372 protein-coding genes, 2 tRNA genes, 1 other RNA gene and 19 pseudogenes (2 of these 394 cut by a window edge) are annotated in these 461,373 nt (G+C 65.1%); 235 read left to right on the top strand and 159 right to left on the bottom strand.

Annotated features, from left to right (window positions below; translation table 11 throughout):
• Together MB901379_RS15245 and MB901379_RS15240 are read right to left on the bottom strand one after the other, a co-directional pair.
• Positions 1 to 115, bottom strand: partial view of a glutamine synthetase III family protein gene (locus MB901379_RS15245; protein ID WP_158017422.1) — the 5' portion only. It extends 2,063 nt beyond the left edge of the window; the window shows 115 of its 2,178 coding nt (coding positions 1-115); its start codon is at positions 113 to 115; its stop codon lies beyond the left edge, outside the window.
• A 335-nt stretch (positions 116 to 450) separates the two neighbouring features.
• Positions 451 to 1,134 carry a TetR/AcrR family transcriptional regulator gene (locus MB901379_RS15240; protein WP_232021868.1) on the bottom strand — a complete coding sequence of 228 codons (684 nt, stop codon included), beginning with the start codon at positions 1,132 to 1,134 and terminating at the stop codon, positions 451 to 453.
• A 551-nt stretch (positions 1,135 to 1,685) separates the two neighbouring features.
• Between MB901379_RS15240 and MB901379_RS15235 the strand changes: the two genes are divergently transcribed.
• Positions 1,686 to 1,988: a hypothetical protein gene (locus MB901379_RS15235; protein ID WP_158017421.1), complete on the top strand. Its 303-nt coding sequence runs from the start codon at positions 1,686 to 1,688 to the stop codon at positions 1,986 to 1,988.
• Positions 1,989 to 2,173: 185 nt separating this feature from the next.
• On the opposite strand, the gene MB901379_RS15230 is transcribed toward MB901379_RS15235, so the two are convergent.
• Both MB901379_RS15230 and MB901379_RS15225 read right to left on the bottom strand, forming a co-directional pair.
• Positions 2,174 to 5,335, bottom strand: coding sequence for a protein kinase domain-containing protein (locus MB901379_RS15230; protein ID WP_158017420.1), 3,162 nt, complete (start codon positions 5,333 to 5,335; stop codon positions 2,174 to 2,176).
• Between the two features lie 277 nt (positions 5,336 to 5,612).
• The gene (locus MB901379_RS15225) at positions 5,613 to 6,764 is read right to left on the bottom strand and encodes a BTAD domain-containing putative transcriptional regulator (RefSeq protein ID WP_158017419.1); all 1,152 of its coding nucleotides are present in this window, start codon (positions 6,762 to 6,764) and stop codon (positions 5,613 to 5,615) included.
• Between the two features lie 299 nt (positions 6,765 to 7,063).
• Between MB901379_RS15225 and MB901379_RS15220 the strand changes: the two genes are divergently transcribed.
• The 5 genes from MB901379_RS15220 (at position 7,064) to MB901379_RS15200 (ending at position 17,662) form a co-directional block, all read left to right on the top strand.
• Positions 7,064 to 8,173, top strand: coding sequence for a flavin-containing monooxygenase (locus tag MB901379_RS15220; RefSeq protein WP_158017418.1), 1,110 nt, complete (start codon positions 7,064 to 7,066; stop codon positions 8,171 to 8,173).
• Positions 8,174 to 8,210: 37 nt separating this feature from the next.
• Complete coding sequence (locus tag MB901379_RS15215) at positions 8,211 to 9,836, top strand: LuxR family transcriptional regulator (protein WP_158017417.1); 1,626 nt, start codon at positions 8,211 to 8,213, stop codon at positions 9,834 to 9,836.
• Between the two features lie 759 nt (positions 9,837 to 10,595).
• Entirely contained in the window at positions 10,596 to 13,997 is a 3,402-nt protein-coding gene (locus tag MB901379_RS15210) for a PE family protein (RefSeq protein ID WP_158017416.1), read from the top strand.
• Positions 13,998 to 14,120: 123 nt separating this feature from the next.
• The gene (locus MB901379_RS15205) at positions 14,121 to 14,771 is read left to right on the top strand and encodes a MerR family transcriptional regulator (RefSeq protein ID WP_158017415.1); all 651 of its coding nucleotides are present in this window, start codon (positions 14,121 to 14,123) and stop codon (positions 14,769 to 14,771) included.
• Positions 14,768 to 17,662, top strand: a complete 2,895-nt coding sequence (locus MB901379_RS15200; protein ID WP_158017414.1) for a DUF4349 domain-containing protein — start codon at positions 14,768 to 14,770, stop codon at positions 17,660 to 17,662. Before MB901379_RS15205 ends, MB901379_RS15200 begins: the two co-directional genes overlap by 4 nt.
• Positions 17,663 to 17,719: 57 nt before the next feature.
• Here MB901379_RS15200 and MB901379_RS15195 read toward each other — a convergent pair whose 3' ends face one another.
• Positions 17,720 to 18,367 carry a TetR/AcrR family transcriptional regulator gene (locus MB901379_RS15195; RefSeq protein WP_158017413.1) on the bottom strand — a complete coding sequence of 216 codons (648 nt, stop codon included), beginning with the start codon at positions 18,365 to 18,367 and terminating at the stop codon, positions 17,720 to 17,722.
• Between the two features lie 229 nt (positions 18,368 to 18,596).
• Here MB901379_RS15195 and MB901379_RS15190 point away from each other — a divergent pair, with 229 nt between their 5' ends.
• The 4 genes from MB901379_RS15190 to MB901379_RS15175 all read left to right on the top strand — a co-directional run bounded on the left by MB901379_RS15190 (position 18,597) and on the right by MB901379_RS15175 (position 23,189).
• Positions 18,597 to 19,838: an NAD-dependent epimerase/dehydratase family protein gene (locus MB901379_RS15190; RefSeq protein ID WP_232021867.1), complete on the top strand. Its 1,242-nt coding sequence runs from the start codon at positions 18,597 to 18,599 to the stop codon at positions 19,836 to 19,838.
• Between the two features lie 53 nt (positions 19,839 to 19,891).
• On the top strand, positions 19,892 to 20,545 hold the full coding sequence (locus tag MB901379_RS15185; protein WP_331852717.1) for a cupin domain-containing protein: 654 nt from the start codon (positions 19,892 to 19,894) through the stop codon (positions 20,543 to 20,545).
• 65 nt (positions 20,546 to 20,610) lie between these two features.
• Positions 20,611 to 21,606 carry a 4-hydroxy-2-oxovalerate aldolase gene (locus MB901379_RS15180; RefSeq protein ID WP_269462756.1) on the top strand — a complete coding sequence of 332 codons (996 nt, stop codon included), beginning with the start codon at positions 20,611 to 20,613 and terminating at the stop codon, positions 21,604 to 21,606.
• A gap of 14 nt (positions 21,607 to 21,620) precedes the next feature.
• Positions 21,621 to 23,189 carry a DHA2 family efflux MFS transporter permease subunit gene (locus MB901379_RS15175; protein ID WP_232022132.1) on the top strand — a complete coding sequence of 523 codons (1,569 nt, stop codon included), beginning with the start codon at positions 21,621 to 21,623 and terminating at the stop codon, positions 23,187 to 23,189.
• A 92-nt stretch (positions 23,190 to 23,281) separates the two neighbouring features.
• On the opposite strand, the gene MB901379_RS15170 is transcribed toward MB901379_RS15175, so the two are convergent.
• Together MB901379_RS15170 and MB901379_RS15165 are read right to left on the bottom strand one after the other, a co-directional pair.
• Entirely contained in the window at positions 23,282 to 23,989 is a 708-nt protein-coding gene (locus MB901379_RS15170) for a TVP38/TMEM64 family protein (RefSeq protein ID WP_158017411.1), read from the bottom strand.
• Between the two features lie 118 nt (positions 23,990 to 24,107).
• Entirely contained in the window at positions 24,108 to 24,884 is a 777-nt protein-coding gene (locus tag MB901379_RS15165) for a ribonuclease T2 family protein (protein WP_158017410.1), read from the bottom strand.
• Between the two features lie 176 nt (positions 24,885 to 25,060).
• Here MB901379_RS15165 and MB901379_RS15160 point away from each other — a divergent pair, with 176 nt between their 5' ends.
• Both MB901379_RS15160 and MB901379_RS15155 read left to right on the top strand, forming a co-directional pair.
• On the top strand, positions 25,061 to 27,154 hold the full coding sequence (locus MB901379_RS15160) for a hypothetical protein (RefSeq protein WP_158017409.1): 2,094 nt from the start codon (positions 25,061 to 25,063) through the stop codon (positions 27,152 to 27,154).
• Positions 27,147 to 28,478, top strand: coding sequence for an RNA-dependent RNA polymerase family protein (locus MB901379_RS15155; RefSeq protein ID WP_158017408.1), 1,332 nt, complete (start codon positions 27,147 to 27,149; stop codon positions 28,476 to 28,478). Before MB901379_RS15160 ends, MB901379_RS15155 begins: the two co-directional genes overlap by 8 nt.
• 150 nt (positions 28,479 to 28,628) lie before the next feature.
• On the opposite strand, the gene pks2 is transcribed toward MB901379_RS15155, so the two are convergent.
• Positions 28,629 to 34,937, bottom strand: coding sequence for a sulfolipid-1 biosynthesis phthioceranic/hydroxyphthioceranic acid synthase (pks2, locus tag MB901379_RS15150; protein ID WP_158017407.1), 6,309 nt, complete (start codon positions 34,935 to 34,937; stop codon positions 28,629 to 28,631).
• Between the two features lie 369 nt (positions 34,938 to 35,306).
• On the opposite strand from pks2, the gene MB901379_RS15145 reads away from it, so the two are divergent.
• The 3 genes from MB901379_RS15145 to MB901379_RS15135 all read left to right on the top strand — a co-directional run bounded on the left by MB901379_RS15145 (position 35,307) and on the right by MB901379_RS15135 (position 54,726).
• Positions 35,307 to 35,537, top strand: coding sequence for an MbtH family protein (locus MB901379_RS15145; RefSeq protein ID WP_158017406.1), 231 nt, complete (start codon positions 35,307 to 35,309; stop codon positions 35,535 to 35,537).
• A 23-nt stretch (positions 35,538 to 35,560) separates the two neighbouring features.
• Complete coding sequence (locus MB901379_RS15140; protein ID WP_158017405.1) at positions 35,561 to 54,097, top strand: non-ribosomal peptide synthetase; 18,537 nt, start codon at positions 35,561 to 35,563, stop codon at positions 54,095 to 54,097.
• A gap of 335 nt (positions 54,098 to 54,432) precedes the next feature.
• Positions 54,433 to 54,726 carry a putative quinol monooxygenase gene (locus MB901379_RS15135; protein WP_158017404.1) on the top strand — a complete coding sequence of 98 codons (294 nt, stop codon included), beginning with the start codon at positions 54,433 to 54,435 and terminating at the stop codon, positions 54,724 to 54,726.
• 34 nt (positions 54,727 to 54,760) lie between these two features.
• On the opposite strand, the gene MB901379_RS25200 is transcribed toward MB901379_RS15135, so the two are convergent.
• Positions 54,761 to 55,036: a hypothetical protein gene (locus MB901379_RS25200; protein WP_331852716.1), complete on the bottom strand. Its 276-nt coding sequence runs from the start codon at positions 55,034 to 55,036 to the stop codon at positions 54,761 to 54,763.
• Positions 54,949 to 55,905: an amidohydrolase family protein gene (locus tag MB901379_RS15130; RefSeq protein ID WP_232021866.1), complete on the bottom strand. Its 957-nt coding sequence runs from the start codon at positions 55,903 to 55,905 to the stop codon at positions 54,949 to 54,951. The genes MB901379_RS25200 and MB901379_RS15130 overlap by 88 nt, the downstream gene beginning before the upstream one ends.
• On the opposite strand from MB901379_RS15130, the pseudogene MB901379_RS15125 reads away from it, so the two are divergent.
• Positions 55,890 to 56,333: pseudogene (locus MB901379_RS15125) on the top strand (class I SAM-dependent methyltransferase); the annotation flags it as partial. The gene MB901379_RS15130 and the pseudogene MB901379_RS15125 overlap by 16 nt on opposite strands.
• Positions 56,334 to 56,390: 57 nt before the next feature.
• Complete coding sequence (locus MB901379_RS15120; protein WP_158019202.1) at positions 56,391 to 56,819, top strand: DUF6636 domain-containing protein; 429 nt, start codon at positions 56,391 to 56,393, stop codon at positions 56,817 to 56,819.
• Here the strand turns inward: MB901379_RS15120 and MB901379_RS15115 are convergent.
• Entirely contained in the window at positions 56,807 to 58,189 is a 1,383-nt protein-coding gene (locus MB901379_RS15115) for a multidrug effflux MFS transporter (protein WP_408632296.1), read from the bottom strand. The genes MB901379_RS15120 and MB901379_RS15115 overlap by 13 nt on opposite strands.
• Before the next feature lie 66 nt (positions 58,190 to 58,255).
• Between MB901379_RS15115 and MB901379_RS15110 the strand changes: the two genes are divergently transcribed.
• Entirely contained in the window at positions 58,256 to 59,035 is a 780-nt protein-coding gene (locus MB901379_RS15110) for an MBL fold metallo-hydrolase (protein ID WP_158017403.1), read from the top strand.
• 121 nt (positions 59,036 to 59,156) lie between these two features.
• Positions 59,157 to 61,124: a molecular chaperone HtpG gene (gene htpG, locus MB901379_RS15105; protein ID WP_158017402.1), complete on the top strand. Its 1,968-nt coding sequence runs from the start codon at positions 59,157 to 59,159 to the stop codon at positions 61,122 to 61,124.
• On the opposite strand, the gene MB901379_RS15100 is transcribed toward htpG, so the two are convergent.
• The 5 genes from MB901379_RS15100 to MB901379_RS15080 form a co-directional block, all read right to left on the bottom strand.
• A complete protein-coding gene (locus MB901379_RS15100; RefSeq protein WP_158017401.1) occupies positions 61,111 to 62,082 on the bottom strand; it encodes an aldo/keto reductase in 972 nt (323 codons plus the stop codon). The genes htpG and MB901379_RS15100 overlap by 14 nt on opposite strands.
• A 42-nt stretch (positions 62,083 to 62,124) precedes the next feature.
• On the bottom strand, positions 62,125 to 62,766 hold the full coding sequence (locus MB901379_RS15095) for a TetR/AcrR family transcriptional regulator (protein ID WP_158017400.1): 642 nt from the start codon (positions 62,764 to 62,766) through the stop codon (positions 62,125 to 62,127).
• A 161-nt stretch (positions 62,767 to 62,927) separates the two neighbouring features.
• On the bottom strand, positions 62,928 to 63,113 hold the full coding sequence (locus MB901379_RS15090) for a rubredoxin (protein ID WP_158017399.1): 186 nt from the start codon (positions 63,111 to 63,113) through the stop codon (positions 62,928 to 62,930).
• A gap of 1 nt (position 63,114) precedes the next feature.
• On the bottom strand, positions 63,115 to 63,282 hold the full coding sequence (locus tag MB901379_RS15085) for a rubredoxin (RefSeq protein ID WP_158017398.1): 168 nt from the start codon (positions 63,280 to 63,282) through the stop codon (positions 63,115 to 63,117).
• The gene (locus MB901379_RS15080; RefSeq protein WP_158017397.1) at positions 63,282 to 64,502 is read right to left on the bottom strand and encodes an alkane 1-monooxygenase; all 1,221 of its coding nucleotides are present in this window, start codon (positions 64,500 to 64,502) and stop codon (positions 63,282 to 63,284) included. Before MB901379_RS15080 ends, MB901379_RS15085 begins: the two co-directional genes overlap by 1 nt.
• A gap of 322 nt (positions 64,503 to 64,824) precedes the next feature.
• Between MB901379_RS15080 and glgX the strand changes: the two genes are divergently transcribed.
• Together glgX and MB901379_RS15070 are read left to right on the top strand one after the other, a co-directional pair.
• Entirely contained in the window at positions 64,825 to 66,987 is a 2,163-nt protein-coding gene (gene glgX, locus MB901379_RS15075; RefSeq protein WP_158017396.1) for a glycogen debranching protein GlgX, read from the top strand.
• Positions 66,988 to 67,184: 197 nt separating this feature from the next.
• Positions 67,185 to 67,682, top strand: coding sequence for an STAS domain-containing protein (locus MB901379_RS15070; protein WP_158017395.1), 498 nt, complete (start codon positions 67,185 to 67,187; stop codon positions 67,680 to 67,682).
• 41 nt (positions 67,683 to 67,723) lie between these two features.
• Here the strand turns inward: MB901379_RS15070 and MB901379_RS15065 are convergent, their stop codons facing one another.
• Positions 67,724 to 67,942 (bottom strand): hypothetical protein, encoded by a 219-nt coding sequence (locus MB901379_RS15065; protein WP_232021864.1) that lies wholly within the window; start codon positions 67,940 to 67,942, stop codon positions 67,724 to 67,726.
• Positions 67,943 to 68,298: 356 nt separating this feature from the next.
• Between MB901379_RS15065 and MB901379_RS15060 the strand changes: the two genes are divergently transcribed.
• From MB901379_RS15060 to MB901379_RS15050, 3 genes are all read left to right on the top strand, one after another.
• Positions 68,299 to 68,859: a hemerythrin domain-containing protein gene (locus MB901379_RS15060; protein ID WP_158017394.1), complete on the top strand. Its 561-nt coding sequence runs from the start codon at positions 68,299 to 68,301 to the stop codon at positions 68,857 to 68,859.
• Between the two features lie 131 nt (positions 68,860 to 68,990).
• Positions 68,991 to 69,758: an SDR family oxidoreductase gene (locus MB901379_RS15055; RefSeq protein WP_174237105.1), complete on the top strand. Its 768-nt coding sequence runs from the start codon at positions 68,991 to 68,993 to the stop codon at positions 69,756 to 69,758.
• 50 nt (positions 69,759 to 69,808) lie between these two features.
• Positions 69,809 to 70,633 (top strand): SDR family NAD(P)-dependent oxidoreductase, encoded by an 825-nt coding sequence (locus MB901379_RS15050; protein ID WP_158017392.1) that lies wholly within the window; start codon positions 69,809 to 69,811, stop codon positions 70,631 to 70,633.
• Positions 70,634 to 70,645: 12 nt separating this feature from the next.
• Here MB901379_RS15050 and MB901379_RS15045 read toward each other — a convergent pair whose 3' ends face one another.
• The 5 genes from MB901379_RS15045 to MB901379_RS15025 form a co-directional block, all read right to left on the bottom strand.
• A complete protein-coding gene (locus MB901379_RS15045) occupies positions 70,646 to 71,686 on the bottom strand; it encodes an acyl-CoA dehydrogenase family protein (RefSeq protein ID WP_158017391.1) in 1,041 nt (346 codons plus the stop codon).
• Positions 71,683 to 72,834 (bottom strand): acyl-CoA dehydrogenase family protein, encoded by a 1,152-nt coding sequence (locus tag MB901379_RS15040; RefSeq protein WP_158017390.1) that lies wholly within the window; start codon positions 72,832 to 72,834, stop codon positions 71,683 to 71,685. Before MB901379_RS15040 ends, MB901379_RS15045 begins: the two co-directional genes overlap by 4 nt.
• A complete protein-coding gene (locus tag MB901379_RS15035; RefSeq protein WP_158017389.1) occupies positions 72,834 to 73,619 on the bottom strand; it encodes a crotonase/enoyl-CoA hydratase family protein in 786 nt (261 codons plus the stop codon). Before MB901379_RS15035 ends, MB901379_RS15040 begins: the two co-directional genes overlap by 1 nt.
• A gap of 96 nt (positions 73,620 to 73,715) precedes the next feature.
• Positions 73,716 to 74,219 (bottom strand): hypothetical protein, encoded by a 504-nt coding sequence (locus MB901379_RS15030; protein ID WP_158017388.1) that lies wholly within the window; start codon positions 74,217 to 74,219, stop codon positions 73,716 to 73,718.
• A gap of 113 nt (positions 74,220 to 74,332) precedes the next feature.
• A complete protein-coding gene (locus tag MB901379_RS15025) occupies positions 74,333 to 75,244 on the bottom strand; it encodes a helix-turn-helix domain-containing protein (RefSeq protein ID WP_158017387.1) in 912 nt (303 codons plus the stop codon).
• A 52-nt stretch (positions 75,245 to 75,296) separates the two neighbouring features.
• Here MB901379_RS15025 and MB901379_RS15020 point away from each other — a divergent pair, with 52 nt between their 5' ends.
• The 9 genes and pseudogenes from MB901379_RS15020 (at position 75,297) to MB901379_RS14980 (ending at position 84,766) form a co-directional block, all read left to right on the top strand.
• Positions 75,297 to 76,196 (top strand): hypothetical protein, encoded by a 900-nt coding sequence (locus tag MB901379_RS15020; protein ID WP_232021863.1) that lies wholly within the window; start codon positions 75,297 to 75,299, stop codon positions 76,194 to 76,196.
• A complete protein-coding gene (locus tag MB901379_RS15015) occupies positions 76,169 to 76,552 on the top strand; it encodes a bleomycin resistance protein (RefSeq protein WP_158017386.1) in 384 nt (127 codons plus the stop codon). The genes MB901379_RS15020 and MB901379_RS15015 overlap by 28 nt, the downstream gene beginning before the upstream one ends.
• A gap of 243 nt (positions 76,553 to 76,795) precedes the next feature.
• Positions 76,796 to 79,085 (top strand): annotated as a pseudogene (locus tag MB901379_RS15010) (heavy metal translocating P-type ATPase).
• Positions 79,086 to 79,228: 143 nt separating this feature from the next.
• Complete coding sequence (locus MB901379_RS15005; protein ID WP_158017385.1) at positions 79,229 to 80,230, top strand: Acg family FMN-binding oxidoreductase; 1,002 nt, start codon at positions 79,229 to 79,231, stop codon at positions 80,228 to 80,230.
• Positions 80,220 to 81,362, top strand: a complete 1,143-nt coding sequence (locus tag MB901379_RS15000; RefSeq protein WP_174236954.1) for a 4Fe-4S dicluster domain-containing protein — start codon at positions 80,220 to 80,222, stop codon at positions 81,360 to 81,362. Before MB901379_RS15005 ends, MB901379_RS15000 begins: the two co-directional genes overlap by 11 nt.
• Positions 81,355 to 82,215 (top strand): FAD/NAD(P)-binding protein, encoded by an 861-nt coding sequence (locus MB901379_RS14995; RefSeq protein WP_162334391.1) that lies wholly within the window; start codon positions 81,355 to 81,357, stop codon positions 82,213 to 82,215. The genes MB901379_RS15000 and MB901379_RS14995 overlap by 8 nt, the downstream gene beginning before the upstream one ends.
• Positions 82,216 to 82,974, top strand: a complete 759-nt coding sequence (locus tag MB901379_RS14990) for an NADH-quinone oxidoreductase subunit B family protein (protein ID WP_158017383.1) — start codon at positions 82,216 to 82,218, stop codon at positions 82,972 to 82,974.
• Entirely contained in the window at positions 82,971 to 84,263 is a 1,293-nt protein-coding gene (locus MB901379_RS14985; RefSeq protein WP_158017382.1) for a Ni/Fe hydrogenase subunit alpha, read from the top strand. The genes MB901379_RS14990 and MB901379_RS14985 overlap by 4 nt, the downstream gene beginning before the upstream one ends.
• Entirely contained in the window at positions 84,260 to 84,766 is a 507-nt protein-coding gene (locus MB901379_RS14980) for a hydrogenase maturation protease (protein ID WP_158017381.1), read from the top strand. Before MB901379_RS14985 ends, MB901379_RS14980 begins: the two co-directional genes overlap by 4 nt.
• Here MB901379_RS14980 and MB901379_RS14975 read toward each other — a convergent pair.
• Complete coding sequence (locus tag MB901379_RS14975) at positions 84,723 to 85,142, bottom strand: pyridoxamine 5'-phosphate oxidase family protein (protein ID WP_158017380.1); 420 nt, start codon at positions 85,140 to 85,142, stop codon at positions 84,723 to 84,725. The genes MB901379_RS14980 and MB901379_RS14975 overlap by 44 nt on opposite strands.
• Before the next feature lie 435 nt (positions 85,143 to 85,577).
• Between MB901379_RS14975 and MB901379_RS14970 the strand changes: the two genes are divergently transcribed.
• The 9 genes from MB901379_RS14970 to MB901379_RS14930 all read left to right on the top strand — a co-directional run bounded on the left by MB901379_RS14970 (position 85,578) and on the right by MB901379_RS14930 (position 95,806).
• Positions 85,578 to 86,558 (top strand): Acg family FMN-binding oxidoreductase, encoded by a 981-nt coding sequence (locus MB901379_RS14970; protein WP_158017379.1) that lies wholly within the window; start codon positions 85,578 to 85,580, stop codon positions 86,556 to 86,558.
• A 111-nt stretch (positions 86,559 to 86,669) separates the two neighbouring features.
• On the top strand, positions 86,670 to 86,945 hold the full coding sequence (locus MB901379_RS14965; RefSeq protein WP_158017378.1) for a hypothetical protein: 276 nt from the start codon (positions 86,670 to 86,672) through the stop codon (positions 86,943 to 86,945).
• Between the two features lie 111 nt (positions 86,946 to 87,056).
• Complete coding sequence (locus tag MB901379_RS14960) at positions 87,057 to 87,485, top strand: Hsp20/alpha crystallin family protein (RefSeq protein ID WP_158017377.1); 429 nt, start codon at positions 87,057 to 87,059, stop codon at positions 87,483 to 87,485.
• Positions 87,486 to 87,501: 16 nt separating this feature from the next.
• Positions 87,502 to 89,544: an erythromycin esterase family protein gene (locus MB901379_RS14955; RefSeq protein WP_174237031.1), complete on the top strand. Its 2,043-nt coding sequence runs from the start codon at positions 87,502 to 87,504 to the stop codon at positions 89,542 to 89,544.
• An 81-nt stretch (positions 89,545 to 89,625) separates the two neighbouring features.
• Complete coding sequence (locus MB901379_RS14950; RefSeq protein ID WP_158017376.1) at positions 89,626 to 90,408, top strand: universal stress protein; 783 nt, start codon at positions 89,626 to 89,628, stop codon at positions 90,406 to 90,408.
• Positions 90,409 to 90,570: 162 nt separating this feature from the next.
• Positions 90,571 to 91,221 carry a hypoxia response regulator transcription factor DosR/DevR gene (gene dosR, locus MB901379_RS14945; RefSeq protein ID WP_158017375.1) on the top strand — a complete coding sequence of 217 codons (651 nt, stop codon included), beginning with the start codon at positions 90,571 to 90,573 and terminating at the stop codon, positions 91,219 to 91,221.
• 255 nt (positions 91,222 to 91,476) lie between these two features.
• A complete protein-coding gene (locus tag MB901379_RS14940; protein ID WP_174237030.1) occupies positions 91,477 to 93,126 on the top strand; it encodes a sensor histidine kinase in 1,650 nt (549 codons plus the stop codon).
• Between the two features lie 251 nt (positions 93,127 to 93,377).
• A complete protein-coding gene (locus tag MB901379_RS14935) occupies positions 93,378 to 94,271 on the top strand; it encodes a universal stress protein (RefSeq protein WP_158017374.1) in 894 nt (297 codons plus the stop codon).
• Positions 94,272 to 94,357: 86 nt separating this feature from the next.
• A complete protein-coding gene (locus tag MB901379_RS14930; RefSeq protein WP_158019195.1) occupies positions 94,358 to 95,806 on the top strand; it encodes a bifunctional aminoglycoside phosphotransferase/ATP-binding protein in 1,449 nt (482 codons plus the stop codon).
• 286 nt (positions 95,807 to 96,092) lie between these two features.
• Here the strand turns inward: MB901379_RS14930 and MB901379_RS14925 are convergent, their stop codons facing one another.
• Positions 96,093 to 96,998, bottom strand: a complete 906-nt coding sequence (locus MB901379_RS14925) for a haloalkane dehalogenase (RefSeq protein WP_158017373.1) — start codon at positions 96,996 to 96,998, stop codon at positions 96,093 to 96,095.
• Positions 96,999 to 97,123: 125 nt separating this feature from the next.
• On the opposite strand from MB901379_RS14925, the gene MB901379_RS24715 reads away from it, so the two are divergent.
• The 7 genes and pseudogenes from MB901379_RS24715 to MB901379_RS14900 all read left to right on the top strand — a co-directional run bounded on the left by MB901379_RS24715 (position 97,124) and on the right by MB901379_RS14900 (position 100,999).
• Positions 97,124 to 97,276: a hypothetical protein gene (locus tag MB901379_RS24715; RefSeq protein WP_232021862.1), complete on the top strand. Its 153-nt coding sequence runs from the start codon at positions 97,124 to 97,126 to the stop codon at positions 97,274 to 97,276.
• A 10-nt stretch (positions 97,277 to 97,286) separates the two neighbouring features.
• Positions 97,287 to 97,406, top strand: a pseudogene (locus tag MB901379_RS25195) (DUF222 domain-containing protein); the annotation flags it as partial.
• Positions 97,407 to 97,465: 59 nt separating this feature from the next.
• A pseudogene (locus MB901379_RS25440) lies at positions 97,466 to 97,636 on the top strand (HNH endonuclease signature motif containing protein); the annotation flags it as partial.
• A 169-nt stretch (positions 97,637 to 97,805) separates the two neighbouring features.
• Positions 97,806 to 98,249: an SRPBCC family protein gene (locus MB901379_RS14915; RefSeq protein WP_158017372.1), complete on the top strand. Its 444-nt coding sequence runs from the start codon at positions 97,806 to 97,808 to the stop codon at positions 98,247 to 98,249.
• Positions 98,246 to 99,034, top strand: coding sequence for an SDR family NAD(P)-dependent oxidoreductase (locus MB901379_RS14910; RefSeq protein WP_158017371.1), 789 nt, complete (start codon positions 98,246 to 98,248; stop codon positions 99,032 to 99,034). The genes MB901379_RS14915 and MB901379_RS14910 overlap by 4 nt, the downstream gene beginning before the upstream one ends.
• Positions 99,035 to 99,047: 13 nt before the next feature.
• Positions 99,048 to 100,232: an acyl-CoA dehydrogenase family protein gene (locus tag MB901379_RS14905; RefSeq protein ID WP_158017370.1), complete on the top strand. Its 1,185-nt coding sequence runs from the start codon at positions 99,048 to 99,050 to the stop codon at positions 100,230 to 100,232.
• Positions 100,233 to 100,270: 38 nt separating this feature from the next.
• The gene (locus MB901379_RS14900; protein WP_158017369.1) at positions 100,271 to 100,999 is read left to right on the top strand and encodes a 3'(2'),5'-bisphosphate nucleotidase CysQ; all 729 of its coding nucleotides are present in this window, start codon (positions 100,271 to 100,273) and stop codon (positions 100,997 to 100,999) included.
• Between the two features lie 35 nt (positions 101,000 to 101,034).
• Here the strand turns inward: MB901379_RS14900 and MB901379_RS14895 are convergent, their stop codons facing one another.
• The 3 genes from MB901379_RS14895 to MB901379_RS14885 all read right to left on the bottom strand — a co-directional run bounded on the left by MB901379_RS14895 (position 101,035) and on the right by MB901379_RS14885 (position 103,221).
• On the bottom strand, positions 101,035 to 101,205 hold the full coding sequence (locus MB901379_RS14895) for a hypothetical protein (RefSeq protein ID WP_158017368.1): 171 nt from the start codon (positions 101,203 to 101,205) through the stop codon (positions 101,035 to 101,037).
• A gap of 24 nt (positions 101,206 to 101,229) precedes the next feature.
• Positions 101,230 to 102,309 (bottom strand): DUF190 domain-containing protein, encoded by a 1,080-nt coding sequence (locus tag MB901379_RS14890; protein ID WP_158017367.1) that lies wholly within the window; start codon positions 102,307 to 102,309, stop codon positions 101,230 to 101,232.
• A 69-nt stretch (positions 102,310 to 102,378) separates the two neighbouring features.
• Positions 102,379 to 103,221 carry a metallophosphoesterase family protein gene (locus tag MB901379_RS14885; protein WP_158017366.1) on the bottom strand — a complete coding sequence of 281 codons (843 nt, stop codon included), beginning with the start codon at positions 103,219 to 103,221 and terminating at the stop codon, positions 102,379 to 102,381.
• 371 nt (positions 103,222 to 103,592) lie between these two features.
• Between MB901379_RS14885 and MB901379_RS14880 the strand changes: the two genes are divergently transcribed.
• Positions 103,593 to 103,913, top strand: a complete 321-nt coding sequence (locus tag MB901379_RS14880) for a DUF732 domain-containing protein (RefSeq protein WP_158017365.1) — start codon at positions 103,593 to 103,595, stop codon at positions 103,911 to 103,913.
• A 27-nt stretch (positions 103,914 to 103,940) separates the two neighbouring features.
• On the opposite strand, the gene MB901379_RS14875 is transcribed toward MB901379_RS14880, so the two are convergent.
• Both MB901379_RS14875 and MB901379_RS14870 read right to left on the bottom strand, forming a co-directional pair.
• Complete coding sequence (locus tag MB901379_RS14875; RefSeq protein WP_158017364.1) at positions 103,941 to 104,927, bottom strand: alpha/beta fold hydrolase; 987 nt, start codon at positions 104,925 to 104,927, stop codon at positions 103,941 to 103,943.
• 29 nt (positions 104,928 to 104,956) lie between these two features.
• The gene (locus MB901379_RS14870) at positions 104,957 to 106,216 is read right to left on the bottom strand and encodes a M23 family metallopeptidase (protein ID WP_269462755.1); all 1,260 of its coding nucleotides are present in this window, start codon (positions 106,214 to 106,216) and stop codon (positions 104,957 to 104,959) included.
• Positions 106,217 to 106,324: 108 nt separating this feature from the next.
• Between MB901379_RS14870 and MB901379_RS14865 the strand changes: the two genes are divergently transcribed.
• From MB901379_RS14865 to MB901379_RS14850, 4 genes are all read left to right on the top strand, one after another.
• On the top strand, positions 106,325 to 106,798 hold the full coding sequence (locus tag MB901379_RS14865; protein ID WP_232021861.1) for a hypothetical protein: 474 nt from the start codon (positions 106,325 to 106,327) through the stop codon (positions 106,796 to 106,798).
• Positions 106,799 to 106,829: 31 nt separating this feature from the next.
• Positions 106,830 to 107,303, top strand: coding sequence for a hypothetical protein (locus MB901379_RS14860; protein ID WP_232021860.1), 474 nt, complete (start codon positions 106,830 to 106,832; stop codon positions 107,301 to 107,303).
• Between the two features lie 324 nt (positions 107,304 to 107,627).
• Positions 107,628 to 107,999 carry a phosphorylase family protein gene (locus tag MB901379_RS24240; RefSeq protein ID WP_232021859.1) on the top strand — a complete coding sequence of 124 codons (372 nt, stop codon included), beginning with the start codon at positions 107,628 to 107,630 and terminating at the stop codon, positions 107,997 to 107,999.
• Between the two features lie 80 nt (positions 108,000 to 108,079).
• Positions 108,080 to 108,514, top strand: a complete 435-nt coding sequence (locus MB901379_RS14850) for a hypothetical protein (RefSeq protein WP_232021858.1) — start codon at positions 108,080 to 108,082, stop codon at positions 108,512 to 108,514.
• 542 nt (positions 108,515 to 109,056) lie between these two features.
• Here MB901379_RS14850 and MB901379_RS14845 read toward each other — a convergent pair.
• Positions 109,057 to 109,932 carry a TIGR03619 family F420-dependent LLM class oxidoreductase gene (locus MB901379_RS14845; RefSeq protein WP_158017362.1) on the bottom strand — a complete coding sequence of 292 codons (876 nt, stop codon included), beginning with the start codon at positions 109,930 to 109,932 and terminating at the stop codon, positions 109,057 to 109,059.
• A 93-nt stretch (positions 109,933 to 110,025) separates the two neighbouring features.
• Here MB901379_RS14845 and MB901379_RS14840 point away from each other — a divergent pair, with 93 nt between their 5' ends.
• Complete coding sequence (locus tag MB901379_RS14840) at positions 110,026 to 110,574, top strand: TetR/AcrR family transcriptional regulator C-terminal domain-containing protein (RefSeq protein WP_158017361.1); 549 nt, start codon at positions 110,026 to 110,028, stop codon at positions 110,572 to 110,574.
• 14 nt (positions 110,575 to 110,588) lie between these two features.
• Here the strand turns inward: MB901379_RS14840 and MB901379_RS24050 are convergent.
• Positions 110,589 to 111,604: pseudogene (locus MB901379_RS24050) on the bottom strand (FAD-dependent monooxygenase); the annotation flags it as partial.
• A 132-nt stretch (positions 111,605 to 111,736) separates the two neighbouring features.
• On the bottom strand, positions 111,737 to 113,329 hold the full coding sequence (locus MB901379_RS14830; protein WP_158017360.1) for a Na+/H+ antiporter: 1,593 nt from the start codon (positions 113,327 to 113,329) through the stop codon (positions 111,737 to 111,739).
• A 389-nt stretch (positions 113,330 to 113,718) separates the two neighbouring features.
• On the opposite strand from MB901379_RS14830, the gene MB901379_RS14825 reads away from it, so the two are divergent.
• Both MB901379_RS14825 and MB901379_RS14820 read left to right on the top strand, forming a co-directional pair.
• On the top strand, positions 113,719 to 114,147 hold the full coding sequence (locus MB901379_RS14825; RefSeq protein WP_158017359.1) for a protease inhibitor I42 family protein: 429 nt from the start codon (positions 113,719 to 113,721) through the stop codon (positions 114,145 to 114,147).
• Positions 114,148 to 114,349: 202 nt separating this feature from the next.
• Entirely contained in the window at positions 114,350 to 115,063 is a 714-nt protein-coding gene (locus MB901379_RS14820; RefSeq protein ID WP_158017358.1) for a mycothiol-dependent nitroreductase Rv2466c family protein, read from the top strand.
• Positions 115,064 to 115,074: 11 nt separating this feature from the next.
• On the opposite strand, the gene MB901379_RS14815 is transcribed toward MB901379_RS14820, so the two are convergent.
• The 3 genes from MB901379_RS14815 to MB901379_RS14805 form a co-directional block, all read right to left on the bottom strand.
• Entirely contained in the window at positions 115,075 to 116,415 is a 1,341-nt protein-coding gene (locus MB901379_RS14815) for a WS/DGAT/MGAT family O-acyltransferase (protein ID WP_158017357.1), read from the bottom strand.
• 83 nt (positions 116,416 to 116,498) lie between these two features.
• A complete protein-coding gene (locus MB901379_RS14810) occupies positions 116,499 to 117,506 on the bottom strand; it encodes a tocopherol cyclase family protein (RefSeq protein ID WP_158017356.1) in 1,008 nt (335 codons plus the stop codon).
• Entirely contained in the window at positions 117,503 to 118,765 is a 1,263-nt protein-coding gene (locus MB901379_RS14805; protein ID WP_158017355.1) for an alpha/beta hydrolase, read from the bottom strand. The genes MB901379_RS14810 and MB901379_RS14805 overlap by 4 nt, the downstream gene beginning before the upstream one ends.
• Before the next feature lie 97 nt (positions 118,766 to 118,862).
• Between MB901379_RS14805 and MB901379_RS24705 the strand changes: the two are divergent.
• Both MB901379_RS24705 and MB901379_RS24700 read left to right on the top strand, forming a co-directional pair.
• Positions 118,863 to 118,991, top strand: a pseudogene (locus MB901379_RS24705) (ClpX C4-type zinc finger protein); the annotation flags it as partial.
• Positions 118,992 to 119,051: 60 nt separating this feature from the next.
• Positions 119,052 to 119,234, top strand: coding sequence for a hypothetical protein (locus MB901379_RS24700; RefSeq protein ID WP_232022177.1), 183 nt, complete (start codon positions 119,052 to 119,054; stop codon positions 119,232 to 119,234).
• A 239-nt stretch (positions 119,235 to 119,473) separates the two neighbouring features.
• Here MB901379_RS24700 and MB901379_RS14795 read toward each other — a convergent pair whose 3' ends face one another.
• Entirely contained in the window at positions 119,474 to 120,631 is a 1,158-nt protein-coding gene (locus tag MB901379_RS14795) for an acyl-CoA dehydrogenase family protein (protein WP_158017353.1), read from the bottom strand.
• 86 nt (positions 120,632 to 120,717) lie between these two features.
• On the opposite strand from MB901379_RS14795, the gene MB901379_RS14790 reads away from it, so the two are divergent.
• The gene (locus MB901379_RS14790; RefSeq protein ID WP_158017352.1) at positions 120,718 to 121,308 is read left to right on the top strand and encodes a TetR/AcrR family transcriptional regulator; all 591 of its coding nucleotides are present in this window, start codon (positions 120,718 to 120,720) and stop codon (positions 121,306 to 121,308) included.
• A gap of 404 nt (positions 121,309 to 121,712) precedes the next feature.
• Positions 121,713 to 123,365: a PE family protein gene (locus tag MB901379_RS14785; protein ID WP_158019191.1), complete on the top strand. Its 1,653-nt coding sequence runs from the start codon at positions 121,713 to 121,715 to the stop codon at positions 123,363 to 123,365.
• Positions 123,366 to 123,400: 35 nt separating this feature from the next.
• Here MB901379_RS14785 and fdxA (MB901379_RS14780) read toward each other — a convergent pair whose 3' ends face one another.
• Both fdxA (MB901379_RS14780) and MB901379_RS14775 read right to left on the bottom strand, forming a co-directional pair.
• Positions 123,401 to 123,727 carry a ferredoxin gene (gene fdxA, locus MB901379_RS14780; protein ID WP_158017351.1) on the bottom strand — a complete coding sequence of 109 codons (327 nt, stop codon included), beginning with the start codon at positions 123,725 to 123,727 and terminating at the stop codon, positions 123,401 to 123,403.
• A 13-nt stretch (positions 123,728 to 123,740) separates the two neighbouring features.
• The gene (locus tag MB901379_RS14775) at positions 123,741 to 125,102 is read right to left on the bottom strand and encodes an FAD-dependent oxidoreductase (RefSeq protein WP_232021857.1); all 1,362 of its coding nucleotides are present in this window, start codon (positions 125,100 to 125,102) and stop codon (positions 123,741 to 123,743) included.
• Between the two features lie 113 nt (positions 125,103 to 125,215).
• On the opposite strand from MB901379_RS14775, the gene MB901379_RS14770 reads away from it, so the two are divergent.
• Positions 125,216 to 126,148, top strand: a complete 933-nt coding sequence (locus MB901379_RS14770; RefSeq protein ID WP_158017349.1) for a LysR family transcriptional regulator — start codon at positions 125,216 to 125,218, stop codon at positions 126,146 to 126,148.
• Between the two features lie 45 nt (positions 126,149 to 126,193).
• Here MB901379_RS14770 and MB901379_RS14765 read toward each other — a convergent pair whose 3' ends face one another.
• From MB901379_RS14765 to MB901379_RS14750, 4 genes and pseudogenes are all read right to left on the bottom strand, one after another.
• Positions 126,194 to 126,925 carry a sirohydrochlorin chelatase gene (locus MB901379_RS14765; protein WP_232021856.1) on the bottom strand — a complete coding sequence of 244 codons (732 nt, stop codon included), beginning with the start codon at positions 126,923 to 126,925 and terminating at the stop codon, positions 126,194 to 126,196.
• The gene (locus MB901379_RS14760; protein ID WP_158017347.1) at positions 126,922 to 127,650 is read right to left on the bottom strand and encodes a phosphoadenylyl-sulfate reductase; all 729 of its coding nucleotides are present in this window, start codon (positions 127,648 to 127,650) and stop codon (positions 126,922 to 126,924) included. Before MB901379_RS14760 ends, MB901379_RS14765 begins: the two co-directional genes overlap by 4 nt.
• A 29-nt stretch (positions 127,651 to 127,679) precedes the next feature.
• Entirely contained in the window at positions 127,680 to 129,347 is a 1,668-nt protein-coding gene (locus MB901379_RS14755) for a nitrite/sulfite reductase (protein ID WP_158017346.1), read from the bottom strand.
• A 310-nt stretch (positions 129,348 to 129,657) separates the two neighbouring features.
• Positions 129,658 to 131,315 (bottom strand): annotated as a pseudogene (locus MB901379_RS14750) (inorganic phosphate transporter).
• Between the two features lie 962 nt (positions 131,316 to 132,277).
• Here MB901379_RS14750 and MB901379_RS14745 point away from each other — a divergent pair.
• The 4 genes from MB901379_RS14745 to MB901379_RS24690 all read left to right on the top strand — a co-directional run bounded on the left by MB901379_RS14745 (position 132,278) and on the right by MB901379_RS24690 (position 134,422).
• The gene (locus MB901379_RS14745; protein WP_232021855.1) at positions 132,278 to 132,793 is read left to right on the top strand and encodes a hypothetical protein; all 516 of its coding nucleotides are present in this window, start codon (positions 132,278 to 132,280) and stop codon (positions 132,791 to 132,793) included.
• Between the two features lie 215 nt (positions 132,794 to 133,008).
• The gene (locus MB901379_RS25045) at positions 133,009 to 133,458 is read left to right on the top strand and encodes an alkaline phosphatase family protein (RefSeq protein ID WP_269462796.1); all 450 of its coding nucleotides are present in this window, start codon (positions 133,009 to 133,011) and stop codon (positions 133,456 to 133,458) included.
• Positions 133,371 to 134,018, top strand: coding sequence for an alkaline phosphatase family protein (locus tag MB901379_RS25330; RefSeq protein ID WP_408632295.1), 648 nt, complete (start codon positions 133,371 to 133,373; stop codon positions 134,016 to 134,018). The genes MB901379_RS25045 and MB901379_RS25330 overlap by 88 nt, the downstream gene beginning before the upstream one ends.
• Positions 133,910 to 134,422, top strand: a complete 513-nt coding sequence (locus MB901379_RS24690) for an alkaline phosphatase family protein (RefSeq protein WP_408632383.1) — start codon at positions 133,910 to 133,912, stop codon at positions 134,420 to 134,422. The genes MB901379_RS25330 and MB901379_RS24690 overlap by 109 nt, the downstream gene beginning before the upstream one ends.
• Here the strand turns inward: MB901379_RS24690 and MB901379_RS14735 are convergent.
• Positions 134,305 to 135,690: an FAD-binding oxidoreductase gene (locus tag MB901379_RS14735; RefSeq protein WP_158017344.1), complete on the bottom strand. Its 1,386-nt coding sequence runs from the start codon at positions 135,688 to 135,690 to the stop codon at positions 134,305 to 134,307. The two genes, MB901379_RS24690 and MB901379_RS14735, sit on opposite strands and share 118 nt — an antisense overlap.
• Positions 135,691 to 135,841: 151 nt before the next feature.
• Between MB901379_RS14735 and MB901379_RS14730 the strand changes: the two genes are divergently transcribed.
• Positions 135,842 to 136,975 (top strand): 6-phosphofructokinase, encoded by a 1,134-nt coding sequence (locus tag MB901379_RS14730; protein ID WP_158017343.1) that lies wholly within the window; start codon positions 135,842 to 135,844, stop codon positions 136,973 to 136,975.
• 16 nt (positions 136,976 to 136,991) lie between these two features.
• Here MB901379_RS14730 and ppsA read toward each other — a convergent pair whose 3' ends face one another.
• On the bottom strand, positions 136,992 to 139,397 hold the full coding sequence (gene ppsA / locus MB901379_RS14725; protein WP_158017342.1) for a phosphoenolpyruvate synthase: 2,406 nt from the start codon (positions 139,395 to 139,397) through the stop codon (positions 136,992 to 136,994).
• 187 nt (positions 139,398 to 139,584) lie between these two features.
• On the opposite strand from ppsA, the gene MB901379_RS14720 reads away from it, so the two are divergent.
• Together MB901379_RS14720 and MB901379_RS14715 are read left to right on the top strand one after the other, a co-directional pair.
• Positions 139,585 to 141,000, top strand: coding sequence for a WS/DGAT/MGAT family O-acyltransferase (locus tag MB901379_RS14720; RefSeq protein ID WP_158017341.1), 1,416 nt, complete (start codon positions 139,585 to 139,587; stop codon positions 140,998 to 141,000).
• Between the two features lie 318 nt (positions 141,001 to 141,318).
• Positions 141,319 to 142,791, top strand: coding sequence for a PE domain-containing protein (locus MB901379_RS14715; RefSeq protein ID WP_158017340.1), 1,473 nt, complete (start codon positions 141,319 to 141,321; stop codon positions 142,789 to 142,791).
• 23 nt (positions 142,792 to 142,814) lie between these two features.
• Here the strand turns inward: MB901379_RS14715 and MB901379_RS14710 are convergent, their stop codons facing one another.
• The 3 genes from MB901379_RS14710 to MB901379_RS14700 all read right to left on the bottom strand — a co-directional run bounded on the left by MB901379_RS14710 (position 142,815) and on the right by MB901379_RS14700 (position 147,016).
• Positions 142,815 to 144,686: a serine/threonine-protein kinase PknD gene (locus tag MB901379_RS14710; RefSeq protein WP_158019189.1), complete on the bottom strand. Its 1,872-nt coding sequence runs from the start codon at positions 144,684 to 144,686 to the stop codon at positions 142,815 to 142,817.
• A gap of 112 nt (positions 144,687 to 144,798) precedes the next feature.
• On the bottom strand, positions 144,799 to 146,022 hold the full coding sequence (locus MB901379_RS14705) for an FAD-dependent oxidoreductase (RefSeq protein ID WP_158017339.1): 1,224 nt from the start codon (positions 146,020 to 146,022) through the stop codon (positions 144,799 to 144,801).
• 388 nt (positions 146,023 to 146,410) lie between these two features.
• Entirely contained in the window at positions 146,411 to 147,016 is a 606-nt protein-coding gene (locus MB901379_RS14700; RefSeq protein ID WP_174237027.1) for a TetR/AcrR family transcriptional regulator, read from the bottom strand.
• A gap of 86 nt (positions 147,017 to 147,102) precedes the next feature.
• Between MB901379_RS14700 and MB901379_RS14695 the strand changes: the two genes are divergently transcribed.
• The 5 genes from MB901379_RS14695 to queD all read left to right on the top strand — a co-directional run bounded on the left by MB901379_RS14695 (position 147,103) and on the right by queD (position 153,161).
• Positions 147,103 to 147,504 carry a nitroreductase family deazaflavin-dependent oxidoreductase gene (locus tag MB901379_RS14695; RefSeq protein ID WP_158017338.1) on the top strand — a complete coding sequence of 134 codons (402 nt, stop codon included), beginning with the start codon at positions 147,103 to 147,105 and terminating at the stop codon, positions 147,502 to 147,504.
• A gap of 156 nt (positions 147,505 to 147,660) precedes the next feature.
• Complete coding sequence (locus MB901379_RS14690) at positions 147,661 to 149,262, top strand: SIR2 family NAD-dependent protein deacylase (protein ID WP_158019187.1); 1,602 nt, start codon at positions 147,661 to 147,663, stop codon at positions 149,260 to 149,262.
• A 274-nt stretch (positions 149,263 to 149,536) separates the two neighbouring features.
• Positions 149,537 to 151,018: a biotin carboxylase gene (locus tag MB901379_RS14685; protein ID WP_408632382.1), complete on the top strand. Its 1,482-nt coding sequence runs from the start codon at positions 149,537 to 149,539 to the stop codon at positions 151,016 to 151,018.
• Positions 151,015 to 152,202: a serine hydrolase domain-containing protein gene (locus MB901379_RS14680; RefSeq protein WP_158017337.1), complete on the top strand. Its 1,188-nt coding sequence runs from the start codon at positions 151,015 to 151,017 to the stop codon at positions 152,200 to 152,202. The genes MB901379_RS14685 and MB901379_RS14680 overlap by 4 nt, the downstream gene beginning before the upstream one ends.
• Positions 152,203 to 152,681: 479 nt before the next feature.
• The gene (queD, locus tag MB901379_RS14675; RefSeq protein WP_158017336.1) at positions 152,682 to 153,161 is read left to right on the top strand and encodes a 6-carboxytetrahydropterin synthase QueD; all 480 of its coding nucleotides are present in this window, start codon (positions 152,682 to 152,684) and stop codon (positions 153,159 to 153,161) included.
• 44 nt (positions 153,162 to 153,205) lie between these two features.
• Here the strand turns inward: queD and MB901379_RS14670 are convergent, their stop codons facing one another.
• On the bottom strand, positions 153,206 to 153,403 hold the full coding sequence (locus MB901379_RS14670) for an excalibur calcium-binding domain-containing protein (RefSeq protein ID WP_174237100.1): 198 nt from the start codon (positions 153,401 to 153,403) through the stop codon (positions 153,206 to 153,208).
• A 544-nt stretch (positions 153,404 to 153,947) separates the two neighbouring features.
• Between MB901379_RS14670 and MB901379_RS14665 the strand changes: the two genes are divergently transcribed.
• Positions 153,948 to 154,955 (top strand): LLM class flavin-dependent oxidoreductase, encoded by a 1,008-nt coding sequence (locus tag MB901379_RS14665; RefSeq protein ID WP_158017334.1) that lies wholly within the window; start codon positions 153,948 to 153,950, stop codon positions 154,953 to 154,955.
• Between the two features lie 301 nt (positions 154,956 to 155,256).
• On the opposite strand, the gene MB901379_RS24685 is transcribed toward MB901379_RS14665, so the two are convergent.
• On the bottom strand, positions 155,257 to 155,481 hold the full coding sequence (locus MB901379_RS24685; protein WP_232021853.1) for a hypothetical protein: 225 nt from the start codon (positions 155,479 to 155,481) through the stop codon (positions 155,257 to 155,259).
• Positions 155,482 to 155,813: 332 nt separating this feature from the next.
• On the opposite strand from MB901379_RS24685, the gene MB901379_RS14660 reads away from it, so the two are divergent.
• Complete coding sequence (locus tag MB901379_RS14660; protein ID WP_158017333.1) at positions 155,814 to 156,548, top strand: potassium channel family protein; 735 nt, start codon at positions 155,814 to 155,816, stop codon at positions 156,546 to 156,548.
• A gap of 12 nt (positions 156,549 to 156,560) precedes the next feature.
• Here the strand turns inward: MB901379_RS14660 and MB901379_RS14655 are convergent, their stop codons facing one another.
• From MB901379_RS14655 to MB901379_RS14640, 4 genes are all read right to left on the bottom strand, one after another.
• Positions 156,561 to 156,896 (bottom strand): DUF202 domain-containing protein, encoded by a 336-nt coding sequence (locus tag MB901379_RS14655; RefSeq protein ID WP_158017332.1) that lies wholly within the window; start codon positions 156,894 to 156,896, stop codon positions 156,561 to 156,563.
• Positions 156,893 to 157,270: a YidH family protein gene (locus MB901379_RS14650; protein ID WP_158017331.1), complete on the bottom strand. Its 378-nt coding sequence runs from the start codon at positions 157,268 to 157,270 to the stop codon at positions 156,893 to 156,895. Before MB901379_RS14650 ends, MB901379_RS14655 begins: the two co-directional genes overlap by 4 nt.
• A 175-nt stretch (positions 157,271 to 157,445) precedes the next feature.
• On the bottom strand, positions 157,446 to 157,976 hold the full coding sequence (locus tag MB901379_RS14645; protein ID WP_158017330.1) for a hypothetical protein: 531 nt from the start codon (positions 157,974 to 157,976) through the stop codon (positions 157,446 to 157,448).
• A 68-nt stretch (positions 157,977 to 158,044) separates the two neighbouring features.
• The gene (locus MB901379_RS14640) at positions 158,045 to 158,602 is read right to left on the bottom strand and encodes an ester cyclase (protein ID WP_158017329.1); all 558 of its coding nucleotides are present in this window, start codon (positions 158,600 to 158,602) and stop codon (positions 158,045 to 158,047) included.
• 117 nt (positions 158,603 to 158,719) lie between these two features.
• Between MB901379_RS14640 and MB901379_RS14635 the strand changes: the two genes are divergently transcribed.
• Positions 158,720 to 159,346, top strand: a complete 627-nt coding sequence (locus MB901379_RS14635) for a class I SAM-dependent methyltransferase (protein WP_158017328.1) — start codon at positions 158,720 to 158,722, stop codon at positions 159,344 to 159,346.
• Positions 159,347 to 159,469: 123 nt separating this feature from the next.
• On the opposite strand, the gene MB901379_RS14630 is transcribed toward MB901379_RS14635, so the two are convergent.
• On the bottom strand, positions 159,470 to 160,771 hold the full coding sequence (locus tag MB901379_RS14630; RefSeq protein WP_158017327.1) for a cytochrome P450: 1,302 nt from the start codon (positions 160,769 to 160,771) through the stop codon (positions 159,470 to 159,472).
• 105 nt (positions 160,772 to 160,876) lie between these two features.
• Positions 160,877 to 161,248, bottom strand: a complete 372-nt coding sequence (locus MB901379_RS14625) for an MmpS family transport accessory protein (RefSeq protein ID WP_232021852.1) — start codon at positions 161,246 to 161,248, stop codon at positions 160,877 to 160,879.
• 356 nt (positions 161,249 to 161,604) lie between these two features.
• Here MB901379_RS14625 and MB901379_RS14620 point away from each other — a divergent pair, with 356 nt between their 5' ends.
• Positions 161,605 to 162,690 carry an NAD(P)H-dependent amine dehydrogenase family protein gene (locus MB901379_RS14620; RefSeq protein ID WP_158017325.1) on the top strand — a complete coding sequence of 362 codons (1,086 nt, stop codon included), beginning with the start codon at positions 161,605 to 161,607 and terminating at the stop codon, positions 162,688 to 162,690.
• A 126-nt stretch (positions 162,691 to 162,816) separates the two neighbouring features.
• Positions 162,817 to 164,745, top strand: coding sequence for an Hsp70 family protein (locus MB901379_RS14615; protein WP_158017324.1), 1,929 nt, complete (start codon positions 162,817 to 162,819; stop codon positions 164,743 to 164,745).
• A gap of 3 nt (positions 164,746 to 164,748) precedes the next feature.
• On the opposite strand, the gene MB901379_RS14610 is transcribed toward MB901379_RS14615, so the two are convergent.
• From MB901379_RS14610 to MB901379_RS14600, 3 genes are all read right to left on the bottom strand, one after another.
• Positions 164,749 to 164,967 (bottom strand): hypothetical protein, encoded by a 219-nt coding sequence (locus MB901379_RS14610; RefSeq protein WP_232021851.1) that lies wholly within the window; start codon positions 164,965 to 164,967, stop codon positions 164,749 to 164,751.
• A gap of 178 nt (positions 164,968 to 165,145) precedes the next feature.
• Positions 165,146 to 166,252, bottom strand: a complete 1,107-nt coding sequence (locus MB901379_RS14605) for a class I SAM-dependent methyltransferase (RefSeq protein ID WP_158017322.1) — start codon at positions 166,250 to 166,252, stop codon at positions 165,146 to 165,148.
• Position 166,253: 1 nt separating this feature from the next.
• Positions 166,254 to 167,204 (bottom strand): SDR family oxidoreductase, encoded by a 951-nt coding sequence (locus MB901379_RS14600; protein ID WP_158017321.1) that lies wholly within the window; start codon positions 167,202 to 167,204, stop codon positions 166,254 to 166,256.
• A gap of 83 nt (positions 167,205 to 167,287) precedes the next feature.
• Between MB901379_RS14600 and lnt (MB901379_RS14595) the strand changes: the two genes are divergently transcribed.
• Positions 167,288 to 168,787, top strand: coding sequence for an apolipoprotein N-acyltransferase (lnt, locus tag MB901379_RS14595; protein ID WP_158017320.1), 1,500 nt, complete (start codon positions 167,288 to 167,290; stop codon positions 168,785 to 168,787).
• An 18-nt stretch (positions 168,788 to 168,805) separates the two neighbouring features.
• Positions 168,806 to 169,558, top strand: a complete 753-nt coding sequence (locus MB901379_RS14590) for an SHOCT domain-containing protein (RefSeq protein ID WP_158017319.1) — start codon at positions 168,806 to 168,808, stop codon at positions 169,556 to 169,558.
• 95 nt (positions 169,559 to 169,653) lie between these two features.
• Here the strand turns inward: MB901379_RS14590 and MB901379_RS14585 are convergent, their stop codons facing one another.
• Together MB901379_RS14585 and MB901379_RS14580 are read right to left on the bottom strand one after the other, a co-directional pair.
• A complete protein-coding gene (locus tag MB901379_RS14585) occupies positions 169,654 to 170,277 on the bottom strand; it encodes an MBL fold metallo-hydrolase (RefSeq protein ID WP_158017318.1) in 624 nt (207 codons plus the stop codon).
• Positions 170,277 to 171,362, bottom strand: coding sequence for an S-(hydroxymethyl)mycothiol dehydrogenase (locus MB901379_RS14580; protein WP_158017317.1), 1,086 nt, complete (start codon positions 171,360 to 171,362; stop codon positions 170,277 to 170,279). Before MB901379_RS14580 ends, MB901379_RS14585 begins: the two co-directional genes overlap by 1 nt.
• Before the next feature lie 94 nt (positions 171,363 to 171,456).
• Between MB901379_RS14580 and MB901379_RS14575 the strand changes: the two genes are divergently transcribed.
• From MB901379_RS14575 to MB901379_RS14565, 3 genes are all read left to right on the top strand, one after another.
• A complete protein-coding gene (locus MB901379_RS14575) occupies positions 171,457 to 172,527 on the top strand; it encodes a class I SAM-dependent methyltransferase (protein ID WP_158017316.1) in 1,071 nt (356 codons plus the stop codon).
• A gap of 109 nt (positions 172,528 to 172,636) precedes the next feature.
• Complete coding sequence (locus MB901379_RS14570) at positions 172,637 to 173,455, top strand: serine hydrolase domain-containing protein (protein WP_158017315.1); 819 nt, start codon at positions 172,637 to 172,639, stop codon at positions 173,453 to 173,455.
• A gap of 151 nt (positions 173,456 to 173,606) precedes the next feature.
• Positions 173,607 to 174,119: a DUF3145 domain-containing protein gene (locus tag MB901379_RS14565; protein WP_158017314.1), complete on the top strand. Its 513-nt coding sequence runs from the start codon at positions 173,607 to 173,609 to the stop codon at positions 174,117 to 174,119.
• Here the strand turns inward: MB901379_RS14565 and MB901379_RS14560 are convergent.
• The 4 genes from MB901379_RS14560 to MB901379_RS14545 form a co-directional block, all read right to left on the bottom strand.
• On the bottom strand, positions 174,116 to 174,634 hold the full coding sequence (locus MB901379_RS14560; protein WP_158017313.1) for an Rv2253 family sensor-like surface protein: 519 nt from the start codon (positions 174,632 to 174,634) through the stop codon (positions 174,116 to 174,118). The two genes, MB901379_RS14565 and MB901379_RS14560, sit on opposite strands and share 4 nt — an antisense overlap.
• A gap of 208 nt (positions 174,635 to 174,842) precedes the next feature.
• A complete protein-coding gene (locus MB901379_RS14555) occupies positions 174,843 to 176,315 on the bottom strand; it encodes a PE family protein (RefSeq protein ID WP_158017312.1) in 1,473 nt (490 codons plus the stop codon).
• Between the two features lie 229 nt (positions 176,316 to 176,544).
• Positions 176,545 to 177,480: a diacylglycerol kinase gene (locus MB901379_RS14550; RefSeq protein ID WP_232022127.1), complete on the bottom strand. Its 936-nt coding sequence runs from the start codon at positions 177,478 to 177,480 to the stop codon at positions 176,545 to 176,547.
• Between the two features lie 14 nt (positions 177,481 to 177,494).
• Positions 177,495 to 179,084, bottom strand: a complete 1,590-nt coding sequence (locus MB901379_RS14545; protein WP_158019185.1) for an FAD-binding oxidoreductase — start codon at positions 179,082 to 179,084, stop codon at positions 177,495 to 177,497.
• A 47-nt stretch (positions 179,085 to 179,131) separates the two neighbouring features.
• Between MB901379_RS14545 and MB901379_RS14540 the strand changes: the two genes are divergently transcribed.
• Both MB901379_RS14540 and MB901379_RS14535 read left to right on the top strand, forming a co-directional pair.
• Entirely contained in the window at positions 179,132 to 179,701 is a 570-nt protein-coding gene (locus tag MB901379_RS14540) for a TetR/AcrR family transcriptional regulator (protein ID WP_158017310.1), read from the top strand.
• The gene (locus MB901379_RS14535; protein WP_158017309.1) at positions 179,701 to 181,236 is read left to right on the top strand and encodes a glycerol-3-phosphate dehydrogenase/oxidase; all 1,536 of its coding nucleotides are present in this window, start codon (positions 179,701 to 179,703) and stop codon (positions 181,234 to 181,236) included. Before MB901379_RS14540 ends, MB901379_RS14535 begins: the two co-directional genes overlap by 1 nt.
• 74 nt (positions 181,237 to 181,310) lie before the next feature.
• Here MB901379_RS14535 and MB901379_RS14530 read toward each other — a convergent pair whose 3' ends face one another.
• The 8 genes from MB901379_RS14530 to aceE form a co-directional block, all read right to left on the bottom strand.
• Positions 181,311 to 182,198 (bottom strand): hypothetical protein, encoded by an 888-nt coding sequence (locus MB901379_RS14530; RefSeq protein ID WP_197717809.1) that lies wholly within the window; start codon positions 182,196 to 182,198, stop codon positions 181,311 to 181,313.
• Positions 182,199 to 182,321: 123 nt separating this feature from the next.
• Positions 182,322 to 183,743: an acyl-CoA carboxylase subunit beta gene (locus MB901379_RS14525; protein WP_158017308.1), complete on the bottom strand. Its 1,422-nt coding sequence runs from the start codon at positions 183,741 to 183,743 to the stop codon at positions 182,322 to 182,324.
• A 35-nt stretch (positions 183,744 to 183,778) separates the two neighbouring features.
• The gene (gene kasB, locus MB901379_RS14520; RefSeq protein WP_197717808.1) at positions 183,779 to 185,032 is read right to left on the bottom strand and encodes a 3-oxoacyl-ACP synthase KasB; all 1,254 of its coding nucleotides are present in this window, start codon (positions 185,030 to 185,032) and stop codon (positions 183,779 to 183,781) included.
• A gap of 81 nt (positions 185,033 to 185,113) precedes the next feature.
• A complete protein-coding gene (gene kasA / locus MB901379_RS14515) occupies positions 185,114 to 186,379 on the bottom strand; it encodes a 3-oxoacyl-ACP synthase KasA (RefSeq protein ID WP_158017306.1) in 1,266 nt (421 codons plus the stop codon).
• Complete coding sequence (gene acpM / locus MB901379_RS14510; protein WP_069421213.1) at positions 186,376 to 186,723, bottom strand: meromycolate extension acyl carrier protein AcpM; 348 nt, start codon at positions 186,721 to 186,723, stop codon at positions 186,376 to 186,378. The genes kasA and acpM overlap by 4 nt, the downstream gene beginning before the upstream one ends.
• Positions 186,724 to 186,796: 73 nt before the next feature.
• A complete protein-coding gene (locus tag MB901379_RS14505) occupies positions 186,797 to 187,705 on the bottom strand; it encodes an ACP S-malonyltransferase (RefSeq protein ID WP_158017305.1) in 909 nt (302 codons plus the stop codon).
• Between the two features lie 161 nt (positions 187,706 to 187,866).
• Entirely contained in the window at positions 187,867 to 189,177 is a 1,311-nt protein-coding gene (locus MB901379_RS14500; protein ID WP_158017304.1) for a PucR family transcriptional regulator, read from the bottom strand.
• A 123-nt stretch (positions 189,178 to 189,300) separates the two neighbouring features.
• Entirely contained in the window at positions 189,301 to 192,063 is a 2,763-nt protein-coding gene (gene aceE, locus MB901379_RS14495; RefSeq protein ID WP_158019183.1) for a pyruvate dehydrogenase (acetyl-transferring), homodimeric type, read from the bottom strand.
• 187 nt (positions 192,064 to 192,250) lie between these two features.
• On the opposite strand from aceE, the gene MB901379_RS14490 reads away from it, so the two are divergent.
• From MB901379_RS14490 to MB901379_RS14460, 7 genes are all read left to right on the top strand, one after another.
• Positions 192,251 to 192,853, top strand: a complete 603-nt coding sequence (locus MB901379_RS14490; RefSeq protein ID WP_158017303.1) for a hypothetical protein — start codon at positions 192,251 to 192,253, stop codon at positions 192,851 to 192,853.
• An 81-nt stretch (positions 192,854 to 192,934) separates the two neighbouring features.
• Positions 192,935 to 193,357 (top strand): DUF3052 domain-containing protein, encoded by a 423-nt coding sequence (locus MB901379_RS14485; protein WP_158017302.1) that lies wholly within the window; start codon positions 192,935 to 192,937, stop codon positions 193,355 to 193,357.
• A complete protein-coding gene (locus tag MB901379_RS14480) occupies positions 193,357 to 193,818 on the top strand; it encodes a peroxiredoxin (protein ID WP_158017301.1) in 462 nt (153 codons plus the stop codon). Before MB901379_RS14485 ends, MB901379_RS14480 begins: the two co-directional genes overlap by 1 nt.
• 57 nt (positions 193,819 to 193,875) lie before the next feature.
• Positions 193,876 to 193,950, top strand: a tRNA-Val gene (locus MB901379_RS14475).
• Positions 193,951 to 194,146: 196 nt separating this feature from the next.
• Positions 194,147 to 194,341, top strand: coding sequence for a hypothetical protein (locus tag MB901379_RS14470; RefSeq protein WP_158017300.1), 195 nt, complete (start codon positions 194,147 to 194,149; stop codon positions 194,339 to 194,341).
• A gap of 29 nt (positions 194,342 to 194,370) precedes the next feature.
• Positions 194,371 to 195,522, top strand: a complete 1,152-nt coding sequence (locus MB901379_RS14465; RefSeq protein WP_158017299.1) for an epoxide hydrolase family protein — start codon at positions 194,371 to 194,373, stop codon at positions 195,520 to 195,522.
• A gap of 73 nt (positions 195,523 to 195,595) precedes the next feature.
• On the top strand, positions 195,596 to 196,516 hold the full coding sequence (locus MB901379_RS14460; RefSeq protein ID WP_158019182.1) for a cation diffusion facilitator family transporter: 921 nt from the start codon (positions 195,596 to 195,598) through the stop codon (positions 196,514 to 196,516).
• A 20-nt stretch (positions 196,517 to 196,536) separates the two neighbouring features.
• On the opposite strand, the gene MB901379_RS14455 is transcribed toward MB901379_RS14460, so the two are convergent.
• The gene (locus MB901379_RS14455; RefSeq protein WP_197717807.1) at positions 196,537 to 197,352 is read right to left on the bottom strand and encodes an oxygenase MpaB family protein; all 816 of its coding nucleotides are present in this window, start codon (positions 197,350 to 197,352) and stop codon (positions 196,537 to 196,539) included.
• Positions 197,353 to 197,465: 113 nt separating this feature from the next.
• Here MB901379_RS14455 and MB901379_RS14450 point away from each other — a divergent pair, with 113 nt between their 5' ends.
• Positions 197,466 to 198,407, top strand: a complete 942-nt coding sequence (locus tag MB901379_RS14450) for a cobalamin biosynthesis protein (RefSeq protein ID WP_158017298.1) — start codon at positions 197,466 to 197,468, stop codon at positions 198,405 to 198,407.
• On the opposite strand, the gene MB901379_RS14445 is transcribed toward MB901379_RS14450, so the two are convergent.
• Genes MB901379_RS14445 through MB901379_RS14435 form a run of 3 tightly spaced genes read right to left on the bottom strand, consistent with a single transcriptional unit; the run spans position 198,389 to position 200,437 of the window.
• A complete protein-coding gene (locus tag MB901379_RS14445; RefSeq protein ID WP_158019180.1) occupies positions 198,389 to 199,204 on the bottom strand; it encodes an SURF1 family cytochrome oxidase biogenesis protein in 816 nt (271 codons plus the stop codon). The two genes, MB901379_RS14450 and MB901379_RS14445, sit on opposite strands and share 19 nt — an antisense overlap.
• A complete protein-coding gene (locus MB901379_RS14440) occupies positions 199,204 to 199,683 on the bottom strand; it encodes a low molecular weight protein-tyrosine-phosphatase (RefSeq protein WP_269462795.1) in 480 nt (159 codons plus the stop codon). The genes MB901379_RS14445 and MB901379_RS14440 overlap by 1 nt, the downstream gene beginning before the upstream one ends.
• 34 nt (positions 199,684 to 199,717) lie before the next feature.
• A complete protein-coding gene (locus MB901379_RS14435; protein ID WP_174237023.1) occupies positions 199,718 to 200,437 on the bottom strand; it encodes an HAD-IA family hydrolase in 720 nt (239 codons plus the stop codon).
• A gap of 238 nt (positions 200,438 to 200,675) precedes the next feature.
• Here MB901379_RS14435 and cobC point away from each other — a divergent pair, with 238 nt between their 5' ends.
• From cobC to rnpB, 5 genes are all read left to right on the top strand, one after another.
• Positions 200,676 to 201,734: an Rv2231c family pyridoxal phosphate-dependent protein CobC gene (gene cobC / locus MB901379_RS14430; protein ID WP_158017295.1), complete on the top strand. Its 1,059-nt coding sequence runs from the start codon at positions 200,676 to 200,678 to the stop codon at positions 201,732 to 201,734.
• On the top strand, positions 201,731 to 202,867 hold the full coding sequence (locus MB901379_RS14425) for a Nif3-like dinuclear metal center hexameric protein (protein ID WP_158017294.1): 1,137 nt from the start codon (positions 201,731 to 201,733) through the stop codon (positions 202,865 to 202,867). Before cobC ends, MB901379_RS14425 begins: the two co-directional genes overlap by 4 nt.
• A gap of 23 nt (positions 202,868 to 202,890) precedes the next feature.
• Positions 202,891 to 203,628 (top strand): zinc ribbon domain-containing protein, encoded by a 738-nt coding sequence (locus MB901379_RS14420; protein ID WP_158017293.1) that lies wholly within the window; start codon positions 202,891 to 202,893, stop codon positions 203,626 to 203,628.
• On the top strand, positions 203,625 to 204,749 hold the full coding sequence (locus tag MB901379_RS14415) for a bifunctional RNase H/acid phosphatase (RefSeq protein ID WP_158017292.1): 1,125 nt from the start codon (positions 203,625 to 203,627) through the stop codon (positions 204,747 to 204,749). Before MB901379_RS14420 ends, MB901379_RS14415 begins: the two co-directional genes overlap by 4 nt.
• Positions 204,750 to 205,236: 487 nt before the next feature.
• Positions 205,237 to 205,664, top strand: an RNA gene (gene rnpB, locus MB901379_RS14410) — RNase P RNA component class A.
• Between the two features lie 38 nt (positions 205,665 to 205,702).
• Here rnpB and MB901379_RS14405 read toward each other — a convergent pair.
• Entirely contained in the window at positions 205,703 to 207,265 is a 1,563-nt protein-coding gene (locus tag MB901379_RS14405; protein ID WP_158017291.1) for a CYTH and CHAD domain-containing protein, read from the bottom strand.
• A gap of 126 nt (positions 207,266 to 207,391) precedes the next feature.
• Between MB901379_RS14405 and MB901379_RS14400 the strand changes: the two genes are divergently transcribed.
• The gene (locus MB901379_RS14400; RefSeq protein ID WP_158017290.1) at positions 207,392 to 207,778 is read left to right on the top strand and encodes a heme-binding protein; all 387 of its coding nucleotides are present in this window, start codon (positions 207,392 to 207,394) and stop codon (positions 207,776 to 207,778) included.
• A 1-nt stretch (position 207,779) separates the two neighbouring features.
• Here the strand turns inward: MB901379_RS14400 and panB are convergent, their stop codons facing one another.
• A complete protein-coding gene (gene panB / locus MB901379_RS14395) occupies positions 207,780 to 208,634 on the bottom strand; it encodes a 3-methyl-2-oxobutanoate hydroxymethyltransferase (RefSeq protein ID WP_158019179.1) in 855 nt (284 codons plus the stop codon).
• A 193-nt stretch (positions 208,635 to 208,827) separates the two neighbouring features.
• Between panB and MB901379_RS14390 the strand changes: the two genes are divergently transcribed.
• The 7 genes from MB901379_RS14390 to MB901379_RS14360 all read left to right on the top strand — a co-directional run bounded on the left by MB901379_RS14390 (position 208,828) and on the right by MB901379_RS14360 (position 220,168).
• The gene (locus MB901379_RS14390) at positions 208,828 to 210,219 is read left to right on the top strand and encodes a WS/DGAT/MGAT family O-acyltransferase (protein ID WP_158017289.1); all 1,392 of its coding nucleotides are present in this window, start codon (positions 208,828 to 208,830) and stop codon (positions 210,217 to 210,219) included.
• A gap of 59 nt (positions 210,220 to 210,278) precedes the next feature.
• Positions 210,279 to 211,835 (top strand): alpha/beta hydrolase, encoded by a 1,557-nt coding sequence (locus MB901379_RS14385; RefSeq protein ID WP_158017288.1) that lies wholly within the window; start codon positions 210,279 to 210,281, stop codon positions 211,833 to 211,835.
• A 723-nt stretch (positions 211,836 to 212,558) separates the two neighbouring features.
• Positions 212,559 to 214,130: an alpha/beta hydrolase gene (locus tag MB901379_RS14380; RefSeq protein WP_158017287.1), complete on the top strand. Its 1,572-nt coding sequence runs from the start codon at positions 212,559 to 212,561 to the stop codon at positions 214,128 to 214,130.
• 114 nt (positions 214,131 to 214,244) lie between these two features.
• Positions 214,245 to 215,585, top strand: coding sequence for a type I glutamate--ammonia ligase (glnA, locus tag MB901379_RS14375; protein WP_158017286.1), 1,341 nt, complete (start codon positions 214,245 to 214,247; stop codon positions 215,583 to 215,585).
• A 17-nt stretch (positions 215,586 to 215,602) separates the two neighbouring features.
• Entirely contained in the window at positions 215,603 to 218,644 is a 3,042-nt protein-coding gene (locus tag MB901379_RS14370) for a bifunctional [glutamine synthetase] adenylyltransferase/[glutamine synthetase]-adenylyl-L-tyrosine phosphorylase (protein WP_158017285.1), read from the top strand.
• Positions 218,645 to 218,662: 18 nt separating this feature from the next.
• A complete protein-coding gene (locus tag MB901379_RS14365) occupies positions 218,663 to 219,307 on the top strand; it encodes a PaaI family thioesterase (RefSeq protein WP_158017284.1) in 645 nt (214 codons plus the stop codon).
• On the top strand, positions 219,308 to 220,168 hold the full coding sequence (locus MB901379_RS14360; RefSeq protein ID WP_158017283.1) for a TIGR03619 family F420-dependent LLM class oxidoreductase: 861 nt from the start codon (positions 219,308 to 219,310) through the stop codon (positions 220,166 to 220,168).
• A 98-nt stretch (positions 220,169 to 220,266) separates the two neighbouring features.
• On the opposite strand, the gene glnA (MB901379_RS14355) is transcribed toward MB901379_RS14360, so the two are convergent.
• A complete protein-coding gene (glnA, locus tag MB901379_RS14355; protein ID WP_158017282.1) occupies positions 220,267 to 221,703 on the bottom strand; it encodes a type I glutamate--ammonia ligase in 1,437 nt (478 codons plus the stop codon).
• A 240-nt stretch (positions 221,704 to 221,943) separates the two neighbouring features.
• Here glnA (MB901379_RS14355) and MB901379_RS14350 point away from each other — a divergent pair, with 240 nt between their 5' ends.
• The gene (locus tag MB901379_RS14350; protein ID WP_158017281.1) at positions 221,944 to 222,366 is read left to right on the top strand and encodes an RDD family protein; all 423 of its coding nucleotides are present in this window, start codon (positions 221,944 to 221,946) and stop codon (positions 222,364 to 222,366) included.
• A 108-nt stretch (positions 222,367 to 222,474) separates the two neighbouring features.
• Here the strand turns inward: MB901379_RS14350 and MB901379_RS14345 are convergent, their stop codons facing one another.
• From MB901379_RS14345 to lipB, 3 genes are read right to left on the bottom strand one after another with little or no spacing between them, the layout of a single operon-like run.
• Positions 222,475 to 223,227: a DUF4191 domain-containing protein gene (locus tag MB901379_RS14345; protein WP_158017280.1), complete on the bottom strand. Its 753-nt coding sequence runs from the start codon at positions 223,225 to 223,227 to the stop codon at positions 222,475 to 222,477.
• A gap of 5 nt (positions 223,228 to 223,232) precedes the next feature.
• Positions 223,233 to 224,240, bottom strand: coding sequence for a lipoyl synthase (gene lipA / locus MB901379_RS14340; RefSeq protein ID WP_158017279.1), 1,008 nt, complete (start codon positions 224,238 to 224,240; stop codon positions 223,233 to 223,235).
• Positions 224,240 to 224,956 (bottom strand): lipoyl(octanoyl) transferase LipB, encoded by a 717-nt coding sequence (lipB, locus tag MB901379_RS14335; RefSeq protein ID WP_158017278.1) that lies wholly within the window; start codon positions 224,954 to 224,956, stop codon positions 224,240 to 224,242. Before lipB ends, lipA begins: the two co-directional genes overlap by 1 nt.
• 157 nt (positions 224,957 to 225,113) lie before the next feature.
• Between lipB and MB901379_RS14330 the strand changes: the two genes are divergently transcribed.
• Positions 225,114 to 226,883: an ABC transporter ATP-binding protein gene (locus tag MB901379_RS14330; RefSeq protein WP_232021850.1), complete on the top strand. Its 1,770-nt coding sequence runs from the start codon at positions 225,114 to 225,116 to the stop codon at positions 226,881 to 226,883.
• A 131-nt stretch (positions 226,884 to 227,014) separates the two neighbouring features.
• Positions 227,015 to 229,162: an ABC transporter ATP-binding protein gene (locus tag MB901379_RS14325; RefSeq protein ID WP_408632294.1), complete on the top strand. Its 2,148-nt coding sequence runs from the start codon at positions 227,015 to 227,017 to the stop codon at positions 229,160 to 229,162.
• Positions 229,163 to 229,289: 127 nt separating this feature from the next.
• On the opposite strand, the gene MB901379_RS14320 is transcribed toward MB901379_RS14325, so the two are convergent.
• The 5 genes from MB901379_RS14320 to sucB form a co-directional block, all read right to left on the bottom strand.
• Positions 229,290 to 229,985 carry a cation transporter gene (locus MB901379_RS14320; RefSeq protein ID WP_174237022.1) on the bottom strand — a complete coding sequence of 232 codons (696 nt, stop codon included), beginning with the start codon at positions 229,983 to 229,985 and terminating at the stop codon, positions 229,290 to 229,292.
• On the bottom strand, positions 229,982 to 230,353 hold the full coding sequence (locus MB901379_RS14315; protein WP_158017277.1) for an ArsR/SmtB family transcription factor: 372 nt from the start codon (positions 230,351 to 230,353) through the stop codon (positions 229,982 to 229,984). The genes MB901379_RS14320 and MB901379_RS14315 overlap by 4 nt, the downstream gene beginning before the upstream one ends.
• Positions 230,354 to 230,450: 97 nt before the next feature.
• Complete coding sequence (locus tag MB901379_RS24675) at positions 230,451 to 230,615, bottom strand: hypothetical protein (RefSeq protein WP_232021849.1); 165 nt, start codon at positions 230,613 to 230,615, stop codon at positions 230,451 to 230,453.
• Between the two features lie 314 nt (positions 230,616 to 230,929).
• The gene (locus MB901379_RS14305; protein ID WP_158017276.1) at positions 230,930 to 231,841 is read right to left on the bottom strand and encodes a TIGR01777 family oxidoreductase; all 912 of its coding nucleotides are present in this window, start codon (positions 231,839 to 231,841) and stop codon (positions 230,930 to 230,932) included.
• A 23-nt stretch (positions 231,842 to 231,864) separates the two neighbouring features.
• Complete coding sequence (gene sucB / locus MB901379_RS14300) at positions 231,865 to 233,622, bottom strand: 2-oxoglutarate dehydrogenase, E2 component, dihydrolipoamide succinyltransferase (RefSeq protein ID WP_158017275.1); 1,758 nt, start codon at positions 233,620 to 233,622, stop codon at positions 231,865 to 231,867.
• Between the two features lie 237 nt (positions 233,623 to 233,859).
• On the opposite strand from sucB, the gene MB901379_RS14295 reads away from it, so the two are divergent.
• A complete protein-coding gene (locus MB901379_RS14295; protein WP_158019175.1) occupies positions 233,860 to 235,644 on the top strand; it encodes an SDR family oxidoreductase in 1,785 nt (594 codons plus the stop codon).
• Between the two features lie 46 nt (positions 235,645 to 235,690).
• Here the strand turns inward: MB901379_RS14295 and MB901379_RS14290 are convergent, their stop codons facing one another.
• Both MB901379_RS14290 and MB901379_RS14285 read right to left on the bottom strand, forming a co-directional pair.
• Complete coding sequence (locus MB901379_RS14290) at positions 235,691 to 237,250, bottom strand: leucyl aminopeptidase (protein ID WP_158017274.1); 1,560 nt, start codon at positions 237,248 to 237,250, stop codon at positions 235,691 to 235,693.
• A gap of 11 nt (positions 237,251 to 237,261) precedes the next feature.
• Positions 237,262 to 238,392: an adenylate/guanylate cyclase domain-containing protein gene (locus MB901379_RS14285; RefSeq protein ID WP_158017273.1), complete on the bottom strand. Its 1,131-nt coding sequence runs from the start codon at positions 238,390 to 238,392 to the stop codon at positions 237,262 to 237,264.
• 44 nt (positions 238,393 to 238,436) lie between these two features.
• On the opposite strand from MB901379_RS14285, the gene gcvT reads away from it, so the two are divergent.
• Both gcvT and MB901379_RS14275 read left to right on the top strand, forming a co-directional pair.
• On the top strand, positions 238,437 to 239,549 hold the full coding sequence (gene gcvT, locus MB901379_RS14280; RefSeq protein ID WP_197717806.1) for a glycine cleavage system aminomethyltransferase GcvT: 1,113 nt from the start codon (positions 238,437 to 238,439) through the stop codon (positions 239,547 to 239,549).
• Between the two features lie 54 nt (positions 239,550 to 239,603).
• Positions 239,604 to 240,710: a branched-chain amino acid aminotransferase gene (locus MB901379_RS14275; RefSeq protein WP_158017271.1), complete on the top strand. Its 1,107-nt coding sequence runs from the start codon at positions 239,604 to 239,606 to the stop codon at positions 240,708 to 240,710.
• Here MB901379_RS14275 and MB901379_RS14270 read toward each other — a convergent pair.
• From MB901379_RS14270 to MB901379_RS14255, 5 genes and pseudogenes are all read right to left on the bottom strand, one after another.
• A pseudogene (locus MB901379_RS14270) lies at positions 240,639 to 242,206 on the bottom strand (MFS transporter); the annotation flags it as partial. The gene MB901379_RS14275 and the pseudogene MB901379_RS14270 sit on opposite strands and share 72 nt — an antisense overlap.
• Before the next feature lie 169 nt (positions 242,207 to 242,375).
• Positions 242,376 to 243,110 carry an adenosylcobinamide-GDP ribazoletransferase gene (locus MB901379_RS14265; RefSeq protein WP_158017270.1) on the bottom strand — a complete coding sequence of 245 codons (735 nt, stop codon included), beginning with the start codon at positions 243,108 to 243,110 and terminating at the stop codon, positions 242,376 to 242,378.
• On the bottom strand, positions 243,107 to 244,195 hold the full coding sequence (gene cobT, locus MB901379_RS14260; protein ID WP_158017269.1) for a nicotinate-nucleotide--dimethylbenzimidazole phosphoribosyltransferase: 1,089 nt from the start codon (positions 244,193 to 244,195) through the stop codon (positions 243,107 to 243,109). Before cobT ends, MB901379_RS14265 begins: the two co-directional genes overlap by 4 nt.
• 115 nt (positions 244,196 to 244,310) lie before the next feature.
• Positions 244,311 to 244,595 carry a hypothetical protein gene (locus MB901379_RS24670; protein ID WP_408632293.1) on the bottom strand — a complete coding sequence of 95 codons (285 nt, stop codon included), beginning with the start codon at positions 244,593 to 244,595 and terminating at the stop codon, positions 244,311 to 244,313.
• Positions 244,596 to 244,623: 28 nt separating this feature from the next.
• A complete protein-coding gene (locus MB901379_RS14255; protein ID WP_158017268.1) occupies positions 244,624 to 245,322 on the bottom strand; it encodes a DUF3043 domain-containing protein in 699 nt (232 codons plus the stop codon).
• 162 nt (positions 245,323 to 245,484) lie between these two features.
• On the opposite strand from MB901379_RS14255, the gene MB901379_RS14250 reads away from it, so the two are divergent.
• Together MB901379_RS14250 and MB901379_RS14245 are read left to right on the top strand one after the other, a co-directional pair.
• Positions 245,485 to 246,561 (top strand): glycerate kinase family protein, encoded by a 1,077-nt coding sequence (locus MB901379_RS14250; RefSeq protein ID WP_158019174.1) that lies wholly within the window; start codon positions 245,485 to 245,487, stop codon positions 246,559 to 246,561.
• Between the two features lie 84 nt (positions 246,562 to 246,645).
• Positions 246,646 to 247,002, top strand: a complete 357-nt coding sequence (locus MB901379_RS14245) for a HesB/IscA family protein (protein ID WP_158017267.1) — start codon at positions 246,646 to 246,648, stop codon at positions 247,000 to 247,002.
• A gap of 38 nt (positions 247,003 to 247,040) precedes the next feature.
• Here the strand turns inward: MB901379_RS14245 and MB901379_RS14240 are convergent, their stop codons facing one another.
• Positions 247,041 to 247,724 carry an Rv0361 family membrane protein gene (locus tag MB901379_RS14240; RefSeq protein ID WP_158017266.1) on the bottom strand — a complete coding sequence of 228 codons (684 nt, stop codon included), beginning with the start codon at positions 247,722 to 247,724 and terminating at the stop codon, positions 247,041 to 247,043.
• Positions 247,725 to 247,914: 190 nt separating this feature from the next.
• Between MB901379_RS14240 and MB901379_RS14235 the strand changes: the two genes are divergently transcribed.
• Complete coding sequence (locus MB901379_RS14235; protein ID WP_158017265.1) at positions 247,915 to 248,889, top strand: carbohydrate kinase family protein; 975 nt, start codon at positions 247,915 to 247,917, stop codon at positions 248,887 to 248,889.
• A gap of 72 nt (positions 248,890 to 248,961) precedes the next feature.
• Here MB901379_RS14235 and asnB read toward each other — a convergent pair whose 3' ends face one another.
• A complete protein-coding gene (gene asnB, locus MB901379_RS14230; RefSeq protein ID WP_158017264.1) occupies positions 248,962 to 250,947 on the bottom strand; it encodes an asparagine synthase (glutamine-hydrolyzing) in 1,986 nt (661 codons plus the stop codon).
• A 257-nt stretch (positions 250,948 to 251,204) separates the two neighbouring features.
• On the opposite strand from asnB, the gene ctaC reads away from it, so the two are divergent.
• The 4 genes from ctaC (at position 251,205) to MB901379_RS14210 (ending at position 254,537) form a co-directional block, all read left to right on the top strand.
• Positions 251,205 to 252,317, top strand: a complete 1,113-nt coding sequence (gene ctaC / locus MB901379_RS14225) for an aa3-type cytochrome oxidase subunit II (RefSeq protein ID WP_158017263.1) — start codon at positions 251,205 to 251,207, stop codon at positions 252,315 to 252,317.
• A gap of 8 nt (positions 252,318 to 252,325) precedes the next feature.
• On the top strand, positions 252,326 to 252,745 hold the full coding sequence (locus MB901379_RS14220; RefSeq protein WP_158017262.1) for a cytochrome c oxidase subunit 4: 420 nt from the start codon (positions 252,326 to 252,328) through the stop codon (positions 252,743 to 252,745).
• A gap of 185 nt (positions 252,746 to 252,930) precedes the next feature.
• Positions 252,931 to 253,896, top strand: coding sequence for an MmpS family transport accessory protein (locus tag MB901379_RS14215; RefSeq protein WP_158017261.1), 966 nt, complete (start codon positions 252,931 to 252,933; stop codon positions 253,894 to 253,896).
• On the top strand, positions 253,896 to 254,537 hold the full coding sequence (locus MB901379_RS14210) for a DUF2561 family protein (protein WP_158017260.1): 642 nt from the start codon (positions 253,896 to 253,898) through the stop codon (positions 254,535 to 254,537). Before MB901379_RS14215 ends, MB901379_RS14210 begins: the two co-directional genes overlap by 1 nt.
• Before the next feature lie 246 nt (positions 254,538 to 254,783).
• On the opposite strand, the gene qcrB is transcribed toward MB901379_RS14210, so the two are convergent.
• From qcrB to ctaE, 4 genes are read right to left on the bottom strand one after another with little or no spacing between them, the layout of a single operon-like run.
• The gene (gene qcrB, locus MB901379_RS14205) at positions 254,784 to 256,472 is read right to left on the bottom strand and encodes a cytochrome bc1 complex cytochrome b subunit (protein ID WP_158017259.1); all 1,689 of its coding nucleotides are present in this window, start codon (positions 256,470 to 256,472) and stop codon (positions 254,784 to 254,786) included.
• Entirely contained in the window at positions 256,469 to 257,653 is a 1,185-nt protein-coding gene (gene qcrA, locus MB901379_RS14200) for a cytochrome bc1 complex Rieske iron-sulfur subunit (protein WP_158017258.1), read from the bottom strand. The genes qcrB and qcrA overlap by 4 nt, the downstream gene beginning before the upstream one ends.
• Positions 257,650 to 258,555, bottom strand: coding sequence for a cytochrome bc1 complex diheme cytochrome c subunit (qcrC, locus tag MB901379_RS14195; RefSeq protein ID WP_408632292.1), 906 nt, complete (start codon positions 258,553 to 258,555; stop codon positions 257,650 to 257,652). The genes qcrA and qcrC overlap by 4 nt, the downstream gene beginning before the upstream one ends.
• Before the next feature lie 49 nt (positions 258,556 to 258,604).
• Positions 258,605 to 259,216 carry an aa3-type cytochrome oxidase subunit III gene (gene ctaE / locus MB901379_RS14190; protein WP_158017257.1) on the bottom strand — a complete coding sequence of 204 codons (612 nt, stop codon included), beginning with the start codon at positions 259,214 to 259,216 and terminating at the stop codon, positions 258,605 to 258,607.
• Between the two features lie 169 nt (positions 259,217 to 259,385).
• Between ctaE and trpD the strand changes: the two genes are divergently transcribed.
• Positions 259,386 to 260,498 carry an anthranilate phosphoribosyltransferase gene (gene trpD, locus MB901379_RS24665; protein WP_158017256.1) on the top strand — a complete coding sequence of 371 codons (1,113 nt, stop codon included), beginning with the start codon at positions 259,386 to 259,388 and terminating at the stop codon, positions 260,496 to 260,498.
• Here the strand turns inward: trpD and MB901379_RS14180 are convergent.
• Positions 260,436 to 262,361: pseudogene (locus tag MB901379_RS14180) on the bottom strand (DEDD exonuclease domain-containing protein); the annotation flags it as partial. The gene trpD and the pseudogene MB901379_RS14180 sit on opposite strands and share 63 nt — an antisense overlap.
• A gap of 156 nt (positions 262,362 to 262,517) precedes the next feature.
• On the opposite strand from MB901379_RS14180, the gene MB901379_RS14175 reads away from it, so the two are divergent.
• The 4 genes from MB901379_RS14175 to pimB all read left to right on the top strand — a co-directional run bounded on the left by MB901379_RS14175 (position 262,518) and on the right by pimB (position 266,199).
• On the top strand, positions 262,518 to 262,772 hold the full coding sequence (locus MB901379_RS14175) for a hypothetical protein (protein WP_158017255.1): 255 nt from the start codon (positions 262,518 to 262,520) through the stop codon (positions 262,770 to 262,772).
• Positions 262,773 to 262,955: 183 nt separating this feature from the next.
• A complete protein-coding gene (gene ripC, locus MB901379_RS14170) occupies positions 262,956 to 264,119 on the top strand; it encodes a peptidoglycan hydrolase RipC (protein ID WP_158017254.1) in 1,164 nt (387 codons plus the stop codon).
• Between the two features lie 79 nt (positions 264,120 to 264,198).
• The gene (locus MB901379_RS14165; RefSeq protein WP_232022123.1) at positions 264,199 to 264,996 is read left to right on the top strand and encodes a gluzincin family metallopeptidase; all 798 of its coding nucleotides are present in this window, start codon (positions 264,199 to 264,201) and stop codon (positions 264,994 to 264,996) included.
• A 60-nt stretch (positions 264,997 to 265,056) separates the two neighbouring features.
• On the top strand, positions 265,057 to 266,199 hold the full coding sequence (pimB, locus tag MB901379_RS14160; RefSeq protein WP_158017252.1) for a GDP-mannose-dependent alpha-(1-6)-phosphatidylinositol monomannoside mannosyltransferase: 1,143 nt from the start codon (positions 265,057 to 265,059) through the stop codon (positions 266,197 to 266,199).
• 12 nt (positions 266,200 to 266,211) lie between these two features.
• On the opposite strand, the gene MB901379_RS14155 is transcribed toward pimB, so the two are convergent.
• On the bottom strand, positions 266,212 to 268,014 hold the full coding sequence (locus tag MB901379_RS14155) for an AMP-dependent synthetase/ligase (protein ID WP_158017251.1): 1,803 nt from the start codon (positions 268,012 to 268,014) through the stop codon (positions 266,212 to 266,214).
• 192 nt (positions 268,015 to 268,206) lie between these two features.
• Between MB901379_RS14155 and MB901379_RS14150 the strand changes: the two genes are divergently transcribed.
• The 5 genes from MB901379_RS14150 (at position 268,207) to MB901379_RS14130 (ending at position 271,617) form a co-directional block, all read left to right on the top strand.
• On the top strand, positions 268,207 to 268,596 hold the full coding sequence (locus MB901379_RS14150) for a polyketide cyclase / dehydrase and lipid transport (protein ID WP_158017250.1): 390 nt from the start codon (positions 268,207 to 268,209) through the stop codon (positions 268,594 to 268,596).
• 100 nt (positions 268,597 to 268,696) lie between these two features.
• Positions 268,697 to 269,131, top strand: a complete 435-nt coding sequence (locus MB901379_RS14145) for an SRPBCC family protein (RefSeq protein WP_158017249.1) — start codon at positions 268,697 to 268,699, stop codon at positions 269,129 to 269,131.
• Positions 269,128 to 270,402 (top strand): ArsA family ATPase, encoded by a 1,275-nt coding sequence (locus MB901379_RS14140; RefSeq protein WP_158019171.1) that lies wholly within the window; start codon positions 269,128 to 269,130, stop codon positions 270,400 to 270,402. The genes MB901379_RS14145 and MB901379_RS14140 overlap by 4 nt, the downstream gene beginning before the upstream one ends.
• Positions 270,399 to 270,788, top strand: coding sequence for a hypothetical protein (locus MB901379_RS14135; protein WP_158017248.1), 390 nt, complete (start codon positions 270,399 to 270,401; stop codon positions 270,786 to 270,788). Before MB901379_RS14140 ends, MB901379_RS14135 begins: the two co-directional genes overlap by 4 nt.
• 88 nt (positions 270,789 to 270,876) lie before the next feature.
• Complete coding sequence (locus MB901379_RS14130) at positions 270,877 to 271,617, top strand: lysophospholipid acyltransferase family protein (protein ID WP_158017247.1); 741 nt, start codon at positions 270,877 to 270,879, stop codon at positions 271,615 to 271,617.
• Here the strand turns inward: MB901379_RS14130 and MB901379_RS14125 are convergent, their stop codons facing one another.
• Complete coding sequence (locus MB901379_RS14125; RefSeq protein WP_158017246.1) at positions 271,618 to 272,901, bottom strand: glycosyltransferase 87 family protein; 1,284 nt, start codon at positions 272,899 to 272,901, stop codon at positions 271,618 to 271,620.
• 330 nt (positions 272,902 to 273,231) lie between these two features.
• On the opposite strand from MB901379_RS14125, the gene MB901379_RS14120 reads away from it, so the two are divergent.
• From MB901379_RS14120 to MB901379_RS14110, 3 genes are all read left to right on the top strand, one after another.
• A complete protein-coding gene (locus MB901379_RS14120; protein ID WP_158017245.1) occupies positions 273,232 to 276,519 on the top strand; it encodes a PE family protein in 3,288 nt (1,095 codons plus the stop codon).
• Positions 276,520 to 276,683: 164 nt separating this feature from the next.
• Positions 276,684 to 277,178, top strand: coding sequence for a polyadenylate-specific 3'-exoribonuclease AS (locus MB901379_RS14115; RefSeq protein WP_158017244.1), 495 nt, complete (start codon positions 276,684 to 276,686; stop codon positions 277,176 to 277,178).
• A gap of 47 nt (positions 277,179 to 277,225) precedes the next feature.
• Entirely contained in the window at positions 277,226 to 278,614 is a 1,389-nt protein-coding gene (locus MB901379_RS14110; protein WP_158017243.1) for a class II 3-deoxy-7-phosphoheptulonate synthase, read from the top strand.
• Positions 278,615 to 278,638: 24 nt separating this feature from the next.
• On the opposite strand, the gene MB901379_RS14105 is transcribed toward MB901379_RS14110, so the two are convergent.
• Positions 278,639 to 279,850 (bottom strand): protein kinase domain-containing protein, encoded by a 1,212-nt coding sequence (locus tag MB901379_RS14105; RefSeq protein ID WP_174237097.1) that lies wholly within the window; start codon positions 279,848 to 279,850, stop codon positions 278,639 to 278,641.
• Positions 279,851 to 280,009: 159 nt separating this feature from the next.
• On the opposite strand from MB901379_RS14105, the gene MB901379_RS14100 reads away from it, so the two are divergent.
• Complete coding sequence (locus tag MB901379_RS14100; protein WP_158017242.1) at positions 280,010 to 280,414, top strand: Rv2175c family DNA-binding protein; 405 nt, start codon at positions 280,010 to 280,012, stop codon at positions 280,412 to 280,414.
• Here the strand turns inward: MB901379_RS14100 and MB901379_RS14095 are convergent.
• On the bottom strand, positions 280,401 to 281,957 hold the full coding sequence (locus MB901379_RS14095; protein WP_158017241.1) for an alpha-(1->6)-mannopyranosyltransferase A: 1,557 nt from the start codon (positions 281,955 to 281,957) through the stop codon (positions 280,401 to 280,403). The genes MB901379_RS14100 and MB901379_RS14095 overlap by 14 nt on opposite strands.
• A gap of 4 nt (positions 281,958 to 281,961) precedes the next feature.
• Positions 281,962 to 283,020: a bifunctional (2E,6E)-farnesyl/geranyl diphosphate synthase gene (gene idsA2 / locus MB901379_RS14090; protein ID WP_158017240.1), complete on the bottom strand. Its 1,059-nt coding sequence runs from the start codon at positions 283,018 to 283,020 to the stop codon at positions 281,962 to 281,964.
• A gap of 260 nt (positions 283,021 to 283,280) precedes the next feature.
• Here idsA2 and MB901379_RS14085 point away from each other — a divergent pair, with 260 nt between their 5' ends.
• Positions 283,281 to 284,177 (top strand): mycobacterial-type methylenetetrahydrofolate reductase, encoded by an 897-nt coding sequence (locus tag MB901379_RS14085; RefSeq protein ID WP_158017239.1) that lies wholly within the window; start codon positions 283,281 to 283,283, stop codon positions 284,175 to 284,177.
• Between the two features lie 7 nt (positions 284,178 to 284,184).
• Here the strand turns inward: MB901379_RS14085 and lppM are convergent, their stop codons facing one another.
• Positions 284,185 to 284,823 (bottom strand): lipoprotein LppM, encoded by a 639-nt coding sequence (gene lppM / locus MB901379_RS14080; RefSeq protein ID WP_158019169.1) that lies wholly within the window; start codon positions 284,821 to 284,823, stop codon positions 284,185 to 284,187.
• Positions 284,824 to 284,969: 146 nt separating this feature from the next.
• Complete coding sequence (locus MB901379_RS14075; protein ID WP_158017238.1) at positions 284,970 to 285,614, bottom strand: GNAT family N-acetyltransferase; 645 nt, start codon at positions 285,612 to 285,614, stop codon at positions 284,970 to 284,972.
• A 284-nt stretch (positions 285,615 to 285,898) separates the two neighbouring features.
• On the opposite strand from MB901379_RS14075, the gene MB901379_RS14070 reads away from it, so the two are divergent.
• The 20 genes from MB901379_RS14070 to MB901379_RS13975 all read left to right on the top strand — a co-directional run bounded on the left by MB901379_RS14070 (position 285,899) and on the right by MB901379_RS13975 (position 308,486).
• Complete coding sequence (locus MB901379_RS14070; protein ID WP_158017237.1) at positions 285,899 to 286,297, top strand: DUF3040 domain-containing protein; 399 nt, start codon at positions 285,899 to 285,901, stop codon at positions 286,295 to 286,297.
• A 452-nt stretch (positions 286,298 to 286,749) separates the two neighbouring features.
• Positions 286,750 to 287,181: a division/cell wall cluster transcriptional repressor MraZ gene (mraZ, locus tag MB901379_RS14065; protein WP_158019167.1), complete on the top strand. Its 432-nt coding sequence runs from the start codon at positions 286,750 to 286,752 to the stop codon at positions 287,179 to 287,181.
• A 1-nt stretch (position 287,182) separates the two neighbouring features.
• Positions 287,183 to 288,364 carry a 16S rRNA (cytosine(1402)-N(4))-methyltransferase RsmH gene (rsmH, locus tag MB901379_RS14060; protein WP_158019168.1) on the top strand — a complete coding sequence of 394 codons (1,182 nt, stop codon included), beginning with the start codon at positions 287,183 to 287,185 and terminating at the stop codon, positions 288,362 to 288,364.
• Positions 288,361 to 289,593 carry a hypothetical protein gene (locus MB901379_RS14055; protein ID WP_158017236.1) on the top strand — a complete coding sequence of 411 codons (1,233 nt, stop codon included), beginning with the start codon at positions 288,361 to 288,363 and terminating at the stop codon, positions 289,591 to 289,593. Before rsmH ends, MB901379_RS14055 begins: the two co-directional genes overlap by 4 nt.
• The gene (locus MB901379_RS14050; protein WP_158017235.1) at positions 289,590 to 291,683 is read left to right on the top strand and encodes a peptidoglycan D,D-transpeptidase FtsI family protein; all 2,094 of its coding nucleotides are present in this window, start codon (positions 289,590 to 289,592) and stop codon (positions 291,681 to 291,683) included. The genes MB901379_RS14055 and MB901379_RS14050 overlap by 4 nt, the downstream gene beginning before the upstream one ends.
• Before the next feature lie 155 nt (positions 291,684 to 291,838).
• Complete coding sequence (locus MB901379_RS14045; RefSeq protein WP_158019166.1) at positions 291,839 to 293,428, top strand: UDP-N-acetylmuramoyl-L-alanyl-D-glutamate--2,6-diaminopimelate ligase; 1,590 nt, start codon at positions 291,839 to 291,841, stop codon at positions 293,426 to 293,428.
• Entirely contained in the window at positions 293,425 to 294,972 is a 1,548-nt protein-coding gene (locus tag MB901379_RS14040; protein WP_158017234.1) for a UDP-N-acetylmuramoyl-tripeptide--D-alanyl-D-alanine ligase, read from the top strand. Before MB901379_RS14045 ends, MB901379_RS14040 begins: the two co-directional genes overlap by 4 nt.
• Positions 294,969 to 296,048 carry a phospho-N-acetylmuramoyl-pentapeptide-transferase gene (gene mraY, locus MB901379_RS14035; RefSeq protein ID WP_158017233.1) on the top strand — a complete coding sequence of 360 codons (1,080 nt, stop codon included), beginning with the start codon at positions 294,969 to 294,971 and terminating at the stop codon, positions 296,046 to 296,048. Before MB901379_RS14040 ends, mraY begins: the two co-directional genes overlap by 4 nt.
• A 1-nt stretch (position 296,049) precedes the next feature.
• Positions 296,050 to 297,516, top strand: coding sequence for a UDP-N-acetylmuramoyl-L-alanine--D-glutamate ligase (gene murD, locus MB901379_RS14030; protein WP_158017232.1), 1,467 nt, complete (start codon positions 296,050 to 296,052; stop codon positions 297,514 to 297,516).
• A gap of 6 nt (positions 297,517 to 297,522) precedes the next feature.
• Positions 297,523 to 299,154, top strand: a complete 1,632-nt coding sequence (ftsW, locus tag MB901379_RS14025; protein ID WP_232021848.1) for a putative lipid II flippase FtsW — start codon at positions 297,523 to 297,525, stop codon at positions 299,152 to 299,154.
• A complete protein-coding gene (gene murG, locus MB901379_RS14020) occupies positions 299,151 to 300,350 on the top strand; it encodes an undecaprenyldiphospho-muramoylpentapeptide beta-N-acetylglucosaminyltransferase (protein ID WP_158017231.1) in 1,200 nt (399 codons plus the stop codon). The genes ftsW and murG overlap by 4 nt, the downstream gene beginning before the upstream one ends.
• On the top strand, positions 300,347 to 301,813 hold the full coding sequence (murC, locus tag MB901379_RS14015; protein ID WP_158017230.1) for a UDP-N-acetylmuramate--L-alanine ligase: 1,467 nt from the start codon (positions 300,347 to 300,349) through the stop codon (positions 301,811 to 301,813). Before murG ends, murC begins: the two co-directional genes overlap by 4 nt.
• A gap of 29 nt (positions 301,814 to 301,842) precedes the next feature.
• Entirely contained in the window at positions 301,843 to 302,781 is a 939-nt protein-coding gene (locus MB901379_RS14010) for a cell division protein FtsQ/DivIB (RefSeq protein WP_408632381.1), read from the top strand.
• Positions 302,782 to 303,033: 252 nt separating this feature from the next.
• Positions 303,034 to 304,185, top strand: a complete 1,152-nt coding sequence (gene ftsZ, locus MB901379_RS14005) for a cell division protein FtsZ (RefSeq protein ID WP_158019163.1) — start codon at positions 303,034 to 303,036, stop codon at positions 304,183 to 304,185.
• Positions 304,186 to 304,276: 91 nt separating this feature from the next.
• A complete protein-coding gene (gene pgeF / locus MB901379_RS14000) occupies positions 304,277 to 304,984 on the top strand; it encodes a peptidoglycan editing factor PgeF (RefSeq protein WP_162334385.1) in 708 nt (235 codons plus the stop codon).
• 5 nt (positions 304,985 to 304,989) lie between these two features.
• Entirely contained in the window at positions 304,990 to 305,778 is a 789-nt protein-coding gene (locus MB901379_RS13995) for a YggS family pyridoxal phosphate-dependent enzyme (RefSeq protein ID WP_158019164.1), read from the top strand.
• A 65-nt stretch (positions 305,779 to 305,843) separates the two neighbouring features.
• Complete coding sequence (locus MB901379_RS13990) at positions 305,844 to 306,503, top strand: cell division protein SepF (RefSeq protein ID WP_158017227.1); 660 nt, start codon at positions 305,844 to 305,846, stop codon at positions 306,501 to 306,503.
• 177 nt (positions 306,504 to 306,680) lie between these two features.
• Complete coding sequence (locus MB901379_RS13985) at positions 306,681 to 306,971, top strand: YggT family protein (protein ID WP_158017226.1); 291 nt, start codon at positions 306,681 to 306,683, stop codon at positions 306,969 to 306,971.
• Between the two features lie 255 nt (positions 306,972 to 307,226).
• Positions 307,227 to 308,012, top strand: a complete 786-nt coding sequence (gene wag31, locus MB901379_RS13980; RefSeq protein WP_158017225.1) for a DivIVA-like cell division protein Wag31 — start codon at positions 307,227 to 307,229, stop codon at positions 308,010 to 308,012.
• Between the two features lie 96 nt (positions 308,013 to 308,108).
• Positions 308,109 to 308,486 carry a phage holin family protein gene (locus MB901379_RS13975; protein ID WP_158017224.1) on the top strand — a complete coding sequence of 126 codons (378 nt, stop codon included), beginning with the start codon at positions 308,109 to 308,111 and terminating at the stop codon, positions 308,484 to 308,486.
• 17 nt (positions 308,487 to 308,503) lie between these two features.
• On the opposite strand, the gene MB901379_RS13970 is transcribed toward MB901379_RS13975, so the two are convergent.
• From MB901379_RS13970 to MB901379_RS13950, 5 genes and pseudogenes are all read right to left on the bottom strand, one after another.
• Positions 308,504 to 309,181: a phosphoribosyltransferase gene (locus tag MB901379_RS13970; RefSeq protein ID WP_158017223.1), complete on the bottom strand. Its 678-nt coding sequence runs from the start codon at positions 309,179 to 309,181 to the stop codon at positions 308,504 to 308,506.
• Positions 309,182 to 309,599: 418 nt separating this feature from the next.
• On the bottom strand, positions 309,600 to 310,034 hold the full coding sequence (locus MB901379_RS13965; protein WP_158017222.1) for a type II toxin-antitoxin system VapC family toxin: 435 nt from the start codon (positions 310,032 to 310,034) through the stop codon (positions 309,600 to 309,602).
• Between the two features lie 3 nt (positions 310,035 to 310,037).
• Positions 310,038 to 310,444 (bottom strand): annotated as a pseudogene (locus MB901379_RS24660) (type II toxin-antitoxin system Phd/YefM family antitoxin).
• Between the two features lie 298 nt (positions 310,445 to 310,742).
• Complete coding sequence (locus MB901379_RS13955; RefSeq protein ID WP_158017221.1) at positions 310,743 to 311,684, bottom strand: alpha/beta fold hydrolase; 942 nt, start codon at positions 311,682 to 311,684, stop codon at positions 310,743 to 310,745.
• Positions 311,685 to 312,384: 700 nt separating this feature from the next.
• Positions 312,385 to 312,470 (bottom strand) — tRNA-Leu (locus MB901379_RS13950).
• A gap of 167 nt (positions 312,471 to 312,637) precedes the next feature.
• Between MB901379_RS13950 and MB901379_RS13945 the strand changes: the two genes are divergently transcribed.
• Both MB901379_RS13945 and MB901379_RS13940 read left to right on the top strand, forming a co-directional pair.
• Complete coding sequence (locus MB901379_RS13945; protein WP_158017220.1) at positions 312,638 to 314,008, top strand: M20/M25/M40 family metallo-hydrolase; 1,371 nt, start codon at positions 312,638 to 312,640, stop codon at positions 314,006 to 314,008.
• 36 nt (positions 314,009 to 314,044) lie between these two features.
• Complete coding sequence (locus tag MB901379_RS13940) at positions 314,045 to 314,575, top strand: YbhB/YbcL family Raf kinase inhibitor-like protein (RefSeq protein WP_158017219.1); 531 nt, start codon at positions 314,045 to 314,047, stop codon at positions 314,573 to 314,575.
• Between the two features lie 45 nt (positions 314,576 to 314,620).
• Here MB901379_RS13940 and MB901379_RS13935 read toward each other — a convergent pair whose 3' ends face one another.
• Genes MB901379_RS13935 through MB901379_RS13925 form a run of 3 tightly spaced genes read right to left on the bottom strand, consistent with a single transcriptional unit; the run spans position 314,621 to position 317,057 of the window.
• The gene (locus tag MB901379_RS13935; RefSeq protein WP_158019161.1) at positions 314,621 to 315,703 is read right to left on the bottom strand and encodes a quinone-dependent dihydroorotate dehydrogenase; all 1,083 of its coding nucleotides are present in this window, start codon (positions 315,701 to 315,703) and stop codon (positions 314,621 to 314,623) included.
• Positions 315,704 to 315,735: 32 nt separating this feature from the next.
• A complete protein-coding gene (locus MB901379_RS13930) occupies positions 315,736 to 315,942 on the bottom strand; it encodes a DUF5703 family protein (protein WP_158019160.1) in 207 nt (68 codons plus the stop codon).
• Positions 315,943 to 315,995: 53 nt separating this feature from the next.
• Positions 315,996 to 317,057, bottom strand: a complete 1,062-nt coding sequence (locus MB901379_RS13925) for a YncE family protein (protein WP_158017218.1) — start codon at positions 317,055 to 317,057, stop codon at positions 315,996 to 315,998.
• A 110-nt stretch (positions 317,058 to 317,167) separates the two neighbouring features.
• Here MB901379_RS13925 and MB901379_RS13920 point away from each other — a divergent pair, with 110 nt between their 5' ends.
• The 9 genes from MB901379_RS13920 to MB901379_RS13880 all read left to right on the top strand — a co-directional run bounded on the left by MB901379_RS13920 (position 317,168) and on the right by MB901379_RS13880 (position 325,820).
• Entirely contained in the window at positions 317,168 to 317,470 is a 303-nt protein-coding gene (locus MB901379_RS13920) for a hypothetical protein (protein WP_162334383.1), read from the top strand.
• A 61-nt stretch (positions 317,471 to 317,531) separates the two neighbouring features.
• Positions 317,532 to 318,362: an undecaprenyl-diphosphate phosphatase gene (locus MB901379_RS13915; RefSeq protein WP_158019159.1), complete on the top strand. Its 831-nt coding sequence runs from the start codon at positions 317,532 to 317,534 to the stop codon at positions 318,360 to 318,362.
• Positions 318,359 to 319,099, top strand: a complete 741-nt coding sequence (locus MB901379_RS13910) for a histidine phosphatase family protein (protein WP_158017216.1) — start codon at positions 318,359 to 318,361, stop codon at positions 319,097 to 319,099. Before MB901379_RS13915 ends, MB901379_RS13910 begins: the two co-directional genes overlap by 4 nt.
• 82 nt (positions 319,100 to 319,181) lie before the next feature.
• Positions 319,182 to 319,769 (top strand): DUF3090 domain-containing protein, encoded by a 588-nt coding sequence (locus tag MB901379_RS13905; protein ID WP_158017215.1) that lies wholly within the window; start codon positions 319,182 to 319,184, stop codon positions 319,767 to 319,769.
• Positions 319,753 to 320,568, top strand: a complete 816-nt coding sequence (locus MB901379_RS13900) for an SCO1664 family protein (RefSeq protein WP_158017214.1) — start codon at positions 319,753 to 319,755, stop codon at positions 320,566 to 320,568. The genes MB901379_RS13905 and MB901379_RS13900 overlap by 17 nt, the downstream gene beginning before the upstream one ends.
• 65 nt (positions 320,569 to 320,633) lie before the next feature.
• Positions 320,634 to 321,422: a 3'(2'),5'-bisphosphate nucleotidase CysQ gene (locus MB901379_RS13895; protein ID WP_158017213.1), complete on the top strand. Its 789-nt coding sequence runs from the start codon at positions 320,634 to 320,636 to the stop codon at positions 321,420 to 321,422.
• A gap of 347 nt (positions 321,423 to 321,769) precedes the next feature.
• Positions 321,770 to 323,005 (top strand): cysteine--1-D-myo-inosityl 2-amino-2-deoxy-alpha-D-glucopyranoside ligase, encoded by a 1,236-nt coding sequence (gene mshC / locus MB901379_RS13890; protein WP_158017212.1) that lies wholly within the window; start codon positions 321,770 to 321,772, stop codon positions 323,003 to 323,005.
• A gap of 23 nt (positions 323,006 to 323,028) precedes the next feature.
• A complete protein-coding gene (locus tag MB901379_RS13885) occupies positions 323,029 to 323,910 on the top strand; it encodes an SDR family oxidoreductase (RefSeq protein ID WP_158017211.1) in 882 nt (293 codons plus the stop codon).
• A 95-nt stretch (positions 323,911 to 324,005) separates the two neighbouring features.
• Positions 324,006 to 325,820 (top strand): PE family protein, encoded by a 1,815-nt coding sequence (locus MB901379_RS13880; RefSeq protein ID WP_158017210.1) that lies wholly within the window; start codon positions 324,006 to 324,008, stop codon positions 325,818 to 325,820.
• Positions 325,821 to 325,846: 26 nt separating this feature from the next.
• Here the strand turns inward: MB901379_RS13880 and MB901379_RS13875 are convergent, their stop codons facing one another.
• A complete protein-coding gene (locus tag MB901379_RS13875; protein ID WP_158017209.1) occupies positions 325,847 to 326,722 on the bottom strand; it encodes a PAC2 family protein in 876 nt (291 codons plus the stop codon).
• Positions 326,723 to 326,851: 129 nt separating this feature from the next.
• On the opposite strand from MB901379_RS13875, the gene metH reads away from it, so the two are divergent.
• Complete coding sequence (metH, locus tag MB901379_RS13870) at positions 326,852 to 330,454, top strand: methionine synthase (protein ID WP_158017208.1); 3,603 nt, start codon at positions 326,852 to 326,854, stop codon at positions 330,452 to 330,454.
• Here metH and MB901379_RS13865 read toward each other — a convergent pair.
• The gene (locus tag MB901379_RS13865; protein WP_158017207.1) at positions 330,451 to 331,890 is read right to left on the bottom strand and encodes a PPE family protein; all 1,440 of its coding nucleotides are present in this window, start codon (positions 331,888 to 331,890) and stop codon (positions 330,451 to 330,453) included. The genes metH and MB901379_RS13865 overlap by 4 nt on opposite strands.
• 382 nt (positions 331,891 to 332,272) lie before the next feature.
• Here MB901379_RS13865 and MB901379_RS13860 point away from each other — a divergent pair, with 382 nt between their 5' ends.
• The 5 genes from MB901379_RS13860 (at position 332,273) to MB901379_RS13840 (ending at position 337,814) form a co-directional block, all read left to right on the top strand.
• Positions 332,273 to 334,627, top strand: coding sequence for a PE family protein (locus MB901379_RS13860; protein WP_158017206.1), 2,355 nt, complete (start codon positions 332,273 to 332,275; stop codon positions 334,625 to 334,627).
• Positions 334,628 to 334,701: 74 nt separating this feature from the next.
• Complete coding sequence (locus tag MB901379_RS13855; RefSeq protein ID WP_158017205.1) at positions 334,702 to 334,983, top strand: phosphoribosyl-ATP diphosphatase; 282 nt, start codon at positions 334,702 to 334,704, stop codon at positions 334,981 to 334,983.
• Between the two features lie 2 nt (positions 334,984 to 334,985).
• Positions 334,986 to 335,840, top strand: coding sequence for an ATP phosphoribosyltransferase (gene hisG, locus MB901379_RS13850; RefSeq protein ID WP_158017204.1), 855 nt, complete (start codon positions 334,986 to 334,988; stop codon positions 335,838 to 335,840).
• Positions 335,841 to 335,955: 115 nt separating this feature from the next.
• Positions 335,956 to 336,438, top strand: a complete 483-nt coding sequence (locus MB901379_RS13845) for a glycine zipper 2TM domain-containing protein (protein ID WP_158017203.1) — start codon at positions 335,956 to 335,958, stop codon at positions 336,436 to 336,438.
• Positions 336,435 to 337,814: an FAD-containing oxidoreductase gene (locus tag MB901379_RS13840; RefSeq protein ID WP_158017202.1), complete on the top strand. Its 1,380-nt coding sequence runs from the start codon at positions 336,435 to 336,437 to the stop codon at positions 337,812 to 337,814. The genes MB901379_RS13845 and MB901379_RS13840 overlap by 4 nt, the downstream gene beginning before the upstream one ends.
• Here the strand turns inward: MB901379_RS13840 and MB901379_RS13835 are convergent.
• Positions 337,811 to 338,620: a thioesterase family protein gene (locus tag MB901379_RS13835; protein WP_158017201.1), complete on the bottom strand. Its 810-nt coding sequence runs from the start codon at positions 338,618 to 338,620 to the stop codon at positions 337,811 to 337,813. The two genes, MB901379_RS13840 and MB901379_RS13835, sit on opposite strands and share 4 nt — an antisense overlap.
• Positions 338,617 to 339,495: a RecB family exonuclease gene (locus tag MB901379_RS13830; RefSeq protein WP_158017200.1), complete on the bottom strand. Its 879-nt coding sequence runs from the start codon at positions 339,493 to 339,495 to the stop codon at positions 338,617 to 338,619. Before MB901379_RS13830 ends, MB901379_RS13835 begins: the two co-directional genes overlap by 4 nt.
• 73 nt (positions 339,496 to 339,568) lie before the next feature.
• Between MB901379_RS13830 and trmI the strand changes: the two genes are divergently transcribed.
• Positions 339,569 to 340,411 (top strand): tRNA (adenine(58)-N(1))-methyltransferase TrmI, encoded by an 843-nt coding sequence (gene trmI / locus MB901379_RS13825; RefSeq protein WP_158017199.1) that lies wholly within the window; start codon positions 339,569 to 339,571, stop codon positions 340,409 to 340,411.
• 7 nt (positions 340,412 to 340,418) lie between these two features.
• On the opposite strand, the gene MB901379_RS13820 is transcribed toward trmI, so the two are convergent.
• Both MB901379_RS13820 and MB901379_RS13815 read right to left on the bottom strand, forming a co-directional pair.
• Positions 340,419 to 340,721 carry a DUF503 domain-containing protein gene (locus MB901379_RS13820; RefSeq protein ID WP_158017198.1) on the bottom strand — a complete coding sequence of 101 codons (303 nt, stop codon included), beginning with the start codon at positions 340,719 to 340,721 and terminating at the stop codon, positions 340,419 to 340,421.
• A 6-nt stretch (positions 340,722 to 340,727) separates the two neighbouring features.
• Entirely contained in the window at positions 340,728 to 341,339 is a 612-nt protein-coding gene (locus MB901379_RS13815; protein ID WP_158017197.1) for a hypothetical protein, read from the bottom strand.
• A 271-nt stretch (positions 341,340 to 341,610) separates the two neighbouring features.
• On the opposite strand from MB901379_RS13815, the gene arc reads away from it, so the two are divergent.
• Complete coding sequence (gene arc / locus MB901379_RS13810) at positions 341,611 to 343,440, top strand: proteasome ATPase (protein ID WP_158017196.1); 1,830 nt, start codon at positions 341,611 to 341,613, stop codon at positions 343,438 to 343,440.
• Between the two features lie 3 nt (positions 343,441 to 343,443).
• Here arc and MB901379_RS13805 read toward each other — a convergent pair whose 3' ends face one another.
• The 3 genes from MB901379_RS13805 to MB901379_RS13795 are packed head-to-tail and all read right to left on the bottom strand — an operon-like array spanning position 343,444 to position 346,364.
• Complete coding sequence (locus tag MB901379_RS13805) at positions 343,444 to 344,067, bottom strand: hypothetical protein (protein WP_158017195.1); 624 nt, start codon at positions 344,065 to 344,067, stop codon at positions 343,444 to 343,446.
• Positions 344,068 to 344,077: 10 nt separating this feature from the next.
• On the bottom strand, positions 344,078 to 345,262 hold the full coding sequence (locus MB901379_RS13800) for a hypothetical protein (protein ID WP_197717804.1): 1,185 nt from the start codon (positions 345,260 to 345,262) through the stop codon (positions 344,078 to 344,080).
• Between the two features lie 40 nt (positions 345,263 to 345,302).
• A complete protein-coding gene (locus tag MB901379_RS13795; RefSeq protein ID WP_232021846.1) occupies positions 345,303 to 346,364 on the bottom strand; it encodes a DUF2314 domain-containing protein in 1,062 nt (353 codons plus the stop codon).
• 495 nt (positions 346,365 to 346,859) lie between these two features.
• Between MB901379_RS13795 and dop the strand changes: the two genes are divergently transcribed.
• From dop to MB901379_RS13735, 11 genes are all read left to right on the top strand, one after another.
• Positions 346,860 to 348,356: a pup deamidase/depupylase gene (dop, locus tag MB901379_RS13790; RefSeq protein WP_162334381.1), complete on the top strand. Its 1,497-nt coding sequence runs from the start codon at positions 346,860 to 346,862 to the stop codon at positions 348,354 to 348,356.
• 158 nt (positions 348,357 to 348,514) lie between these two features.
• On the top strand, positions 348,515 to 348,709 hold the full coding sequence (locus tag MB901379_RS13785) for a ubiquitin-like protein Pup (RefSeq protein ID WP_158017193.1): 195 nt from the start codon (positions 348,515 to 348,517) through the stop codon (positions 348,707 to 348,709).
• Entirely contained in the window at positions 348,706 to 349,575 is an 870-nt protein-coding gene (prcB, locus tag MB901379_RS13780) for a proteasome subunit beta (protein WP_158017192.1), read from the top strand. The genes MB901379_RS13785 and prcB overlap by 4 nt, the downstream gene beginning before the upstream one ends.
• Entirely contained in the window at positions 349,572 to 350,300 is a 729-nt protein-coding gene (gene prcA / locus MB901379_RS13775; protein WP_158017191.1) for a proteasome subunit alpha, read from the top strand. Before prcB ends, prcA begins: the two co-directional genes overlap by 4 nt.
• Before the next feature lie 979 nt (positions 350,301 to 351,279).
• Positions 351,280 to 352,638, top strand: a complete 1,359-nt coding sequence (pafA, locus tag MB901379_RS13765; RefSeq protein ID WP_158017190.1) for a Pup--protein ligase — start codon at positions 351,280 to 351,282, stop codon at positions 352,636 to 352,638.
• A gap of 17 nt (positions 352,639 to 352,655) precedes the next feature.
• Positions 352,656 to 353,663, top strand: coding sequence for a helix-turn-helix transcriptional regulator (locus tag MB901379_RS13760; RefSeq protein WP_158017189.1), 1,008 nt, complete (start codon positions 352,656 to 352,658; stop codon positions 353,661 to 353,663).
• Positions 353,660 to 354,628, top strand: a complete 969-nt coding sequence (locus tag MB901379_RS13755) for a helix-turn-helix transcriptional regulator (protein ID WP_158017188.1) — start codon at positions 353,660 to 353,662, stop codon at positions 354,626 to 354,628. Before MB901379_RS13760 ends, MB901379_RS13755 begins: the two co-directional genes overlap by 4 nt.
• A 123-nt stretch (positions 354,629 to 354,751) precedes the next feature.
• A complete protein-coding gene (tatA, locus tag MB901379_RS13750; RefSeq protein ID WP_158017187.1) occupies positions 354,752 to 355,003 on the top strand; it encodes a Sec-independent protein translocase subunit TatA in 252 nt (83 codons plus the stop codon).
• 138 nt (positions 355,004 to 355,141) lie between these two features.
• The gene (gene tatC / locus MB901379_RS13745) at positions 355,142 to 355,999 is read left to right on the top strand and encodes a twin-arginine translocase subunit TatC (protein ID WP_158019157.1); all 858 of its coding nucleotides are present in this window, start codon (positions 355,142 to 355,144) and stop codon (positions 355,997 to 355,999) included.
• Positions 356,000 to 356,026: 27 nt separating this feature from the next.
• Complete coding sequence (locus tag MB901379_RS13740) at positions 356,027 to 358,774, top strand: DEAD/DEAH box helicase (RefSeq protein ID WP_158017186.1); 2,748 nt, start codon at positions 356,027 to 356,029, stop codon at positions 358,772 to 358,774.
• A 100-nt stretch (positions 358,775 to 358,874) separates the two neighbouring features.
• Positions 358,875 to 359,654 carry a DUF4333 domain-containing protein gene (locus tag MB901379_RS13735; RefSeq protein ID WP_158017185.1) on the top strand — a complete coding sequence of 260 codons (780 nt, stop codon included), beginning with the start codon at positions 358,875 to 358,877 and terminating at the stop codon, positions 359,652 to 359,654.
• A 3-nt stretch (positions 359,655 to 359,657) separates the two neighbouring features.
• Here MB901379_RS13735 and MB901379_RS13730 read toward each other — a convergent pair whose 3' ends face one another.
• Positions 359,658 to 360,614, bottom strand: coding sequence for a 5'-3' exonuclease (locus tag MB901379_RS13730; RefSeq protein WP_158017184.1), 957 nt, complete (start codon positions 360,612 to 360,614; stop codon positions 359,658 to 359,660).
• Positions 360,615 to 360,680: 66 nt separating this feature from the next.
• Between MB901379_RS13730 and MB901379_RS13725 the strand changes: the two genes are divergently transcribed.
• From MB901379_RS13725 to MB901379_RS24655, 5 genes and pseudogenes are all read left to right on the top strand, one after another.
• Positions 360,681 to 361,808 carry a M24 family metallopeptidase gene (locus tag MB901379_RS13725; RefSeq protein ID WP_158017183.1) on the top strand — a complete coding sequence of 376 codons (1,128 nt, stop codon included), beginning with the start codon at positions 360,681 to 360,683 and terminating at the stop codon, positions 361,806 to 361,808.
• A gap of 36 nt (positions 361,809 to 361,844) precedes the next feature.
• Positions 361,845 to 362,273, top strand: a pseudogene (locus MB901379_RS13720) (peptidase); the annotation flags it as partial.
• Between the two features lie 22 nt (positions 362,274 to 362,295).
• A complete protein-coding gene (locus MB901379_RS25190) occupies positions 362,296 to 362,532 on the top strand; it encodes an Imm61 family immunity protein (protein WP_331852715.1) in 237 nt (78 codons plus the stop codon).
• A gap of 16 nt (positions 362,533 to 362,548) precedes the next feature.
• Positions 362,549 to 362,695 carry an Imm61 family immunity protein gene (locus MB901379_RS25030; protein ID WP_269462754.1) on the top strand — a complete coding sequence of 49 codons (147 nt, stop codon included), beginning with the start codon at positions 362,549 to 362,551 and terminating at the stop codon, positions 362,693 to 362,695.
• 381 nt (positions 362,696 to 363,076) lie between these two features.
• Positions 363,077 to 363,289, top strand: a pseudogene (locus MB901379_RS24655) (hypothetical protein); the annotation flags it as partial.
• A 741-nt stretch (positions 363,290 to 364,030) separates the two neighbouring features.
• Here MB901379_RS24655 and MB901379_RS25325 read toward each other — a convergent pair.
• The 7 genes and pseudogenes from MB901379_RS25325 to MB901379_RS13680 all read right to left on the bottom strand — a co-directional run.
• Positions 364,031 to 364,135 (bottom strand): annotated as a pseudogene (locus tag MB901379_RS25325) (hypothetical protein); the annotation flags it as partial.
• A 176-nt stretch (positions 364,136 to 364,311) separates the two neighbouring features.
• Positions 364,312 to 366,474: a DUF5631 domain-containing protein gene (locus MB901379_RS13705; RefSeq protein WP_158017181.1), complete on the bottom strand. Its 2,163-nt coding sequence runs from the start codon at positions 366,472 to 366,474 to the stop codon at positions 364,312 to 364,314.
• The gene (locus MB901379_RS13700) at positions 366,464 to 367,009 is read right to left on the bottom strand and encodes a hypothetical protein (protein ID WP_232021845.1); all 546 of its coding nucleotides are present in this window, start codon (positions 367,007 to 367,009) and stop codon (positions 366,464 to 366,466) included. Before MB901379_RS13700 ends, MB901379_RS13705 begins: the two co-directional genes overlap by 11 nt.
• Before the next feature lie 990 nt (positions 367,010 to 367,999).
• Positions 368,000 to 368,338 carry a hypothetical protein gene (locus MB901379_RS13695; protein WP_174237021.1) on the bottom strand — a complete coding sequence of 113 codons (339 nt, stop codon included), beginning with the start codon at positions 368,336 to 368,338 and terminating at the stop codon, positions 368,000 to 368,002.
• Positions 368,328 to 368,867 carry a hypothetical protein gene (locus tag MB901379_RS13690; protein ID WP_174237095.1) on the bottom strand — a complete coding sequence of 180 codons (540 nt, stop codon included), beginning with the start codon at positions 368,865 to 368,867 and terminating at the stop codon, positions 368,328 to 368,330. The genes MB901379_RS13695 and MB901379_RS13690 overlap by 11 nt, the downstream gene beginning before the upstream one ends.
• A gap of 1,815 nt (positions 368,868 to 370,682) precedes the next feature.
• Positions 370,683 to 371,311 (bottom strand): annotated as a pseudogene (locus MB901379_RS25435) (PPE family protein); the annotation flags it as partial.
• Between the two features lie 183 nt (positions 371,312 to 371,494).
• Positions 371,495 to 371,911 carry a F420-dependent biliverdin reductase gene (locus MB901379_RS13680; protein ID WP_158017179.1) on the bottom strand — a complete coding sequence of 139 codons (417 nt, stop codon included), beginning with the start codon at positions 371,909 to 371,911 and terminating at the stop codon, positions 371,495 to 371,497.
• A gap of 29 nt (positions 371,912 to 371,940) precedes the next feature.
• Here MB901379_RS13680 and MB901379_RS13675 point away from each other — a divergent pair, with 29 nt between their 5' ends.
• From MB901379_RS13675 to MB901379_RS13660, 4 genes are read left to right on the top strand one after another with little or no spacing between them, the layout of a single operon-like run.
• A complete protein-coding gene (locus MB901379_RS13675; RefSeq protein WP_158017178.1) occupies positions 371,941 to 372,690 on the top strand; it encodes an SDR family NAD(P)-dependent oxidoreductase in 750 nt (249 codons plus the stop codon).
• The gene (cbiE, locus tag MB901379_RS13670) at positions 372,687 to 373,859 is read left to right on the top strand and encodes a precorrin-6y C5,15-methyltransferase (decarboxylating) subunit CbiE (protein WP_158017177.1); all 1,173 of its coding nucleotides are present in this window, start codon (positions 372,687 to 372,689) and stop codon (positions 373,857 to 373,859) included. Before MB901379_RS13675 ends, cbiE begins: the two co-directional genes overlap by 4 nt.
• Positions 373,856 to 374,605, top strand: coding sequence for a precorrin-4 C(11)-methyltransferase (cobM, locus tag MB901379_RS13665; protein WP_158017176.1), 750 nt, complete (start codon positions 373,856 to 373,858; stop codon positions 374,603 to 374,605). The genes cbiE and cobM overlap by 4 nt, the downstream gene beginning before the upstream one ends.
• Entirely contained in the window at positions 374,602 to 375,330 is a 729-nt protein-coding gene (locus tag MB901379_RS13660; protein WP_158017175.1) for a cobalt-precorrin-6A reductase, read from the top strand. The genes cobM and MB901379_RS13660 overlap by 4 nt, the downstream gene beginning before the upstream one ends.
• On the opposite strand, the gene sigC is transcribed toward MB901379_RS13660, so the two are convergent.
• On the bottom strand, positions 375,327 to 375,881 hold the full coding sequence (sigC, locus tag MB901379_RS13655) for an RNA polymerase sigma factor SigC (RefSeq protein ID WP_158017174.1): 555 nt from the start codon (positions 375,879 to 375,881) through the stop codon (positions 375,327 to 375,329). The genes MB901379_RS13660 and sigC overlap by 4 nt on opposite strands.
• Before the next feature lie 115 nt (positions 375,882 to 375,996).
• On the opposite strand from sigC, the gene bla reads away from it, so the two are divergent.
• From bla to MB901379_RS13635, 4 genes are all read left to right on the top strand, one after another.
• On the top strand, positions 375,997 to 376,920 hold the full coding sequence (bla, locus tag MB901379_RS13650) for a class A beta-lactamase (RefSeq protein ID WP_158017173.1): 924 nt from the start codon (positions 375,997 to 375,999) through the stop codon (positions 376,918 to 376,920).
• 149 nt (positions 376,921 to 377,069) lie between these two features.
• Positions 377,070 to 377,501 carry an MmpS family transport accessory protein gene (locus MB901379_RS13645; RefSeq protein WP_158017172.1) on the top strand — a complete coding sequence of 144 codons (432 nt, stop codon included), beginning with the start codon at positions 377,070 to 377,072 and terminating at the stop codon, positions 377,499 to 377,501.
• Positions 377,498 to 380,509: an MMPL/RND family transporter gene (locus MB901379_RS13640; protein ID WP_158017171.1), complete on the top strand. Its 3,012-nt coding sequence runs from the start codon at positions 377,498 to 377,500 to the stop codon at positions 380,507 to 380,509. Before MB901379_RS13645 ends, MB901379_RS13640 begins: the two co-directional genes overlap by 4 nt.
• 32 nt (positions 380,510 to 380,541) lie before the next feature.
• Entirely contained in the window at positions 380,542 to 381,783 is a 1,242-nt protein-coding gene (locus MB901379_RS13635) for a class I SAM-dependent methyltransferase (protein WP_158017170.1), read from the top strand.
• Here MB901379_RS13635 and MB901379_RS13630 read toward each other — a convergent pair.
• From MB901379_RS13630 to cobG, 3 genes are read right to left on the bottom strand one after another with little or no spacing between them, the layout of a single operon-like run.
• Positions 381,758 to 383,236, bottom strand: a complete 1,479-nt coding sequence (locus tag MB901379_RS13630; RefSeq protein ID WP_158017169.1) for a precorrin-2 C(20)-methyltransferase — start codon at positions 383,234 to 383,236, stop codon at positions 381,758 to 381,760. The genes MB901379_RS13635 and MB901379_RS13630 overlap by 26 nt on opposite strands.
• Entirely contained in the window at positions 383,233 to 383,859 is a 627-nt protein-coding gene (locus tag MB901379_RS13625) for a precorrin-8X methylmutase (protein WP_158017168.1), read from the bottom strand. The genes MB901379_RS13630 and MB901379_RS13625 overlap by 4 nt, the downstream gene beginning before the upstream one ends.
• A 9-nt stretch (positions 383,860 to 383,868) precedes the next feature.
• Entirely contained in the window at positions 383,869 to 384,966 is a 1,098-nt protein-coding gene (gene cobG / locus MB901379_RS13620) for a precorrin-3B synthase (protein WP_158017167.1), read from the bottom strand.
• Positions 384,967 to 385,604: 638 nt separating this feature from the next.
• Between cobG and MB901379_RS13615 the strand changes: the two genes are divergently transcribed.
• The 5 genes from MB901379_RS13615 (at position 385,605) to MB901379_RS13595 (ending at position 392,474) form a co-directional block, all read left to right on the top strand.
• Positions 385,605 to 385,811 (top strand): hypothetical protein, encoded by a 207-nt coding sequence (locus tag MB901379_RS13615; RefSeq protein WP_158017166.1) that lies wholly within the window; start codon positions 385,605 to 385,607, stop codon positions 385,809 to 385,811.
• A gap of 180 nt (positions 385,812 to 385,991) precedes the next feature.
• On the top strand, positions 385,992 to 389,564 hold the full coding sequence (cobN, locus tag MB901379_RS13610) for a cobaltochelatase subunit CobN (protein ID WP_158017165.1): 3,573 nt from the start codon (positions 385,992 to 385,994) through the stop codon (positions 389,562 to 389,564).
• A 105-nt stretch (positions 389,565 to 389,669) separates the two neighbouring features.
• The gene (locus tag MB901379_RS13605; RefSeq protein WP_158017164.1) at positions 389,670 to 390,056 is read left to right on the top strand and encodes a PPOX class F420-dependent oxidoreductase; all 387 of its coding nucleotides are present in this window, start codon (positions 389,670 to 389,672) and stop codon (positions 390,054 to 390,056) included.
• Positions 390,057 to 390,084: 28 nt separating this feature from the next.
• On the top strand, positions 390,085 to 390,771 hold the full coding sequence (locus tag MB901379_RS13600) for a type 1 glutamine amidotransferase domain-containing protein (RefSeq protein WP_232021844.1): 687 nt from the start codon (positions 390,085 to 390,087) through the stop codon (positions 390,769 to 390,771).
• Between the two features lie 119 nt (positions 390,772 to 390,890).
• Positions 390,891 to 392,474, top strand: a complete 1,584-nt coding sequence (locus MB901379_RS13595) for a threonine/serine exporter family protein (protein WP_158017163.1) — start codon at positions 390,891 to 390,893, stop codon at positions 392,472 to 392,474.
• Between the two features lie 50 nt (positions 392,475 to 392,524).
• On the opposite strand, the gene MB901379_RS13590 is transcribed toward MB901379_RS13595, so the two are convergent.
• Both MB901379_RS13590 and MB901379_RS13585 read right to left on the bottom strand, forming a co-directional pair.
• Positions 392,525 to 394,144: a DUF389 domain-containing protein gene (locus tag MB901379_RS13590; RefSeq protein WP_158017162.1), complete on the bottom strand. Its 1,620-nt coding sequence runs from the start codon at positions 394,142 to 394,144 to the stop codon at positions 392,525 to 392,527.
• A 233-nt stretch (positions 394,145 to 394,377) separates the two neighbouring features.
• Positions 394,378 to 395,088 (bottom strand): dienelactone hydrolase family protein, encoded by a 711-nt coding sequence (locus tag MB901379_RS13585; RefSeq protein ID WP_158017161.1) that lies wholly within the window; start codon positions 395,086 to 395,088, stop codon positions 394,378 to 394,380.
• Between the two features lie 72 nt (positions 395,089 to 395,160).
• Between MB901379_RS13585 and MB901379_RS13580 the strand changes: the two genes are divergently transcribed.
• From MB901379_RS13580 to lnt (MB901379_RS13570), 3 genes and pseudogenes are all read left to right on the top strand, one after another.
• The gene (locus MB901379_RS13580; RefSeq protein ID WP_158019155.1) at positions 395,161 to 395,721 is read left to right on the top strand and encodes an FxsA family protein; all 561 of its coding nucleotides are present in this window, start codon (positions 395,161 to 395,163) and stop codon (positions 395,719 to 395,721) included.
• Positions 395,722 to 395,751: 30 nt separating this feature from the next.
• Positions 395,752 to 397,356, top strand: a complete 1,605-nt coding sequence (locus MB901379_RS13575; protein WP_158017160.1) for an amidohydrolase — start codon at positions 395,752 to 395,754, stop codon at positions 397,354 to 397,356.
• Positions 397,349 to 400,231, top strand: a pseudogene (gene lnt, locus MB901379_RS13570) (apolipoprotein N-acyltransferase). The gene MB901379_RS13575 and the pseudogene lnt (MB901379_RS13570) overlap by 8 nt, the downstream one beginning before the upstream one ends.
• Positions 400,232 to 400,249: 18 nt before the next feature.
• Here the strand turns inward: lnt (MB901379_RS13570) and rbpA are convergent.
• Complete coding sequence (gene rbpA / locus MB901379_RS13565; RefSeq protein WP_015293389.1) at positions 400,250 to 400,585, bottom strand: RNA polymerase-binding protein RbpA; 336 nt, start codon at positions 400,583 to 400,585, stop codon at positions 400,250 to 400,252.
• A gap of 183 nt (positions 400,586 to 400,768) precedes the next feature.
• On the opposite strand from rbpA, the gene MB901379_RS13560 reads away from it, so the two are divergent.
• The 3 genes from MB901379_RS13560 to MB901379_RS13550 all read left to right on the top strand — a co-directional run bounded on the left by MB901379_RS13560 (position 400,769) and on the right by MB901379_RS13550 (position 416,642).
• Positions 400,769 to 401,128 (top strand): hypothetical protein, encoded by a 360-nt coding sequence (locus MB901379_RS13560; protein WP_158017159.1) that lies wholly within the window; start codon positions 400,769 to 400,771, stop codon positions 401,126 to 401,128.
• A gap of 342 nt (positions 401,129 to 401,470) precedes the next feature.
• Positions 401,471 to 413,977, top strand: coding sequence for a type I polyketide synthase (locus MB901379_RS13555; RefSeq protein WP_158017158.1), 12,507 nt, complete (start codon positions 401,471 to 401,473; stop codon positions 413,975 to 413,977).
• A 16-nt stretch (positions 413,978 to 413,993) separates the two neighbouring features.
• The gene (locus MB901379_RS13550) at positions 413,994 to 416,642 is read left to right on the top strand and encodes a sugar epimerase family protein (protein WP_158017157.1); all 2,649 of its coding nucleotides are present in this window, start codon (positions 413,994 to 413,996) and stop codon (positions 416,640 to 416,642) included.
• Between the two features lie 221 nt (positions 416,643 to 416,863).
• Here MB901379_RS13550 and MB901379_RS13545 read toward each other — a convergent pair whose 3' ends face one another.
• A complete protein-coding gene (locus MB901379_RS13545; RefSeq protein ID WP_158017156.1) occupies positions 416,864 to 417,847 on the bottom strand; it encodes a class I SAM-dependent methyltransferase in 984 nt (327 codons plus the stop codon).
• Positions 417,848 to 417,867: 20 nt separating this feature from the next.
• Entirely contained in the window at positions 417,868 to 418,548 is a 681-nt protein-coding gene (locus tag MB901379_RS13540; protein WP_158017155.1) for a hypothetical protein, read from the bottom strand.
• A 78-nt stretch (positions 418,549 to 418,626) separates the two neighbouring features.
• Between MB901379_RS13540 and MB901379_RS13535 the strand changes: the two genes are divergently transcribed.
• The 3 genes from MB901379_RS13535 to MB901379_RS13525 are packed head-to-tail and all read left to right on the top strand — an operon-like array spanning position 418,627 to position 422,652.
• A complete protein-coding gene (locus MB901379_RS13535; protein WP_158017154.1) occupies positions 418,627 to 420,132 on the top strand; it encodes a carboxylesterase/lipase family protein in 1,506 nt (501 codons plus the stop codon).
• Positions 420,133 to 420,136: 4 nt separating this feature from the next.
• Positions 420,137 to 422,128: a DUF7064 domain-containing protein gene (locus MB901379_RS13530; RefSeq protein ID WP_158017153.1), complete on the top strand. Its 1,992-nt coding sequence runs from the start codon at positions 420,137 to 420,139 to the stop codon at positions 422,126 to 422,128.
• Complete coding sequence (locus MB901379_RS13525) at positions 422,107 to 422,652, top strand: gluconokinase (protein ID WP_232021843.1); 546 nt, start codon at positions 422,107 to 422,109, stop codon at positions 422,650 to 422,652. Before MB901379_RS13530 ends, MB901379_RS13525 begins: the two co-directional genes overlap by 22 nt.
• Here MB901379_RS13525 and MB901379_RS13520 read toward each other — a convergent pair.
• Complete coding sequence (locus tag MB901379_RS13520; RefSeq protein ID WP_158017152.1) at positions 422,621 to 423,493, bottom strand: DoxX family protein; 873 nt, start codon at positions 423,491 to 423,493, stop codon at positions 422,621 to 422,623. The genes MB901379_RS13525 and MB901379_RS13520 overlap by 32 nt on opposite strands.
• A gap of 91 nt (positions 423,494 to 423,584) precedes the next feature.
• Between MB901379_RS13520 and pncA the strand changes: the two genes are divergently transcribed.
• A complete protein-coding gene (gene pncA, locus MB901379_RS13515) occupies positions 423,585 to 424,145 on the top strand; it encodes a pyrazinamidase PncA (RefSeq protein ID WP_158017151.1) in 561 nt (186 codons plus the stop codon).
• Positions 424,145 to 424,942, top strand: a complete 798-nt coding sequence (locus MB901379_RS13510; protein ID WP_158017150.1) for a ketosteroid isomerase family protein — start codon at positions 424,145 to 424,147, stop codon at positions 424,940 to 424,942. The genes pncA and MB901379_RS13510 overlap by 1 nt, the downstream gene beginning before the upstream one ends.
• Positions 424,943 to 424,963: 21 nt before the next feature.
• Here the strand turns inward: MB901379_RS13510 and MB901379_RS13505 are convergent, their stop codons facing one another.
• Positions 424,964 to 425,320 carry a DoxX family protein gene (locus MB901379_RS13505; RefSeq protein WP_174237020.1) on the bottom strand — a complete coding sequence of 119 codons (357 nt, stop codon included), beginning with the start codon at positions 425,318 to 425,320 and terminating at the stop codon, positions 424,964 to 424,966.
• Between the two features lie 78 nt (positions 425,321 to 425,398).
• Here MB901379_RS13505 and MB901379_RS13500 point away from each other — a divergent pair, with 78 nt between their 5' ends.
• The 5 genes from MB901379_RS13500 to MB901379_RS13480 are packed head-to-tail and all read left to right on the top strand — an operon-like array spanning position 425,399 to position 430,505.
• The gene (locus tag MB901379_RS13500) at positions 425,399 to 426,331 is read left to right on the top strand and encodes a sigma-70 family RNA polymerase sigma factor (RefSeq protein ID WP_158017149.1); all 933 of its coding nucleotides are present in this window, start codon (positions 425,399 to 425,401) and stop codon (positions 426,329 to 426,331) included.
• A 25-nt stretch (positions 426,332 to 426,356) separates the two neighbouring features.
• Positions 426,357 to 427,676 carry an ABC transporter substrate-binding protein gene (locus tag MB901379_RS13495; RefSeq protein ID WP_158017148.1) on the top strand — a complete coding sequence of 440 codons (1,320 nt, stop codon included), beginning with the start codon at positions 426,357 to 426,359 and terminating at the stop codon, positions 427,674 to 427,676.
• Entirely contained in the window at positions 427,673 to 428,602 is a 930-nt protein-coding gene (locus MB901379_RS13490) for a carbohydrate ABC transporter permease (RefSeq protein WP_158017147.1), read from the top strand. Before MB901379_RS13495 ends, MB901379_RS13490 begins: the two co-directional genes overlap by 4 nt.
• Complete coding sequence (locus MB901379_RS13485) at positions 428,589 to 429,431, top strand: carbohydrate ABC transporter permease (protein ID WP_158017146.1); 843 nt, start codon at positions 428,589 to 428,591, stop codon at positions 429,429 to 429,431. The genes MB901379_RS13490 and MB901379_RS13485 overlap by 14 nt, the downstream gene beginning before the upstream one ends.
• 3 nt (positions 429,432 to 429,434) lie before the next feature.
• Positions 429,435 to 430,505, top strand: a complete 1,071-nt coding sequence (locus MB901379_RS13480) for an ABC transporter ATP-binding protein (protein ID WP_158017145.1) — start codon at positions 429,435 to 429,437, stop codon at positions 430,503 to 430,505.
• A gap of 73 nt (positions 430,506 to 430,578) precedes the next feature.
• Here MB901379_RS13480 and MB901379_RS13475 read toward each other — a convergent pair whose 3' ends face one another.
• Positions 430,579 to 430,851: a DUF3349 domain-containing protein gene (locus tag MB901379_RS13475; RefSeq protein WP_158017144.1), complete on the bottom strand. Its 273-nt coding sequence runs from the start codon at positions 430,849 to 430,851 to the stop codon at positions 430,579 to 430,581.
• A gap of 548 nt (positions 430,852 to 431,399) precedes the next feature.
• Here MB901379_RS13475 and MB901379_RS13470 point away from each other — a divergent pair.
• The 5 genes from MB901379_RS13470 to MB901379_RS13450 all read left to right on the top strand — a co-directional run bounded on the left by MB901379_RS13470 (position 431,400) and on the right by MB901379_RS13450 (position 436,795).
• On the top strand, positions 431,400 to 433,307 hold the full coding sequence (locus tag MB901379_RS13470) for a PE family protein (protein WP_158017143.1): 1,908 nt from the start codon (positions 431,400 to 431,402) through the stop codon (positions 433,305 to 433,307).
• A 133-nt stretch (positions 433,308 to 433,440) separates the two neighbouring features.
• Entirely contained in the window at positions 433,441 to 434,277 is an 837-nt protein-coding gene (locus MB901379_RS13465; RefSeq protein WP_158017142.1) for a DUF3097 domain-containing protein, read from the top strand.
• A 296-nt stretch (positions 434,278 to 434,573) separates the two neighbouring features.
• Positions 434,574 to 435,464 carry a universal stress protein gene (locus MB901379_RS13460; RefSeq protein ID WP_158017141.1) on the top strand — a complete coding sequence of 297 codons (891 nt, stop codon included), beginning with the start codon at positions 434,574 to 434,576 and terminating at the stop codon, positions 435,462 to 435,464.
• A gap of 82 nt (positions 435,465 to 435,546) precedes the next feature.
• Entirely contained in the window at positions 435,547 to 435,891 is a 345-nt protein-coding gene (fdxA, locus tag MB901379_RS13455) for a ferredoxin (RefSeq protein WP_158017140.1), read from the top strand.
• A 16-nt stretch (positions 435,892 to 435,907) separates the two neighbouring features.
• On the top strand, positions 435,908 to 436,795 hold the full coding sequence (locus tag MB901379_RS13450; RefSeq protein ID WP_158017139.1) for a universal stress protein: 888 nt from the start codon (positions 435,908 to 435,910) through the stop codon (positions 436,793 to 436,795).
• 324 nt (positions 436,796 to 437,119) lie between these two features.
• Here the strand turns inward: MB901379_RS13450 and MB901379_RS13445 are convergent, their stop codons facing one another.
• Entirely contained in the window at positions 437,120 to 437,569 is a 450-nt protein-coding gene (locus tag MB901379_RS13445) for an Hsp20/alpha crystallin family protein (protein WP_158019152.1), read from the bottom strand.
• 146 nt (positions 437,570 to 437,715) lie between these two features.
• On the opposite strand from MB901379_RS13445, the gene MB901379_RS13440 reads away from it, so the two are divergent.
• From MB901379_RS13440 to MB901379_RS13430, 3 genes are all read left to right on the top strand, one after another.
• Positions 437,716 to 438,090, top strand: coding sequence for a MerR family transcriptional regulator (locus MB901379_RS13440; protein WP_158017138.1), 375 nt, complete (start codon positions 437,716 to 437,718; stop codon positions 438,088 to 438,090).
• Between the two features lie 604 nt (positions 438,091 to 438,694).
• On the top strand, positions 438,695 to 438,958 hold the full coding sequence (locus MB901379_RS13435) for a hypothetical protein (protein WP_232021842.1): 264 nt from the start codon (positions 438,695 to 438,697) through the stop codon (positions 438,956 to 438,958).
• Positions 438,959 to 438,992: 34 nt separating this feature from the next.
• Positions 438,993 to 439,709, top strand: a complete 717-nt coding sequence (locus MB901379_RS13430) for an HAD family hydrolase (RefSeq protein ID WP_232021841.1) — start codon at positions 438,993 to 438,995, stop codon at positions 439,707 to 439,709.
• 67 nt (positions 439,710 to 439,776) lie between these two features.
• Here the strand turns inward: MB901379_RS13430 and mbp1 are convergent, their stop codons facing one another.
• From mbp1 to MB901379_RS13410, 4 genes are all read right to left on the bottom strand, one after another.
• On the bottom strand, positions 439,777 to 440,010 hold the full coding sequence (gene mbp1 / locus MB901379_RS13425; protein ID WP_158017136.1) for a microaggregate-binding protein 1: 234 nt from the start codon (positions 440,008 to 440,010) through the stop codon (positions 439,777 to 439,779).
• Positions 440,011 to 440,364: 354 nt separating this feature from the next.
• Positions 440,365 to 441,918: a bifunctional 3-(3-hydroxy-phenyl)propionate/3-hydroxycinnamic acid hydroxylase MhpA gene (gene mhpA, locus MB901379_RS13420; protein WP_158017135.1), complete on the bottom strand. Its 1,554-nt coding sequence runs from the start codon at positions 441,916 to 441,918 to the stop codon at positions 440,365 to 440,367.
• The gene (locus MB901379_RS13415) at positions 441,915 to 442,853 is read right to left on the bottom strand and encodes a fumarylacetoacetate hydrolase family protein (protein WP_158017134.1); all 939 of its coding nucleotides are present in this window, start codon (positions 442,851 to 442,853) and stop codon (positions 441,915 to 441,917) included. The genes mhpA and MB901379_RS13415 overlap by 4 nt, the downstream gene beginning before the upstream one ends.
• Complete coding sequence (locus MB901379_RS13410) at positions 442,850 to 444,004, bottom strand: VOC family protein (protein ID WP_174237019.1); 1,155 nt, start codon at positions 444,002 to 444,004, stop codon at positions 442,850 to 442,852. Before MB901379_RS13410 ends, MB901379_RS13415 begins: the two co-directional genes overlap by 4 nt.
• A gap of 91 nt (positions 444,005 to 444,095) precedes the next feature.
• Between MB901379_RS13410 and MB901379_RS13405 the strand changes: the two genes are divergently transcribed.
• The gene (locus MB901379_RS13405) at positions 444,096 to 444,782 is read left to right on the top strand and encodes a TetR/AcrR family transcriptional regulator (RefSeq protein ID WP_158017133.1); all 687 of its coding nucleotides are present in this window, start codon (positions 444,096 to 444,098) and stop codon (positions 444,780 to 444,782) included.
• Positions 444,783 to 445,201: 419 nt separating this feature from the next.
• Here MB901379_RS13405 and MB901379_RS13400 read toward each other — a convergent pair whose 3' ends face one another.
• From MB901379_RS13400 to MB901379_RS13385, 4 genes and pseudogenes are all read right to left on the bottom strand, one after another.
• Positions 445,202 to 446,110, bottom strand: coding sequence for a universal stress protein (locus MB901379_RS13400; protein ID WP_158017132.1), 909 nt, complete (start codon positions 446,108 to 446,110; stop codon positions 445,202 to 445,204).
• Positions 446,111 to 446,241: 131 nt separating this feature from the next.
• Positions 446,242 to 447,576 carry an acyltransferase family protein gene (locus MB901379_RS13395; RefSeq protein ID WP_158017131.1) on the bottom strand — a complete coding sequence of 445 codons (1,335 nt, stop codon included), beginning with the start codon at positions 447,574 to 447,576 and terminating at the stop codon, positions 446,242 to 446,244.
• Between the two features lie 120 nt (positions 447,577 to 447,696).
• Positions 447,697 to 448,461, bottom strand: a complete 765-nt coding sequence (locus MB901379_RS13390; RefSeq protein ID WP_158017130.1) for an acyl-[acyl-carrier-protein] thioesterase — start codon at positions 448,459 to 448,461, stop codon at positions 447,697 to 447,699.
• A pseudogene (locus MB901379_RS13385) lies at positions 448,445 to 449,906 on the bottom strand (NAD(P)-binding protein). Before MB901379_RS13385 ends, MB901379_RS13390 begins: the two are co-directional and overlap by 17 nt.
• A 279-nt stretch (positions 449,907 to 450,185) precedes the next feature.
• Here MB901379_RS13385 and MB901379_RS13380 point away from each other — a divergent pair.
• The 6 genes from MB901379_RS13380 to MB901379_RS13355 all read left to right on the top strand — a co-directional run bounded on the left by MB901379_RS13380 (position 450,186) and on the right by MB901379_RS13355 (position 454,824).
• On the top strand, positions 450,186 to 451,601 hold the full coding sequence (locus MB901379_RS13380) for a DUF2254 domain-containing protein (RefSeq protein WP_158019149.1): 1,416 nt from the start codon (positions 450,186 to 450,188) through the stop codon (positions 451,599 to 451,601).
• Positions 451,598 to 452,431, top strand: coding sequence for an enoyl-CoA hydratase-related protein (locus tag MB901379_RS13375; protein WP_158019148.1), 834 nt, complete (start codon positions 451,598 to 451,600; stop codon positions 452,429 to 452,431). Before MB901379_RS13380 ends, MB901379_RS13375 begins: the two co-directional genes overlap by 4 nt.
• A complete protein-coding gene (locus MB901379_RS13370) occupies positions 452,428 to 453,318 on the top strand; it encodes an alpha/beta hydrolase fold domain-containing protein (protein WP_158017128.1) in 891 nt (296 codons plus the stop codon). Before MB901379_RS13375 ends, MB901379_RS13370 begins: the two co-directional genes overlap by 4 nt.
• A 68-nt stretch (positions 453,319 to 453,386) precedes the next feature.
• Positions 453,387 to 453,731 (top strand): ArsR/SmtB family transcription factor, encoded by a 345-nt coding sequence (locus tag MB901379_RS13365; RefSeq protein ID WP_158017127.1) that lies wholly within the window; start codon positions 453,387 to 453,389, stop codon positions 453,729 to 453,731.
• Positions 453,728 to 454,435, top strand: a complete 708-nt coding sequence (locus MB901379_RS13360) for a methyltransferase domain-containing protein (RefSeq protein ID WP_158017126.1) — start codon at positions 453,728 to 453,730, stop codon at positions 454,433 to 454,435. The genes MB901379_RS13365 and MB901379_RS13360 overlap by 4 nt, the downstream gene beginning before the upstream one ends.
• On the top strand, positions 454,432 to 454,824 hold the full coding sequence (locus MB901379_RS13355) for a hypothetical protein (protein ID WP_158017125.1): 393 nt from the start codon (positions 454,432 to 454,434) through the stop codon (positions 454,822 to 454,824). Before MB901379_RS13360 ends, MB901379_RS13355 begins: the two co-directional genes overlap by 4 nt.
• Before the next feature lie 10 nt (positions 454,825 to 454,834).
• Here the strand turns inward: MB901379_RS13355 and MB901379_RS13350 are convergent.
• Positions 454,835 to 455,902, bottom strand: a pseudogene (locus tag MB901379_RS13350) (molybdopterin dinucleotide binding domain-containing protein); the annotation flags it as partial.
• Here MB901379_RS13350 and MB901379_RS13345 point away from each other — a divergent pair.
• Positions 455,877 to 456,444, top strand: a pseudogene (locus MB901379_RS13345) (hypothetical protein); the annotation flags it as partial. The pseudogenes MB901379_RS13350 and MB901379_RS13345 sit on opposite strands and share 26 nt — an antisense overlap.
• Positions 456,445 to 456,509: 65 nt before the next feature.
• On the opposite strand, the gene MB901379_RS13340 reads toward MB901379_RS13345, so the two are convergent.
• The 4 genes and pseudogenes from MB901379_RS13340 to MB901379_RS13325 all read right to left on the bottom strand — a co-directional run.
• Positions 456,510 to 457,592, bottom strand: coding sequence for a PE family protein (locus MB901379_RS13340; protein ID WP_158017123.1), 1,083 nt, complete (start codon positions 457,590 to 457,592; stop codon positions 456,510 to 456,512).
• Positions 457,593 to 457,612: 20 nt separating this feature from the next.
• A pseudogene (locus tag MB901379_RS13335) lies at positions 457,613 to 459,335 on the bottom strand (MDR family MFS transporter).
• A gap of 27 nt (positions 459,336 to 459,362) precedes the next feature.
• Positions 459,363 to 460,574: a cytochrome P450 gene (locus MB901379_RS13330; RefSeq protein ID WP_158017121.1), complete on the bottom strand. Its 1,212-nt coding sequence runs from the start codon at positions 460,572 to 460,574 to the stop codon at positions 459,363 to 459,365.
• A 555-nt stretch (positions 460,575 to 461,129) separates the two neighbouring features.
• Positions 461,130 to 461,373 carry the end of a bifunctional adenosylcobinamide kinase/adenosylcobinamide-phosphate guanylyltransferase gene (locus MB901379_RS13325; protein ID WP_158019147.1) on the bottom strand. It continues 281 nt past the right edge of the window, so the window shows 244 of its 525 coding nt (coding positions 282-525); its start codon lies off the right edge, out of view; the stop codon is at positions 461,130 to 461,132.

Below are 461,373 nucleotides of genomic sequence, written 5' to 3'. Positions count from 1 at the left end.
AGACGTTGGAGCCGAAGATCTCACCGGGGGTTTCACCCGCGACGAAGCTGACGGCTGGGGGGACATATGCCTCGACGTTGTTGATCGCCTGCAGACGAACAGCGTTTCCGCTCAATTGAGCTCCTAAGCACTGAGGGGGTCCACGATTTCTCGACCGTGTGGACCGCCTCACCTTAAGAAGGTTCGATGGCAAACTTGTTACGCCGGTGTCAACGGTGGACCCACAACGGTTGCGAACGTGAGAACCGGCCGGGCGTCGTGGCCCCGAGCCCAAATCACGATCGGGGTGATGCGGGCGGGCGCGAGCGTGTGCGCGATGGTCCCGTCCTCGACCCGGCCGCGCCGGAACGGTGTCCCGGCGCGGCCGGGTCGAGGAGGCCCATTTTGTCGATGACGACGGCGTGGTCGATGACGACGGCGTGGTCGATGACGACGGCGAGCACGCCCGATTCACGACGCCTGCGGGAACTCCAGCTCCTCGGTGAGGTAGCGCTGCAGGTTCGGCGCGATGGCTCGCGCGATGTCCTCGGCGGGCATCGACGCGAACGGCTCGATCTGCACGATGTAGCGAGCCATGACCACGCCCAGCAATTGCGACGCGACAAACTGGGCGCGGATCGCGCCGGTGCCTGGCGGGTTGTCGACCAAAGAACCCACTTCGGCGGCGACCACTTCCTGCAGGAAGGAGCGGGCCAAACTCGCATCTCCGCCCTCGAACACGGACCGTAGGGTGGCGATCAACCCAGCGCCGAGTTCGGAATCCCACAACGGCAGCAGCGTGGACGGCAGCGTGAAGCCGAGTTCTTCGACCGGAGTCTTCCGCATGTGGCCCAGCACCTGCTTCGGGTCGATCGGAAGTTCGATCGCGGCGGCGAAAAGCTGCTGCTTGGTTCCAAAGTAGTGGTGCACAAGCGCCGAATCCACGTCCGCCGCCGCGGCCACGGCCCGTACCGATGTCCGTTCGACACCGTTGCGCGCAAACAGTTCGCGAGCAGCGGCGAGGATACGCTCGCGAGTGTTGGAGTTGTTGCCACGCGGGCGGCCGCGCCGTCGGCGCTGCTCGTTGTCGGTGCCGCTACCAGCGGTTGCGTTGTCGTCGCTCCGGAGGTTGTCGTGGGCCGCTGCATCTCGCACGCCAAGCGGTTCCCCAGAAACATGCAATGTTCTAGCTTGGACCGGGTGCCTGGTTGTTTGCTGCATGCCCGGCGCCGCGGTGCTGATAAGAACGGGACGTGCGCCGTTGCCTTTCGGTGTATCCATCTCGGACTCTATCCTTTCGCCGAAGCGTTTTTCGAAGGTGCGACTGCGACTGCAAAAAGAGATTTCGAAGGAGCTCAGTTCGGCATCCGAGAACTCAGTGCCATCGTCGCCCGGTGGGCTGCGATCGCCATCGAAACCTCCTACTGTTGCCTGGGTTACCTGCGGTGGCACAGCCGAAGCGGCCGCGGGCAGAAGCTTGCAACCCGGGGCCGACCTACCTGGGCATTGGGCTGTGTGCTTGGAACATGCTGGGCTCGCATGTCAGTACTATTGGGGCCCGACCTTTACAAATCCTTACCGTCGTCCAGTTGGCCTGCCTTGATAGCTCACTGGTGTACCCTCGTCGATCGGTGCAACCTTTACCCGCGGGTACCAGCAGTGGAGAACCGCCCGTGTGGGCCGCGAAAGCATCCGCGCCCGGCCTCATGCCCCCGGTTTCGCACGGTCAGCAGATCCTCGTCGATGGTGGGCTGGTGAACAGTTCCCCGGCCGACGCGAGGCGCGCGGATCCGGATGACGAAGTCATATGGGTGAACCAACGCCGAAAGTACCTGCTGTCGAAGGGCTTTGGCTTCCTGCCGTCGTTTTGTCGGCACCCCGGGTTGGTCCGGCTGCTCATGGCCGGCGCCGATGAAGTGTTGCCGCCGCTGCAAGACATTGTTTCGCGTCGTGGACCTTACGACCTCCGGCCGGAACCTGGGCGAGGCGCCGCGAGTTGCGGCCATTAGCGAGCCCGACGTCTCGGCAGTCGGAATGGTGAAGTTCAAACAGATTGATGACGCCGTGGATTCCGGGCGGATGGCAGCCCGGGCGGCTCCGGAAGCGAGGCCAAATCTTGTTGGCTGCTAAGAGGCGCTATGCGATTTTGATGCGCAACACGAAACCACCGGGATCAGAGATCACCTCAAGCCGGTTACCGTCCGGCATTGCCCGGGGCGCCTGCGAAATGGTTGCTCTCGTCTTCGCCCATGGCCACTACGACGGCCTGGTGAAAGCTCAGTGCGCTGCCTTGGTTCCACGCCGCCGCATATTCCGCGTCGTCGAGCCCGGCGCGGGAACGTTGTTCGCACTGGTCGTGTAGTCCGGAGAACAGTGCCATCAGCGGAAATCCGGTAGCCGGGCTCAGCACATTGGCCGCGGCCATCAACATGACGGCACGTCGGAAGTCCTCGTTGGATCCGGCGCACCAGGCCAGCGCCTCAAAATACTGCGCGGCCATCCACCGGTCATTGAGGGCCCGACAAATTTGCAGACCCTGCCGCAGCTGTTGTTCGGCGCGGTGGAACTCGCCTCGTCGCCATGCGCTAATTCCGTTGCACACCAACACATATGATCGTTGTAGCGATTCGTCGTGCGATTCAGACACGGCAAGGGCCTTCTCGAACCAGTCCGATGCGTTGTCGATATCGCCCCAAAACAGCGAGTCCCAACCCAGGAGCAGCATCGCGCAACCTTTCGATTGCAGATCCTCGGTCGCCGACGCAGCGCGCCGCAGGCATTCCCGTGCGCGTTCGAAGTCGCCATTGATCATTGCCATGTGGCCGTCGGTACATTCGAGCACGGCGATTTCTCGTCGGTCGGCCAGCGATTCGTAAAGTTGGCGTGCTTGCGTGACTCGTCTTGTCGCCTCCGGCAAATTGCCGCGAAAATTTGCGAACTCCGCAATGTGGGCCAAGGCTCGGACGTGTTGGGGACTCGGTATGGGCGGTGAAGCGGTCAAGGCGAGATCCAGCCAGCGGTAGCCTTCGCTGAACATGCCGCGCGGAATCCAGACCTCGCGCAGATTGGCGGCCAATTCCAGCGCGGTGGCGGGGTCGTGGGTGAGGCAGAATTGCAGCGCTTCGCGCAGGTTGGGCATTTCGGCGGTGAGGCGATTGAGCCACTCGATTTGGTGAGGTCCAAACCAATCACTGAACGCTTGTGCCGACAGACGGTGGTAGTAGTCGGCGTGGTGGTGGCGTAGTTGGTGGTGTTCGGTATCGGTGAGGTGGGTGCGGCCGTAGTCGCGCAGGGTGTCGAGCAGGCGGAACCGAACCTGGCCATCGTTTTCGGTGCGGATCAGGATGGACTTGTCGACCAGCGTGCACATCACATCCAGGCACTGCTTGTCGGTCAAACTGTCGGCGCTGAGGTGCCGGGCGGCGGGCAGATCAAAACTGCCGGCGAACACCGATAGCGTTGCCCACAGGTGTTGTTCGGTGGGGGTGCACAGGTCATGGCTCCAAGCCACACAGCTGACGAGGTTTTGTTGACGGGTGGGCGCACCGCGGTGGCCACGGCTGAGTAGATGGTAGCGGTCGGCCAGGCCGTCGGCGATCTGCTCGATCGACAAGGCGCGCAGCCGAGCGGCGGCCAGCTCAATGGCCAGCGGCAAGCCGTCCAGGCGCGCGCATACCCGGGCCACCGTCGCGGCGTTGGCTTGGGTCAGGCGGAACTCGGGGACCCCGGCGCGGGCGCGTGCCACGAACAACTCCACCGCGTCATAGCGGGCCAGACTGCCCAGCGTGGAGTCGGCGTCGGGTTCGGGCACCGGCAACGGCATTAGCGGCAGGACGGATTCCCCGTCGACATCGAGGACTTCGCGGCTGGTGGCCAGGATGTGTAGCTGCGGGCAGTGGTGCAGCAAGGTGTCGACCAGCTTGGCCACCGCGTCGATGATTTGTTCACAGTTATCGATCACCAGCAGGGTCATACCGTGGCCGAGGAAGTCGACCAGCACGTCGGTGGGTGGCGCGCCGGTCTGATCGCATACCCCGAGGGCGGCAAGGGCCACTTCGGCCAGTATGTCGCCGTCGGCCAGCTCGGCCAGCTCGACCAGCCACACCTGATCGGAGAACTCGGCACGCAACTGGCCGGCAGCGGCGGTGGCCAGGGTGGTCTTCCCGACCCCGCCCATCCCGGTCACCGTGACCAGCCGTGAGCCGTACAACGACTTGCGCAACTGCGCCAGCTCGTCGCGGCGCCCGACCAACCTGGCCGGCAGCACCGGCACCCGGCCCGGACCGCGGCCTTCCGCTCCTGAACGGGTGCCTGTCGGCCCGCGCCGCGCGGAGCGGCTCCGCTCCGCACCGTCGGCGCCGGGCAGCGCCATCGCATCGACAGCCAGGCCATGTTCGGCTTGGGCCCGCTGGATCAGCTCACCCAGCTCCTGCGCCGAGGGTCGATCTCCGGGCTCGCGGGACATCGCCGCGTTGACCACCTCGGCCACGTCGGCGGGAATATTGCTGCCGCGTAAGTCTGGGATCGGCTCGCTGGCAATTCGGAGGAATTGCGCCACTACCTGCTCACCATTGCGCCGCTCGAATGCCGCATGACCCGTCAACCCGGCAAACAGGCTGGCCCCCAACGCATATACATCCGATGCGGCGCTGGGTGGCTCACCGGCTAATAACTCGGGTGCGCTGTAGGCGGGTGACCCGACGAATACCCCGGGCGCGGTCTGAAATCCCGCCTCGGTACGCGCGATTCCGAAGTCACACAACGCCGGCTCGCCATAATCTGTCAGCAACACGTTGGCCGGCTTGACGTCTCGATGCACCACGCCCACCCGGTGCGCCGACTCCAACGCTCCCGCTATCTTCACCCCGATTCGCAATACCTCTTCGACCGCCAATACCCCGTAGCGCTCGATTCGCTGCTGCACACACCCGTGCCCGCAAAAGGGCATCACCAAGAACGGCAGACCACTAGCGGTTTGGCCGACCTGCAGCACCGGCACAATGTTCGGATGCGCGGTCAGCCGGGCCATCGCCTGCTCCTCGCGCAGAAACCGCGGCCCCAGATCCGCCACATCGGCGGTCAACGTCTTGACCGCCACCACCCGGCCCAACTCGGTCTGCACACACCGATACACCACCCCGTACCCGCCCCGGCCCACTTCATATGCGTCGATGAAGCCCAGCTCAGCTAACTCCGCCACCGCATTCGCGGTGGTGATCCCCGCCAACTCACCCGCATCAGCGGTGGCGCTAAAGAAGCCGCCGTCGACCCTACGCACACGATGCTGCACGTCATACGGCTCGTTCTCGGTCACGGCTGGGTCGGATGGCCGTTTACCTGCATCGGTACCCGTCATCGGACCTCCTGCGACGACATTGCCCAGCAACCAGCACCTTGACTGTCGCACTCGCGCGGCGGCTGTAGCAATTCCCCAAACCTAGCGACTTGTTTTGTAGGAACCTGGTCGTGCGTCCGGTGGATCCGGCGATAAAGATGCCGGGTGTGGTTCACGGACCCACTCGTTGCGCCTCATTATCGCCCGAGACCAGCCGAGCCGCTCAGCAATTGCCGTTGCCGCCAATATCAGCACCTCCGGTTCCCAGGCCACGACCCCGTTCGACAGCGACGAGCTCTCACGAGGTGGTTTCGAACATCAGCTGGTGTTCGGCGATGCGAATCCGGTCACCTTCGGTCAGGGCGGTGCTGGTATGGATGCGTCGGCCAGAAACCGAAACGCCGTTAAGCGATCGCAAATCCACTATGACGAAGCTGGAACCGGTGTCGACGACCGCGGCGTGGTGACGGCTGACCTTGGAACCCGAAAGGACGATGTCGTTATCCGGGCTGCGCCCGATACGGGTGGTGGTAGCCACCAGTGGGTACCTACGTTCATTCGCGTCGCGTAGTGAGGGGCCGCGGGTGGCGTCCGGAAGCGCCGTCATGTATTGCGATGCCGTCAGGTAATGCGACAACGTGCTGATGGTTTCATCGGCGTTCGCCTGCGCGGCCTTGATGACGTCGAGCGGTCGCTGACGAAGGATCCGCACGTGCAGCGCACGCAGCGCAGGAGCGGGGTCGACGCCGAGATCGGCTGCCAGCCTGTCCCTGAGTCGCCGAAAGGCATCGAGCGCATCAGATTGGCGGTCGGCCAGATAGTAGGCGGTGATCAGCTGTGCCCAAAGCGGCTCCCGATAGGGATGGTCAGTGGCGAGTGTTTCGAGCTCACCGATCACGGATTGAGGTCGGCCGCAAGCGATTTCGACTTCGGCGCGAGCGACGTGTGTGCCCACCTTTTCCTCGGCAAGTCCGGCTGCAAAGGCGTCGACGAAGTTGAAGTCGTGCAGGTCGTCGAGCACAGGACCGCGCCACTGCGCAAGCGCGGCCGAGAAGTGTTCGCTGGCCTGCTCAAACCGCGCAGCCGCGGCGGCCCGTACACCGGCGTTCTTTGAGGCCACGAATAGGCCGAGGTCGTAGTCGCTGTCGGCAACTGTGAGTCGATACCCAGGCGGCGTGTTTGCCAGCAGCCCGCGGGTCTCGATGCCGGCGCCGGCCATCAGGCGACGCAGCTTTGACACATACGCGTACAGCGTGTCTCGCGCCCCCGGGGGAGCTCCCTGCTCCCACGCCGCGTCGATCAATGCATCGATTGCGACGGGTCGGTTGCGATTGATCAGCAACGCGGCCAGCACCGCTCGTTGTTTGGGGGTACCCAGCGGTATGGCCGCGCCATCGATCGTCATCTCCAATGGCCCGAGGACACCGAACCCAACACGATCGTGCGCCATCGACCCTCTAGTCCCCGGCTAGGCCAGCAGCAGCGTGCACAACTCCCTATTGTGAGCGAGACGCCGGCCGTTGGCGGTGGGATTGCCGAATCGCGCAGGTGAGCCGCCCTGCCGTCGCATCGTGCCGCCGCGCTGGCCGCTGGTTGCCCGGATCACGTTGCCATCTCGGTATCGCCACCGCAGAATCACCCACGCCGCGTGCGGTGCGAATGGGTATATCGCCCGATGTCGGCCGGCTCACCTGGCTCCTAGCGTCGAGATATCGGCTTCGCTGAACGCAGTGCCTGTGAGGAGGACCGATGACTACACAACACGTCCAGACCCTGATCATCGGCGCCGGTCAGGCGGGTTTGAGCACGGGGTATCACCTGCAGCGACTCGGCCGCCAATTTCTGATCGTCGACCGCAATGCCCGAATCGGAGACAACTGGCGGGCGCATTACGATTCTTTGCGGCTGTACACGCCCGCGAAGTACAGCGGCCTTCCGGGCCTTGCCTTTCCGGGACACGATGAGTGGGAGTTCCCCAGCCGAGACGACGTCGCCGACTATCTCGAGAGGTACGCGATGCGTTTCGACTTACCGGTGCGGATGAACACCGGGGTAGTTCGGCTGACCAGCGGGACAGGCGGTGGCTACCTAGCAACCCTCGGTGACGACACCATCGCCTGCGACAACGTGGTCATCGCCACGGGCACTTTCGGTCGGACACCCAATGTTCCCGCCCTGGCGCGCCGGCTCGATCCCGGCATTCGGCAGTTGCACTCCAGCCGCTACCGTTGTCCGGAGCAATTGCAGCCTGGACCCGTGCTCGTCGTCGGCGCCTCCCATTCGGGCACCGATATCGCCTACGAACTCGCCGCGGGACGAAGGACGGTGCTCGCCGGGCGCGACTGCGGTCAAGTTCCCGTGCGCTGGGATTCCTTTATGCTTCACGCTGTTTTACCGGTGCTGGTATTCCTGTGGCGCCACATCATCACACGTCGTACCCCGATCGGACGCAAGCAAATGCGGAAGATCCGCGCACACGGCGGGCCTATGCTGCGGGTAAAGCGGCAAGACCTTGCCCGCAGGGGAGTCGAACGCCACACCGCCCGAGTCACCGGCGTCGCGTCGGGCCTGCCGATGCTGGCCGACGGGACTGTCCTCGATGTGCGGAATATCGTTTGGTGCACCGGTTTTCGACAGGATTTCGATTGGATCGAACCGTCTATCGCGGGTGACGACGGATGGCCCGCGGAATACCGTGGCATCGCCGACCGGGCGCCGGGTTTGTACTTCTGCGGCTTGGGTTTCCAATTTGCCTTCGGGTCAATGTTGTTGATCGGTGTCGGTCGCGATGCCGAATTCGTTGCACGCCGTATCGCCTCTCGGGTCCCCAGCGTCGAAGCCGCACCGGTCGTTGCGTGACTTGCCGGCGGCGTATCGTCGGTGTGGGTGAATCGTATTGGGCGTCGTCGAGAGTTTGTTGGAAGCTCGGGAGGCGTATGAGCGCCGTGACTGGGTGGCGGCCTACGAGCGGCTTTCTGACCTCGATACCGCCGCACAGCACGGAGCCGATTTTGCTTGCCTGGCCACCGCCGCCTACCTGACCGGCCGGAACAATGACTGCGTACAGGCGCTCCAGCGGGCGTATCACTCCCACCTTGACCGCGCCGACGTGATGGGAGCGCTGCGTTGCGCATTCTGGCTGGCGCGAACGCTGCACGACATGGGTGAAACCGCGATCGCCAGCGGTTGGCAAGCCCGCATGCAACGGCTGCTCGAAGACGCAGCCGGCGATGTTGCCGAACGTGGGTATTTGCAAATCCTGCGGATGTTTCGCCATCTCTCGGCCGCCGAGTTCCAGGACGCGGCCGAATGCGCGGCGTCCATCACCGACTACGGCCGACGGTTCCACGACGCCGATCTGACGGCGGTGGGCCTTTCGTCGCAGGGCCGACTCTTGATCTACGCGGGTCAGGTACGCCACGGCTTCGAGTTGCTCGATGAGTCGATGGTGGACGTGGCCGCCGGGGCGGTATCGACGATCTTTGCCGGTCAGGTCTACTGCTCGATGATCGAGGCGTGTCAGGAGACTTCAGATTTCGACCGCGCTGCCCAATGGACGACCGCGCTGACGCGCTGGTGCGCCGACCAGCGAGGCCTGATTGCATTCACCGGTCAGTGCGCGGTGCACCGGGGCCAGATCATGCGAGTACTCGGCTGTTATCGCGAAGCGCTGCAAGAGTTTTCCCTCGCGGTCGAGCGCTATCGAGTGATGGAAGCCGTCGCTCCGACCGGTCTTGCGTTTGCCGAGCGGGGCGACGTGTTGCGGATCCTTGGTGAGTTCGACGCCGCCGAGGAGGCCTATCAGGCGGCCCGCCAGTACGGTCATGACCCCCAACCGGGCCTCGTCCTGCTCTGGCTGGCGCAGGGGCGGACGGCATCGGCAGTCCATGCGATGCGGCGGTTGCTGGCGGAGTCGCGCCATGCCATCGGGCGATCGCAGCTGCTGCCCGCGGCCGTACAGATCCTGGTTTCGGCAGGCGAGCTCGACCAGGCGGAGCGGTTAAGCGGCGAATTGACGCAAATCGCAGCCGAATTCGGTAGCACGGGAATAAGGGCGATGGCCGCCTATGCGACCGGCGCCGTTGCCAACGCCCGGGGAGACCATGGGCGGGCGATTGCCCAGTTGCGCGCCGCCGCGGACGGGTGGGCCAACCTGAACGCACCGTGCGAACTTGCCCGGTGTTCCACATTGATTGGCCGATCCTTGCGGGCGCTCGGTGACGAGGACTCGGCCGTCGTCGAATTCCAATCGGCGCAGCGAGTTTTCGCCGAACTCCGATTGGCTAACGCGGCGCGCGACGTGGCCCGACTACTGCGGCCGTCGACGCCGGGTGGGCTCACCGCCCGCGAGGTCGAGGTTCTGCGATTGGTGGCCGCGGGGAAGACCAACTCTGAAATCGCTCAGAGTCTGGTACTGAGCGAGAAGACCGTGGCCCGCCACCTGTCCAATATCTTCGCCAAATTGGACGTGAAGTCCCGCACTGCGGCGGCCGCCTACGCGTTCAATCAACACCTGGTGTGAGCCGGCGCCCGGGCAGGATGCGGCCGCGGCGCATGCTTGCGGGGCTCTGAAGTGAGCTGGTAGCGGGGCGTGTTCCAGCAGCACGGGCCGGGCGTAGCGCCGAGCGCCTGCCCGGCGCCGCCAAGCACGCGACGGTTGGCTTGCTGCCAAATCCGGCGCGAGGACCTAGCTCGGTCTGTCGGCGAGCGTTCGTGCGGGTGGATCTGCCCTATTGGTCCGCGAATTACAGCTGACAATGGTTAACCACGGAAAATGCTCGAGCGACCGGAAAACTCCGGTCGGCGGGCCCATTTGATTGAGCCAATCCCTGCAAATCCCCGCAAATCCCCGCAAATCCCCGCAAATCAGATGCGCCATGCGCTCGCGGCGTCGAGCTTTTTGGCGCGCAGCACGCGTCTTAGCGGCATCGGATGTGGCGTGACAGCCTTGTTGGACAAGGGGTTTGCGTCGGATGTAGCGCAGAGCGCTCGCATGGTGTCTCACGCGAGGCCCGCTGTGCGCACGGGTCGTGCGAGAGTTAATTCGCAATTAATTCATCATCCTTGACAGTGCTGTCGGGCTGCTATGTAGTTGGTGCGCGATATTGCTGAATCCATCAGTCGTAGCTCGTCATTAATGGCGTTGGGCGGTAGTTGCAGATCATTAGTTACAGCGGATGCGAGGGGAAGTTGCGTGGAGCGGCTCGGCGGGCTGTCGCGTGTCCGGGCTCAATAGGCGACGCGTCGTTGCAAGCCATGTCGGTTAGTGGGAGGTTCGCTGATGTCGTATGTGTTCGCCACGCCGGAGTGGATCGCCCTGGCGGCGCAGAACGTGAATGGCATCGGGTCAACGATCGCGACGGCCAATGCGACGGCTGCGGCCTCGACGACCGATCTGCTGCCGGCGGCCGGTGACGAAATATCGCTGGCGATCTCACGGATTTTCGGCGCCTTCGGCCAGGAATATCAGGCACTTAGCAAGCAGACGGCGGCACTTCATGCACAGTTTGTGCAGGCTCTGCGACAGGGCGCGGGTGCCTATGCGACCACCGAGGCCGCCGCTGCGGCGTCCTTGCAGACCCTCGAACAGGACCTGCTGGGCGTGATCAATGCGCCTTCCGAGGCGCTGCTGGGACGCCCGCTGATCGGTAACGGTGCCAATGGCGCCGCGGGTACCGGAGTGGCCGGCGGTGACGGCGGGATCTTGTTCGGTAACGGCGGCAACGGCGGGTCGGGCGTGCCCGGCGGCAACGGCGGGGCCGGCGGGTCGGCAGGCCTGTTCGGGGCCGGCGGGCTCGGCGGGGCCGGCGGCGTCGGGGCGTCGGGTGGAACCGGTGGCAACGGCGGAGCGGGCGGCAGTGGCGGGTGGCTGCTCGGCGCTGGCGGGACCGGTGGGGCCGGCGGCGCCGGTGGGACCGGCGGCGGGGCCGGTGGGCTGGGTGGAAACGGGGGTAGCGGCAGGGGTTTGGGGTTTGTGTCCGGATTGTTTGCGCCCGGCGCCGGCGGTGTTGGTGGTGAAGGCGGTAGCGGCGTCGGCTTCGGCACGGACGGTGGCGCTGGTGGCGCTGGCGGGGTCGGCGGTGTCAACAACTCGCTGTTCGGCGGGGTGGGCGGGGTCGGCGGGACTGGCGGTGCCGGCGGCACCGGAGACACCGGCGCCGCCGGTGCGGCCGGGTTTGCCGGTGGCATTGGAGGCACCGGCGGGGCCGGTGGAGCCCATCCGTTGTTTCTGGGCGCCGGTGGGGCCGGTGGCGATGGCGGGGCGGGTGGCGCGGGCGGTGCGGGCGGCAGCGGCGTAGGTGCTAGTAGCTCCGGCGGATCGGGCGGGGTGGGCGGCAACGCGGGCGCCGCTGGAGCCGGGGGGGCCGGCGGCTTGTTGGGGACGGCCGGCCACGCGGGCATCGGTGGTACCGGTGGGGTTGGGGGTATCGGTGGCGCGGGTGACGTCGGCTCGACAGGCGGCGCTGGCTACGCGGGCGGCTCGGGTGGTGACGGCGGCGACGGCGGCGGTAGTGGCGTCGGCGGTATGAATGGTGCCGGCGGTGCCGGTGGCGCCGGCGGAGCCGGTGGGACTGGTGGTGAGGGTGCCGCCGATAGCGGCAGCGGCCCAGGTGGTGGCGGCAGGGGTGGTGGTGGCGGCACCGGTGGCACCGGCGGAGCAGCTGGGGCGGGAGGAACCGGCGGGGTAGCGGGGGCCGGCGGCGCTGGCGGCCTTGGCGGCACCGGCGGCGTCGGCGGCGCCGGAAGTCTCAGCAATGCCGGCGGCACCGGCGGCGGTGGGGGCGTCGGCGGAGACGGTGGCAGCGCCGGTGGGCTGGGCGGCACGGCCGGCGTCGGCGGCGGTGGCGGCACTGGCGGAGCCGGCGGGGCGGGTCTCGCCGGAACTGATTCCGCCACGCCCACTGCCGGGGGTGACGGCGGTGACGCCGGCGGTGGCGGGCAGGGTGGGGCCGGCGGTGCGGGCATCGGCGGTGTCGGCGGGGGTATGGGCGGCAATGGCGGCGAGGGCGGCACCGGCGGAGCGGGGGGATCCGGTGGGCACAACATCGCCGCCGGCGGCGACGGCGCCGCCGGCGGTAACGGCGGCCGGGGCGGAACCGCCGGCGCCGCGGGTACCGGAACCGACGGCGGCGCGGACGGGAGCAATGGGACCGGCGGCGTCGGAGGAGCCGGCGGGCTCGGCGGCAACGGCAACGATGGCAGCAACGGCAGCGACGCCTCCGGCGCGACATCGGCCACGGCTGGCGAGGCCGGCGGAGCCGGTGGGGATGGCGGCGACGGTGGGGACGGCGGTGCCGGCATCGGTGGCGCCGGCGGTGGTATTGGCGGGGCGGGTGGGGCCGGCGGCTCCGCCGGTCTCGGAGGGAAAGGTGGAGCCGAAACCGGCATTGGCGACGGGGGGGCCGGCGGGGAAGGTGGCGTCGGTGGCCAAGGTGGTGCTGGTGGGGCCGGTGGCACGGATGGCGGCAGCGGTGGCGTCGGCGGGGTGGGGGGTAGCGCTGGCGGCGGCGGGGCCGGTGGTATCAACACCGGCATCGGCAACGCAGGGTCCGGCGGGGAAGGTGGCGTCGGTGGCCAAGGTGGTGCTGGTGGGGCCGGTGGCGCGGATGGCGGCAGCGGTGGCGTCGGCGGGGTGGGGGGTAGCGCTGGCGGCGGCGGGGCCGGTGGTATCAACACCGGCATCGGCAACGCAGGGTCCGGCGGGGAAGGTGGCGTCGGTGGCCAAGGTGGTGCTGGTGGGGCCGGTGGCGCGGATGGCGGCAGCGGTGGCGTCGGCGGGGCGGGTGGTAGCGCTGGCGCTGGCGGGGTCGGCGGTACGAATCCAAACCCCGGCGCCGGCAGTGGCGGGGTGGGTGGCGCCGGTGGCCAAGGTGGTGCCGGGGGGGCCGGTGGCACGGATGGCGGCACTGGTGGCACCGGTGGGGCCGGCGGCGCCGCTGGTGACGGTGGAGCCGGTGGGGACAGCTTGCAAGAGGACGGGGGAGCGGCGGGTCAAGGTGGCACCGGTGGCAAAGGTGGCGCTGGTGGGGCCGGCGGCACCCATGGCGGCAGTGGTGGCACCGGAGGGGCGGGCGGCTCCGCTGGTCATGGTGGACACGGTGGGAACGGTCCGTCTGGGGACGGGGGAGCGGGCGGCCAAGGTGGCGCCGGTGGCGAAGGCGGCGCCGGTGGCGACGGCGGCGCCGATGGCGGCAGCGGCGGAGCCGGTGGGGTTGGCGGCGGCGCTGGCGCGGGCGGGTCCGGCGGTAGCGCTGGCGTGCTTGGGTCCGGCGGCACCGGGGCCGATGGAGGCATTGGTGGCCAGGGCGGTGCCGGCGGCACCGGGGGAACCGGCGGTGGCGATGGCGGCATGGGCGGGGCGGGCGGCGGCGGCGGGGCCGGCGGTATCGGAGGTGCCGCCGCGGCCGACGGCAATGGTGGCGACGGGGGCAACGGTTCCGTCGGGGGCACTGGCGGTGCCGGCGGCATCGGTGGCGACGATGGCGGCGATGGCGGCGACGGTGGCCCTGGCGGCGACGGCGGCGATGGTGGCGTGGGCGGTTCCGGCGGCTTCAGCGGCACCCCCGGCAGAAACGGCAACGGCGGGGCCGGCGCCCAAGGGGGCATCGGTGGCCAGGCTGGAAGCGGTGGCTCCGGGGGCAGCGCCGGTAGCGGTGGCGCTGGCGGCTCAGCCGGCGGCTAGTCGGGTCGGCGCCCCCGTGTGCGACGGGCGGACGTCAACCACGCATCACCGCCGATGCCGGCCGCACGCCGCCCCGCCAGCAAATCATTGACAGTGTCAGTATGACAGTGTCAGTATTGAGGGATGACCGCACCGCCGTGCTGGACGCTGGACGAGTTGGTCCGCCGCGTCGCCGTCAGCCTGGCCGGTTCCGCATACCCGGGGGCGCCCAACGGGCGAGTCCGGGAGCTGCCCGATCGGCGGGTGGTGCGGTGGTACACCACCACCGGGCTCGTCGACCGGCCAGTCATGCAGGGACGCACAGCGGTATACGGCAGCCGGCACCTGCTGCAGATCGTCGCCGTCAAACGTCGGCAGGCCGAGGGGCGCTCGCTGGCGGAGATCCAAGCCGAACTCGCCGGTGCGACCGAGGAAACGTTGCGGCGGGTCGCCGCCGTTCCCGACGAACTCCTCACGGCCAGGCCGGTACCGCCTCGGCGACCAACACCGGCGTCCCGCCGGGGCCGCTTCTGGGCCGACCCGCCCGCCGCCGCAGCCGTTGCCGACGGCACTGAAACTGACGGCACTGAAACTGACGGCACTGAAACTGACGGCACTGAAACTGACACTGTCACAGCGTTGTCCGCGGTCAGCCTGCCCGGCGGAGCACTGCTACTGCTGCCTTCCCGACCCGACGAGGACGACCTCCACGCGATCCATGCGGCCGCTCGGCCGCTGCTCGAACGGCTGGCCGAGCGTGGCCTGCTATCCGCAGATGAACGGAGCCCATCATGACTGTCCCCGTCACGTCGATGAGCGACGCCGAGACGAGGCGCCTGGCCGCAGCCGATGACGGGGCCGCGCCGGGCACCCTGCACACCGATCGGGGCAACCTCCCGCTGCAGCGCATCGATGTGCGGGTGGATATCACTGGACTCACCAGCCAGGTCGAGTTGACGCAGGACTTCGTCAACACCTTCGACGTACCCCTGGAAGCCAGTTACGTGTTCCCCCTGCCGGATCGCAGCGCGGTCACCCGAATGCGGATGACCACCGACGAGCGGGTCGTCGAGGCCGACCTGCGGGAACGGCAGACCGCCCGGCAGACCTACGACCAGGCCTTGGATTCGGGCCGGCGGGCAGCCATCGCCGAGGAGGAACGCCCGGACGTTTTCAGCATCCGGGTTGGCAACATCGTGCCTGGTGGACGGGTGAGCGTCGCGCTGACGCTGATCAACCCCCTGACCTACGAGGACGGCGAGGCGACGTTTCGCTTCCCGCTCGTGGTAGCGCCGCGGTACATCCCTGGCGAGCCGATGGCGGATAGCGCGGTCGGCGACGGCCACGCCGACGACACCGACGCCGCCCCCGACGCCTCGCGCATCACCCCGCCCGTGTTGTTGCCCGATTTCCCGCATCCGGTTCCACTGGTCATCAACGTCGGGATCGACCCTGCCGGTTTCACCCTGTCGCAGGTGCGGTCGAGCCTGCCCGCGGTCACCACCGACGACGGCCGGATACGAGTGCAACCCGACGCGCGGGCCAACCGGGACTTCGTCCTGCGGCTGCGCTACGGCGCTGACGGCCTGACCGACTCGCTCGAGCTGGTACCGGATACGGACGGCGACGAGGGGACCTATCGGCTGACCGTGCTGGCGCCGGCGTCGACTGCGCCGCCGCGCCCCCGAGATGTGGTGGTGGTGCTGGACCGCTCGCGCAGCATGCGCGGCTGGAAGATGGCGACGGCCCGCCGCGCCGCGGCGCGCATCATCGACACACTCGGCAGCGGCGACCGGTTCGCGGTGCTGACCTGCGATGACCGGATCGAACGACCCACCGGTCTGCCCGAGGGGTTGGTCGAGGCCAGCGACCGCCACAGATACCGCGCGGTCGAGCACCTCGCCGGCGTGGATGGTCGTGGTGGCACCGAGCTGGTCGCACCGTTGCGGCAGGCTCTGGCTTTGGTGCGGGGATCGCGCGATACCGATAACCGGGACGCCATCGTCGTCCTGATCACCGACGGGCAGGTGGGCAACGAGGATCAACTGTTGCGTGAGCTGTCCAACGATCTGGGCCGGGTACGGCTACACACGATCGGTGTTGATCAGGCCGTCAACGCCGGAATCCTGGGCCGCCTGGCCAGTGTCGGCGGGGGACGGTGCGAGTTGGTGGAAAGCGAGGACCGACTCGACGAGGCAATGCAGGCCATCCACCGCCGCATCGGCGCCCCGCTCGCGTACTCGCTGGCACTGTACGCCGAGGGGCTGGCGACCATCGAGGACACCACCAGCCCGGCCCGATTACCCGACTTTTTTCCGGGGGTGCCACTGGTGGTGACCGGGCGGTATCGGGGGAGCGCCGTCGGTTCGCTCGTCCTGCGCGGTACCACCGGCGAAGACGATGACTGGTCGATCAGGATCGCCGGCCAGCGCCGCGCCGACCCGACGGTGATCGCTCAGTGGGCTCGGGCCCACCTCCGCGACCTGGAAGACCGCTTTGCCTCGTCCGGAGGTGGCAGCGCTGCCAGGGATGAGTTGGCGACGCGGATCGTCGACACCTCGCTGCGGTTCGGCGTGCTATCCAGGTTCACCGCCTACCTCGCTCACGAGCGCCAGGGCGGTCGGGTGGTAGCCGAGGGCGAACTACAGCATCGGGTGCTGCAACCCGTCGAGGAACCTGCGGGCTGGGACCAGACACCGGATGACGCCGACATTCCGGGTGTTTCAGCGAACCAGCATCCGGGCAAGGCGGCATCGCAAGCGCGAATGGTCAAGCTGCGCAATGTGGTAGTGGTGGCAGGGGTCGCCGTGTTGCTATTCGGCTTCGGGTGGGCATGGTCGCTGAACCAATACGGACTTTCCTCGTCGACTCGCGGGGGCGAGGGTCTAGCGGGTGGCAAGCCGACAGCCATTTCGGATGCGACCATTCCGGAGACCAAGGGCAGCATTGGCGAGGACACGGTGGCGGCGCCAGCGGCGCCGGCGCCGCCACTGGCACCTCCGGACGGTACCTACAAGCGCGACATCGTCACCACCGGATCGGTCCAGCTAGTCGTCGCGGAGCCCACGCAGGCCGCCGACCGGCTGGCGTCCGCGGTCGCCGCCGCCGGCGGGCGAGTGGACTCGCGATCGGAGCGCTCGGGACCGTCCGTCCGGTCGGGGCCACCGACGGTCAGCCTGGTGTTGCGCATTCCGGCGGACAAACTCGATGGGGTCTTGGTCGAAGCCAAGCACCTCGGAGCTGTCGAGTCGATGTCGATCGGCCACGCCGACGTCACCTCGCAGCGCGTAGATCTCGATGCCCGCATCGAGGCGCTGCAAACCTCGGTCAATCGGTTGCTGCAGCTCATGGGCAGGGCCGGTGACGTCGCCGACCTGCTCGCCGCGGAGTCGTCACTGACCCAACGACAGGCCGAGTTGGACTCGCTGCGGGCCCAGCGCGCCACGCTGGGCGACGAGATCAGCTACGCGACGATTAACGTCACCCTTTCGGCGTCGACGACGGTGACTCATGGTGGCTTTGTCGGCGCGCTCGAACAGGGTTGGCAGTCGTTGCTCTCCGCCTTCGGCGGCGTCATGCTGGCGGTTGGTTTCGTTCTGCCGTGGCTCCCGGTGCTGGCGGTGCTGGTGGGGGTGATCGTTTGGCTGCTGCGCCGCGGGGGGCTACCCGCGCGTATCCGCCGTTGACCACAATGCCGATCAGAACGCGAGAACTAGCGTGCGGCTGGGGCGCGGATCGCCCGGTCAGCGCCCGTAAATGCTGGCCAGCCAGATGTGCGTCAACGTATCGACGACATTCTCATATGAGATCGCGGGCTGTTCGCCGCCGAATGTTGCGGCCATTACCCGCTCGGTCATTAGCTGCAGCGCTACGGCGAGGTCCTCGGCCGGAATCGTGTCAGGGGCCGCATTGCATTCGCGCTCGTGCTTGATCGCCGCCGTGTTGTAGTCGATCCACTGCTGCATCACCTTGGACCACATCTGGCGAACTTCGGTGTTGCTGTCTTTGGCAGCGGCACCGGCAACGGCGACGGCTCGATGGGTCCCGCACGCCTCGAAGAACGCATTGATTGCCGACCGCCAAACCGTGGCGGGATCTGCCGGTAGTTTCTCGGCGAGCCCCTCCACCGCCGAGCGTGACTTCAGGTTCAGGTGATCGAGCAAAGACAGCAAGACCGCGTTCTTGGACGGGAAATAGAAGTAGAAGGTTGGGCGGGAGATCCCGGCGCCTTTGGCCAGGTCATCGACGGAGAAGTCGCCCAGCGGGCGCTCCGCCAGGAGTCGTTCGGCGGCTGCCAGGATCGCTTGCTCGCGGTCGTCGCCGGAGAGATGTGACGAGCGCCGGCCCCTAGATGCTTGGACGTATTCGGTCGCCTCGGAAGTTGCGGACATGGATCTCAGTTTACGTACGTGTAGACGATTGTCAACAAAGTGTCGAGATGGGTCAACGCGATGTTGCAGAGCATCGACACCATTGTCGATTGACATAGACGTTGATGTTGTTCGACATGAGTGTTGACTAAGTCGACATACCGTTAGTACGGTATGTCGAGGCCGACCACCTGACGGTGTCGGAGGGCGCACATCAAGTCGCTGAGCTGGCGGAAAGGGAGATCGGCACATGCATTTCGTCACGTCACCACCCGAGACACGGGTGGCCGCAGCCAGCACATTGCAGGTGCTCGACTTGGTGTCGCCCCTCGGTGATTCGGGCGGTGCCCCGCGTAGCAAAGGGGTTCTCTCGGCCCGTCGGACGGAAACTTGCCACCGGAACACCGGTCATCCCAGCTCGGTGGTCCGACGGGTGGGCGGCGCGCCGACCATCGCGGCCGAGAGCGGCAGGCGAGTACTTGTCACCGGCAGCTCTGGTCACCTTGGCGAGGCGTTGGTGCGCACACTCCGCGCGCGCGGCGCGGACGTCGTCAGCCTGGACAGCCGGCCTTCGCGGCACACCAGCGTTGTTGGTCCCGTCACGGATCCAGACCTGATGCGCGAGGTGATGACCGGTGTCGAGGCGGTGTTTCACGCCGCTGCCCAGCACAAGCCACAGTTGGCCTTCGTGCCCGGTAGGGAATTTCTGGACACCAACATCATCGGAACCCAGGCCGTGCTTGACGCCGCCGTGGCCGCTAATGTTCGCGCCTTCGTAATGACCTCCTCGACAACGGTTTTCGGGGATGCGCTCATTCCGCCGACCGGCGAGCCGGCGGCCTGGATCGACGAGTCCGTCACACCGGTACCCAAGAACATCTACGGTGTCACCAAAGCCAGCGCCGAGGACCTCTGCCAGTTGGCGCATCGCAACAACGGCCTGGCATGCGTGGTACTGCGCGCTTCGCGGTTTTTCGTTGAGGGCGACGACATGCCACACCTGTACGGCGGACGCAGCGAAGACAACATCAAGGCCAACGAATACGCGTGCCGTCGGGTCGCGCTCGAAGACGCCGTCGACGCCCATCTCAAAGCGGCACAACGGGCACCCCATCTCGGGTTCGGCCGCTATATCGTCTCCGCCACCACTCCCTTCACCCGGGCGGACATGGCGCAGCTGCGCACCGACGCGGCATCGGCATTCGCGCGCCGGGCACCGCTGGCCGCGGCCATCTGGCAGGAACTCGGATGGCGCTTTCCCGACACCGTGGATCGGGTGTATGTCAACGCGCGGGCTCGACACCACTTGGGCTGGCGTCCGCGCTTCGACCTGGATGCGATTGCCGCCCGGCTGGCCAGCGGGGAGTCGGTGCACACACCGATGTCACAGCTGGTGGGGTCCAAGGCATACGCCAGTAGCCAGTACCACCTGGGCGTGTTTCACGCGGAGGGCGACTTCCGGGTCCCCGTGACCGCGCGAGCAACCGTCTAGCCGTTCCACGATAGACGAAATGTGTTTCTGCTTAAGCAATTTCGTTCATCACAATGACTAGTGTCCCGCAGAAACCCGCAAGTCCAAGGTTGGAGAAGCAAACGATGTTCGTAAGCAGTGTCAGGGAGGCAGTGCCGTTTGTCGCCGCGGACTTGTCGGAGATCCGGCTCCTGGCGGACCGGACCAATGTGGGCATCACCTCGGTCAGCCTGGCCCATGCGACCGTGGCGGTCGGCGAGGAGACCGTATGGCATCGATTGACGGCCACCGATGAGATCTATTTCATTCTCTCGGGCCGCGGACTTGTCATGGTAGAAGACGAAGCGCGGGAGGTGCGGGCCGGCGATGCGGTCTGGATACCGGCCGGAGTCCCGCAAAAGATCCGCAATCTCGGTCGAATTCCGTTGGCATTTCTGTGCGCCTGCGGTCCCGCCTACGCACCGGAATGCGACCAGCCCACAAAACCACCGCTGATGATCCCGTCACGACGACCGGCACACACCGCCTCGTCCGACGATTCTGCGCCGCGGATCGCTACACCGTCTGTGGGCGCACACGTTTCGCGCTCGACTCGCTGCCGGAGGGCGTCTTCCGGGAGCCGAACCACGACCGGATCGGTCCGGGCGCGGATTTCCATTGCCTTTGGCCCGCTTCGGTTTCGATCGGGTCATCGCCAGTGCGCGGACGTTGATCGATACCAGCCCTGAACGCGGAATGCCGCGATCGATCCGGAAATCCACACACCCGAAATACCCGAACTAGGAGTAGACACGTGAAAAGAGAACCGACCATCCTCGACACCACCATGCGTGACGGAAGCTACGCGGTGAACTTCGGCTACACCATTGACGATGTCCGAAGCATCGTGCAAGATCTGGACGCCGCGGGCATTCCCTACATTGAAATCGGCCATGGCATGACCACCGGCGCCACGGCCGCCCAGGGCCTGGCCGCTCAAACGGACGAGGAATACTTCCGTACCGGACGTGCCGCGGTGCGAAACTCGAAACTGGGCGCCGTAGTTCTCGCCAGCGTGGCGCCGATCGAAACGGTGGACTTGGCCGCTGACTACCTGGACTTTCTGCGTATCTGTGCGTTGGCCACCGAATTTGAGAAGGTGGTGCCCTTTGTTGAGCGCGCCCAGTCCAAGGGCCTTGAGCTAACTATTCAGTTGGTGGCGTCCCACCTCTTGACGCCGGATCTGCTGGCGAGTGTCGCCAAACGGGCCGGCGAAATGGGCGTCCGCATCGTCTATGTGGTGGATACGACGGGAACATTCCTCCCCGAGGACGTGCGCCGCTACGTAGAGGCCATCCGAGCCGCAAGCGATGTCACGGTCGGCTACCACGGGCACAATAATCTCGGCATGGCCGTCGCGAACGCGTTGGAGGCATTCGAAGCCGGAGCCGATTTCCTGGACGGAACACTGATGGGCCTGGGCCGCGGGGCGGGGAATTGCCAGACCGAGTGCCTCATTGCCGCGCTGCAACGGCGCGGACACCTGGCCGGAATCGATCTGGATAGAATTCTAGACGCCGCGCGGTCACGCCTGCTCGGACGCGCTCCTAGGGAGTACGGCATCGACCCGTGGGAGATCTCCTTTGGCATCCACCGCCTCGATTCGCTGCAAGTCGAGCACATTCGCACATCGGCGGACAACGCGAGTCTTTCGGTTTCCCGTGTCATTCGGGAGATCGCGAAAAACGCTGAGGTGCCTTTCCTTTCCTCGGAGGACATCGAGCTGGCGGTGGCCGGGATGCGGACTTGAGCCCATTGTCCACAGTGAAATCGGCACAAACCGGCGACCAGCCCGGCCCGCTGGACTCCCGACTTCTGATGATCACGGTGGCGTGCACGCTGCTCCCGGTGATGGTGACCCTCGACGCCACGGTCGTCAATGTGGCGCAGCGGACCTTCATCGTCGAATTTTCCTCGACGCAAGCCGTGGTCGCGTGGACCATGACCGCCTATACCTTGGCGCTGGCGGCGGTGATCCCGCTGACCGGCTGCGTGGCCAACCGGATGGGGACCAAGCGGCTCGTTCTGGGGTCGGTGCTGCTGTTTTCGTTGGGATCATTGCTGTGCGCGCTGGCGCCGAACATCACGTTGCTGGTGGCATTTCGGGCTCTGCAGGGGCTTGGCGGCGGAATGCTCATGCCGCTACAGCTCATCATTCTGGCCCGCGCAGCCGGTCCTGATCGCTTGAGCCGGGTGCTGACCATCAGCATCGTCCCCGTCTTGTTGGCCCCGATCTGTGGGCCAATTCTCGGCGGCTGGCTGATCGACTCATTCGGCTGGCAGTGGATTTTTTTGATCAACCTCCCGATCGGGCTGCTCGCGTTGGTGCTGGCGGGATCGGTTCTGCCCCGGGATGTTCCGCTGCCAGCGGAGCCGATCGATGTGATCGGCATGCTGGTCCTGTCACCCGGGTTGGTGCTGTTTCTCTACGGCGTGTCGCTGCTTCCACAGCGTGGCAAGATCACCGACCCGCACATCTGGCTTCCGGTAGCCGGTGGCTTGACGCTGGTCGTCGCTTTCGTAGTCCACTCGCGGCGCCGGGCCGATGGTGCGCTGATCGATTTGCGTCTGCTCAAACATCAGCAGGTGGCGGCGGCCAATGCGATCCGATTCCTGTTCGCCATCACCTTTTTCGGCAGCTGCCTGTTGTTTCCCGCGTACTTCCAAGAGGTGCTTTCCAAGACACCGTCGCAGTCTGCGCTTCTTCTGCTTCCGCAAACCCTGGCCGCCGCCGCGGTGATGCCGACGGTGGGGCGCCTGTTGGAAAAACACGGACCGTACGGCGTGGTGCTGATGGGCACCACCTTGGCCGTTCTGGGGTTGGGTGTTTTTGTCTACGGGATGAGTCGGGACCAGGTGAACCTGCCGGTGCTGCTGGCCGGGCTCGCGCTGTTCGGCGTCGGCAGCGGATGCATGATAACCCCGGTCTCCTGGGCGGCCGTACACACACTGGATTCGAGCGAAATAGCCCACGGATCAACGCTATTCAATGTCAATCACAATATCGCCGCTTCGATTGGCACGGCACTGATGTCGGTTATCCTCACCAGCAGGTTCGATGGCAAAGGACGCGGCGCCGCGGTTGGCCCAGCGGATTCACTCGCCGAAGACGCCGTCGGCCAGGGCCTGTCGCCCGACCCGGTCACGCTGTCGTCGCAAGTGCAGGCCCCGGACCTGCTGGCGCACGTCGGCAACGAAACATCGCACGCATACACCGGTGTGTTCGTGATCGCCATGATCGTTCTCGCCGCGACCGCTATCCCCGCCTCGTTCCTACCGAAGAGGCCCGCGACCAGGGTGGACGCGACGCCCATTGAGCCATCGGTGGCGTAGCCCCGCGCCAGCCCATGTCATCGGTGATGTGCATCGCCAGGAGCAATGCGCGTGCGGGTCCCGTTGGGGGCCGCCATGGGTCGCAATCGAACCTATGCCGAACCCGCCGGCTCGAGGCGCTCTGGGCGCGTGCGCCAAGCCCGATAGCCGCGTCGCGCGGCGATCACCCCGACGATGGCGGTCAGACACCACACCACCAGCGCCGCGTACGCCAGCGGCGACGACGGGTGAGTGATTGACGCACCCAGCGCGGTGTAGGCGAAGCCGCGCGGCAGCGACCCGATGAAGGACCCGGCAACCATCTGCCACATCGGAACGCCGAACGCACCGAACGTGTAGGAGGACAACGCGTCCGAGATGCCGGGGACGAAGCGCTGACCGACCACCGCCCACAATCCATGCCGTTCGATCTGCGCGTCCAGACGATCGGCCCGATCGGGACCCAGCAGTGCCCGCGCGCCGTCACGGCCGGCGTGCCGGCCGAGCAGGCTGGCGAGAATGGCGGTGCCCATCGCCGCGCCCACCGTCACGAATGTGCCTAGTACCGGGCCGAACAGCACACCACTGCACGCGGCCAGGATCGGGCCCGGGACAAACACCGCCCCTAGTGCGGCCGACACTGCGACATACGTGAGCGGCGCCAGCGGACCGGTCGCCTTGATCACGCCGCGGACCGCGTCGATGTCGATGACCCCCGCCACCGCCACCAGATAGAACAGCCCCAGCAACAAGCCGGCGAACAGGGCCAGTCGCAGCACATGGCGCCGGCGGCGGCCGGCCGTTGTTCCGCTGTCGATCATGATGACCGCTATCCTGCCGCACCACGCAGACGCCGGTGAATCTGGCTTGCGGTGAGTCACTGTCCTGGCTGCCAACGGCTCTGAGCTACCGGTCGTCGGGAAAACACGACCAGTTTCCTCACGGAACCCGCCCGCGCCGACACCCAGCGGATATCGTTGGGCCTTTGACGAGCAAGTCCCTCAGCGACACGGTGTTCTCAGTGGCTCCGAAATCGACGATCGGAGGAAGCGACAGGTGCACCTCATAAATGACGATTTCTTCCCCGTCCACGTCGCGACACGTAAGGCCGACGCGGTCTCCCGCCCCCCCGCCGAACTCGGCGTCGAACCGGTCACGCACCGTGCGAAGCGACAATCGTCGGTCTCCAACCGTCTCGAAGACCGGGTTGAGGATCTTGCCGGCCTGCTCGGCGAGCGTGGCGGCGTCGCGGAAATACACCGCCGGGGTGACACCGGAACAGGTGCCGTGCGCGTACCACTCATGGGGAGCCAATACCGCAACGTCAGACATCATCGACTGCAACTTCGTTTGCACGTCGGCGGGCAGATTGAGGGACCGCATGTCTTTTAGATCGCGGGCCCGATGGGCGACCGCCCTTGGCATGCCGCAGAATTGTTCGGTTGCCGGCTGAGGCCAAAGTCCGTGCAGCAGCAGCTTCCGCCCCAATGTGTCTACATGACCGTCTTTGCATCCGGCGTTGGACGGGGCAACCTGGCAAAGGCTGGGTCCCCAGGTCACCACGAGCAGGCTAGAGCTGCTGGTCCCGGGTTGGTTGGCGCGCGACCCCCCAGAACGATCCAGGACGAGCACGCTGAAGGCGACGGCCGCCGCGACGATCACCGTCAGTCCGGCCGACACGGAGAAGACGGCCGCGTCGCCTCGTCGCAGTTGCATGGTGCACTCTTCTCAACAACGCCGAGCGGGGGACGTCCACGCTCGGCTAGACGCACAACGAGGTACAGCTTTCCACGACCACTCGGCCGCGTTGGACGATCGCCGCGGATTGGTGAGCCGCATTCTTGGCTCCAAGGCGGCACCGTGTTTGGCGCACCTCACCGAGAATCTGTCTAGTGAACGATATCGACCGCTGGTTCGAGCACGCGGGACGCCGGGAAAATCGCTCCGTCTCGCTCTACACGAGCCTGCTCACCGGCAAGCTTTTCGCCTACTTCGGCTATCGACTGCGGTTCACGCTGCTGATCGCCACGGCGCGATTCGCCGTCCACGTCCTCGAGTTCTTGATCCTCATCTCCAGTCTGGGTGGGCTGGCGGCCTACACGGTCATGGTGCTGCGGATCGCCAGCATGGTCGTCGGAGGTGGATGGTGGGGGCTTCTCGAGGTCATGCGGGAGCGAATCAGGGGGTTCTTCCTGGCCGGGGAACGCGATGCGGCCGAAACCGAAATTGGTCGCTGGCTTGTCCTTTCGTTGTTCGCCGCCCTGACTCTGGCCAGCGCGGTCGGTGCCGCCCTGGTGGTCCTGCGCCCCTCCGGGCATGATCCCGTCGCCCAGGTGTATGCGTTTCTGGTCGTTCTCGAGCTGGCGATCGGATTTCCCGTCCGCGTGATTCATTCCGGTGTATACGCCACGCGACGCATCTACCGACCGATTTGGTCAATGTTCGCGCGGACCCTCGTGCAGCTCGGGCTGCTCACCGTGGGCTTCTACTACTATCCGACCACTGCGATCATCGTCGCGATCATTGCATCGAACGCGATCGGCATCTGGATCACCGTTCACTACACGCTCGAGGTCTATCGGCTGACCGGACTTTGGCCGCGCACCGGGCAGGCTGCTTACGCCGTCTGGCGGCTGCTTCCCAAAATCCCACTCTGGCAGGGAGTGCAGACAGCGCTGTGCGGACTCGCGCTGCGCCTCGACGCCGTGCTCGTTCTCGCCATCGTCGGCGTATACGGGACGAGTACCCGGTCCTTCGACCTCACCGCGGGGGTTTCGGCCTGGCGGCATGTCGATGCGTTCCAGTTTTTCTATCTGGTCCTACCGCTGCTGTGCGGCGCATACGAGGGCGCGGGCCTGTTCTATTTCGATTTCGTCCGGCTGCGCAGCAATCCGGCCCTTGCCGAATTTCGCGTCTACTTCTTTCACAAGCTGCTATGGGTGATGCCGGCCATCGGAGTGTTTTTCTGGTCGCTTGCCGCCGCGCTCGCCATGTTCGTCCTACACGATGTGCCTTTCAGCTTCTTGCTTGCGCTGCTACCGCTCTTTGTCGTCCGCAGCGTGATCGGTAGCTATCAGATCCGGCTGTTCGCCGAAGGTCATTCCGGCACCCACATCGCCTCCCTCGGGTTGCTGGCCGTGCTGCTGTGGCTGGTCTGGATGGATCGCAATCCCGCCTCCGACCTCATTCAAATCACGGCCGCGCTGACCACCGAGCTCATCGTGTTGATCAACGTTCAGCACTTTTGGGACCGCCGACCACCCCCATTGCCCACGCTGCTGACATTAGGGGACTGGATACGCTCACTTGCTCACGAACCGGGACCGGTGCACGTCGGCGCGATCGCCCTGGCGAAATCGATCACGCCCAAGCAGCGATCCGCGGCGATGAGTTTGATGCGGCAAACCTTCGGCGATCACGGACATTTCGCGTTCCGGTCGCCGACGGCGCTGGTCTACTATCAGCGATCCGCAAACGGCGATCTGCCGCCCGAACATCATCTGATGCTGCAAACCGCCACCGGCGGTGCGGCGCACCACGGCGCTCGCCTGTCGGCGCCCATGGTGACCGGGCGCGGCGCGCTGGACCGACTCGTCACCGAGAAATGGATACCGCCAAACGACGGCAACCTGGCGGCGCCGGAGAGTCTGGAAGACCTGCGCTGCGAATTTCGTACGCTGTTCCCGGACGGCATCGTCTTCGACGTGGCAACGCTGGACGGATCACGTGACATGCGTGACCTCGAACAGGGTCTGCTCGCACAAGCCCTACCGACGGCGGCCATGAGCCTAGAGGGTGGCGTCAGTGTGGTCCCGTTGTCGGGTCGCGGGCTCACGCCGATCTACCGGCGGGGACGGTTGCGTCTGCTGCTTGTGCTGCCTCGTGATCCCCAACCCGCACTGTTCAAGCGGTGGCTCCATGTCGTACGGATGTGGCATATCGCCTGGGGAACAAAGGAAATCGCAGAGAGTGTCGGCGATGGCTGAACCCGTCGATATCGAACGACACCTGGCAGACCCCAGAACCTATGAAGACACGATTCTGCGGATCTTCGCCAAGAAGCGGGAGCGTGGATTGGCCTTCGGTGAGGCCGGGGGAGGTGTCAGCTATTTCGGCACCGCGACCCAACGGCGAAGCCTCTCCCGCGCCATTGCGCAAAGTGTTGCCAAGGGTCGATACCGCCCGGAGCCGGTCGACCTCTGGTATTTGGAAACCAAAGGCAAGCGTCGCGCCGCCCATACGCCGTCCTTCGTCGACCATGTGGTGGGTGCGGCCCTCTACCAGCTGCTTTCCCATAATGCGCGCTGCTATGGACTACCCGGGGTCTACTCCTACCTGCCCGGTTCGACGAACGCGGAAGCCGTGCGGGCTCTTGGCGCTTTCGTGCGTGCACATCGCAAGCGGGTCGGGGCACAGGGCCCACCGCTTTATGTCCTGCAGTCGGATTTCGAGCACTATGGGGACAACTTGCCGGTCGGTCCCCACGCGGCGATTTGGCGCGTCGTGCGCGAGGTCGCCGCCCTTGGCAGCCCAACCGGGACTATCGGGTCGAACGCGTGGAGCCTCATCACCTCCCTGGCGCGCCCCGTTGTGCGGGATCAGAACGGGACACAGTTCACCCGCCTGCACGGCGCCGCGATGGGAACCCCGCTGGTGCCCCTGCTCGGAAACCTGGCTGTGGTGCCGATGGACCGGGCGATCGTCGAGATAGAAGGCATCTTCTACGCCCGATATAACGACGACTTTCTGATTGCTCATCCCGGCCTCGCCGCACTGCACGAGGCGGATACGCGGATCGATGCGCTGCTCGATGATCTAGGCGTGAAACGCAAACTTGATAAAGAGCTTCGCACCGCCCTAAGCGGACATGGCCAACCGTCGGTGCAGGACCCGCGCTATCGCGGGCGCAACCGGATCGACTGCCTTGGCCTATCCGTCGGTCACACCGGAACCCTGACGTTGGCGCCACATCGGCTGCGCCGCTTCATCGAGCGCGTTGCGACCCGCATCGATGCGGCCGCATCGGCTATTTCGCCGTTGTCGGCCCACGAGCGAGCCCGTCATCTGGTGTTGACCGCGAACGTGATGCTGGACGACACGAACCCGTTTGCGGTTCCCGGCCTATCCGCATTGCTCGACACGACGACCGATCGAGGGGTTCTCAAGGACCTGGACTTCCGGATTGTGCGAAAGATCGTGCAGTGCGCAACGGGACGCCCCGGCGTGCGTGGATTCCGGCTGCTGTCGCCTGCGCTGTTACGACACGAAATGGGCCTGGTGTCGCTGGTACACCTGCGAAACTTGCGCTGAACACCGGCATCCGGTTCGATCATCGGAGGGGGCGCGGATCCCGCTTCAACGCGGTTACTTGCGAAGGACCACAGAGGCTGCGGCTTTCGGTCCCTCACTTTTTCCGTTTTTGCCCGCGCCCTCTCTTGCACGCCGACCCAAGGCCGACGATCAGACCGTGGCCGACACCGCTTGATCCGCGTCTTGCTGATCCACCAACTTGTCGCACAGCAGCTCCGCCAAGCCACGAACCGTCACAGCAGCGTCGGGGTTGATGCGCACTCCCGTCTCTGCCTCGATCCGGTTGCGCAGCTCAAGGAAGCCCAGCGAGTCAAGGCCGTACTCCAACAGGGGACGGTCCGGATCGACAGCGCGCCGCAAAATCAGGTTGATCTGGTCGGCGACCAGACGTCGCAGCCGGGCGGGCCGCTCATCTGGCGGCAGCGCGTTCAATTCCAAGCGGAATTTGCTTGTGTTCGTACCGGATTGCTCCATCGATTGGAACAAACGAGCGAACGGGCTGCGTTGCGCGAAGTCGGCCAACCACGCCGTTCCCATCATCGGCGCATACCCGGAGTAGGCGCGATTGTGGCGCAGCAGTGTCGCAAACGCGTACGCGCCCTCGTCAGGAGTGATCGCAGCGGTTTTCTCCGCCAGTTCCGTGGCTCGCCCGATCTCGCCCCACGCGCCCCAGGCGATCGCGGTGGCCGGCAGACCCTGGGCCCGACGCCAATGGGCGAAGGCGTCCAGCCAGCTGTTGGCCGCGGCGTAGGCGCCCTGACCCGGTGAACCCACCAGAGCGGCCGCCGAGGAGAACAAACAGAACCAGTCCACCGGTTGGCCGGCAGTCGCCTGATGCAAGTTCCAGGCGCCGTCGACCTTCGGAGACCAGTCGTGCTCAATCAGCTCGTCGGAGATGTTGCTGAGCGTGGCGTCCTCGACCACCGCGGCCGCGTGCAGCACGCCGCGCACGGGAAGCCCGGTGGCTGTCGCCACCGACACCAAACGTTCCGCAGTTTCGGCCGTGGCGATGTCGCCGCACTCCACCACGATGTCTGACCCGGTGGCGCGGAGCTCATCGATCGCTTGCTGAGTTTTCGGGGTGGGTTGGGAGCGGGAGCTGAGCACGATGCGACCGCAGCCCGCCGCGGCCATCTGCTCGGCCAGGAACAACCCGAGACCACCCAGTCCGCCGGTGATGACATACGCGCCGTCGGGCCGGAAAACCTGGACCTGCTCCGAGGGAACCACCACGCTGCTCTGCCCGGTGTGCGTGACGTCGAGGACGAGTTTGCCGGTGTGCTCGGCGGCACTCATCTGTCGGATCGCGGTGCTCGCTTCGGCAAGCGGGAAGTGGGTGCTTTCCGGCAGCTGCAGGTCACCATCCGCGGTGAGCTTGAATACCGTGGACACCAGGTCGCGGACCCTTTCCGGGTGCGTGTCTGCCATCAAGCCCACGTCGACGGCGTAGAACGTGAGGTTGCGACGAAACGGGAAGAGCCCCAGCCACGTGTCACCGTAGATGTCGCGCTTGCCGATCTCGACGAATCGTCCACCGAATGCCAGCAATTCCAGGCCGGCGCTTTGTGCGGTGCCAGGCAGAGAATTGAGCACGATATCCACGCCATATCCGTTGGTGTCGCTGCGGATCTGCTCGGCGAACTCGACGCTGCGCGAGTCGTAGACATGTTCAATGCCCATCTTGCGCAACGAGTCTCGACGCTGTGCGTTGCCGGCGGTGGCGAAGATCTCGGCGCCTGCCCTTCGGGCTATCGCTATCGCCGCCTGTCCCACCCCGCCGGTGGCCGAGTGGATCAGCACTTTGTCGCCGGAGGAGATCCGCGCTTGTTCGTGCAGGCCGTACCACGCGGTGACATACGTGGTCAACACCGCGGCCGCATCGCCGTCCGCCAGTCCGGGCGGAAGCTTTGTGGCAAGCCGCGCGTCGCAGGTGACGAACGTCGCCCAGCAACCGTTCGCAGACAGCCCGCCGACGCGGTCGCCGACCTGGAGGCCGGTCACTCCCGACCCGACAGCGGTCACCACGCCGACGAAGTCGGTACCCAAATGCGGCAACCGGCCGTCGAAGCTCGGGTATCGGCCGAATGTCATGAGGACGTCGGCGAAGTTGACGCTGGATGCTCGGACCGCGACCTCTATCTGGCCGGGACCCGGTGCTCCGCGGTCAAACGCGGCGAATTCCATGGTTTGCAGGTCACCTGGGGTACGGATCTGCAGGCGCATACCGTCGCGCTGGTGATCCACCATCGTGGTTCGCCGTTCCCCGGGTTGCAGCGGAGCGGGGCATAAGCGTGCCGTGTACCACTCGCCGTTTCGCCAGGCGGTTTCGTCCTCGTCGGACGCTCCCAGCAGTTGGTGAGCCAGCTGCTCGGTGTCCGTCTGCTCGTCCACGTCGACTTGGGTGGCACGCAATTGTGGCTGTTCTGCGGCGATCACCCGCATCAGACCCCGCAGGCCGCCCTGTTCCAGGTTGGGGATGTCGTTGGGTAGCACGGTTTGCGCGTTTCGGGTCACGAGGAAGAGGCGCGGTGGCGCCCCAGGAAGTTCGCAGAGTTCGCGAGCGATGCGCACCAGCTGTCGCACCTGTTGCTGGCCCCGATGCGCACCCTGCGCCGCGAGGTCGCCGTGTCCTGATGATGTGACGACGACCACTCCGCCAAGGCCGACGGCGCCCAGGTGGTGAGCAAGTGGTGCGGCGTCGGCCGGATGGTCTGCGCCCAACGGCCAACAGATCGTCGTGCACCGCACGCCGTGCTCTTTAAACGCGTCCGTCATCCTGGTTTCCAGCAGGTCCCCGGCATCGGACGTGTTGATCAACAGCCAAGTTGCCGGGCTTGGGCGCGCGGCCTCGGGCAGTGTTTGCTGCTGCCAGTCGATGGTCAGCAGGCGCCTGTTGAGCGTGCGATCGCGATTTCCGTTCTCCGATACCCCGGTGCCCAGTTGCAGCCCCTGCACGCTCAGCAGGACTGTTCCGTGCTCGTCTAGCACGTCGAAGTCGGCCTCGACCCGACTGGCTTCCGCCCTGGTCACCCGGGTGAGGCAGTAACGCGCATCGCGGGTCGGGTGGTAGGCGCGCAGGCGGCACGCGCGCAGCGGCAACGCCAGACCTCCGCCGCCTGCCTTGTGGGTGTCGGGATGAGCCGCGATCGACTGGAAACAAGCATCCAGTAGCGCAGGGTGAATCCGATACGCGCTCTGCTGGGCGCGGATCGGCCCGGGCAGTGTGATCTCGGCCAGCACGCTGCCGGCCGGCCCCTCGTGGGTGCGCGCCGCGAGAAGCCCAGCGAAAGACGGACCGAACTGAACACCCAGGTTGTCGAACCCCGCGCGCAATTGGGCGCCGTCCACCCGGCGTGGATGGGCGGCGAGCAGGGCGGGCATGTCGTGTGTGGGCGGCGGCTCGTCGGGTGCCCCCGCCTGCAATACAGCGCTGGCCCGGCGAGTGTGTTCGCCATCCTGGTCGGTCTCCACCACGAAGTTGAAGACACCGCGCGACGCCACCGATGCAACGGACGAGACCTCAGTGTTTTCATCCAGCAATAGCGTTTGCTCGAAACGGATTTCATGGACCTCGCACGTGTCGCCGAGGACTTGGTGGGCTGCGGCCAGCGCCATCTCGCAGTATGCGGCCCCGGGGAGAGCGGCCACGTTGTGGACTTGATGGTCGCCGAGCCAGGGGTGTGCCGCGGTTCCGACCTCGCCCTGCCAGGCATGCCGCTCCGGCTCCTTAGGCAGCCGTACGTGCGCGCCCAACAGCGGGTGCACGGCAACGCTTGATGTGCCCGCCCGGTGCCCGCGACCGTCGCCGTCGACAAGCAAGTGAACGTGGGTCCACGCCGGCAGCGGCGCGTCCACCAGGCGTCCGCTCGGGTAGAGCACCGAGAAGTCCACCGCGGCCCCTGCACTGTGCAAATCCGCTAGTAGACCGCGCATCCCGTGCGGTAGGGGATGTTCCCGCCGCATGGCGGCCAAGGCGGCCACCGGCATATCGACGCTTCCGGCGGTCTGCTCAACGGCGTGGGTCAGCAGCGGATGCGGCGATAGCTCGGCGAAGACCCGGTGCCCGTCGTCCAGTGCGGCGCGCACCGCTGCGGAGAACCGCACTGTGTGGCGCAGGTTGCGCACCCAGTAGTCGGCATCGCAGGCGGGCCGCTCGCGTGGGTCGTACAGGGTCGCCGAATAGTAGGGAACCTTGGGAGGCGATGGGGCGAGGTCGGCCAATGCCTCGGCCAGCTCGTCAAGGATCGGGTCGACTTGCGGAGAGTGCGACGCGATGTCTATCGCAACCTCGCGTGCCAGGATGTCGCGTTGCTCCCATGCTGCGACCAGCTGGCGCACCGTCTCGGTTGCGCCGCCGATCACCGTTGACTGCGGCGAGGACACCACCGCGACCACGACGTCTTTGATGTCGCAAGCTCTCAGCTCCGAAAAGACTTGCTGGGACGGTAGTTCCACTGACGCCATGGCACCGGTACCGGAGATGCGCGACATCACCCGGGATCGACGGCAAACGACGCGCACCCCGTCCTGTAGGGAGAGTGCTCCCGCGACGACGGCGGCGGCGGACTCACCCAGCGAGTGCCCGATGACCGCACCGGGACGCACCCCATAGGACGTCATGGTGGCGGCCAGCGCGACCTGCATGGTGAAGATGGTGGGCTGTACCCGCTCGATGCCGGTCAGGGTCTGCGGCGCCGTCATCGCCTCCGTCACCGAGAATCCGGCCTCGGCGGCGATCAGGGGCTCCACTTCGGCAACGGTGGCGGCAAACGCCGGCTCGCTGGCCAGCAGGCCCGCGCCCATCGCCGTCCACTGCGAGCCGTGCCCGGAGAACACCCATACCGGGCCCAATTCGTCCCGGCCAACCGCGGCCTGATAAGCCGTGTCACCGTCGGCGATCTCGCGCAACCCGTCGGTCAACTCGTTGGGACTACTGGCGATGACCGCCGTTCGCATCGGCCGGCGGCCGCGTCGACGCGCCAGCGTATAGCCCAGATCCGAAAGCACCACTGAGTCGGCATGCGCTTGCACCCAGTCGGCCAGTCGAGCCGAGGTTTGTTGCAGCCCTTCGGTTGAGGTGGACGACACCGGAAAGACCATGGGTGCGGCCACGCCCGACTCGGTGGCGCCGGCATGCGGTAGTGCTCCGGCATGCGGCAAGGTAGTGCCGGGAGTTTGCTCAACAATGGCGTGGGCGTTGGTTCCCGACATTCCATATGATGACACCGCCACTCGCCGGGGTGCGTCGTAACACTTGTTGGGCCACGGTGTGTTCGCCTGCGGCACAAAGAGATTAGTCTCAATTTGGGCAAGTGCGTCGGGTAGCCTGGTGAAGTGTAGATTGCCCGGCACCTCGCCATACTGCACGGCGAGCACCGCCTTCATCAGCCCTAGTACGCCGGCCGCCGACTGGGTGTGTCCGAAATTGGTCTTCAATGATCCGAGCGCGCAGGGGCCTGTGCAGCCGTAGACCTGGGCCAAGCTGGCGTATTCGATGGGGTCACCGACGGGTGTGCCGGTGCCGTGCGCCTCCACCATGCCGACGGTGCGCGCATCCACCCCGGCTACGGCCAATGCGGCTCGATATACCGCGACCTGTGCAGCCACCGACGGTGTCTCGATGTTGACCGTGCGGCCATCTTGGTTGATGGCCGTGCCGCGGATCACGGCCAGGATACGGTCGCCGTCTCGCAGTGCATCGGGTAACCGCTTGAGCAACACCACTGCGCAACCCTCGCCACTGACAAACCCGTCCGCCGCAGCATCGAAGGCATGACAGCGCCCGGTCGCAGACTGCACGCCCAGGGCCGAGGCCGCGACGTGCTTCCGCGGGTCCAAAATCAGCGACGCGCCGCCAGCCAGTGCGAGGTCGCTTTCGCCCATGTGCAGGCTGCGACTGGCCATGTGCACTGCGAGCAGGCCGGAGGAACACGCGGTGTCCATGGTGACCGCGGGTCCGTGGACCCCTAAGGCGTAGGCGATCCGACCGGACCCCATGCTGAAATTGGTGCCGGCGAATCCGTACGGCTCTGCCAAAGCGTCGGCGTCGGCGAGACGCAGCGTGTAGTCATCATGCGTCAAGCCGACGAACACGCCGGTCTGAGACCCGGCCAACGACGCCGGGTCCAAGCCAGCATGTTCCACGGCTTCCCACGAGGTTTCCATCAACAGGCGGTGCTGCGGATCAATCGCCGTCGCCTCCCGTTTGCCCACCCCGAAGAACTCGTAGTCGAAGCCCCCCACATTCGGCAAGCACGCACTCCACTTTGATACTGACCGGCCAGGCACCCTGGGTTCTGGGTCGTAGTACTGGTCGACATCCCAACGATCAGGCGGAATCTCGGTGACCAGGTCATCGCCGCGCAGCAACGCCTCCCACAACAGGTCCGGGGAGTCGATGCCGCCGGGTAACCGGCAAGCCATGCCGATGACCGCAATTGGTGTGACACGTGTTTCCATCGCCGTTACCCCTCATTCCAGCTCGGCGGGCGAGCAAACGCATCAAAGCGCTGCGAAGTACCCATCAGGTCTCCACGAAGAGGCAAGAGTAGACGCCCGGCAGCCGCAAGAATCGCGATTGGCTGCTTTTCGTGAGCGTCCGCACCTAGTGTTGTGCAGTACGCAAAGCATGGCTTTCTGGAGACTGTTCACTGTGCCCATGGATCACCCCCGGGGCCGATGCTAGGTTTGTCGGGCGCCCGTCCCATCCCGTGTCGGACGTTTCGGCCGGAGATGCCGATGCCGCTGGTTTCAATCTCAATTGGCCGGGCTGGCAATATGTTTCAGTAATCCATTGAACCCAACTGTGCTATGCGATCAGGAGAGCCGGTGAGCGCTAATCCGTTTGATGACGAGGCCGGCAGCTTTGTTGTCCTGGTCAACGACGAGGAACAACACAGTCTGTGGCCGACCTTCGCCGATGTTCCGGCCGGCTGGCGGGTGGTCTACGGGGAAGCGGATCGCGCTGCGTGTCTGGAGTACATAGAGCAGAACTGGCCCGACATTCGGCCGAAGAGCCTGCGCGAGCGGCTAGCAAAGGGACAAACCGTTGAGGGCTAAACCATGTGGGCCGGAGGGGCCGGATGGAACCTGATGTCGGTGCATTTCGGCTTACCCGCGGACAACTGGACATTTGGCTGGCCCAGGAAACAGGTCGAGGGGAAGCGGATTGGCAGCTCGGTCTACTCGCGAGGATTGACGGCGCGATAGAACGTGAACCGCTGGAGTGGGCTATCCGGCGGGCAGTGCAAGAAGCCGAACCGGCCCGGGCATCCTTCTTTGAAGTGGATGGCCAAATACTGCAAAAGGCAACCGATTTCGGTGACTTCGAGGTTGCCTTCCATGATCTGACAAGCTCGCCCGATCCCGTGCGGGACGTCCATCGTCTCGCATCATCGATCCAGCGCACTTCGATGCCATTTAGTGGCCCGCTGCTCAAATTTGCGTTATTTCAGACGCGGCATGAAGAATTTTACTTGTTCGGATGCTGCCACCACATAGTCCTAGATACCGCCGGCATGGCGCTTATTGGTCATCGGGTTGCGGCCATCTATTCTGCAATCATCCTCGGCGCGCCCATACCCCCGGCCTTTTTTGGCTCGCTGCGTGACCTGGTCGCCTGCGAATCGGAGTACGATGCGTCTAGCGACTTTCGGGATGATCAGGAATATTGGGCTAGGAATCTTCCGCCGGAGACTGGTCCGCATCTTTCATTACCAGAGGTCCCGGTCGAGCGTGACCCACACGGGCAGGCGGCGCCGGTTGAATTCGACCCTTCAGTGCTTGGTCGAATCAACGACCTCCGTCGAATGCTGGGTGTGTCACAGCCGGCGGTCATCGCCGCGGCGTGCGCACTTCTGGTGCGCAGATGGTGCGCCGACGGCTCGGACGTGGTGCTCAATTTCCCGGTCCACAGGCGAGTACGGCCCGAGTTGAAGACGTTGCCCGCAATGCTGGCCGGTGTGGTGCCGCTGGTATTGCGGGTTTCGCCAGAACTTGCGACCGCCGATTTCTGTAAACAGGTGGATGCGCGAATAAAAGAAGCGGTCCTGCATCAGAGATTTCCGGTGCACGATCTTGAGCGTAGAACTCACCTGAACGGCCAAGGCTTTATGGCTGACCGGGTGAATGTTAATTTCCTGCCATCGACGATTTCTCTAGATTTCGCTGGTGTTCCGGCAACGGCGGGTCATACCGCTGCCGGCCCGGTGGGGCTTTTTGGGTTGTTGTTTTTGCGTGACGGCGACCGAATATTTTTTAGTACGGCGGGTTCGGGACAGCCGTTTTCAACCTTTGAAGTCATCGATTTGGCCGGACGGTTGCAGCGGATCTTGCTGGCGATGACGGCCGATCCGACGCGGTCGTTGTCGTCGATCGATGTGGTTGATGAGGTTGAGCATGCCCGTTTGGCGCAGATCGGTAACCGCGCCACGTTGCACCGGCCGCCGGTGGCGGGGGTGTCGGTGCCGGTGTTGTTCGCTGAGCAGGTGGCCCGCACCCCGGATGCGATAGCGCTGAGCTACGGGCAGCGGTGGTGGACCTACCGGGAGGTGGAGCAGGCCGCGAATCGGTTGGCGCATTTGTTGGTTGGCCATGGGGTGGGTCGGGGTCAGTGTGTGGCGTTGTTGGCGGAGCGCTCGGCTCAGGCGGTGATCGCGATGGTGGCGGTACTCAAGGCCGGGGCGGCCTATGTGCCGATCGACCCGAAGCTGCCGGCGGCGCGGATCGAGTTCATGCTCGCCGATGCCGCCCCGATCGCCGCGTTGACCACCGCCGGGCTAGCCGACCGGTTGGACGGCTGCCAGTTACCGGTCATCGACATCGAAGACCCCGCAATCGACGGTTATCCCAGCACCGCGTTAGCGGCGCCGGCCGCCGAGGACCTGGCCCACATCATCTACACCTCGGGCACCACCGGAACCCCCAAGGGGGTGGCCGTCACCCACCACAACGTCCTCCAACTGTTCGAGTCGGTAGCTACGCGCCTGCCGCCGGCGGGGGTATGGACGCAATGGTTTTCGTATGGCTCTGACTTCTCGGTGTGGGAGATCTGGGGCGCGTTCTTGCGTGGGGGGCGGCTGGTGGTGGTGCCCGAGTCGGTTGCGGCTTCACCCGAAGACTTTCACGCTTTGTTGGTCGCTGAACACGTCAGTGTCTTAAGCCAGACACCTTCTGCGTTCTATGCACTGCAAGCCGCCGATGCGCTCCGGCCCGACTTGGGACAGCAGCTGAAGCTCGAGGCCGTGGTGTTCGCCGGGGAAGCGCTCGAACCGCATCGCCTGCAATCGTGGTTCGACCGCCACCCAGGATTGCCACGCATGGTCAACATGTACGGCGCCACCGAGACGACGGTGCATGGCACATGGCGGGAGATCGGTGCAGCCGATGTCGACAGCGCCGTCAGTCCCGTCGGCTTGCCGTTGACGCACCTGGCTCTTTTTGTGCTGGATGGGTGGTTGCGTCCGGTGCCGGTGGGGGTGGTCGGGGAGGCGTATGTGGCCGGTGCCGGGGTGGGTGTGGGGTATTGGCGGCGGGCGGGGTTGACCGGGTCGCGGTTTGTGGCGTGTCCGTTTGCTGGGGTGGGTGCGCCGGGAGTGCGGATGTATCGCACCGGGGATTTGGTGTGTTGGCGTGCTGATGGGCAGTTGGCGTATGTGGGGCGTGCCGATGAGCAGGTCAAGATCCGTGGGTATCGCATCGAGTTGGGTGAGGTTCGGGCCGCGCTGGCTGCGGTGGGGGGTGTGGAGCAGGCGGTGGTGATTGCCCGCGAGGATCGCCCCGGCGATAAGCGGCTGGTCGGTTATGCGACCGGGACGGTGGATGCGGCCGCGGCGCGCACCGCGTTAGCGCAGCGGTTGCCGGGTTATATGGTGCCGGCCGCGGTGATGGTCCTTGAGGCGTTGCCGTTGACGGTTAACGGCAAACTCGACACCCGGGCCCTGCCCGCTCCGGAATACACCGGTGGTGGCTATCGCGCCCCGAGTACCCCGACCGAAGAAATCCTGGCCGGGATCTATGCCCAGGTGCTTGGTGTGCAGCGGGTCGGGGTGGATGACTCGTTTTTCGAGCTGGGCGGGGATTCGTTGTCGGCGACACGGTTGGTCGCGGCGATCAATGCTGGGCTGGACGCCGGCCTTTCGGTGCGGGCGGTGTTCGAGACACCGGCGGTGGCCCAGTTGGCGGCGCGGATCGGCGCCGAGGGCTGCCGGCGGGAGCCGTTGGTGGCGGTGGAGCGGCCGGCGGTGGTGCCGTTGTCGTTTGCTCAGCAGCGGTTGTGGTTTTTAGACCAGTTGCAGGGGCCCTCACCGATTTACAACATCGCCGCGGCGTTGCGGTTGTGTGGGCGCTTGGATGTGGAGGCGTTGGGTGCGGCTCTCGGTGATGTGGTGGGTCGTCATGAGAGCTTGCGCACTGTGTTCACCGCGCCGGGTGGAACCGTTCAGCAGCTGGTGGTGCCCGCTGAGCGGGCCGATTTGGGTTGGGATGTGGTCGATGCGACCGACTGGCCGCAAAGTCAGCTAGTAGAGGCCGTCGCCGCGGTGGCGCGGTATGTGTTTGATTTGGCCAGCGAGATTCCGTTGCGGGCGCGGCTTTTCCGTTTGGCTGAGGACGAGCATGTGTTGGTGGCCGCGGTGCACCATATCGCTGGTGATGGCTGGTCGATCAACGTGCTGGTGGGTGATTTGGCGTTGGCGTATGCCAGTCGGTGTGAACGGCGGGCGCCGGGGTGGGCGCCGTTGGCGGTGCAGTATGTCGATTACACGTTGTGGCAGCGTGCGCGGTTGGGCGATCTCGCTGATGGGCGCAGTCCGATTGCTGCGCAGGTGGCGTATTGGGAGCAGGCGTTAGCTGGGTTGCCTGAGCGGCTCACACTGCCTACCGATCGGCCCTATCCGATGGTTGCCGATTATCGGGGTGCCAGTGTGGACGTGGCGTGGCCGGTCGAGTTGCAGCAGCAGATCGCTCGGGTGGCTCGTGAGCACAACGTGACCGGTTTCATGGTGGTGCAGGCCGGGTTGGCGGTGCTGTTGGCCAAGCTAAGTGGCAGTGCTGATGTGGCGGTGGGTTTTCCGATCGCCGGGCGGGCTGACCCCGCACTTGATCAGTTGGTTGGGTTTTTTGTCAACACGTTGGTGCTGCGGGTGCAGGTGTCTGGGAACCCCAGCGCGGCTGAGGTGTTGGCGCAGGTGCGGGCGCAAAGCCTGGCCGCGTACGAGAACCAGGACGTGCCTTTTGAGGTACTCGTAGAGCGGCTCAATCCCACTCGAAGCCTGACCCATCACCCGTTGATCCAGGTGATGCTGGCCTGGCAGAACTGGCAGGATCGTGACCCTGTTGCGGGGTTGGTCTTGGGCGATTTGGCGGTCAGCTCGCTGCCGGTGGACACCCAGACCGCACGGATGGATCTGACGTTATACCTGGGGGAGCGGTGGAGTGAGGCCGGTGAGCCCGCCGGGATCGGCGGGACGGTGGAGTTTCGCACCGATGTGTTCGACGCCGCCAGCATCGAGGTGTTGATCGAGCGGTTGCGACGGGTGTTGGTGGCGATGACCAGCGATCCGGGGCGGTTGTTGTCGTCGATCGATGTGGTTGATGAGGTTGAGCATGCCCGTTTGGCGCAGATCGGTAACCGCGCCACGTTGCACCGGCCGCCGGTGGCGGGGGTGTCGGTGCCGGTGTTGTTCGCTGAGCAGGTGGCCCGCACCCCGGATGCGATAGCGCTAACTTACCGGGCCCAGTCGATGACGTATCGAGAACTCGACGAGGCCGCGAATCGGTTGGCGCATTTGTTGGTTGGCCATGGGGTGGGTCGGGGTCAGTGTGTGGCGTTGTTGGCGGAGCGCTCGGCTCAGGCGGTGATCGCGATGGTGGCGGTACTCAAGGCCGGGGCGGCCTATGTGCCGATCGACCCGAAGCTGCCGGCGGCGCGGATCGAGTTCATGCTCGCCGATGCCGCCCCGATCGCCGCGTTGACCACCGCCGGGCTAGCCGACCGGTTGGACGGCTGCCAGTTACCGGTCATCGACATCGAAGACCCCGCAATCGACGGTTATCCCAGCACCGCGTTAGCGGCGCCGGCCGCCGAGGACCTGGCCCACATCATCTACACCTCGGGCACCACCGGAACCCCCAAGGGGGTGGCCGTCACCCACCACAACGTCACCCAACTGTTCGAGTCGGTAGAGCGCCACCTTCCACCGGCGGGAGTGTGGTCGCAGTGGCATTCCTATAGCTTCGACATCTCGGTGTGGGAGATTTTCGGTGCGTTGTTGCACGGGGGTCGGCTGGTGGTGGTGCCCGACGAGGTGGCGGGTTCACCGGACGACTTGCGCGCCTTACTGATCGAGCAACGGGTCGACGTCGTAAATCAAACCCCTTCGGCGGTGGGCATGCTCTCCCCGCAGGGGTTGGAATCAGCGACGTTGATGGTAGGTGGTGAGGCCTGCCCGGTCGAGGTGGTGGATCGGTGGGCGCCGGGGCGGGTGATGGTCAACGCCTACGGCCCCACCGAAACCACGATGTGGGTGGTCATCAGTGCCCCACTGGCAGCGGGGTCGGGCACCCCGCCGATTGGGTCGCCGGTGGCCGGTGCGGCGTTGTTTGTGCTGGATGGGTGGTTGCGTCCGGTGCCGGTGGGGGTGGTCGGGGAATTGTATGTGGCCGGTGCCGGGGTGGGTGTGGGGTATTGGCGGCGGGCGTCGTTGACCGGGTCGCGGTTTGTGGCGTGTCCGTTTGCTGGGGTGGGTGCGCCGGGAGTGCGGATGTATCGCACCGGGGATTTGGTGTGTTGGCGTGCTGATGGGCAGTTGGCGTATGTGGGGCGTGCCGATGAGCAGGTCAAGATCCGTGGGTATCGCATCGAGTTGGGTGAGGTTCGGGCCGCGCTGGCTGCGGTGGGGGGTGTGGAGCAGGCGGTGGTGATTGCCCGCGAGGATCGCCCCGGCGATAAGCGGCTGGTCGGTTATGCGACCGGGACGGTGGATGCGGCCGCGGCGCGCACCGCGTTAGCGCAGCGGTTGCCGGGTTATATGGTGCCGGCCGCGGTGATGGTCCTTGAGGCGTTGCCGTTGACGGTTAACGGCAAACTCGACACCCGGGCCCTGCCCGCTCCGGAATACACCGGTGGTGGCTATCGCGCCCCGAGTACCCCGACCGAAGAAATCCTGGCCGGGATCTATGCCCAGGTGCTTGGTGTGCAGCGGGTCGGGGTGGATGACTCGTTTTTCGAGCTGGGCGGGGATTCGTTGTCGGCGACACGGTTGGTCGCGGCGATCAATGCTGGGCTGGACGCCGGCCTTTCGGTGCGGGCGGTGTTCGAGACACCGGCGGTGGCCCAGTTGGCGGCGCGGATCGGCGCCGAGGGCTGCCGGCGGGAGCCGTTGGTGGCGGTGGAGCGGCCGGCGGTGGTGCCGTTGTCGTTTGCTCAGCAGCGGTTGTGGTTTTTAGACCAGTTGCAGGGGCCCTCACCGATTTACAACATCGCCGCGGCGTTGCGGTTGTGTGGGCGCTTGGATGTGGAGGCGTTGGGTGCGGCTCTCGGTGATGTGGTGGGTCGTCATGAGAGCTTGCGCACTGTGTTCACCGCGCCGGGTGGAACCGTTCAGCAGCTGGTGGTGCCCGCTGAGCGGGCCGATTTGGGTTGGGATGTGGTCGATGCGACCGACTGGCCGCAAAGTCAGCTAGTAGAGGCCGTCGCCGCGGTGGCGCGGTATGTGTTTGATTTGGCCAGCGAGATTCCGTTGCGGGCGCGGCTTTTCCGTTTGGCTGAGGACGAGCATGTGTTGGTGGCCGCGGTGCACCATATCGCTGGTGATGGCTGGTCGATCAACGTGCTGGTGGGTGATTTGGCGTTGGCGTATGCCAGTCGGTGTGAACGGCGGGCGCCGGGGTGGGCGCCGTTGGCGGTGCAGTATGTCGATTACACGTTGTGGCAGCGTGCGCGGTTGGGCGATCTCGCTGATGGGCGCAGTCCGATTGCTGCGCAGGTGGCGTATTGGGAGCAGGCGTTAGCTGGGTTGCCTGAGCGGCTCACACTGCCTACCGATCGGCCCTATCCGATGGTTGCCGATTATCGGGGTGCCAGTGTGGACGTGGCGTGGCCGGTCGAGTTGCAGCAGCAGATCGCTCGGGTGGCTCGTGAGCACAACGTGACCGGTTTCATGGTGGTGCAGGCCGGGTTGGCGGTGCTGTTGGCCAAGCTAAGTGGCAGTGCTGATGTGGCGGTGGGTTTTCCGATCGCCGGGCGGGCTGACCCCGCACTTGATCAGTTGGTTGGGTTTTTTGTCAACACGTTGGTGCTGCGGGTGCAGGTGTCTGGGAACCCCAGCGCGGCTGAGGTGTTGGCGCAGGTGCGGGCGCAAAGCCTGGCCGCGTACGAGAACCAGGACGTGCCTTTTGAGGTACTCGTAGAGCGGCTCAATCCCACTCGAAGCCTGACCCATCACCCGTTGATCCAGGTGATGCTGGCCTGGCAGAACGACGCCTCCGCCGAGCTACACCTGGGTGATCTCAACATCACCCCGTTAGACATCCAGACCCAGACCGCACGGATGGATCTGACGTTTTCGGTGGGGGAGCGGTGGAGTGAGGCCGGTGAGCCCGCCGGGATCGGCGGGACGGTGGAGTTTCGCACCGATGTGTTCGACGCCGCCAGCATCGAGGTGTTGATCGAGCGGTTGCGACGGGTGTTGGTGGCGATGACCAGCGATCCGGGGCGGTTGTTGTCGTCGATCGATGTGGTTGATGAGGTTGAGCATGCCCGTTTGGCGCAGATCGGTAACCGCGCCACGTTGCACCGGCCGCCGGTGGCGGGGGTGTCGGTGCCGGTGTTGTTCGCTGAGCAGGTGGCCCGCACCCCGGATGCGATAGCGCTGAGCTACGGGCAGCGGTGGTGGACCTACCGGGAGGTGGAGCAGGCCGCGAATCGGTTGGCGCATTTGTTGGTTGGCCATGGGGTGGGTCGGGGTCAGTGTGTGGCGTTGTTGGCGGAGCGCTCGGCTCAGGCGGTGATCGCGATGGTGGCGGTACTCAAGGCCGGGGCGGCCTATGTGCCGATCGACCCGAAGCTGCCGGCGGCGCGGATCGAGTTCATGCTCGCCGATGCCGCCCCGATCGCCGCGTTGACCACCGCCGGGCTAGCCGACCGGTTGGACGGCTGCCAGTTACCGGTCATCGACATCGAAGACCCCGCAATCGACGGTTATCCCAGCACCGCGTTAGCGGCGCCGGCCGCCGAGGACCTGGCCCACATCATCTACACCTCGGGCACCACCGGAACCCCCAAGGGGGTGGCCGTCACCCACCACAACGTCACCCAACTGTTCGAGTCGGTAGAGCGCCACCTTCCACCGGCGGGAGTGTGGTCGCAGTGGCATTCCTATAGCTTCGACGTCTCGGTGTGGGAGATTTTCGGTGCGTTGTTGCACGGGGGTCGGCTGGTGGTGGTGCCCGACGAGGTGGCGGGTTCACCGGAAGACTTGCATGCGTTGCTGGTTGCTGAGCGGGTCAGGGTGTTAAGCCAAACCCCTTCGGCGGTGGGCATGCTCTCCCCGCAGGGGTTGGAATCAGCGACGTTGGTGGTGGCTGGTGAGGCCTGCCCGGTCGAGGTGGTGGATCGGTGGGCGCCGGGGCGGGTGATGGTCAACGCCTACGGCCCCACCGAAACCACGGTATATGCGGCTATCAGTGCCCCACTGGCAGCGGGGTCGGGCACCCCGCCGATTGGGTCGCCGGTGGCCGGTGCGGCGTTGTTTGTGCTGGATGGGTGGTTGCGTCCGGTGCCGGTGGGGGTGGTCGGGGAATTGTATGTGGCCGGTGCCGGGGTGGGTGTGGGGTATTGGCGGCGGGCGTCGTTGACCGGGTCGCGGTTTGTGGCGTGTCCGTTTGCTGGGGTGGGTGCGCCGGGAGTGCGGATGTATCGCACCGGGGATTTGGTGTGTTGGCGTGCTGATGGGCAGTTGGCGTATGTGGGGCGTGCCGATGAGCAGGTCAAGATCCGTGGGTATCGCATCGAGTTGGGTGAGGTTCGGGCCGCGCTGGCTGCGGTGGGGGGTGTGGAGCAGGCGGTGGTGATTGCCCGCGAGGATCGCCCCGGCGATAAGCGGCTGGTCGGTTATGCGACCGGGACGGTGGATGCGGCCGCGGCGCGCACCGCGTTAGCGCAGCGGTTGCCGGGTTATATGGTGCCGGCCGCGGTGATGGTCCTTGAGGCGTTGCCGTTGACGGTTAACGGCAAACTCGACACCCGGGCCCTGCCCGCTCCGGAATACACCGGTGGTGGCTATCGCGCCCCGAGTACCCCGACCGAAGAAATCCTGGCCGGGATCTATGCCCAGGTGCTTGGTGTGCAGCGGGTCGGGGTGGATGACTCGTTTTTCGAGCTGGGCGGGGATTCGTTGTCGGCGACACGGTTGGTCGCGGCGATCAATGCTGGGCTGGACGCCGGCCTTTCGGTGCGGGCGGTGTTCGAGACACCGGCGGTGGCCCAGTTGGCGGCGCGGATCGGCGCCGAGGGCTGCCGGCGGGAGCCGTTGGTGGCGGTGGAGCGGCCGGCGGTGGTGCCGTTGTCGTTTGCTCAGCAGCGGTTGTGGTTTTTAGACCAGTTGCAGGGGCCCTCACCGATTTACAACATCGCCGCGGCGTTGCGGTTGTGTGGGCGCTTGGATGTGGAGGCGTTGGGTGCGGCTCTCGGTGATGTGGTGGGTCGTCATGAGAGCTTGCGCACTGTGTTCACCGCGCCGGGTGGAACCGTTCAGCAGCTGGTGGTGCCCGCTGAGCGGGCCGATTTGGGTTGGGATGTGGTCGATGCGACCGACTGGCCGCAAAGTCAGCTAGTAGAGGCCGTCGCCGCGGTGGCGCGGTATGTGTTTGATTTGGCCAGCGAGATTCCGTTGCGGGCGCGGCTTTTCCGTTTGGCTGAGGACGAGCATGTGTTGGTGGCCGCGGTGCACCATATCGCTGGTGATGGCTGGTCGATCAACGTGCTGGTGGGTGATTTGGCGTTGGCGTATGCCAGTCGGTGTGAACGGCGGGCGCCGGGGTGGGCGCCGTTGGCGGTGCAGTATGTCGATTACACGTTGTGGCAGCGTGCGCGGTTGGGCGATCTCGCTGATGGGCGCAGTCCGATTGCTGCGCAGGTGGCGTATTGGGAGCAGGCGTTAGCTGGGTTGCCTGAGCGGCTCACACTGCCTACCGATCGGCCCTATCCGATGGTTGCCGATTATCGGGGTGCCAGTGTGGACGTGGCGTGGCCGGTCGAGTTGCAGCAGCAGATCGCTCGGGTGGCTCGTGAGCACAACGTGACCGGTTTCATGGTGGTGCAGGCCGGGTTGGCGGTGCTGTTGGCCAAGCTAAGTGGCAGTGCTGATGTGGCGGTGGGTTTTCCGATCGCCGGGCGGGCTGACCCCGCACTTGATCAGTTGGTTGGGTTTTTTGTCAACACGTTGGTGCTGCGGGTGCAGGTGTCTGGGAACCCCAGCGCGGCTGAGGTGTTGGCGCAGGTGCGGGCGCAAAGCCTGGCCGCGTACGAGAACCAGGACGTGCCTTTTGAGGTACTCGTAGAGCGGCTCAATCCCACTCGAAGCCTGACCCATCACCCGTTGATCCAGGTGATGCTGGCCTGGCAGAACTGGCAGGATCGTGACCCTGTTGCGGGGTTGGTCTTGGGCGATTTGGCGGTCAGCTCGCTGCCGGTGGACACCCAGACCGCACGGATGGATCTGACGTTATACCTGGGGGAGCGGTGGAGTGAGGCCGGTGAGCCCGCCGGGATCGGCGGGACGGTGGAGTTTCGCACCGATGTGTTCGACGCCGCCAGCATCGAGGTGTTGATCGAGCGGTTGCGACGGGTGTTGGTGGCGATGACCAGCGATCCGGGGCGGTTGTTGTCGTCGATCGATGTGGTTGATGAGGTTGAGCATGCCCGTTTGGCGCAGATCGGTAACCGCGCCACGTTGCACCGGCCGCCGGTGGCGGGGGTGTCGGTGCCGGTGTTGTTCGCTGAGCAGGTGGCCCGCACCCCGGATGCGATAGCGCTAACTTACCGGGCCCAGTCGATGACGTATCGAGAACTCGACGAGGCCGCGAATCGGTTGGCGCATTTGTTGGTTGGCCATGGGGTGGGTCGGGGTCAGTGTGTGGCGTTGTTGGCGGAGCGCTCGGCTCAGGCGGTGATCGCGATGGTGGCGGTACTCAAGGCCGGGGCGGCCTATGTGCCGATCGACCCGAAGCTGCCGGCGGCGCGGATCGAGTTCATGCTCGCCGATGCCGCCCCGATCGCCGCGTTGACCACCGCCGGGCTAGCCGACCGGTTGGACGGCTGCCAGTTACCGGTCATCGACATCGAAGACCCCGCAATCGACGGTTATCCCAGCACCGCGTTAGCGGCGCCGGCCGCCGAGGACCTGGCCCACATCATCTACACCTCGGGCACCACCGGAACCCCCAAGGGGGTGGCCGTCACCCACCACAACGTCACCCAACTAATCAACTCCGTTGACATCGGGGTGGAGCTGACGGGGCGGGTGTGGTCGCATTGTCACTCCCTGGCATTCGACTACTCGGTCTGGGAGATCTGGGGCCCGCTGCTGGGTGGGGGTCGGCTGGTGGTGGTGCCCGACGAGGTGGCGGGTTCACCGGAAGACTTGCATGCGTTGCTGGTTGCTGAGCGGGTCAGGGTGTTAAGCCAAACCCCTTCGGCGGTGGGCATGCTCTCCCCGCAGGGGTTGGAATCAGCGACGTTGGTGGTGGCTGGTGAGGCCTGCCCGGTCGAGGTGGTGGATCGGTGGGCGCCGGGGCGGGTGATGGTCAACGCCTACGGCCCCACCGAAACCACGGTATATGCGGCTATCAGTGCCCCACTGGCAGCGGGGTCGGGCACCCCGCCGATTGGGTCGCCGGTGGCCGGTGCGGCGTTGTTTGTGCTGGATGGGTGGTTGCGTCCGGTGCCGGTGGGGGTGGTCGGGGAATTGTATGTGGCCGGTGCCGGGGTGGGTGTGGGGTATTGGCGGCGGGCGTCGTTGACCGGGTCGCGGTTTGTGGCGTGTCCGTTTGCTGGGGTGGGTGCGCCGGGAGTGCGGATGTATCGCACCGGGGATTTGGTGTGTTGGCGTGCTGATGGGCAGTTGGCGTATGTGGGGCGTGCCGATGAGCAGGTCAAGATCCGTGGGTATCGCATCGAGTTGGGTGAGGTTCGGGCCGCGCTGGCTGCGGTGGGGGGTGTGGAGCAGGCGGTGGTGATTGCCCGCGAGGATCGCCCCGGCGATAAGCGGCTGGTCGGTTATGCGACCGGGACGGTGGATGCGGCCGCGGCGCGCACCGCGTTAGCGCAGCGGTTGCCGGGTTATATGGTGCCGGCCGCGGTGATGGTCCTTGAGGCGTTGCCGTTGACGGTTAACGGCAAACTCGACACCCGGGCCCTGCCCGCTCCGGAATACACCGGTGGTGGCTATCGCGCCCCGAGTACCCCGACCGAAGAAATCCTGGCCGGGATCTATGCCCAGGTGCTTGGTGTGCAGCGGGTCGGGGTGGATGACTCGTTTTTCGAGCTGGGCGGCGACAGCATCTTGTCGATGCAGGTGGCATCGCGGGCCCGTGACGCCGGCCTGATGTGCCGGCCGCGCGACATTTTCGTCGAGCAAACCGTTGCCCAGCTGGCTCGGGTGACCAAGGCGGCCGACGCCCAGCTCAGCCCGATGGATGACGGCATCGGTCGGTTGGCGGCCACTCCGATCATGCGTTGGTTGGCGAACCTGGACGGCCCGGTCGAGCACTTCAACCAAACGGTGGTGCTGCAGGCCCCCAACGAAGTAACCGAGGCTGACGTGGTGGTGGTGCTGCAGGCCTTGCTGGATCGGCATGCCATGCTGCGGCTGCGCGTCGACGACGATGGCTCTGGGGGGTGGGCGCTAGAGGTGCCCGAGGCGGGTTTCGTGGATGCCGCCGAGTACCTGCAAGCGGTGGACATGTTGTCCGACGAGGCGGTGGTCGCGGCACGGTCGCGCTTGAACCCGGCAACCGGGACGATGCTAAGCGCCCTATGGGCGGCTCGCACCGGTCAGCTGGTGTTGATCATTCACCATTTGGCCGTCGACGGGGTGTCGTGGCGGATCGTACTGGAGGACCTCAACATCGCCTGGGCCCAGCATCGCAGCGGGCAGCCGGTGGCGCTGGCGCCCGGGCGGACGTCGTTTGCCAGGTGGGCGTCTCTGCTGGACGAGTACGCGTGCTCCCCGGCCGTCGTGGAACAGGCGAGCGCTTGGCGAGGACTGGCGGAGGTCCCGCTCGCGCTGCCGGTTGCCCGCTCGGAGTCGGATACCTATGCGAGCGCCGGACACCTGTCAATGTCGCTGGACGATGAGACCACCCGCATGCTGCTCGGTGAGGTGCCGGCGGCGTTTCATGCCGGGATCCACGACATCTTGTTGATCGGCTTCGGGTTGGCGGTCGCTGAACTATTGGGGTCCCTGGGCCAGGGCGCCGCGCGCATCGCTATCGACGTTGAGGGCCATGGGCGTCACGAGGAAGTGGCCCCCGATGTGGATCTCTCGCGAACCGTGGGGTGGTTTACCACCAAATACCCGGTGGCCTTCGACGTTGGCGGGCCGATGGATGGGCTGACCTGGACGCAGGTGGTTGCCGGTGACGCGGCGCTCGGGGTGCTGATCAAGTACGCCAAGGAGCAACTACGCGCCCAGCCCAACCCGCTGACGTACGGTGTGCTGCGCTATCTGAACAGCGACGTCGACCTGGCCGGGCCTGACCCGACGATCGGGTTTAACTACCTGGGGCGGCTGGGCGCGACGGCGGCCCAGATGTCCGGTGAGGGCTGGCGGATCTGCCCTGAGGCCGCGTCGATTGTCGGCATCGCCACGGCGGTGCCCACGCCGCTAGGGCACACCGTGGAACTCAACGCCGGCACGGTCGACACCGACAACGGCCCGGAACTGCACGCCGACTGGACGTGGGCGGCCTCGGTAGTGGATCGCGCGCAGGTCAGCCGGCTCGGACAGCTGTGGTTTGACGCATTGACCGGCATCTGTGCGCATGTGCGCGGCGGTGGGGGCGGGTTGACGCCCTCCGACATCGCGCCGGCCCGCTTGAGCCAGCATCAGATCGATGCGTTGCACAGGCAAGGGCAGATCGCCGACATCCTGCCGCTCACCCCTCTGCAACAGGGGCTGCTCTTTCACGCCAACACAGCGCAGGCTAGCCACGACGATCCGTATGCGGTGCAGCTGGATCTCACCGTGACTGGTGTCTTGGACCCCCACCGGCTGCGGGAGGCGGTCCATGGGGTGGTCAACCGGCATCCTAACCTGGCGGCCCGGTTCTGCGACGAGTTCGACCAACCGGTGCAGATCATCCCGGCCGATCCCACGGCGCCATGGCAGTACGTCGAGCTGGACACCGCCGGAGACGTTGGTGACGAGGACCACGAGCAGCACATCCAGCGGATCTGTGCCGCCGAACGAGCCGCGGTCGGCGAACTGGCCGATCAGCCGGCCTTTCGAGCAGCCCTCATTCGCACCGCCGAAGATCGGCACCGGTGTGTGCTGACCTTTCACCACATCGTGGTGGACGGTTGGTCGCTGCCCATCCTGATGCGGGAAGTGTTCGCCGGCTATTACGGGCAGCGGCTTCCCGCGGCAGTGTCGTACCGCAGCTTTCTTACCTGGTTGGCCGGCCGGGATCGCGAAGCCGCTCACACCGCCTGGCGCGAGGCCTTGGCCGGCTTTGACAACCCGACATTGGTGGGCCCGTCAGTTCAGCTGTCGCCAGGGCCGCGAGGCGTCGAATCGTTTGGGGTGCCCAGCGAAACCGTGCGGGCGCTCACCGAGCTGGCGCGCTCATGCCAAACCACGGTCAGTACCGTCCTGCAGGGCGCGTGGGCGCAGCTGCTGTGCTCGCTGACCGGGCAGCACGATGTGGTCTTCGGCGTCGCGGTCTCGGGGCGGCCCGCGGAGGTGCCCGGTGCGGAATCGATGCTGGGCCTGCTGATCAATACGGTGCCGGTGCGTGCCCGCATGTCCGCGACTACCACCACTGTGCACCTGCTGGACCAGCTGCAATCCGCCCACAACGACACACTTGAACACCAACACCTGGCGCTGACCGAGATCCATCGCATCACCGGCCACGAACAACTGTTCGACACCCTTTTCGTGCATGAAAACTACCCGATCGACACCGGCGCGACGCTAGGCGCCGGCGAGTTGACAATCACCGAGACCAAGATCCGCGACTACACCCACTACCCGCTGACGATCCAGGCGATACCGGGCCACGAGCTGGGTTTTCGCGTCGAATTCGACACCGACGTGTTCGATACCGCCACCATCCAGGCGCTCATCGGACGTTTCGGGCGGGTGCTCGCGACGATGAGCGGCGATCCCACCCGGCGGCTGTCGTCGTTCGACCTGCTCGATGCCGTTGAGCGGGCCCGCCTGGATGGGTGGGGGCAAGGGGCGACGTCGACCCAGCCGGCGGCGCCGGTGTCGATTCCGGCGCTGTGGGACGCGGCGGTCGAACGCTGCCCCGACTCGGTGGCGGTGATCTGCGCAGGTCGCTCCATGACCTACCGCGAGGTGGACCAGGCCGCCAACCGGCTAGCGCACATGTTGGCCGGCCATGGCGCGGGCCCGGGTGAACGGGTGGCGCTGCTGTTCGAGCGTTCCGCTGAGGCGATCGTGGCGATTCTGGCGGTGCTCAAATCTGGGGCGGCGTATCTGCCCGTCGACCCCCTCCATCCGGACTCCCGGATCGCGTTCATGGTGGCGGATGCAGCGCCGGTGGCGGCCGTCACCACCAGCGCACTACAAGAGCGCCTGGCCGGCCATGACGTGCTAGTGATCGATGTTCGGGACGCACGCCTACCCGACTACCCGGGCACCAGCTTGCCGGTGCCGGCCCCCGACGACATCGCCTACATCATCTACACCTCGGGCACCACGGGCACTCCCAAAGGTGTGGCGGTCACCCACCACAACGTGACCCGGCTGGAAACACTGGACGCGCATCTGAAGCTGGCGCCGGAGATGCAGGTGTGGACGCAAAGTCACTCGTATGCCTTCGATTTTTCGGTGCAGGAGATCTGGGGCGCGCTTTTGGGTGGCGGGCGCCTCGTGGTGGTGCCCGAAGCGGTAGGCCGCGCACCGGCAGATTTCCACGCCCTGCTGATCGCAGAACAGGTCAACGTGCTGACCCAAACCCCCTCGGCGGTGGCGGGGTTGTCACCGGACGCCTTGGGGCCGGTGGCGTTGGTGGTCGGCGCTGAGCCCTGCCCGGCGGAGCTGGTGGACCGGTGGGCACCAGGGCGGGTGATGATCAATACCTATGGTCCCACCGAAACTACGGTGGATGCATCCAGGAGCACACCATTAACGGCCGGTTCGGGTGTGCCGCCGATCGGCTCACCGGTGGCTGGGGCGGCGTTGTATGTCCTCGACGGTTGGCTGCGTCCGGTGCCGGCCGGCGTGGTCGGGGAGCTGTATGTGGCCGGCACCGGGGTGGGGTGTGGATACTGGCGGCGTGCCGGGTTGACGGGAGCGCGGTTTGTGGCCTGCCCGTTCGGCGGGCCAGGAACACGGATGTATCGCACCGGAGATTTGGTGTGCTGGCGCTCCGATGGACAGCTGGATTACCTGGGCCGTGCCGATGAGCAGGTCAAGATCCGCGGTTATCGCATCGAGCTGGGTGAAGTGCAGACCGCGCTGGCCGGTTTGGACGGGGTCGACCAGGCGGCGGTGATCGCTCGCGAGGACGGCCCCGGCGGTAAGCGTCTGGTGGGCTATGTCGCCGGGGAGGTGGATGCGGCCGGCGTGCGCTCCGCGCTGGCCGAGCGGCTGCCGGCGTATATGGTTCCGGCCGCGGTGGTGGTGTTGCAGGAGTTGCCGGTGACGGTCAACGGCAAACTCGACACCCGTGCTCTGCCGGCCCCGGAATACCAGGACGTCGGGCGCTACCGGGCCCCCGTGGACGCGGTCGAGGAGATCCTGGCCGGCATCTACGCGCAGGTGCTCGGCGTGGCGCGGGTCGGAGTGGATGACTCGTTTTTCGACCTGGGCGGCGATTCGTTGTCAGCAATACGTTTGGTCGCTGCGATCAACACCGGCCTGGACGCCCATCTGTCGGTCCGCGAGGTATTCCAGGCCCCGGCGATCGCCCAGTTGGCACCCCGCATCGGCGGCGATGCGGGTCCGGTTGAGCCGTTGATACCGGTGGAGCGGCCCGCGATGATTCCGCTGTCGTTTTCCCAGAGCCGGTTGTGGTTCATTGATCAACTGCAGGGGCCTACGCCGCTCTACAACATCCCGGTGGCGTTGCGGTTGGGCGGGCGCCTTGACGCCGAGGCGTTGAGTGCGGCGTTGGCCGACGTGGTGGCTCGCCACGAAAGCCTGCGCACGGTGTTCCCGACGGTCGAGGGGATACCGCGACAGCTGGTGGTGCCTGCCGAGCGTGCGGACCTGGGCTGGCGGACGATCGATGCCACCAGCTGGTCAGCGAGCCGGCTGAGCGAGGCCGTCCAGGCCACGGTGCGCCAACCGTTTGACCTGGCAACCGAAATCCCGTTACGGGCAATGCTTTTCCGCGTCGCCGATGATGACAACGTGTTGGTGGCCACGGTTCACCATATCGCCGCTGACGGATGGTCGATCACCGTGCTAGCGCGTGACCTGGGCGTGGCATATGCGAGCCGGTGCGCGGGCGAGGCGCCCGACTGGACGCCGTTGCCGGTGCAGTATGTCGACTACACGCTCTGGCAGCGCACGCAGCTTGGTGATCTGGCCGACAGCAACAGTCACATCGCCGCGCAGCTAGGCGACTGTGAGCAGGCGCTGGCCGGGCTTCCTGAGCGCCTGAAGCTTCCCACCGATCGGCCCTATCCACCGGTAGCCGATCACCGCGGCGCTACTTTGACGGTGGTCTGGCCGGCGGAGCTGCAACAGCAGGTTGCTCAGCTGGCCCGCGAGCACAACGCGACCAGCTTCATGGTGATCCAGGCAGCTCTTGCGGTGCTGTTGTGTCAGCTCAGCGCCAGCAAGGAGGTCGCAGTCGGGTTCGAAGTCGCCGGTCGCGGTCATCCCGCCCTGGAAGCGCTGGTCGGTTGTTTCGTCAACATGGTGGTGCTGCGGGTCGACGTCGCCGGGGATCCGACCGTCGCGGAGGTGCTGGCCCAGGTGCAAGAACGCAGCTTGGCGGCATACGAGCACCAAGACGTGCCCTTTGAGGCGCTCGTGGAGCGGATCAACCCCACTCCGTCACTGACCCACCACCCGCTGGTCCAGGTAGTGGTGTCCTGGCAGAACTACTTCGTGTGGCGGTCCGACGACCCCGCCGGGTTGGCATTGGGTGATTTGCAGGTCGCCCCGGTGCCGGTGGACACCGGCGTCGCACGGGTGGATCTGGCGTTCTTCCTGGCCGAGTACTGGACTGATGCTGGTGAGCACGCGGGGATCGGGGGGAGAGTGGAGTTTCGCACCGATGTCTTTGATAGGGATAGCGTCGAGGCGTTGATCGAGCGGATGCGGCGGGTGCTAGCAGCGATGTGCGCCGATGCTGGCCGGCGGCTGTCCGCGATGGATGTGTTCGATGAGGCCGAGCCCGCCTGCCTGGATGGGTGAGGTCACGTCCAATCTTGGACCAGCCAGCTACCGGATTGCCCGCCCATTCCCATGACCGAATTGCCCATTCCCATGGGAGTGGTGCCGCCAGCGAAACAATGTGCTGGACAAGAGGTCCCGTAACCTCTGGGTGATGGATGTCGCGGGGCTGCTGGATAGCAGTTCAGCTCGATCCGCGCAAGCAACATCCTACCGAGCGCGAGTTGCCGGAATTTCGCTGTCCTGAAGGCAGGCTGGGACCCGTAGCCGCAAGGTGCTAATCTGCTTGCTGGCCAAAAGGATTCGTCGGCGTTGGGCAAGTCGCAAGATCCGAACCTACCGATAAGGAGACCGCCATGCCGGTCACTGTGCTACTCGAACTCAGGTTGAAACCCGATTCTGTTGATGCGGCGCGTGATGTTATGCGCCGAGCGCTGCAGGACACCCGGGCATTCGATGGAAACCTCGGCACCGACGTGCTTGTTGATGAAGACGACGAAGCGCACTGGGTGATCTATGAGCTCTGGGACACCGTCGAACATGATGAGGCCTACCGCAGCTTTCGCGCCGGCGCAGGGCGAATCGCCGAGCTGCCTCCACTGCTTGCCGCACCTCCCGTCAAGACGAGGTACGCCACCACCGACGTCTGACCGGACTATTCGACGACCCGAGTTCTTGCCCCGGTCAGTTCGGCGTCAACCGGTAGACGAGGCTGGCGTTGTCACGCAAGATACGGGGTTCGTCGAACTGGTCGCCGAGAACGTCGCGCAGTATTGAAATGGTTTGGGGTAGTGCAACTTTAGGCTTGTCTATTGGATAGTTCGACGACCAGAATGTGCGATCGGACCCGAACGCCAACTGCAGGTGGTTGATCAGGGGCGCGACCGCATCGCGCAATTGCTCCGGGGTGACCGGTCCGGCACCCAACACCGGCATACCCATCCCGCTGTGCTTGGCCACCACATTGGGCAGCTCGGCCAGCGACGAGATGTCCTCACCCAGCGATTCAGGATGGCGCTGCGTGCCGCGGGCGTACGTCCGGTGTGCTTGCCGGCCGGACCGAGTGCCCCCACCGGTGTGCCGTAGTGATCGAGGACGAAGGTGGTGTCGGGATACTCGCGTGCCAGCGTGATTGCGTCGGGCAATTGATGGCCGTAGACCCACAGGTCGAAACTGAGTCCGCGCTCGGCCACCGCGGCGAAGCCGTGCAGAAACTTCGCGTTCGAGTACAGATGCGCCGACTGTGTCCAGTTCATGACGCCCGCGTCGTCGCTATGCGCACCCATACAGCGCACTCCGCGCATCAACGGACTGGCTTGCAGGTGGGCATCCAACACCTCGGCGATGCGCGGCCCCGTCGGATCGGCATGAACCACGATCGCGCCGAGGTTCGGTGTGTTGCCCACACCGAACGGCAGCGCATCGACCCCGCACGTTTCTGCCGCGGCGCCCAGCGGATCCTTGCTGCGCCAGCCGGCTTCCATGTGCACGACGCTGTGGACACCCACAGCCGACGCGTCCCCGAGGTAGTCGACCGGCAGATACGGGTTCAACACGTAGCGCGGATCACCGATGAATTCACGGGTGGAGCGTGGGAACATGCGCAGCAGGGCGGGAAGAAGGGCCGGCACGCGCCGCACCATCTTGGCAGCCGCAGACACCACCCGCGGTGTCGTAAACGGATCCCACTGGTGGATGTGTGCGTCCACGGTGGTTGGCTTGGGGGCGTCGATAACGGTCTTGCGGCCATCCCGCAGCACGACGACTCGGAGTCGATGGCCGACGCCATCTACTACGCCGCCACACTGACCGCTTGACTTCGGTGCCACGTCGGGGGCTCAACAGCGCCGTCACCCAGCTGTGGAGTCTCCTCGCCCCCGTCTACGACTTACCGTTTCTGCAGCAGTGGGTCTATCGCCCGCCGCACGATGAGGTGATTGCCCAGCCGCGGGCCCAAGGATCCCGCCGTGTTGTCGATATCGACTGTGGCACAGGGATTTTCAGCGATGGAATCGAGCGCGAACGAGATGTCGACGAGGACCCACGGCGTGGACATGTCCGTCGGCATGCTTGAGCAGGCCAGCGGCGAATCCGACCGGGTGCAATGGCGCGCGGCCCGGCCGAACGGTTGCAATTCGGAGGCGGCGCGCGCGACGCCGTGGTAACGACTTCGGCCTTTCACTTCTTCGACCAGCCGGCCGCACTTCGAGAATTCCATCGCATTCTTGCTTCCGGCGGCCTGGCGGCTCGGTCCAGTGGTCAGCCGAATGACCGCGGTGGCGACGTTGGCAATATCCTGGGTAGGCTCGAACCAATGATTCACCACGTGAGTCGCCTGTGTGCTGTCGTTGCCGGCGTGTTTGCGGTGAGCTTATTCGCTCCCGGAACGGCCAAGGCCGACATCGTCGGCTTCACCTCACCCAGCGGCAATATCGGCTGCATGATCGATTCCTCGTCGGTTCGCTGCGATGTCCGAGACCGCGTGTGGTCGCCGCCGCCGAGGCCCGCCGATTGTCAGTCGACGATGGGCTACGGGCAGGGCATTGTGCTCACGGTCGGGCAACCCGCGCGATTTGTTTGCGCTGGCGATACCGCACTCGGTGGCGGTCCGCCACTGGCGTACGGCGACAAAATCACCAAAGGGTCGTTGGAGTGCGAAAGTAAGACATCCGGGATGAGCTGCTGGGATTTTGTCTACGGGGGTAGCTTCGAGATTTCCCGGGACGGCTATCAGCTTTCCTGAGCGGAGGGCGCAGCGCTTTCACCGCGGAGTCGCCGTCTCACCCATGCAAGAGCAACGAATGCCGTTGCACCGCAAATCATGTAGAGCCAGCCCAGCGGGGCTTGGGTGCGCTCCGGGCTAAGGACGACGATGCCCATCGTTGCGGCGATCATCAGATAGGTCAGGGTGCCGAATAGGCCGCTGACCAGACCTAGATTTCGGCTGAATGCCCCCAGCGCCGCGGCTTGTGCCTGGGGCACCAGCGCACCGCAACCCGCAACCGCCAGACACACCGGTACCGTAATGGCCCAGGGGTTGACCCCTATCGCCGGAGCGGACACCAAAAGCAAGGTGGCTCCGACCATGTAGAGTGCCCAGTCCGCAAAAGTCAACCGCTGGAAGGTCATACGCGTGGCAAGCGCGCCGGTCGTGAAGCTGCCCAGCAAGACTGCGACACCGACAACCAGCGCGACCAGACCATACGCCGATGGCGAGAACCCCATCTGCACTTGGTACAGGAATGGCGCGGCCACGCTGAACGACAGCTGCGGACCGGCCAGCAGCCCGAAGACGGCGACCAGGGCGAGGAACACGGGATTGCGCGCGGTCGTCGTGAGCACTCGCCAGGTCTGTCCGAGCCGGAATTGGGTTCGGTCGCTCGTCGCCAGGGTCTCCGGCAGCGCCCAGGCGACCACCAGCCCGACGGTGACGCTCAACGCCGCCATCAGCACGAAAACGTAGCGCCACGAAGCGTATTCGACGATGAATCCGCCCACGGCGGGGGCTGCTATCGGCGCCGCCGACCATGCCGCCCCCAGCATCCCGTTGACCGATCTCAGACGTGCGTCCTCAAAGCAGTCCGCGGCAATCGCGATCGCGACAACGATGAACGCACTGGATACGCCGCCCTGCACAAACCGCAGCACCAGCAACGTGGCGATATTGTCGGCCGCCGCGCAGGCAAGGCTGGCTACCGCGAGCGCGGCGGCGCAGCCAAGCAGGACCGGCTTGCGTCCCCAGGCATCGGACAGGATGCCCACGCCGAGGTAGCTCAACGCCATGCCAATCATGAACACCGTGACCGTCGCCTGCAGCGCCGCCGACGTCGCATGGATACTGGTTTGCATCTGGGGCAGCGCGGGCGTGTAGGCGTCCATCGGAATCTGGTTCAGCGGCACCACCCACAGCAGGACCGCTACAATCCGCCACGACGGCACCGCCGACATCACCGCCATGGCCTGCCCGTTTGCCTTCGGCGTCGACGCATGGTTGCGAATCCTATGTCGGCACCGCCCGGCTCCTCGAGGACCTCGTGCCCTGGTGTGTCGGTGTGTGCCGCTCGACAATGTCACCAGCGGCCTTGGGCAAAGCGGGAAGGTGGGTCGGGGCATGAGTATGGTCCACGACGACTTTGTCGCCGCCCAGGGCATCTCCTCGGGAGCGCAAGGAACTGGTCGATGAAGGTCCACCATCTCAACTGCGGCACCATGAACGTGCCCGGCACGCCTCTGTTGTGCCATGTCCTGCTCGTCGAGACCAACAGCGGACTGGTCCTGGTGGACACCGGGTTCGGGATACAGGACTGCCTCGACCCGCATCGGGTAGGTCCATTCCGACATGTCCTGCGGCCGGCGTTGCTGCGCACCGAGACCGCGGCCTACCAGATTGAACAGCTCGGTCACCGAATCTCAGACGTCCGCCATATTGTGCTGACGCATTTCGATTTCGACCACATCGGCGGACTCGCGGACTTTCCCGAGGCCCATGTCCACGTCACCGCGGCCGAGGTCCGCGGCGCCGTCCATGCCCCTTCGATCCGTGAGCGTCTCCGTTACCGGAGCAAGCAGTGGGCGCACGGTCCCAATCTGGTGGAGCATGGACCCGACGGCGAAACCTGGCGTGGATTCGCCTCGGCCAAACCCCTCGACGCCATCGGTGACGGCTTCGTTCTGGTGCCGACGCCCGGTCACACTCGCGGGCACGCCGCGGTCGCCATCGACGTTGGTGATCACTGGATCCTGCATTGCGGGGACGCCTTCTACCATCACGGGACGCTGCGGCGATCGCGAGTGCCTTTCGTGCTGCGGGCCCAAGAAGAGTTGTTCGCGTTCAACCGCACACAACTGCACGACAACCAGGCTCGCCTCGCTGAACTGTGGCAACGGCGGGAGCCACAGTTGCTCATCATCTGCGCACACGATCCGAGCCTGTTTGAGATCGTCAGGAAAATGACTTGACCGGGATCCCGGGGTCCGATCGCCGCCGCGTAGCGGCCGACCCGATCGAGGCGTACCCGCATGCCGTGCGTCATCATGATCTCGCTAAATTCGAGACGCCATGTCGTAGGAAGGGAATCTCATGAACGCGCATGTCGAGCAGCTGGAGTTTCAGGCGGAGGCCCGGCAGCTGCTGGATCTGATGGTCCACTCGGTCTACTCCAACAAGGACTCGTTTCTGCGGGAGTTGGTCTCCAACGCCTCCGATGCGCTGGACAAGCTGCGGATCGAGGCGTTGCGGAACAAGGAGCTAGACCCCGATGCCATTGACACTTCGGATCTACACATCGAGATCGACGTCGACAAGGGCGCCCGGACGCTGACCATCCGCGACAACGGCATCGGCATGACGCGTGCCGAGGTGGTGGATCTGATCGGCACGCTGGCCAAGTCCGGCACCGCCGAGCTACGTGCGCAATTGCGGGCGGCCAAGAACGAGGGCGCCTCGGAGGAATTGATCGGCCAGTTCGGCATCGGGTTCTACTCGTCGTTCATGGTGGCCGACAAGGTCGAGCTGCTCACCCGCAAGGCCGGCGAGACCGAGGCCACCCGGTGGGAATCCAGCGGCGAAGGTACCTACACCATCGAATCCGTCGAGGATGCTCCGCAGGGAACATCGGTGACGTTGCACCTCAAGCCCGAGGATGCCGAGGACGAGCTCTACGACTACACCGCGGAGTGGAAGATCAGGCACCTGATCAAGAGATACTCGGACTTCATTGCCTGGCCCATCCGGATGGAGGTCGAGAAACGCACGCCAGCCGGTCAGGGAGAAGGCGAGGACGGCGGCGAAGAGACTGTCACCATCGAAACCGAGACCCTCAACTCGATGAAGGCGCTGTGGGCCAGGCCCAAAGAAGAGGTTTCCGAGGACGAGTACAAGGAGTTCTACAAGCACATCGCGCACGCCTGGGACGACCCGCTAGAGGTCATCGCGATGAAGGCGGAAGGCACATTCGAGTACCAGGCTCTGCTGTTCATCCCATCGCACGCCCCGTTTGACCTGTTCAATCGGGATGCCACCTTCGGCATCCAGCTGTATGTCAAACGCGTCTTCATCATGGGCGACTGTGACCAGCTCATGCCCGAGTACTTGCGTTTCGTCAAGGGCGTCGTCGATGCACAGGACATGTCACTGAATGTGTCCCGCGAGATCCTGCAGCAGGATCGCCAGATCAAGGCGATTCGTCGGCGCCTGACCAAGAAGGTCCTGGCCACCATCAAGGACCTGCAGTCCGAGCGGCCGGAGGACTACCGCAGCTTCTGGGCCCAGTTCGGCAAGGTACTCAAGGAGGGTCTGCTTTCGGATTTCGACAATCGGGAGACCCTGTTGGAGATTTCCTCATTCGCCTCGACGCACAGCGACGAGGAGGCCACCACGTTGGCCGACTACGTGGGCCGCATGAAGGAGGGCCAAAAGCAGATCTTCTATGCCACCGGGGACTCGCGTCAGCAGATCCTGAAATCGCCGCATCTGGAGGCATTCAGGGCAAAGGGTTACGAGGTTCTGCTCCTCACCGACCCGGTCGACGAAGTCTGGGTGGGGGCGGTCAACGAGTTCGACGGTAAGCCGCTGCAGTCGGTCGCCAAGGGTGAGGTTGACCTGGACTCCGACGAGGAAAAGAGCGACGCCGAGCGCGAGGAACAGCAAAAGGAGTTCGCTGACCTGCTGACGTGGCTGCAGGAGACATTGAGCGAACACGTCAAAGAAGTGCGGCTGTCGACCCGACTGACCGAGTCGCCCGCATGCCTGATCACCGACGCATTCGGAATCACCCCGGCGCTGGCCCGCATCTACCGGGCCACTGGGCAGGACGTTCCGGTCGGTAAGCGCATTCTCGAACTCAACCCAACCCATCCGTTGGTGCTCGGCTTGAGCCGAGCGCTCAATGACAGTGCAGACGATGCCCAGAAGTCTCAGGTCGCGGAGACCGCGGAATTGCTTTACGGCACAGCGCTGCTCGCTGAAGGTGGTGCGCCGGACGATCCGGCACGATTCGCCGAATTGCTTGCCGATCGGCTGACGCGCGCCGTAACTAGCGACGGGTGAGCTTCTCGCGGACCGTGTCGGCGAGGAACCGCCTCATCGATACTGGCCGAAACGCCCTGGCCGCGTTGGTCAGCGCCGCACAGGAATCCGCGGTGAGCTCGATATCGGCTGCGGCAACGTTGAATTCGAGTTGCTCGACACTGGATGCTCCGGGAATAGCGACCACGCCTGGCAGGCTGATCAACCAAGCCAGCGCCACCTGGGCCGGCTTGGCGTCGACATCTGCGGCGATGGCGCGAAGTGTCTGCAGCAGCGGTTCGATCCGGCGCAGGTTTTCAGTGCCGAACAGCGGATTGGCTGCACGGACGCCGCCCGGCCTGTTCTCCACGCCGTACTTACCGCCGAGCAGCCCCTGCGCCAATGGGCTGTAGGCGATGACGACGCGGTTCTCGCGCTCGGCGAAGGGAACCAAGTCATCGAGCGGACTTAGGTGAGCGAGGGAGAAGTGCACCTGGTTGCTGATTACGGGACGCCCTAGGGCTTTGTCGGCCTTTTGCCAGCGCGCCAGCGAGTAGTTGGAGACGCCGGCCGCGCCGATCTTGCCGGCGTCGAGTAGCTCGCGCATGCCGGGCATGATCACCGAATCGGGCACCACGGGATTGGGCTGATGGACTTGATAAAGGGGAATCCGGTCCAGCTGCAACCGCCGGGCACTAGCCCGTTCGCGTTGCTTGATGACGGGCGGAATGGGCGCCACCGGAAAGATTTTGCTGGCCACCGCAACCCTGCCGCGCTCCTCGCCGAGCGCCTCGCCGAGGATCCGCTCGCTCTTGCCCAACCCGTACACCTCGGCGGTGTCGAACAGCGTCACCCCTAGAGCCAGGGCGCGCTGCACGATGTCGCGAGCGGCACCGGAGGCGTACCGATCCCCATACCCCCATTCACGTGAGCCGAACTGCCACGTGCCCAGCCCGATCCGGCTGACATTTCCGATTCCATCGACATCGAGGTATTTCATGACTCACACGGTACGCAGCGGACCGGCCCGGGCCGCTGCGGCCTAGGACGAGGTCTTGATTGATTCGATGTAGGGCGTGAGTAGGTGTGCCATCCCCGTTGCCGCCTCGTCGGCATCGCTCGGCGGCAGCGCCAGGTAGCTGAGCGCGGCCCGGACGACTGCCTGTCCCATGACCGTCGCGTCGTACTGGTTGGCGTTGACCCAGCTGTGCTGAAAAGTGTGCGACAGCTGTTCGGTGGCATGGTCGACGAGAAACTGACTCTCGACGGTGATCAACCGCAGGATGTCGCTGGGGGCGTCTTCGGTTCGTAGTACCTGGGCCAGCGGATCGTTGGCGACGCGGTCGAAGAAGTCCCGAAACACCGTGTGCATGGCGCCGTAGCCGTCGCTGTGGTGTTCGTCGATTGCCGCTCGCATTCCAGTAACGATGCTGTCGGTCAGTCGAAGGGCGTAGTGACGCGCAAGGCCGCGGCGCGACTGGAACTCGTTGTAGAGGGTGCCTCGGCTGATGCCAGCTGCTGCGGCCACGTCCGCCATGGTGATTGACGACCATTTCCTTACCAGGAGCAAGCTCTGTAGCGCGTCAAGCACCCCATTGTGCATCAGGCTCAACGCGGTGCTGCGATACGGATTGCGGCCTCGTGACGGCTCGGGCTCGACCATGTAGCTGAGATTAGTGTGCATTGCGAGTGCCTTCGATGCTAAGCGCGGACCACTCGTGGTTCCGGCTGGTTGGTGAGCTCTCGCAGACGGCCCGCGGGAGTCCAAATTACCTCTGTACATGAGGGTTTCGACAACATGACCGTACATTGAGCAAGGCCACGTTGCCGAGTTGGCCGGCTGAGTCAGGCGCGGCTGATTTCGATCATCTCGAAGTCTGACTTGGCCGCACCGCAGTCCGGACAACTCCAATCGTCGGGAATGTCGTCCCAGCGGGTCCCCGGGGCGATACCGTCTTCGGGCCACCCCAGCGCCTCGTCGTACTCGAACCCGCACTGTACACATCGATAGAGTTTGAAGTCGGTTGGCATCTCAGGCCTCCTGTGGTTCGAAGTCGATCTTCTCGCGGACATTGCAATCCGGGCAGGTCCAATTGTCGTTGACGTCGGCCCAATTGGTTCCTGCGGGATATCCCTCACGAGGTGCGCCGGTGGTCTCGTCGTAGACGTAGCGACACGCGGGGCATCGGTAGGCAGCCATCACCGGGCACCGTACGTGGCGAGGATCCGGTCGCGCTTGCGCGGATCGATGTTAACCCGGTTGATGTCACCATCGTAGTGTTCAATCACACGATGGTCCATCACCTTTCGCCATAGCGGTGGGATGTAGGTCAGGGTGATCAGCGTCGCGTATCCGCTCGGCAACCGGGGTGCACCATCCATGCTGCGCAATGTTTGATAGCGGCGCAGGGGATTGGCGTGGTGGTCGCTGTGCCGCTGCAGGTGGTACAGGAAGATGTTGGTCACGATGTGGTCAGAGTTCCAGCTGTGTACCGGTGCGCACCGTTCATAGCGGCCGGACGCGGTGCGTTGGCGCAGCAGTCCGTAATGTTCGAGGTAATTGACCGATTCCAACAGTGATGCGCCGTAGAGCGCCTGGATGATGAGGAATGGCAACACCTGCCATCCGAATACGGCGGTTAGCCCACTGAACAGGACGATCGACATGATCCACGCGTTGAGCACATCGTTGTGCAGGCTGAAGGAGGACTTTCCGATGCGTTGCATGCGGGTCTTCTCCAGTTCCCATGCGGATTTGAGCGAGCCGAACATGCTGCGCGGCAAAAACATCCAGAAGCTTTCGCCGAACCGGGCACTGGCCGGATCCTCCGGGGTGGAGACGCGCACGTGATGCCCGCGGTTGTGCTCGATGTAAAAATGCCCGTAGAGGGTTTGGGCGAGGGTGATCTTGGACAACCAGCGCTCGAGGTTTTCGCGCTTGTGCCCCATCTCGTGGGCGGTGTTGATACCTACTCCGCCGACCACGCCGATGGTCATCATCAGGCCGATCTTGGAGACCAATCCCAGGCCTCCGCTGAGGCCCAGCCAGCTCAAGTTGTCGGCCGTCCATAAGTAGCAGGCCAGCATAAGGCTGATCATCTGGAACGGAATGAAGGCATATGTGCAGTACCGGTAGTACTTGTCGTTCTCTAGACGCTCCATCACCTCGTCAGGGGGATTCTGACCGTCGGGGCCAAAGAACAGATCGAGCACCGGTAACAACAGGTAGAGCAGGAATGGGCCGATCCACCACAACATCGGCGTGGCAGCGGTCCAGCCGAACTTGCCCAACGTCCACGCCAGCGCCACGCTCACCGGCAACGCCATCGGCAGGACTAAGCCCACCAACCACAGGTAGCGCTTTCGGTCGCGCCATCGCTCGACCTGGATTGCCGGCTCTTGCGCTGGGCTGGTAGTCATGGCAGTCCCTTTCTTAGCTGGTCGCCGCATGCGAAGCGGCGCATTTGAACATATCAGGTGATTTGTTCAAATGCTAGATAAATCGCTGTGTTTGTTCAATAGCCGGAAGGGGTCGCGCCGGCGACAGCAGGTCCGCGGTGGACTACCCGGTGTTGCAGGCCGCGTGGGCGCCGCCAACAACCTGACGGTTATCGGGGAAGTTCCGGCCGGTTCTGGCCGGTCGGCAGCGGTTGGCCGGCTCGCACGCCGGCAGCGAAACCTGTTGTCCGCCGGGAGCGCCCGGGCGGTTTGAGCGCTGTGTCGATCGGGTATCAAGACCGCCATGACCGTCGCCGCCCACCGCGCTGCCAGCTATACCGGTGAGGTTTGGCCGGGTCGGGCCTACCCGCTGGGCGCGACGTACGACGGCGTAGGTACCAATTTCGCCCTCTTCAGCGAGGTCGCAGAACGCGTTGAGTTGTGCCTGTTCGACGCTGACGGTGCCGAAGCCCGGATCGCCCTGCCGGAGGTGGACGGTTTCGTCTGGCACGGCTTCGTTCCGGCCATCGAACCCGGGCAGCGCTATGGCTATCGCATTCATGGTCCCTATCAACCCCGATCCGGACACCGCTGCAATCCGAACAAACTTCTGCTGGACCCGTATTCGAAAGCCATAGCCGGCATCTTCGAGTGGAACCAGGCGCTGTTCGGCTACACTTTTGGTGATCCGGAGAGCCGCAACGACGACGACTCAGCGCCCTACATGCCGAAGTCTGTGGTGATCAATCCGTACTTCGACTGGGGCAACGACCGTCCGCCGAAGCGCCCGTATGCCGACACCGTCATCTACGAAGCGCACGTCAAAGGGCTGACGCAAACTCATCCCGATGTCCCCGAACAGTTGCGTGGCACCTACGCCGCCGTGGCGCATCCGGCCATCATTGAGCACCTCAAGGACATCGGCATCACAGCGATCGAATTGATGCCCATCCACCACTTTGCCAATGACTCGATCTTGGTCGACAGAGGCCTAACGAATTACTGGGGATACAACACGATTTCGTTTTTTGCGCCCGATCCGAAATACTCCAGCAACGCTTCGCCCGGAGGTCCGGTGCAGGAATTCAAGGCGATGGTTCGCGCTCTGCACGAGGCCGATATCGAGGTCATCCTCGATGTGGTCTACAACCACACCGCCGAGGGCAACCATATGGGTCCCACGCTATCCATGCGGGGAATCGACAACACCGCCTACTACCGGTTGGTTGACGAAGACATGCGCTACTACTTGGACCACACCGGCACCGGCAACAGCCTCAATGTCGGGCATCCACACTCGCTGCAGTTGATCATGGATTCGTTGCGGTATTGGGTGACCGAGATGCATGTGGATGGATTCCGGTTCGACCTGGCCGCAACCTTGGCTCGGGAATTCTACGAGGTAGACCGCCTGGCGACGTTTTTTGAACTCGTGCAACAAGATCCCACGGTCAGTCAGGTCAAACTTATCGCTGAACCCTGGGACGTCGGGCCTGGCGGTTACCAAGTCGGCAATTTCCCGCCAAATTGGACGGAGTGGAACGGAAAGTTCCGCGACACTGTTCGGGACTTCTGGCGTGGCGAGCCGGCCACGCTCGACGAGTTCGCCTACCGATTGTCTGGGTCCTCCGACCTCTACGAGCACACCGCGAGAAGGCCGGTGGCGTCGATCAACTTCGTCACCGCCCACGACGGCTTCACCTTGCGTGATTTGGTGTCCTACAACGACAAGCACAACGAGGCCAACGGTGAAGACAACAACGACGGCGAGGGCCACAACCGGTCCTGGAACTGCGGCGCGGAGGGACCCACCGAAGACCCCGAGATCAACGATCTGCGCGCCCGACAGCAGCGTAACTTCATCGCGACATTGCTTCTGTCGCAGGGTGTTCCGATGATTTCGCACGGAGATGAGCTCGGTCGTACCCAGCACGGAAACAACAACGGCTACTGCCAGGACAACTCGCTCACGTGGGTTAGTTGGACCGATGCCGATGCGGGTCTGCTGAAATTCACTCGCGAGGTGGCAGCACTTCGGGCCAACCACCCGGTGTTTCGCCGTCGCCGTTTCTTCAGCGGCAAACCGGTGGGCCGGCGCGGCGCCGGTGGGCTGCCCGATATTGCCTGGTTCGCGGCCGATGGATCCGAGATGGCCGAGGAGGATTGGGGTGCCAGCTTCGCAAAGTCCGTAGCGGTGTTTCTGAACGGCGACGGCATCCCCGATCTGGATGTTCGGGGTCAGCGGGTGGTCGACGATTCATTTATCTTGTGCTTCAACGCCCACCACGAGCCGATCGAATTCAGGCTACCGCCGGCGGACTTCGGTGCCGCATGGCGCACCGTCGTAGACACCGGAACCAAGCGAGCACCGGACGAGCTTCGCGCGCAGGCGGCGTTTGCCGTCGATGCCCGCAGCGCCGTGGTGCTCCAAGCCGTCGCCGAGACTAGGTCGGCCGGCCCGCAGTGACGGTCGTACGCTGAGGCAATCGGCCGCCAAGGTCGACAAACGAAGTGTTTGGGCCGGGCTTTGCCGAAGGCCCGACACCGCACCCAAGTCGCGTTAGACTTTTCGCAGGTTGAATCCACAGCTGATGGTCCATTGAGCGACGCCTGGACACCTTTGCCGCGTCTTGCTCACCGCACGACTTGAATGGGCGCAATGATATGAGTGCCTCGGAAAACTTGTCTGCAGTCGAAGGAGCCACCCTTCCGCATCCGTGCAATGCGGTCGATTGTGCCGGGGCGCGGTTGTTCGCTCACGCCCGCAGCCTGGCCACGGTGGTTCGCGTCGACGGCGCGATCGACGCGGCAAACGCCAACCTGGTGGCGCTGGCAGTGCGCCGGATTTCCCAAATCCCCAGTCCCTTGATTCTTGATCTGAGCCCGCTGGAATTTCTCGGCATTGCCGGGTTTCGAGAGCTGCTTGTCATCCACGATGAACATCGGCAAGCTCAGTTGCCGTGCGGTGTAGTCGTCGGCTCGGCCTTGCGCCGGTTGCTGGAGATCTTCGCCGACCACGGCCTAATTATCGTCGATTCGGTTCCTGAAGCTCTGCGGCTCATCGAAGAGGGAATGTGTGAACGCCGCGAGTCTCTTTCCGCCCTGGCCGGCAAGAGTGACTCCAGGCCATCGTCGGCGAGCAGCGCGGGCACAGGTGGTTGACGGCTTTCTGCGTCAACCACGAAGTCGGCCGCCAACAATCGTCAGCTACTCGGTGGCGGCGCTGGTTCGTCGGAATGCAAGGCGTGCCATTCCAGTTCCGCATTGCGGACTTTCCGATGAACGCGAATCAGCCAGGCCAATCCGGCGCCGATGGCCGCCGCCGCCAAAAGGGCGGCAATGCCGCCGCCAACCAAATGTCCAGTAGCTAAACCGAAAAGGCTCAGCACGAGGAGCACTACGCCGACGGCAACACCTGCCATGCCAACACTGTTGCTGCCCTTGGTCATGGATTCCCCGGCATGCCGCCGTGTTGTGCGGTCATGATCGACTGGGTCAACTGATCTGTTCGCCACCATCACTCCTTGGGAGTCGTGTTCTAGGTCAAGCCCGGCGAAGCTTTGCTGCAACGGTTTTGTCCGCGGTTACCCAGCCGTCAGATCCGCCAAACACGGTCACCGTCCCGTTTCGGCCACCCCCGGAGCTTTGGCCACCCCGGAGTTTTGGCCACCTCCGGAGCGGGTAGCCCGGTGGTTGGCGCGCCCCAACAGCCCCGCCAACAGCCCGAACAACCCCGCCAACAGCCCGGTGCCGCCACCGGCGGATTCAGGAGGACATCATGGCCCACAGTGCCATCCAGTCGGCCAACGATGTGGTCGATTTTCTGATCGGTCAGCACGAGCAGATCAAGTCTTTGTTTACCGAGACGCTGTCAGCGTCCGGCACGCAACGGGAAAGATCATTCGTCGAACTTCGGCGACTACTCGCCGTGCACGAGACCGTCGAAGAGGAGATCGTTCACCCCCGGGTCAAGCGGAAGATCGCCGACAGCCGAGCAATCGTCGGCAAGCTGATCGAGGAAGAGCACGAGGCAAAAAGGAAGCTCCAAGAGTTGGAGACGATGGAGGTCGACAGTACGGAGTTCACGCGCGAGTTGACGATGCTTCGTGACGCCGTTCTCAAACACGCTGAGCATGAGGAACGAGACGAGTTCACCAAGTTGGCGGAGCAGCTGAGCAACGAGGAACTGCAGATGATGGGCCGTGCTGCCAAGCTTGCCGAATTGGTCGCACCCACCCGACCGCACGCTGGAGTCGAGTCCCAACTGGCAAACATGGTCGCGGGTCCGTTTGCGGCCATGCTCGATCGAGCTCGCGACGCCATTGTCGGCAGAGGTTAGCGGCGCAGCTCTGCGCTGGCCAACCGCCTACGCCGCGGATTGGCGGCCGATACGCTGTGGCGTGGGCGGGTTCGTCGCACTGGCGCCCGCGGAGTCGCGGTCGACGGTGAGGGCGGAATATGTCGAAGACAGTGGTCATCGGCGCGTCAAGCGGTTTGGGGCGTTGCATAGGCATCGGGCTTGCGTCGCGCGGCGATCAGGTTGCCCTGCTGGCACGGCGTCGCCAGCGAACCCAGGCCGCCGCCGGCGAGGCCGGCCCGACGGCCATCGCGCTGGAATGCGACGTCACCGACGAGACATCATGCCGATCCGCCATTGACGGTGCTGCCGAGAAGCTGGGCGGCATCGACAATATTGTCTACAGCCCGGCGATCAGCCCACTGGTTCGGCTGGTCGATACCGACGCCGATACCTGGCGGCGAGTCCTCGACACCAATGTCATCGGTGCCGCGCTGGTGACGGCTGCAGCGGTGCCGCACCTGACCGCATCGGCGGGCAAGGCCGTATACCTGTCGTCGGACGCCGGCAGTTATGCACCCGTGTGGCCCGGCCTCGGCGCCTACGGGGTTAGCAAAGCGGCCTTGGAGAGACTGGTGGAGGCGTGGCGAGCCGAGCATCCGGATATCGGATTTACCTGCCTCATCGTCGGCGAGTGCGCCGGCGGTGAAGGCGACGCGCAGACCGGGATGAACGTCGGTTGGGATCGCGAGCTGGCCATGAAGGCGTATCCCCTGTGGGTGGCGCGTGGTTGCATGCCAGGAAACTTGATGCCGGTCGAGGACCTCGTCAACGTGGTGCACACGATTCTGCGCACCGACGCGGCGACCTCAATGCCGATCGTGGTTGCTCGGGGTGCGCCCACCAGCGGCGGAGCGGTCCTCGACGCCGAACGAACGTAGCGGCGAAAGGTGCTCAACGGTAGGAAGTCTCGTGACAACGTCGGCACATCATGAGTGAAACAGCGAAGGTGGCGGTGGTGACCGGGGCCAGCCGTGGGGCCGGCCGAGGTATTGCGGCCGCACTCGGCGCGCGCGGCTGGCGAGTATATGCGACCGGGCGCGGTAGCATCGTTCCCCCGCCCGGAGGGGTAGCCGTACGCGTCGACCACGCAGATGACCACGCCGTGGCCGCATTGTTCGAGCAAGTGCAACGGGAGTCCGGCCGGCTGGATCTGCTGGTCAACAATGCCGCTTCGATGTCGGAGGATCTAATCGGCGCGAAGCCGTTCTGGCGAAAGCCGCTCGCGCTGGCCGACATCCTGGATGTTGGACTGCGGTCGTCCTATGTCGCAGCGTGGTATGCGGCGCCGCTGCTGATCGCCCAGGACCGTGGCTTGATCGCTTTCACCTCCTCGCCAGGTTCGGTGTGCTACATGCACGGTCCGGCATATGGGGCGCAGAAAGCCGCGACCGACAAAATGGCCGCCGACATGGCGGTGGACTTCCGCGGTACCGGTGTTGCGACGGTGTCGGTCTGGATGGGAATCGTGTTGACCGAGAAGCTGATTAGCGCATTCGACGCGATCTCCGAAGGGCCGCAGCGGGATGCAGCGCTGGCCAAGACCGCCCAGCATGCCGAAACCCCGGAATTCACCGGGCATGTCATCGATGCGCTATTCCACGATCCTTCTCTGGGCCAATTGAGCGGACTCACTCTCATCGGCGCGGAGCTGGCGGAGCGCTACGGCATCACCGACGAGGGTGGCCGGCGCCCCCCCTCGCACCGGGCAATGCTGGGCGCACCGCGAACGCCCAGCACCGTTGTGGTGCGGTAGCGCAGGAGCCCCTTACCCGGTAATCAGGCTCCATAGCCCCGCGGCCCCCGCCTGGAGTGCCGCCGTGGTGACCTGCTCGTCCCAGTGTCGGACCGAACCGAACTCCGAACGCCACGCTAGTACCGGCCGAGTGAATTCGTGTAGTCGATGTTCGCGAGTGGTCCCGATCGCGCCATGGACCTGGTGCGCGTTGCGCACCACGACCGAGGCGGCATGTCCGGCACACGAACGTGCCACTGCCACAAGAAAATCAAGGTTGGGCGCCGTCCACTGGCTGGTGACGGCGGTGGTGAGCGCCGCTTCGGTGGCGGCGCGTGCTAGCGCGGCCTCGGCGGCGATGTCGGCGATGAGCTGCTGTACAGCTTGGAAGCTGGCGAGCGGACGACCGAACTGAATGCGTGACTTTGCATGCTCAATCGACAGCTGCAGTATTCGATCCAGCGCAGCACACACCTGGATCGCTCGCACCAGTGCAGATTTGCGCATCAGGGTCGAAACCATCGCCGCGCTGACCGGCGCACCGTGCAGAGTTGCCGGGTCGGCGGACACCCTGTCGCGCGGTTCGCCGAACAGGTTGGCGCCCGGGATGATGGCGAGGTTGTTTGCCTCGACATCGGCCATCCGGTACCCGTCATCGGTTGGCCACACGACCGCAATTCGCTGGGCGGTGACCGCCCACGGTACGCCATCGGCCACCGCGTGTGCGTCGAGCAGGCACACCGTTCGCACTGCGGCGTCGGCGGCCATCTGGTTGGCATCCAGCAGCCAGCAAGCCAATAAATCGTGCTCGGCTAACGGAATTCGCACCCCGTGCCGAGCCGTGGCGGCGAGCAGCTCGGCCGCCTCATACCAGCCTGCCCCGCTGCCCCCGGATTGTTCCGAGCCGGTGAGCCGCACCAGACCAAGCTCGTCGAGGCGCCTCCACAGGTCTGCGTCGAGGTGGATTGTCTGACCGGCGTACGCGCTGGGCGGATGCGATTGACGGTACTCGCCGAAGACCGCATCCATCATGTCGACCAAAGCGGGGTCGACGGCGTAGGCCGGGCCGGTCATCGTATCCCCAATCCGCGCGCGATGACGCCACGCAGCACCTCGTTGGTCCCGCCACGCAGTGTGAATCCCGGGGAATGGTCGAGCGCGACCGAAACCAGTTCCGAGAGCCTGGAATCGATCTCACGATTCAGTCCGCCATATAGGTCGGCGAAGTCAGCGATGTCGCCCTCGGTGGTGGTGCCAATCACCTTGACCACCGCGGCCGGCAGGTCCGCGGGATCGTGGCGCTGAAGTGCGCCGGCCACCGCGGCGGACATCTGGCGTAGGCCGGCGATGCGGGCAAGCAGGCGCCCAAGGTTCGGGTCTGGTGGAACTCGTTGAGCGGCCATGTATTCAGTCATTTTTGCCAGCAGCACAAAGGTGGACAGGAAGCGCTCTGGCCCGCTGCGTTCGAAGCTCAGTTCGGAGGTCACCTGCTGCCAGCCGTCGCCGATTTCACCAAACACCATGTCGTCCGGCACGAACACCTGCTCCAGGATTACCTCGTTGAAGTGGTGCGCTGCGTTCATCGAGATGATCGGGCGGATATCGATGCCAGGTCCGCGCAGGTCAACAATGAACTGACTGAGCCCCGCATGCCGAGCAGTCGAGTCCACCGGCGCGGTACGCGCCAACACAATGAATGCGTGCGCAAGGTGTGCGCCAGAGGTCCAGACCTTGGTCCCGGACAGCGACCACCCACCCTCGATGCGTTGCGCTCGAGTCCGCACGCTGGCTAGGTCGGACCCGGAGTCCGGCTCGCTCATGCCGATACCGAAAAAGCATTCCCCACGCACGATCCGGGGCAGAAACGTCGACTTCTGCAGCTCGGTGCCGTACTTGAGCAATGCCGGCACGATCTGGCGGTCCGCAATCCAGTGCGCGGCGACCGGCGCCCCGGCCGCCAACAGCTCCTCGGTGACGACAAATCGCTCCAGGAAGGAGCGCCCATGGCCGCCGAATTCGACGGGTACCGTCATTCCCAGCCAGCCATGTGCCGCCAGCGCGGCGGTGAACTGCTCATCCCAGCCCGTGAGCCAGGCATCGACGGACGGGGTGAAGGCGCCGGCAGCGAGTTGATCGGCAAGAAAAGCCCGAACGTTGGCGCGCAGGGCGTCGGTCCCGGGCTCCTCGATGGCGGCCGGGGGCACCAACCTGTGTGGTGTCATCAGGGTGACTTCCATTGTGCAATGCGTTGCTCGTGCTCGGGGTCTCGATGGGCGAGCGGTTGCATGGCCGCGGCCAAGCCCAGCGTGGATTCAAGAGCGCCGGTGCGGGATTCGTGTAGCAGCCGTTTGGCCATCCGTAACGCGTGGGCGGGGTTCTTGCTGATGCGTTTGGCAAGTGCATGGGCCTGGGGGAGGAGATCGTCGTGCGGCACGACGCGGCTTACCATGCCCCACTCCAGGGCGGTCGCTGCATCGATGCGGTCACCGGTAAGCGTCATCTCTGCGGCGCGCTCGTAGCCGATGGTGCGCTGAAGGAACCAGGTGCCGCCATCGCCGGGAATGAGGCCCAGCTGTACGAAGCTCTCGGCGAACGATGCGCGGTCGGAGGCGACCCGAATGTCGCACATCATCGCCAGGTCGCAGCCGGCGCCGATGGCCGGGCCGTTGATCGCACCGATGAGCGGGACTTCCAGCCGGGCCAGCGCTCGTGGGAGCCGCTGGATTCCTTCGGCATACGCCTGGCGCTGCGCTCGCGCGTCCAGCCCGAACATTCCGGTCCGGTTGGCCATCTCTTTGACGTTGCCGCCGGCCGAGAAGATCTTGCCGGCACCGGTGAGAATGATCGTCCGGATGGTGGTGTCGGCGTTGGCATCGTCGACGGCGGCCTCGAAAGACGCGATGAAGTCTCTACTGGTGATGGCGTTCCCGAGATCGGGCAGATTGATTGTCCAGATCCGGATCGATCCTTCGGTGGTGATGGCTAGCGGGTCCACGGCACTGTTCATGAGGCCAACTGTAGGGACTCGGTTTGGCAAGAATCGGCTCCCGGGTACCTTGGCTCAGCCGGTGGACCGCCTGGCACTACCCGCACATCCCCGCAATCAGCTACCGGGCCCGATCACAAAGCAGCGCCCGTTGCCCGTGTCGAGAAATACCTCGGACACAGCCGACCTCTCGATGCCGGGAAACTCGAAGCGATGCACCTGTTGTCCGGCCTGGATAATCGCTTCCTGAGACTCGTTCGTGCCGTCCACTTTCTGCACCACGGCGGTGACTTTGTCCGGCTTGGGAATGTCCTGTGGGTCATGGAAATACCACACCTCGATACCGGCGCCTGACGAAGTGGCTTGCCAACCATCGGAATAGAAGCACGCCGGGTTGCCCTGGGCATCCGGTGGTGGGGGCGGGCAGATCGACGATCCGACGCATGGGGCGCTGGTAACGGCAGTGCCTGCGCTGGTATCGGTGGCGTCGGCAGTGCTCGTGCTGGCCGCCATCGCCGAAGAACTCGTGCTGGACGCGGACGGGTGTGGTTGCGACGCGCACGCCGCAACACCCACACAGCACGCGCCGACGCGGATCAGCAGCCACATCGGTTTTGCCATGGCGCTCCTTTCCCGCTGGTCAGACGCCGGTCAGGCGGGAGCCTGCCGAAATCTCTTCCGGTGATTATCGCGCCTGCCAACGCCAAGCGCCGGCGGCCGTGGTGTCGGTGACTTTATGCCGGGGTTGGGTCGCCGTAGCGGACTGTGCGTTGCTCCATCGCATGCGCGGTACGGCGCAACTGCTCGCCGAGCGCGCGGATAGCGGGCCCGTCGAGGGTGCTGAAAACCGCGGCCAGTACCGTCATCGTGGCGACTCCGTCCGGATTGCGGATGGGCGCGGACATGGTGGCGACGCTGTGGGTGGTGCCTTTACTCAGTTCGCCGTCCAGCACGTCGATAACGGCCAGATCGGCGTAGGCGCGGGCCAGGCGGGTGGTGATTTCGTCGACCTCGCCGTCGGCGCTGAGCGCGCGCAACGCCGTGTAGACCCGCACGTATTGTTGGGTGAGTCGTTCGACGACGTAGCCGCGTTGGCGAATCTCGTTGAGTACCGCCATCATTCGCTGTTGCAGCGGACGGCTCGGGGTGCCGATTGTTTGCAGCCACTCCAGTTGGGCATCCGCACTCCACCACGCGACGTAGTCGCGTCCGATTGGGGGTATGAACGGCGTTCGCATGCCTCGCCAGATCCGCGGCCCACGCGGACACTCACCGACGGTGTCGATGACCACCAGCGTGGTGCCCTCCCGACGAGCCAGCATCACCTGCGTGCCGGTCGCGGTGGCCAACGCCTGAAGGTCGGTGCGGTAAAGCTGCGCGGTGCTCGGCGTCGCCAGTGCGGCCACCGCCGGCCCCCAGGTGTAGCGCGCAGTTTCGGGATCCCTGATGGCCCACTCGCGGGCCGCCAGCGTCGTCAGGATGGCGTGTCCGGTGGCGCGGCTGATATCCAGACCGCGACAGATCTCGGCCAACGAGAACTGCTTGGTCGGGTTCCGGCCAAGCAGTTCCAATACCGCGATGACCCGTTCGGTGGGCGGCGACAACCCTTGACTGGAAACTGCGGCAGGGTCTACTGTCTGCGTCACAATATCGAACCATACGTCGATATTTCGACATAGGCAAGGCCGTGACCGAATGATGAGTTTCGAGGGGAGCGCCGCCAATGCCACCGAGGTGGCGGCCAGCGGGTCTACCAGGCAGCGCTTCGATCTGGACCGATTGCGGCCCGGTGGCGCCGAGGAGCGCCGAGTAGCGTTCTCGACATGGCGAGCATTCGTGATCTGGACGGCGATGTTCTGGGGGGCGGTCGGAGTCTTTGCCACGCTTTTCTATGTGGGCGTGCTGGACTTCCCCACCAGCGCCAAAGCCTCGCTGTACGGGATCAGCATCTGGCTCAACGCGTGGATCATTCCGCTTCTGCTCCCGGGAGCGCGCACTCGCCCGCGCATGGCGCTTTTCCACGACTGTCTGGTGCTGTGGATGGTGTCGTATCTGATCACGAATCTGCTCTGGGAGATCCCATGGGTAGTCCTTTCTCCCTTCGTCTTTCACGACCTGCACACGCTCAACGACATCGTCGCCTACACCCCGTGGATGCGTGAGCACGTCTTGCACATGTACTGGTGGGATCTGGCTTCGTTCGGTTCGGTCGACCTGCGTACGGTCAATCACAACTCGACGTTCTTCGCCCTGGAGATCTACGCCTTCGTCAACCTCGCGACCGTGTTGGCCTTCTGGCGGCTCAACAAGAAGCGGTCGTCGATGCGCTACCTGATCCCAATTCTTGCGGCTGGCGAGCCGGTGGTGGCGACCTTCATCTTCTCCTTCAGCGAGGTATTCGGTGGTTTCAAGGACATGCCCGGCGGCGTGACCGACACCTTGCTCGCGTTGGTGTGGACCCAATACCAGTACTTCGTGTTCCCCCTTGTATTTGGCTGGCTGGGTTGCAAGCTGCTGTTCTCGGATTGGCGGTACGTGACACGCCTGGGCCCGAGCGGACAGAATCGGGCATGGCCGGAATTGACTTCACCTCGATAGCACCGATCATCCCAGTCCGGGACCTGGACGTTGCCCTCGCCCGCTACCGCCAACTCGGGTTCGACGCGCGCGCATATCAAGGGCCGAATCGTTACGGATTCGTCGACCGGGGCCGGGCATCGATTCATCTCGCCGAATGGGCCGAGCATGACCCGCTCAGCACCAGCTCCAGCGTCTACCTGTATGTCACCGACGCCGATGCGCTTTACGCGGAATGGCAAATGGTGCAGGCGCGGGAGAACCTAGGCGGTCACTTGCACTCACCGCACGACACCCCATACGGATTACGCGAATTCGCCTACGTCGATCCAGACGGTACGTTGCATCGCGTTGGCTCGCCGTTGGCTCGCCGTTGACTCGTCGTTGAACTGGCCGTTGACTCGCCGTTGGCGTAGTGCGAACTGGGCCCGAAGTCCTGCGCGGGCCGGGTACTACGGCCCTAGCCTCGGGCGAGCGTTGCATGATCGACTCGACTCGGGCTTGTTCGGGCGGCAACGCACTTGGTGTGGGTCACTCCCAAAGTAACTGTACGGATAGGATTTTCGTTGTCAGACGGTTCGGCAGCTACGGCCGGTCGTCGGGTTTTGCGGGCACGCGCGATGGCCGAACCGGCGCTGCTGGTGTGCACCGTCGCTCTGTTGGCTATCGGCGTCGGGGCCTGGCTGGGCGGATGGCGCGGTGTGGCCGACGGCTGCTGGATCGCCGGGACCCTGGTCGCGGTGGTGCCGGCCCTTGCGTGGGGCGTGGTGGCGCTGCGGCATGGGCGGGTCGGTGTCGACGTTATCGCCGTCCTATCGCTGGTCGGCACCCTGTTGGTGGACGAATACCTAGCTGGCGCCCTCGTCGCGGTGATGCTTGCGGGCGGGCGTGCGCTAGACGCGGCGGCGCAACGCCGTGCGGCACGTGACTTGCGGACGCTGCTCGAGCGTGCGCCCCGGTTTGCCCGACGCCGGGTCGGAAAACAGGTCAGGGCCATTCCGCTGTCGGAGGTGGTAGTCAACGACGTTGTGGTGGTAGGTCCCGGTGAGGTGGTCCCGGTGGATGGGCGGATAGTCGACGCGGAGGCTGTGTTGGACGAGTCGGCGCTGACCGGCGAGCCCCTTCAGGTCGAACGCGGGGCCGGTGAACCGGTGCGTAGCGGTGTGGTGAACGCCGGAATCGCCTTCGAATTGCGCGCCACCGCAACCGCCGAGCAGAGCACATACGCCGGAATTGTCCGGCTGGCCCAGCAAGCTGGCGCTGAAAACGCCCCGGTTATACGGTTGGCCGATCGTTTCGCGGCATGGTTCTTCCCGGTGGCGCTGCAGCTGGCCGGAACAGGGTGGCTGGCCAGCGGCTCGGCGGTGCGCGCTGTGGCCGTGCTGGTGGTGGCGACACCATGTCCGTTGCTGCTGGCCGCGCCGGTTGCCGTTGTCTCGGGTCTGTCCCGGGCGTCCCGCGCAGGGGTGGTGATTCGTGACGGCGCTGCGCTGGAAAACCTGGGTCGCGCAAAGACTTTGGTGATGGACAAGACCGGCACCTTGACGATGGGTCGTCCCGTGGTCGTCGATGTTGTGGCCGCGCCGGGCCGCGATCCGACCGAGATGCTACGGCTGGCGGTCTCGGTGGACCAATTCTCGCCGCATGTCCTGGCCGAAGCCATCGTCACTGAGGCACTCAGCCGGCGCCTGGAGTTGTCACTGCCCACCGCCGTTGTCGAAGAGCCCGGCCGCGGAGTGACCGCCACCGTGGCCGGGCCTCGGGTGACGGTCGGCAAGCTAGCGGCCGATGCGGTGACGGGTGCGTGGGCGCCAACCGCGGTCAATCGCGCGCGTCTGGACAACGCGGGGATCGCGTGGATCTGCGATGACACCGGGCCGGCGGGTGCGGTGCTGTTGCGGGATCCACTGCGGCGGCAGGCGCCACGCACCGTGCGGCGGCTACGTGCGGCCGGACTGAACCGACTGATCCTGCTCACCGGCGACCGGGCCGAGCCCACCCGGGAGGTCGCCACGGTCTTGGGCCTCGACGAGGTTTATGCCGACCAGACCCCGGCCGACAAGTTCGACGCGGTGCGCGCCGAAACACAACGGGCGGTGACCGTGATGGTTGGCGATGGCGTCAACGACGCGCCCGCGCTGGCGGCGGCCACGGTCGGTGGCCGACATCGTGTTGACCACTGATCGGCTGGACCGACTGGCCGATGCGATGGACATCGCCCGTTGGTCCCGCCGTATCGCGGTGCAAAGCGCGGTCGTCGGGATGAGCCTGTCACTGTTGGCCATGGTGATCGCGGTGTGCGGCTGGTTGCCGCCCGCAGCGGGCGCATTGGTGCAAGAGGGCATCGATGTCGCGGTAATCCTCAACGCACTGCGGGCGTTGCGAGGCAATCCGGCCGCCGATATGGCGGTGACCGCTGGCACCCAACAGATGCTGCGTCACTTTTCCGCCGAACACGACCAGCTTCGGGATTCCATCGGACTGCTGCGCACCACCGCTGATCGGCTCGCCGCTGGTGTTGACGCCGGGGCAGTGGATTCATCGAGCGCGGCGCATGCCCTGCTGACCCAGCGAATCCTGCCCCACGAACTAGCCGAGGAAACCCAGCTCTATCCGGCGCTGGCCGCCCCGTTGGGCAGCGGCGAGGCCACTGCCACCATGAGTCGGATGCACGCCGAGATTCAACGGCTCTCCGATCGTATGGGCACCCATCTGGCCCAGGTGCGTTCGGCCGGGGCGGTACGGCCCGACCAAGTCGATGACCTGCTGGCCTGTCTCTACGGCTTGCATGCGCTATTGCGACTGCACTTTGTTCAGGAAGAGGAAAACTACTTCACCCTCGCTGCGGACGTTGAGGTCGACTCGCCGCGTCGGCCCGCACCGCCGCCTGATCCAGCGAAAACACCCTGAATCCGGGGTTCACCGGCGCGCCGTGAGGCTGCCATCTGCTCGGCAATGGCCCAAAGTCCTTCCCGCCAGGGACACCATGCCCTCGTCTGGCCGATGCGATTGCGCGATCGTTGACAGCGACGACGTGGCAAGGAGCAGCAACCATGAACGCTCGTTTTCCCGACTCCGGCACCATCCAGACCGTCCTGACCCTCGCCTGTCGCGCACCTTCCGTGCACAACACGCAGCCGTGGCGGTGGCGGGTGGGCGCGTCGTCCTTGCATCTCTACGCCGACACCGGCCTGCAGCTACCCAACACCGACCCGGATGGGCGAGATTTGATGTTGAGCTGCGGTGCGGCGTTGAATCACTGTGTCGTTGCGCTGGCAGCGGTCGGGTGGTCGGCCAAGGTGGCGCGATTGCCCAATCCGGCCGACGCGAATCATCTTGCCGCCATTGAAGTGTCGCGACACAGCGCCGATCAGCTGGATATCACTTTGGCCGCCGCGATACCGCGGCGACGAACCGATCGACGGCACTACAGCTTCTGGGCGGTGCCGGTGAACGACATCGCGTTGATGGCGGCGAGGGCGGCCCGAAAAGGGGTAACGCTTCGCCAAGTTGATGCCATGGACAGATTGAACGCGATTGTGGCGAAGTCGGTCCGGGACCATGCGGCCAACGAGGAATATGTCGCCGAGCCGACGCAGTGGAGCGGGCGGCACGCTGCGATGGTCGGCGTGCCGGCGCGCAACACGCCCGTGCCGGATTCCGCGGCACCGCTACCCAGTCGGCAATTTGCGGGTCCGGGGCTGGGGATGCCGCCGGGCGCTTCGGTGGCGGAGGACCATGCGGTGATGCTGGCGTTGGGAACCCGCTCCGATGATCGGCTGGCCCAACTGCGCGCCGGCGAGGCGACCAGCGTTTTGCTGCTCACGGCCACGGCGATGGGGCTGGCGAGTTGCCCGGTCACCGAACCGCTGGAGATCGGCGAAACCCGTGCAGCGGTCCGGGCCGATGTCTTTGGCAATGGCGATCATCCGCAGATGCTGCTGCGGGTGGGTTGGGCACCGATCAACGCCGATCCGTTGCCGGCTACCCCGAGACGTCCGTTGTCGGACGTTGTGCAGTGGACCGCAGAATACGGATACTGCGGTGCCGACTAGGCCCGGCGGCAAATCCGATGCTGCGGTGCCCGACACCTTGTTGTTGGACACCACCGGGCTGCACCGCCTCATCGAGGTGCTGATCGAGCGAGGCTATCGCGTGATCGGTCCGACGTTGCGCGACAACGCCATTGTGCTCGCCGAACTGCAGTCGGCGCACGATCTTCCAAGCGGCTGGGGTGTCGATGTGGGGCCCGGACACTATCGGGTACGTCGTCGCGACGATGCCGCGGTGTTTGGGCATTCGTCTGGGCCGCAGTCCTGGAAACAGTTCCTGCACCCGCCGCGACAGCGGATGTGGGCCGGCTCCCCTGACGGGTCCAGTGTCACCGAATCCGAAACCGAGGTCCCGCGCTACGCGTTGCTCGGTGTGCGCGGCTGTGATCTGGCCGCGATTGCCACGCTTGACCGGGTGTTGGGTCGTACTGAATACCCGGATAGCTCGTATGTGGCTCGCCGGCAACGCATCTTCGTGGTCGCAGTGAATTGCACGGAGCCCGGCGGGCTGTGTTTCTGCGCATCGATGGGTACCGGACCAGCGGTCGGACCGGGCTACGACCTGGCGTTGACCGAGCGTCTAGACGGAGACGAGGTGACCTACCTGATCGATGTCGGTAGCCCAGCGGGCGCCGACGTGCTGGCGGCGCTGTCGAGCACTCCGGCCAGCAGCGATCAAGTCCGTTGCGCGCGCACCGATGTCGAGGCTGCGGCGGATCGGATGGGCCGCCACATGCCGGACACCGATCTGCGGGACCTGTTGGTTCGGTCGCGCGAGTCGCCGCAGTGGGACGAAGTGGCCAGCCGATGCCTGACGTGTGGCAACTGCACGATGGTGTGTCCCACCTGTTTTTGCACCAGCACCGAAGACGTCAGTGATCTCACCGGTGAACATGCCGAACGTTGGCGGCACTGGGCGTCATGCTTTGAGTTCGATTTCACCTATGTCCACGGCGGTGGCAGTGTCCGACAGTCCGGCGCTTCCCGCTACCGGCACTGGTTGACTCATAAGTTGGGTACCTGGCACGACCAATTCGGCATGTCGGGTTGTGTTGGCTGCGGGCGTTGCATCGCGTGGTGTCCCACCGGCATCGACATCACCGCCGAGATGAACAAGATGGCCGGTGATGGCTGATCACGCCACGAACAGCGATGCGGTAGCGACTTCGGCCATGGCCCCCGTCCCGTACCGGGTGCGCAGTCGTATTGTGGAGAGCCCGGATTCGGCCACATTGTGCCTGACGCCGGTCGGGGCGGCGGTGCGGGCCCCGGAGCCGGGCGAATTCATGATGCTCTACGCCTTCGGTGTTGGCGAAGCGGCGATCTCGATCAGCGGCGACCCCACCGTCACTGACGGCTCGATCACCCACACGGTCCGCGCGGTGGGAAAGGTCAGCAGCGCCCTGCGCGACGCCGAACCGGGCACGATTGTCGGGGTGCGTGGACCATTCGGTACCACGTGGGGGCTGGACGCGGCCGCCGGCCGGGACTTGGTGATGGTAGCCGGCGGAGTCGGGTTGTGCCCGTTGCGTCCGGCGGTGCTGGGCGCGCTGGCTCAGCGCGCGCGCTACCGCAAGCTGACGCTCATTGTGGGCGCCCGCTCCCGGGCGGACTTCGTGTTTGCCGCCCAACTCGAAAAGTGGGCTCAGGACCCGCAGATAGAACTGCACGTCACCGTCGACGTCCCGGTCCAGGGTTGGCGCGGCGAGGTTGGTCTGGTCACTGAACCGCTGCGCAGACTCACGTTGGACCCCGATCACACCACCGCGTTCCTATGCGGTCCGGAGCCGATGCTGCGATTCGGCGCCGACGCATTGGTGGCCAAAGGCATTGCTGCCCGTGATATTCGGGTCTCACTCGAGCGCAACATGCAGTGCGGTATCGGCTGGTGCGGTCATTGCCAGCTGGGCCCTTTGCTGCTGTGCCGCGATGGACCCGTCGTTGGCTACGACCTAGCCGGCCCTTTGCTTCGGGTGAAGGAGTTATAGATGAGACCAACCACACTGGCAGTATGGAAATTTGCCTCCTGCGACGGTTGCCAGTTGACCCTGCTGGACTGCGAGGATGAGCTGCTGACGATCGCGGACCAAGTGAAAATCGCTACCTTCGCCGAGGCATCCAGCGAGATGGTCGGCGGGCCTTACGATGTGTCGCTAGTCGAAGGCTCGATCACCACCCGCCACGACGAGCAACGCATCCAGGAAATCCGCGAGCAATCGAAACTGCTGGTCACCATTGGGGCATGCGCAACGGCCGGGGGAGTGCAGGCGCTGCGCAACTTCGCCGACGTCGCAGAGTTTGCGTCGGTGGTATACGCCAAACCGGCGTACATCGACACGCTGGCGACCTCCACGCCGGCCTCGGCGCACGTCGCCGTTGATTATCAGTTGCACGGTTGCCCCATCGACCGCGGCCAGTTGCTCGATACGCTCTCGGCGCTGCTGATCGGACGTAAACCGCGGCTGCCCGCTAAGACGGTGTGCACAGAATGCAAGCTACGTGGGGTGACCTGCGTCGTCGTGGCCGACGGCATTCCTTGCCTCGGGCCGGTGACGCACGCCGGTTGTGGGGCGTTGTGTCCACGACACCATCGCGGCTGCTATGGCTGTTTCGGTCCGTCCGCGGTGCCCCAGACCGCCACCTTGATCCCGTTGTTACGTCGTGACGGGATGACCGATGGCGAGATCGATCGGGTGTTCTCCACGTTTAACGTCGCCAGTTTCGCCGCCGAACGGAGCAAGCAGTGAATCCGTCGAACCGCACGCTCAGCGTCGGCACGTTGACCAGAGTGGAAGGCGAAGGCGCACTGCACGTCACCTTGAAAGACGGAGCGCTGGAACGCGTTGAACTCAATATCTATGAGCCACCAAGGTTTTTCGAAGCGTTCCTGCGGGGACGTGCCTACACTGAACCGCCGGATCTCACCGCGCGGGTGTGTGGCATCTGCCCCGTCGCCTATCAGGTCAGTGCCTGCAACGCGATCGAAGAAGCCTGTGGCGTTGTCGTGGACCAAGACCTTATCGCGTTGCGGCGCCTGCTGTACTGCGGTGAATGGATCCACAGCCACGTGCTGCACATCTACCTGCTACACGCGCCGGATTTTCTCGGCTACCCCGACGCGATCGCGATGGCGCGCGACGAGCGTGAGATCGTCGAGCGCGGCCTGGCCCTGAAGAAGGCCGGCAACCGGCTGATGGAGTTCGTCGGCGGTCGCGCCATACATCCGGTCAATGTGCGTCTGGGTGGGTTCTATTCGGTGCCAACCCACTCGGAATTCGGACCGATCGTCGAGCAATTGCGTCGCGCGCTGGACTACGCGCTGGCCACCGTGGAGTGGGTATCCGGCTTCGCGTTCCCTGACCTGGAATTTGAACATGAGTTCTTGGCCCTCACCGAGCCCGGCCGCTACCCGATCGAGAATGGCGCCATTGCCCGCAGCGCCGGCCGGTCTTTTTCGGTGGCCGACTTCACCGGCCATGTTGCCGAGGTGCAGGTGCCCCATTCGACCGCGTTGCACGCAACGTTGGACGGCGGCTGCTATGTGACCGGACCGATGGCCCGGTTTGCGCTGAACTCGGCCGCGCTCTCACCGATGGCCGCCCAGGCCGCCAGACGGGCCGGGCTATCGGCCGAATGCCGAAACCCGTTCCGCAGCATCATCGTCCGTGCCGTCGAAGTGGTCTACGCGATCGAAGAGGCGTTGCGGATCATCGACAATTACCAGCGTCCCAAGCGCCCGTTCGTCGATGTGGTGGCCCGTGCGGGTGTCGGGCATGGTGTCAGTGAAGCACCCCGCGGTCTGCTGTATCACCGATACCGTATCGACGCGGACGGCCTGATCACCGCGGCGACGATGATCCCCCCCACATCGCAGAACCAGGCGGCCATCGAGGCCGACCTGGCTTATGTGGTGTCGGAAAACCTAGCCCTTGACGATTCCGCGTTAACCACCCTGTGTGAACGCGTGATTCGTAGCTACGACCCGTGTATCTCGTGTTCGGCTCACTTCTTGACGCTGACGGTGCAGCGCCGGTGAAAGCCGTTGTGATCGGCCTGGGCAACCGCTTTCGTCGCGACGACGGTGTGGGCGTTGTCGCCGCGGGTGAGATCAGCGAGCTGGCGTTGCCCGGTGTCGCTGTGGTGACCGGCGTCGTGGAGCCCCTGAGTCTGCTGGAGGCGTGGTCGGGCGTCGAGCTAGCCGTGGTGATTGACGCCGCGGTGAGGACGCCGTCAACCCCGGGTCGGGTGATTCGATGCTCGCTGACCGAGGTGGTCTCCGCTTCGGCGGCAAGGAGTTCGCACCGCGTCGACGTTGCTGGTTCGTACGCACTCGGTCAGGTGCTGGGTCGAGTGCCCGCTGCGCTGGAGGTGTTTGTCGTCGAAGTTGCTGACACAGGCCATGGCGTCGGTTTGACGCCACAGGTCGCGGCTGCCGTGCCGGAGTTGGTCCGCATGGCCCGCGAGGCGATAACCGGAGCCGACGAGGCGAAGCGAGCTACTCCTGTCGCGGCGCGTCGAACCGAAACCGCCTACCCGTGACGTTGTCCGGACGTATCCGCACGTAGTGGGTTTTCTCAGTCGACGTCCACGTCAACAGGTGTGCCCGCTCGGCCTCCTCGAGCTCCTCATCGCTGTGCAGTGAGCGTGCTCGCCCTTCCACAATCACGCTCCAGCCCTCGCTGACCGTGTGGTCGTCCGCTTCGAACAACACCTGGTTGTTGATCGCGGTGCTGACCAACTTGGTGCCTTCCGCGGTGCGAAACAGCACCGTGCGGTGCTGGACCACGAAGTTCACCGGGAAGATCTGCGGTCGGCCGTCGACGCTGGTGACCAGCCGCCCCAACGAGACGCTTTTCATCAGGTCCCAGCATTCGTTCACGGGCAGAACGGTGATCCCCGCACCCACTTCCGACATCAGCCAGCCCCTCTCCTTCGATAGGTCACAAGCATGATGTTATTAAAAACGCCCGCCCGAAGGCGGCGGCCGAAAGTCCCGCCCGGTAGCGACAAAAGTCGATCGTTGAGCGTCCAGGGGGCCTACGCCAACCCGGGATCTCGACGCAAAGCCGCTGGTGAATGTTCTAAAGGTGTTCCACCGGAACGGTTTACGCGCGCGCTCGTAGCGCGTGGGTGGCGCGGCCCCTAGGCGGGTAGGAGGCGTCGTCATCGTCGTCGTTTTCCGCCGCCCGTGTGGGCAATTGAGAAGAAATCCTCAGATCCAGTGACCGGCGCTTCTTTGAATGGCCCGTCGGTCCGTCGAGGTCCAATGCGGTGGGGCCACGTGACCAAGGACCCTGGTGTACGACGGCGCCATCGGCGAGGGTGAAAGTCGGAAGGACAGGTGAGCACGATGACCCAAACGACGGTCGACACCGCAGTGATAGCGAATGCGGTAGGGCTGGCATGTCGCGCTCCCTCGTTGCACAACAGTCAACCCTGGCGATGGGTGGCCGGCAGCGCGGTCGTCGATCTGTTCGTCGACCCACATCGGATGCTGACCTCGGCGGACAGCTCGGGCCGCGAAGCGGTGATCAGTTGCGGCGCTCTGCTCGATCATTTCCAGGTCGCAATGGCCGCCGCCGGTTGGGCCACCAACATCGATCAGTTCCCCAACCCGAACAATCTGGACCACCTGGCCTCGATCGACTTCGCCGCGATGGACTGCGTGGCGGGGGCCAGACACGATCGCGCCGATGCGATTTCGCTTCGCCGGACCGATCGGCGTCCGTTCCGTGCGCCCAAAGACTGGGCTTCGTTGGAACCTGTGCTGCGCACTTCGGTCGACGGCGATGCGGTCCAGCTCGCGGTCCTTACCGAGGATGCGCGGCCACGTTTGGTGGAGGCGTCTCGGCTCACTGAATCCCTGCGCCGCTATGACGATTGCTATCATCATGAATTGAACTGGTGGACAGCGCCTTTGCGGGAATCCGAGGGAATACCGCCCAGCGCGCTGGCCTCCGGCTCGGCTGCCCGAGGAGTTGGGGTGAACCGCTCATTTCCCGCCGACTGGCGCAGCGAACACAGTTCCGCCAGTCGGCAGGACCAAGCCAAGATCGTGGTGCTGTCCACGCCGGAGTACACGCGTGCGGATGCCCTCAGGTGTGGACGGGCACTCTCGGCGATCCTGCTGGAATGCACTCTGGCGGGTTTGGGGACGTGCCCGGTAACCCATGTCACGGAGATGGAAGCCAGCCGGGACATCGTTCGGGATCTCACCGGCGGCACCGGGGAGCCTCAGCTGTTGATTCGAATCGGTGCGGGACCCTCGGGGGACATCCCGGCGCCGACGCCGCGGCGACCGTTGGGTGAAGTGTTGGAGATCCGACGCTAGAGCGCGGGCGCGCATTCGGGACTTCAGACCCTATGCCTTGCGGCGAAAGGGCCGAAGTATGGTGCCCAGCCCGGTGATCAACCCGAGCCGGGTAGTCCACACGGGAGCGAAATGGTGTCTGCCCTGGGTGGTCCGCCACCGCCCACCGACTCTGACGCCGATACGCTGGCGGGCCAATTTCTGAGGTCGGCATATGCGGACAACCAGCTGTATGCCGAATGGTCTCTTGATCGGCGTCTCGACGGCTTTCTGCGGCGCCAGGGACTGGTGCGTCTGGTTCAAGACGGCGACGCCTACGACCTCATTCTCAGTCGGGTGATGGCATACATCAGTGCGGCCCCCCATCCTGGCTCAGCGACCAATCAAAGCCGACGAACGACCCGCTAGCAGGGGACTTCGGTCCCTACCGCCGGCCGGTGGTGACTGGTCGGATGGATTACACGGAGAAATCACACGTCGACACCACCCGTCGACAGACGTGGACGATGGAGACCGATCATGAACGCACTTCCCACCCAGCGTCGGCCGCGGCCACTTTTCCCCGAGTTTTCCGAGCTCTTTGAGTTACCTTCCCTCGCCGGCCTGCGTCCCGGATTCGATGGCCGGCTGATGAAGCTCGAGGACGAGATACGAGACGGTCGCTATGTGGTGCGAGCGGAAATCCCGGGCGTCGACCCGACCAACGACATTGACATCACGGTCCGCGACGGGCTGCTGACTATCAAGGCCGAGCGCCGCGAAAAGAAGGAGTTCAACGGGCGATCCGAGTTCTCGTACGGCTCGTTCGCGCGGACCGTGTCGCTGCCCGCCGGCGTCGACGAAGACTGCATCGAGGCGGCTTATGACAACGGCATTCTCACCGTCTCGGTGCCCGTTTCGGAGCCCAAACCAGCCGCGCGTCGCGTTCGGGTCAAGTCCGCTAACTGACCAAACCAGGCGTGCCATGACCAGCTCAGCCGAGACGTCTCGGCACTCGCCGCGCCCAATGTTCCGCAACCGCCGCGAGGCAGGTCAGGTGCTGGCAAATCTGTTGAGTGCGTATCGGAACCGGCCGGGAGTCATTGTCCTGGGGTTGGCGCGGGGCGGTATCCCGGTCGCCTGGGAGGTTGCCGCGGCTTTGCAGGCCCCGCTGGATGCCTTCATCGTGCGTAAACTCGGCGTCCCCCACCACGAAGAGTTTGCCGTGGGGGCACTGGCCAGTGGCGGCCGCGTCGTCATCAATGACGACGTGGTGCGGGCGTTGCGTATTGCGCCGCAACAACTGCGCGACATCGCAGAGCGTGAAGGCCGTGAGCTGGTCCGGCGCGAGGCCGCCTATCGGGCGGGGCGGGCACCGCTCGAGGTCGCCGGTAAGACCGTGATCCTCGTCGATGACGGTTTGGCGACTGGCGCAAGCATGTTCGCCGCGGTGCAGGCGTTGCGCGAAGCCGAACCCGCCCACATAGTCATTGCGGTACCGGCGGCTCCGGAATCAACCTGCCGGGAATTCGCCGGCCTTGTCGATGACGTCGTATGCGCGTCCATGCCCACCCCGTTTCTGGCGGTCGGGGAGTCGTTCTGGGACTTCCGCCAGGTCACCGACGGAGAGGTGCGCCGGCTGCTGGCCACCCCGACGACCGGAATCTCGGTGATCAGGCCCGCGGCGCCCATGGCGGCCGAGGTGATCAGAAGCGCGGCCGTCGATGCCCCCGACGGTCTTCCGCCGGGTACATCGCTTGAGGAACTCGTCGGCGATGCGCGAATTGTGTTGATCGGCGAGAGTTCACACGGCACGCACGAGTTCTACGAGGCCCGGGCCGCCATCACCAAATGGCTGATCGACCGGAAGGGATTCTGTGCCGTTGCCGCCGAAGCGGACTGGCCCGACGCCTACCGGGTGAATCGCTACGTGCGCGGCATGGGAGAGGACAACAGCGCCGATCAGGCGTTGGGCGGCTTCCAGCGCTTTCCGGCCTGGATGTGGCGCAACGTGGTGGTCCGTGACTTCGTCGAGTGGCTGCGAGCACGCAACCGGCAGCACGAATCCTTCGGTGAGGGCCAAGCCGGCTTCTACGGTTTGGACCTCTACAGCCTGCACCGGTCGATGCAGGAAGTGATCGGCTTTCTCGACAAGGTCGACCCGACCGCGGCGGCGCGGGCTCGGGCGCGGTACGCGTGCTTGGATCACACGTCGGCCGAAGATGGTCAGGCGTATGGATATGCGGCGGCGTTTGGCGCCGGACCATCGTGTGAACGTCAAGCCATCGAGCAATTGATTGACACGCAACGCAACGCGTTGGCCTACGCCCGCAGGGACGGACTGCTCGCTGCAGACGAAGCGTTCTATGCCGGGCAAAACGCGCTAACGGTACGTAATGCAGAGGCTTACTACCGCGCGATGTTCAGCGGTCGAGTCACCTCATGGAATCTGCGCGACCAGCACATGGCACAAACCTTGGACGCGCTGCTAAACCATCTGGACCGCCACGGCGATGGCCTACCCGCTCGAATAGTGGTGTGGGCCCACAATTCTCATGTCGGAGACGCCAGGGCCACCGAAGTGTCGGCAGACGGACAGCTGACCCTCGGCCAGTTGGTCCGGCAGCGCTACGGTGACGATTCCCGGCTCATTGGGCTGTGCACGTATGCCGGTTCGGTGACGGCTGCCAGCGAATGGGGCGGCACTGCGGAACGAAAGGTGGTTCGACCCGCGCTCAGCGGCAGCGTTGAAGAACTGTTCCACGAGACCGGCAAGGACGCGTTTCTGGTGTCCGCGGTGGTCAGCCCCGAGGCCGCCGATCCGCTGTCGGTCGTTCGGTTGGGTCGTGCCATCGGGGTGATCTACCTGCCCGCAACGGAACGGCAAAGCCACTACTTCCACGTGCGCCCCGCCGATCAATTCGACGCGATGATCCACATCGATGAGACCCGGGCGCTGGAGCCACTTGACCGAATGAGTTTGTGGACTAGCGGTAAGACGCCGGAAACCTACCCGAGTGGCCTGTAGCCCCACGCGCGCCTCGGGGCCGTTCGGTGTGGACCCGGTCGATCCGGCGGCCAGCGCGTATCGAAAATGTCAGGAGTCGACATGAACCAATTGGACGCCAAGTGGGTGGTGGTCGGGGTTAACGGTGCGCCGGCGTCGATCACCGCCGCACAATGGGCGATCGACGAAGCGGTTGGTCGGCAGCTGTCCCTTCGCCTGGTCTATGTCATCCCACGGGGCGCGCAGCGTGTCGGGTCGGAGTCGCCCTCCGAGTGGGATTTCGAACGGGGTGAAAGGGTGCTGTCTCAGGCGGTCGGCGCCGTGCACAGCGCAGCACAGAGCGAAGGCAAACCCGTCGAGATCGAAACGGCGATGCTCTCGGGCGATCCGGACCAGGTATTAATCGATGAATCGCAAAATGCGGCGCTGATTTGCGTGGGCACCGCCAAGCGAGGGCGGGGCGCTGATGGGGTGCTAGGCCCGACTGCGGCCGCGTTGGTCAAGCATGCACGCTGTCCCGTGGCGATCATCCGTACCCACCCCGACGGATCGCCGATCGAGATCGGTCTGATAGCCGTCGTGCTCAACGATGAAGCCGACAACGACGAAGTCGTGCATGTGGCCATGGAGGAGGGGCGGCGCCGGCACGCCACGGTGAGGCAGATCGATCGTCGGATAAACAGCTGGGTGCGCCGCTATCCGGACGTACCGGTCCAGATCGTCGCCTCGGGTACCGGTGCACGCGAGGTCGAGCGCGACAGCAGCGCAATCGACCTGGCGGTGGTCGGGGCGTCCGAGGCCGATGAGCTGCCAGGACTTGTCACCCCGAACTGTCATCCCATTCTGGGCTATCCCGACTGCTCGGTGCTTCTGGTTCGGCACTGAGTCGATGCTGATGCGGATGGGGTGCGCGGGGTGATCTGTCGTTTCCCGGGCCGGAAGGGTCATTATCTGATACCAGTGATGGTGGGGAATTGTTGAGCGTGGATGTTTGCCTGCCGCTTTCGTGATTCCCGAGTTGGCCGCGGTCGGCTGGAAGGACTCGCAATGGTTCGGGTTTTCTTGGTTGATGACCATGAAGTGGTTCGTCGCGGGCTGGCCGATCTGCTGGCCTCCGACCCAGAGTTGGAGATTGTCGGCGAAGCGGGATCGGTATCCGAAGCGATAGCGAGGGTCCCTGCCTGCCGGCCCGATGTCGCGGTGCTTGACGTGCGTCTGCCCGACGGCAACGGCATCGAACTGTGTCGTGAGCTGCTATCCGATTTGCCCGAGCTACGGTGTCTGATGCTGACGTCGTTCACTTCCGATGAAGCGATGCTGGACGCGATTTTGGCGGGCGCCAGCGGGTACGTCGTCAAAGACATCAAGGGTATGGAGCTGGCCCGGGCGATCAAGGACGTTGGTGCCGGCAAATCGCTACTCGATAATCGGGCGGCGGCAGCGCTGATGGCGAAGCTCCGTGGAGACGCCGAGCGTCCGGATCCGTTGTCCGGACTGACCGAGCAGGAACGAACATTGCTCAAGCATCTCGGCGAGGGTCTGACGAACAGGCAGATCGCCGCTCGAATGTTTCTCGCCGAGAAGACGGTGAAGAATTACGTATCGCGTCTGCTATCCAAACTCGGCATGGAGCGGCGGACGCAGGCCGCGGTGTTTGCCTCAAGGCTGGACCAGGGGTCGATGCCGCCCACGCCGTAGCGGTCGTTTGCTGGTATGCACCATCCGCATGGCAATTGGTTGCCGGTTGACTTCGGGATGGCCGGCTGACTCAGCGCCAATATTGGCTGATCGATCACCACGTGATTAGGCTGGGCACCAGGTTCATGACGCCGCGGCGGAGCGTTAGAAACCAACGACTACCGGAAGTGGGTCGTGGAGGTATCGGGTCGGGTGTCCAGCGGCGAAAGCGGATCCGTTTTTGCTGGGCTTGGTCAGCCTGGGTTAGTTAGCAGGATGCACGCTCAGCTCGACGAGTTGCTCGCCGCTCGCGATCAAATGGAGCGCTTGCTACGCGTGATCGTCGAGATTGGGTCGGACCTCGACCTGGACGCGACTCTTCGTCGGATCATCTTCGCGGCTAGGGAATTGACCTCGGCGCCATACGGGGCCCTGGCGGTCCGTGATCCCGAAGGATCGCTGGTCAGGTTCGTCCACACGGGACTCGACGATGTGGCGGTCCGGCAGATCGGGCACCTGCCGGTCGGCAAGGGCGTGCTAGGCGTCTCCCTCGTCGAGACGCCGGCGCTGCGTCTGGACGATCTCACCACTCACCCTGCGGCCTGCGGGTTCCCGGAGCATCACCCGCCCATGCGTGCCTTCCTCGGAGTGCCGATTACGATCCGGGGCACGGTGTTCGGCAGCCTGTATCTGACCCACGTGGATCCCGGCCGCGTGTTCTCCGAATCTGACGAGTTCGCCGCCCGCGGGTTGGCGTTCGCGGCCGGGGTCGCCATCGACAATGCGCAACTCTTCGAGCGCGAACGGACGTCGGTGAAGTGGATGGAGGCCAGCCGAGAGATCACCGCCGCCCTGCTGTCCAGCACCGAATCTCAGCAGGGCCGTCCGCTGCAGATGATTGCCGAACGTGCTCGCACGTTGACCGACGCCGAACAGGCCATCGTTCTGGTCCCGATCGACTCCGATCTACCGGTTGAGGAGATCGACACCCTGGTGGTGTCCGCCGCGGTCGGTCAGCATGCGACCGAGGTTGTCGGCCAACGGATTCCGGTGGACAGCTCTACCACCGGCACCGTTTTCCGGGCCGGCGAGCCGCTGATCACGGAGACACTGAGCTACCCGATCCCCGCCTTCACCGACGTCGCTCAGCGCTCGGCGATCGTGATGCCGCTGCGCGCCGATGATCGGGTCGCCGGAGTGCTCGCCGTGGCGCGCAGTGCGGAGCAGCAGCCCTTTGACGCCAGCTATCTCGATTTGATGACCCAGTTCGCCAGGCACGCCGCGATTGCATTGATGCTCGCTTCGGGGCGCGAGGATGCTCGACGGTTGACCATTTTGGCGGAACGCGAGCGTATTGCACATGACTTACACGACCACGTGATTCAACGGATATTTGCCGCGGGGATGGATCTGCAGGGCACGCTGGCCCGGGCGCGGTCACCTGAGGTCATCGACCGGCTCAACCGCACGCTCGATGACTTGCAAACGATCATTGAGGAAATCCGCACCAGTATCTTCCGCCTGAAATCCGCTTCTGGGCACGATGGCGGCTTTCGCCGGCGGATTCAAACTGTGGTTGCCGATCTAACCGACAATCGCGACCTCGCCACCACCGTCCACGTGGTGGGACCGATGACGGCGGTTGGCGACGAACTTGCCGAGCACGCCGAAGCGGTCACCACCGAGGCCATCAGCAACGCCATTCGCCACTCGGGTGCAACGCGGCTGACTGTCGAGGTCAGCGTCGATGACATGTTCAGCATCGACATCGTCGACAACGGGTGCGGCATGCCCGCCGACATTTCGCGCCGCAGCGGCCTGGCCAATATGAACTATCGTGCCGAGCAACTCGGTGGTAGCTGTGAGATCAGCAATCCGCCCGAGGGCGGCACCCGGGTCCACTGGACCGCTCCGCTTGCCGACTGACCGCCAACCACGGGGGCGCCATCGTAGCGGCCGGTCAATCGTGAACCACAAGTACGGAATGCCCGGCGCGGCGCGGCAACACCGAGCAGAACGCAGCGACTGCCGTTTGACCCTCGTTTACCACCATTGGTCCCGGACTGATCGACGCCAAGCACGCGGATGAAGGCCGGTGGTCCGCGCGGTTGGTGACTTAAGCCTCACGACCTACAGATGGCTGGGTAATAGCGTTTTCGGTGACCAAGGAGAACGACATGTCTGTACCGATGAAGCGTCACGGCATTGTGGTTGGTGTCGATGGATCGTCGGCGTCCGACGCTGCTGTGGTGTGGGCGGCGCGCGATGCGGCGATCCGCCACGTGCGACTGACCTTGGTTCACATGGTGAACGGGGCCGTGCCGATGTGGCCGGCGATGCCGATGTCGATGAGCATGGCGGTATGGCAGGAAGAAGACGGTCGCCAGGTCCTCGAACACGCGGTCAAGACCGCCGAAGAAATCGCGAGCGCAGTGCGCGGTGCCCCGGTCAGCTGCGAGCTGAGATGGTCACCGCCGGTGCCGACGCTGGTGGAAATGTCCGACGAGGCGGCAATGGTGGTGGTAGGCAGCCACGGCCGCGGAGCGGTAGCCCGTGGATTGCTTGGCTCGGTTAGTTCCGGTCTGTTGCGCCGCGCGCATTGTCCGATTGCGGTGATCCGCGACGAGGATCCGTCACTGCCGCATTCTGCGGATCCCGAGCGAGCGCCCGTGGTACTGGGCATCGATGGCTCGCCGGCCTCAGAGTCGGCGACGGCGATCGCATTCGACGAGGCGTCACGTCGAGGTGTGGCGCTCACCGCGGTGCATGCGTGGAGCGACCTTGAAGTTGTCGACCTACCCGGCTGGGACTGGTCGACGGTCAAAGATGAAGCGGAGCAGATTCTAGCCGAACGCCTGGCCGGGTGGCAGGAGCGCTACCCCGACGTGCGGCTGCATCGAGTGGTCGTATGTGATCGACCGGCTCGACAGCTGATTCATCAAGCGCAAACGGCACAGCTGGTCGTGCTCGGAAGCCATGGACGAGGCGGATTTACCGGCATGCTGCTGGGCTCGGTCAGCAATGCGGTTGTGCACTCGGCAAGTACGCCGGTGATCGTGGCACGGCCGTGATCAGAACCGAGCGAGAGACCGTCCGATCGTCGACCGCGGCCATCGGGCCCGAGGCGTCCCAGTTGCCCTTCGTTCCCTACGTTGACATGCACGAAACCCACACGGGGGTCGTAGTGCTGGTCGGCGACCGAGCCTACAAGGCGAAGAAACCGGTAAAGACCGATTTTCTGGATTTCCGGACGGTTGAGCAACGCGAGCATGCGTGCCGACGCGAAGTCGAGTTGAACAGCAGGTTGTCGCCCGGCAGCTATCTCGGTGTCGGGTATCTCAGCGATCCGGCGGGAGGGGCCGCCGAACCGGTCGTTGTCATGCGACGCTATCGCGACGAGGACCGGTTGGCATCGCTAGCGAACCGAGCCGAGTCGGACGAGGTTGTGCGGGGCGTGCTGGACACCATCGCCGGTGTACTGGCTCGGTTTCACGATCATGCACAACGTGGTTTGTCGATTGACGCCCGGGGCGAGCCGGGTGCCATCGAGCAACTCTGGCGCGAGAACCTGTCCGAGCTGCATCGCCATGGGGGCACCACGGTGACCGACGAGTCGATCGGACAGATCGAGCACCTTGTCGGCGAATTCCTCCGTGGCCGTGGCCTTTTATTCACCCGACGGATCGGGGAAGGCCGCATTGTCGATGGCCACGGCGATCTGCTCGCGGACGACATCTTTTGCGTTGACGACGGTCCGGCGCTGCTGGATTGCCTGGAATTCGACGATGAACTTCGCCGGGTCGACCGCATCGATGACGCTGCGTTTCTTGCCATGGACCTGGAGTTTCTGGGCCGCAAGGACCTTGGACAATATTTTCTGCAACGCTACGTTGCGCACTCCGGCGACCCGGCGCCCATGCCGCTGTGCGATTTCTATATCGCATATCGGGCGGTGGTGCGGGCGAAGACCGACTGCGTTCGACTCTCGCAGGGTAAAGCTGAAGCCGCTGCACACGCTGCTCGGCACCTAGACATCGCCCGGCAGCACCTGCAAGACGGTACGATCCGGCTGGCGCTGGTGGGTGGAAGCCCGGGCACTGGAAAGTCGAGCTTGGCTAGAGGGCTCGCCGAACAGGTTGGGGCCCAGGTGATCTCCACCGACGATGTACGTCGTGAACTGCAGGATTGGGGTGCGATCAGCGGCGAGACGGATGTTGTGGACGCTGGGCTGTATGCACCGGCAAACGTCGCTGCCGTCTATGAGGTAGCCCTGCGTCGAGCGCGCCTGTGTCTGTCAAGTGGCCGGTCGGTGATCCTCGACGCGACCTGGCGAGATCCGCAGATGAGGGCGCAAGCTTATCGCATTGCGAGCGAAACACATTCGGCGCTAGTGGAATTGCAGTGCACGGTACCTATTCGCGTTGCGTCCGATCGAATCAGCGCAAGGGAGCCGGGCAATTCCGACGCGACGCCCGAGATCGCCGCGACGCTGGCCGCGCAGCACCATGGCTGGCACTCCTCGGTCCGAATCGACACGTCGAAATCGCATGAGCGAGCACTGCACGAGGCCCGCATCGCCTGGTGTCAAGCCGTCGAGCTGGAGTAGATCATGTCAACGGATCTCGAAACTGTGGCCGGGCAATGCCCTTCAGTGCCGAACAAAGCTCCGACAACCGCTGACCGGGGCGCTCGAATAGGCGCCGACCGGCGCAGCCGGTTCCGACGGTAGATCACGCGGGTCCCGGTGGGCGCCCAAGATTCCGTTCGTCGTCACCGGCGCGGGCACCATCGCCGGTGCTGCCCGCTACCGCCTGCCACAGCCGCCGTTGCGTGCACCTATCGAGCCTGTGATGTGGTGGCGTCGCGGGGTCCGTCCCAAAGGTTTGCCGGGTCTAGGGCAACGCCCGTTGCCAAGCAAGTATGCGCTCGGCAAGTTCTGGCCCGCTGTCCTCTTGAATGAAGTGGCCGGCGTTGATCCGGGCGTGCGGCTGGCCGGCAGCCCCGGGGATGTGTTGGATCAGCGGACGGTCGGCTCGGCCCAGAATCGGATCGCGACGGCCGAAGATGGCTAGGAACGGCTTCTCCCACCGGCCGAGCGTGTCCCATGCGGCCCGATTGGCCGGCACTGCCGGGTCGTTGGGTGACGTGGGTACCAGCTGCGGGAAGACCCGGGCCCCCGCTTGATACCGCTTGTCCGGGAAAGGGGCGTCGTAGCCGGCCCGCACTTCAGCGCGAACCTTGTGCACCGTTCCGGTGGCCACGATGCGACCCGCGGGTAGCACGGGGGAGTAGCGGGCGAAGGCTCGCCAAAGGTAAAAGGCCGGCGGTGTGCGTCGCTGCGCGGTTGGTAGGAACCCGTTGGCCACCACCAAGCGGGCAATTCGATCACCCTGCTCGGCGGCGATGCGCAAGCCGATCAGCGATCCCCAGTCCTGAACGAAGAGGGTCACGTTCGTCAGGTTGAGCTTCACTAGCCACGACGTCACCCATTCGACATGACGGAGGTACGTGTAATCCTCGATCCGGGTGGGCTTGTCGGAGCGACCGAAGCCGATCAGGTCGGGTGCGAGCACGCGGTTTCCGCCGTCGCGCAGCGGCGGGATCATCGTCCGATACAAATAGCTCCAGGTCGGCTCGCCGTGCAACAAGACGATGGGTGATCCGTCGGTAGGGCCCTCGTCGACGTAGTGCATGCGCAACTCTGGCGTGTCGCTGGCTGCGACATCGACATAGTGCGGCGCGAACGGGTAGCCGACCAGGTTTTCGAATCGAGCATCCGGCGTTTTCAGGACATCCATGACCCCAACTCCCTATCGCATCCCGACGCGCAACGTGCCCACCCATTCGACAACCCGAGCCGAGGCGCACGGTTTTCCGCTTACCGTCCAGGGCACCAGTGAACCGGGTCGCGTGGTCAGAATCAATGTCGGTCGAGTTCGGCATGATCGCACAGATGTTCGATAACGGTGGCTTTGACGTCCTGACCCGGATCATCGAGGCCGCGCGCACCGAATCCCGCACCGCGGCCGAGCGTCTGGTCGCCATCGACGAGCTGTTTCGGCTGCGGCTGGTGTAGCACGGTGAGCATGCGGAGTGGGCGGCCGACACCTGTGAGGCGGTGGGCGGCCGCGGTCGCTGCGGCGCTCGGTACCAGTGTGGCAATGGGTCACAGCAACCTGCGGTATGCCCGTGCGATGCGGGAACGGCCACCCCAGGTGGGTGCGGTGTTTCAGGCCGGCGGGATCGACTTTCGGCATGCTGAAAACACCACCTGCTCAAGACGTTTTGGGGCTGGCGTGACCGGCAACTACCAGACGGCACGGTTATCTGGTCGCTGCCCGACGGGCAAACCTATGTCACCACACCGGGCAGCGCCTTGCTTTTCCCGGCGTTGTCGGCCCCCGGTGCCGATGTGCCGCAACCGCAATGCGCGCGAAGCCCACCGGCGATGCTGGCAAGAGTGGTACTTTCGTGGCACGGGTGAAAGATGCTCTCACAGAAAAGAAGTCGAGTGCAGCGTGATCGTCTCTGAAGAGCCTTCGCAACCACTCGCCGTTGGGTCTAGCATGTGCGGGAGTACGTGGGGCCGCTAGACGGGAGTTCTCATGGTCGAGATTCACTTGCAGCAGACCATCGCAGCGCCCCTGGATCAAGTCTTCGACTGGCTAGCCGACCCGGCCAGCTTGGCCACGGCTCCGCTGGTGCTCAAGTCCGATTACGCCAAGGGTTCGCCGCCGCCCGGTACCGGTGCCGTGCGCGAGGTGATCGGCATCGGCACCTGGTTCCGAGAGAAGATCACGGCGTTTGACCGGCCACGCAGCTACTCCTACCTGATCGTCCGTGCCATCCCACCGTTTGATCACGAGGGCGGCACTTTGACATTCACCGCGTCGGATGCCGGTACCCACGTCGACTGGCTGACCAGCTATACGCACCCCACTCGTGCGGGTGGCAAGGTGCTGGAGGCCCTCACCCGACCGCTGCTGCGCTGGAGCTTCCGGGCGATCCTGTCCGGCTGTGCCAAGGCGCTGGAGAGCTCGCCACGGTGAGTGCTCAGCGCACCAACTCGCGAGCATTTCTGGTCACGGGTGCGGCGTCCGGGATCGGCCTGGCTACCGCCCGACGGCTGCTCGACGACGGTGCCTCGGTCGTCGGCGCCGACCTCGACCACCCGCAACAGGATCTGGGACCGCGCTTCGCCTTCGTGACCGCCGACGTGACCGATGAAGCGGCGATCACCGCAGCATTCGACGCCGTGCCTGGCCGCCTCGATGGCGTCGTCCATTCCGCCGGGGTTGCCGGCGGCGGCCCGGTCCATCTGCTCCCGCGGTCCGAATGGGACCGCGTCATCGGTATCAACCTCACCGCCACATTCCTGGTGGCCAAGGCCGCACTGGCGCGGATGATCGAGCAACCTCGCATCGATGGCGAGCGTGGTTCGATAGTCACCCTGGCCAGCATCGAAGGCCTCGAAGGCACCGCGGGCGGTAGCTCGTACAACGCGGCAAAGGGCGGTGTCGTGTTGCTGACCAAGAACATTGCGCTGGACTACGGTCCGAGTGGCATCCGGGCAAACGCCATCTGCCCAGGCTTCATCGAGACGCCGATGTCCGAAAGCGTCCTGGGCATGCCGGGCATGGAGGGCCCGCGGGCGTCGATCACCGAGGAGCATGCGTTGCAACGGCTGGGCCGGCCGGAGGAGATCGCTGCCGTGGCCGCCTTTCTGTTGTCGCCCGACGCCTCGTTTGTGACGGGTCAGGCCATTGCTGTCGATGGCGGCTATACCGCAGGCCGCGACCACGGGGTTGTCCAGCTGTTCGGCTTCCCGAAATGAGGCAGGAAAACGCATGACATCGACAACCGAAGCGAGCGGTCGGGTCATTGCGTTGGCTCGCGGGATGCGCGAGTTGGTGCAGGACCAAGCTGGCGAATCCGAGCGCATCCGTACTCTTACCGATGCGATTGTGGACGAAATGTGGGCGACGGGACTGATGTCTGCGTTCAATCCCGCGGTTGCTGGTGGCCTGGAACCATCCTTCACCGAGATGATCGAGACATGGATCGAAATGGCTTGGCAGGATGGGTCGTTCGGGTGGATCGGGATCGCGAACCTGCCGTCATCGTTCGCGGCCGCCAGCTATCTTCCCGACGACGGATTCGCCGAGGTGTTCGCCGCGCACGACAACCATGTCACGATGGGCGGCCAGTTCTTTCCCAACGGACGGGGGACTACCGTTGCCGGCGGTTACCAGCTGAGCGGGTCGTGGAGTTTCGGGTCGGGTATCGGTCATTCGCAGTACATAGCGACCGGGTTCTTCCCGATGGACAACGGTGAAATGCGTTGGGTCAGTGAGGGTCTTCCCGACATGCGGGTCGCCGTCGTGCCGCGCGCAGAGATCAGTTTTGACGATGGCTGGCACGTGCAAGGGCTCAAAGGAACCGGATCCTACGACTACAGTGCAAAGGACGTGTTTGTGCCGCAAAGCCGTACCTTTGCCTTGTTTGTCCGCAAACCGCGTCGGGGAAGTTCACCGGCCACTCGGATGGGCTTGATGCCGGTGACCGCGGCCGGTCACGCGTCGTGGGCGCTCGGGGTCGCCAAGAGCATGCTCGACGATGTCGCGGAATTGGCGGCGACGAAATATCGGATGAGCGACATGGCGTCGTTGGCCGGTCGCCCCACCTTCCAGAAAGGCCTCGCTCATCACGTCGCGGCGTGGCGTGCCGCTCGTCTGCTGGTACTCGACGCCTTCAGCACGGCCGAAGCCGCGGTCGCCGCCGGCGAAGACCTGACGCCCACCTTGCGGGCGGACATGCGTGCGGCTGCCGTCTTCGCCACCGATACCTCGCGAAGCTGCGCGGAGTGGGCGCATTTGGTTGCCGGCACCAGTTCGATTCGAGAGGGCAGTCGCCTCGAACGCGCTTTCCGCGACATGTACACGGGTACCCAGCACGCCTTCATCAGCGAGAAGGTCGCAATGGACTGCGCGCAAATCTGGCTTGGTCTCACCGAGGATCATTTCGGACTCTGAGCCCAGGCATCGCGGGGTCGGTGTTGTATGGTTTCGCGGTGGATGACCACGAACTGGCGGCTCAGTTGGCCACCGAGGCTGGCAGGTTGCTGCTCGCAGTGCGGCAGGAATTCGCGGATGCGGATGTACGCGAGCGAAAAGCGGCAGGGGACAAGCGATCCCACGATTTCCTGATGGAAGCACTCGGTAACCAGCGTCCTGCGGACGCGGTGCTGTCCGAGGAAGGCGTCGACGATCCGGTCCGACTGCGCTGCCAGCGAGTGTGGATAGTCGATCCGCTCGACGGAACGCGTGAGTTCTCCGAACTCGGACGCGATGACTGGGCGGTACACGTGGCGCTGTGGCAGGCCGGCGAGCTCATCGCGGGAGCCGTGGCCCTGCCTGCGCAGGGCATCACCTTGGCGACACCACACGTGGAGCCGCCGCCGGTGGCACCTGACAAGCCACGCATCGTGGTGTCGCGTACCCGTCCGCCCGCTGTTGCCCTCGCCGTGCGCGATGCGCTCGACGGCACCTTGGTCGAGATGGGTTCTGCGGGTGCAAAAGTGGCGGCGGTGGTGCAGGGGCTGGCCGATGTGTACGTCCACGCGGGCGGCCAGTTCGAATGGGACTCAGCCGCGCCGGTGGCGGTGGCCCGCTCCGCCGGCCTGCATACCTCGCGGATCAACGGGTCTGCCCTGGCCTACAACCAGCCCGATCCTAAGCTGCCCGACCTGGTGGTATGCCGCCCGGAGCTGGCTCGAGAGGTACTGGCCGCCACCTGCTGAACTGCTGCCGCCGGGACGTACGGGCCGCGACGGGCTCATCGGGTGGCCAAGCGCGCCAACAAGCCCGATGCCACGCTGCCGACCACAATCAGCGCGATGGCCACGGTGAAGCCAACCGAGCCGGTGACGATCGCCGCGATTCCGGTGGCGATGACGAACGTGGGTAGCCGGTCGATCATCCGTCTGATCGATGGCCTTTGTCGCATATCCCCGCCTCCGCACGGGCACGGCTAGTACTCGTAGCGAGCCAGGTTTGGCCTGCCCCCGCTCTGGACGCCGTCGTCGGAAACCAGGGCGGGCACCATTTCACTTGTCACCAGGCCGTAGTCGCCGGTCAATTCGTCAACCACATCGAACGATTCGGCGATGATGTCGGGAGTGTCGATGACGATGGTGACCACTGGAACATGGCGGCTAAGGGAGAGCAGCTTGTCGCCGTGGGGCTGATGATCGCCGTGGAAGCCCCAGATACCGCGCAATACGGTCGCACCGTCGGACTTCTTTCGCTGATAAAGCCGCCGGATCACGGCCCGGTGGATCGGGACGCCGTCATACCGTGCGGAGTCGGAGGTGTAGAGCATCAACCGTTGCCACAGCGGCAAGCCATGTTCATCGCTGGCAGGCAACGCATGCGGCCTTTCCAGCAGTTCACCGTCGCGCTTGCACACCCGCACCCGCTCTAGCGTGATCAAAGGATTCCTAAGCAACCCACCCAGTTCCGGCAATACGCGACTGATGACTTCGCCGCTACCCACCGCGATGATCATCATCGGAACGTCGGTATTGCGGGCGAAGAAGTTGGCGCGCTGGCGCTGTCCATGGCGGGTGCCGTCTACTCCCAAGAACACTGACGCGCCGGCCAGCTGGCGTCGATACATCAAGTCGCAAATGGCGACATGCGCGGGCACCCCGTAGACGCGTTCTTTGCGGCCGACGTAGATCGTCAACTTGACCGCTTCGCCTGGTGCGCTGGACATTTCCAGCGGGCTGATGTCTCCGCGCAGCATCCGGGCCCGTTCGATGGTAAGCAGGCCGCGTTGTTGAAGGGCAAGAACCGGGTCGAGCAGCGCCTCGATCTTTTGCCTGGTGTCCACGCCGATTACCACCACGGGTGGGTCCTCGGACAACGTCAGCGACCGATCGGTCCTTAGGTGCCGCCCGGTCCCGAAGCCGCCGGCACCACGCAACACGATGCTGGAAGCGATCTGGCGCTGCTGGAAGAGGCCGAGCAACAGGTCGGCGAGGAAGCCGTCGTCGGTCCGCCGACGTTCAGCCAAATAGGCGCTCACGGTCAGACAATCGTCGTCCATGGCCGCTCCTCAAGCACTGCAGTGAAAGAGTTCTCGGTGTCAGCGCCGATTCCGATAGTGCCGCACTGGTCAACCGACGGCCGTGGGGCCACCCAAGGCCGCACGCGCCGGTCCGTTCCCGCCGGCACTGAGCCGGTGTGATCCCAGCGCCGCGAGGTTGACTACCACCATGTTGTTGTCCACCGGATTGCTGTTTTTGCCAAGGCCGTCTACCACGGTGCGGTATCCCTGACCATACAGCACTGCCTGATAGCGGCGGTGAAAGTGCCCATGCCACAAGCGACCTGGACGAACCGCGTCCACGACAGAGCGTAAGCGCAGTCGATGCAGCTCGGAGCGCCGCAACTCCCGCTCCGGGAATCCCAGACGGTCACGCGCCGCGCCGGGAACCGTGATCCCAGCCGGACAGTCATGGCAGAACATCGCATCCGCGGGCCCGGCCGCGGCAGTGTCGCCGACCTGCTTGCGGGTGATGAGCTCTTGCACCCACCAGGATCGCCCACGCGTTCGCATGAACCGGTCGAGGGAATAGGCCCCGCCGAGGGCCAGGCAACTCGTCTGGCCCCACCGCCATCGAAACCCTCTGGGCAGATGCACCAGGTGGGCCCGTAGATGGCGTAGGCCGTCCGGATCGACGGGCCAGCCGAGCAGCCGATCAAAGTTTTCGTGATTGCCGTCGACGAAACCGAGCGTCATCTGGCAGCGAGCAAGCGTTTCATCCAGCGAATTCAGGTATTCGTCGGTGAAGTTGTAGCCGAAGTCGCCGAGGTGAATCAGCACCGTTGCTTCGCGCTTGGCGGCATGCTCGATGGCCGCGACGGCGTAATCGGTATCGGCATGCCAATCGCCGGCGATGGCGATCCGCGACGGCGGGGCCAGAAAGGAGGGAAAGGATAGAAAGGACTGTGCCACCGATTGGCCTCCTGGGTCCGCGATAACGCTGCTACCTGCCGCAAATTAGCAATCATCGATTCCCAGGGACCGTTGGCATTGCTGTACAGGACGCGGGCCCCACCGCGCATTTCAATCCAGATTACGCGGCGTTTTCGGAGGCGGTCAATCTCGATGCGCCACCCGCCACGCGGGCGAAACGATGAGGATTCCACCCAGGAGTGTGCTGGTCGCCGAAGGGCTGACATCTTTGCAGGGCAAACGAAGCGTCGGTAGGATGGGGTTCTCGTGATGAAGTTCGCCGCCACTGACTGACACGTGGCGGCGGCGCATGCTTATCGGGGAGCGACAAACCACGAGCTGAGTGCCCTCTACGAAGGTGTTGAGAAGCAATGAAATTCGTAACTGCGATGGCTGCTATCTGCGCCAGCATCGCCCTGGCCTTGCCGGCGCATGCGGAGCGAAGCGCCACCAGCGGGGACGACGCCAGCTTTCTGGCCGCGCTGCAGCAAATCGGCATTACCTATCCGAGTTCGGCTGATGCCATCGGCGCGGCCCATGCGGTGTGCATATGTTTGGACAACGGCGAATCCGGCCTATCGGTAATCCAAGAAGTGAAGACCCGCAATCCTGAATTCGATATGGACGCCGCAGCACACTTTGCGGTGATATCCGCGAGACATTACTGCCCCCACCACCTCTTCGACGGTTGACCCCACGCGGCGCGGTGGCCGCAGGTGCTAGTCGCTTTGATCCACCAGGACCGGGCCGTCGGGTCGATCCCCGAGGGTCTGCAGGGCGATGTCCTCGCCCCCGGCGGTAAGACGCACGATCTGGGCTAATTCCCCGGGGGCGTCGCATTGGACATAATGGTCGGCGTTCGGCACTACCCAATAGCGGCTGCGTCCGGGCTGGTCCTTCAGATACGTCTGCCATACGTGGTTGGCGACCCGCAGAGGCGCGACCCCGTCATGCAGTCCCCAGACCAGGGAAGTGTTGACGGTGATCGCAGAAAGCTGGGCAAGCCAGCGGTTTTCATCGGCAGCTCGCTCATGCAGATACTGAATGGTGTCGGGTAGCACCCGGACGCCGTCGTTGTGGGCAAAGCACTTGGCCAACGCAGCGATCTCGGGGTCATCCAGCGCCCGTCGCGGCATAAAGGTGCTCGCTCCCAGGCCGGCCGCCAGCAGCTCGGGTGTGATGGCAGCCGCGGTGGCCCGCCCCGTTGCGGAGTCCAGCAGCGCGGTCTGGAACGCGGTCAGGTTCGCCAGCGGAAGATAAATGTTGGCGTTGGTGACAATGAGGTCGACGGGCAGCCGTGGTGGGTCTTGGGCGGCTAACATACCCAGCGCGATCATGCCGATGCTGCTTCCGCGATCATGGGTGAGCATCCGGAATTCGGTCAGCTGCCACACCTGCGTGATCGCGTGGACGAGCAGACGCGCGTCGTCATACAGCGAGTAGACGTAGGGCTCCGGTGGTTTGTCGGACAGACCGTAGCCGGGGAAGTCCAGCACGAAGATGTCGAATTCCGAACTGAGTTCACCGGCCAAGCCGAAGTAGTCGATGCTGGACGTCGGAAACCCGTGCACCAGCACTAGAGCCGGTGCCCCCGGCGTGCCGCAGCGCCGGTTAAATACCGTGACTTCGATTCCGTCGTTGCCGGGAGTGGTTGACCGCCAGCGCAATTGGGTACCTCCGCTTTTCCATGCTGCGAAGATGTCCACGATGATTGCCTTTCGGGGTCTGGGCGTCGCTAGGCGAAGGCCACGGTCGCCAGTAGTAGCGGCAGCTGTTGTGACCGCAGTTCGGGCATCACCAGTCGCTCTGGTCCAAAGAATGAACCGCTGAGGTAGTTGTCAGCCTCCCAAACAGAGGCGGCACTGACCTGACCCTGATAGCTGAAGTTGTCCAGCACATAGGGGACGGCATCGGCCTCGAGCAGTGAAGGGCCGTTCATCAGTTGGAAATGTAGGTGCGGGGCGTTGGAGTTGCCGGTGTTGCCAAGCCTGGCGATTAGTTGTCCTCGGGTGACCTTATCGCCGGGCTTGACCAGCAGGGAGCCCTTGATCAGGTGGGCGTACATCGCATACACCCCACCGCCGAGGTCCATGACGATGTGGTTGCCGTCGACGTTTTCCACCGTCATCTTTGCCGCCAGGACGGGATCCGATGCCGGTAGTACTCCCGGCAAGTTGGCTTCGACATCGTCCAGCGTCGCGGTTACGGTGCCGTCGGCGACCGCATATACGGGACTTCCGAACGACAGATAGCTCTCGTTCTTCGTCTGGTCGCCCGTGTAGAAATCGCCGTGGTCGGTCATCCGCATCCAGTCGATCGCGAAGCGCTGGCTGTTGTCCAGCTTCATGTCCACCGACAGGATGGCGTCCCGGTGCGCCCAGCCCGGATCGCAGCAACCGTTGAACGCGACCCAGTTATTGCCGCGTAGCGGTGGGCTGATCACCCGTGGCGCGCCGGCTGAAATGTTGAACGGTGCGCCCAGACTGTCGAGCGGGCCGGGCCGGCCGCCGGTGCTCGGGCCGGTCGCCCCGGTGCCATGCAGACGCAGCATGATCGCCTTGGGGAATTGCGCCAACGTGTCCAGCGTGAAGTCGAGCAGCAGCGTCCGCGACGTTTGCGGCGCAATGGTGAAATCGGGAGCGGGTTGCCGAGTCAGCTGTCGCAATCGATTGCAGTTTCCATAATTGCAAGACGGGTCGACCAATTGGGTGTCGGAGAAGGACGCGAGCACATTCTTGGGTTCCTGGGCGTCGACCACGTCGACGGCGTTGAGACTGGCAGGTACTCCGGTCGCGTTGGTGATCTGCATGTCAAAGGCCAAATGATACTTCCCGTCACTGCCTGGGAAGGGAAACGTCGGCTGGCTGATAGGGGCCACGGTCAATGGGGTGAACGCGTCGGGGACCCGCACGCCCACCAGCGCATCGCTGCTGACCGGGGCGGTCGAGCCGCCGTCGGGGCCAGTTGGTGCGCTGGCGGAGCACGCGGCGACCAACGTTGCTAACCAACAGATGGCCAATCGCGTCCATCGGGATTTCCGGGCTGGGTACCGCGGTCGAATCGCCGCCATCTGGTGTGCCTCCTTGGACAAAATCCGGCTGCCGTGAGCCTAATATTCGGCCCCGCTACTTTCGACCAAGACGGCCATCCGGGGCTTACCATGCTGGACATGATCAGTACCCGACTAATCGGGGTTGGCCAATATCAGATCAGCGCCGAGGAAGCCGACGTGATCGACATGCGGTATGTGTCCGCCGACTCCACGACGTCTGCGGCCACGGCGGGCAGCGGTCGGGCGCTCGGCGACACCTCCAACGGCTTTCCCGGTGATTACCGCGTCCAATATTTCGATGACGCAGGCGAATTGACCGGTGACCTCGACTTGCGCATCCAGCGGGCCGGACCGGCCTACCGGCTGATTTGGCGGCACCGTCGCCAGAATGTCAGCCTCCCCGCCGCGGTCGGCGAAGTCGTCTTCGAAGGGGTCGGGCTTCCCGACGGTGACCGATCATTGGCCATCAGCTACTGGATGGCGGAAGAGGTGTCAGCAGCGATCGAGCGTCGCCCGTTGCTGTGAACCGCTGAAGGGACTGCCCGGAGGTGACAGGTTGAAGCCGAAGTTGCTGCTACTGATGGTTGCTTTGGCACTCGCCCTGAGCGCTTGCGGTGGAACATCTCCGCCGCGGCTGTGGGGAGCATTCACCGAACGGGGCCTGAGCAATGTCGCGATGCAGCCCGGCATCAACGTGCGCGTGTTCAACGACGTGAACCTGGACGCACACGGTTACATCAAGTACGACAAGTCCACTGGATACCTGACCCTGCAGCCAGGCAGCTATCGAATCGACGGCTGGTCGCTGACCACGTTCGGTCTCAAGCTGACAACCCAGCAGCAGATGGCGACCTATTCGGCTCCTGGCTACGCGTTCTTCTGGAACGTTGACGAGAAGAAGATGGAGATCCTGGCTTCCCTGCAAGATCCGTTCTATGCGCAGCACAGCATCATCGATGGCGTCTTGACCGTGCCCAAGACGACCAACTATTTCTTTGGTCACCAAAACGGCGACAAGGTCGACGGGTAAGTCTGCAGATCTACGATCCCAACATCAAAACGCCGGATGGGCAGATTTCCACGAACCATGCATTCGCACAGCTGGTCGTTGAGCGGCTGTAGTGGCTGCGAAAACGTGCGGGCGCCAGGCGCGGTCGCTCAAGGACAACGGGCCTGAAGTGATCTTGGGGCCAACCTGGCGGCCGGTCTCGCGGACATCGCCACCATGAGCGCCTGCGAACACCGCACGCTCATCCTGTCGGCCTTTCCGGCCGACCGTTGGCGCAGTGATATTTTCCGGCGTCGCCGGTGGCGCCGGACGCACCCGTATCGGTGACGTTGCCGTGCCCGCCCGGTGGACCCTGGACAACGGCGAGATGTTTTTGGTTGCCAACCGCGCAGCGCACCCGATCGGTCGCTGCTGTACACCGGCAACATCTTCCGGGCGGCGGGGCCTTGGCTGGTCAAAGGTCTGCTCGGCAACCTTAACTTCGCCGCCGCCCAGCCCCCGGGCTTCGACGCGGTGGACAACGAAACAGCGGCGGCGCAGGCGGTCGCCGACGCGCACGGCATCCCCTTCCTGGGGATCCGCGCCATGTCCGACGGGCCCGGGGGTCTGCTGCGCCTTCCGAGCTTCCCGGTGTCGTTCCTCTTCTACAGGCAAATCGCCGCGGATAACGCAGCCCGGGTGGCCGCCGTTTTCATACAATGCTGGGTCGATGCCTGAGGTGGCAGCGATAAGAGCGGGCGGGTGACAGTGTGGCGCATTGGTTTCGCAGAAATCGGCTTACCGTGGTGGGGATCATCGTGGGCTCCGCACTCGCCGTATTGACCGCGACACCGGCGACAGCCGTGCCCAACACGCAGTGCACGCTGGTTACTGCGGTCGAAGACGTGAACCGTGTGTCCCAATTACCGTCAGAGCTGCTGAAAATCCTCCCGCCCATCGCTGATATCGGCGCACCGTTTAACAAGACGGATTCGGTTGAGGATCCAACGCTGCCTTTTCGGCGCTTGATTCGCGCCGGCCATCGTGGCAACGACTGGTTTGTCTGGTATGAGCATGGCGGTCTCGGCTATTTCTGGCAGGCGGTACTCGCGCGGGTCGAGCCGGGTGCTGCGCCTAGGCCGCTGGCCAATGCAGGAACTCTCTCCGACACGTTGTGCACCCTGACCGACGGAGTCTTCGTGGGTCAAGTGCCGCCCTATCCGGCGGGCACCTGGGCCGCATCGAGCTATTAAGGCCAGACCTCCCAACGGATCATGGTTCGCATCGGTAGGGCGAACAAGGGACGCACCGCGTTGGTCCGCCACCGCTGTTCCACGATCGGGGTTAGGGCACGAGCTGCGGTCAACGGGACCTCGTCGCGGTATACGACGGTGATGTACTGCCCGTCCGGGTGCCAACCTCGAGGAAGCGGGCGGACAGGAGCTGGTCGGACCAAACGTCCAGGCGTCGGCAGCGCCGGGCATGTTCAGCAACGCCGGCTAATGTATGGGAACCGCCGTTCTCACGCAGCGTGCGCCCCAGTTCGACGAAGTCGTCGAACGCCTTTCGAACGGGATCACCCACCAGGTGGTGGACCACGTTGCCCACCTGACCCAAGGGTCCGGTGTCCGCCAGCCGATGGTTTCGCGGTAATCGCCGTCGTCGATCCAGCACAGCCCGCGCACGATGCCCGGTAGTTGGTACTGCTCGGGCATGTGGTCGCGCAGGTACCACCGCAGATACGTACCGTCGTCATCGGTCGGCGCGGGGGCGGTGAGGCTGAAAATGCCTGCCCTTAAACCAATCGCGCGGTGTCCAGCTCGGCGAGTGCCTGCAGATTCTCCAGATAGTGTTGCCGGGAGGTGTGGACGAACGTGGCACGGATGGTGGTGGCACCGTGCGCGGTGGTTTCGGCGAGGATTTCGCGGGTCAGCTCGGGTGCACCAATCGGATCCAACGCCGTCGGGGGCGTGAGGACTACTTCAAAATCCGGTCTAATGTCGAAGCGAGTCAACCAGTCTCGGACTTGGCGCAGACTTACGTTGAAGGGTGCCCAACCGTCGGCCAGGTACACGGCTCGCCGTAGCGATCGCATGGTTCGTCCGCCGACCCAGATCGGAACATGCCGCTGGACCGCACACGGGTCGACGACCATCCCGGCGAAAGAATAGAACCGGCCGTGATAGGCCGGCTCGGGCACCGACAATGCCGCGCCCAACGCCTGCAGCGCCTCGTCGGCCCGCGCTCCACGGTCCTCGTACGAGACGCCAAGAAGGTCGAACTCTTCCTTGAGGCTGCCGACGCCCACGCCGAGGATGAGTCGGCCATCACTGATCGTGTCCAGCGTGCCGTAGCGCTTGGCGATCTCGAGGGGGTGGTGATATGCGAGGACCAGCACATTGGTTGCCAGCCGGATTCGTGAGGTGCGCGCGGCCAGATAGGCCAGCGTCGCCAGCGGGTCCCAATAGCGGGTCCCACGGCGCTGTTTCTCGGCTGTGGGCAGGGCGATGTGCTCGCTGCAGGTCAGATGGTGATAGCCGAGCCGATCGGCGGCTTCGGCGGCCACCGCAAGGTCCTCGATCGATGCGCTTTTCTCCCAATCGGCGCCGGCACCGGGCAACATGGTGACCACGGGGGTGGCAATCGATAGCTTTGCGGTTGCGGCGCTCATCGGGATAGATTCTAACAGTGCTCGAATTTTTTCGAACCATGATCGAATCTGGGCTGCGCGAGTTATCGTGACCGTGACAAGTGGCGTGCCGCAATGACCTCCGCGATGCGACGCGGCTATGGGAAACTCGACCGCACCCAGGTGGTGGCGGCCCTGCACGACCTGGCTCGACGGGTTGGCGTACAGCGGGTGACGATGCGAGGCCTCGCCGCCGAAGTCGGTGCCGCGGTGCCCTCGGTCTACTACCATGTCCCGGGGAAGCGAGCCGCTTTCGATTTGTTGGCCGAGTCCGTACTCGCTGAAATTCCGGTCCCGCAAGCCGGCACGTGGGATACCCGGTTGACCGAGCTCTATTGCGCCGCCCGTGAAGTGATACTCGACGTTCCGGGTATCGCCGGGATTCTGCAGACTCGTGGTGGCGAGGAACGCGCCCGCCGACTCGACAGAATCAGCCGGTCGCTGCTGGCCGAAGCCGGTCTGGCGAAAGCCGCGGCGGCCGCCGCGCGCACGGTGCTCTACACCTACCTGCTTGGCTCCGTGAGCCTGGAGGAGTCGCGCCCCAAACGGCAAGGCGCGGCCCGCTTTAGCAACGGGCTGGACGTGATCATTGCCGGCATTAAGGCCAGCGCGGAACGGCGATGAACATCCCTCGGGTCCAACCCCTGCGGTGCTCGTCCGTTGACGGCGGAGGCAAGCTTCCAACCCAGATTCATGGCGTCCTGCAGCCCCAGGTTCAGGCCCGGGCCGCCCATCGGACTGTGCACGTGCGCGGCGTCACCAAGTAGCAGTACCCGGCCTTGCCGGTAGTGCTCGGCGTGGCGGGTGTTCTGCCCATTGATTCGGCGAAGAGCGTGCGGCCCAGCGCATTTTGGCTCTGAAAAGGGGATGTCCACGCCGAGCACACGGCGAACGCTGTGGCGCAGTTCCGTCAGCGTCATCGATTCGTCGGCGACTGCGGGGGCGAATTCGATGGTTCCGAGCAGCGATCGGCCGGGTTCGAACTCGGCGAAAATGACTCCGCCTCGATCGAAGCGGCTATGGCCAAACGGAAGCCGGCCGAATCCTGCGATATCGATCCCTCCTTCGGCACTACGGAGCGCGTCGGGGATGTGCACATGGGCGAGCCGGCCCACGGTGGGCGACGTGGTGCCGGGAAATCGATCCCCACGCTCTTGCGGACCAGGCTGCGCCCTCCGTCGGCTCCCACCAAAAAACTTGTCATGATGCGGTAGTCGCGTTTCGGCGACGACACGGCGATCGCAACGGAGTCCGCCCGTGCGTGCAATCCGGTGAGCTCGTGGCCCCAGCGCAGGTCCACCCGGAGATCTCGCGCCCGCTTCGCTAACAGCCGGACGAGCCTGGGCTGGGGCATGCGCATCGTGTACATCGGGTTGTCGACCATGCCCACGAAGTCCAGCGGCATCGCGGCGAACATCCAACCGGGGGATGGCTCGGGAGGGCCGTTGCAGCCGCTGAACTTGAGGTACAGGCCGCGCATGTGCAGCATCCGAACAACCTGCCCGACAAGGCCGTTGGCCTTCGGCTCGCCGCTTGGACCGGGTAGCTTGTCCAACACCAGCGGTCGGATTTCGGCCAACGCGAGTTCGCAAGCCAGCATCAATCCGTTGGGACCGGCACCCGAGATGACCACGTCGGCGGTTTCATCAACCATGTCGTGGCCGCCGCGGGTACATATCGAGTTCGGGGTGGGTGCCCGTGCGCTTGGCGATCGCATCGCCCACGCAGTTCAGAATAGGCACGATCTTGCAAGGTAGGCAAAACTGCCGAGTGGCAAAATTGGGGGTCAATCCGAGTCGCCGGCGTCGAGCAGTTGCACCTCTTCGAGATCCATCTCTGCTTGCAGTTCTCGCAGCACTATGTCGTCGATAAGGTTCTGGTTGCGCAGCAAGGTGACGGCCCGCCGCTGGTGTTCCAGTACGCCAAGACGGACGCGCCGGACCAGTTCGGTGCGCTCGGCCAGGGCGCTGGGCGCCGAGTCCTCGACATTGGCCATGACGAGCTGGGAGCGTTCTTCATATTCCTTCGTCAGGCGCTTCATGATTTCCGGGCTCACCCTCAGCTCGTCGGCGACCGCGGGCAGGGCATCCAGGGCGGCTTCGGCGCTGCGAGCCCGAGCTAGCTGCAGTTCATCGGCATGGGCTGCGTCTTCGGGTATACGCGCCCACCGCACCAGGGCGGGCAGCGAGCTGCCCTGGACCAGCACGGTCACCAGGATGACGATCGACACGACGAAGATGATCAGGTTGCGGTCGGGAAACGGGGCTCCGCTGAGCGTGGTCATCGGGACCGCCAGTGCCGCGGCCAGCGACACCGCGCCGCGGAATCCGGCCCAACTGGTGACACAACGTTGCCGAAAGCCGACGTGGCGGGTGGGTTTGTTGACGATCCGGTCCACCGCGCGCCCCAACACGGTGGTCGCTTCGACCCAGACGATCCGGGTCGCGATGACGACGGCGGTGACGGCCATTGCCAGGACCGCGGCGCGTCGGAGTCCCCCGTCGGCGTTGGAGATGTGTTCGATCGCACCGGGAATCTGGACTCCGACGAAGACCCACAACGACCCGTTAATGAGGAACGTCGAGATGTCCCAGAATGCGAAGGCTTCCAGGCGAGACCGTGCCCGGATCACCTGCGGCCCGGTGTAGGTGAGAACCAGCGCGGAGATCAGCACCGCGACGACTCCGCTGCAATGCAGCGATTGGGCGAGCAAGAATGCCGCGAAGGGCGTCAGCAGACTCAACGCCCCTTCTTCCAGCGGTGCGTCGATGGTGCGGCGCACCAACGTCACCAACCCGCCGACCAACAGCCCGGCCGTGATCCCACCGAGATAGGACAACACGAACCGGCCGACCAAAGCGCCCGGTCCGATCTCGCCTGCGCCTTGCGCGACGGCGACGGTGACGGCAAACAGAACAAGCGCGGTCCCGTCATTGATGAGACTCTCGCCGCGCAACACTGTTAAAGCCCGCCGGGGTAGCCGTTTGGCCAAGCCGGCAACGGCGGCGGCGTCGGTGGGGGATAGCACAGCACCGAGGACCGCTGCGGCATGTGGCTCCATGCCGAGCGCTCGAGCCGTCCATGACACGGCAACGGCGGTGGCGATCACCAGGCCGATACTGAACATGATGATGACGCGCAGGTTCCAGCGGATCTCGCGGAAGCTGGTGTTCATGCTCTCCCAGTACAAGATCGCCGGCAGGAACAGCAGCAGGACGATCTCGCCGTCGATCTGCACGTTGCCGAAACTGGGGATGAGGCCGAGCAGCGCACCCATCAGGATGAGCAGCACCGGGGGACCCACGCGATAGCGCCGACCGAGGATGGTGCCGAAGACTACGGTGGCGACCAGCGCAACGATGACGACAAGCCCGAACACCCGCTCATCCTCCCGTACGAGCTGATCGTGCGCGCGCTTGGTGCGCGGATGGACCCCTCAGCCACGTGCGCCACACGGCGGCGGTCAGAGACCGAGGCTACCGGACGGTCTCTCGAATCGCGCGATTTGGTGGCAGTCAAACGCTGCCAGCAGCGAAAGCTGTTAGTCGCCAAGCGAATTGATGAGGAGCCAGCAACCAACGTGATATCGTGGCGGCTGCGGCCTGCTGCGGCACCGCCGAAATCCGTTGGGATCCCCGCCGATCCACCGATCGGTTCGCCGTGCGTGGTGTGGATTCGCAAACTTTCTTCATCGGCACCCGCGCACATGTCCGGCGCGGCAGGGCCAGGCGACTAAGCTGCGATCCGGATTGGAGAAGGATGGTGTTGATGAAGATCAGGCTGCTGGTGATCGTTGCCATGCTGGTGTTGGCGGTAGCGGGGTGCACTAACAGAGGTCGGTTGCCCGCGACAAAGACCATTGACGTGCCGATGGATGAGGTGTTGAAGGAAAGCTCCATCGAACGGCAGGTGAGCCTGTCGGTCGGAGACACTTTGAAAGTGACTTTGGGATCGAATTACACCACACCCTATCGTTGGACAGAAGATACGACCATCGGCGATACCACGGTTCTGGAGCAGATCAGTCACCGATACGTGCGGCCAGACACCGATGTGATGGGGGCGCCCGGCACCGAGGTGTGGACTTTCAGCGCGTTGCGGCCGGGCACGACCACCATCACCACCGGCTACTCCAGCTTCGTCGGTAGCGACAACTCACCGACGTGCACGTTCACCGCGAAAGTAACCGTGCGGTAGCGTTCGCCCGCCACCAGCGGCCGAGCGAAACGTGCGATCCGTGGACTGGGTGGAGCGGATCGCGCCTCAACCGGCACAATGAAGGAGAAATTACCAACGAAACATCCCCGACTAGGTGCTGCACAAGCTGCCTATCACCAGCCACGCGGCCGGTGTGCGGCCCCATTGCTAGGGGGCACGTCAGTACGGAGGTGCCAGGGCGATGACCGCCAAGGTGGAATTTCATTTCGACCCGATGTGCCCGTTTGCCTACCAAACCTCAATGTGGATCCGCGACGTCCGCAGTCAACTGGGCATCACCATCGATTGGCGGTTCTTCAGTCTTGAGGAGATCAACCGGGCCGACGGTAAGAAACATCCCTGGGAGCGGGACTGGTCCTATGGCTGGTCGTTGATGCGGATTGGTGCGTTGTTGCGTCGAACGGACATGTCATTGCTCGATCGTTGGTATGAGGTGACGGGTAGTGAGCTGCATGCGTTCGGCGGCAAACCCCACGATCCCGCCGTTGCCCGACGGCTGCTCAGCGAGATCGGTGCCGATGACCAGACCCTCGATGCGGCCCTTGCCGACCCGACCACCCACGACGAAGTCCGCGCCGAACACCAGCGGGTCGTCGATGCCGGCGGATATGGTGTGCCAACGCTCTTTATCGACGGCCAGTGCCTATTTGGGCCGGTCCTGGTCGACCCGCCAACCGGACCCGACGCAGTAAAACTGTGGAACGTGGTGACCGGAATGGTCGAATTACCGCACGTCTACGAACTGCAACGGCCCAAGTCATCGGCTGATGCCGAACTCATCGCCCAGAGCTTGCGACCCTACCTCGACGGGCGGGATTGGGTCAGCATCAACCGCGGTCAGGTGGTCGACGTGGATCACCTTGCCGGCCGCAAGGTCGCTCACGGCGATGGGTAAGCCCGGCCGGGCTATGGCGAAACGGTGGCTGCCTCGAGTTCCTTGAATGCCTCGCCCGTGTACTGTGCCAGCCGTTGCAAATGCGGCACCGTGTCCCGGCAGCCCAGGAACCCGAGAACGACTTTGTCCGTATAACCGACCAGCGTGACGTTGAGCCCGTAGCCGTCGCACAGGAATGACATCGGCACGATCAAGTCCAGTTTGGCTCCGGAAAGGTACAACGGCTGCTTGGAGAGCACGACGTTGGAGACGGTGAAGTTGAACAGCGGCGGAATCACCCCGAGCGCTCCGGTCTTTTGGCCCAGGGCGATGGGCAGCAGGCCGAAAACGGAATAGTGCTGTAGGGCGTTCGGCGACATGGCCAGCAGCTCCGCTTTGCCTCGGCTAGTCGATGCCGCGATGTTGGTCAGCCGCTCGACAGGGTCGTCGATCGACGTGCCAAGCGCCGCGACGAAACCCGACGCCGCGTTGACCGTGTCGGCGTCGCGTTCAAAGCCGACCGGCACCGACACGGTCAGGCTGCTCGGGGGCAGGGCGCTGCAGTCCTGCAGGTAGCGGCGGCAAGCGCCGGAGACCGACGCCAAGATCACGTCGTTGACCGTGGTCTCGGTGGCGTTGGACACCGCCTTGAGCCGCGGCAGGTTCAGGACCTGCACGGCAAGGCGTTTATGCCGGTTGATCCGGGTATTGAACGGTGTTCGCGGGGTGTTCAGCGCCGCCAGCACGGAGCTGTTGGCACCGCGCGCCATGCTGGTGAGTTTCCCGACCAGTTCACCGACCGCCGAAACACCCTCGACGGTGCGTTTTGCCGTCGTTACCGCGAAAACGTTGGCCAGATCGTAATCGTCGCCCAGCGGCTCGGGCTTGCCCGAGCCGGGAGGCATTTGCGGATCGGTGGTCAGCCAGCTTTTGATCAGGTTCACCGCCCCCATACCGTCCACTGCGCAGTGGTGGGCCTTGAAATAGATGGCGAACTGGCCATCCGCCAGGCCCTCGATGACGTGCAACTCCCAGAGCGGTTTTGTCATGTCAAGCGGCGTCGAGTGCAGTCGCTCGACAAGGGCTCCGAGATCGCGGGCGGTCCCCGGACGAGGTAATGCCGAGAGGCGGACGTGGTACCCCGGATCGGGCTGCACCTGCTTCCAATACGCCATCGTCGGGCCACCCGCGATCACGCTGTCAAACGGGAAGGGCAGGAACGCCAGTTGCGAGACGGCCTCGTACAGGTCGCGGATAAAGCTTCGCGGTGCTCCCTTGGGCTTGTCGAAGACCGCAAACGCGCCGATATGCATCGGCGTGCGCGCCGCCTCCATCCTCGCGAACATCTGATCCAGCGGGCTGAGCAGCTTCACCAGGCCACCCTAGCGATTTCGCCTTCGATAATTCCGCAAACGCAGGGACAACCCTACCGGTGCCCGCCGGTGCGGGAGCTGCTTCACTGTCGGCGCGGTAGGCTGCCAACTTGCAGGCCGGCCAGCGGTGACGTGCCTTCGAACACCACTCGACCGAACTTCCTTACAGTGCAACAGAGTTCGCCGTCAAGATGCTCGATGTCGGTGTCGACGTTGCGCCGCTCGGCGGGCAGCGGTACCGGAAGCGCGTGCGGTGTCCGGCCGGCGCTGTTGCCCTTCAGCTCGATCTGGTAGTGGGGCGCGAGCGCTCGTACCGACCAGCGGCCGTCGCTGACTTGTGATCGCACCAGCGCTGGGGGCGTCAATCGGATCACGCGATCACCGAGTCGCACGACCACCCCGGTCACCTCGCGGCGGATCGGGCCGAGCCGAAGAACGCCACCCGAGAAGGCGACGGAGACATCGGCGCCGTCGAAGTCGTGCGCCTGTCCCCACCACCAACGCTCGGGAAAGCCCGCGCCCCAGTTCCGTTCGGCATATAGCTGGGCTCCGTCGAACGACCAGATACCTCCGTTGAATTCGACTGAGCCGCTTGCTGTTCCGCCCAGCCGGTAGGGATGCCAGTACTGGTTGAGGAAGGGGATCGAGGAAAAGATCCCGCCGCCTCCCAGAGCCATCGGCCATACGAACGGATCGGCGAATCGCAGGTCTAGATGGACGTCGTCGAGGTCGATGTGGAGCCGATCGGTGCCCGCGGCCACCCGGCCCGTCGCACTCGTTCCAGCGTGCACCGAGAAGGGCGGCGATTCGGCTTCAGCGCCCGTCAAGGCGGCGGTGCGCACGATCCCGCCCGGATTCAATGCGACCGCGACCGTGGCCCAGTCCCCGTCCGGGTGTTTGTTCACGCGACATAGGCCGACAACAACGCGGCCCGAAGCGCGGTCGGTGAGCCGCCAGAACCAGCCCTCCATCTCACGGCCATGTGAGGGCAGCGGATCGCCGAACGGCAGGTCGGCGCCGGTACGTCGATAGGCGTCGACCAAGCGCTTGGTGACGCCTTCTGCCACCCATCTCAGGTATGCAGCGGTCATCGTTGTTGCGCCGCGTAGATCTTGGCCAGGAATTGCTCGACGGCAATCGCGGCATGCGCCGCTCGGGCCGAGCCGAAAATATCGAAAGCGTGCTGGGTGAAGGGCAGCTCGGCGTACACCACGGGTTGACTGCTGACGTGCCGCAGCCGTTCGACAAAGCCGCGGGCCTGCTCGACCGGAACCAGCGAGTCGTTGCGGCCGTGCAGCACAAAAAACGGGGGAGCGTCCGCGGAAACGTGGTTGACCGGCGACGCGGTGATAAATGGTTGCAGGTTCTTCGAGGGGCGCTGTTTGACCACATAACGCACGAGAAGGCCCGGCATCATTGGATGCATCGCGTCGTCGAAGCGGGTGAAGTCATAGACGCCGTAGAACGGCACGGCGGCCTGAACCCGGGTGTCGGCGTCTTCAAATCCGGGCTGAAACTGCGGATCGTTGGGCGTTAGCGCCGCCAGCGACGATAGATGTCCGCCGGCCGAACCGCCGGTGACCGCAATAAAGTCGGGGTCGCCGCCGTACTCGCCGATGTGGGCCTTGACCCAGGCCAGGGCTCGTTTGACGTCGATGATGTGATCTGGCCAGGTGTTACGTGGGCTGTGTCGGTAGTTGATGGCCACACAGATCCAGCCCAGCTCGGCAAGGTGACTCATCAACGGGTGGGCCTGTCCACGTTTGTTGCCCGTCGTCCACGCCCCACCGGGTATCTGGAAGAGCACCGGAGCCTTGCCGGTGCGATCGAGATCGGGACGTCGCCAGATATCCAGGTGGTTGGCACTGCCGAATTCGCCGTAGCTGATGTCGCCGTCGTGGGCGTAGTCGCGGTAGATCCGCAACATGCGCAGCGGTCCGGGGGTCTTTGCGGTCCCGCCGCCGGCCGGGCGACGCCACAGGGCGGCCGAGTCCGCGCGCCGATCGGTTCCCAGGCCGCTGTCCAACGCGGCGTTGAGCAGGGCATCGGCCTGATGGCCGGCCCTACTGAAGTTCACCAAACCCAACGTCGAAAAGGCTGCGACCAGCCAGGAGATCGCCCGCACCGGGCGGGTCAGCCGTTGAGCTGTCACCACCAGTCCGCAAAGCTGGCTGGCCAGCGTTGGTAGGGGGAACTCGGTGACGACGAGACCGAAAAGCCACGACCACAACGACAGGAATCCCTTGCGCGCCAGCGGCCGATAGGCGTTGAGGGTGGAGACGGCGGTAACCGCGGCCACCACCAGCGCACCGACCTGCCGGACGATGTGGATGATTCGAGCTCTGCCCATGGGGGTCACCTTACTTAGCCTGCCTTCCCACTGAGTTGTCAGGTGTATCCTGACGCCCTATCATGGTGTCAGGAAAACCCTGACGCCAGGAGCGGTGATGAGTTCTCGCGCGAAACCGGCAGCGCAGATTTGGTGTTCGTTTTGTGGAAAGTCGAACACTGAGGTCGACCAACTGGTGGCCGGTCCTGGTGTGCAGATTTGCAACGACTGCGTTGGGATCGCCGACGCGATCATGCGGAAGTACCGGGGCAAAACGCGAGAGCTTCGACTGCCGATGTGGGGGTCGATGACCGACCAGCAGATGCTCAGCCATATCCCTCGCATAGCGGTGGTGTCCAAGCAGGTCGAAACCGACTTGCGGTCGTGGGTGCAGGAGCTTCGTCGCCGCGAGGTGACCTGGTCGAGAATTGGTGAAGCCCTTGGTATGACCAGGCAATCCGCTTGGGAACGGTTTTCCGCAGAAGCGTAGCTGGGGCGGGATCCGCCGGAAGCTCGTCGGGCTGGCGATCCAGGGTGGTGCCCCAAGCCCGCGCGCAGAAGCCCCCGGTGCGGGCGAACGGGCCCACCACGTGCAGTAATGGATTGGTGGGGGCCGTCGAGTCGGCGCCGCGGCTGTTTGCTCGACGTCTCGCATCCGGCCGCCGCTTCGTTGCATACCGCTTGGCATTGGCGGCCGGCGTAACGCCGGTTGGCGAACCGGGCGGTAGGTCACACCATTGCGGTCGGTGGGATCTTCAGGCCGATTGCCAACGCGCCGGCGAGTTCACGGCTGGTGTCGTAGTCGAATACCACGTGGCCGCTGATCACATCGACGTCACGCTGGGCCCGCTGAAGCGGGTTTCGCAGGAAGTGCGCGCTAGCACCCGATGCTTCGAGCAAGTCGCCGATGACCGCGCGCGATTCGCGCACGATGTGTGCGGCGGCCAGCCGGGCGTCGGCGCGGACCGGGCGAGACACGCGGTCGCCGGCCAGCAGGATCTCGTCGATGCGCCCGGTGGTGTCGGCAAGCAGCCCGTGCAGGGCGCGTAGTCGCACGCCCGCCTGGCCGAGTCGGGCTTGGGCGGCCGGTTTGTCCTTCTGCTTGGTGCCCTCGTAGGCCAACTCACGTTCGCTCAGCCGCTGGGTGAAGATATCGGCGACGCGCTCGGCCGCACCCAATGCCGGCATGGCGGCGACCAGTGCGAGCGCGGGCACCATCGGCCATCGGTAGGCGACCGCATCATGCAGGTGCGTTCCGGGCGTGCTGCCGGCATAGATGTCGCTGATACTGACCAGGCGGTGGCTGGGAACGAAGACATTCTCGATCTCAATGTCGTTAGAGCCGGTGGCCCGCATCCCGTCGGTGTGCCAGACATCGATGACGCGGATGTCGTCGGCGGGTACCAGCACGAGTGCGGGGTTGATGGCGTCATCGGGTCCGCAGAGTGCGCCGACGATGCTCCAGTTGGCGTCCATCACTCCGGTGGCCCACGACCACCGGCCGCTTAGCCGAACGCCGCCGCTTGCGGCGACGCCACGACCGGTCGGCGCCAACGGCGCCGCGGCGAGAAACGGCCGCGCCCGGAAGCCCTCCTCCTGGGCCTGCTCGTCGAACAGTGCCAGCATCCAGTTGTGCAGGGCGTAAAACGCTGCGGTCCAGGCGGTCGAGACGCAGCCGTGCGCCATCCGGCGCACAGGAGCCAAGATCTCCGAGAATTCGGCCTGGTGCCCGCCGTATCGCTGCGGTCTCAACACATCGATGAATCCGGAGTCGGTGAGTTCGGTGACCGTGGTCGCGGGCAGCCGGCGAAGCTCCTCGGCCTCCTGTGCGCGCTCGGCGAGCCGCTCAATGAAGGTATCGGTGAGGCCGCCCGCAAAGGTGGTCATCCCAACACCATACCTTTTGGTTCGGAATTGGGGGTGGGTACTGCTTCTCCAAGACGTACTCGACCACGAACCGTAGGCTCAGATCCATGGTGACGCGTCGTAGGTCGGGAAATGGGCGACTGACCGTGGACGATTGGGTGCAGGCCGGCTTCGAAATCTTGGCTGCTGAGGGTCTCACCGCGCTCAAACTCGATCAGCTTTGCGCTCGTCTGGGTGTGACAAAGGGCAGCTTCTACTGGCATTTCGAAGACATGGAGGGCTACCGCAGGACGCTCGTTACTTCGTGGGCGCAACTCCACGACAGCGATCGCCAGCAAGTCGACCGGATGAGAGAGCTGCCGCCCCAGCAGCGGCTGGCCGCGATGATGGCATTGCTGGTCAGGCCGCGACTTTACAAGCTCGAGCGGGCCATGCGGGAATGGGCGCGCTCCGACGAGTCCGTCGAGGCAGCGGTGATGAAGGCCGACCGTCAGATGCTGAAGGCCACGCGACAGGCATTCTGCGACTACGGGTTTGACAACGACGAGGCTGAAAGGCGGGCCACCACTGCGTTCGCAACTGGCATTGGACTGCTGCACATGTCTGTTTCGGAGCTCAAGAGCGTGTTCGGTGCCGAGCTCAAGAAACAGTCGGTGTCGCAGCGTAACTGGTTCGTCGACTTCCTGTTGCGGCCTTGATTGCCGCGATGCCCAGCTCCCGGGTGCGCCGGTTTGCTGATGGAACGGCCGATCACGAGAACCCACGGTTGGCATCCTCGTGTCTGGCTATCGGAACCCGCTTCCTGATCGTGGTCGATTGACGTCGCCGGCCAGCCATCCGCCTGCAACGCTTGCTGCTATCCCGGGATGACCGGAGTTCGCTGGAAACTTCAGGCGCAGTTTCGATTTCGAGATCGTTCGGCTTGCGGGCACTTGGTACCGCAAGGGCCGGATCGAATTGATTGGGCAACGCGTTTTCCAAATTCAGGACAGCCCACGGGGGTTCGTCCTAGGCTCGGTGAGCGGTGCGGCATCGGACGGCCGCGTTTGTCGGGCTTGGGGCAGGACGCCAAAGCGTCAGGTGTTGAGAGGGGATGGACAAGGTGACTTTGTTGGTTGCTGAGCCGCAGGCAATGGTGGCGGTTGCTGGACAGATTGAAGAGGTCGGCGCGGCGATCAGCGCGGCCAATGAGTTTGCCGCGGGTCCGATCTCGAGCGTGGTGGCGGCCGCCGGTGACGAAGTGTCCGAGGCGATCGCGAGCCTATTCGCCAGCTATGGCCAGCAATATCGGGCCATCGCCGCACAGGTCGCGGCCTTTCATAGCGGGTTCCACCAGACGCTGAACGCGGCGGCAAACGCATACGCGCAAGCCGAGGCGGACGGCGCTGCCGCCCTGGCGGGGGCCTGGGGAGCGTCTGCGGCACCGACGGCCACGCCGGCCGCTGCGGCGATTCCGCCATTTGCCGCGAACAAGACCACATTGTTTATTGGTGGCACGGGCGTCCCGATACCGGGGCCGACATTCATCGAGATGGCGAACGAGCTCTACGTCCGCTCTGCCAATATCCTGCTGGGGCTGAATACACCCGCAGAGCTCTACCCCCTGACCGGCGTCAAAAGCATGACCCTCGACGCGTCGGTGAGCGAGGGTTTAACCATTCTGGACAACGCAATCAATGATCAGCTCACGATTCCGAATAACACGGTAACCGTATTCGGAATCTCGCAAAGCGCGGTGATCGCGTCATTGGAAATGCAGAAGCTGGCCGCGTTGGGCGCCGCCGCCCCGAGCGCGTCCGAACTCAACTTTGTGCTGTTGGGGAATGAAATGAACCCCAACGGTGGCATGCTGGCGCGTTTCCCCGACCTATCGATCCCGAGCCTTGGCCTCACCTTCTATGGTGGAACGCCGTCGGATACCATCTATCCGACGGCCATCTACACTCTCGAGTACGACGGTTTCGCCGACTTCCCCCGGTACCCTTTGAATTTCATTTCCGATCTCAATGCCGTCATGGGCATCGTCTACGTGCATCCCACGTATTTGGATCTGACTCCAGCCCAGGTCGATAACGCTATTCAATTGTCGACATCGCCGAACTACTCCGGCGTCACCAGCTACTACATTATTCCGACGGAGAATCTGCCGTTGCTAGAACCGCTGCGCGCGGTTCCCGTTATCGGCAATCCGCTCGCCAATCTGGTTCAACCGAGCTTGAAAGTGCTGGTAAATTTGGGTTACGGCGACCCGGCCTACGGCTACTCCACGGCCCCCGCGGACGTCACGACGACGTTCGGTTTGTTCCCCGATGTCGCACCGCAGGTCGTCGCCGACGCGCTGGTGGCCGGAACGCAGCAAGGTATCCACGACTTCTCGGCCGATATGCAGCAGATCTTCTCCCAGCCGATCACTCTTCCGGCGCTGGCGGCGCCGCAACCGCAGGATCTGATGGCGACGCTTGCTGCGGCCCCCTCACCCACGCAGGTCGTCAACACGCTGACCAAGATCGTCTCCGACGACTATGCGGTCCTGCTTCCACTGGCGGACATCGGCACGGCATTCGCGATCACAATGCCCACCTACGACACCAGTCTCTTTGTCGACCAACTCGTGCAGGGCAACCTTATCAATGCTCTCGGATATCCCATCGCCGCCGACGTGGGGCTAACCACGATCGCTGGCGGGGTGGTTGCCCTTGTTGTCCTCGGCACTCTGCAAAGCAACATCAGCGACTTGCAGAGCCTCATTCCCTAGCGCAGCAGGCCGCGCCAGGGGGAGATTGGCTGTTGTTAGCCGACCTCTGCCCGGCTATCCAGATTCCTGACGGCGATCGGATCGTTCTCGGTCAGGCCGACTTTCGCCGCACCGCCTGGTGACCCCAGCTCGGCAAAGAAGTCGGCATTGATCTGGCGGTATGCGCTGTACTCGGCGGGCAGATCGTCTTCGTAGTAGATCGCCTCCACCGGGCATACCGGCTCGCAGGCGCCGCAATCGACACACTCGTCGGGGTGGATGTACAGCATGCGGGAGCCCTCGTAGATGCAGTCGACGGGACACTCTTCAATACATGCCTTGTCTTTGATGTCGACGCAGGGTTCGGCAATCACGTACGTCACAAACGCTTCCTTCCTAGAGACGGCCGATACGAAGCAGGTCGGCCATGCTCGCCACCTTGACTCTAGGGCGTTGCTGCGCCTGGCCGGATTCTCGTTCGAAGCGATCGATGGCCTGCCAGTGCGCGGCGCTGACCAGGTCGGGCTGACGGGCGGCCAGCCAATTTGCCAATTCGTCGGCGCGGTCGCAGGAGGGTGCGCAATCGGGCCTGATGGCCAGGTCCTCGAGCAGGGTGTCGATTGTGTCCTGGGAGTCTTTCTTGTTGGTTCCGATCACTCCGGTGGGGCCACGCTTGATCCAGCCGACGACATATTCGTTGCGGCTACCAGCCACTCGCCCGCCGCGGTGGGGGATGGTGGCGCTGGCGTTGTCGAACGGCAGGCCCGGTGTGCGGACGCCGCGATAGCCGACCGAGCGCACCACCAATTGCGCGGGCAGTTCCTCGCGTTGGCCGGTGTCTTTGGCGACAATCCGGCCGCTGGCATCGCTGATTAGCTCGTTGCCGCCCAACACGATGCTTTCCACCTTGTCTTCTCCCTTGATTTCGATAGGAGATGTCAAGAACCGCAAGATGATTCGACGGTGGCCGGGCCGGGGGGCGCGATCGGCATAGCCGCGCAGCACCCTGATGTTCTGCTTGGCGACTTTGCCGGCCGCGGCCGCGTCGTCGTCGGTGATGCCGGCCAGTTGGGCAGGATCGACGATCACGTCGACGCCGTCGAGCTCGCCCAACTCGCGCAGCTCGAGCGTCGTAAACGCGCTCTGCAGTGGCCCGCGCCGGCCAAGGATCAGCACTTCGTCAACGGTGCAGGCGCGCAACGCTTCCAGCGCGTGATCGGCGATGTCGGTCGTGGCGAGCACGTCGGGATTGGTCACCAGGATGCGGGCCACGTCGACCGCGACGTTGCCGTTGCCCACCACGACGGCGCGGGCGCCCGACAAGTCTGGCGCCATCCGCTCGAAGTGCGGATGCGCGTTGTACCAGCCGACAAAATCGACCGCAGCGACGCTGCCGGGTAATTGCTCCCCGGGAATGTTCAGTGGCCGGTCGGATTGTGCACCGATGGCGTAGATCACCGCGTCGTAGCGCTCGGCGAGTTCGACTGTCTCGATGTGCTCGCCCACCTTGATGTTGCCGAAGTAGCGGAAACGAGGGTCCGCGGCGATCTTCTCGAACTGCTGGCTGACCGATTTGATCTTGGGGTGATCGGGTGCCACGCCGGAGCGCACCAACCCCCAAGGTGTGGGCAGCATTTCCAACATGTCGACCGCGACCTGGATTTCATCGGAGCCGTCCGCGGCTTTCAACAAAGCCGCCGCGGCAAAGAATCCCGAGGGACCGGCGCCCACGATGGCGACGTGGTAGGGACGGCTCATGGGTGTCATCGTTTTCATGGTTCCGGTCACGCGGGGACCGGGGTAGAGGTATCAATGTTGTGATGTCACAAGCAATGGTTGTGCCCGGCCCAGTTGTGGTGATTTGATCAACCATGCCGCTCAGCTCCCGTATGCCCGAACTCGGATCCTTCGAGATATTTTTGGCAATCGCCGAGACGGAGAGCCTTGGCGCCGCGGCTCGTGAACTTGGATTGACCCAGCAGGCTGTCTCAAAGCGGCTCGCGGCGATGGAGGCGCAGATCGGCGTGACGCTGGCCGTCCGGACGACGCGCGGATCTCAGCTCACGCCGGCCGGCCTGATCGTTGCCGAGTGGGCGGCCCGCTTGCTGGAAGTCGCCCAGGAGATCGACGCGGGTGTGGGCTCGTTGCGTAAGGAAGGCCGCGAGCGCATCAAGGTGGTGGCCAGCCAAACCATTGCCGAGCAGCTGATGCCGCATTGGTTGCTGTCACTACAAGACGCGGCCAAACGGCTCGGGGGCACCGCCCCGCAAGTGATATTGACCGCCACCAATAGCGATCATGCGATAGCCGCGGTTCGCGACGGCACCGCGGATCTCGGGTTCGTCGAAAACCCTGGTCCACCCAAGGGGTTAGGTAGCCGGGTGGTGGGACATGACGAACTGGTGGTCGTGGTGCCGCCGGCACATAGGTGGACGCGTCGTTCACAGCCGGTCAGCGCCCGCGAACTCGCGCAAACACCCTTGGTGGCTCGCGAACCCCGTTCGGGCATCCGAGATTCACTGACGGTGGCGCTGCGACAGGTGTTGGGCGAGGACGTACAGCAAGCGCCGCCGGTGTTGGAATTGTCCTCCGCCGCGGCCATGCGCGCCGCGGTCCTTGCCGGCGCGGGGCCGGCGGCGATGAGTAGGCTGGCCGTCGCCGACGACCTGGCAGTCGGCCGACTCCGCGCGATCACTATCCCCGGATTGGACCTGAGGCGCCAGTTCCGCGCAATCTGGGTTGGCGGGCATACCCCGCCGGCCGGTGCCATGCGGGAATTGCTCAGTCACATCGCATCGGGGTAGCACCGCCCGCGTGCCGAGGCGTGAAACGGGTCGGAGCAACCGGATTCAGGCGGCGGCGGGATCTGCCGCCAGCGCTCGATCGAAGCGATCGAGCACGGTGTGTGCCACTAGTCCGTGTGCGCCCAGCGGCTGTGCCATGGGAATTCCGTTGTCGCATGCGTACTTCCACACACGATCGGTGATTCGTCCAGGTGCCAAAAACCAGGGTGCGATAACGATCCGTCGGGCGCCGCGGCGCTGCAACTGCCTGGCGGCATCGGCCACCGACGGTTGGGGGCCGGTGGCGAACGCCATTGTGGCTCCGGACCAACGGGTCTCTGCGGCCAGTTTGGTTGCAACCTGCGCGGTGCGGGCGTTTACGGCGGAGTCCGATGAGCCGATCGCGACCACCACCACCCCAAGCTGGCGGTCGAACGGGGAAACGTGGAGTTCCGCGAGTCGTTCTCGCAGTACCAACACTAATCGATCGTCCTCGCCGAGTACGTCGGCCTGCCGTATGTAGCCCACGCCGGCGCGTGAAATCTGTTCGGGGATATCGATCCGGGCGTGATACGCGCTGGCAAGCAGCAGGGGAGTGACCACGGCCGGATGACCATCCGGCAGGCCGGTGAGCACATCGATGAAGTTGGGCTCGCTGAGTTCCAGGAACGCCAGCCGTACGTCGAGGCCCGGACGCATGCGTTGCAGACGGGCGGCTAAGGCTCGTGCGTTGGCGGCCGATCGTGGATCCTTACTGCCGTGCGCGGTGAGGATCAGGGTGTTTGGTGAGGTGCTCATGAGGAATGGAGTCCGCATTCGGTCTTGGCACGCCCCTGCCAGCGTCCGCTGCGCGGGTCGGAGCCTGCGGTGGGTTTGGTAGTGCAAGGTGCGCACCCGATCGATGGATAGCCTTCGTCGACAAGAGGATTGACCAGCACGTTGTTTTTCTCGATGTAGTCCTGTACTTCTTGGTCGGTCCACGCGACCAGCGGGTTGATCTTCACCAGGCCGAACGTCTCGTCGAAGCTGACGACCGGGGCGCGGGCGCGAGTGGGTGCCTCGACTCGGCGCAGACCGGTGACCCAGGCCGAGTATTCGTGCAGCGCGTTGGCAAGCGGGATGACCTTGCGCAGCCGGCAACACTCGTTCGGGTTGCGTGAGAACAGGTCCTTGCCCAGCAATTCATCTTGCTCGGCCACCGTGTGTTCGGGGGTGATGGTGAGTAGGTGGATGTCGTAGACAGCTTCGACCGCGTCGCGGGAACCGATGGTTTCGGCGAAGTGGTAGCCGGTGTCGAGGAAGATCACCGGCACTCCCGGGCGTACCTTGGCGGCCAGATCCACCAACACGGCGTCTTGCATGTTGGAGGCCACCACGTAGTTGCAGGTGGCACCTCCCCGCGGTGCGGCCATTTTGCCGAAATGCTCGTCGGTCCAACGCAACACGTCAGTGGCGCCGGCACCCTCCAGCTGCTGGGCACCGTGGGTGGCCAGCTCGCGTAGCTGGGCCTCGATCTCGTCCATCCCGTCGTCCTCGGCTCGTCTTGACGCACCTACCGCAGGTCTGTCTCCTCTGCCCGGAGCGCCCAGGTCGCGAATCGTTCGCCGTCCTGGCGCTGCTTGACGAAGTTGCGCACCACTCGATCGATGTAGTCGCCCAGCTCGTCGCTAGTGACCTTGTGCTGGCGCAGTTTTCGGCCGAATCCGCTGTCTTGGCCCAGGCCGCCACCGAGATGAACCTGGAAGCCCTCCACCGAGCCACCGTGTCCGTCATCGACCATTTGGCCCTTGAATCCGATGTCGGCAACTTGAATGCGAGCGCACGAATTGGGGCACCCGTTGACGTTAACCGTGATCGGCACGTCGAGCTCGGCGTTAATGTCCGCCAAGCGACCTTCCAGTTCCGGCACCAAAGATTGTGCCCTAACCCGGGTTTCGGCGAACGACAGCTTGCAGAACTCAATACCCGTGCAGGCCATCAAATTCTTGCGCCAGGACGAAGGCCGCGACGGGAGACCCAGCGCGTCCAAGCCGGCAACCAGCTCGTCGAGCTTGTTGTCCGGGACGTCGAGGATAACCAGCTTCTGATACGGAGTGAACCGGGCCCGGTCGGAACCGACCATCTCCATCAGGTCGGCCACCGCCGACAGGACGGTGCCGGTTACCCGTCCCGCGATGGGGGCAACGCCGACGGCGTTGAGTCCGTTCTTCAGCCGTTGCACTCCGACGTGGTCGATCGGGTGCTCGACCGGCTCGGGCGCGGGGCCGTCCAGCAGCGGACGCTTGAGGTACTCGGTTTCGAGGACTTCCCGGAACTTCTGCACTCCCCAGTCCTTGATCAGGAACTTCAACCGCGCCTTGGCGCGCAGCCGGCGGTAGCCGTAGTCGCGGAAAACCCGGGTCACCGCTTCCCAGACGTCGGGTACCTCCTGCAGCGGAACCCACACACCGACTCGTTGAGCCAGCATCGGGTTGGTTGACAGGCCGCCGCCCACCCACAGGTCCATCCCGGGGCCGTGCTCGGGGTGATTGACGCCGACAAACGCGACGTCGTGGGTTTCATGTGAGACGTCCTGCAGGCCCGATATCGCGCTCTTGTATTTACGCGGCAAGTTCGCGTACTCGGGATTGTTCATGAATCGTTTGATGATCTCGTCGATTGCCGGTGAGGCGTCAACCACCTCGTCCAGCGAGTCGCCGGCCAGCGGCGACCCGTGGATGCCGCGGGGGCAATCTCCGCAGGCTTCGGTGGTTGTCAGACCGACCGCATCGAGCCGTTTCCAAATCTCGGGGACGTCCTCGATTCGGATCCAGTGGAATTGCACGTTTTCCCGATCGCCGATATCGGCGGTGTCTCTGGCGAATTCGGTTGAGACTTGGCCCAGCGTGCGGAGCGTGTCGGTCGTCATAGGCTTGCCGTCGGAACGCACCCGCATCATGAAGTACTTGGCCTCGATGGTGTCGGTGTTCTCGTCGCCGGTCCAGGTACCGTCATAGCCCTGTTCCCGCTGGGTATACAGGCCCATCCAGCGGAAGCGGCCACGCAGATCGCTCTTGTCGATGCTGTCGAAACCTTGCTTGGCGTAGACATTGAGTATCCGATCGCGCACATTCAGCGGGGCATCATCGTGCTTGATCTGCTCGGTGTCATTGAGCGGCGCACCCGGTCCCAGTGCCCACTGGCCTTCGTCGCGAGTCTTGGCGGGACGGGCTGTGGTCATGCGGCGTACTCCTTCGCGAACATTTCCAATCCGGATGCCAATCTGCCGACCTGGATTCGCTTGCCTGCATCGCGCGCATCGGCGATAAGTGCCCAGGGGACGGGACCCGACGGCATGCGGCCGCAAGGTGGGCCTGCGACATCAACGATGATGTTGGTCAGCGGAAAGCGCCCGTAGGCACTACATTGGACCCGCGAGTCATAACCCCGATGGTGGCACCGATCGCATCGGCATCGGTAGAGGTCTTCGTGTTGTGAGGCCACAACGCGCGGTTGTGGGTAGCTCGGCTGTCGGACGGGCAGATTTCAGGTCAGAAGATTGCGCGTAACGCAACCAGTCCACCCGCGCTCAGGATCGCGGCCGACGGCAGCGTGATGATCCACGCCAACGCGATCGGCTTCATCAATCCCCAGTTCGTGGCCCGGTTGACGATGCCGACGCCCAGTACGGCACCGATCAGGATATGCGTGCTGGAGACGGGTAGCCCCAAGACGGTGGCCCCCATGACTACCCCGGCCGCCGACAATTCGGCCGCGAAACCCGACGCCGGGTGCATCGTGGTGAGGTTGTGCCCGACGGTGGCAATCACTCGGCGTCCGATGAACCACAGCCCCGCGCACAACGCGACGCCGAACGTGATCATCACCGCGGTAGGTACCGCCGCCTTGCCTTCGATGGACCCCGAGCGCAGCACATCCAGGATCGCTGCAAACGGTCCTATGGCGTTTGCAATGTCATTGCTGCCGTGGCTGAACGCGAAGCCGGACGCGGTGAACACCTGCATCCAGCTGAACATCAAGAAGGTCGAGCGCGATAGCGATTCGCCCCGAAGGGTTTTGGCCAGGATGAAAGTGGCCATCCAAACCGCGGCGCCGACCATAGCCATGATGAAGTAGTTGTTCATGGCGGTGAGGCCCAGGTGCATGTGCTGAAACCCCTTGAACAACAACATCGCGGCGATGATCATCGATCCGCCAGCGGCGACCAGCGGAACCCAGGTCTGCAGAGCACGGAATGCGTCGATCGAGGATGTCTTGGTGTCAATTTCGTGGAGTTCGCGATAATATTCGGACTCCAGTTCGTCCGGATCGAAGTCCCTGCGGTTTGCCGCGACGGCGTCACGTGCCAGTGCGCCGGTATAGGCGATCTGCTGGATCTCGTTGAGTCGTTCGAATGCCTCTTTGTGACGCTGCCGATGCGCGATGCGTTCTTGTTTGATCGCCAGTAGTTTCCGATCGGCCTCTTCGTTGTACAGCAGAATGTGGCGTTTGATAGCGCCGTAGAGCAGATAGGACACCACTCCACCCAAGACCGGTGAAAGCACCCACGATATCGCGATTTGGCCAATTTGATCCCACTGGATCATCCCGAGAGCGGATGCACCCTTTCCGTCCACAACGCCCAGGGTGACTGCGGCGCCGACGATCCCGCCGACGATCGAGTGTGTGGTCGACACCGGATATCCCATCCGGTTGGCAAACAGCAGCCATAGCGCTGCCGCCATCAACGCCGCCAGCATGATGTTCATGAAGTCACTTGGACCGACCGAAACTCCGGACAGGTCAACGATGCCGCTACGAATGGTCTCGGTGACGTCGCCGCCGGCGATCACCGCGCCGCTGACCTCGAAGATGGCCGCGACCAGAAGCGCCTGTTTCATAGTCAGCGTGCCCGCTCCGACGCTGGTGCCAAACGAGTTGGCGACGTCGTTGCCGCCGACGTTGAAGGCCATGAACATGCCGACGATCGTCGCCAATACCAGGATGACCTTGTTCGCTCCGGACCCGACATAGTCGAATGCCCAAGAGGAGAACAGCACGAACGAGCCGGCCAGCAGCAGACCAAACGAGAGGTGCCACTGGCGATCCTGCCCGAGGAAGCCTCCGTATTGCGGTGTCGGCGTCATGGGATCCTGCAGTCCGCTTGCCACCAGTGCCCGTCCCCGTGTGGTTTTCTGTCGCGGCTCACGCCGGCTCGCGTTCGGTGATCGAGCGTCAGCAGGCTACGACACGGCAGCGAGCGACGGGTAAACCTCGGGTGAACAAAGGTGGTACGGAAGGGGCATTCGCTGTTCTAGGGCCGGCAACCAGATCCTTGAGCGCTGCCAACGCATCACCCAACGACCTCAGCGAAGCCCGCACCAAGTCGGCGCCGATAGCGCGCACTAACTTCAGCGGGCGCATCCGGTTGGCAGAAGCCGATGCTCCTCACCATCGTCACCGGGGCGTAAGGCGGGCACAGCGAATGCCACAACCGACTCATCAACCACGCCAGTCACTTAGTCTTCGGATTCAGAAGGTCACAGAATCTGTGCCACCGACCGCGGTGGCTATGCACTCACCAATCACGACGAGCACCAACCGGTACCGGTCAACCTCGCCCGTGCTAACCACGAGGCGCCAACGCGACGAGCTCAGATACCCCTGTCAGCAGCCGTGTACCTGGTTTTAGCTATCTGCAGCTTCTGTGCTATCCGACGGAGGTCAGCGGAACGACGATGCCCCAGCTCGCTCATCCTGACGTCCAGAGCGCGGGCTTGCGCAATGAATGACGCCGACGCCGTATCGGTGCACACGTTTGTTGGTACCACGGGCACCACCTCTGCGTCGAGGTTGTCAGCGGTCTGATTGTATTCGGCCATCGCAGCAAGGAGCGCGTCATGATTGACGGTAACCGCCGGTACAAACATTTCCAACTCCCGATGTGTGCATTGTTGAGGCATTTGCGGTCGATCTGGTTACATGCACGACAGCATCGACCATTTGCGTGGCTGTTGTCAATAGCGAAGCTGTGCGACACCGCATGTCAGAATTGATCGTAGGAAGAATATTTGCCGTGTGATGAATTTGACAACCGAATTCGGCCATTGACATCAGCATCGGGTTTCCATAGCATCCCATTTTCCAAGGTTTATCGGAGGTGATTAAGCGGTGGTCAGCATTATGGTCGGCAAACCGGTGGGCGAATACGCTTCGTTCATGCTCGACCCTGGCGGGTGGCCCAACTTCCCGCCCGGTGAAATCCAAGGTTATTACAACGAGATGGGATTTCGTATCATGGGGGTGGGCGGCATCGCGGCCGAGGCCGATGCCGCAACTGAAGAGCTTTTGACGAACTGGACGGGGCTCGCTGCTAATGCAGCCGCCGCGAGAGTCGCTGTTTTCCGTAACAGCCTGATGCCACTGCAGTCGTTCATGGTCAGGATCAGGACGTGGTACGCGAAAGTAGCCACCGATGTCAGGACAATGCAACTGATGATCACTGCTAGTGTCGAATCGGCTGAAGCTCAAATCCAAGCCTTACAGGCCGGGGGTCCAGAAAACGAACCGGCGATCGCCGCTATAGTCGCGCAGCGACTCGCCACCCACGTCCAAATGGTCGAATCGCTTGCAGCAAGAATCAATGCGTCAGCTGGCGCGGTATTGGCTACGGCCCCTGCGGTCTAGTGGTTTTCTGGCCGTGGGCGGTGCTTGAAGGCGCTTGAAGGTGATGTGCTCGAGGCATTTGATAATTTGGCTGTCGACTTCCCCGCGGGCGTCGAACGGAACCGTGGTCGCGAAATCGTTGATTGTCGCTAGATTCCGATGCTTGGGGCGCATACACCGTGAACCCAAACTTGTGCACGGGAGGCACGGTGGCGGGCAAAGACTCAGTCGATGCAATGTCGCGTCGAGAGCTTTTGACCAAAGCCGCCGCCGCGACCAGTTCCGGTACCCTGCTGTCGTTTGCCGGCCCGGTGATCGTAAAGGCTTACGGTGCAGGCCCCTGCTCGGGTCACTTGACCGACGTCGAGCACATCGTGTTGCTGAGGCAGGAGAACCGGTCATTCGACCACTATTTCGGAACGCTGTCGGGCGTCAATGGGTTCAGCAGCGGCTCGCCGCTATTCGCCCAAAAAGGGTGGAACCCGATGACCCAGACGAATGATCCGGCCGGCACTAGCTTGCCATTCCGCTTCGACACCACCAGAGGCCCCGCGTTGCCGGGGAGTGCGTCAACGACCCCGACCGCAGCTGGATCGTCATGCACGAGGCATGGAACGGCGGTGCCAACGACAATTGGCTACCGGCGCAGGCCGCGGTCAGTGCGTTGCCGGGCAACACACCGGTGACGATCGGCTATTACACGCGCCAGGATCTCCCGATCCATTACCTGTTGGCTGACACGTTCACGGTTTGCGATGGCTACTTTTGTTCGTTGCTGGGCGGGACGACGCGCAACCGGCTGTACTGGATCAGCGCCACCGTCGATCCCGATTGCGCAAACGGGGGGCCCCAGTTAGTGGAGCCTTTCAACCAAGCGCTGCAGAAATTCAGCTGGCGCACGATGCCGGAAAATCTCGAAGACGCCGGCGTCAGTTGGAAGATGTATCAGAACAAACTTCTGGGAGCGATCAACAACACGACCATCGGCTACAACGGCGAGCTGAACTTGTTCAAACAGGCCGGAAATCCAAGGTCGAATCTGGCCCGCAACGGCATCGCGCCGACCTACCCGGGGACTTCGTCGCCGACGTCAAAAACAACAGGCTGCCCAAGGTGTCCTGGGTGCTTCCGGGATTTCTGCTGTCCGAGCATCCCGCGTTCCCAGCCAACGTCGGTGCTGTTGCCATCGTCGACGTGCTCCGGATCCTGCTGTCCAACCCGGCGGTATGGGAGAAAACCGCGCTGATCGTCAGCTATGACGAAATCGGGGGGTTTTCGACCATGTCGTGCCGCCCACACCACCACCGGGGACGCATCACGGTAGCCGACATCAGTTCCGTGGATGGGTCTGGTGGCATCCGCGGACCGATTGGTCTGGGATTTCGCGTGCCGAGCATCGTCATTTCGCCGAACAGCCGTGGCCCGCTGATGGTGCACGACACGTTCGACCACACGTCTCAGTTGAAGCAGGATTCCCAGCGGACCCTGCTGAATTCGAGTGGACAGGCGGCGGTGAAGCGACGTGTCCTTGGTCAATCTTCGGGTGCGGGGAAGACAACACCGGGGTTGAGGATGCCGGCGGGATCGAAGGACTGCTTGATGCGGCGCATGAGGCCGATCTTGACCGGATCTTCGAGGTCGACGAAGTAGGGTACCTTGGCCCGCCCAACCCCGTGTTCGCCGGAGATCGCGCCTCCCAATTCCATTGCCAGCGCAAAGATCTCGGTCATGAGGAGCTTCTTTCGCTCCGAATCCTTGCACACGATGGCCATGTGCACATTGCCGTCGCCGGCGTGGCCGCAGCCGATCGCGGCGCCGCCGGCGCTGGTCGCCAGACCTCGTGCGGTGCTGAGGAATTTCGGCATCGACGCGCGCGGGACGACGGTATCGATGATGTCGTCGGCGCCCGCGGCCTTGGCCGCCCAAAACGCTTTCTCGCGCGCCTCGATCAGCTTGCGCGCCGAGTTTCCTTCCAGGATGTAGGCGTCGATCGCGCCCAACTCCGCGAGCATCTCACCCGCGGCCTCGACGTCCTCGAGCAGTCGATCGGCGGTTCGGTTCTCCAGCGCGACAAGAAGATACGCTTGGCAGCTGTCGCGGACCCGGTCGGGAATGCCCAGCTCCAGATTTTGGGTATGGACCAGTGCCGCCATCGTCAAGTTGTCGATGTATTCCAGGATGTAGGGCGCAAGCCCGCTGGCGAGAATCTTCGGCACCGCGGTCATGACCTGGTCGAAGTCGGCGAACGGGGCCAGCACACTGGCGCTGTGGTCCAAGCGCGGATGCAGCTTGACGATCACCTCGGTGGCCAGGGCCAGGGTGCCTTCCGAGCCGACGATCAGCTGGGTCAGATCGTAGCCGGTGGAGACCTTAGCGATCTTGCCGCCGGTTCTGATGATTTCGCCGGTCGGCAGCACCGCTTGCAATCCGAGCACATTGTTGCGGGCTATCCCGTACTTGACCGCACGCATACCGCCGGCGTTGGTTCCGACGTTGCCGCCGACGCTGGAGGAAAGCTCGCCCGGGTGCACCATGTAGCCCAGGCCGGTATCGATGGTCGCGGCGTCCAGCTCGCTCAGCGTCACCCCCGGTTGGACCACGGCGACCTGGTTTTCCGTATCGACCTCCAACACGCGATTCATCCGCTCGAATGAGATCAGCATCCCGCCCGCATACGGCCGCGCCGCCCCGGACAACCCGCACCCGGAGCCGCGAGCCGTCACCGGCACGCCGTGTTCCGTGGCGGCCACTAGCAGCTGCGAAACCGCTTGCGCGGTTGCCGGCTTGACGACGTACGCCGGCTGTTGGGCGGGCTGCGCCAGCTCCTCGTCGTGTGAATAGTCCTCGGAAATTGCGTCGCCCGTGAGCACATTGTTGTTCCCGACGATTTCCGCTAACCGCGCTGTCATATCGATCATCGAAGACCTCACGCTTCTGCCGTGCTGGACAGCGATTCACTCTATAAGGCTGTCCAGCAAATCCACAGAGTCCGTCGGCTCTGGGCGAAGGGATGCTGAGTCCCGCCTACGATTGCGGTGGCGCCCATCTGGCAGGCGTAGGGTGCGGCTCGTGAAGTCTTCTATTGGGAGGGTCGCGTTGAGCACCGGTGGCGGTGACGCACCCGGGCTCAACGCGGTCATCCACGCCGCCACCCTGGCCGCGCGCAACCGGGGCTGGGATGTGGTGGGGATCCGTGACGGCCTCAACGGGTTGCTGCTGCCGCAGAACTATCCCGACGGCGGGCTGATGGAGCTCACTCGCGACCGGGTTCGCGGCATCATCCACCAGGGCGGCACGATCATCGGTACCACCAATCGGGGCAACCCGACGGCCTATCCGGTCCAACGCAGCGATGGTAGCTGGATCGAGGTGGATCGCACCGACGAGTTGCTGGCACGCTGCGCCGAGCGGCAGATCGACGCGTTGATCATGATCGGTGGCGACGGATCGATGGCGATAGGCCAGCACCTGTACGAAGCCGGGCTGCGCCTGGTCGGTGTGCCCAAGACCATCGACAATGATCTGGACAAGACCACGTCGACATTCGGCTTTGACAGTGCCGTTGATTTCGCCTCGGAGTGCATCGACCGGCTATTCGCGACAGCAACGTCGCACGGCCGCATCATCGTGGTGGAGGTGATGGGCCGCTACGCCGGATGGATCGCCCTGAATGCCGGCATGGCGTCGGGGGTACACGCGATTCTGATTCCCGAGATCCCGTTCAGTCTAGATCCGGTGGCGGCGGTGATCGCCGACCGCGAGCGCCACGGCGCCAAGTTCTCCATCGTCTGCGTCGCCGAGGGCGCCAGCCCGGTGGGCGGCGAGGTGTCGATACTGGGCAAGGCGCCGGGGCAGGCCGAGCGCCTGGGTGGCATCGGTGCCAAGGTGGCCGCCGAACTGGAACGAATGACTGGACGCGAAGCGCGCACGGTGGTGCTGGGCCACCTGCTGCGGGGCGGTTCGCCGACCTCGTTTGACCGATTGCTCGGACTGCGCTTCGGCGCCGCTGCGGTGCGGGCACTCGACGAGGGCCACAACGGCGTGATGGTAGCGCTCAACCCACCCACAGTGGATTACGTCCCGCTGGTCGAGGCCACCCACCGCCAAAAGACGGTCCCGCTCGACTGCGACTCCATACTGACCGCCCGCGATATGGGCATCAACTTCGGTGACGAAATGCCCCGTCACAGCATGATCGACTAGGTCGTCGCACCGGGGCTCATTGCTGGGGCACCACCTGCCGCTCGAGTTCGAGGACCTGGCGGGTGGTCTTCACCACCACATCGGGGTTCAGGCTGATCGAGTCGATACCGGCGCGGACCAGGAATTCGGCCATGTCCGGGTAGTCCGATGGTGCCTGGCCACACAACCCGGAGTGCATTCCGTTGCGGCGGCAGCCCGCCACGGCGAGGCGGATCATCTCCTTGACGCCCTCGTCGCGTTCGTCATAGTCGAAGGCCACGATCTCGCTATCCCGGTCGACCCCGAGCGTGAGCTGTGTCAGGTCGTTGGAGCCGATGGAGAAGCCGTCGAAGCGTTTGGCGAACTCGTCGATCAAGATGACGTTGTTGGGAATCTCGCACATCGCATACACCTTGAGTCCGTTTTGACCGCGCCGCAGACCGTGTTCGGCCATCGTCTGCAGCACCAGGTCCGCCTCGGCCACCCGGCGAACGAACGGCAGCATGATGACCACGTTGCTCAGGCCAATCTCCTCGCGTACCCGCTTCATCGCGCGGCATTCCAGCGCGAAGCCTTCGGCGTAGGCCGGGTGCGCGTAGCGCGAGGCGCCGCGGAACCCGATCATCGGGTTGCTTTCGGTCGGCTCGAAGCCGCCGCCGCCGATCAGGCTGGCGTACTCGTTGGACTTGAAGTCCGACATCCGCACCACGACGGGTTTGGGCCAAAACGCCGCCGCGATAGTGCCGATGCCCTCCGCGAGACGCTGCACGAAGAACTCGGCCCCGTTGGAGTAGCCGCGGGTGAGTTGCTCGATGGTGCGACGGGCCTCAAGGTCAGCGACCCTGTCGGGGTGGAGCAGGGCCAGCGGGTGCACCTTGATGTATTCGCTGACGATGAACTCCATTCGGGCCAGTCCCACACCATCATTGGGCAAGAACGAGGTCTTGAACGCGAGGTCGGGATTGCCGAGGTTGACCATGATTTCGGTGTGCGGCCGCGCCAGGTCGGTCACTTCGGTGCGGTCCACATGGAAGCCCACCTCGCCGCGGTACACTCGCCCGGTGTCGCCCTCGACGCAGGACACCGTAACGACTTGGCCGTTAGGCACTTTGGAGGTGGCGTCACCCGCGCCAACGACCGCCGGGATTCCGAGTTCGCGCGCGATGATGGCCGCGTGGCAGGTCCGCCCGCCACGGTTGGTGACGATCGCGGCGGCGTTCTTCATGACCGGCTCCCAGTCCGGGGTGGTGGTGTCGGCGACGAGAACCTGGCCCGGCCGGAAGTCTGACAGGTGCTCGAGGTGCTCGATTCGTTTGACCACACCCGCGGCGACCCGCTCGCCGACCGAACGGCCTTCGGCGAGCACGTCACGCGTCGCGCCGGAACCTTCCAGCACATAGGTCTCCACCGTCGTCAAGCAGCGCTGGGAGGCTGCTGTCTCGGGGCGCGCCTGCACAATGTAGAGCTTTCCGTCCAGCCCGTCCTTGGCCCACTCGATATCCATCGGTCGCCCGTAGTGCTGTTCGATAGCCAGTGCGTAGCCGGCCAGTTCGAGCACATCCTCATCAGTAATGCAGAAATGGGCGCGGTCGGCCTTCGGCGTGGGGATATTGCGGGTCGTCTGTTTTGTCCCGCCCTCGACGAAGACCATCTTGACCGCCTTGTCACCGATCAGCCGGCGCAACACGGCGCGGTGACCGGCCAGATAGGTCGGCTTGTGCACGTAAAACTCATCGGGGTCAACCGCCCCCTGAACCACGTTCTCGCCCAGGCCGTAGGCGCCCGTCACGAAAACCACGTCATTGAACCCAGATTCGGTGTCGATGGTGAACATCACCCCCGACGAGGCGAGATCGGAGCGCACCATCTTCATGATGCCGATTGACAACGCGACCTTGAAATGGTCGAAGCCCTGGTCGATGCGGTAGTGGATGGCCCGGTCGGTGAACAGGCTGGCGAAACACCGGCGGCATGCGTCCAGCAGACTTTCCGAACCCGTGATGTTGAGGAAGGTTTCCTGCTGACCGGCGAAGCTGGCCGTGGGCAGGTCCTCGGCGGTCGCCGAGCTTCGCACCGCCAGACTAACGTCCTCGCCGTACTCCTCGGCCAGCACGCGGTAAGCAGCTACGATTTCTTTGGCAAGATCGTCGGGAAGCCCTGCACCGTAGACGATTTCACGGGCACGTTTGCCTTTGCGCGCCAACGCGGCGACGTCATCAGGGTCGAGGTCGTCGAGTTCGGCATGCAGCGCGTCCCACGCGTTGGCCCGGTCCAGCATGTGCTTGTAGGCATCGGCGGTGGTGGCGAACCCGTACGGTACCCGCACGCCCTGCTCGGATAGCTTCTGGAACATCTCGCCCAGCGAGGCGTTCTTGCCTCCGACCAGTGGCACATCCTCGATGCCGAATTCTTCGAAGAATCGTACGAAGCGAAAGCTGATCATGACCCCATCCTTGGTGTGCTTACTTCATGGTTCGGGGCAGCGGCACCGAACGGCACCTCCGGGATTGGCTCGGGCACCATGGGGCTCACAATATGACCGCTCTTGTGGCTCTGCTGCTTTCGTTTGGCACTGAAGATGAGGACTTCCGACCCTCAACCGCGGCGGCTCGACGGTGGAGGGTGGGGGGATGGAGCACCTGTCGCCGCTCGACGCAACCTTCCTCGAGGTCGAAGACACCGACCCGCATGTGAGTTTGGCTATCGGCGGTGTATCGATTATGGAAGGGCCGGCGCCGAGCTTCGATGAGTTCGGAGCGGACGTCGCCGAGCGCGCTTCGGCGATACCACGCTTCAGGCAACTGCTGCGCACCCATCCGCTCGATCTTGGTTCACCCGAATGGGTGGACGACTCGCACTTCGATATTTCGCGGCATCTGCACCACCTTGCCCTGCCTCGCCCCGGCGGCGACGCCGAACTGTTCGAATTGATCGCGGCGGTTATGGAACGCCGCCTTGACCGCGAGCGCCCGCTGTGGGATTGCTACCTCATCGAGGGCCTCAACGACGACCGCTGGGCGGTGTTGACCAAGCTGCACCATTGCATCGCCGATGGGATCGCGACGACGCAGATGTTGGCCAAGTTCAGTGACGACGGTGGCGGCGGCACCTTTGCCACCAACATTCGCGCCGCTAAGGAGCCGCCTCCGCATGGGCTGGGTTTGCCGGTGACGGTGACCCTGAACCCGTTGAGGTGGGTGAGCGGCATCGTGCGCGGTGCGTTCCGTGCGGCTTCCGTTGTCGAGCACGTCGCGGTTGGTGCCGCCGAGCTGACGGCAAGCTTGCTCAGCCCGGCGCCGGAAACGTCGTTGAACGGGCCGGTCAATGGGATGCGACGCTACTGTGCCGCGCGAGTCCGGCTGGCGGACCTGCACGCGGTCAGTCAGATATTCGACGTGACACTCAACGATGTGGCGCTGGCGGCGATCACAGACAGCTACCGCACGATCTTGCTGGACCGCGGGGAACGGCCGGGTCACGACTCGCTGCGTACGCTGGTTCCGGTTTCGATGCGCGGGATAAACCAATTCGACATGACTGACAATCAGGTCTCCGCGATGCTGCCGCTGTTGCCCGTCGATGAGGCGGATCCGGTCAAGCGGCTGGAAATGGTGCACAGTCGCCTTGCCCAGGCCAAGGACAGCGGTCAGCGGGAAGGTGGCAGTGCGCTATTTTCAGCGGCCCGCAACGCTCCTTTTGTGTTCTCGGCGTGGGCGATTCGGTTGATAAGCCGGTTACCGCAGCGGGCCGTGGTCGCACTAGCAACCAATGTCCCCGGTCCCCGTGGCCAACAGAAACTTATGGGACGCCGGGTACTGGAGATTCTGCCGATCCCGCCCATCGCTCTGCAGTTGCGCACCGGCATCGCGATGGTCAGCTACGCCGACAATTTCGTCTTCGGCATTACCGCCGACTACGACACCGCACCTGATATCGAGGCGCTGGCTGCCGGGATTGAGCGGGGGGTGGCGCGGCTTGTGGCGGAGAGTCGGGAAAGGGCTACGGGCACGCACGAGTCGCTCCGGCCTCGGCGTAGGGCACGCTAAACCGCTGGGGAGGCAGATAGCGACCCAGACCTCGCAGTGGCGAACTACAAGGTCTGGTGGCAGATATTTCGAAATCAGTTGTGCAGCAGGATATTATCCTCGCTGCGCGGTGCGGCGATCCAGTGACCTTGAGAGCCGCTCGGGTGGCCGGGCCGCGGTCGTAAGGGATCGGCTCGACGGCAGCTTCGGCCGCGCCCCAGGTGGTTCGGGGTCTGGCCATCGGTCGTGGGTGCCGGAAACGGCCCCTCGCTCTGCCAACCGGGCTACCATTTTGTAGCTGTCCCGAGCGTGTCGCGCCACGGGGTATGGGAGGCGCCGATGTCGTCGTACATGATCGCAGCACCCGAGGCGTTTTCCGTGGCGTCGGGGGACCTGACCGGGATCGGGGACGCCGTCAAGGGGGCCGTCGGGGCGGCGGCGCCCTCGACGACGCGGATTGTCGCGGCGGCAAGCGATGAGGTGTCGGCGGTTATCGCACATCTTTTTGGCAGCTACGCCGAGGAGTTTCAGACACTAAGTGCGCAGGTGACACGGTTTCATGCCCAGTTTGTGCGCGCGTTGAGCGCGGCGGCCGCCGCGTACGTGGCAGCCGAGGACGCAAATGTGTTGACACTGGGCAACCTGCTGCAACGGGCCGAAGGCCTGGGAGTTTTTTCGCCGATCGAGCGGCTGTTGGGGCATCCGTTCTTCGGTAACGGTGCCGCTGAGGCTGCCAACAGCGGGGCCGCTGCTGGCCCGACCGGAGCCACCGGGGTCGGTGCGCTGCTCGCCACGAGTACCAACGAGGCGGGCCTCGGCGGGGCGGTGAACTACGCCGCCACCGAAGCGCTCACCGCTCCGGCCACCAACCCGGCGACCGGGGTCAAGACGGGGTTCTCCTTCCTGCAAATTCCGATCGGCCCGTCTTCCTTATTCGGAATTCCGATCGGTCAGTTCAACTACCCCGCTCCCGCGCACTGGTACTTCCCGACGCAGGCCGATGGTTCGGTGAACGCCAGCGGTGTCATCTATTTGCAGCACGGTTTCGGGGCGATAGGTTGGTTCTATCAACCGCTGGCCATGCAGCTGGCGCAGCAGACCAACAGCATCGTGGTGGTTCCCACCGTGCCTTCGATTCCGTTGCCGTTCGGTATGTGGATCGGCGGCACGGAGTTGCAGCAGGGCGTTGGCTCGTTGTTCCTGGGCAGCCAGACGGCGCTGAACATCAGCGCCAACCAGGCCGGCTTCCAGGGCGCGCTGCCGCAGGATTTCGTCCTGACCGGGCACTCGGCCGGCGGTGGGCTCGCTACGATTGCGGCCGGTAGCTACCTCGCGGATCTTGGAGCCGGCAGCAACCATCTTCATGGCGTGGTGATGTTCGACGGGGTCGCATCCAATTCCTCGGCCTTCGCGGCTGCAATCGCTAACCTGCAAGCGGCCAGTGTCCCCGTTTATGTGGTGGCCGCGCCGCCGCAGCCGTGGAACGCTTTCGGGGTCACCACCAATCAACTGGTGAGTCTGTACCCCGGGCAGTTCGTCGGGGTCGAGATTGTCAACGGCTCCCATGTCGACTCGATGCTGGGCGGAAATCCCCTCATCGACTTCGCCGCCCAGCTGCTGACCGGATTTTCCCCGCCCGGTGCCACCGAGGCCGTGTACACCCTGTCCTCGGGCTGGATCAACGACCTCTTCGCCGGGGCGGGCCCATCCAATCCGATGTATGGCATCTATGGACCCACCGGCGGCTATCTGCCCCCGGGCGGCCAATCAATCATTCTGGGCCAGACCAGCGGGATCGTACTTCCGGTGTAATCGATCGTGGCAGAAGAACTTGCCTACTTCTGCCGAAGCGCCACGATCTGGTCATTGCGGCCGCCGACGTAAACGGTGCCGATGTTGTCGACTGCCAAACCCCACGGATAGTCCAGACCGGTGAAGGGCAGCTCGATTTGCGTCATGGAGCCCGTGGGGAGCTTGAGGGTCCGATTATTTTTGCTGTCGGTCACATACACCGCACCTTCGTTGTCCAGCGTGACCCCGCCCGGTTGGTTCAGACCCGAAAAAGGCAGCTCGACTTGCCTTTTCGAGCCCGCTCGCAACGCTAGAACCCGGTTGTTCCCGCCGTCGGCTACATAGACCGTTCCGCTGCTGTCCACCACCAATCCGGTTGGGTCGTTGAGGCCGGTGAAGGGGAGTTCGATTTGAGTGTTCGAGCCGGCGAAAAGCGCCACCACGCGATTCTTCGCCGTGTCGGTGACGTAGACGGTGCGGCTACTGTCCACCGACAAACCGGTTGGATTGCTCAGGTCGGTAAAGGGCAGTGTGATTTGGTTTTTCGAGCCTGCAGGCAGCACCACTACCCGCTTGTTGCCGGCGTCGTTGACGTAGACCGTGCCACTGTTGTCCGCGGTGACGCCGGTCGGATAACTGAGGCCATCGAATGGCAGCTCGGCCGGGGTGGTCGAGCCCGCGGACAACGCCAGCACCCGATTGTGCAGGGTGTCACCGACGTAGACCGTGCCTCCGTAATCAACCGACAGACCCTGTGGATCACGCAGGCCCGTGAAAGGCAGCGTCACTTGGCGGAATTGGTCGCGCGCTGCTCCCAAGGTATTCACGACGACGGTCGCCGCCACGGCGGCGGCCACCGTGAGCAGGGCGGCGGTCAACGTGATGACGACCTTACTGCGCCACCATGGTCTGTGCGGCCGCTGATTTGGCCGCCCAGCAGCGGGTTCTCGGTCGCAATCCGAGGGCGCCTCGGCCAGGCTGCGCGGGATGGTTGTGGAGACCGAGGCATCCTGCGGTGTCGGCCCCGGTGGTTGGGCATAGCTGCCGGGACGGGCGGGTGGCGTAACCCGGTTCCGACCGGACGGCCGCGGGGCGGTCGCGGTGAGGGCGTCCCGGGCGGCCCGTGCCAATTCCACCGCGCTGTCGTAGCGATCGTCAGGATGCTTGGCCATCCCGCGCGCGATGACCATGTCCAAAGTCGCCGGCAGCCGAGGATCGATGGTGGACGGGCGTGGCGGCGGAGTGGTCAGGTGGTTGGTGATCTGTCGGTCTAGGTTATCTCCGGGGAATGGGTGTCGCGCCGTCAGGCATTCATAGAGCACGCAGGCCAATGAGTAGATGTCAGCGCGGGCGTCGACCTGTGTGCTATCCGTGCTGTTGAATCGCTCCGGGGCCATGTAGTGGCACGTTCCGATCACGTCGCCGGCCGCCGTCAACCCCACTTCGCCTGCGGCGTGGGCGATTCCGAAATCGATTAGATAGGCAAAGTCGTCGTCATCGAGCAAAATGTTGGATGGCTTGACATCTCGGTGCAACAGCCCATCCCGATGGGCCGCGTGCAACGCCCTGGCAACCTGTTCGATGATGTTCACCGCGCGCATCGGCGGTAGCCGCCCGTTGTGCAGCACCGATTGTAGGTCGTGCCCCCCGATCAGCCGCATGTCGACGAACAGCCGCCCGTCGGTTTCGCCATAGGTGTGGATGGGGATCAGATGCGGGCTGGTCAATCGCGCGGCCGCATGGGCTTCGCGACGGAACCGCTGCTGGAACACCTCGTCGTCGGAGATCTCGGCGGCCAGAATCTTGAGGGCGACGAGCCGGTCAGTAACGGTGTCGTAGGCCCGCCACACCTCGCCCATGCCGCCGCGGCCCAGCAACTCGATCAGCCGGTAGTTTCCGAACGACGCACGCTCCAACGAGCCCTCCCACCACAATCCAGTCAGCAACTTGCCCGACCATAACGCGGCGCCGCGGAGGGCCGCGCCGTTTTGCGGCGCTCCGGCGCCGCCCGGTTCCTGGCCAGTGCCCTTATCCGTCAATCACCGACAGGTCAGGACGCTCGGGCCGCACACCCATACCGATGAGACGCGCGGGAATTCGGGCGAGCACGGGCAACCGCGCGATGAGCCGCACCGGTAGCGGTGCCCTGGTCTGCTTTGAGCTGCCCAACACGGCAGTAATGACGTTCTTTTGCAGGAACACCTGCACAGCTTGGGTGATACGGGTGGGGAGTTCGCGTCGCTCCTGGACGCGATGCAGATCGGCGTCGGAGACCCCGCCGCGACGCAACGGCGTGACCAATAGATTGGCCGCGGCCACCGCGTCCTGGATCGCCAGGTTGATTCCGACTCCACCGATCGGCGACATCGCGTGGGCGGCATCACCGATGCAAAGCAACCCAGGGCGATGCCATTGCTTGAGGCGGTCGACGCTAACAGTCAACAGCCGCAGATCGTCAAAGTCGGCGATTTCCCCAGTGCGGCTGCGGATGAACGGCGCCATCGTGGTGAGCTCCTCGCGGAAGAACTCAACCCCGCGCTTGCGCGCCTGAGCCAGAGAGCCCTTGGCGATCACGAAGCCACATTGCCAGTAGTCGCCGCGATTGATCATCACCAGGATGGCGCCCGGACCGAAATTTCCCATCGATTCTTTCGGGTCGTCGGGGAGGCGCGACAGTCGGAACCACAACACATCCATCGGCGCGCCGAGATGCAGCACGTCCAGGCCCGCCTGGGCGCGCACGGTGGAAGTCCGCCCGTCGCAGCCGACCACCAGGTCGCTGCGGATTCTCGTGTTTCCGTCGGGGGAGGAGATCACGACGCCGCCGATCCGGCCTTGGTCCTCAATCAGATCCCTGACCTCGGCGTGCATTATCAGCCGGAAGGACGAATAGCCTTGTGCCTCATTGGCGATGAAATCCAGAAAGTCCCATTGTGGCATCATGGCAACAAACCTTCCGCGCACCGGCAGGTGGCGGAAATCGGCGACCGTCGTCTTGAAGCTGCCGAACTGGGCGTTCAACGTGGGCGTCGGTTGGTGCTCTCGCTGCAATAGTCGGTCATAGAGACCGAGTTCATTCATGACCTCGAGGGTTGACGGGTGAATAGTGTCGCCACGGAAATCGCGGAGGAAGTCGCCGTGCTTTTCCAGCACGACGACATCGATCCCGGCCCGGGCCAGCAAATAACCCAGCATCATGCCCGCCGGCCCGCCACCGGCCACACAACAGCATGTGCTCAGTTCGCATTCCACAGTCGACCCGATCTAGTCGACGGCCCCCCGACGGCGAGCTGCGCGCAAGTCGCCACCGGTGCCGCGCAATCCGCCAACGGTGAGTTCACGGTGTGAACTTTACCGACGTTGTCGACATCTGTAGCCGCATTGGGAAGTGCACGCGTGGGCCACGCACGTGCTGGAGCGCTGGACCCGCCGCGGGCACACACGACCGAACCACATGGCACGGGCGGCGGCGTCAACGGGCTCCGGACCAGAGCGCAACAACTAGCGAATTCTATTGAAAAACAGTGTATCTCGTTGATACCGCCGTTCCGGAGGCCAGGGAGCGGACGATGAAACGTCAGCACGTTGGCCCACCGGAACCCGATCCGATTCCAGTTCGCCGGCGCGACCTGGCCAAGGCCTAACCGCCTCTTGTTTTTCCGGACCGCTGGGGCTGGAGGTGAGCCGAGATGACCGGGGTGACTCGCGCAACAAGTTCATCCAGTGGGGTCGACGCGATCGGCTCCACCCGCAGGACGTGGCGGAGGTAGGCGATGCCGAGTAGTTGGGCCATGGCCAGATCGATGCGCAGTTCGCTGTCGGATCCCTTCAACGCCTTGGCTAGCCGCGGGTACATCTGGCCCCCAAAGAACTCACGCACCAGGACGGTGGATTCCTCGTGGGTGGCGGCACCGCGCAGGATCGCCATCAGCGGGGCGCGCGATTCCGGTCGCTCCCAGGCTTCGAAGAACACCCGGGTCAGTCGTGCGCTGAGCCCATTCCGATCACCGTCGACAATCGCTGTGGTGAGCGCGTCTGCCTCAAACGGCCACCCGACGGTGGACCGGAATAGTTCGGCCTTGCTGCCGAAATAGTGCCGGATCATGGCCGGATCGACCCCGGCCGCGGAGGCGATGTCGCGCACCGAGGTCTGGTCGTAGCCGGAGTCGGCGAACAGCCGCCGAGCGGTCGTCACGATTTCGGTGCGGGTGTCGGGGTTGCCCGGGCGTCGTCCAATCGGGCGCATGTTCCGAAATTCTACAGTCGTTGATTTCTTTGGCCAGGGCCGCTAGTGTGGACACATAAATTCCACGAGTGAGGAGTTTCGGGGACATGCCAGTACCACGATGGGTCGCCCAGGCCAACAAGAACAGCCTCAATCGCCTCACCAGGTTCATCGCCCCCTGGGCGCCGGGATGGGCGGTCGTCATCCATCGGGGTCGCAAGTCGGGCCGGGTGTTTCGCACCCCGCTGTGGGCGTTTCGCCGGCATAACGGATTCGTGATCGCGCTGACCTACGGCCCCGACTCAGACTGGGTGAAAAATGTTCTCGCGGCGGGCGGTTGCGAGCTGGATGCCAGGCGGCGCCACTATCAGCTCGGCAACCCGACGATCTTTCGCGACGAGGATGCGACCGATATGCCGCCGTTCATCCGCTTCATGTTGCGCAGGGTGCTCAAGGCGCCCGAGTTCCTCCGGCTCGATGTGGTACGCGAACTGGCGCAGACAGGCTGAAGTGTCCGGATTGCGTTGTCGTGGTGGTGCTGACGTGGATGGGTTCCAGCACTAGGCAACCGCGGTTTCCGCCGGGTCGATGCGCCCGAGATGCCGACCCGTCCTCGGTGGGTTGAGGTCCGATTGTCGGACACACTGTGGCAGGATCTGCAGCCAATGGGCGGGCATCTTTTTGTCATCGAAGGCGATCTCACCAAGATCGCGTGCGATGCCATCCTCATTCCCACCGACGACGAATTCAGGATCAACAATCATTGGGCAAAATTCCTGGACGGCGACCATCGCTCCGAACTGGCGAAATTCAGAACCGATCCGTCCGGAAGCTGGGGGTTCAGCCAGGTCAAAAGCCTTGAGTGTGTTGAGAAAAAACCTCAAGTGTGGCTGGGCAAGGTGGGTCTGGCCGATGGGCAACTGGATTTCACGAATTTGGAACCCACGGTGCGCGAGTTTGTCGGTAAGGCCGCTGACCACGCGAAGTCCCGAGGCGCTAGTCCAATTTATGACTGGCCGCTACCTCGGCTCGCAGTCAATATCATCGGGTCAGACCACGGCGGCGGTTCGCAGAAGAAGGGACATCTCGTCCGCGGCTTTGTCTGCACACTCAGTGATCTCGCGAAAGAACACGGCGTCGACATCATCCTGGTCGCATTTGGCGCGAAATCCTACGCTGCCGCACAACGCGCCCGTCGTCAACGTGTTGGGGTTAGTGACGAAAGCCTCAGGCGGGCATGGTCATTCGAAGACGCCCCGGTTGATCTGCTGGCGGCAGCCCGTGAGCTAGCGCATCAGGCGATCAACAGCCACCTGGTGATGTTCATTGGCGCTGGGGTCAGTATGGGGGCCGGGCTGCAGCCGTGGAAGGACCTGCTTCGCGACGTGGCAGCAAAAGAGGCGAAGTTCAGCGATCATGCCCTGGAACAGCTGGCCAAGCGGGATCCGCGAGACCAAGCCACGATCTTGGAACGACGTCTGGAATCGTTGGCCACGACCCTCAAGGCGGTCGTGGCCAGCCGCCTCGAAGCACCCTGCTACGCCCTAACGCACGGCTTGCTGGCGTCACTGCCGAGTAGGGAAGCCGTCACGACCAACTTCGACGAGCTATTCGAGACGGCATGGACGACCGGTAACCGTTCATTGGCGATCCTTCCCGACAGCGCCGTGGACACCGGTGGCCGGTGGTTGCTCAAACTGCATGGCACGGTGGCCGAGTCGCAGCGGATCATCTTGACCCGATCGGACTACCTCGACATGCCGCGTCAGTATGGCGCACTGATCGGTCTGGTCCAGGGTCTGCTGATGATGCGTCACATGATGTTCGTCGGCTACTCGTTGCAGGACGAAGACTTTCACGAGTTGATTCACGAAGTCCGCGTCGCGCAAGGCTACCGAGAGGCGCTCAAACTCAGAGGGACCGTCCTCACCCTGCAGGAAGACGAACTGGACCGCGAACTCTGGCGTCAGGATCTCGTGATCGTTCCCATGGCCAAGCCGAAAGTTGCTCTGGAAGCGGCCAGCCGCCAACTCGAGATGTTTCTTGATCTGGTCGGCTACCTGTCGGCGACGTCGGCCGCGTTCTTCCTCGACGAGACCTACGACGAACTCTCCAAGGACGAAACAGCCTTGCGCGACAATCTGAACCAACTCGTCGAGCTCCTTGACTCTGACCCCAGGAGCCGCGAAGACGATACCGTGGCGTACAAAGTCAGGCACTTCCTGCGTGAGGAGCTCGGCGCCGACGGGAAAGCTAGCGACAAATAGCGTTGGGGGGGAGCGCGACTGGCCGGTAGCGCCAGGCGCGTGCTTGCCGGCCGCCGCTGCCAGCTGCTCCATTGGCGAAGTCGAATTGGTCGTCGTGGGGTCGATCGGTTCGGCTGGCGTTGCGCACCCCCACACGTCCACACGGTCACGGGTACGTGCACACTGGGGCGATGGAGGTATGCGAATTCACCGTCGTCGTGCTGACCGCAGCGTCCCTAGCCTCGGCAAGGTCCCGGCACCGGAACCAGGCGTCGATGTCACCGCGGGTGGCGTGATGGTGCCCGTCGGCGGAGCTGAGCCCGCGCCCCGCCGTGTGCTACACGGCCTCTCTGACGTACGCGCGTTCTTCCACAACAACCAAGTGCCGCTGTACTTCATCTCGCCGACGCCGTTCAACCTGCTAGGCATCGACCGCTGGGTACGAAACTTCTTTTACCTGACCTACTTTGATTCCTTCGAAGGCGTACATTCGCGAGTGTTTGTGCCCCGTCGGCGCGACCGCAGGGATTTCGACGGCATGGGGGATGTGTGCAACCACCTGCTGCGTGATCCCGAGACACTCGAATTCATCGCGCGCCGCGGGGGCGGAGGCAAGGCCACGTTCGTCATGCTTGACGAGCAGACCCAAGTCCTTGCGCGCCAGGCGGGGCTCGAGGTCATGCACCCTCCGGCGGAGCTACGCCACCGTCTGGAATCCAAGATCGTCATGACGCGCCTGGCTGACGAAGCGGGCGTACCGAGTGTGCCGCACGTGATCGGGCGGGCCGGCACCTACGACGAGTTGTCGACGCTTGCGCACAGCGCCGGGCTGGGAGACGACCTCGTCATTGAGGCCGCTTACGGCAACGCCGGCAGTGCGACGTTCTTTGTCCGCGGTGAGCGCGATTGGGATCAGTGCGCTGGTGAGCTGGTGGGCCAGCAGGAAATCAAAGTCATGAAGCGCATCCGCAACGTTGAGGTGTGCATCGAAGGCACCGTGACCCGCCACGGCACCGTGATCGGCCCCGCGATGACAAGTCTGGTCGGCTACCCGGAGCTGACTGCCTCCAAGGGCGCCTGGTGCGGCAATGACATCTGGCGCGAGGTGCTGCCGCCCGCACAGACACGCGCCGCGCGAGAGATGGTGCGAAAGCTGGGCGATGTCCTGAGCCGCGAGGGATACCGCGGTTACTTCGAGGTGGATCTGTTGCACGATCTGGACGCCGACGAGCTCTACCTCGGCGAGGTCAACCCGCGGTTGTCCGGTGCGAGCCCGATGACGAACTTGACCACCGAGGCCTACGCCGACATGCCATTGTTCCTCTTCCACTTGCTCGAGTACATGGAGGTGGAGTACGAGCTCGACATCGACGAGATCAATTCGCGCTGGGAGCGGGGCTACGGCGAGGACGAAGTCTGGGGACAGCTGATCATGTCGGAGACCTCGCCGGACCTCGAGCTCTTCACCGCAACCCCGCGGACCGGTGTGTGGCGCCTGCACCACGACGGGAGCGTCTCCTTTGCGCGCCAGGGCAACGACTGGGCCACGTTGCTCGACGAGTCCGAGGCCTTCTACATGCGGGTCGCCGCGCCCGGCGACTTGCGCTGTGAAGGCGCCCAACTCGGTGTGCTCGTCACCCGCGGGCACCTGCAGACCGATGACTACCAGCTCACCGAGCGCTGCCAGCGCTGGGTCAAGGGCCTCAAGGCACACTTCTCCTCGACCCCCCTGACGCCGGCCGCGCCGATCGTCTCCCGGCTCGTCGCACGAGCGTGAGCGGCGGCGCCCCGGCCGGTTTTGCACTGAGCAACTGGCTGTCGTCGCCGTATTCGCGTTGGGCATTCCAGCACGTCGAAGAATTCATGCCGACCGCGGTGATCCCGCGCGGAACCGGGCCGGTGGTGACATTGCCCGCAGCCAGTGCACCAGTCGCCGACATCCCGCTGACCAGCACTGGCGGGGTGGCCACCACCGTTGGAGCGGTGATGACCGCCACCGCTACCGACGGATGGGCCGTCGCCCACCGCGGTGCGCTGGTGGCCGAGGAGTACCTCGATGGCTTGCTGGCCGGAACCCGGCACCTACTGTTCTCGGTGAGCAAGTCGCTGGTGGCAGCCGTGGTAGGCGCGCTGCAGGGGGTGGGTGCGATCACGGTTGACGCGCCCGTCACGGCATACCTGCCCGCGTTGGCCAACTGCGGCTACGCAGGCGCTTCGGTACGCCACCTGCTGGACATGAGGTCCGGCATCGCCTTCTCGGAAAACTACGACGACCCGACCGCGGAGATACACGTCCGCGAGCAGGTGATCGGATGGGCGCCCAAGCGCAGTCCGGATCTGCCCGCCACGCTGCGGGACTACCTGCTGACCTTGCGGCAGAAGTCCGCGCACGGCGGCCCGTTCGAATATCGCTCGTGTGAAACCGACGTACTCGGCTGGATCTGTGAGGTCGCCGGTGGCCAGCGGATGCCCGCACTGATGTCCGAACTGCTGTGGGGCGGTATCGGCGCCCAATGCGACGCCACCATCGCCCTAGACACGGCGGACACCGGAATATTCGACGGCGGGATCAACGCCTGTCTTACCGACATGCTCCGGTTTGGGTCGCTGTTCGTGCGCGACGGAGTCTCGTTGACCGGCCAGCAAGTCCTGCCGCCGGCGTGGATCGCCGACACGCTCGATGGCGGCCCCGACTCGCGCCAGGCGTTCGCCACCAGCCCCGATGACACCGGAATGCCTGGCGGGATGTATCGCAATCAAATGTGGTTCCCCTACCCGGGCAACAACGTCGTGTTGTGTGTGGGCATGTGTGGTCAACTGATCTACATCAACCGCGCCGCGGAGCTAGTTGCCGCCAAGTTATCCAGCCAGCCGGCCTCTCACGACGACCCACAGATGCAGTCAGACACGCTGCGCGCATTCGACGCGGTGGCACGCGAACTGGCCGGGATCAATGGTTAGCTCGAGTTCTTCTCGCCTATGAACCGGTGGTTGCGCATGTCTGGTGTCGCGCCGATGGGAAGCCCGTCGTGGCGTTGGGGGCCGGTGCGGCGGTCGATGCGCCTCGGGTGACGCGGGCCAAACGGACTGGGATGTCCGATCCGTGCGGCGGCTGATGCCGAACCGGTGCAGGACATGGGGGTCCGGGGGTGGAAATTGTCAACCAAAGCCGGGATTTTTCGAGGTCAGGTTTTATAAACTCCAAAAGTGCGCGCAAGGCGAGCGGAGTACGGCTTGCCGATGATTTTCGGCAGTGAGGAATTCTCGCGGAATCGTGGGCGTGCACTGGAATGGCATGTCGGGGACCGCCAACTTACGCGAATTCACCCGCGTGTTGGCGAATTTGCTGCACGGATAAACACGGCGGCTGCACCCGGGTACTGCCCGAGGCGTCCTGGGTGGCAATTGGGTCACCCGACTCACAAGGACCGAGGAACACCATGACCGAAACGGCGGAAATATACTGCGAGTTCACATTCGAAGCGGCCCATCGACTTCCCAATGTCCCTGATGGCCATAAGTGTGGGCGCCTACATGGCCATTCCTATCGGGCACGCATCTACGTCGAAGGCCCGCTGGATCCGCGGGCGGGCTGGATCATCGACTTCGGGAATATCAAAGACGCATGTAAGCCGGTTATCGAGCGGCTCGACCACTACTACCTCAACGAGATCGCGGGCTTGGAGAACCCGACCAGCGAGCACCTAACCGTGTGGCTCTGGCGCGAATTGGCGGGTTTGCTTCCGATGATGTCGGCGGTGAGTGTTTCGGAGACATGTACGTCAGGATGTATGTATCGCGGTCCGAGGGTGGCCGCTCATGACAGCGATGCCGGATGTCCCAGCGTTGAGCAACGGCCGGGGATCACCAGCGACCAAGTCGGCATCGGGGGTCTGCGACAGCCGATACCGTCGCACTGACAATCGTCGCGATGCACAGTTTGGGCACCCGCGGATCGCAGCTCTCAACTCTCGCAAGCGATGCCGTCGTTATCGCGATCCTGTGCGGGGCAGTATTCCGGGTCGTCTTGGGGAATGTCGTATCGGCCGTGCTTATGAGCGTCTCTGCAGTTGCGGTAGACGCAACCTTCATGTGCACTGACCTGGGTGCAAGTGGCATCTAGTGGGTCTGTCCGGCCTGTGGGTGCATCCTCGATGGCCATTGCGCAACCGGCGGCAGCGATCGCTGCCGCGGCGAATACCGTACGAACCGTCATTGATCCGCTCCTCACCAGGATGCTGATCCCGTGTTCCCGGAGAATACGCCGGGTCGGTAGCGCGCACAATGGGGCTCAAACTCGGCGAAACCCCTCCTGAGCAGCTGTTTTTGACCCGACTCCGGACATCCGCGGTGAGCTTCGATCGGTTCTCGGTGGATGGCCGTGGCGCAGTCAAGATATGGACGCCTGCTCGATGGCCACAGGTGCTCGAAAGCATTTACCGCCCGGCAAAATAGCGCTTGTCGGGAGTCGGAAATGGGCGCGGAGAAACGCGCCCCAGGCCAAATCATCCACAGCTGAAATTCACTCACTGTCGAACTGGGTGCCGAACTCCAGTGGCTGCCCGGAATATTTTGCGCCCCCAAGAGTCGTCGTCTTCGGTCACTTCCAGCGACGTCGCGACGACCGGATACCATCGCCGAATGGCTGTGCAACGGCCGATGGTAAGACCACAGTTCTTCCTTTCGATCCTTCGCTGAGGGCCACCATGAGAAACATCGAGACCACTGTTTCCTTCGATATGCGCGCGCCCGAATGGGGCGCCGCAACGAGCGAGCTTTATCGCGCCGCCATCGAGATGGCCGCGTTCGCGGACCGTATCGGTGTCGACACCATCAGCGTCATGGAACATCATGGGTCTGACGACGGCTATCTGCCGCAGCCGTTCACCCTGGCGGGGGGCATGGCCGCGGTCACCAAGCGTGCCCGCTTGCTTATCGGCGCGGTAGTCCTGCCGCTGCACGATCCCGTGCTGGTCGCCGAGCAGATCGCCGTCACAGATCTGATGTCGAACGGGCGGCTCAAAGTGACCTTCGGCGCTGGCTATGTGGCATCGGAGTTCGCCATGTTCGGAAAGTCGCTGAGCGATCGGGCGAAGCTGATGGATTCCGGTATCGACACGATCTTGCGCGCATTGCGCGGTGAGAAGTTCCAAACCGACGGCCGCCCGGTCTACGTGCGCCCGCTGCCGCTGCAGAAGCCCGAGGACATTATTTTGGTCGGTGGCGGGGTTAAAGCCTCGGCCGGTCGCGCCGCGCGCTTCGGTGTGGGCTTTCTGCCGATGCTGCCCGGCCTAGTGGAGGTTTACCTGGAAGAATGTCGCAAGCGCGGGCGCGAGCCGGGCCTTTATTTTCAGCCGATGCTCACACCGATGACCATTCACTTGTGCGAGGATCCCGACCGAGGTTGGGCCGCAATCGAACGCCACGCCATCCACGTCATCACCGAATACGCCAACTGGGCTGCGCAAGAAGGCGATGCGTCAAACTCGCCGTTCAAGGCACTGACCGATCCGGCCACGCTTCGTCAGGTCGGCCTGTTCGCGGCCTGGACTCCGGATGACCTGCTCGCGAAAGTGCCTGAAATGGAAGATAGGTCTGCTTTCGTGCTCCAGCCGCTGATGGGTGGCTTGCCACCAGAAGAGGGGTGGAAGAGCCTCGAACTGCTCGAGCAGACGATGCCGAAACTCAAGGCCGCCATCGCAGCATTGGACTAGATCAGGGCGGCGACCGTCGCGGTGCATGACCTAGGACTGTCGTGGTGCAACCACACGAAGTCGTGAATTCCAGTCATTTGCAACATGATCCGAGACGGCAGTGGCGATGCTCGTGTCAGCTCGGACCCAGAAATGACTTTCGGGCCACTCCAGTTGGTGGCTACGCCCTTTCCAGATAAGCGTGCCGCCTCCGGACGCCACGACATTGCGGTACCAGTCCGTGCCCGAGCCATACGTCATCGGAACTAGGAAGCCATCACCAGAGCCACTCGCCGCTACCGACGTCAGGTAGCGGCGACCGCTACGCCCCACATGAGCTAGCAGACCCAACGACGACCACCGTGTACCCGAGGTTTCGGGTCATCCGGTTGTAGCCCTTCAGTAGCCCCCGGAACATGCCATGGCTGAGCAGCAACTCCCGGTTGCGTCTGAAGATCCTCAGTAGCAGCACCAGCGACGCGGTATAGCCGCACACAGCCACCGCGACGATACGGCCGAGCGCTCTCCACCGGCGTCGGGTGACCATTGGCTGGGCCTAGTGCGCTGCCACCTGGCGATGGTGAGCTCCACCGGGACTTTCGGGTCGCCCTTTGCTGCGTGCACCTCGAATTCGGTGTTGGTGACGTAGCCGAGGTAGCTTATTCAGACGAGATTGACGTCAATGCCGCCGACTTCTTCGACCTTGCCGAGCGATGCGGGTGCTGACCGCGCGGTTCGATCGAAACGAGTTTCACCGGAATCGAATTCGGTTAGTCCTTTGTGACCTACATAACTCGGAATGCCCGGCCCGCTACTCTGAAGCCTGGCGGCAAATTGACGGATACGTAACGCAATGATTGACCCGGAGGCCCAGCCGTTATGACTGAGCAAACTAAAGATCAGCTTTGGGAGCAGCGCACCGAGTGGCCACTTGCCATGGTCGCTGTCGTTTTTCTCGTCATGTACTCGGTGGAAGTGCTCGACCAACCACAGGGTTTCGAGGCAAGCTTTTTGAACGTTGCGACCTGGGCCATCTGGAGCCTATTCGTCGTCGACTACATAGTTCGTTTGGTACTGGCGCCCAATCGTTACCGCTGGTTCTTCCGACACATATTCGACCTGGCCGTCGTGGCGCTGCCCATGCTGCGACCGCTGCGGCTGCTGCGGTTGGTTGTACTGGTCGGAGCGTTGCAGAAGGCGGTTGGTAGCGCGGTTCGCGGGAAAATCCTGCTCTACACCCTCTCGGGCGTCTCGGTGTTGATCTACGTCACCTCGCTGGCCATCCTCGACCAGGAACGGGGCCACCCGGGCGCCACGATTACTTCTTTCGGGAAGGCGTTGTGGTGGGCTATCACGACGGTGACCACCGTCGGCTACGGCGATCTGTACCCGATTACGGTCACCGGCCGGGTAATCGCGGTGTCGCTGATGATCGGTGGGATCAGTCTTATCGGTGTGGTTACCGCGTCGGTTGCGTCCTGGATAGTGCAACGCGTTGCCGAAACCGATTCCGCCAATCGGGCCGCGACGGCCGCTCAGATCGAGGACCTCCGGTCGGAAGTTCGGATGCTGGCCCGGCAACTGCGTTACGAGGATTCCAACCGCGTCAACTAGCCCGCCACCGTCTCAGAGCAACTGCGCGAACGCGGTGACGACCATGAGCACCAACACCGCTATCCCGACCGTATAGACCTGGTGGCGGGCGTTGATTCGAGCCGGTCTGGGGCGTCGGCGCAGTGTCCGTTGACGTTGGTAGGCGATCGCGTAGCCGCACGAGGCCGCGATCGCGGCCAGGCCGGCCGGGATCAACCCCGCCAGGCCCCCGTGCGCGTGCATGTCCTTGGTCGTCAGCAGCACGCCATTGACAAGCAAGGCAAACGATGTCCGGGTCCAGGCCAGCGTTGTGCGCTCGGCCTGAAGCCCGCGATCCCACGTCGGTACCGCCTCCGTGGAATCGCTCAACCCCCGACCACCTTGACGACCACCAATACCAGCGCGACGATCCCGACCAACGCCAGGCCCACGGCCAGGTATGCGGGCGTCGGGTGATGGGGCAATGGCCGGCCGCGGCGCATCGCGCGATCCGCCTGCTGCCAGCGCAGTAGCCCCATTCCGCTGGTCAGTATTGCCAGGGCCGCCAGTACCACACCCAGGACATGGCGCGCGCCGGGGATAGTCAGCTCGGGGACGAGTTGCACGAGGGCGACCGCCGCGGCGAGTAGTCCCAATGCGGTGCGTTGCCAGGCCAGGAAGGTCCGCTCATTGGCCAAGGTGAATCGGTAATCGGGTTCGGTTTCGGCGCCCTCTGTGTCGGGTGGGGTGGTGGTGTCGGCCACGAGGCACCTCGCAGAGCGTATTGGGAACAGGCCTTTCGACGTCGACCGAGTTTAGCTAAACCGGGACCGGAGATGTTGCGGCTGGCCGGCGACGTCGTGCCGAGGTTTCGGCGGCAGCCACCGTGGTGCCCGATCGATGCCCCGATGGCGGTAGGGCCGGCACGGTTGGATGCGCTCAGGTGCGCGCAGACCCGGTCAGCAGTTGACCGGTGGCGCCTTGGAGCAAACAGATGACGGTGCTCGGGGTGGGATCGGCCCCGGTTCGGTCCTGGCGCGAATCGATCAACCAGGTCACCGAGTACGGGCCGCCCTCGGCGGATTCCCCGGTGTAGAGAGTAAATCCGGCATCGCACTCGCGATTGGCCACGGCGCCCACGGCAGCGTCGACGGCCACCGGCGCGCGCAGATACACCTCGGCCAAATGCGGTGTCGCACAATCGGTCATGGTGACGTAAATGCCGCTGAGATCGGCAGGCGGGAGGTCGGCAACGCAATCGCCGACTTGCAGGTCAATCCACTTTTGCGTACGCGATGCCGGAGCGGGTTGCGCTGTCGCGGTGATCGGGGCTGCGCCGGCTGGAGTGGGGGATCGTGGCGACAATTTCGGCGTCGATACCGCGTCCGCCCGAACGCCATTGGTGGTGCAGCCGGCCAGCAGGAGCATCGCGGCCAGGCCACCCAACATGGGCCGACTGGGAACTCGCATGGCGGCCTCCTGAAATGCTTCGGCTAGCGTGCGAGTTTAAGCATCCGCGCGCCTACGGGGAAGCGTATTCACTCAAACGTTGGCGGACTGGTATTGGTCAGCGCCGGATCCGGCTTTTGCGACGACATGGACAGCAGGCCGCGTATACACCGCGCCGCCAGTGGCCAATTGGACGGCCTCTTCAGGTTCAACCCGCCCAGCAATTGCTTGAGCATGGTCATCGAGTCGAAATAGATGCGCTCGCAGACAAGGGTTTCGGTGTCGTCGAAAACGAAATAGGCGGTCATCCGGACCCGAAATCGGCCGCCGGTGGGCGGAATCTTGCCCAGGTAGCCTCGGTGGGTACCCATTAGCCAGAATTCGACAATGACCGCATCGGGGCTGTGCCGCAGCTCGATAATTTCGTGGTCCTGATCCGGAAACGCCGTTCGAGTGTCGTGGTAGTAGCCGCGCACCGCCTCCTTTCCATCGTGGACGATCATCTGCGGGATCAGCTCGTAACGGGGGTGCGGGAAGGTTGACAACACATCGTCCCAGTCCTTGCGGACCTCGTCATGAAAGTGGTCGAGCACCAGCTTCTGGCGGGCGGCCAACACGTCGGGCGTGGGAAATGCGGGAATGGGCATGTCTGAGAGTAGGCGCGCACGTCGGTATCCGACCAGATGCGGCTGCCCGAAAATCTAGAATCGCATCCACCATCAAATCCGGCGGCCACCGAGTCTCTGTTAGGATTCGTCAGCAAAATGATTACCGCACAGCCGTATTCCGAAAAGCTGCACACCAGACTGGTAGAGATGTTGGACGTGGTGCGGCCGGCCGCGAGACTGCGCGGACAGGCCCACGCGGTTGCGGGCTACGTACGCCCGGGCGATAGCGTCCTGGATGTCGGGTGCGGGACCGGTCACCTGTCCAGCTACTTGCAGGAGATGTGCGCGATCCAGCCCAATGGCGTGGACGTCAAAGATTATCGACGAAGCCAGATCCCGTTCCGCGAGTTCGACGGCACTTCAATTCCGTTTCCGGACCGGGCCGTTGACCACGTAATCCTCAGCGAGGTGCTGCATCACAGTCATGAACCGGTGACATTGATCAAGGAGTGCCACCGAGTCGCGCGCCGCAGCGTGATTGTGTTCGAGGACCTGCCGGATGGTCGCCTCGGCAAACTCATTCTCTACCTACACGTGCAAGCGTTTGTCCGCTACTTCCGGTACCCATTCCGGCCAGCGCGCAGCGCCTCTTATCGCTCGGCACTAGAATGGTTGGGCGACAACGCATCCTGCGTCGCGCAAGTCCGGCAGCCACCCGAATGGCTCAGCGTGTACCCCCGGGTGTTGCTGGTCTACCAGCTCGCAGAATCGACGACGACCTGATCGCTTCAACGGTCCGGCCGATCCAGCGCAGCGGCCAACGCACCCGTTGACCCGAAGTAGAACTGCACCTTAGCCAGCAGAATTCGTTGCCCCGACCGTCCAAGCCAGTGTGGCGGGCCGCGGTCAGTGGCCCCACGCCACGGACAGGCTCTTGATGCCATGGATGAACTGGGACAACAACCGTGCCGGCTCCTGGGTCGCCACGATGTCGGGCATTTCCCGCCGCAGCTCGCTGAATACGACCCTGATCTCACGGCGAGCCAGGTTGGCCCCGAGACAGAAATGGGCACCGCCACCGCCGAAACCCACGTGCGGGTTGGGGTTGCGTGCCACGTCGAAGGTCCACGGATCGCCGAACTTCTCCTCATCCCGGTTCGCCGAGCAATACCACATCGACACCTTGTCGCCGGCGGCCATCTTGACTCCCCGGAGCTCGACGTCCTCACTGAGCGTGCGGCGCATGTAGACCACCGGGGCGGCCCACCGCACAATCTCTTCGACCGCGGTAGGCGCCAAGCCGTCGAAGTCTGCCCACCACTTCGCCCGTTCGTCCGGGTATCGCGACAGTGCCAGTACACCGTGGCTGATGGCATTGCGGGTCGTCTCGTTGCCGGCGACCACCAGCAATATGAAGAACATCGCGATCTCCGATGACGACAATCGCTGGCCGTCCACCTCGGCCTGCACCAAGCTGGTCGTGAGATCGTCTTGGTGGGTAACGCGGCGGTCGTCGGCCAGTGCGCTGGCATAGGCGCCGATGTCCATCGAAACCCGAAGAAACTCGTCGAAATCTGTGGTCAGGTCGGGGTCGCCGAACCCGAGAATGACATTGGTCCAGCGAAAGATCTGCTGATGGTCTTCTTCGGGAACGCCCATCATGTCGCAGATGATCTGCAACGGCAGTGGGCCGGCGAGTTCGCTGACCAGATCGGCGTGTCCGTCGGGGTGGTTCTCGACCATGCTCGTGACCAACCGGCGCGCCCGCTGCCGTACCGAAGCTTCGATGCGGGCCACCACTTTCGGGGTGAACGCCCTACTGACAATCGAACGCAGTCGCTGATGCCGCGGATCGTCGAGCACAATCATCGAGCCGAAGTACTCGGCCAACTCCGGTGTCTGATCGTTGATCACGATGGTGGGGCTGGAATGAAAAATCTCCGGATGCCGACTGGCGAAGTGGATATCGTCGTGCTTGGTCAGCGCCCAGTGCCCGTTGCCTCCGGTGAATCCGACGAACTCGATCGCGGGCCAGAAGGCGACGGGGGCTTCTCGGCGCAGCGTGGCAAACGCCCCATCGCGAAACTCGTCGTCGCGGCCCCAGAACTCGAACGACCCCAACTCGATGTCGGCGAGCGGCACTGCCGGCGGCGGTGCTCCGTTCACCCGCGGCAATAAATCAGTGCTGGGATCGCTCCTGACATCCATGGCGATGCTCCTCTGCCCCCACCTCGTCGTTGAAGGGTCGACACCGCCGAGCCTAACCGCAGATGCGGGATGTTTGAGGTTCCCGCAGCGCAGACGGGCCGTGATTCAGTGGGTGCAAACCGTGTGTCCCGGTGCCCCGGTGGCGGTCTGCTCGGTCACCACGGTGCCGTCGACCACGATCCGGCAGGTTATGGCGCCTGGCCCCTGAGCGCTGAGCACAAAGACCTGACCACCGAAGCCGGTGAACTCTGACGACCACGGCAGGCCCACGTTGGTCGCATGCCGCTGACCGTGCTCGGTTTGGTAGGAGATGTAGTCGGCGACGCCGCCGCCGCTCACCTCGTAGCGGACCTGGGGAAACTGGTCGGCGTGTGCGGGACCACAGGTGCCCGTGCCGGCGATGGCGAGAGCGATCACGATCGCCGGTCCGCCCAGACGCATCAGTTGGGGTAGCTTGCCTGCCAATCGACTGGTCATGGTCGTCCATGTTGTCACTACCTGCGGAAACATGTAAGTGGTTTGCGGTCATTTGCGCCGATCATTCGCGGCCACCCGCCGGGCATGGCACGCCCAGTCGGTTGCGAAGTCGCGTAATGGCAGCTCGGGCGCCGACCGTGGGCCAATGGTGGGGCGCCCTGGCGATTGAACCTCTGGCCCAGAGGCGTTGTGCGCCAACCCTATCGGTTGGGGCCGTCGCCGAGCCGCACCCGCAGGGTGGTGCTGGTGAACTCCGCATGATCGCATGGTCGCGGCCCGTGGCGGGGCGCAAGATGCTAGATGTCACCTCGTGGGGCGCCTAGGGTGAAGCCGGTAGTCAGGGAGGTGGCTGTTCGATGTCGCAAGGTGGCGCTAAGCGAGTGGTGGTCTGGGGTACCGGCTTCGTCGGCCGGATGGTGATCCCCGAGATCGTCAAGCATCCACGGTTCGAGTTGGTGGGTGTTGGCGTGAGCAATCCGGACAAGGTCGGTCAGGACGTCGGTGACATCTGCGGACTGCCCGAACCCATAGGCGTCACCGCAACCGACGACGTCGACGCCCTGGTTGCACTCGAACCCGATGCGTTGGTGCACTACGGCCCGACGGCGATGCACGCCCAGGACAACATCTCGCTGATCACGCGGTTCCTGCGGGCCGGCATCGACGTGTGTTCGACCGCAATGACACCCTGGATCTGGCCGACGATGCACTTGAACCCACCCAACTGGATCACACCCATCACCGAGTCCTGCGAGCTGGGGCAGTCGTCCTGTTTCACCACCGGCATCGACCCGGGATTCGCCAACGATCTGTTTCCGATGACGTTGATGGGGTTGTGCTCCGAGGTACGGCGGGTGCGCGCCTCGGAGCTGCTGGATTACACGAACTATGAAGGTGACTACGAGAAGGAGATGGGCATCGGGCGCGAACCAGAGTTCAGCCCGATGCTGGAAAACCCGGACGTGTTGATCTTCGCGTGGGGCGCCACCGTCCCGATGATCGCCCACGCCGCCGGCATCATGCTCGATGAGATCACCACGACCTGGGAAAAGTGGGTAACGCCCAGCGAGCGAAAGTCAGCGAAGGGAGTGATCAAATCCGGCCAGGTTGCAGCAGTCCGGTTCACTATCAACGGTGTCTACCAGGGCGAAACCCGCATCCAACTCGAACACGTCAACCGCATCGGCCACGATGCCGCACCCGACTGGCCGTCGGGCCACGACGATGACGTCTACCGCGTGGATATCGAGGGAACCCCGAGTATTTTCCAGGAGACCGCATTCCGATTCACCGACGGGTCGGGCCGGGATCCGGCCACCGCCGGCTGTCTGGCGACCGGGATGCGGGCGCTCAACGCCGTCCCCGCGGTCAACGACCTACCGCCGGGTTGGGTCACAGCTCTCGATTTGCCGCTGATTCCCGGTGCCGGCGTCATCCGCTGACCAGCGTCGATGGCGCATCAGGGAGGAAGTCGTACAGCTGGCGCATAGCTGACGCAGAGATTGGCTATAGCTTTTATCGACAAAATTCGACTTAGGTGCGTTTCGCCGGACATGGGGATTGGATCAATGGCAGAGGGACCACGGCCCGCGCTGGGGCTGTCGATCGGTGCCACGAACCTGGCGGCGGTCACCGCTGACCAGGCGATTACCCGCAAGCCCGTGCTCACGCTGTACCGTCAGCGTCCGCCGGAGGTCGGGGTGCCGTCGGAGAACCCGAGGCTAGACGAGCCCGGGTTGGTGATCACCGACTTTGTGGACCGCGTAGGGGATCCGGTCGGAATCGTGGCGGCAGACGGCTCGGTGCACCGGAGCGAGGCTCTGGTCGCCGACGCGCTGCGCGCGTTGGCCTATCGCGCGACCGGCGGCACCGCCCTGCCCGACAGTGTCGCGGTGGCCTATCCGGCTCACTGGGCGGCTGCCTCGGTGGATGCCTTGGGGGCTGCACTGGGTCGGGTGGCCGAATGGTCGCGTAGGCAGTACGCGCCGGTCTTGCTCCCCGACGCCGCGGCGGCACTGTTTGCGGTGCGAGCTAACCCGGGCATACCTGGCCGCGGAACCGTCGCGGTCTGCGATTTCGGTGGCACCGGGACCAGCATCACGTTGGTCGATGCGGCCGCGCAGTATCAGCCCCTGGCCGCCACGGTGCGTCATCGGGATTTCTCCGGTGACTTGGTAGACCAGTCGTTATTGACCTACGTCATGTCCGACATGCCGGCCACCGGATCGTTTGACCCGTCCGGTACGTCGGCGATCGGCTCACTGAGCCAATTGCGGATTGAATGCCGCAACGCCAAAGAGCGGCTCTCGCTGAGCACGGTGACCACGCTGGCCGACCACACACCCAATGGGCAACGCGAGATCCGGCTCACCAGAACCGAACTCGATGAGACGATTCGCGACGCGCTGGACGCGGTCGCCGGGTTTATCGAGGAAACCTTGGTGCACAACGCAATCCAGGCGGCGGATCTGGCCGCGATTGTGGCGGTTGGTGGGGGCGCCAACATTCCTTCGGTCATCACGACCCTGTCGGGACGTTTTGGTGTACCGGTGATCACCAGCCCACGTCCGCAACTGACGGCCGCCATCGGCGGGGCGCTGCGCGCGGCCCGCGGGCCCGCGGATACCAGTGCGACGGTGCTGACCTCCGCGGCACCGGAAACCCAGCTGGCCATGGCATCACCAACGCAGAATGCCGCGGGATTGGGGGACCCGGAATTCGACAATGCCCTTCCCGACGGACCGATGTCGGCTATGCGGCCCCCCCTGGCCTGGTCGGAAGCGGACGACGACTCCCGCGTCGTGCCGGTTGGCACCGGCGAGTATCCGAACTCTGCGGGCGGTTCCGGGTACACCTCGGCGCGTCCGCAACTGACTTTCGAAGAGAACGCGCAGGCCGAACCGGAGCCGAAGTCCCCGGTTCTCCCGTGGTATCGGCTGCCGGCGGTGATCGTCGTCAGCACGGTCGTGGCGGTTCTGCTGGTGGGAACAGCGGTTGCGATCGCGCTGAGTTCCGGCGATCAGCCCGCGACACGGTCACCCGGTGTCAGCACCACTCCAGCCGGCCCGGCGCCGTCCTCGCAGACACCGGCAACCGAGAGTGGAACGCCCGAGCCGGCGCCGTCCCCGCCGGCGCCCGGCCAAGCCCCCGCGTCGCCGGCGCAGCCGACACCACCTCCGTCCAGTGAGGTGCCGCCGCCTTCCACCCCGGAAGCGACCACGCCGACCACCACAGCGCCGCCGCCCGCTACCACGGCGCCGCCGCCCGCTACCACGGCGCCGCCGCCCGCTACCACGGCGCCGCCCGCTACCACCGCGCCCCCGGCCAGCACACCGCCGCCGGCTACGCAGCAAGTGCCGGCGCCGCCGCCGATTCCCCCTATACCGCAGATTCCGGACATCCCGCAGATTCCCGGAATTGGCTTTCCCCAGATTCCCCAGGTGCCTGGAATCGGTCGGATCTCAGTCCCGGTGCTTCCGCGGCAGGTGGCGCCTTAGCGGCTAGCCGCTAGCGGCCGTCTCGTCTCCGGCCGTCTTCAGGATCGCTTCGTTGAGCTCCTTGTCGCGGGCCACCCTGCGTTTGGCTTCCGCGGTCTTGGAACCCTCGCCGTCGGACTTGGGATCGCCGCTTTCGTCGAGCCAGTCGTTGACCGCTGTGCCGGTGATCATTCCGCCGGAACCGGGCAACACGAGCGTCGGCCGGTCTTCGTAGGCAGTCATCATGTCGGCAGCTCGGTCTTGTGCCTGTTGGCTGGGTTCAGGTGCTTCCTTCGATCCCTGAGCGGTATGGTCTTCGCGGCTATTCATGTTCCTGGGCCCCCTGCGCTATTGCCGTTGGTGCCCGACCCTTGTCATCGGTTACCCAGCGCGGCATCGTGTCGAAACTCCCGCCACCCCTTCACATGCGCTTGGCCAGCACAAGTGCGGCCAGAGGAATCCGCATCGACTCCGGCGAACCCGCCAGGCGCTCGGCCACGGCGGCCTCAAGTTGCCCGATGAATTCGGCCGCACGAGGGTCTTTGGCCCCGCCGTGCAAGGCGGTCGTCAGGGTCGGGAACAGCGCGGCGCGGGCGAATGCGGCCCACCGCGCTCCGAAAGCCTCTGCGTCGCCATCTGATTGGAACCGGGACCAGAACCGGTCTTCGGCGTCGAACAATTCGAGGCGCTCGATCGTCAGACCCTCGAACCACCCACGTGGCGCGAAGGGAGCCAAGAAGTCCTTCTCGCTACGGGCAACCACGGGAATTGCCATGCGCCGCAATTCGTCCGGATTCAACAGACCGTCTCTGACTTGATCCTTCAATGCAGCGACAAGCGCGTCGTTCATCGACCGGTAGCCAAATTCGCCGTGGTCGTCGAGGGCCATCGTGATGACCACCAGCCGCCCGCCCGGACATAACTCGCGGCCGCGGAATGCTAAAAAGTCGTGCCAATCGGTGGCGGCCTGCCGGGTGTATGCGGCCCGCGCCTCCATGTTCTTGCTGTAGGCGACCTGCACGTGATCGGCGAGTTCCGGTGCTCCCGCAGGGATCCGGCTCAGCCATTGGATCGCCCATGATGTCCAACCCAGGTTGACCGTATTGCTGGGCAGGATCTGGGTATAGAAGGACCGGCCGATTGCCGAAGCGAACGTCGCAGGGTCCTGGTGCAGGTAGCTGTCCGGATCGTCAGCCAACGTCTGGAATAGCGTGGTGAAGTCGTTGCCCGGTACGTCGGTATGCGTCACCATGATTGCGTGATCGTCTCGGGTACGCCGACGCAGCCTGTCGACCGCAGCGGCAACGGGTTTCAACGAATTGTGTCCGGTTGCCGCGCCGTAGTCGGCGATGACGATGGGCTGCGGCGATCGGGGCAGCGGAACCTGTTGGGCGGCCTGTTCGAGCAGCGTGATGGCCGGCATCAACCCGGCAGCCTGCAGGCGTGACGCCTGGCTATAGGTCGCGCTTTCCATCGGCTCTGGCCGGATCACGACGCTAGATTCCGGCAGCCGCGCATTCGGTCGCATATCAGCTTGGCTTTGGGTAGCTGACGCCGGTGAGCTGTTCCGAAACCTCCCAAAGACGTTGGCAGTCAGCGTCGTTGCGGGCACGAGCAGGCACCTTGGCCTCGGCCACGCCGCCGCCGGCGGCTTCGTAGAGTCCTCGTGGGCCGTAGAAGGAGCCCCCTTCGGCCTGGGGGGTGGCGGCCGCATACAGCGCCGGCAGTATGCCCTCATCGACCTCTTGCCAGAGAAACGGAGCAAACCGCCAGGACAGGGTATAGAGCCGCTGCATCAAGGCCGGTTTGTCGCGGCCGTGCGAAGGTCCGCTGATCTGCAGGTTGGTTTTGGTCAATCCGGGGTGGGCCGCATTGGACACGACGCCCCAATTGGCCACACGGCTGCGACGGTCAAGCTCGCGGGCGAACATCAACACGGCCAACTTCGACTGGCCGTATGCCGACATCGCGGCGTATGACTTGTCGAACTGCAGGTCGTCAAAATGAATCCGACCGCGCCGGGCCGCGATGCTACTGAGGGAAACCACCCGGCCCTGCGCCGCCCGTAGCAACGGTAGCACCTGGGCAGTCAGTGCAAAGTGTCCGAGATGGTTACTGCCGAACTGCAATTCGAAGCCGTCAGCGGTGGTGTCGCGCTCGGGCGGGGTCATGACACCGGCATTGTTGATCAGGATGTCGATCGGGCGGCCCTCCGAGTTGAGTTGTTCACCCAACGCTGCGACGGAGCTCAGTGACGAGAGGTCGAGGGCCTTGATGCTCAACTTGGCGTCGGGTACCGCGGCGCGGATCTCCGCGATCGCCGCCTCGCCCTTGGCGCGGTTGCGGATTGCCATCACGACATCGGCGCCGGCCGCGGACAGCCGCCGAGTCAGCCCGAACCCAAGTCCGCTGTTGGCGCCCGTGACAACAGCCAGCTTTCCCGAAAGATCGGGCACCGTTGCGACGAGATTGTTGGCCATGCCCATTACTCCTTTTCCGGTGACGCCTGTCTAGTGTGCTCTTTTTCTGGCCGGCCGCGAATCGGAGCGGCATGCTGAACGGCATGGCCCTCGACTCGGGAGCGTGCCGACGGCGCGCCCTCGGGTGGGCGGCGGCGCTGGCCCTCGGCACGCTACCCGCGCTGGCTTTTCCCGCACCATCGTGGTGGTGGCTGGCGTGGTTCGCCGTGGTCCCGCTGCTGCTGGTGGTGCGCGCCGCGGCGACGTCGGGGGATGGGGCGGTGCGGGCCTTTCTGGGTGTTGGCGGATTTGTGCTGACCAACCAGTACTGGCTGGCCAGCAGCATCGGTCCGGTGTTGGCGCTGATGGCGTTCGGGCTCGGCGCGTTGTGGCTGCCTTGGGGATGGGTGACTCACCGGCTGCTGTCGCCGCCGGTCAGCACAAGACGCGTGGCCGTAGCGTTGATCGTGGTGCCCAGTGCGTGGGTGGCGGCCGAAGCGGTGCGATCTTGGCCGCCGTTGGGCGGTCCGTGGGCGGCGCTGGGCGCGTCGCAATGGAATCAGCCCGCAACGCTGGCGTCGGCGTCCTTGGGTGGGGTGTGGCTGACCAGCTTTTTGGTGATCGCAGCCAATACCGCACTCGCCAGTGCGATCGTGCAACGGGGAGCGGGACGCCTCGTCGCGCTGGGGTGTGCGTTGGCGTGCATGGGTTTTGGACCCGTGTGGTACGTGGCGGGCGGGACGCCTCCTGCCAGTCGGACAGTACGGGTGGCGCTGGTGCAGACGGGCCCCATCGCTGACGCAGCGGCCCGTCAGGCGGCTAGTGAGGCGCTTACCGCAACGTTGGTGGGCACTCGGCCAGAAGTGGTGGTTTGGGGCGAAAGCAGCGTCGCGGCCGAGCTCACCGATCGACCCGACGCGGTGGCTCGGCTGGCTGAGCTCGCGCGCAGGGTCGGTGCGGACCTACTGGTCAATGTCGACGCGCGCGCACCCAACGGGGGTATCTACAAAACATCGGTGCTCGTCGATGACCACGGGGTGCAGGGCAGCTACCGCAAGACCCGGCTGGTGCCGTTCGGCGAATACGTGCCGCTGAGACCGTTTCTTGGTGCCATTACCCGCTATGGCAAGGCGGCCGCCGAGGACCGCGGGCGTGGGAGCGGGCCCGTGGTGCTGCGCGCCGGCGGCATCGATGTCGGGCCGTTGATCAGCTACGAGACGACGTTTTCCGATCTGACCCGGCGTGCAGCGTTGTTGGGGGCTCAGCTGCTGGTCTATCAGAGTTCCACGTCGTCATTTCAAGGCAGTTGGGCCCAACCGCAGTTGGCCGGTCAGCCTGCGGTGCGCGCCGTCGAAGTGGGGCTCCCAGCGGTGCATGCCGGGTTGTCCGGGGATAGCTCGGCCTTCGATTCCAGGGGCCGCCGGCTGGCGTGGTGCACGTCGCAGTTCACCGGCGTCACCGTCATCAGCGTTCCGCTGACATCCGATGCCACGCCCTACCGACGGTGGGGGGACTGGGTGCCGGCCAGCACGTTCGCCGTGCTGGGTGTTTTCTTCGGTGTCGCCACCCTCCGCAGTCTGCGCAGGCGTGACACACTTCGTTGATGAGTAGCCGAGGCGTTGATGAGTAGCCGAGGCGTCGCCAAGGCCTCGTTGGCGCTCGCCATCGTGATGTTGGTGGCGTCGGTCGCCGGCTTCATCACCACGTTGGTGCTTAACACATTTGTGCTGGACAAGTACAACGCCTACGGCGAGGTGCCGATCCCCGGTTCGGGCAGCGTCCACCTGCCGACCGGTGAGGTCAGTGTGAGCCTGCACACCTTGGTCATCGGGGGCAACGGTGGCACCGGGCTGCCGCTGCCCCCGCTCGGGATCTCGATCAATCCGCCTGAGGGTGTGCCGCAACCGACGGTAACCGAAAGAATCGGCAGCACAACGACGGTCAACAACGACGCGCATGTGCGGGTATGGGTGGTCGACGTACCGGTCGAGGCCACCTACAACGTCATGACCGAGGGGCAAGTCGGCGGCTACATCAATCCGCGACTGGCTTTCGGGCACCAAAGTTCATCTGGTTGGCTGGTCTGGATATTTGTTGCCATGTTTGTCGTCGGCCTGATCGATTTGGCGTTGTCGGTGATGTGGCTGGCCCGCGCCCGGCGTGCGGCGGCATCCGCGCTGGTGAACAGGCCGTACTTGGCCGAATCGCCGACCGCATCGGTTCGGCCCGGGGATTCGCCCGGACCCGCCTACGAACCAGGCGAGCAGGGGATCCGGCTCGAGCGGCTCAAAACCCTGGCGGCACTGCGTGATTCCGGAGCGCTGACCGAAGACGAATTCCAGGCCGAAAAGCGTCGCATCCTGGATGGAAGGTAGATCTGCTCAGATCCGCGAGATCGACGTTTTGCGGTAAAAGTGCGAGAGGCGACTTGCGAAACGTCGATCTCGGTGAAAGTTGGGCCTGTTAGGGCTCAGTGGCCTCTGGCGACCCATTCTTCGTAGTGCACGATCTCCTCTCCCACGGTGGTGCTGTCACCGTGGCCGGTATGCACGACGGTGGCGCCAGGCAATCCGCCGAGCCGTTCGGATATCGACCGCAGGATGGTCGGGAAGTCGGAGAATGAGCGACCGGTAGCTCCTGGGCCACCGGAGAACAGCGTGTCGCCGCTGAACACCACGCCGAGTTCGGGGGCGTACCAGCACACCGACCCGGGCGAGTGTCCCGGAGTGTGCAGCGCACGCAACTCGGTGCCAGCGACACGCAATGTCTCCGCGTCGGCAACTCTGCGAAAGTCTTTATCCGGGTGGGTCATCCGCCACAGCACCTCATCGCCTGGGTGCAGTAGCACCGGCGCGTCAAGCGCATTGCCGAGCTCGGGAGCCACCGTCACATGGTCGTTGTGGCCGTGAGTACACACCACCGCCACCACATTGCGTCCACCGGTGGCTTCGACGATCGGAGCCGCCTCATGGGCGGCGTCGAAGACCACCACCTCGGAGTCGTCGCCGACCAGCCAGATGTTGTTATCGACTTCCCAGCTGCCGCCGTCGAGTTCGAAGGTTCCGTGAGTCACCACCCGATCGATGCGAGCCACTACAACACCACCACCGAGCGCAGCACCTTGCCGGCGTGCATCTTCTCGAATGCCTCCTCAATGCTGCCGAGACCGATCTTTTCGGAAACGAACTTGTCCAGCGGAAGCCGGCCCTGCAGGTAGAGGTCGATTAGCGTGGGGAAGTCGCGCTCGGGTAGGCAATCGCCGTACCAGGACGATTTCAGGGCCCCGCCGTGGGAGAAGAAGTCCACCAGCCGCATCTCCAGCCGCATGTCGGGCGTGGGCACGCCCACCAGAACAACGGTTCCGGCCAGGTCACGGGCGTAGAACGCCTGCTTCCAGGTTTCGGGCCGGCCGACCGCGTCGATCACCACGTCCACTCCAAAGCCGCCGGTGAGGTCCTGGATCGTCGTGACGACGTCGAATTCGCGGGCGTTGACGGTGTGGGTGGCACCAAACTTGCGGGCCCACTCCAACTTCGTGTTGTCGGTATCGACCGCGATGATCTTCTTGGCTCCCACGAGCGCAGCCCCGGCAATGGCCGCATCGCCCACGCCGCCACAGCCGATCACCGCGACGGTGTCGTCTCGGGTCACGCCCCCGGTGTTGATGGCCGCACCAATGCCCGCCATCACCCCGCAGCCCAGCAAGCCGGCCACCGCGGGATCGGCCGCGGGATCGACCTTGGTGCATTGACCGGCATGCACCAACGTCTTGTCGGCGAACGCTCCGATGCCCAACGCCGGTGTCAGTTCGGTGCCGTCGGTCAGCGTCATCTTCTGTTCGGCGTTGAAGGTGTCGAAGCAATATCGTGGCCGGCCGCGTTTGCAGGCCCGACACTGACCGCACACCGCTCGCCAGTTGAGGATCACGAAGTCCCCGGGTTCGACGGTAGTCACCCCCGGTCCGACCGCTTCGACGGTCCCCGCGGCCTCGTGGCCGAGCAGGAACGGGTATTCGTCGTTGATGCCGCCTTCTCGGTAGGTCAGGTCGGTGTGGCAGACGCCGCAGGCGGTGATGTCGACGACGGCTTCGCCCGGCCCGGGATCCGGGACCACGATGTCGACCAACTCAACCGGTTCGCCCTTTTTCCGTGAGATCACCCCGCGCACTGTCTGACTCATGGTCTCCAACCTAACTGTTCGCCACCGAGCCGAGGTGACCGTGGCGCCGGAAGCTAGCTTGGCATCGAGGCGAGTCGGTGTAGCGTCGCTGATCATGGCGGCTACCGAAACCACATCGGAAACCACAGACGAATTCAGCGACCGGATAGTGGCGGCCATCGACAGCGCCAGCCTGGCCATACTGCTCAGCGTCGGCCATCAGACCGGACTGCTGGACACCATGGCTCAGCTGCCGCCATCCACCAGCGCGCAAATCGCCGACGCGACGGGTCTCAGCGAGCGCTATGTCCGCGAGTGGCTGGGCGGCATGACGGCTGGCCAGGTTATCGAGTACGACGTCGAGGCCACCACCTACGCCCTGCCCGAACATCGCGCGGCAACGTTGACCCGAGCCGCCGGACCCAACAACCTGGCGCGGGTGACCCAGTTCCTGCCGCTGCTCGGCGAGGTCGAACAAAAAGTGATCGGCTGCTTTCGCGGGGGCGGCGGGGTGCACTACACCGAATACCCGCGCTTTCACACGCTGATGGCCGAGGTTAGCGGTGAGGTGTTCGACAGCGCGCTGATCGACGTCATCCTACCGCTGGTGGACGGGCTGCCCGAGGGCCTGCGTTCCGGTCTCGATGTCGCCGATTTCGGCTGCGGCAGCGGCCATGCAGTCAACCTCATGGCGCAGGCCTTCCCGGAGAGTCGGTTTACCGGCATCGACTTCTCGGACGAGGCGGTTGCCGCGGCAACCGGCGAGGCGGCCCGCCTCGGGCTGACCAACGTGGCCTTCGAGCGTCAGGATCTGACTACGTTGGACACGACCGGAGCCTACGACCTGGTGACCGCCTTCGACGCGATTCACGACCAGGCGCAGCCCGCGCGTGTGCTGGAGAACATCTACCGGGCGTTGCGACCCGGTGGTGTGCTGCTGATGGTCGACATCAAGGCTTCGAGTCGGCTCGAAGACAACATCGGCATCCCGATGAGCACCTACCTCTACACCATCTCGATGATGCACTGCATGACGGTGTCGTTGGCGCTGGGCGGCGCGGGACTCGGGACGGTGTGGGGACGCCAGTTGGCGACCGAGATGCTCGCCGATGCCGGTTTCGACGACGTGCAGGTTGCCGAGATCGAGTCGGACCCGCTGAACAACTACTACATCGCCAGGAAGTAGCCCAATCGCGAGGAAATGGCCGAGTCGGCGCCAGCTGAGCACCGGCACGCGGCACCACTTACCGATCCGCGGTTACCGTGCTCGTCGGCACGCTCTAGGCTCCTGCTCGATGGCCGCTCTCGACTTGCTGGACGACTGGCCGGTGTCGGCCGCTGCTGCTGCGGTGGTCGGACCCGCCGGTGTACTGGCTACCCACGGTGACACTTCGCGGGTATTCGCGCTGGCATCGGTAACCAAACCCCTCGTGGCCCGCGCCGCGCAGATCGCGATCGAGGAAGGCGCCGTGGAGCTCGATACCGACGCCGGTCCGCCCGGCTCCACCGTCCGCCACCTGCTGGCACACACGTCGGGGTTGGCCATGCATTCCGATCAGACGTTGGCCGCGCCCGGGACTCGCCGGATGTATTCGAACTACGGCTTCACCGTGCTGGCCGAGGTAGTCCAGCGCGAATCGGAGATCGAGTTCAGCAGCTATCTGGCGGCGGCGGTGTTCGAGCCACTGGGCATGACCACCACCCGGCTGGACGGCGGCGCGGCTGCGGCCGGGTTCGGCGCCACCTCGACGGTCGCCGATCTGGCGCTCTTCGCGGCCGACCTGTTGCGCCCGACGACGGTCTCGAGCCAAATGCATGCCGAGGCCACCGCGGTGCAATTCCCGGGCCTGGATGGGGTGCTGCCCGGATACGGTGTGCAGCGACCGAACGACTGGGGGCTGGGTTTTGAAATCAGGGATGCCAAGGCACCGCACTGGACGGGTGCGCGCAACTCGGGACACACGTACGGTCATTTCGGCCAATCGGGTGGTTTCATCTGGGCAGATCCCGACGCGGACCTGGCCCTGGTGGTGCTCACCGACCGCGATTTCGGCCAGTGGGCATTGGACCTATGGCCAGCGGTGTCAGACCGAGTTCTGGCCGAGTCCACCTAAAGTAAACTGCACACTAGCGCAACAGGGGTCCCACAGGGCACAATAGACACGCAGGACACAATAATTACAGACGTTTCGTCGCAGGCATTCTGCTGATCGGTTCACCAGGTCGTTGGGGAAGACGTCCCTCGTGGAACCGAAGGAGCAACAGATGCGTGCGTCGAATCAGTTCGCCGACTTGACGACCGGTGTGGTCTACGTCCACGCCTCGCCAGCGGCGGTGTGCCCGCATGTCGAGTGGGCGCTGTCGTCGACCCTGCAGGCCAAGGCGAACTTGGTCTGGACGCCGCAGCCGGCGATGCACGGGCAGCTGCGCGCGGCCACCAACTGGGTCGGGCCGGTGGGCACCGGCGGACGGCTGGCCAACTCGTTGCGCTCGTGGTCGGTGCTGCGTTTCGAGGTCACCGAGGATCCCAGCCCGGGAGTCGACGGGCAGCGGTTCTGTCATACCCCGCAGCTCGGATTGTGGAGCGGATCGATGAGCGCCAACGGCGACACGATGGTGGGGGAGATGCGGCTGCGGACGCTGATGGCGCAGGGCGCTGACACGCTTGCGGCCGAGTTGGATTCGGTCCTGGGTACCGCGTGGGATGAGGCGCTCGAGGTCTATCGCAACGGTGGCGACACTGGCGAGGTGACCTGGCTCAGCCGCGGCGTCGGCTAGTTAACCGGGACCGTAACCGGTTTGGCAGACAACGGCATGTCGACATTGCCTTTGCAGGTGCCGCTGTAGATGTCGGTGTGGAAGACGCCGGTGAGGATTCCGTACTGCCCGGGTGTGTAGACCGAGAGAGATTTCGCCGGGTCGTATTCGATGGTGCCATCCGGCAGCAGGCAGTCCCATTTCCAGGTCATTTCGCGTACCCATTGGGACCCGTTCCACGTGAACTCGATCGATCGCGGCATGGAGTCATTTTTCGGTGGAGGGGGGTTGTTGACCGTCGCGACGCACACGCCCGCCGAGCAAGTCGAGCTGATGGAGACGCTGGTCCGGTGGGCGAATTCAGGTTGGCTGGCGGCGACGCTGGTGCCGGTCTTCGCGTTGGCGGCAAGCGTAAGAATGTAATCCCCATTCCAGGCCGCCACCTCACCGGCGTAGGCCACCGGCGCCACGCACAGCGAGGCGAAAAGCGAAGCGGTCGCCGTGGCGACAACTCCGGTGTGGCGAACTCTTGACATCTTCCCTCCCGAATGAGCGGGTTCCCTCACCTAATGAGCGGGTTTGGAAAAGATGTCGCTGTCGGTGCAGCGGCCGTTACAGGATCGGTGGTCGAGCGGTTGCCCGAGCTTTGCCGCCGGTGGCCCAGGATTGGCCGAACCCGTTGCCGTTGCTTGCATCTCGCATCCGAGTCCCGGCGTGGCAGAACCAGAGAACAGACCGCTAGCCTCAGCCGTCGGCGCCGGACGTACCGGGTTGGCCGTACAGCAGTCCGCGGGTCCCACCGGCTCCGCCGCCACCACCTGAGCCACTGGCAATTCCGGATCCAGCGCTCCCGCCGGCCCCGCCGTCGCCGCCATTGCCGATCAGCTCGGCGTCCCCACCGACGCCACCGCTGCCGCCGTTCCCGCCGCGGCCGTCCGCGTTGCCCGCAAAGCCGGGGCCGCCGGCACCGCCGGTCCCGCCGGACCCGCCGGACCCGCCGTTGCCGAACAACCATCCGCCGGTGCCGCCGTTGCCACCGGTGCCGCCGGTGCCGCCGGTGCCGCCGTCGGTGTGTATGCCCAACTCTCCGGTACCGCCGTTGCCGCCGTTGCCGCCGTTGCCGCCGGCGCCGAACAACCATCCGCCGTTGCCGCCGGCCCCGCCGCTGCCGCCCTGGATGCCGTCGCCGACGTTGACGAGGCCGCTATCGCCACCGCTGCCCCCGCTCCCGCCGTTGCCGCATAACCACCCGCCGTGGCCGCCGGCACCTCCCTCGCCGCCGTTCAAGGTGCCACCGTTGCTGGCGGCGCCGTTGCCGGCGGCGCCCCCGTTGCCGATCAGCCCGGCGTTACCGCCGGCGCCTCCGTTGCCGCCACCGCTTGGACCGCTGTCGGTAGTCCCGCCGTTGCCGCCGGCTCCACCGTCGCCGTACAACCACCCGCCGTGACCGCCGGCCCCGCCGCTGCCGCCGGAGCCGCCGGTGCCGCCGGTGACGCGGCCTCCTCCGTTACCAGCGGCCCCACCGTTGCCGATCAGTCCGGCATTACCACCAGCGCCTCCGTTGCCGGAGGCGAAGCCGGCTTCGCTGTCTCCGCCGATGCCACCAGCGCCTCCGTTGCCGTACCACCACCCGCCGTGACCGCCGGCCCCGCCCGCGCCCGCCGGGCCGACGCCACCTAGGGCATTGGTGCTACCGCCGGCCCCTCCCGACCCGCCATGGCCGATCAGCCCGGCATTGCCGCCGCTACCGCCGGCCTGCCCGTCGCCACCGGCAGCACCGGCACCGCCGCTGCCGATCAATATTCCGCCATCCCCGCCGTTCTGTCCCGCTACCGTCGCATCGGCGCCGTTGCCGATCAGCGGGCGCCCTAACAGCGCTTGGGTAGGCGCATTGATCGCGTTGAGTATGTCTTGGCCCCAGCTCTGTAGCGAGGAGTTGACGGCCTCGGCGCTGGCGTACGAGCCGGCGGCTCCGCTCAGCGCTCGTACGAACTGGTCGTGAAACGCCGTCGCTTGCGTGCTGAGCTTCTGATACTGCTGAGCGTGGATGCCGAACACTGCGGCGATGGCCGCCGAGACCTCATCGGCGGCCGCGGGCAACACCGTCGTCGTCGATGCCGCCGCTGCCGCGTTGGCCGTATTGACCGCCGAGCCAATGCTTCCCAGCTGGGTTGCCGCGGCCGCCACCAACTCCGGTGCCACGTTCACAAAGGACATACTGAGCCTCCCCACAGTCCGTGCCTCGCGGCCGTGGGGCCGGCGGGCCGAGTAGAACCCACATTGTTGCAGCGACGCTGTGGCCGCGCTCCGAAAGCGCATGGCAAATGCCACAGAGAAGGCAAACGCACGCTGTGCACTCTGCCTAGATGTGGTCGTTGTGGAAGGTGAGGTCAGTCGAGCTTGCGAGTCTCGCTAGTCCGTCGCCTTGGAGGCAACTCGGCAACTGCTAACAGTTGTTGGGTCGCAGAATGTGCAGCGCGCCCGGAACCACAGAGATATTGGCGGGCAAAGGGCAGGCGAAGTCGCCGTCGGCGTACACGTTGATGCCCGGGCAGTCGACATCGATGGACTTGGCTCGCGCGGTGGTGACTTCGTCGAGTTCCACGTGGGTGCCCTTGACTACGGTGGGAAACATGCGGAGAAATCGTATTCGTGACCCCGTGCGCACCATGGTGATGTCGAGCAGGCCGTCGGTGTGATCGGCCGTAGGGCAGATCAGCATTCCGCCGCCGTAGCTGCGGGTATTGCCGAAAGCCGCAAGCGTGAGGCCACGGTCGATTTCTTGAGTTCCGTCGATCACCAAACGGAATGGCAGCGGCCGCAACTGCGAGAGTTCGGCCACCATCGCGGCGTAGTAGCGCATTCGACCGTGCGGCCAATTCATACGATTTGCCCGATCGGTGACCAGTGAATCGAATCCGGTTGCCGCTACGGTGCCGAACCATTTGTCCACCCCGTGGTTGTCCCGGATTCGGCCCAGGTCAATGGTTTCCGTCCAGCCGTCCGCGATGATGTCCGCAGCCGACTCGGGATCCATTGTAGGAACTCCGAATTCGCGAGCATGATCGTTGCCGGTGCCCGCCGGATTGATTCCCAATGGAACATCGGTGCCGGCCAGCACCTGCAACGCGATGGAAATGACGCCGTCACCGCCGGTGACGACGACGGCATCGGTGCCCTTCTCGACTGCGGCAGCCAGCAGATAGCGCGCATCTTCAGCGTTCTCACCGACGATTTCGATGACTTCCACCCCGCGATGATGCAGCCGGGCGATCGCGTGTTCGGCGGCCGAGACCGCGGCGCCGCGTCCGGATTGGGGATTGGTCAGTGCGGTGACCTTGTTAATCCTGCGGCGGTGGAGTCGTCCCGCCGCGGGATTCACGGGCTGTTCCGCGTTCACGGAATCAGCTTGCCGGGATTGAGAATTCCGGCCGGATCGAGCGTCTCCTTGATTGCACGCAGCAGCTGTACACCCAGATCGCCCACCTCGTCGCGCATCCACGCTCGGTGGTCGGCGCCGACCGCGTGGTGATGGGTGATGGTTCCGCCGGTGGACATGATCGCGTCGCACGCGGCCTTCTTGGCGGCCCACCACTGCTCGATCGGATTGCCGCGTTGCCCGGCGACGACGGTGAAGTACAACGAGGCGCCGGTTGGGTAGACGTGCGACACATGACACATCACCAGCGCCGGCGTGCCCGACTCCGCCAGGGAGGTGGTAAGAGCTTCGGTGACAGCGGTTTTCAGGGCGGGAATGTTGGACCAGTCGGTGGCGGTTTCCAGCGTCTCGCAGAGCGCGCCGGCCGCCAGCAGCGAGTCGCGCAGGTAGGGCGCACTGAACCGGCCATGCTCCCATGTTTGGGCCGGCCCTTCACCGAGTGACTTGCCGCCGTGCGCCTCTAGCAGCGCGCGCGTCTCGGCGTGCCTGCTCTCACTGTGTTCCTTGGTGCCCTCGAACAGGGTCAGGCCCAGACATCCACCGGTGACCTGGTTTTCGCCGATCGTCTCGTGGGTCGCGAGGTTGACGCCGGTCTCGGCCTCATCGGAAAGCCGCACCACCGTCGGGCCGGTGCCCGCCTGGGTGACGGCGCGCAGGGCCGCGACCCCGGTCTCGAAGTCCGGAAACGACCACGCCTCATAGCGAGTCGTCTCGGGTAACCGGTGCACCCGCAACCGCACCTTGGTGATCACGCCGAAGACGCCTTCCGAGCCGATTGCCAGCTGGCGCAGGTCTGGTCCGGCGGCTGAGGCGGCGACCCGACCCAGATCCAGCACTCCGGCCGGAGTGATCATGCGCAGGCCGATGATCATGTCGTTGAAACGGCCGTAGCCCGCCGAGTCCTGGCCCGACGACCGGGTTGCGGCGAACCCACCGATGGTGGCGTACTCGAAGCTTTGCGGGAAGTGTCCGAGTGAGAAGCCATGTTCGCCCAGCAGCCGTTCGGCGTCGGGGCCGGTGACACCGGCGCCCAGTTCGGCGATGCCGGAGACTTCGTCGAGGGAATGCAGCTCGTTGAAGCGCCGCAGGTCCAGTGAGATCACGGCGGTGAACTTTCCGCGGGTGGGATCCAGCCCGCCGGTCACGTTGGTGCCGCCGCCGAACGGGACGATCGCGATACCGTGATCCGAGCAGTAACGCAGGATCTCGGCAACGGTCTCATCGGCGTTAGGCCCCCCCGGCAGCAGGACCGCGTCTGGTGCGTCCTGGACGCCGGGGTCCTTCCGGCGCAGCATGTCGGGGGTGGACTTGCCGCCGGCTCGTAGCAACCGGTCGCGGTCGGAGGTGCGGAAGAACTCGGCGCCGACGATCTTGGCGAGGCCTTCCTGGTCCGCTTTCGACAATGCGCAAGGGCGCAGTTTGACCTGGTCGACCTCGAGCTCTTCAGCTCCGGAATCCTCAAGGCCGACAACCTGCTTCAGCAATGCGCGGATGCCATCGGAGAGTGGCTTGGCTGCGGCGGGATCTCCCCACGCGTTCCATTTCATTGGCGGGAGGAGTTCCTCGGGGTGCGTCATGCGTTACAGTATTACACATGCTGTCAATGAGTAATGCCCCCGAAGGTACCGGGGACCGCATACTGCAGGCAGCGGCGACCTGCGTCCGCGACTACGGAGTTGACCGGGTGACACTCGCCGAGATCGCACGGCGTGCCGGCGTGAGTCGACCGACGGTCTATCGTCGGTGGCCCGATACCCGGTCGATCATTTCGGCGTTGCTGACCGGGCACATCACCGAGGTGCTGCGAGCAGTGTCCCTCGATGGAGATGATCGCGAGGCGCTGGTAAGGCAGGTGGTGGCGGTGGCAGACCGGCTGCGGCGCGACGACCTGGTGATGGCTCTGATGCACTCGGAATTGGCCCGGGTTTATATCACCGAGCGCCTGGGTGCCAGCCAGCAGTTCCTGATCGACGGCCTCACGGCGCGACTGAAAGTGGCACAACGAACCGGCAGTGTCCGCGCTGGCGACCCCCGCAAACTCGCGACGATGGTCTTGCTGATTGCGCAGTCGACCATCCAGTCCGCAGACATTGTCAGCCCGATTCTCGACTCCACAGCGTTGGCCGCCGAACTCACCTACTCCCTGAATGGATACCTAGCCTGATGCCCAACCCAACCGCTCTCAATGCCGCGCGCCGTACCGCCGACCTGACGGCGCTTGCCGATGGTGTGCCACTGGATGTCGTGGTGATTGGGGGTGGGATCACCGGCGTCGGCATCGCCTTGGATGCCGCGTCGCGCGGTTTGCAGGTCGCCTTGGTGGAAAAGCACGATCTGGCGTTTGGCACCAGCCGCTGGAGCTCGAAATTGGTGCACGGTGGGCTGCGCTACCTGGCGACGGGCAACGTGGGCATCGCGCGACGTAGCGCCATCGAACGCGGAATCCTGATGACCCGCAACGCACCCCATCTCGTGCGCGCCATGCCGCAGTTAGTCCCGCTGCTGCCGTCGATGAATCGTGCCAAGCGCGCATTGGTGCGCACCGGATTTCTCGCGGGGGATGCGCTGCGGGTGCTGGCGGGTACGCCGTCTTCGACACTGCCCAGATCGCGCCGAATCTCGGCGCGGCGGGTGGCGGAAATGGCTCCGACCGTTCAGCGTGACGGTTTGGACGGCGGATTTCTCAACTATGACGGGCAATTGATCGATGACGCCCGGCTGGTCACCGCAGTGGCGCGGACAGCCGCACAGCACGGCGCGCGGATCCTCACCTATGTCGGCGCCTCCGATGCGACCGGCACCTCGGTACGGTTGACCGATCAGCGCAGCGGGCAGTCGTTCGACGTGTCGGCCCGGACGGTCATCAACGCCGCGGGAGTATGGGGCGGCCAAATCGAGTCCTCGCTGAAGTTGCGACCCAGCCGCGGCACCCATCTGGTCTTTGACGCCGCCGCGTTCGGCAATCCAACTGCGGCGCTGACGATCCCGATCCCGGGCGAACTCAACCGGTTTGTCTTCGCCATGCCCGAGCAGTTGGGCAGGGTCTATCTTGGACTGACCGACGAAGATGCTCCGGGTCCGATTCCCGATGTGCCAGAACCGTCTTCGGAGGAAATCATGTTCCTGTTGGACACGGTGAACACCGCGCTGGGCACCGCCCTGCAGAAGACCGACGTTATCGGCGCCTATGCCGGGCTGCGGCCGCTGATCGACACCGGTGAAGGCCGTACCTCTGACGTTTCCCGCGACCACGCCGTTTTCGAGTCGGCGTCGGGTGTGATCAGTGTGGTCGGCGGCAAGCTGACCGAATACCGTTTCATGGCAGAGGATGTCCTAAATCGCGCAATCAACATGCGGCAGCTGCCTGCCGCGGAATGTCGCACACGCAACCTGCCACTGATTGGTGCGCCGACCAACCCAGGGCCGTCCACTGGCCAGGGGAGCTTGCCGGAGTCGTTGGTCGCACGGTACGGGGCCGAGGCGGCCAACGTCATGGCCACCGCCACCTGCCAGCAACCCATGGAGCCGGTTGCCGAGGGCATCGATGTGACCAGGGCCGAGTTCGAGTATGCGGTAACCCATGAGGGTGCGCTGGACGTCGACGACGTCGTGGATCGCCGGACCCGGATTGGGCTGGTGCCCCGCGACCGCGAGCGGGTGGTCGGTGTGGCGGAGGAGTTTCTGGCCGGGGTCGGCTAGTTCTTTTGCGCGAGCAGACACAGAATCGCATTCTTTCGGTCGTACGCGTGCGAGTCTGCGTCTGCTCGCCGGGGTTAACTGGCCATGCGCGAGCGGTCCATGTGGCCGACGATCCGGGCTGCGAGGCGAGCGGGTACTTGCCTCACATCGGAGGCGACGATTGGGATGATCGTCCAACCGAGCTCCTGGATCTTGGCCCACCGCGTTTTGTCTCGAAGCATCTGGGTCCGGCCCGCGTGCCAGTCAATGCTCTCGTACTCCGCCGCCAGACACATTTCGGGCCAAGCGAAGTCGACTCGCCACAGCTCGCCGTCGTGGCCGTGGATCGGGTATTGAAGCTCCGGACGCGGCAATCCGTGGTCGATAATGACGAGGCGAACCTCGCTTTCCATTGCCGATTCTGCTCGTCCATCGGCGAATGGCGCTAGTTGACGTACGGCGACTATTCCTCTGCGCCCGCGCTGCTCGGCAATGGCGGCATTGATCTCGTCGCGAGTGCATCTCGTGGACCGCAGAGCGGCATCTAGTGTTGCCAATGCACGTGGACGGCTCAGCTGGCGAGCGACCTCGACGGCCGTCCATGCCGGCGCGGTTGCCAGCCGACCTGCGACCCGTTGCAATCGAGCGCCGGTGCGTTGGTGAACCATCAGACCGACGGTCGGCCGCATGCGTACGCCGGGATCGAGCACGTGGACGGCGGTGGTGTTCTCCGTGTCGAACCCGTACAGTGCGGCGGCGGTGCCCATGCACGCCACGGCTCGCTGACTCATGAATGTGTCGAGTGCGGCCAAGCGGCCCAAAAGATTTGGCTTTACCGCTGCGTAGACTCCGTACCACACACGTATCAGATCACCGTTTCTGACCTGAATATCGAGCTGCTGGCGGGTCAGGACAGTCAACAGCTGTGCGGTAGTAGCGAACCCGCCGGACTTCTCCAAAACAGTGCGCGCGTCGGGGTGCATCGGCAGAGCATGCGGGCCGCGCCCGTCATTGGCTAGTCAGCCTGGGGATAGCTGCGGCGAGCAGACGCAGAATCGCACGCGGAAGCTCCGCGAAGTGCGATTCTGCGTCTGCTCGCCAAAAGATCAGAGCGGGATGTTCTTGTGGCGACCGCGGCGTGCCGGTGCCTGGGCCAGCGCTTCGGTGAGCCTGCTGCGGGTGTGCGCCGGGTCGATCTTCTCATCGACCACACCGATATCGATGGCGCTGTCCACACCGCCGGCGATCCGCTCGTGCTCTTCGGCCAGCTGATCGTGCAGCGCTTCGCGTTCGTGGTCAGGCGCGGCGGCCAGCTTACGCTTGTGCAGAATGCCAACGGCCGCCTTGGCGCCCATCACCGCGACCTCGGCGTCCGGCCAGGCGAACACCTTGGTGGCATTCAACGACCGGGAGTTCATGGCAATGTAGGCCCCGCCGTAGGTCTTTCGGGTAACCAGCGTGACCCGCGGCACGGTGCATTCACCAAAAGCGTGCAGTAGTTTGGCGCCGCGGCGTACCACGCCACCCCATTCCTGGTCGACACCGGGCAGGTAGCCGGGGACATCGACGATCACCACGAGCGGGATTCCGAACGCGTCGCACAGTCGCACGAAACGTGCCGCCTTCTCCGCACTTTCGGAATTCAGGCAGCCGCCTAGGCGCAGCGGGTTGTTGGCCAGCACACCGACGGTGCGGCCCGACAAGCGGCCCAGCCCGACCACCATAGACGGTGCCCAATTGGCCTGGAACTCGTCAAATGGGGTGTCTTGGTCGAGGATCGCTGTCACGATCGGATGCACGTCGTAGGCGCGGCGCGCCGATTCGGGCAGCAGCGCGTGGATATCGGTATCGCCGGCCTCGGCCTTGCTGCGATCGAAATGCCCTTGCTGGCAAAATAGTCCGACCAGCCGGCGGCCACGCTCGTAGGCGTCGAGTTCGTCGTCGGCCACGATGTGACACACCCCGGACTTCTTGTGGTGAGTCTCCGGGCCGCCGAGTGAGGCCATATCCACGTCCTCACCGGTGACGCTGCGCACCACGTCGGGCCCGGTGACGAAAACCCGGCTCTCCGGAGCCATCACGACGACGTCGGTCAGCGCCGGTCCGTAGGCGGCGCCGCCGGCAGCGAAACCGACGACTACCGAGATCTGCGGAATGTAGCCGGACGCGCGAATCATGGCTTCGAACACCAAACCAACCGCGTGCAGCGCCCGCACACCTTCGGCCAGCCGGGCACCGCCGGAGTGCCAGATGCCCACAATCGGGCTCTGCTCCTCGATGGCGGTGTCGTAGGCGTTGACGATGTGCGTGCAGCCTTCAATGCCCATGGCGCCACCCATCACCGTGCCGTCGGTGCAGAACGCGATGGTGCGCACGCCGTTCACGGTGCCCGCCGCGGCCAGCACTCCGGAGCGGTCACGCTCGTGCAGTAGTTCCACGCTGTCGTCGTCGAAGAACGTGCACAACCGCAATAGCGGATCGCGGGGGTCGAGCGACTCGCCAACCGCCTCGGGGGCCATGATTGTCATCGCAGGTCTCCTGTTGTTCCGGTGTTGCTCGAGGTTTAGTAGCGCCCAAACGCGATCGCGACGTTGTGACCGCCGAACCCGAAGGAGTTGTTGACCGCATAGCGGTACTCACCAGGCCGCGGCTTGCCCGCCACCACATCCAAGTCGATCTCGGGATCGAGGTTGACAAGGTTCAGTGTCGGCGGGATCACCTGATCCCGCAACGCGAGGACGGTCAAGATCGACTCCACGGCGCCGACCGCACCCACCGAGTGGCCAAGCGCCGATTTGGGCGCATAGACCGCCGGCCGGTTGCGGCCGAGGGCGTTGTTGATTGCTCTCCCCTCGGCCACGTCACCAACCTGGGTGCCGGTGGCATGGGCGTTCACGTGATCGATGTCGCTGGGACTAAGGTCCGCGAGTTGGATCGCCCTGGTGATCGCATGTCCGGCGCGTTCCCCGTTGGGGTCCGGCGCCACCATGTGGAAGCCGTCCGACGTGACGCTGGCCCCCATGATCCGGGCCAGGATGTTGGCGCCGCGGGCCTTGGCGTGCTCCTCGGTCTCGATCACCATCAAAGCGCCGCCCTCACCGAACACGAACCCGTCGCGGTCCTTGTCGAATGGCCGACATGCACCGGCGGGGTCGTCGTTGTTGGTGGACATCACGATGCGCATGTTGGCGAACCCGGCGATCGGCACCGCCTCAATCCTGGTTTCCACACCACCGCAGATCGCGATGTCGGCCTCACCGAGTACGACCTGCTGCCACGCACGGGCGATGGCCTCGGAACCGGACGCACACGCTGATACCGGTGTCATCACACCGGCCTTGGCGTGGCGTTCCAAACCGACCGCCGCGGCGGCACCGTTGGGCATGTACTTCTGGACGGCGAGTGGCGAGATCGCCCTAAAGCCGCGCACCCGCATCTCGTCGTAGCCGAAGACGAGTTCTTCGGCAGAGCCCAGCCCGGTGCCGATCGATACCGCCAAACGGTTGGTGTCGACTTCGGGCGATCCAGCGTTCTCCCACACCCGACGACCCATAATGGTGGACATCCGCTGCAGGTAGGCGGTCCTGCGCAGCTCTACCCGCGTCAGCTGGTGGTCGAATTCCTCCAACAGGTGCCCGCCGATGCGGACTGGCAGGTCGAACTCCTCGACGAACGGGTCGTCGAGCTTTCGGATCCCGCTTTGCCCGTCCAACAACAGCTTCCACGTCTGCTCAGCGTCGGTTGCCAGCGCAGTTGTCATGGCAATGCCGGTGACGACCACATGCGGGAAAGCTTTCCCGGTAACCAGCTCTGTCATGGGTTTTGCGAACGTTCCTTCCGTATCTGTCCGGCTCCTCCTCGGGCCGTTTGCGGCCCGCATCGTCGTCAGACTCCGTGCTTAGTAACGCCCAAATGCAAGCGCCACGTTGTGGCCGCCGAACCCGAACGAGTTGTTGATCGCGTAGCGGTAATCGCCGTAGCGGGGCTCGCCTGCGACAACATCAAGGTCGATCTCGGGGTCCGGGGTTTCGTAGTTGAGGGTCGGTGGGATGACGCCGTCCCGAAGGGTCAACACCGTAAGAACCGATTCAAGGGCACCAACAGCGCCGATGGAGTGGCCGAGTGCCGACTTCGGCGCATACACCGCGGCCTGGTCACAACCGGCCACCCGCAACGCGTTGGCTTCGGCGGCATCGCCGATGGGGGTAGCCGTTCCGTGCGCGTTGACGTGGTCGATGTCCTTGGGGGACAGGCCCGCCAGCTCCATCGATCGCTGCATCGCTCGGCCGGCGCGGACACCGTCGGCCGCGGGCGCCACCATGTGGAAGGCGTCCGACGTGATGCCGGCACCCATCAACCGGGCCAACGGTTTGGCACCGCGGGCCTTGGCGTGCTCCTCGGTCTCGATGAGCAGCAGCGCCCCGGCTTCGCCGAACACGAAGCCATCGCGGTCCTTGTCGAACGGCCGCGACGCACGTTCGGGCTCGTCGTTGCGGGTAGACATGGCCCGCATCATGGAGAACGCCGCGATCGGCAGCGCCTCGATGGGACCTTCGACGCCGCCGCAGACGGCGACATCGGCGTCACCCATGACGATCTGACGCCACGCGTGCGCGATCGCCTCGGAGCCCGACGAACACGCCGAAACCGGAGTAATCACGCCGGCGCGGGCGCCCAGCTGCAAACCGATCACGGCCGCGGCACCGTTGGGCATGATCATCTGAACGGCGAGCGGGGACACCTTGCGGGGCCCGCCCTCGTTCATCAGGTCGTAGCTCTCGACGATCCGCTCGGCGCCACCGAGACCGGTACCCACCACGACGGTGAACCGGTCCGGATCTACCTCCGGGGTGCCGGCGGACTCCCAGAGTTGTCCGCCTAGCAGCTTGCCCATCCGTTGGACATATGACATGCGCCGCATGTCGAGCCGGCCCATGTGGTTGTCAACGGGATCCTTCAAGTGGCCGCCGATCTTGACCGGCAGGTCCCACTTGGTGAGGTAATCGTCTTCGAGGACGTGGATGCCGCTCTCGCCGGCCAACAAACCCTTCCACGTGCCCTCGATGTCCGGCGAGATCGACGTCGTCGCTGTGACAGCGGTTACCACGACGTCCTTAAAAGGAGCGCCGCGGTAACCGCCATTAGCAGTGGAAGGCTTGGTCACTTGCTCTCTGCTTCCAGCCTCGCCTTGACGTTGGCAACGGCCTCGGGGTTCTCCGTCTCGAGCTTGGCCCGCAGCGCCTCGGCGGCCTCGGGGTTCTCTTCCTCGAGCTTCTGGATGTAGGCGACGACGTCACCGACGGTACGCAGACCGGCGAGGTCCTCGTCGGGGATCTTCACGCCGTACTTGTCCTCGGTCTGTACGGCGATCTCAACCATCGACAGCGAGTCGATGTCCAGGTCGTCGACAAACGACTTCTCCGGGGTGACCTCGGAGGGCTCGATGCCGGTGACCTCTTCGATGATCTCGGCGATACCGGCGATGATTTCTTCCTGACTGACGGCCACAGTTAGCTTCCCTTCGTAATATGTTGTGTGTAAATCGAATTGACGTGCTGAGGTTTCTGGACGTGACGGTTGGTTATAGGTTCGTCAACTCGTCCAGATCTGCGGGTGACTTGACGGCGCGCGTCGGAACCCCCCGAAGTTCGCGTTTGGCGATACCAGTGAGCGTTCCCGCCGGGGGGAACTCGACAATCGCCGTGACATTGTGCTCACGCATGGTCGCGGTGCACAGGTCCCAGCGCACTGGTTGAGTGAGCTGAGCGACCAGGGTCTCCATCGCGGCGGCCGCGGAGGTGACCGGCTTTCCGTCGCAGTTGGACAGCAGCATCGCGGTGGGTTCGGCGGTAACGATGCGGGCCGCCGCTGCGGCGAAGCCTTCCAGGGCCGGCGCCATGAACTGGGTGTGGAACGCCCCGGCGACGCCCAGCGCCCGCACGCGCGCCCTGGCCGGTGGGTCCTCCGTGAGTTTTTCCAACGCGGTCAACCGACCGGCGGCGACGATCTGGCCGGCGGCGTTGCGGTTGGCGGGGACCAAGTCGAGCTGGTCGAGACGGCTGAGCACCTCGGCCTCTTCGCCGCCGAGCAGGGCGGCCATGCCGGTGGGCTCGGTGGCGCACGCCTTGGCCATTTCGGCACCCCGGGTGGCAGCCAACGAGACGGCGTCATCGGCCGCCATCACACCGGCGATCGCGTAGGCGGCGATTTCGCCGACGGAGTGCCCGGCAACGATGAACTCTTGCCCGGCGAGCAACCCCTGCCTGATCAGCTCCTGGTGGGCCAACAGCGTGGCCGCAACAATCAGGGGCTGAGCGACCGCGGTGTCGGTGATCTCCTCGGTCGTCGCGGTGGTGCCCAGCCGCGCCAGGTCCAAGCCACTGGCCTGTGACCAGGAGGCGACCTGGTCTGCTGCGCCTGGCAGTTCCAGCCACGGCGACAGCATGCCCTCGGTCTGGGAACCCTGTCCGGGTGCAAGCAACGCAATCACGTGTCTAAGAGAACACTGTGAAGACGGTTTTGCGCGGTGTAACAGATTATGAACCTCGTCTTAGGTTTTTGTGGACACCCTACAAAACAGGCCCGTAAGCTACGTGTTTGAGATCGGGCCGCGATCTGTCATCTAAATCACTATATTCGCTGATTGCGTTGTTAGGCCCCTTCTGAACCCCGTCTGACCGGGAGTGGAACCGCCGACACGGCATTGTTGCCCGGGCCGGATGGAGGGGTCGGGTAGTTCAGTTGGCCGACGGTGGCGGCCACCCGAAGGACGTAGGCGTCCCGCGGCTGGGTGGGATCACGCCCGGTGAAGTCGGTGATCCGTTTGAGTCGATACCGGATCGTGTTTGGATGAACGAACAACTTCCTGGCACAAGCCTCAATAGCGCCGCCACAATCTAAATACGCGTCCAGTGTCTCGATCAGCGTCGGGCCGGCATCGGCCAGCGGCCGCATCACATCGGTGTGCAACGCCACGATGGCCGACGCGTCACCCATGAGGGCGCGCTCGGGCAGCAACTCTCGGGCCAGCACCGGGCGCGGCGCCCCCCGCCAGCCAGCAACCGCGTTCATGCCGGAGATCGCCTCACTGGCGCTGTGGAAGGCGGCGGTCAGCATGGGGGCGGTTGGCCCAATCACCACTGGTCCGTCAGAAAACGCTTCCAGCAAGCTTTTCAAGAACTTGTCAGTGGGCGCCAGTTGGCCGGACACGATCGCGACCAGCCAGGTGCCGTGCACGTCGGTGAGCGCCGCGCGACCATGGCGGGCGGCGGTATCGCGGACGTCTTGACTGGCACGCTCGCTGCCGTCGGGACCATCGCGCCCGGGTGTCGGCGTGCCCACCACCACCGTCGCCGGCGCAGTGGTGTCCCAGTTCAACGCGGCCGCCCGGGAAAGAAGTTCGGGACCCGTATCGCCGCGGACCACCGCGTCGACCACGCTGGCCTCCATGCGGCTGTCCCAGGTGCCACGCGCTTCGGCCGCGTCGGCGTAGGCCGAGGCGGCGGTGAACGCCAAGTCCCGGCTGTACTTCAAGATGCCCACGGTCAGGGCGGTCAGTTGTTCTTCGGAGCGGGCCAGCAGTGGCACCACTTCCTCGAAGAACTCCATGGTGACGCGCACCATATCGACGGTGTGGCGCAGCGCGATTCGGCGCGTCAAGTCCTGTGGCACCAGCTCGAACGCCTGTGCGGTGTAGCTGACGTCGCTGCGCGGGTTTTGCATCCATTCGGCGAAGTTCACCACGGCCGTCTGCACCACCAGGGCCACACTGGCGCGCTGGGACGCTTCCAAGTCGGCGAAAAACGGCAGCCGCTCTTGCATTGCCGAGACCGCTTCGGTGGCCAGCCGGCCGGAATATTGCTTCAACCGCCGCAGCAGTGAGTCGGGCACGGTTTCCAGCAGCTCGAGCGGCGACCTGTAGGACGCGAGCCGTGCGAGCGGCAAGAGCTGGTTGTCGTTCACTCCTAAAAGCTACGCCTGATTTCTGGAAGATTCCGCCAAAAACGCCGCTGTCGGTCTTTGCGAGGTGTCGTGACGCCAGCGACGAGCTGCGACGATCGCCGACAAGCTGCGACGAAGCCGTGCCTATGCGACCCCAGAGTCGGAGGTCTGCTCGGGTGCCGCCTGCACGTCGTCGATCCGGTATTGACGCGCGGCCGCGACGGCCACCGACGGCTCGATAGCACCGTCGCGGGCGAGCGCCTCGAGCACCGCGACCACCTGTGACTCGGCGTCGGTGTTGAAGTAGCGCCGGGCGGCGGGCCGGGTGTCGGAAAAGCCGAACCCGTCGGTGCCCAGTGTGAGGTAGGTGCCCGGCACCCAGGGCCGAATCTGTTCGGGCACCGCACGCATCCAGTCCGATACGGCAACCACCGGGCCGCTGGCAGCCTGCAACACCTGCGTCACGTAGGGGGTGCCCGCGGGCTGGTCGGGGTGGCGCAGCCGCTGCTTTTCCACCGATACCCCGTCGCGGTTCAGCTCGCCCCAACTGGTCACCGACCACACGTCGGCTGCGACGTCCCACTCGGCGGCCAGCATCTGCGCCGCCTTCAGCGCATCGGGCATTGCCACCCCGGAAGCCAGGATCTGGGCCTGGTGTCGGCGTTGCTCCGGAGCGGCGTGGTACCGATACATGCCGCGCAGCACGCCTTCGGGGTCGAAGTTCTCCGGCTCGGGCGGCTGAACATAGGGCTCGTTGTAAACGGTGATGTAGAAGTACACGTTCTCCGGGTTCTCGCCGAACATCCGGGACAGGCCGCTTTCGATGATGTAGGCCAGCTCGTAGGCAAACGCCGGGTCGTAGGAGACCACCGCGGGGTTGGTCGCGGCCAGCAGCAGCGAGTGGCCATCGGCGTGCTGTAGGCCCTCGCCTGTCAGCGTGGTGCGCCCCGCCGTGGCCCCCAGCACGAACCCGCGCGACATCTGGTCGGCCGCAGCCCAAAAGCCGTCGCCGGTGCGTTGGAACCCGAACATCGAATAGAAGATGTAGATCGGGATCATCGGTTCGTTGTGGGTCGCGTAGGAGGTGCCGGCGGCGGTGAACGAGCCCACCGACCCGGCTTCGTTGATGCCCTCATGCAAGATTTGGCCGACGTCGCTTTCCTTGTAGGCCAACATCAATTCGGCGTCGACGGCGGTATAGAGCTGACCGAGGCGGTTATAGATCTTCAGCGACGGGAACCAGGAGTCCATCCCGAAGGTGCGGGCCTCGTCGGGAATGATCGGGACTATGCGATTGCCAATGTTTTTGTCGCGCAACAGTTCTTTGAAGGTGCGTACCAGCGCCATGGTGGTGGCGACTTCCTGCTGTCCGGACCCCTTCTTCAGGACTTTGTAGGCGTCGCGGCCGGGAAGCGTCAGCACCTTGGTCTTGGTCCGGCGCTCGGGAACAAACCCGCCCAGCGCGCGCCGGCGGTCCAGCATGTAGCGGATTTCCGGGGCGTCCGAGCCGGGATGGTAATAGGGCGGCAGGTAGGGGTCTTCGTCGATCTGGGCGTCGCTGATCGGAATTCGCATGGAGTCCCGGAAGTACTTGAGATCTTCTAGGGCAAGCTTTTTCATCTGATGGGTGGCGTTACGGCCCTGGAAATGCGCGCCGAGCGAGTAGCCCTTGATGGTCTTGGCCAGGATCACCGTCGGTTGGCCCTTGTGGTCGACGGCGGCGCGGTAGGCGGCATAGACCTTGCGGTAGTCGTGGCCGCCGCGCTTGAGGCTCCAGATTTCCTGGTCACTCATGTTTTGCACGAGCGCCTTGGTGCGCGGATCGCGTCCAAAAAAGTGATCGCGCACGTAGGCGCCATCGTTGGCCTTGTAGGTCTGATAATCACCATCGGGCGTCGTGTTCATCAGATTCACCAGCGCGCCGTCGCGGTCGGCGTGTAGCAACGCGTCCCATTCGCGGCCCCACACCACTTTGATGACGTTCCAGCCGGCGCCGCGGAAGAACGATTCCAGCTCCTGGATGATCTTGCCGTTGCCGCGGACCGGTCCGTCCAGGCGTTGCAGGTTGCAGTTGATCACGAAGGTCAGGTTGTCCAGGCCCTCCAGCGCCCCCATGTGGGCCAGGCCGCGGCTCTCGGGCTCGTCCATCTCACCGTCACCCAAAAAGCACCACACGTGCTGATCGGAGGTGTCTTTGATGCCGCGATCATGCAGGTAGTGGTTGAACCGGGCCTGATAGATGGCGTTGAGGGGGCCCAGGCCCATCGACACGGTGGGGAATTCCCAAAAATCGGGCATCAGCCGCGGGTGCGGGTAGGACGGCAATCCGCCGGCGGGATGGCTGTGTTCCTGGCGGAAGCCATCAAGTTGATCCGCGCTGAGTCGCCCTTCCAGGAAGGCGCGCGCGTAAATTCCGGGCGAAGCGTGGCCCTGGATGAACACTTGATCGCCACCGCCGGGATGCGATTTGCCCCGGAAGAAGTGGTTGAAGCCCACCTCGTAGAGCGCCGCTGAGGAGGCGTAGGTCGAAATGTGGCCGCCGACGCCGACTCCCGGGCGCTGGGCGCGGTGCACCATGATCGCCGCGTTCCATCTGATCCACGTACGGTAGCGACGTTCGACATCCTCATCGCCAGGAAACCAGGGTTCCAGCTCGGTCGGGATGGTGTTGACGTAATCGGTCGACGTCAACGACGGAATGGCGACGCGCTGGTCACCGGCTCGCTCCAGTAGCCGCAACATCAGGTACCGCGCCCGCGCCGGCCCGGAGCGCGCGAGCAGCCCGTCGAAAGACTCCAGCCATTCCGACGTCTCTTCGGGGTCGATGTCGGGCAGATAAGACGCCACGCCTTCCCGGATCACCCGAACCCGATCGGGTTCGCTTGCGCTGCTTGGGGTTTTGGCCATGCCTTGGCCGGCGAGCTCGGTGGTCAACTTCTGCTCCTCAGTCGACGAGGGTTCTGCTTCGGATGGTCGGGTGCTCCGTCCCCCTATCGTGCCGCACCGGCACGGCGTCCGGATAACCGACGCTGCCTCCAAGCCGAAATGGGTGCGTCGGGGCAAATCAAGCTCTGACCCGGTAACGTCACTAGCCGTGCTCATCGGATGGCGTGCTGTCCCTCGCAGGCACGGGGGGGCTTTGTCCAGTCTCAGCTCTAGGCGGGGTGCTCTGGCTCTCGGATTCACCGCCACGCTGTTGATCGGAATCGTGGGGTGTACCAGCGTCATCGACGGCACGGCCGCCCCGGACACCAGGGTCGCGTCGGCGTACCGGTCTTCGGTGTCGCTGTCCGTGTCGGCCTCGTCGGCGACATCGCGGGTTCGTGAGTCCCAGCGGCAGCAGTCGCTCACCACCCAAGCGATTCGCAGCTCATGCGACGCGCTTGCCACCACGAGCAAAGACGCCATCGACAGGGTCAACAACTTCGTCTCGGCGTATAACGCGGGCCGCAGCACCGGCCCGACGGAGGGCCCGGCCATCGAGGCGCTCAACAACAGCGCATCTGCGGTAACCGGCAGTCTCAGCGGGGCGCTGTCGTCGGAAATGCGGGATTCGCTCAATGCCTACGCCGACGCGGCGCGTTCGGTAGCCAAGGCCATCGGCACGCACGCTCCGACGGGCGAGTTCAACCGGCGAGTCGATCAGCTCAACGACACCAAAACGAAGGCGTTGAAACTGTGCGTGGCCGCCTTATGAGGCGGCCGTATTGGTTCGCGCGGGTCTGTGCGACGATAGTGCCCATCGCACTTCGCGTGGCTGGTTAAGGGAGGTTCCACGGTGGTCGCGGCGGATCACGCCCCGAGTTACGCTCGCAAACTTGGAATCCAACGAGGCCAAATCGTCCAGGAGTGGGGCTGGGACGAAGACACCGACGATGAAATCCGGGTAGCGATCGAGGAAGCCTGTGGCAGCGAGCTGCTCGATGAGGACACCGACGAGGTCGTCGACGTCGCACTGCTGTGGTGGCGCGACGGCGACGGGGATCTGGTGGACACCCTGATGGACGCGATCACCCCGCTCGCCGAGGACGGCGTGGTCTGGGTGCTGACGCCCAAGACGGGCCAGCCGGGTCACGTGCTGCCCGCCGAGATCGCCGAGGCCGCCCCGACCGCCGGCCTGATGCCGACCTCGTCGGTCAACCTCAACAATTGGAGTGCTAGTCGACTGGTCCAGCCGAAGTCGCGGGCCGGGAAGCGCTGATGCTCGGCGTCGGAGACACCGCTCCGAATTTCACGCTGCGCGACCAGAATCAGCAGCCGGTATCGCTCACCGACTACCGCGACGCCAAGAACGTGCTGCTGGTGTTCTTTCCGCTGGCTTTCACCGGCATCTGTCAGGGCGAGTTGGATCAGCTGCGTGACCACCTGCCGGAGTTCGAGAACGACGGCAGTGCGGTGCTGGCCATATCGGTGGGCCCACCGCCCACCCACAAGGTCTGGGCGGCCCAGAGCGGGTTCCTGTTCCCGGTGTTGTCGGATTTCTGGCCGCACGGCGCGGTCAGCCAGGCCTTCGGTGTGTTCAACGACGCCGCCGGCATCTCCAATCGCGGAACCTTTGTGGTCGACCGGTCGGGGATTATCCGGTTCGCCGAGATGAAACAACCCGGTGAGGCGCGTGATCAGCGGTTGTGGTCCGAGGCGTTGGCGGCATTACAGGCTTGAGCGGACTTCGACGTTTTGGGTGTTGACGTCTAGGGCGTGTAGCCTGCGGCGGGCATAGGGCGCGTAGCTCAGTGGTAGAGCTCTGGTTTTACACACCAGCGGTCGGCGGTTCGATACCGTCCGCGCCCACCAAGGTTCTGCAGGGTTTGTGCCATGCCGTCGCAGCTGCGCGGCTGGGAACCAGACGGGACTATCAGCCGCAACCGTGGGGCTGGTCTTGCCGGCCGGGACCCCGGCGCCGACAACGACTTATCCGGCTCGTTTGCGACGGCCGAGGCGCGCTGCGTTTCGTTGTCGGTGGCGAACTGGGTATGGCAGTGTCTGGGGCGTGAAGGAACCATCTGGAATACCGGCCGACAGTGCCACGGCGGGGAAAACGGCACCGCCGGTGCGGCCGCTGGCGTCGGACCAGCAACCGGCGACCAAGGCGGACCTGTATGCCGCGGTCGATGCGATGCGCGCCGACATGCGTGAACTGCTAGAACAGATCAGCACTCTGATTCGGGAAGCAAATCAGAAATAGGCCGGCCGGCTGACCGGCATGATGAACGGGTGAGGCCATTTCGTATCGACGTTCCCGACGACGTTCTCGATGACCTGCAATCGCGATTGGCGCACACGCGCTGGCCGGAGCCGGAGTGTGTTCCGGACTGGAGCCAGGGCATCCCGCTGAGTTACACCCGCGACCTGGCCGCCTACTGGGCTACCGAGTACGACTGGCGGGCGCGGGAGGCCGCGCTGAACCGCTTCGACCAGTACGTCACCGAAATCGACGGTTTGGACATTCACTTCATCCATCAACGGTCACCGCACCAGGACGCCTTTCCGCTGGTGATCACCCATGGCTGGCCGGGATCGATTGTCGAGTTTCAGAAGGTGATTGGGCCGCTGACCAATCCGACGTCTCACGGCGGACGCGCCGAGGACGCTTTCCACGTTGTGTGCCCATCGCTTCCCGGGTACGGCTTCTCGGGCAAGCCCACCGGCACCGGCTGGGGCGTCGAAAGGATCGCGCAGGCTTGGGAAACGCTGATGCAGCGTCTCGGCTACCTGCGCTATGGTGCGCAGGGCGGCGACTGGGGTGCGGCCGTCACCACCCAAATCGCCCGCATCGGCGGTCACTGTGCGGCCATTCATCTGAACATGCCGATCGCGATGCCGACGCCTGCGGCGCTGACCAATCCAACCGCAGCGGAGCAGGCGGCGCTGACCACGTTGGCGCATCACCGGAAATGGGGAACCGGGTATTCCAAACAGCAGTCCACCCGACCTCAGACGGTGGGCTACGGGCTGACCGATTCGCCGGTGGGACAACTGGCTTGGATCGTGGAGAAGTTCTGGGCATGGATGGACTGCGACGGCAACCCCGAGAATGTGCTCACCCGAGACGAGCTGCTGGACAACGTGATGATGTATTGGGTGACCGCCGCCGCGGCCTCGTCGGCTCGCCTGTATTGGGAGAGCTTCAAAGTGTGGGGCCAGACGGATCGGGTCGAATTGCCCACCGGGGTCGCTTCGTTTCCCAAGGAGATCCTGCGCGCTCCGCGAGCGTGGTGCGAACAGAACTACACCATCACTCACTGGACCACCATGCCGCGCGGGGGACACTTTGCCGCGTTCGAACAACCGCAGCTGTTCGTCGAGGACGTGCGCAACTTCTTTGCCACCGTGCGCTGCCCCGCCGACACCCCGTGGCGAGAGTGAATTTGCCGACTCAACACGCCGGTTTGGCATCGTGGATTGCACACTCGACGCCAACGAGAGCACGCTGGCACCCATGCATATGATCAGCGGCCTGCGAGATCCCGCCGCGAGTTTTCCCTTGCGGTCTTCATTCGATGATGTGGCAGAACGCCGTCGGGCCAACCGCGCCGTGGCTCTCAGCGCGGTTGGCCTGGGATTGACGGGCCTGATCGAACTCGCGATTGCCGCCATTTCCGGCTCAGTGGCGTTGTTGGGCGACGCGTTGCACAACCTGTCCGATGTGTTGACCAGTGTCTTGGTGTTCGTCGGATTCCGGGCGTCACGCAAGTTGCCCACCGACCGAAACCCCTATGGTTTCGAACGCGCTGAAGACCTCGCGGGAGTCGGTGTGGCCCTGGTGATCTGGGCCAGTGCGGTGGTCGCGGGGGTGGAGAGTGTGGAAAAGCTGTTGCGGCACGGGGAGACTCGCAATGTTGGCTGGGGTATCGGCGCCGCGCTGACGGCGATTGTGGGCAATCAACTGGTCGCGCGCTACAAGCTCGTCGTGGGCCGACGCATCCAGTCGGCGACCCTGATCGCCGATGCCCGTCATTCCTGGCTGGACGCACTGTCCTCGGCGGGGGCACTGCTGGGACTGTGCGGGGTCGCTGCGGGCTGGACATGGGCCGACGGGGTCGCCGGCATCGTGGTGACGGGGTTCATCTGCCATGTCGGTTGGGAGGTGACTGCCGAGATTGGGCACCGGCTGCTCGACGGGGTCGACCCGGAGGTCATCGCCACCGCGGAGGCAGTCGCCGCGGAAACACCAGGGATCAGCCACGCGCACGCGCGTGCCCGCTGGACGGGACGCACGCTGCGGGTGGAGGTCGAGGGCTGGGTCGATTCCGCCGCCTCGGTGGCCGACGCCGACGATATCGGCCGTCAGGTCGCCGACCGGCTTGCCGCCAGGTTGCCTCAGATGCGCAGTTTCACCTGGGCCGCGCGGGGCGCATAGCTTGGCCGGGACCTCCGTTGCTAGACGATGCGCCACCCTCGCCGCGCGCGAAACCGCATGTCCCACAGGTAAAGCTGATACCCGAAGAGCCACGCCCGATGCGGAATCAACCGGTCGGCCAGCCGGAGGGCGGACAACAGCCATTCGAAGCGGCGCTGCTGGGCCTGCGACCATCCCAGCCGCATCAGCTCGCGAAACTCCGGCGCTAAGAATCCCGTGGTGGCGAACAGATTGAACGGGCCCGCCAGCAGCCGTAGCGGCCGCGCCAGAAACGCCATCGAGGCCACCCCGCGCAGGTGTTCCCGCACCGGCGGGTCGATGTGCAGCTCGTCGAGCGAGCGCTTCCAGTATTCGGCGAAGGCGACCCGGTCCGGCGGCCACATGCGTTCGGGTACCTGCAGTGTGGTGCCTAATCGCTTGGCGTCGCGGTAGATCGAGTCGGCGGCGGTGTCGTCGAGCGGGCCATGCAAGAACTCGTGTTGGTCGACAAAGTAGCGGTATAGACAGGCCGCCACCCACAGCTGCAACTTGGGGTCGAACGCGTTGTAGGACACCGGGCTCGAGGCGGTCGACCGAACCTGTCTGTGGACGGCGTCCACCGCGTTGCGCATCAGGGCCCGGTCGGATTCGGTGCCGATGGTCGCCACCGCCAGGTAAGTGCCGGTTGTCCGGGCGCGCTTGAAGGGATGCTGGTAGACGTTGCCGCTGTCCACCGGGCTTTCCAGCACGCCATAGCCGACGCCCGGCAAGGACAGCTGCATGATTACGTTGGCCGCCGGCAGCAACACCGCGGCCGGGTTCAACAGGTCGGCGACCCGGGTCGCGGGCCGCCTCATCGCGGATCGAGCCCCATGTCAACGAGTAGACCACGTGTCCGCCGTCGTCGGGTTGAGATGGTCGGTCCTGGTGCGTTGGTACCGGCATGGCAGCGGTATGAGACGCTGCCAGGGTGTTGTCGTCGGCGCGGCAGACCCGGATCCTTGGCGTGCTGGCCGGCTACCTGGCAGACCTCGCCGTGGGCGACCCCAAACGAGGTCACCCGGTCGCGGTGTTCGGGCGGCTGGCCGCCAAGTTGGAGCAGATCACCTACCGCGACAACCGGGTGGCCGGAGCGGTGCACGTGACGGTCTTGGTGAGTGCGGCCGCCCTGGTCGGGGCCGCCATGCAGCGGTGTCGCGGGGGCCTGTGGTTCGCCACGGCCACGGCCACGGCCACCTGGATCTCTCTGGGAGGAACCTCGCTGGCACGCACCGGCCTAACGATGTCTGACCTGTTGGAGCGCGGCGACGTCGAGGCGGCGCGCCGGCAGCTGCCCGCATTGTGCGGGCGGGATCCGGACCAGCTGGACGTGGCGGGCCTGACCCGCGCGGCGCTGGAGTCCGTTGCCGAGAACACCTCCGACGCCCAGGTGGCGCCCTTGCTCTGGGCGATGGTGGGAGGCGCGCCCGGAGTGCTGGGCTACCGTGCGATCAACACCTTGGATTCCATGATCGGCTATCGCTCGCCACGCTATCGCCGCTTCGGTTGGGCCGCAGCACGTTTGGACGATCTGGCCAACTATCTCGCCGCCCGCGTGACCGCTGCGCTGGTGGTGATATGCGCGCCGGTCATCGGCGGATCGCTCTCGGATGCGGTGCGGGCCTGGCGCCGCGACGCCGAACGGCACCCCAGCCCGAACGCCGGAGTCGTCGAGGCGGCGTTCGCCGGGGCTCTTCGCGTGCAACTGGGCGGCCCCACGCAGTATCGCTACGAGCTGCAGATCCGGCCGACGCTGGGGGCTGGGCGACAACCCACCGTGGCCGATCTGCGGAGGGCGGTGATGTTGTCGCGGCTGGTGCAGGCCGCGGCGGCCGGGTGTGCGCTCTTGTCGCTCTACCGCCGCCGACCGTAGCGGTCGGCGAGCTTCTCGTCGACGCTCATCGGCTTGTCCGCCGGTTTAGCCACCGGTGTTTCCCGCCGGCGCGCGCGCATCTCGGCGTAGACGAAATAACCCAATCCGATGGGCGCCAGGATGCCGAACGAAATCCATTGGATGCCGTAGGACAGGAATGGTCCGGAGTCCAGGTGCGGCACGCCGAGTAGTCCCAGCCCGCCGGGCTGGTCCTCGACCAACTGCAGATATGACCCGGTCAGTGGGACTCCAGTCAGCGCCGAGATCTGTCCGGTGTTGATCGAGTACACCTGCCGGAAACCATCCCGGGTGAACGGCTTCTTGCCCGGCACGACGGGTTCGGAGTCACGCAGTCGCCCCGTGATGGTCACGGTTTGCTCGGGCGGGCGTGCAAACGCCGGAACGTGCGAGCCCGGCTCGGGCCGCACAAACCCGCGGTCGACAAGAACGGTCGGTCCGTCGTCGACGGCGAACGGGGCCAACACCTCGAAGGCCTGGTCCCCTGCTACGACGCGCAGCCGGGCTACCACCTGACCACCGGGCAGGTAATGCCCAGTGGTCGTCACCCTGCGCCATTGCGAGTCGGGCGCCGATGAATCCTGTTGTGGAAGAAGTGTTGTCAGTGGTACGGGCGGTGTGTTGAGGGAGTGGTCGATCTGGCGGTTCTCCCGGGAGGTCTTGGTGTTCTTTCCCAGCTGCCAGGGCGCCAGCACGGTGAAGCACAGGTAGGTGAAGGCGATGACGACCAAGCCCAGCGCTATCCACCCGGGTCGCATCAAGAACGCCAGGCGGCGCATCACCCCGACCCATTCTGAGCCAGCCGCTCGTCGACCCAGCCGTGCAGGCCGGGCAAGGCGGCCTCGATTACCTCGAAAACCTGCTCGAAGTCGGCATGCTCGCCGTAGTAGGGATCCTCCACATCGGGGATGTGGGCACCCGACCGCGGGTCGAATGACCGCAGCATCCGTAGCCTGCTCTCCGCGGCGCCTAGCTGACGCAACAGCCGAGCATGGTTGCGGCCCAGGGCAATGATCAGATCTGCCGCCAGATGGTCGGCGTTGACCTGGGCGGCACAGTGCTCGGTGGGGTAGCCGTGGGCGCGCAGGACCCGCCTCGCGCGCTCGTCGAGTCCGCTGCCGACGTGCCAGTTGCCGGTGCCCGCGCTGGTCACCCGCACCGCGCCGCCCAGCCCCCGTTCCTTGAGTTGGTGGGCGAACATCTTCTCCGCCATCGGGGAGCGACAGATGTTGCCGGTGCACACAAACGTGACGTGCAAAGATGCCTCGGACCCGAGGTACCGGCCGTCTGGATCAGACACCGAGCGCCTCCCGCAGCTCGTCGACCGTCGCAGCATGCAGCAATGCGGTGCTGGGCTCGTCGTTGCCGAAGTCGTCCTGGCCGTAACCCCAGCCGACCACGATCGTCTCGATGCCGTGCGCCGCGGCCCCTTCCACATCATGGCTGCGGTCTCCGACCATCAGCACACGCTCCGGTAATGGCTGCAGCTGCGCCAGCGCGTGTGCCAGCACCTCGGTCTTGTTGCTACGGGTGCCATCGCCGGTCGCTCCGGCTACGACCTCGAAATGCTGATCGAGCCCGAAATGGGTGAGGATACGGCGCGCCGTGTGCTCCAACTTGGATGTGGCCACGGCCAGCCGGATGCCGGCGGCGCGCAGGTCTGCCAGCAGCGCTGCGATCCCGTCGAACGGGGTGTTCATCGCCCAGCCGCGGGCGGCGTACTCGGCCCGAAACGCCGCAATCGCCTCGCCGACGCGGTCTCCGAGCGCCATGGAGTGGAAGGTGTCGTCCATCGGCGGGCCGACGATCCGGGCGGCTAGGTCGCCGTCAGGAATGTCGGCACCGATGTGGTCGAGCGCGTGGCGAAAGCTGGCCACGATCCCGTGCGCCGAGTCGGTAAGGGTGCCGTCGAGATCGAAAATTACCAGCTCCGGCGTCCCGGGCGGCATCTGCGCGCGCTGCTGGGCGGCGTCGGGATCGGCCGGCGGATCGGCCGCGATCGAACCTGTCACGCGTTCCATTGTCGTTGATGCGGCGGCGGTCCGAACCAGGAGGCAATGGTGGCCCGGTCGGCACACCGGATTGGCTCGTTCAAGCCCGGCCGGGCGCACTGCGGCAGACCCAAGCGGCCCGGAAACGCAGGTATTCGCGGTGGGCCGGCCAGAGCATGCCGGGGCGTTGCCCGGGTCTGGGCACGAGCCTGGTGCTCCGGATGCCTGATCCGCGCATCGGCGCACTAGTGTTTCACAGGTGGCGGGTCTGTACAGGAGCTCCCTTGCCGCGGCGCGCTATCACGGTGACCAGGCCGCCGCGCCGGGCATGCTGGATTTCGCCGTCAATGTCCGTCACCCTCGTCCGCCGCAGTGGCTCATCGAACTCTTGGCAGCGCGGTTACCTGATCTGGCCCGCTACCCAAGCCTCGATGAGGTGCACCGTGCCCAAGACGTGGTGGCCCACCGGCACCGCCGGACCCGGGCCCAGGTGGTGCCCCTGTCCGGCGCAACCGAAGGCTTTGCGTTGCTGAGCAACCTGCGTCCGCAACGGGCGGCAATCGTCGCGCCCTCGTTCACCGAGCCGGGGGTGGCCCTGAGCACGGCCGGAGTGCCGGTGCACCATGTGGTCCTCGAGCCCCCCTTCCACCTGGACGCGAGTGCGGTGCCCGACGACGCCGACCTGGTGGTGGTGGGCAATCCGACCAATCCGACGTCGGTGCTGCACACCCGTGAGCAGCTGCTGGCGTTACGCCGCCCCGGACGGGTTCTGGTGGTCGACGAGGCGTTCGCAGATTCAGTTCCCGGAGAATCGGAGTCGCTGGCCGGTGACTCACTGCCCGACGTGCTGGTGCTGCGTAGCCTCACCAAGACGTGGTCGCTGGCTGGTCTGCGGGTTGGCTACGCGCTGGGCGCCCCGGACGTGTTGGCCCAACTGACCACCCAGCGCGCCCACTGGCCGGTGGGCACGCTGCAGTTGGCCGCCATCGCGGCATGCTGTGGGCCCGAAGCCGTGGCCGAGGCCGCCGCCGATGCTGTGCGCTTGAGTGCTGTGCGCGCCGAGATGGTGGCCGGTCTCGAATCGGTCGGTGCCACGGTGGTCGATGGCTGCGCGCCGTTTGTGTTGTTCGCCCTTCCGGATGCCGATCGGATACGGAAAGAATTGCAGTACAAGGGAATCGCTGTGCGACGCTGCGACACCTTTGTCGGTCTGGACGGGCGCTATCTGCGTGTTGCGGTGCGATCGGAATGGCCCCAGCTGGTCGAAGCCATCTGCGGAACCGCCGACCGGGCTGCGGGTACGGGGAGGTGCCGATGAGCGTGCGGCTGGCTGACGTCATCGAGGTGCTGGACGAGGCTTATCCGCCACGTCTGGCCGAATCGTGGGATTCGGTTGGCTTGGTGTGTGGCGACCCCGCGGAAGTGCTGGATTCGGTGACCATCGCGGTGGACGCGACGCCGGCCGTGGTCGACGAGGTTCCCGAAGGCGGTCTGCTGCTAGCCCATCATCCATTGCTGCTGCGCGGGGTCGACTCGGTAGCGGCCAATACCGCCAAAGGCGCGCTCGTGCACCGCTTGATCCGATCCGGCCGTTCGCTGTTCACCGCGCATACCAACGCCGACTCGGCGGCGCCGGGGGTATCCGATGCGCTGGCGCAGGCGCTGGGACTTACCGTCGAATCGGTTCTGGCTCGGTTGCCGGATGTGTCCGACCTCGACAAGTGGGTCATCTATGTGCCGCGTGAGCACGCCGAAACGGTGCAGGCTGCGGTTTTCGAGGCCGGAGCCGGACATATCGGTGACTACTCGCATTGCAGTTGGAGCGTCACCGGTACCGGGCAGTTTCTGCCACTTGAGGGGGCGTCGCCGGCAATAGGTAGCGTCGGCGCGGTCGAGCGAGTGACGGAGAACCGGGTCGAGGTCATTGCGTCGGCGCGGGCGCGGCCCGCAGTATTGACGGCGATGCGCGCGGCACACCCGTATGAGGAGCCGGCGTTCGACATTTTCGCGCTGGTGCCGCCGCCCCGGGACGTTGGCTTGGGGCGCATCGGAACGCTGCCCGAACCCGAACCGCTAAGTGCCTTCGTCTGCCGTGTCGAGGCCGTCTTGCCGCGGACTTCTTGGGGGGTGCGCGCTGCCGGCGATCCGGACATGCCCGTGTCTCGGGTCGCGGTCTGCGGTGGTGCGGGGGATTCGCTGTTGAGCGCCGCCGCAGCCGCCGACGTACAGGCTTACGTGACCGCTGATCTGCGGCACCACCCCGCCGACGAGCACTGCCGATCCTCACACGTGGCCTTGGTTGACGTTGCACATTGGGCAAGCGAATTCCCGTGGTGTGGCCAGGCCGCTAACTTGCTGCAGTCCCATTTCGGCCCGTCGTTGCCGGTGCGTGTGTGCACCGTCCGCACCGACCCCTGGAATGTAAAAGCACCGCGCGAGAACGACACCTGAGCATAGGACCTGGAGAATAAAGGATGAAAGCCGAAGCGGCACAGCAACGTTCGCTATTGGAGTTAGCGAAGGTGGATGCTGAGTTGTCCCGGCTGGCGCATCGCGTCGCTCATCTGCCGGAGCGCAAGGCCTTCGAGCAGGCGCAGGTTGAGCACGGCGAGGCCAGTGATCGGCTGGCGGCCCTGCGGATCGCTGTGGAGGATTTGGACGCCCAGGTGTCGCGCCTTGAGACCGAGATCGATGCGGTGCGCAAGCGCGAAGACCGGGATCGGTCCTTGTTGTCGTCGGGCGCTACCGATGCCAAGCAATTGGCCGACCTACAGCACGAACTGCAGACCCTGGAACGCCGCCAGGCCAGCCTGGAGGATTCCCTGCTGGAAGTGATGGAGCGCCGCGAGGAGCTGCAGGCTCAGCAGACCGCCGAGGTCGCCACGCTCGACGGTCTGCAGGCCGAGGTGGCCGCTGCTCGGCAAGCCCTCGATGTCGCCCTGGTCGAACTCGACCAGTCCCGCGAAGGACATTCGTCACGACGCGACGAGCTGACCGCGACACTTGATCCCGACCTTTCGGCGCTCTACGAGCGACAACGTGCTGGGGGAGGGCCGGGTGCGGCGCCGCTACAAGGTCACCGCTGTGGCGCTTGCCGACTCGAGATCGGCCGAGGCGAGTTGGCCCGCATCTCGGCTGCCGCCGAGGATGAAGTGCTGCGGTGTCCGGAGTGTGGAGCGATCCTGTTGCGGGTAAAAGGTCTTGAGCCGTGAAAGTAATCATCGAAGCCGACGGTGGGTCGCGGGGTAACCCCGGACCCGCCGGATATGGCGCGGTGGTGTGGACGGCCGACCGCGCGACCGTGTTGGCCGAAAGCAAACAGGCGATCGGCCGGGCCACCAACAACGTTGCCGAATACCGAGGGTTGATAGCCGGTTTGGACGACGCTGTGAAGCTGGGCGTCACCGAGGCGACGGTCCTGATGGACTCCAAGCTGGTGGTCGAGCAGATGGCGGGACGCTGGAAGGTCAAGCACCCGGACTTGGTGGAACTGCATGCCCAAGCCCACGAGTTGGCGCAGCATTTCCGACGGATCACCTACACCTGGGTGCCACGATCCAGGAATACCTATGCCGATCGGTTGGCCAACGAAGCGATGGACGCCGCCGCTCGTACCAATCGTCCGAGTGGAAACACCGCCGTGCCGGTGGCTGTCCCCGACCCCACCAATGTGGGCACTGGAGTGTCGGTGGCGGCCCCGGGGTGGGCCGGTACTCGGGGCACGACCACCCGACTGCTTTTGCTGCGACACGGGCAGACCCAATTATCTGTGCAGCGCCGCTATTCCGGCCGCGGAAATCCGGCATTGAACGAGGTGGGGTGGCGGCAGGCCGGCCTGGCAGCCCGGTATCTGGCCAAACGCGGCGGGATCGCAGCGGTGGTCTCCTCACCTCTGCAGCGCGCCTACGACACCGCAACGACGGCTGGCCGAGCCCTCGGTCTGGACGTGGCGGTGGACGATGACCTGATCGAGACCGATTTCGGGGCATGGGAGGGCATGACCTTCGCCGAGGCGGCCAAGCGCGATCCTGAGTTGCATCGGCGCTGGCTACGGGACGCCAGCACCACACCGCCCGGCGGGGAGAGCTTCGACGACGTGTTGCGGCGGGTTCGCCGGGGGCGTGACCGGATCATCGCCGGCTATGAAGGTGCGACCGTGCTGGTGGTCTCACACGTCACGCCGATCAAGATGCTGCTACGGCTCGCCCTGGATGCCGGTTCGGGTGTGCTCTACCGGTTGCATCTCGATCTGGCCTCGCTGAGCATCGCCGAGTTCTATTCCGATGGTGCGGCATCGGTGCGAATGGTGAACCAGACCGGCTACTTGGGCTGATCGGTCAACGCCGCCGTCGCCGAGCTGGCGAGCGCGTAAGCGCTCAACCAGGGACGCCAGCGCGTGGACAATGTCGCCAAACCGCCAAACCGTGACGCAACGGCGCAAGCAGCGCACTCGAGCCGCGTTATCCAAGCCGCGCAAGGCCCTATTACCGACGGCAAACACCACGTGCCCATTCAGGACATCAGCCAGGCGGTCGACGTCGCTGTCGGGTCGTCCGACAACCATTTCCAGACCAGGGAATAGCTGTTCCAAGAAGCGGTGAACGAGATTTTCGATGCCGGCGCGCTGCTGGATGTGCTGACGGAATCGGTCGAAGACCGTGCCGAACGATTTGCCCTGAGATCTCGGGTGTCAAGCAGCTTCGTCTAGCCGGTCACCGGAGCAGGCGTGCTGACCGGGTTCGGCGGCGCCCTGCGGTGAAGTGCTGTCGCCGCGTCCGTTGGCTCGGAATATGCGCAGCAGGTAGCGTGTCTGACGCGGACGAGTTGGCTGGGCGGCCGCGGCTCGAGTTGAGCTCCTGTTGATTCAGGGGTGCAACGCCGAGTCGAGGAAAGTCCGGACTTCACAGAGCAGGGTGATTGCTAACAGCAATCCGAGGTGACTCGCGGGAAAGTGCCACAGAAAACAGACCGCCGCCCTCGAGGCGGTAAGGGTGAAACGGTGCGGTAAGAGCGCACCAGCATCCCGGGTGACCGGGGTGGCTCGGCAAACCCCACCCGAAGCAAGGCCAAGAAGGCCGCACCGAGTGTGCGGCCGCGCAGACGCTCGAGGGTTGCTCGCCCGAGTCTGCGGGTAGGCCGCTTGAGGCACCCGGCAACGGTGTGTCCAGATGGATGGTCGCCGCTGTGCCGCCGTTGGATTAGCCGCGGCGGCACGGAACAGAATCCGGCTTACAGGCCAACTCGTCCGCGCTCCCGGCCAGCTGGTCGGGCGCCGTGCCGCCCGCCTTACCGCCGGGCCTTGCGCACCGAGCTGTGCAGTTTGCGCAGCGCACCGTCGAGCTGCTGGCGGCACTCGGCGGCCAAATCGCTCTCCTGCTGATAGAGCAGCCCATAGGTGAAGGTGTCCTCGCCTGCGTCGCGCGCGGCGTCGGCCTGCGCAAGCAAGTGTTCGCGGCTGACCACGCTGTCTTGATGATCGCCGAGCAATGTCTGGATGGCCTTGGCCTGTTCGGACACCCGGGTCGCGCCGATGGCGGAGGCGGTGTAACGCAGCCGCTTGGCGCGCTTACGGATTCGGTGCAACGCTTCGTTGGGGTTGACGACGTCCGCGGGGTCGGTTCCCTCGTCCGCACCGCGCCGCGCGGCCTTGGCGGCCTTGGCGGCCTTCTGGATACCGCGGTAGGCCGCGTCGATATTGGTTGGGGGCACCCGCTCGGATTTCTGGCCCGACCCAATGACCGGGAATTCGGACACCATCGCGTCGAGAGCATCCAGTAGTCGGAAGTACCGCTTGGACCGCATCGCGGTCAGGGACCGTCGCAGCCCGCTCCGATAGCGGCGGAGAGCCCCGCCGACCAGACGCTCGCGAACGGGCCCTCGCAACAACGCCGGATCGAGACCGTCCAACGCGTGTTGGTAGCGCTCGCCCAACACCTCGGCGTCGCGTGCCACACCCAAAACGCCAGCGAGCTCCCGCAGTTCGTCAAGCAGCCACGCCTTGTCGGTCAGGGTAAACGGCACCTGGGAGTCCTTGACCAGGCTGCGGATCTTGCGGGTGGTCACTCGCATCTGGTGCACCGAATCGTCGGCGTTGGCGCGCACGGCACGATCCCACACCAGCAACTCTTCGACGTGCCGGGCTACCGCCCGGTGAACCGGGTCCACTGGTGGCCGGTTGGCATCTTGCGGTGTCGCGCCCAGCGTGCGGGCCAGCTTGGAACCATGCCCAGCGGGCGCGGCCCCCGCATCGAGCAGACGGTTGGTCAGCCGGTCGAGCAGTTCGCTACCGTCGGCCCCGTTCGGCGCGATCAGCTCGACTTCCCACTCGCGCCACTGTTGTTCGAGCGGCTCGCTATCGGAGCCGTTGGGGCCTCCCGCCGACCACGCGGTCACGTGGTCATCGCAGAACTCGGCCAACGCGGCACCGTCGGCGCTGTAGAGCAACTGGCTCTCGCGCTGGGTGGTGATTCGCGCGACCGGCACCACCGGCCGGTCACGAACGATTGCGAGCACTACGTCCAGCAACTCGGCCGGCACCTCGCCCGCGGAAGCCCCGTCGGACGCGGTGAGGGCGGCATGAATCTCGGTACGGGAGTCGGGGCCGGCCGGCAATTTCAAATGCCAACCGGCGTCGGCGCCGCCGGTGCGGCGCCGTAGCGTGATCCGGTTGCGTGCCAGATCCTGCGCCTCGGTGTCGAAGTAAACCGCGTCCATCGCCTGACTCGGTTTCTGGTCGACCCGCCCTACTGCCGCGATGCCCTCGAACGACGGCGAGACCGTCGACTCGACGACGTCGAACTTGCGCTCGACCTCCAGATGGCGCGCCGCCTTTGGCGCAGTTACGGGCATGTCCGCCTCCGGTGAGGGCGCGTGGCCGCGGTTGTGCAATCGTGGATAGGCATCTTAGAGTGCCACATCACGCGTGCGGGCCCGGGTTTGGCTGCACCTGTTGAAACCTTGCTAAAGGAGCGGTCCATGTTGTCATTCGGTCGTGCCACATGCCACCTGATTATCGGACGGGTTGCTGCCGGTGTCATATGTGGCGCAATGCTTCTCGGCGCTGCGGGTTTGACCTCGGCAGTCGCCGGAGCCGATCCGGGCGATCCGGACGCGGCCCCGCCGCCACCGAACTGCACCGCTGCGGATCTGGCCGGAGTGTCGGCCGGGGTGGCGGCGGCGACCTCGGCTTACCTGTTCACCCATCCCGAGGTCAACGACTACTTCTCCAGCTTGAGGGGTCAGCCGCGCGACGATATTCGGGACCAACTGCAGCAGTACATGGATGCCAACCCCACGGTGCACGCCGAACTACGGGGTATTCGTCAACCGCTGACCGATTTTCGCCAGCGATGCCAGCAATAACCTAGAAGCAGTGCTCGTCGGCCGGGAAGGCCCCGGTGGCCACATCTTCCGCGTATTTCACTGCGGCGCAGCGTAATACGCTCGCTAAATCGGCATAGCGTTTGACGAAGCGGGGAGCCTTGCCGCCGTTGAGGCCGGCCATGTCCTGCCACACCAGGACTTGGCCGTCGCAGCTGGGGCCGGCCCCGATCCCGATCGTCGGAATGGTCAGTTTGCCGGTGATCTGGGTGGCCAGTTCGGCCGGAACCATCTCCATCACAACCGAAAAAGCACCGGCTTCGGCGACGGCAATCGCGTCCGCGATCGTCTGCTCCGCGGCGTCCCCGCGGCCCTGTACCCGAAACCCACCGAGGGTGTTGACGCTTTGCGGGGTGAAGCCGATGTGGGCCATCACCGGAATGCCCGCCGCGGTCAAGCAGGCAATCTGCTCGGCAACCCGCTCACCGCCTTCAAGCTTGACGGCATGGGCGCCGCCTTCCTTCATGAACCGGGTGGCGGCGGCCAGCGCGGCGGCGGGTCCTGCCTCGTAGCTACCAAACGGCAGGTCGGCGACGACCAGCGCGTGCGGTGCGCCGCGCACCACGCCGCGTACCAGTGGAATCAGCTCGTCGATCGAGATCGGCACGGTGGTGTCGTAGCCGTAGACGACATTGGCGGCGGAATCGCCGACCAACAACACCGGAATGCCGGCGTCGTCGAAGACCCGTGCGGTCGAGTAGTCATAGACCGTCAACATGGCCCACTTGTGGCCTTCGGCCTTCCATTTCTGCAGGTGGTGGGTTCTGATCTTGGTTCGCGGCGCCGACGGGTCGACGGGCGAAGACGCGCTAACCCCATAAACATTTTGCTCAGACATCTGCTCAGACATCACTGTCCTAGGTATCGGTCGGGTCGATCCTCGTGGCCCCCAGAAAAATCTGGTGTGTGGGTCCCCGGGTTCGTCTGACGGTGACAGTCTGCCATCTCTTCAGCGCGGATGCACCGTTGACCCCGCAGATTGGTACAAGATCACACCGGCTGAGCCGGGATTGATCACATAACATCGGCGGATGCAGCGGCTCAGTGGCCTCGACGCCAGCTTCCTGTACCTGGAAACCTCATCACAGCCCATGCATGTTTGCTCGGTCATGGAATTGGACACGTCGACCATGCCCGGCGGTTATACCTTCGACCGCCTGCGCGACGCGTTGTCACTGCGCATCAAAGCGATGCCGGAGTTTCGCGAAAAGCTTGCCGACAGCCCGCTGAACCTAGACCACCCGGTCTGGGTTGATGACGCGAATTTTCAAATCGATCGCCATCTGCACCGCATCGGGCTGCCGCCGCCGGGCGGGCGGGCCGAACTTTCCCAGATCTGCGGCCATATCGCGTCGCTGCCGTTGGACCGCCGTAGACCGCTGTGGGAGATGTGGGTTATCGAGGGCATTGCGGGCACCGATTGCCATCGCGACGGACGCCTGGCGGTGATGACGAAGGTGCACCATGCCGGGGTGGACGGCGTGACCGGCGCCAACCTGATTTCGCAGCTGTGTGCCACCGAGGCCGACGCGCCCGCGCCAGATCCGGTCGAAGGTGCCGGCGGCGCCAGCGGATGGCAAATCGTTGCGGGCGGCCTGCTGAGGTTTGCTACCCGACCCTTGCAGCTGGCCAATGTGGTGCCAGAGACGGTGTCGTCGGTGGTTTCGACGCTGTTGCGAGTTCGCGACGGGCAGGCGATGGCGCGTCCATTCGCCGCACCGCGCACGGTGTTCAACGACAGCATCACCGGGCGGCGCAACATCGCATATGCCGAATTGGACCTAGAGGACATCAAGAAGGTCAAGGATCACTTCGGCGTCAAGGTCAACGATGTGGTGATGGCCTTGGTTTCCGGGGCACTTCGGCAATATCTGCTGGAGCGCGCCGCGCTGCCGGAATCGTCCCTGGTGGCCATGGTCCCGATCTCGGTGCATGGCAAGTCTGATCGTCCTGGGCGAAACCAGGTTTCGGGCATGTTCTCCAGCCTGCAAACCCATATCGCCGACCCGGCGGAGCGATTGAACGCCATCGCGCACACAAATTCGGTTGCCAAGCAACATAGTTCGGCCATCGGAGCCACGTTGCTGCAGGACTGGTCCCAATTCGCCGCCCCGGCCGTCTTCGGGATCGCAATGCGGGTCTACGCCAGGACCCGGTTGACCCAGAGCCTGCCGGTGCACAACCTGGTGGTCTCGAATGTGCCAGGGCCGCAGGTCCCGCTGTACATGCTGGGGTGTGAGGTCAACGCGATGTATCCGCTGGGACCGATCTTTCACGGCTCGGGTCTCAACGTCACCGTGATGTCGCTGAACGGCAAACTGGATGTGGGTTTGGTTTCGTGTCCGGAACTGCTCCCGGACCTGTGGGAAATGGCCGACGAATTCTCGATCGGGATGGAAGAACTGCTGGCAGAGATCGGGTAGTCGACCGTATGAGGGTGGTTAACCAGCATCTTCGACCATCTCTGGCACCATAGGTTGCCATGTGCTTGTCTCGCCGCGAAAAACTCGCGCGCATGTTGCTGGTATGGGCCGCGATCGCCAGCGTAGCGATGCTTCTCGCGGGCTGCATCCGCGTGGTCGGGGGGCGTGCTCGGATGGCTGAGCCGAAGCTGGGCCAGCCGGTGGCATGGACTCTGTGTCGTAGCTCCAACCCGAATGTGGAGATTCCCGGCGGCGCACTGTGCGGCAAACTTGCCGTGCCGGTCGATTATCACAATCCGCACGGTGACGTCGCGGCGCTGGCGTTGATTCGCTTTCCTGCGACCGGAGACAAGATCGGTTCACTGGTCATCAATCCGGGCGGCCCCGGCGAATCCGGCATCGAGGCCGCGTTGGGTGTCTTTCAGACGTTGCCGAAGCGCGTACACGAGCGGTTCGACCTGGTTGGGTTCGACCCGCGTGGAGTGGCGTCGTCGCGTCCCGCGCTGTGGTGTAACTCCGATGCGGACAATGACCGACTGCGAGCCGAACCGCAGGTGGACTACAGCCAGGCGGGTGTGGCGCGGATGGAGGACGAGACGAAGCAGTTCGTTCGCCGCTGTGTCGAGAAGATGGGGAAAAACTTCCTGGCAAATGTGGGAACGGTCAACGTTGCTCGGGATCTGGACGCCATCCGCGCTGCGCTGGGCGACGACAAACTGACCTACCTGGGGTACTCGTACGGCACCCGGATCGGCTCGGCCTACGCCGAGGCGTATCCGCAGCGGGTGCGCGCGATGATCCTCGACGGTGCCGTGGATCCCAATGCCGACCCCATTGAGGCGGACTTGCGGCAGGCCAAGGGATTTCAGGATGCGTTCAATGACTACGCCGCCGACTGCGCTGAGGACCACAACTGCCCGTTGGGCACCGACCCCGCCAAGGCGGTCGACGTCTACCACAGCTTGGTCGATCCGCTGGTCGACCCGAACAACCTACAGGTGAGCAGACCGGCGCGGACAAACGACCATCGTGGGCTCAGCTATAGCGACGCCATCGTGGGCACCATCATGGCGCTGTACTCGCCGAACCTGTGGCACCACCTGACCGACGGGCTGTCCGAGCTGGCGGACGGTCGCGGCGACACCCTGCTGGCCCTGGCCGACATGTACATGCGGCGCGACTCGCGCGGGCATTACACCAACGCCACCGATGCGCGGGTGGCGATCAACTGCGTTGACCAGCCCGCGATTACTGACCGCGCCAAGATCATCGACGAAGACCGCCGCTCGCGGGAGGTCGCACCGTTTATGAGCTACGGGAAGTTCACCGGCGACGCGCCGCTTGGGACTTGCGCGTTCTGGCCGGTGCCGCCGACCAGCAAGCCGCACTCCGTCTCAGCGCCGGGCCTGGCGCCGACCGTGATCGTGTCCACCACCCACGACCCGGCGACACCGTATAAGGCCGGGGTTGACTTGGCCAACCAGCTGCACGGCTCATTGCTGACTTTCAGCGGAACCCAGCACACGGTGGTGTTCCAAGGCGAGAGCTGCATTGACGACTACGTCACGGCATATCTGATCGGCGGTACCACACCGCCCAGTGGGGCCAAGTGTTAGCGCGTTTCAGACAGCCAGTGTCGTGCTTGAATCCGCCGCCGGCGACCGATCGGCGATGGGAGCCAAACGATTACCGCGATCCCTAGGCTATTTCGTGTATGTCGTCGACGGACAACGATGGATTGTAGGTTTGGGAAGGATGTTGGGGAGCACACCGCGGAGCGTTTCTTCGGTTACCACTAGATTCTTCGGTTACCACTAGATTCTTCGGTTACCACTAGAGTGGCGTCGGCACTTGCGGTCAAGTTATTTCTTCTTTGAAATAGCCTTTCACGGCGTTGGGATGGCTCTTTTGCGGCCAATTCTCCTAAGCAGTCATCGCCGTCTTTCCATCCCGTGTATCCGCGACCAGGTGCGGTGGGTGAAAAGCCGGGGGCAACGACGCCATGGTCAGGTCCTGATTTCCTATTAACCCGTCGCCCTGCTTGGTTCGAGCCCTGTTCGGTCGCCGGTGATCGTCGGGTCGGTCACGGCGACCTCTCGACCGCGATGCGCATTCGGGTCTTGCTGCGGGTGCAATTCGCGTGCGCAGTGATGCTATGCGATGGCGTTGGAATCGGTACGGCTTTGTCGCCGACCAACGCTGGTCAGGTGCGGTCGCCAGCCCGGTCGGCCAGCCGGAAAGGTGCTCCGGACCCGGGTCTGGCGCGGGCGCCCAGCCGGCGCGATACGAGATCAAGGCGTAACCGTTTCGCGCCGCCACGGGTATCCGTGGGTGAGACGATGACCGCCATGTTGCGGCTGAGATCGTTGAGCTCGGCGCTGCTTTCTTTTGGTCTGGTATTCGCCGGACAACCGCTGGTGGTGGCGCCGATAGCCGGCGCGACTCCAGAACCCGGCACCGGCCAGACGCAAAGCCCGGGGGTACCGGTCGCCACCCAGCAACAGCAGGGCTGGGGCTCGTGCGCGACCTTTGTCGATAACGTCCGCGACCTTCCGACCGCGCGCTGCACGGCCATTTCGGTGCCCGTCGACTATGACAAACCCGGCGGAACACAAGCGAAATTGGCGGTGATCCGGGTTCCGGCGACCGGACAGCGGATCGGGTCGCTGTTCGTCAACCCGGGCGGGCCCGGCGCCTCCGCGGTTGACATGATCGCCGGGATGGCGCCCGATTTGAAGGACACTGCCATCGCCCGTCACTTCGACCTGGTGGGCTTCGACCCGCGCGGTGTCGGCCACTCGACGCCGGCCCTGCGTTGTCGCACCGACGCCGAGTTCGACGCTTACCGGCGCGACCCAATGGTCGACTACAGCCCGGCGGGGGTAGCCCACATCGAGCAGGTGTACCGCGAGTGGGTGCAGCGGTGTGCTGACCGGATGGGCCTGGGATTCTTGGCCAACGTCGGCACGGCATCGGCCGCGCGTGACATGGACATAATCCGCCAGGCACTCGGCGACGAGCAGATCAATTACCTGGGCTACAGCTATGGCACCGAGCTAGGTACGGCCTACGTGGAGCGGTTCGGCACCCATGTCCGGGCGATGATGCTCGACGGCGCCATCGACCCGACGAGCGGCCCGATCGAGGAAAACGCCAAACAACTGGCGGGCTTCCAGACCGCGTTCAACGACTATGCCGCCGACTGCGCCCGTTCGCCGGCCTGCCCGCTGGGCACCGACCCGGCCCAGTGGATCAACCGCTACCACGCTCTGGTCGACCCGCTGGTCAGCAAGCCAGGCAGGACGTCAGATCCACGCGGGCTGAGCTACGCCGACGCGACTACCGGCACCATCAACGCCTTGTACACCCCGCAGCACTGGAAGTACCTGACCAGTGGTCTGCTCGGGCTGCAGCGCGGCACCGATGCGGGGGATCTGTTGTTGCTTGCCGACGACTACGACGGCCGCGACCGCGAGGGCCACTACACCAACGGCCAGGACGCGTTCAACGCGATTCGCTGCGTCGACGCGCCGACGCCGACGGATCCGCCATCGTGGGTCGCGGCCGACCAACAGTTCCGCCAGGCGGCTCCGTTCCTCAGCTACGGCCAGTTCACCGGGTTCGCGCCGCGCGATCTGTGCGCGTTGTGGCCGGTGCCCGCGACGTCGATTCCGCACGCCGCGTCGCCGGCGGGACCTGGCAAGGTTGTCGTGGTTTCAACCACCCATGACCCGGCCACCCCGTACCAGGCCGGAGTGGACCTGGCCCGACAGCTGGGCGCCCCGTTGATCACCTATGACGGAACCCAGCACACCGTGGTGTTCGACGGCAACGATTGTGTGGATAGCGCGGCGACGCGTTACTTCTTGAACCTGACGTTGCCGCCAGCAAATCTGCGCTGCGCCTCCTGAATCGGCCCCATGGTCTGCTCGAGTGCCCCCATGGTCTACTCGAGTGCATTGCGCAACGCGCCTGGCCGGGCATCGGTAACACATTATTAACAGAGCTTGCATACTGTTCGAGTCATGGATCGGCAGAAGGAATTCGTCCTCCGCACTCTCGAAGAGCGGGACATCCGCTTCGTCCGGCTCTGGTTCACCGACGTGCTCGGTTTCCTGAAGTCTGTCGCCATCGCCCCTGCCGAACTCGAAGGCGCCTTTGAAGAAGGCATCGGCTTCGACGGCTCCTCCATCGAAGGCTTCGCACGGGTCTCCGAATCCGACACCGTGGCACACCCCGATCCGTCCACCTTTCAGGTGCTGCCCTGGGTCACCGGCGCCGGCCACCACCACTCGGCGCGAATCTTCTGCGACATCACCATGCCCGACGGCTCACCATCGTGGGCCGATCCGCGGCACGTGTTGCGTCGACAGCTGACCAAAGCCAACGAACTCGGCTTCTCCTGCTACGTGCATCCGGAAATCGAGTTCTTCCTCCTCAAGGAGGGCGCCGAAGACGGGACGGAGCCGATTCCGATCGACAACGCCGGGTACTTCGACCAGGCGGTGCACGTGACGGCCTCGAAGTTTCGCAGGCATGCGATCGAAGCCTTGGAGTTCATGGGCATCTCGGTGGAATTCAGCCACCACGAGGGCGCACCGGGCCAGCAGGAGATCGACCTACGTTTCGCTGACGCCTTGTCGATGGCCGACAACGTGATGACCTTCCGTTACGTGATCAAAGAAGTCGCGCTGGAGGAGGGCGTGCGGGCGACGTTTATGCCCAAACCGTTCGGGCAGTACGCCGGTTCGGCGATGCACACGCACATGAGCCTGTTCGAGGGCGACGTCAACGCCTTCCACAGCGCCGACGACCCGCTGCAGCTGTCCGACATCGGCAAGTCGTTCATCGCCGGGATCCTTGAACATGCCTCGGAGATCAGCGCGGTTACCAATCAGTGGGTCAACTCCTACAAGCGGCTCATTCAGGGCGGCGAGGCTCCCACCGCCGCCTCGTGGGGGGCCGCGAACCGTTCCGCGCTGGTGCGGGTACCGATGTACACGCCGCACAAGACGTCGTCGCGGCGCGTCGAGGTGCGCAGCCCCGACTCGGCGTGCAACCCCTATCTGGCATTCGCCGTGCTGCTCGCCGCCGGACTGCGTGGGGTGGAGAAGGGGTATGTGCTGGGCCCGCAAGCCGAAGACAACGTCTGGGATCTGACGCCTGAGGAACGCCGCACCATGGGGTACCGCGAGTTGCCGACCAGCCTGGATAGCGCGCTTCGCTCCATGGAGGCGTCCGAGCTCGTCGCGGAGGCTTTGGGGGAGCACGTTTTTGACTTTTTCCTGCGCAACAAGCGCCGTGAATGGGCGACTTACCGTAGTCATGTCACGCCCTACGAGCTAAAAACCTACCTGTCGCTGTAGCCGCCCACGGCCAGGTAATGCTCCGCGGAGCGACGGGGCCATCCGATTCGTATCGGGCTTGCGCTACCGTCAAGATCGTGACGAAGCCCGCCACGCAGCGACCGAAGCTGCCCAGCGTTGGCCGTCTGGGATTGGTCGACCGGCTTGCCGGCGAGCGGCTGGCGCAGCTGGGTTGGGACAAGGGAGACGACCAGGCCCATGTCGATCTGCTCTGGTCGCTGTCTCGTGCCCCCGACGCCGACGCCGCGCTGAAAGCGCTGGTGCGGCTGGCCGAGCATCCCGACACCCAGTGGGACGAATTGAACGCGGCCCTGCTGACTGAACGCAGCCTGCGTGGGCGATTGTTCGCCGTGCTGGGTTCCTCGCTGGCGCTGGGGGACCACTTGGCCGCGCATCCACAGTCCTGGAGGCTGTTGCGGGGCAAGGTCGCGCTGCCTTCCCGCGACCAAATGTGCGAATCGTTGATCCGGTGCGTCGAGGAGTCCTCGGGTGCGGCCGGTTCGGTTGAACATCGATTGCGCGCCTGCTATCGCGATCACATCCTGGTGGTAGCGGGGCTGGATCTGGCGCAGACGGTTGAAGACGAACCCGTACTTCCGTTCACGGTGGTTGCCGCCTATCTGGCCGACATTGCCGATGCCGCGCTGGCGGCGGCATTACGGGCAGCCGAGAAAACCATCTGTGGCGACCGCACGCCACCGCGCCTGGCAGTCATCGCGATGGGCAAATGCGGTGCGCGCGAACTGAACTACGTCAGCGACGTCGACGTCATCTTCGTCGCCGAACGCGCCGACCCGGTCAGCACCCGTGTCGCTGGAGAAATGATGCGGGTGGCGTCGTCAACGTTCTTCGAGGTGGACGCCGGGTTGCGCCCGGAGGGGCGTAGCGGAGAGTTGGTCCGCACCGTCGAATCACACGTCGCCTACTACCAGCGCTGGGCCAAAACCTGGGAATTCCAAGCGCTGATGAAAGCCCGCGCGGCGGTCGGTGATGCCGAACTCGGTGAGCGCTACCTGGCCGCGTTGATGCCCATGGTGTGGACGGCGTGCGAGCGGGAAGACTTCGTGACCGAAGTACAGGCGATGCGGCGCCGGGTGGAACAGCTGGTGCCCGCCGATATCCGCGGTCGCGAACTCAAACTCGGCACAGGAGGCCTGCGCGACGTGGAGTTCGCCGCGCAGCTGCTGCAGCTCGTGCACGGTCGCAGCGATGAGTCACTGCATGTCGCGTCCACGGTGGACGCGTTGGCTGCGTTGGGACAAGGAGGTTATATCGGGCGCGAGGACGCGGCCAACATGATTGCCTCGTATGAGTTTCTCCGGCTGCTTGAGCATCGACTCCAGCTCCAACGCCTCAAGCGCACTCACCTGCTGCCCGAGGCCGACGACGAAGAAGCCGTGCGCTGGCTGGCACGCGCGGCCCACATCCGGCCCGACGGCCGGCACGACGCGGCCGGGATGCTGCGCGAGGAGCTCAAGCATCAGAACGTCCGGGTGTCCCGGCTGCACGCCAAGCTCTTCTACCAGCCGCTGCTGGAATCGATCGGACCGGCCGGACTGCTGATCACGGGCCAGGGCATGACGTCTGAGGCCGCCGAGCGTCAGTTGGCGGCCTTGGGCTATGAAGGCCCGCAGACCGCCCTGAAGCATATGTCGGCTCTGGTCAACCAGAGTGGCCGGCGTGGGCGGGTGCAATCGGTGCTGCTGCCCAGGCTGTTGGACTGGCTTTCCTACGCTCCGGATCCGGACGGCGGGTTGTTGGCCTACCGCCGACTCAGCGAGGCGTTGACCGCGCAAAGCTGGTACCTGGCTACGCTGCGCGACAAGCCCACCGTCGGCAAGCGGCTGATGCATGTGCTGGGCACGTCGGCGTTTGTGCCCGACCTGTTGATGCGCGCACCCGAGGTCATTCAGCATTACGGTGACAGCGCGTCGGGACCCAAGCTGCTCGAGACGGAGCCGGCCGGGGTGGCGAGAGCCCTGATCGCCTCGGCCGGTCGCCACTCCGACCCGGCGCGTGCCATCGCCGCTGCCCGCACATTGCGCCGTCGAGAACTGGCCCGGATTGGCTCCGCGGATCTGTTGGGGATGCTCGAAGTCACCGACGTGTGTCGTGCGCTCACCTCGGTGTGGGTGGCCGTGCTGCAGTCTGCGCTGGATGTGACGATCCGGGCCAATATCCCCGAGTCGGGCCACGCCCCGGCCACCATTGCGGTCATCGGCATGGGGCGGCTGGGCGGCGCCGAGCTGAGTTACGGCTCGGATGCCGACGTGATGTACGTCTGCGAGTCAGTTAGCGGTGTCAGCGACGCGCAGGCCGTGAAATGGGCGACGTCGATCGCCGAGCAGGTCCGGGCGAAGTTGGGCACACCCAGCGTGGACCCGCCCTTGGAAGTCGACGCCAACCTGCGGCCCGAGGGCCGCAACGGCCCACTGGTGCGCACCTTGGCCTCATACGAGGCGTACTACGCGCAGTGGGCCCAGCCGTGGGAGATTCAGGCCCTACTGCGCGCACACGCCGTCGCCGGGGACGCGGCGCTGGGCGAGCGATTTCTGCTGATGGCGGACAAGACGCGCTATCCACCCGACGGCGTTTCGGCCGAGGCGGTACACGAGATTCGTCGCATCAAGGCCCGCATCGAATCAGAGCGGTTGCCGCGCGGCGCCGACCCCAACACCCATACCAAGCTCGGCCGTGGCGGGCTGGCCGATATCGAATGGACCGTGCAGCTGCTGCAACTGCAGCATGCGCATGAAACCCCCGCCCTGCACAACACCTCGACACTGGAATCCCTGGACGCGGCCGCCGCCGCCAAACTGGTCACCGAGGAAGAGGCAAAACTGCTCCGGCAGGCCTGGCTGACCGCCACTCGGGCACGGAATGCCTTGGTGCTGGTTCGGGGCAAGCCCACCGACCAGTTGCCCGGCCCAGGGCGCCAGCTCAATGCGGTCGCGGTGGCCGCCGGGTGGCACAGCGATGACGGCGGCGAGTTCCTGGACAACTATCTGAGGGTGACGCGGCGCGCAAAAGCTGTGGTGCGCAAGGTGTTCGGGAGCTAAATAGGAGGCTGATTAGGTTTGGACGCCGCGTTCGAGGTCTTGAGCGAAGCGGAGCTGGAACGGGTCACGTCGACGTATGCGCCGTTGGCCCAAGCCGTTCGCGATCTCATCGACGCCACCATCCAGACCCAGGCTGACGACGAGCTGGTCCTACAGGCGAGGGCCGTGATCGAAGCGGTGACCCAGTCGTTGCGCAGCCAGCCGATCCGACGCTCCGGTGTTGTCAGCTACCGCAAGGACGGCCGCCCGTTGCCGCTAGGCAACGCCGCCACCGGCCCATGCAACCCGATCGCCCCGCCGGTGATTGTTCACCACGACGGTGCCGCCGGCGACGGGCGCTGCTGGAGCGAGTTCGTTCTGGGCGCGGCCTACGAGGGCCCGCCCGGCCTGGTGCACGGTGGGGTATGCGCCTTAGTGCTGGACCACTTGCTTGGTGAGGCGGCCAGCCAAGGACTGACCAAACCGCTGTTCACCGGCACCATCACGGTGAAATACCTGCGCGGCACATCACTGGGGCCACTTCGCTGTGAAGCCTGGGTGGACCGTACGGAGGGCGTCAAAGCTTTTGCGCAAGGGTTCATTTCGGACGCTGCTGGAATCACCGTGCAGGCCGAAGGCGTGTTCATCAAGCCGGCCTGGGCGCGCGAAGACCCGGGAAGCTGAATGAAGTTCTATATCAGTAGCGCCTTCCTGAACACCGCTGACATCATCGAAATCGCCCAAGCCGCTGACGAGCTGGGCTACGACGGCCTCGGTGTTCCCGACCACGTCGTCAACCTCGAAACCCTGGAAACTCCGTATCCCTATACCAAAGACGGACAGCGCCGATGGCAGCCGTTCACCGACTGGCCAGATCCCTGGGTTCTGGTGGGCGCGCTCGCACAGGTAACGCGTCGGCTCAAGTTCGTCACCACGGTTTACATTCCCGCCATGCGAAATCCCTACGCGGCGGCGAAGGCTATTGGTACTGCGGCTCTATTGGCGGCCGGGCGGGTGGAGCTGGGCATCGGCGTCGGCTGGTGTGCCGAGGAATTCAATTTGATGGGTGAGCAGTTCGCGGTCCGCGGCAGACGCACCGAGGAGATGCTGGACCTGATGCGGGAACTGTGGAAACCGGGCTGGACACAGTTCCATGGCCATTTCTATCGGGCTCCGCGGTTGGAGATGCAGCCAACACCGCCGCACATTCCGATTTACGTTGGGGGGCTCAGTGACATCGCACTGCGCCGCGCCGCCCGCTACGACGGGTGGATTGGCGATCTGATCACGACCGATCGCGCTATCGAGGCGGTGGGTCGGCTACGGGAGTTGCGTGCCGAAAACGGCTTATCACTAGACGATTTCGCCATACTGACGCCACTCACCGACGCCTTCACCCCGGCGGACTACCGGCGTGCCGAAGAGGCCGGAATCACCGGGATCATCACTATGCCGTGGATGTTTTACACCGGGGCGGGTGCCACACTGGCCGAAAAGATCGACGGCATGCGGCGATTCCGCAGAGACCTCTCGCTCGACGATTAGCTGTACGCGGGTGGCCGGTGAGCTACGTTGTGCAGAGACAGACAACCCGCTTGGCGATCGGTGAGGTGATCGCCAAGCGGGCTGCTGTACCCGGTTGATTAAACGTCGTAGTAGAGCGCGAACTCGTAAGGGTGCGGCCGAACGTTGATCGGCTGGATTTCGTTCTCGCGCTTGAAGCTGATCCACGTCTCGATCAGGTCGGGCGTGAATACGCCGCCCTCGGTGAGATATTCGTGGTCAGCCTCGAGGCGGTCGATCACCGCGGCCAGCTGGGTGGGGGCCTGCGGGATGTTGGCGGCCTCTTCCGGGGGCAGCTCGTAGAGGTCCTTATCGACCGGCGCCTGCGGCTCGATCTTGTTCTTGATCCCGTCCAAGCCGGCCATCAGCATGGCCGAGAACGCCAGGTAGGGGTTGCCCGACGAGTCGGGGCAACGGAACTCCAGCCGCTTGGCCTTCGGGTTGCTGCCGGTGATCGGGATACGCACACACGCCGACCGGTTGCGCTGGCTGTAGACCAGGTTGATCGGAGCCTCGAATCCGGGAACGAGGCGCTTGTAGGAGTTCACCGTGGGGTTGGTGAAAGCCAGCAGCGACGGGGCGTGGTGCAACAGGCCACCGATGTAGTGCCGTGCCGTGTCCGACAGTCCGGCGTACCCCGTCTCGTCGTACATCAGCGGGCTGCCGTCCTTCCACAGCGATTGGTGGGTGTGCATGCCGGAGCCATTGTCCCCGAACAGCGGCTTGGGCATGAAGGTGACGGTCTTGCCCGCCTGCCAAGCGGTGTTCTTGACGATGTACTTGTACAGCTGCATGTCATCAGCCGCGTGCAGCAGCGTGTTGAACTTGTAATTGATCTCGGCCTGGCCGCCGGTGCCCACCTCATGGTGGCCCTTCTCCAAGCTGAAGCCGGCCTCGATCAACTTTCTGAGCATCTCGTCGCGCAAGTCGACGTAGTGGTCCACGGGCGCCACGGGGAAGTAGCCACCCTTGGGCCGGACCTTGTATCCGCGGTTGGGGCTACCGTCGGCTTCGCTGGCCGAGCCGGTGTTCCACCAGCCCGAAATCGCGTCCACCTCGTAAAACGAGCCGTTGGTGGTGGAATCGAAGCTCACCGAATCGAAGATGTAGAACTCGGCCTCCGCACCGAAGTACGCGGTGTCGGCGATGCCGGTACTGATCAAGTAGTTCTCGGCCTTGCGGGCAACGTTGCGCGGGTCGCGCGAGTAGGGCTCGAGGGTAAACGGATCGTGCACGAAGAAGTTGAGGTTTAGCGTTTTGGCCGCCCGGAATGCATCGATTCGCGCGGTTACCGGGTCGGGAAGCAACAGCATGTCGGACTCGTGGATCGACTGGAACCCGCGAATCGATGAGCCGTCAAAGGCCAGGCCATCCTCGAATACGCTCTCATCGAAGAACGAAACCGGAATCGTGAAGTGCTGCATCGTGCCAGGCAGGTCACAAAACCGGACGTCGACAAACTCGACGCCCTCGTCCTTGACAAGCTTGAAGACGTCGTCGGGCGTCTTATCCGTCACAGAGTGCTCCTTTACTAGGTGATTCGCGGCCGACGCTATGGAGGTGTTATTGCCCGCCAGTCAACCCCGTGTTGCGCAGACGTTACGTGACCATCAGGCCCGGCAAAAGTCCCGGTTCATGGCCGGGTCCTATTGTGAAGCCATGGCCCGCAAGATCGTAACTGGTCCGCCGATGAGGTTATCGAGACCGCCCGAAGGCCTGCCCGCCGGGACGTGCAACCAATCGATCGGACCCCTGCGATGACATCGGAACCGTCCACCGGCTATCCCGGCAAGACGCTGGGTTTTCCGCAGACCGGGCCGGGTGCATTGGCGCCGATGGGTCGCCGGTTGGCCGCGCTAAGCGTCGACTGGCTGCTGGCCTATGGACTGGCGCTGCTGGGTCTGGCATTCGGTGCCTGGCCCCAGCCGATGTTGTCGACAGTCGTCCTGGTCATCTGGCTGCTGTTGGGCGTGGTGGCGGTACGCCTGTTCGGATTCACCCCCGGCCAATTACTGCTAGGGCTGATCGTGGTCGCCGTCGATGGGCGGCCATCCGTGGGGGTCGGCCGGCTGATAGCGCGGGGCCTGCTGATTGCGCTGGTGGTCCCGCCGCTGTTCACCGATGCCGACGGGCGCGGGCTACATGACCGGCTGACCGCCACTGCGGTGGTTCGGCGCTGAGAAACCGCAACCCGCTGCGCCCGGCTTCGCCGCGCTGCGATCGCCGGGGTCTGATGGCGGCAACCCGCTGCGCCCGGCTTCGCCGCGCTGGCGATCGCCGGGGGGAGGCTACTTGCGGCGCACGGTGCGCTGGACGCCGCGCATCTTTCCGGCATTGGGCAGCGGCCCCTTGGGCAGAGTGCCGGCCCCAGCCCGCGAACTGAGCGCCGACAGCCGCGACTCCAAGGTATCCATCTGTTTGACGGTGATGTTGGCCGGGAGGCGGGTGAGGTGGCGCTCCAACTTGGCCAGGGGAACTTCGCCGTCGCCATTGCCGACGACGAAGTCGTAGATGGGCACCTCACCGACCAGCCGGGCGGTGCGCTTCTTTTCTTGGGCCAGCAGCGGTTTGACCCGCGCCGCCGAACCTTCACCGACAAGGATGACGCCCGGTCGGCCGAGCACCCGGTGCACGGCGTCAAGGTGGCCGGTGGCGGCCACGCCAGGGCTCACCCGCCACTTGCCCCGCAGGTTCTCCAATGCCCAGGCCGCCGCGCCGGTTTGGCCTTCGGCCTTGCGGTAGACCGACCGCTGAGCGCGCCGACCGAAGATGATGAACGCCACCAGCGCTCCCAGCAGCACCCCGAACGGGATCATCGTGACCATGGTGAGTCCGCCGGCCCACACCCCCACCGTCACCGCCATGCCCACGATCAGCACGAAGGCGCCGATCATGTAGGGCAATAGGCGCTTGTCCTCCTTGCGCTGCAGGTTGAACGCCTGCCAGAGCTGGGTACGGCGCTGCCGAGACGCAGCCTTGCGGGCGGCCTTCGCCTCGGCTTTAGCGGCCTTGTTTTCGGTGGCATTTCGGGGTCGGGCCATAGTCATCAAGAATACGTATGCGGGGGTGCGGGGGAGCCGGAGGTACTGGCCCCCTGACGGGTCCTGGCCTGCTCGTAGAGCCGGCCCGCTCGGTAGGAGGAACGCACCAGCGGCCCGGCCAGCACGCCGGCGAAACCCAATTCCTCCGCGTAGTGCGCATGCTCGACGAATTCCTCGGGCCTGACCCAACGGTCAATCGGGTGATGGCGCGCTGACGGCCGTAGGTATTGGGTGATGGTGACGATGTCGCAGCCGGCATCGTGCAGATCAACCAGCGCGGTGCGCACCTCGTCGGGGGTTTCGCCCAGCCCGAGGATGAGATTGCTCTTGCTGACCAGGCCGAAGGCGCGCGCCGCGGTGAGGACGTCGAGGCTGCGCTGGTAGGTAAACGCGGGCCGGATCCGTTTGAAGATGCGGGGTACGGTTTCGACGTTGTGCGCCAATACTTCCGGGCGTGACTCGAAGACCTCGGTCAGCCGGCCGCGTTCGCCGTTGAAATCCGGGATCAGCAGTTCGACGCCGGTTTGCGGGTTGAGCTCCTTGATGGCACGCACGGTCGCCGCATATAGCCACGCCCCGCCGTCGGGCAGGTCATCGCGAGCCACGCCGGTAACGGTGGCGTACCGCAAACCCATAGTGTGCACACTCTCGGCGACTCGTCGCGGCTCGTCGCGGTCCAGCGCGGCCGGCTTCCCGGTGTCGATCTGGCAGAAGTCGCAACGCCTCGTGCACTGATCGCCGCCGATGAGGAAGGTCGCTTCGCGGTCCTCCCAGCATTCGAAGATGTTCGGGCAACCGGCCTCTTCGCAAACGGTGTGCAAGCCCTCCCGCCGGACCAGGTTCTTCAACTCGGTGTATTCGGGTCCCATCCGGGCGCGGGTGCGGATCCACGGTGGCTTGCGTTCGATCGGGGTCTGCGTGTTGCGCACTTCCAGGCGCAACAACCGTCGGCCGGAGGGAGCCGCGGGGCCGGCGACATCGGGCTCTGTTCGCCCAGACTCGAGCAAGCTCATTACGTCGATGCTACGCGGGTGGGGGAGGGTTGCCAGGTAAGGGGCAGCCCGCCGTCCAGCGCATCGCATACGGCGTCGGCGACGGCCGTGCGGACATCATCGACGCTCACCTGGCGTCCGAGCTCGACGGACAACGACGTCACGCCGGCGTCGCTGATGCCGCACGGCACGATCGTGGTGAACGCGTCCAGGTCGCAATCGCAGTTGAGGGCGAACCCGTGCAGGGTCGTCGCGCGTGACACCCGGACGCCGATGGCGGCGATCTTGCGCGCGGGCCGCCCGGCCTCGGCCGGCACCCACACCCCCGACCGGCCATCGACCCGGGTGGTCTGGACGCCAACGTCGGCACATACCCTGATCAGAGCTTCCTCAAGGCGCCGAACATAATTGACCACATCGAGGGGCTCGGCCAGTCCGATGATCGGATAGCCGACCAGTTGCCCCGGACCGTGCCAGGTGATCTTGCCGCCGCGGTCGGTGTCGACCACGTCGATGCCGGCGGTCCCGCGCTCGGGCTGTCGGGGCCGTTCGTGTGCTTCGGTGCGTCGCCCGGCGGTGTAGACCGCGGGATGTTCCAGCAGTAGGAGGGTGTCGGGGCCGCCGGCGACGCGACCGTCGGCCAGCTCGCGTTGCCACTGCCAGGCGGCGCGATACTCGACGCAGCCCAATTGGCGTACCACTATCGCGGCCGCGCTGGAGCGAATAGACCCCGTCACACGTGCGACGTTACTCGAATAACGCGTGTTGGCGGGGTGCGGTGTGCCGCGCAGCGCAGGTTTCGGCCGGTTTTGAGAATCCTTCCAGAGTTCATCACGGGGCCCGCCCAATGGTGGTGGATGACCTTGCCAGTGTTTCGCGTCGGAAGGATTCATCGTGACCGCTCCTCAGCCTCGGGTGACAAGGTCGACGGGCGCCACGGTGGTGAGGCTGCTGCGTCAGTGCGCAGCCCGCTCCCCACGGACGTTGCTCGGCCTGGGCGCGGTGCAGCTGGTCGGCACCCTGGCTGCGCTGTCCTTGCCAGCCGTTGACGCTGGGATCATCGACCGCGGTGTCGCCAGGGGAGACACCTCCGCGATCGTCGTGTTGGGGGCGGTCATGCTGGCTGCCGGCGGGGTGCACTTGCTCTGCTCGGTGGTCGCCGTCCACCTTGGCTCGCGCGTGAGCATGGGATTCGGTCGTGACCTGCGTCAGGCGCTGTTTGACCGGGTCACCGGCATGTCGATGCATGACGTGTCCAAATTCGGCCCGGCCACGCTGCTGACCCGCACCACCACCGACGTACAGACGGTCGAGACGACGCTGCACCTGTACTGGACGACGCTGGTCGCGGCGCTGATCACCGGTACCGGCGGGGTGGTGATGGCGGCACGCCAGGACGTCGGATTGTCGTGGGTGTTGCTGCTAGCTGTTCCGGTACTGGCCGCGATCACCTCGGGCATCATGGCGCGGCTGATAGCCTACGAACGCCGCATGCAGAAACTATTCGACCGGATGAACCAGATACTGCGCGAGCAGCTTTCGGGAATCAGGGTGATCCGCGCGTTCGCTCGTGAATCGTTCGAGCGAGACCGTTTTGCCGCGGTCAGCGCCGGCTTCTCCAGGACCGCGCTGGCCGCGGACCGCTGGCAGGCGCTATTGGCGCCGGTCGCCACGTTGATCATCAGCCTGTCCAGCGTCGCGCTGGTCTGGTTCGGTGCGCTGCGTATCGATGCCGGTGACATGGGGGTGGGCCAGCTTGTCGCCTTCATGTTGTATGCGACGCAGATCTTGTCCGCGGCGTCGATGCTGTCGAAAGTGCTGGCCAACGTGCCCGGCGCGGCGGCCAGTTTCGAACGGATCACCGAGGTGCTATGGACCGACGTCGCTGTCAGCCCGCCCGAAAACCGCGTGTGCCCGCCCGCCGGCGGCGATCTAGTCCGATTCGACCACGTCACGTTCGCCTATCCCGGCGCACAACGCGCCGTGCTCTGCGACGTGTCGTTCACCGCCGCACCCGGCAGCGTGACCGCGATTGTCGGGGCCACCGGATCGGGCAAGTCGACGATGATTTCGCTGCTCACCCGGCTGTATGACGCCACCGCAGGCTCGGTGTCGGTGGATGGCGTTGACGTGCGTGACCTCGCTGCCGATCAGCTGTGCGCGCGGACGGCGGTGGTGCCGCAGCACGGATACCTGTTCTCCGGGACGGTCGCCGACAACCTGCGCTTCGGCAAGCCCGACGCAACGAACGCCGAGATGTGGGCGGCGCTACGCATCTCGGCCGCCGACGGATTCGTCGCCGCGCATCCCGATGGGCTGCGGATGCCCGTCGCTCAGGGCGGAATCAACTTGTCCGGCGGCCAGCGTCAGCGGTTGGCCATCGCCCGCGCCGTCATCCGCCGCCCGGCGGTGTATCTGTTCGACGACGCCTTCTCGGCGCTTGACGCGTGCACCCAACGTGATGTGTGGACTGCGCTGCGAGAGTCCTGCGCCGATGCGGCGGTCATCCTGGTGTCACAACGGATCAACCCGGGGATCGAGGCGGACCAGGTGATTGTGATGGGCCAAGGCTCGGTCGGCGGCCCCGTTGCCGCCACGAGCGGCCACGAGTCGCTGCTGGCCGACTGCCCGCGGTACGGCGAGGTTGCGCGAACCACCGCATGACCGAGCGCGCCAAACCCGGCGTTTCAAGAATGCGTGCAGAAGCCGACAAGGCGCGCGATTGACCCTGGTGTTGGCCCGCATTGCGACCGCAATACGACGCTGAAAAGCCGAACCCCGGGGAGGACTCAATAGTGATCGGCCACCAACCCTGCCACCCCTCCGGCCCGGTTCGGAGCCAACATGCCGGCGCGGCGGCAATCCGCGCCGGTGCCACGGTGCGTCTATTGGCGCGGCTGTTCGCCAACCGCGGCCTGATGGCGGCGGTCTGCACGCTGGCCCTGGCCAGCGCCGCCATCGACGTCATTGTCCCGCGGTTGCTCGGGCATGCCACCGACCTATTGTTCACCGGCGCAATCGGCCGGCGGCTGCCTGCCGGCATGACCAAGGAGCAGGCTGTCGCCGCGGCCAATGCCCGCGGCGACAGCACCTTCGCGCACATGCTGTCAAAGATGGACCTCACACCGGGGGTGGGCATCGACTTCATCGCCGTTGGCCACACCGTGCTTGTCGCCGCGGCGCTGTATGTTGTTGTCGCGCTGTTGGTCTCGCTCCAGGCTCAACTGTTGAAAGTGGCAATCCAGCGCATGATGGAGGCACTGCGAGCCGAGTTGGAAGCGAAGCTGCACCGGCTTCGTCTGTCCTACATCAACGCACGCCAGCACGGTGAACTGCTCGGACGGCTCACGAACGACATCGACAACATTCAAGCCGCGCTGAAGCAGACGGCAAGCGCGCTGCCCACCACACTGCTGACCGCGGTGGCGGTGCTGGTGATCATGTTGACCATCTCCGGGCTGCTGGCCGCAATCACGATGCTGACCGTGCCGATATCGGCGCTGGCGAGCCGGCTCATTCTGCGGCGCTCGAAGCGACTGCGGGTGGCCCGGGCGGCCGACAGCGGACGGCTCAACGCTGCGATCGAGGAGATCTACAGCGGACTTGCGGTGGTCAAGGCGTTCGGTCACCAGCAGCACGTCCGTGAGCAACTCGCCCAAATTAATTGCGACGTCTACCGGGCCGGCGTCGGCGCCCAATTCACGTCGGGGCTAATTTCGCCGGCCACCACGTTCGTCGGAAATCTCGGCTACCTCGCCGTGGCGGTGGTCGGGGCGTTGCAAGTGGCCACGGGCAAGGTCAGCCTGGGCGGCGTTCAGGCTTTCGTTCAATATGTCCGCCAGTTCAACCAGCCGGTGACTGACATCGCGACAAGGTACGACATGCTGCAGGCCGGGCTGGCCTCAGCGGAAAGGGTTTTCGAGCTGCTCGACGCCCCCGAGCAGGCGGCCGACGTCGCACCCGAACTGTCCGAGCACGGTGATGCCATGGGCGGCCGAGTGGAGTTCGAGCGTGTCGATTTTTGCTACCAACCGGAAAAGCGGGTGATTGGGGACCTGTCGCTGGTGGCCGAGCCGGGCACGACGGTCGCGATTGTGGGGCCTACCGGGGCGGGTAAGAGCACACTGGTGAACCTGCTGATGCGGTTCTACGAGGTTGACTCCGGCCGCATCTTGATCGACGGCGTGGACATCGCCACGGTCGACCGCGAATGGCTTTGCTCTCGGGTCGGGATGGTGTTGCAAGACACCTGGTTGTTCGCGGGCAGCATCGCCGACAACATCGGCTACGGGTGTCCGGGGGCCACCCGCGAGCAGATTATCGAAGTGGCCAAGACCACCGGGGTCGACCAGTTCGTGCGGGCTATGAGCGACGGCTATGACACCTGGGTCAGCGAGGACGGCGGCAACCTAAGCGCCGGCGAAAAGCAACTGATCACCATCGCGCGGGCTTTGTTGGCTCGTCCACAGTTCTTGGTCCTCGACGAGGCTACCGGCTCGCTCGACACCCGCAGCGAGGACTTGGTTCAACGGGCAATGGCTGAACTTCGCCGCGGCCGGACCTGTTTCGTCATTGCCCACCGCCTCTCGACGATCCGCGATGCCGACCTGATCGTCGTCATGGATGGGGGACGGGTGGTCGAGCAGGGTACCCACCAACAACTCGTGGCCCGCGGTGGCATCTATTGCCAGCTGACGCGGGCCGCCGGGTTATCGCCGGTGGCATCGCCGGCCGATGCGGGCACGCCCTGCGAGGGAATGCACCGGTATCAGGAGGGTCGGGCAGGTGAACCGCACCGGCCAGAGCTGCGACCGCTGCGCGGCCCGTCCCGGCGCCCATCGTCCGCCGGCGGCCATGCCGCGGATCGGCCCCTGACCCGGCCCGCGTCGCGCAGTGCATCACCGCACATCGGGATCGGCGATTCCTCAAGGCGCCGGACGTAGTTGTCCCTGTCCACGGCCTTGACTTTCGGTTGAATGCTATTCCCCTGGCTCGGAGGAGTTCACATTCGCCGTCGGGTGTTGGCGGCACCACGCCGACGTCACTCGTACCGAGCCAAGGTCCGGCCGCCTAGCAGCACTCGTCCCCACGCCAGGTCTTGGTGCCCTCCCACACCGCAAGTACCGCGATAGCCAGCGCGACAACGGGGTCCAGCCACCACCAGCCCCACAGCGCGTTGCCCAACAGGCCCACCAGTACCGCCCCGGCAAGGTAGGCACACAACAGGTTTTGGGTACCCTCTCCGCTGGTGGTTGCCGAGCCCAATCGCGCGCCCAAGTGTCTCTTGGCCCTCCCCAAGAGCGGCATCACGATCATGCTGGTGATCGCCAACGCGATGCCCACCCAGCTGGTCTGCGGCCGGTCCCGGGCGGTCAGCGCGGTGACCGCGTCGTAGGCGATGTAGGGGGCAAGCAGGAAGAACGTGACAGCAACGGCTTTCTGGGCACGCTTCTCGACAGTTGGAGACAACGTGCGGGTCCCGGTGAACCGCCAGATGACGATCACACTGGCTGCACCTTCGATGGCCGAGTCCAGCCCGAAGCCCAACAAAGCCACCGAACCCGCCACCACCGCCGCGACGATCGCCACCAAACCCTCAGTAGCCATGTAACCCAACGAAATCCACGACAGCAGCCGCGCCCGTCGTGCGGCCTCATGCCAGCCTCGGTCAATCTCGACGATCGTCACCGGTCGGCAACCGTGGGTATCGGCGCACCGATCTCCGCTCCCGTCGGTCGCCTCCGGCAGCGGCCCAGGCAGACTCATCGCTGGTCCGCGGCACAGCTGTCGGCGCCGTAATTCGGGCACAGCGCCACGGCACTTCCGGTTGCCGCGAGCAACGCCTCCGCCGCCGTAAAAACATCGACCAGTGCAGGTTGGGTCAATCGGAATAACGAGGACCGCCCGACCGGCTCATATTCAACCAGTCCGCAATCACGTAGACACGCAAGATGTTTCGACACCGTCGATTGCGCCAACCCCAACGCTGCAACAAGATCGGCCACCCGCGCCGGACCCTCCGCCAATCGCCGCACAATCGCCAGCCGCGACTGGTCCCCCAACGAGCGGAACAACGCTGCCGCCGGTGCCAACTCCAGCCGCGTGCACTCCACATCCGACATATTCATCGCCATTTGACGATGATATCGCTATTTGCCGAATGCTGGATCGACGGTTGGATCAGGCCTCGCGGGGCCGCTGCGGGCTCCAGGTGCGCAGCCGAACCCCGGGTCAACCATTAGTCAGCAGCTGCTGGCAATCGACCGATCGCATCTCCATCATCAGCGCGATCCAGATGGGCATCGCCGGCACGATGACATTGCAGCGCTTGATCTTTTCCAGGATCGCCGGCCACTCGTCGCCCTGGCACTCGTCGTTCCCGATTCCAGGCTTCACGTTGTAGTCGACACGTTGTAGTCGACAACCCGTCCGATTTGCGGTCTCAATGTCTGGCTCGTGGGCCTTGAGGCGTTCGATGAGCAGATTGCATAAAGCTTCGGTGTTCGATACTTGCGGGCCCTTCTTCAGGGTGCAGTTCAGAAAGAGGGCGTAGAGCGACCCTATCGTTTTTCATCTCGTGGAATATCGAGGTTGCCATGCGCTTCTCCGATTTTCGACGTGCCGTGGAATTGCTGATGAAGACGGCAAGCGCACACTACGCGAAGGGTGCGCCTGGCAAGGGATTACACCAGATCGCAGGTGAAGATGAACTAAACGTGGTCGCGTCGTTCGGTGGCGTAGCTGAGTGCCTCACCAATTGTGTTGTGGTGGAACTGGAAGCCGGCTTGCTCGAGCACACTGGGGATCGCGCGCTGACCGACGAGCAGGCCTTCGTCGGCGAACTCGCCGAGCGCGGCCCGCACGGCGAAACCGGGCAGCATCAATGGGGTCGGGCGATTCAGCGCGCGGCCAAATGCGGTGGTGAATTCCGCATTGGTCACCGGCGCGGGACCGGTCATATTCACCGGGCCCGACAGCGTGGAGTCGGAAATGGCGAACAGCAGCGCCCGCACCTCGTCCTCCAGACTGATCCACGACATGTACTGACGTCCGCTGCCCAGCCGCGCGCCCAGGCCCACGGAGAACACTGGCCGCATCGGGCGCAGCACACCGCCGGACGGGGACAACACCAAGCCGGTGCGGGCCAACACCACGCGCGCGCCCGCGTATTGCGCCGGCAACGTGGCGGCCTCCCAATCCACGCATAGCTGGGCCAAAAACCCCATTCCCGCCGCGACGGTTTCGTCGACGATGCGGTCTTTGGTGTCTCCGTAGTAGCCGACCGCACTGGAGTTGATCAGTGTGCCGACACCGGCATCGGCGACGGCGGCGGATAGCACCTCAGTGGGGGTGATCCGGCTGTCCCGCAGGCTCTGTTTGAACGCCCCCGACCACCGGCGCCGGGCGATGTTGACGCCGCACAGGTTGACCACGACGTCGACACCGATGAGTGTGTCGGGATCGAACTCGCCGCTCTCGGGATTCCAGTGCAATTCATCGGAATTCGCCGGTGTCCGACGCACGATGCGTAGCACCGGATGGTCGGCAGCGCGCAGGGCCGCGGCCAAGGCCGAGCCGATCAATCCAGACGAACCCGCTATCGCAATAACGGCTTTGCCCACAGTTTCGAAGCCTCCTAAGCGCGCTACAGACCCAAGTCGGCCTCGAACGCTCCCTCCTCGAGGCGGTGCTTGATGGTGGTAACGAAGCGCCCAGCGTCGGCGCCGTCGATAAGGCGATGGTCATAGGTCAGCGGAAGGTAGCTGACCGAGCGGACGCCAATCGACTCGTTGCCGCTGGAATCGACGATCACTCTGGGCCGTTTGACAATTGCGCCGGTACCCAACATGGCGGCCTGCGGCGGAACCAAGATCGGGGTGTCGAAGAGTGCGCCCTGGCTGCCAATGTTGGTGATGGTGAAGGTTCCGCCGGACAACTCGTCGGGTTTCAGGTTGCCCGAACGCGCCCTGGCGGCGATATCGGCAATCGCGCGGGCCAGCCCGGCCAGCGACAAGTCCCCGGCGTTGTGGATGACGGGGGAGAGCAGGCCCTGATCGGTGTCTACCGCGAATCCGAGGTGCTCGGCGTCGTAGTAGGTGATCTCCTTGCTGGCCTCGTTGTAGCTGGCGTTGACGTTGGGATGAATCTTCAGCGCATCGATAACCGCTCGAGCGATGAATGGCAGGAAGGTCAGGTTGACGCCCTCGCGTTCGGCGAACGCCGCCTTTGCCCGCGCCCGCAGTGCCACGATTTTGGTCATATCGACCTCGTGGGTCTGGGTGAGCTGCGCCGTCGCCTGCAGCGACTCCCGCGTCTTGTTGGCGGTGATTTGCCGGATCCTGCTGGCCTTCTGTGTGGTGCCGCGCAGATGCGCCAGCGCGGACGCTGGAGCGGTCGGTGCGCCTTGCGGGGCCTCCGCCGGTGCGCTGGCTTTGGCGGCCGGTGCCTTGTCGGCCGCCGGTGTCTGTTGTTGTTTTTTCTGCGCCGCGGCCAGCACGTCCTGCTTGCGAATCCGGCCGCCCACCCCGGTGCCGGTGACCTCAGCGAGGTCGATGTTGTTTTCCGTGGCCAGTTTTCGCACCAGCGGAGTCACATAGGGCGTCTCGTCGGCGCCGCCTCGCTCCTGGACCGGCGGCTCCTTGGGCGCCGCCGCGGCCTGCGGTTTGGCTTCGGCCTGTGGTTTGGCCTCCGGCTTGGGCTCGGGCGCCGGCTTGGTTTCGGCCTCGGGGGCGGGCTTGGGGGAGGGCGCCGAGCCGGAGTCAGATCGCGAGCCGATCCGGGCCAACTCGCCGCCGACCTGCACCACGTCGTCCTCGTTTGCGGTGATGCTGACCAGCACGCCCGCCACCGGTGATGGGATCTCGGTGTCGACTTTGTCGGTGGATACCTCTACCAGCGCCTCGTCGACCTGCACCGAATCGCCGACCTTCTTCAGCCATCGGGTCACCGTGCCCTCGGCGACCGATTCACCAAGTTCGGGCATCAGCACCGGTGTTGCCTCGCCATCGGCGGCAGTTTGGGCCGGTTCGGGCTCGGATTTTTCTTCGGCCTTCTGCTCGGGTTCGGTCTTCGTCTCCGGTTCGGTCTTCGTCTCCGGTTCGGTCTTCGTCTCCGGTTCGGTCTTCGTCTCCGGCGACGATCCGGAATCCCCTCCGCTGGATTCCGATGCGTCGCCGATGATGGCCAGGTCGCCGCCGACCTCAACCGTGTCGTCCTCTTGGGCGATGATCTTGGTCAATACGCCCGCGGCCGGCGACGGTATTTCGGTGTCGACCTTGTCGGTCGACACCTCGACGAGCGGCTCGTCGAGCTCGACCGTGTCGCCTTCCTGTTTGAGCCAGCGGGTGACGGTCCCCTCGGTGACGCTTTCACCGAGCGCCGGCATCTGGACTGAGAAGGCCATCGTTGTTGACTCCTCGATCGGTCGTCGGTTGGCGCAGCTTGACCTCTGCTTACCACTTAGTCGTGCGCCGGGTGTGGAACCCAAGTAGATGTCAAAACCTATCCTGTCACTGCCCCTTCCACGGCTCACACCCAGGGCGCGGCGACATCGGGTCGCTGATGGGAGTAGGGACCGGGAACTGCCCTTGCTACGGTGTTGCGACTGGTGGACAGCAAGTCGCAGGTGGGCGGAGGTTCGATGCCGGCAACGAAACAGGCACCCCAGCGGTTCGTCGACAGCTCAGGCGATGTTCGCATCGCGGTCTATGCAGAAGGCAACCCCGATGGGCCGACGGTGGTGCTGGTGCATGGCTTCCCCGACTCACACGTGCTGTGGGACGGGGTCGTTCCGCTGCTGGCCAAGCGGTTCCGGGTGATCCGCTATGACAACCGCGGTGTCGGCCTGTCGTCGGCGCCAAAGCCGGTTTCGGCCTACACCATGGCTCGTTTCGCCGATGACTTCGCCGCCGTCATCGACCAACTCAGCCCGGGCCGCCCGGTCCATGTGCTGGGTCACGATTGGGGCTCGGTGGCCATCTGGGAGTACCTGACCCGGCCCGGCGCGGCCGACCGGGTCGCCTCGTTCACTTCGGTCTCCGGTCCCAGCCAGGATCAGCTGACCAACTACATATTCGGTGGGCTGCGCCGGCCGTGGCGCCCACGAACCTTTGTCCGGGCATTGAGCCAGGCGCTGCGGCTGAGCTACATGGCACTGTTCTCGGTGCCGGTGTTGACGCCACTGGTCTTGCGCGTGACGCTGTCGCGCGCGTCGGTTCGGCGCAACATGGTCGACAACATCCCGGTCGACCAGATCCACCATTCCGAGAACCTGGCCAGTGACGCCGCCAACTCGGTGAAAACCTACCCAGCCAACTACTTTCGGTCGTTTTCTCGTGAACGGCGCAAACGTGGCGTACCGGTCATCGACGTACCGGTGCAACTCGTGGTCAACACCGACGACCCGTACGTACGCCCCTACGGCTACGAAGAGACCGAGCGTTGGGTGCCCCGACTGTGGCGACGTGACATCAAAGCCGGCCATTTCTCGCCGATGTCGCACCCACAGGTGATGGCGGCGGCGGTACACGACTTCGCCGACCTGGTGGACGGCAAGCAGCCCAGCCGCGCGCTGTTGCGGGCGCAGGTGGGCCGTCCCCGCAAATACTTTGGTGACACCCTGGTGTCGGTTACCGGGGCGGGCAGCGGCATCGGTCGGGAGACCGCATTGGCCTTCGCCCGCGAAGGCGCGGAGGTGGTGCTCAGCGACGTCGACGAGGCGACGGTCAAGGACACCGCGGGCGAGATTGCTGCCCACGGTGGCGTAGCGCACGTCTATGTGCTCGACGTGTCCGACGCCACGGCGGTAGAGGCGTTTGCAGAGCAGATCAGCGCCGAGCACGGTGTGCCCGACATCGTGGTCAACAATGCCGGTATCGGTCAGGCCGGGCGGTTCCTCGACACCCCGGCCGAGCAGTTCGACCGGGTGCTCGACGTCAATCTAGGCGGTGTGGTCAATGGCTGCCGATCCTTCGGCCGCCGTCTGGTGGAGCGCGGCACCGGCGGGCATATCGTCAACGTGTCGTCGATGGCGGCCTACGCCCCGCTGCAGTCTTTGAGCGCCTATTGCACCTCCAAGGCGGCCACCTACATGTTTTCCGACTGTCTACGCGCCGAACTCGACGCCGCCGGGGTTGGGCTGACCACCATCTGCCCGGGGGTGATCAACACCAACATCGTCAACACCACCCGCTTCGACGCGCCATCCGGCAAGGGCGACGAGCATGTCGACGATCGGCGCGGGCAGCTGGACAAGATGTTCGCCCTACGCCGCTACGGGCCGGACAAGGTCGCCAATGCGATCGTGTCCGCGGTGAAAAAGGGCAAGCCGATCCGGCCGGTCGCTCCCGAGGCCTATGCGTTGTACGGCGTTTCCCGGGTGCTGCCGCAGGCATTACGCAGTACCGCGCGAATGCGGGTCATCTGATGGATATGACCCGCGTTAGCCCATGGGCCCCGGCGGCGTTTCGGCTCTAGCCGCGCAACGCGATGTCCTCAAGCACCGCGAAAATGGTGCGGGTCGGCACCCCGGTAGCTCCCTTGGGCGTGTAGCCCCATGCGCCGCCGGTGTTGTAGGCCGGGCCGGCCACGTCGATATGGGCCCAGTCCACCGAGTCGGCGACGAATTCGCGCAGAAACACCCCGGCCACCAGCATGCCGGCGAAGCGTTGCCCACTCACGTTGGCCAGGTCGGCCACCGTGGATTTCAAGTCGTCTTTGAGCTCGTCGGGCAGCGGCATGGGCCAGCCGTTTTCGCCCACGCGCTGTGAGATCGCAGCCACCCGGTCGCGAAACTCGTCGCTGCCCATCACGCCGGGGATGCGGGTGCCCAGGGCCACCGTCTGAGCGCCGGTGAGGGTGGAGGTCTCGATCAGGTAGTCCGGGTTGTCCTCGCAGGCCCGAACGATGGCGTCGGCCAGGATGAGTCGGCCTTCGGCGTCGGTGTTGAGCACCTCGACCGTCGTTCCGCCGTATTGGGTCAGCACATCGCCGGGCCGCTGGGCGGTGTCCGACGGCATGTTCTCGGCGATCGGCACCGTAGCGATTACGTCAATCGGCAGCTGCAGCTGCCCAGCCAACGTGACGGTCGCGATGACCGCGGCGGCGCCACCCATATCCGAGGTCATGTAGTGCATGGAGGCGGCCGGCTTGATGGAGATGCCGCCGGTGTCGAAGGTGACACCCTTGCCGACCAGGGCAACCTTCTTGGCTCGTTTGGGGTCCTTGGCCAACCGTGACCCGCGATGGATCAACCGGACCAGTCGGGGTGGCCGTGACGAGCCCTGGCCGACACCGACCACGCCGCCGTAACCCGCCTTCTGCAGTGCCTTCTCGTCGAGAACCTGCACCTCGAGCCCGGCGGCTTCGCCTAAAACCTTTGCGCGGCGGGCTAACTCGGCCGGATAAAGATAGTTCGGCGGTGTGTTGACCAGGTCGCGGGCGGTGGCAACCGCCGTCGCCGTGGCGGCACCGTGCGCGCTGCATTTCTTGGCGTCTTTCGCCGTGGTCAGCACGGTGATCTTGTGCAGCCCAGCGTCTTTGGGTGCAGTCTTGGTGCTGCGGAAGGCACTGAACCGGTAGCTGCCCAGGATCAGACCCTCCACGGCGGCCGAACAGACGCCTTCGCCGGGTAGATCGGCGAGGGTGGTAATCGCCGTTTTCGCACTGCCAAGCGATCGTGCCGCCGCCCCGGCGGCACGACGCACCACGTCCGGCGGCCACTCATAGTGCGGTTTGCCCAGACCGACGGTGAGCACGCTGCCCACCGGCAACGATGACACCACCAGGCGGTGCACCTGGTCACAGGCGCCCGTGGCGTCCAGCGCGCGCAAACCGGCCTCGATTTCGGCGATCGCATCGGCGGACAGGAAAGGCTCCGCCGACGCCACGGTTGCGCCGGGTCGTTCGGTGGAGTTTTCCTCGTCGGCGGTCGCGACGACCGGCACGATCAGCACCGTAGAGCTGGACGCACGCTTGGGCAGCGAGGTGGCGACGGTAACGGTGGGGCTGGGGTAACCCGATTCGGTGGTCACGGCCACCTACCCTAATCACCATGCACGGGGCCTGCCTCGGCGGCGCTGTCACCGAGGTTGAATGCGGTCACCGGGCGGTCGAAGCCTTTGAGCGTCAACGGGCCGTGGTCGCTCGCCGGCCAATCCGGCAGTTGGTCATGCAGCGCCGCATCGGCCAAGATCTGCCCTGGAGCCGCCGCCGCCACCAGCCGCGCGGCCAGGTTGACCGGGTTGCCGAAGTAGTCGCCGTTGATGGCCAATGCCGTCCCGTAGGCAAGTCCGGCTCGGACGTGCAGACCCTCTTCGCGTGCCCTCGGATGGTTGACCAGATCGACCGCCGCTCGCGCCAGCCGCTCGGGCGTGGAGCTCACCCACATCACCGCGTCGCCGATGAACTTCACCACTCGGCCGCCATCGGCATGCACCACATCAGCGACGGTCGCGCCAAACTCGTTGAGCAACTCCTGTAACTCGGAGGGGGTAAGCGCCTGGGTCAATACGGTGAAGTTGGACAGGTCGGCAAAGCCGATGCCGCAGACCACACTCGCCGAGGTGTCGCGAATGACGCCCTCGAAGTGGGTTCGGGCGCTGGTCAGATGGTGGCGGTGCACGATGTCGATCAATGTCCCGATTCGAGGGACGAACTCGGCCACCGCGCGGTAGGCCTGCGCGGTGGCCAGTTCGTCGTGGGTATAGGTCATCTGAATGTCCGGCGTCCCAGCGCGGATCATGGTCGACTCGGCCTCGGCCAGCCGAGCCATGGCCGCGCCGAGCACCCGCAACAGACCGAATGCACCGTCTTCGCCCACCACACCTTTGAGCGCGACCCAGGTCGCCAGCGCGTCGACGTCGGCCTGGCTCAGAGCGGGAACGTCGGGGCCGGCGACGGTGAGGCCGAGCAGCGCCCAGGCGTGCGCCACATCGTCGGCCGACAGGCCGAGTTGCTCGGCGGCGGTGGCCAGCGTGTGAACGGGGCGTCCCGACCATTGCAGGACATCACCGGCAAGGCCGAACAGCCGGCCCCGGCGATCGGCTTCCACCATCTCCTCGACGGTGAAGCCAAGATCGTCGAGGTACTTGATCAGGTCTGCCCGCTCGCGTGGATTGGTGATTCCGGCCGCTTCCAGCGCGTCGAAGTCGAGGGAGTCTCGGGAATCGAACACCTGCCCTAGTGTGCCAGCAGCCGAGCCGATTAGGGTGTGACGTCGTGAGCGACGCGCCAGAGCTGATTTCGGGACCGTTAGAAGATCGCCATCGTGCGCTGGGCGCAAGTTTCGCCGAGTTCGGCGGCTGGTCGATGCCGGTGTCGTATGCCGGGACCGTCAGTGAGCACAACGCCACCCGCAGTGCCGTCGGCCTATTCGACGTCAGCCACCTCGGCAAGGCGGTGGTCCGCGGACCGGGCGCCGCAGAATTCGTCAATTCCGCGCTGACCAACGACTTGCGCCGCATTGGGCCGGGTAAGGCGCAATACACGTTGTGCTGCAACGATTCCGGCGGTGTCATCGACGATTTGATCGCCTACTACGTCGGCGACGATGAAATCTTCTTGGTGCCCAATGCCGCCAACACCGCCGCGGTCGTCGACGCGCTGCAGGCGGCCGCACCCAACGGGCTGACGATCACAAACCTGCACCATTCCTACGCGGTGCTGGCGGTGCAGGGTCCGCGGTCCACCGAGGTGCTCACCGCGCTGGGCCTGCCAACCGATATGGACTACATGGGGTATGCCGATTCGGCGTACTCCGGTGTGCCCGTCCGAGTCTGCCGGACCGGGTACACCGGCGAGCACGGCTACGAACTGCTGCCGCCGTGGGAAAGCGCCGCCGTGGTGTTCGACGCGCTGGCATCGGCCGTCACCGAGGTCGGCGGCCAGCCTGCCGGCCTGGGCGCCCGTGACACGTTGCGCACCGAGATGGGCTATCCGCTACACGGGCACGAACTTTCCCTGGACATCTCGCCGTTGCAGGCGCGCTGCGGGTGGGCGATCGGCTGGAAAAAGGGCGCATTCTTCGGCCGGGCGGCGCTGCTGGCCGAGAAGGAAGCCGGCCCGCGGCGGTTACTGCGCGGGCTGCGCATGACCGGCCGCGGCGTCCTGCGGCCGGGCCTGACGGTGCTCGCCGGCGACGGCGACAACGCCAAGGTCGGCGTCACGACGTCGGGCACATTCTCGCCCACGCTGCAGATCGGCATCGCGCTCGCGCTGATCGACGCGGACGCCGGCGTGCAGGACGGCCAGCAAATCACCGTCGACGTGCGCGGCCGTGCGGTCGAGTGCGAAGTGGTGCGTCCACCTTTCGTCGAGGTGAAGACGCGGTAGGCCATCGATTGGCGTGGCAAAAACCAGTTCGCGCACCGATATACAATCGGCCCCATGACCAGGGGGTCCCTTCAGTTCACGGTTAGGCGCGCGGCAAACCCGGCTAGCGAGGCCGACCGGGTGTCGATCCTGCGGGACCCTGGCTTCGGCAAATATCACACCGACCACATGGTCTCGATCGACTACGCCGAGGGCGAGGGTTGGCATAACGCGCGAGTGATCGGTTACGGCCCCATCGAATTGGATCCGTCGGCGATCGTGCTGCACTACGCGCAGGAGGTTTTTGAAGGGCTCAAGGCCTATCGGTGGGCGGATGGCTCGATCGTGTCATTTCGAGCTGAGGCCAACGCCGCCAGATTGCGTTCGTCGGCCCGGCGGCTGGCCATTCCCGAATTGCCCGAGGAGCTGTTTATCGAATCCCTGCGTCAGCTGATCGCTGTCGACGACGTCTGGGTGCCCCCGGCCGGCGGCGAAGAGGCGCTGTACCTGCGGCCGTACATCATCGCCACCGAACCGGGGCTGGGCGTGCGACCGGCCAAGGAGTACCGCTACCTCTTGATCGCCTCGCCGGCCGGCGCGTATTTCAAGGGTGGCATCAACCCGGTCAGTGTCTGGGTGTCCACCGAGTACGTGCGGGCCTGTCCGGGCGGCACCGGCGCGGCCAAGTTCGGCGGCAACTACGCCGCCTCGCTGCTGGCTCAGGCCCAGGCCGCCGAGAACGGTTGCGACCAGGTGGTGTGGCTGGATGCGGTGGAACGCCGCTACGTCGAGGAGATGGGCGGGATGAACATCTTCTTCGTGCTCGGCAAGGGCGGTTCAGCGAGGCTGGTGACCCCGGAGCTGTCCGGCGCGCTACTGCCCGGCATAACGCGGGATTCGTTGCTGCAGCTGGCCCTTGATGCCGGATTCGCGATCGAAGAGCGCAAGATCGACATCGCGGAATGGCAGAAGAAAGCCGCCGCCGGCGAGATCACCGAGGTGTTTGCCTGTGGTACGGCCGCGGTGATCACCCCGGTCTCGCGGGTGGTTTACGGCGACAACGAGTTCACCGTCGCCGACGGCCAACCGGGTGAAGTGACCATGGCGTTGCGGGACACTCTGACTGGAATCCAGCGGGGTACCTTCGCCGACACCCATGGCTGGATGTCGCGACTGGGCTAGCAGGCTTGGGCGCTGGATAGCTTTTGGCCGCTGTGCGACTGGGTGGTCGCCGGCCTGATGGGAAAGGGTCGGCGACGTGCTCGCTTGGGGTACGCGTGCTGAGCGCGACGACCCACCGCGGCGTGGCTGGGAACCTTGAGGGCGCCGTCGCGATCCTTGGGGATGACCACGTGTGCGCCCAGGCCGGGCCGGGCGCTCCGATGCGGCTGGGGGGATTCAGCCGAAGGGCTTGTCGACTCGGTCACCTGGACCCGTCCAGGTGCGCGCAAACTGGCGAAGGCGGCGATGACGGCCAGCGCCAGCATGGCCGTAACCGGCCAGATCGTCGCGTGCTTTTGCGCAAGTTCACCCAGTAGGGCGCCCAGCACCGTGGACGTGATCGCGGCCAACGTCGATCCGAAGCAGATCAGGGTCGCGCGATGCTGTTCGGCGGCAAACATGCTGATCCACGAGATCGAGGCCGCGACCACGGTCTGAGCGGCCACTGTTGCCAGGAAGAAGGCGGTGCCGTAGGCCCAGGTGTGGAACCACTGGCCGGACAACTCGGCCGCAATGCACAGCAGTGCGGAGGAGGTGCTGAGTGAGGCGCTACCCAGCAGCATGCCGCGTACGCCGAATAGCCGATTCACCTGACGCCACAGGACCGAACCGACCACCAGCGCGACGCTGGAGATGATCACCAACACGTGCAGGCTGCTGCTCGACTGGGCGGCGCGCAGGCTGTAGAACATGGTGCCCAGGCTGATCGGGGCGAATAACAGGTACGTCGTCGCGTAGCGGCGGAACCACGGCTGCGAGCGGGCCACCGCGAAACCCTGCCGGTAGGTCTCCTTGAGCGGCCTGTGCTTGGCGGTCACGGCGACCGACCCAGGCCGCAACGGGCCCACGAACAGCGCTGCGATGCTTGAGATGACCAGACCTGCGGCGCCCAACCAGAGCAGATCGCGATAACGCGCCATCTCGTCGCCGTGCGCCAGCAGCGGCACCACCACCAGCGTGAGGGTGGTGGCCAGGACCGACCCGACGGCGCCCTGGGTGAGTAGCAGCTCGCCGCGCCGTAACGCAGATAACTTGCTCGCGATCATGTCGGTGTAGGCGACACCCGAGACCCCAGCAACAACGCCATTGGCGGACGCGGTGACCAAGAAAACGGCCGCGACGAGAACGCCGGTCCAGGGGACCGTCGCGTTGCACACCACCAACACCGCCGCGGTCGCCGAGATCGCTGACATGAGCAGGTGCCGGTGCCGGCCAGCGCGCTGCAAAATCAGTGGCGACGTTGAATTCCCGATAATGGCGCCGATGCAGAAGGCGGGAAATAGCAGGCCAGCGACCCAGGTGAGGCCCTGATGCGCACATATGACCGGCAATACCACCGCACCGCTGCCCATTTGCATACCGGCCGAGTAGAAGCTGCCCTGGGCAACCAGACGCCCGAACGGGCTTTTCTCGGTCGACTCCACAGACACCTGCTTGACCTGCCGTGATACGGGCATGACTGAAGACACTATATGTGTATATGAGCCCTGAAGATCCGCCAATTGGATAAATCCGGCGGAATTAGCTGTCCGTCGATCGGGGGACAATCTGGAGGAATAGATCCGGGCCAGTGAGTGCACGTAGAGCGCAATTACATGAACGTGATTTCAGCGTAGCACCGGGCCGCTAGAGCCTCACCAAGCCGACGAGCAGCACCGCGCTAATGGTCGTACTCAGTTCGATAACACCGCCCAGCACGTCTCCGGTGACTCCGCCGAACCGACGCACACAGTGGGCCGCCAGGGCCGCGCCGAAGGACACCCCCACCGCGACCGCCACCAGGCCGTGCCATGGGCGCGGCCCGGCGAAAGCCGAAACCATGAGCAGCACGGCAAGCCAGGCCACCACAACCGGCATCGGCTGGGTCCCGGCGACCTGCGCGCCCATGGCGCTGCCCGCGGCCGCCGGTACCGAACGCCGACAGGCCAGGACCGCGGTGACCCTGCCGGCGAAAAGCACCACGACGATGCCGATCGAGCTCAAGGTTGGAAAGGCCAGCCCCTGCAACGTGATCACCAGGACGACGGCCGCGACCCCGAACGGTCCGGTCGTGCCTTGGCGCATCACCTCCAACGCACGGTGTGCTGACCCGTAGCAGCCCAGCCCGTCGGCGGTATCGGCAACGCCATCAATGTGTAGGCCCCGGGTGACCGCCAACAGGACTGCCACGGCAAGCATGCCGGACAACGGACTAGCCGGGCCGAACGCCCACGAGCCGGCCCAGGTGACGGCGGCGGCCAACCCGCCCAGTACGACGCCGACCACCGGCAGCGCCGTCATCGCGCCTCGCCCCATCGCTGTGGCGCCCCGCATGGGAACGACCGTGCCAAACGCGAAAGCCGTTGCCAGCGAGCGAATCACGGTGAGCTCGGTTGGGGGCCAGGGGGAGGGTCCTGGCCGGCGCCGACGCCGTTGCACACACCGGCTTCGGTGAAGGTCGCCATCGAGGACAGCGCTGCGACCGCGGCGCGCAGCACCGGCAGCGCCACCGCGGCGCCGGTGCCTTCGCCCAGCCGCATCCGCAGGTCCACGATCGGGTCCAAATCCAGCGCCAAGAGGGCCAGTTCATGTCCCGGCTCGGTGGACCGATGCCCGGCTTGCCACCACTGCCGGGCGCCGGGCGCCAGGCGCTCTGCGACCAGGGCCGCGGCGGTCACCGTCATGCCGTCCAGCAGCACGGGGGTACGGCGGACCGCGGCTTGTGCGCAGAAACCTGCCATCGCGGCCAGGTCCGCACCGCCGCAGCAGCGCAGCAAGGCGACGGGGTCGGGCAACACCGGCCGAGCACGAAACAGGGCATCCCGAACGGCGGCGGTTTTACGGGCCCAGCCGGCGTCATCGATTCCGGTTCCGTAGCCGACCACAGCAACCGGCTCGGTGTTTGTTAGCGCCGCCACCAGAACCGCCGCCGCGGTGGTGTTACCGATCCCCATGTCGCCGGCGATGAGCAGGTCGGCGCCGGCGTCGACTTCCTCGTCCGCGATCTGTTGGCCGGCCGCGATCGCGGCAGCGGTCTGGTCGTCGGTCAACGCGTCTTCGATGGCGATGTTGCCGCAGCTGCGTCGAACCTTGTGCGCGCCGATCTGCTCAGAAACCGCCTCGGCATCCACGGCCAGGTCGGCGACCCGAACTGTCGCGCCCACCACATCGGCGAGAGCGTTGATCGCCGCTCCACCCGCGTCGATATTGGTGACCATCTGTGCGGTGACCTCCGGGGGATAGGCCGACACCCCGGACCGCGCGACACCGTGGTCACCGGCGAATACCACTATTCGGGCGCGTTCGAACCACCGTGGGGGGCACTGGCCCTGGCAGGAGGCGACCCAGGCCGACAGGTCTTCCAGCCGGCCCAGCGCGCCACGTGGCTTGATCAGGGTGTCCTGGCGGGCACGAGCGGCCGCATGAGCATCGACATCGGGTGCCGAAATCGGCGCGAATTCGGTCATGTTTGCGACGGCTTGATTGGCACGGCCTGCCCGGCCGGCATCGTCAGCACCCGATCGAGACCCTGGTTGACGCTATCCAGCGGGTCAGCGAAGCGTCGGGAAGCGGTGGCCGGCATCACGGTCGCCCCGACCTGTGGGCGTACCGCACCCGCGCTGATCCGAAATCGCTGACCGTGGCTAGCACGTCTTCGATCTTCTCGGGTAGGGCATGCGATACCAACCCGCCCTTCCCGTCTTTGCAACCGTGGTGAGCGTCCATGGTGGCGGTCGACCAGGGGCCCGTCCGGCGGCGGAGGCGGTGCTTGGCGCCCCGTTGCCGCCGGCAGTGCGCAGTGGCGATGGCGTCTCCGGCCCAGCGAGACGCGTCCGAGTTGATCCCGTCGAGAACCAGTGTGTGCATTGGTCGTGAGATGGCTTCCGCGCGCGTTCTAGTCGACGTCGGCGCCGTGTTTGACCTGGGGTCGAGGCGCCCGCATCCGACGCGTTTGTGAAGCCCGGCCCGCGGCGTAAAGACCAAGTTTCCAGTGGCTTTCGGTGTTGGAGGGAAATTTTGCGTCGGCCAGTTTGCCTACTTTTCGGCCCAAAATGATGGCGTCGACGGTCATCAGGGCCATCAACACCAGCATCGCGGGGGACATGTAGAGCTGCACCTGCGGGACGGCGAACATGACGAACAGCAGAGCCAGCGCCGACGGCATGAAAAGGCCGAGCAGGTTACGTCGGGAATCGACGACATCTCGGACGTAACGGCGTACCGGGCCTTGGTCTCGCGGCAGCAGATAGGCCTCGTCGCCAGCCATCATCCGCTCCCGGCGTTCTGACATCCGGGCACGGCTGGCGGCCTTCTCGGCTTTGCGTTCCGCGCGGCTGAGTTTGGGGCCGGCCAGCGTTTTACGTCGGGCGCGCGCTTGGGCGGCGGTCATCGGTGCGGGTGCGACCGGGCCTTTTTTTGCGCTGCGCCGAGCTTCGCTGCGTTTGGGCGTGGGCCGGCCCTTGGGTCCGGTTGTTTTCGACGCAGACGATGCGGCCGACGACTCGGAACGAGCCTTTGACCCTTCGTCGTCGTCGGGGACGGCCGGAATGTCGGCACCTTCGTCACGGACTTTCTTGCGGCCCAGCAGCTTCACAGTCGACAGGTTACTTCGCTAGCGGTGGTCCCCCGGAATTGTGTCCGGGGTTGCCCAGCGCCAGGATGCGTCTTGGCCCTACTCTTGCTTGTGATGGACGGTTTGCTCGCCGCGGATGCTGCTGCCGATGGCCGCGGGCCCGGCCGGATCCAGCTGCCCGCAATGCGGGTGCTGGTGGCTCCGGACTGCTACGGCGACAGCTTGTCCGCGGTGGACGCCGCCGCAATCATCGCCACCGGCTGGACTCGTTCTCGACCAAATGACTCATTCATCGTGGCTCCGCAGTCCGATGGCGGGCCAGGCTTCATCGAGGTGCTGCGCAGCCGATTGGGGGAGTCGCGGTGGCTACAGGTGACTGGGCCGCTCGACGCCGTGGTGGATGCCGCGTGGGTATTCGATCCGGCCTCGGCAACGGCCTATTTGGAATGCGCACAGGCCTGCGGTCTGTCCCTGCTGGGCGGCCCGCCATCGCCCGAGACGGCGTTGGCGGCCCACAGCGGGGGAGTCGGCCAACTCATCGGGGCGGCGCTGGCGGCTGGCGCGCAGCGCATCGTGGTCGGTTTGGGTGGTAGCGCCTGCACCGACGGCGGTAAGGGCATGATCGCCGAGCTGGGCGGCTTGGAAGCCGCCCGCCGCCAGCTGGCCGGAGTGGATCTGATCGCGGCTTCCGACGTCGAATATCCGTTGCTGGGGCCATGGGGTGCGGCCAGGGTGTTTGCCCCGCAGAAAGGTGCGGACGTCGCCACCATCGCAACGTTGGAAAGCCGCCTCGCGGCGTGGGCTCGGGACCTGGATACGGCCGCGGGCCGGGCAGTGAGCGCCGAACCGGGTGCGGGCGCCGCGGGTGGTATCGGAGCCGGACTGCTCGCGCTTGGCGGCCGATGCGAGTCCGGCGCGGCGATCATCGCCAAGCACACGCATTTCGCCGACGACCTCGCCGAAGCCGAGCTGATCGTTACCGGTGAGGGCCGCTTCGACGTGCAGTCGCTGCACGGAAAGGTGGTCGGCGAAATCGCCGCGGCGGCCCAACCCCTGGGAATCCCGGTGATCGTGCTGGCTGGGCAGGTTGTCCTGGACAAATCCACGACACGCGCGGCAGGCATCATGGCCGCCTTGTCTATTGCCGACTACGCGGGTTCGGTGCGCTTGGCGTTGGCCGACGCGGCCAATCAGCTGATGGGATTGGCATCTGAGGTGGCCGCGCGACTCGGGAATCCGCGCCCCGCGGGGTACCGTTGATAGGACTGGGTTTCCCCGGAGACGGCCCCAGGCTGAATGCAGTCGGGGCGGGCCCACCCAACCATGAGGCATGTAGGAGAAGCAATGACGGTGCAGAATGAGACGGGCGCCAAGACTCACGGCGTGATCCTGACCGAGGCTGCTGCCAGCAAGGCAAAGTCCCTGTTGGAGCAGGAGGGGCGTGACGATCTGTCGCTGCGGATCGCGGTGCAGCCGGGCGGTTGTGCCGGGTTGCGCTACAACCTTTTCTTCGACGACCGCACTCTCGACGGTGATCTGACCGCCGAGTTCGGCGGCGTGACGCTGACGGTGGACCGGATGAGCGCGCCCTATGTGGAGGGTGCCTCGATCGACTTTGTGGACACCATCGAAAAGCAAGGTTTCACCATCGATAACCCCAATGCCACGGGTTCGTGCGCCTGCGGGGACTCGTTCAACTAACCGACTAGCGGGCGGGGTAGGGCCCCGTCCCGGCCTGGCTAGTACTGTCCAGCGGTGCGCAGCACGTAGGAGCAGACCAGAACCTGACCGCGCTGGAACAGCAGCTGCGCGATGCCCTGTACCTGACCTTTTGGTGGTCCGCCGGTAGCGGGGGTCACCTCCATGGTGAAGAGCACCTGGGCCTGATATTGCGACCAATAGACAATCTTGTCGATCGACGTCACCTCGGCCTTGGAGAACTGTTTGCGAAACGCATCACTGCTCAACTTGGCCAGCGCCTGATCGGATCGCTTGTCTTTGACGCCGTCGTAGATACCGCACAATGCGTTGCGGACAATGACGTCGACGTCGCGGTGCTCCAGCGCGTTCAGGTACCCCTGAATTGCCGTCCTGGCCGACGATTCGGTGAAGGTACCTCCGCTGCTGGCGCCGTTAGTGCGGACACCGTACGCAATCACCGCGGTCAGCGCCGCGACCAAGGCGACTGCCAGCAGGGCGCCGATCAGTACCTGTTTGTGGCGCCTCTTGCGGGGCGCGGTCGGTTGCATACCGTGATATGGGGCCGGCAAAGGAGGCGGGTGGTCCGCCATGGTGGGGGCGTAGGCCGGCCCGGTGTCGCCGATGTCGTTGGGATACTCGAGAGGCTCGTGGGGTCCTGCCTCCGGGTATGGTCGAGGTTCTTGGGTGCCCACGGCGGGGTTCGGCGGGTACGGACCGGCCATCGTGGTTCTCCTACGGTGGTGGACGAGACGGCATATGGATCGCCGTCCAATAGGGGATCTCGGCCACAAGCTGAGTTCCCTAGGCAGGCTAGCGCAATACCTGCCGACGGCTGTCGACGCGACGGAGCGGGCCGTGACACCGATAATTGTGAGAGGCTAGACGACCTTAGCGGTAAAGGACGGAGATTTTGTGACGATTGCGGTAACTGGTTCGATTGCGACCGACCATCTGATGCGGTTTCCTGGACGATTTTCCGAGCAGCTGCTGCCCGAACACCTGCACAAGGTGTCGCTGAGCTTCTTGGTCGACGACTTGGTGGTGCATCGCGGTGGTGTGGCTGGAAACATGGCCTTCGCCATCGGTGTGCTGGGCGGCGACGTGGCGCTGGTTGGCGCGGCCGGTGCCGACTTCGCCGAGTATCGCGACTGGCTAAAGGCCCACGGGGTCAACTGCGACCATGTCCTGATCTCCGAGGTCGCCCATACCGCACGTTTCACCTGTACCACCGACGTCGACATGGCCCAGATCGCGTCGTTCTATCCGGGTGCCATGTCGGAGGCCCGCAACATCAAGCTCGCCGACGTGGTGTCGGCCACCGGCACTCCGGATCTGGTGATCATCGGCGCCAACGACCCCGAGGCGATGTTCTTGCACACCGAGGAGTGCCGGAAGCTCGGGCTGGCCTTTGCCGCCGACCCGTCGCAGCAGTTGGCGCGGTTGTCCGGGCAGGAAATCCGCAAGCTTATCCACGGTGCCGCCTACTTGTTCACCAACGACTACGAATGGGACCTGCTGTTGTCCAAGACAGGCTGGTCCGAGGCGGAAGTGATGGCTCAGATCGATCTGAGGGTGACCACGCTGGGCCCGAAGGGCGTCGACCTGGTGCAGCCCGACGGCACCTCCGTCCACGTCGGCGTGGTTCCCGAAACCAGCCAGACCGACCCCACCGGCGTCGGCGACGCCTTCCGCGCCGGTTTCTTGACCGGGCGAAGCGCCGGGCTGAGCCTGGAGCGCTCGGCTCAGTTGGGTTCGCTGGTTGCCGTGCTGGTGCTGGAGTCGACTGGAACCCAAGAGTGGCAGTGGGACCATCGGGCGGCGGTGGCCCGGCTCGCCGGTGCCTACGGCGATGACGCAGCCGCCGAGATCTCCGCGGTGTTGGCCTAGTCCGCCGAGCAGACACAGAATCGCACTACGCGGGTGCCCCGCGTGCAATTCTGTGTCTGCTCGCCAGGTGGTCTAGAGCTCGACGGGATACTGCGGCGCAGTGATCTGCGGTACCACGCTGTGCTCTATGAAGATGGCGTGCCAGAGCATGAAGATCAGCACGGTCCATAACCGGCGACTGTGATCGCTGGCGCCGGTGCGATGCTCGTCGAGCATCCGGCTGACGGCGGCCAGGTCGATCAGCTCACCCGCCTGCGACGCGGCGAGCATCGTATAGGCCCATTCGAGTAGCTCGCCGGCGCGTAGCCAATGCCGGATCGGGACCGGGAACCCGAGTTTGGGCCGGTGCAGCACATGCGCGGGCACGATCGGCTCCAGCGCGCGCCGCAGCGCGTACTTGGTGGTGGTGCGAGTGATTTTGGCCTGCAGCGGCAACCGCGAGGCAACGGCGAACACCTCAGGATCCAGGAACGGCACCCGCAGTTCCAGCGAATTGGCCATCGTCATCTTGTCCGCCTTGACCAAGATGTCGCCGCGAAGCCAGGTGAACAGGTCGATGTGTTGCATTCTGGCCACCGGGTCCCAGCCGGTTGATTCGGCGTACAGCGGCGCAGTCACGTCGGTGTGGGCCCATTGCTCCCGGAACCCGGGGAGCACGTCGCGCAATTGCGCGTCGGAAAAGCTCCGCGCGTTCCCGTAGTAACGCTCTTCGAGCGTCAGCGAGCCGCGGTGCAGCAGGCTCTTGCCGCGCATGCCGTCCGGCAGTGGCTTGGACACCTTGCCCATGGACCGACGGAGCGGTCGGGGCAGGTAATCGAAGGGCTTCAGCGAGAGCGGCTCGCGGTAGATGGTGTAGCCCCCGAACAGCTCGTCGGCGCCTTCCCCCGAGAGCACCACTTTGACGTGCTTGCGGGCCTCCCGGGCGACGAAAAACAACGGCACCAACGCGGGGTCGGCGACTGGCTCGTCGAGGTACCACACAATCTCGGGCAGCGCGGCGACGAACTCTTCCGCGCTGACCACCTTGGCGATGTGGCGGGCACCAATGGCCTCGGCTGAGGCCACGGCGACATCGAGCTCAGAAAAGCCTTCGCGCTCGAACCCGGTAGTAAACGTGATCAGCCGCGGGTTGTGCTGGATGGCCAGCGCAGCGATCGCGGTGGAGTCGATACCCCCGGAGAGAAACGAACCGACGGTGACGTCAGCGCGCATGTGCTTGGCCACCGAATCTTGCAGCACCGCCGTGATCTCGTCATAGCGGGCCTGCTCGGTGTCGGGGGTGATCGGCACGGCCGCAAACCGTGGGACGAAATAGCGGGTGACCTCCGGCTCCGCTCCGGGCCGGATGCGCGCGGAGCAGCCAGATTCGAGCCGGCGCACACCGCGATGCAAGGTCTCGGGCTCGGGCACGTATTGCAGGACCGTGTAATGCTGCACCGCGCGGTGGTCGATTCCGCTGGCCCCGGCGTCGAAGCCCACCATGTCGGCCAGGTCCAGCAGGCATTTCTTCTCGCTGGCCACCGCGGTCCCGCCGGTCCCGGTTGCGATGAACAGCGGCTTGATGCCGAACGGGTCGCGGGCGCAGAACAATTCGCGGGTCACGGTGTCCCACAGGGCAAAGGCGAACATGCCGCGTAGCCGCCTGAGGACGTCGTTGCCCCAATAGTGGAACCCGGCGACAATCGACTCACCGTCGCCGTCGGTGGCGAACTGCGCGCCGTGTCGGGTGCTGAGTTCGTCGCGCAGCTCGAGGTAGTTGTAGATCTCGCCGTTGAACACCAGCACGTAACGCTGGGGAGCCTCCGGGGGCCCCCAGCGTAGTGGTTGATGCGAATGGGCGATGTCGATGATGGACAGCCGGTTGAACCCGAACACGACGGACCCATCCGAGTCCGGATCAGTCCAGGTGCCCGGCTCGTCGGGGCCGCGGTGGCGCATCAAGTGCGCCGCGCGGGCAATCGCGTTGTCGGCGGCCGCAGCGTGGCGCGCAGCAGCGTCGGGGTCGTCAGCGTCGGCGGCGCCGGCCGGGGCCGCGACGAAGGCCAGCAGTCCACACACGGCGCCCCAGTATGCCGCACTCGGCGGTGCTTTTGTGGGCGGCGCCCGCCGGCTCGGGTGAAGTCGGTGGGCGCTCGGCGGTTCAGCGGCCCCGCCCGCCGTCGCCGGCTCCCGGGGCGCCGTTGGGGACCGCGTCGTCGCCCGCGTAGGCGGCGTGGTCTACGCTGCGTAGTATTCGAATCCGAGTTAGCCGACTGTTCCCGCCAGATGCGGCGCCTAACAGGTGTCGGCCCAGCTTGTGATACAGGAGGCGCAACGTGACACCTCGCGAGCCAGGTCGTTCGCAAAGCTTGTCGCAGTGCAATTCTCAGAGTGATTCCGACGCCCGGCGGCGAGGTGCACGGCGCCGCGCCCCGCGCCTTCGACTGCTGGCAATGGCCGCGACGTTGGCCGTGCTGGCTGTCACTCTGAGCGGTTGTAGCTGGTCGGAAGCACTAGGCCTGGGCTGGCCGAACGGCATCACGCCCGAAGGCAAGCTGAACCGGGAATTGTGGATCGGCGCCGTGATCGCTTCGCTGGTGGTCGGTGTCATCGTGTGGGGACTGATCTTCTGGTCGGCCGCCTTCCACCGGAAGAAGAAGACCGACACCGACTTTCCGCGCCAGTTTGGTTACAACATGCCCTTGGAGCTGGTGCTTACCGTCACGCCGTTCCTGATCATCTCGGTGTTGTTCTATTTCACCGTTGTCGTCCAGGAAAAGATGCTGCACCTTGCCGACGACCCCGAGGTCGTGATCGATGTCACGGCTTTCCAATGGAACTGGAAGTTTGGCTACCAACGGGTCGACTTCCATGACCATACCTTGACCTACGACGGCGCCGACGAGACTCGCAAACGGGCGGTGGAATCCAAGCCCGAGGGCAAGGACGCGCACGGTGAAGAGTTGGTTGGACCGGTGGCCGGGCGCAACACCGAAGATCGCAGCTACCTGAACTTCGACAAGGTCGAGACCCTGGGAACTACCACGGAGATTCCGGTTTTGGTTTTGCCGGCCGGCAAGCGAATCGAGTTCCAACTGAACTCCGCGGACGTGATCCACGCCTTCTGGGTGCCGGAGTTCTTGTTCAAACGCGACGTAATGCCCAACCCGGTCGCGAATAACTCCGTCAATAGGTTTCAGATCGAGGAGATCACCCAGACGGGAGCATTTGTCGGACACTGCGCCGAGATGTGTGGCACCTATCACTCGATGATGAACTTTGAAGTTCGCGTGGTATCCGCCAACGACTTCAAGGCCTACCTGCAGCAACGTATCGAAGGGAAGACCAACGCGCAGGCACTGCAGGCGATTAACCAGCCACCACTGGCGGTCACTACCCATCCGTTCGACACCCGCCGCGGCGAATTGGCCCCGACGCCAGTAGGTTAGGACACCCAATGCACATTGAAGCCAGGCTGTTCGAGTTTGTCGCAGCGTTCTTCGTCCTAACGGCCGTACTGTACGGTGTCGTGACCTCGATGTTCGCCACCGGTGGGGTGGAGTGGGCCGGCACCACTGCGCTGGCGCTGACCGGTGGCATGGCGTTGATCGTGGCCACCTTCTTCCGCTTTGTTGCTCGCCGACTCGATACTCGGCCCGAGGACTACGAGGGCGCTGAAATCAGCGACGGTGCAGGGGAATTGGGTTTCTTCAGTCCGCACAGCTGGTGGCCGGTCATGGTCGCACTGTCCGCTTCGGTTGCGGCCACTGGAATCGCACTATGGTTGCCATGGCTCATCGTTGCCGGTGTGGTATTCGTCCTCGGCTCGGCCGCCGGTCTGGTTTTTGAGTACTACGTTGGACCCGAGAAACACTGATTCGAGCCGGGAAGGTCACAATCAGGGCATCAGTTGATCAGTGGCCAGTTCGCCGAGACTTCTTTGCTCTACCTCGTTGGGTAGGGTTTTCGATGCACAGTGAGAATTCACCGAGCGCGGCGTGCAAAAATGCAGCCGCTTAGCTCCGTGCTTTGGTGAGGCAGTTTGGACAGGGTAGGGCAAACATGAGCGGGCCGAATCCGCCGGGACGGGGACCTGACGAACCCGACTACGCCGGCGATTCCAGCGCTGAACTGGAACCCCTTAGTGACACCGGCAATGAGCCGGATGCCGGCGGCAACGAGGGAGACCTGGAACCCCTCGGCGATAGTTCCCACGTTCCCGACCTGGGGTCCCACCTGGAGCCCACCGACCAAACATCGGACACGGATGAGGCCTACTCGAGGGCGTACTCGGCGCTAGAGTCCGAGCAATTCGTCAGCGGATCCTACATACCGGCTGAGCTGAGCCTTTACGACTATGACGGCTACGACGACTCCTCCGATCTCGATGAGGAACAAAGCGCTCCGCGCTGGCCGTGGGTGGTCGGGATCGCGGCCATCCTGGCCGCGGTCGCATTGGTGACCTCGGTGTCACTGCTGGTCACACGTACCGACCCAAAGAGCCTCGCGAACCCCGGAACCACGTCGTCGGCTCCACCGGTGCAGGACGAAATTACGACGACCAAACCGCCGCCGCCTCCTCCTCCGCCACCACCCACTTCCGAGATCCCGACAGCGACGGAGACGCAAACAGTGACGGTGACACCCCCGCCTCCGCCGCCGCCGCCGGAAACCACCGCGCCACCGCCCCCGGTAAGCACCAGTGCAACCCCGCCGGCTGCGGTGCCGCCGCCCACCACAACCACCACGTTGGCCGGTCCTCGGCAAGTCACCTATTCGGTAACCGGCACCAAGGCGCCGGGCGACATCATCTCGGTGACCTACGTCGATGCCTCAGGTCGACGGCGGACGCAGCACAACGTGTACATCCCGTGGTCGATGACCGTCACACCGATCTCCCAATCCGATGTGGGCTCGGTGGAGGCGTCCAGCCTGTTCCGGGTCAGCAGACTCAACTGCTCGATTACGACCAGCGATGGAACGGTGCTGTCATCGAACAGCAATGACGCACCGCAGACGAGCTGCTGATGCTCGGCCGATACTCCGCGTACCGGCGTGGACCGGACGCAGTCGTCGCTCCGGAAGTAATCGACCGGATTCTCATCGGTGCGTGTGCCGCGGTCTGGCTGGTGCTGGTGGGCGTAAGCGTGGCAGCGGTGGTTGCCCTGGCCGACCTGGGCCGGGGATTCCACAAGATGTCGAGTGATTCGCACACCACCTGGGTGTTGTATGCGGTCATCATCGTCTCCGCACTGATCATTGCCGGAGCGATCCCCATGCTGTTGCGGGCTCGCCACCTGGTCGATACCGAATCGTCCTCCAGGGCGGTGCAGTCGCGCGGGAGCAGGCAGCAGGTTAGATTGGGTAACTCCGCGACCCGCGGCCTGGCCGGTGCGGCGGCCCGTCGGGATGGAGTCAAGGCCGCCAATGCGACCACCGAGTGGTCCGGTGAGGCGGTGGATCGGATCTGGCTGCGTGGGGCCGTGGCGCTCACCGGCGCGATGGGCACGGCGCTGATTGCGGCCGCGGTAGCCACCTATCTCATGGCGGTTGGTCACGACGGCGCGTCGTGGGTCAGCTACGCATTTGGCGGGGTCATTACCGCGGGAATGCCGGCGATCGAGTGGTTTTCTGTTCGGCAGCTGCGCCGGGTGGTTGCCACACCATAGCCCCGGGGGTAGCGCCCGAGGGTCGGCCGTGTCGAGGGCCGTCGGCGTTGTCCGGGCGGTGCCGACGCCGCGGGCCAGCGGTTTCTTGATTTGCTAGCGCGGGATCTTTGCGATCTGGAAGATCGCTCGCCCAGCCCGCAAGTGGCTGGGCGAGCCCGATGTCCGCGCAAGTCAGAGCTGAAGAGCCGCCGATCGCTCAGCGGGCCCCGCAGGGGTGACCCGCTAAGCGATCGGTCTGGCAGTCGCTTAGTGCTCGGCGTGCCCGTCGTCGGGTGTGCCGACGACGTTTTCCTGGTATTCGCGCAACGCGGTAAGGGCGCGTTGTTCGGCGGTATGACCCGCCTCGCGCAGTGCCGCGTCCTCGGACGCCGGATCGGCGAACAAAAAGCTCCCGGTGCCGGGGGATCCCGCCGAGCCCAACTTGTTCATGCGTTTGGGCAGCGCAGAGCCCTGGTATTCCAGCGGCAGCGGGTGACCATGGTCGTCGACCGGGCCGAGTGGCTGGTGCAACTCGATGTAGGCCCCGTGCGGCAGTCGCTTGATAATGCCCGTCTCGATACCGTGCTCAAGCACCGCCCGGTCGCTGCGCTGCAATCCGATGGACCACCGGTAGCTGATGAAGTACACAACCGGCGGAAGAACCACCATGCCGATACGGCCGATCCACGTCGTGGCGTTCAACGAGATGTGGAACTTCAGCGCGATGATGTCGTTCATCGCTGCGAGTGTGAGCAACATGTAGAAGGAGATCGCCATTGCGCCCACCGCGGTCCGCACCGGAGCGTCTCGCGGCCGTTGCAGCAGATTGTGGTGGGCGTAGTCGCCGGTGAACCGCTTCTCCATGAACGGGTAGACGATCAGCAGGATAAAGATGAGGCCCATAATCAGTGCCACCCACACCGCCGCCGGGACAGTGTGATGCCAGAAGTAGAACTCCCACGGCGGCCAGATTCGAGCCAGGCCTTCGGTCCACATCATGTAGAAGTCCGGCTGGGAGCCCGCCGAAACGTGGGATGGCTTGTAGGGACCTAGGTTCCAGATCGGGTTGATCTGCAGCAGGCCGCCCATCAGGCCCAACACGCCGGTGATGGCGGCGAAAAACGCGCCGGACTTCACCGCGAACACAGGCATGACGCGCACGCCGACGACGTTGTGCTCGGTGCGGCCCGGGCCGGGGAACTGGGTGTGCTTCTGGAACCACACCAGGGCCAGGTGCATCCCGATTAGGGCCAGGATGATCCCAGGCAGCAGCAGGATATGCAGCGAGTACATCCGGGGGATGATGTAGCCCGCCGCCGTACAGTTGTCGCCCACGCCGCCGCAGGGGAAGTCGCCTCCGAATAGCGCCCAGTGCAGCCAGGTGCCGATGATCGGCATGCCCAGCGTGATTGAGGAAAGGGCCGCCCGCAGCCCGATGCCCGACAGCAGGTCATCGGGCAGCGAGTATCCGAAATATCCCTCGAACATGGCCAAGATCAACAGCAGCGAACCGATCACCCAGTTGGCCTCTCGGGGCCGGCGGAACGCGCCGGTGAAGAAGATGCGTGCCAGGTGAACCATGATCGCGGCGGCGAACATCAGTGCCGCCCAGTGATGCACCTGGCGGACGAACAGGCCGCCACGCACCTCGAAGGAAATGTCGAGCGCCGACGCGTAGGCCTTCGACATTTCCACCCCTCGCAGCGGCTGGTAGACGCCGTTGTAGGTGACGTCGGTCATGGAGGGATCGAAGAACAGCGTGAGATATACGCCGGTGATCAGCAGCACGATGAAGCTGTACAGCGCGATCTCGCCGAGCAAGAAGGACCAGTGGGTCGGGAAGACCTTGTTGAACTGTCTGCGCAGCGCGGCCGCGGGGTGATAGCGCGTATCGACGTCCTCGGCCTGGCGGGCCAGAACATCACCGATCTTTGGCGGGCTGAGTTTTGGACTCATGTTGTTGTGCGCTCCCAGAATGCCGGTCCGACGGGCTCGATGAAGTCGCCGTTGGCGACCAGATACCCCTCGGTGTCGATTGTGATGGGCAGCTGCGCCAGTGCGCGCGCCGCCGGACCGAATATCGGCTTGGCGAAATGCAGCGCGTCGAACTGGGACTGATGACACGGGCACAAGATTCGGTAGGACTGCTGCTCATACAACGAAGACGGGCAGCCCAGGTGCGAGCAGACCTTCGTGAAGGCGAAAAGCTCGCCGAAGTTGAAGCTCTCCTGGTTCTGCCGCTTGACTACACGGTGCATGTCGCTGGGTTTGATCCGGATCAGCATTACCGGGTTGCGGACGCCCAGCGCGATCTGCTGCAGCTTTTCATGTGATTCCACGGTGGTGCCGTCGCCGTCGGATACCCGCCAGGGAAACACCGTCTCCATGCCGCCGGCATCGAGGTCCTCGGGGCGCATCTTGGTGAACGGCGGTCCGTCGCCAAGTCCGGTGGCCCGGGCCAGATAGATTGTTTCGCCCTTGTACCGCGGGGTCCACCCCGACGTCCACAACACGGCCTTCTTGCCCTCGGCGGTCGGGACGACCGGTTTCCACGGATTCTTGATGAGACCGCCAGCAAACGCGACCAAGGTACCGAGTCCGAAGGCGCCCATACCCACACCCAGGGACAGCCCCACGAGCTTGCGACGTCGGATCGTCGAGCTCTCGAAGGCGTCTGCCAGGTTGGCCACCACCGTCTTGCGGTCGACTTCGCGGGAGGCTCCGTCGTGCCGGTCCTGAATCGTAATCTCTTCTGGGATAAAGCGTTTTTGGAACAGCACCGCACCCACGGCAATGGCTAGGACGGACATTCCGAAGGTCAGCCCGTACAACGGGGTAGCCAGCGAGTACATCAAGTTCCCCGCGTCCCCGCGGGGCCTGTACTCCCATGGCCAAAACAGGAAGACCAGCAGCAGCGCGAGCCCAAATACGCCGCCCAGCAAAAGCCAAAGCGCCACTCCCCGCTCGGCCCGCTTCTCGGCCTTGGTGCCCTCGACCGGCCAGCGGGGCTCTTTATAGGCGATGTTGACCCCGTCGAGCTTGCCGCCCAACTCCAGTAGTTCCTGCTGCGACATCTCGGCCAGCGCGGCCTCGTCGGGCTCGCGCGAAACGCCGGTATCGTTCGAGCCGTCGCTCATGATCGCGCCCCAATCCACAGTGCCAGTCCGATAGCGGCGACCATGCCGATGATCCAGATCGCCATGCCCTCGGGTGCGGGTCCGAATCCGCCAAGTCCGTAACCACCGGGCTGCCGCTCCTCGGCGACGGCCCTGACGTAGGCGATGATGTCCTTTTTCGCGTCGAACGACAGCTGGCGGTCGGCGAACTTGGGCATGTTCTGCGGACCGGTCAGCATCGCGGTGAGGATTTGTTGCTCATTGGCGGGGCCCAGGTCGGGGGCGAACTTGCCCGATGACAGCGCACCGCCCTTTCCGGTGAAGTTATGGCAGGACGTGCAGTTCAGCCGGAACAGATCGCCGCCGCGGCCCAGGTCGCTTCCGCGCAGTGATTGCATGGCGATGCTGCCGTCGGGGTTGCGCACCACGGTGGGGCCGCCGCCGTTTGCCTGCACATAAGCGCCGAGGGCATCGGTTTGTGCCTCGTCGAAGATCGGGTCTTTGCGCTGAGCCTGAGCCTCACCACGCACGGCTGGCATCCGCCCGGTCGACACCTGGAAGTAGACGGCCGCCTCGCCGACGCCGATCAGGCTTGGCCCATGGTCGGCCACACCCTGCAGGTTGGCGCCGTGGCAAGAGACGCACGACGTGTCGAAGAGTTGCTTGCCCGTTCGCAGCAGGGCCGAGGACGATTCGTCGGCGACCGCCACCTGCGGTGTGGGGGTCAGCACCGCGGCCAGCCCGCCGGCGATGGTCAGCGCAATCAGCAGCAGCAGTCCACCCGACAACCGGCGGTGCAATCGGCGTCGCGTTCGAACGGCTCGCTGCTGCTCGGCCGGGCGCCTACGCGAGGCACGCAGTGGCCCGCCGAGCCGGCCAATCGGCTTGGTAGCACCGGATCGGGTGAACCCCAGTTTCTTCAACTGAGCACTCCTGTTCGTTCCTGTTGGGGGCTGTTCGGGAGCCGCCGGCTCATCGGATGAAATAGATCACGGTGAACAGCGCGATCCACACGATGTCGACGAAATGCCAGTAATAGGAGACGACGATGCTGGCGGTTGCCTGTGCCGGTGTGAACTTACTCATCCCGGTGCGCACCAGTAGGAAGATGAAGGCGATCAAACCGCCGGTGACATGCAGCCCGTGGAAGCCGGTGGCCAGATAGAACACGCTGCCGTAGGCGCTGCCGGGGATCGTGGTTCCGTGCGTCGTCAGGTGGTAGTACTCGTAGCCCTGGCCGAGGACAAAGAACAGTCCCATCAGGAAGGTGATCACATACCAGCGGCGCAGCCCGAATACGTCGCCGCGCTCGGCCGCGAAGACACCCATCTGGCAGGTGAACGACGACGCGATCAACACCAGCGTCACCGGCACCGCCTGATAGAGATTGAGCTCGGTCGGCGGCGGCGGCCACTTGCCGCCGGACTGAGAGCGAGCCGTGAAGTACATCGCGAACAATCCAGCAAAGAACATGAGTTCGCTGGAGAGCCAAACTATGGTGCCCACACTGACCATGTTGGGCCGGTTCAGCGAATGTACTCGCGACGTTATGGCAGTACCCGAGGTCCCTACAGCACTCGTCACATCCGCAAGTATGACGCTTTGTAGTTGTCGAACTCTACCCGGGTCGGAAATTTGAGTGATTCGGTTCCATGTGTCGCGGTGCTGGGCTCGTCGGCCGCCCTGGGCGACGTGGTGGCCGGCCCATAGGCGGCCGTTGGAGGGTGGTCGGTCGGCGTGGGACCATCTGCGCGTGGCTATGTCGTGTGCGGCTTCACCTCCTGCAGGTTCTGCTGGGGCGACATCGGCTGCGCTGACTACCTGGCCGCAGGTCCTGGGTAGGTTGATCGAGGGCAAGCACCTGCTTGCCGGTCAAGCGGCCTGGGCCATGGAGCAGATCATGGCTGGCGATGCGTCACCGGCCCAGATTGCTGCTTTTGCGGTGGCGCTGAAGATGAAAGTTCCGACCGCCGACGAAGTCGGCGCCTTGGCCGACGTGATGCTCGGCCACGCCCTCCCGATGCCTGCCGATGTCATTCGCAGGGATACCGTCGATACCGTCGACATCGTCGGCACGGGCGGCGATGGGGTCAATACGGTCAACTTGTCCACCATGGCCGCCATCGTGGTGGCCGCGGCGGGCGTGCCGGTGGCCAAGCATGGCAACCGGGCGGCGTCTTCGTTGTCCGGGGGGGCCGACACCTTGGAGGCGCTCGGTGTGTGCATCGACTTGGGGCCCGACCAGGTGGCGCGCAGCCTGACCGAAGTCGGAATCGGGTTTTGCTTCGCGCCGCAGTTTCATCCCTCGTACCGCAACGCATCCGTGGCGCGTCGCGAGATCGGCGTGCCGACGGTGTTCAATCTTCTTGGGCCGCTGACGAATCCGGCGCGTCCCCGGGCCGGATTGATCGGCTGCGCGTTCGCCGACCTCGCCGAGGTGATGGCTGGCGTATTTGCCGCGCGTGGGTCCAGCGTGCTGGTGGTGCATGGCGACGACGGGCTTGACGAGCTGACCACCACGACCACGAGCACGATCTGGCGTGTGCGGGCGGGCGGCATCGACAAGCTGACTTTTGATCCCGCCGCGTTTGGGTTTGCGCGCGCCGAAGTCGCCGCGCTACAGGGCGGTGACGCACAGGCCAACGCCGCGGTGGCGCGTGCGGTGCTGGGCGGGGCCCGGGGCCCAATCCGGGACGCGGTGGTGCTCAACGCCGCCGGGGCGATCGTCGCCCATGCCGGGTTATCCGGCCACGCTGAATGGCTGCCTGCTTGGGAGGATGGGTTGCAGCGGGCCAGTGCGGCGCTCGACAGCGGCGCCGCCGAACAGCTGCTCGCGCGCTGGGTGCGGTTCAGCCAGCAGGTCTGATGGCATGTTCCCACTCTGCCGACGATGAGCAACGGAGTTGGGGGCCTGTTCGGCGGCCAGTCGCGCCGAGCGTGCGGATGCCGCCCACGCTGCCCAGGCGCCGGCCGACCGCAGCGGGGAGGCCCAGCCGCAGGTCGTCGTGCAGTGCTCGCCGCCGGCCGCGGCGGCGACCCGCACGATGCGGACTCCCGCCGTGGTGAGCCAGCGAGTGATAAGTGCGGTCTCTTCCACCAGCGCGCCACGTAGCGGTGCCCGCGCCGGCACCACGGTTTGCGCACCTGCCTGGATGGCGTCGACGACCGGCATCGGTGGGATCCCGCGCCCAGCGTTGCCGGCGGCCGCGAGTTGGCCGTGGCGGATGACAGCGAGCTGGTATCCACCGGCGCCGTCCGGCGCCGCAGCGATCAATTCGGGCAGGGCGGTTAGCGTGCGCAACCGTTGCCCACGCCACAGCACCTCGACGGCGGTGGCGATCCGGTCGCGTAGCCGTGCGGCGCTCTCATATCGATGGTGCTCGGCTAGGTCAGCGACCTGGTGCACGGCCGTGGCCACTGCGGAGTTATCGACCCCATCGATCAGATCCACCACGCGTCGTGCCGCTTCGGCATAACGTTCGGCCGTCACGTCGCGTGCGGCGGGGCAGGGCGAAACCTCAAGCTCGGGGCAGGCCGGGCCGTGTAGTGCCGAACGCGCTAGCCGCTTGGTGCAGGTCCGCACCCCGGTGAACCGGGCCAGCAGCGTCGCCGTGTCGGCGGCCTCGGTGCGGGACCGAAATGGGCCGATGACTTGGTCGTGTCGCGGGGCACGAACCACCGATAGGCGGGGAAACGGTTCCTCGGTGAGCACCACCCACCACCAACGGTGCGGAAACCTCGATCGGCGATTGAAAGGTGGGGCGTGTGCGGCAAGCATCCGCAGTTCACGGACGCCGGCCTCCAGCGAGTGCGCGCACTCGACGTGATCGACCGAGTCGGCCAAGGCGACCATCTCTTTCATCCGGCCTCGGGAGTCGGCGCCGTTGAAGTATTGACTCACCCGGCGACGCAGGTCGACTGCGGTGCCGACGTAGAGCACTTCGTCGGACGGCCCGCGGAATAAATAGATTCCCGGACGGTGCGGCAATCCCGCGGCCAGTACCCGCTTGCGCCGCTGCGCCGGGGTCACGTTTGGCAGATACCCGCGCAGGTCGGCATAGGTATGCACGCCCTGGTTGCCGACTCGTTCGATGAGGGCATGCAACACCTCGACGGTGGCGCGCGCATCATCTAGGGCGCGGTGCGTTGGCTGGTTTGCCACAGCAAATAGCCGCGCCAGAGCGCCGAGGCGCACGCTGGGCGCTTCTTCTCTACTGAGGACTCGACGCGCCAGCCGGACCGTGCACAAGACCTTCGGTCGCGGCCAGGTGATGTCACAGCGCTCCGCGGCAGAACGCAGGAACCCGATGTCGAATCCGGCGTTGTGGGCGACCAACACCGAATCCCCGATGAACTCGAGAAACATCGGCAGGACCGCATCGATGGTCGGAGCGTCACCCGCCATCGCCGTCGTGATGCCGGTCAATCGCACGATCTGGGGTGGAATGTTGCGTTGCGGATTTACCAGGGTGGCGAACTCCCCGAGAACCACCCCGCCGCGCACTTTGACCGCCCCGATCTCGGTGATGGCATCCGGCGGAGCCTGTGCGGTGCCCGTCATCCGTCCGCCCGTGGTTTCCAAGTCCACGACGACGAAGGTGGTCTGGCGCAACGGCACTTCGTCGGATTCATCGATGTCACCGGCCGGCATCGCGGGCGAGGCGATGCCCGGAAAGGCGCCCGGGTCGAGCCCGGCCAGACTCAGCTGAGTTCCACTCGCCGCGGCCATGGCCGTGACTTTAGGCAGCCGCACCGACAGCCGATGGTTCCCACGCGGCCTGGGTGCCGAGATCGCATCGGGGCAGAGCTGTCGGTGCCGACGGCTAACGTTCGGCACAGCCCGACTTCGCGAGCGGACAGCCCCAACCGAGAGGATCGACGCCAGATGCCATACAGCAGCGCAACCAACAGCAAGAGCGGTGCAGCACCTGAACCGGGGCAGCCGGTGGTGATCGACTGCGACGACTGCGCCGTACGCGGCCCCGCGTGCCGCGATTGCGTGGTGAGTGTGCTGCTCGGGGTGCCGGACACGTTGTCGTACGACGAGCGCGTGGCGCTGGAGACGCTCGCCGAGGCCGGACTGGCACCGAGGTTACGTCTGGTGCCGATCCGGCGCGACCGCTCGTCGGGCGTTGCGTAATGGATATGTCCGGGTATGTATGGTGGTGGACGCGCAAAGACGCGCTCTCACATGAAAATTACAGAAATCTACCCATTTTCTTAACTCCCCCCTTTGGACAAACGCCGATATCGTTTCGTAACCTGTTTGAGACCTAAACCGGCTCGACGGCTTGGCGCCGATGGCAGTTTAAGGAAGCAAATCTTGAAGCTCGACTGTAGGCATCCGATCGCGCGTGTCATCAAGCGGTCTGCCATCGGTTCGTTAGCGAGCTTCACCGTCGTCTCCGGGGTTCTCGCCGCGAATGCGCTGGCCGATCCGGCGGATGACGCGCTGGCAAAGCTTAACGAATTGTCTCGGCAGGCCGAGCAGACCACTGAGGCGATGCACAGCGCAGAACTCGATCTGAACGCCAAGCTTGCGGCCCAGCAAGCGGCGGAAAAGAAGCTTGCCGATGCTCAGGCCGCGCTGGAGGCAGCGAAGGCGCATTTGGCCACCTTCCAAACATCGGTCAACAAGGTCGCGGCTGCCGCGTACATGGGCGGTCGCACCGACGGCATGTACGCGATCCTGACGGCCGCTTCGCCGCAGCTACTCATCGACGGGATGTCGATGCAGCGGGTGATGGCTCATCAAATGTCACTGCAGATGGCAGGTTTTCGGGCTGCCGGGGAACAGGCCGCCAAAGCCGAACAGGCTTCGGCCCAGTCGGCTGCCGATGCCAAGTCGGCGGCCGAACAAGCCGCAGCGGTGCGGGCTAGCCTGCAGCACCGGCAAAGCCAACTGCAGGTGCAGATCGCCGTCGTCAAGTCGCAGTACATGGCGTTGACGCCGGATCAGCGCACCGCGCTCGCCGACCCGGGACAGGTGCCCGCGGGACTTCCGGGAGCTCCTGGGCCGTCGCCGACGGGATTGGCGCCTGGCGGGCCGCCGGCGGGTGCGCCCATGCCCGCACCCGGTGAGGCTCCACCGCAGGGCGGCATGCCGGGGATGCCGTTCGAGCCCCCGGGCGATGGTGGCGGTGACCGTGCGGTCGTGGTGCAGGCGGCGCTCACCCAGGTCGGCTCGCCCTACGCGTGGGGTGGCGCCGCGCCCGGTGGGTTCGACTGTTCCGGCTTGGTCATGTGGGCATTCCAGCAAGCCGGCATCGCGTTGCCGCATTCCAGCCAGGCGCTGGCGCACGGCGGCCAGCCGGTGTCGCTCACCGACCTGCAGCCCGGAGATGTGCTGACCTTCTACTCCGACGCGTCGCACGCCGGGATCTACATCGGCGACGGCCTAATGGTCCATTCCTCCACCTACGGCCAGCCGGTGCGGGTAGTACCGATGACTTCCTCTGGCCCGATCTACGACGCCCGTCGTTACTGACGGCCGCAGCGCCCGGTATCGTCGCTGCTCGCGGCGGCTGTCGCTGGTGTTGGCCTGGATATTTGCAGCTCAACTCGGCATGGCCGCGCTGCTGGCGGCTAATCCGCCGAGCGACAAATCCCCATCCCGGTCGGCGGCATCGGCGGCGGACATCGGTCGGTCGCCGCTGATCATGGGCGACCGCACAATTCGGCTCGTCAGCCTGGGCGGCGAGAGCGCCGACCTGCTGCTCTCTCGCGTCGCAGCGAACATCGGAGCCGCGATCCACGCAGTGGTCGCCTTCTGGGGCGGCGACTGGTCGCGGGAAATCTCGGTGGTCGCCGCGGGCACGGATGACCAGTTTCGGTCCGCGGCCGGTGGTGGCCTGGCATCGCAATGGGCCGATATCGCGGCGGTAACCGTCGCGGACCGCGTCGATCCGGCCCGCCGCACGGTGGTCGGTCAACGGATCGTATTCGCGCCGGGGGCGGTCGGCATGAGCCCGAGTGCACTGCGAATAGTGGTGACTCACGAGCTTTTTCACTATGCGGCCCGCGCTGACACGGCATTGGATGCGCCACGTTGGCTGACCGAGGGGGTGGCCGATTTCGTCGCAAGACCCGCCGCCGCGCCGCCCGAAGGGACAGTACCCGACGCGCTGCCGTCGGACGCCGACCTGGACTCGCCCGGTCCGCAGCGTTTGGTGGCCTACGACAGCGCGTGGTGGTTTGCTCGATTCGTTGCGGATACCTACGGCACGACCACCCTGCGCGAGTTCTACCGGATCGCTTGTGGTGCAACGCATTCGGGCATGGCCAGCGCGGTGCGCGAGGTGCTCAACACCGACGTCGCGGGCTTGCTTGCCCGCTGGCAGCGGTGGTTGACCCGGGCGAGCTGATTGCCCTTCTCGGCGGACCACCGAACGACCGCGCATGGTCCTCAGGCTAGATTGACGCGGGTGAGTCGGGTCCTACTGGTAACTAACGACTTTCCGCCCAGACGGGGCGGCATTCAGTCGTATCTGGGGGAGTTTGTCGGTCGGCTGGTCGACGCCGGCTCACATTCCGTCACGGTGTATGCGCCGCAGTGGAAGGGTGCTGACGCCCATGACGAAGCGGCTCGTGCGGCCGGCTATCGGGTGGTGCGCCACCCGACGACGTTGATGCTGCCCGTGCCGGCGGTCGATAGTCGCATGCGGCGGCTGATCGCCGAGCACGACATCGACACCGTCTGGTTTGGAGCCGCCGCGCCGTTGGCGTTGCTGGCTGCGCGGGCACGCCAGGCCGGTGCGTCGTGGGTGCTGGCCAGCACCCACGGTCACGAGGTGGGCTGGTCGATGCTCCCAATCGCGCGGTCGGTGCTGCGCCGAATTGGGGACGAAGCCGATGTGGTGACCTTCGTCAGTCGCTACACCCGGTCGCGTTTCGCGCCCGCCTTCGGGCCGTCCGCTTCGCTGGAACACTTGCCACCCGGGGTGGACACCGACCGGTTTCGGCCAGACCCGGCCGGCCGGGCCGAATTGCGTAAGCGCTACGGGCTGGGCGAGCGGCCCACCGTGGTGTGCCTATCGCGGCTGGTGCCGCGCAAGGGTCAGGACATGTTGATCAAGGCGCTGCCGTCGATCCGCCGGCAGGTCGACGGGGCCGCGCTGGTGATCGTCGGGGGTGGGCCTTACCTGGAGACACTGCGCCGGCTGGCCCGCGACCGCGAGGTGGCCGACCACGTGGTCTTCACCGGCGGTGTTCCGGGCGAGGAATTGCCAGCGCACCATGCGCTGGCCGACGTCTTCGCAATGCCATGCCGCACCCGCGGCGCCGGAATGGATGTCGAGGGGTTGGGCATCGTATTTCTGGAGGCTTCGGCCAGCGGCGTGCCGGTAATCGCCGGTAAGTCCGGCGGAGCCCCAGAAGCGGTGCAGCACAATAAAACCGGGTTAGTGGTCGACGGTGACCGGGTGGACAAGGTCGCTGGCGCAGTCATCGAATTGCTGAGCAATCCGGACCGGGCGGCGGCGATGGGGTCCGCCGGCCGGCAATGGGTGACCAGCGAGTGGCGCTGGGATACGCTGGCCGCCCGGCTGGCAGACCTGTTGCGCGGGTAACCCGCGCGAAAGCTAGTCCCGGGTGTATATCGCCTCGATCTCGGTGGCGAACTTCTCGGCCACCACGTTGCGCTTGACCTTCATCGTTGGCGTCAATTCCCCAGTGTCCTCGGTGAAGTCCACAGGCAGAATCCGGAACTTACGGATCGACTCGGCATGCGACACCGAAAGGTTGGCGTTCTTGACGGCCGCATCCACCTCCGCGACCAGATCGGGATCTTCGGCCAAGTCTCCCACCGTGGCGTCGTCAGCCTTGCTGTTGCGTTGCTTCCACCCGACAAACGCCTCCGGGTCGATGGTGATCAGCGCGCCGATGAATGGCTTCGCATCCCCGACGACCATCGCCTGGCTGATCAGTGGGTGCGCTCGCAGCTGGTCCTCCAATACGGCCGGGGCAACGTTCTTGCCGCCCGCGGTGACGATCAGCTCTTTCTTACGCCCGGTGATCCGCAGGAAGCCGTCGTCGTCGACGGCGCCCAGATCGCCGGTTCGGAACCAACCCTCGAAGAACGCCTCGTCGGTGGCTTGCTCATTGCGCCAATAGCCGCTGAATACCACGCCGCCGCGAACCAGTAGCTCTCCATCGTCGGCAATCCGTAAACTGTTGCCGGGCACCAGCTTTCCGACCGTACCGATCTTGAGCGCGTCGATCTGGCTGACCGTAATCGCCGCGCTGGTCTCGGTCAGGCCGTAGCCCTCGTAGATGGTGAGGCCCACACCGCGGTAGAAGTGGCCCAGCCGCGCGCCCAACGGCGCACCACCAGAGACGGCCGCATGGCAGTCGCCGCCCAGAGCCGAACGAAGCTTGTGGTAGACCAGCCGGTCAAACAGGGCGTGCTTGGCGCGCAGCAGAAGCCCCGGGCGACCACTGTCCAAGGCCCGACTCCAATCGACCGCGGTCTGGGCGGCAAGTTTAAAGATCGCCCCCTTGCCGTCGTTGGCGGCATTCTGCTCCGCGGTGTTGTAGACCTTTTCGAAAACCCTTGGCACCGAAACCACTACCGTCGGCTTGAAGACCGCGAACATGGGCAGCAGATTCTTGATGTCGCTGGTAAAGCCAACGGTCACTTTGCTGGCGAACGCCGACAGGGTAAGGGCTCGAGCTAGCACATGAGCCAGCGGCAAGAAGACCAGCAGTCGCTGACCTGGTCGCAGCAGCGTGGGCAGACACTCCTGAGTGCCCCGGATCTCATAAAGCAGATTTGCGTGCGTGAGTTGGCAGCCCTTGGGGCGTCCGGTGGTGCCCGACGTGTAGATCAGTGTTGCCGGGTGCTCGGCCCGCAGGCCCGCAATTCGCGCGTCGAGCTCGGTCGGATCGACCGCCGCGCCCTCTTCGGCGAGCTGATCGAGCGCCTTGGGGCCCGACCCGTTGACGTGTAGTACCCGGCGCAGCGCGGGCAGCTCCCCGGCGAGCTCGGCGATCATTCCAGCGTGCGCATCGGTCTCGGCAAACGCCACCACGGCTTCTGAGTTGTGCAAGACCCAGCGCACTTGCTCGGCCGACGATGTCTCATAGATGGGCACGGTGACCGCGCCCACCGCCAGGATCGCGAGATCGAGGATCGCCCACTCGTATCGAGTGGCGGAAAAGATCGACACCCGATCTCCGGCCTGTACCCCCAAGCCGATCAAGCCAAGCGCGGCCGAACGAATCTGGCTGGCGGCCTCGGCACAGGTAACGTCGGTCCAGACTCCGTCGATCAGGCGCTGGTAGATGACAAAGTCGGGGTCATCGCGCTCGTGCTCGAAGACCATGGCTGCGACGGAGTCGCGCTCGTCGACCGAAAAGCGGGCTGGGACACTGTACTGGCGCACTCTGTTGGACCTCGCTCGACCTGATGTGACACTAATTGATGTTTTGCGGGCAGACTTCCTATCGACAGCCTAATCGCGGTATTCACCCAGCATTGAGACGGCTGGTCCAGACACCATTCCAATCGCGAAAGGTGTGCCGGTGTTGACCGGGGGGAGCCACCGGCTCCTAGACGGGTGTGTGAAGCTGTGGCGATGAACAGCATCCAGATCGCGGACGAGACCTATATCGCCGCGGATGGCGCACGGGTCGGCGCCACCGTCGCCGATCGGTGCCGCTGGAGCCGGTGGTGGCCTGATTTGCAGCTGCAGGTTACCGAGGATCGGGCCGAGAAAGGCATTAGGTGGGCCGTCACCGGCGCCCTGATCGGCACGATGGAGGTCTGGCTGGAGCCGTCCTTAGACGGCGTCGTCCTGCACTACTTTCTGCACGCCGAACCCGCCGGGGTGGCCGCCTGGCAGCTGGCCAGGATGAACTTGGCCAAAATGACGCACCGCCGGCGCGCGGCGGGCAAGAAAATGGCTTTCGAGGTGAAGACGACGCTGGAAGAGACCCGCCCCATCGGGGTTTCTCCGGTAGTTTAACCGGGTCAGGTAGGGCCCCAAGTAGGCATAAGAGAGTACCGTTTCTGCCGAAAGGCGGATACTCCCGAGAATCAACCGCGTTGGAGAGGGAACTAGTCAGGTGGCGGACAAGACGACGCAGACGATCTACATCGACGCGGAACCAGGCGAGGTGATGAAGGCGATCGCCGACATCGAGTCCTATCCCGAATGGATTTCGGAGTACAAAGAGGTCGAAGTCCTCGAGGCGGATGACGAGGGTTACCCGAAACGGGCGCGGATGCTGATGGACGCAACCATTTTCAAAGACACCTTGATCATGTCCTACGAGTGGCCGGCCGACCGCCAGTCGTTGAGCTGGACGCTCCAATCCAGCTCGCTGCTCAAGTCGCTGGAAGGCTCATACATCTTGGCGCCCAAGGGGTCGGGCACGGAGGTCACTTATCAGCTGGCGGTCGACCTTGCCGTCCCGATGATCGGCATGCTCAAGCGTAAGGCCGAGCGCAGGCTGATCGACGGTGCGTTGAAGGATCTGAAGAAACGAGTCGAGGGCTGAGTGATTCCGTTGCGCCCACCCCGGCCCGGATCAGTCTTTTTGTAGGTAAAGGCGGGGTAGGAAAATCCACGCTGGCGGCCGCTACCGCGGTTTGTGACGCCGGTGCTGGTCAGCGAGTGTTGCTGGTATCCACCGACCAGGCACACTCGCTGGGTGACGTGCTAGGTATCGCGGTTCCGCCGACCGGTCGCGGCGAGCCCGTCCGCGTGCTGGCTGAGCTGGAAACCGGGCAGGATCAGGTTGGCGGCGGCTTCCTGGACGCGCTCGCGCTTGACACCCTCGCCTTGCTCGAAGACCGGTGGCGCGACGTCGTCGACACGCTGGACCGGCGTTTTCCCGACTCTGAGCTGAGCAGCATTGCCCCCGAAGAACTCTCGGCACTGCCCGGAATTCAGGAAGTGCTCGGGCTGCATGCCGTCGGTGAGCTGGCGGCGGGCGGACGGTGGGATCGAGTCGTGGTGGACTGCGCCTCGACGGCGGACGCGCTGCGGATGCTGACGCTGCCCGCCACCTTCTCGCTCTACGTGGAGCGGGCCTGGCCGCGGCACCGCAGGCTGAGCATAGCCACCGATGATGGCCGCACGGCCGCGGTGGTGGAATTGCTGGAACGCACCAGCGCTGGCGTCGAGCGGCTCAGCGCGTTGTTGACCGACGGAGCACTGGTCAGCGCACATCTGGTCCTCACCCCCGAGCGGGTGGTCGCGGCGGAGGCGGCCCGAACACTGGGTTCGTTGGCGCTGATGGGAGTCCAGGTAGACGAGCTGCTGGTCAACCAGGTTCTGGTGCGCGACGAGAACTACGAGTACCGCAGTTTGCCCGACCACCCGGCTTTCTACTGGTATGCCGAACGCATCTCCGAGCAGCGTGCCGTGCTGGAAGAACTCGACGCCACCATCGGTGACGTGGCGCTGGTGCTAATTCCGCACTTGGCCGGCGAGCCCATCGGCCCCAAGGCGCTCAGCGGTCTGCTTGACGGTGCTCGCCGGCGCCGGGGAGTCGCGCCGCCGGGTCCGTTGCGCCCTATCGTCGACCTCGAGTCCGGGTCCGGTGTTGGGTCGGTATATCGTCTGCGGCTGACGTTGCCCCAGCTCGATCCTCAGTCGTTGTCGCTGGGCCGTGCGGAGGACGATTTGATCATCAGTGCCGGCGGCATGCGGCGCAGAGTTCGGTTGGCGTCCGTACTGCGGAGGTGCGTCGTCCTCGACGCGCATCTGCGGGGCAGTGAGCTAACTGTTCGATTTCGACCGAATCCGGAGGTGTGGCCGACGTGAACGGGCCTCATGCCGAAATTGGTCCCGAACTGCGCAGGCTTGCACAGGCGATCCTGGATGGGATCGACCCCGCGATACGTGCCGCGGCTGCGATGACATCGGGCGGCGGGGCCGGCAAATGTCAGCAGGTGTGGTGTCCGGTGTGCGCGCTAGCGGCGTTGGTCAGCGGGGAGCAGCACCCATTGCTGACGGTTATCGGTGACCACAGCGTCGCACTGCTCAACGTGATTCGCGCCATAGTCGACGACATCGACCGATCGGCGAAACCTCCGCCGGACGGCCCACCCGGCGGGGGGGTAAGCAGCGAGGCAGCCCCCGACGACGGGGTCGCAGAGACCGCCGCGAAATCGCGTTACCAGACCATCCCGGTTACCCTCCAGGAGTGAGCCGGCGTTCTGTGTAAGGTGGTCGGACCCTGCGCGGATAGGTACAGTTGGCGCAAACATCATTCCGGTGTGGTTGAGAGGGAAAGCCATGTGGTACTACCTATTCAAGTACATTTTCATGGGCCCGCTCTTCACTCTCCTCGGCCGCCCGAAAGTCGAAGGCCTAGAAAACATCCCGAGTTCGGGACCGGCGCTGCTGGCCAGTAACCACCTTGCGGTGGCGGACAGTTTCTATCTTCCCCTGGTGGTGCGCCGCCGGATCTGGTTCCTGGCCAAAGCGGAGTATTTCACCGGCACCGGACTCAAGGGCTGGATCAACCGCTGGTTCTACAGTGTCTCCGGTCAGGTGCCGATTGACCGCACCGATGCCGACTCCGCGCAGGCCGCCTTGGGAACCGCACAGTCGCTGCTGGGGCAGGGCAAGCTGCTGGGCATGTATCCCGAGGGCACCCGGTCGCCCGACGGCCGGCTTTACAAGGGCAAGACGGGGTTGGCGCGGCTGGCCCTGCACACGGGCGTTCCGGTCATCCCGGTCGCCATGATCGGCACCGACGTCGTCAACCCGCCGGGCCGCAAGATGTTGCGGTTCGGCAGGGTCACAGTTCGTTTCGGTAAACCAATGGACTTCTCGCGGTTTGAGGGGTTGGCCGACAACCACTTCATTGAGCGGGCCGTCACCGATGAGGTGATGTACGAGCTGATGGGGCTTTCGGGCCAGGAGTACGTCGATATCTACGCCGCCAGCGTCAAAAGCGGTGGCGACGGCGGTGACGGTGCAGATCCCGGTTCTTCGGACGCCGCGCGGATCCCCGAAACGGCCGCGGGCTAGTCAGCTTGCGGCCGGCACCGGGGTCAGATCGCGCTCGGGCAGGCTGGTCGCTGTGATGCGGGCGGTAACTGTGAGTCCGGCGACGACGATGACCGCCAGCGCCCACCACACATAGGACATCCCGGCGAGCTGACGCCACCAGACCGCGGTAGCCTCCCGGTGCTTGGGCAGCAGGTCGATCGGTGTCCACGTCATCAGCGCCAACCCCGTGGCGGTGACGACGGCCAATGCCGCATTCCGGCGCCGCCAGGCCAGTACTCCGGTTACCAGCACCGCCGGCAGCATCCACACCCAATGGTGTGACCACGAAACCGGCGACACCACTAACCCGAACAAGGCCACGCAGATGACGGCCAGGGCCGGCTCACCCGCTGACAACACTCGCCGCATCGCCCAGATGGTCGCCGCCAACACCAAAAGGGACAGCAAGACCCACAGCAGCCGGCTTGCGTGTTCGCCGATGGGCAATCGGGCAAGGGCACCGGCGATGTTCTGGTCGGTGTTCAAAGCGGCGGAACCGATGCGGTCGGTGTGCTGCAGCGTATCGGTCCAGTACTCCCAGGAGTCGCGCCATGCGAGGGCGAAACCGGCCAGCGTGGCGGCCGCGAAACTTGCCACCGCGGTCAGCGCCGCCCGGTTGTCGCGACGCAGCAGGAAATAGAGCAGGAACACCGCCGGGGTCAGCTTCAGCGCGATCCCCAACCCGAGCAGCAGCCCGCGTGGCCAGGGCGTGCGGCGGGGGAAGCAGTCCAGGATCACCAATGTCATTAGCACCGCGTTGATCTGGCCGAATGCGAAGTTCGAACTGATCGGTTCCAACCAGATCGTGGCGGGGGCCACGATCATCACGGCCAACCACAGCCGACGCAGCCACCCGGGCCCGGGCAGGGCCCTGGAGCTGGCCCATACTTCGAGACCGCTCAGGACGACCACGGTAGACACGATCAGCACCAAGAGGGTCAACAGCGTGATCGCCACGCTGGCCGCCGGCATGTGCAGCCAGGCGAACGGGATGAACACGACCGCCGCCAGCGGGGGATAGGTGAAGGGCAGGTTCAGCCCGATCGGTGTGTGGAATTTCACGTCGCCGCTGTACAGCGGACGACCGTCCAGCCAGGCCTGGCTGCCCATCTGGTAGATGTCGATATCGATGCGGTACGGGATGTGCCCGAACAGCCGCCAGGCGGCGTAGCCCAATGACACGGCGGCTACCAGCCAGAGCAGGCCCCAAAGCGAGACCCGCTCGAATCGACTGCCCGGCTCGGGCGACTGCCGTGTACTCATGTCGAAGACAGCCTAATCGCTACTTCAGTGTGGGTTTGCCGCTGCGGCGCGGCTCGCGTTGGGGTTCGCGGGTATGAGCAGCTTGCCGAAGCCGCATCGTCGGTTGCCGCAGAACCAGTCTGATCGTGGACCCGCGGCCGATGAGTTGTGCACAGAGCATCTTTGTCGGTCGCTAGGAGTTGGCACATTGCCGTAGCGCCGACGCGCTGACCTGGGTAATTTCGCAACCCCGTCAACAGTTTGCATGTCGGCGTGCAATCGCGCTCGGGCGGTGTTTTCAAGTCCAGCGGGTCCGATGCGCGTGCCGCAACGGACGATGGAGGGCCCGCCATGTCATTTCTGGTCTTGTCGCCGGAGTCGTTGGCAGCGGCGGCTGCTGATGTGGCGGGTATTGGGTCCGCGATCGGTGCCGCCAACGCGGCCGCCGCGGGCTCTACCACGGCGATGCTGGCCGCCGGCGCTGATGAGGTCTCGGCGGCGATTGCGGCGTTGTTCGGCACCCACGCTCAGGACTATCAGGCGATCAGCGCGCAGCTGGAGGAGTTTCACGACGGGTTCACGCGGACGTTGACGAAGGCTGTGGGGGCTTATACGGGCGCGGAGGCGGCCAGCGTGTCGTCGTTGCAAGCCTTGGAGCAAGGTGCGCTGAACCTGATCAATGCGCCCACCCAGACGTTGCTGGGGCGTCCGCTGATCGGCGATGGTGCCAACGGGGCCGCGGGGACCGGCCAGGATGGTTCGGCCGGCGGAATTTTGTGGGGCAACGGCGGTAACGGCGGGTCCGGCGGGATCGGTCAGGCCGGCGGGGCCGGCGGGGCCGCAGGGTTGTTCGGCAACGGCGGCGCCGGGGGTGCCGGCGGCACGGCGGGGGCTTCGGGCAATGGCGCGGCCGGTGGTTTCGGTGGCCGCGGTGGGTTGGTGTACGGCAGCGGCGGCGCCGGAGGCGCCGGCGGGCAGGGCGTCGCTACCGGAGGTGCCGGTGGAGCAGGAGGGCTCGCCGGGTTGATCGGTGCCGGTGGGGCCGGCGGTATCGGTGGGCAAGGGTTTGACGCGGGCTCCGGCGGGCTTGGTGGTAACGCGGGACTGATCGGTTCCGGCGGTGCCGGTGGTGTCGGCGGTGGTGCCACGGGCGCCGGTAGCGGTGGTGCCGGTGGCAACGGCGGTCTGGGCGGCCAATGGTATGGATACGGCGGTGCCGGCGGTGACGGCGGTGTGGGCGGCGGTGTGGCCGGCGGCGGTGTGGCCGGCGGGGCCGGCGGTAATGGCGGCGTGGGTGGCGGCGCGGGCCTATGGGGCGCCGGTGGGCAGGGGGGCAATGGTGGCGCCGGCGGCGGCGGTGCCGAGGGCTTTTTCGGGACCGGTGGGCTGGGCGGCGACGCCGGCGACGGCGGCGCCGGTGGACGGGGTGGATTGCTGATTGGCGGCGGCGGTGCCGGCGGTGACGGCGGCACCGGGGGGGCTGGCGGGGAAGGCGGAAATGTCATCGGCGGCGGTGCCGGCGGTGACGGCGGCAATGGGGGCGCCGGCGGTGCCGGCGGCGCGGCGACCGGGCTGTTTTCGGCCGGCGGCGCGGGTGGAGCCGGCGGGATCGCCGGCAACGGCGGCAACGGGGCTGCCGGCGCCATGGCCGCCAACAGCGGGCAGGGCGGTGACGGCGGCAATGGCGGCAACCCCGGCGCCGGTGGTGCCGGCGGCGCGGGTGGAATCCTGGGTGCGCGTGGCGGGGCCGGCGCCACCCCGACGAGCGGCGGTAACGGCGGTAACGGCGGCAATGGAGCCAACGGCACCGTCGCGGGTGCTGCCGGGGCCGCCGGTGGAGCCGGCGGTGACGGCGGACTGGTCGGTAATGGCGGGGCAGGCGGCAACGGCGGCAACGGGGTGGCCGGCAAGGCCGGCGTGGACGGGTCGGACTCTGGTGCCTCCGGCGCCGATGGCGGCAACGGCGGCGCCGGAGGAAACGGCGGAGACGGTGGGGCCGGCGGAGCGCGGGCGGGCAACGGCGGAGCAGGCGGGAGCGGCGGCAACGCCGGTAGCGGCGGCAACGCCGGTAACGGAGCCAACGGCAGCGGCGCGGTCGCCGGCGGGCATGGCCAAGCCGGCGGTGACGGCGGTGATGGTGGTAACGGCGGCCGCGGCGGCGACGGTGGTCTCGGTGGTGCCGCGGTGGCCGCCGGTTTCCACGGCGGCAGCCAAGGCGGTGGTGGAGCCGGTGGCGATGGCGGTACCGGTGGGATACCCGGTGACGGCGGCCGGGGCGGGAATGGCAATCCCAGTGTCAACGACGGTGTCGGAGGCAATGGTGGCGACGGTGGTGACCCCGGTTCGGGCGGGGCTCGGGGGCTGGGCGGCAACGGCTCCACCCACGGCGCGGACGGCGCCCAGGGCGCGGACGTGACCAGCGGCGGCAATGGCGGCCGCGGAGGCAAGGGTCTGGACGGCGTCTACACCGCCGACGGCAACGGCCGGGCCGGGGGCGACGGCGGCAACGGCGGCGCCGTCGGCAACGGCGGTGCGGGTGGCCTCGGTGGAACCGGCGCGGTTGGTTTGCCCGGCGCGGATGGCAAGTCTTACGCGGCTGAGGGGCCCGCCGACGGCGCCGTGGGTGGCCACGGCGGCACCGGCGGCATGGGTGGCAACGGCGGTAACGGCGGGTCGCTTGCCGGTGATGGCGGCCGGGGCGGCGACGGCGGTGGGGGCGGCGACGCAGGCAATGGCGGTCATGGCGCGATGCGCCTTCCCGGTGGCGACGCCGGCAATGGCGGCAACGGCGGGGAGAGTGGTGCCGGCGGCAACGGTGGAGCAGGCGGGAATTCGTCGCACGGCAAGGGTGGTGACGGCGGAAACGGTGGTGCCAGCGGCAAGCCCGGTACCGGTGGCGAGGGCGGCACCGGAGTCGGCTCCTACCCCAACCATGACGCCGGCAGGGGCGGTGACGGTGGTCGAGGCGGTAATGCGGGCGCCGGCGGCACCGGTGGCTCCGGGGGTACCGGCGCCACCGGCCCGGGCGCGGACGGTGCCACCGGTGTCACCAGTGACGGCGGTCAGGGCGGGAAAGGTGGGCAAGGGGGCCGCGGATACGCCTTCGGTACCACCGGTGACGGTGGTAACGGCGGCGACGGCGGCCAGGGCGGCAACGGCGGCCAGGGCGGCGAGGGCGGCGCCGGCGGCCAGGGTGCGCCGGGCTCACGGGCCACGACTGGAACAAACGGCGGTCAGGGCGGCAATGGGGGCCGTGGCGGCGACGGGATCTTCGGGGCCGGCGGCGAAGGCGGCCGTGGTGGGGACGGCGGGTATGGCGGCGTCGGCGGAGACTCGTTCGATAAGAACGGTGGCCATGGTGGTCCGGGCGGCCGGGGTGGGGACGGCGGCGTCGGCGTCCTTGAGGGCGGCGGCAAGGGCGGGGATGGCGGCGATGGCGGCAGGGGTGGCGATGCCGGCAATGCCGTCCCGAATGTTTCCGGGGATGGCGGTGCCGGCGGCCAGGGTGGTTCCGGCGGTGCCGGTCACGGTGGCTCCGGCGAAACGGGTACCGGTGGCAGTGCCGGCGGCCCGCACGACAGCCGCACGGGCGGCGAGGGCGGAGACGGTGGCAGCGGTGGAGCCGGCGGACCCGCGTAGTTCGACCCCCGCAGGGTGACCGGCAAGGTCCGGTCGGGGTGCAAGTCGCGTAAGAATGTCGGGGAAGCCGTCGGCAAACCGATTGCGCGGGAATGTGCGCGCCAAGACCGAGAGGGGGATGGGTCAGCCGATCCGCGACGCGGACACCGCGCCCCTGACTATCCATGCGGTACTTCTACGACACCGAGTTCATCGAGGACGGTCGCACGATTGAGCTGATCTCGATCGGGGTGGTCGCCGAGGACGGCCGGGAATACTACGCCGTATCAACGGAGTTCGACCCAGCGCGGGCGGGCAGCTGGGTTCGCACCCATGTGCTGCCCAAGCTGCCGCCGCCGGCGTCTCAGCTGTGGCGCTCACGCAGCCAGATCCGTAAGGATCTCGAGCAGTTCCTTGGCATCGACGGTGATGAACCGATTGAGCTGTGGGCCTGGGTGGCCGCCTACGATCACGTGGCCCTGTGTCAGCTGTGGGGTGCGATGCCCGCACTGCCACCCGCAGTGCCCCGCTTCACCCGTGAACTGCGGCAGTTGTGGGAAGACCGCGGATGCCCCCGAATGCCACGCCGGTCTCGCGATGCCCATGACGCGCTGGTCGATGCGCGGGACCAGTTGCGCCGATTCCGGATTATCACGGCCGGCGAGCACGGCTCCCAGTGATGTTCGCCGTGGTCAACCGCCGGGCAATACCCGGTTACCATGGACCGATGAACTGGACCGTCGACATCCCGATCGACCAGCTGCCTTCGTTGCCGCCGTTGTCTGCAGATCTGCGGGCCCGGCTGGACGCCGCGCTGGCCAAGCCGGCCGCCCAGCAACCCAGCTGGCCCGCCGACCAAGCGAGCGCGATGCGCACGGTGTTGGAGAGCGTGCCGCCGGTGACGGTGCCGTCCGAGATCGTCCGCCTGCAGGAGCAGCTGGCGCAGGTGGCAAAGGGCGAGGCGTTCCTGCTGCAGGGCGGCGACTGCGCCGAGACGTTCGTCGATAACACCGAACCCCACATCCGCGGCAATATCCGCGCGCTATTGCAGATGGCCGTGGTGCTGACCTACGGAGCGAGCATGCCGGTGGTGAAAGTGGCCCGGATCGCGGGCCAGTACGCCAAGCCGCGCTCGGCCGACATCGACGCGCTGGGGCTCAGGTCGTACCGAGGCGACATGATCAACGGTTTCGCCCCGGATGCGGCCGCGCGTGAGCATGACGCGTCGAGGCTGGTGCGGGCCTATGCCAACGCCAGCGCGGCGATGAACCTGGTGCGCGCGTTGACCTCCTCCGGTCTAGCGTCGTTGCATCTGGTGCACGACTGGAATCGTGAATTCGTACGCACCTCGCCGGCCGGTGCCCGCTATGAGGCCCTGGCCACCGAGATCGATCGCGGACTGCGGTTCATGAGCGCCTGCGGAGTGGCCGACCGCAATCTGCAAACCGCGGAAATCTATGCCAGCCATGAGGCTTTGGTGCTCGACTACGAACGGTCCATGTTGCGACTGTCCGACGTTGAAGAAGGAGAACCGCAGCTTTATGACTTGTCGGCGCACACGGTATGGATTGGAGAGCGGACTCGGCAACTCGACGGTGCACACGTCGCGTTCGCCGAAGTGATCGCCAACCCGATCGGGGTCAAGATTGGCCCGACGATGACACCTGAGCTGGCCGTCGAGTACGTCGAACGGCTCGACCCGAATAACAAGCCGGGTCGGTTGACGTTGGTGAGCCGGCTGGGCAACAACAAGGTCCGCGACCTGTTGCCGCCGATTGTCGAGAAGGTCCAGGCCACCGGCCACCAGGTGATCTGGCAGTGCGACCCGATGCACGGCAACACCCATGAGTCTTCCAACGGCTACAAAACGCGCCACTTCGACCGCATTGTCGATGAAGTACAAGGATTCTTCGAGGTGCATCGTGGCCTGGGCACCCACCCCGGCGGTATTCATGTCGAGATCACCGGCGAGAACGTCACCGAATGTCTCGGTGGGGCACAAGACATCTCAGACCGGGATCTGGTCGGCCGCTACGAGACGGCCTGCGACCCGCGGCTGAACACCCAGCAGTCGCTGGAGTTGGCCTTCCTGGTCGCCGAGATGCTGCGCGACTGACTCAGGTACCCGTCCGGTCGCGCGCTACAACAACCCGCTCAGATTGCTGCCAATCGTCCACGCCGCGGTCGCGACCAGCCCGGTGATTGCCAGCACCACGGCCACCCAGATGAGCACCATGCGCTGGGCACGCTGGCGTGCCCAGACGAATTCGTCTATCGAGATGCCGGCGAATTCGCCTGATGGCGGTCGGTAGTCGGCCTCGTCGGGCTCGAATTCGGTCTCTGGCCCGAGTCGCTCGGAGCAGTCTTGCGGCTCGCGGGTCAAGTTGCGGGTTGGGCGGTGAACGGGGGGTGCGGCCGGCTGTCCGAAGGGCCGGCGCTGGCTGAGCCGGCTGTGGTGCAGCGCCGCCGATCGGTGCTGGGCGGAGTTGCGTGGCGCCGGCACCCGAAATTCTGGTAGCGCAAGCTCCTCGGCGATCGCGTCCAGTTCCGCGGCCATCTCGATCGCGTCCGCATATCTATGGGCGGGGTCCCGGTGGGTGGCACATGCTACAAGTTCGTCGAATTGCCTTGGAACACCGTCGATCACGGCGCTGGCGGACGGTACGTCGTGATCGAGGCGTTGATAGGCAATGGACAGTGTCGAGTCACCGGTGAACGGTGTGCGCCCAGTCAACAGCTCGTAGGTAAGAATACCGGCCGAGTAGACGTCGCTGCGGGGACCGGCATTGCCGTCGCGTACCTGCTCGGGAGACAGATATGCCGCGGTGCCGAGAATGACGCTGGTGGAGGTGATGCCGGCGGCGGCCACGGCGCGGACCAACCCGAAGTCGGCGATCTTGACGTCCCCGTCGTCGGAGATCAGCACGTTTTCGGGTTTCACATCGCGGTGCACGAGACCGGCCCGATGCGCGGTGGCCAGGCCACCCAGCACCGGACGAAGCACCGCCGCCACGGCATGTGGCGGCATCGGCCCGCGTTCGCTCAGCAGTTCGCGTAGTGTGCCGCCTTCGATGAGCTCCATCACCAGAAACGGGTGCCTGCCATCCTGGCCTTGGTCGTAGACCGCCACCAGTCCCGGATTCTTGAGCCGGGCGACCGTGCGGGCCTCCAGTTGGAAGCGGGTAAGGAATTGGCTGTCACCGGCGTAGCGGGCATCCATCACCTTCAGCGCGACCGGTCGATCCAGGCGGACGTCGAGACCGCGGTAGACCGTCGAGGTACCGCCGCTCGCGATCTTGGCCTGGACCAGGTAGCGGTCGTCCAGCACCACGCCTTCCAACGGGTCATCGATGGTCGCATGGCCTGAGTTGGGGGGGCCTCCCGCCTGCCGGGGAGCGCCGGGCGATTCAGCTCGAGCCACGGGGCCATCGTAGGTGGCGCGGCGAATCGGGTGCGAGAACGTGCGCCCAAGGCGCACACCTGTCTGCCCGCCACGCTCTACACTTGCGCCGTGGGCAGCATTCCCGCCGGCGACGACGTTCTGGACCCCGACGAGCCAACCTACGACCTGTCCCGGGTCGCCGAACTTCTCGGCGTGCCGGTCAGCAAGGTGCACCAGCAGTTGCGCGAAGGCCATCTGGTCGCAGTGCGGCGGGCGGGAGGTGTGGTGGTGCCGCAGGTCTTCTTTACCAATTCCGGCCAGGTGGTCAAGAGCCTGCCGGGGTTACTGACGATCCTGCACGACGGCGGCTACCGCGACACCGAGATCGTGCGGTGGTTATTTACCCCCGACCCATCCCTGACGATTACTCGCGACGGTTCGCGTGATGCGAAGAGCAATGCGCGCCCGGTCGATGCACTGCATGCCCACCAGGCTCGGGAGGTCGTGCGGCGCGCGCAGGCTATGGCGTACTGACGGACTGACCGGGCGATGCTTCGGCCTGGTCGGGACGTCGATCCTGCGCCCGATACAGCGCGTACCAGGCGGCGACTGCGCAGGCGGTGGCGAGCCAGAAGTGCAGCCATGAATACATGCCGTGGGATCCGTCGGGCTTGAAGATCACCATGATCCACGTCGACAATCCGGCGATTGTTGCCATCGCTCGCCGGGATTGGGCTAGCGGGGCGGCGACCGCCAGCGGCCAGGAGTAGTACCACGGCAGCGCGGCGGGGACGAACAACACCACGATCAGCATCGACCAGGCGATACCGGTCACCGCGGCTCGATCGTCGCGGCGGAACCGCCACCACAGCAGCGGCAACGAGACCGCGATGAACACGATCCCGATCAACCGCGTGACCCGCAGCAGCGAGTAAAAATCAAAGGTGAAGAAGTTGCTGCCCAAGGCATGGATCAGGTTGGCGGCCCCGGTTGGCACAGTCAACCAGTTGATGATCTTGACCGAACCAGCCAACGCGGTTAGCCATCCCAGCCCGACACCGGCCACCGCCGACAACACCGCGAAAACTGCGACGAAAATCAGCAGCGATGCCGCCGCTGCGACCAGGAACGCCCGGAACGGCCGGTATCCGCGGCGTTCGTGCAGATGTCGCATCCAGACCCAGAACAGGAACGGCAGCGCCAGGCCGGCGGTGGCTTTGACCGCGACCGCGACTGTGATGAGCGTGATGCCCGCGACGTGGCGACGCTGCAGAGTGAGCGCGATACCCGCGGCCATCAGGCCAACCATCAGCATCTCGTTGTGGACGCCGCCCATCAGATGGATGAGTACAAGCGGGTTGAGGACGCAGATCCACAGCGCGGTCGGACCGTCGGCGCCCAGCTGGTGGGCCAGGCGGGGGGTGGCCCAGATCAACAGGGCCAGCCCAGGCAGCATGCACAAGCGCAGCAGCATGGTGCCGGCGACGACATTGTTGCCGATGATGATCGTGACCAGCTTGGCGACCAGGATGAACGCCGGCCCATAGGGTGCGGTGGTGATGGTCCAGATCGGACTCACGTCGTCCAGCAGCGGATTCGGGTTGCCGACCGGCCCAACCGCGTAGGGATCGAAGCCGTCTCGCAACAGTGCGCCCTGGGCAAGGTAAGAGTAGGTGTCCCGGCTGAATACCGGCACCGACACCAGCAGCGGCGCCAGCCAGAACGCGGTGGTGGCCCGCATGACGAACTCGGTGGTTTCGCCGGCGAGCACCCGCCGGCCCAGTCTCAGCCAGGCGATCAGCATGAGTCCCACGCCTAGCCACAGCACGACCGATGACAGCACCATCCCATGGCCGTAGCGGAGCCACGACATGTGAATCGACTCCAACAACGGGTCGTGCTGGCGAGTGCTGCCGGCTCCTAACCCGCCCGCGGTAATCAGCACCGCGCCCAGGAAACCCAACCATGCGGGCCCGGCCTGCGGACTGGCCGCGAACATTCGAATGCGCGAAAAGCGTTGGTTAACGGAGTTTTTAGTCGTTGAGTCGACTTCCGGCGAGGATGGTGGGCTGGTCATGGGTTCAGGCCGACCGGTCCGTGGCCGACTGCGCCAATTCCGCCAACCCGGCCTTTGCCCTCGCATTGATGGGTGCTGAGGCGAGAGTCGCCAGCGCGCGTTGGGTGAGTTCGGCGATTCGGTTCTCCGCCGCTGCCAGTGCGCCGACGTTCACGATCACCTCGCGCAGCTGCTGCACCTGGGCGTCCGTCAGCCCGGTACCGATCGAGGTGCGCAACAGGTTGGCCGCCATGGGATCGGACTTGTCCGCCAGCTCAGCGGCTTCGGCGACCAGCACCGTACGCTTTCCCGACTTGAGGTCGTCGCCGGATGGCTTGCCGGTTATTGCCGGGTCGCCGAACACGCCCAGGACGTCGTCGCGCAGCTGGAAGGCCACCCCGAGGTCCATCCCGAACTGGTGGAATACCGCCTGAACGTCGGGCCGATCGGCGGCCGCAGCGACCCCCAACTGCAACGGTCTTAGCACGGTGTAACAGGCGGTCTTGTAGGTGGCGACGGTCATCGCCGATGTGATCGAATCCGCGGCGCTGGCCTCGGCGACCACGTCGAGGTATTGACCGCCGAGCACCTCGGTGCGGATATCCGACCACACTCGCCGGATCCTCCATTGAGCGTCGGGTGGCAGCCTGGCCTCACATACCTTGGAGACGATGTCATCCGCCCAGGCTTGTGCCACGTCGCCGGCCAGGATGGCGGCCGAGACCCCGAAGTGGTGTGCGGGGCCCAGCCAATTGCGCTGTCGGTGCAGCTCGGCGAAGTGCAATTGTGCGGTCGGTCGGCCGCGGCGAGTCGACGAAGCGTCTATCAGGTCGTCATGTATCAGCGCCCAGGCGTGCAGCAGTTCCAGCGCGGAAAACAGCAGCAGCACGTCGGGGTCGGGGTCTTCGGTGGCCACCGCCTGCCAACCCCAGTAGGCGAAAATCGGCCGCAGGCGCTTGCCGCCGGAGAGCGCGAAGTCTTGGAGCCAGGCAGTCAAAACGTCGTAGTCGTCACCGATGTAGGCCGCCGCATCGCGGCGGTCGCGCAGGTACTGTCGGAGTTGGTCGGTAATGGTGCCGGCCAACTTGTCGGTCGCCGATGCTTCGACGCTCAGTGCGGCGCCCCTTTCTGCTCGGCCCGTCTCTGGCCAGACAGTGTATTAGGCGGTTCCTCGGTGGGTGTGATGCATGGCACCGACACAAGTTGCTTCGACTAACTGACTATTTCGCACCTATGCTGTCGAAGGTGACCTGGGTTAGCGGCGCCGCTTAGCCCAGCCAGGTTTGCGCGGTGTTGCGCGGCCAGAAAAGGCCAGAAGATACTCGTCAGACGAAGGGGAGCTGTGTGACCCTGAACACGATCGCGCTTGAGTTGGTGCCACCGAATGTCGATGGTGGCAAGGAGCGGGCATTAGAAGATGCGCGCAAAGTTGTGCAGTATTCGTCGGAGTTCGGGCTTGATGGCCGACTGCGACACGTGATGATTCCTGGGATGATCGCCGAGGACGACGATCGGCCCGTCCCGATGCAGCAGAAGTTAGATGTGCTCGACTTCTGGCAGATCATCAAGCCCGAATTGCCCGGGATCAACGGCCTGTGTACACAGGTGACCGCCTTCACCGATGAGCCATCGCTGCGTCGGCGGCTGGTGGATCTGTCGGATGCGGGCATGGAAGGCGTGGTTTTCGTCGGCGTGCCGCGCACGATGAACGACGGCGAAGGCTCCGGGGTGGCTCCGACCGACGCCTTGTCGATTTATCGAGGGCTGCTGCCAAACCGGGGCGCCATCATGATTCCCACCCGCGAGGGCGAGCAGGGCCGGTTCAGTTTCAAGTGTGGTCAGGGCGCCACGTACGGCATGACCCAACTGCTGTATTCCGATGCCATCGTCGACTTCCTGACCGAGTTCGCCAACAACACCGACCACCGCCCCGAGATCCTGCTCTCGTTCGGCTTCGTCCCGAAAGTGGAGAGCCGTGTCGGTCTGATCAACTGGCTGATCCAGGATCCCGGAAACGCGGCAGTGGCCAAGGAGCAGGAGTTTGTCGAGAAGTTGGCCGGCAGCGAACCTGCCCAGAAGCGTCAGCTCATGGTCGACCTGTATAAGCGCGTGCTAGACGGAGTCGCCGACCTGGGCTTTCCGCTGAGTATCCATTTCGAGGCGACGTACGGCGTTTCCGCGCCGGCATTCCAAACTTTTGCCGAGATGCTTGCCTATTGGGCCCCCGACACGCACGGCTAGCCCGCCGCTAGGTTGGCGGCTGATCACCGGGTGCGGTGAACCTGGGTGAGCGGTCCCGGCCGGTCCAGGCCAGCACGGCAACCACACCGGCGGCGGCAAATGAGGCAATGCCGAGCCAGATGCCCGCGGCCGTGAACGATCGGGTGTTGGGATCGGTGTAGCTAGCCTGCGCGTTCATGGTGCTGACCACGCCGGGCTTTAGCTTCCACTGGACCACTTCCGGTTCGATGCGGTCTCCGTTGGTGGATGTCACCGTTCCGGGGAACGCGACGGTCAACTCGACCTCACCGTCGGGATCGGTCAGTGATGTCAGATCGGCCCGGCCTTCCAGAATCACGATGTTGCCGTTGCGGCGCAGCGACAGGTTGACACCGGCGGCGTCGGGGTTCATGTTGGCTAGCTGGGGCAGCTCTGCGAAGGTCAGATCGGAAAATACCGCCTGAGATCCTACGTAGCCGTCACTGTCGTAGTTCGATACGGCCACTTTCTGGCCGAACGCCAAATTGTCGCTATCCAGCTGGGGGCCGGTATCCTTGTTGTTCTTGGGTTTTGCCGCGGCGATGATCTCGCCGGACACCAGGTCGTCGGGCGAGATGGTGATTGAGGCCCGGACTCGCAGGCAGCCGGTCGCCAGCGGCATCAGCATCAGCAGCAACGCGATGGCCAGCACGCGGCTTCGCCGGGCTTTGAAAGCTCGCGATCCTCGGGCTGCAAGCGGGGGAGAGCTGGCACGCACCTGGTCATCGTGCCAGACGAGGCGCGCCGCCTCAGCAAGCCGGCCCCACATGCCGGCTACAGCGGTAGCGTGCGGCCCAGGATCGCGAACGCTCGTGGGTCGCCGGCGAAGTAATAGCCCCGGATGATGTCGGTGAACCCCAGCCTGCGGTACAGCCGCCAGGCACGGTTGTCCTCGGCGTTGGTCTCCGGAGTGGAGAGCAGCACGTGGTCCTCCGGGCGGCCGGCGAGGAGTCGGCGGGCCAGCGCCTCACCCAAGCCCCGGCCCTGCGCGCGGGGATGGATGTGCAGTTCGGTCAACTCGAAGTAGCTGTTCATTAGCTGCGAGATGGCATGCGGCGGAAAACCGCTGCGCTGCAATCCCAGCACCACCTGTTGCTGCCACCACTGACCGGGTGCCCCGGGGTACCCGTAGGCCACTCCGACCATCGTCGCGTCGGCTAGGTCTGCAGCCGATAACCCGGTGTCCTCCGCGTTGATGATTTGTGCTGGGTTGGTTGCCATTTCGGTCTGGGCGACCTGGGCGATCTCAACCGCGGCCACTGCCCGCCAGCCGCGGCGCCTGATGTGTTCCAGCCACATGGCAGCGCGCTGATTTTCCGTGCCCCTGGGATATCGCATCGCGTCGACATAGACCGCCAGGGCTTCCCTGAGGCGCCGTTCCATCTCGCTGGGCGTCAGATCAATGAGAAATGTCGCCAACGCGCGGTGCCCTCCTGATGGTGATCCGGTCCGATGCTTCCGCACCAGTATCGGATGACGTGTCCGTCCTTCGACATGCGGGCGATGCGGAGATGGCGATCGGATTGCGCCGCACGGGCGTCCTGGCCCATTTCGTAGGCTAGGGCGCAGCCGGGATAGAATCGCCTGCGAAGCAGTGGTACGGCAGGGATTGACCTCGTATCATCTGAGTTAGTTGCCCCGACAACGGGCATCCGCGTTGCTAATCGATAGTTGCGTGACACTCTGTCGGCAAGGAGGGACGAATGCCACTCTCCGATCATGAGCAGCGGATGCTCGAACAGATCGAGAGCGCTCTCTACGCCGAAGACCCCAAATTTGCGTCGAGCGTCCGTGGGGGAGGTTTCCGCGCACCAACCGCCCGACGACGTTTGCAGGGCGCGGCGCTGTTCATCATCGGCCTGGCTATGTTGGTTTCCGGTGTGGCGTTCAAGGCCACAATGATCGGAAGCTTCCCGATTCTCAGTGTTTTTGGTTTTGTCGTGATGTTTGCCGGTGTGGTGTTTGCCATCACCGGTCCCCGCTTGTCGGGCCGGGCGGATCATTCGCGTCCGGCATCTGGGACTTCGCGTCAGCGGCGCAGCAAGGGCGGCTCCTTCACCAGTCGTATGGAGGACAGGTTCCGCCGCCGTTTCGACGAATAGCCGAAGCCGGTCGACGTAGCGGGGCAGCCAAGGGCTGCCCCTTTTTGTGTTTGCCGGCGTCCGACGCCCAACCGGTGTTGGCGGCGCCCGTGTGCCCATCTGTGTCGACGTCTGGCGATGCGTGCCGATTCGGGTGCGGTTACCGGCGGCAGGTCGGTCACGGCGTCTAGGCCGTATCGAGCCCCACTTGTAATCGACGGTCGTCTCAAATCTGCCCCACTTCGCCCCACTTCGCCCTTCAACGACGGTGCTAGTGGCTTGAAATGCGGTTTTCTTTTTCCGTTGGCGGGGTGCTTCGCGGCCCCCTCGGGCACTTCCGTGAGAGGCGTCCGGCAATTGGTGGGAAAACGCCGACGCAACACCTCGTTAATGGGGCGAAGTGGGGGATTGTGGGGTATGGTGGCTGAAGTGTTTGGGTAGGCCGGAACGACTCAGGGTTGGAGGTGACCCAAGTGTTTCTCGGCACCTACACGCCCAAACTCGACGACAAGGGGCGGCTCACGCTGCCGGCCAAGTTTCGCGACGCACTGGCAGGGGGGTTGATGGTCACCAAGAGTCAAGATCACAGCCTTGCCGTCTACCCGCGGTCGGAATTCGAACAGCTCGCCCGCCGAGCCAGTAAGGCGCCACGAAGCAACCCCGAAGCCCGGGCGTTCTTGCGGAATCTCGCCGCTGGCACCGACGAGCAGCATCCCGACAGCCAGGGGCGGATCACGTTGTCGGCCGACCATCGCCGCTACGCCGGCCTATCCAAGGACTGCGTGGTGATCGGAGCGGTCGACTACCTCGAGATCTGGGACGCAGAAGCCTGGCAGAACTACCAGCAAGCCCATGAAGAGAACTTCTCCGCGGCCAGCGATGAAGCACTCGGCGACATCTTCTGAGGTGCATGCCCGTGCACCGTGGTCTCTGCCCGAACCGACCCTGGCGTACTTCCCCAACGCCAGGTTCGTGGATTCGGACAGGGACCTCGGTGCAGGGGCACGGCTACCGGTAGGCGAGCGTTGCCGGAGCCGGGGAGGTGTCGCAGTGGCTGATGGCTCGAGGGATTTCGACCCGAGCGATTTCGGTCATGTACCAGTCTTGGCGCAACGCTGCGTCGAACTGCTGACACCCGCACTGACCCGTGACCACCCGGACGGCTCCGGAGCGCTTCTGATCGATGCCACCCTCGGTGCGGGCGGCCATGCCGAGCGGTTCCTGACCGAACTACCGGGCCTTCGCCTAATCGGACTCGACCGTGATCCGAACGCACTGGGCATTGCCGGCCGTAGATTGGCGCGATTCGCTGATCGGGTCACGCTGGTGCAGACCCGATTCGACCACTTGCCGGCGGCACTGGCCGAATCAGGTTATCGCTCAGTGGGATCGGTCGACGGCGTGTTGTTGGACCTGGGCGTCTCGTCCATGCAGCTCGATCAAGCCGAACGGGGATTTGCCTATGCCAAGGACGCCCCGCTGGACATGCGGATGGACCCGGCTTTGTCGCTGACCGCCGCTGACATCGTCAACAGCTACGACGAGGCCAGACTGACCGATATCCTGCAGCGGTACGGCGAGGAGCGGTTCGCACGCCGGATCGCCGCACGTATCGTCCGCCGGCGCACTCACACACCGTTTACCACCACCGCTGAGCTGGTTGCCCTTCTCTACGAGGCGATTCCGGCTGCGGCCCGGCGTACCGGCGGTCATCCGGCTAAGCGCACCTTCCAGGCTCTTCGCATCGCGGTCAACAACGAGTTGGACTCGCTGCGCGACGCTATTCCTGCCGCGCTGGACGCGCTCACCGTGGGCGGGCGCATTGTGGTGATGGCCTACCAGTCGCTGGAGGACAGGATAGTCAAACGGCTATTCGCCGAGGCGGTTTCCTCCCGTACACCGATCGGTCTGCCGGTCGAACTTCCCGGGCACGGGCCACGCTTCCGGTCCCTGACACACGGCGCCGAGCGCGCGGATGCCGATGAGTCGGAACGTAACCCGCGCAGCGCGCCGGTGCGATTGCGCGCACTGCAAAGGCTTGAGCTTGAGGTCGAACCGCAACACGGATCCGGGAAGGGCGAAGCATGAAGGCGAAACGCGAGGCCCGGGTGCCGGGGAATCGCCGCGACAGCGATCGCCGTGGTGGACGTGATGGGTCCGCCCGAAGTAGCCGCCGAGTCACGGCGGATGCAGCGTCACGTCGCGGCCGGTCCGGCAAGACCACGGCGCCCAACCGGGAAGCCCGAATGCCCAATTCGGGTCCCCAAACGACCCCGACGCCCCGGCCGGTCGACCGTCCGGCCCGGCCCAAGAACACCACTCAAGCCAAGGCGCGAGCCAAGGCCCGAAAGGCCAAAGCGCCAAAGGTTGTTCGGCCAAAGCTGACCGAGCGCTTGGCCACCCGGCTGGCATCGATCGACCTGCGGCCGCAGACCTTGCTGAGCAGGGTGCCGTTTGTGGTGTTGGTCATCGGGTCCCTCGGCGTCGGATTGGGTCTCACGCTCTGGCTCTCCACCGATGCGGCCGAGCGCTCGTATGAACTCAGCCATGCGCGACAGCGGACGCGCATGTTGCAACAACAGAAGGAAGCGCTCGAACGCGATGTGCGCGAAGCAGAGTCCGCGCCGGCGCTAGCCGAGGCGGCTCGAAAACAGGGCATGATCCCCACCAGGGACACCGCTCATTTGGTTCAGGCACCGGACGGCAACTGGGTGGTTGTGGGCGACCCGAAGCCGGCCGACGGCGTTCCCCCGCCGCCACTGAATACCAAGCTGCCTGACGAAGGTCCCCCGCCGCCACCGAAGCCACCAGCGGTTCCGCTGGAGGTTCCGGTGCGGGTGATGCCGGACCCCGCTGCTCCGCCGACCGCCCGGTCTGGCCCACAGCTGCTGCCGCGCACTCCCGATGGTTCATCGACACTGGGCGCTGAGACCAACCACTTGCCGTCCTTGCTGCCGGGCGAGGTGCCGGCGGCACCGGGGGCGGTCCCGCCGCCGGGTCAGCTACCCCCACCCGTTGGCGCGGTGCCGCCCGCGCCACGAGACCTGCACCTACCGCTGTCGGCCCCGGCGCCGCTCGAAGTGCCGGTGCCGCTGCCAGGGGGCGCTGTGTCCGCGGTTCCGGCCGCCCCCGGAGTGGTCCCCGCCCCGGCCGCTCCCGTAACTCCGGGAACGCCGATAGCTCCGGTAGCGCCCCCGGCGCCGGTATTGGCACCCGGTCCGCAACCGGCGGTGGCTCCGGTACCGGTGGCGCCGGCCAACGGCGAGCAGGTCGGCCCGGCGCCAGGGCGGCCGGCAGCGCCGGGGGCGCCGCGGTGAGCCGGGGCGACTCGCGCCGAGGCGTATCGTCGCGCACGCCGCAGTCGACCCGAAAGCAGCGCGGTACCGGCAAGCCGCGCAACGACGAGGCGCTGCGACAGCCGAACCGGTCTGGCAAGTCGCGGAATGATCGTCCGGCCAAGGACGCCAAGGACGCCAAGGAGCCGAAACGGTCCCGAAAAGTTAACGAACCCAAAAAAACTCGCCCCACTGCGCGGGCCGAGACCGCTGCGCCCGGTCGTTCAGCGCGTGAACGGCGCACCCGCCAAGCCGTGGAAGTGGCCACCCGCGGTGCGTCGTTTGTCTTCCGGCATCGGACCGGAAACGTGGTGATTTTCGTGTTGATGATGGTGGCCGCGACACAGCTGTTCTTCCTACAGGTATCAAATGCGGCAGACCTGCGTGCTCAGGCGGCCGGCCAGCTCAAGGTCACCGATGTGGAACGAGCGGTGCGCGGCGCTATCGTCGACCGGCACAATGACCGACTGGCCTTCACCATCGAAGCCCGCGCATTGACCTTCCAGCCGAAGAGGATTCGCCAGCAACTGGCCGAGGCGAAGAAGAAGTCGGCTGCCGCCCCTGATCCAGAACAGCGGTTAAAAGACATCGCGAAAGAGATCGCGGGCAAGCTGAACAACAAGCCCGACGCGGCGACCCTGCTGAAGAAGCTGCAAAGTAACGAGTCGTTCGTCTACCTTGCCCGGGCCGTCGACCCGGCAATCGCCAGCGCGATCTCCGACAAGTTTCCCGAGGTGGGCTCGGAACGACAGGATCTGCGTCAATACCCGGGAGGAGCGCTGGCAGCCAATATCGTCGGCGGCATCGACTGGGACGGCCACGGCCTGTTGGGCTTGGAGGACTCCCTGGACGCGGCGCTGGCCGGAACCGACGGCTCGGTGACCTACGATCGCGGGTCGGACGGGGTCGTCATTCCGGGCAGCTACCGAAACCGGCACAAGGCGGTGCACGGTTCGACCGTGCAGCTCACACTGGACAACGACATTCAGTTCTATGTGCAGCAGCAGGTGCAGCAGGCAAAAAACCTGTCCGGGGCCAACAATGTCTCGGCCGTGGTGCTGGATGCCAAGACCGGCGAAGTGCTCGCCATGGCCAACGACAACACCTTCGACCCGTCGCAAGACATCGGGCGTCAAGGCGACAAGCAGCTGGGCAACCTGGCGGTGTCATCACCCTTCGAGCCAGGCTCGGTGAACAAGGTCATCACTGCGGCGTCGGTTATCGAGTATGGGCTGAGCAATCCGGACGAGGTGTTGCAGGTGCCCGGCTCGATTCAGATGGGTGGCGTTGCCGTGCATGACGCCTGGGCGCACGGGGTGATGCCGTACACCACCACCGGTGTGTTTGGTAAGTCGTCCAACGTGGGCACGTTGATGCTGGCGCAGCGGGTAGGTCCGGACCGCTACTACGAGATGGTCCGCAAATTCGGGTTGGGTCAGCGCACCGGAGTTGGGTTGCCCGGTGAGAGCGCCGGGCTGGTACCGCCGATCGACCAGTGGTCTGGCAGCACTTTCTCGAATCTTCCTATCGGCCAAGGCCTTTCGATGACACTGCTACAGATGGCCGGCATGTACCAGGCCATCGCCAATGACGGGATCCGGATCCCGCCGCGGATCATCAAGGCCACCGTTGCACCCGACGGCACGCGGACCGAAGAGCCGCGTCCCGACGGCGTCCAGGTGGTGTCGGCGCAGACCGCCCAGGCCGTGCGTCAGATGCTGCGTGCGGTGGTGCAGCGCGACCCGATGGGTTATCAGCAGGGCACCGGACCGTCGGCGGGGGTACCGGGCTATCAGATGGCGGGAAAGACCGGGACGGCGCAGCAGATCAATCCCGCCTGCGGCTGCTATTTCGACAACGTTTATTGGATCACCTTCGCCGGCATGGCCACCGCTGACGATCCTCGCTACGTGATCGGCTTGATGATGGACAACCCGGCGCGCAACGCCGACGGTAGCCCGGGCCACTCGGCCGCGTCGCTGTTCCATAACATCGCCGGCTGGCTCATGCAGCGCGAAAACGTTCCGCTGTCGGGTGACCCCGGACCGCCGCTGATCTTGCAGGCTACCTAGCACCCTGCGGTCGACGCTGAGCGGTCTGGCGTGCCCGCGACCTGTGTCGTTGCCGCCGCAGACCAGTGCGACGCAGCCCACCGCACCCGTTGTGGGCGCGGGAGCGCCCGGCCGCCAAGGGCGGGTAGGTAGGGTGTCATGGCCGGTCATGGCCGATAGAGCGTCCATTCGGCCGTCGGACGGAGGTGGTGACAGAGGTGGAGTCGGTGCCTGCTGGCTTGCGTCCCGATGCTGGCGAGGGTGTATCGCTGGCAGAACTTGCCGCTCAAATCGGCGCGGTTCTGGCCGGGGGTGCCCGTCAGCCAGCCGCTGTGCCAGACATACCGGTCACCGGCGTGACGTTGCGTGCTCAGGCGGTGCGGCCCGGTGACCTATTCGCCGCGCTGGCGGGATCGGCCACCCATGGGGCACGGCATGTCGGCGAAGCGATCCAGCGCGGCGCGGTGGCGGTACTCACCGACTCTGCCGGCGTGGCCGAGCTGGCCGCCGGTGGTGGCCCGCTACCAGTACTGGTTCACCCCGCACCCCGTACCGTGCTGGGGGACGCCGCGGCCACGGTGTACGGGAACCCGTCCGACCAGGTGACGGTTATCGGGATCACCGGCACGTCCGGCAAGACCACCACTGCCTATTTGGTTGAGGCCGGTCTTCGGGCCGGCGGACGGGTTGCGGGGCTGATCGGCACCATTGGCATCCGCATCGACGGCACCGAGATACCCAGCGCGCTGACCACCCCCGAGGCGCCCGCTCTGCAGGCGATGCTGGCGGCGATGGCAGAACGTGGGGTGGACACCGTCGCGATGGAGGTATCCAGCCACGCACTGACCCTCGGCCGGGTGGATGGGACCCGGTTCGCCGTTGCCGGCTTTACCAATCTTTCGCGAGACCACCTGGACTTTCACCCGTCGATGGCCGATTACTTTGAGGCCAAGGCACTGCTGTTTGACCCGGCTTCTGCGCTGCGCGCCGACACCGTTGTGGTGTGCATCGACGATGAGGCCGGGCGGGCGATGGCCGCCCGGGCGGGTGATGCCATCACGGTCAGCGCGACAGGGCAGCCCGCGCAGTGGCGGGCCTTCGACGTCGCGCCGACGAGCACCGGAGGGCAGGAATTCACTGCCGTCGACCCGGCCGGGGTGCGGCATCGGGTGTGCATCGGGTTGCCGGGGGGCTATAACGTCGCCAATTGCTTGCTGGCGCTGGCGATTCTGGATGCTGTCGGGGTCTCACCGGAGCAAGCTGTGCCGGGACTACGCGAAACCCAAGTCCCGGGCCGCCTCGAACGGGTGGACCGTGGCCAGGACTTTCTCGCGCTGGTCGACTATGCCCACAAACCGGAAGCCCTGCGGGCGGTATTGACCGCTCTACGGCACCAGGATCGTCGGCTGGCGGTGGTCTTCGGTGCCGGCGGTGAGCGTGACCCGGGGAAGCGCGCCCCGATGGGCCGGATCGCGGCCGAGCTGGCCGATTTGGTGGTCGTCACCGACGACAATCCGCGCGGTGAGGATGCCGCGGCAATCCGGCGGTCGATCGTCTCCGGTGCGGCCGAGGGGGGCGGCACGGCGGAGGTGGTCGAGATCGCCGATCGCCGAGACGCGATCCGGCACGCCGTGGGCTGGGCGGGTTCGGGTGACGTGGTGCTGATCGCCGGCAAGGGCCATGAGACCGGGCAGCGCGACGGTGGTGAGGTTCGGCCGTTCGACGACCGCGTGGAGCTGGCCCGGGCGCTCGAGGCCGGCCCATGATCGACCTGACCGTCGCCGAGATCGCCGAGATTGTCGGCGGCACCCTGGCCGATATCTCGCCGCAGGACGCCGCGCTTCGCCACGTCACCGGCACCGTCGAGTTCGACTCGCGCGCCGTTGGCCCGGGCGGATTATTTCTGGCGCTGCCGGGGGCGCGTGCCGATGGGCATGACCACGCGGTCTCGGCGGTGTCCGCGGGGGCCGTCGCCGTGTTGGCAGCTCGGCCGGTCGGTGTTCCTGCGATCGTGGTTGCGCCGCGGCCGAGCAGCGCCGAAAGCGGGCTGGCCGGGGTGCTCGAGCACGACGCAGACGGGTCTGGCGCGGCGGTTCTGACGGCGTTGGCCAAGCTCGCCAAGGCGGTGGCCGCCGAGTTGGTGGCCGGCGGGCTGACCATCATCGGGATTACCGGGTCTTCGGGCAAGACGTCGACCAAGGACCTGCTGGCCGCGGTGCTCAAACCGTTGGGTGAGGTGGTGGCGCCGCCCGGCTCTTTCAACAACGAGCTGGGTCATCCCTGGACGGTGCTGCGGGCGAATCGCGACACCGATTACCTGATTCTGGAGATGTCGGCACGCCACGCGGGCAACATCGCCGCGCTGGCCGAGGTCGCCCGGCCGGCCATCGGAGTAGTGCTCAACGTCGGCACCGCGCACCTGGGGGAGTTCGGCTCGCGCGAGGTCATTGCACGAACCAAATCGGAACTGCCGCAAGCTGTCCCGGAATCCGGCGCGGTGGTGCTCAATGTCGATGACCCAGCCGTGGCGGCGATGGCCGAGGTTACTGCCGCCCGGGTGATCCGGGTGAGTCGCGCCGACGCCACCAGCGCCGGGCCGAGCGACGTCTGGGCGAGTCAAGTGTCGCTCGATGAGCTGGCCAGGCCGCAGTTCACCATGCATTCGGGGGACGCCGCTGCCCAGGTGCGGCTGGGTGTCTACGGCGACCATCAGGTCACCAATGCGTTGTGCGCGGGCGCGGTCGCGCTGGAGTGCGGTGCCAATATCGGGCAGGTCGCATCCGCGCTGGCCGCGGCCGGACCGGTATCGCGGCACCGGATGCAGGTGAGCACCCGCCGCGACGGGGTAACGGTGATCGACGACGCCTACAACGCCAACCCGGACTCGATGCGGGCCGGCCTGCAGTCGTTGGCCTGGATCGCTCACGGCGGGGGAGAACGGCGCAGTTGGGCGGTGCTGGGGGAGATGGCCGAACTGGGCGCCGACGCGATAACCGAGCACGATCGCATCGGCCGGCTGGCGGTGCGCTTAGATGTGTCTCGACTTGTTGTCGTGGGAACCGGGAGGTCGATGAGCGCGATGCACCACGGTGCGGTCATGGAGGGCTCCTGGGGGGCCGGGGCTGATAGAGGGGTTGTGTGCGTGCCGGACGGCGACGCGGCCCTGGCACTGTTGCGCGCGGAGGTCCGACCCGGAGATGTGGTGTTGATCAAGGCGTCCAACTCGGTCGGCCTGGGGGCCTTAGCCGATGCACTGGTCTCCGAGAGCGCCGGGGTCGGTTGCGAAGACCGCGGGAGTGCGCGCCGATGAGACAGATCATGATCGCCGTCGCCATTGCGTTGGCGGTGTCGATCCTGCTGACCCCGGCCCTGATCCGGTTGTTCACCCAACAGGGATTCGGTCACCAGATCCGCGAGGATGGTCCACCCAGCCACCACAGCAAACGCGGCACGCCGTCGATGGGCGGGGTCGCGATTCTGGCCGGCATTTGGGCGGGCTACTTCGGCACCCACATCGCAGGTCTGGCATTCGACGGCGAGGGCATATCCGCATCGGGACTGTTGGTGCTCGGTCTGGCGACCGCGCTGGGTGGCGTCGGATTCCTCGACGATCTGATCAAGATCCGCCGGTCGCGCAACCTGGGGTTGAACAAGACGGCCAAGACGGTGGGCCAGATCACCTCCGCGGTGCTCTTCGCGGTGCTGGTCTTGGAGTTCCGCAATCCGGCCGGCCTGACACCGGCCAGCGCACAGCTGTCCTATGTGCGCGAGATCGCCACCGTCACGCTGGCGCCGGGGCTATTCGTGCTGTTCTGCGTGCTCGTTGTCAGCGCCTGGTCGAACGCGGTCAACTTCACCGACGGGCTCGACGGGCTGGCCGCCGGGTGCATGGCGATGGTTACCGCTGCCTACGTGTTGATCACCTTCTGGCAATACCGCAACGCGTGCGTCACGGCGCCGGGCCTGGGCTGCTACAACGTGCGTGATCCGTTGGACCTGGCGCTGATCGCGGCCGCGACCGCCGGCGCCTGCATCGGCTTCCTGTGGTGGAACGCCGCACCGGCCAAGATCTTCATGGGCGACACCGGTTCCCTGGCGCTGGGCGGCGTCATCGCGGGGCTGTCGGTCACCAGCCGAACCGAGATCTTGGCCGTCGTGCTGGGTGCGCTGTTCGTCGCCGAAATCACCTCGGTGGTATTGCAGATTCTCACCTTCCGGACGACGGGGCGGCGAGTGTTCCGGATGGCGCCCTTTCACCATCATTTCGAGTTGGTCGGCTGGGCGGAAACCACGGTGATCATTCGCTTTTGGCTGCTCACCGCGATCACCTGCGGTTTGGGTGTGGCCCTGTTCTACGGTGAGTGGTTGGCCGCGATCGGTGCCTGACATGCTTGACCCCCTGGTGCCGGGCGCGGCGGTGCTCGTCGCCGGTGCCCGGGTGACCGGTCGGGCGGTCCTGGCGGCGTTGACCCGGTTCGGGGCGAGCCCGACGGTGTGTGACGACGACCCGGCGATGCTGCGCCCGCTCGTCGAGAGCGGAGTGTCGACGGTGGATCCGTCGGTGGCGGCGCAGCGGCTGGCGGACTCGGCCCGAAACCCGACCGGCGGCTATGCCCTGGTGGTGACCAGTCCCGGTTTTCGGCCGACGACGCCGGTGCTGGCGGCGGCTGCGGCGGCGGGCGTGCCGATCTGGGGCGATGTGGAGTTGGCCTGGCGGTTAGACGCGGCGGGTTGTTATGGCCCGCCGCGCCGCTGGCTAGTGGTGACCGGCACCAACGGAAAGACCACCACGACGTCGATGCTGCACGCCATGCTGCGGGCCGGCGAGCTGCGTAGCGTGCTGTGCGGAAACATCGGCAGCCCGGTGCTGGACGTGCTGGACCAAACCGCCGACGTACTGGCGGTCGAGTTGTCGAGTTTTCAGCTGTATTGGGCGCCGTCGCTGCGGCCCGAGGCCGGTGCGGTGCTCAACATCGCCGAGGATCACCTCGACTGGCACCAGACGATGGCCGCATACACCCAGGCCAAGGCGCGGGTGCTTACCGGCCGGGTGGCGGTGGTCGGCCTGGACGACCGCCGAGCCGCGGCACTGCTGGACACCGCGCCAGCGCAAGTTCGGGTCGGCTTCCGGCTCGGTACGCCCGCCGCTGGGGAACTTGGGGTGCGCGAGGGTCGCCTGGTTGACCGGGCCTTTGCCGATGATCTGACGCTGTTGGCGGCCGAGTCGATACCGGTGCCGGGCCCGGTTGGGGTACTTGATGCGCTGGCGGCGGCCGCGTTGGCGCGCTCGGTCGGGGTTTCCGCCGAGGCGATCGCGGCCGCGGTCGCCTCGTTTCAAGTCGGTCGACACCGCTCCGAGGTGGTCGCGGTCGCCGACGGCGTCACCTATGTGGACGACTCCAAGGCCACCAACCCGCACGCCGCGCAGGCATCGGTACTGGCCTATCCGCGGGTGGTGTGGGTGGCAGGTGGCTTGCTCAAGGGCGCATCCGTCGACGCCGAGGTGGCCCGGATCGCGCCCCGGTTGGTCGCAGCGGTGCTTATCGGGCGAGATCGGGCAGAGGTTGCCGAGGCGTTATCACGACACGCGCCGGATGTCCCCGTCGTGCACGTTGTTACAAGCGAGGATGCTGATATGCCTGTGGCTCGTGGTGCTTGTGTGACTAAAGTTGACGATTCATCGGATCCCGTCGGCGCCCGCGTGATGACCGGTGTGGTGGCCGCGGCCCGGGACCTGGCCGCACCCGGTGACACGGTGCTGTTGGCACCGGCCGGTGCGTCGTTCGACCAGTTCGCTGGTTACGCCGACCGTGGCGACTCGTTCGCCGCCGCCGTACGCGCTGCGGTGCGGTAGGCGGGCGTGAGTAGCGCGCTGACCCGGCTGTTGCGCCGGGGCAAGGCGGCCCAGGACCCCGAGGGCCAGAGCGTGACTGAGCCGGACGACGCGGATCAGGTGGATGGCCCGGCCGAACCGATGTCGTCCGACCCCACCTCGTCGGAAGCCGAAGTTCACGGCAAGTCATCGGAAGGGGGTCCGCGTACCCGTTTCGGTGCCTGGCTGGGCCGGCCCATGACGTCGTTTCACCTGATCATCGCCGTTGCCGCGTTGCTGACAACGCTCGGCTTGATCATGGTGCTCTCGGCATCGGGAGTGCGGTCCTATGACGACGACGGGTCGGCGTGGGTGATCTTTGGCAAGCAGGTCTTGTGGACGATCGTCGGTCTCGTCGGCTGCTATGTCGGTCTGCGCATGTCGGTGCGATTCTTGCGCCGCGTCGCGTTCTCCGGCTTCGCGTTCACCATTGTGTTGTTGGTGCTGGTGCTCATACCCGGGATCGGTAAGGAGGCCAACGGTTCCCGCGGATGGTTCGTGGTCGCGGGATTCTCGATGCAGCCGTCGGAACTGACCAAGATGGCCTTTGCGGTGTGGGGTGCGCACCTGCTCGCTGCCCGGCGCATGGAACGGGCGTCGCTGCGCGAAATGCTGATTCCCCTGGTGCCGGCCGCCGTGGTGGCACTGGCCTTGATCGTGGCGCAGCCCGACCTGGGACAGACGGTGTCGTTGGGCATCATCTTGTTGGGCTTGCTGTGGTACGCGGGCCTGCCGCTGCGCGTCTTCGTCAGCTCGCTGGCGGCGGCGGTCATCTCGGCCGCGATTTTGGCGATGTCCGCCGGATATCGCTCCGACCGGGTACGGTCCTGGCTCGATCCCGACAACGATCCCCAGGACTCGGGCTACCAGGCGAGGCAGGCAAAGTTCGCGCTGGCCCATGGTGGCATCTTCGGCGACGGGCTGGGTCAGGGTGTGGCCAAATGGAATTATTTGCCCAACGCCCACAACGACTTCATCTTCGCGATCATCGGCGAGGAATTGGGCCTGGTCGGCGCCCTTGGGCTGCTCGGATTGTTTGGTCTGTTCGCCTACACCGGGATGCGGATCGCTCGCCGGTCCGCCGACCCCTTCCTGCGCCTGTTGACCGCCACCGTGACGCTGTGGGTACTGGGCCAGGCGTTCATCAACATCGGCTACGTCATCGGTCTGCTGCCGGTTACCGGGCTGCAGCTGCCATTGATCTCGGCGGGCGGTACCTCGACGGCGACCACGCTTTCGATGATCGGCATCATGGCCAACGCGGCGCGCCACGAACCCGAGGCGGTTGCTGCGCTGCGGGCTGGGCGTGACGATAAGGTGAACCGGTTGCTGCGGCTGCCACCGCCACTGCCGTACGCACCGACGCGCATAGAGGCGTTTCGGGACCGTAAGCGCACCCACCCGCAAGCGGCCAGGCCACCGGCCACACAGCCCGCCCGGAAGGCTCCGAAGGCGGCGGCTCGCAATGCTGGCGAACCGCTTCGACCGGCGTTGCCGCGCAGAACCGATCGGCCCAGCCCCCGATCTGGGGGTAGCGCCCGTACGCGGGACAGGCATCATGGAGCTGGCCAGCGTCATGCGGGGCGGATACGTGCATTGGAAGGTCAGCGTTACGGGTGAACGACTCGGTCAGGGAGCCGGCCGGCGGGCTGGGGCTCAACCACGGCCCCGCGTTGTCGATCGTGCTGGCCGGCGGCGGCACTGCCGGGCATGTGGAGCCCGCGATGGCCGTTGCCGATGCGCTGAGCGCGTTGGAGCCCAACGTCAGGATCACCGCGCTGGGAACGGCGCGCGGGTTGGAAACCAGGTTGGTGCCCGAGCGGGGCTACCGGCTGGAACTGATCACACCGGTACCGTTGCCGCGCAAACCCAGCGGAGACCTGCTCCGGCTCCCGCCGCGGGTGTGGCGTGCCGTGCGGGAGACCCGGGCGGTGCTCGATGATGTGGACGCCGACGTGGTTGTCGGCTTCGGTGGGTACGTCGCGCTGCCGGCATACTTGGCCGCGCGCGGGCTGCCTGGCATGTCCAAGCGAAGCCGTCGCGTCCCGGTGTTGATCCACGAAGCCAATGCCCGAGCCGGGTTGGCCAACCGGGTAGGCGCGCACTCCGCCGAGCGCGTGCTTGCCGCGGTGCCCGATTCGGGGCTGCGGCATGCGGAGGTGGTCGGGGTACCGGTCCGGGCGGCCATCACCGCGTTGGATCGCATGGCATTGCGCGCCGAGGCACGAGCGCATTTTGGCTTCACCGATGATGCTCGGGTGCTGCTGGTATTTGGCGGCTCTCAGGGCGCTGTCTCACTCAACCGGGCCGTGTCGGCGGCCGCGGCCGACCTGGCCGCCGCGGGCATTTCCGTGTTGCACGCGCACGGGCCGAAAAACGTGCTGGATTTGCGCGCTCCCGAGCGTGGTGATCCGCCGTATGTCGCGGTTCCCTATTTGGACCGGATGGACCTAGCCTATGCCGCCGCCGACCTGGTGATTTGTCGGTCCGGGGCGATGACGGTCGCCGAAGTGTCGGCCGTGGGCCTGCCGGCCATTTACGTGCCGCTACCGATCGGCAACGGTGAGCAGCGGCTCAATGCGTTACCGGTGGTCAACGCCGGTGGCGGTCTGGTGGTTGCCGATGCCGAGCTCACGGCGGCGGCGGTGGCCCGTCACGTGGTTGGGCTGCTCACCGAACCGCAACGGTTGGCCACGATGACGGCCGCCGCCGCACAGGTGGGGCACCGTGACGCGGCGCGTCAGGTTGCCCAAGCGGCCCTGGACATCGGTCGTGCCGCGGGGTGCCGGGGCCAGGCCTGCGGGGGGCCGCGGTGACTACCGGGCAATTGCCACCCGAGCTGCAGCGAGTGCACATGGTGGGCATCGGGGGAGCCGGGATGTCGGGTATCGCCCGCATCCTGCTCGACCGCGGCGGATTGGTGTCGGGGTCGGATGCCAAGGAATCGCGCGGTGTGCACGCGTTGCGAGCGCGCGGCGCGGTGATCCGGATCGGGCACGGCGCGTCGGCGCTGGACCTGCTGCCCGGTGGCGTCACCGCGGTGATCACCACTCACGCCGCGATCCCCAAAACCAACCCGGAGCTCGTCGAAGCGCGGCGTCGTGGGATTCCGGTGATCCTGAGGCCGGTCGTGTTGGCCAAGCTGATGGCCGGGCGTACCACGCTGATGGTCACCGGAACGCACGGCAAGACCACGACGACGTCCATGCTCATCGTCGCCTTGCAGCACTGTGGGCGGGATCCGTCTTTTGCGGTGGGCGGTGAGCTGGGCGAGGCCGGAACCAACGCCCATCACGGCAGCGGCGATTTTTTTGTGGCCGAGGCCGACGAAAGCGACGGCTCGCTGTTGGAGTACACGCCTCAGGTGGCTGTGGTAACCAACATCGAGTCCGATCACCTGGACTTCTACGGCAGCACCGAGGCCTATGTCGGGGTCTTCGATTCGTTCATAGAGCGGCTTGCTCCCGGGGGCGCGCTGGTGGTGTGCACCGATGATCCGGGCGCGGCCGCGCTGGCCCAACGCACGGCCGAGCTAGGAATTCGGGTGCTCCGGTACGGATCTACGGCGACGCCCGGTGCAGCTTTGGCGGGCACGCTGGTGTCGTGGGAGCAGCACGGCACCAAGGCCATCGCGCACGTCCAGTTAGCCGGCGAACCGCAGCCTCGGCTGATGCGGCTTTCGGTGCCCGGGCGGCACATGGCGTTCAATGCATTGGGCGCGCTACTGGCGGCGATCGAGGTCGGTGTCCCGATCGATGAGGTGCTCGACGGTCTGGCCGGATTCGAGGGCGTGCGACGTCGCTTCGAGTTTGTCGGCACCGCCGAATCGATCAGGGTTTTCGATGACTATGCCCACCATCCAACCGAGATCAGCGCGACGTTGGCGGCGGTCCGTTCGGTGGCCCAGTACAGCGGTAGTGGTCGCTCACTGGTCGTGTTTCAACCGCATTTGTATTCGCGCACAAAAGCCTTTGCCGCAGAGTTCGGTCATGCGTTGAATGCCGCCGACGAGGTGTTTGTGCTCGACGTCTACGGTGCCCGGGAACAACCGCTCGCCGGCGTCAGCGGTGCCAGCGTCGCCGAGCACGTCACTGCCCCGGTCCGCTATATCCCGGACTTTTCGGCGGTGGCCGACGAGGTGGCCGCGGTCGCCACGCCGGGTGACGTCATCGTCACGATGGGTGCCGGAGACGTGACTTTGCTGGGGCCGGAGATCCTGGCCGCGGTGCGCATGCGGGCCACCCGCAGCACACCCGGCCAGCCGGGGGTGCTGCAGTGAGTGAACCCGACGACGGCCGGCCAACCGAGGTGATCGCCGGCGACCTGAGTGAATGCGACACCGAAGCGGTCACCGAACCGCTCGCGACCGAGCCGCACGATGGGCAGCCATCTCCAGCACCAGATCCGGTACAAGAGGCTGAGCAAGACGAATTCGAGGGGCCGCGCCGGCGTGCCCGCCGCGAACGGGCCGAGCGTCGTGCCGCGCAGGCTCGCGCCACCGCGATCGAGGAAGCCCGGCGCGAAGCCAAGCGCCGGGTTCACGGCGGCGCCGTCAAGGAACCCAAACCCGTTGCCCGCGGTGTGGTTCGCGGCTTGAAAATGCTGTTGGCCACGGTGGTCTTGCTGATCGTCGGGCTAGGGCTGGGACTCATCCTCTATTTCACGCCGGCCATGTCGGCGCGCGACATCATCGTCACCGGGGTCGGTAACGTGACCCGTGAGGAGGTGCTCGCCGCGGCCAGCATACGGCCAGGGACTCCGCTGCTGCAGATCAACACCAAAGAGGTCGCTGACCGGGTCGCAACGATCCGGAGGGTGGCCATTGCGCGGGTGCAACGGCAGTACCCGTCCGCTTTGCGGATCACCATCGTGGAGCGGATCCCCTTGGTGGTGAAAGATTTTCCGGACGGCCCGCACCTTTTCGATCGCGACGGCGTGGACTTCGCGACCGGTCCGCCGCCGCCTGCCCTGCCCTACTTGGATGTCGACAACCCGGGCCCCACCGATCCCGCTACGTTGGCCGCCCTGCAGGTGTTGACCGCGCTGCGTCCAGAGGTCGCGGGTCAGGTGGGCCGGATCGCGGCTCCGTCGGTGTCGTCGATCACGCTCACCCTCTCCGACGGGCGGGTGGTGATCTGGGGAACCACCGACCGCGCGGAGGAGAAGGCGGAGAAGCTGGCGGCGCTACTGACGCAACCTGGCCAGACCTACGACGTGTCCAGCCCCGATCTGCCGACGGTGAAGTGATGGCTGGTCACTGGGCGGGTAGTGGAGCCGAGGTCACGGTGGCGAGCCGGATCTGAGGTTGCCCGCGTGTTCGCGCACAAAAAATTGCGTGTGACGCGTCGGCGCGCCTGCACGGCTAGCACCCGTCGTACCCATACGGTTCTGGTTACGCGGAACTAACTTGACATAACTCTAACTCTATGGTTGAGGTTGAGGGTTTTGCAAGTGACACACCGTAGGGAGAACTGAGCCCGTCAGGGAGGAAGACGAATGATGACCCCCCCGCATAACTATCTGGCCGTCATCAAGGTCGTAGGCATCGGTGGTGGCGGCGTCAACGCCGTCAACCGGATGATCGAGCAGGGCCTCAAGGGCGTGGAGTTCATCGCGATCAATACCGATGCGCAGGCATTGTTGATGAGCGACGCGGACGTCAAGCTCGATGTAGGTCGCGAATCGACACGGGGGCTCGGCGCCGGCGCCGACCCCGAGGTTGGACGCAAGGCCGCCGAGGACGCCAAAGACGAGATCGAGGAGCTGCTTCGCGGCGCCGACATGGTGTTCGTCACCGCCGGTGAAGGCGGCGGCACCGGCACCGGAGGCGCGCCCGTCGTCGCCAGCATTGCCCGCAAAATGGGTGCGTTGACCGTCGGCGTCGTCACCCGGCCGTTTTCCTTCGAAGGCAAGCGGCGCAGCAACCAGGCCGAAAACGGCATCGCCGCGTTGCGGGAAAGCTGCGACACCCTGATCGTGATTCCCAACGACCGGCTGTTGCAGATGGGCGACGCCGCCGTCTCTTTGATGGACGCCTTCCGCAGCGCCGACGAGGTGCTGCTCAACGGTGTCCAGGGCATCACTGACCTGATCACCACGCCGGGTTTGATCAACGTCGACTTTGCCGATGTCAAGGGCATCATGTCCGGCGCCGGCACCGCGTTGATGGGCATCGGCTCGGCCCGCGGTGACGGCCGGTCCCTCAAAGCCGCCGAAATCGCCATCAACTCGCCGCTGTTGGAAGCCTCGATGGAGGGGGCGCAAGGTGTGCTGATGTCGATCGCGGGCGGTAGCGACCTGGGTTTGTTCGAGATCAACGAGGCGGCGTCGCTGGTGCAGGATGCCGCGCACGCGGACGCCAACATCATCTTCGGTACGGTGATCGACGACTCGCTGGGTGACGAGGTACGGGTCACCGTGATCGCGGCAGGCTTCGATGTCAGCGGTCCCGGTCGCAAACCGGTTATGGGAGCTGCGCCTGGGGAGACCGGCGGTGCGCACCGGATCGAGTCGGCCAAGGCCGGCAAACTCACCTCGACACTGTTCGAGCCGGTCGATGCCGTCAGCGTGCCGGTGCACACCAACGGCGCGACGCTGAGCATCGGTGGCGACGACGACGACGTTGACGTGCCACCATTCATGCGCCGCTGAGGATCTCAATTTGCTTGCCAGTGCGCGACAAACCGGCCGCGGTCGGACAGTGCTGCCGTCTGGTCGGCAACCGATTCCGGATACTGAAAACGTGAGCGTACGTATCCGCCGGGTGACCACCACCCGGGCGGGCGGTGTGTCCCGGCCCCCGTTCGACACTTTCAATCTGGGCGACCACGTCGGCGACGATCCGACTGCGGTCGCCGCGAACCGGGCCCGGTTGGCCACTGCCATCGGTCTGCCCGGCGATCGAGTGGTGTGGATGAACCAGGTTCACGGTGACCGGATTGAGGTGGTCGACGAGCCGCGTAATACCGCGTTCGATGACACCGATGGCTTGGTGACCAGCACCCCGGGATTGGCGTTGGCCGTGATGACGGCCGATTGCGTGCCGGTCCTGATGGCAGATGCGCGGGCGGGCATCGCCGCGGCAGTCCATGCCGGTCGAGTCGGTGCCCAGCACGGCGTCGTGGTTCGCGCCGTCGAGGTGATGCTCGGGCTGGGCGCACAGGCCGGCGACATATCGGCGCTGTTGGGTCCGGCGGCCAGTGGTCAGAACTATGAGGTACCCGCTGAAATGGCCGATGAGGTCGACGCAGCGCTGCCGGGCAGCCGCACCACCACGTCCGCCGGGACTCCCGGACTTGACCTTCGGGCTGGAATCGCCCGTCAGTTAAAGGATTTGGGCGTCACGTCCATCGACGTTGATCCGCGTTGCACGATCGCAGATCCGGGGTTGTTCAGCCATCGGCGCGGTGCGCCGACTGGGCGGCTGGCGTCGCTGGTATGGATGGAATGACCACGATGGTGGTAGAGGTGCCGGTGAGCGGCAACCAGGGCGGCGACCGCCAATCGGAATTGACGCATCGGTTAGCGGCCGTGCGATCGCGGCTTGCCGCGGCCGCCGAGGCGGCCGGCCGCTCCGTCGCGGAAATCGAACTGCTGCCGATTACCAAATACTTTCCAGCCAGCGATGTTGCGATTTTGGCCCGGTTGGGGTGTCGTGCCGTTGGCGAATCGCGGGAGCAGGAGGCCGCGGCCAAAGTGGTTGAACTGGCTCGGCTCTCGGCGGCTTCCCCCGGGTCTGGATCTCGTGCTGTCCAGTGGCACATGGTAGGTCGGATCCAGCGGAACAAGGCGCGTTCGCTGGCGCAATGGGCGCACACCGTGCACTCGGTGGACAGCGCCCGGTTGGTGACCGCGCTGGATCGAGCGGTTGGCGCGGCCTTGGCCGATCGGCGTCGCGGCAATCCGCTGCGGGTCTACGTCCAGGTCAGTCTGGACGGCGACGTGTCTCGCGGCGGCGTCGACATGACAGAGTCCGGCGCGGTGGATCGGATCTGTGCGCAGGTGCAGGACTCACCAAGCCTGCAACTGGTCGGCTTGATGGGCGTTCCGCCGCTGGATTGGGCTCCGAACGAGGCCTTTGACCTGCTGCAATCGGAGCACAGGCGAGTGCTCGAGGCGTTCCCCGCTGCGGTCGGGCTGTCCGCCGGCATGTCCGATGACCTCGAAGCTGCCGTTAAACATGGATCAACGTGTGTGCGTGTCGGTACCGCGCTATTGGGTCCGCGACAGTTACGGTCACCGTGAATAGTCACTGTAGTCACACCTTCATCACAGACACCACATATCCCAGGGCTAGAAGGGGTCACGCAATGAGCACACTGCACAAGGTCAAGGCCTACTTCGGTATGGCTCCGATGGAGGATTACGACGACGAGTACTACGACGACCGCACTCCTTCACGCGGTTATGCGCGGCCTCGATTTGACGACGAATACGGCCGCTATGAAGGGCGCGACTACGACGATCCACGCCGCGAGCTCCGCGGCGAATTGCGTGGTGAGCCAGCGGACTATCCGCCGCCCAGTAGCTATCGCGGCGGCTACCCCGACGAACCCCGATTCCAGCCCCGCGAGTTCGACCGCTCCGATATGGCTCGTCCACGCTTTGGATCGTGGCTGCGCAATTCCACCCGCGGCGCGCTGGCGATGGACCCGCGTCGGATGGCGATGATGTTCGAGGAGGGCCACCCCCTCTCGAAGATCACCACGCTGCGGCCCAAGGACTACAGTGAGGCTCGCACGATCGGCGAGCGGTTCCGGGACGGCACCCCGGTCATCATGGATCTGGTGTCGATGGACAACGCCGACGCCAAGCGGTTGGTCGACTTCGCCGCCGGATTGGCTTTCGCATTGCGTGGCTCCTTCGACAAGGTCGCAACCAAGGTGTTCCTGCTATCGCCGGCGGACGTTGACGTCTCCCCGGAAGAGCGTCGGCGGATCGCCGAAACCGGTTTCTACGCGTACCAATAGACCATCCTGCTGCTGCGCAGTCCGGTGGGTCACGGGTCGGCGTGCCGGGCTGGCCGGTCATGGGCCCGGCGGGCGATGTGCCACCAGATGTAAGCCATGGGTCTGAGTCGGTAGGCTTGCGCTTGCCGACCCCACGGGCGGCGTATTCACATCCTCATCGGTAAGGTCGGGCTTTCGTTGGTGCTGTTTTTTCAAATCCTTGGGTTTGCGCTATTCATCTTCTGGCTGCTGCTCATCGCGCGGGTCGTCGTTGAGTTCATCCGTTCGTTCAGCCGCGACTGGCGTCCCAGCGGCATCACCGTGGTGATCCTGGAGATCATCATGTCTATTACCGACCCCCCGGTGAAACTGCTTCGCCGGCTGATCCCGCAACTCACCATCGGCGCGGTGCGCTTCGATCTGTCCATCATGGTGCTGTTGCTGGTCGCATTCATCGGTATGCAGCTGGCGTTCGGTGCCGCGGCGTGAGACCTGCTGCCGTACTCCGGGTGAGGTTCAGAGACGGTTCGGCCACGATTCGGCGACAAGTTTGCCGCGCATCATTTTCAAATCTAAGGAATGTGATTTATTAGCCTCAGAGATTGAAATTGATCCTTATTTATTAGTCCAATCGGCAACCGCCGAGTCTGGTGTGACAGGATGGACGGCAGTTGCACGACGGCAACCACTCCGTTCTACACTTTCCAGATCGTTTGACCGTCCAGTAACTTGAGGGGACAAACAATGCCGCTTACACCTGCCGACGTCCACAATGTGGCGTTCAGTAAGCCGCCTATCGGCAAGCGCGGGTACAACGAAGACGAAGTTGACGCCTTCCTTGACCTGGTGGAGAACGAGCTGACGCGGCTTATCGAAGAGAATTCCGATCTGCGTCAGCGGATTGCCGAGCTGGACCAGGAGCTGGCGGCGGGGGGCGGAGCCGGCGGCGGCGTGACAGCCCAGCCCACCCAGGCGATGCCGGTATACGAGCCCGAACCCGAGCCGGTCCGGGCTCCGGCTCCGACGGGAACCAACGAGGAACAAGCCATCAAGGCGGCGCGGGTGCTGAGCCTGGCCCAAGACACTGCCGATCGCCTGACCAGCACCGCCAAGGCCGAATCCGACAAGATGTTGGCCGATGCCCGCTCCAACGCCGATCAGATAGTCAGCGAGGCGCGGCACACCGCCGAGACCACCGTCGCCGAGGCCCGGCAGCGCGCCGACGCGATGCTCGCCGACGCGCAGTCCCGGTCGGAGAATCAGTTGCGGCAGGCCCAGGAGAAGGCCGACGCCCTGCAAGCCGACGCGGAACGCAAGCACTCCGAAATCATGGGCACCATCAACCAGCAGCGCACGGTACTCGAAGGCCGCCTTGAGCAGCTGCGCACGTTCGAACGCGAGTACCGCACCCGGCTCAAGACATATTTGGAATCCCAGCTCGAGGAACTCGGTCAGCGTGGATCGGCGGCCCCGGTCGATTCGAGCGCGGATGCCGGTGGGTTTGAGCAGTTCAACCGAGGTAGCAACTAGTCGGGACACGCCGCCGGACACGCGCTGGGTTTTCCAGGTCGCCACGGAGAGCCTGGTAGGTTTGGCAGTCGCTGCTCGCCGGCTGGAGGATGACCGATGTTGATCATTGCCCTCGTATTGGCCCTGATAGGGCTCGTTGCGTTGGTGTTCGCGGTGGTGACCAGCAATGAGCTGGTCGCCTGGGTCTGTATCGGCGCCAGTGTCCTGGGCGTGATATTGCTCATCGTTGATGGGATCAGAGAACGTCAGCAGCGAGAGGCCGGTGGTCAAGACTCGGGTCAAGAGTCGGGCCAGGACGACGAACAGGCTGAAGACGGCGACGTGGACTACGTCGAATACCCCGACGAGGACGAGCCGGAATCACCGGACACGCCGGAGATAGCGGCCGACGCCACCGACGCAGAGACGGGCTCCGATGTGCCGGAGGAATCCGTGGTGGGGGTCGACCGAAGCGGGGATGAGAACGCCGAGTAGTGCGCTCTGAGCCGGATTTAGCTAGTCGTTGCGCTCAGTAGCCTGCGGACCTCGTCGTCACTGACTTGATGAAAATCGCCGTAGACCTGTCCGACGGCGTCAAACACGTCCGGTGTGATCACACAGACGAAATCGTCGACGTCTCTTGCAAGTTCCCCGCACGCCGCGGCGGGTCCGACGGGGACCGCGACCACCACTGATCGAGGTTTGGTGGTACGGACGGCCCGCACCGCTGCGAGCATGCTCGCGCCGGTAGCGATGCCGTCGTCGACCAGGATCACAACTCTTCCGAACGGGTCGGCTACCTGGCGGCCCTCCCGATAGGCGCGCTCTCGCCGGTTGAGTTCGGCCCGCTCTGCGGCCACAACTGCGCGCAGCTGCTCTGGGGTGATACGCAAGCTGGATACCACGTTCGTGTTCATCACGACCCCGCCGCCGCTAGCCAAGGCGCCCATGGCCAGTTCGGGCAACTGTGGTACACCGAGCTTGCGGACCAGGAACACATCCAGCTCGGCGTGCAGCGCCGACGCGACCTCCCAGCCAACGGGAATACCGCCACGGGGCAGTCCTAGAACAAGCAGGCCCGGTGTGCCACGGTAGGAGACCAGTCGCTCTGCCAGCGCGCGTCCCGCATCGTAGCGGTCGCGGAAGCCGCGTATCGGTGTCCGGTTGAGAAAGCCACTCGGTGGGTCCATCGGGATTGCACTCTCGGCTGGCTGGCCCACCAAGCCTACGACCGACAGACCCGTCCCGGAACCGGTCGGCACAGGTGGAAGCCGCTACCCACGGATACTCGTCTTGCAAGGCGACCCGGCCGATCATCGTGTTGCGGTCCCCGCAACGACCGCTGGCCGAAAGCGGAGCGCGCACCGCTCGCCGATTGATCGTTACCGAGTCCCGAGAAGCGGCGCGACAACGCATCTTTCGCCGTTGTCCGCGCCTCGCCGCCGGTTGCCTGCCGTTCTTTCGACGCAATTCGTTCATTGCCTAGGACAACTCACACGGTGACCGAGGGGGACTTGGCCAGTTACAACACGGGTTGAGACCTGGCGAATCGGGACCCGCTCGTGGTGCAGCGCTGGGGTTGACTCGCTCTAGTGTCGGGCGGTCGGGCTAGGGGTCGAGTTGGGCGGGCGCGACTCGGCACCCGGCGGCTTGGGCTCCGGTGTGCAGGCGTCGGTCCCAAACGGCGACGATCAGGCCGGGGTCGCCGACTGCCAACGCGCTGGCCAGATGGACAGCGTCGGCTCCGCGTAAGGTGTGGGCTCGGGCGAGGCGGCCGGCGTGCTGTTCAACCGTCGCGGTGAGTTCGACTGGGCGGGTGGCGGCCCAGAAGTCCTCCCAGTCACGCTCGGCAGCGGCGAGCTCGGATTCGGTTAGGTCGTGATCGCGGGATGCTGCAGCGAGTGCGGCGCGGACTTCGGGGTAGGTCAGACGGCTGGACAATGCGGCATCGCAGCCATCCCATAGCGCGGACGCCAGCGAGCTCCCTGTCTCGGTGGTGAGAAGTTTGACGAAGGCGCTGGCGTCGAAGTAGACGAGCGGCACCCGTCAGCGCCGCTGGTCGCTGACGCGGTCAGACACCGGCCGCCGCGGTCGGGGCCGGGATCGTCCCGCAGCGACGGGCCGCTGCGCGGTGGCCTTGCCAATCACGCCTTCGGCCGTGAGACGCTCCAACGTGCCTGCGCTGTCCACAGCAGTGAGTCGCGCGACCGGAATCCCGCGGTCGGTGATGACGACCTCACCACCAGCCCGAGCCCGATCGAGCCATTTGCTGAGGTGTGCTCGCAGCTCGGTCACGGATACGTCCACATCGCGAACTGTACATCCACAGGACTGTAATTTGTACATACCATGATTGAGTGTGGCAACGACGACCTGAGAGATCGACCTGCGTAAGCCGGAGGTGGGGTGCCAACGGGCCGATACGCCGATTCGTCCCGCGGGGACTTGCCCACCTACGACACGGGTTGTGACCTGGCAATTGAGGCGGTGACCGCATCGCACGCCGGCGCCGGATACCCGCGCTTGGTGCCGCCGCATCCGCGGCCAAGACACCGTCGCCCTTATGCGCGCGATCATCGTCATCCTGATGAGGTGGCCCGCGCTGCACACAACGTTGCCGTTGTAACCGCCGACCGCCACCAACTACCGGACCGCGTGCGCCGACTGTGCATCAGCACGGCATGCACACAGCCCGACAATGCCGCCTAGACGACCAGCGATAACCCCGATCGGGCAGGGTCTCCGGCATGCTTAAACCGGTGCGGGACCGATGAATTCGACGCCCGCACGAATCGCGGGGCGGTGCCTCAGGATCCGGAAATGCGCCAGCCTGCCGAGCCCCCGTGTCGTCATCAAACGCGCGCCCGGCCAGGACGCAACAATCTTTGCGCTCGTCGCATAGGGAGTCTCGGGGTCATCGGGGTCGTGGATGAGCAGCAGCGGCGGATAGTCGGTCCGGGCGGCCACCCGAACCATGTTGGTGTCCTCTAAAGGCATGCCGATACGGCGTTCAAGACGGCGATGCAAGCCGGCGCGTATCCGTCGGCCGAAGCCGTGTCGCGCGGCGAAGAGATCCAGATAGATCGGGAACTCTCCCATTGGCGCGAGAAACACCAAACGCCCGACCGTCGTGCCCCACGCCGCCGCGAAGACGGTCGCATTGGCCCCGAGTGAATGGGCGACGACAGCGCGGGCCGGCCCGTGCTCTCGGATGATCGCTGCAACCGCTTCGGCGCACTCGATGGCGGTGGTGCGACCCGGTGCCAGTGAGCCCGGATCGGACTCGTTATGGCTGGGCAGATCGAACGCGATGACGCGATGACCGGCCTCCACGAGAGGTTTGATGAACATGCCGAGGTGCGGGCGACGCCCGCCCCAGCCGTGCACGAGATAGACCGGTGGCCCCTCGCCCCAGGCCTCTCCGACGATGCGGTGCCCGCTCCAGTGCGCTTCCAGTGGCCGGCCGGGCGGAACGCCGGGTGGCATGCGCAAACTTGATTCCATGACCGGCGGGGTACACCACAGCTCGGTCGCCCACCGCGACCCCAATGCCGGGGCAAAGCGCTCCAGCAGCCAGAACGCCCGGCGGACTCGAGTGGCCACCGGCGGTTGGACACCGGAACCCTGCACGTCGAGAACGGGCGGGCTCGAAGAACCGCTGCCGATCTCGTCCGTGCTCTCCCGATTGATCATGTCTCGCCTGCCTTTCAGATCGTCGACTCACGCTGCAAAGCAGCTGAGCCGCCGCTGGTGGTGCAAGGTACCAAGGGGCGTCCTGGCCCGGCAACGCGCCAGTGTTGTCGGGAGGGGAAGTACGTGTCCGTGTGAAAAGCCGAGTTCCTTGGACAGTTCGGCGATAGACGGGGCATTCGGCCCAGGAGAGGCCTGTGCTGTACGCGCTGGCGCGGTGTTATGCGGGTAGCGATTTGACGACCGGTCTAGACCGAAATACTGGATTACGACTTGCTAAGCGAAGTCGACTGCCTGCGGGTAAGTCCCCTGGCGTGGTGGGGTTTCGAGACGTGGGGCGGATGGGCCCGGACATATTGCCGGGTGTGTTGCTGACGGTGCCGGGGCGGGCCATCGCGTAGTGGTCAGGGAGTTACCTACCAAAGTGATTGAACCTGGCGGCGATCGAGCGGCAGCCGATGTCGGTGCGCCGGCGGATCAAGCTGTTCGCAGCACTGAACCCAGAAAACCAGACGCCGATTGAGGTGTAAGCACTCCGGCTGTGCTGCCAGGTGCAAATGGCCACGGCAGCCCAACGGCGGGCGTAGTGGCCGTAGGGCAGAATTAGGACATCAACGCGCCACCCAATCGATATCGGCAAACGCTGAACGATCGCTCTGATCGAGTTCAGAGCGTGTTTTCCATATTGGTTGCTAAGAAATTGTGTCCGAGGGGGGACTTGAACCCCCACGCCCATTAGTAGGGCACTAGCACCTCAAGCTAGCGCGTCTGCCATTCCGCCACTCGGACAAATCAACTGCACCAACTGCTGCGATTGCTCGACTGCTTCGACTACAGATGTTGGCAGCTAAGGCTATCGGATCGGCTCGTGCCAGCCCAACCGGGCTGGATGTGGGGCTTTGCCCCGGGCTTCGGGGAGTCCGAATGAGCGGGCAGCGTCACCGGCGGGGTCGGGAATGGTAGGAAAGGTGACTGTGACCCAATACAGCAACGCGACCGGGGCTTGGGGCGACCCGCGCGATGAGGTTGCCGGGGTGGTCAGCAGACTGATCCGGTTCGATACCAGCAATACCGGCGAACCCGAGACCACCAAAGGTGAGGCGGAGTGCGCGCGATGGGTTGCCGAGCAACTCGCGGAGGTCGGCTACCAGCCCGAATACCTGGAGTCCGGCGCCCAGGGCCGGGGCAACGTGTTCGTCCGGCTGCCCGGCGCGGATCCTTCCCGGGGCGCTCTGCTGATCCACGGCCACCTCGATGTGGTCCCGGCCGAAGCAGCCGATTGGAGCGTGCACCCGTTTTCTGGCGCGATCAAAGACGGGTATGTCTGGGGCCGCGGCGCGGTCGACATGAAGGACATGGTCGGCATGATGATCGTGGTCGCGCGGCATTTCCGGCGAGCCGGCATCGTGCCGCCACGCGATCTGATTTTCGCCTTCCTCGCCGACGAGGAGCACGGCGGTGCCTTCGGGGCGCAGTGGCTGGTCGATAACAGGCCGGATCTGTTCGACGGTGTGACGGAGGCCATCGGTGAAGTCGGCGGCTTTTCCCTAACGGTGCAACGCCGCGACGGCGGCGAACGCCGCCTGTACCTGATCGAAACGGCCGAAAAGGGCATTCAATGGATGCGTTTGACCGCACGCGGTCGTGCCGGGCACGGCTCAATGGTGCACGACCACAACGCGGTCACCGCGCTCGCCGAGGCGGTCGCCCGGCTGGGTCGTCACCAGTTTCCGCTGGTACGTACCGACTCCGTAGCCCAGTTCTTGGCTGCGGTCGGGGAGGAAACCGGGCTGACGTTCGACAACGACTCGGACCTCGATGGGGCGCTCGACAAACTTGGGCCGATGGCCCGTCTTTTGAAGGCCACGCTGCGCGACACTGCGAACCCGACGATGCTCCGGGCCGGCTACAAGGCGAACGTGATCCCAGCGAACGCGGAAGCCGTGGTGGATTGCCGGGTACTGCCCGGTCGCAAAGCGGCGTTCGAAGCCGAAGTCGACAAACTGCTTGGACCTGACATCACGCGGGATTGGGTCAAGGATTTGCCCTCGTATGAGACCGGTTTCGACGGCGATCTGGTCGATGCCATGAACGCTGCGGTGCTTGCGGTCGATCCGGATGGGCGCATCGTGCCGTACATGCTTTCCGGTGGCACTGACGCGAAGGCGTTCGCGCGCTTGGGCATTCGCTGCTTTGGTTTTAGTCCGTTGCGGTTGCCGCCCGAGTTGGATTTCACGTCGTTGTTCCACGGCGTCGATGAGCGGGTACCAATCGATGCGCTGAAGTTCGGCACAGATGTGCTGCAGCATTTCCTGACTCACTGCTGAGCAGGAAGCTAAGGCAACTACACGAGAGGACTGAGCATGACAACACCGCCCAACCCCTACGACGCACTGCCCAAGCTGCCGCCCTTCACCGTGATCTCTGATTCCATCACCGACGGTCAGCCGCTGGCCAGCGCACAGGTCAGCGGGATCATGGGCGCGGGCGGGCAGGATGCCAGCCCGCAATTGAGCTGGTCGGGATTCCCCGAGGAAACCCGCAGTTTTGCGGTCACCGTCTATGACCCCGACGCCCCGACTGGTTCCGGATTCTGGCACTGGGCGGTCGCCAACCTGCCTGCGGATGTGACCGAGCTGGCCGAGGGTGTGGGCGACGGCCGTGAACTGCCCGGCGACGCAGTGACGCTGGTCAACGACGCCGGGATGCGCCGCTACGTCGGCGCCGCGCCACCCTCCGGGCACGGTCCGCACCGCTACTACGTTGCGGTGCATGCGGTGGACCTGGAGAAGCTGGATCTCAGCGAGGACGCCAGCCCGGCGTTTCTCGGATTCAACCTGTTCCAGCACGCAATCGCGCGTGCGGTCATCCACGGGACCCACGAGCAGCGGTAGCAGGGTGCCGCCGAGTCGTAAAATGCGCGCTCGGCGCCGGCCAGGTCAACCCGGCGGTCGTTGCGGCTTCCGCGCCGCCGACCCGACCGCATCACCGAGTGAGGCGAAGCCGCCGTCGTGCAACCGGCGGGCAATGCCGTCGTGAATGTGCTTGGCCCATCGGCCGCCGCCGTAGATGAAGCCGGTGTAGCCCTGCAGTAGTGACGCGCCTGCGGTGATGCGCTCCCACGCGTCGTCAGCGGTCTCGATACCGCCGACGCTGATCAACGTCAGGCGATCGCCGACCCGAGCATAAAGCCGGTGCAGCACCTCCACAGCGCGGTGGGCCACCGGAGGTCCAGAAATGCCGCCCGCGCCTAGCCGGTCGACCCCGGGGGTGGCCAGGTTCTCTCGTGACACGGTGGTGTTGGTCGCGACGATTCCGGCGAGGCCAAGTTCTACAGCCAGATCCGCGATGTCGTCGACGTCGGAATCGGAGAGGTCCGGTGCGATTTTCACCAGCACCGGTGTCGTGGTTTCGGCTAGGACGGCAGCCAGGATGGGCCGCAGTGACTCGACCGCTTGCAAGTCGCGAAGCCCTGGTGTGTTGGGGGAGCTGACGTTGACCACCAGATACGACGCCAACGGACCGACCAACCGGGCGCTGGCCCGGTAGTCGTCTACCGCGCGCTCCGGCGGGGTCGTTTTGGTTTTGCCGATGTTGACCCCGATCGGCACCTCGGGATGGTGTCGCGCAAGCCGGATCGCGAGTGCGCCTGCGCCATGGTTGTTGAACCCCATCCGGTTGAGCAGGGCACGGTCGTTGGGCAAGCGAAACATCCGCGGCTGGGGGTTGCCAGGCTGTGAGTGTGCGGTGACGGTGCCGATCTCGGCATAGCCGAATCCGAGCGCGGCCCAGGTGCCCAGTCCGATGCCGTCCTTGTCGAAGCCCGCGGCCAGCCCCAATGGTCCTGGGAACCGTGTGCCAAAGACCGTGCTGGACAGCACCGGATCCGTCGGGCCCAACCAGCGGCCAAGGTTCTTGCGCGCCGGCGCAACGGCGGTGACGCCGCGCAGGATGGCAAAAACCACCCTGTGCGCACGCTCGGGCGGGAGCAGGAACAACAGCCGTCGCACCAGGGCGTAGATCCAGCGCCTGTCTTCGTTCCGGTCGCCCACCGCTACAGTTCCGGCTGGTCGGGTAGTGGGTTATCGAAACGAGACTTTTTGCGGCGCAACAATACTCGCCTGCTGCCGTCGGTATAGAGCCGCACCCGTGTCAACTCCCAGCCGCGATACTCGGCCTCGATGGACAGCCGGGTGGAGGCGCTGAGCCGGGTCACTTCCGGCGGAAGGCGCAGCGGCGCCCATTCGTACTCGTCCGACATTTCGGTGTCCCAGCCCGCGGGCAGCCGACTCCACTTGGGTGCCGGTCGGCTGGTCACGGGATACCCGCCGCATGCTCGATGACCTGGACCCCGGCGCCGGAGCCCGACACTACGTACAACGTGCCTGACGTTTCGTCAAAGGCCAGCGAGTTGGGTTGCTGCACGGTTGGGTAACGCACCTTTTCCACGGGTATTCCGGTGGACAGATCGTAACCAATGACGAGGTTTGATGCGGTTTGGGACACCCACGCCAGGTCGTGTGATCCGGCCAGCCCGTACGGGGACCTCCGCACCGGGTAGGCCTGACGCAAGATCAGCGGGTTTACGCCGTATACCAATAGCTGGCCACCTCGGGTATCGGCGACCAACACTCGGCCCAGCGGATCGGCGGCCAGGGTGGTCGCGCCCTCGCCGGCGCGCAGCGCCTGCTCGACGCTACCGCCGGCGCCGATCGCTGTGACCGACGTCTGGCCACGATCCAGCACGACTGTCGTGTTTCCCTGCGTCACAACGGCATCGACGCGTGCAAAGATCTTGCTTCGGTTGACCACGCTGGCGGTGCCGGCGTTGGTGGGTGTCCCCGACGGGGCCAACGTATAGAGTGCGCCGTCGGCGCTGCCGAGCACCAGCTTGCCGTCGGCCCGGCGCGCGATCGCGGTGAAATCGGTACCCGCGGCGTCGGCGACACCTATCTGCGCAATCTGGCCGCTGGCCAGATTGATTGCGCTGTATGCACCGCGGCCGGCCGCATAGGCCGTGCCGTTGCCATCGCAGGCCAACGCCGTCGCAGGACCCGGCAGGGCGATCGTCCGGGGCGCAGTTTGCTCATTGCCGAAGATGCTGATGCTGGCAGGCGCCGACGGGTCGCTACCGGCGCTGAGTGTCACCAACCGATGAGAGCCGCCGTCGTAGATCGCTGCCTGGGCCTTACCGGCCAGCGGGCGAACTACGCCCGCCGGTGTCTGGGAGGCGCGCGGAGATACCGCGGGCCGCGCCGGCTCGACGGTGGGGGGTGCGGTTTGGAGCGGATTGGACGAGCACGCGGTCGCTGAAGCCAGCAAAATCACTACGCTAAAAAAATGACTCTGAAGTGCTCGTTTAGCATTTTCTAGCAACGGATCCCTCTCGAATCTCGACGGTGAAGTCAAAAATTTAATGAACGTTGTCGCATCCAATATCGTCATGTTGCCCACGGAAAGTGTTTCCGGCGAGGTATGGTCAGGGCATGACCGTCGCCGCGGACCGGCATATGGCAGACAAAGGGTTTGCTATGGAAGACATGCTGACCGGAATCTCCGCGAGCGGATACGGGCAAGTCGGAGATGGGCACAGTTTTTCCTTCCACATCGAAAACCGCTCGCTCGTTGTCGAAATTTACCGGCCACGCCTCAGCGGGCCAGTTCCTCAGGCCGAAGATGTCGTCGCGCGGTCAGTCCGCGGCCTGGTCGACATCGACCTGACTGATGAGCGCAGCCTGGCGGCGGCGGTGCGTGACTCGGTCGCCCACGCCGCGCCCGTATCGCGCTAGTCGTCTCGGGCAGCAGTCCCCGGCACCAGGTACGGTCGTCGTCGTGTCTGCGGTTGCGGCGATGTCCTGGTGGCAAGTCATCTCGTTGGCTGTCGTGCAAGGTTTGACCGAGTTCTTGCCGGTGTCCTCCTCGGGACATTTGGCGATCGTGTCTCGGATTTTCTTCAACGACGACGCCGGCGCTTCATTCACTGCGGTCACACAGCTAGGCACCGAGGCCGCGGTACTGGCCTACTTCGCGCGCGACATCGTGCGAATCGTCCGGGCCTGGTTTGACGGTCTGGTGGTCAAGTCGCATCGCAACGCCGACTACCGTCTCGGCTGGTACGTCATCATCGGGACCATCCCCATCTGCATTTTGGGTCTGTTGTTCAAGGATGAAATTCGGTCGGGTGTGCGCAACCTGTGGGTGGTTGCGACGGCATTGGTGATCTTTTCGGCAGTGATTGCCCTCGCCGAGTACGTGGGTCGGCAAGACCGGCACATTGACCAGCTGACCTGGCGGGATGCCGTGGTGGTCGGAACCGCCCAGACGTTGGCCCTCGTTCCCGGTGTTTCGCGCTCCGGGGCGACCATCAGCGCTGGGTTGTTTCTTGGACTCGACCGCGAGTTGGCCGCCCGATTCGGGTTCCTGCTTGCGATACCCGCCGTGTTCGCCTCCGGGCTGTTCTCGCTGCCAGACGCCTTCCATCCGGTGACTCAAGGAATGAGTGCCACTGGTCCGCAGCTGCTGGTGGCCACCCTGATCGCGTTCGGGGTGGGTCTCAGCGCGGTGGCCTGGTTCCTGCGATTTCTGCTGCGGCACAACATGTATTGGTTCGTGGGTTATCGAGTTGCCGTTGGTGTGGCGGTGCTGATCCTGCTGGCCACCGGGACGGTGGCCGCGACATGACCGTCATCCTGTTGCGTCATGGGCGGTCCACCTCCAACACCGCGGGCATACTGGCCGGCCGTTCTGAGGGCGTTGATCTCGACGACAAGGGACGCGAACAAGCGGCCGGGTTGATCGATCGGATCGGTGAGCTACCGGTGCGGGCGGTGGTTTCGTCGCCGATGCTGCGCTGCCGTAACACGGTGGCGCCGTTGGCCCGCGCGCTATGTCTCGAGCCGCTCATCGACGATCGGCTTTCCGAAGTCGACTACGGTGAGTGGACCGGCCGTAAAATCGCCGATCTGATCAACGAGCCGATGTGGAAGATCGTTCAGGCTCATCCCAGCGCGGCGATGTTTCCCAGCGGCGAGGGCTTGTCGCAGGTACAGGCCCGCGCTGTGGCCGCCGTCCGCGAACACGACCGGTTGTTGGCCGACCAGCACGGGGGCGACGCCTTGTGGCTGGCCTGCACCCATGGCGACGTCATCAAGTCGGTGATTGCTGACGCGTACGGCATGCACCTCGACGGCTTCCAGCGGGTTACCGCCGACCCGGCGTCGGTGAGCGTGGTCCGCTACACCCCAATGCGGCCGTTCGTGTTGCACGTCAATCACACCGGCGCGCGGCTGTCGGCGGGGTTACGCGCCGCGCCCCCGCCCAAGGCGTCGTCAGCCAATGTGCCCGATGACAACAAAGTAGGAGAGTCCGACCGTGGGGTGCCGCCCGGTGACGCCATCGTCGGCGGCTCCACTGGCTAATTGCGATACACCCCGTTAGTTCAGCGGTGCGTGCCCTATGAGTCGCACGGTGACCGCATCTGCACGGTATTTTGGAGGTGCCATGTCCCGCGCAATTCACGTATTCCGCACACCCGACCGCTTCGTGGCCGGGACCGTAGGTCAGCCCGGAAATCGCACGTTCTACATTCAGGCAGCGCACGACAACCGGGTCGTGTCGGTGGTTCTGGAGAAGCAACAGGTCGCGGTGCTTGCCGAACGCATCGGTGCGTTGCTGCTCGAGGTGAATCGCAGATTCGGCACGCCGGTACCTCCGGAGCCCACCGAGGTTGATGACCTGAATCCACTGATCATGCCGGTGGATGCGGAGTTCCGGGTCGGGACGATGGGACTTGGTTGGGATTCGGAGGCCCAGACCGTGGTCGTTGAACTGCTGGCCGTCACCGACGCGGAGTTCGATGCCTCGGTGGTGCTCGACGACACCGACGAGGGTCCCGACGCGGTGCGTGTCTTCCTCACGCCGGAGTCGGCGCGACAGTTCGCCACCCGGTCTAACCGCGTCATCTCCGCGGGGCGCCCGCCGTGCCCGCTGTGCGACGAGCCGCTGGACCCCGAGGGGCATATCTGCGCACGCGCCAACGGCTACCGGCGCGATGTGCTGCTCGGGCCCGCCGATGACGCCGAGGAATGACGACCGTGAGGTTCTGCGGGACGGCGAACTGACGGTTCTCGGACGTATTCGCTCGGCCAGCAATGCCACCTTTCTTTGTGAATCAACGCTGGGCGAGGACGCCGTGCACTGCGTCTACAAGCCGATCTCCGGTGAGCAGCCGTTGTGGGACTTCCCCGATGGAACGCTGGCCGGCCGCGAACTCAGTGCCTATCTAGTGTCAGCGCATTTGGGCTGGAACATTGTGCCGTACACGGTTATTCGCGACGGACCCGCCGGTATTGGCATGTTGCAGCTGTGGATACAGCAGCCGGGCGACACGGCAGACACCGATCCACCGACCAGACCCGACCTGGTTGATTTGTTTCCCACCGGCACGTCCCAGCCCGGATATCTGCCGGTGCTTCGTGCCTACGACTATGCCGGCGACGAGGTGGTCTTGATGCACGCCGACGACATTCGATTGAAGCGGATGGCCGTGTTCGACGTCTTGGTCAACAACGCGGACCGTAAGGGGGGCCACATCTTGTACGGCATCGACGGCCACGTGTACGGAGTCGACCATGGCGTATGCCTGCACGTCCAGGACAAATTGCGCACCGTGCTATGGGGTTGGGCGGGCAAGCCGATCGATGACCAAACGTTGGAGGCGGTTGCCGGTCTCGCCGATGACCTTGGCGGATCGCTTGGCCAGGCGCTGATCGGACAAATCACCAGCGCCGAAATCGCGGCGCTACGCCGGCGCGCACACGCACTACTGAACAATCCGGTGATGCCTGGGCCGAACCGCCATCGACCGATACCCTGGCCGGCGTTCTAGCGTCAGGATCGGCCTTTGTGCCCTTCCACATCAGCACAGGGGGTCGACTCGGCGATACTAATGCGGTGAGACCGTCCGCACGTGACCTGACAGATGCGGAACTGGCCGCCGAGCTCGCCGCTGATGCGGGGGAGCTGCTGCTGGCGGTGCGGGAAGAAGTTGGCTTCGATCATCCGTGGGCGTTGGGCGACGCCGGTGACATTCAGGCAAACGCGCTGTTGCTGCGTCGGCTGCGGGAGGAACGACCCGGCGATGCGGTGCTTAGCGAGGAAGCCCATGACGATCTGGTGCGGCTGAAGTCCGACCGGGTGTGGATCATCGATCCCCTGGACGGCACTCGCGAATTCTCTACACGTGGCCGTGATGACTGGGCAGTGCACGTCGCCTTGTGGCAGCGTGCGACCAACGGCAAGTCGGCGATCACCGATGCGGCGGTGTCATTGCCGGCCCGCGGAAACGTCGTGTACCGCAGTGACACCGTGACCGCCCAAGCCGCCCCCGTCAGGATTCCTGAGGTCATCCGGGTGGCGGTCAGCACCACCCGGCCGCCGGCAATTCTGTACCGCCTTCGGCATATGCTGCCGATTCAACCGGTGGCCATCGGCTCGGCCGGTGCCAAAGCAATGGCCCTGATCGACGGGGTCGCCGATGCCTACCTGCACGCCGGTGGTCAATGGGAATGGGATTCGGCCGCGCCGGCGGGCGTGGTGCTGGCCGCCGGAATGCATGCGTCCCGGCTCGACGGTTCGCCGCTGCGCTACAACCAGCTCGATCCCTACCTGCCTGACTTCGTGATGTGCAGGCCAGAACTGGCGCCGATGCTGCTGGGCGCCATCCGACAGGCCTTTCTGTAATCAGCTCTCGGCAGTGCTCACCACCCGATCGAGTCTGTACTGGCGGCGCCGACATTGCACCCAGGGCTGGCGAACTCCCGATCTGCCCGCCCTGGCCGCAGAGTCGATGCCTGCCGGGCTCCTCCCCAGCCCGCTACGCGGGCCGTATCGTCGCCCGGTTGGGCTGGACTGCCGGGCTCCTCCCCAGCCCGCTACGCGGGCCGTATCGTCGCCCGGTTGGGCTGGACTGCCGGGCTCCTCCCCAGCCCGCTACGCGGGCCGTATCGTCGCCCGGTTGGGCTGGACTGCCGGGCTCCTCCCCAGCCCGCTACGCGGGCCGTATCGTCGCCCGGCCTAAAGTCAACGTCATGCAGTCGTGGTCTTCCGCACCGGTTCCAACGCTGCCGGGACGCGGTCCGGAGCTACGGCTCTACGACACCGCAGACCGGCAGGTGCGCCCAGTGGCCCCGGGAACCACAGCGACCATGTATGTCTGCGGAATCACGCCTTATGACGCCACTCATCTGGGCCACGCCGCGACCTACCTAGCGTTCGACCTGATCCATCGGCTGTGGCTAGACCTCGGTCACGACGTGCACTACGTGCAGAACGTCACCGACGTCGACGACCCGCTGTTCGAGCGTGCCGATCGCGATGGCATCGATTGGCGCGCCCTTTCCGAGCAGGAAGTCGAGCTATTCCGCGCCGACATGGCCGCCCTGCGGGTACTGCCGCCGCACGACTATGTGGCTGCCACCGAGGCGGTGGCGGAGATGGTTGAGCTGATCGAGAAGTTGTTGGCCTCGGGGGCTGCGTATGTCGTCGATGACGAGTATCCCGATGTCTACTACCGGGCCGATGCCACCGCGCAATTCGGTTACGAGTCGGGCTACAACCGCGACACGATGTTGGACCTGTTCGAGCAGCGCGGCGGCGACCCGCGCCGGTCGGGTAAGAGCGACGAGCTTGACGCTCTGCTATGGCGCGCCCAGCGGCCGGGGGAGCCCAGCTGGCCGTCGCCGCTGGGGCCCGGGCGACCGGGCTGGCACGTCGAATGCGCGGCCATCGCGCTCAGTCGTCTAGGCAGTGGCCTCGACGTACAGGGCGGTGGCAGTGACCTGATTTTTCCACACCATGAATTCACCGCCGCGCACGCCGAATGTGCCACGGGCGAGCGGCGATTCGCGCGGCATTACGTGCACGCCGGAATGATTGGCTGGGATGGGCACAAGATGTCCAAGAGCCGCGGCAACCTGGTGCTCGTTTCGGGACTGCGTACCCAGGGCGTCGAGCCGTCGGCCGTTCGACTGGGTCTGCTGGCCGAGCACTACCGCGCGGACCGCTTCTGGAGCCAGCAAGTGCTCGACGAGGCGGTTGATCGTCTGCAACGCTGGCGCACCGCGACCGCGCTGCCCGCCGGTCCGGACGCCGTCGACGTCATCGCCCGGCTTCGCCGATATCTAGCCGATGACCTCGATACGCCTAAAGCGATTGCGGCACTGGATGGTTGGACCATTGACGCGCTCGAATACGGCGGCCATGATGAGTCGGCGCCGAGGGCGGTGGGGACTGCGATCGATGCGCTGTTGGGGGTGGACCTGTAGCCGGGCGGTGGTACGTTTCGCCCATGACATCGGTGCAGGACAAAGTTGTCTTCATCACAGGTGGTGCCCGAGGAATCGGGGCTGAAGTTGCACGTCGGCTGCACAACAAGGGCGCCAAGCTGGTGCTGACCGACTTGAGCAAGGCCGAGTTGGCCGCAATCGCCGCCGAAATTGGCGGTGATGACCGGCTGCTCACCGTCGTCGCCGACGTGCGGGATCTGCCCGCCATGCAGGCCGCGGCCGATCAGGCGGTCAAAAAATTCGGCGGCATTGACATCGTCGTGGCCAACGCCGGTATCGCCAGCTATGGATCGGTGCTGCAGGTTGATCCGGAAGCCTTCAAACGGGTATTGGACGTCAACGTGGTTGGCGTCTTTCACACCGTGCGCGCCACACTGCAGGCGGTGATCGAGCGACGCGGCTACATGCTGATCGTCTCGTCGTTGGCGGCCTACGCTGCATCGCCCGGGCTGACGCCGTACAACGCGTCCAAGGCTGGGGTCGAGATCTTCGCCAACGCGCTGCGGCTGGAAGTCGCCCGCCACGGCGTCGGTGTCGGCTCGGCGCATATGTCCTGGATCGACACGGCGCTGGTCCGCGATACCAAAGCCGACCTGCCCGCCTTCGACGAGCTGTTGGCCAAGCTGCCCTGGCCGCTGAACAAGACCACCTCCGTGAACAAGTGCGCGGCTGCGTTCGTCAAGGGCATAGAGGGCCGCAAGGCTCGTGTCTTCTGTCCGGATTGGGTCGGCGTTATCCGCTGGCTCAAGCCGATCCTTTCCACCCGGATTGGTGAACGCCCCATTCGCAAGACCACTGCCGAGTTGCTGCCCCGTCTGGATGCCGAGGTCGCCGCGCTCGGTCGCTCCACCAGCGCGTACAACCAGGCGTTGGAAAAGCCCTAACGCGGGCCCCAGCGAGGCTATGATCTGCGTTGTTGCCCCCGGCCCGGTGGTCGACTGGGCAGGTTACTGGGCGGCGCTGAGTGGGCGGAGACCAAGTGTCGTTTGTGAGCGTGCAACCTTCTGTCTTGACTGCTGCGGCCTGGGATTTGGCGGGCGTCGGTTCGGCGATCGGCGCGGCCAACGCGGTCGCGTTCGGTCCCACCTCAGGGTTGGTGGCCGCCGCCGCCGATGAGGTATCGATAGGTATTGCGGCGCTGTTCGGCGCGCATGCCCAGGAGTATCAGGAGATCGGTGCGCGGGCAGCGGCGTTTCACGCACAGTTTGTGGCGGCGCTGACTTCGGGTGGGCGCTGGTATGCCACCGCCGAGGCGGCCGGCGCGTCGCCGTTGCAGGAGGCGCTGAATCTGATCAACGCGCCCACTCAGGCAATATTGGGGCGGCCGTTGATTGGTGATGGTGCCAACGGTGGGCCGGGTCAGGCTGGTGGAGCCGGTGGGTTGCTGTTCGGCAACGGCGGCAACGGCGGGGCCGGGGGGGCGGGGCAGGCCGGCGGCGAGGGTGGCAGCGCGGGTTTGTTCGGCCATGGCGGCAATGGTGGGGCCGGTGGTATTGGGGCCGCCGGCGGCAGCGGGGGCAGCGGCGGACTGTTATATGGCGATGGCGGCGCCGGAGGAAATGGCGGGGCCGGTGCGACGGGCATCAATGGCGGCATGGCCGGGCGGGGCGGCAACGGTGGTAGCGCGTATTGGTTCGGTAACGGCGGCAGTGGAGGGCAGGGCGGCGACGGCCTGGCCGGGGTGGACGGCGTCAACCCGGTACCGGACGCTACCCCCGCAGCACCCGGCACCAACGGTCTGGATTCGGTCGCGGGCGGAACGACAGACGCGTTCGGCGGCAATGGAGGGGCTGGCACCGACGGCGGCCTCGACGAGACCGGCGGCACCGGCGGGCAAGGCGGGCGCGGCCAGGCCGGGCTGGGAGCGGCCCATGGTGGTTCCGGTGGTTCCGGCGGTTCTGGCGGTGCCGGCGGTAAAGGTGGTCACGGCGGGAACGCGGGCTCGGAAGGGAGCGGCGCCCTGGCTGGTGCCGGCGGTAACGGTGGCGATGCCCTGGCCGCCGGCGGTTCCGGCGGTGACGGCGGTAACGGCGGGAACGCCATCGCCGGTCCGAACAACGCTTTTGGGGGTCTGGGCGGTAATGGTGGCAACGGCCATGCCAGCGATGTGTCCGGGAGTGCCGGGGGTGCCGGCGGCGTCGGTGGCGCCGGTGGCCGAGGCGGGTTGTTGATCGGCAACGGCGGCGGCGGTGGCGCTGGCGGCCAGGGCGGCGGCGGAGGTGCGGGCGCCGTCGGCGGGCTTGGGGGCGACGGCGGGTCGGGCGGGAACGCCAACGAAATTTTTGGGGGTAACGCCCAGGCTGGCCGTGGTGGCGTGGGAGGCAGCGGCGGCACCGGGGCTTCCGGCGCTATGGGGGGCAGCGGCGGTCAGGGCGGCGCCGGCGGGGCGGGCGGCGTGCTGATCGGTGCTGGGGGCGCCGGGGGCGCTGGTGGGCTTGGTGGCGCTGGCGGAATGGGTGGGGCCGGGGGGGCTGCAGGGATGGGTGGTCAGGGTGGGCTTGCCACAGCCGGCGCCGGGGGCAACATCGGCGGCGGTCACGGAGGTGACGGCGGCAATGGCGGCGATGGCGGCACCGGCGGCAACGGCGGTGCCGGTGGGGCCGGCGGTGCCGGCGGGACCGGGGGTCTGATCGGCCAGTCTGGCGCCACGGGCTCTACGGGCGGCGGCGGCGATGGTGGGATCGGCGGCAGCGGCGGTATGCGCGGTGAGGGTGGTTTGGTCGTGACGCCAGGCGGCATGGTCGGTAACCCCGGAAATGTGGGCAATCCAGGCGGCTCCGGGTCGGATGGCTGATATCCCTTAGACGCCGGGAACTCGGACTAGCTCCCGAAACCCGGTCTGCGCCGCAGGTAGCGCTCGAACTCGGCGGCCAACGCGTCGCCGTCGATCTTGCCCAGGGCTTCGTTCAAGTCGATCGCGGCGTCGCCGTGCTGCTCGAGCGCTTGCACGTACTCGGCCAGCTCCTCATCATCGGTGGTCATCTCGGTGATTTCGTGCTCCCACGCATCGGCTAGCGCCGGCAGGTCGGCCAGGGGTACCTCAACGTCGAGCACATCCTCGACGCGGCGCAGCAGTGCGACCGTCGCCTTGGGATTAGGTGGATGGGATACGTAATGGGGGACCGCCGCCCAAAACGTCACCGCCGGGATCCCGGCGGCGATGCAGGCGTGTTGGAATACTCCGGCGATACCGGTCGGGCCCTCGTAGCGTGTCTCCTCCAGGCCGAACAATCGTGCCGACTCAGCGGAGTAAGCCGCACCCGAGACCGGCACCGGACGGGTATGCGGTGTGTCCGCCAGCAACGCCCCCAGGATCACGATCGTTTCGACGTTGAGCTTGTCGATGATGGCCAGCAGTTCGGCGCAAAACGTGCGCCAGCGCATGTTGGGCTCCACCCCGCACATCAACACCACGTCGCGCTGGCAGTCCGGGGGGCGACAGTGCGAGATCCGCATTGCCGGCCATTCCAATTCCCGGGTAACCCCGTCGACCTGGCGGATAACCGGTCGATTCACCTGGTAGTCGTAATAGGCCTCGTCGTCGATCTCCACGATGGGAAGCGCGTTCCAGGTCGAGGCGAGGTGGCCCACCGCGTCGCTGGCGGCGTCGCCGGCGTCGTTCCAGCCCTCAAACGCCGCCACGACGACGGTGTTGTGCAGTTCGGGCAGCGTCTCGCCGCCAACCGGCAGGGTCATTCGGTCAGACTACGGCCTGGACCCAGCGTGGGCTGAATGCACGGGCCTGACCGGCAGGTACGGTGCCGGCGACCTGTCAGTGCGCTGTCAACGCCTGAGGGAATTGCATAGCACCACTATCCTTGCAGTGTGACTCCCGCTAACGAACGGCACTACGACACCGATCTCCTCGACGTTTTGGCGCAGCGGGTGGTGGTGGGCGACGGCGCGATGGGCACTCAGTTGCAGGCCGCCGATCTCACGTTGGACGACTTCCGCGGCCTGGAAGGCTGCAACGAAATCCTCAACGAAACCCGCCCTGACGTGCTGGAAACCATTCACCGCAACTACTTCGAAGCAGGCGCGGACGCCGTCGAGACCAACACCTTCGGCTGTAACTTGTCCAACCTCGGCGACTACGACATCGCCGACAAGATCAGGGACCTGTCGCAGAAAGGCACGGCGATTGCGCGCCGGGTCGCCGACGAGCTCGCCACACCCGAGCGCGGCCGCTACGTGTTGGGCTCGATGGGCCCGGGCACCAAGCTGCCCACCCTGGGCCATACGGAGTACGCGGTAATTCGCGACGCGTACACCGAGGCCGCACTGGGCATGCTGGACGGCGGTGCGGACGCCATCCTGGTGGAAACCTGCCAGGACTTGCTGCAGCTCAAGGCGGCCGTGTTGGGATCACGGCGGGCGATGACGCAGTCCGGCCGCCACATCCCGGTCTTTGCCCACGTCACCGTCGAGACCACCGGCACGATGCTGCTCGGCAGCGAGATCGGCGCGGCGCTGACCGCTGTCGAACCGCTCGGCGTAGACATGATCGGTTTGAACTGCGCCACCGGTCCCGCGGAGATGAGCGAGCACCTCCGCCATCTGTCCAGGCACGCCCGCATCCCGGTGTCGGTGATGCCCAACGCCGGACTGCCGGTCCTGGGTGCCAAGGGCGCCGAGTATCCGCTGCTGCCCGACGAGCTGGCCGAAGCGCTGTCCGGATTCATCTCCGAGTTCGGACTCTCGCTGGTCGGCGGGTGTTGTGGTACTACGCCCGCGCACATCCGCGAGGTCGCCGCGGCCGTGGCCGAATTCAACAACGGGACCAAGCAGCGCGGTGAACGGCACGTCACCTACGAACCGTCGGTGGCGTCGCTCTATACCGCGATCCCGTTCGCGCAGGACGCTTCGGTGCTGGTAATCGGCGAGCGCACCAACGCCAACGGCTCCAAGGGTTTCCGCGAGGCAATGATCGCCGAGGACTACCAGAAGTGCCTCGACATCGCCAAGGACCAAACCCGCGACGGTGCGCACCTGCTGGATCTGTGTGTCGACTACGTGGGCCGCGACGGCGTGGCGGACATGAAAGCGTTGGCCAGCCGCCTCGCGACCTCATCGACGCTGCCGATCATGCTGGACTCCACCGAGACTCCGGTGTTGCAAGCGGGTTTGGAGCACCTGGGCGGCCGCTGCGCGATCAACTCGGTGAACTACGAGGACGGTGACGGTCCGGAGTCACGGTTCGCCAAGACCATGGAGCTGGTCGCCGAGCACGGCGCGGCCGTGGTCGCGCTGACCATCGACGAAGACGGTCAGGCCCGTACCGCCGAGAAGAAGGTCGAGATCGCCGAGCGGCTGATCAACGACATCACCGGCAACTGGGGCGTCGACGAATCATCGATCCTCATCGACACGTTGACCTTCACCATCGCCACCGGCCAAGAAGAGTCGCGGAAAGACGGCATCGAAACCATCGAGGCCATTCGCGAGCTGAAGAAGCGCCACCCAGACGTGCAAACCACGCTCGGGTTGTCCAACATCTCCTTCGGTCTCAATCCCGCAGCGCGCCAAGTGCTCAACTCGGTGTTCCTGCACGAATGCCAGGAGGCCGGGCTGGACTCGGCGATCGTGCACGCGTCCAAGATCTTGCCGATGAACCGTATCCCCGAAGAACAGCGGCAAGTCGCGTTGGATCTGGTCTACGACCGCCGTCGAGATGGCTATGACCCGCTGCAGGAGCTGATGCGCCTGTTCGAAGGCGTGTCCGCGGCGTCGTCCAAGGAATCCCGCGCCGCCGAGCTGGCGAAGTTGCCGTTGTTCGAACGGCTGGCGCAGCGCATCGTCGACGGCGAGCGCAACGGTCTCGATGTCGATCTCGACGAGGCGATGACACAGAAGCCGCCGCTGGAGATCATCAACGAGAACCTGCTCGCCGGCATGAAGACGGTCGGCGAACTGTTCGGCTCCGGCCAGATGCAGCTGCCGTTCGTGTTGCAGTCGGCCGAGGTAATGAAGGCCGCGGTCGCCCATCTGGAACCGCACATGGAGAAATCCGATGATGACGCGGGCAAGGGACGCATCGTGCTGGCCACTGTCAAGGGTGACGTGCACGACATCGGCAAGAACCTGGTCGACATCATCTTGAGCAACAACGGCTACGAGGTGGTCAACATCGGCATCAAGCAGCCGATCGCCACCATCCTGGAGGTGGCCGAGGACAAGAGCGCTGACGTGGTCGGTATGTCGGGGCTGCTGGTGAAGTCCACCGTGGTGATGAAGGAAAACCTCGAGGAAATGAACACTCGGGGCGTCGCCGAGAAGTTCCCGGTGTTGCTGGGTGGTGCGGCGCTGACACGCAGCTACGTGGAAAACGACCTCGCCGAGGTTTACGAGGGCGAAGTGCACTATGCGCGAGACGCTTTCGAGGGTCTTAAGCTGATGGACTCCATCATGAGCGTCAAACGCGGCGAGGCGCCGGACCTCGACAGCCCGGAGGCCGTCGCGGCACGCAAGAAGGAAGCCGAGCGCAAGGCCCGTCATGAACGGTCCAAGCGCATTGCGGCGCAACGTAAGGCCGCCGAAGCGCCTGTCGAAGTGCCCGAGCGGTCCGATGTCGCGGCCGACATCGAGGTGCCCGCACCGCCATTTTGGGGCTCCCGGATTGTCAAGGGTCTGGCTGTAGCGGACTACACCGGTCTGCTGGACGAGCGCGCATTGTTCTTGGGCCAGTGGGGATTACGGGGAACACGCGGCGGCCCCAACAGTGAAGGTCCGTCGTACGAGGACCTCGTCGAGACCGAAGGACGGCCCCGGCTGCGGTACTGGCTGGACCGCTTGTCCACCGACGGCATCTTGGCCCACGCGGCGGTGGTGTACGGCTACTACCCGGCGGTGTCCGAGGGTGACGACGTTGTGGTGCTCACCGAGCCGAGAACGGACGCTCCGGCGCGGTTCCGTTTCAAATTCCCGCGTCAGCAGCGGGGCCGGTTCTTGTGCATCGCCGATTTCATCCGCTCGCGCGACCTGGCTACCGAGCGCGGCGAGGTGGACGTGTTGCCGTTCCAGCTGGTGACCATGGGCCAGCCGATCGCCGACTTTGCCAACGAGCTGTTCGCGGGCGATTCCTACCGCGATTACCTCGAAGTGCACGGCATCGGGGTGCAGCTGACCGAAGCGCTGGCCGAGTACTGGCACCGCCGGATCCGGGAGGAGCTCAAGTACTCCGGTGACCGTGCGATGGCGGCCGAGGATCCCGACGCCGTGGAGGACTACTTCAAGCTCGGCTATCGCGGTGCCCGGTTTGCCTTCGGTTACGGTGCCTGCCCCGATCTGGAGGATCGCGCCAAAATGATGGAGCTACTGGAGCCCGACCGCATCGGCGTAACGCTGTCCGAAGAGCTGCAGCTGCACCCCGAGCAGTCGACGGACGCGTTTGTGCTGCACCACCCCGAGGCGAAGTACTTCAACGTCTAGGTCGGATCCGGGCCGCTCCAGGTCTGCGGCAGCATTGGCTCCGGTGTGCTCTCGGCGACGGTCTGGCCGATTCGCAGAGTGAGTCCTTTTGCTTGTCCGGCAACTGATTTAGGGATGGTTCCGGCGAAGCCTGATGCGTCCGCGCCGCGCTCACCGGTGGCTATCTGTTTGTCGACGGGCGTGTCGGTCATGCTCAGGTATTCGTTGGCGTCCGGGAACTCGTAGCGGTATTGGCGCACGCGTCGTTGTGCTCGTCGGGACTTGAGAGCGCCGGCAAGTGCTTGATCGCCGCGCGGTTTGGCCGCTGGTGCCACGGTATCTGCGGCGGCACCGGCGTCCGCTTTACCCTCTGCGGTGGGGGTGCGCCCGTCGCCACCGGGACCCCCGATGGCGTAAAAGCCTTGGGCGGCAGCGGGTCCCGCGGGCGGGTGCGCCGGTGATGTGGCGGAAGCGGGCGCAGGCTGTGCCGGCCCGGCGATGGGAGCGCCGGTGGTCGCGCCCGCCAATGTGACACCCGTGGTCGCGGGCGAGATTTGAGCGTTTGGCAGGTGGGCGTGCGCGCTGCCCATCAGGGGTAACGGCGCTGGCGTTGCGGTGCTGATTGCGGCAAGCCCGGTCAGCCCCGCGGCTGCCGCCGGTAGCCCGAGCGGGCTGATAGCCGGGGTGAAGGGCCCGAAATAGATCATCGGATCCAGCACCGCGTAGGCGAGAAATTTGAACACCGACCCAGATACGAGCGAGATGAAGGAGTCCAGGATGTGGACAATCAAGTTCCCCAACGGGCCGGGGAGCATCTCGGCCGCCAGGTTGCGCAGGAAATCGAGGAAGTCTTGGAGCGCTTGCAGGATGAGTTTGACGGGATCGGGGAACGAGCTGCTCGCCGCGGGGGAGCCCTCGGCCGTCACGATGTGTGGGGCCGGTGAAGTTCGGGGGGTCGCCGTCACGCTCTGCTGGCTGACGGCCTGATAGGCGGTCATGGTCGCCGCGGCCAGGAGCCACATCCGTGCATAGTCGGATTCGTTGAGTGCGATCGGGATGGTGTTGATGCCGAAGAAATTGGTGGCTACCAAAGCCCCGTGCACCGCGTGGTTGGTTGCCAGTTCGGCGAGGGTGGGCATGGCCACCAATGCCGATGTGTATCCGGCGGCGGCGGTCTCGTGGGCGGTGGCCGCGGTGTTGGCCACCGCAGCTGCCTGGATCAACCATTGGAGGAACGGTTGGTGGGCCGCGACAAACCTCTCTGCCGTCGGCCCCTGCCAGGCGCTGGCCTGCACGGCTCCCAGGAGACCGGCAAGTTCGGCGGCAATTTCGCTGTATCGCGCGCCCAGGACCTGCCACGCTCCGGCCGCCGCCAGCAGCGGGCTCGACCCTGCGCCGGTGGAGAGCAGCGTGGAATGTATCTCTGGGGGAAGGGCAAACCAGGTCGGGGAGGTCATAAGGTCGGGCTCCTTCCGGAAACATTTTGTAGGTTAGCCTAACCTAGCTAAGGATGCCCTAATTCGCCTCGCTTTTGATAGCCCGGTCGGGCTCGAACGGCGTGCCCCCGGCGACGCCACGACCGGATTTCGGTCCGGTAGTGGCCGGCTACATATCGAGCAGCGGCATCGGGATATTGAGCGGCGACGCCGAATCAATACCGGCGGGCAACGTGCGCGGTAACTGATTCCGCACTACCGATCGTGGGCCTATTTGAATTCACGCTGAACCTCAGCAAATGTCGCTAGGATGACCGGTGGAAACGGTGTCCGTATACGACTGTGCGAACGGTCGGCTTGTCGAACTCTCGAATTTGTTGCGTGATGAGTGGGTGGCGTGGTGATGTCATATTTGACGGTGGCCCCGGCGGAGTTGGCGGCAGCAGCAGCGGAAATGCAGGGCGTCGGTTCAATGCTCAGCGCGGCCAATGCGGCGGCAGTGGCTCCCACCACCGCGGTACAAGCCGCCGCTGCCGATGAAGTCTCGGCCGCTATCGCGTCACTGTTTTCCGGCCACGCCCAGGAATATCAGGCGCTCAGCGCCCAGGCGGCAACGTTTCGCCACCAGTTCGTCCGGGCGTTGAGCGCGGGCGGGCAGTCCTATTCGCTCGCGGAGGCCGCCAACGCGTCGCCCCTGCAGCAGCTGCTCGACCTGATCAACTTACCCACACAGACGCTGCTGGGCCGACCGCTAATTGGTAACGGCGCCGACGGCACTGCCTTGTCCCCCAACGGGGGGGCCGGGGGCTTGCTGTACGGCAATGGCGGCAACGGCTTCGACAACAGCGGAAACGCCGGGGTTGCCGGCGGTGCCGGCGGGTCCGCCGGGTTGATTGGCAACGGTGGCTTCGGGGGTGCCGGAGGGGCCTTGGCGGCCGGTGGCGCCGGAGGTACCGGCGGGCTGCTGTTCGGTAGCGGCGGGGCCGGCGGGGCCGGCGGCCTGGGTGCAGTCGGTGGCCAAGGCGGCGGAGCTGGAGCACTGTCGCTGGTGGGAAGCGGCGGCGACGGTGGGCATGGTGGCACCGGGCCGGCGGGTGGATTCGGCGGCAGCGGCGGCGCCGGTGGCGGCGCAGGACTGTTCGGTTTTGGTGGTCACGGCGGGACCGGCGGGACGGGCGGCGACGGTATCGCGGGTAGCCCGGGCGCGCTGGACGGCGGCGCCGGCGGCGCCGGCGGCGCGGGTGGCCGCGGCGGACTGTTCGCGGTGGGCGGCGATGGCGGCCATGGCGGGATCGGCGGGAACGGGGCTCGGGGCGCCGACGGCGTCCTCGATGGTGAGCCGGGCACCGCGGGAGGCAACGGCGGTGCGGGTGGTGCCGGTGGCACGGGTGGCACCGGGATGCTGACGGGTTCCGATGGCGTCGGCGGCGCGGGCGGCAACGGCGGTCGCGGCGGCGACGGAATCCGGGGCGCGGACGGGGCGCTCGCAGGCGAGTCGGGTGGCAAGGGCGGTGACGGCGGGGCTGGCGGCGCCGGAGGTGTGGGTGGCGCCGGGAGTCTGCCGGGATCCGACGGCGTCGGCGGGGCCGGTGGCACCGGCGCGGACGGTGGAAATGGCCTCCGAGGGGCCGACGGGGTGCTCGCCGGCGAATCGGGCGGCAAGGGCGGCGACGGTGGTGACGGCGGGGATGGTGGACTCGGTGGGACCGGGAGTGTGGCGGGATCCGACGGCACCGCCGGCCGCGGCGGTACCGGCGGGGACGGCGGCACCGCCGCGCTGGCCAGCGCGGGCAAAGTCGGCAAAGGCGGGGACGGCGGTGCCGGTGGGTCCGGCGGTGATGGAGGTACCGGTGGTCCGGCCGCTGCCGGCGGTAACGGCGGCGCGGGCGCGAACGCTGTGGACGGCAGCGGGCGAGAAGGCGGGGTCGGTGGGGCCGGCGGCGCCGGCGGTCACGGCGGTAACGGTAGCCACGGCCTCGGTGGCGCCGGCGGCAACGGTGGGATGGGGGGCAGTACCGGCGACAGCGACCCGCTGAACGGCGCATCCGGGCGCCGCGGTGCCGACGGGGGCGCTGGAGGTGATGGCGGCCAGGGCACTATCGGCGGTGCCGGCGGTAATGGCGGTGCCGGCGGTGACGGCGGGGTGGGTGGCTACGCGGTCCAGGACAACGCCGCTGGTGACGGCGGTGACGGAGGTGCCGGAGGCAAAGGTGGCCTCAGCACGCTCGGTGCCGGCGGTGCCGGCGGTGCCGGTGGCGCCGGTGGCGCCGGTGGTGACGGCAATACCCAGTCCGTCGGCAGCTCGCTCGGCGGTGACGGTGGCGTCGGCGGCAACGGCGGACTAGGGGGCGCCGGCGGCCAGGGCATCACCGGCGGAGGTTCCGGCGGTGCCGGCGGCTCAGGCGGAAATGGCGGCACCGGCGGCGAAGATACCGCAAACAGCGAGTCCAGCAACGGTGGCGCCGGTGGCAGCGGTGCTATGGGCGGCGTCGGCGGTGCCGGCGTCGTGGGCACTGGCGGTATGGGCGGCAACGGTGGCGACGGCGGTGCAGGTGGCAACGCCATCGATAGCGTCGGCGGCGCCGGCGGTACAGGCGGCGGCGGCGCTGACGGCGGTGCCGGCGGTGCCAGCTCGACCAGCACCGGCGATTTCCCGGGCGGCGCCGGCGAGGACGGCGACGACGGCAACGGGCCCACCGGACAGACCGGCGGCACCGGGGGCCCCGGCGGTGGGGGCGGTGATCCCGGCGTCGTCTGAGCACGATCGCCGACCGGAAGACCCGGCGCCGCGCCGATGCCGGGTGAAACCGCCGTGACTTCGCCAGGCGGCGCGTGACACAATCGCTGGCCGTGAAGACCTTCGAGGATCTGTTCGCCGAACTCGGCGAACGCGCCCGCACCCGGCCGCCCGGCAGCGCCACGGTGGCAGCCCTGGATGCCGGTGTGCACACCGTGGGGAAGAAGATTCTGGAGGAGGCCGGCGAAGTGTGGCTGGCCGCCGAGCATGAAACCAACGACGCGCTGGCCGAGGAGATCAGCCAGTTGCTGTACTGGACGCAGGTGCTGATGATCTCGCGTGGACTGTCCCTCGCCGACGTGTACCGGAAGCTGTGAGCATGTTGCGAGTGGCAGTCCCCAACAAGGGGGCCCTCAGCGAACCGGCCACCGAGATCCTCGCGGAAGCCGGCTACCGACGCCGCACCGATCCCAAAGATCTGACCGTCATCGACCCGGTGAACAATGTCGAGTTCTTTTTTCTGCGGCCCAAGGACATAGCGATTTACGTCGGTTCGGGACAGCTCGACTTCGGGATCACCGGACGCGATCTGGTGCAGGATTCCGATGCTCCGGTGCGCGAACGCTTGGCGTTGGGCTTCGGATCGTCCAGCTTCCGCTACGCCGGTCCTGCCGAACAAGATTGGACGACAGCCGATCTCGCCGGAATGCGGATCGCCACCGCCTACCCGAACCTGGTCAGAAAAGACCTGGCCGCCAAGGGTATTGAGGCGACGGTAATCAGACTTGACGGTGCCGTGGAGATCTCCGTGCAACTGGGCGTGGCCGATGCCATTGCCGATGTGGTGGGCTCCGGCCGCACATTGCGCCTGCATAATCTCGTCGCATTCGGTGCATCACTGTGTGACTCGGAGGCGGTGCTTATCGAGGGGGGCAGCCGCAACGGGGAGGGCCACAGCGAGGCCCGCGATCAACTGGTGGCCCGGGTTCAAGGCGTGGTGTTCGGCCAGCAATACCTGATGCTCGACTACGACTGCCCGCGTGCGGTGCTGGACAAGGCAACCTCGATCACGCCGGGGCTGGAGTCGCCGACCATAGCTCCGCTCGCCGACCCGAATTGGGTCGCCGTCCGGGCGCTGGTGCCGCGCCGCGATGTCAACGGCACTATGGACGAACTGGCCGCCATCGGGGCCAAAGCGATTTTGGCTTCCGACATCAGGTTCTGTCGATTCTGAGCATGTTGATAGGCCCGTTGCTGTGTTAGCGTCCCGCTAGGGACGATGTCGCTACGTTATTGGCCATCACCCCTTACCGTCGCCAGGCTGCTCGTCTGTCCCAGGAGGGATCGTTGTGACGCACTTTCTTGTTTTGCTGCTGGCTCTGCTCCTCGGTGTTGTTGCCGGATTGAGGTCGATGACCGCACCCGCGGTGGTCTCCTGGGCCGCCTTCCTCACCTGGATCAATCTTCATGGAACGTGGGCGTCGTGGATGGGCAACCTCATCACGGTCATCATCCTGTCCGTCCTGGCAATTGGGGAGCTGGTAAACGACAAGCTGCCTAAAACGCCGCCGCGCACCGCACCTCCGGTGTTTGCGGTGCGGATCATCTTGGGCGCCTTCGCTGGTGCGGTCATCGGCACGGCGTGGGGCTATCGGTGGGGAGCCCTTGGGGCCGGAATCGTCGGCGCCGTCCTGGGCACGCTGGGTGGCTATCAGGCGCGTACCAAACTAGTGGCCGCACGCGGCGGCCAGGACCTGCCCATCGCATTGCTGGAGGATTCGATCGCTGTTCTGGGTGGCTTCGCCATCGTCGCGGCCGTGGCCGCTCTGTGACGGAGCGGTTCGACGCCGTCATCGTCGGCGCCGGCCAGGCCGGGCCCCCATTGGCGGGCCGTCTGACCGCTGCGGGCCAGCGCGTCGCGATCGTGGAGCGCAAACACGTGGGCGGCACCTGCGTGAATACCGGATGCATCCCGACCAAGACGCTGGTCGCCAGTGCGCACGCTGCCCAGTTCGCCCGGCGCGGTGCCGAATACGGTGTCGGTACCGGCCCGATCAGTGTGGACATGGCCAAAGTCAAGGCGCGCAAAGACGGCATCATGCTCGCCGACCGAAAGGGCGTCGAGGACTGGCTAGCAGGCATGGACGGCTGCACCGTGTTCCGCGGGCACGCCCGTTTCGAGGATCCGCATACGTTGCGGGTCGCCGATGATCTCTTGTGGGCGGACCGGATCTTCCTCAACGTCGGTGGCCGCGCGGTGGCACCGAACATTCCCGGGCTCTCCGATGTCGACTTCCTCACCAACGTGTCCATTCTCGAACTTGACACGCTGCCAGAGCATCTCGTCATCGTTGGTGGCAGCTACATCGCACTCGAGTTTGCCCAGATGTACCGCCGATTCGGCGCGCCGGTCACCGTTGTGGAGCGGGGACCGCGGCTGGCGTCCCGCGAGGACGAGGACGTCTCGGCAGCCATCCGGCAGATCCTGGAGGCTGAGGGGATCACTATCGTTGTTGGTGCCGACGACGTGCGAATCAGTAAGCGCGACAGTGTTTCCGGGGGCTTTGAGTTGACTCCCAGTGCTGGCGCTGCCCCCATTGCAGGCAGTCACCTGCTGCTGGCGGTGGGCCGCCGACCCAATACCGACGATCTGGGGCTGGAGGCGGCCGGTGTGCAGACCGACGCGCGTGGCTACATCGTGGTTGACGACCAGTTGAAGACGAACGTCGACCATATCTGGGCGCTAGGCGATTGCAACGGCAAGGGCGCCTTCACCCATACCTCGTACAACGATTTCGAAATCGTGGCGGCCAACCTGCTCGATAACGATCCGCGCCGGGTCAGCGACCGCATTACTACCTACGCCCTTTATATCGATCCGCCGCTGGGCCGCGCTGGAATGAGTGTCGCGCAGGCCCGGGCTACCGGCCGTAGGTTGCTGGTCGGCAAGCGGCCGATGACCAGGGTCGGCAGAGCCGTGGAAAAGGGTGAGACGCAAGGCTTTATGAAAGTCGTTGTCGACGCGGACACCGACGAGATCTTGGGAGCGACGATCTTTGGCGTGGGCGGTGACGAAGTCGTTCACGCGATCCTCGACGTGATGTCCGCGAAGGCGCCCTACACCACGTTGTCGCGCACGATGCATATCCACCCGACTGTCAGCGAACTCGTTCCCACGGTGCTGCAGGAGATGTCGCCGCTGGTCTAATTGGCCGGTCCGCGCTGGATCAGGATGGTCTGGGCCGACGTTCCGATAAAGCCGGTTTTGTCGTAGACCTCCGCGGTGGTGACCCCGAGGCCGTCCGGGCCGATCGAGGCGCGCGCCCGCAGCGCGAAGTCGTTGCCAGTCGGAAGGCGATGCAAATGTAGGACCGTGTCGGTGTTCATGAATGCGATCTGATTCGGGTCCAGGACCGCCCCAACACCGTTGGCGCAATCGACCACTACGGCAAGGCGCTGCAGCGCCGTTGTGGGCTCGGCGTCGACAATGTTGGCCATCGTGCTGAACCACGACACCGCGCCGGACTCGTCCGGGGCGCGTTGGGGGCGCCAGTTAATGGCATCGAAGTACCCGCCGGCCTCGGCGAACACGGATGGCAGTGGTTCGGCCCGGCCTTCCGTCAGTGGTGGATAGCGGTCGGTGCCGATATCCGAGGTGTCGGCGGTGGCCAGCAACCAAGCTGTCACCCGCGCCACCGCTCGGGCCGGTCCACCGGGACGGTCGGCCTGCATTTCAGCGACCATCATGCAGACCCGCGAACCGGGTCGTTCCACCCAGGCGCGGGCCCGGACCGGAGCCACCGGAATCGCCCCGAGGATATCCAGGCTGAGTCGGCCGACCCGTAAACCGGACCCCGCAGACAACTCCTCGATCAGCTTGGTCAGTAGCGCCAGCGGAGGTGAGCCGTGTTGAATTTCGGGATCCCAGTTGCTGCGCGTGTAGTCGGTTGGGCTGAATGCCTGAAATTGGGGCTCGACGGCCTCGGGCAGCCGGCGGTAATAGCAACCACTCATGCCGCGGGCTCGGTGGTGCGCGGGATCGCACCGTCGCGCGGATGGTCTGGCCATCCCGGGTAAGGCGGTGGCTTGCCACCAAAGACCGGGCAGAGCTGCTGATGTGGGCACCAATCGCACAACCGCGACTGGTTGGGGCGGAAATTACCTGACTGTCCCGCGGATTGAATCGCACGCCAGATCGCCATCAGCGTCTTTTCGAAGCGAAGCAGCTCGTCACGGTCCGGCGAGTAGTCCAGCACTTGACCGTTGGCCAGGTAGATCAGCCGCAATCGCGCGGGCAACACGCCACGCGCGCGAAACAGCGCTACCCCGTAGAACTTCATTTGGAACATGGCTTTGAACTCGGCCAGGGCCCGGGCGGCCGGCGGCGCCTTGCCCGTTTTGTAGTCGACTACCCGCAACTCGCCGGTGGCGGCGACGTCGATGCGGTCAATATAGCCGCGCAACAACGTGCCGTCGGCCAGCTCAACCTCCACCCGTTGCTCACAGCATTGTGGGTCGAACTGCCTCGGATCCTCCAGCCGGTAGTAGCCCGATAACAAGGCACGGGCGTCGTCGAGCAGTTGGACTTGCTGTTCGGGTGCCAGCTCAGCGGCCAGATCAGGGTCGTCGGCGATCACCTGTTCCCAGGCGGATTGCACCAACGACCGTGCTGTATCCGGTCCGCGCTGGACCGCAGGCAGACCGTAGAGCCGCTCGAGTGTGGCGTGCACCACCGTGCCTCGCAGTTGGGCGGCCGATGGCTTCTCGGGCAGCCGGTCGATCGCCCGAAAGCGATACAGCAGGGGGCATTGTTTGAAATCCGCGGCCCGCGACGGTGACAGGGCCGGCCGGAAGTTGCCCTCGGAGGGGGGAGCCGGCTGGTCCGTCATGATCGCAGCCTAGGACGGGACGCCGACAACCCCGAACACCGATGACGGCGAGTCGGCTGGCACGCTATACGACGTGTCCGCAACCGGTTCGTTTCACGTCGGCGAACGCGTCCAGCTCACCGACGCCAAGGGCCGCCACTACACCATTACTCTCACGTCGGGCGCAGAATTTCACACCCATCGCGGCCGCATTGCCCACGACGCGATCATCGGTCGTCAGCAGGGCAGCGTCGTCAAGTCCAGCAACGGCGCCCTGTTCCTGGTGCTGCGCCCACTGCTGGTCGACTACGTGATGTCGATGCCGCGCGGGCCTCAAGTGATCTACCCCAAGGACGCCGCCCAGATCGTGCACGAAGGTGATATCTTCCCCGGCGCCCGGGTGCTCGAGGCAGGCGCCGGATCCGGAGCGCTCACCTTGCCGTTGCTGCGAGCGGTCGGGCCAGCGGGGCAGGTGATCTCCTACGAACAGCGCGCCGATCATGCCGAGCACGCGCGTCGCAACGTGACCAACTTTTGCGGCGAGGCGCCGGGCAACTGGCAACTGATCATCGGCGATGTCGCGGACTCCGAGCTGCCCGACGACTCCTTCGACCGGGCGGTACTGGACATGTTGGCCCCGTGGGAAGTGCTCGACTCGGTCTCCAGGCTGGTTGTCGCCGGCGGCGTGTTGATGATCTACGTGGCGACCGTCACCCAGTTATCGCGGGTGGTGGAGGCGGTGCGGACTCAACAGTGCTGGACCGAACCGCGATCGTGGGAGACGCTGCAACGCGGTTGGAATGTCGTCGGGCTGGCTGTGCGGCCGCAGCATTCGATGCGTGGGCATACCGCCTTCCTGGTGACCGCCCGCCGGTTGGCACCGGGAGCGGTCGCCCCGGCGCCGCTTGGTCGTAAGCGCGAAGGACGCGATGGCTAGTTGCGGGCTAGCTGGGCCAGTCGTCGCTGCGATGCAAGGACCGGCGGACGGAGAGCAATTCGAATTCGGGATGCGCAGCCACCAGGCGTTCGGCCGCGTCGAGGACATCAACGACATGATTGCGGTCACCGGATACCGTGGCCACCCCGATGCCCGCCCTTCGATGCAGATCGTGTGAGCCCGTCTCGGCGGCGGCAACGCTGAACTTGCGTCTGAGCTCCGCGACGACCGGTCGAATCACCGATCGCTTCTGTTTCAGTGATCGCACGTCGCCCAGCAACACATCGAACTCCAACCAGCCGATCCACATCGGGGCTTAGCCAGGGGGAGTCGGGGAGGCGGGTGGTTCCGGGATTGGTGCCGGATTGGGAGCAGGGACCTCGGTGGGGCTGGGCGTCGGCGTTGAGACCCGGGAATTGCCGATGGTCAGTAGCATCTCGGCGGTTTGCCGAGATAGCTGCCATCCGCCCTGGAACGGCGTGAACTCCATCGGGAAGCTGAACTCGCGGTTGTCGGGTTGGGAGGTGGTGACCACCACGGTGGCCAGCACGTTGGACGGGTTCCTGTCTGACCATGCGATGTCATTTGCGGCGAAGGTCATCGGCAGATAGCCGCCATCGCGTGCCGCCGTGGTGAACCTGTCCAACGCCGCGGCAGTCTCGGGGGTCGAGCCCTCAACCAGATCCATCTTGTCGACGCCGGGCACGGCGGGGTCGGCGAGTCGGGACAACACATCGACCAAGGCCTCGGGCGGCGGTAGGGGAGTCGTCGGCCGGGGCGCGAAAGTGCTCGATGTGACCGGAGGCACCGACGGTGCCGACGGCGCCGATCTCTTGACTGTGTCGTGGGAACACCCCGAGAGCCCCAGCGTCGCCACGATGGTGACGGCGCTGGCGGCTAGGCCGGCGAGGTTGAGGTGTCGATACATCCAGCGGCAGTCTCAGCTATCGATGACACGCGGAAGCAGCCAACGTTGAACCGGCGGCCGCAGCAGCGACGGCGGCGAGGGCCGCGACCGCTGCCACTAGGTATTTCACCATCACCTAGCTCCTTTCCGTCAGCCGGAATGGAAGCCGAGATTACCAGCGCGACCAAACTTGTAACTTTCCGAACGCATTTGGTTCCGCACATGAAGTCGCATTGGCCGGTAGCGTTGAGGTATCCGCTGCACCGTTCCTGGTGTGGGAAAGGAGCGCAACATGGCTGATTCGGAGCGTTCTGAAGCATTCGGGACACCCCGCGATACCCCCCTGTCCAGCAGCGATGCTGCCGAACTGGAACAGCTGCGGCGTGAGGCCGCGGTGCTGCGCGAGCAACTCGAAAACGCGGCCGGACAGCAGAACCCTGCGCGGGCAGCTCGCGACGTACATCAACTTGAAGCCCGTATCGACTCGCTGGCGGCCCGCAATTCCAAATTAATGGAAACTCTTAAAGAAGCCCGCCAACAGCTGCTGGCGTTGCGCGAGGAGGTTGACCGGCTAGGGCAACCGCCCAGTGGCTACGGCGTCTTGCTATCGGCCCATGAGGACGACACGGTCGACGTGTTCACTTCCGGTCGTAAGATGCGCCTGACGTGCTCACCGAACATCGACGTGTCGGCCCTTCGGAAGGGCCAGACAGTTCGGCTCAATGAAGCGTTAACCGTTGTTGAGGCCGGCACGTTTGAATCGGTCGGTGAGATTTCCACGCTGCGGGAGGTCTTGGCGGACGGTCACCGCGCTCTGGTGGTCGGCCACGCCGACGAGGAACGCATCGTCTGGCTGGCTGACCCGCTGGTCGCCGCGGACCTACCTGATGGCGTTCCGGACGACCTCAACGACGACACCAAGCCGCGCAAGCTGCGCCCCGGTGACTCGTTGTTAGTCGACACCAAGGCCGGCTATGCCTTCGAACGTATCCCGAAGGCCGAGGTCGAGGATCTGGTCCTGGAAGAGGTGCCGGACGTCAGTTACCAGGACATCGGTGGTCTGACTCGACAGATCGAGCAAATCCGGGACGCCGTGGAGCTTCCGTTCCTGCACAAGGAGCTTTACCGGGAGTACGCGCTGCGTCCGCCCAAAGGTGTGTTGCTCTACGGTCCGCCCGGCTGTGGAAAGACATTGATCGCCAAAGCCGTGGCCAACTCGCTAGCCAAGAAGATGGCTGAGGTCCGCGGCGACGACGCCCGTGAGGCCAAGTCGTACTTCCTCAACATCAAGGGCCCCGAGCTGCTGAACAAGTTCGTCGGCGAGACGGAGCGGCACATCCGGTTGATCTTCCAGCGGGCCCGCGAGAAGGCCTCGGAGGGCACGCCGGTGATCGTGTTCTTCGACGAAATGGACTCGATCTTCCGAACCCGTGGCACCGGGGTGTCCTCTGACGTGGAGACGACCGTGGTTCCGCAGCTGCTCAGTGAGATCGACGGGGTGGAAGGGCTTGAGAATGTGATCGTGATCGGAGCGTCCAACCGCGAGGACATGATCGATCCCGCGATCCTGCGGCCCGGCCGCCTCGACGTGAAGATCAAGATCGAGCGGCCGGACGCCGAGGCGGCGCAGGACATCTACTCGAAGTATCTGACCGAGACGTTGCCGGTGCACGCCGACGACCTCGCCGAGTTCGACGGTGACCGTTCGGCCTGCATCAAGGCGATGATCGAGAAGGTGGTCGATCGGATGTACGCCGAGATCGACGACAATCGCTTCTTGGAGGTCACCTACGCCAACGGCGACAAGGAGGTCATGTACTTCAAGGACTTCAACTCCGGGGCGATGATTCAAAACGTTGTCGACCGAGCTAAGAAAAACGCGATCAAGTCCGTGTTGGAGACGGGACAACCCGGTCTGCGGATCCAGCACCTGCTCGACTCGATCGTCGATGAGTTCGCCGAGAACGAGGACTTGCCCAATACCACTAACCCCGACGACTGGGCGCGGATTTCGGGCAAGAAGGGTGAGCGGATCGTCTATATCCGTACCCTGGTCACCGGCAAGTCCTCGAGCGCCAGCCGGGCTATCGATACCGAATCGAACCTCGGCCAGTACCTCTAACGGTCAGTCGAACTCCAGCGAATAGCTGTTGGTCAGGTCGTCTTGGGTGACCTGAGCGGGGCGGGTAGTGGTATCGACCCGAAGTGTCTCGGTGAGCACCCGAGGTTGGTATGACCACCCGTCGGGCAGGTTGAGCCGGGCGGCCAAGCCCGGCAGGTCCGCGCGTGACAGGTTGGGATCTACGACCTGGCTCCACGTTTGCATCACCCAGCGTTGACCCGCTGGGTCGATGAGTTCGTAGATCTCCTCACCCGCGTCGAAGACGAAGACGGTGTGGCGGCTCACCGCATTGACGGTGTAGGGCGCAGGGTTCATCGACGACATCTGCACGGTGGCCTGCTTGAGCATGTCGATGCCGCCGAAGGTCTTGGTCACCTGCGGGCCTTGGGGCGCCTTCTCGATGCTGTTCATCAGCCAGTACCGCGGACCGTTGAGCAACGCCGCGGCCACGCCGTTTTCGGCGGCGAGAGCCTGCGGGTCCAGGGCCTGCCATAGTGCGGCCGGGCAATCATTGAGCGGAAAGCTGTTGTAGACGGTGGCCTGCGGACCCGATTCGCCCACTTCGACGAGAAGCACTTCGCCATAGCGCTTGCCGGATAGGTCGGTTGCTTGCTCAGCTTCGGACACCCGCGTGAAATTAATCACTGCCGGGGCTTGCGTCAACAGTCTGGCCAGCGACGTTGTAGCGGTAGCGATCGCGTGCGATCAAGGTGACGTGCAGATCGTCGATTAGCGGGTCGACGAACGTCGCCCGGTACTCGGCGTCGCCCACGGCGCGGGCACTGATGTACATGAAGGTCAGCGCGCCGAGGAAAAGACACAGATGTATGAGCGAATCGGGCACCGGAACGGTCAGGTCCAGCACGGTGGTGCTGCCCGATGCATTGTGGCTCCATTCCTTCAGCAGCGCTGGACTGAGCACGATCAGCCCGAGCGTCACATAAATTGCCGCGGTCAGGATGGCCACCACCATGATCTGCACCAGCTGGTGAGCGGCCAGCACGAAGACCACGTTGACGCGCTCGGCCCAAGTCAATGGGCGGGATTCCGGCGGATCCGACATCGCCGCAAACGGAGTGTCGGCCAGTTCCTGGCAATCCTTGGCCAGCACGGCGGGTGATTGCAGAATCGGACCAACCCGCTCTTGGGTGGCCGACACGACAAAAGCGCTGGCGATGCCGAACAGAAAAACCATGGCCAGGCCCAGGCGCTCTGCGCTGATCGTCGAGGCCATGAGCCAGATGTTGCTGTTGAAGAACACCAATGTGGTCAGTAGGACGACCGGCAGGGCGCGCACCGCCAAAGCGCCGATCGTCGCCAGGTGTGACAGGGTCATGCGCGCCGACCAGCCAACAACCGACCCGACACCCGTCCCGGTCAGCAGCAGCACCACGACCGCAAAGACGGCCGCGTCTGGCATCTGAGTCACCGAGGTTTCGACCACCAGGACGATCGCCACGACGCTGACCGCAACGGTCGCCGCAAGCGAGCGCTTGCGGCTGTCGGAAAGCCTGGACACCAGCCAACCGACAAACGTGATCAGCACCGGAGCAATAGCCACCAGCGCCAGCAGCATCCACTCTCGCGGCGTGGGCTGTCCATCAATGACAACTTCGTCGCCGTGGGTGATCAGCAGAATCGGCAGCGTCCAGCAATGCAACGTTGCGTACGCCGCCAGCACGGGTGCCGATCGCGGCCAAAGCCGCCGCCAGCGGGCCCGGGTGGTCAGCACGGCGGGCAAGCCCCGCGCCAAGAACCAGCTTTCGGCCGCGGCGCTCGACGATTCTCGGCGCGCCGGTGAGCGGTGGAAGGAAGGGTTCATGCCGGCTCAACCCTAACGGCGGCCAACCGTTGCTGCCGTGCTAGTTCAGCGTGCTCCTGACGAGCTTTTCGGTTTCGTTTCCTGAGATGGTGCCGTCACGGCGTTGGTGCTTGTAGTCAAAGACCGTGGATTGCTCGACGACAACCATCTGCCCGGCGCGCAGACCTGGGATGTTGAACGGTTCGTTGACGAGTAGTCCCGTGATCTCGTCGCCATTCCACGAAACCACGTCCACCCACATGTATTCCCGGATGCTGTTTGGGCCCTCAAAAGGGGCCTTGACCTGCATAAGCTCGCCAGGCGGTAGCCCTTGATGGAACAACGCGCGCAGCGCGGGCAGCTTTGCTCGCGCGCGTCGGCTGGCCGCTTCCACCGCGTCGTCATGCGTCGCAGGAACGATCGACGGTTCGGATTCGAACGCGGCGGCGAGAATCGCGCGCCGGCGGGCGTGAGCATCGTGGCCCGGTCCCCGGTCGAACGTAATCTCGAGTAGCCGGTTTAGCGGATCCCCGTCGTGGTGCCTGCCAATTTTCACCGTGAGCGGTGCGGCCCCTGTCGCGTTGGGCTTAAAGCGCCGGTAGTCCAGGTCGAATTCCCCGGGATGTTGGACCATGGGCCGCTCGGCGATGGCCTGGCAGAACACATTCACCAGGTGGCCGACATTGCTGCAGGCCGACCGCGGGACGTCGTTGACGACGACGTCGGGGAGCCCAAATTTCGCCATCCCCAGCGTGATGACTCGCATCTTGCCGTCGATCTCGTAGGCATGAATGATTGTGTGGTCGTTGATATCTGGTGTCCGTCCGGTCCATCGATCGACTCTGAGTTCGTTCCAGGCGGCCGGTGTGAACATCTCTCGAGTTTCGGCGTCCCAGATCAGGCCGCCGGTGGCGGCCGCGAGATCACCGGTCAGCTGCTGCATGGCGCGAAGGGGGCCCCAACCGTGCTCGATCGGGCAGCTGAAGTTGAGGATGAACGCGGTCTGGGTGCCCTGCAGCGCGATCGCTTGTTGCGGGCTCACTCCGTGGTTGAAGAGTCCGACAAACTCCGGGTCCGGCGGAGGATAGTTGCGATGCGGATCGACGGTAACCGAGGCGCTCACCGTGGGCTCTGTCTCGTCTCCGTGTAGAGCATCCGCCTGGCGAAAGCCGTTGAATGTGTTCGTCAGCAGGCCATTCACGGTGTCGAATGGGTCGCCAGACGGCAGCGGCAGGTAATAGATTGCGAATGTGCAGGCAATTCCACCGTCCTGCAGAGACCCGGCCGGAATTAGCTCAGTGGGAGCCTTTCCCTGCTGAAGACAGTCTGGACTCACCGCTGATCGCCCCGGGTGGTCGCGGAATAGCGACGGGGGTGCGCGATCGGAAACAACAACGGCTGCAATGCGTTTGACGTCAACGTAGATTCTCCGAGGGGCTCGATGCGTTGGGCAGGAGCGACCGTACCAACCTGGGACGGCCAGCGCCAGTAGCCGTGCGGGCACGTAGCTACACGGATATCGGCCGACCGCTGTGCCCGCGCGCCTTGTCGGCCGGGCGCCGGCCTTCTCAGCGGCCCGATGGGTGGGCCGCTGTGGTGGCGGGCCTAGGCTCTAGGCATGCAGCGGATTATCGGAACGGAGGTCGAGTACGGCATTTCCTCGCCGTCGGACCCGACCGCCAACCCGATCCTCACTTCGACGCAGGCTGTGCTGGCCTATGCGGCAGCCGCCGGTATTCAGCGAGCTAAACGCACCCGCTGGGATTACGAGGTGGAATCGCCGCTGCGGGACGCCCGGGGCTTTGATCTGAGCCGCTCGACTGGCCCGCCTCCGGTGGTAGACGCTGACGAGGTTGGCGCCGCCAACATGATCTTGACCAACGGTGCGCGGCTCTACGTCGACCACGCACACCCGGAATACTCCGCGCCTGAATGCACCGACCCGCTCGACGCGGTGATTTGGGACAAAGCCGGTGAACGAGTGATGGAGGCCGCCGCCCGGCATGTCGCTAGTGTGCCCGGAGCCCTGAAGCTGCAGTTGTACAAGAACAATGTCGACGGCAAAGGCGCCTCCTACGGGTCGCACGAGAACTACCTCATGAGCCGGCAGACGCCGTTCTCGGCCATCATCGCCGGTCTAACTCCGTTTCTGGTGTCCCGGCAGGTGGTCACCGGCTCGGGCCGAGTCGGCATCGGCCCATCCGGCGACGATCCCGGCTTCCAGCTATCCCAGCGTTCGGATTACATCGAGGTTGAGGTAGGGCTGGAGACCACCCTGAAGCGCGGCATTATCAACACTCGGGACGAACCGCACGCCGACGCCGATAGGTACCGCCGGCTGCACGTCATCATTGGCGATGCGAATCTGGCCGAGACGTCGACCTATCTGAAGCTGGGCACCACCGCGCTGGTGCTCGACCTGATCGAAGACGGCATCGACCTCACCGACCTGGCGTTGGCCCGGCCGGTGCACGCGGTCCACGCCATCAGCCGCGATCCGTCGTTGCGGGCTACGGTCGCTCTGGCCGACGGCCGAGAGTTGACTGGTCTTGCGCTGCAACGGATTTACCTCGATCGGGTGGCCAAGCTGGTCGATAGCCGTGACCCAGATCCACGGGCATCCCACCTGGTGGAAACCTGGGCGCACGTGCTCGACCAGCTCGAGCGCGACCCGATGGAATGCGCCGAACTGCTGGATTGGCCTGCCAAGTTGCGCCTACTCGAAGGTTTCCGGCACCGGGAAAACTTGAGTTGGTCGGCGCCGCGATTGCACCTAGTCGACTTGCAATATTCCGATGTCCGATTGGACAAGGGCCTGTACAACCGCCTGGTGGCGCGCGGGTCGATGAAGCGACTGGTCAACGAGCATCAGGTGTTGGATGCTGTGGATAACCCGCCGACCGACACCCGCGCGTATTTCCGCGGCGAGTGCCTGCGGCGATTTGGGGCCGACATCGCCGCGGCCAGCTGGGACTCCGTCATTTTTGACCTGGGCGGTGACTCCCTGGTCCGAATCCCGACGCTCGAGCCCCTCCGCGGGAGCAAGGCGCACGTCGGGGCGCTGCTGGATTCGGTGGATAGCGCGGTCGAATTGGTGGAACAACTCACCAGCTAAGAACCGTTGCATCGGTATCGGCGTGGTCGGCGACCGCGGAGGGGAGCGCCACAATCGGGGCTTCAGCCGGGGAACGGCGGGGCTGACCGGTAGTGTTAGAGAAAGACCGGCGGGTCGTGTTGCACGTGCCCGCGGCCAGGACAACGCAGGAGGCGGCGATGGCTCAGGAGCAGACCAAACGTGGCGGTGGCGGCGGCGATGAAGACGATGTCACCGGCACCACGGCCGCGGGCCAGGAACGCCGCGAGAAGTTAGCCCAGGACACCGACGATTTGCTCGACGAGATCGACGACGTCCTAGAGGAGAACGCCGAGGACTTCGTTCGCGCGTACGTCCAAAAGGGCGGACAGTGACCTGGCCGTTGCCCGATCGACTGTCAACTAGTTCGGCACTAACCGGATCCGCTGTAGACCTATCATCGTTCGCTGATTTCCTCCGGCGTCAGGCGCCGGACCTACTGCCGGCGAACCTCAAGAGCGGTGCCGGCGCCGTCGGCGAGCAGCTACCGCATAGCACCACCATCGTTGCCCTCAAGTACCCCGGTGGTGTCGTCATCGCTGGAGACCGGCGTTCGACGCAAGGCAACATGATCGCCGGGCGTGATGTGCGCAAGGTCTACATCACCGACGACTACACGGCGACTGGCATCGCCGGGACTGCGGCGATCGCCGTCGAATTCGCCCGGCTCTATGCCGTAGAGCTCGAGCATTATGAGAAGCTCGAAGGAGTGCCGCTGACGTTTGCCGGCAAGGTCAACAGGCTGGCGATCATGGTGCGCGGGAATCTGGCCGCCGCGATGCAGGGACTGGTGGCACTGCCGCTGCTGGCCGGCTACGACATCCATGCCCCCGATCCGGAGTCTGCGGGGCGGATCGTTTCGTTCGACGCGGCCGGCGGCTGGAATATCGAGGAGGAGGGCTACCAGGCGGTGGGCTCGGGGTCGATCTTCGCGAGATCATCGATGAAGAAGCTGTATTCACAGGTCACCGATGCTGATTCGGCGTTGCGGGTGACCGTCGAGGCACTCTACGACGCCGCCGATGACGATTCGGCCACTGGCGGACCGGATCTGGTCCGCGGAATCTATCCCACGGCGGTCGCCATCGACGCCGGCGGGGCAACAGACGTCCCGGAAAGCCGCATCGCCGAACTGGCCCGCGAAGTCATCGGAAGTCGTTCGCGCTCCGACACTTTCGGACCTGACGGTGGTGAAAAGTGAGTTTTCCATACTTCATCTCGCCCGAGCAGGCGATGCGCGAGCGCAGCGAACTCGCTCGCAAGGGCATCGCGCGGGGCAAGAGCGTGGTGGCGCTGGCGTATTCCGGCGGTGTGCTGTTCGTCGCGGAGAATCCGTCGCGTTCGCTGCAGAAAATCAGCGAACTCTACGATCGGGTGGGTTTCGCTGCGGCCGGCAAATTCAACGAATTCGACAACCTGCGTCGCGGCGGGATCCAGTTCGCCGACACTCGCGGTTATGCCTATGACCGTCGCGACGTTACGGGACGGCAGCTAGCCAACGTCTACGCGCAGACACTAGGCACCATCTTCACCGAGCAGGCCAAACCCTACGAGGTCGAGTTGTGTGTTGCCGAGGTCGCGCACTACGGCGAGACGAAAGCACCCGAGCTCTACCGGATCACCTACGACGGATCGATCGCCGACGAGCCGCATTTCGTGGTGATGGGCGGTACCACAGAGCCGATTACTAACGCGCTCAAGGAGTCCTACACTGAAAACGCCGACCTGACCGACGCATTGCGGATCGCGGTGGAGTCGCTACGTGCCGGCGCCGACACATCGGCCAACGGTCAGTCGTCGCTCGGGGTGGGCAGCCTCGAGGTCGCCATTCTCGAGGCCAGCCGGCCGCGGCGGGCGTTTCGGCGGATCGCCAGCGCCGCCTTGCAAGAGCTGTTACCGAAACCTCAGGAGCCGGAAGCAGACTGACCTCATCTGCAGCCCTAAGTCGCCTCAGAATGGCGGTGGCCTGTTGCGTTCAGTCACATACGCATCGTTGAGGGTGCGTTCACCTGCGACGCGGTGGGCGAGATCGGCAGCCTTGGTCCGGCGTCGCCGTAGCATCGGCAGGTCGCGAGCGCTGGCAGTGACTACTGCTATGGGAGTTCGCGGTAGGTCGGCGGTCGTGGTGTGCCAGGTAGGGAAAAAGATGCGGCTGCCGGGATGCGTCGGATAGGTGCGGCCGTTGGGCGCGGTCCAAATCACTGTGCCGTCCGGTAACTGCTGGTCGCGCCAGCCCGTCCAAAAGGTCTTGAGAAGATGGTGCTTTCTACATTCGCACTTAAGATTCGACGAGTGTGGGGGCGCGAACGGGTACCGCACCGCATACGCTGTGCGATCGTGCGCGGGTCGCCCTCGCGGGGTAGCCGCTTCATACGCAGGCTCGAGTGCATCTGTCCGGAAGCCTTGCCGTGGCTGATGCCTAGGGCGGCAGCCACCTTGACGGCGGCGGAATCCACGGGTCGCAGACCCACCACGCCCGTTCATCCTCAGATGTCCGGCGGTCGGTGAGTTCGGCGATCGCCGATAGGTGCCGGGCGCGTGCTGCCGCCTCGGCACGCGCAGTCTTCGACCGCGGCGACCAGTGCGGCGTCCTCTGCGCTACGCCGCTCCGCGGGGTCCGACAGCGAGAGACTCGAACGCATGTGCGAGTCTGGTCGGGGTGCTGACGCGGTCACTGTTTGTGCTGCCGCGTGGCATTGCCGTTCGCCTGTGGTGGACTCGAAGACGCTGGGCTTTCCGTCCAGCGCCGCGACCGACAAGCGCCATCGCTCCTTGGTCGGGGGTGAAACCACGTCCGCGATTCCGGTGGTTCCGCATTTGCCAACGTGAAGCGACTGGGAGCACGTTGCCGCCAATGGGCGCGGCTGCGCACCGCCGCGCTGACACAACCAGTACCCTCGATTAGGTGCAGCGACGAATCATGGGCATCGAGACCGAATTCGGTGTCACCTGCACCTTCCATGGCCATCGCCGGCTAAGTCCCGATGAGGTGGCCCGCTACCTGTTTCGGCGGGTGGTGTCCTGGGGGCGCAGCTCCAACGTTTTCTTGCGCAACGGCGCGCGCCTCTACCTCGACGTGGGTAGTCATCCGGAATATGCCACCGCCGAATGCGACAGCCTGGTGCAGCTGGTCACTCACGACCGGGCCGGCGAGTGGGTGCTCGAAGACCTGCTTGTCGACGCCGAGCAGCGGCTTGCCGACGAAGGCATCGGTGGGGACATCTATCTGTTCAAGAACAACACCGACTCTGCGGGCAACTCCTATGGCTGCCACGAGAACTATCTGATCGTGCGAGCCGGTGAGTTTTCCCGGATCTCCGACGTCTTGCTGCCCTTCCTCGTCACCCGCCAGCTGATCTGCGGCGCCGGGAAGGTGCTGCAGACGCCCAAGGCTGCGACGTTCTGTCTGTCCCAACGCGCCGAGCACATCTGGGAGGGCGTCTCGAGCGCGACTACCCGCAGTCGGCCGATCATCAACACTCGCGACGAGCCGCACGCCGACGCGGAGAAGTACCGTCGGCTGCACGTCATCGTCGGTGACTCCAACATGTGCGAGACCACCACGATGCTCAAGGTCGGCACGGCGGCGTTGGTGTTGGAGATGATCGAGGCAGGGGTGGCTTTCCGCGATTTCTCGCTGGACAACCCCATTCGGGCGATCCGCGAGGTGAGCCACGACGTCACCGGCCGTCGCCCGGTGCGGCTGGCCGGCGGGCGTCAGGCCAGCGCGCTGGATATCCAGCGCGAGTACTACGGCCGCGCCGTCGAACATTTGCAGACCCGCGAGCCAAATGCCCAAGTCGAGCAGGTCGTTGATCTGTGGGGGCGTCAGCTCGATGCGGTGGAGAGCCAGGATTTCGCCAAGGTGGACACCGAGATCGACTGGGTGATCAAGCGAAAGTTGTTCCAGCGGTATCAGGATCGCTACAACATGGAGCTCTCGGACGCCAAGATTGCCCAGCTGGACCTTGCCTACCACGACATCAAGCGTGGGCGAGGTGTCTTCGATCTGCTGCAACGCAAGGGCTTGGCGTCTCGGGTGACTACCGACGAAGAAATCGCTGACGCCGTCGACCATCCGCCGCAGACCACGCGAGCCAGGCTGCGCGGAGAATTCATCAGCGCCGCGCAGGCCGCGGGCCGTGACTTCACCGTCGACTGGGTGCACCTCAAGCTCAATGACCAGGCGCAGCGCACGGTGTTGTGCAAGGACCCCTTCCGCGCGGTCGATGAGCGGGTCAAGCGGCTGATCGCGAGCATGTAGCCCTTAATCTGACGCACATGGCCACTTCGAAAGTCGAACGGCTGGTGAATCTCGTCATCGCCCTGCTGTCCACGCGCGGCTACATCACCGCCGAGAAAATCAGATCCAGTGTCGCCGGTTATTCCGACAGCCCTAGCGCTGAGGCGTTCTCCCGGATGTTCGAGCGGGACAAGAACGAACTGCGCGATCTGGGCATCCCGCTCGAGGTCGGCCGGGTGTCGAACCTGGACCCGAGCGAGGGCTATCGCATCAACCGCGACGCGTACGCGTTGCCCCCGGTCAAGCTGACTCCCGAGGAAGCCGCGGCGGTCGCGGTTGCCACCCAGCTGTGGGAGTCGCCCGAGCTGATCACCGCGACCCAGGGCGCGCTACTCAAGCTGCGGGCCGCCGGGGTCGACGTTGATCCAGAGGCGCGGGTGGCATTCGCCTCGCCGAGCGGCATGCCCGGTCTGCGTGGATCCGAGGAAGCGCTCGGAATCCTTTTGTCGGCCATCGATTCCCGGCAGGCGGTCCGGTTCCCGCATCGGTCGGCACGTAACGCGCCCTACATCGTCCGCACGGTTGAACCTTGGGGGGTGGTTACCGAGAAGGGCCGCTGGTACCTGGTCGGCCACGACCGCGACCGGGACGCTACCCGCACCTTCCGGTTATCGCGGATCGGCGACAACATCGAACCGATCGGCCCCACCGGCGCGGTAACCGTGCCCGACGGAGTGGACCTGAGGGAGATCGTGGCCCGGACGGTCAGCGAGTCATCGACCGGTGTGCAGGCCAAGGTATGGGTCGCCGACGGGCGGGCGACCGCGCTGCGTCGCGCCGGAAGGTCTCTGGGGCCGCGGCAGTTGGCTGGCCGCGACGGCGAAGTGATCGAACTCGATATCGGGTCGAGTGATCGACTGGTACGCGACATCACCGGGTACGGGGCTGACGCGATTGTGTTGGAGCCGCCATCTCTGCGGGACGATGTGTTGGCCCGACTGCGCACACAGGCCGATGTTGGTGGTGGGGGAGCGCGTCGCCAATGACCCCCGTTTCGACCAGGTTGGTTCGGCTGCTCAACATGGTGCCGTATTTCCAGGCCAACCCCAGGATCACCCGGGTAGCGGCGGCCGCCGAGCTTGGTGTGTCGGCCAAGCAACTGGAGGAGGACCTCAACCAGCTTTGGATGTGCGGCCTTCCCGGGTACTACCCGGGCGATCTGATCGACTTCCAGTTTTCCGGCGACACCATCGAGGTGACGTTTTCGGCGGGCATCGACCAGCCGTTGAAACTCACCTCACCGGAGGCCACCGGATTGCTGGTGGCGTTGCGCGCGCTGGCGGATATTCCAGGTGTGGTCGATCCGCAGGCGGCACGCAGCGCGATCGCGAAGATCACCGCGGCCGCCGGCGCGGCCGGGCATCACAGCGCGCCGTCCTCCGTCGATGAACCGGCCCCGGTGGAAAGCCGGGCTGCGGCCGTGGTCCGCTCGGCCGTTCACGACAAACGGGCGCTGACCCTTGACTACTACGCCGCATCGCACGACACGCTCACCACCCGGACCGTGGATCCCATCCGGGTGTTGTTGATCGGCGGGCACAGCTACCTGGAGGCCTGGTCACGCGAGGCCGAAGGGGTTCGACTGTTTCGTTTCGACCGCATTGTCGACGCCGTCGAGCTCGGCGAAGCCGCCAAGCCGCCGGAGCCGGCGCTGCAGGCGCCACCAGACACCTCTCTGTTCGACGGCGATCCGTCACTGCCGTCGGCAACCCTGCGGGTGGCGCCCGCGGCAGGGTGGATATGCGAGTACTACCCGATCCGCGATGTGCATGAGTTGCCCGACGGTTCTTGCGAGGTAACCATGACCTACGCATCGCAGGATTGGATGACGCGCCTAATGCTGGGGTTCGGGTCAGCTGTTGAAGTGCTGGAGCCTGAATCACTCGCCCATCGTGTGCGGGCGGCCGCGATGGCCGGCTTGGCCGCCTACCAGGCCGCTGAACTGGCCTGACACCAAGTCGAGCGCTGGCCAGAAGCTACCAGCGGTACGGCGCGCCCCGCGGCTAGCCTCCGCTTGGCCGGGAGAGCCGCCGTTGCTGCGGTAGCATCGGGTTGACGTCTGGAGGTAATCAAAGTGGGCAGTCTTAGTCCGTGGCACTGGGCGATCCTCGCTGTCGTGGTGATCGTGCTGTTCGGTGCCAAGAAGCTCCCTGATGCGGCACGCTCGTTGGGTAAGTCGATGCGCATCTTTAAGTCCGAGGTCCGTGAGCTGCAGAACGAGAGCAAAACCGAAGCGTCTATTGAGAACCCCAAGCCGGTGCCATCACAGCGTGTCGACCCCGGAGCATCAGCGGATCCGGGTCACACCGAGGCACGGCCCGCTTAACCCGGCATCACCGTCTCGGTGCCGGAACGTCACTAATACACCGTGGTGAACGGTTCACGGGCCTCAGCGCGCGCCGGCGCTTTCTTTAGGCGGCTTAACCCACGTCAGCGGCGCAGTCGGGTCAATCCCGACGCCACCATGTCGCTGGTCGATCATTTGACCGAGCTGCGTACCCGGCTGCTGATTTCGCTGGCCGCGATCCTGATCACGACGATTTTCGGGTTCGTCTGGTACTCGCATTCAATCTTTGGGGTGGAGAGCCTCGGCGAGTGGTTGCGAAACCCCTACTGTGCGTTGCCGCAGTCGGCGCGCGCGGACATCAGCGCTGACGGGCAGTGCCGGTTGCTGGCCACCGCGCCGTTCGACCAGTTCATGTTGCGGCTCAAAGTCGGCATGACCGCTGGCATCGTGCTGGCCTGCCCGGTGTGGTTCTACCAGCTCTGGGCATTCATCACGCCGGGCCTGTACCAGAAGGAGCGCCGCTTCGCGGCGGCGTTCGTGATCCCGGCGGCCATGTTGTTTGTGGCCGGCGCTTTGTTGGCCTACCTGGTGCTATCCAAGGCACTGAGCTTCTTGTTAACCGTTGGTAGCGACGTACAGGTAACGGCGTTATCCGGCGACCGCTACTTCGGTTTTCTGCTCAATCTGCTGGTGGTATTTGGGCTCAGCTTTGAGTTCCCCCTGCTGATCGTGATGCTCAATATGGCGGGCATGCTGACCTATCAGCGGCTCAAGGCGTGGCGTCGCGGTTTGATCTTCACGATGTTCGTGTTCGCGGCGATCTTCACGCCCGGATCCGACCCGTTCTCGATGACTGCGCTTGGGGTGGCACTGACGATTCTGCTGGAGTTGGCCATCCAGGTGACCCGCCTGCATGACAAGCGAAAGGCCAAACGCGAGAGCGTGATTTCTGATGATGAAGCGTCGCTCATCGACCCGCCCGAGTCGATACCGGAACCGTCGGTTATCGCCGGATCCCATGACGACGTCACATAGCGGGCCCACGCCCACTAGGGCGGAGACGTGACAGAACTGGCCGAGCTGGCCCGGTTCACCGACGAGTTGCCCTTCTCGCTCGACGACTTTCAGCAGCAGGCGTGTGCGGCCTTGGAGCGTGGCCACGGCGTGCTGGTTTGTGCGCCGACAGGTGCTGGCAAAACCGTGGTCGGCGAATTCGCCGTGCATTTGGCCCTGGCCTCCGGTGGTAAGTGCTTTTACACCACGCCACTCAAGGCGCTGAGCAACCAGAAGCACACCGATTTGACGGCGCGCTACGGTCGCGACCAGATCGGTTTGCTCACCGGTGATTTGTCGGTCAACGCCAACGCACCCGTGGTGGTGATGACCACCGAGGTGCTGCGCAACATGCTCTACGCAGATTCGCCTGCGCTACAAGGGCTTTCCTATGTGGTGATGGACGAGGTGCACTTCCTCGCCGACCGGATGCGGGGCCCGGTGTGGGAGGAAGTCATCCTGCACCTGCCTGACGAGGTGCGAGTGGTCAGCCTGTCGGCCACGGTCAGCAACGCCGAGGAGTTCGGCGGCTGGATCCAAACCGTGCGGGGTGACACGACGGTGGTGGTCGATGAGCACCGGCCGGTACCGCTGTGGCAACACATCTTGGTGGGCAAGCGGCTGTTCGATCTGTTCGACTATCGCGATGACGAGGCCGGCCGCGGGCGGCAAGCACGGGTAAACCCCGATCTGTTGCGTCACATCGCGCATCGTCGCGAGGCCGAGCGGATGTCGGATTGGCACCCGCGTCGCCATCCTGGGCGGGCCGGCCACGGCCGGGGTGGCCGGCCGCGCTTCTACCGGCCGCCGGCCCGGCCGGACGTCATCGCGACCTTGGACGCTGCCGGGCTATTGCCGGCGATCACGTTCGTGTTCTCCCGAGCCGGGTGCGACGCGGCGGTCAACCAGTGCCTGCGCTCACCGTTGCGGCTGACGAACGAGGAAGAGCGCGCACAGATCGCGGAGATCATTGACCACCGGTGCGGCGATCTGGCCGACGCAGATCTGGCGGTACTCGGCTACTACGAGTGGCGGGAGGGGCTGCTACGCGGTCTGGCCGCACATCACGCCGGGATGTTGCCGGCCTTCCGGCACACCGTCGAAGAGCTATTCGCCGCCGGCCTGGTCAAGGCGGTATTTGCGACTGAAACGTTGGCACTGGGCATCAATATGCCCGCGCGCACTGTGGTGCTGGAGCGGTTGGTGAAGTTCAACGGAGAGCAGCACGCACCGCTGACACCGGGGGAGTACACCCAGTTGACCGGCCGTGCGGGCCGTCGAGGCATCGACGTCGAGGGCCACGCCGTCGTGCTCTGGCACCCCGACATCGAGCCCTCCGAGGTGGCCGGACTCGCCTCCACGCGCACCTTTCCGCTGCGCAGCTCGTTTGCCCCGTCCTACAACATGACGATCAACCTGGTGCACCAGTTGGGGCCCGAACAGGCACACCGGTTGTTGGAGCAGTCGTTCGCGCAGTACCAGGCCGACCGATCCGTCGTCGGCTTGGTCCGCGGCATCGAACGGGGCAAGAAACTGCTCGATGAGATCGCCGCCGAACTGGGTGGGCCACAGGCGCCGATTATCGAATATGCGCGGATGCGGGCCCGAATTTCGGAGCTGGAGCGCTCGCAAGCGCGCGCTTCCCGCATGCAGCGACGCCAGGAGGCCAGCGATGCGCTGGCGGCGCTGCGCAAGGGCGACATCATCACCATCACGCACGGCCGCCGCGGTGGCCTGGCGGTGGTGTTGGAGTCCGCCCGCGACAGCTCCGACCCGCGCCCGTTGGTGTTGACCGAACACCGGTGGGCCGGCCGAATCTCCTCGGCTGACTATTCGGGCGCGATGCCGCCGGTTGGTTCGATGACGCTGCCCAAGCGCGTCGAATACCGCCAGCCGCGAGTCCGCCGAGATCTGGCCTCGGCGCTGCGGTCGGCCGCTGCGGGCCTGACCATGCCGGCCGCTCGCCGCTCCAACAAACGCACCCAGCATGATCCGGATCTGGACTCGTTGCGCGAGCAATTGCGCCGTCATCCCTCGCACAATGCGCCAGGCGTCGAAACACAGGTGCGCCAGGCGGAGCGTTACTTGCGCGTCGAACGGGAAAACGGGCAGCTGGAGAACAAGGTGGCAGCCGCCACCAACTCGTTGGCCCGGACGTTCGACCGGATCGTCAGCCTGCTCACCGAGCGGGAGTTCATCCGCGGTCCGGTGCAGGATCCCCAGGTCACCGACGACGGTCGACTATTGGCGCGGATATACAGCGAGAGCGATCTCTTGGTGGCCGAATGCCTGCGCACCGGGGCATGGGCGGGCTTGAAGCCGGCCGAGTTGGCGGCCGTGGTCTCAGCGGTGCTCTACGAAACACGCGGCGGTGACGGGCCTGGAGGGCAAACTGCGGCCGACGCGCCGACGCCGCGGTTGCGCCAGGCGCTGCATCAGACGTCCCGATTGTCGGTGGCACTGCGCGCCGATGAGCAGACACACCGGATCGGTCCGAGTCGTGAGCCCGACGACGGCTTCGTCAACGTGGTCTACCGCTGGGCCCGGACGGGTGATTTAGCGGCGGCGCTAGCGGTGGCGGACGATAGCGGGACAGGTTCGCCCCTCTCAGCGGGGGATTTCGTGCGCTGGAGTCGCCAGGTTCTGGACCTGTTGGACCAGGTACGAATCGCGGCCCCCGACCCCGAAGTGCGGGCCACGGCAAAACGCGCCATCAATGACGTCCGGCGCGGCGTCGTCGCAGTTGACGCCGGGTAGGCTGGGCCGGAGCTACGGTTACATGCGGAATGTGATCGCAGGCGTATCAGAGCGACTTGGGCCAGTTAAGGCCAGCACAACACCGACTGAGGAGTAACTGATGAGCGGACCGCAGGGACCAGACCCGAGGCAGTCGTGGCAACCGCCCGGCCAGGGCGGCGATCATTCCTCGGATCCGACCATGGCCGCCGGATCGCCCTGGCAGCAGCAACCGAACCAAGAGGGTTCGTGGCAACCCCCGTCCTACCCGGCCGCCGACTACCCGCAGTACCAGCAGCCGGCCGATCCGGCGTACCCGCAGCAGTACCCGCAGTCCGCACCCGGATATGGGCAGTCCGACTTCAGCTCGCAGCCCACGCAGTTCGGTGCGCCTCCGCAATACGGTCAGCCGGGCCAATATGGTCAGCCGGGCCAATATGGTCAGCCGGGCCAATATGGTCAGCCGGGTCAGTACGGTCAACCGGGTCAGCCCGGACAATACGGTCAGCCCGGTCAGTACCCCGGGCAATTCAGCCCCTACGACCAAACGGGTAAGGGCTCGAAGCGGTCGACGGCGCTCATCGGTGGTGTGGTCGGCGGGATCGCCCTGCTCTTCGTGGTCGTCATCCTGGTGCTCGGTTTCTGGGTGCCGGGGTTCTTTGTGACCACGAAACTGGACGTCAATAAGGCCAACGCGGGCGTGCAGCAGGTGCTGACCGACGAGACCAATGGCTACGGTGCCAAGAACGTCAAAGACGTCAAATGCAACAACGGGGCGGACCCCACCGTCAAAAAGGGTGCCACCTTCGATTGCACCGTCAGCATCGATGGCGCTTCCAAGCGCGTCACGGTCACCTTCCAGGACAACAAGGGCACCTACGAGGTCGGCCGGCCCCAGTAGCGGTCAGCAAGGCAACGCGTCCAGCGCCTTTTGTAGGCGCGCGATCGAAGAGCCGACGCCATATTGGGTGGCCAGTTCGGCAGTGCGGGCCGGGTCGGCGGCAACCAGCGGCAAGGCGTCGGTGGGTGTCGAAAAGGTGACCGGAGCGTCGGTGGCCACCCGTACCACGGTGTCTGCGGCTTCGATATAGGCCGACGCGGCAAGCAATTTCGTTCGGAGGCCCTTGGCCATCGTCGACTTGGGGTCGTGCGCGGCGGCCACGATCTGTTCTAGTGAGCCGTGCTGCGCCAGCAGGGTGGCTGCCGTCTTCTCGCCCACGCCGGGCACTCCGGGCAGGCCATCGGAGGGGTCACCGCGCAGCAAAGCCAGTTCGGCGTAGGCAGCCCCGGCTCGCTCGCCGGGCAGTCCGTACCGTTCGGCCACCTCGGCGGGCCCGAACAAGGTGGCCTTGGACAGCCCGCGGCCCAGGTAGAGCACCCGAACGGGGACCGGATCGTCGGCCACCACCTGCAGCAGGTCGCGATCCCCGCTGACCACCACCACCGGGTCCCGGCGTTCCTGGGCGGCCAGCGTGCCCAGCACGTCGTCGGCTTCGAAGCCCGGTGCGCCGGCCGCCGGGATGCCGAAGGCGCCGAGCAACTCCATGATCATGTCGACCTGCGGGGTCAACTCGTCGGGCACCTCCTCGATGTCGGGCTGCCCGGCGGGTTCGGGCTCGGCCACCCGGTGCGCCTTGTAGGAGGGGATGAGGTCCACCCGGAACTGCGGGCGCCAATCCAGGTCCAGGCATACGACCAGCCGGCTGGGCCGCTGTTGGGTGATCACCACCGCCATCGAGTCGATGAACCCGCGGACGGCGTTGACCGGCCGGCCGTCAGGTGCGGTGATCGATGACGGCACGCCGAAATACGAGCGGAACCACATGCTGGCGCCATCCAGCAGCAGCAGGGGTGTGGGCATGCCGGTAATCCTGCCAGCGCCGGTGTGGCGGTCCCCACCCAGCCGGTGGGCACTAGCCTGGCTGCCATGGATTCTCGGCGATTCGACAACGCGGTGTACGCGCGACGTTTGGCCGCCGCGGCAGCCGCGACGGCCGAGGCGGGTCTGGCCGGTCTGGTGATCACTCCGGGTTATGACCTGCGCTATCTCATCGGCTCTCGCGCGGACACGTTCGAGCGGCTCACCGCGCTGGTGCTGCCGGCGTCTGGTGCACCGACCATCGTGTTGCCTCGCTTGGAGCTGGCGTCGCTCAAGGAGTCGGCCGCACCGGATTTTGGTGTGGGCGTGCGGGATTGGGTCGATGGCGATGACCCGTACCAGCTGGTGGCTGATGCGCTGGGGGGTGCACCTGCGGCCACTGCGGTTACCGATTCGATGCCGGCCCTGCACTTGTTGCCGTTGGCCGGTGCGGTGGGAGTGCTGCCGTTGTTGGCCACCGACGTGCTGCGGCAGCTGCGGATGGTCAAAGAGGCAGCCGAGGTCGATGCGTTGTGTGCCGCGGGTGCGGCCATCGATCGGGTGCACGCGCGAGTGCCTGGGTTCCTGGCCCCAGGCCGAACCGAGGCCGAGGTGGCCGCGGATATCTCCGAAGCGATTGTCGCCGAAGGGCATTCGGAGGTGGCGTTCGTCATCGTCGGATCCGGTCCGCACGGCGCCGACCCGCATCACGGATATTCGGATCGAAAGCTGCAGGTGGGTGACATTGTCGTCGTCGACATCGGTGGGACTTTCGGGCCCGGATATCATTCCGATTCGACCCGCACCTACAGTATCGGCGAACCTAGTCCCGATGTGGCGCAACAGTATTCAACCCTTCAACGCGCGCAGCGCGCGGCCATGGAGGCGGTGCGTCCGGGGGTGACGGCGGCGCAAGTCGACGCCGCTGCCCGTGACGTGCTGGCCGAAGCCGGGCTGGCCGAGCATTTCGTGCACCGCACCGGGCATGGCATTGGGCTGTGCGTGCACGAAGAGCCCTATATCGTCGCCGGCAATGAGCTGCCGCTGGCTGCGGGCATGGCATTTTCGATCGAGCCCGGTATCTACTTTCCGGGCCGGTGGGGGGCCCGCATCGAGGACATCGTGGTGGTCACCGAGGACGGGGCGCTCTCGGTCAACAACCAGCCGCACGAGCTGACGGTGGTGGCGGTGTCGTAGCGGCGAGATGTCGGCTGCGCCAAGTAGGTTGGCGGGGTGTCATTGGTGGATCTAGCGCTGCTTCCGTTTCGTATCGCACGTCAAGTCGCCGAGGTTGTATTGCCCCCTGGGCAACGATCGCCGACGCCCCCGGCCGAACTCATCGTGGTCGACGGGATGCCCGAGGGGGCGCCACCGGCTGCGCGGCGGCCCGAGCCGGCGCTGCCGGTGCCGGTGGGATGGCCGTTCGGCGAGGAATTCCCGCGCACCTGCGGGGCGGCCCGGGTAGCAGGTGGGGCGCTGTTTTGGACCGACTTCATCTATGACGACCACGGCGCGACGGGCTTGCCGGTCGGCGATCTGAAGATCCAGGCGCCCCCGCGAGGCACCTACGTCTATCCCGACGGTCCCGCGGCCGGCAACGGCGCCGACATTTTCCGGGTGGCGCTGGGGCTCACCGAGTCCCACACGTGGTGGCGCGTCGACTAGAACAGCCGCGCCGTGGTGAATGCAGGGTTTTCGGGAGTGTGCCGCGGTGAAAAATAATGTGGACCTCACTGATGAGTTACAAGTCTGGATTCGGCTTGCCGGTTTGGACATGATCCAGGGCTCGCAAACCGATGATGGCCGCGTAGTCATTTGGAACAACGGAGGTGAAGACCGCTATTATGTGATTACGTCGTCTCAGCGGATGAGTACTGAGCATCCTTGGTTTTTCCGGTCAGGGAGTAGATGCCCTCACTAATTCTGTTGAAGCGGTCGTGGCAATTGGGGCGGCTGACAGATTGGTCGGACTATCTCATTACCTCGACGTCCCCATCGATGTGATAGCGGACTCGTTCCTTGACCCCGGCGGCAGGCCGTTGTTCACCCCGTCGACAGGACAGTGGGAGGTTCCGGGGGAATGATGTCCCAGGTCATGGTTCAGGCCACTACATGCGGATCTGCGATAGCGCACCCATCGGCCGCCGAGTTTCACCAGGTCGAGGTATCGGAATTTGGGGCCGAGCCGGTGGGTCGTAGGCCGATAACGGTTGACAGTCCTATCGGAGCTCGGCGTACCGCATGACGGTACCCATGGAAATATCGCCATGGCCCATGGCGAGGCCGTTGCAGGTTGCTCTTTGGTGCTGGGCCCTCTTGCGGAAGATGGGTGCACAGTATTCTCGGCTTCGCCGATAGAACCTCATTTCATTAATTTGGCATCCCACCAAACAATATGTTTTCGAGTAGAAATGAGCTCTATAAAATTTGGCCGCACATATTATTCAAAGAAAGACAGATAGACGATTGGCATTGAATCAACCTCGGGTTGCTACTATGCATCGATACCCGTGAGTCATGGCATTGTTGACTACGAGGAGTATTACGACCTGACTCGCGACCAATATCACGATATCTTGCGCGACGGGGAGGCGGCAGTCGTATTTGTACAGGCGTGCCGCCGGCGGGAGCGCGATGACTTACTGTTGCAAAGACCTGGCGGCAATCGCGGAACCCCGCGTAAGACCGCCAGGGCTATCCCCGCTGAGGGCAGCAGATCGAACGCCGAAGGCGGGTCCTCACTCGCCGGCGTCGGTCTTGTCATCCCGGACGATGGGCCCGATGTCATTGCGGTCGGGCAGCAGGATTCGTCGGGTGGATCTGGTGACCACGGGTGGTTTGCCGTCGGCAGACTTGACCGGAGCACCCGGCGGAATCGTCAAGCGGCCCTTGACCGGTTGGCCGTTGGGCACACTCGGGGCAGTCACCCGCTTCTCGGCCGGCTTTTCTTTGCTTCCCGCGCCACCGGCGCCCAGCGCGCCAGGCGGCACCATGGGCATGCCGGTTGCACCCATCGGTGTGGAGGTCGGCGGTGTACCACCGGTAGGTGTCATTGATGCGGGCTTGGTTGGCGCCCCAGCAGGAGTTGTGGGCGGCGATGATGTTGGCACTGGTGGCGGACCGAGATAGCCGGTAGGGATAGTGCTGCCACCACCGCCCGCGCCGCCGGATCCGAGGTCACCCATACCGCCACCGCCAAGACCTGGTTCACCCTCGAGACTGTCGACAAGGCGGGCCCCGTCTGCGGCCTCCAAACCCTCGGCGCCGGTGGATTGCTGAAGCGCACTCATCAACGGCTGCAAAGCGCCCTGCCCGGCCTGCATCGCTTGTTGGGGAATTTGGGTCAGCGGCCCGAGCACGCCCCCGAGGGCACCGCTGATGGCACCGCCGATGCCTGAGGCCATCTGCGGGATCATCTGGGCCATCCCGTCGGCTCCCACACCTTGGAACTGCTGGGCGGCATCGGCCTCATTGGCTGGGAATTTCGCCGCGGCGTCGGCTGCATGCGCTCGACGATCGGCATCATCCGCGGCAATGTCGCCGTTGGTGGGCCCCAAATCGGCGTTCGTAACCATGCCGAATCCCGTCATCAGGCCATCAATCGGCGACGATCCACCCGGATGAACTGGTCCCGGCGCCAGCGGTATGGGTGCCGGCATTCCGGCCGCGCTTCCATAGCTCTCCGGATAGGAGTCGATGGTCATGTGGGTCTCCTCATTGACATCGCTGCCATTGCCCAGGCTAGGTGATAGTTCGCCCCCGCGTGGTTGCCGTCGATCAGCGCGTTGATGGCCGCCAACAGCATCCAATCGGTGGTCTGGGCTAGGTCCTGGTTGGGGTATGCCGCAAGCACTGATCGACGAATCTCGGCGGCTCTTTCGCTCAGCAGCTCGGCCTCGTTCTCGGGCACACCGTAACTGCGCGCGGCCGCTACCGCCACCGCCTGAGCAACGCGGGGTAACCCGTCCCGGTGGCGCACGTGCTCGGCCAATGTGGGCCCCAGCTCATCGACCTCGGGCGCGGTACGGGCCGCGCGGTCGCCGGTCAGTTTGGGCTGGTCGTTTCCGGCTTCGCCGATGTAGCCGTGGGGCTGGTGCACCGCCGCCGTGGAGACGGCGCCCAGTAAGTCGAGCACGCTGGCATCGCGGCGCCGAGCAGCTGGCTCGAGCAGAGTCACATGCGCGGGCAGCCGAATGTCGGGTGGTATCCAGCCGCCAGCGAGATCGGTGACCAGCAGCGTGGTCTGTCCGTCGGCGCGCAGTCCGGCCGCCCAGGTTAATCCGGGCTCTTGGCGGGCCACCGCTTCGACGATGCGCCGCAGTCGTTGCTGTTCAGCGGATCGGCTCGCAGCGTCGCCAGCTGCGCCTCCAGTCGTGGCAGCTGCTGTTGCGCTAGCCATTGCCGGCGCGCCGCTGGTCGCCTGGCCCTGGGCCGCTCCCTGTGCAGCGGACTTGGCTACCGGCGACATCAGCGAACCACCAGCTGACGGTGACGATGACGGCGATGGTGCTACCGCCGCGCCCGACACCGGGCCGCCCGGCGCTGCCGATGCGGCAGGTGGCGCAACGATCGGTGGGCGCAGATCAGAGCCATAGGCCGGTAATGGGCCCGCGGGAGCTCCGACCATTGGCGCAACCGATCCAGTGGCCGGGGCACCAGTCATTACCGGCGTGACCGGCGTCACGCCGCCGGTGACGTCAGGCGTGGGTGCTGCAATCGGAGTTGGTCCCGTGGCGGCTGCGCCAACGCCGGCGTCTGGAACATGGGCAAAACCAGCCCCACTGGCCGCGATGGTTGACGCGGGCACCACCGGCGCTGCCGGGGGCGCCATGGTCGGCGGTGGTGGCTCGCCGGCTGCGGCCATTGCTCCGGCCGACAAGGACTGTGCACCGGCCGCCGCCGGGGCGCCCGTTGACATCCCGGTGTTAAAGGACTGAGCCAAGGACTGTGGCGATAACCCGGGGGCCGACACCGCCGAGGGTGCTGGAGCGCCGGGGATCGGCGGGCTAGTTAACCCAGGTGGTGGTGCGCCGGGTGGCGAGGGAGGGCCAGTTGGACCAGACGGCGAAGGGCCGGGCACTATCGGAACACGGCCGACTGTTGACGCGCCTGGAGGCGCCGGCGCTGGCGCAACGTCAGACGGTCCAGCGGGAACTACCGAAGCTCTCCCTACCATTGACGCTGTTGGCGCCTCCGGTGCCGTGGACTCCGGGGCAGTTGCATCCATCGGAGCGCCGCCGATTGCTGACCCTTCTAGTGGCGTCATCGGCGGGGTTTCCAAATCCCTGGCGGTGATCGGGCGCGACGGTGGAGGACCATCGAGGTTCGCACCGTGCTCCTGCAGCCACGTCCGCGCGTTACCGCCGATGGTTGCGTCGAGGACTCGCTGAGTTGCGTCAATGATGTTGGACATCGCGGTTGCTCCCGCGCTGGAAGCTGCGGTGTTGGCCTGAGCGATGACCGCGTTCACCGCAGCAACTTTCGCTCCAATTGGCCCTTCGCCGGAAAGAATCTGGTCGATATCCCCATTGCCCGACTGAGCAATATTGGTCAGCTGATCGCGCAAATTGTCTACCGCATCGGCAACAAGGTCACTTTGGCGACTCTTTGTGTCACATTGCTCGGCGATAGTATTCAGGCGGTGTTCGCCACGCAAAAAGCGGTCCATCAAATCGTCCGCGGTGCGCCCTCGATTTACCGCTAACCGCGATCGTTCGTTTTGTAGCCCGTTCGCTTCGTTGTGCTTGATTTCCTCCGCCTGGCGCCAATAGGAAACACCTGACGTCAGCGCGTTGGGCCGAGCAGGCCACCACGCGCCGACTAGCCATGCCGACCACTTGCCAGGTGGCAGGTCAGCCGCCACCACAAACGGCCTTCATGTGCGTGTCTTTGGCAATGACATCATCGGATACTGACCGCCATTCCGGGTCGTCACGCCCCTTTGCGAAGCTGGCTACAGCCGTACTGTTGCTGTAGGCCTCGGCTAATTCAAGAGCGGCGGCGCGATCACTCGGCGTGAGCGCCGGCGCGGCGTTCGCTGCCTGTTGTAGCATCACCGCCCCATTGACCGTGGATATGTTTGCCAACGCGGGGTCATCGCCATTGGTCTCTATTTGAACGGCCCGCGCGGCCATTTTGTACACGTCACACAACTTTTGATGCGCCGCGGCGGTTTCCGCCGCTGTATACGTCGGCGAAGCCGTCGTTGTCGCGGCGCCACCCGAATTGCTGTTGGTCGGGTGCGTGAGTGCCACGATCAATGCTGCGGCACCGAGCACAACACCCACAATGGCGATGATGATGGCTAGAGCGGTCAGTGGCCATGTGCGGGAGCGCGGCGCCGGCGGAGGGGGATAGTTGGGTATCCATTGCTCGGCGGGCGGGGGGTTGGTTGTCACCTCACCAAGGCTATTCGTTGTCGCAAACCTAGCGCCCTTGACCATTGGCCGTGGTTGATGGCGGATGCCGCTGCGGCGGCAAGGATCGCGGCTGTATATGCCTGCGCGGACAAGTCTTTAGTCATACGGTGGACCTCCTCAAGTTGGCGTTGACCTTGCACAATCGTGGATTGGATGGCTAGTTCGGGCAATTCACCCGCTCCCGTAGGTCGACGCGTGGGTGCCTCCATGCGCAGATACCATCGCAGGGTCCGCGATTCACATCATCTCGCGATGTCTTCGAAGCGACGACGTTTCGTCACTCAGGGTGACCGACAACAGTCGCTGAATGGTCACAAGCAAGCGGTGTCGTGCGACTTCCGGACTGTCATCGCAGTCGTGCTGCTTCGAGGCGGCCGACGGCGGGCCTCGAAATACGAGTGCAAAATAACTCTTTGCGCGATCGGCTGGGTTGCTACCGGTGCCGGTTCAATGTTCGGCGTACGACGTAGCGCTGGAACCCCGAGGTATCCATCCGGCGGCGGCGCACCATCGAATCCTGCTTCCTGGCCTTGGTCGTGGCAATCCTGTTATTGGATGCCGTGGATACCCCGAAGCATCGGTGTATCAACCTCGCGGTCGTGGTGCTCGCGGTTGGCGGGGTTGTCTTGGATTGGCTGAGGTTTCGGCGCCGCGCAGGTGAGGTATTGAGGTCAGAACTCTGGCCGCGGTCAGGGCGGCCTTCAGGCCCTGGTGTCATCTGACACGGCTCCTACGCATTTTTGCGCACACCGCTGTTGGGATCAGAACCAGCAAGCCAAGGCTCCAAATGGTCACCACAATGATCCCCGTGTGGCGTTGGCAATAGCACTGACAGCCAGGAGAAGCCAGGCGACAATCATGATGACGATGTAGCGCCGCGCTGGGCGCTGGCCGATGCCAGGCAGGAACGGCGACTACGACGCCAAGATACGGGACAACGATCGCAACGGCGATGACGGAAACGTTGTGTTACTTGGTGGCACAGTTAGTTACCGCCGCTCCCGACCCAGTGGCGCCGAGCACTGCATTCGCGACACGGTCGCTCTGGACACTTTTGACGTCGCATTGTTCGGCGACAGTGGCAAGACGTTGTTCGCCACGCCAATAGCGGTCCATCAAATCGTTCGCAGTGGCCCCTCGATTCAGCCAATCGGGATCGCTGATTTGCAGGTCGCGTGCTTCAATGCGTTTGAGTTCTGCCGCCTGGCGCCAGTAGCTAACGCCCGCTGTAAGGGCTTCTGGTGGTGCCGTCCAGCAGGCGCCCACCAGGAAGGCCGACCATTTGCCAGGTGGCAGGTCAGCCGCCACTACAGATGGCCTTCATGCGCGCGTCCTTGGCGTTTGCATCATCGAGTGCCGCCTGCGACGCGGGATCGTCGAGGGGTGCGAAACTGCCAACGGCATTGACATTGGTGAACGCTTCAGCGAGTGCAACAGCCGCGACGCGATCGGTTGACGCGAGCGCCGGGTTCGCGTTTATCACTTGCTGTAGCATCAATGCCCCATTCGCAAGTGCAGCGACCCCAAGCGCTTGATTGTCGCCATGCGTCTGAATTTTCACTGCACGCGCCGCGAGTTTGTACACGTCACACAACTTTTGATGTGCTGTGGCGGTTTCCGCCGCTGTATACGTCGGCGAAGCCGTCGTTGTTGCGGCGCCACCCGAATTGCTGTTGGTCGGGTGCGCGATTGCCACGAGCAATGCTGTGGCACCTAGCGCAACACCCACAATTGCGATGATGGCTAGAGCGACCAGTGGCCATGTGCGGGAGCGTGGTGCCGGCTGAGGGGGATAGTTCGGTATCCATTGCTCAGCGGGCGGGGGGTTGGTTGTCACCTGACCAAGGCTATTCGTTGTCGCAAACTCTCCGTCCTTGAGCAGGGGGCCGTCGTCGATGACGGGCGCCGCAACGGCGCCAATGGTCGTGACCGCGTGCATTCGGTCCGACAAGTCTTTGGTCATACGTTGAACCCCGCAAGTTATGGGCGCCTTGCACAATCGTGGATGGGACGACCAGCTTCGGCAATTCACCTACCCGCGCACCGCTTGGCCGCGCAGTGCAACCACTATGCGCAGACCGCCACCACCACCGCGTCCGCCCGAACGCATCACTTGCGATGTCTCAAACAGCGTCCTGGCACTCAGGTGACAAAACAATCGCCATATAGACAGAATCAGGTGAATACCGCCGTTGGGCACCGTGCGTGACAATTCCGCGCGTGGCTCCTTTGACGGTGGATCCTGAGGCGCTGTTCCTTGCGGGCAGTGCAGTGGCCGCTGTTGCTGAGGACCTAGTAACGGCGGTGGGTTCCTTGACGGCCGGATTCTCGGCCAACACAGGTCAGGACGCGGCTGGCGATGTGTTTGGGCTCGCATATCAAGGAGCAGCAAAGTCGCTTCTGAAGGCAGCGGCAGCAGGCATCAACGCGTGCAGGCGCAACGGGGTCAAGATTCAACTTTGTGCGTCGAACTACTCGCGCGCCGAAGCAGCCTCCACGTTGGGTGGGGGTGGCCATGTGTTGCCGCCCCCGCGCGATCCGGCGCAGTACTCGGCTCCCGGTCCGCCGGGCACGTTGGGTCCCGGACCGCCTCCTCCGATGCTGTGGCGGGTTGTGGAGTTGTTTGTTGGCGATTTGTGGCCGAACGGGACGTGGCTGGGCTGTATGCCGCAGCGGGATGTTGGCGTGGCTTCGCTGCGGCACTCAGCGGAGCACAGGAGGGGCTCTCGGTGCCGAGGTCTGTGGTAGCTGGACAGCAGATTCCCGAGGGGGGAATGGTAGAGCCGGTCTTGGTATCGATGGGCGCGGACTTGGCCGGCTTGGGCGTGCAATGCGGGCAGCTGGCTAAGGCTCTTGATGATTTTGCCGGCGAGGTTGCTCGCGCCCAAAACGCGATTCGGGACTTGTTGAATCGGTTGGGGTCGGCGTCTGGGCTGTGGCATGAAGTGGTGGAGTTCTTTGACGGCGACGCACTGGACGAGATCAAAGAGATCGCCGAGGACATCAGGGCGGTCCTGCACAACTTGGGTCGTGAAGCTCGCGCCAAAGAACAGGCGATGCAGCGCGGTATCGGGGTCGTGGACGGTCTGGTGCGCGGGATGCAGCGTTATGCGCGTGGGGAGCTCCAGCGTTTCCTGGGCAACGAGATCGGCAACCCGTTGGCCACGGCTTTCGATTTCTTCACCAATCTGACTGAGGGAGTTTACAAATCGGCTTTCTTGACCGCGCACGGTATTGATCAGCTCAGCCCGCGACTGTTTCTGACGGATCCGCAAGGCGCCGCGGCCGCGTGGAAGGGCGTGGCGGAAACAGGTGCGCGATCCGTTCCGGCATATGCCCTGCTGGATCCATCGGGGGCAGGCGATACCTGGAGCGGGCTGTTGCACCTGGACGACTGGAGTAGGGATCGACCGGGTTTGGGATTGGGGGAGAACCTCTTTGACGTTGGGACGCTGGCGCTCGGGGGCGTAGAGGTCAAAGGCGACGGATCGGGGGCGCGTGGCGCTGGCGCCGCTGACGGGGAGGGCGTGCGCGCCGTTGAAGGTGCCGACGCCGGGGGGTTGGGTAGCGGCGCGCAGTTAGGCGATATCAGCAAGTTGGGTAAGGCCTCGACCGCCCGCCTCGAGAACCTGGGCGAAGACCTGCCCAAAGCTGATCCGCCGCCCAGCGGGAATCCGGTGGCCTTGCCGCCGGCCAAACCGCAAGGACCACCGGTGGAGCCCAGGTTTCCGCTGCCGATGTTGCCGATACCCAGGTTGATGCCCTGGAGGAGGTCTTGCAGCGGCGCTAGCTGCGCGGCGACCCCGGCGGCCGTGGAGTGATATCCCACCATCGCGGCCACGTCCTGGGACCACATCTGCTCGTATTCGAACTCGGCAGCGGCAATCGCCGGCGCGTTCTGGCCAAACAAGTTCGATAAGACCAACCCTACGAACGCATTACGGTTGGCTGCCACGGCTATCGGATGGATAGTGGCCGCCTGCGCGGCTTCAAACGAGCCAGCCACCACCTGCGTGTGTGTTGACGCGCCTGCCGCTCGACCCGCCGCCGCGCTCAACCACGCCGCGTATGGCGCTGCCGCGGCCGTCATCGCCGCCGATGCCGGGCCCTGCCACGCTGCCTGCGTCAGGTTCGCGATTGAGGAGCGGAAAGACTGCGCCGCCACACTCAACTCATCGGAGAGTCCGGCCCAGGCCGCTGGGCCTGCAACATCGGCCTCGAACCGGCGCCGGAGTACATCAGGGCGGAATTGAGCTCAGGGCCCCGCAAAAAGTAGTTCACTGCCGAAAGGCCTTCCCGTGCATGTACTGACGTTGGCCAGACCACGCCCCACGCTGGGCCCCGACTGTCCGGCAGACTCGAAATCCTATGTGGTCACCCGTCAAAAAACCCCGTTTCGGCGGCAATTGTTCTGCCGGTCTGCGGAGTTCGCAAGAATGCGGTACGGCGGCCGCGTAGCAGCCGCTACTCGATCCGGTCAAGCAACGACGAGGACCCCAGCACCCGCTCAATCTCGACTTCGATGACCACGCGTCGCGGGTTGGGCCGCGGGGTGCGGTAGCGCTGGGCATAGCGCAATTCAGCGTCGCGCACGGCGTCAATCTCGTTGTTCACGCTGGCGCGACCTTCCAGCGACAACCACCGCGCACCGTCGACCTGGCTCAGCACCGCAACCCCGCCACGGTCGGCGTTGACCGCCTTCTGCGAGCCGCCGGTGGTGATCACCCGAGCAATATGCGTCTTGGGATCGAAGGTGAACCCCACCGCCACCACGTGTGGCGAATTGTCGGCTCGCAACGTGGTCAACATGGCCAGATGGCGCTCGGTGAGAAACGCAAGCGCGTCGTCGGTAAGCCGGGTAGTGGTCTTGGCCATCGTCAACCACGCTAGCGCAGGTAATAATCGCAGCCGTGGATGACACGGGCGCAGGTCCAGTGGTAATTTTCGGCGGCCGCAGCGAGATCGGCATCGAGCTGGCGCGGCTGCTTGCTCCCGGGGCGACGCTGATACTGGCCGCCCGGCGGGCCGACCAGCTTGATGAGCAGGTCGCCACCCTCAAATCCGCGGGCGCGATGCAGGTCCACACCAGCGAGTTCGATGCCGACGACCTAACTTCACACGGTCCGCTGGTCGCCAAGATCGTCGCCGATCATGGACCGATCGGAACCGCCGTACTGGCCTTCGGAATCCTGGGGGACCAGGCCCGCGCGGAAGCAGACGCCGCTCATGCGCTTGCCATTGTGGGCACCGATTACGTCGCTCAGGTCAGTCTGCTCACGCACCTGGCCGCCGTGATGCGCGCGGCGGGGCAGGGCTCGCTGGTGGTGTTCTCCTCGGTGGCGGGGGTTCGGGTGCGTCGGGCCAACTACGTCTACGGGTCGGCCAAGGCCGGCCTGGACGGCTTCGCCAGCGGTTTGACCGACGCGCTGCACGGTACCGGGGTCAACGTGCTGATCGCGCGACCCGGATTCGTCATCGGGCGTATGACGGAGGGCATGACGCCCGCGCCGCTGTCCAGCACCCCGCAACAGGTGGCCGCCGCCACCGCGCGGGCCCTAGCCAAGGGCCGGCGTACCGTCTGGATTCCGTGGGCGCTGCGGCCGATGTTCTTCACCCTGAAGCTGCTACCGCAGTTCGTGTGGCGCAGGATGCCGCGATGATCGTCGTGGTCGGCATCGGGGCCGACGGCATGCCGGGGATCTCCGCGACGGCTCGGAGCGAACTACAAAGGGCCACCGTCATTTACGGGTCCAAGAGGCAACTCGACCTGCTCGACGAAGCCGTCGCCACGGCACGCCGGGAGTGGCCGTCGCCGATGCTGCCCGCACTACGAGAGCTGCCGGCGGACGGACCCGACATCCACATCGTCGCCAGCGGCGATCCGCTTTTGCACGGCATCGGCGGGACCCTGATTCGGCTATTCGGCGCCGACAAGGTAAGCGTGCTGCCGCACGTGTCGGCGGTAACACTCGCATGTGCCCGGATGGGGTGGAACGTGCAGGACACCGAGGTGATCAGCCTGGTCACCTCGCCGCCGCACACCGCGATCCGCCTCGGCGGCCAGGCGATCGTGCTGTCCAGTGACCGGACCACGCCAAGGGAGCTGGCGGTGCTGCTCAATGCGCACGGCCGCGGCGACTCCCAATTCAGCGTCCTTGAACAGCTGGGCGGTCCCGCCGAACGGCGCCGTCACGGCACGGCGAAACAATGGGCCACCGACGCCCCGGTCGATGTCGATGACCTCAACGTGGTGGCGATCCGCTACCTGCCCGACGAGCGGACCTCGCTCCTGTCCGACGACGCGTTCGTTCACGATGGGCAGATCACCAAACACGGCATCCGCGCGGTGACATTGGCGGCCCTGGCGCCACGGCCGGGCCAGCGGTTGTGGGACGTGGGCGCGGGCTCGGGCAGCATCGCCGTCGAGTGGTGCCGGAGTTGGCCGGGGTGCACCGCGGTGGCGTTCGAACGGGACGAGGGGCGCCGCCGCAACATCTTGCGCAACGCCACGGCCACCGGCGTAAGCATCGACGCCCGAGGCGAGGCACCCCACGCCTTCCCCGACGCCGCGCAACCGTCGGCGATCTTCGTCGGCGGCGGGCTGACCCAACCCGGTCTGCTCGACACCTGCCTGGACCACCTGCGGGTGCATGGGCGCCTAGTCGCCAATGCGGTCACCGCGGAATCGGAAGCCCTACTGGTGCAAGTGTATTCGCGTCTTGGGGGCCAGCTGCGCCGGTTTCAGCACTACCGTGGCGAGCCGCTGGGCGCCTTCACCGGCTGGCGCCCGCAAATGCCGGTCACGCAATGGGCGGTGACCAAACAGTGACGGTCTATTTCATCGGTGCCGGACCCGGCGCGGCGGATTTGATCACCGTGCGTGGCCAACGACTCCTACGCGCCTGCCCGGTTTGCCTGTACGCGGGTTCGATCATGCCCGACGACCTGCTTGCCCACTGCCCGCCGGAGGCGAAGGTCCTCGACACCGGTCCGCTGACATTGGACCAGATCATCACCGAAATCGCCGACGCCGACGCCGCCGGCCACGATGTGGCCCGGTTGCACTCCGGCGACCCGTCGCTGTATAGCGCGCTGGCCGAACAATGCCGCCGTCTCGACGCTTTGGGTATCGGCTACGAAATCGTGCCGGGCGTACCCGCTTTCGCTGCGGCCGCGGCGGTGCTCAAACGCGAATTCACCGTCCCCGGGGTAGCGCAGACCGTGACCTTGACCCGGGTGTCGACCCTGTCCACGCCCATGCCGCCCGGCGAAGATCTGGCCGGCCTGGCCAAAACCGGTGCCACCCTGGTGTTGCACCTGGCCGCAGCACAGATCGACGCCATCGTGCCGCAGCTGCTGACCGGAGGCTACCGGCCCGAAACGCCAGCCGCGGTAGTGGCTTTCGCAAGCTGGCCGCAACAGGCCGTGTTGCGGGGCACACTGGCCGATATCGCCGGGCAGCTGCACGACGCCAATATCACCAAGACCGCCGTCATCGTCGTCGGCGAGGTGCTGGCGGCGCAAGGCTTCAGCGACAGCTATCTGTATTCGGTGGCACGTCGGGAGGCGCATTGACGCGGCTGCTGCTGCTCGGCGGCACCGCCGAGGGGCGGGCCTTGGCCGCCCGTCTGCACCCACACATCGACATCGTCAGCTCGTTGGCCGGCCGGGTGGCCGACCCCGCGCTGCCGGTGGGTTCGGTGCGCGTTGGCGGATTCGGCGGCATCAACGGACTGCGGCGGTGGCTGGTGGAGGAGCGCATCGATGCCGTGGTCGACGCCACGCACCCGTTCGCTTCGACCATGACCGCGCACGCCGCACAGGTATGCGGCGAGCTGGGCCTGCCCTATTTGGTGCTGGCTCGCCCGCCCTGGGATCCTGGTGCCGCCATCGTTGTGCCATCGGATGCTGCGGCGGCGGAAGTAGTTGAACAACAACAGTTCTCGCGGATCTTTCTCACCACCGGACGATCCGGCACCGCGGCCTTCGCCGACAGCGGCGCGTGGTTCCTGATCCGTGCCGTCACCCCGCCCGACAATGCCTTGTTGCCGCGCCGGCGCCGGCTGCTGTTGTCTCGCGGGCCGTATCGCTACGACAACGAACTGCAGCTTCTTCGTGAGCACGCCATCGATGCCCTGGTCACCAAGAACAGCGGCGGCGACATGACCCGGGCCAAGCTCGACGCCGCTGCCGCACTCGACATCGCGGTGGTCATGGTGGCACGCCCAGCGTTACCGAGCGGGGTGTCGACCGTCAGCACCGTTGAGCAGGCCGCGGCTTGGGTGATAGGACTGGGTTAACCGGTGAGGTTGTCGCGTTCCGGGTCGGCAAGCAGCGCATCGCGGGCCCGCGCGACGCGGGAGCGGATGGTGCCCACCGGGCAGCCGCATACCGCGGCGGCGTCGGCGTAAGACAGGCCGAACAACTGCGTGAGCAGCAGTGCCTCCCGCTGATCGGGGTTAAGCTGGGCGATCATGGTGGTGACCTCGACGAGTTCCTCGAATCCACGGGCGTTGCGGGCGGAGTCGAGCACCAATTCGGGATCGGCGCCACGGGCAGCGCGTGGCCGCGACCGTAGGTGGCGGATGTGATCGGCAACCACTCGCCGCGCGATGGACAGCAGCCAGGTGCGGGCGCTGGAGCGTCCGGAGAACCGCCGGATCGCACCGATTGCGCGCAGAAAGGTTTCCTGCGTCAGATCGTCGGCACTGCCGGCATCTGACAGATAGGTGACAAACCGCCACACATCTTGCTGAGTGGCCTTGATAAACGCCTCAAGCGCCCGCGCGTTCCCATCGGCAGCCGCCAAGGCCAGTGCCGTGACGGCCTCGTCGTCGGAAGACGCGGTCATGGCCACTCACCTTAAACGCAACGGTTCACGGTCATACGACCGGCTGTCGTAGAGTGACTGCGCGGCCGGGGGTCCGACCCGCCCAAGACCAAACCGTGACACACTCGATCGCGACATGGGTGCTTCAAGTTCACAGTCGCCGACGGTAACTCGACGTGAGTTGCTCGCGGCAGTCGCGTTGGTTCCGCTGGTGGGTTGTGCTCGGCGGTCCGGCGGTGACCGCCGGGCGCCGGTCGCGGCGAAGCCCACAACCGATTTCCGGAGTCGCTTTGCTGAGCTGGAACGGCAACACGAAGCTCGGCTGGGCGTGTTCGTGCCGGCAACCAGCACAACCACCGAGATCGCCCACCGCGCCGAGGAGCGGTTCGCTTTCTGTTCCACCTTCAAGGGGTTGCTGGTGGCCGCGGTCTTGCACCAGTATCCGATTGATCACCTGGACAGCATGGTCACCTACAGCAGCGCCGACATCCGGTCGACCTCGCCGATAACCGAGCAGCACCTTCAGACCGGCATGAGCATTCGGGGGCTCTGCGACGCGGCGATCCGCTACAGCGACGGCACCGCCGCCAATCTCTTGCTGGACCAGATCGGCGGTGCCTCGGCGTTTACCGGCTACTTGCGCGGCCTGGGCGACTCGGTGAGCCAACTGGACCAAGAGGAGCCGGAACTTAACCGCGATCCTCCCGGGGATGAGCGAGATACCACCACCCCGCGCGCGATCGCGCTCGACTATCAGAATTTGGTTCTCGGCGACGCGCTGCCCGCAGATAAGCGAGCGATGCTGACGGACTGGATGGCGCGCAGCACCACGGGCGCTAAGCGCATCAGGGCGGGGTTTCCTGCCGACTGGAAAGTGATCGACAAGACCGGGACAGGTGACTACGGACGGGCCAACGACGTCGCGGTGGTGTGGTCACCCAGCGGTGCGCCGTACGTCGTGGCCATCATGACCGACCGTGCCAGCGGCGGATATGACGCCCAACCCAGCGACAGTCTGATCGCCGATGCGGCGCGGTGTGTCGCCGAAGTCCTCGCATAGTCACGTGGTGGAGCTTCGTCACGTGGTGGTGGAGCCGCTGATTTCGATCGATTGATCGGTTTCCTCCCCGTCCCAGCCCTACAAGGCCGCCTGCAAAAATACCTGGGGGGGTATATGGTATACAGTGATTGCGAGCGATGGGGAGCACGATGTTGACGTTTCTGAAGCGGGCATGGGTGCCGCTTGTCGTCGTGGTGGCCGTTGCCATCGGTGGCACAGCCGTCACGCGTCTACGGGGGATTTTCGGTTCCGACGAGATCTTTTCTTCGAGCGGCAACACCGTTGAATCGATCGTGCCGTTCAACCCAAAACGGGTTACCTACGAGGTTTTTGGGCCCAGCGGCACGGCGGGCAGCGTGAGCTATCTGAATAAGAACGCCGAGCCCGAGCAGGTCGACTTCGTCAGCCTGCCCTGGACTCACACGATCACGACGACGGTCCCCGCCGTCATCGCCAACATCGTGGCGCAGGGCAACAGCGACAGCATCGGCTGTCGCATCACCGTCAACGGTGACGTCAAGGACGAGCAATCCGTCCAGGGGTACCACGCCCAGACCTTCTGCTTGGTGAAAGCAGCATGAGCGGCAACAGGGCCACGAGCGTTGATGACGGCACCCGGCCCCGCTTCATACGGATGGTGCGGGCATTCGCGATACCGATCATCTTGGCGTGGCTGCTCATCACGATCGCTCTCAACGTTCTGGTGCCGCAAATCGAGTTTGTCGCAAGGGATAACGCGGTGACGATGTCGCCGCAAGATGCGCCGGCAATGATCGCGGCCAAGCGCATCGGCACAACGTTTCACGAATCCGATTCCGACAGCATCGTGATGATTGTCCTCGAGGGCGACCAGGCGCTCGGTCGCGAAGCCCACCGCTACTACGACGACCTGGTGCAAAGACTGGAGGCCGACACCGAACACGTCCAGCACGTGCACAACCTGTGGGCGGACCGAATCACCGCCGCTGGCGTTCAAAGTGGTGACGGCAAAGCCGCCTACGTGCAACTCAACCTTGCCGGCAACCAGGGCAGCACCCTAGGCAACGCCTCTGTCGACGCGGTCCGCGACATCGTCGACCGGGCGCCGCCGCCGGACGGGATACGGGTCTACGTCACCGGCCCGGCGGCACTGACCACCGACATGAACGAGGCCGCCGACAAGAGCATGTTCACGATGATGGGCGTGACCGGCATGGTCATCATGATCATGCTGTTCATCGTCTATCGCTCGGTAGGCACTGTGCTGCTCGTGTTGGCCATGGTCGGCTTCGAAATGGGTACGGCCAGGGGAGCCATCGCGCTGCTCGGGCACTACCACTTGCTGGAATTCTCGACATTCGTTGTCGCCATGCTGTCGTCGCTGGCGATCGCGGCCGGCACGGACTATGCGATATTTCTCATCGGGCGCTATCACGAGGCACGCCAGGCCGGTGAAGATCGCGAATCGGCCTACTACTCCATGTTCCGCGGGACCTATCACGTCATCTTGGGTTCGGGATTGACGATCGCCGGCGCGACGTTCTGTCTCCACTTGGCGCGGCTGTCCTATTTCAAGGCGTTGGGCATCCCGTCCGCGCTCGGGTTGCTGGTGGTCATCGCCGGGGCGCTGACGGCGGCGCCCGCCATCGTCGCCGTGGCCAGCCGGTTCGGTCTGCTCGATCCACGACGGATGATCAAGGTGCGCGGCTGGCGGCGGATCGGCACCGCGACCGTCCGCTGGCCCGGGCCGGTCTTCGTGGCGTCACTCCTGATCGCCCTAGTCGGAATGCTGGTCGTGCCGGGCATGAAAATCAGCTACAACGACCGCTACTACATACCCGCTGGCTTGCCGTCGAACGTGGGCTACGCCGCAGCGGAGCACCATTTCAGCGCGGCCAGATTGAACCCCGACATCCTCATGATCGAGGGCGATCATGACATGCGGAATTCCGCGGACATGATTTTGCTGGACAGGATCGCCAAGGACGTTTTCCGGGCACCCGGTGTTGCTCGAGTGCAAAGCATCACCAGACCGCTGGGCAGTCCCATCGAACACACGTCGATACCGTTTCAGGTCAGCATGCAGGCGCTGCCGATACAGCAAAACCTGGAATTCATGAAAGAGCGCACGGCCGACATGCTCAAGATGAGCGACGATCTGGGCGCCATGATCGCATCGATGGAGCGCCTCCAAGGCCTGGTGGGCCGGATGACCGCCACGACTCATCGGATGGTCGGCGACACGGACGAAATGCGGGTCACCCTGAACGAGATGCGGGATCATCTAGCCGATTTCGATGATTTCGCGCGACCGTTGCGCGGCTATTTGTATTGGGAACAGCACTGCTTCAACATCCCGGTCTGCTGGGCATCGAGATCGGTCTTCGAAGCCATCGACGGCGTCGACAAGTTCAGCGAGAACATGGACACGCTCATCGGCGATATGAACAACGTCGACGCGATACTTCCCCAGATGCAGGCGGAGTTCCCGTCAATGATCGCGGTGGCAACCTCCATGCGCGGCACCCTGCTGACCCTGCACAGCAGCTTTTCGGGGCTGGTCACGCAGATGTCCCGGATGACCGACACCGCTAGCGCGATGGGCCAGGCCTTCGACGCCGCCAAGGCCGACGACTACTTCTATCTGCCGCCGGAAGCGTTCGACAACCCCGACTTTCAACGCGGCCTGAAACTGTTCCTGTCTCCCGACGGTACGGCCGCGCGCTTCATCATCACCCACGATTCAGATCCGGCGACCCCGAAGGGCATCGCGGCGGTCAAGCCGGAACTCAACGCCGCGCGCCAAGCGGTGAAGGGGACACCGCTGGCCGACGCCAAGTTCTCTCTCGCCGGGACCGCGGCAATCTACAACGACATCCAGACCGGGGCGAAATACGACATCCTGATCGTGGGAATAGCGGCCCTGACGCTCATCTTCGTCGTCATGGTCATCATCACCCGGGCACTGGTGGCCTCGCTGGTCATCGTCGGCACGGTGTTGCTGTCGCTAGGCGCCGCATTCGGGCTGTCCGTGCTGGTCTGGCAGCACTTGCTGGGCCTGGATCTGAACTGGATCGCGCCCGTGTTCGGGGTGATCATTTTGTTGGCGGTCGGATCCGACTACAACCTCTTGCTGGTTTCCCGCTTCCAGGAGGAGAACGGCGCCGGACTGAAGACCGGCATCATTCGTTCGATGGGCGAAACGGGCGGGGTGGTCACCGCTGCGGGGCTGGTGTTCGCCTTCACCATGTTGTCCATGGTTGCCAGCGACCTGCGTTCGATTGGCCAGGCCGGCAGCACGATTGGCCTCGGCCTGCTGTTCGACACCCTGGTCGTGCGCTCGCTCATGACTCCGTCGGTCGCCGCGCTGCTCGGGCGTTGGTTCTGGTGGCCGCAGCGCGTCCGTCCACGCCCGGCGAGTGCCATGCTGCGCCCATTCGGACCGCGCCGGCTGGTTCGTTCGTTGCTGTTGGGCGAGCCCGCCGATGTGGCGACTTCCCAGCCGGCTGGATACGGTAGTTCGTTTGAACGCATTGCCGGCGATCCAGGGGTTGTCCCAGCGGCTACTCCCGCGTCGGGCACGGGCGGCACGGACGGGAGCACTCGTTAGCTGGCCCGACAACCGAAGGAGCCAGCGCCGAAGTGAACGATGATCCGCGTGCCGACATCGTCTCGCGTCAGTACCAGCGGTGGATATACCCCCATCCCATCGAGGATCTAGACGCATGGACTTCGGCCAACTGGGAATGGTTCGACCCGGCGTACTCCCACCGGATTCTGTGGCCCGACCGGGAATACCGGCCCGATCTCGATATTTTGATCGCCGGTTGCGGCACCAACCAGGCAGCGATTTTCGCCTTCACCAATCGTGCGGCAAAGGTGGTCGCGGTCGATGTCAGCCAGTCCTCGCTGGACCATCAGCAGTATCTGAAAGACAAGTACGATCTGGCCAACCTTGAGTTGCGGCTGCTTCCTATCGAAGAGCTGTCGACATTGGGGCGTGACTTCGACCTCGTGGTATCCAGCGGCGTGCTGCATCACATGGCAGATCCGCTTGCCGGCATGAAGGCGCTGGCCGGCCGTGTGCGCCGCGATGGCGTGATAGCGGTGATGTTGTATGGCAAGTACGGCCGCGTGGGCGTCGATTTATTGGATTCGGTTTTCCGCGATCTCGAACTGGGCCAGGACGACGCCTCGGTCACCATGGTCAAGGAAGCGATCGCACTGCTGCCGCCGTACCATCCAGTACAGAGCTATCTGAAAAAGGCCCGGGACCTAACATCGGATGCGGCGTTGGTCGATACTTTTCTGCACGGACGCCAACGCAGTTACACCGTGGAAGAGTGCGTCGATCTCGTAACCGCCGCCGGATTGGTGTTCCAAGGCTGGTTTCAGAAAACACCGTATTACCCGCACGATTTCTTCTTGCCGGACAGCAAGTTCTATGCGGCGGTGAACGCATTGCCCGACCGAAAACTATGGTCGGTGATGGAACGTCTGGAAACGTTGAATGGTGTTCATCTGTTCATGGCGTGCCATCCCGATCGTCCTAGAGACGGCTACACGATAGATTTTTCGACGGACGACTCCCTCGACTACGTTCCGCTATTGCGGACACGTTGTGAGGTGTCGGGCGGTGAAATGATCTGGCCCGGTTGGCGGATGACTCCCAAGCCGGCGCAGCTACCGTTTGTACAACACATCGATGGCCGCCGCACCATCCGTGAGATTGTCGGCTGTGTGGCGCGCGGCCAGGCCAAAGCCAGCGCGGCCGAACTCGAAACATTCGGTCTCAAGCTGTTCCAGTCGTTGTGGCGGCTGGATTTCGTTGCCATGGCGCTGCGCCCTGGGATTCAACTCACGCCGGGTATCGACGAGGGGTGAACACCCAGTCCTTGGAATCGACTGAATACCACTGCGTTTGGGACGATCCCACGATCAGCAGGCAGCGCATATCGATATCGGCGGGATCGAGGTCCGCCAGACGCATCACCCGGACGTCCTCGTCGGCACCCGATACCGAGCGCCCAATCACCACCGGGGTACCCGGTTCACGGTGGTCGAGCATCAGGTCACGCATCGCGCCGACCTGCCAGGTGCGAGTCTTCGAAGCCGGATTGTAGATTGCCAGCACCAGGTCGGCGGCCGCGGCCGCGGAAAGGCGCGCGGCGATGACGTCCCACGGCTTAAGTCGATCCGAAAGCGAGATCACGGCGTAGTCATGTCCGAGCGGGGCGCCAACGCGGCTAGCCACGGCCTGGGCGGCCGTCATCGCCGGAATGATCCGGATCTGCACCCCAGGCCACTGTTTGGCCTCCTCTAAAACGGCTGTGGCCATAGCGAATATGCCCGGATCGCCGGACGACACCACCGCCACCGCTTGGCCTTGGTCGGCCAACGTGCAGGCTAGTCGGGCGCGTGCAGGCTCGTCGGTGTTGTCGCTGGGATGGCGCCGCTGGCCCTCGCGGACCGGGACGCGGTCCAGGTAGTGACCGTAACCGATCAGATCGGTCGCACGCGCCAGCTCGCGTCGACTTTGCGGCGTCATCCAGTCCAGGTCGCCGGGGCCGAGACCCACGACCGCGACGCTGCCCTCGGATGACGGCCCGTCACGGTGTCGCCCGCCCGGAAGCATGGCCAGCGAAAAGTACGGAACGCTGGTTTCGTCGACGTCGGCGGCGGGCAGTACGCGCTGCGCGGGGGTACTGGCCCGCTCCACGTAGAACGTATCGCCGAGCCTGCCCGATATTGAAAGCGCTTCGCGGACATTGTGATACGAGCGGCCAAGCTTGAGCACCACGGCCGCGTCGACGTCGGCGAGGCGGCGGGTGAGCTCGGTTACGGGCAGGGTGCCCGGCAATATGGCCAGCACCTCGTCTCCGGCCACCAGCGGGGTGGCGATGGCCGCAGAGGCGGCGCTGACCGACGTCACGCCCGGAACGATCACGGCGCTGAACCGCTGCGTCAGCCGGGTGTGCAAATGCATGTAGGAGCTGTAGAACAGCGGATCGCCCTCGGCCAGCAGCGCCACGTCGCGCCCGGCGTCCAGGTGTGCGGCAATGCGTTCGGTGGCTTGGGCGTAGAAATCTTCCAGCGCTCCGGCGTAACCACCGGGGTGATCGGTGGTTTCGATGGTCACCGGATAGATCAGGTGTTCCTCGATTTGCCCCGGCCGCAGATACCGTTCGGCGATGCCGCGGGCGATGCTACGGCCGTGGCGGGCGCTGTGATAGGCCACCACATCGGCCTCACCGATCACGCGGGCGGCCTTGACGGTCACCAACTCTGGGTCGCCGGGGCCCAGCCCGACTCCCCACAGGGTTCCCCGTGCGGTCATTCGCTGTCGTCCGCCATCGCGTTGACGGCGGCTGCGGCCATCGCGCTGCCACCCCTACGGCCTCGAACCACCAGATAGGCCATCCCGCGCGGCCGTTCGATGAGCTCCTGCTTGGACTGTGCCGAGCCGACGAAACCGACCGGCCCGCCCAGCATCGCGGCCGGAGCCGCAGCCCCCTCGTCGAGCAATTCGAGTAGCCGGAACAGTGCGGTGGGCGCGTTACCGATCGCCACCACCGCCCCGGCTAGCCTGTCTACCCACAATTCCACCCCGGCCGCCGACCTGGTGGTCTCCCGGCGCGCCGCCAGCTCCGCAGCTCGCGGGTCGGCGACCAGCGATACCACCCGGTTGTCGGCGGGCAGCCGGGTGGTGGTGATCCCGGCGGCCACCATGGATGAATCACACAGCACCAAAGCGCCGGCACGCAGGGCCGCCCTGGCCCGCCGGACCACGTCGTCGGTGTAAGCCACGTGCTCGGCAACGTCGACCTGGCCGCAGGTGTGGATCAACCGGACCACCACCGGCGCGACATCGGCGGGAAATCGACTCAGGTCGGCTTCGGCGCGGATGGTCGCGAACGATTGCCGATAGATCTCCGCAGCGTCACGAATGTAGTCGAGCACTCGCTCACCCTACGGCCGCAGCGCCCGGTATCCGTTGCCGGTGGCGACAAGCACCGCACCGGTGAGCGGACTGCCGCAAGCCCGCTCGCAGCCGACGAAGTGCCGGTGTTCCGCGCTGACCTCTTTGAGCGCTGCGGCCGCGTCTGCCCGCACGTCGGCGACCGAGTGCGCGCAGCCGGGGCTTCCGGTGCACGCGCTGACCGACAACCAAGGGGAGCGGTCGTCGAACACCAGTCCCAGTGGCGCCAGCACCCGTAACGCGGTGTCGGCGACGGCTTCGGTCAGATCGCAGACCAACACCGACCGCCACGGCGTAACCAGCAGCGGGGCCTCGATTGCGGCGAGGAATTCGGCGACGCGGGCGGACAGCACTCCCAGCGGCACCGCGGCGCCCAGCGCCACTCGGCCGTCGTCCTGGGGGAGCCAACCCACCGGAGGTTGAATCACCGGCGTAAAGCGCAACCCCGCTTCGTCGCCCGCCAGCAGGACCTTCCGATCAGCCAACTCGGCCACCCGCCATGCCTTTTCACGGACTTCAACGAATCTCACGGCTAGCTCGGTGAGCGTGCTCACCACGCGGTCCGGAGCCAGCCGCACACCGGTGTCGCGCCCGGCCAGCAGCAACGCATATCCGTCGGCAAGAACGTGCACGCCCACGTCGGCTGCCAGGCCGGACACGTCCGCGCGCCCGTCGTCGAGGCTGAACCAGAACCTGCCACCCAACTTGGCCAGCAGAGGTTCGGCGCAGATTGCGGCGTCGAGCTCACTGACCCACGGTCGGACATCGGCCAGCCCGCCGATCCGACCGGACAGGGGAGAGGCCACGATATTGCGGGCCCGCTCATGCGTCGGCGAGGGCAACAGGCCTGCCTGGGCGATCCCATCGGCCACCGCCGGCACGTCGGTGATTCCGCGCAGCTGCAGGTTGCCGCGCGAGGTCAGCTCCAGCATTCCCGATCCCGACTCGCTCGACGAACGGGCAAGCGTCATCAACTGGTCGGCGGTCAACCACCCGCCGGGTAACCGAACCCGAACCAGGGCGCCATCGGCGGCCTGGTGCACCTGAAGTGCACCCGGACAGGCATCGGTGTCACGCACGCGGGCCACCAGTTCACGGTACGGGACGAATCAAGTGTTGCTTGGCGCCCAAAATCACGGACCAAAATTGCAGTAGTCGCCTACTCTAGGTGCCCGCCTGTGCAGCGCCGGACGCTTCTAGCAGACCAAGTTTCCGACGTAAGAGGTGCGTGATGGACAAACGAGGTACCCCGGCGCTTCTTCCGCGCGAGCGCCAAGACAATCCGGGTGGCCTGGCAGACCGCGGCCGGATCCGATTTGACTCTCCCGGAGGTGCCCGGACCTCGGCCGATGTGGAAGAAAATCAGCAACGCGTGGTTTGGCCGGGTGATGATCGCGGCCGAGACCGATCTCGTTGTCGTCGCACACTTCATGAGCATCACCGTCATGGTCGATCCACCAATTCGGTTGCTGCGGCCGATAATCGTGCGTCACGTCCTGCGGGGGCAGCGGCGCAGGCCAATGCGAAGACTCGGTGGCCTGCGCGCGGAGCTGTCAGCTCAGGGTAATCGAGTACCGGGCTACTCTAGGCGCCCATCTCCTGAGCGCGGGAAACTACGGGTTGTTCGGTGGCCCGTGCTCCGTGGTACATAGCAAGCGTCGCGGCGGGGAAACGGGTGGTGCATCCCGCGGAAGCGGGTATAACGACACCGTAGTAGAGGAATCCGATGGTCAATCAGAATATTGAGGCGACCAGGAACGGCTCTGCCGCATTCAATGCGGGCGATCTCGAAACCGTTTTGCGCACTTTTCCCGGCACCGTGGAGTGGCCCCTCTGTACGTTCTACGACGGCAAGGTCGGTGAGGCGCCATCCCACGGTGACGCCGCCATGCAGGCACGGGTTTTCGGCAAGATGCGAGTGGCGGCCGGCTAGTCGGGGAGGGGACCGGGCGGCCGGCGGCGCAACGGCGTCGTCGGCCGCCGCGGTCGCTTGCGAGATCGGCGGGTGCGATCCGCCTTGCGTGCCAGCACAAGATTTGTCTTGGCGCGCCGGCGAAAAGCGGTTGCGGAGGTCGACGGTTCCGAACAAGTCTCACTCCGGTAAGAAGAAGTGGTGCCGGAACTGACCATTCTGTTGCTGTCGACGTCCGACACCGACCTGATCTGCGCCCGTTCCAGCGGCAAGAATTACCGGTGGGCCAACCCCGCGCGGTTGTCGGACCTCGAGCTGGCAGAGCTGTTGACCGACGTTGCGATCGTGGTGGTGCGGATCCTCGGCGGCTATCGGGCCTGGGAGGACGGCATCGACTCGGTCTTGGCCACCGGCATCCCCGCCGTATTGGTCAGCGGTGAGCAGGCCCCCGACGCCGAGCTGATGGATCGCTCCACCGTCCCGGCGGGCATCGCCCTGCAAGCGCACATTTACCTGGCGCAGGGCGGCGTGGACAACCTGCGTCAGTTGCACGCCTTCCTGTGCGACACCGTGCTGATGACCGGCTTCGGATTCGGCCCGCCGGTCGCCACGCCGTCCTGGGGAGTGTTGTCGCGACCCGACACGGGCAACGTCGGCCCGATGATCGCCGTGCTGTACTACCGCGCGCAACACTTGGCCGGCAACACCGCATACGTCGAAGCGCTATGCCGTGCGATCGAAGACGCGGGTGCTCGTGCGCTGCCGGTGTACTGTGCCTCGCTGCGTACCGCCGAACCGGAGCTGTTGCGCAAGCTGGGTGAGGCCGACGCCATGGTGGTCACCGTGCTGGCCGCCGGCGGAGCCAAACCGGCGACCGCGTCCGCAGGGGGCGACGATGACGGCTGGAACGTGGAGCACCTGGCCGCCTTGGACATTCCGATTCTGCAGGGGTTGTGCCTGACCAGTCCGCGGGAACAGTGGTGCGACAACGATGACGGCCTCAGCCCATTGGATGTCGCCAGCCAGGTGGCAGTGCCGGAATTCGATGGCCGAATCATCACCGTCCCGTTCTCGTTCAAGGAGATTGACGACGACGGCTTGATCTCCTATGTCGCCGACGCCGAACGCTGCACCCGGGTGGCCGGGCTGGCGGTTCGGCACGCTCAATTGCGCAATGTTCCCGTCGCTCGGAAGCGAGTGGCCCTGGTTTTCTCGGCCTACCCAACCAAGCATGCGCGCATCGGAAACGCCGTTGGCCTGGACACCCCGGCCAGTGCGGTCGCGCTGCTGCGCGCCATGGGTGAGCGCGGGTATCGGGTAGGCGAGTTGCCCGGTGTGGAAGCGGGCGACGGCGACGCGCTGATCCATGCGCTGATCGAGCGAGGCGGCCAGGATCCGGACTGGCTCACCGATGGTCAGCTTGCTGGCAATCCGATTCGAGTGTCTGCCAAGGACTATCGAGACTGGTTTGGCAGTTTGCCGGTGGAGCTTGCTGAGGCGGTACAGGCGCACTGGGGTCCGCCGCCGGGAGAGCTGTTTGTTGACCGCAGCAATGACCCCGATGGCGAAATCGTCATTGCGGCAATGCAATCGGGGAACCTTGTGCTGATGGTGCAGCCGCCCCGTGGTTTCGGCGCAAATCCCGTCGCGATTTATCATGACCCGGACCTGCCGCCGAGCCACCATTATCTGGCCGCCTACCATTGGCTGGATACTGGGTTCGGGGCGCACGCCGTGGTACATCTGGGCAAGCACGGCAACCTAGAATGGTTGCCCGGCAAAACATTGGGCATGTCGGAGGCCTGCGGATCCGACGCCGCGCTGGGCAACCTGCCACTGATTTACCCGTTTTTGGTCAACGACCCTGGCGAAGGTACCCAGGCCAAACGGCGGGCTCACGCGGTGCTCGTCGACCATCTCATACCGCCGATGGCCCGCGCCGAAACCTACGGTGACATCGCCCGTTTGGAACAGTTGCTCGACGAGCACGCCAACGTCGCAGCGTTAGACCCCGCCAAGCTGCCGGCCATCCGCCAGCAGATCTGGACGCTGATCCGGGCCGCCAAGATGGATTATGACCTGGGTCTGACCGAGCGGCCGCACGAGGACTCGTTCGACGACATGCTGCTGCACGTCGACGGATGGCTCTGCGAAATCAAGGACGTCCAGATTAGAGACGGCCTGCACATTCTGGGGCAAAAGCCCGCGGGGGAGACCGAACTCGATTTGGTGCTGGCCATTCTGCGGGCCCGCCAGCTGTTCGCCGGGCAGCAGGCTATGCCGGGCCTGCGGCAGGCGCTCGGTCTCATCGAGGACGGCACCGACGAGCGCGCGGCGGTGGACCAGGTCGAGGCGGTGGCGCGTGGTCTGGTGGCCGCATTACAGGCCGCGGGCTGGGATCCGGCCGCCGTGTCCGGGATCACCGACAATGCCGAGGTGGCAACGGTGCTGCGGTTCGCCGCCACTGAGGTGGTGCCGCGGCTGGCTGGCACCGGAGCCGAAATTGACCAGGTTTTGCGGGCATTGGACGGCCGGTTCATCCCGGCCGGGCCGTCCGGCTCACCGCTGCGCGGCCTGGTCAACGTTCTTCCGACCGGGCGCAACTTCTATTCCGTGGATCCCAAAGCGGTGCCGTCCCGGCTGGCATGGGAAGCCGGTGTGGCACTGGCTGATTCACTGCTGATCCGCTATCGAAATGACTACGGGCGGTGGCCGCAGTCGGTTGGCCTTTCGGTGTGGGGCACTTCGGCGATGCGTACCGCCGGCGACGATATCGCGGAGGTGCTCGCGCTACTCGGTGTTCGACCGGTGTGGGACGAGGCGTCCAGACGGGTGGTGGACTTGACCGCGATTGCGCTGGCCGAACTGGGGCGACCGCGCATCGACGTGACGGTGCGAATCTCGGGTTTCTTCCGCGACGCATTCCCGCACGTCGTGACGATGCTCGATGACGCCGTGTGTTTGGTCGCCGACCTCGACGAGTCCGCCGAGGACAACTATGTGCGCGCGCATGCACAGACCGACCTGGCCCAGCATGGCGATCAACGGCGTTCCACCACAAGGATTTTCGGTTCCAAACCGGGAACCTATGGGGCCGGACTCCTGCAGCTGATCGACAGTCGCAACTGGCGAGACGACGCCGACCTTGCCCAGGTGTATACCGCCTGGGGCGGTTTCGCCTACGGACGCGACCTCGATGGCCGTGCGGCGACCGACGACATGAACCGCCAGTATAGGCGCATCGCCGTCGCGGCCAAGAACACCGATACCCGCGAACACGACATCGCCGATTCCGATGACTACTTCCAGTACCACGGCGGAATGGTGGCCACCGTGCGGGCGCTGACCGGCCAAGCGCCCGCCGCCTACATCGGTGACAACACTCGCCCCGACGCCATCCGTACGCGCACGCTGTCGGAGGAGACCACGCGGGTGTTTCGGGCCAGGGTGGTCAATCCCCGTTGGATGGCCGCGATGCGCCGGCACGGCTATAAGGGAGCGTTCGAGATGGCGGCCACCGTCGATTATCTGTTCGGCTATGACGCCACAGCGGGAGTGATGGCCGACTGGATGTATGAACAACTCACCGAGCGCTACGTGCTGGACCCGGCGAACCGCAAGTTCATGACCGAATCCAATCCGTGGGCATTGCACGGGATGGCCGAACGGCTGCTGGAAGCGGCTAGCCGCGGCATGTGGGCCCAGCCGCAGCCGGAAACCCTCGACGGCCTGCGTCAAGCGCTGCTGGAAACCGAGGGCGATCTCGAGGGGTAGACCCCCGCGTGAGCAGACACAGAATCGCACTCGGACCGCGGTCCGAGTGCGATTCTGTGTCTGCTCACCAGCCAGGGGTGACCCGGCCCGCGGTAAGTTGACACGGTGACGCCAACATTCGCCGAGCTCGCCAAGGCGCAATACATCCTGCTGACCACCTTCACCAAAGACGGCCGACCCAAACCCGTCCCAATCTGGGCTGCCGCCGACGGCGACCGCTTGCTGGTGATCACCGAAGCAAAATCCTGGAAGGTCAAGCGGATCCGTAACACTCCGCGGGTGACGCTGGCCACCTGCGACATGCGAGGCCGCCCGAAAAGCGCGGCCGTCGAAGGCACCGCGGCCATCTTAGACAAGTCGCAAACCGGCGCCGTCTATGACGCCATCGGCAAGCGCTACGGCATCGTGGGCAAGGTTTTCAATTTCGTCAGCAAGCTGCGCGGTGGCATGGAGAACAATGTCGGACTCGAGCTGAAGGTGGCCCCAAGCTAACGGCAGCACCAATCGCCATGGCACCGTCTTGATCCCGATCCCGGATCGCGACTTCGACCCGACCGAGGTCGCGGTCAGCTGGCGAGTGCTGACCAACAACGGGCACCGGGTGGTCTTTGCCATCGAAAGCGCCGCTCCCGGTGTCGCCGACGACATCATGGTGGGCCCTGCCGCGTGTTGGATCTTTGGTCCCGGGTGCCGGTGCTGGGTGCCGTTCCGATCGTCGGAGGTGATGTTGCGGGCCAACCGGGACGGTCGTCGTGCGTATCGAGAAATGTTGCGGTCGGACGAGTATCGGGTCCGCATCGATCCCGCTCCCGGCCGTTCCGTGCTCTACGGGCGCCGGACCACCGCGTTGACCTGGGCGATGGAGCGCCGTGCCTGGCGACTCACCCGGTCACGCGGTTCTGGGATCCCAACTATTACCGCACCCACATCGAGGAGCCTGGCCAGCCGGGCGGATCTATGTCGGCGCAGGCCGAGGTCACGCGTGCCCGAAGAGAGCCAACCGACTTTCTGCGACGTTGGCCACACGACAGAGTGGGCGTGGCTAAAGAACACCGGCATGGTGCGGGACACCGTGACCGACTCTCGACAGGTGATTGTCGTCGACGACGACAATCACCTGTCGGCGCGTTGGCCAGGCGATACGCACACGTTCGCGAATCTGTTGTCGCAGAAGCTGAATGCGGCCCGACTGGAGTCGACTCGCTGAACTCGTCTGCTGCGGCGAACACTTCGACCGACATGGTCTTTGGGTGCGATGTACCGGCGGATCGGGTGTGGCAAAAATCGCTCGAAGTTGGCGGCCAGTCGTCGGTATCCTGCCTGGCGATGGTGCAAGAACGATTGGATGCTTCGGCCGGCTCGCGGCGTGTTCTGCGGATCGCACTTCGCGGACGCCGCGATCCGGTGCCCGTTGCCGGCCAGCGCAGCCGGATCTCAAGCGGAATGGGTGATTTGCACGTCCGCAAGGTGCTGGACCTCACCATCCGGCTCGCCGAGGTGATGTTGTCGTCCGGCTCGGGTACTGCGGACGTGGTCGCGACCGCGCAGGACGTGGCGCAGGCCTATCAGATCACCGACTGCGTCATCGACATCACGGTCACCACGATCATTGTGTCGGCCCTGCCGACCACCGACAGTCCGCCGGTCACCATCGTGCGCTCGGTGCACACGCGGTCCAACGACTTCACCCGGCTGGCCGAGCTCGATCGGCTGGTTCAGCAGATCACGTCCGGTGGGGTCACCGTCGATGAAGCTCACGAAGCCATGGATGCGTTGACCGAACGGCCGCACCCCTATCCGCGCTGGCTGGCGACCGCGGGGTGGGCGGGCTTCGCCCTCGGTATCGCGCTGCTGCTTGGCGGAACCTGGCTGACCTGTCTGGTGGCCGCTCTTACCGCCGCTACCATCGACCGCTTGGGCCGGCTGTTGAACCGGATCGGGACCCCGGCCTTCTTCCTGCGGGTGACCGGTGCGGCCGTGGCGACACTGGTCGCGGTGGCAGCCTACCGGTTCGCCGGGCAGGGTCTGGCCGCGCTGGTGGCCACCGGGATCGTGATGCTGCTGTCGGGTCTGACCTTGGTCGGTGCGGTGCAGGACGCGGTGACCGGATACATGGTTACTGCGGTCGCCCGGATCGGCGAAGCGTTGTTTCTGACGTCCGGGATCGTTGTCGGCATCCTGACCGGTCTGCAGGTCGCAAAAACCGCGGGTGTCGAAATCGAGTTACGTGTCCATGCAGCCGACGGATTCGCCGTGCCGAGCGGGTCGCTGCCGATCGCGCTCGCGGTGGCCGGCGCGGCGCTCGCGGGCGGGTGTCTGACGGTGGCCAGCTACGCGCCGTTGCGCTCGGCCGCCACCGCCGGAGCCGCGGCGGGGCTCGCCGAGCTGATGTTGATCGGCCTCGGCACGGCCGGATTCGGACAGGTGTTCGCGACCGGAATCGCCGCCGTCGGCGTCGGATTCCTCGCCACCTTGATCTCGATCCGCCGTCAGGCATTGGCCTTGGTGACGGCCACTGCCGGCATCGTTCCGATGCTGCCGGGGCTTGCGGTGTTTCGGGCCGTGTTCTACTTCGCTGCCGACGAGCATTTCGAGGAGGCTCAGGCCCAGTTGCTCTCGGCGGCGGCGACCGCACTCGTGTTGGGCGCGGGGGTGGTGCTGGGCGAGTTCGTCGGCTCGCCGCTGCGCTACCGCGCCGGACGGCTGGGGCACCTGTTGCGGATCGAGGGGCCACCCGGACTTCGTCGGGTCATCGGCAAGGTGGTGCACCTGGCGCCCGCCAAAAACGCACATCCGACGCCCACCCGCGGCCAGTCGTCGCGAAGTGTGGCGTTGGAGCCGGCGTCGAGCGACCAGCTGGATGCCAAAGACGGCGATGACCGCAGCGGCGGCTCCCGCGAAGAGCAGTAGGCGGTCGCCCCGCCGAACCGGCGCTGGTTGGATGGATCACCGCTCGAGACTCAGCCGGTCGATGCCGAGACCGTCGTGGGACTGCGATCAGGGGACGGCTCAGGCTCGGGCGTGGGCGTTGGCGGGGCGACGACGAGCACGCCGCCGGATATCCACTGAATGGTGATCGTGGACTGCGGCAGGGCGGTCTGCAGGTCGGCCTGCAGGGTATCGATCTCGGGCTTGGTTTGACCGATCAGGGTGATAGTGATCGCGCTAGCGGTGCCGGTGGTGCTCAAGACCGCGGTGTCGGGCCGTTTTGCGGCCCAGGCGGCGGCGGTCGCATGCGCGGCGTCGAGCGCGGTCTTGGTTTCATCGGATCGACTGGCGCCGGGAGTGCGGGTCCAGGCCAGGCTGACCGGGATGCGGTAGTTGAACCGAGAGTCGATCAGCGACGTCAGGTCCTCGGCCTTCTTCGGCGGAAACGGCCCGGCGGTGGAGACCACCAGGGTTCCCGACTCGTAGCTGAGTCCTTGCAGCGCCAACGATTGGGCATCCAGCCAACCCCTTATCAGCGGGCCCAGCTCATTCAGTGGCGGTTGCGGGGTTTCCGGTCGGCTGTGCTCGGGGTCTCGAACCGGAATCCAACTCAGCTCGACGGTAACCGGGTGTCCCAAGGCGCGGCTCAGACTGGCCGCCACGGTCTGGACCGGCGGAGGCGAGATAGGGCTGGTGATCTCGGCTCGGACCGTGCTGCCGGACGCCGTGATGTGGCTGAGAACACTGCCCGGGCTGAGCATGCCGGTAAGCGTTTGGGTGGCGACCTCGAGATCGCGGGCGTGGCCGGTGAGTGCGATGAACCGGGGGGTGAGGATCATCGCAACGGCCGCGGCGCTGACGGCTGCCATGGTCAGCGATGCGAGAATCTGGTGGCGGTGCGTGCGGAATGTGTCGCGCGGGACCAGGCCGCTGAGCAGGAACACCACCGCCGCCATCAAGACGATGCCGACCAGGTTGGTGGAAAACAGTATCGCCGCGCCCCGGGCCAATTCGGGTTGTCCCCGTCCGAGCAGCACGCCTGCCGACGCCAGCGGTGGCACGACCGCCACCGCGACCGCGACACCCGGTAACGCGGCAGAGACCTTTTTGTGGACAGTGGCGAGTGCTCCGACAGCTCCGGCACCCATGGCCACGAGCAGATCTCGGATGTCCGGGCTGGACCGGGCAACAACTTCGGCGGGCAACCCGGTACCCGTTGCGGGCAGCAGGGTAGCGGTCACCCATCCCACCGCGACCGAACCCGCGGCAGACAACGACACCAAGGCCAGCCCACGCAACAACCGGTGCGCCCATCCCATGATCAGGCAGGCGGCCATCCCCATCATCGGGGCCATCAGGGGCGCGATCATCATCGCGCCGATGACCACCGCTGCCGAATTCTGTAACAGCCCGATCGAGGCGACCATGCTCGACAGAAACATCAGCGCGGCGAATCGCCACAGTGCCCCACCCGACGGTGCCACCATCAGCGTGTCGAGGATCGAGTGGCGATCCTCGACCGGCAGCAACTTCGGCCGCCAGGGGGCGGTCCTTACTGTCGGATCGGTCGTCGCGGTCGTATCGGCCTGGGCGGGCTGTGTCGGGTCGGGCGGTTGCGCCCACCGCGGCTTTGCCGACAATTCCACCGTCATCGTCCGTGATCCCTATCGCCGCTGGATACGAGCAGTATCGATCGCGAACTGCCCGCAACCCGGCAACGGCGATCACCTGTCGAGGGACGAAACATACCGGCAGTTTGGCAATCACCTGCGTTTCTGGACAGCGACACGCCGTTCCGTTGGCCGTAATGCAATCTCGCGCGAGCCAGTTCGTCGTCGGATGACGTTGCGGCGCGGCCGGGCAGGATTTGGTGTCCCGATCGACGTCAGGTCCCGGCCGCGTTTGCCGCCATATGCTCGCCGAAGAAGGCAAAGACCCGGCGCCAGGCTTCTTCGGTCGCGGCTTCGTCGTAGCCCAGCCCGGTGACGCGTAGCAGCGGTTGGCCGGGAAGTTTGTTGGCGAAGCTGTGCCCGACGCCCGGATAGACCTTGATGTCGGCGGTGATCTGTTGGGCCTGGGTGACTTTGCGCAAACGGTCGGGCGCGCCGATACCCAACGGGTCCCGGCCACCGAAGCTCGCCACAATCGGGCACGCTCCGTCAAGCGTTTCGCTGAGATCGCGTGGCAGTGGGGTGCCATAGAACGGGGCTGCGGCGCCAAAGCCCTTGGGCGACATGATCAGGGCAAACTGGCCCCCCATGCAAAAGCCCGCGATGCCAACTTGGCCGGAGCATTCGGGCATGGCCAACAGGTGGTCTCGGGCAGCCAGGATGTCGTCCAGGGCGCGACCCCGTTTGGTCAGCAGCTCGCGGAAGACCCGCGTGATGCACCGGGCCCGGCCGCCGCGGGCGTACATATTGGGGGTGAGCGCGATATAGCCCGCCTGGGCGATGCGCTGGGAAGTCGACTCGTTGTCGGGGGCGTAGCCCACCGCATCGTGGACTACGACCACCCCCGGCCACGGGCCGTCTCCGGTCGGAACGTTCAGCAGCGCATCAATGGGTCCGGCAGGGGTGTCGATGTCAATCGTCGTCATAGCGTCATCTAACTGCAGCCATCCTGCGACCGTCCGCGGAACTCCCGGGTGGCCCGCAGTCGTTGGCGTGACATGTTAGGTCGGCTGCTTCTTATCTACGCTGTGGTCGAACTGATGGCGGCTATCGGGCTGGTGGCAGCAATCGGGTTCGGCTGGACCATACTGGTGCTGTTGGCGACCTTCGTGCTGGGGCTGGTCTTGTGGGCGCCGATGGGCGGATGGCAGCTCAGCCGCCAGCTCATCCAGTTGCAGTCCGGCCTGCAGGAACCGCGAAGCGCACTCAGCGACGGTGCGCTGGTGGCGGTGGCCACCGGCCTGGTGCTGCTGCCCGGTCTGGTCACCACCACGGTCGGGCTGTTGCTCCTGGCGCCGCCGATCCGGGCCGCGGCGCGCCCGGGCCTGACCACGGTCGCGGTGCGGGGTTTCTTGCGGCGTGTCCCGCTGACGGCGGCCGCCGCGGCCGGCATGGCCGATGCGTTCAGTCGCCCTGACACACCTCGCGAACGCGACTACATCGACGGCGAAGTCATTGAGGTCATCGATGGCGAACCCCCGACCCTGCCGCACGTCCGGACTGACGTCAGCTACCCCAACGGCCCGACCCGCCCCGCATCGCCGCCGGGCGCGATCTAGGTCGTCGGCCGCCTTACGTAGTTTTGCGGTGTGACGCACATTCGCTCCAAGCTGCTGGTCAACGGCCGGGTGTACAGCCCTACCCATCCGGAGGCCACCGCCATGGCCGTCCGCGATGGCATGGTTGCGTGGTTGGGCAGCGACGACGTCGGCCGTAACCAGTTTCCGGACGCCGAACTGCAGGATCTCGAGGGCGGATTTGTGGCGCCGGGATTCGTGGATAGCCATATCCATCTGAGCGCGACCGGGCTTACGATCAGTGGCCTGGATCTGCGGCCCGCCGCCTCGCGGGGGGAATGCGTGCAAATGGTCGCTGACTACGCGGCGGCTCATCCGAACCGGCCGGTATGGGGTCATGGCTGGGACGAATCGGCATGGCCCGAGAACGCCGCGCCCAGCACCGCCGACCTCGATGCTGTGCTCGGTAACCAGCCGGCCTACCTGGCCCGCATTGACGTCCATTCGGCGCTGGCCTCGTCCGGATTGCGGCGGCTGGTCCCCACGCTGGCCGCGGCGGCTGGATTCGCCGAACAGCAACCGTTGACTGGCGACGCTCACCACCTGGTCCGAGCGGCCGCCCGCGACTTGCTCAGCGACGCGCAGTTGGCCGATGCCCGCGCCGCCGCGCTACCGGCCTTGGCCGCCGCCGGCATCGTTGCCGTGCACGAATGCGGCGGGCCAGAAATCGGCGGCATCGACGATTGGCTGCGGTTGCGTGCCATCGAGCACGGCGTCGAGGTGATCGGCTACTGGGGGGAGGCGGTGACCACACCAGCTCAAGCCAGGGCGCTCATGGCCGAAACCGGCGCCCAGGGGTTGGCCGGTGATCTGTTTGTCGACGGAGCCCTCGGCTCACGCACCGCATGGCTGCATGAGCCCTATGCCGATGCGCCCGACAGCACCGGAAGCTGCCACCTCGAACCCGACGCGGTTGAAGCGCACGTGCGCGCCTGCACTCAGGCGGAAGTGACCGCCGGATTCCATGTCATCGGCGACGCTGCGGTCTCGGCGGTGGTCGCAGCGTTCGAACGGGTCGTTGCCGACCTCGGCGTGATCGCGGTCGCGCGCTGCGGCCACCGGTTGGAGCACGTGGAGATGGTCACCGCCGACCAGGCGGCAAAGCTGGGCGCGTGGGGCATCGTCGCCAGCGTGCAACCCAATTTCGATGCGCTCTGGGGCGGCAGCACGGGAATGTACGCGCAGCGTCTCGGCGCGAACCGAGGTCGCCAGCTCAATCCGCTTGCGCTGTTAGCATCCCAAGGCGTGCCCCTCGCCTTTGGTTCTGACGCACCCGTGACCGGGTTCGACCCGTGGGCCAGCGTGCGCGCGGCGGTCAATCACCGCACGCCGGGAAGTGGGGTGTCGGCACGGGCAGCGTTCGCTGCGGCGACTCGCGGCGGCTGGCGGGCCGGCGGTGTCCGCGACGGCAAGGCCGGCACCTTGGTCCCCGGTGCGCCAGCCACGTATGCCGTATGGGACGTCGGCGTCCTGGATGTCCACGCACCCAACGACTCGGTGCAGCGCTGGTCCACCGACCCGCGTTCTCGGGTGCCGGCATTGCCCCGGCTGGGCCCGGCCGACCCGTTGCCGCGCTGCCGTCAAACGGTGCATCGAGGTGCGGTGATCCATGGCTAGGCACTGGTCTGCTCGCCGGGCCCGTCATATCGACGCTGACCAGCTCAAACCGGAAACCCAGGAGCCCAACCCGGATCCGCACGCCGACCCGGATCGGCGGGCCGATGCGGTCGCCGACAACGACGCGGACGCGGCCGAGGCGAGCGCTGATGCCCCGGAGCCCGTTCAGGAGCCGACCGTGCCCCAAACGGCCGCTAGCCCGAGCGTGATCGCTCGGCTGGGTGCCGCCGCACGCTGGAGCCTGGCGGCGGCGGGCACCGCCGTAGGGGCACGGCTACCGGGCGTCTGGGCCGCGCTGCGGCCTCGTCTGACCCGGCTGGGGGCATCGGTGGCGGCCGGCTTGCTGATGTATGCCAGCTTCCCACCCATCGACTGGTGGTGGGCCGCCGTCCTCTCCATCGCGCTATTGACCTGGGTGGTGGTGTATCCGGCCACATCGCCGGCGGGTGGGTTGGGCTACGGCTTCGTGTTCGGCATGTGGTTTTACGTGCCGTTGTTGCCGTGGATAGGCACGCTGGTGGGCCCGATGCCGTGGTTGGTGCTGGCCACGACGTCGGCCCTGTTCCCCGCCGTCTTCGGCCTGTTTGCCGTGCTGGTTCGCGGGCTGCGGGGCTGGCCGATCTGGTTTGCGGTGCTCTGGGGAGCCCAGGAATGGTTGAAGTCGATCGTTCCGTTCGGGGGATTTCCCTGGGGGTCGGTGGCGTTCGGTCAAGCCGACGGCCCGCTGCTGCCGTTGGTGCAGCTCGGGGGTGTTGCGCTGCTCTCCACGGGAGTTGTGCTGATCGGATGCAGCTTCACGGCGATCGCGTTCGAGATCGAGAAGTGGTGGCGAACCGGCCAGCGGGCCGGCGATGACGCGTCCGCTGCGGCCAAGCCGCCCGCGGTGGTGCTTCCGGGTGTTTGCATCTGTTTGGTGTTGTTCACCGCCGTCATCGTTTGGCCGCAGGTGCGCCACGCGGGAGCCGGATCTGGCGGCGAACCCACGATCACCGTTGCGGTCGTGCAGGGCAACGTCCCTCGCCTGGGTCTGGACTTCAACTCCCAGCGGAGGGTGGTCCTGGATAACCACGTGCACGAGACACTGCAGTTGGCCGAGGACGTTCGGGCGGGCCTCGCCCCGCAACCGCAATTCGTCATTTGGCCGGAGGATTCGTCAGACATCGATCCGCTGGTCAACCCCGACGCTGCCCAGCAGATCTCGAAGGCGGCCCTGGCGATTGGCGCGCCGATCCTGGTCGGTACGGTGCTCGACGTTCCAGGTAGTAGGCAGGACAAACCCGAATTCACCAACACGGTGATCGTCTGGAATCCGGGTACCGGACCGGCCGACCGCCATGACAAAGAGATTGTGCAGCCGTTCGGCGAGTACCTGCCCATGCCGTGGCTTTTCCAGCACCTTTCCGGGTACGCCAACCGTGCCGGCAACTTCGTTCCGCGCGCGGGTTCGGGTGTGGTGCGCATTGCCGGCGTGCCGGTCGGGGTGTCCACCTGCTGGGAAGTGATCTTCGACCGGGCCCCGCGAAAGGCCGTCCGCAACGGCGCGCAACTGCTGGCAGTGCCCAGCAACAACGCCACCTTCAACCAGACGATGAGCGAGCAACAGTTGGCGTTCGGCAAGGTCAGAGCCGTCGAGCACGACCGATATGTGCTGGTTGCCGGTACCACCGGGATCAGCGCGGTGATTGCGCCCGACGGCGGTGAGTTGGTCCGTACCGATTTCTTTGCGCCCGCCTACCTGGACACCCAAGTGCGGCTAAAGACCAGGTTGACACCGGCAACCCGGTGGGCTCCGATCCTGCAGTGGGTCTTGGTCGGGGCGGCTGGCGCCGTCATTCTTGTCGCGATACGGCACAATGGTTGGTCCCCGGGTTGGTCCCCGGGTCGGTCCCCGGGTTGGCTTCCGCGTCCGACGCGTCGCCGGTCCGGGCCCGCGGGCAGATCTGAGGAGTCCGATGGGCCGCTGGTCGACTCCGACGTCTCGGGTGCGGCGCTTCGGAACGAATCCGAAACCGACCTGGCGACGGCGAAAGACCCCCCGCCCGATGTGGGCGGGCACCACTCAACCTGAAATTCGGGCAACTAAAGGAGCTACATGACCACCGGCCAACCTGGGCCCGAGGTTCCGGGCACTCGGCCCAGCCAGCGCACGCTGGTGATCATCCCGACCTACAACGAGCGGGAAAACCTGCCGCTGATTCATCGCCGGGTGCGCGATGCATGCCCCGAGGTGCACGTGCTCGTCGTCGATGACAACAGCCCCGACGGCACCGGTCAGCTTGCCGACGAGCTGGTCCAGGCCGACCCGAGCCACACCTTTGTCCTGCACCGCACCGCAAAGAACGGCCTGGGGGCGGCCTACTTGGAGGGCTTTGCGTGGGGTTTGGGCCGTGGCTACTCGGTACTGGTCGAGATGGACGCCGACGGCAGCCATGCGCCCGAACAGCTGCACCGCTTGCTGGACGCGGTCGACGGCGGCGCGGACCTGGCTATCGGTTCGCGCTACGTCCCCGGGGGCACGGTGCGCAACTGGCCGTGGCGCCGGCTGGCGTTTTCCAGAACCGCCAACACCTATGCGCGGGTGGCGCTCGGCGTCGGCGTGCACGACATCACCGCTGGCTATCGCGCTTACCGGCGAGAAGTGCTGGAGACCATCGAGCTGGACCGGGTGGACTCGAAGGGCTACGGCTTTCAGATCGAGATGACCTGGCGCTCCGTGAACCACGGTTTCGTCGTGGTCGAGGTGCCGATCACCTTCACCGAGCGCGAGTTCGGGGTATCCAAAATGGGCGGCTCAAGCATTCGTGAGGCCCTGGTCAAAGTCACGAGATGGGGTGTTGAGGGCAGGCGAGACCGCGTTCGAGCCGCCCGCACCTAGCCGGCCGCCGCCGTCGGATCAGCCGCGACGACGCGAGCGGATGAGTTCGAGGCGCTCCTTAAGGAGCTCCTCGAGTTCTTCGATGGAGCGGCGTTCCAGCAGCATGTCCCAGTGCGTGCGCGGTGGCTTGACCTTCTTTGGTTCGGGCAGATCGCCCTCGATCAGCGTGCCTTCCATGCCGTTGCGGCACAGCCAGGTACCGGGAATCTCCGCGTCGTCGGCGAAGGGCACCTCGAACTCTTCGCCGTTCTCGGTGCGGTATCGGGCGATCTGGCGCGGTGCGAGGTCGTGATTGCGGTCGGTTTCGTAACTGACGGCTCCCAGTCGACTGCCTCTTAGGACACGATCAGCCATCGCCGCTACTCCTCTGGATCATTTGAGCTCTTTGGGCTCGGTATTGGTGATTCTCTCCGCTTGTGCAAACGTCGCGGCCCACGGGGGAGTTCCCGGCTTGGGTTCTTGTTGCGCGCGACGCGACCATCCGCGACTAACCATGATACCGAGATCATCGGCCAAAGCGGACTAAAGTCGTCAGGCGTGAGTCGTCGTCCCCGCCCTCAGCCATGCCGCTGGTGCGGCCGCGACGTTGCTGACGCGGGCATGGGCCGCCGCCGCCAGTACTGCCGGCAGTCGTGCCGGCAGCGGGCGTACGAACAGCGGGCGATGATGTCCCGGGGCGATGCGGGGGCCTCTTTGGCGTTGCCCGCCGATGCTGTGGTGTTGTCGGCTGAGGACGCGGCTGACCTGTCGGACCGCGTCTACCAGGTGCGATGTGCGGCGGAGGACGTCGCCACCGCACTTGACGAAGGAGCCGGCGCAAACGAACTGCGTGAACTGTGCGACCAGCTGCTGCGGGCCGCCAGGGCAGCCGACGGTTGGCGCCGGGTGGGTGTCTAGCGGCTGGCCCGCGAGCAGCCGGGTACAGTCGCGCCATGGACGGCGGGTCCGGTGTATTTCAGCGGCGTGGGTGCCGCACCGCGACGACGATCCGGCCCATGGGTGTTGTATGGCCACGCCAGTACCCGGCCGTTCGGGCGTATAGCTGGGAGAATCGAGCGTTTTGAAATCCTGCCGGAGTTGGCGATACTCACCAGCGACATTCTTCGGTCGGAGCGCAGCACGACGCTGGTCGAAAATGCGGCGGCATCGCATCGTGCAGCGGCTTCCGTGATTCGACGAAAGCCGCGTGCGGCGGTCCACGACGGCCAAATGCTAGGTGAGGGTTAGGCGAGGTCAGTAATGGTTGATCAACTCCAGCATGCGACCGAAGCGTTGCGCAAAGCGCTGGCCCAGGTGGAACGCCTGAAGCGCACCAACCGTGCGTTGCTGGAGCGCGCGAATGAGCCGATCGCGATAGTCGGGATGTCGTGCCGATTCCCCGGCGGTGTGGACTCCCCCGAAGGCCTGTGGAAGATGGTGGCCGAGGGCCGGGACGTCATGTCGGAGTTTCCCACCGATCGTGGCTGGGACCTGGCCGAACTATTCGATCCCGATCCGGACACCCCGCACAAGTCCTATGCGAGCACCGGCGGCTTCGTGGACGGGGTCGCCGACTTCGATCCGGCTTTCTTCGGCATTGCGCCCAGCGAAGCGTTGGCCATGGACCCGCAGCATCGGATGTTGCTGGAGTTGTCGTGGGAGGCGCTGGAGCGAGCCGGGGTCGACCCCACCGGTCTGCGCGGCAGCGCCACCGGCGTGTTCGCCGGCCTCATCGTCCAGGGATACGGCATGTTCGCCGAGGAGATCGAGGGCTACCGGCTCACCGGCATGACGTCCAGCGTCGCGTCTGGTCGGGTGGCTTATGTGCTGGGGTTGGAGGGCCCGGCGGTGTCGGTGGATACGGCGTGTTCGTCGTCGTTGGTGGCGTTGCATATGGCGGTGCAGTCGTTGCGTTCGGGGGAATGTGATTTGGCGCTGGCCGGCGGGGCCACCGTCAATGCCACGCCGACGGTCTTCGTGGAGTTCAGCCGGCATCGCGGCTTGGCGCCGGACGGGCGCTGCAAAGCGTATGCGGGCGCCGCCGACGGTGTCGGCTGGTCCGAGGGCGGGGCCATGTTGGTGGTGGAGCGGCTTTCGGATGCGCGGCGGTTGGGTCATCCGGTGTTGGCGGTGGTGCGGGGTTCTGCGGTGAATCAGGATGGGGCGTCGAATGGGTTGACGGCGCCTAATGGTCCCTCGCAGCAGCGGGTGGTGCGTGCGGCGTTGGCTAATGCGGGGTTGGGCGCGGCGGATGTGGATGTGGTTGAGGGTCATGGGACTGGGACCACGTTGGGGGATCCGATTGAGGCGCAGGCGTTGTTGGCGACCTATGGGCAGGATCGCGGTGATGGTGGCGGGCCGCTGTGGTTGGGGTCGATTAAGTCGAATATGGGTCATACGCAGGCTGCGGCGGGTGTGGCTGGTGTGATCAAGATGGTGTTGGCGATGCGTCATGAGGTGTTGCCGGCGACGTTGCATGTCGATGAGCCGTCTCCGCATGTGGATTGGTCGGTGGGGGCGGTGTCGTTGTTGACTTCGGCGCAGCCTTGGCCGGTGGGGGTGCGGCCGCGGCGGGCGGGGGTGTCGTCGTTTGGGATTAGTGGCACTAATGCGCATGTGATTGTGGAGGCGGTTGGGCCGGTTGAGCCGGTGGCGTCGGTGGCTTCGGTGGTGCCGGTGGTGCCGTGGGTGGTCTCGGCGAAGTCGGCGTCGGCGTTGGGGGCGCAGGCGGCGCGGTTGGCGGGTTATGTGCGGGCTCATGGTGAGTTGGGTGTGGCTGATGTGGGGTGGTCGCTGGCGGGTCGGTCGACTTTTGAGCATCGTGCGGTGGTGGTTGGTGGTGGTCGGGATGGTTTGCTGGCTGGATTAGATGAGTTAGCTGGTGAGGAGCTGGGCGGCGCGGTGTTGCGCGGTGTGGCTCAGCCCGCGGGCAAGACCGTGTTCGTCTTCCCCGGCCAAGGCTCCCAATGGCTCGGCATGGGAATCGAATTGCTCGACACCGCACCGGTTTTCGCGCAGCACATCGAGGCGTGCGCCGAGGCCATCGGCGAGTTCGTCGACTGGTCGCTGACCGACGTATTGCGCGGTGTGCCCGGCGTACCGGGTCTCGACCGCGTCGACGTCGTACAACCGGTGTTGTTTGCGGTGATGGTCTCGCTTGCCGAGCTGTGGAAGTCGGTAGGTGTGCGCCCCGATGCCGTAATCGGCCATTCGCAAGGCGAAATCGCCGCCGCCTACGTGGCCGGCGCGCTGTCCTTACGTGACGCCGCGCAGGTGGTCACGCTGCGCAGCAAGTTACTGACCGGGCTGGCCGGACCTGGCGGCATGGTCTCGCTGGCCTGCGGTGAGCAGCGGGCCCAGGAATTGTTGGCGCCGTTCGGCGATCGGATCAGCATCGCAGCCGTCAACGGCCCCTCGGCTGTGGTGGTCTCCGGTGATGGGGCGGCGCTGGAGGAGTTGATCCAGTGCTGCGCCCAACGGGAACTGCGCACCCGCCGGATCGACGTCGACTATGCGTCGCATTCGATTGAGGTGGAAGCCATTCAAGGGCAGCTAGCTGAGCTCCTCGCCGGTATCGAGCCGTGTTCCTCGCGCACGGCCTTCTTCTCCACGGTTACCGGAAGTCGTTTGGACACTGCAGTTTTGGATGCCGACTATTGGTATCGCAACATCCGGCAGACCGTGCAACTCGACCAAGCGGTGCGCAGTGCCTGCCAGCACGGATTTCGCACCTTCATCGAGTCCAGTCCACATCCGGTGTTGATCGCCGGCATCGAAGACACCTTCAACAACTGCGTGGGCGGCGATGCCGAGGCCATCGTCGTCCCCACTCTGGGCCGTGACGACGGCGGACTCGAGCGCTTCCTGTTGTCGGCAGGAACCGCCTTCGTTGCGGGTGTCGACGTCGATTGGCGGGGTGTGCTGGATGGGGCAGGCTTTGTCGAGCTACCGACGTATGCCTTTGACAAGCGCCGGTTTTGGCTCTCCGGCGAGGGCATGGGCGTCGACGCATCCGGCTTGGGATTGGGGCCCGGTGAGCACGCGTTGCTCGGGGCGGTAGTAGACCTACCGGCGTCTGGCGGCGTGGTGTTGACGGGTCGCCTGTCGCCCAGCGCACACGGATGGTTGGCCGATCACGCGGTGTCCGGGACGGTGGTATTTCCTGGTACGGGATTTGTGGAGTTGGCAATCCGCGCCGGCGACGAAGTCGGCTGCTCGGTGGTCGACGAATTGACCTTGCGAAGCCCGTTGCTGCTCCCGGCGACGGGGTCGGTAGCGGTGCAAGTGGTCGTCGGTGCCGCGGCGGAGTCCGGCGAGCGCAGCGTCTCGGTCTACTCGCGAGCCGACGTCGCTGCCGGTTCGGTATGGGTCTGCCACGCCGAGGGAACCTTGAGCGCTCGGTCGATAGATCCCGTGGCCGACCTGTCGGTGTGGCCCCCGGTGGGCGCCGTCGCGGTGGATACGGTGGACGGCTACGAGCGGTTGGCGACGCGTGGATATGGCTACGGCCCGGCATTTCGCGGATTGACCACGGTGTGGGCCCGCGGCGAGGAAGTGTTCGCCGAAGTGCGGTTGCCGCAGGAGGCCGGCGGCGTCGCCGGATTCGGGGTGCACCCGGCGCTGCTGGATGCGGCATTGCACGCCACGGTGATATCCAACCCGGACGCCGAACTGGTGTTGCCGTTCTCCTGGCAAGGCGTGTCGTTGCACGCCGCGGGAGCCTCCGCCGCGCGGGTACGGATCGCTCCCACCGGTCCGGCCGCGGTGTCGGTCGAACTTGCGGACGACCTGGGATTGCCGGTGCTGTCGGTGGCCAGCATGGTTGCGCGCCCGATCAGTGCGCAGCAGCTGCGAGCGGCGGTGTCCGGCTCGGGGCCGGACCGGCTTTTCGAGCTGACGTGGGCGCCGGCGAAGCCCACTCACGGCGGCGCCAACCCGGATTACGAAATTTTCGAATCCATTGCTTCTGCTGAAGATCCGGTCGCCGGGAGCCACCAGCGTACCCACCAAGCGTTGGCCGCCGTGCAGTCGTGGCTGGCCGAACATGACTCGGGAGTGTTGGTGGTAGCCACCCGGGGTGCCATGGCGTTGGAGGGTGAGGACGTCACCGACTTGGCAGGCGCTGCGGTGTGGGGCTTGGTGCGGTCGGCCCAGACCGAACATCCCGGTCGGCTACTGCTGCTGGATACTGATGAGCCGCTTGATGATAAGTCGATCGCCATGGCGCTGGCGGTCGGTGAGCCGCAAGTATTGCTGCGGGCCTCGGCGGCCTACACACCGCGCGTGCACGGTAGCCGCGCCGTGGACGGCATCCTGGTCCCACCGGGCGACGGACCGTGGCGGCTCGGGCTGAGCAGTGCCGGAACTTTCGAAAATCTGCGGTTGGAGCCAGTTCCCAACGCCGACGCACCGCTGGGCGCCGGCCAGGTTCGGGTGGCGATCCGAGCCATCGCCGCAAACTTCCGGGACATCATGATCACGCTGGGCATGTTCACCCACGATGCGCTACTGGGTGGTGAGGGTGCTGGCATCGTCGTCGAAGTGGGCCCCGGGGTGACCGAATTTGCGGTTGGCGATTCGGTTTACGGCTTCTTCCCCGACGGCAGCGGCACGCTCGTCGCTGGGGATACCCGCTTACTGCTGCCCAAGCCCGCAGACTGGTCCTACGCCGAGGCAGCGGCGATCTCTGCCGTTTTCACCACCGCCTACTACGCATTCATTCACCTGGCCGACGTCAAGCCGGGCCAACGGGTGCTGGTGCATGCCGCGACCGGTGGGGTGGGCATGGCCGCGGTACAGCTGGCCCGGCATTTGGGCCTGGAAGTGTTCGCCACTGCCAGTAAGGGCAAGTGGGACACGCTGCGGGCCATGGGCTTTGACGAAGATCATATCTCCGACTCGCGTAGCTTGGAGTTCGAGGACAAATTCCGCGCGGTCACCGACGGGCGTGGCGTGGACGTGGTGCTGGACTCGCTGGCCGGCGAATTCGTGGATGCCTCATTGCGATTGCTGGGCCCCGGCGGAGTGTTTCTGGAGATGGGCAAGACCGACATTCGGGACCCGGGGGTCATCGCCCAGGAATACCCGGGTGTGCGCTACCGCGCCTTCGACCTCTTCGAACCCGGCCGTCCTCGCATGCACCAGTACATGCTCGATCTGGCTGCACTGTTCGAGGCGGGTGTGCTGCGGCCGTTGCCGGTCAACACGTTTGATGTACGACGGGCCCCGGCGGCGCTGCGGTACCTGAGTCAGGCACGCCATATCGGCAAGGTCGTCATGACGATGCCGGACACCTGGGCGTCGGGCACGGTGCTGATCACCGGCGGTACCGGCATGGCGGGTTCGGCGCTGGCGCGCCATGTGGTGGCTCGCCACGGCGTGCGCCATTTGGTGCTGATGAGTCGGCGTGGCACCGAGGCGCCAGGGGCGGCGGGACTGGTCGCCGAACTCGGTGGCGCCGGTGCGCGCGTGCGGGTGGTGTCGGGTGACGCGGCGGATCGTCCGGTGCTGGCCAAGGTGCTTGCTGAGATTGGGGCGCAGCAGCCGTTGTCCGCCGTGATTCACGCCGCCGGCGTGCTTGACGACGCGGTGATTTCGTCGTTGACGCCGGAACGGATCGATGCCGTACTTCGGTCCAAAGCGGATGCCGCTTGGAACCTGCACGAGTTGACTCGCGATCTGGATGTGTCAGCGTTCGTGATGTTTTCGTCGATGGCCGGGTTGGTGGGGTCGTCGGGTCAAGCCAACTACGCGGCGGCCAACACGTTCCTTGATGGGTTGGCAACCCACCGGCGAGCCGCTGGGTTGCCGGCGATATCGCTGGGCTGGGGTTTGTGGGACCAGGCCAGTGATATGACGGGCGGACTGGATGCCGCCGACCGTGCCCGGTTGGGCCGGGAAGGCGTCTTGGCATTGTCCTCGGATGAGGCAATGGAATTGTTCGATGCCGCACTCATCGTTGATCAACCGTTCCTGGCGCCCGCCCGGATTGACTTGACCGCCTTGCGGGCCCATGCGGTGGCAATGCCGCCGATGTTCAGCGATCTGGTCAACGCACCAACCCGTCGCCAAGTCGACGACGCGCTGGCCGCCGCAAAGTCGAAATCTGCTCTGGCGCATCGTCTGCACGGGCTGCCCGAGTCGCAACAGCAAGCTGTCGTGTTGGATCTGCTGCGGTCGCACATCGCCACCGTCTTGGGCAATGTCACCCCTGAGGCGATCGATCCCGACAAGGCGTTTCAGGAGTTGGGTTTCGACTCGCTGACCGCGGTCGAAATGCGCAACCGGCTCAAATCCGTTACCGGTCTTTCGCTTTCGCCAACTCTCATCTTCGACTATCCGACGCCGGGTGGCCTAGCTAGGTACATTCGCGCCGAACTCGCCGGTGTTCCAGAGGAAATCAAGCACATCGCGGCCGCGCGTGCTACCGGTGAGGACCCCATTGCGATTGTTGGAATGGCGTGTCGCTACCCCGGCGGGATCGAATCGCCCGACGACCTTTGGAACATGCTGGCGGCGGGCCGCGACGTGGTCTCCGAGTTTCCGACCGATCGTGGCTGGGATCTGGACGGGCTGTTCAACCTGGATCCCGATGTTGCGGGTGCCTGCTACACCCGTGCCGGGGGGTTCGTGGACGGCGTCGGCGACTTCGATCCGGCTTTCTTCGGCGTGGGGCCCAGCGAGGCCCTGGCGATGGATCCGCAGCAACGGATGTTTCTTGAACTGTCCTGGGAGGCCTTGGAGCGGGCGGGAATTGAGCCTGGTGGATTGCGGGGCAGCGCCACCGGTGTGTTCGCCGGGGTAATGACACAGGGCTACGGCATGTTCTCGGCCGAACCGGTGGAGGGCTTCCGGTTGACCGGCCAGCTGTCCAGCGTCGCGTCTGGTCGGGTGGCTTATGTGCTGGGGTTGGAGGGCCCGGCGGTGTCGGTGGATACGGCGTGTTCGTCGTCGTTGGTGGCGTTGCATATGGCGGTGCAGTCGTTGCGTTCGGGGGAATGTGATTTGGCGCTGGCCGGCGGGGTCACCATCAATGCCACCCCGGACATTTTTGTCGAGTTCAGTCGGTGGCGCGGCTTGTCAACCGACGGGCGGTGCAAGGCCTTTGCCGGCGCGGCCGATGGCACCGGATTCTCCGAGGGCGGGGGAATGTTGGTGGTGGAGCGGCTTTCGGATGCGCGGCGGTTGGGTCATCCGGTGTTGGCGGTGGTGCGGGGTTCTGCGGTGAATCAGGATGGGGCGTCGAATGGGTTGACGGCGCCTAATGGTCCCTCGCAGCAGCGGGTGGTGCGTGCGGCGTTGGCTAATGCGGGGTTGGGCGCGGCGGATGTGGATGTGGTTGAGGGTCATGGGACTGGGACCACGTTGGGGGATCCGATTGAGGCGCAGGCGTTGTTGGCGACCTATGGGCAGGATCGCGGTGATGGTGGCGGGCCGCTGTGGTTGGGGTCGATTAAGTCGAATATGGGTCATACGCAGGCTGCGGCGGGTGTGGCTGGTGTGATCAAGATGGTGTTGGCGATGCGTCATGAGGTGTTGCCGGCGACGTTGCATGTCGATGAGCCGTCTCCGCATGTGGATTGGTCGGTGGGGGCGGTGTCGTTGTTGACTTCGGCGCAGCCTTGGCCGGTGGGGGTGCGGCCGCGGCGGGCGGGGGTGTCGTCGTTTGGGATTAGTGGCACTAATGCGCATGTGATTGTGGAGGCGGTTGGGCCGGTTGAGCCGGTGGCGTCGGTGGCTTCGGTGGTGCCGGTGGTGCCGTGGGTGGTCTCGGCGAAGTCGGCGTCGGCGTTGGGGGCGCAGGCGGCGCGGTTGGCGGGTTATGTGCGGGCTCATGGTGAGTTGGGTGTGGCTGATGTGGGGTGGTCGCTGGCGGGTCGGTCGACTTTTGAGCATCGTGCGGTGGTGGTTGGTGGTGGTCAGGATGGTTTGCTGGCTGGGTTAGATGAGTTAGCTGGTGAGGAGCTGGGCGGCGCGGTGTTGCGCGGTGTGGCTCAGCCCGCGGGCAAGACCGTGTTCGTCTTCCCCGGCCAAGGCTCCCAATTGCTCGGCATGGGAATGGGATTGCACGCGGGTTATCCGGTGTTCGCCGAGGCGTTTAACACCGTGGTCGGCGAATTGGACCGCCACCTACTGCGACCACTGCGCGAGGTTATCTGGGGGCACGATGAAAACCTGTTGAACTCAACGGAGTTCGCACAGGCGGCGCTGTTCGCAGTGGAAGTTGCGCTGTACCGACTGCTGGAATCGTGGGGCGTGCAACCCGATTTCGTCATGGGCCATTCGGTCGGTGAGTTGTCCGCGGCCCATGTGGCCGGTGTCCTATCCCTGGAGAACGCGGCGGTGCTGGTAGCCGCCCGCGGCCGATTCATGCAGGCCCTGCCGGCCGGCGGGGCGATGGTCGCGGTGCAGGGGACCGAAGCCGAGGTGGCACCGCTGCTGAGCCCCGAGGTCAGCATTGCCGCCGTCAACGGCCCCACTTCCGTGGTGATTTCCGGTGCGCAGAACGCGGTCATCGCTATCGCTGACCGGCTGCGCGCTGACGGCCGCCGGGTTCACCAACTGGCCGTCTCGCACGCATTCCACTCGCCGCTGATGGATCCGATGATCGAGGAATTCGCTACCGTCGCTGCGGGTTTGACCACCGGAGCGCCAGCCGTCCCGATCATCTCCAACGTGACAGGGCAGTTGGCAGGTGAGGACTACGGGTCCGCGGCCTACTGGACAAGCCACGTCCGAGAGACGGTCCGGTTCGCCGACAGTGTCCGGTTTGCGCAATCGGCGGGGGCGACGCGCTTCTTCGAAGTCGGGCCCAGCAGTGGCCTGACCGCGTCGATCGAAGAGGTGCTGACGGATGGTCCAGCCATCGTCACCACCACTGCGCTGCGCAAAGACCGCCCCGAGCCGGCGACGCTGGTCAATGCCGTGGCCGCGGCCTTCGTGTCGGGCATGCAGGTGGACTGGCGCGCTGTCATCGGGCAGGCAAGCTTTGTGGAGTTACCGACCTACGCCTTTGAGCGGCGGCGGTTCTGGCTGTCCGGTGACGGAGTTGCGGCCGACGCGGCAGGCCTGGGTCTGCAGGCCAGCGAGCACGCGCTGCTGGGCGCGTTGGTGGAGTTGCCGGCCTCCGGCGGCGTGGTGCTGACCGGTCGGTTGTCGTCTCGCGCACAGGGCTGGTTGGCTGATCACGCCGTTGGCGGCGTGGTGATCTTCCCGGGTGCTGGTTTCGTCGAGTTGGCGATTCGGGCCGGGGACGAAGTGGGCTGCGGAGTGGTTGACGAATTGACGCTGGCCGCGCCTTTGGTACTGCCCGCTGGCGGTTCGGTTGCGGTGCAGGTTGTCGTGGGTGACGCCGACGAATCGGGTGCCCGGGCGGTGTCGATTTACGGCCGCGCCGAGGACGGGGCCGGCTGGCTGGCGCACGCCGAGGGAATGCTGAGCAGACGCGCCGCGGAGCCCGCGGCCGAGCTGTCGGCGTGGCCGCCCGCCGGAGCGGTAGCCATCGAAGTCGCCGACGGCTATGAGCAGTTGGCGCAGCGCGGCTACACGTATGGCCCGGCGTTTCGTGGACTGACGTCGATGTGGCGCCGCGGTGACGAGGTGTTCGCCGAGGTGGCGTTGCCCGAGGACGCCGGGGTATCGGTGGCGGGCTTCGGTGTCCATCCCGCGTTGCTGGATGCGGCCCTACATGCTGTGATACTGGCCGCTAACGGCGCCGACGATTTCGGGGTTGCCGAGGGTTCGGTGCTGGTTCCGTTCTCCTGGCAGGGCGTGGCGCTGCACGCCGCGGGGGCCCAGGCGGTGCGCGCCCACATCGCGCCGGCGGGGCCGTCGGCGGTGTCGATCGAGCTGGCCGATGGACTGGGGTTGCCGGTGTTGTCGGTCGCATCGATGCTGGCGCGACCGGTGACCGATCAGCAGCTGCGGGCGGCGGTGTCCGGATCCGGCCCCGACCGGCTGTTCGAGGTCGTGTGGTCGGCACAGCCGCCGGCCGAAGTCGCGGCGATGCCGGTACACGTCTGGGGCGTGACGGACCTCGATGCCGTGGAGGCCGCTGGGGATGCGGTGGTTTTCGAATCCGCGCCGGCTACCGATGATGTGGTGGCCGGTGTCTACGCGGCCACCGGTTCGGTGCTCGATGTGCTGCGGTCCTGGCTGTCTCGCGATGGGGCCGGGGTGTTGGTGGTGGCGACACGGGGTGCCGTGGCGTTGCCCGGTCAGGATGTCACCGATTTGGCCGGTGCGGCGGTGTGGGGATTGGTGCGTGCGGCGCAGACCGAGCACCCCGGCCGGATCGTGTTGGTGGACAGCGATGCCGCCCTAAACGAAGCGGCGGTGGCCGCGGTGTTGGCGGTCGGCGAACCCCAGGTGCTGTGGCGTGGCGGGCAGGTGTACACCGCACGGGTGCATGGCGGTCGCGCCGTTGCTGGGGTGTTGGTGCCACCGGGCGACGTACCGTGGCGGTTGGCTATGAGCTCGGCCGGCACCTTCGAAAACCTGCGCTTAGAACCCATTCCCGACGTCGATGCACCATTGCGGGCCGGGCACGTGCGCGTGCGATTGGCTGCCGTCGCAGCCAATTTCCGGGACGTCATGATCGCACTCGGCCTTTACCCCGATCCGGATGCGGTCATGGGGGTGGAAGCTTCCGGTGTCGTGGTGGAAACGGCCCCGGCAAGTGCCGCGGACAACGAGCGTTTCGCCGTCGGCGACCGTGTCATGGGCCTGTTCCCCGAGGGCACTGGAACTATCGCCGTCACCGATCACCGGCTGCTGGTCAAGGTTCCGGCGGGATGGTCGCACACCGCTGCGGCCACCACATCGGTGGTGTTCGCCACCGCCTACTACGCACTGAGTGATCTTGCCTCGGTCAAGCCGGGACAGCGGATATTGGTGCATGCCGCGACGGGTGGCGTCGGTATGGCGGCTGTGCAACTGGCCCGGCATTGGGGACTTGAGGTGTTCGCCACCGCCAGCGTCGGCAAGTGGGACACCTTGCGGGCCATGGGATTCGACGAAGAGCACATTGGTGACTCGCGCACCTTGGAATTCGAGGACAAGTTCCGCGCGGTCACCTGCGGGCGTGGTGTGGATGTGGTCTTGGACTCACTGGCCGGCGATTTCGTGGACGCGTCACTGCGCCTGGTCGCCCCCGGTGGGGTGTTTTTGGAGATGGGTAAGACGGACATCCGTGAACCCGGCGTGGTCGCCGAGCAACATGCGGATGTCCGCTACCGCGCCTTCGACCTCTTCGAGGCGGGAGCGGACCGCCTGCAGCAGATCCTTGCCGAGCTGGCGGCGCTGTTCGACGAGGATGTGTTGCGGCCGTTGCCGGTCACGACGTTTGATGTACGGCGCGCGCCGGCGGCGTTGCGGTACCTGAGCCAAGCTCGGCACGTCGGCAAGGTGGTGATGACCATGCCGGACGCATGGGCGTCGGGCACGGTGCTGATCACCGGCGGGACCGGCATGGCGGGTTCGGCGTTGGCGCGGCACTTCGTGACCCGCCACGGTGTGCGTCAGCTGTTGTTGGTCAGTCGACGCGGTCCGGATGCGCCAGGGGCGGCGGAGTTGGTGGCCGAACTGACTGCGACCGGTGCCCAGGTGCAGGTGCTTGCCTGTGACGCGGCCGATCGTGCGGCGCTGGCGAAGGTGATCGCCGACATTCCCGTGCAGCATCCGCTCTCGGCGGTGATTCATACGGCAGGAGCGCTCGATGACGCGGTGGTGACCTCGCTGACGCCCGAGCGGATGGAAACCGTGCTGCGGACCAAGGTCGATGCGGTATGGAATTTGCACGAGCTCACCCGCGACCTGGATGTGGCTGCGTTCGTGATGTTTTCGTCGATGGCCGGGCTGGTGGGCTCGTCGGGTCAGGGGAATTATGCGGCCGCCAACTCCTTCCTGGATGCGCTGGCCGTACACCGTCGGACGCACGGTCTGCCGGCGATCTCGCTGGGATGGGGATTGTGGGATCAGGCCAGCACCATGACCGGTGGGTTAGCGGCGGTCGACTTCAAACGATTCGCCCGCGACGGCATCGTCGCGATGTCTTCCGATGAAGCTCTTGGTTTGTTGGACACCGCAATGATTGTCGACGAGCCGTTCATGCTGCCCGCCCATATCGATTTCGCGGCATTGCGGGTCAAGTTCGACAACGGCACCTTGCCGCCGATGTTCGTCGATCTGATCAACGCACCGACCCGGCGCCAGGTGGACGACTCGCTGGCGGCCGCGAAGTCGAAATCTGCTCTGCTGCAACGTCTTGACGGATTGCCCGAAGACGAGCAGCGCGCCGTCCTATTGGACCTGGTTCGTTCCAACATTGCGACCGTGCTGGGCACCTCCAGTCCGGAGGCGATTGACCCGGACCGCGCTTTCCAGGAACTGGGATTTGATTCGCTGACCGCCGTGGAAATGCGCAACAGGCTCAAATCGTCTACTGGACTGGCGCTTTCGCCCACCCTCATCTTCGACTATCCCAATTCGGCGGCATTGGCTGGCTACATGCACCGAGAACTTCTCGGCTCGGCGCCGCAGGAAAGTCCGGCGGTCGCACCAGGCGAAGCCGAATTGCAGCGGGTGGTGGCATCGATTCCAGTTAAGCGCCTTCGTCAGGCAGGGGTGCTGGATCTGTTGCTTGCTTTGGCCAATGAAACCGAGGGCAACGGTCAGACCTCGTCCCCGGCCGCGAGTCCGGAGAAGGACCTTGCGGACATGGACCTCAATGACCTCGTCAACGCCGCGTTCTTGAACGACGACGAATAGGGCAAGAGGAAACCCAGTGAGAGTTGCGGTCACCGGGGCCAGCGGAGTAATCGGCCGTGGCATCGTCGGCAGATTGCTCGGCCAGGGTCATGAGGTTGTCGGCATCGCCCGTCATAGACTCGAAAGCTGGCCGAGTGCAGCTAGTTTCGTCGCAGCCGACATCCGCGACGCCGCCGCGGTGCGGCTGGCAATAGCGGGCGCGGACGTCGTCGCGCACTGCGCGTGGGCCAGGACTACGGGCCCGGATAGCCCGATCAGCCGTCAGATCAATATCGATGGTGCGCGCAACGTTCTGGACGCGATGATCGAAACCGGAACCCAACGTATCGTGTTCACCAGCTCGGCACACGTCTACCAGCCTGGCCTCGACACATCGGCGAGTGAACACGACAAAGTGGCGCCGGCTTCGCGAGAGGGTGAACACAAGGCCCGAGTCGAGCAGATGGTGGCCGACTCCGGTGCAGACTGGGTCGCCGTGCGGTCTGCACTCATTGTCGGCCGAAACGTTGACAACTGGGTCCGCCAATTGTTGGCGCTGCCAGTATTTCCAGACGGCTCAGCCGATTGCGCGGCGCAAGTGGTTCACGTTGATGACGTGCTGCGACTCCTGACCCGTGCAATCGTGGCAACCGACACCGGCCCGGTGAACCTGGCCGCGCCGGGTGAGCTGACGTTGCGCGAGATCGCCACTGCGCTGGGCCGGCGCATCCTGCCGTTCGGTTCTAGACAGTTGCTGCGGCGCGTTTCGTCGTTCGCCGAATTCGAGCTGGTGGAAGATGCCCCCGCGCTGGATACCAGTCGGCTGCAGGATGATTGGGGTTTTCAACCGGCCTGGACAGCGGAGGAGTCCATCGCGGACTTGGCCTTGGCAGTGCGTGGCCGGATTTCGGTGGGCAAGCGGGTGTTATCGCTGCCTTGGCGGCTGGCGACGATCCAGGATCTTCCGGCCCCCGACGTCCCAGCCGAGGACGGCGTGGTGCCCAGATTGGCGGGCCCGCAGGGGGTTAACGGCGAGTTCGATACCCCGGTCGACCCGCGTTTTCCGACGTTCTTGGCTACCAATCTATCCGAGGCGCTGCCCGGTCCGTTCTCACCTTCGTCGGCGTCGGTCACCGTGCGTGGGCTGCGTGCCGGCGGCGTGGGCATCGCCGAGCGGCTGCGGCCCGGTGGGATGATCCAGCGGGAAATCGCGTTGCGGACCGTCGCGGTTTTTGCGCACCGGCTTTACGGGGCCATCACCTCCGCGCACTTCATGGCCGAGACCGTGCCGTTCGCCAAACCCGCAATGATCGTCAGCAACAGTGGTTTCTTCGGCCCGAGCATGGCCTCGTTGCCGATCTTTGGCGAGGAACGCCCGCCGTCGGAATCCAGTTGGGCCCGTAAGCAGCTGCGCACCATCCGCAACATCGGGGTATTCGGTGTCAATCTGGTGGGTCTGAGCGCTGGCTCGACCCGCGACACCGGCGACTATCTCGGCGACGTCGATCGACTGGAACATCTGGCCAGTGACGTCGCAGGGATGCAGGACCGTCGGCTCCTGAGCCTGATCCTGCTGGCGCGCGATCACGTGGTCCATGGCTGGGTGCTGGCCTCCGGGTCTTTCATGCTCTGTGCCGCATTCAACGTGTTGCTACGTGGCTTATGCGGACGAGACACCGCGCCGGCCGCTGGGCCGGAATTGGTCAGTGCCCGATCGGTGGAGGCGGTGCAGCGGTTGGTAGGTGCGGCGCGCCGTGATTCGGACGTGATGCGGTTGCTGTCGGAGCCGGGGGACCGCTTGGGCAAGCTGGCCATGGTGGCCCCGGAGTTTCATGCGGCGGTATTGGCCGAGCTTTCATTGATCGGGCACCGCGGTCCCGCTGAGGTCGAGATGATGTCGACCAGCTACGCGGACAACCCGGAGTTGCTGGTGGGCATGGTGGCCAAGGCCTTGAGTGCACCGCCTTCGCCGCAGCCGCACAGCCCGGCGATTCCGTTGCGTGCCAAGCCCGTTGCATTGCTGGCGGCACGACAACTCCGCGATCGCGAGGTCCGCCGCGACAAAATGGTGCGTGCGATTTGGGTCTTGCGCGGTCTACTGCGCGAGTATGGCAGCCGGCTCACTGAGGCCGGCGTGCTGCAAGCCCCCGAGGACGTTTTCTACCTTCTGGTAGACGAACTCGACGCGCTGCCCGCCGACGTTTCGAAGCTGGTGGCGCGGCGTCGAGCAGAACAACGCAGGCTGGCGGCGATCGTTCCGCCCGCGGTGTTCAGCGGGAGCTGGACGCCGTCGACCGCCGCTACGGTGGCCCTCACAGCGGGGAATACCTTGCAGGGAGTCGGTGTCTGCGGTGGCCGGGTCCGTGGCCGGGTGCGGATCGTGCGTCCGGATACCATCGATGATCTGCAGCCGGGCGAGATCCTGGTCGCCGAAGTCACCGACGTCGGCTACACCGCCGCCTTCTGCTACGCCGCCGCCGTGGTCACCGAGCTCGGCGGTCCGATGTCGCACGCGGCAGTGGTGGCCCGCGAGTTCGGATTTCCCTGCGTGGTCGACGTCCAGGGCGCCACCCGGCTGTTGCCGCCGGGAGCGCTCATCGAGGTCGATGGCGCTACGGGCGAGATACATGTGCTCGAGCCCGAGCCCGGGCTCGAAAGTGACTCTTCGTTGCCGACGGGCCGTTAGCCGCTTCGCCGGCCGCAGAGGCCCACGCCGGTGCCAGGCCCGGCCTGCGTCGAAAGACTGCTGCTGTCGAAGACGGTGCTGCCGGCAGGCCGACGTACTGCAGTCCAGGTCTGGGGATTTGCTCCAGAAGCTACGTCGGCCGAACCAACACCTACCACCACCCCGAAAACTCCTGCGCGGCAGCGAAAGCGACGCAGACGGGCCTTGACCGCGGTCCGACTCTAGGCCGATGTCGGCACCGTCGCGGTCGCGAACCCGCCCCAGGCGCGCCGAGTCTGGGTGTCTGCACCGAGGGTGCGCTGCTCGGATAGCGAAAGCCCACAGGATCGCAGCAGCTCGGCCAACCGCTGGCGGGAGGGCGGAGTACTGTCGACGCCGAACTTCAACTTCTCACCAGCGGCCTTTGTCGCGGCTCGGCCATAACGCCAATACAGCGAACGCGATTCCAGAGCTTCGGTAGTGAAGTAGTCAAATGTGACGACACTTCCGGGCGCCGTCGACGCGATCTTCCGCAGGGTGTCTTCGACGGCCTCACGGTTGAGGTACATCGTCACGCCCTCCCACAGGAACAGCGTCCGCCGGGCAGGGTCGAAGCCCGCCCCGGTCAGGCAGGCCAGCCAGTCCTGCGCCTCGAAGTCGGCCGGCACAAAGGTCACCCCTCGCGAATCAATGCCCGCCTTCTTGAGTGCCGCGCGCTTGACCAGCTGCGTTTGTGGCGAATCGACCTCGAACACTCGCACCCGCCGGTCGTTCGGAAGGCGATAGGCGCGTGTGTCGAAACCCGCGCCGAGGATGACAAACTGCGCGCTGTCGCGCAGGTGCCGGTCGACTGCCGCGTCAAAAAAGCAGATGCGGGCCGAGGCCTCGTATGGCGGGGAAATGTCGCCCTCGAACGGGTATCTGACCGCTCGTGGCAGATAACCGGTCAGCCGGTGCGCCAGCAGCAGCGGACCGACCGCCAGCAGCAGGCCCAGGCTCGGGACGTCGGGCAGGGCCCGTAGCAGCCGCTCCGCCGCCTCGTCTCGCCTGGTCCCGACTTTGTGCTCGGAGAACCGGGCGAGCAACGGGCCCTGCGCGGTGCCGGATACACCAGAGCGGCCCGTGACGATGGCCCTGCCCACCCACACGATGTAGCCGATCAGGATCAGCGGAGACATCAGGGCGCAGAGTAGGTAGTAGGCGACACGCAAGACGGGCTTGGGCATGTGTCCCTCCCGAATCAGTTTCAGCAGCTAAATGCCGTTCCGACACCGTCGGGTGGTGGGACCGAGCGCAGGCAACCGAACGGTTCGGCGCCGCCCGCGCTCAGCCCGACCGCAGACTGGTGGGCGTAGTTTATGCAGAACAGACCTGCTTGGTCGGCCCGGCAGCGGTAGTCGCCGAACGACAACGAGTCGCCGTTAGCCAACTCGGGCCCGTTGCCGTTGATAAATGGGCCCGGGTCGCCGCGGGAAGCCCCGACCTGCAGGTTCATTCCGTCAAAGTCGACCCAGCCGCCCTTCCAGTCGCCGTAGGCGGTGGCCGGGGCGGGCGCGGGATTGGTCAATTGGACCAGACAGGTCAGCGTGCCGGGAGTGCGCTTGGAGTCCGTCATGCACGATGATTTGCCGGCTTGGGCGGTGAACGCGATGTCGTCGCCGAGCTCGGTGGTGACGTCGGCACGGCTCACACTGTGATAGCGCTTGGGATCGGCCGGTCGGCCTGCCTCTATCCAGGCGCGAACGGCCGCGATCGGCGCCCCGGCCGCGGGCGCGGTAGCGGCCGCCACCGGTTTGCTGCTCGTGGGGGAGACGGTGATGCTCGAGGACTTCGGCGTGCTGGTCTGCGGTTGCCCCGAGTCGGTGCCGAGATCGTGCGAGCACCCGGCAACCAGCAACGGCACAGCGACCAGTGCGGCGATTCGCATCCCGCCAGGCTAGCCGCCACCGCCAGGTTTCCCGTGCTGCCCACCCCGCGTGCCCCGTGAGTCCGCTACCGTCGGGTTATGCACGAGCGCACCGTCCGCGCACGCACAGCCGCCGGGATCGTCGAAGGTTTCACTCGCGACGGCGTCCACCGTTGGCGATCGATCCCGTACGCTCGGCCGCCGGTGGGGCCGCTGCGCTACCGGGCGCCGCAGCCCGCACGACCCTGGTCGGGTGTGCGGTACTGCCACGGGTTCACCAATTGCGCGCCCCAACTGCGTCGCTACACCATGCTGGGTTTGGGCAAGTTTCAGTCTATGAGTGAGGACTGCCTGACCCTCAACGTCGTCACTCCAGAGACCCCGGCGCGCGAACCGCTGCCGGTCATGGTCTTCATTCATGGCGGCGGATACATCCTGGGGAGCTCCGCTACCCCGATATTCGACGGGGCGGCGCTGGCGAGGCGTGGCTGCGTCTATGTGTCGGTCAACTATCGGTTGGGTGCTCTGGGGTGCCTGGACCTCTCTTCTTTGTCGACGCCGGACATCACCATCGATGGCAATCTCTATCTGCGAGATCTGGTGCTGGCATTGCAGTGGATTCACGACAACATCGCGGGGTTCGGTGGTGATCCAGACAATGTCACCATCTTCGGCGAGAGTGCGGGCGCACATATCACCGCGACGCTGTTGGCTGTTCCCGCCGCGAAAGGTCTTTTCGCCAGGGCAATTTCGGAAAGTCCGGCGGCAGGCATGGTGCGCCCCCGAGAGATCGCCACCGAATTTGCAATGCGGTTTGCTCGTCTGCTGGGTGCGCGTCCACAGGATGCCGCCAGTGCGGTAATGCGGGCGACCGCGACCCAATTGGTAGAAGCCCAGCACCGCCTGATCGACCAGGGCATGCAGAAGCGATTGGGCGCCTTTCCGATTGGTCCCACCTACGGTGACGATTGGCTGCCTCTGGAACCGGTCGAGACGATGCGGTCCGGGCGCGCGCACAAGGTGCCACTCATCGTGGGCACCAATGCCGACGAGGGCCGCTTGTTCACCCGCTTCCTCAAGATGCTGCCGACAAATGAGGCGATGATCGACGAATTGCTGGCCGACACGGAACCGGCCACACGCGAACGCATCACCGCGGCATACCCGAATTATCCGAAGCCGTCGGCATGCATCCAGCTCGGTGGTGATTTCGCGTTCAACGCGGCCGCGTGGCAGATCGCCGAGGCACAGAGCGCCCACGCGGATACCTACATGTACCGATACGACTATGCGCCGCGCACTCTGCGCTGGTCCGGTTTTGGCGCCACGCACGCGACCGAACTTCTCGCGGTCTTCGACATCTATCGGACCAGGTTCGGCGCCTTGCTGACCGCGGCCGCAGACCGCAGACACGCGCTGCGGGTCAGCGACGAAGTGATCCGGCGGTGGCGGTCGTTCAGCAAGACCGGTGTCCCCGGCGAGGATTGGCCGGCCTATACGCACGACGAGCGTGCGGTGCTGGTGATCGACCGCAAGAGTCGCGTCGAGTTTGATCCCCACGAACACCGCCGGCTGGCATGGCACGGCTTTTCCCTGGTGCCGTGAAGTCATGGACCACGACAACGGGCACGTCGTCGAACGACCAGCCGACCTCACCACCTCGTGGCTGACCGCGACGATCGGTGCGGGCACCGTCACCGACTTCACCGTTGAGCGCATCGGCACCGGCCAGATGAGCGAGTGCTACCGCGTGCGGCTTGACTATGCCGAACCTGGCGGCCCGCGCTCGGTGGTATTGAAGGTCGCCGCCACCGACCCGATGAGTCGGCAAACGGGCCAGGCATTGGGGCTCTACGAGCGTGAGGTGCTCTTCTACCGCGACATCGCGCCACGCCTGGCCGGACCAATAGCGCCGTGTTATCACGCCGCGGTCGACGCCGGCAGCGGCGACTTCGCCCTGTTGCTTGGCGACGCTGGCCCGGCGGTCGTCGGTGACGAAATCGCCGGCGCCACAAGAGAGCAAGCCAAACTCGCGGTCAGCGAGCTGGGGCGGCTGCACGGACCGTCGCTTGGTGACACCGCGCTGGCCGAGCTGCCGTGGCTCAATCGTCAGTCGACGGTCAACCAAACGACGGTCACCGCGCTGTACGCAGGCTTCATCGAACGCTATGGTGATCAGCTCGCGCCGCAGTACCGCGCGGTATGCGAACGACTGGTGGCCGCTTTCGATGGCTATTTGGCGCAGGAGACGGCCCGGGGTGAAATCCACGGACTGATGCACGGTGACTACCGGTTGGACAACTTGCTTTTCGGCGCCGCTGGAGCCGATCGTCCGCTGACGGTGGTCGACTGGCAGACCGTCTCCTGGGGGCCGGCGGCGACTGATTTGGCCTACTTCCTGGGCTGTGCACTACAGACGGAGGACCGTCGTAGGCATTACCACGAGCTGCTGCGCATATATCATCGGGCGCTGGGACCCGCGGCGCCGATCACGCTCTCCGAGGTCACCGAAGGGGTCAGGCGACAAAGCTTTTTCGGCGTCATGATGGCAATCGTTTCGTCGATGCTGGTGGAGCGCACGGAGCGGGGCGACCGGATGTTCATGACGATGCTGCAGCGGCACTGCGATCACGTGCTCGACACCAACGCCTTGGCGGTGTTGCCGGCCGCGGCCGCAACCGAGCCGCTGCAACCTTCCGACGGGGATGAGCTCGCCCACGCCGCTGGTGCGGAACCACTGTGGAGTGAGAGCTGGTATGCCGATTTTGTTGATGAGACACAGGGATTGGCTGGCTGGGTGCGGATCGGTCTGATACCCAACCAGCCTACCGCGTGGTTGCAGGCGCTGGTGTGCGGACCCGAGCTGCCGACGGTTGCCGTCGTCGACTATGCGCTCCCGCTGCCTGCCGACCCGTGGACATTGCGTGGTGACGACCTGGAAGTCAACCACTGCGCCGACGCGCCCTTGCGGACCTACCGAGTGACCATAGGGGCCAAGGGCCAGAGTTACCTCGACGCGTCGGGCTTGTTGCGCGGTGAATCGGGGACTCCGGTCGAGCTCGGGATGGATCTGGTTTGGACCACTGCAGGCACACCGTATCGGTACCGGCTGGCGACGCGGTACGAAATCCCGTGCACCGTTTCGGGTTCCGTCACCGTCAACGACACCGGTTATCGCATCGACTCCGTCCCCGGGCAGCGCGACCACTCGTGGGGTGTGCGGGACTGGTGGGGCATGGACTGGATGTGGAGTGCGCTTCATCTCAACGACGGCACCCACCTACACAGCGTGAGCATCCAGATCCCCGGCGCACCCGTCTTTAGCGTCGGCTACATGCAAGGCTCCGATGGCAAGGTCACCGACTTAGCGACGGTGCGGATCGATGACACCTTCGATGCCAATGGCCTACCGCGCAGCGCGACATTGAGTCTCGATCCGGGAAGGATCATCGCCGATGTCGACGTGCGTGCCAACGCGCCGGTACGCCTGACCGCGCTCGACGGACGGGTGAGCCACTTTCCGCGTGCCTGGGTCGACATCAGCACCGCGGATGGTCGCATTGGTGTCGGTTGGATGGAATGGAACCGCAACCAGACGTGAACGGTGACCCGCCGGCGGAGCGCTCACCCGTGGTGGTGATGGGCGTTTCGGGATCGGGCAAATCGACCGTAGGCGTGGCGCTGGCGCAGCGGCTGCGGGTGCCCTTCCTCGATGCTGACGGCCTGCACCCGGCCGCCAACGTCGCCAAAATGGCTGCCGGTGAGCCACTCGACGATGACGACCGCGGCCCATGGCTGGCGAGGGTTGGCCAGTGGCTTGCTGACCACCGCGGCGGTGGTGTGGTGAGTTGCTCGGCGCTCAAACGCAAATACCGTGACCAGCTGCGAGCGCACTGTGCGGGGCTGGGCTTCTTGCATCTGGACGGCTCTGCGCAACTAATAGTCGATCGGCTGCTCGCCAGGTCGGGGCACTTCATGCCGACCGAGCTGCTGCAGTCGCAGTTCGACACTTTGGAGCCGCTGGACGCCGACGAACGCGGTATCGTCGTCGATGCTAGTCAGGACGTCGATGCCGTGGTTGATTCATTTCTCGCTAGCGGTGCCCGCGCTTGCGGCCCTTGCTGACCCGCTCTTGGGCCCGATGACGCGCGGCGTCGGCCAGTCGGCTGCCGCCAGCCACGGCCGTGTCCGCGAGCTGGCCGCCTTGTTGACGTGCGGCTTCGGCGAGTTCCGACCCGCGCGCGCGAGCGCTGCTGGCCAGTTTTTCGCCTCGCCGGCGAGCGGCCTCGGCCAATGGGGCGCCTTTCTCGGCGGTCTTCTCGGCGGCGGTGCTGGCTAGTTCCCGGCCTCGTTCGACAGCGGCTTCGGCATACGGTGCGCTCTTCTCGGCGGCTGTGCCGACCAGCTCGCGACCCCGTTGGGCGCCTACCTGCAGCCCGTGCACGATCTTCTCGCCGAGCTCGGAGTCCAGCAGGTCGTCGTCGGATCCCGGCATCGCCGAGGAGACGGCCGCAGAAAGCCGGCTCGCCGCTTGCTGACCCCGCCACGCCAGTGACGGTTTGCCCGCGGTATCTGCGGACGCGATGATCAAGCCGCCCAGCAGGCTCACATCGGTCAGAAATTGCCGCCGCTTCTCGGCCTTGCGTGCCGGATCCGGTTCACTCCAAAACATGTGGGCACCAAGATTTCCCGGGATCACCGTCAGTGCCAGTGCGGCCGAGGCAAGACGGGGAAATCGCCCCGTCGCGAGCAGCAGGCCACCGCCGATCTGGACGGCGGCGTTGACCTGAGCCAATGTCTCGGCATCGTGCGGAACGCTGCGACCCAACGGATCCGGCAGTGCACGCAAACTGCTCGCGGTGGGCTGGGCCGCTTCGGCGGCCGGCTTGGGGTTTAGCAACGACTCGACGCCTTGGCCGATGAACGCTGCCGACAGCATGGGCCTTGCGATTCTGCGGATCAACATGGTGGGGTATTACCCCCTTCGCCGGTGACCTAACCTGCCGGCTTGGTCGCCGCAGCTCGCACCAACTGTGGCTCGACGTATCGTGGATGTCGTGCGAGCCCTGATAATCGTCGATGTGCAGAATGATTTCTGCGACGGCGGCTCGCTTGCGGTGACTGGTGCGACCGCTCTGGGGCGTGCCATCAGCGACTATTTGGCCGGTGCGCCCGGCTACCATCACGTGGTGGCCACCGCGGACTTCCACATCGATCCCGGCGAGCACTTCTCGGCTGAGCCTGACTTTTCATCCTCCTGGCCGCCGCACTGCCGGGCCGGAAGCGTCGGCGCGCAGCTGCACCCCGATCTTGATACCAGGGCGATTGAGGCGATCTTCCGTAAGGGCGCCTATAGCGCGGCGTACAGCGGGTTCGAGGGCCTCGACCAGCACGGGACGCCGCTGGCGGAATGGCTGCGTCGCCGCGGGATCGAGGACGTCGATGTGGTCGGCGTGGCCACCGATCACTGCGTACGAAGGACAGCGGAGGACGCGGTTCGGACCGGCTTCGCCACCAGGGTATTGCTGGACCTAACGGCGGGTGTCTCGGCTGATACCACCGATGCCGCGGTGGCCCAGATGCGCTCTGCAGGAATCACGATGGTGGACAGCCACTAATGGCTTCACCAAGCCGGGACGATCTGCTGGCCGCCGTGGAACGGTCGCCGCGCGCGGCGGCCGCCCATGATCGTGCCGGCTGGGTAGGCCTGTTCACCAGCGACGGTCGGGTGGAAGACCCGGTGGGGTCGGTGCCGCACGTCGGCCACGAACAGATCGGCCGCTTCTTCGACACTTTCATCGGTCCGCGGGACATCACGTTTCATCGCGATCTCGATGTCGTCTGCGGCCCCGTGGTTCTGCGCGATGTCGAGCTCGAGGTGGCAATGGCTCCGGGTGTCACGATGTTCGTTCCGGCGTTTCTGCGCTACGACCTCCGGAAATCCAAGGACGAGTGGAAGATCGCCGAATTGCGCGCGTACTGGGATTTGCCGGCGATGATCCTGCAGTTCCTGCGCAGCGGATCACGGGCAATGGCGCCCGCGTTGAAACTGTCTCGAGGCTTGTTGGGCAATCAGGGGCTGGGTGGCACCGCAGGCTTCCTGACTGGGTTTCGCCGAGCCGGAGGACGTCAATTGACGCAGGTACAGACGTTCCTCGACGCGGTTGCACGAGGCGATACGCATGCGGCTATGCGTGGACTGTCATCCACTGCCGCAATAACTTTGGGGGATAGTGATGAGCTGGATTTGGTTGAGCTCATCGATCAGCTTCGCGGGGCCAGCTGGACAAAGATGAACGGCGCCGGACCCACCGTCACCGTATCGATTGCCTCAGATCATGGGCGCGGCATCATGTTTGCCGACGTGACGTGGCGGACCAAGGAAATCATCCGAATCCGCTACTTCCCTGCCTGATCGAGTTGGTCGACAGCCGGCTCAGTGCCGCAGCATCAGCACCAGCGACGCGGCCGACAACACCAAATAGCCGCCCGGAAACGCAATGTTGGCAAATACGCGCGCTCGGACGTGCACGATGACCGCACCCACGAAGTACCCGGTGAGGCCAATCGCCGCCGCGATGCCGAGCGCCTTCAGCCCGAGCAGTCCGACCACCAAACCGCCGGCACCGGCGAGTTTCAGCGTTGCAAGCGTCGGCAACCACGACCGAGGTACCCCAACCCGGGCCGAATTCGCCAGCACGAATCCGGCGGGAATCAGATCGGGCACGGCGATCCCCGCGGTGAGGATCGCGGTGGTCACGATGACCAGGAGGTAAGCGATGTCTATGCTCATGGTGCGGTTTCCCTTTCATCACAGCGCTGAATGTATGCGGTCATCTCTTTGACGACTCCGGCGCAGAAAAGGTGACCCATGGGCACAACTGAGGATCTCGCGAAACTCGCGCAGCGTTTCGACGCCGATCGACGGCACCTGAAGTCGGTTGCGTTTCAACTGCTCGGTTCGCTACCCGACGCGGAAGATGCGGTGCAGTCGGCATGGTTGAAGGCGAGTCGCTCGGATTTCGCCGCCGTCGATAACCTGACCGGTTGGCTTACCACAATCACCGCTCACGAGGCGGTCGACCAGCTGAGAGCGCGCCAACGACGCTTTGAACGACCACTGATCGATGCTGCCGACCTGGATCGGATGGTCGCGGCCCCGGCGGATGAAGACACGTTGCTTGCAGATTCGGTAAGTCGGGCGCTACTGGTGGTGCTCGACCAGCTCTCACCGGCCCAGCGCGTTGCTTTCGTGTTGCATGACGTGTTCGCAATCCCGTTCGAGACAATCGCGGCTTTGTTGGACCGCTCGCCGACGGCGGCGAAGAAGCTCGCCAGCCGGGCCCGCGTGCGGTTGCATCCGGATCCGGACGGCCAAGCCCCACGGGCGGCCGAGCATGTCCAGCTCGTGAAAGCGTTCCTGACCGCCGCACGCGGAGGCGACATCGGCGCCCTGGCAGAATTGCTGGCTCCCGACGTCGTGCGCCGGGTCGATCGGGCGCTGGTTGCGGATGATGTGCCCACCGAGCTGCGTGGCGCGCGGGAAGTCGCCGAGGAGACACGGAGGTTTGCCGGCCGGGCGCGCGCCGGCGTCGTGGTGCTCATCGACGGGGCGCCCGGTATCGCAATTGCCCCGACCGGCCACGCGCAGACGCTGCTGCGCCTCGGATTCGATGCGGCAGATCGCATCCGAACGATCGACATTTCCGCCGATGCGCATCGCGCCGTTCTCGCGCTGCCGAGTTGGCCGCCTGAGCGGGCTCGCTCAGGATCGAGTACTAAGGACATGCGCCGTCGGCAATGAGTCCGACGGGCAGATCGGGAGCACGATGTTGGACCACCCGTTTCGACGGCGGACCCTGTTGCGGGGCGTCGGTGTGCTCACGACGGCCTCGTTGGCAGCGTGGGTCGCCGGCTGCGGCTCCGATGTCGACGACGCGTTGACCTTCTTCTTCGCCGCCAATCCGGAAGAAGCGGATGCCCGGATGCGCGTCATCGACGGTTTCGCACGCCAGCACCCCGATATCAAGGTGCGCATATTGTTGTCCGGACCAGGACCTTTGCAGCAGATATCGACCTTTTGCGCCGGCGGCAAGTGTCCGGACGTGCTGATGGCGTGGGAGCTGAGCTACGCCGGATTGGCCGATCGGGGAGTATTCCTTGACCTGCGCACCATGCTCGCGCGCGACCGCAGCTTCGCCACGCAGCTGCAATCGGACAGTATCGCCGCACTGTATGAGACGTTCAGCTACGACGGCGGCCAGTACGCCTTCCCCGAGCAATGGTCCGGCAACTACTTGTACTACAACAGAAGGCTTTTCGGCGAGGAGGGCGTGCCGCCACCACCCAGCGGGTGGGAGCAACCATGGACCTTTGCCGAGTTTCTCGACACCGCCCGCGCGCTGACCAAGCGGGATGCGGCCGGGCGGGTCAGCCAATGGGGATTTGTCGATACGTTTGTCCCATCACTATCGGCCGGGCTGTTCGCGATGAACAATGGCGTACCGTGGTCCACCCCTCGCATGAACCCGACACATCTCAACGTCGGCAACGAGGCCTTCATCGAGGGTTTCCAGTTCTATGCCGACCTCGCCAGCAAACACCGGGTGGCTCCTTCCGCATCCGAAGTGCAATCGATGGCCACTACGGACCTGTTCTCGCTGGGTAAGGCGGCCATGGCGTTGGGTGGGCATTGGCGATACCAGACGTTTGACCGCGTCGACGGCTTGGACTTTGATGTCACCGCGCTGCCGTTGGGCCCGAAGGGGCGCAAACCGTGCTCGAATATCGGTGCCACCGGGCTTGCCATCGCGGCCAGCAGCCGCCACCAGGAGCAGGCCTGGGAGTTCGTGAAGTTCGCGGCCGGTCCGGCGGGGCAGGCACTGATAGCCAAGACCGGTCTCTTCACCCCGGTGCTGCGGTCCGCCATCGATTCGGCCGGATTCGCTCAAGCTCACCGCAGGCTCGACAATCTCGCTGTGCTCACCGCGGGACCCGCCCATTCGCAGGGCCTGCCGATCACTCCGGCATGGCCGAAGGCGCACGCTCTGATGGATCGCACCTTCGGGCCCGTCCTGCGCGGATCGCGGCCGGCGACGTCGCTGATCGCAATGTCGCGGGCCGTCGACGAGGTGCTCAGCAGTCCATGACAGCCGTCCAATCCGGCAAAGCCGGGTTCCGTCCGTGGCGGCGGCGAACCTGGGCCGGACGCCTTTTCGTCGCACCGAACCTGGCCGCGGTGGTGGTGTTCCTGGTGTTTCCGCTGGGATTCTCGCTGTACATGAGCTTTCAGAACTGGGACCTGTTCGGGCCACCGACATTCGTGGGCATACAGAACTTCAGCAACCTCTTCACATCCGATCCGTTGTTTCCCATCGCTCTGCGCAACACCGTGGTTTTCACCGTTGGGACCGTGGGACCGACTCTGGTCATCAGCCTTTTCGTCGCCGGCCTGCTGAACCGGAAAATCAAAGGCATCAGTATCTTTCGAACCATCGTCTTTCTGCCGCTGGCCATCTCATCGGTGGTGATGGCGGTGGTCTGGCAGTTCGTCTTCAACACCAACAACGGAATACTCAACATCATGCTCGGCTGGATCGGCATCGGCCCGATACCGTGGCTGATCGAACCCAGGTGGGCCATGGTCTCGCTGTGCCTGGTCAGCGTCTGGCGGAGCGTGCCGTTCGCCACCGTGGTGTTGCTGGCCGCGATGCAGGGAGTTCCGGAGACGGTGCACGAAGCGGCCAAAATCGATGGTGCCGGTGAGGTCCGGCAGTTCTTCTCCATCACGGTGCCGTTGATACGCGGGGCAATATCGTTCGTGGTTGTCATCTCGATCATCCATGCATTCCAGGCGTTCGATCTTGTCTACGTTCTCACCGGGGCCAACGGTGGGCCGGAAGCCGGAACGTATGTTCTGGGCATAATGCTGTTCCAGCATGCCTTTTCATTCTTGGATTTCGGCTACGCCTCCGCATTGGCCTGGATCATGTTCGCGATCCTGCTGGTGCTGACCGTGTTACAACTGCGGATCACCCGACGGCGCTCCTGGGAGGCATCTGGTGGGCTCAGCTGAGTGGCTGCTCAAGCGCCATGTTTTTCGTGCGGCCATCCTCTACGGTGCGTTGGTCGCCGTCGCGTGGTGTGCGCTGTTCCCGATCATGTGGGCGCTGTCGGGTTCCTTGAAGAAGGGCGCCGAGGTGAGTCTGCCGACTTTGTTGCCAGCTCATCCCCAGTGGTCCAACTACGGAGAGGTGTTCACGCTGATGCCGTTCTGGCGAATGTTTCTCAATACCGTGGTGTACGCCGGATGCGTCACGGCGGGGCAGGTGTTTTTCTGCTCACTGGCCGGATATGCTTTCGCGCGACTAGAGTTTCGCGGCCGCGACACCTTGTTCGTCCTGTATTTGGGCACTCTGATGGTGCCGCTGACCGTCACCGTGATCCCGCAGTTCATCATCATGCGGACTGCGGGATGGGTCGACACTCCGTGGGCAATGATTGTGCCGGGCTTGTTCGGTAGTGCATTCGGCACCTATCTCATGCGGCAGTTCTTTCGTACACTGCCGACCGATCTCGAAGAAGCCGCGACGCTTGATGGCTGCTCCCCGTGGCAGATCTACTGGCGAATCCTGCTGCCCCATGCACGGCCCGCGGTAATGGTGCTGGCCGTGCTCACCTGGGTCAATGTGTGGAATGACTTTCTATGGCCGCTGTTGATGATCCAGCGCGACAGCATCGCGACGTTGACCCTGGGGCTGGTGCGGATGCAGGGTGAATACGTCGCACGATGGCCGGTGTTAATGGCAGCATCGGTGCTTATCTTGTTTCCCCTGGTCATCATCTATGCGGTCGCCCAACGTGCCTTTGTCCGCGGCATAGCCGTCACCGGACTCGGTGGATAGCGCGTGGCTTCGCTGAGTTTCGACCAAGTGACGCGGCGCTACCCTGGCGCGGCTCGGCCCGCATTGGACGGTCTGGATCTCGTGGTCGGTGACGGTGAGTTCGTCGTTCTGGTCGGGCCCTCCGGATGCGGCAAGACAACCTCGCTGCGGATGGTTGCCGGATTGGAATCGTTGGATGCCGGACGAATCTGGATAGGGGACCGCGACGTCACCGGTGTTGATGCCAAGGACCGCGATGTCGCAATGGTCTTCCAGAACTATGCCCTGTATCCACATATGACCGTGGCGCAGAACATGGGTTTCGCGCTGAAGGTTGCCAAGATCCCCAAGAATGAGATTCGCGAACGAGTGCTGGCCGCAGCCAAACTGCTGGATCTGCAACCTTATCTGGACCGAAAGCCCAAGGACCTCTCCGGCGGCCAGCGCCAGAGGGTGGCCATGGGCCGCGCTATCGTGCGCCGTCCGCACGTGTTCTTGATGGACGAGCCGCTTTCCAATCTCGACGCCAAACTGCGCGTGCAAACCCGAAATCAAATCGCCGCATTACAACGTCAACTCGGTACCACCACTGTGTACGTCACACACGACCAAGTCGAAGCCATGACCATGGGCGACCGGGTGGCGGTGTTGTGCGATGGTGTGCTGCAGCAGTGCGCAGCGCCGCGGGAGCTCTACCGCAACCCGCAGAACGTATTTGTCGCCGGATTCATCGGGTCCCCGGCGATGAACCTGTTCACCGTATCGATTGTAAATTCCTCAGTATCGCTGGGGGATTGGCGGCTTCCGGTGCCCCGTGACATTGGCGCCATGGCGCGAGGGGTTGTTCTCGGCATTCGTCCCGAACACTTCGATGTGGCCGATTTCGGCGTCGAAATGGAGGTCGACGTGGTGGAGGAACTCGGCGCAGACGCGTATCTACACGGCCGCATCACGGGTGCTGGCGAGGCAACCAATTACCCAGTTGTCGCACGTACCGACGGGCACGATCCCCCCGAGCGCGGTGCCCGCGTGCGGCTGCATCCACAGCCCGGACGGGTGCACTTCTTTGGGGTCGACGGCCAGCGGATCATCTGACGGCGGTGGTCCAGTACCGGTGAGTGGTGATTAGTTCGGCGTTTTCTGCGGATCGGCCGGCTCGGGCCACGGATCAAGTGGCACGAATTCGAGATTGGACTCGTTGGATGTCCTCGTGCGACGGCATCTCATGAGTGATCTTGGTAATTTCCGCCCCCACGTCTGCATTGCTGATGGGCGAGGGCAGATGTGCAATGAGATTGCTTGCGATGGCGGTTGCCTCGTCGTGGGAAACGCGTCGTTGTGCCAATGCCGCCAGCGGCACATAACCAGTGACCGGCATCCCGGTGGGGTAACCGGCGCGCAAAAAAGCGATGACCCTTGACACCCAATTGGCCACAGCCATATGCCCACCTCGCTACTCCCGCATATGAGCATAGACGGCGGTACGCCGGCGCGAGTTAGAAACGGCGGTGGTGGCTGGATTGGTCGCGGCACTGGCGATGAATTGTCGCGTTCTTTCGACTGCCGGTTCTTCAGTATTGCTGGGGAATTCGCTTTTTCGGGCGGGCCGGGGCCTAGTTGCTGCCGCGGCGGGCCGGCTTGATATTGAAGTTTGCCGGAAGCCCGTCGAAGGGCAAAGCTTTGTCCCGACGCCGACCTCCATGAGCGGATCGCGGAGGGCGGCAGGGAAATTGACCAAGCCGTGGTGGCCCAAGCCTGGGGCCGCACCCCGCCCGGAAGCGCCGTTGCTGCATGCTCTGGGCGTGCCTTGTCGTCGCGCCGCCGACCCAACGATCAGCGTCTTTACCCTTCAGATGTCGTGCGGATGTCGTGGTGGGTGATTCTGTTGAATGCGGTCCGCAACGGGCGCTCAAGACCGTAACCTAGCACCAATTCCAAAGTGTGTCGTCGGTCGTGTGGCGGCGGCTGGTCGACGATAAGTGTCGGGAGATGTCGGTCATGCAGATGAGTGTGGCGCCTGCGATGGTGGTGGCGGCGGCTGAGGATCTGGCGGGTATTGGTTCGTCGATTAGTCGGGCTAATGCGGCGGCGTTGGCGCCGATTACGGGGGTGCTGCCGGCGGGTGCTGATGAGGTATCGGCGGCGATCGCGGGGTTCTTCCAAGCGCATGGGCAGGCGTATCGGGCGCTGAGTATTCAGGCGTTGTCCTTTCATGATCAGTTCGTGGGGCTGATTAGTGGTGGGGCGGTGCAATACGTTGCGGCTGAGGCGGCTAGTGCGTCGCCGTTGCAGTTTGTCCTTGATGCGATCAATTCGCCGGTGTTGGCGTTGACCGGTCGTCCGCTGATTGGTAATGGTGCCGATGGGGTTGCGGGGACGGGGCAAAACGGGGGTGATGGCGGTTGGTTGTACGGCAACGGCGGCAATGGTGGCTCTGGTGGGACGGGCCAGAACGGCGGGAATGGTGGGTCGGCTGGGTTGTGGGGTAATGGCGGTAGTGGGGGCCAGGGTGGGGCGGGTGCTAATGGTGCGACTGGTGAAGCTGGCAGTGCGGGTGGCAGTGGCGGTAACGGCGGTGGTGCGGGGCTGATTTATGGCCGTGGCGGAAGCGGTGGAATTGGTGGGAATGGGGGTAACGCCACGGCGCCGGTGGGTGCGGCGGCGGGTTTGGACGGAGGCAACGGTGGTAGTGGGGGTTCGGGTGGTCATGGCGGGGTGTTGTTCGGTGATGGTGGTAGTGGGGGGGTCGGTGGTGTCGGGGGGCTAGCTACCAGCGACACGGCCGGGGGCGGGTCTTTGGGTGGAACAGGCGGGTTCGGGGGCAACGGTGGTGCCGGCGCCCGCGGTGGATTCCTGATCGGTAACGCCGGGCAGGGCGGTGACGGTGGCGCCGGCGGGGGCACCAACGCCACCCAGACGGGCGTCGTCAACGGCGCCTCTGGTGGGTCGGGCGGGATCGGCGGCACTGGTGCTGACGCCGGACTATTCGGCAACGCCGGGGCCGGCGGTAACGGCGGGATCGGGGCGGCCGGGTCTGCGCTAGGCACCGGCACCTTCGGCGGCAGCGGCGGGGTCGGCGGCATTGGTGGTGACGGCGGCAACGGCGGCTGGGTTGTCGGCAATGGCGGGTCCGGTGGTGACGGCGGGCTGGGGGGCGATGCCGGCGCCAACGGCTTCGCCGGGTACGGCGGCCCCGGCGGTGGCGGCGGCTGGGTCGGCGCGATCAATATCGGATCGTTTGGTGTTCAGGGCTTTGGACTGTTTGGTCACGGTGGTGCCGGCGGCAACGCCGGTGACGTCGGATCCGGCAGCCTGCTCATTCAGACAGGCGCATCGGGTGGTTCCGGTGGCCAAGGTGGGTTCCTGTATGGCAACGGCGGCAACGGTGGCAACGCCGGCTCCGGCGGAAGCAGCGGCTTCGAAGGCACCGCCGGCCAGGGCGGAGACGCCGTGCTGTTCGGTAACGGCGGGGCCGGCGGGAAGGGGGCGACCGGCGGGACCGGCTTCGGCAACGTCGTTCAGGAGGCCGGGGGTGACGGCAGCGACGGTGGTGCCGGCGGCAGCGGGGGTCTGCTGTTCGGTAACGGCGGCGCCGGCGGCGACGCGGGCGCCGGCGGCGTGGGTGGATTCGGCGAAGACGGTGGTAACGGCGGCGCTGGCGGCCAAGGCGGGTCCAGCGGACTGGTCATCGGTAACGGCGGTGCGGGGGGCAATGGCGCTGCCGGTGGGGCCGGCGGAACCGGCGGCTTTGCGGGCACTGGCGGTGCCGGCGGCAACGGTGGGAATGCCGCTTTCCTGGTCGGCCAAGGTGGCAACGGCGGAGCCGGTGTCCCGCCCGCATCCGGGGGAACCGGTGGTAAGGGCGGCTTGATTGGTTCGGCCGGCCAGCACGGGTAGCCGCAGCGTAGCGCAAGCACCGCTGGATCGCCGCTGCTCAGAGGCGGCAAAGTACCTTCGCCGCAGGCAATTTCAAGCGGTGACACGGCGCGCCATAACATCGACCGCCCGGATGGATCCCTAGTATTGCCCCGTGGTGGATCGCTATGGAACCGATGTGCTGGCCGGGGGAGGACGGCGCAAGCCAAGATCGGTCGAGTGCCCCGTTGAGCTCGGCATGGTTGTCGAGGATGTGGAAAGCGGATACGTCGGTGCCGTGCTTCGCGTCGAATACGGCCGCGTCTATCTGGAAGACCGCCATGGTAAGACTCGCGGCTTTCCACTCGGTCCCGGCTATCTACTCGATGGGCGTCCGGTGATCCTCACCCCGCCGAGGCGTGCTGCACCGGTCGGCGAGGGGCGGACCCGGTCCGGCTCGGTCGCGGTGCCCGGTGCGCGCGCCCGAGTAGCCCGCGGCAGCCGGATCTACGTCGAGGGTCGCCATGATGCCGAACTGATCGCTCAGGTCTGGGGGGACGATCTGCGCATCGAGGGGGTCGTCGTCGAGCACCTCGGCGGTGTGGACGACCTGGTGAGCATTGTCGCCGACTTTGGGCCCGGTCCGGACTGTCGGCTCGGTGTACTGGTGGATCACCTGGTCGCCGGTTCGAAAGAGGCGCGCATTGCTGACCTGGTTCGCTCGGGCCCTGGTGGGGCGGACACCCTGGTCGTCGGTCATCCCTACATTGACATTTGGCAAGCCGTAAAGCCCGAACGGCTCGGCCTAAAGGCCTGGCCAAACGTGCCGCGGCACACCGAATGGAAGCACGGCATTTGCGCGGCGTTAGGCTGGCCACACGCCAACCAGGCAGACATCGCCAACGCGTGGCGCCGCATCCGTTCTAGCGTGCGCGACTGGAACGACTTGGAGCCCGCGCTGATCGGCCGCGTCGAAGAACTGATCGATTTCGTCACTTCGCCAGGCGCCTAGCCGTTGTCCGCCGAAGCTTCGTGTCGCGGGTCTGGGAGCGGAACTGCTCTTCCTGCTTAGGGATTCGGGTGCTGGCCCCGCCAGCTTCGTCGCGGCTTTCCTTGGTCCGAGCCTTGATCCCCGATGAGACGCGGGAGGACCAGTTGCGCCAGATTGGGGTCAATCGTCTCTGCTGCGACGGTGCGGTTGTCGTATACGGTCAGGTCGAGACCCATGGCAGCGCGATCTCGCTGGTGTGAGTCTCGGGCTGGCCCGTCACCCGCCGGGTACCTGGGCTCCAACACAAGGAGTATTGAATGTCCAGTGGCGCAACAACATATGGCATTTTGGTCGCGGTCGATGGCTCGGCGCAATCCGATGCGGCGGTAGCCTGGGCCGCCCATGAGGCCACCATGCGTCGAATACCGCTCACTTTGCTACACGGTGTTGCCCCGGTGGTCGTTGGGTGGCCCGTGGGCCGGCTCTACACAGAAATGCCTGATTGGCAGAAAGACGAGGCGAAGAACGTCGTCGAGCGGGCCCGCAAGGCCGTCGCGGCCGCTGCGGGCGATTGCGAGTTGCCGGAGGTTCGTACGGAGGTCGTGTATTCCGCCGTCGTGCCCACGCTCATCGACGCCTCCAAGAAGGCGTGGATGATAGTGGTTGGTAGCCAGGGGATGAGTGCGCTGGGCCGTATGGTTTTGGGTTCGGTTAGCTCCGCCCTGCTGCACCATGCGCATTGCCCGGTAGCGGTAATTCATTCCGACCACGGTGTGTCGCCGGACTCCGACGCGCCGGTGCTGGTGGGCATCGATGGATCTCCCTCCGGGGAAGCCGCCGTGGCCTTGGCGTTTGACGAAGCCTCCCGTCGTGACGTAGACCTCATCGCGTTGCATGCCTGGAGTGATGTCGGGGTGTTTCCCATCCTCGGCATGGATTGGCGCGATCGAGAGCGCCAAGGGGAGGAAGTCCTCGCGGAACGACTAGCGGGCTGGCAAGAGCAGTACCCCGACGTTGGGGTCAAGCGATCGCTGGTCTGCGATAAACCTGCGCACTGGCTACTCGAGGAAGCCCAGCATGCTCAATTGGTGGTGCTGGGAAGTCACGGACGGGGCGGATTTCCCGGCATGCTGCTGGGTTCGGTCGGTTCGACCGTCGCGCACTCGGCAAAAATTCCGGTGGTCGTAGTCCGCCCCACCCAGGGCTGACTATCAACAAAGGTCTTTGGTCCCTCGTCGTTAGGTCTTAGGGTAGACGCGATGGCCGACAAGCGTTTTATAGCTTGGCGCTATGACCTATGTGATCGGCAGGGAATGCGTGGACGTGGTCGAAAAGTCTTGCGTGCAGGAGTGTCCCGTGGACTGCATCTATGAAGGTGCCCGGACGATGTACATCAATCCGAATGAGTGCGTTGACTGTGGTGCTTGTAAGACGACCTGCCGTGTCGGTGCGATTTTTTGGGAAGAAGATCTGCCCGACGAACAACGACAACACCTCGATGACAACGCTGCCTTCTTCCGGGGAATCTTGCCCGGCCGAGATGGGCCACTGGGATCGCCGGGCGGGGCCGCTACAGTGGGCCGAATTGGTGTCGATACACCGTTCGTCGCAGCCATGCCGCCAACCAACGCGTGATCGGAGGAATTGCGAAATGTCCACACTCGGAAGGAAACTCGGCGTTGTCGTCGCGGTCGACGGCTCGCCGGCATCGAATGCCGCGGTTTGTTGGGCGGCCCGTGACGCGGCGCTGAAAAACATCCCGCTGACCGTGGTCCATGTGGTCAACGCCGATGTGGCGACCTGGCCACCGATGCCCTACCCGGAAACGTGGGCCGTGTGGCAGGAAGATGAGGGCCGCAAGGTCGTCGCCGCAGCAGTCAAGATCGCCGAGGAAGCCGTCACGGGGCAGCGGAAGCTGACGGTAAAAAGCGAGATCGTCTTTTCCACGCCGGTGCCAACGATGGTTGAAATGTCGGCGGAGGCAGAGTTGGTGGTCGCAGGCAGCTCCGGCCGCGGAGCGTTGGCCCGGGTCTTGCTCGGTTCGGTCAGTTCGAGCTTGGTGCGCCGGGCCAGTTGCCCCGTCGCGATCATTCGCGACGAAGATCCCTTAATGCCGGACTCGTTGCACGCACCGGTCCTGCTTGGGATCGACGGATCACCGGCGTCGGAGCTGGCCACGGCGGTCGCGTTTGACGAAGCATCGCGGCGCGGCGTCGAGCTGGTCGCGTTGCACGCGTGGAGCGATCAAAATGTGGTCGAACTACCCGGGCTGAACTGGGACACGGTGGAGGCAGAAGCCGAGCTGGACCTCGCTGAGCGGCTGGCCGGCTGGCAGGAACGCTACCCCGACGTGACCGTGCGCCGAGTTGTGGTCTGCGATCGCCCCGCACACCAGATTGTCGAGAGATCAAAAGCCGCTCAGCTGGTTGTCGTAGGAAGTCATGGTCGCGGCAGTGTCGCCGGGATGTTTTTGGGCTCGGTCAGCAACGCGGTCGTGCACGCCGTCCGAGTGCCGGTGATTGTGGCGCGATCGTCCTAGGTTGGCGCTGGCCCAGCCCAAGCTTGTCTGGTGTGGTTCGCCGCACCCGGTGCCCGGTCGTTGCTCACTGCTCAAACGCTCTACCCCCATGGTGGCATCTGCTTATGGACCTGCTGGGATGGTGCCTGGTGGGATGCCGGCGGGAGCGACCAGCCGGCCGCGGATCGCGTGTACCCAGTGGTCGCGCACAGCTTGGAGCGCTTAAAGATGTTGCGTTGCAGGGATGTTGGCGTGGATAGGGCAGTGGCGCCAGCGAAAAGGACAGGCGGCCGCGAGCGGCGATCATCGATCGCGGGCCGCGGCCGCCGTGCTGCCCTCAGCTCGTCAGGCGTTAATCACCTCCCGTTGCGTGCCGTTTTCGTTGATGGCCTTGTGGGTGCTGGTGCGTTCGACAGAAATCTTGCGCGGCTTAGCCTTTTCGGCGACCGGAATCTGTAGCCTCAGCACGCCTTCTTGATAGGAAGCCTCGATCCTGTCGGTGTCGAGATTTTCGCCCAGCACCAGCTGGCGACTGAATACGCCACGTGGTCGTTCGCTGGCCAGCATCTCGCGGTTGGGGTCGACGCTGGGGCGCTCGGCACGGACGGTCACGACGTTGCGTTCGATGTCAATGTCCAGCGAGTCCGCGTCGATGCCGGGCAGGTCGAACTCCACGACAAATTCTTCCCCATCGCGCCAGGCGTCCATGGGCATAACCGCCGGCCGGGCGGATGTTCCTAGCACCTGCTGGGCAAAGCGGTCCAGGTCACGAAACGGGTCGGTACGCATGAGCATGGTGTTCACTTCTCCCTCCAAATGTGCTGTTCACGGTTGGGCATTTCATATGCCTCATAACACAGATTTTATATAGCACTGTCGACATAATAATGCAACTGTGGTAAACAGGTTTTCTGTGCAGCTGGTAGGCAAGGAGGCGTTCGATGAGCGAAAGCCCTGGTGAAGCGGGTGCGCCGGCACCCCATCGGGGCGTTTACGGGATCTCCGTAGCCGCCGAGCTGTCGGGTATCCCGGTGCAGTCGCTGCGGCTATACGAGCGCCATGGGCTGCTGACACCCGCCCGCAGCGAGGGTGGCACGCGGCGTTATAGCGCCGATGACTTGGCCCGGCTGCAGCGGATTAGCTCCCTGGTGGATGCCGGAATAAATCTGGCCGGAATCGCTCGCATCCTCAATCTGGAAGACGACAACGCCGCCCTCACTGCGGCCAACAGCAACCTGCAAGCCAGCAATCGCTCCTTGCGCAACGCCGCTAAGGCGGCTCCACGAAGCGACGAGAATGGCGCGGGTACTCGATAGCGGCCAGACCGAGGTTGGGCGATGGCTGTGAGTCGGGCGCGGTCGCGGCGTGATTGGCCGCGCCAGCCTCACCGCTAAGGTCGCGGACGCGAGCATACGCGGTGGAAATGGCGACGCGCATGCCGCAAACGCAATCCGCACATCCGCGGAGCTGCACCGGTCGTGGATTGCCTGCGTTGGAAACGGGTACTCAGCCAAGGAAAGGGTCCACAAACAATGAGGTGGAATCTCAGTGGCACCGGCGACCTCAGTGGCCGCCGCGGGAACTTTCACCGCATTGGCCGGCGGCGATTTCCTGCAGCTTGCTGACGCGACGGCGCAACTGTCGGGGCAGAAACGAGCGACCGCCTACACCGGACGCCCACACCGGAAAGGTGCCATGATGCCAACGACGACTAAGAGCGGGATAGCGCGGAAGAGCGATCTACCGACAGCCACGCGCCGTGTACGCGCCAAGGTGCGACGAGTCCCAACAGGTTCAACTGGTTCAGTCGTGGACCACACCACCACAGGTCAGGTGATTTCTGAGGCGGGAAGTCGACGATCTCGGAATACTCGTCGCCATCGTGGCCGCCGCACAATGTTGAATTGGATACTGGCGTTGATGACGGTTCCCGTCGCGATGTTGGTGATGGTCTTCGCAATTGGCGCGGCGATGAGCGTGGCCGCATGCAGCGCTGCCCAGTGCCCACAACTTGGGCCGAGCGGTCTGCTGTACGGCATTCTGCTTTACGGTGCTCCGGCGGTCGCCGCCTTGACCGTTGTCGCTTCGTTCGCCACGGCACCTCGCCGGCACGGGTTTGTGATTCCGTTGTTGGGGCTGGCGCTTCTGGTAGTCGACCTTTCGGTCATCGCCATTCTGTTTTAGCCCTTATTGCCATACCGCGAAATGAGTTACTACCTTGTCTGACTACAGAATAAGCGCCCATAGCGCCGGCGGGTCCGCTACCCCAGCAGCGATCCTGTTCGATGTGGACGGAACCTTGGTGGACTCCAATTATCTGCACATCCAAGCGTGGTACCGGGCCTTCGCCGATGTGGGGATTGACGTCGAGGCTTGGCGCATCCATCGGTCTATTGGAATGGATGGGTCGACGCTGGTGAGTTCGCTGTCTGACCACGCCCCCGAGGGGACGCAAAAACGCTTGAAGGACTTGCACTCCCGCTACTACTTGGACTCCGCTCAGCTGTTGCGCCCTTTGCCAGGCGCTCGCACGCTACTCCATCGCGTGGCAGATCTTGGGCTCAAGGTGGTGCTTGCTACGTCGGCACCCGAAGACGAATTGGCTTTACTGCGTGAGGTACTGGACATCGACGACATCGTTGCCGCGATCACTTCGGCCAGCGATGTCGACACCGCAAAGCCCAAGCCCGACATCATTCATGTCGCATTGCGCCGGGTGGGAGTCTCGGCCGACCAAGCCGCTTTCGTTGGCGATGCGGTTTGGGATGCCGAAGCGTGCGTACGGGCATGCGTAACCAGCATCGGGCTGCTTTGTGGCGGGTTTTCACGATCTGAACTTGAAAAAGCAGGTACGGCAATGGTGTTTGCCAATGCCGAAGATCTCACAGACCACCTCGAAGAGACCCCAATTGCCCGTTTGGTTGCCGGAGTGTGATCCTGCACGCGAATTCGCAAGCGAATGGACCCAGTCCGGTCAAGGACTGGGCCCATTTCGCTAGTGGTTACTGGTTGGCCTTTTGGCGTTGTTCAGCCGCCTCGGCACCGCCGCGCGCGGCTTCTGCCTCGGCCTCCTTCTTGGCCGCATCGCGCTGGGCGTCTGCCTTGTCCTGCTGGGCTTGGCCCTCGCGCTTGATGTCGTCGCGGCCGGTCACGGCTCCAAATACTTCCTTAGCCTTGCCTTTGGCACCTTCGACGACGCCTTCGACGCCCTCTTGGGGTCCACTTTTCTCCGCCATGGGTTCCTCCTACGTGTCCTATGTGTTTGCTTCCCAACTTGGTGGCCTCACGTGTCATCCGATTGCGCTCAGCCAACAGGGCTTGGACCGTCGCGTGCTCGCTCGCGTCCAAGTCAACATTTCCCTGTACTGGCAAGGGTTTCCGCGCGACCGAACGCTCAAACCTGTGTCCTGCATCACCGTACGCTTGGCCGAACGGACCCGAACGGCACTTCGGTCGGCTGCCATTGGGTAACCCATTCCGATACCAGCTGTCGTCTCAGCAACGGGGTAAGTACCTCGTTCGGTGCTACTGAGACGAGATGGACTTCCGACACACCATTCGTGTGCTCGTCGGGCGCCCGATGCATACGTTCATCCGTGCTTCAGCGTGTTGGCGGTCCACAAGCACAAGGCGGATTGATTTCGTCCCGTCCGCATCACCGTGCGGTCCGGACGTACTATCGCGGCGGTGGCCTGGCCGGCGCGCAACCATTGGGCGAGTACGCTGCCGGGTCGGGCGATCACCGGCACAACTCCGCGCCGGCGCAGCGTTGCCTTTTCGTTTGCGGTTAGTGGGGCTGTGACGATGACGGCGAACCCCGTTCCGGCCACTTCGTCGAGTCGTTGGCCGCCGGGGAGCACCGGATTTGGGCATAACGTTCCGGCGATTTGGCGTGCCGGGCGAAATCGGCGGGTTTTCCTCACCAGCGGCGACGCGCTCAGGGCAGGGGTCGTGGAATCGACGACCTTGTCACGCAGACCCGGCATGAGCCCCAGCCGGGGCAGCACCGCACGGCGTACCCTGTCACCCAGGCGGCCGCCGCCGGTCATCGCCCAGCCGATGCCAAGTGCTAGCCGGATCAACTGCCGAGTGTGCGGTTTGCGCTCCCGCTCGTAACTGTCGAGAATGCTTGCCGCGAGCATGCCGCTTCGGACTGCGGCAATTTTCCAGCTCAAGTTCATCGCATCACGCACCCCGGTGCCCAGGCCCTGACCGATGAACGGGGGAGTGAGGTGTGCAGCGTCGCCGAGGATAAAGACGTTGTCACGGCGCCACCGATCTGCGATTTGAGCGCGAAAGGTGTATTCGGTAACGCGCAGCAGCGTGAGCGCGCTATTGGGGACGTCGGCGACCCACGGCGCGATGAGTGGCCGCAGCTTGCCCACGGTGTCGAAGGCTGCGGCGCTTTCGGCATCTTGTAGCTGAAACTCCCACCGGTAACGTGACTCTCCAATCCGCATGTAGGTCGCGGCGCGAACCGGATCACATATCTGGTGCACGCCGTCCCACTGATGCAGGTCAGCGCCGGTGGCTACATCAACCACCAACCAGCGCTGTTGAAAGCGTAAATCCCGCATCGCGGAGCCGATTTGGCTTCGGATCAAGCTGTTCGCACCGTCGCAGCCCAGTAGGTATTCGGTATCGAGTTGGTGAATTCGGCCGTCGGATCGATCGGTGAAGGTAACGCGCACAAGATCCCTGTCTGCGCTGATCTTCGAGATCGCGGTGACCTCGGCGTCCCCGCGTAGTTCCGCATTTGGGTAGCGCTCGAGATTGGTTCGCAGCAAAGCCTCCAATTCCGGTTGGTCGAACATGTTGGCCTGCGGAAAGCCATGGAGGCTGTGGGCTGGGTCGCGGTGAAATTCGGCGAGCACGTGGAACCGTTTGTCGAGCAGCCGCAAACCGGCTGTGGGCCGCGAAATTGCCGCGAAGTCATCGGCGATGCCGAGGCGGCCCATCACCCGAAAGATTTCGTCGTCGAGATGTACCGCCCTGGGTTGCGGATACACGCCGGGCCAGCGCTCCAGGATCACGCACTCGACCCCGTATTGGGCCAACAGGGTGGCGGCGGTGATGCCGGTCGGTCCGGCGCCGACGACAACGACGGGGACACGCGGAACGGGGTGAAGACCCTCGTCGCTCATGTGTAGCGCACGACATTGCGCTGTGTTCCGAGATCGATCGCACCGTCGTCGGTGGATACCGACGCCTCGACGATGTCGCCATGCCGAAGGTACTTCGGATTGCCGGCTTGACGTTTGAAGAAGGCCTTCCATTTTACGGCTGGCGGTAGCAGGTTGCTGATCGCCGCCACCGGCCTGGGCGGTGCGCTCAGCGCGGTGCCCACCGGTGTTCCGGTGAGCACCAGGTCCCCGGGGGCTAACTCTTGGAATTGGGTCAGCGCTTGCAGCGCCTGCACCGGCCGGTGCAGCATGTCGCCCTCGACGAGTGCGTTCTGCCGCTCCTCGCCGTTCACCGTCAAGCGCAGGCGTAGCTCACCGAAACGGCTGAGCTCGTTGGCGTTGAGTAACACAAGCTGTGGACCCACCGGTGTGAAGGTCGGGTAGGACTTGGCTTCGTAGAACTGCGTCTGGGGAAGCTGTATGTCTCGCGCCGAAACATCGTTGGTCACGACCAATCCGGCGATGAAGTCGGCCAGGCTTGCATCGGAAATGGTGGTGCCGACCGGGATTGTGCGTCCGATTACCAGCCCGATCTCGACTTCGTAGTCGAGCAGTTTGACGTGCGCCGGTTTGACGATGTCGTCGAACGGACCGCTGATTGACGCCGACGCCTTGCGAAAGAAGGTCAACGGAATCGATGTCGGATCCATGCCCGCGTCCTTGACATGCGATTCAAAGTTGGTCATCTGCGCCACCACCCGGCACGGTCGGGTAACCGGTGAAAGCAACTTGAGGCTGCCGACGGCAACGGTGTCGGAGCTACTGGCCGCGGCTTCGATTGCCGCCCGATCGGCCAGCAGTGCAGCGGTGGTAGGCGTAGCGGTGCCGATTTGCGCGGCCCCAGCTGGGGTTTTGACCCACCAGGCTTCGGCGGTACGTAACACGGAAACGGTCATGAGGTGGGGACTTTCAGTAGGCCAATCAGGCGGCCGAGGTCGAACTCGTTGTGCTGCCGAAGTGCGGTGATCATCGAAACAAGTTCGCGGCGTGCTAATTTCGGGCTGGTGCCGAGGAAATCTTTGGTTGCCGGCGGTCCCCACTGGGCCAAACCCGAGGCGGTCAACGGTGCCCACCCGGGCTCAAGGGTGTGGTCGAACACGTCGCCATCGGTGAAGTGCTCGACCAGGAAGCCGTCGGGGTCGCGCCAGTAGTCGAAGATCTGACTGCCCTGAATGTGTCTGCCAATGCCCCAGGAACGGAAATAACCTCGTTCCCTGAGGTATTCACCGCCGGCGGCGAGAGCATCGAGGTCGCTGACCTGGTATGCGGAGTGCAGGTAGCGGTTGGCCGGACCTAGCGCCATCGCCAATGTGTGGTGGTCAGTCGGAGTCGATCCGCGATCACAGCGGATGAAGCTCATGGTCGGTCCCCGTGCGCGCTGGCCGGGGAAGTACTGGAAGTCGCTGACGATCATCCCGAGGTTGTCCAAATACCAATTCAGTGCTGCAACGAATTTGGTCGACTGCAGCACCAAGTGTCCGAGACGCTCGACACGCGCTGGTACGCGCGGGGGTCGTTGGGTGGTGTTGGTACGCCGGACATCGCGTCCGAAGTTGAACGTTTGTGGTTGTGGCCGGGGCAACTCGGGCTGCTCGTACATGCCGGCCACCACGCGCACCGGGATTCCGCTGGGGTCTACTAGGTCGACCGACAGACCACCGAGGTCCGGCAGCGGCCGTGCGGTGACGCCGCACTTGTCGGCGAGTCGCAGGACATCGACCTCGTCGCTGGCCCGGTAGGCGACCCCGCCGAAGCGAGTCCGAGGTCCGCGGCGCACGATGACGCACGGGGTGCCGGCGCCGGCTCCGCGCAACGCCAGCTCGTCGGGTCCGCGGTGCGCCGTGCAAAAGCCGAAGGCTCGGGCAAATGTCTCGGTCCGGGTCAGGTCCGGCTTCTCAAACTCAAGCCACGCGATATCGGCGACTTTGATCACGGGATTACGGGACCGGCCGGGGTGCTCACCAGGCCGCGCTCCTTGCTCGCAATGCACGTTCTTGTGCACGTCCCTGGGCGCGCCGTTGTTGGCGTCGTTACGAGTGCCGATCATCGAATCCACCACCATCCACAGCACTAACTGACGAAATCGTCACATACGACGTAGCTCTCAGTCAACATTTCTGACGAAATCCTCACAAGCGATGCATACTGCTAGGGTGACGACGTCGAGCGACGGCCCTGTGGACCCGTCGAGTCGCCTCGAGCGGCGTAAGCAGCGCACCAGAGCGGCCCTGATCAAGGCCGCACAACGCTTGATCGCCGACGGCCGAGTCAATGTCCCGATCCTCGAGATCACCCAGGCGGCCGATGTCGGTATGGGCTCCTTTTATAACCATTTCGACAGCAAGGAGCAGTTGTTCGAGGCGGCCATCGCCGATGTGCTCGACGCGCACGGGGCGCTGCTGGACCGGATTACCGCATCGATCGAAGACCCCGCCGAAACGTTCGCCACCAGCTTCCGATTGACCGGCCGGCTTTTCCGTCAGCGGCCACAGGAAAGTGGCATCCTGTTGGCCAACGGGTCCACCCTGCTGTCATCAGATCGTGGCGTGGCGCCTCGTGCCCGGCGTGACATTAGGGCTGCCGCCGACGCCGGGCGGTTTCAGATCGATGACCCGGATCTGGCACTTGCCATGGCCGGTGGCGCATTGCTGGGCCTGGGCACACTGTTACGGTCCGATCCGCAGCGCGACGGCGATATGGCCGCTGACACCGTCACCGAGAAGTTGTTGCGGTTGTTCGGCATCGAAGCCAATGAGGCGCGGGCGATCTGCCAGCGCCCCCTTCCTGATTTGGATGCGGCCGGTCAACCCGATTCCGCTGCGTGACCGGGGCAGGGGCGATACGTCTGGTGCGATGTCAGCGCAACCGCGTGGCGGCCCGTGTGGGTTGGCGATTCCGCGTGTCGGTTGACCACAACGTGGTGCAGCCGGGGCACTGGAGGTGTAGTTCCGTCGCGCGATTGCTCAGCAGATATTGCCAGTGAGTGCCACAGTTGCGGCTGCTGAGACAGTCCGAGCACGCCGCGCGGCCCCAGGTGCAATTCGGACAGGGCAACCAGGCGCGCCGGGAAGCGTCGGCGTGTGGATCAATGGGCAGCATGAGTGGGAACCAGCCTTTCCAACACGTTACTTAGGGTAGGCTACCCAATTCTATGGCAACTGTTGGGTCCGCGTGCTTGGCGGATGCCGACCGCTCCCGATCGATCCAGCACGCTTTCAGACACGAGTAGGCGAAGACTCCGCAGTTAGCTTTCTGCCAATGATCGGCGCGCAACGATGACCGGTATATGGGTCAACAGCACAACCGCGGCGCTGACCGAGCCGAACAACATTCCCGCGAAGCCGCCAGCTCCACGACCGCCGACCACCACGAGCTGTGCTGACGTGGATAAGCCGACGAGTTCAGGTGCCGGGTCATTGCGGGCGACGATGCGGTGCACGACCACGTCGGGATATTGCCTATCCCAGCCGGCCAGCCGTTCGGCAACTATTTGGTCCTGCCTCGACCGTAGTTTCGGCCAGCCGGGGCTGGGCAAACTGACAATCGGATCAAGCACGCTAAGCGGTTTCCACGCGTGCACGGCCGTCAGCGGCACTTTGCGGCGGGATGCCTCGTGGAAGGCGATCGCAATCGCCAGTTCCGACTCCGGTGACTCGTCGATACCCACCAACACCGAGGCGCGCTCGGCATCGGCATTTATCTGCACGTCATCGTGGATGACGGCAACTGGACAATGCGCGTAATGCATCAGCCCCGAACTCACCGAGCCCAGATGCCGGCCGCGTAGCGTGCCGGTGCCCAGGCATCCCACCACCAACAGCTCGGCGTCGGTGGACAACTCGACAAGAGCCGAAACGGTCATTGCGCAAGGCATTTCACGATAGATCTGGGCGCGGTCATTTTGACAATGTTCCCGCGCGATGTGGTGCGCATCTTCTAGCAGTCGGTGTCCCCGGTCGCGCCATCGTTGGGTGTGCGCCGGCGTCACCGAGGAGGCCAGCCGGTAGCCGGCTGGGCCCGGGAGGACATGGGCCAAAGTCAATGGAACATCACGTAACTCGGCGTCGCGGGCGGCCCACTGGACCGCGATTTTGGAGCCCGGCGAGCCGTCGACGCCGACAACGACTCCACGATGCCCACCAAGCTTCGACATAAGATCTCCTCGTTTAGTGCACTGAGGATGCTATTGACCGGGTACGCAGCCCGTCGTGAGGAATTGGGCACCAGTCGAAGGGGCTTACGACCCCATGGGGTTGCGTCGGGAAGCCGGTACCCGCAAAGCGCTTAGTTCGTCCGGCCCCGGGGGGTAGCGTCTATCGACGGCCTGCTGACGGTTGCGGGCCGACACGCCACTAGCAGCAACCCGGCGGCGAAAATCAAGAGGTGTCGCCACGGAAAGCTGCCGGACGGAGCAAAGCCCGCGGTGGCGACGAACCACAGGAAGTAGGCAGACATGGCCGCACCGAGCAGCATGACCGGCTCGGTCCATCGGCCGGATAGTGGTATTCGAAACGTTGGCAGTGGGGCCGCAAAAATACTTCGTAGCCACCAGAGCAGGACCATCTCGACGGCCGTGACCAGGCTCAGGACGACTTCCCATTCCAACCGGGCCAGCCACCACGCCATGGTTCCCTGCTCTGGTTGCGGCAACCACCCGGCCGGGTAGGCCACGATCGCCACGATCACCACGGGGACCATGTGCCAGAGGTAAAGCGCCATCACGTTGTTGTTGGCGGCCGAGAGCAGCCGGCGTGCCAGATCGGAACGCAGCAGGCGGTTGAGGGCTGGCCCAACGGTCACTGCGATTCCGGCCTGCACGCTGCCGAATGCCAGCATCGCCACCGAGGGGGGCGTCGTGTTTTGCACCTCCTGTCCGGGAACCCCGATCATGCTGGCCGGATAGGGGCCGATCCAGATCAACAGTGCCAGTGCGGCCGCCGATGTGACGGCAAGCAAAACGGCGCGCCGACCGGTCAATAATCCTCCGTGCCAAGCGATTCCGAGCTGGTAAAACATGCCCCAGCACAGCAGGTAGTTCAGCCAGCCGAGGTAGGGGATATCACCACCCAGCGTGGTGGCGTCCACCGCCACGACCGCAACCGCCAGGACTGCGGGCACCATGAGTCCCCAGCTCTGGTGGGCGGCAAACGCGATGGGAGTCAGCGACACCACCACCAGGTAGACCGCGAGGAACCACAGGTGCATCGCCACCGCCCACCCCGCGTAATCGAGGACCGAGCCGGGCACGCCTCTGCTCAGCAGTACCGCCACGACGAGAGAGATCAGCGCGACATACACGGCGGTGGGACCGAGCACCCGGGCCAGGCGACGTCGAATCCAGGCCTGCCGCGACACTTCGCCGGTGCCACGGTGATGTGTCCAGGACACCGCACCGGCATAACCGGCCACCAGAAAGAACACCGGGACCGCCTGAAAGGGCCAGGTCAGCCATTGCGTCCAGGGTTGGTCTACCAGTGGGTTCTGTCGTCCGAACCGCCCGTTGTCGTACGTCACCGATCCTGCTAGCCAATGGCCCAGCACGATGAGGACAACACCGGATACCCGATAAAAGTCAACCGCTAGATCGCGGACCGGACGGGCGGTGTTTGCGTGGCCCATCAGATCGCGGAAAGCTCACTGCCATGCACCAGCGCGAGACTACTCGCCTAGGGACGTGCGATCCGGCACGGGCGGCCGGTGCTGTCAGCGTTGCGATCAACCGAAAGCGCGCAGCTCAGCTTAGAGCTTGCGCACCAGAGCGGCGGCACGCACGTCATCATCAACGACGAACTCCATATGGGTGCCGTCGTCACACTGGTCGAAGCGAATAGTCACAGGTTCGCCGAACTTGATCGGGCTGCGGTATTCGAGCACTGCCCGATAGGGAGCATTGGCTAAGTCGGCCAACGCCGGCACCTGGTTGACCGCCTCGAGCACGCCATGCCAATAGATGGTGTTGTTGACGTGCTCGAAAGGATCAATATCTGTGCGACGCAACGGAAACCGAATCTGATGACCATTGATGATCGGCTCCGAGAGCCAACGCCGCCACTTGAGCCGGTGGTTGTCGGTGGTGCTGCCAAAACGCGCGACGCAATCCTCGGTGAGGCGCGATGGGGTCAGGGTGTCTTTGTTCACACAGAGCCAGAAGCCTTCGGTTTCGATGCGTCCGCCGGCGGATCCTTCCAGCTGAACGCGCATATTGCACCATCTGGTGGAAAGCGCTGCGCACCAACGGCGAAAGGTGATATCGCTGGGTAGTTCAATCGGCTCGATGACGTCGATCACCGTGCGTAGCACGATCCAGTGCGGGTGGACGTCGGCCAGTTGGGCATCGGCGAGATGCTCGGCGCCAACCTCCTGGATGTAGCGTGCGACACCGTCGAGACGCAGCCGCATGTGCGCGTCGATATCGGTTGTGGCTAGTCGCCAACCTGTTTGGTAGACGTATCCCGACGGGGGCAGCTCGACTAGCGGTGTGTCGAAATCACTGTTGTGGGCCACCACTGTCCTTATCGCTACTGGTCTGTGCCGTCGTGGCCGTGGTCGGAGAGCAGTTTTTCCAGCTGCTTGCTGGCGGTATTCAACTTCGATTGGAACATCGACACCACCCGGTCGCGCACCCGCGGTTTGTGAGACAGCGGTGGGAGCAGATCGGCCAGCAGGTTCAACCGCGCCGAGCCTAGCCAGTCGGTCAGCTCGGGGTCGCCCAACCAGCGCGAGAAGTTACGAAGGTCGGAGTGAGTCAGGCGCATCCAGTCCACATCCGCGTCCGGGTGCGGAATCGGGGTGCAGAGCTCGTTTTTCAACGCGTCATGCTCGTAGGCCAGCTCGACGTGCGCGGTGAATGCGGCGCTGAACACCTGTTGGCAGCCGCGCACCGCCTGCAGGGTGATGCGATCTTCGTCGAAGACGGGTGTGGCCGGACGTTGCGGCGCGCCGTCGGCGGTGCAGTCGACGTGGAGCGCGGACGGTGTGGAGGCTATCGAGCCGCCGTCGAGCAGGATTTCGGTGGGCTCGATGCATTGGACGTGGCCCATCCTGACGACGTCGGCGATCCTGCGCAACTGGTCGTATTCGGGTTGGGACACGGTGGCACACCGATACATGGTTGGCCGGACCGTCGGGTCGAACCGGAGCAGGGTGCCGGCCATCTCGAGCCGGTCGAAAAGGTCCTCAACCGACGTCGCGTTGTCGATCGCTTCGAGGGTGGCGCCATAGCTGTCCCGGAATTGTTTGATGAACATCGGTCCGGGCTGCAGTGTTGCTCGGTCGATCAACCAGGAATCGCGCGGCATGATCCAGGTCAGCTTGTCCGGGCGAATGCCGTTTCGCAGCAACCACAGGCAAACGTCCATGCCCGTTTTCCCGGCTCCGATGATCACGTATCGGTCGCGGGTGGCGAATTTCGGTAGGTCGTTGGGGGTAATGCAGTCGATCCCCGGGGCGGCTGAATAGGGTGCGGGCCGCATCGACGGCACGACGGCGCGCAGATAGGTGGCGTCCACGATGCGTCGATGCACAGTGACCGCGTATTCTACGCCTCCCAGCGTCCGGAAGCGGCCGTCGCCTAGGTACTCACTCATGGGGAAAAACTCAACCTGACCGCTGGGCAGAAACTGCTGCTGCATCACGGCGTCGAAATAGGCGCATATCTCGCCGACCGGAGCGAGCTCGTTCAGTCCTTGGTTCCAGCCGACAGCGTCAATAGTGTTGTTGCCCAACGGCCGTGAGTTGACACCGTAATAGGCCGACGGTTGGTGCAGCCGCACAAATGGGTAGGCGGTTGTCCAATGTCCGCCTGGCTGATGTGCACGGTCGACGATGACCACGCGGGCCTCGGATTCGGTGATGAGCGTATCGGTAAACGCCATTCCCATCGCGCCGGCGCCGACCACGAGGTAGTCGGCTTCAATGGTTTTTGTTGGCCCACGTGTTGGCTCATTCATAGGCTCTCCTTTGAGCTTTGGTATTCGTACCTACCACCGCGCTGGTGGTTAGCGACCAAACCTCGTCGCCGTGAAGCGATGGCGCCGCGATAATGCCATGTGGAGTCTATTCCCCGGCTCCGCAGCGACCTGCGTTTGACCGCGCGGTGGGCCACGGCTATCGGTAAACCATGTCGCGGTGTTAAGACTGGTTTGGTTGCATCCACGAGGAGGTCCCATGAAAGCTTCGGTCATCCGCATCGGGATGGTTAGGCCGTTGTGGAGCGATGCGTAGTGCAGATGTCGCGGGGTGGGCAATCGCTGTCCGGTATTCGACGTGTACTCAGCGGTGCCGCGCAGCGGCGAGTTGCCATCGCCGAAGGAATACGCAGCCGATTGTGGCCGGTGCCGGCGATGTGTGTCATCAGCGCGGTTGCGGTCGGGGTGGCCCTCCCTGAACTCGATGCCGCCGTGGACCCGCACATGCCGCGCGGGTTGTCTGGATACCTTTTCGGTGGCGGCGCCGACGCCGCGCGTGAGCTGCTGGGCGCGATCGCGACCTCTCTGGTGACGGTAACCTCGCTGACGTTCTCGCTGACCCTAATCACTTTGCAGCTGGCCAGCAGTCAGTACACTCCAAGGCTGTTGCGGACATTCGCCGCGGACCACTTCGTTCAACGCACTCTGGCGTTGTTCTTGGCGACGTTCGCCTACGCGCTAACGGTGATGCGCACCGTCCGCAACCAACGCAGCGAAGGGGCCGAGTTCGTTCCGCAGGTGGCAGTCTCGGTGTCTTATCTGTTGGCCACGGCGAGCGTGCTGGCGTTGGTCTTGTTTCTCGGACATCTGGTGCGACAGATCAGGATCGAGATGATCCTCGGGCACGTCTCGAGCGAGGCCAAGGCGACCGCCGGCCGTGTCCTGGATCGGCTGGACGAACGGCAGAACGACATCGGCCTGCCATCACCACCCGCACAGCCTGCGGTGATCGTGGCCCAGTCCTCCGGCTTCCTGGTAGCAGTCGACCGGCAGGCGCTCATCGCCGCGGCCGTCGAAGCCAATGCGGTGGTCTGGCTCGACCGTCAGGTCGGGTCCGCCCTTATCCAGGGTGTACCGGTGGGGTTCTGTTGGTCCGCCGAGTCGGGGGCGCCCCTCGATGAGGAACGGTTGGCCCGACTGCGCACGTGCGTCGGTGGCGCTCTACGCAGTGGTCCGGAGCGCACGACAGCCCAGGACATCGGGTACGGGCTACGACAGCTCACCGACGTCGTCATCCGTGCACTGTCCCCGGGCATCAACGACCCGACCACGGCTGTGCACGGTTTGAGCTCGTGCACCACCGTTCTGTGCGATCTGGTCGGCTATCACCTAGGGCACCAGCTGCTTTGCGACGACGACGATTCGCCTCGAGTGGTGCTGACGCGTCCCGATCTCGCCGAATTGCTCGACTTGGTGTGCACGCAGGTGCAGCACTATGGCGCAAGCGATTCCGTGGTGCTGGCCAGGCTTATGACCATGCTTCGCGAACTTGCCTGGACAACGTCCCTACCTGATCATCGGCGGGCGATCGCGGACCGGCTCATCCGCCTGCAGCAGGCGGCCGCAGAGCAGGCGTTCGATGCCGCGGTAAATACCCAGCTGGAGCAACTCGCCAGCTCGGTAAGGGAAGCGATGGAGCGCCGATGGGCTCCGACGACCAGTTTGACCCGGACATGAGCGATCTCACCGTAACCGTCGCCGACGGCGTCGCGCTGCTGACGTTGAACCGGTCCGAGCGGCGTAACGCCTACACCGCGGAGATGGGAAGACTGCTTGGTAGCGCATATCAACGGTGCGACGACGACGACACAGTGCGTGCGATTGTGCTCACCGGAGCGGGCGATGCGTTCTGCGTCGGAGCTGACTTCGTCACCGCCGCCAACCCTTTCGGCGCTCTTCGCGGAGACGCTCAGTTTACCGCGTCGCCGATAGATCCGGCAGCGTTCGAGCTGCGCACACCGGTAATCGCCGCGGTCAATGGCCATGCCATCGGGATCGGCTTGACCATTGCATTGCAGGCCGACATCCGCATCATGGCTGAGTCCGCAAAATACGCTGTGGCGCAAGCCCGTCGGGGTGTCATAGCGGACTGCATGTCCCATTGGACGCTGCCTCGCCTGGCGGGCAGCGCCATAGCGGCAGAAATCCTTTTGACGGGACGGAATTTCGACGGTGCCGAAGCTCTATCCATGGGGATCGCATCCAGGACGGTCCCCGGGCCGCAGGTGCTTGACCACGCGATAAGGGTGGCTCGCGACATCGTGGTTAACGTCGCCCCCATGTCGGCGGCCTTGAGCAAGCGGCTGCTCTGGGACAGTCTGGCCCACGGCTATCGGCCGCGTCAGGTCGCCGAACTGGAGACCCAACTGCATCGTCGGGTGATGGGCAGCGCCGATGCGGTCGAGGGTGTCGAGGCGTTCCGAGAGCGCCGTGTTCCGCGTTGGACCGGGTCGGTGTCGGGGGATTGGCAACCGTTGCCCGAGTTCACCGAAGGTGAGGTTCGGTGACCAGTGTGCCGAGCCGGCTATTGCCGGCACTCCTTCGGGCCACGGGTCGTACTCGCCAGTACGCCAGCGCTGACAGCGCACACCGTCACATCGAAGAGCGTGCATTGCGCCCGCTGCCGTACGGGACGCCGGCTCGGTTGAGATCCGACCTGACCGTCGCCGTCCGCCGCCGATCGGGTTGGCCGCTGTACACTGTGGCGCCACAGGGCCACGTCCCTCGGCGCACCGTGGTTTACCTGCACGGAGGCGCATGGGTCAACGAAATCGCCCCCCAACATTGGCAATTGGTGACTCAGTTGGCGGCGGTGGCGCAGGTGAATGTGGTCATCCCCATCTATCCACTGCTGCCGTTCGCCACCGCGGCTGAGGTCGTGCCCGCAATTGTGGAGCTGATACTGGAAACTCTGTCGTCCGAGCACAGCGTCTGCCTGGCCGGTGACTCCGCGGGCGGCCAGATAGCCTTGTCGGCGGCAGTGCTGCTGCGTGACAACCATGATGTTGTCGTGCCTCGAACCACACTGATTTCGCCGGTCCTCGAGGCGTCCCTGAGCAATCCCCTTATTGATGTTGTGAAAGAGACCGATCCATGGTTGGGGCGTGAAGCGCTACGGGTGTTCGCTGAGCGGTGGCGTGCCGGTCTGCCGGTGACCGATCCGCGGGTGAGTCCGCTTGCGGCCGATTTGGCTGGTCTGGGGGCCCTGACCCTCTTCAGCGGCACCCGCGACATCCTCAACCCGGATGCACGTTTGCTGGCTGAAAAGGCTGCCGCGGCAGGAGTAGACATCGATTACCACGAAAGCCCAGGCTTGCTGCATGTCTATCCGCTGACGCCCACTCCGGAGGGGCGCCGGGCGCGCGCCGTCATCGTCGCGGGTCTGCGGAGCTAGGCAGGGTGGCTGATCGCTGCGGTGCTGGCCTTGACCCGCGAATATTCATCGATTATCGTCGATAATCGATGAATATGGTGGCAGGAATCGACCGGGCAATGGCAACGGAGTGGGCATCGTGGTTTCGAGCCCTTGGTGATCCAACGAGGGTGTTGATTCTTCACCAACTCGCCAATGCCAAGGCGCCGATGACCGTTGGTGAACTCACGAAGCGACTCGACGTGGGGCAGTCAACGATTTCGCATCATCTGGCCAAGTTGGCTGAGGTGCGGTTCGTGCTGGTCGATCAGCGGGGAACCTCCAGCTTGTGGCGGATCAACACGAAATGCCTGGCCTGCTTTCCGTCGGCGGTCGATGTGGTCATGGGGCGAATACCGGTCGAGTTCACCACCGCCGTGGAGTGTGCCCGATGACCAACAATGAGGTCCATGAAGGCGTTCGCGCCTTTTATCGCAGGGCAGCACGCACCCGCGTCTCCGAGCTGGAAGCCGACGGGCGTTGGGGAGCGACCCGCTACGACAATGACACGCTGGCACAGGCCCCGTCGGCCGCGGCCGACCTTTCGATGGGGTGCGGTAATCCGCACGCCATGGCGGATCTGCGGGCGGGCGAAACCGTGCTCGATCTCGGCTCCGGAGCGGGCCTCGACGTGATCTTGTCCGCCAAACGAGTAGGCCCATCCGGCACGGCTTTCGGTATTGATTTTCTTGACGAGATGCTCGAGCTCGCGCGAGCCAATGCAGCCGAAGCCGGAATCGGTAATGCCGAGTTTCTGCACGGAATGATCGAGAACATCCCGCTCCCGGACGCGTCGGTGGACGTCGTCATCTCCAACTGCGTCATCAACCTCGCGCCCGATAAGGCCCCGGTGTTCGTCGAGATCGCCCGGGTGCTACGGCCGGGTGGCAGGGTCGCTATCTTCGATGTGGTCGCCGACAACGGCAACAATGTGTGCGCCAATGGCGCCCACTGGGCCGACTGCGGCGCCGGTGCGCTGCAGCGCGACACCTACCTGCGGCTTCTGCTCGCGGCGGGGCTGGTCGAACCGACCATCGAATACACCCACGACACCGGCCCCGGGCGCCACGGTGCCATCATCCGAGCGAGGCTCCCATGACCCGACAAGCCTCGACCGCGACCCGTCTGGTGTTCGTCTACAACGTCGACGCGACGCCATTGGGCATGCTGCGAGATGTCTACTCGGCAATCACGACCGGGACCACCGACTGCCATCTTTGTGACCTCACCTATTCCGGGCTGATCAAAGACAAGAGCTGGCGGCGCTTTGTGACCAATTTGGGTCTCGACGTCGACTTCCAGCTCAGATCGACGTTTCGCGCGGCGCACCCTGACCTCGATATCGACTGTCCAGCAGCATTTCTCGAAACGACCGGCGGTGAACTTACCCAACTTCTCGCCTCAGCGGACATTAACGCCGCCGTCGACGTCACCCAGCTCAAGGGCATCGTCAGCAACGCATTGCAACGTAGCGGGTTGTGCACCTGACCCGGACGCTTCAGGCGGATCGTCGAGCGATGCCGACGTAGGTCGAACTCATTGCGGGGGTCTGCGACAGCGGATCCACCGGTTCGCGGTCGATCAGCAGATTGCGGTTTACGCCCAATGATTGCGGGTCGGCGCCGTCGCGTGGGTCGAAGATCCGTGAACCCCAGCCATGGTCCATTACCACAACGCCGCGCCGGGTGCGGTCGCTGAGTGCGGCATCAAGATGTACCTCACCGACCGGCGAGTACACCCGGACCGGATCGCCATCGCCGATGCCCAGCATGGCTGCATCCGCGGGATGAATGAGTACCACACTGCCTTTGCCGCGGGGATGCAAACCGGGCAGTTCGTTGAGAAACGAGTTCATGGAATGGCGGTGGCGTCGATTGCCGAGTTGGAAAGGGTAGCGCGGGGGAGCGTGGGGAGGTGGCGCGCAGAGCAGTTCAGGGCCGCGCGTCACCAGCTCGGTCGGAGCGACATGCACGCGCTGGTCGGCAGTCCGCAATGCCGCCGCGAAATGGCCATATTCTCGCGGGCCGAGCACTATGCCGTGTGGATTAGCCTGCAGCTCACGCCATTTCAGCTTGTGACCGTTGACTTTCCGTGAGGTGGCTACGATGATTCGGTTGATTCGGTTGATTCGGTTGATTCGGTTGATTCGGTTGATTCGGTTGATTCGGTTGATTCGGTTGATCCAGTGCGGCGTGAATGGGCGCCGTGTCGCGTCGGCCAGGCGCCGACTGGCCGTGATGAACCCGTTGATGCCCTTGATGCCGAAGAGCAGGTCCAGCTGTGCTAGGGCGTCGTCCAGGGCCGTCCCGTCGGGGCCGGACACGACCGGATTGCCGGCGTTGATCACCAGCGCCCGGATCCGTCCGCGCCCCGCCGTCGTGATCTCAGCTGGCAACTCGCTTAACGAGTGTGCGCCGGCAACCATGGTTCGGCCGGCCAACCGACTCTTGTGTTCGGGTGACTTGGCCATCGCCGTCAACCGCAGCGCGTCGAGGTAACCGGGTTCGAAGCGCCGGCCGCCGACGCGGTCCATGCGACGTCGCCGGATCGAGATCGTTGATTCGAGCATCGTGCATCAGGGATGGATGATGGGATACGGGCGATGCAAAATCATCGACGCCGATCACCACCCGGATCGGGTGATCGCGTTCAACGAAGGCCAGGGAGCGATTATCGGCGTCACTCCGGAAGATCTTGACAAGATGGATGTTTCGGGAACGGAACTGATCGTGGAAGCTAGCCCAGACTTGCCACCGTTGTGGTCGGCTTCGGCGCAGCCAAACGCGGTGACGGCCATTGGGTGTTGCCCGCGCTTAGCACGGAACTTGCCCCACCGGATGCGGCTCTGCAGATCGGACCGCAACATGTCGTCCTGGAAATCGCGGCCACAGACTTGGCCGCCGATCTCGCCGGCACACCCGGAAGGTGCAGGTCATCAGCTGGCACGTGATGTTCATGTCGCGTGGAAAAGTTGGCCCGTTCCGCGTCGAAGGTGTCGCATGCGGTGGTGACTGCTGGCGTGTCGGTGTGCGCATGCTCGTGCGCGACGAGGGCAGCGTGGATAAGGCCATCACGTCGGCCGCCGCGGTCCTTGAAGTCGTGGGCTGATACGCCGGACGGCACGAATGACTATGTTGCGGTGACATATTGCGCACCAGGAGTCTTGCGGACGACTAGGGGCCGAGGGTCGTGACCAGCAGTTGCGGTATGTATTCCACCAGGGCGGGGACGAGGCCGCCGATGGGCGGGCCGCTGATGGTCAGGGTATTGAATTGCGGCAGTATGGGCACACTCGCTGTCGCGGTGAGCGGTTGCAAAGGGGCGAGCAAGCCACTGAACGGAATGTCGGCCGTCACGGACAGTCCGGGCACGAACAGTCGCACCGCTAGTGTCTGTTGGCCATTGAGGAATCCGTTGGTGATGTTGGCGGGAGCGTCGACGAGTGCGTTGACCGCCGCCATCGTGTTGCCGGCCTGCAATGCTCCCAAGGCGGCGGTGCCGCTTGCGCCGGCCGCGAAGGCCGCGTTGACCGGTGCGCCCAACGCGTCGATCGCCAGAAGTTGCGGTAGGCCGATCGCAAACCCAAGTGATAGCCCGGACGAACTCAACGACGCCGACGACAATGACACCGGGGCGTTGAGTGCTTGGTAGAGGGCGGTGGAGCCCTGCGCGAGGCGTGCGGGTATGCCCAGGATCGGCAGCAGGTCCCCGTTCTGCAGCGATGTGGAGATCAGCTGGGGGTAGCCGGTGACGGCGTGCAGCAGCGCGGGCACCGTTGAGTTGGCCCAGGTGCTGCCGATCCCTTGCAGGCTGGCGGTCGTATTCGCCAGCAGGTTCTGATAGGAGGCGGGGATGGCGCTGCTGGTGGCTGCCGCGGCGACAAACTCGGCGGCACCCGCCCCGGTTCCGGTCAGCGGCTGGCCAAGTAGGGCCCTGGCTGGTGCATTCACCGCGCTCAGCAGCGTTTGCTCGGCGTTGGCGGCCTCGGTGCTGAGGTAGGCATTGGCGCCGCCGCTCAACAAGCTGACGAACTGCTCATGGAAGGCCTGCGCTTGGGTGTTGACCGCTTGGTATTCCTGGCCGAAGGTGCGAAACAGCGCCGCGATCACGGTCGATATTTCGTCCTCTGCCGCGGCGACCACTGCCGTCGTTGAGCCGGCGGCGGATGCGCTGGCCTGGCCCAGCGTCGATTGAATAGCCACTAGATCTTGAGCTGCCGTCGTCACCATCTCTGGCGTCGTGAGTACAAAGGACATGTCCGTCTCCCGCCGACTCATTACCGCGGCCGCCTGATCGTCATCGAGGCCACAATGAGCTTAGATCCCATGTCGACCACACATGCGGGAAAAGTTGAATATTTTTCGAGGCCCAGGAGTCGACAAACCGGCTGGGCCAATGAGTGTTTCGGGCTATCGGTGGTTGGTACCCCGAGTTCCGTCGCCGAGATCGCTTGCCTTGTTGTGGATGTCGCGCAATGGGACTTCGCGCATGAACAGCGCCAAGACCAAACCGATCGCGGCGACCGCGGCCGCGCACAAGAACACCTGGCCCAGCGATCCGGCGTAGGCGTGCACGATCGGCGCGGTTATGGCCGGGGGTTGTCGATGCAGCCGGTGGGGCGAGTTCACCACTTCGGCGGGCGCGCCGCTGGCCGCCAGCGCCGAAGGTAGCCGTGAGCCGAGGAAGTTGACGAACAGGGAACCGAAGATGGCCGCCCCGAACGAGCCACCGATGGTGCGGAAGAAACTAATGCCCGAGGTGGCTACACCAAGGTCCTCGAAATCCGACGTGTTCTGCACGATGAGTACCAGCACCTGCGAGGACATGCCGATGGCGGCCCCCAGGATCAGCAGGTAGACCGATTGCACGGTCGCAGAGGTCGATCCGTCCATGCGAGACATCAGCAGAAACGCGATGGTCATCAGCGCGGTGCCGGCGACCGGAAAGATCTTGTAGCGACCGGTTCGCCCGACCGCGCTACCGCTGCCGATGGAAGTGATCAACATGCCGATCACCATCGGCAGTATGCGCAGACCCGAGGTGGTCGCTGACACGCCGTCGACGTACTGCATGAACGTAGGCACGAATATCAGCGCCCCCAACATCGTGAACCCCACGATGAACGCCAGCACACAGCACACGCTGAATACCGGCCCGGCGAACATGCACATCGGCAGAATCGGTTGGGCGGCATGGGTTTCCACCCACACAAACGTAACAAGAGTCACCGCGGCACCCGCGAATAGCCCAATGACGGGCGCCGACCCCCATGGGTAGACCGTGCCGCCCCAACTGGTGGCCAACGTCAAGGCCGCCGCACCCAGGGCGATGAACACGATGCCGGCATAGTCGATTACGGGTTTGGTGGCCGCTGCCAGCGCCGGGATCGCCGCGGCCGCCACACAGATCACCACCGCCGAGATCGGGAGGTTGATCCAGAACGCCCACCGCCAGCTCAGGTAGTCGGTGAAGTAGCCCCCGAGTAGCGGGCCCGCGACCGTCGTGACACCGATTACCGCGCCCAGGATTCCCTGGTACCGACCGCGATCTCGAAGCGGCACCACCTCACCGACCAGAGCGATTGCGGTCACAGTGATGGCGCCTCCGCCGATGCCCTGTAGCGCACGGGATGCCACCAGCATGGTCATCGATTGCGCCAGCCCACACAACACCGATCCCGCCACGAAGAGTAGTACGGCGATCTGAAACACCCGCTTGCGTCCGAACATATCGCCGAGCTTGCCCACCAGCGCGGTGGTGACCGTCGAGGCCAGCAGGTAGCTGGTGACCACCCAGGATTGTCGACTGGCCTCGCCCAGGTCGGCGACGATGGTGGGCAATGCGATGGCGACCACGGTCTGGTCCAGTGCCGAGAGCAGTATTCCGAGCATGATTGCCAGGAAAATGAAGTTGCGCCGCCGCGAAGTGATTAGCGCGCTGTTGGGCGTGAAATCAGCGGTCGGCGCGGGTGCGGTGACTGTCGTTCTCGGGCGGGTCATAGCGGCTTTTGCGTCATCGTCTGGGCGTCACCATCGCACCGGCAACGACAGCAGGCCCTCGTTCATCATGCCGGTGCGAACCTTCAGATCCTGCACATCCGCCGCCAGCTCAAGTGTCGGCACCCGGGTGATTAGACCGCGCAGCAACGACTGCATCTCGCAACGGGCCAGCCAGGCGCCCGGACACAGAAACCGGCCATGGCCGAAGCTGATGTGCCGGTTGTCCGCCCGGTCGACCAGGAACTCATCCGGGTCGTCGAAGAAGCGGGCGTCGCGGTTGGCCGAAGTGGTGCTGACCGCGATCGTCGTTCCCTTCGGGATGACCGCGTCGTCGAGGTCGATGTCCTCGATCGAATAGCGGAGCGCACCGAGATTCGACGGCGGCAGGTAGCGCAGCACTTCCTCGACCGTCGACTCGACCAGTGTCGGATCGGCAACCACCCGGGCATAGCAACCCTTGTACAGCAGCAGACCGATCATCCGGGAAATCATCACCCAGGTGGAGTCGATGCCCGCAGCGAAGAGCGCCTGTGCGAGGTAGACGAGTTCGAGGTGACTGAGCTGCCCGTCGTCGGCGTCCGATACGGCTACCAGATCGCTGAAGAAGTCGTCTGTGGGTTCGGCTCGTCGCTTCTCGGCCAGCTCACAAATGAACTGCGCGAACTCCTGTTGGCCCGCGGCCATCTCCTCGGCGGTGTGCAGCGAGAGGCTGAATAGCCGCTCTGCCCAGTATTGGGCTCGGTCGCCATCGCCCGGCGGAAAACCGAACATTTCACCGACAATCTGCCGCGGCAGCGGCCGGGCGAGCGCTTCGACGGCGTCGGCGGGCATCGGACCGGTCAGCATCGCGTCGAGCAGCTCATCGACAATCGTGACAATCCTCGGCCGCAACTCCTCGATCCGCCCCCGGCGTAGCGCCTTGGCGAACAACCGGCGAATCCGCGTGTGATTGGGCGGGTCAACCAAAGTCGAGACAAACTCCAGCTCCAGCATGTTGAGCTGAGTGGTCGAGAGCTTCGCGGCGTCTGCGCGATACATGTTCCGGCTGACCCGATCGTCGTTCAGTACCTTCTTGGCGTCGTCGTAGCGGGTGACGACCACCGCCGGGTCGCCGCTCGGAAACCGCACGTCGGCGACCGGGCACCGCTGCCGAAGTTTGCCGAGTTCCTGCGGTGCCGACAACCCGTCCGGCTGAGTGAATGGGTAGTCCGTTGCAATATTGGTGCCAGGATAGGCCACAATGTCACCCCTTCAGATCTTGAGACGGATAGTCGATCCAGAACCGGCTGCGGGACAGAACGCAGAACATTGGTGTCACTGATAGGCGAATGTATTATAAATGTCAACCCGCTGGCAAGGGCTTGCGTTGATTTATCAAATGGTCATCACGGTGTGTTTGTGTGCCGGGTAGATAAAGGCTCGCGCGCAGTTAAGTGAAGATTTTATCCTGCGCACCAATGGTTTTCGCTATCGACCAAGCTAGGCCGGCTCGATGCTGGACGCATCTCGTAACGTGCACCGTACTTTACATGTTGTGCAATATGCATTGCGCGTTGTGCATTGTGCATTGTGCACTCTTCGTGAATATTGAGTGTGTCCGTGGATGGCTGTTATTGCGCTCGTGAAACCGTGGTGTTTATTTTCGAAGATCTTTGGTTTTCGGTTACGAAAGTGTGATATGAGCTGCCGGGGCCTCGGGCTGGCTCTGCGACTAAAGATTCGGTGGGGCCGGTATTACCGCAATCTCGCTCGGATCGGGCGGGCGGGGGCAGATCTACCCGCGCGATCCCGGGCTCATAGCTTGAGCACACGTCCGGCGATGACCAGGTGTACCTCGTCGCAAACGGCTGACACGCGTTGGTTGGTCGTTCCCAGAAGATCGCGAAACACCATGCCGGAGCGATGGGCTGGTACCACGCCGAAGCCGACCTCATTAGTCACCACGACCGCATCGGGCAGTGCTGCCAGCGCCCTGCACAGCTGGTCGACCGGTTCCTGCACGGCGGCATAGATATCAGCGGTCTCGATATCCCACAGT

It is taken from the genome of Mycobacterium basiliense (assembly GCF_900292015.1).
Classification (GTDB): Bacteria; Actinomycetota; Actinomycetes; order Mycobacteriales; family Mycobacteriaceae; genus Mycobacterium; species Mycobacterium basiliense.
The sequence above is the reverse complement of the archived record's forward strand: the minus strand, read 5'-3'. Positions and strand labels throughout refer to the sequence as shown.

Excerpts from the sequence above, each read along its gene's own strand:
- MB901379_RS13505 (WP_174237020.1), bottom strand. The coding sequence starts at position 425,320 with ATGAGCATAGACATCGCTTACCTCCTGGTCATCGTGACCACCGCGATC.
- MB901379_RS15090 (WP_158017399.1), bottom strand. The coding sequence starts at position 63,113 with ATGCCAACCGACTTCAAACTCTATCGATGTGTACAGTGCGGGTTCGAG.
- MB901379_RS14530 (WP_197717809.1), bottom strand. The coding sequence starts at position 182,198 with ATGCACCCCGACGCGCGCACTGTTTTGGAGAAGTCCGGCGGGTTCGCT.
- MB901379_RS14935 (WP_158017374.1), top strand. The coding sequence starts at position 93,378 with ATGTCTGTACCGATGAAGCGTCACGGCATTGTGGTTGGTGTCGATGGA.
- MB901379_RS13540 (WP_158017155.1), bottom strand. The coding sequence starts at position 418,548 with ATGCGAATCGCCGCACTGGTCGCTGTGCCGTTGCTGGTTGCCGGGTGC.
- MB901379_RS14580 (WP_158017317.1), bottom strand. The coding sequence starts at position 171,362 with ATGAGTCAGACAGTGCGCGGGGTGATCTCACGGAAAAAGGGCGAACCG.
- MB901379_RS14125 (WP_158017246.1), bottom strand. The coding sequence starts at position 272,901 with ATGAGTACACGGCAGTCGCCCGAGCCGGGCAGTCGATTCGAGCGGGTC.
- pks2 (WP_158017407.1), bottom strand. The coding sequence starts at position 34,937 with ATGGAAACACGTGTCACACCAATTGCGGTCATCGGCATGGCTTGCCGG.
- MB901379_RS14070 (WP_158017237.1), top strand. The coding sequence starts at position 285,899 with ATGCCACTCTCCGATCATGAGCAGCGGATGCTCGAACAGATCGAGAGC.
- MB901379_RS13760 (WP_158017189.1), top strand. The coding sequence starts at position 352,656 with ATGGCCACTTCGAAAGTCGAACGGCTGGTGAATCTCGTCATCGCCCTG.
- glnA (WP_158017286.1), top strand. The coding sequence starts at position 214,245 with ATGGATCGGCAGAAGGAATTCGTCCTCCGCACTCTCGAAGAGCGGGAC.
- MB901379_RS13645 (WP_158017172.1), top strand. The coding sequence starts at position 377,070 with ATGTTGACGTTTCTGAAGCGGGCATGGGTGCCGCTTGTCGTCGTGGTG.
- MB901379_RS15040 (WP_158017390.1), bottom strand. The coding sequence starts at position 72,834 with ATGACACCACACAGGTTGGTGCCCCCGGCCGCCATCGAGGAGCCCGGG.
- MB901379_RS13915 (WP_158019159.1), top strand. The coding sequence starts at position 317,532 with ATGTCCTGGTGGCAAGTCATCTCGTTGGCTGTCGTGCAAGGTTTGACC.
- MB901379_RS13590 (WP_158017162.1), bottom strand. The coding sequence starts at position 394,144 with ATGACGGTGGAATTGTCGGCAAAGCCGCGGTGGGCGCAACCGCCCGAC.
- MB901379_RS13445 (WP_158019152.1), bottom strand. The coding sequence starts at position 437,569 with ATGCTCATGCGTACCGACCCGTTTCGTGACCTGGACCGCTTTGCCCAG.
- MB901379_RS13525 (WP_232021843.1), top strand. The coding sequence starts at position 422,107 with ATGGAACCGCAACCAGACGTGAACGGTGACCCGCCGGCGGAGCGCTCA.
- MB901379_RS14445 (WP_158019180.1), bottom strand. The coding sequence starts at position 199,204 with ATGCGCCGCCTGGCGTTCTTGATGCGACCCGGGTGGATAGCGCTGGGC.
- panB (WP_158019179.1), bottom strand. The coding sequence starts at position 208,634 with ATGTCTGAGCAAAATGTTTATGGGGTTAGCGCGTCTTCGCCCGTCGAC.
- MB901379_RS15095 (WP_158017400.1), bottom strand. The coding sequence starts at position 62,766 with ATGCACACTAATCTCAGCTACATGGTCGAGCCCGAGCCGTCACGAGGC.
- MB901379_RS14930 (WP_158019195.1), top strand. The coding sequence starts at position 94,358 with ATGCACGAAACCCACACGGGGGTCGTAGTGCTGGTCGGCGACCGAGCC.
- MB901379_RS14825 (WP_158017359.1), top strand. The coding sequence starts at position 113,719 with ATGAAGATCAGGCTGCTGGTGATCGTTGCCATGCTGGTGTTGGCGGTA.
- cbiE (WP_158017177.1), top strand. The coding sequence starts at position 372,687 with ATGATCGTCGTGGTCGGCATCGGGGCCGACGGCATGCCGGGGATCTCC.
- MB901379_RS14175 (WP_158017255.1), top strand. The coding sequence starts at position 262,518 with ATGCCATACAGCAGCGCAACCAACAGCAAGAGCGGTGCAGCACCTGAA.
- MB901379_RS13755 (WP_158017188.1), top strand. The coding sequence starts at position 353,660 with ATGACCCCCGTTTCGACCAGGTTGGTTCGGCTGCTCAACATGGTGCCG.
- MB901379_RS14295 (WP_158019175.1), top strand. The coding sequence starts at position 233,860 with ATGCCGGCAACGAAACAGGCACCCCAGCGGTTCGTCGACAGCTCAGGC.
- MB901379_RS24715 (WP_232021862.1), top strand. The coding sequence starts at position 97,124 with ATGTCGGTCGAGTTCGGCATGATCGCACAGATGTTCGATAACGGTGGC.
- MB901379_RS13920 (WP_162334383.1), top strand. The coding sequence starts at position 317,168 with ATGACCGTCGCCGCGGACCGGCATATGGCAGACAAAGGGTTTGCTATG.
- MB901379_RS14540 (WP_158017310.1), top strand. The coding sequence starts at position 179,132 with ATGCTGTCAATGAGTAATGCCCCCGAAGGTACCGGGGACCGCATACTG.
- MB901379_RS14545 (WP_158019185.1), bottom strand. The coding sequence starts at position 179,084 with ATGAAATGGAACGCGTGGGGAGATCCCGCCGCAGCCAAGCCACTCTCC.
- MB901379_RS14420 (WP_158017293.1), top strand. The coding sequence starts at position 202,891 with ATGAAAGCCGAAGCGGCACAGCAACGTTCGCTATTGGAGTTAGCGAAG.
- MB901379_RS15200 (WP_158017414.1), top strand. The coding sequence starts at position 14,768 with ATGACTGTCCCCGTCACGTCGATGAGCGACGCCGAGACGAGGCGCCTG.
- MB901379_RS14890 (WP_158017367.1), bottom strand. The coding sequence starts at position 102,309 with ATGGACGACGATTGTCTGACCGTGAGCGCCTATTTGGCTGAACGTCGG.
- MB901379_RS13640 (WP_158017171.1), top strand. The coding sequence starts at position 377,498 with ATGAGCGGCAACAGGGCCACGAGCGTTGATGACGGCACCCGGCCCCGC.
- MB901379_RS14150 (WP_158017250.1), top strand. The coding sequence starts at position 268,207 with ATGAACAGCATCCAGATCGCGGACGAGACCTATATCGCCGCGGATGGC.
- sigC (WP_158017174.1), bottom strand. The coding sequence starts at position 375,881 with ATGACCGCGTCTTCCGACGACGAGGCCGTCACGGCACTGGCCTTGGCG.
- MB901379_RS13400 (WP_158017132.1), bottom strand. The coding sequence starts at position 446,110 with ATGTCGAAGCTTGGTGGGCATCGTGGAGTCGTTGTCGGCGTCGACGGC.
- MB901379_RS14535 (WP_158017309.1), top strand. The coding sequence starts at position 179,701 with ATGCCCAACCCAACCGCTCTCAATGCCGCGCGCCGTACCGCCGACCTG.
- hisG (WP_158017204.1), top strand. The coding sequence starts at position 334,986 with ATGTTGCGAGTGGCAGTCCCCAACAAGGGGGCCCTCAGCGAACCGGCC.
- MB901379_RS13530 (WP_158017153.1), top strand. The coding sequence starts at position 420,137 with ATGGACCACGACAACGGGCACGTCGTCGAACGACCAGCCGACCTCACC.
- MB901379_RS13580 (WP_158019155.1), top strand. The coding sequence starts at position 395,161 with ATGTTAGGTCGGCTGCTTCTTATCTACGCTGTGGTCGAACTGATGGCG.
- mhpA (WP_158017135.1), bottom strand. The coding sequence starts at position 441,918 with ATGAGCGACGAGGGTCTTCACCCCGTTCCGCGTGTCCCCGTCGTTGTC.
- MB901379_RS14755 (WP_158017346.1), bottom strand. The coding sequence starts at position 129,347 with ATGACCACAGCCCGTCCCGCCAAGACTCGCGACGAAGGCCAGTGGGCA.
- MB901379_RS14360 (WP_158017283.1), top strand. The coding sequence starts at position 219,308 with ATGAAGTTCTATATCAGTAGCGCCTTCCTGAACACCGCTGACATCATC.
- MB901379_RS15050 (WP_158017392.1), top strand. The coding sequence starts at position 69,809 with ATGAGTGAAACAGCGAAGGTGGCGGTGGTGACCGGGGCCAGCCGTGGG.
- MB901379_RS13975 (WP_158017224.1), top strand. The coding sequence starts at position 308,109 with ATGTTGATCATTGCCCTCGTATTGGCCCTGATAGGGCTCGTTGCGTTG.
- mraY (WP_158017233.1), top strand. The coding sequence starts at position 294,969 with ATGAGACAGATCATGATCGCCGTCGCCATTGCGTTGGCGGTGTCGATC.
- mshC (WP_158017212.1), top strand. The coding sequence starts at position 321,770 with ATGCAGTCGTGGTCTTCCGCACCGGTTCCAACGCTGCCGGGACGCGGT.
- MB901379_RS15065 (WP_232021864.1), bottom strand. The coding sequence starts at position 67,942 with ATGGCAGGTGTTGCCGTCGGCGTAGTGCTCCTCGTGCTGAGCCTTTTC.
- lppM (WP_158019169.1), bottom strand. The coding sequence starts at position 284,823 with ATGCTGATGCCGCTGGCGACCGGCTGCCTGCGAGTCCGGGCCTCAATC.
- qcrB (WP_158017259.1), bottom strand. The coding sequence starts at position 256,472 with ATGAGTCCAAAACTCAGCCCGCCAAAGATCGGTGATGTTCTGGCCCGC.
- MB901379_RS13415 (WP_158017134.1), bottom strand. The coding sequence starts at position 442,853 with ATGACCGTTTCCGTGTTACGTACCGCCGAAGCCTGGTGGGTCAAAACC.
- fdxA (WP_158017140.1), top strand. The coding sequence starts at position 435,547 with ATGACCTATGTGATCGGCAGGGAATGCGTGGACGTGGTCGAAAAGTCT.
- MB901379_RS14275 (WP_158017271.1), top strand. The coding sequence starts at position 239,604 with ATGACCAGGGGGTCCCTTCAGTTCACGGTTAGGCGCGCGGCAAACCCG.
- MB901379_RS14600 (WP_158017321.1), bottom strand. The coding sequence starts at position 167,204 with ATGGCCAACAATCTCGTCGCAACGGTGCCCGATCTTTCGGGAAAGCTG.
- MB901379_RS14695 (WP_158017338.1), top strand. The coding sequence starts at position 147,103 with ATGCCAGTACCACGATGGGTCGCCCAGGCCAACAAGAACAGCCTCAAT.
- MB901379_RS15225 (WP_158017419.1), bottom strand. The coding sequence starts at position 6,764 with ATGGCGCACGATCGTGTTGGGTTCGGTGTCCTCGGGCCATTGGAGATG.
- MB901379_RS14640 (WP_158017329.1), bottom strand. The coding sequence starts at position 158,602 with ATGCCCATTCCCGCATTTCCCACGCCCGACGTGTTGGCCGCCCGCCAG.
- MB901379_RS14975 (WP_158017380.1), bottom strand. The coding sequence starts at position 85,142 with ATGTCGGAAGTGGGTGCGGGGATCACCGTTCTGCCCGTGAACGAATGC.
- ftsZ (WP_158019163.1), top strand. The coding sequence starts at position 303,034 with ATGACCCCCCCGCATAACTATCTGGCCGTCATCAAGGTCGTAGGCATC.
- MB901379_RS13815 (WP_158017197.1), bottom strand. The coding sequence starts at position 341,339 with ATGTATCGACACCTCAACCTCGCCGGCCTAGCCGCCAGCGCCGTCACC.
- aceE (WP_158019183.1), bottom strand. The coding sequence starts at position 192,063 with ATGGCCAAAACCCCAAGCAGCGCAAGCGAACCCGATCGGGTTCGGGTG.
- MB901379_RS14915 (WP_158017372.1), top strand. The coding sequence starts at position 97,806 with ATGGTCGAGATTCACTTGCAGCAGACCATCGCAGCGCCCCTGGATCAA.
- MB901379_RS25190 (WP_331852715.1), top strand. The coding sequence starts at position 362,296 with ATGCAGGGTTTTCGGGAGTGTGCCGCGGTGAAAAATAATGTGGACCTC.
- MB901379_RS15135 (WP_158017404.1), top strand. The coding sequence starts at position 54,433 with ATGCCGGTCACTGTGCTACTCGAACTCAGGTTGAAACCCGATTCTGTT.
- MB901379_RS14040 (WP_158017234.1), top strand. The coding sequence starts at position 293,425 with ATGATCGACCTGACCGTCGCCGAGATCGCCGAGATTGTCGGCGGCACC.
- MB901379_RS14590 (WP_158017319.1), top strand. The coding sequence starts at position 168,806 with ATGAGTAGCCGAGGCGTCGCCAAGGCCTCGTTGGCGCTCGCCATCGTG.
- MB901379_RS13990 (WP_158017227.1), top strand. The coding sequence starts at position 305,844 with ATGAGCACACTGCACAAGGTCAAGGCCTACTTCGGTATGGCTCCGATG.
- glgX (WP_158017396.1), top strand. The coding sequence starts at position 64,825 with ATGACCGTCGCCGCCCACCGCGCTGCCAGCTATACCGGTGAGGTTTGG.
- MB901379_RS13630 (WP_158017169.1), bottom strand. The coding sequence starts at position 383,236 with ATGACCGCACGGGGAACCCTGTGGGGAGTCGGGCTGGGCCCCGGCGAC.
- MB901379_RS14480 (WP_158017301.1), top strand. The coding sequence starts at position 193,357 with ATGCTCGGCGTCGGAGACACCGCTCCGAATTTCACGCTGCGCGACCAG.
- MB901379_RS13360 (WP_158017126.1), top strand. The coding sequence starts at position 453,728 with ATGACCAACAATGAGGTCCATGAAGGCGTTCGCGCCTTTTATCGCAGG.
- MB901379_RS14685 (WP_408632382.1), top strand. The coding sequence starts at position 149,537 with ATGGTGCCCGTCGGCGGAGCTGAGCCCGCGCCCCGCCGTGTGCTACAC.
- MB901379_RS15185 (WP_331852717.1), top strand. The coding sequence starts at position 19,892 with ATGACTAGTGTCCCGCAGAAACCCGCAAGTCCAAGGTTGGAGAAGCAA.
- MB901379_RS13555 (WP_158017158.1), top strand. The coding sequence starts at position 401,471 with ATGGTTGATCAACTCCAGCATGCGACCGAAGCGTTGCGCAAAGCGCTG.
- lipA (WP_158017279.1), bottom strand. The coding sequence starts at position 224,240 with ATGAGCTTGCTCGAGTCTGGGCGAACAGAGCCCGATGTCGCCGGCCCC.
- MB901379_RS13365 (WP_158017127.1), top strand. The coding sequence starts at position 453,387 with ATGAATATGGTGGCAGGAATCGACCGGGCAATGGCAACGGAGTGGGCA.
- MB901379_RS15030 (WP_158017388.1), bottom strand. The coding sequence starts at position 74,219 with ATGGCAAAACCGATGTGGCTGCTGATCCGCGTCGGCGCGTGCTGTGTG.
- MB901379_RS14950 (WP_158017376.1), top strand. The coding sequence starts at position 89,626 with ATGAACCAATTGGACGCCAAGTGGGTGGTGGTCGGGGTTAACGGTGCG.
- lnt (WP_158017320.1), top strand. The coding sequence starts at position 167,288 with ATGGCCCTCGACTCGGGAGCGTGCCGACGGCGCGCCCTCGGGTGGGCG.
- MB901379_RS14895 (WP_158017368.1), bottom strand. The coding sequence starts at position 101,205 with ATGCGACAAAGGCCATCGATCAGACGGATGATCGACCGGCTACCCACG.
- MB901379_RS13860 (WP_158017206.1), top strand. The coding sequence starts at position 332,273 with ATGTCATATTTGACGGTGGCCCCGGCGGAGTTGGCGGCAGCAGCAGCG.
- MB901379_RS13945 (WP_158017220.1), top strand. The coding sequence starts at position 312,638 with ATGGTAGGAAAGGTGACTGTGACCCAATACAGCAACGCGACCGGGGCT.
- MB901379_RS15190 (WP_232021867.1), top strand. The coding sequence starts at position 18,597 with ATGCATTTCGTCACGTCACCACCCGAGACACGGGTGGCCGCAGCCAGC.
- MB901379_RS13910 (WP_158017216.1), top strand. The coding sequence starts at position 318,359 with ATGACCGTCATCCTGTTGCGTCATGGGCGGTCCACCTCCAACACCGCG.
- MB901379_RS13495 (WP_158017148.1), top strand. The coding sequence starts at position 426,357 with ATGTTGGACCACCCGTTTCGACGGCGGACCCTGTTGCGGGGCGTCGGT.
- dop (WP_162334381.1), top strand. The coding sequence starts at position 346,860 with ATGCAGCGGATTATCGGAACGGAGGTCGAGTACGGCATTTCCTCGCCG.
- MB901379_RS13885 (WP_158017211.1), top strand. The coding sequence starts at position 323,029 with ATGACATCGGTGCAGGACAAAGTTGTCTTCATCACAGGTGGTGCCCGA.
- kasB (WP_197717808.1), bottom strand. The coding sequence starts at position 185,032 with ATGACAGAGCTGGTTACCGGGAAAGCTTTCCCGCATGTGGTCGTCACC.
- MB901379_RS13405 (WP_158017133.1), top strand. The coding sequence starts at position 444,096 with ATGCATACTGCTAGGGTGACGACGTCGAGCGACGGCCCTGTGGACCCG.
- MB901379_RS13470 (WP_158017143.1), top strand. The coding sequence starts at position 431,400 with ATGTCGGTCATGCAGATGAGTGTGGCGCCTGCGATGGTGGTGGCGGCG.
- MB901379_RS14615 (WP_158017324.1), top strand. The coding sequence starts at position 162,817 with ATGGCAGAGGGACCACGGCCCGCGCTGGGGCTGTCGATCGGTGCCACG.
- MB901379_RS13375 (WP_158019148.1), top strand. The coding sequence starts at position 451,598 with ATGAGCGATCTCACCGTAACCGTCGCCGACGGCGTCGCGCTGCTGACG.
- MB901379_RS13535 (WP_158017154.1), top strand. The coding sequence starts at position 418,627 with ATGCACGAGCGCACCGTCCGCGCACGCACAGCCGCCGGGATCGTCGAA.
- MB901379_RS13355 (WP_158017125.1), top strand. The coding sequence starts at position 454,432 with ATGACCCGACAAGCCTCGACCGCGACCCGTCTGGTGTTCGTCTACAAC.
- ppsA (WP_158017342.1), bottom strand. The coding sequence starts at position 139,397 with ATGATCAGCTTTCGCTTCGTACGATTCTTCGAAGAATTCGGCATCGAG.
- MB901379_RS14840 (WP_158017361.1), top strand. The coding sequence starts at position 110,026 with ATGACCTCCGCGATGCGACGCGGCTATGGGAAACTCGACCGCACCCAG.
- MB901379_RS14925 (WP_158017373.1), bottom strand. The coding sequence starts at position 96,998 with ATGGATGTCCTGAAAACGCCGGATGCTCGATTCGAAAACCTGGTCGGC.
- MB901379_RS15035 (WP_158017389.1), bottom strand. The coding sequence starts at position 73,619 with ATGAACAGTGCCGTGGACCCGCTAGCCATCACCACCGAAGGATCGATC.
- MB901379_RS14245 (WP_158017267.1), top strand. The coding sequence starts at position 246,646 with ATGACGGTGCAGAATGAGACGGGCGCCAAGACTCACGGCGTGATCCTG.
- MB901379_RS14165 (WP_232022123.1), top strand. The coding sequence starts at position 264,199 with ATGGCCGCGCTGCTGGCGGCTAATCCGCCGAGCGACAAATCCCCATCC.
- MB901379_RS14315 (WP_158017277.1), bottom strand. The coding sequence starts at position 230,353 with ATGGCGATGAATATGTCGGATGTGGAGTGCACGCGGCTGGAGTTGGCA.
- MB901379_RS14760 (WP_158017347.1), bottom strand. The coding sequence starts at position 127,650 with ATGGACGAGATCGAGGCCCAGCTACGCGAGCTGGCCACCCACGGTGCC.
- MB901379_RS15170 (WP_158017411.1), bottom strand. The coding sequence starts at position 23,989 with ATGATCGACAGCGGAACAACGGCCGGCCGCCGCCGGCGCCATGTGCTG.
- MB901379_RS14575 (WP_158017316.1), top strand. The coding sequence starts at position 171,457 with ATGGCGGCTACCGAAACCACATCGGAAACCACAGACGAATTCAGCGAC.
- MB901379_RS13520 (WP_158017152.1), bottom strand. The coding sequence starts at position 423,493 with ATGTTGATCCGCAGAATCGCAAGGCCCATGCTGTCGGCAGCGTTCATC.
- MB901379_RS14660 (WP_158017333.1), top strand. The coding sequence starts at position 155,814 with ATGACTGAGCAAACTAAAGATCAGCTTTGGGAGCAGCGCACCGAGTGG.
- MB901379_RS13785 (WP_158017193.1), top strand. The coding sequence starts at position 348,515 with ATGGCTCAGGAGCAGACCAAACGTGGCGGTGGCGGCGGCGATGAAGAC.
- MB901379_RS24700 (WP_232022177.1), top strand. The coding sequence starts at position 119,052 with ATGACCGACCAGCAGATGCTCAGCCATATCCCTCGCATAGCGGTGGTG.
- MB901379_RS14715 (WP_158017340.1), top strand. The coding sequence starts at position 141,319 with ATGTCGTCGTACATGATCGCAGCACCCGAGGCGTTTTCCGTGGCGTCG.
- MB901379_RS14320 (WP_174237022.1), bottom strand. The coding sequence starts at position 229,985 with ATGAGTCTGCCTGGGCCGCTGCCGGAGGCGACCGACGGGAGCGGAGAT.
- MB901379_RS14350 (WP_158017281.1), top strand. The coding sequence starts at position 221,944 with ATGACATCGGAACCGTCCACCGGCTATCCCGGCAAGACGCTGGGTTTT.
- mbp1 (WP_158017136.1), bottom strand. The coding sequence starts at position 440,010 with ATGGCGGAGAAAAGTGGACCCCAAGAGGGCGTCGAAGGCGTCGTCGAA.
- MB901379_RS13730 (WP_158017184.1), bottom strand. The coding sequence starts at position 360,614 with ATGCCCACACCCCTGCTGCTGCTGGATGGCGCCAGCATGTGGTTCCGC.
- MB901379_RS13940 (WP_158017219.1), top strand. The coding sequence starts at position 314,045 with ATGACAACACCGCCCAACCCCTACGACGCACTGCCCAAGCTGCCGCCC.
- MB901379_RS14645 (WP_158017330.1), bottom strand. The coding sequence starts at position 157,976 with ATGCGAGTTCCCAGTCGGCCCATGTTGGGTGGCCTGGCCGCGATGCTC.
- cobT (WP_158017269.1), bottom strand. The coding sequence starts at position 244,195 with ATGACCGAATTCGCGCCGATTTCGGCACCCGATGTCGATGCTCATGCG.
- MB901379_RS14120 (WP_158017245.1), top strand. The coding sequence starts at position 273,232 with ATGTCATTTCTGGTCTTGTCGCCGGAGTCGTTGGCAGCGGCGGCTGCT.
- MB901379_RS14095 (WP_158017241.1), bottom strand. The coding sequence starts at position 281,957 with ATGACCAGCCCACCATCCTCGCCGGAAGTCGACTCAACGACTAAAAAC.
- MB901379_RS14735 (WP_158017344.1), bottom strand. The coding sequence starts at position 135,690 with ATGATCGATATGACAGCGCGGTTAGCGGAAATCGTCGGGAACAACAAT.
- MB901379_RS15235 (WP_158017421.1), top strand. The coding sequence starts at position 1,686 with ATGCCCCCGGTTTCGCACGGTCAGCAGATCCTCGTCGATGGTGGGCTG.
- MB901379_RS14970 (WP_158017379.1), top strand. The coding sequence starts at position 85,578 with ATGACCCAAACGACGGTCGACACCGCAGTGATAGCGAATGCGGTAGGG.
- MB901379_RS13585 (WP_158017161.1), bottom strand. The coding sequence starts at position 395,088 with ATGACGACGATTGACATCGACACCCCTGCCGGACCCATTGATGCGCTG.
- MB901379_RS13450 (WP_158017139.1), top strand. The coding sequence starts at position 435,908 with ATGTCCACACTCGGAAGGAAACTCGGCGTTGTCGTCGCGGTCGACGGC.
- MB901379_RS14460 (WP_158019182.1), top strand. The coding sequence starts at position 195,596 with ATGCATATGATCAGCGGCCTGCGAGATCCCGCCGCGAGTTTTCCCTTG.
- MB901379_RS14720 (WP_158017341.1), top strand. The coding sequence starts at position 139,585 with ATGGAGCACCTGTCGCCGCTCGACGCAACCTTCCTCGAGGTCGAAGAC.
- bla (WP_158017173.1), top strand. The coding sequence starts at position 375,997 with ATGGGTGCTTCAAGTTCACAGTCGCCGACGGTAACTCGACGTGAGTTG.
- MB901379_RS14845 (WP_158017362.1), bottom strand. The coding sequence starts at position 109,932 with ATGAGCGCCGCAACCGCAAAGCTATCGATTGCCACCCCCGTGGTCACC.
- MB901379_RS14965 (WP_158017378.1), top strand. The coding sequence starts at position 86,670 with ATGGTGTCTGCCCTGGGTGGTCCGCCACCGCCCACCGACTCTGACGCC.
- MB901379_RS14820 (WP_158017358.1), top strand. The coding sequence starts at position 114,350 with ATGACCGCCAAGGTGGAATTTCATTTCGACCCGATGTGCCCGTTTGCC.
- MB901379_RS14240 (WP_158017266.1), bottom strand. The coding sequence starts at position 247,724 with ATGGCCGGTCCGTACCCGCCGAACCCCGCCGTGGGCACCCAAGAACCT.
- MB901379_RS15155 (WP_158017408.1), top strand. The coding sequence starts at position 27,147 with ATGGCTGAACCCGTCGATATCGAACGACACCTGGCAGACCCCAGAACC.
- MB901379_RS15100 (WP_158017401.1), bottom strand. The coding sequence starts at position 62,082 with ATGAAATACCTCGATGTCGATGGAATCGGAAATGTCAGCCGGATCGGG.
- rbpA (WP_015293389.1), bottom strand. The coding sequence starts at position 400,585 with ATGGCTGATCGTGTCCTAAGAGGCAGTCGACTGGGAGCCGTCAGTTAC.
- murD (WP_158017232.1), top strand. The coding sequence starts at position 296,050 with ATGCTTGACCCCCTGGTGCCGGGCGCGGCGGTGCTCGTCGCCGGTGCC.
- MB901379_RS14385 (WP_158017288.1), top strand. The coding sequence starts at position 210,279 with ATGTGCTTGTCTCGCCGCGAAAAACTCGCGCGCATGTTGCTGGTATGG.
- MB901379_RS15205 (WP_158017415.1), top strand. The coding sequence starts at position 14,121 with ATGACCGCACCGCCGTGCTGGACGCTGGACGAGTTGGTCCGCCGCGTC.
- MB901379_RS14130 (WP_158017247.1), top strand. The coding sequence starts at position 270,877 with ATGTGGTACTACCTATTCAAGTACATTTTCATGGGCCCGCTCTTCACT.
- dosR (WP_158017375.1), top strand. The coding sequence starts at position 90,571 with ATGGTTCGGGTTTTCTTGGTTGATGACCATGAAGTGGTTCGTCGCGGG.
- MB901379_RS15005 (WP_158017385.1), top strand. The coding sequence starts at position 79,229 with ATGAACGCTCGTTTTCCCGACTCCGGCACCATCCAGACCGTCCTGACC.
- MB901379_RS15110 (WP_158017403.1), top strand. The coding sequence starts at position 58,256 with ATGAAGGTCCACCATCTCAACTGCGGCACCATGAACGTGCCCGGCACG.
- MB901379_RS14250 (WP_158019174.1), top strand. The coding sequence starts at position 245,485 with ATGCGGGTGCTGGTGGCTCCGGACTGCTACGGCGACAGCTTGTCCGCG.
- MB901379_RS14390 (WP_158017289.1), top strand. The coding sequence starts at position 208,828 with ATGCAGCGGCTCAGTGGCCTCGACGCCAGCTTCCTGTACCTGGAAACC.
- MB901379_RS14370 (WP_158017285.1), top strand. The coding sequence starts at position 215,603 with ATGCTCCGCGGAGCGACGGGGCCATCCGATTCGTATCGGGCTTGCGCT.
- MB901379_RS13725 (WP_158017183.1), top strand. The coding sequence starts at position 360,681 with ATGGATTCTCGGCGATTCGACAACGCGGTGTACGCGCGACGTTTGGCC.
- MB901379_RS14215 (WP_158017261.1), top strand. The coding sequence starts at position 252,931 with ATGAGCGGGCCGAATCCGCCGGGACGGGGACCTGACGAACCCGACTAC.
- MB901379_RS15140 (WP_158017405.1), top strand. The coding sequence starts at position 35,561 with ATGGAACCTGATGTCGGTGCATTTCGGCTTACCCGCGGACAACTGGAC.
- MB901379_RS13615 (WP_158017166.1), top strand. The coding sequence starts at position 385,605 with ATGGTCAATCAGAATATTGAGGCGACCAGGAACGGCTCTGCCGCATTC.
- MB901379_RS13930 (WP_158019160.1), bottom strand. The coding sequence starts at position 315,942 with ATGTCGGACGAGTACGAATGGGCGCCGCTGCGCCTTCCGCCGGAAGTG.
- MB901379_RS14565 (WP_158017314.1), top strand. The coding sequence starts at position 173,607 with ATGCGTGCGTCGAATCAGTTCGCCGACTTGACGACCGGTGTGGTCTAC.
- MB901379_RS13955 (WP_158017221.1), bottom strand. The coding sequence starts at position 311,684 with ATGATCAATCGGGAGAGCACGGACGAGATCGGCAGCGGTTCTTCGAGC.
- MB901379_RS13475 (WP_158017144.1), bottom strand. The coding sequence starts at position 430,851 with ATGGCTGTGGCCAATTGGGTGTCAAGGGTCATCGCTTTTTTGCGCGCC.
- MB901379_RS15060 (WP_158017394.1), top strand. The coding sequence starts at position 68,299 with ATGGCCCACAGTGCCATCCAGTCGGCCAACGATGTGGTCGATTTTCTG.
- MB901379_RS14380 (WP_158017287.1), top strand. The coding sequence starts at position 212,559 with ATGACCGCCATGTTGCGGCTGAGATCGTTGAGCTCGGCGCTGCTTTCT.
- qcrA (WP_158017258.1), bottom strand. The coding sequence starts at position 257,653 with ATGAGCGACGGCTCGAACGATACCGGCGTTTCGCGCGAGCCCGACGAG.
- MB901379_RS15015 (WP_158017386.1), top strand. The coding sequence starts at position 76,169 with ATGGCCGGAATTGACTTCACCTCGATAGCACCGATCATCCCAGTCCGG.
- MB901379_RS14770 (WP_158017349.1), top strand. The coding sequence starts at position 125,216 with ATGCCGCTCAGCTCCCGTATGCCCGAACTCGGATCCTTCGAGATATTT.
- MB901379_RS13395 (WP_158017131.1), bottom strand. The coding sequence starts at position 447,576 with ATGGGCCACGCAAACACCGCCCGTCCGGTCCGCGATCTAGCGGTTGAC.
- tatC (WP_158019157.1), top strand. The coding sequence starts at position 355,142 with ATGTCGCTGGTCGATCATTTGACCGAGCTGCGTACCCGGCTGCTGATT.
- MB901379_RS13995 (WP_158019164.1), top strand. The coding sequence starts at position 304,990 with ATGGTGGTAGAGGTGCCGGTGAGCGGCAACCAGGGCGGCGACCGCCAA.
- MB901379_RS13800 (WP_197717804.1), bottom strand. The coding sequence starts at position 345,262 with ATGAACCCTTCCTTCCACCGCTCACCGGCGCGCCGAGAATCGTCGAGC.
- MB901379_RS15020 (WP_232021863.1), top strand. The coding sequence starts at position 75,297 with ATGAGTTTCGAGGGGAGCGCCGCCAATGCCACCGAGGTGGCGGCCAGC.
- sucB (WP_158017275.1), bottom strand. The coding sequence starts at position 233,622 with ATGGCCTTCTCAGTCCAGATGCCGGCGCTCGGTGAAAGCGTCACCGAG.
- MB901379_RS13820 (WP_158017198.1), bottom strand. The coding sequence starts at position 340,721 with ATGTGGATCGGCTGGTTGGAGTTCGATGTGTTGCTGGGCGACGTGCGA.
- MB901379_RS14115 (WP_158017244.1), top strand. The coding sequence starts at position 276,684 with ATGCGGTACTTCTACGACACCGAGTTCATCGAGGACGGTCGCACGATT.
- MB901379_RS13830 (WP_158017200.1), bottom strand. The coding sequence starts at position 339,495 with ATGACGGACCAGCCGGCTCCCCCCTCCGAGGGCAACTTCCGGCCGGCC.
- MB901379_RS14990 (WP_158017383.1), top strand. The coding sequence starts at position 82,216 with ATGAGACCAACCACACTGGCAGTATGGAAATTTGCCTCCTGCGACGGT.
- queD (WP_158017336.1), top strand. The coding sequence starts at position 152,682 with ATGACCGAAACGGCGGAAATATACTGCGAGTTCACATTCGAAGCGGCC.
- MB901379_RS14940 (WP_174237030.1), top strand. The coding sequence starts at position 91,477 with ATGCACGCTCAGCTCGACGAGTTGCTCGCCGCTCGCGATCAAATGGAG.
- wag31 (WP_158017225.1), top strand. The coding sequence starts at position 307,227 with ATGCCGCTTACACCTGCCGACGTCCACAATGTGGCGTTCAGTAAGCCG.
- MB901379_RS24685 (WP_232021853.1), bottom strand. The coding sequence starts at position 155,481 with ATGGTCACCCGACGCCGGTGGAGAGCGCTCGGCCGTATCGTCGCGGTG.
- MB901379_RS13460 (WP_158017141.1), top strand. The coding sequence starts at position 434,574 with ATGTCCAGTGGCGCAACAACATATGGCATTTTGGTCGCGGTCGATGGC.
- MB901379_RS13440 (WP_158017138.1), top strand. The coding sequence starts at position 437,716 with ATGAGCGAAAGCCCTGGTGAAGCGGGTGCGCCGGCACCCCATCGGGGC.
- MB901379_RS13435 (WP_232021842.1), top strand. The coding sequence starts at position 438,695 with ATGACGGTTCCCGTCGCGATGTTGGTGATGGTCTTCGCAATTGGCGCG.
- MB901379_RS14670 (WP_174237100.1), bottom strand. The coding sequence starts at position 153,403 with ATGGCCATCGAGGATGCACCCACAGGCCGGACAGACCCACTAGATGCC.
- MB901379_RS14630 (WP_158017327.1), bottom strand. The coding sequence starts at position 160,771 with ATGGATGTCAGGAGCGATCCCAGCACTGATTTATTGCCGCGGGTGAAC.
- MB901379_RS14960 (WP_158017377.1), top strand. The coding sequence starts at position 87,057 with ATGAACGCACTTCCCACCCAGCGTCGGCCGCGGCCACTTTTCCCCGAG.
- MB901379_RS14400 (WP_158017290.1), top strand. The coding sequence starts at position 207,392 with ATGTTGTCATTCGGTCGTGCCACATGCCACCTGATTATCGGACGGGTT.
- MB901379_RS13595 (WP_158017163.1), top strand. The coding sequence starts at position 390,891 with ATGGTGCAAGAACGATTGGATGCTTCGGCCGGCTCGCGGCGTGTTCTG.
- MB901379_RS14805 (WP_158017355.1), bottom strand. The coding sequence starts at position 118,765 with ATGGGCAGAGCTCGAATCATCCACATCGTCCGGCAGGTCGGTGCGCTG.
- MB901379_RS14405 (WP_158017291.1), bottom strand. The coding sequence starts at position 207,265 with ATGCCCGTAACTGCGCCAAAGGCGGCGCGCCATCTGGAGGTCGAGCGC.
- MB901379_RS13500 (WP_158017149.1), top strand. The coding sequence starts at position 425,399 with ATGGGCACAACTGAGGATCTCGCGAAACTCGCGCAGCGTTTCGACGCC.
- MB901379_RS15070 (WP_158017395.1), top strand. The coding sequence starts at position 67,185 with ATGAGTGCCTCGGAAAACTTGTCTGCAGTCGAAGGAGCCACCCTTCCG.
- MB901379_RS15120 (WP_158019202.1), top strand. The coding sequence starts at position 56,391 with ATGATTCACCACGTGAGTCGCCTGTGTGCTGTCGTTGCCGGCGTGTTT.
- MB901379_RS15115 (WP_408632296.1), bottom strand. The coding sequence starts at position 58,189 with ATGCCCCGACCCACCTTCCCGCTTTGCCCAAGGCCGCTGGTGACATTG.
- MB901379_RS13970 (WP_158017223.1), bottom strand. The coding sequence starts at position 309,181 with ATGGACCCACCGAGTGGCTTTCTCAACCGGACACCGATACGCGGCTTC.
- MB901379_RS14455 (WP_197717807.1), bottom strand. The coding sequence starts at position 197,352 with ATGAGGCGGCCCGCGACCCGGGTCGCCGACCTGTTGAACCCGGCCGCG.
- MB901379_RS14700 (WP_174237027.1), bottom strand. The coding sequence starts at position 147,016 with ATGCGCCCGATTGGACGACGCCCGGGCAACCCCGACACCCGCACCGAA.
- MB901379_RS14880 (WP_158017365.1), top strand. The coding sequence starts at position 103,593 with ATGAAATTCGTAACTGCGATGGCTGCTATCTGCGCCAGCATCGCCCTG.
- MB901379_RS13340 (WP_158017123.1), bottom strand. The coding sequence starts at position 457,592 with ATGTCCTTTGTACTCACGACGCCAGAGATGGTGACGACGGCAGCTCAA.
- MB901379_RS14110 (WP_158017243.1), top strand. The coding sequence starts at position 277,226 with ATGAACTGGACCGTCGACATCCCGATCGACCAGCTGCCTTCGTTGCCG.
- MB901379_RS15220 (WP_158017418.1), top strand. The coding sequence starts at position 7,064 with ATGACTACACAACACGTCCAGACCCTGATCATCGGCGCCGGTCAGGCG.
- MB901379_RS14625 (WP_232021852.1), bottom strand. The coding sequence starts at position 161,248 with ATGACCAGTCGATTGGCAGGCAAGCTACCCCAACTGATGCGTCTGGGC.
- MB901379_RS14425 (WP_158017294.1), top strand. The coding sequence starts at position 201,731 with ATGAGCGTGCGGCTGGCTGACGTCATCGAGGTGCTGGACGAGGCTTAT.
- MB901379_RS14905 (WP_158017370.1), top strand. The coding sequence starts at position 99,048 with ATGACATCGACAACCGAAGCGAGCGGTCGGGTCATTGCGTTGGCTCGC.
- MB901379_RS15195 (WP_158017413.1), bottom strand. The coding sequence starts at position 18,367 with ATGTCCGCAACTTCCGAGGCGACCGAATACGTCCAAGCATCTAGGGGC.
- MB901379_RS14765 (WP_232021856.1), bottom strand. The coding sequence starts at position 126,925 with ATGAGCACCTCACCAAACACCCTGATCCTCACCGCGCACGGCAGTAAG.
- MB901379_RS14220 (WP_158017262.1), top strand. The coding sequence starts at position 252,326 with ATGCACATTGAAGCCAGGCTGTTCGAGTTTGTCGCAGCGTTCTTCGTC.
- MB901379_RS14810 (WP_158017356.1), bottom strand. The coding sequence starts at position 117,506 with ATGACCGCTGCATACCTGAGATGGGTGGCAGAAGGCGTCACCAAGCGC.
- MB901379_RS25330 (WP_408632295.1), top strand. The coding sequence starts at position 133,371 with ATGCACGAGGCATGGAACGGCGGTGCCAACGACAATTGGCTACCGGCG.
- MB901379_RS15080 (WP_158017397.1), bottom strand. The coding sequence starts at position 64,502 with ATGACTACCAGCCCAGCGCAAGAGCCGGCAATCCAGGTCGAGCGATGG.
- MB901379_RS14635 (WP_158017328.1), top strand. The coding sequence starts at position 158,720 with ATGATTACCGCACAGCCGTATTCCGAAAAGCTGCACACCAGACTGGTA.
- MB901379_RS14555 (WP_158017312.1), bottom strand. The coding sequence starts at position 176,315 with ATGTCCTTTGTGAACGTGGCACCGGAGTTGGTGGCGGCCGCGGCAACC.
- MB901379_RS14790 (WP_158017352.1), top strand. The coding sequence starts at position 120,718 with ATGGTGACGCGTCGTAGGTCGGGAAATGGGCGACTGACCGTGGACGAT.
- MB901379_RS13380 (WP_158019149.1), top strand. The coding sequence starts at position 450,186 with ATGTCGCGGGGTGGGCAATCGCTGTCCGGTATTCGACGTGTACTCAGC.
- MB901379_RS13410 (WP_174237019.1), bottom strand. The coding sequence starts at position 444,004 with ATGATCGGCACTCGTAACGACGCCAACAACGGCGCGCCCAGGGACGTG.
- MB901379_RS13865 (WP_158017207.1), bottom strand. The coding sequence starts at position 331,890 with ATGACCTCCCCGACCTGGTTTGCCCTTCCCCCAGAGATACATTCCACG.
- MB901379_RS14525 (WP_158017308.1), bottom strand. The coding sequence starts at position 183,743 with ATGACAATCATGGCCCCCGAGGCGGTTGGCGAGTCGCTCGACCCCCGC.
- MB901379_RS15230 (WP_158017420.1), bottom strand. The coding sequence starts at position 5,335 with ATGACGGGTACCGATGCAGGTAAACGGCCATCCGACCCAGCCGTGACC.
- MB901379_RS14560 (WP_158017313.1), bottom strand. The coding sequence starts at position 174,634 with ATGTCAAGAGTTCGCCACACCGGAGTTGTCGCCACGGCGACCGCTTCG.
- MB901379_RS15085 (WP_158017398.1), bottom strand. The coding sequence starts at position 63,282 with ATGGCTGCCTACCGATGCCCCGCGTGTCGCTACGTCTACGACGAGACC.
- MB901379_RS14610 (WP_232021851.1), bottom strand. The coding sequence starts at position 164,967 with ATGACTGCCTACGAAGACCGGCCGACGCTCGTGTTGCCCGGTTCCGGC.
- MB901379_RS14955 (WP_174237031.1), top strand. The coding sequence starts at position 87,502 with ATGACCAGCTCAGCCGAGACGTCTCGGCACTCGCCGCGCCCAATGTTC.
- MB901379_RS13835 (WP_158017201.1), bottom strand. The coding sequence starts at position 338,620 with ATGAGTGGTTGCTATTACCGCCGGCTGCCCGAGGCCGTCGAGCCCCAA.
- arc (WP_158017196.1), top strand. The coding sequence starts at position 341,611 with ATGGCTGATTCGGAGCGTTCTGAAGCATTCGGGACACCCCGCGATACC.
- MB901379_RS14665 (WP_158017334.1), top strand. The coding sequence starts at position 153,948 with ATGAGAAACATCGAGACCACTGTTTCCTTCGATATGCGCGCGCCCGAA.
- MB901379_RS15165 (WP_158017410.1), bottom strand. The coding sequence starts at position 24,884 with ATGCAACTGCGACGAGGCGACGCGGCCGTCTTCTCCGTGTCGGCCGGA.
- MB901379_RS14605 (WP_158017322.1), bottom strand. The coding sequence starts at position 166,252 with ATGCGACCGAATGCGCGGCTGCCGGAATCTAGCGTCGTGATCCGGCCA.
- MB901379_RS14345 (WP_158017280.1), bottom strand. The coding sequence starts at position 223,227 with ATGGCCCGACCCCGAAATGCCACCGAAAACAAGGCCGCTAAAGCCGAG.
- MB901379_RS13510 (WP_158017150.1), top strand. The coding sequence starts at position 424,145 with ATGGCTTCACCAAGCCGGGACGATCTGCTGGCCGCCGTGGAACGGTCG.
- MB901379_RS15210 (WP_158017416.1), top strand. The coding sequence starts at position 10,596 with ATGTCGTATGTGTTCGCCACGCCGGAGTGGATCGCCCTGGCGGCGCAG.
- MB901379_RS13900 (WP_158017214.1), top strand. The coding sequence starts at position 319,753 with ATGACGCCGAGGAATGACGACCGTGAGGTTCTGCGGGACGGCGAACTG.
- MB901379_RS13875 (WP_158017209.1), bottom strand. The coding sequence starts at position 326,722 with ATGACCCTGCCGGTTGGCGGCGAGACGCTGCCCGAACTGCACAACACC.
- MB901379_RS14690 (WP_158019187.1), top strand. The coding sequence starts at position 147,661 with ATGGGCGGGCATCTTTTTGTCATCGAAGGCGATCTCACCAAGATCGCG.
- MB901379_RS14620 (WP_158017325.1), top strand. The coding sequence starts at position 161,605 with ATGTCGCAAGGTGGCGCTAAGCGAGTGGTGGTCTGGGGTACCGGCTTC.
- MB901379_RS14210 (WP_158017260.1), top strand. The coding sequence starts at position 253,896 with ATGCTCGGCCGATACTCCGCGTACCGGCGTGGACCGGACGCAGTCGTC.
- MB901379_RS14055 (WP_158017236.1), top strand. The coding sequence starts at position 288,361 with ATGAAGGCGAAACGCGAGGCCCGGGTGCCGGGGAATCGCCGCGACAGC.
- MB901379_RS13735 (WP_158017185.1), top strand. The coding sequence starts at position 358,875 with ATGAGCGGACCGCAGGGACCAGACCCGAGGCAGTCGTGGCAACCGCCC.
- MB901379_RS13490 (WP_158017147.1), top strand. The coding sequence starts at position 427,673 with ATGACAGCCGTCCAATCCGGCAAAGCCGGGTTCCGTCCGTGGCGGCGG.
- MB901379_RS24670 (WP_408632293.1), bottom strand. The coding sequence starts at position 244,595 with ATGCACACACTGGTTCTCGACGGGATCAACTCGGACGCGTCTCGCTGG.
- MB901379_RS13905 (WP_158017215.1), top strand. The coding sequence starts at position 319,182 with ATGTCCCGCGCAATTCACGTATTCCGCACACCCGACCGCTTCGTGGCC.
- htpG (WP_158017402.1), top strand. The coding sequence starts at position 59,157 with ATGAACGCGCATGTCGAGCAGCTGGAGTTTCAGGCGGAGGCCCGGCAG.
- MB901379_RS14795 (WP_158017353.1), bottom strand. The coding sequence starts at position 120,631 with ATGACCACCTTTGCGGGCGGCCTCACCGATACCTTCATTGAGCGGCTC.
- MB901379_RS14775 (WP_232021857.1), bottom strand. The coding sequence starts at position 125,102 with ATGAGCCGTCCCTACCACGTCGCCATCGTGGGCGCCGGTCCCTCGGGA.
- MB901379_RS13545 (WP_158017156.1), bottom strand. The coding sequence starts at position 417,847 with ATGCCCAAGCCCGTCTTGCGTGTCGCCTACTACCTACTCTGCGCCCTG.
- MB901379_RS14995 (WP_162334391.1), top strand. The coding sequence starts at position 81,355 with ATGGCTGATCACGCCACGAACAGCGATGCGGTAGCGACTTCGGCCATG.
- MB901379_RS25045 (WP_269462796.1), top strand. The coding sequence starts at position 133,009 with ATGTCGCGTCGAGAGCTTTTGACCAAAGCCGCCGCCGCGACCAGTTCC.
- MB901379_RS14570 (WP_158017315.1), top strand. The coding sequence starts at position 172,637 with ATGGCCGCTCTCGACTTGCTGGACGACTGGCCGGTGTCGGCCGCTGCT.
- MB901379_RS15045 (WP_158017391.1), bottom strand. The coding sequence starts at position 71,686 with ATGACCGGCCCGGCCTACGCCGTCGACCCCGCTTTGGTCGACATGATG.